This is a genomic window from Streptomyces sp. NPDC001816, from assembly GCF_042892235.1.
GTDB lineage: Bacteria > Actinomycetota > Actinomycetes > Streptomycetales > Streptomycetaceae > Streptomyces.
The window spans coordinates 338,294-790,023 of record NZ_JBIATY010000002.1; the positions used below are offsets into that span (position 1 = coordinate 338,294).

At 71.7% G+C, this 451,730-nt stretch carries 394 protein-coding genes, 32 pseudogenes and 4 riboswitches (2 of these 430 running past the window's edge); of the genes and pseudogenes, 206 read left to right on the plus strand and 220 right to left on the minus strand.

Annotated elements, in window-relative coordinates; genetic code table 11:
* A pseudogene (locus ACFYZZ_RS07250) lies at positions 1 to 390 on the minus strand (MFS transporter) (its annotated part extends 444 nt beyond the left edge of the window); the annotation flags it as partial.
* 115 nt (positions 391 to 505) lie between these two features.
* Here ACFYZZ_RS07250 and ACFYZZ_RS07255 point away from each other — a divergent pair.
* The 3 genes from ACFYZZ_RS07255 to ACFYZZ_RS07265 all read left to right on the plus strand — a co-directional run bounded on the left by ACFYZZ_RS07255 (position 506) and on the right by ACFYZZ_RS07265 (position 4,269).
* A complete protein-coding gene (locus tag ACFYZZ_RS07255; RefSeq protein ID WP_389172566.1) occupies positions 506 to 3,313 on the plus strand; it encodes a substrate-binding domain-containing protein in 2,808 nt (935 codons plus the stop codon).
* Positions 3,314 to 3,382: 69 nt separating this feature from the next.
* The gene (locus ACFYZZ_RS07260; protein WP_389172568.1) at positions 3,383 to 3,712 is read left to right on the plus strand and encodes an ArsR/SmtB family transcription factor; all 330 of its coding nucleotides are present in this window, start codon (positions 3,383 to 3,385) and stop codon (positions 3,710 to 3,712) included.
* 29 nt (positions 3,713 to 3,741) lie between these two features.
* Positions 3,742 to 4,269, plus strand: coding sequence for an SRPBCC family protein (locus ACFYZZ_RS07265; protein ID WP_389172570.1), 528 nt, complete (start codon positions 3,742 to 3,744; stop codon positions 4,267 to 4,269).
* A 135-nt stretch (positions 4,270 to 4,404) separates the two neighbouring features.
* Here ACFYZZ_RS07265 and ACFYZZ_RS07270 read toward each other — a convergent pair.
* The 6 genes and pseudogenes from ACFYZZ_RS07270 to ACFYZZ_RS07295 all read right to left on the minus strand — a co-directional run.
* Positions 4,405 to 4,629, minus strand: a pseudogene (locus ACFYZZ_RS07270) (FAD-dependent monooxygenase); the annotation flags it as partial.
* A gap of 80 nt (positions 4,630 to 4,709) precedes the next feature.
* Entirely contained in the window at positions 4,710 to 7,535 is a 2,826-nt protein-coding gene (locus ACFYZZ_RS07275) for an NHLP bacteriocin export ABC transporter permease/ATPase subunit (RefSeq protein WP_389172572.1), read from the minus strand.
* Position 7,536: 1 nt separating this feature from the next.
* Entirely contained in the window at positions 7,537 to 9,759 is a 2,223-nt protein-coding gene (locus ACFYZZ_RS07280) for an NHLP family bacteriocin export ABC transporter peptidase/permease/ATPase subunit (RefSeq protein ID WP_389172574.1), read from the minus strand.
* Positions 9,756 to 10,562 (minus strand): HlyD family efflux transporter periplasmic adaptor subunit, encoded by an 807-nt coding sequence (locus ACFYZZ_RS07285; protein ID WP_389172576.1) that lies wholly within the window; start codon positions 10,560 to 10,562, stop codon positions 9,756 to 9,758. Before ACFYZZ_RS07285 ends, ACFYZZ_RS07280 begins: the two co-directional genes overlap by 4 nt.
* Before the next feature lie 115 nt (positions 10,563 to 10,677).
* Positions 10,678 to 10,896: a type A2 lantipeptide gene (locus ACFYZZ_RS07290; protein WP_100829770.1), complete on the minus strand. Its 219-nt coding sequence runs from the start codon at positions 10,894 to 10,896 to the stop codon at positions 10,678 to 10,680.
* Positions 10,897 to 11,373: 477 nt separating this feature from the next.
* Positions 11,374 to 11,787, minus strand: coding sequence for a PaaI family thioesterase (locus ACFYZZ_RS07295; protein ID WP_386578071.1), 414 nt, complete (start codon positions 11,785 to 11,787; stop codon positions 11,374 to 11,376).
* Positions 11,788 to 11,985: 198 nt separating this feature from the next.
* On the opposite strand from ACFYZZ_RS07295, the gene ACFYZZ_RS07300 reads away from it, so the two are divergent.
* Positions 11,986 to 13,395 carry a S1 family peptidase gene (locus ACFYZZ_RS07300; protein ID WP_389172578.1) on the plus strand — a complete coding sequence of 470 codons (1,410 nt, stop codon included), beginning with the start codon at positions 11,986 to 11,988 and terminating at the stop codon, positions 13,393 to 13,395.
* Positions 13,396 to 13,904: 509 nt separating this feature from the next.
* On the opposite strand, the gene ACFYZZ_RS07305 is transcribed toward ACFYZZ_RS07300, so the two are convergent.
* Entirely contained in the window at positions 13,905 to 16,049 is a 2,145-nt protein-coding gene (locus tag ACFYZZ_RS07305) for a SpoIIE family protein phosphatase (protein ID WP_389173658.1), read from the minus strand.
* A 342-nt stretch (positions 16,050 to 16,391) separates the two neighbouring features.
* On the opposite strand from ACFYZZ_RS07305, the gene ACFYZZ_RS07310 reads away from it, so the two are divergent.
* Positions 16,392 to 17,000, plus strand: coding sequence for a LuxR C-terminal-related transcriptional regulator (locus tag ACFYZZ_RS07310; RefSeq protein ID WP_389172580.1), 609 nt, complete (start codon positions 16,392 to 16,394; stop codon positions 16,998 to 17,000).
* On the opposite strand, the gene ACFYZZ_RS07315 is transcribed toward ACFYZZ_RS07310, so the two are convergent.
* The 4 genes from ACFYZZ_RS07315 to lanKC all read right to left on the minus strand — a co-directional run bounded on the left by ACFYZZ_RS07315 (position 17,001) and on the right by lanKC (position 23,363).
* Positions 17,001 to 18,788, minus strand: coding sequence for an ATP-binding cassette domain-containing protein (locus tag ACFYZZ_RS07315; RefSeq protein ID WP_389172582.1), 1,788 nt, complete (start codon positions 18,786 to 18,788; stop codon positions 17,001 to 17,003). It abuts the gene before it with no gap.
* A complete protein-coding gene (locus tag ACFYZZ_RS07320) occupies positions 18,785 to 20,473 on the minus strand; it encodes an ABC transporter ATP-binding protein (protein WP_389172584.1) in 1,689 nt (562 codons plus the stop codon). Before ACFYZZ_RS07320 ends, ACFYZZ_RS07315 begins: the two co-directional genes overlap by 4 nt.
* 94 nt (positions 20,474 to 20,567) lie before the next feature.
* Positions 20,568 to 20,681 carry a SapB/AmfS family lanthipeptide gene (locus tag ACFYZZ_RS07325; RefSeq protein ID WP_094222020.1) on the minus strand — a complete coding sequence of 38 codons (114 nt, stop codon included), beginning with the start codon at positions 20,679 to 20,681 and terminating at the stop codon, positions 20,568 to 20,570.
* A 48-nt stretch (positions 20,682 to 20,729) separates the two neighbouring features.
* Positions 20,730 to 23,363: a class III lanthionine synthetase LanKC gene (gene lanKC, locus ACFYZZ_RS07330; RefSeq protein WP_389172586.1), complete on the minus strand. Its 2,634-nt coding sequence runs from the start codon at positions 23,361 to 23,363 to the stop codon at positions 20,730 to 20,732.
* A gap of 204 nt (positions 23,364 to 23,567) precedes the next feature.
* Between lanKC and ACFYZZ_RS07335 the strand changes: the two genes are divergently transcribed.
* The 3 genes from ACFYZZ_RS07335 to ACFYZZ_RS07345 all read left to right on the plus strand — a co-directional run bounded on the left by ACFYZZ_RS07335 (position 23,568) and on the right by ACFYZZ_RS07345 (position 27,858).
* On the plus strand, positions 23,568 to 26,015 hold the full coding sequence (locus ACFYZZ_RS07335; RefSeq protein ID WP_389172588.1) for a SpoIIE family protein phosphatase: 2,448 nt from the start codon (positions 23,568 to 23,570) through the stop codon (positions 26,013 to 26,015).
* Positions 26,016 to 26,095: 80 nt separating this feature from the next.
* Entirely contained in the window at positions 26,096 to 26,368 is a 273-nt protein-coding gene (locus ACFYZZ_RS07340; protein ID WP_389172590.1) for a hypothetical protein, read from the plus strand.
* On the plus strand, positions 26,365 to 27,858 hold the full coding sequence (locus ACFYZZ_RS07345; RefSeq protein ID WP_389172592.1) for a cytochrome bc complex cytochrome b subunit: 1,494 nt from the start codon (positions 26,365 to 26,367) through the stop codon (positions 27,856 to 27,858). The genes ACFYZZ_RS07340 and ACFYZZ_RS07345 overlap by 4 nt, the downstream gene beginning before the upstream one ends.
* Here the strand turns inward: ACFYZZ_RS07345 and ACFYZZ_RS07350 are convergent.
* From ACFYZZ_RS07350 to ACFYZZ_RS07375, 6 genes are all read right to left on the minus strand, one after another.
* On the minus strand, positions 27,794 to 28,177 hold the full coding sequence (locus ACFYZZ_RS07350) for a cytochrome c oxidase subunit 4 (RefSeq protein ID WP_389172593.1): 384 nt from the start codon (positions 28,175 to 28,177) through the stop codon (positions 27,794 to 27,796). The two genes, ACFYZZ_RS07345 and ACFYZZ_RS07350, sit on opposite strands and share 65 nt — an antisense overlap.
* Entirely contained in the window at positions 28,174 to 29,856 is a 1,683-nt protein-coding gene (ctaD, locus tag ACFYZZ_RS07355) for a cytochrome c oxidase subunit I (RefSeq protein WP_389172594.1), read from the minus strand. The genes ACFYZZ_RS07350 and ctaD (ACFYZZ_RS07355) overlap by 4 nt, the downstream gene beginning before the upstream one ends.
* 11 nt (positions 29,857 to 29,867) lie before the next feature.
* Positions 29,868 to 30,131 carry a hypothetical protein gene (locus ACFYZZ_RS07360; RefSeq protein ID WP_389172595.1) on the minus strand — a complete coding sequence of 88 codons (264 nt, stop codon included), beginning with the start codon at positions 30,129 to 30,131 and terminating at the stop codon, positions 29,868 to 29,870.
* Between the two features lie 4 nt (positions 30,132 to 30,135).
* Positions 30,136 to 30,507: a hypothetical protein gene (locus tag ACFYZZ_RS07365; protein ID WP_389172596.1), complete on the minus strand. Its 372-nt coding sequence runs from the start codon at positions 30,505 to 30,507 to the stop codon at positions 30,136 to 30,138.
* A gap of 88 nt (positions 30,508 to 30,595) precedes the next feature.
* Positions 30,596 to 31,180, minus strand: coding sequence for a hydrolase (locus ACFYZZ_RS07370; RefSeq protein ID WP_389172597.1), 585 nt, complete (start codon positions 31,178 to 31,180; stop codon positions 30,596 to 30,598).
* Positions 31,181 to 31,217: 37 nt separating this feature from the next.
* Positions 31,218 to 31,655, minus strand: coding sequence for a MarR family winged helix-turn-helix transcriptional regulator (locus ACFYZZ_RS07375; RefSeq protein ID WP_389172598.1), 438 nt, complete (start codon positions 31,653 to 31,655; stop codon positions 31,218 to 31,220).
* Positions 31,656 to 31,750: 95 nt separating this feature from the next.
* Between ACFYZZ_RS07375 and ACFYZZ_RS07380 the strand changes: the two genes are divergently transcribed.
* The gene (locus tag ACFYZZ_RS07380; RefSeq protein WP_389172599.1) at positions 31,751 to 32,251 is read left to right on the plus strand and encodes a metallophosphoesterase family protein; all 501 of its coding nucleotides are present in this window, start codon (positions 31,751 to 31,753) and stop codon (positions 32,249 to 32,251) included.
* Between the two features lie 23 nt (positions 32,252 to 32,274).
* Positions 32,275 to 32,868, plus strand: coding sequence for a GNAT family N-acetyltransferase (locus tag ACFYZZ_RS07385; protein WP_389172601.1), 594 nt, complete (start codon positions 32,275 to 32,277; stop codon positions 32,866 to 32,868).
* A gap of 26 nt (positions 32,869 to 32,894) precedes the next feature.
* Here ACFYZZ_RS07385 and ACFYZZ_RS07390 read toward each other — a convergent pair whose 3' ends face one another.
* From ACFYZZ_RS07390 to ACFYZZ_RS07420, 7 genes are all read right to left on the minus strand, one after another.
* Complete coding sequence (locus ACFYZZ_RS07390; protein ID WP_389172603.1) at positions 32,895 to 33,530, minus strand: SRPBCC family protein; 636 nt, start codon at positions 33,528 to 33,530, stop codon at positions 32,895 to 32,897.
* Positions 33,531 to 33,546: 16 nt separating this feature from the next.
* The gene (locus ACFYZZ_RS07395; RefSeq protein WP_389172605.1) at positions 33,547 to 34,671 is read right to left on the minus strand and encodes an XdhC family protein; all 1,125 of its coding nucleotides are present in this window, start codon (positions 34,669 to 34,671) and stop codon (positions 33,547 to 33,549) included.
* Positions 34,664 to 35,827 carry a VWA domain-containing protein gene (locus ACFYZZ_RS07400; RefSeq protein ID WP_389172606.1) on the minus strand — a complete coding sequence of 388 codons (1,164 nt, stop codon included), beginning with the start codon at positions 35,825 to 35,827 and terminating at the stop codon, positions 34,664 to 34,666. The genes ACFYZZ_RS07395 and ACFYZZ_RS07400 overlap by 8 nt, the downstream gene beginning before the upstream one ends.
* A 341-nt stretch (positions 35,828 to 36,168) precedes the next feature.
* Positions 36,169 to 37,044, minus strand: a complete 876-nt coding sequence (locus ACFYZZ_RS07405; protein WP_389172608.1) for an AAA family ATPase — start codon at positions 37,042 to 37,044, stop codon at positions 36,169 to 36,171.
* A 15-nt stretch (positions 37,045 to 37,059) separates the two neighbouring features.
* Positions 37,060 to 37,914 carry an FAD binding domain-containing protein gene (locus ACFYZZ_RS07410; RefSeq protein WP_389172610.1) on the minus strand — a complete coding sequence of 285 codons (855 nt, stop codon included), beginning with the start codon at positions 37,912 to 37,914 and terminating at the stop codon, positions 37,060 to 37,062.
* Positions 37,911 to 40,274 (minus strand): xanthine dehydrogenase family protein molybdopterin-binding subunit, encoded by a 2,364-nt coding sequence (locus tag ACFYZZ_RS07415; protein WP_389172611.1) that lies wholly within the window; start codon positions 40,272 to 40,274, stop codon positions 37,911 to 37,913. Before ACFYZZ_RS07415 ends, ACFYZZ_RS07410 begins: the two co-directional genes overlap by 4 nt.
* Positions 40,271 to 40,753: a (2Fe-2S)-binding protein gene (locus tag ACFYZZ_RS07420; protein ID WP_389172613.1), complete on the minus strand. Its 483-nt coding sequence runs from the start codon at positions 40,751 to 40,753 to the stop codon at positions 40,271 to 40,273. The genes ACFYZZ_RS07415 and ACFYZZ_RS07420 overlap by 4 nt, the downstream gene beginning before the upstream one ends.
* Before the next feature lie 251 nt (positions 40,754 to 41,004).
* On the opposite strand from ACFYZZ_RS07420, the gene ACFYZZ_RS07425 reads away from it, so the two are divergent.
* Together ACFYZZ_RS07425 and ACFYZZ_RS07430 are read left to right on the plus strand one after the other, a co-directional pair.
* Positions 41,005 to 43,053, plus strand: a complete 2,049-nt coding sequence (locus tag ACFYZZ_RS07425; RefSeq protein WP_389172614.1) for a GTP-binding protein — start codon at positions 41,005 to 41,007, stop codon at positions 43,051 to 43,053.
* 82 nt (positions 43,054 to 43,135) lie between these two features.
* Positions 43,136 to 45,001, plus strand: coding sequence for a cellulase family glycosylhydrolase (locus ACFYZZ_RS07430; RefSeq protein WP_389172616.1), 1,866 nt, complete (start codon positions 43,136 to 43,138; stop codon positions 44,999 to 45,001).
* 55 nt (positions 45,002 to 45,056) lie between these two features.
* Here the strand turns inward: ACFYZZ_RS07430 and ACFYZZ_RS07435 are convergent, their stop codons facing one another.
* A complete protein-coding gene (locus ACFYZZ_RS07435) occupies positions 45,057 to 46,310 on the minus strand; it encodes a YncE family protein (protein WP_389172618.1) in 1,254 nt (417 codons plus the stop codon).
* A 138-nt stretch (positions 46,311 to 46,448) separates the two neighbouring features.
* On the opposite strand from ACFYZZ_RS07435, the gene ACFYZZ_RS07440 reads away from it, so the two are divergent.
* Positions 46,449 to 47,165, plus strand: a complete 717-nt coding sequence (locus tag ACFYZZ_RS07440; protein WP_389172619.1) for a TetR/AcrR family transcriptional regulator — start codon at positions 46,449 to 46,451, stop codon at positions 47,163 to 47,165.
* A gap of 91 nt (positions 47,166 to 47,256) precedes the next feature.
* Positions 47,257 to 48,282, plus strand: coding sequence for an alcohol dehydrogenase (locus ACFYZZ_RS07445; protein ID WP_389172621.1), 1,026 nt, complete (start codon positions 47,257 to 47,259; stop codon positions 48,280 to 48,282).
* Between the two features lie 289 nt (positions 48,283 to 48,571).
* Here ACFYZZ_RS07445 and ACFYZZ_RS07450 read toward each other — a convergent pair whose 3' ends face one another.
* Entirely contained in the window at positions 48,572 to 49,801 is a 1,230-nt protein-coding gene (locus ACFYZZ_RS07450; protein WP_389173660.1) for a glycosyltransferase, read from the minus strand.
* A gap of 64 nt (positions 49,802 to 49,865) precedes the next feature.
* Here ACFYZZ_RS07450 and ACFYZZ_RS07455 point away from each other — a divergent pair.
* Positions 49,866 to 50,378, plus strand: a pseudogene (locus ACFYZZ_RS07455) (ricin-type beta-trefoil lectin domain protein); the annotation flags it as partial.
* Positions 50,379 to 50,384: 6 nt separating this feature from the next.
* Here the strand turns inward: ACFYZZ_RS07455 and ACFYZZ_RS07460 are convergent.
* Both ACFYZZ_RS07460 and ctaD (ACFYZZ_RS07465) read right to left on the minus strand, forming a co-directional pair.
* Entirely contained in the window at positions 50,385 to 50,720 is a 336-nt protein-coding gene (locus ACFYZZ_RS07460; RefSeq protein ID WP_389172623.1) for a hypothetical protein, read from the minus strand.
* On the minus strand, positions 50,717 to 52,459 hold the full coding sequence (ctaD, locus tag ACFYZZ_RS07465) for a cytochrome c oxidase subunit I (protein WP_389172625.1): 1,743 nt from the start codon (positions 52,457 to 52,459) through the stop codon (positions 50,717 to 50,719). The genes ACFYZZ_RS07460 and ctaD (ACFYZZ_RS07465) overlap by 4 nt, the downstream gene beginning before the upstream one ends.
* On the opposite strand from ctaD (ACFYZZ_RS07465), the gene ACFYZZ_RS07470 reads away from it, so the two are divergent.
* Together ACFYZZ_RS07470 and ACFYZZ_RS07475 are read left to right on the plus strand one after the other, a co-directional pair.
* Positions 52,458 to 53,021, plus strand: coding sequence for an RNA polymerase sigma factor (locus tag ACFYZZ_RS07470; protein ID WP_389172627.1), 564 nt, complete (start codon positions 52,458 to 52,460; stop codon positions 53,019 to 53,021). The two genes, ctaD (ACFYZZ_RS07465) and ACFYZZ_RS07470, sit on opposite strands and share 2 nt — an antisense overlap.
* The gene (locus tag ACFYZZ_RS07475) at positions 53,014 to 54,036 is read left to right on the plus strand and encodes a CU044_5270 family protein (protein ID WP_389172629.1); all 1,023 of its coding nucleotides are present in this window, start codon (positions 53,014 to 53,016) and stop codon (positions 54,034 to 54,036) included. The genes ACFYZZ_RS07470 and ACFYZZ_RS07475 overlap by 8 nt, the downstream gene beginning before the upstream one ends.
* Here the strand turns inward: ACFYZZ_RS07475 and ACFYZZ_RS07480 are convergent, their stop codons facing one another.
* Positions 54,037 to 54,894, minus strand: a complete 858-nt coding sequence (locus ACFYZZ_RS07480; protein ID WP_389172631.1) for a bifunctional 5,10-methylenetetrahydrofolate dehydrogenase/5,10-methenyltetrahydrofolate cyclohydrolase — start codon at positions 54,892 to 54,894, stop codon at positions 54,037 to 54,039.
* Between the two features lie 23 nt (positions 54,895 to 54,917).
* Positions 54,918 to 54,998: riboswitch (ZMP/ZTP riboswitch) on the minus strand.
* Between the two features lie 27 nt (positions 54,999 to 55,025).
* The gene (locus ACFYZZ_RS07485) at positions 55,026 to 55,865 is read right to left on the minus strand and encodes a hypothetical protein (RefSeq protein ID WP_389172633.1); all 840 of its coding nucleotides are present in this window, start codon (positions 55,863 to 55,865) and stop codon (positions 55,026 to 55,028) included.
* Positions 55,866 to 55,925: 60 nt separating this feature from the next.
* Between ACFYZZ_RS07485 and ACFYZZ_RS07490 the strand changes: the two genes are divergently transcribed.
* Positions 55,926 to 56,471, plus strand: coding sequence for a MarR family winged helix-turn-helix transcriptional regulator (locus ACFYZZ_RS07490; protein WP_389172635.1), 546 nt, complete (start codon positions 55,926 to 55,928; stop codon positions 56,469 to 56,471).
* 24 nt (positions 56,472 to 56,495) lie between these two features.
* On the opposite strand, the gene ACFYZZ_RS07495 is transcribed toward ACFYZZ_RS07490, so the two are convergent.
* Positions 56,496 to 56,861: a nuclear transport factor 2 family protein gene (locus ACFYZZ_RS07495; protein ID WP_389172637.1), complete on the minus strand. Its 366-nt coding sequence runs from the start codon at positions 56,859 to 56,861 to the stop codon at positions 56,496 to 56,498.
* Between the two features lie 170 nt (positions 56,862 to 57,031).
* Here ACFYZZ_RS07495 and ACFYZZ_RS07500 point away from each other — a divergent pair, with 170 nt between their 5' ends.
* From ACFYZZ_RS07500 to ACFYZZ_RS07525, 6 genes are all read left to right on the plus strand, one after another.
* Entirely contained in the window at positions 57,032 to 57,337 is a 306-nt protein-coding gene (locus ACFYZZ_RS07500) for a hypothetical protein (protein WP_389172639.1), read from the plus strand.
* A 172-nt stretch (positions 57,338 to 57,509) separates the two neighbouring features.
* A complete protein-coding gene (locus tag ACFYZZ_RS07505; RefSeq protein WP_389172641.1) occupies positions 57,510 to 58,595 on the plus strand; it encodes an S-(hydroxymethyl)mycothiol dehydrogenase in 1,086 nt (361 codons plus the stop codon).
* Positions 58,595 to 59,224: an MBL fold metallo-hydrolase gene (locus tag ACFYZZ_RS07510; RefSeq protein WP_389172643.1), complete on the plus strand. Its 630-nt coding sequence runs from the start codon at positions 58,595 to 58,597 to the stop codon at positions 59,222 to 59,224. Before ACFYZZ_RS07505 ends, ACFYZZ_RS07510 begins: the two co-directional genes overlap by 1 nt.
* A 28-nt stretch (positions 59,225 to 59,252) precedes the next feature.
* The gene (locus ACFYZZ_RS07515; RefSeq protein WP_389172645.1) at positions 59,253 to 59,621 is read left to right on the plus strand and encodes a DUF4180 domain-containing protein; all 369 of its coding nucleotides are present in this window, start codon (positions 59,253 to 59,255) and stop codon (positions 59,619 to 59,621) included.
* Positions 59,622 to 59,698: 77 nt separating this feature from the next.
* On the plus strand, positions 59,699 to 60,613 hold the full coding sequence (locus ACFYZZ_RS07520) for an SDR family oxidoreductase (protein ID WP_389172647.1): 915 nt from the start codon (positions 59,699 to 59,701) through the stop codon (positions 60,611 to 60,613).
* Positions 60,614 to 60,877: 264 nt separating this feature from the next.
* Positions 60,878 to 61,573: a L,D-transpeptidase family protein gene (locus ACFYZZ_RS07525; protein WP_389172649.1), complete on the plus strand. Its 696-nt coding sequence runs from the start codon at positions 60,878 to 60,880 to the stop codon at positions 61,571 to 61,573.
* A gap of 36 nt (positions 61,574 to 61,609) precedes the next feature.
* Here ACFYZZ_RS07525 and ACFYZZ_RS07530 read toward each other — a convergent pair.
* Positions 61,610 to 61,924, minus strand: a pseudogene (locus ACFYZZ_RS07530) (gfo/Idh/MocA family oxidoreductase); the annotation flags it as partial.
* 44 nt (positions 61,925 to 61,968) lie between these two features.
* Here ACFYZZ_RS07530 and ACFYZZ_RS07535 point away from each other — a divergent pair.
* Entirely contained in the window at positions 61,969 to 62,175 is a 207-nt protein-coding gene (locus tag ACFYZZ_RS07535) for a hypothetical protein (protein WP_389172650.1), read from the plus strand.
* A gap of 99 nt (positions 62,176 to 62,274) precedes the next feature.
* Positions 62,275 to 62,460, plus strand: a complete 186-nt coding sequence (locus tag ACFYZZ_RS07540) for a hypothetical protein (protein WP_101375428.1) — start codon at positions 62,275 to 62,277, stop codon at positions 62,458 to 62,460.
* 10 nt (positions 62,461 to 62,470) lie between these two features.
* Here the strand turns inward: ACFYZZ_RS07540 and ACFYZZ_RS07545 are convergent, their stop codons facing one another.
* Both ACFYZZ_RS07545 and ACFYZZ_RS07550 read right to left on the minus strand, forming a co-directional pair.
* Entirely contained in the window at positions 62,471 to 63,856 is a 1,386-nt protein-coding gene (locus tag ACFYZZ_RS07545) for a S1 family peptidase (RefSeq protein WP_389172652.1), read from the minus strand.
* 160 nt (positions 63,857 to 64,016) lie between these two features.
* Positions 64,017 to 64,847, minus strand: coding sequence for an SAM-dependent methyltransferase (locus ACFYZZ_RS07550; RefSeq protein ID WP_389172654.1), 831 nt, complete (start codon positions 64,845 to 64,847; stop codon positions 64,017 to 64,019).
* A 233-nt stretch (positions 64,848 to 65,080) separates the two neighbouring features.
* Here ACFYZZ_RS07550 and ACFYZZ_RS07555 point away from each other — a divergent pair, with 233 nt between their 5' ends.
* Both ACFYZZ_RS07555 and ACFYZZ_RS07560 read left to right on the plus strand, forming a co-directional pair.
* Positions 65,081 to 66,259: a MalY/PatB family protein gene (locus ACFYZZ_RS07555; protein WP_389172656.1), complete on the plus strand. Its 1,179-nt coding sequence runs from the start codon at positions 65,081 to 65,083 to the stop codon at positions 66,257 to 66,259.
* Between the two features lie 32 nt (positions 66,260 to 66,291).
* Entirely contained in the window at positions 66,292 to 66,678 is a 387-nt protein-coding gene (locus tag ACFYZZ_RS07560) for a PPOX class F420-dependent oxidoreductase (protein ID WP_389172658.1), read from the plus strand.
* A 61-nt stretch (positions 66,679 to 66,739) separates the two neighbouring features.
* On the opposite strand, the gene ACFYZZ_RS07565 is transcribed toward ACFYZZ_RS07560, so the two are convergent.
* From ACFYZZ_RS07565 to ACFYZZ_RS07580, 4 genes are all read right to left on the minus strand, one after another.
* A complete protein-coding gene (locus tag ACFYZZ_RS07565) occupies positions 66,740 to 69,505 on the minus strand; it encodes a hypothetical protein (protein WP_389172659.1) in 2,766 nt (921 codons plus the stop codon).
* 212 nt (positions 69,506 to 69,717) lie between these two features.
* Positions 69,718 to 70,134 (minus strand): DUF4440 domain-containing protein, encoded by a 417-nt coding sequence (locus ACFYZZ_RS07570; RefSeq protein ID WP_389172661.1) that lies wholly within the window; start codon positions 70,132 to 70,134, stop codon positions 69,718 to 69,720.
* A 44-nt stretch (positions 70,135 to 70,178) separates the two neighbouring features.
* Positions 70,179 to 70,598, minus strand: a complete 420-nt coding sequence (locus tag ACFYZZ_RS07575; protein WP_386581777.1) for a Zn-ribbon domain-containing OB-fold protein — start codon at positions 70,596 to 70,598, stop codon at positions 70,179 to 70,181.
* A 183-nt stretch (positions 70,599 to 70,781) separates the two neighbouring features.
* Positions 70,782 to 71,573: a TetR family transcriptional regulator gene (locus ACFYZZ_RS07580; RefSeq protein ID WP_389172663.1), complete on the minus strand. Its 792-nt coding sequence runs from the start codon at positions 71,571 to 71,573 to the stop codon at positions 70,782 to 70,784.
* A 590-nt stretch (positions 71,574 to 72,163) separates the two neighbouring features.
* Between ACFYZZ_RS07580 and ACFYZZ_RS07585 the strand changes: the two are divergent.
* Together ACFYZZ_RS07585 and ACFYZZ_RS07590 are read left to right on the plus strand one after the other, a co-directional pair.
* A pseudogene (locus ACFYZZ_RS07585) lies at positions 72,164 to 72,286 on the plus strand (hydroxyacid dehydrogenase); the annotation flags it as partial.
* Between the two features lie 51 nt (positions 72,287 to 72,337).
* The gene (locus tag ACFYZZ_RS07590) at positions 72,338 to 73,801 is read left to right on the plus strand and encodes an HAD-IA family hydrolase (protein WP_389172665.1); all 1,464 of its coding nucleotides are present in this window, start codon (positions 72,338 to 72,340) and stop codon (positions 73,799 to 73,801) included.
* A 12-nt stretch (positions 73,802 to 73,813) separates the two neighbouring features.
* Here ACFYZZ_RS07590 and ACFYZZ_RS07595 read toward each other — a convergent pair.
* Positions 73,814 to 73,963 (minus strand): annotated as a pseudogene (locus ACFYZZ_RS07595) (cytochrome P450); the annotation flags it as partial.
* Position 73,964: 1 nt separating this feature from the next.
* Here ACFYZZ_RS07595 and ACFYZZ_RS07600 point away from each other — a divergent pair.
* Positions 73,965 to 74,237 (plus strand): annotated as a pseudogene (locus tag ACFYZZ_RS07600) (gamma-glutamyl-gamma-aminobutyrate hydrolase family protein); the annotation flags it as partial.
* 16 nt (positions 74,238 to 74,253) lie between these two features.
* On the opposite strand, the pseudogene ACFYZZ_RS07605 reads toward ACFYZZ_RS07600, so the two are convergent.
* Positions 74,254 to 74,421 (minus strand): annotated as a pseudogene (locus ACFYZZ_RS07605) (MarR family transcriptional regulator); the annotation flags it as partial.
* A 212-nt stretch (positions 74,422 to 74,633) separates the two neighbouring features.
* Here ACFYZZ_RS07605 and ACFYZZ_RS07610 point away from each other — a divergent pair.
* Together ACFYZZ_RS07610 and ACFYZZ_RS07615 are read left to right on the plus strand one after the other, a co-directional pair.
* Complete coding sequence (locus ACFYZZ_RS07610; protein WP_389172667.1) at positions 74,634 to 75,476, plus strand: hypothetical protein; 843 nt, start codon at positions 74,634 to 74,636, stop codon at positions 75,474 to 75,476.
* Positions 75,477 to 75,760: 284 nt separating this feature from the next.
* Entirely contained in the window at positions 75,761 to 76,465 is a 705-nt protein-coding gene (locus ACFYZZ_RS07615) for a peptidoglycan-binding protein (protein ID WP_389172668.1), read from the plus strand.
* A 287-nt stretch (positions 76,466 to 76,752) separates the two neighbouring features.
* Here ACFYZZ_RS07615 and ACFYZZ_RS07620 read toward each other — a convergent pair whose 3' ends face one another.
* The 5 genes from ACFYZZ_RS07620 to ACFYZZ_RS07640 all read right to left on the minus strand — a co-directional run bounded on the left by ACFYZZ_RS07620 (position 76,753) and on the right by ACFYZZ_RS07640 (position 83,435).
* Entirely contained in the window at positions 76,753 to 77,130 is a 378-nt protein-coding gene (locus ACFYZZ_RS07620) for a hypothetical protein (protein WP_386577489.1), read from the minus strand.
* Between the two features lie 459 nt (positions 77,131 to 77,589).
* The gene (locus ACFYZZ_RS07625) at positions 77,590 to 78,537 is read right to left on the minus strand and encodes a MurR/RpiR family transcriptional regulator (protein ID WP_389172670.1); all 948 of its coding nucleotides are present in this window, start codon (positions 78,535 to 78,537) and stop codon (positions 77,590 to 77,592) included.
* A 52-nt stretch (positions 78,538 to 78,589) separates the two neighbouring features.
* Positions 78,590 to 80,296 (minus strand): ArnT family glycosyltransferase, encoded by a 1,707-nt coding sequence (locus ACFYZZ_RS07630; RefSeq protein ID WP_389173662.1) that lies wholly within the window; start codon positions 80,294 to 80,296, stop codon positions 78,590 to 78,592.
* Between the two features lie 91 nt (positions 80,297 to 80,387).
* The gene (locus ACFYZZ_RS07635; RefSeq protein WP_389172672.1) at positions 80,388 to 82,313 is read right to left on the minus strand and encodes a phosphatase PAP2 family protein; all 1,926 of its coding nucleotides are present in this window, start codon (positions 82,311 to 82,313) and stop codon (positions 80,388 to 80,390) included.
* 219 nt (positions 82,314 to 82,532) lie between these two features.
* Positions 82,533 to 83,435 (minus strand): N-acetylglucosamine kinase, encoded by a 903-nt coding sequence (locus tag ACFYZZ_RS07640; RefSeq protein WP_389172673.1) that lies wholly within the window; start codon positions 83,433 to 83,435, stop codon positions 82,533 to 82,535.
* 262 nt (positions 83,436 to 83,697) lie between these two features.
* On the opposite strand from ACFYZZ_RS07640, the gene ACFYZZ_RS07645 reads away from it, so the two are divergent.
* From ACFYZZ_RS07645 to ACFYZZ_RS07665, 5 genes are all read left to right on the plus strand, one after another.
* Positions 83,698 to 84,819 carry an ROK family protein gene (locus ACFYZZ_RS07645; protein ID WP_389172675.1) on the plus strand — a complete coding sequence of 374 codons (1,122 nt, stop codon included), beginning with the start codon at positions 83,698 to 83,700 and terminating at the stop codon, positions 84,817 to 84,819.
* A gap of 269 nt (positions 84,820 to 85,088) precedes the next feature.
* Positions 85,089 to 86,420 (plus strand): ABC transporter substrate-binding protein, encoded by a 1,332-nt coding sequence (locus ACFYZZ_RS07650; protein WP_389172677.1) that lies wholly within the window; start codon positions 85,089 to 85,091, stop codon positions 86,418 to 86,420.
* 53 nt (positions 86,421 to 86,473) lie between these two features.
* Positions 86,474 to 87,454 (plus strand): carbohydrate ABC transporter permease, encoded by a 981-nt coding sequence (locus tag ACFYZZ_RS07655; protein WP_389172679.1) that lies wholly within the window; start codon positions 86,474 to 86,476, stop codon positions 87,452 to 87,454.
* Positions 87,455 to 87,473: 19 nt separating this feature from the next.
* On the plus strand, positions 87,474 to 88,352 hold the full coding sequence (locus tag ACFYZZ_RS07660) for a carbohydrate ABC transporter permease (protein ID WP_389172681.1): 879 nt from the start codon (positions 87,474 to 87,476) through the stop codon (positions 88,350 to 88,352).
* A 7-nt stretch (positions 88,353 to 88,359) separates the two neighbouring features.
* On the plus strand, positions 88,360 to 90,189 hold the full coding sequence (locus tag ACFYZZ_RS07665; RefSeq protein WP_389172683.1) for a hypothetical protein: 1,830 nt from the start codon (positions 88,360 to 88,362) through the stop codon (positions 90,187 to 90,189).
* Positions 90,190 to 90,194: 5 nt separating this feature from the next.
* Here ACFYZZ_RS07665 and ACFYZZ_RS07670 read toward each other — a convergent pair whose 3' ends face one another.
* A complete protein-coding gene (locus tag ACFYZZ_RS07670) occupies positions 90,195 to 90,836 on the minus strand; it encodes a nucleoside/nucleotide kinase family protein (protein WP_389173664.1) in 642 nt (213 codons plus the stop codon).
* Positions 90,837 to 90,955: 119 nt separating this feature from the next.
* Here ACFYZZ_RS07670 and ACFYZZ_RS07675 point away from each other — a divergent pair, with 119 nt between their 5' ends.
* Both ACFYZZ_RS07675 and ACFYZZ_RS07680 read left to right on the plus strand, forming a co-directional pair.
* Positions 90,956 to 91,696 (plus strand): beta-phosphoglucomutase family hydrolase, encoded by a 741-nt coding sequence (locus tag ACFYZZ_RS07675; protein WP_389172685.1) that lies wholly within the window; start codon positions 90,956 to 90,958, stop codon positions 91,694 to 91,696.
* A complete protein-coding gene (locus tag ACFYZZ_RS07680; RefSeq protein ID WP_389172686.1) occupies positions 91,693 to 94,035 on the plus strand; it encodes a glycoside hydrolase family 65 protein in 2,343 nt (780 codons plus the stop codon). The genes ACFYZZ_RS07675 and ACFYZZ_RS07680 overlap by 4 nt, the downstream gene beginning before the upstream one ends.
* A gap of 3 nt (positions 94,036 to 94,038) precedes the next feature.
* On the opposite strand, the gene ACFYZZ_RS07685 is transcribed toward ACFYZZ_RS07680, so the two are convergent.
* The gene (locus tag ACFYZZ_RS07685; protein ID WP_389172688.1) at positions 94,039 to 94,932 is read right to left on the minus strand and encodes a M48 family metalloprotease; all 894 of its coding nucleotides are present in this window, start codon (positions 94,930 to 94,932) and stop codon (positions 94,039 to 94,041) included.
* On the minus strand, positions 94,929 to 95,312 hold the full coding sequence (locus ACFYZZ_RS07690; protein WP_389172690.1) for a BlaI/MecI/CopY family transcriptional regulator: 384 nt from the start codon (positions 95,310 to 95,312) through the stop codon (positions 94,929 to 94,931). The genes ACFYZZ_RS07685 and ACFYZZ_RS07690 overlap by 4 nt, the downstream gene beginning before the upstream one ends.
* A 168-nt stretch (positions 95,313 to 95,480) precedes the next feature.
* Here ACFYZZ_RS07690 and ACFYZZ_RS07695 point away from each other — a divergent pair, with 168 nt between their 5' ends.
* The 3 genes from ACFYZZ_RS07695 (at position 95,481) to prcB (ending at position 98,937) form a co-directional block, all read left to right on the plus strand.
* Positions 95,481 to 96,968, plus strand: coding sequence for a hypothetical protein (locus tag ACFYZZ_RS07695; RefSeq protein ID WP_389172692.1), 1,488 nt, complete (start codon positions 95,481 to 95,483; stop codon positions 96,966 to 96,968).
* Positions 96,969 to 97,002: 34 nt separating this feature from the next.
* Positions 97,003 to 98,007, plus strand: coding sequence for a lysylphosphatidylglycerol synthase domain-containing protein (locus ACFYZZ_RS07700; protein ID WP_389172694.1), 1,005 nt, complete (start codon positions 97,003 to 97,005; stop codon positions 98,005 to 98,007).
* Positions 98,008 to 98,082: 75 nt separating this feature from the next.
* A complete protein-coding gene (prcB, locus tag ACFYZZ_RS07705) occupies positions 98,083 to 98,937 on the plus strand; it encodes a proteasome subunit beta (protein ID WP_389172696.1) in 855 nt (284 codons plus the stop codon).
* Between the two features lie 37 nt (positions 98,938 to 98,974).
* On the opposite strand, the gene ACFYZZ_RS07710 is transcribed toward prcB, so the two are convergent.
* The 3 genes from ACFYZZ_RS07710 to ACFYZZ_RS07720 are packed head-to-tail and all read right to left on the minus strand — an operon-like array spanning position 98,975 to position 100,937.
* Complete coding sequence (locus tag ACFYZZ_RS07710; protein WP_389172698.1) at positions 98,975 to 99,679, minus strand: phosphatase PAP2 family protein; 705 nt, start codon at positions 99,677 to 99,679, stop codon at positions 98,975 to 98,977.
* The gene (locus tag ACFYZZ_RS07715) at positions 99,676 to 100,278 is read right to left on the minus strand and encodes a phosphatase PAP2 family protein (protein WP_389172700.1); all 603 of its coding nucleotides are present in this window, start codon (positions 100,276 to 100,278) and stop codon (positions 99,676 to 99,678) included. The genes ACFYZZ_RS07710 and ACFYZZ_RS07715 overlap by 4 nt, the downstream gene beginning before the upstream one ends.
* Complete coding sequence (locus ACFYZZ_RS07720; protein ID WP_389172702.1) at positions 100,275 to 100,937, minus strand: DedA family protein; 663 nt, start codon at positions 100,935 to 100,937, stop codon at positions 100,275 to 100,277. Before ACFYZZ_RS07720 ends, ACFYZZ_RS07715 begins: the two co-directional genes overlap by 4 nt.
* Before the next feature lie 214 nt (positions 100,938 to 101,151).
* On the opposite strand from ACFYZZ_RS07720, the gene efeU reads away from it, so the two are divergent.
* The 4 genes from efeU to ACFYZZ_RS07740 all read left to right on the plus strand — a co-directional run bounded on the left by efeU (position 101,152) and on the right by ACFYZZ_RS07740 (position 106,380).
* Complete coding sequence (gene efeU / locus ACFYZZ_RS07725; protein WP_389172704.1) at positions 101,152 to 103,182, plus strand: iron uptake transporter permease EfeU; 2,031 nt, start codon at positions 101,152 to 101,154, stop codon at positions 103,180 to 103,182.
* A gap of 38 nt (positions 103,183 to 103,220) precedes the next feature.
* Entirely contained in the window at positions 103,221 to 104,483 is a 1,263-nt protein-coding gene (gene efeB, locus ACFYZZ_RS07730) for an iron uptake transporter deferrochelatase/peroxidase subunit (RefSeq protein WP_389172705.1), read from the plus strand.
* Positions 104,484 to 104,713: 230 nt separating this feature from the next.
* Positions 104,714 to 105,826, plus strand: a complete 1,113-nt coding sequence (locus ACFYZZ_RS07735; RefSeq protein WP_389172707.1) for a HoxN/HupN/NixA family nickel/cobalt transporter — start codon at positions 104,714 to 104,716, stop codon at positions 105,824 to 105,826.
* A 53-nt stretch (positions 105,827 to 105,879) separates the two neighbouring features.
* A complete protein-coding gene (locus ACFYZZ_RS07740; protein WP_389172709.1) occupies positions 105,880 to 106,380 on the plus strand; it encodes a hypothetical protein in 501 nt (166 codons plus the stop codon).
* Here the strand turns inward: ACFYZZ_RS07740 and ACFYZZ_RS07745 are convergent.
* The 3 genes from ACFYZZ_RS07745 to sthA all read right to left on the minus strand — a co-directional run bounded on the left by ACFYZZ_RS07745 (position 106,377) and on the right by sthA (position 110,480).
* Entirely contained in the window at positions 106,377 to 107,336 is a 960-nt protein-coding gene (locus tag ACFYZZ_RS07745; RefSeq protein WP_389172711.1) for a hypothetical protein, read from the minus strand. The genes ACFYZZ_RS07740 and ACFYZZ_RS07745 overlap by 4 nt on opposite strands.
* Before the next feature lie 11 nt (positions 107,337 to 107,347).
* Positions 107,348 to 108,817 (minus strand): APC family permease, encoded by a 1,470-nt coding sequence (locus ACFYZZ_RS07750; RefSeq protein ID WP_386577513.1) that lies wholly within the window; start codon positions 108,815 to 108,817, stop codon positions 107,348 to 107,350.
* 256 nt (positions 108,818 to 109,073) lie between these two features.
* A complete protein-coding gene (gene sthA / locus ACFYZZ_RS07755) occupies positions 109,074 to 110,480 on the minus strand; it encodes a Si-specific NAD(P)(+) transhydrogenase (RefSeq protein ID WP_389172712.1) in 1,407 nt (468 codons plus the stop codon).
* Positions 110,481 to 110,732: 252 nt separating this feature from the next.
* Between sthA and ACFYZZ_RS07760 the strand changes: the two genes are divergently transcribed.
* Positions 110,733 to 112,553: an endonuclease/exonuclease/phosphatase family protein gene (locus ACFYZZ_RS07760; RefSeq protein WP_389172714.1), complete on the plus strand. Its 1,821-nt coding sequence runs from the start codon at positions 110,733 to 110,735 to the stop codon at positions 112,551 to 112,553.
* A gap of 111 nt (positions 112,554 to 112,664) precedes the next feature.
* Here ACFYZZ_RS07760 and ACFYZZ_RS07765 read toward each other — a convergent pair whose 3' ends face one another.
* The gene (locus ACFYZZ_RS07765) at positions 112,665 to 113,183 is read right to left on the minus strand and encodes a GNAT family N-acetyltransferase (RefSeq protein WP_389172716.1); all 519 of its coding nucleotides are present in this window, start codon (positions 113,181 to 113,183) and stop codon (positions 112,665 to 112,667) included.
* On the opposite strand from ACFYZZ_RS07765, the gene ACFYZZ_RS07770 reads away from it, so the two are divergent.
* Complete coding sequence (locus ACFYZZ_RS07770) at positions 113,182 to 113,790, plus strand: helix-turn-helix domain-containing protein (protein WP_389172718.1); 609 nt, start codon at positions 113,182 to 113,184, stop codon at positions 113,788 to 113,790. The genes ACFYZZ_RS07765 and ACFYZZ_RS07770 overlap by 2 nt on opposite strands.
* Positions 113,787 to 114,950, plus strand: a complete 1,164-nt coding sequence (locus ACFYZZ_RS07775; RefSeq protein WP_389172720.1) for an MFS transporter — start codon at positions 113,787 to 113,789, stop codon at positions 114,948 to 114,950. The genes ACFYZZ_RS07770 and ACFYZZ_RS07775 overlap by 4 nt, the downstream gene beginning before the upstream one ends.
* Positions 114,951 to 115,080: 130 nt before the next feature.
* Here the strand turns inward: ACFYZZ_RS07775 and ACFYZZ_RS07780 are convergent, their stop codons facing one another.
* A complete protein-coding gene (locus tag ACFYZZ_RS07780) occupies positions 115,081 to 115,287 on the minus strand; it encodes a hypothetical protein (protein ID WP_386577519.1) in 207 nt (68 codons plus the stop codon).
* Positions 115,288 to 115,553: 266 nt separating this feature from the next.
* Here ACFYZZ_RS07780 and ACFYZZ_RS07785 point away from each other — a divergent pair, with 266 nt between their 5' ends.
* Positions 115,554 to 117,392, plus strand: a complete 1,839-nt coding sequence (locus ACFYZZ_RS07785) for a glycoside hydrolase family 15 protein (RefSeq protein WP_389172722.1) — start codon at positions 115,554 to 115,556, stop codon at positions 117,390 to 117,392.
* Positions 117,393 to 117,404: 12 nt separating this feature from the next.
* Here ACFYZZ_RS07785 and ACFYZZ_RS07790 read toward each other — a convergent pair whose 3' ends face one another.
* The 4 genes from ACFYZZ_RS07790 to ACFYZZ_RS07805 all read right to left on the minus strand — a co-directional run bounded on the left by ACFYZZ_RS07790 (position 117,405) and on the right by ACFYZZ_RS07805 (position 124,395).
* A complete protein-coding gene (locus ACFYZZ_RS07790) occupies positions 117,405 to 120,137 on the minus strand; it encodes a SpoIIE family protein phosphatase (protein WP_389172723.1) in 2,733 nt (910 codons plus the stop codon).
* Positions 120,138 to 120,220: 83 nt separating this feature from the next.
* Positions 120,221 to 122,740, minus strand: a complete 2,520-nt coding sequence (locus tag ACFYZZ_RS07795; RefSeq protein WP_389172725.1) for a SpoIIE family protein phosphatase — start codon at positions 122,738 to 122,740, stop codon at positions 120,221 to 120,223.
* A gap of 151 nt (positions 122,741 to 122,891) precedes the next feature.
* Positions 122,892 to 123,179 carry a YkvA family protein gene (locus ACFYZZ_RS07800; protein ID WP_386577523.1) on the minus strand — a complete coding sequence of 96 codons (288 nt, stop codon included), beginning with the start codon at positions 123,177 to 123,179 and terminating at the stop codon, positions 122,892 to 122,894.
* Positions 123,180 to 123,201: 22 nt separating this feature from the next.
* On the minus strand, positions 123,202 to 124,395 hold the full coding sequence (locus ACFYZZ_RS07805; RefSeq protein ID WP_389172727.1) for a hypothetical protein: 1,194 nt from the start codon (positions 124,393 to 124,395) through the stop codon (positions 123,202 to 123,204).
* Positions 124,396 to 124,766: 371 nt separating this feature from the next.
* Between ACFYZZ_RS07805 and ACFYZZ_RS07810 the strand changes: the two genes are divergently transcribed.
* A complete protein-coding gene (locus ACFYZZ_RS07810; RefSeq protein ID WP_389173666.1) occupies positions 124,767 to 125,144 on the plus strand; it encodes a PadR family transcriptional regulator in 378 nt (125 codons plus the stop codon).
* Positions 125,141 to 126,157 carry a hypothetical protein gene (locus ACFYZZ_RS07815; protein WP_389172728.1) on the plus strand — a complete coding sequence of 339 codons (1,017 nt, stop codon included), beginning with the start codon at positions 125,141 to 125,143 and terminating at the stop codon, positions 126,155 to 126,157. The genes ACFYZZ_RS07810 and ACFYZZ_RS07815 overlap by 4 nt, the downstream gene beginning before the upstream one ends.
* Before the next feature lie 15 nt (positions 126,158 to 126,172).
* On the opposite strand, the gene ACFYZZ_RS07820 is transcribed toward ACFYZZ_RS07815, so the two are convergent.
* Both ACFYZZ_RS07820 and ACFYZZ_RS07825 read right to left on the minus strand, forming a co-directional pair.
* The gene (locus ACFYZZ_RS07820) at positions 126,173 to 127,138 is read right to left on the minus strand and encodes a DUF1152 domain-containing protein (RefSeq protein ID WP_389172730.1); all 966 of its coding nucleotides are present in this window, start codon (positions 127,136 to 127,138) and stop codon (positions 126,173 to 126,175) included.
* Positions 127,139 to 127,212: 74 nt separating this feature from the next.
* Entirely contained in the window at positions 127,213 to 128,577 is a 1,365-nt protein-coding gene (locus ACFYZZ_RS07825; RefSeq protein WP_389172732.1) for an FAD-dependent oxidoreductase, read from the minus strand.
* 194 nt (positions 128,578 to 128,771) lie between these two features.
* Here ACFYZZ_RS07825 and ACFYZZ_RS07830 point away from each other — a divergent pair, with 194 nt between their 5' ends.
* Positions 128,772 to 129,833, plus strand: coding sequence for an NAD-dependent epimerase/dehydratase family protein (locus ACFYZZ_RS07830; protein WP_389172734.1), 1,062 nt, complete (start codon positions 128,772 to 128,774; stop codon positions 129,831 to 129,833).
* 21 nt (positions 129,834 to 129,854) lie between these two features.
* Here the strand turns inward: ACFYZZ_RS07830 and ACFYZZ_RS07835 are convergent, their stop codons facing one another.
* Entirely contained in the window at positions 129,855 to 131,843 is a 1,989-nt protein-coding gene (locus tag ACFYZZ_RS07835; RefSeq protein ID WP_389172736.1) for an NlpC/P60 family protein, read from the minus strand.
* A gap of 10 nt (positions 131,844 to 131,853) precedes the next feature.
* A riboswitch (cyclic di-AMP (ydaO/yuaA leader) is annotated at positions 131,854 to 132,025 on the minus strand.
* Positions 132,026 to 132,356: 331 nt separating this feature from the next.
* Between ACFYZZ_RS07835 and ACFYZZ_RS07840 the strand changes: the two genes are divergently transcribed.
* Both ACFYZZ_RS07840 and ACFYZZ_RS07845 read left to right on the plus strand, forming a co-directional pair.
* Positions 132,357 to 134,327: a DUF1996 domain-containing protein gene (locus tag ACFYZZ_RS07840; RefSeq protein WP_389173668.1), complete on the plus strand. Its 1,971-nt coding sequence runs from the start codon at positions 132,357 to 132,359 to the stop codon at positions 134,325 to 134,327.
* A gap of 129 nt (positions 134,328 to 134,456) precedes the next feature.
* On the plus strand, positions 134,457 to 135,089 hold the full coding sequence (locus ACFYZZ_RS07845) for a GNAT family N-acetyltransferase (protein WP_389172738.1): 633 nt from the start codon (positions 134,457 to 134,459) through the stop codon (positions 135,087 to 135,089).
* 21 nt (positions 135,090 to 135,110) lie between these two features.
* Here ACFYZZ_RS07845 and ACFYZZ_RS07850 read toward each other — a convergent pair whose 3' ends face one another.
* A complete protein-coding gene (locus ACFYZZ_RS07850; protein WP_389172740.1) occupies positions 135,111 to 135,806 on the minus strand; it encodes a lipoprotein in 696 nt (231 codons plus the stop codon).
* 94 nt (positions 135,807 to 135,900) lie between these two features.
* Complete coding sequence (locus tag ACFYZZ_RS07855; protein ID WP_389172742.1) at positions 135,901 to 136,578, minus strand: class I SAM-dependent methyltransferase; 678 nt, start codon at positions 136,576 to 136,578, stop codon at positions 135,901 to 135,903.
* Between the two features lie 85 nt (positions 136,579 to 136,663).
* Between ACFYZZ_RS07855 and ACFYZZ_RS07860 the strand changes: the two genes are divergently transcribed.
* The 6 genes from ACFYZZ_RS07860 to ACFYZZ_RS07885 all read left to right on the plus strand — a co-directional run bounded on the left by ACFYZZ_RS07860 (position 136,664) and on the right by ACFYZZ_RS07885 (position 142,690).
* The gene (locus ACFYZZ_RS07860; protein ID WP_389172744.1) at positions 136,664 to 137,122 is read left to right on the plus strand and encodes a flavodoxin family protein; all 459 of its coding nucleotides are present in this window, start codon (positions 136,664 to 136,666) and stop codon (positions 137,120 to 137,122) included.
* A gap of 264 nt (positions 137,123 to 137,386) precedes the next feature.
* Positions 137,387 to 139,537 (plus strand): hypothetical protein, encoded by a 2,151-nt coding sequence (locus ACFYZZ_RS07865; protein WP_389172746.1) that lies wholly within the window; start codon positions 137,387 to 137,389, stop codon positions 139,535 to 139,537.
* A 32-nt stretch (positions 139,538 to 139,569) separates the two neighbouring features.
* Positions 139,570 to 139,824 (plus strand): hypothetical protein, encoded by a 255-nt coding sequence (locus tag ACFYZZ_RS07870; protein ID WP_389172748.1) that lies wholly within the window; start codon positions 139,570 to 139,572, stop codon positions 139,822 to 139,824.
* Positions 139,825 to 140,148: 324 nt separating this feature from the next.
* A complete protein-coding gene (locus ACFYZZ_RS07875) occupies positions 140,149 to 141,420 on the plus strand; it encodes a beta-ketoacyl-[acyl-carrier-protein] synthase family protein (RefSeq protein ID WP_389172750.1) in 1,272 nt (423 codons plus the stop codon).
* Between the two features lie 23 nt (positions 141,421 to 141,443).
* The gene (locus tag ACFYZZ_RS07880; RefSeq protein WP_389172751.1) at positions 141,444 to 142,388 is read left to right on the plus strand and encodes an acyl-CoA desaturase; all 945 of its coding nucleotides are present in this window, start codon (positions 141,444 to 141,446) and stop codon (positions 142,386 to 142,388) included.
* On the plus strand, positions 142,385 to 142,690 hold the full coding sequence (locus ACFYZZ_RS07885; RefSeq protein WP_389172753.1) for an acylphosphatase: 306 nt from the start codon (positions 142,385 to 142,387) through the stop codon (positions 142,688 to 142,690). The genes ACFYZZ_RS07880 and ACFYZZ_RS07885 overlap by 4 nt, the downstream gene beginning before the upstream one ends.
* A 153-nt stretch (positions 142,691 to 142,843) precedes the next feature.
* Here ACFYZZ_RS07885 and ACFYZZ_RS07890 read toward each other — a convergent pair whose 3' ends face one another.
* Positions 142,844 to 143,467: a GNAT family N-acetyltransferase gene (locus ACFYZZ_RS07890; protein ID WP_389172755.1), complete on the minus strand. Its 624-nt coding sequence runs from the start codon at positions 143,465 to 143,467 to the stop codon at positions 142,844 to 142,846.
* 420 nt (positions 143,468 to 143,887) lie between these two features.
* On the opposite strand from ACFYZZ_RS07890, the gene ACFYZZ_RS07895 reads away from it, so the two are divergent.
* Positions 143,888 to 144,361, plus strand: coding sequence for an SRPBCC domain-containing protein (locus tag ACFYZZ_RS07895; protein WP_389172757.1), 474 nt, complete (start codon positions 143,888 to 143,890; stop codon positions 144,359 to 144,361).
* Between the two features lie 190 nt (positions 144,362 to 144,551).
* Positions 144,552 to 145,052 (plus strand): hypothetical protein, encoded by a 501-nt coding sequence (locus tag ACFYZZ_RS07900; RefSeq protein WP_389172759.1) that lies wholly within the window; start codon positions 144,552 to 144,554, stop codon positions 145,050 to 145,052.
* Positions 145,053 to 145,127: 75 nt separating this feature from the next.
* Here ACFYZZ_RS07900 and ACFYZZ_RS07905 read toward each other — a convergent pair whose 3' ends face one another.
* The 8 genes and pseudogenes from ACFYZZ_RS07905 to ACFYZZ_RS07940 all read right to left on the minus strand — a co-directional run bounded on the left by ACFYZZ_RS07905 (position 145,128) and on the right by ACFYZZ_RS07940 (position 152,477).
* Entirely contained in the window at positions 145,128 to 146,192 is a 1,065-nt protein-coding gene (locus ACFYZZ_RS07905) for a glycerophosphodiester phosphodiesterase family protein (RefSeq protein ID WP_389172761.1), read from the minus strand.
* 115 nt (positions 146,193 to 146,307) lie between these two features.
* Complete coding sequence (locus tag ACFYZZ_RS07910) at positions 146,308 to 147,471, minus strand: PP2C family protein-serine/threonine phosphatase (protein ID WP_389172762.1); 1,164 nt, start codon at positions 147,469 to 147,471, stop codon at positions 146,308 to 146,310.
* A gap of 104 nt (positions 147,472 to 147,575) precedes the next feature.
* Positions 147,576 to 148,565 carry an aldo/keto reductase gene (locus ACFYZZ_RS07915; protein ID WP_389172764.1) on the minus strand — a complete coding sequence of 330 codons (990 nt, stop codon included), beginning with the start codon at positions 148,563 to 148,565 and terminating at the stop codon, positions 147,576 to 147,578.
* Between the two features lie 177 nt (positions 148,566 to 148,742).
* Positions 148,743 to 148,921, minus strand: a pseudogene (locus tag ACFYZZ_RS07920) (cytochrome P450); the annotation flags it as partial.
* 123 nt (positions 148,922 to 149,044) lie between these two features.
* Positions 149,045 to 150,253, minus strand: coding sequence for a cytochrome P450 (locus ACFYZZ_RS07925; RefSeq protein WP_389172766.1), 1,209 nt, complete (start codon positions 150,251 to 150,253; stop codon positions 149,045 to 149,047).
* A 15-nt stretch (positions 150,254 to 150,268) separates the two neighbouring features.
* Complete coding sequence (locus tag ACFYZZ_RS07930) at positions 150,269 to 150,616, minus strand: DUF742 domain-containing protein (RefSeq protein WP_386577547.1); 348 nt, start codon at positions 150,614 to 150,616, stop codon at positions 150,269 to 150,271.
* Complete coding sequence (locus tag ACFYZZ_RS07935; RefSeq protein ID WP_386577548.1) at positions 150,613 to 151,020, minus strand: roadblock/LC7 domain-containing protein; 408 nt, start codon at positions 151,018 to 151,020, stop codon at positions 150,613 to 150,615. Before ACFYZZ_RS07935 ends, ACFYZZ_RS07930 begins: the two co-directional genes overlap by 4 nt.
* Positions 151,017 to 152,477, minus strand: coding sequence for an ATP-binding protein (locus ACFYZZ_RS07940; protein ID WP_389172769.1), 1,461 nt, complete (start codon positions 152,475 to 152,477; stop codon positions 151,017 to 151,019). The genes ACFYZZ_RS07935 and ACFYZZ_RS07940 overlap by 4 nt, the downstream gene beginning before the upstream one ends.
* A gap of 490 nt (positions 152,478 to 152,967) precedes the next feature.
* Here ACFYZZ_RS07940 and ACFYZZ_RS07945 point away from each other — a divergent pair, with 490 nt between their 5' ends.
* Both ACFYZZ_RS07945 and ACFYZZ_RS07950 read left to right on the plus strand, forming a co-directional pair.
* Positions 152,968 to 153,864, plus strand: coding sequence for a hypothetical protein (locus ACFYZZ_RS07945; protein ID WP_389172770.1), 897 nt, complete (start codon positions 152,968 to 152,970; stop codon positions 153,862 to 153,864).
* A 113-nt stretch (positions 153,865 to 153,977) separates the two neighbouring features.
* Positions 153,978 to 157,352, plus strand: a complete 3,375-nt coding sequence (locus ACFYZZ_RS07950) for a pyruvate carboxylase (protein WP_389172772.1) — start codon at positions 153,978 to 153,980, stop codon at positions 157,350 to 157,352.
* 58 nt (positions 157,353 to 157,410) lie between these two features.
* Here the strand turns inward: ACFYZZ_RS07950 and ACFYZZ_RS07955 are convergent, their stop codons facing one another.
* From ACFYZZ_RS07955 to ACFYZZ_RS07970, 4 genes are all read right to left on the minus strand, one after another.
* Positions 157,411 to 158,391, minus strand: coding sequence for a hypothetical protein (locus ACFYZZ_RS07955; protein ID WP_389172774.1), 981 nt, complete (start codon positions 158,389 to 158,391; stop codon positions 157,411 to 157,413).
* A 160-nt stretch (positions 158,392 to 158,551) separates the two neighbouring features.
* Positions 158,552 to 159,004: a hypothetical protein gene (locus ACFYZZ_RS07960; RefSeq protein ID WP_386577553.1), complete on the minus strand. Its 453-nt coding sequence runs from the start codon at positions 159,002 to 159,004 to the stop codon at positions 158,552 to 158,554.
* Positions 159,005 to 159,211: 207 nt separating this feature from the next.
* Entirely contained in the window at positions 159,212 to 160,420 is a 1,209-nt protein-coding gene (locus tag ACFYZZ_RS07965) for a chitinase (RefSeq protein WP_389172776.1), read from the minus strand.
* A 131-nt stretch (positions 160,421 to 160,551) separates the two neighbouring features.
* Entirely contained in the window at positions 160,552 to 162,714 is a 2,163-nt protein-coding gene (locus ACFYZZ_RS07970; RefSeq protein ID WP_389173670.1) for a TIM-barrel domain-containing protein, read from the minus strand.
* A gap of 727 nt (positions 162,715 to 163,441) precedes the next feature.
* Between ACFYZZ_RS07970 and rpmG the strand changes: the two genes are divergently transcribed.
* Positions 163,442 to 163,606, plus strand: a complete 165-nt coding sequence (rpmG, locus tag ACFYZZ_RS07975) for a 50S ribosomal protein L33 (RefSeq protein ID WP_389172778.1) — start codon at positions 163,442 to 163,444, stop codon at positions 163,604 to 163,606.
* A 53-nt stretch (positions 163,607 to 163,659) separates the two neighbouring features.
* Here rpmG and ACFYZZ_RS07980 read toward each other — a convergent pair whose 3' ends face one another.
* From ACFYZZ_RS07980 to ACFYZZ_RS07995, 4 genes are all read right to left on the minus strand, one after another.
* Positions 163,660 to 164,088: a PaaI family thioesterase gene (locus ACFYZZ_RS07980; RefSeq protein ID WP_389172780.1), complete on the minus strand. Its 429-nt coding sequence runs from the start codon at positions 164,086 to 164,088 to the stop codon at positions 163,660 to 163,662.
* 76 nt (positions 164,089 to 164,164) lie between these two features.
* Positions 164,165 to 164,380 carry a tautomerase family protein gene (locus ACFYZZ_RS07985; RefSeq protein WP_097258166.1) on the minus strand — a complete coding sequence of 72 codons (216 nt, stop codon included), beginning with the start codon at positions 164,378 to 164,380 and terminating at the stop codon, positions 164,165 to 164,167.
* A 26-nt stretch (positions 164,381 to 164,406) separates the two neighbouring features.
* Positions 164,407 to 165,315, minus strand: a complete 909-nt coding sequence (locus tag ACFYZZ_RS07990) for an SDR family oxidoreductase (RefSeq protein ID WP_389172781.1) — start codon at positions 165,313 to 165,315, stop codon at positions 164,407 to 164,409.
* Positions 165,316 to 165,362: 47 nt separating this feature from the next.
* Complete coding sequence (locus ACFYZZ_RS07995; protein ID WP_389172783.1) at positions 165,363 to 166,112, minus strand: SDR family oxidoreductase; 750 nt, start codon at positions 166,110 to 166,112, stop codon at positions 165,363 to 165,365.
* A gap of 139 nt (positions 166,113 to 166,251) precedes the next feature.
* Between ACFYZZ_RS07995 and ACFYZZ_RS08000 the strand changes: the two genes are divergently transcribed.
* The 3 genes from ACFYZZ_RS08000 (at position 166,252) to ACFYZZ_RS08010 (ending at position 171,345) form a co-directional block, all read left to right on the plus strand.
* A complete protein-coding gene (locus tag ACFYZZ_RS08000; protein WP_389172784.1) occupies positions 166,252 to 167,121 on the plus strand; it encodes a helix-turn-helix transcriptional regulator in 870 nt (289 codons plus the stop codon).
* 311 nt (positions 167,122 to 167,432) lie between these two features.
* Positions 167,433 to 168,539, plus strand: coding sequence for a GNAT family N-acetyltransferase (locus ACFYZZ_RS08005; RefSeq protein ID WP_389172786.1), 1,107 nt, complete (start codon positions 167,433 to 167,435; stop codon positions 168,537 to 168,539).
* 163 nt (positions 168,540 to 168,702) lie between these two features.
* Positions 168,703 to 171,345 carry a glycosyl hydrolase gene (locus ACFYZZ_RS08010; RefSeq protein ID WP_389172788.1) on the plus strand — a complete coding sequence of 881 codons (2,643 nt, stop codon included), beginning with the start codon at positions 168,703 to 168,705 and terminating at the stop codon, positions 171,343 to 171,345.
* A gap of 45 nt (positions 171,346 to 171,390) precedes the next feature.
* Here the strand turns inward: ACFYZZ_RS08010 and ACFYZZ_RS08015 are convergent, their stop codons facing one another.
* Both ACFYZZ_RS08015 and ACFYZZ_RS08020 read right to left on the minus strand, forming a co-directional pair.
* Positions 171,391 to 171,798 (minus strand): acetyl-CoA synthetase, encoded by a 408-nt coding sequence (locus ACFYZZ_RS08015; RefSeq protein WP_389172790.1) that lies wholly within the window; start codon positions 171,796 to 171,798, stop codon positions 171,391 to 171,393.
* Between the two features lie 263 nt (positions 171,799 to 172,061).
* The gene (locus tag ACFYZZ_RS08020) at positions 172,062 to 172,925 is read right to left on the minus strand and encodes an enoyl-CoA hydratase/isomerase family protein (RefSeq protein ID WP_389172792.1); all 864 of its coding nucleotides are present in this window, start codon (positions 172,923 to 172,925) and stop codon (positions 172,062 to 172,064) included.
* Positions 172,926 to 173,016: 91 nt separating this feature from the next.
* Here ACFYZZ_RS08020 and ACFYZZ_RS08025 point away from each other — a divergent pair, with 91 nt between their 5' ends.
* From ACFYZZ_RS08025 to ACFYZZ_RS08060, 8 genes are all read left to right on the plus strand, one after another.
* Positions 173,017 to 173,382 (plus strand): MerR family transcriptional regulator, encoded by a 366-nt coding sequence (locus tag ACFYZZ_RS08025; RefSeq protein ID WP_389172794.1) that lies wholly within the window; start codon positions 173,017 to 173,019, stop codon positions 173,380 to 173,382.
* Between the two features lie 106 nt (positions 173,383 to 173,488).
* Positions 173,489 to 173,872, plus strand: coding sequence for an AQJ64_40280 family protein (locus ACFYZZ_RS08030; protein ID WP_389172796.1), 384 nt, complete (start codon positions 173,489 to 173,491; stop codon positions 173,870 to 173,872).
* Between the two features lie 113 nt (positions 173,873 to 173,985).
* Positions 173,986 to 174,687, plus strand: a complete 702-nt coding sequence (locus tag ACFYZZ_RS08035) for an SDR family oxidoreductase (RefSeq protein WP_389172798.1) — start codon at positions 173,986 to 173,988, stop codon at positions 174,685 to 174,687.
* A 146-nt stretch (positions 174,688 to 174,833) separates the two neighbouring features.
* Positions 174,834 to 176,009, plus strand: coding sequence for an FAD-dependent oxidoreductase (locus ACFYZZ_RS08040; RefSeq protein WP_389172800.1), 1,176 nt, complete (start codon positions 174,834 to 174,836; stop codon positions 176,007 to 176,009).
* A gap of 113 nt (positions 176,010 to 176,122) precedes the next feature.
* Entirely contained in the window at positions 176,123 to 177,934 is a 1,812-nt protein-coding gene (locus ACFYZZ_RS08045; protein ID WP_389172802.1) for an RICIN domain-containing protein, read from the plus strand.
* Positions 177,935 to 177,984: 50 nt separating this feature from the next.
* Positions 177,985 to 178,800 (plus strand): inositol monophosphatase family protein, encoded by an 816-nt coding sequence (locus ACFYZZ_RS08050; protein ID WP_389172804.1) that lies wholly within the window; start codon positions 177,985 to 177,987, stop codon positions 178,798 to 178,800.
* Positions 178,801 to 178,930: 130 nt separating this feature from the next.
* Positions 178,931 to 181,471: a discoidin domain-containing protein gene (locus tag ACFYZZ_RS08055; RefSeq protein WP_389172806.1), complete on the plus strand. Its 2,541-nt coding sequence runs from the start codon at positions 178,931 to 178,933 to the stop codon at positions 181,469 to 181,471.
* Between the two features lie 84 nt (positions 181,472 to 181,555).
* Positions 181,556 to 181,795: a chaplin gene (locus tag ACFYZZ_RS08060; RefSeq protein ID WP_389172808.1), complete on the plus strand. Its 240-nt coding sequence runs from the start codon at positions 181,556 to 181,558 to the stop codon at positions 181,793 to 181,795.
* 58 nt (positions 181,796 to 181,853) lie between these two features.
* Here the strand turns inward: ACFYZZ_RS08060 and ACFYZZ_RS08065 are convergent, their stop codons facing one another.
* The 3 genes from ACFYZZ_RS08065 to ACFYZZ_RS08075 all read right to left on the minus strand — a co-directional run bounded on the left by ACFYZZ_RS08065 (position 181,854) and on the right by ACFYZZ_RS08075 (position 184,920).
* Positions 181,854 to 183,044: an acyltransferase family protein gene (locus ACFYZZ_RS08065; protein WP_389172809.1), complete on the minus strand. Its 1,191-nt coding sequence runs from the start codon at positions 183,042 to 183,044 to the stop codon at positions 181,854 to 181,856.
* Between the two features lie 255 nt (positions 183,045 to 183,299).
* On the minus strand, positions 183,300 to 184,181 hold the full coding sequence (locus ACFYZZ_RS08070; RefSeq protein ID WP_389172811.1) for a hypothetical protein: 882 nt from the start codon (positions 184,179 to 184,181) through the stop codon (positions 183,300 to 183,302).
* A 55-nt stretch (positions 184,182 to 184,236) separates the two neighbouring features.
* Entirely contained in the window at positions 184,237 to 184,920 is a 684-nt protein-coding gene (locus tag ACFYZZ_RS08075; RefSeq protein ID WP_389173672.1) for a TetR/AcrR family transcriptional regulator C-terminal domain-containing protein, read from the minus strand.
* A gap of 116 nt (positions 184,921 to 185,036) precedes the next feature.
* On the opposite strand from ACFYZZ_RS08075, the gene ACFYZZ_RS08080 reads away from it, so the two are divergent.
* From ACFYZZ_RS08080 to katG, 3 genes are all read left to right on the plus strand, one after another.
* Positions 185,037 to 186,161 carry an abortive phage infection protein gene (locus ACFYZZ_RS08080; protein ID WP_389172813.1) on the plus strand — a complete coding sequence of 375 codons (1,125 nt, stop codon included), beginning with the start codon at positions 185,037 to 185,039 and terminating at the stop codon, positions 186,159 to 186,161.
* Between the two features lie 188 nt (positions 186,162 to 186,349).
* Positions 186,350 to 186,793, plus strand: a complete 444-nt coding sequence (locus ACFYZZ_RS08085; RefSeq protein ID WP_386577582.1) for a Fur family transcriptional regulator — start codon at positions 186,350 to 186,352, stop codon at positions 186,791 to 186,793.
* Positions 186,794 to 186,819: 26 nt separating this feature from the next.
* The gene (gene katG, locus ACFYZZ_RS08090) at positions 186,820 to 189,009 is read left to right on the plus strand and encodes a catalase/peroxidase HPI (RefSeq protein ID WP_389172815.1); all 2,190 of its coding nucleotides are present in this window, start codon (positions 186,820 to 186,822) and stop codon (positions 189,007 to 189,009) included.
* Positions 189,010 to 189,072: 63 nt separating this feature from the next.
* Here the strand turns inward: katG and ACFYZZ_RS08095 are convergent, their stop codons facing one another.
* Entirely contained in the window at positions 189,073 to 189,543 is a 471-nt protein-coding gene (locus ACFYZZ_RS08095) for a hypothetical protein (RefSeq protein ID WP_389172817.1), read from the minus strand.
* Between the two features lie 49 nt (positions 189,544 to 189,592).
* Positions 189,593 to 189,688, minus strand: a pseudogene (locus ACFYZZ_RS08100) (heme-binding protein); the annotation flags it as partial.
* On the opposite strand from ACFYZZ_RS08100, the gene ACFYZZ_RS08105 reads away from it, so the two are divergent.
* On the plus strand, positions 189,669 to 190,328 hold the full coding sequence (locus ACFYZZ_RS08105; protein WP_389172819.1) for a response regulator: 660 nt from the start codon (positions 189,669 to 189,671) through the stop codon (positions 190,326 to 190,328). The pseudogene ACFYZZ_RS08100 and the gene ACFYZZ_RS08105 overlap by 20 nt on opposite strands.
* 115 nt (positions 190,329 to 190,443) lie before the next feature.
* Positions 190,444 to 190,887: a universal stress protein gene (locus tag ACFYZZ_RS08110; RefSeq protein WP_389172820.1), complete on the plus strand. Its 444-nt coding sequence runs from the start codon at positions 190,444 to 190,446 to the stop codon at positions 190,885 to 190,887.
* Between the two features lie 13 nt (positions 190,888 to 190,900).
* On the opposite strand, the gene ACFYZZ_RS08115 is transcribed toward ACFYZZ_RS08110, so the two are convergent.
* A complete protein-coding gene (locus tag ACFYZZ_RS08115; RefSeq protein ID WP_389172822.1) occupies positions 190,901 to 191,569 on the minus strand; it encodes a CBS domain-containing protein in 669 nt (222 codons plus the stop codon).
* A 113-nt stretch (positions 191,570 to 191,682) separates the two neighbouring features.
* Between ACFYZZ_RS08115 and ACFYZZ_RS08120 the strand changes: the two genes are divergently transcribed.
* Both ACFYZZ_RS08120 and ACFYZZ_RS08125 read left to right on the plus strand, forming a co-directional pair.
* Entirely contained in the window at positions 191,683 to 192,528 is an 846-nt protein-coding gene (locus ACFYZZ_RS08120) for a universal stress protein (RefSeq protein ID WP_389172824.1), read from the plus strand.
* Between the two features lie 48 nt (positions 192,529 to 192,576).
* A complete protein-coding gene (locus ACFYZZ_RS08125) occupies positions 192,577 to 194,958 on the plus strand; it encodes a phosphoketolase (RefSeq protein WP_389172826.1) in 2,382 nt (793 codons plus the stop codon).
* A 70-nt stretch (positions 194,959 to 195,028) separates the two neighbouring features.
* On the opposite strand, the gene ACFYZZ_RS08130 is transcribed toward ACFYZZ_RS08125, so the two are convergent.
* The gene (locus tag ACFYZZ_RS08130) at positions 195,029 to 195,406 is read right to left on the minus strand and encodes an STAS domain-containing protein (protein WP_389172827.1); all 378 of its coding nucleotides are present in this window, start codon (positions 195,404 to 195,406) and stop codon (positions 195,029 to 195,031) included.
* Positions 195,407 to 195,728: 322 nt separating this feature from the next.
* Between ACFYZZ_RS08130 and ACFYZZ_RS08135 the strand changes: the two genes are divergently transcribed.
* A complete protein-coding gene (locus ACFYZZ_RS08135; RefSeq protein WP_389172829.1) occupies positions 195,729 to 196,331 on the plus strand; it encodes a hypothetical protein in 603 nt (200 codons plus the stop codon).
* A gap of 15 nt (positions 196,332 to 196,346) precedes the next feature.
* On the opposite strand, the gene ACFYZZ_RS08140 is transcribed toward ACFYZZ_RS08135, so the two are convergent.
* The 4 genes from ACFYZZ_RS08140 to ACFYZZ_RS08155 form a co-directional block, all read right to left on the minus strand.
* Positions 196,347 to 197,000, minus strand: a complete 654-nt coding sequence (locus tag ACFYZZ_RS08140; protein ID WP_389173674.1) for a CBS domain-containing protein — start codon at positions 196,998 to 197,000, stop codon at positions 196,347 to 196,349.
* Positions 197,001 to 197,041: 41 nt separating this feature from the next.
* Complete coding sequence (locus tag ACFYZZ_RS08145) at positions 197,042 to 197,500, minus strand: cyclic nucleotide-binding domain-containing protein (RefSeq protein ID WP_389172831.1); 459 nt, start codon at positions 197,498 to 197,500, stop codon at positions 197,042 to 197,044.
* Between the two features lie 284 nt (positions 197,501 to 197,784).
* Positions 197,785 to 198,720: a serine hydrolase gene (locus tag ACFYZZ_RS08150; RefSeq protein ID WP_389172833.1), complete on the minus strand. Its 936-nt coding sequence runs from the start codon at positions 198,718 to 198,720 to the stop codon at positions 197,785 to 197,787.
* Positions 198,717 to 199,715 carry a LysR family transcriptional regulator gene (locus ACFYZZ_RS08155; RefSeq protein ID WP_389172835.1) on the minus strand — a complete coding sequence of 333 codons (999 nt, stop codon included), beginning with the start codon at positions 199,713 to 199,715 and terminating at the stop codon, positions 198,717 to 198,719. Before ACFYZZ_RS08155 ends, ACFYZZ_RS08150 begins: the two co-directional genes overlap by 4 nt.
* A gap of 131 nt (positions 199,716 to 199,846) precedes the next feature.
* Here ACFYZZ_RS08155 and bla point away from each other — a divergent pair, with 131 nt between their 5' ends.
* Both bla and ACFYZZ_RS08165 read left to right on the plus strand, forming a co-directional pair.
* Complete coding sequence (gene bla, locus ACFYZZ_RS08160; protein ID WP_389172836.1) at positions 199,847 to 200,767, plus strand: class A beta-lactamase; 921 nt, start codon at positions 199,847 to 199,849, stop codon at positions 200,765 to 200,767.
* Positions 200,768 to 201,006: 239 nt separating this feature from the next.
* The gene (locus tag ACFYZZ_RS08165; RefSeq protein ID WP_389172838.1) at positions 201,007 to 201,237 is read left to right on the plus strand and encodes a hypothetical protein; all 231 of its coding nucleotides are present in this window, start codon (positions 201,007 to 201,009) and stop codon (positions 201,235 to 201,237) included.
* A gap of 3 nt (positions 201,238 to 201,240) precedes the next feature.
* Here the strand turns inward: ACFYZZ_RS08165 and ACFYZZ_RS08170 are convergent, their stop codons facing one another.
* Both ACFYZZ_RS08170 and ACFYZZ_RS08175 read right to left on the minus strand, forming a co-directional pair.
* On the minus strand, positions 201,241 to 201,966 hold the full coding sequence (locus ACFYZZ_RS08170) for a hypothetical protein (RefSeq protein ID WP_389172839.1): 726 nt from the start codon (positions 201,964 to 201,966) through the stop codon (positions 201,241 to 201,243).
* 10 nt (positions 201,967 to 201,976) lie between these two features.
* Positions 201,977 to 202,074 (minus strand): annotated as a pseudogene (locus tag ACFYZZ_RS08175).
* 244 nt (positions 202,075 to 202,318) lie between these two features.
* On the opposite strand from ACFYZZ_RS08175, the gene ACFYZZ_RS08180 reads away from it, so the two are divergent.
* Positions 202,319 to 202,912, plus strand: a complete 594-nt coding sequence (locus ACFYZZ_RS08180; RefSeq protein WP_389172841.1) for a hypothetical protein — start codon at positions 202,319 to 202,321, stop codon at positions 202,910 to 202,912.
* A gap of 136 nt (positions 202,913 to 203,048) precedes the next feature.
* Positions 203,049 to 203,237, plus strand: coding sequence for a hypothetical protein (locus ACFYZZ_RS08185; protein ID WP_389172843.1), 189 nt, complete (start codon positions 203,049 to 203,051; stop codon positions 203,235 to 203,237).
* A 25-nt stretch (positions 203,238 to 203,262) separates the two neighbouring features.
* Here the strand turns inward: ACFYZZ_RS08185 and ACFYZZ_RS08190 are convergent, their stop codons facing one another.
* On the minus strand, positions 203,263 to 204,732 hold the full coding sequence (locus ACFYZZ_RS08190; protein WP_389173676.1) for a N,N-dimethylformamidase beta subunit family domain-containing protein: 1,470 nt from the start codon (positions 204,730 to 204,732) through the stop codon (positions 203,263 to 203,265).
* Positions 204,733 to 205,003: 271 nt separating this feature from the next.
* Positions 205,004 to 206,005, minus strand: coding sequence for a phosphotransferase (locus ACFYZZ_RS08195; RefSeq protein ID WP_389172844.1), 1,002 nt, complete (start codon positions 206,003 to 206,005; stop codon positions 205,004 to 205,006).
* A 242-nt stretch (positions 206,006 to 206,247) separates the two neighbouring features.
* On the opposite strand from ACFYZZ_RS08195, the gene ACFYZZ_RS08200 reads away from it, so the two are divergent.
* Positions 206,248 to 207,507, plus strand: a complete 1,260-nt coding sequence (locus ACFYZZ_RS08200; protein WP_389172846.1) for a cation:proton antiporter — start codon at positions 206,248 to 206,250, stop codon at positions 207,505 to 207,507.
* A 56-nt stretch (positions 207,508 to 207,563) separates the two neighbouring features.
* Here the strand turns inward: ACFYZZ_RS08200 and ACFYZZ_RS08205 are convergent, their stop codons facing one another.
* From ACFYZZ_RS08205 to ACFYZZ_RS08215, 3 genes are all read right to left on the minus strand, one after another.
* Positions 207,564 to 209,381: a phospholipase C gene (locus ACFYZZ_RS08205; protein WP_389172848.1), complete on the minus strand. Its 1,818-nt coding sequence runs from the start codon at positions 209,379 to 209,381 to the stop codon at positions 207,564 to 207,566.
* A 176-nt stretch (positions 209,382 to 209,557) separates the two neighbouring features.
* Entirely contained in the window at positions 209,558 to 210,772 is a 1,215-nt protein-coding gene (gene efeB, locus ACFYZZ_RS08210) for an iron uptake transporter deferrochelatase/peroxidase subunit (protein WP_389172850.1), read from the minus strand.
* On the minus strand, positions 210,769 to 211,965 hold the full coding sequence (locus tag ACFYZZ_RS08215) for an imelysin family protein (RefSeq protein WP_389172852.1): 1,197 nt from the start codon (positions 211,963 to 211,965) through the stop codon (positions 210,769 to 210,771). Before ACFYZZ_RS08215 ends, efeB (ACFYZZ_RS08210) begins: the two co-directional genes overlap by 4 nt.
* 263 nt (positions 211,966 to 212,228) lie before the next feature.
* Between ACFYZZ_RS08215 and ACFYZZ_RS08220 the strand changes: the two genes are divergently transcribed.
* Positions 212,229 to 213,029: an alpha/beta hydrolase gene (locus tag ACFYZZ_RS08220; RefSeq protein ID WP_389172854.1), complete on the plus strand. Its 801-nt coding sequence runs from the start codon at positions 212,229 to 212,231 to the stop codon at positions 213,027 to 213,029.
* 23 nt (positions 213,030 to 213,052) lie between these two features.
* Here the strand turns inward: ACFYZZ_RS08220 and ACFYZZ_RS08225 are convergent, their stop codons facing one another.
* Positions 213,053 to 213,811, minus strand: coding sequence for a polysaccharide deacetylase family protein (locus ACFYZZ_RS08225; RefSeq protein ID WP_386577610.1), 759 nt, complete (start codon positions 213,809 to 213,811; stop codon positions 213,053 to 213,055).
* Between the two features lie 247 nt (positions 213,812 to 214,058).
* Between ACFYZZ_RS08225 and ACFYZZ_RS08230 the strand changes: the two genes are divergently transcribed.
* Together ACFYZZ_RS08230 and pip are read left to right on the plus strand one after the other, a co-directional pair.
* Positions 214,059 to 215,117 (plus strand): glucuronyl hydrolase, encoded by a 1,059-nt coding sequence (locus ACFYZZ_RS08230; RefSeq protein ID WP_389172856.1) that lies wholly within the window; start codon positions 214,059 to 214,061, stop codon positions 215,115 to 215,117.
* A gap of 37 nt (positions 215,118 to 215,154) precedes the next feature.
* Positions 215,155 to 216,114, plus strand: coding sequence for a prolyl aminopeptidase (pip, locus tag ACFYZZ_RS08235; protein WP_389172858.1), 960 nt, complete (start codon positions 215,155 to 215,157; stop codon positions 216,112 to 216,114).
* Between the two features lie 54 nt (positions 216,115 to 216,168).
* On the opposite strand, the gene ACFYZZ_RS08240 is transcribed toward pip, so the two are convergent.
* Positions 216,169 to 216,564, minus strand: coding sequence for an Imm7 family immunity protein (locus ACFYZZ_RS08240; RefSeq protein ID WP_389172860.1), 396 nt, complete (start codon positions 216,562 to 216,564; stop codon positions 216,169 to 216,171).
* Positions 216,565 to 216,583: 19 nt separating this feature from the next.
* A complete protein-coding gene (locus ACFYZZ_RS08245; RefSeq protein ID WP_389172861.1) occupies positions 216,584 to 216,973 on the minus strand; it encodes a RidA family protein in 390 nt (129 codons plus the stop codon).
* Between the two features lie 72 nt (positions 216,974 to 217,045).
* On the opposite strand from ACFYZZ_RS08245, the gene ACFYZZ_RS08250 reads away from it, so the two are divergent.
* Positions 217,046 to 217,939: a LysR family transcriptional regulator gene (locus ACFYZZ_RS08250; protein ID WP_389172863.1), complete on the plus strand. Its 894-nt coding sequence runs from the start codon at positions 217,046 to 217,048 to the stop codon at positions 217,937 to 217,939.
* Between the two features lie 26 nt (positions 217,940 to 217,965).
* Here ACFYZZ_RS08250 and ACFYZZ_RS08255 read toward each other — a convergent pair whose 3' ends face one another.
* Positions 217,966 to 218,736 (minus strand): isoprenyl transferase, encoded by a 771-nt coding sequence (locus ACFYZZ_RS08255; protein WP_389173678.1) that lies wholly within the window; start codon positions 218,734 to 218,736, stop codon positions 217,966 to 217,968.
* A 122-nt stretch (positions 218,737 to 218,858) separates the two neighbouring features.
* Between ACFYZZ_RS08255 and ACFYZZ_RS08260 the strand changes: the two genes are divergently transcribed.
* A complete protein-coding gene (locus ACFYZZ_RS08260; protein WP_389172865.1) occupies positions 218,859 to 219,827 on the plus strand; it encodes a TAXI family TRAP transporter solute-binding subunit in 969 nt (322 codons plus the stop codon).
* On the opposite strand, the gene ACFYZZ_RS08265 is transcribed toward ACFYZZ_RS08260, so the two are convergent.
* From ACFYZZ_RS08265 to ACFYZZ_RS08280, 4 genes are all read right to left on the minus strand, one after another.
* Complete coding sequence (locus ACFYZZ_RS08265; protein ID WP_389172867.1) at positions 219,818 to 221,200, minus strand: ATP-binding protein; 1,383 nt, start codon at positions 221,198 to 221,200, stop codon at positions 219,818 to 219,820. The genes ACFYZZ_RS08260 and ACFYZZ_RS08265 overlap by 10 nt on opposite strands.
* Positions 221,197 to 221,892, minus strand: a complete 696-nt coding sequence (locus ACFYZZ_RS08270) for a response regulator transcription factor (protein ID WP_389172868.1) — start codon at positions 221,890 to 221,892, stop codon at positions 221,197 to 221,199. The genes ACFYZZ_RS08265 and ACFYZZ_RS08270 overlap by 4 nt, the downstream gene beginning before the upstream one ends.
* A gap of 70 nt (positions 221,893 to 221,962) precedes the next feature.
* A complete protein-coding gene (locus ACFYZZ_RS08275; RefSeq protein ID WP_389172870.1) occupies positions 221,963 to 223,333 on the minus strand; it encodes an MFS transporter in 1,371 nt (456 codons plus the stop codon).
* 177 nt (positions 223,334 to 223,510) lie between these two features.
* Positions 223,511 to 224,110, minus strand: a complete 600-nt coding sequence (locus tag ACFYZZ_RS08280; RefSeq protein ID WP_389172872.1) for a TetR/AcrR family transcriptional regulator — start codon at positions 224,108 to 224,110, stop codon at positions 223,511 to 223,513.
* Positions 224,111 to 224,211: 101 nt separating this feature from the next.
* Here ACFYZZ_RS08280 and ACFYZZ_RS08285 point away from each other — a divergent pair, with 101 nt between their 5' ends.
* The gene (locus ACFYZZ_RS08285; RefSeq protein ID WP_389172874.1) at positions 224,212 to 225,060 is read left to right on the plus strand and encodes an alpha/beta fold hydrolase; all 849 of its coding nucleotides are present in this window, start codon (positions 224,212 to 224,214) and stop codon (positions 225,058 to 225,060) included.
* Positions 225,061 to 225,088: 28 nt separating this feature from the next.
* Here ACFYZZ_RS08285 and ACFYZZ_RS08290 read toward each other — a convergent pair whose 3' ends face one another.
* From ACFYZZ_RS08290 to ACFYZZ_RS08300, 3 genes are all read right to left on the minus strand, one after another.
* Entirely contained in the window at positions 225,089 to 225,838 is a 750-nt protein-coding gene (locus ACFYZZ_RS08290) for a GNAT family N-acetyltransferase (protein ID WP_389173680.1), read from the minus strand.
* Positions 225,839 to 226,185: 347 nt separating this feature from the next.
* Entirely contained in the window at positions 226,186 to 227,109 is a 924-nt protein-coding gene (locus tag ACFYZZ_RS08295) for a hypothetical protein (RefSeq protein WP_389172876.1), read from the minus strand.
* A 104-nt stretch (positions 227,110 to 227,213) separates the two neighbouring features.
* Entirely contained in the window at positions 227,214 to 227,639 is a 426-nt protein-coding gene (locus ACFYZZ_RS08300; RefSeq protein ID WP_389172878.1) for a hypothetical protein, read from the minus strand.
* Positions 227,640 to 227,890: 251 nt separating this feature from the next.
* Between ACFYZZ_RS08300 and rox the strand changes: the two genes are divergently transcribed.
* Positions 227,891 to 229,318: a rifampin monooxygenase gene (gene rox / locus ACFYZZ_RS08305; RefSeq protein ID WP_389172880.1), complete on the plus strand. Its 1,428-nt coding sequence runs from the start codon at positions 227,891 to 227,893 to the stop codon at positions 229,316 to 229,318.
* Positions 229,319 to 229,338: 20 nt separating this feature from the next.
* On the opposite strand, the gene ACFYZZ_RS08310 is transcribed toward rox, so the two are convergent.
* The 6 genes from ACFYZZ_RS08310 to ACFYZZ_RS08335 form a co-directional block, all read right to left on the minus strand.
* Positions 229,339 to 230,487: a permease gene (locus ACFYZZ_RS08310; RefSeq protein ID WP_389172882.1), complete on the minus strand. Its 1,149-nt coding sequence runs from the start codon at positions 230,485 to 230,487 to the stop codon at positions 229,339 to 229,341.
* Positions 230,488 to 230,545: 58 nt separating this feature from the next.
* Entirely contained in the window at positions 230,546 to 231,805 is a 1,260-nt protein-coding gene (locus ACFYZZ_RS08315) for an MFS transporter (protein WP_389172883.1), read from the minus strand.
* A complete protein-coding gene (locus tag ACFYZZ_RS08320; protein ID WP_389172885.1) occupies positions 231,802 to 232,884 on the minus strand; it encodes a PLP-dependent cysteine synthase family protein in 1,083 nt (360 codons plus the stop codon). Before ACFYZZ_RS08320 ends, ACFYZZ_RS08315 begins: the two co-directional genes overlap by 4 nt.
* Before the next feature lie 117 nt (positions 232,885 to 233,001).
* Positions 233,002 to 233,439: a hypothetical protein gene (locus ACFYZZ_RS08325; RefSeq protein ID WP_389172887.1), complete on the minus strand. Its 438-nt coding sequence runs from the start codon at positions 233,437 to 233,439 to the stop codon at positions 233,002 to 233,004.
* A gap of 27 nt (positions 233,440 to 233,466) precedes the next feature.
* On the minus strand, positions 233,467 to 233,916 hold the full coding sequence (locus ACFYZZ_RS08330) for a hypothetical protein (RefSeq protein WP_389172889.1): 450 nt from the start codon (positions 233,914 to 233,916) through the stop codon (positions 233,467 to 233,469).
* Complete coding sequence (locus tag ACFYZZ_RS08335) at positions 233,913 to 234,185, minus strand: hypothetical protein (protein WP_389173727.1); 273 nt, start codon at positions 234,183 to 234,185, stop codon at positions 233,913 to 233,915. The genes ACFYZZ_RS08330 and ACFYZZ_RS08335 overlap by 4 nt, the downstream gene beginning before the upstream one ends.
* Here ACFYZZ_RS08335 and ACFYZZ_RS08340 point away from each other — a divergent pair.
* A pseudogene (locus tag ACFYZZ_RS08340) lies at positions 234,159 to 234,672 on the plus strand (IS5 family transposase); the annotation flags it as partial. The gene ACFYZZ_RS08335 and the pseudogene ACFYZZ_RS08340 overlap by 27 nt on opposite strands.
* A gap of 9 nt (positions 234,673 to 234,681) precedes the next feature.
* On the opposite strand, the gene ACFYZZ_RS08345 reads toward ACFYZZ_RS08340, so the two are convergent.
* Complete coding sequence (locus ACFYZZ_RS08345) at positions 234,682 to 235,476, minus strand: YqjF family protein (protein WP_389172891.1); 795 nt, start codon at positions 235,474 to 235,476, stop codon at positions 234,682 to 234,684.
* 1,272 nt (positions 235,477 to 236,748) lie between these two features.
* Here ACFYZZ_RS08345 and ACFYZZ_RS08350 point away from each other — a divergent pair.
* Positions 236,749 to 237,786, plus strand: coding sequence for a terpene synthase (locus tag ACFYZZ_RS08350; protein WP_389172893.1), 1,038 nt, complete (start codon positions 236,749 to 236,751; stop codon positions 237,784 to 237,786).
* Between the two features lies 1 nt (position 237,787).
* On the opposite strand, the gene ACFYZZ_RS08355 is transcribed toward ACFYZZ_RS08350, so the two are convergent.
* From ACFYZZ_RS08355 to ACFYZZ_RS08405, 11 genes and pseudogenes are all read right to left on the minus strand, one after another.
* Complete coding sequence (locus ACFYZZ_RS08355) at positions 237,788 to 238,414, minus strand: transposase (RefSeq protein WP_389172895.1); 627 nt, start codon at positions 238,412 to 238,414, stop codon at positions 237,788 to 237,790.
* A pseudogene (locus tag ACFYZZ_RS08360) lies at positions 238,339 to 238,581 on the minus strand (winged helix-turn-helix domain-containing protein); the annotation flags it as partial. The gene ACFYZZ_RS08355 and the pseudogene ACFYZZ_RS08360, both read right to left, overlap by 76 nt.
* Before the next feature lie 18 nt (positions 238,582 to 238,599).
* On the minus strand, positions 238,600 to 238,884 hold the full coding sequence (locus ACFYZZ_RS08365; protein WP_389172897.1) for a helix-turn-helix domain-containing protein: 285 nt from the start codon (positions 238,882 to 238,884) through the stop codon (positions 238,600 to 238,602).
* Positions 238,885 to 239,119: 235 nt separating this feature from the next.
* The gene (locus tag ACFYZZ_RS08370) at positions 239,120 to 242,548 is read right to left on the minus strand and encodes an ATP-binding protein (protein ID WP_389172899.1); all 3,429 of its coding nucleotides are present in this window, start codon (positions 242,546 to 242,548) and stop codon (positions 239,120 to 239,122) included.
* Between the two features lie 204 nt (positions 242,549 to 242,752).
* Complete coding sequence (locus tag ACFYZZ_RS08375) at positions 242,753 to 243,886, minus strand: hypothetical protein (protein WP_389172900.1); 1,134 nt, start codon at positions 243,884 to 243,886, stop codon at positions 242,753 to 242,755.
* Entirely contained in the window at positions 243,883 to 245,586 is a 1,704-nt protein-coding gene (locus tag ACFYZZ_RS08380; protein WP_389172902.1) for a dynamin family protein, read from the minus strand. Before ACFYZZ_RS08380 ends, ACFYZZ_RS08375 begins: the two co-directional genes overlap by 4 nt.
* Before the next feature lie 4 nt (positions 245,587 to 245,590).
* Complete coding sequence (locus ACFYZZ_RS08385; RefSeq protein ID WP_389172904.1) at positions 245,591 to 247,606, minus strand: dynamin family protein; 2,016 nt, start codon at positions 247,604 to 247,606, stop codon at positions 245,591 to 245,593.
* An 80-nt stretch (positions 247,607 to 247,686) separates the two neighbouring features.
* Positions 247,687 to 249,264 (minus strand): glycine zipper domain-containing protein, encoded by a 1,578-nt coding sequence (locus ACFYZZ_RS08390; RefSeq protein ID WP_389172906.1) that lies wholly within the window; start codon positions 249,262 to 249,264, stop codon positions 247,687 to 247,689.
* Positions 249,264 to 249,800: a hypothetical protein gene (locus tag ACFYZZ_RS08395; protein ID WP_389172908.1), complete on the minus strand. Its 537-nt coding sequence runs from the start codon at positions 249,798 to 249,800 to the stop codon at positions 249,264 to 249,266. Before ACFYZZ_RS08395 ends, ACFYZZ_RS08390 begins: the two co-directional genes overlap by 1 nt.
* Positions 249,797 to 250,510, minus strand: a complete 714-nt coding sequence (locus tag ACFYZZ_RS08400) for a hypothetical protein (RefSeq protein ID WP_389172910.1) — start codon at positions 250,508 to 250,510, stop codon at positions 249,797 to 249,799. Before ACFYZZ_RS08400 ends, ACFYZZ_RS08395 begins: the two co-directional genes overlap by 4 nt.
* A 106-nt stretch (positions 250,511 to 250,616) precedes the next feature.
* Positions 250,617 to 251,474: an RNA polymerase sigma factor gene (locus ACFYZZ_RS08405; RefSeq protein WP_389172912.1), complete on the minus strand. Its 858-nt coding sequence runs from the start codon at positions 251,472 to 251,474 to the stop codon at positions 250,617 to 250,619.
* A gap of 297 nt (positions 251,475 to 251,771) precedes the next feature.
* Here ACFYZZ_RS08405 and ACFYZZ_RS08410 point away from each other — a divergent pair, with 297 nt between their 5' ends.
* Complete coding sequence (locus ACFYZZ_RS08410; protein ID WP_389172914.1) at positions 251,772 to 252,407, plus strand: hypothetical protein; 636 nt, start codon at positions 251,772 to 251,774, stop codon at positions 252,405 to 252,407.
* 194 nt (positions 252,408 to 252,601) lie between these two features.
* Positions 252,602 to 253,684: a hypothetical protein gene (locus ACFYZZ_RS08415; RefSeq protein WP_389172916.1), complete on the plus strand. Its 1,083-nt coding sequence runs from the start codon at positions 252,602 to 252,604 to the stop codon at positions 253,682 to 253,684.
* Positions 253,685 to 253,974: 290 nt separating this feature from the next.
* Here ACFYZZ_RS08415 and ACFYZZ_RS08420 read toward each other — a convergent pair whose 3' ends face one another.
* On the minus strand, positions 253,975 to 254,307 hold the full coding sequence (locus ACFYZZ_RS08420) for a hypothetical protein (protein ID WP_389172918.1): 333 nt from the start codon (positions 254,305 to 254,307) through the stop codon (positions 253,975 to 253,977).
* A 191-nt stretch (positions 254,308 to 254,498) separates the two neighbouring features.
* Here ACFYZZ_RS08420 and ACFYZZ_RS08425 point away from each other — a divergent pair, with 191 nt between their 5' ends.
* Together ACFYZZ_RS08425 and ACFYZZ_RS08430 are read left to right on the plus strand one after the other, a co-directional pair.
* On the plus strand, positions 254,499 to 255,083 hold the full coding sequence (locus ACFYZZ_RS08425) for a PadR family transcriptional regulator (RefSeq protein ID WP_389172920.1): 585 nt from the start codon (positions 254,499 to 254,501) through the stop codon (positions 255,081 to 255,083).
* A gap of 700 nt (positions 255,084 to 255,783) precedes the next feature.
* On the plus strand, positions 255,784 to 256,029 hold the full coding sequence (locus ACFYZZ_RS08430) for a hypothetical protein (RefSeq protein WP_389172922.1): 246 nt from the start codon (positions 255,784 to 255,786) through the stop codon (positions 256,027 to 256,029).
* Positions 256,030 to 256,054: 25 nt separating this feature from the next.
* Here ACFYZZ_RS08430 and ACFYZZ_RS08435 read toward each other — a convergent pair.
* Positions 256,055 to 256,510, minus strand: a pseudogene (locus ACFYZZ_RS08435) (sugar phosphate isomerase/epimerase family protein); the annotation flags it as partial.
* On the opposite strand from ACFYZZ_RS08435, the pseudogene ACFYZZ_RS08440 reads away from it, so the two are divergent.
* Positions 256,508 to 256,813: pseudogene (locus tag ACFYZZ_RS08440) on the plus strand (substrate-binding domain-containing protein); the annotation flags it as partial. The pseudogenes ACFYZZ_RS08435 and ACFYZZ_RS08440 overlap by 3 nt on opposite strands.
* Positions 256,814 to 256,852: 39 nt before the next feature.
* On the opposite strand, the gene ACFYZZ_RS08445 reads toward ACFYZZ_RS08440, so the two are convergent.
* The 3 genes from ACFYZZ_RS08445 to ACFYZZ_RS08455 are packed head-to-tail and all read right to left on the minus strand — an operon-like array spanning position 256,853 to position 262,898.
* Positions 256,853 to 257,449 carry a hypothetical protein gene (locus tag ACFYZZ_RS08445; RefSeq protein ID WP_389172924.1) on the minus strand — a complete coding sequence of 199 codons (597 nt, stop codon included), beginning with the start codon at positions 257,447 to 257,449 and terminating at the stop codon, positions 256,853 to 256,855.
* Complete coding sequence (locus ACFYZZ_RS08450; protein WP_389172926.1) at positions 257,446 to 257,805, minus strand: hypothetical protein; 360 nt, start codon at positions 257,803 to 257,805, stop codon at positions 257,446 to 257,448. The genes ACFYZZ_RS08445 and ACFYZZ_RS08450 overlap by 4 nt, the downstream gene beginning before the upstream one ends.
* Entirely contained in the window at positions 257,802 to 262,898 is a 5,097-nt protein-coding gene (locus tag ACFYZZ_RS08455) for a caspase family protein (protein WP_389172927.1), read from the minus strand. The genes ACFYZZ_RS08450 and ACFYZZ_RS08455 overlap by 4 nt, the downstream gene beginning before the upstream one ends.
* Before the next feature lie 183 nt (positions 262,899 to 263,081).
* Between ACFYZZ_RS08455 and ACFYZZ_RS08460 the strand changes: the two genes are divergently transcribed.
* The 3 genes from ACFYZZ_RS08460 to ACFYZZ_RS08470 are packed head-to-tail and all read left to right on the plus strand — an operon-like array spanning position 263,082 to position 265,623.
* Complete coding sequence (locus ACFYZZ_RS08460) at positions 263,082 to 264,449, plus strand: rhodanese-like domain-containing protein (protein ID WP_389173682.1); 1,368 nt, start codon at positions 263,082 to 263,084, stop codon at positions 264,447 to 264,449.
* Between the two features lie 26 nt (positions 264,450 to 264,475).
* A complete protein-coding gene (locus ACFYZZ_RS08465; protein WP_389172929.1) occupies positions 264,476 to 264,880 on the plus strand; it encodes a rhodanese-like domain-containing protein in 405 nt (134 codons plus the stop codon).
* The gene (locus ACFYZZ_RS08470; protein ID WP_389172931.1) at positions 264,877 to 265,623 is read left to right on the plus strand and encodes a sulfite exporter TauE/SafE family protein; all 747 of its coding nucleotides are present in this window, start codon (positions 264,877 to 264,879) and stop codon (positions 265,621 to 265,623) included. The genes ACFYZZ_RS08465 and ACFYZZ_RS08470 overlap by 4 nt, the downstream gene beginning before the upstream one ends.
* Positions 265,624 to 265,657: 34 nt before the next feature.
* Here the strand turns inward: ACFYZZ_RS08470 and ACFYZZ_RS08475 are convergent, their stop codons facing one another.
* On the minus strand, positions 265,658 to 265,945 hold the full coding sequence (locus ACFYZZ_RS08475) for a metal-sensitive transcriptional regulator (protein WP_389172933.1): 288 nt from the start codon (positions 265,943 to 265,945) through the stop codon (positions 265,658 to 265,660).
* A gap of 81 nt (positions 265,946 to 266,026) precedes the next feature.
* Between ACFYZZ_RS08475 and ACFYZZ_RS08480 the strand changes: the two genes are divergently transcribed.
* From ACFYZZ_RS08480 to ACFYZZ_RS08500, 5 genes are all read left to right on the plus strand, one after another.
* Positions 266,027 to 266,614 carry a rhodanese-like domain-containing protein gene (locus ACFYZZ_RS08480; RefSeq protein ID WP_389172934.1) on the plus strand — a complete coding sequence of 196 codons (588 nt, stop codon included), beginning with the start codon at positions 266,027 to 266,029 and terminating at the stop codon, positions 266,612 to 266,614.
* A gap of 390 nt (positions 266,615 to 267,004) precedes the next feature.
* Positions 267,005 to 269,188: an MMPL family transporter gene (locus tag ACFYZZ_RS08485; protein WP_389172936.1), complete on the plus strand. Its 2,184-nt coding sequence runs from the start codon at positions 267,005 to 267,007 to the stop codon at positions 269,186 to 269,188.
* A 116-nt stretch (positions 269,189 to 269,304) separates the two neighbouring features.
* Positions 269,305 to 269,447: riboswitch (cobalamin riboswitch) on the plus strand.
* A gap of 36 nt (positions 269,448 to 269,483) precedes the next feature.
* Positions 269,484 to 269,705, plus strand: coding sequence for a CbtB-domain containing protein (locus ACFYZZ_RS08490; protein ID WP_086692985.1), 222 nt, complete (start codon positions 269,484 to 269,486; stop codon positions 269,703 to 269,705).
* A 21-nt stretch (positions 269,706 to 269,726) separates the two neighbouring features.
* The gene (locus ACFYZZ_RS08495; RefSeq protein WP_389172938.1) at positions 269,727 to 270,479 is read left to right on the plus strand and encodes a CbtA family protein; all 753 of its coding nucleotides are present in this window, start codon (positions 269,727 to 269,729) and stop codon (positions 270,477 to 270,479) included.
* 92 nt (positions 270,480 to 270,571) lie between these two features.
* Positions 270,572 to 270,925, plus strand: a complete 354-nt coding sequence (locus ACFYZZ_RS08500) for a hypothetical protein (protein WP_389172940.1) — start codon at positions 270,572 to 270,574, stop codon at positions 270,923 to 270,925.
* Positions 270,926 to 270,931: 6 nt separating this feature from the next.
* Here ACFYZZ_RS08500 and ACFYZZ_RS08505 read toward each other — a convergent pair whose 3' ends face one another.
* The 5 genes from ACFYZZ_RS08505 to ACFYZZ_RS08525 form a co-directional block, all read right to left on the minus strand.
* Entirely contained in the window at positions 270,932 to 271,510 is a 579-nt protein-coding gene (locus ACFYZZ_RS08505; protein ID WP_389172942.1) for a histidine phosphatase family protein, read from the minus strand.
* Positions 271,511 to 271,635: 125 nt separating this feature from the next.
* Positions 271,636 to 272,325: a nuclear transport factor 2 family protein gene (locus ACFYZZ_RS08510; RefSeq protein ID WP_389172943.1), complete on the minus strand. Its 690-nt coding sequence runs from the start codon at positions 272,323 to 272,325 to the stop codon at positions 271,636 to 271,638.
* 75 nt (positions 272,326 to 272,400) lie between these two features.
* Positions 272,401 to 272,976, minus strand: coding sequence for an NADPH-dependent FMN reductase (locus ACFYZZ_RS08515; RefSeq protein ID WP_389172945.1), 576 nt, complete (start codon positions 272,974 to 272,976; stop codon positions 272,401 to 272,403).
* Between the two features lie 49 nt (positions 272,977 to 273,025).
* Positions 273,026 to 273,493 (minus strand): ester cyclase, encoded by a 468-nt coding sequence (locus ACFYZZ_RS08520; protein ID WP_389172947.1) that lies wholly within the window; start codon positions 273,491 to 273,493, stop codon positions 273,026 to 273,028.
* A 125-nt stretch (positions 273,494 to 273,618) separates the two neighbouring features.
* Entirely contained in the window at positions 273,619 to 274,464 is an 846-nt protein-coding gene (locus ACFYZZ_RS08525; protein WP_389172949.1) for a TetR family transcriptional regulator, read from the minus strand.
* Between the two features lie 7 nt (positions 274,465 to 274,471).
* On the opposite strand from ACFYZZ_RS08525, the gene ACFYZZ_RS08530 reads away from it, so the two are divergent.
* Positions 274,472 to 274,720 carry a hypothetical protein gene (locus ACFYZZ_RS08530; RefSeq protein ID WP_389172951.1) on the plus strand — a complete coding sequence of 83 codons (249 nt, stop codon included), beginning with the start codon at positions 274,472 to 274,474 and terminating at the stop codon, positions 274,718 to 274,720.
* A gap of 30 nt (positions 274,721 to 274,750) precedes the next feature.
* On the opposite strand, the gene ACFYZZ_RS08535 is transcribed toward ACFYZZ_RS08530, so the two are convergent.
* Positions 274,751 to 274,930 carry a hypothetical protein gene (locus ACFYZZ_RS08535; protein WP_389172953.1) on the minus strand — a complete coding sequence of 60 codons (180 nt, stop codon included), beginning with the start codon at positions 274,928 to 274,930 and terminating at the stop codon, positions 274,751 to 274,753.
* Between ACFYZZ_RS08535 and ACFYZZ_RS08540 the strand changes: the two are divergent.
* From ACFYZZ_RS08540 to ACFYZZ_RS08580, 9 genes and pseudogenes are all read left to right on the plus strand, one after another.
* Positions 274,866 to 275,699, plus strand: a pseudogene (locus tag ACFYZZ_RS08540) (TIM barrel protein); the annotation flags it as partial. The gene ACFYZZ_RS08535 and the pseudogene ACFYZZ_RS08540 sit on opposite strands and share 65 nt — an antisense overlap.
* A gap of 361 nt (positions 275,700 to 276,060) precedes the next feature.
* On the plus strand, positions 276,061 to 276,540 hold the full coding sequence (locus ACFYZZ_RS08545) for a VOC family protein (RefSeq protein WP_389172955.1): 480 nt from the start codon (positions 276,061 to 276,063) through the stop codon (positions 276,538 to 276,540).
* Between the two features lie 126 nt (positions 276,541 to 276,666).
* Positions 276,667 to 277,305, plus strand: a complete 639-nt coding sequence (locus tag ACFYZZ_RS08550) for a transcriptional regulator (protein WP_389172957.1) — start codon at positions 276,667 to 276,669, stop codon at positions 277,303 to 277,305.
* A gap of 10 nt (positions 277,306 to 277,315) precedes the next feature.
* Positions 277,316 to 278,254, plus strand: a complete 939-nt coding sequence (locus ACFYZZ_RS08555; protein WP_389172959.1) for an ornithine cyclodeaminase family protein — start codon at positions 277,316 to 277,318, stop codon at positions 278,252 to 278,254.
* Between the two features lie 65 nt (positions 278,255 to 278,319).
* A pseudogene (locus ACFYZZ_RS08560) lies at positions 278,320 to 278,976 on the plus strand (alanine racemase); the annotation flags it as partial.
* A gap of 53 nt (positions 278,977 to 279,029) precedes the next feature.
* Entirely contained in the window at positions 279,030 to 279,998 is a 969-nt protein-coding gene (locus ACFYZZ_RS08565; RefSeq protein ID WP_389172961.1) for a threo-3-hydroxy-L-aspartate ammonia-lyase, read from the plus strand.
* A 78-nt stretch (positions 279,999 to 280,076) separates the two neighbouring features.
* The gene (locus tag ACFYZZ_RS08570) at positions 280,077 to 280,811 is read left to right on the plus strand and encodes a hypothetical protein (protein ID WP_389172963.1); all 735 of its coding nucleotides are present in this window, start codon (positions 280,077 to 280,079) and stop codon (positions 280,809 to 280,811) included.
* Between the two features lie 63 nt (positions 280,812 to 280,874).
* Complete coding sequence (locus ACFYZZ_RS08575) at positions 280,875 to 281,165, plus strand: DUF6400 family protein (RefSeq protein ID WP_386577648.1); 291 nt, start codon at positions 280,875 to 280,877, stop codon at positions 281,163 to 281,165.
* A complete protein-coding gene (locus ACFYZZ_RS08580) occupies positions 281,152 to 281,379 on the plus strand; it encodes a hypothetical protein (protein ID WP_145884255.1) in 228 nt (75 codons plus the stop codon). The genes ACFYZZ_RS08575 and ACFYZZ_RS08580 overlap by 14 nt, the downstream gene beginning before the upstream one ends.
* A gap of 6 nt (positions 281,380 to 281,385) precedes the next feature.
* On the opposite strand, the gene ACFYZZ_RS08585 is transcribed toward ACFYZZ_RS08580, so the two are convergent.
* Entirely contained in the window at positions 281,386 to 282,213 is an 828-nt protein-coding gene (locus ACFYZZ_RS08585; RefSeq protein ID WP_389172966.1) for a maleylpyruvate isomerase family mycothiol-dependent enzyme, read from the minus strand.
* A 98-nt stretch (positions 282,214 to 282,311) separates the two neighbouring features.
* Entirely contained in the window at positions 282,312 to 282,875 is a 564-nt protein-coding gene (locus ACFYZZ_RS08590; RefSeq protein ID WP_389172968.1) for a hypothetical protein, read from the minus strand.
* 170 nt (positions 282,876 to 283,045) lie between these two features.
* Between ACFYZZ_RS08590 and ACFYZZ_RS08595 the strand changes: the two genes are divergently transcribed.
* The 7 genes from ACFYZZ_RS08595 (at position 283,046) to ACFYZZ_RS08625 (ending at position 293,985) form a co-directional block, all read left to right on the plus strand.
* Positions 283,046 to 285,874 (plus strand): BTAD domain-containing putative transcriptional regulator, encoded by a 2,829-nt coding sequence (locus ACFYZZ_RS08595; protein WP_389172970.1) that lies wholly within the window; start codon positions 283,046 to 283,048, stop codon positions 285,872 to 285,874.
* Between the two features lie 65 nt (positions 285,875 to 285,939).
* Positions 285,940 to 287,766, plus strand: a complete 1,827-nt coding sequence (locus ACFYZZ_RS08600) for a BTAD domain-containing putative transcriptional regulator (protein WP_389172972.1) — start codon at positions 285,940 to 285,942, stop codon at positions 287,764 to 287,766.
* Positions 287,767 to 287,875: 109 nt separating this feature from the next.
* Complete coding sequence (locus ACFYZZ_RS08605; protein WP_389172974.1) at positions 287,876 to 288,799, plus strand: helix-turn-helix domain-containing protein; 924 nt, start codon at positions 287,876 to 287,878, stop codon at positions 288,797 to 288,799.
* A gap of 218 nt (positions 288,800 to 289,017) precedes the next feature.
* Positions 289,018 to 289,989, plus strand: coding sequence for an alpha/beta hydrolase (locus ACFYZZ_RS08610; protein ID WP_389172976.1), 972 nt, complete (start codon positions 289,018 to 289,020; stop codon positions 289,987 to 289,989).
* Between the two features lie 21 nt (positions 289,990 to 290,010).
* Positions 290,011 to 290,730, plus strand: coding sequence for an alpha/beta fold hydrolase (locus ACFYZZ_RS08615; RefSeq protein ID WP_389172978.1), 720 nt, complete (start codon positions 290,011 to 290,013; stop codon positions 290,728 to 290,730).
* Between the two features lie 108 nt (positions 290,731 to 290,838).
* A complete protein-coding gene (locus ACFYZZ_RS08620) occupies positions 290,839 to 291,819 on the plus strand; it encodes a helix-turn-helix domain-containing protein (RefSeq protein ID WP_389172980.1) in 981 nt (326 codons plus the stop codon).
* 105 nt (positions 291,820 to 291,924) lie between these two features.
* A complete protein-coding gene (locus ACFYZZ_RS08625) occupies positions 291,925 to 293,985 on the plus strand; it encodes a protein kinase (protein ID WP_389172982.1) in 2,061 nt (686 codons plus the stop codon).
* Between the two features lie 33 nt (positions 293,986 to 294,018).
* Here ACFYZZ_RS08625 and ACFYZZ_RS08630 read toward each other — a convergent pair.
* Positions 294,019 to 294,156, minus strand: a pseudogene (locus tag ACFYZZ_RS08630) (sensor histidine kinase); the annotation flags it as partial.
* A gap of 226 nt (positions 294,157 to 294,382) precedes the next feature.
* Between ACFYZZ_RS08630 and ACFYZZ_RS08635 the strand changes: the two are divergent.
* Together ACFYZZ_RS08635 and ACFYZZ_RS08640 are read left to right on the plus strand one after the other, a co-directional pair.
* Entirely contained in the window at positions 294,383 to 295,273 is an 891-nt protein-coding gene (locus ACFYZZ_RS08635; RefSeq protein WP_389172984.1) for an NmrA/HSCARG family protein, read from the plus strand.
* Positions 295,270 to 295,695 carry a MarR family winged helix-turn-helix transcriptional regulator gene (locus tag ACFYZZ_RS08640; RefSeq protein ID WP_389172986.1) on the plus strand — a complete coding sequence of 142 codons (426 nt, stop codon included), beginning with the start codon at positions 295,270 to 295,272 and terminating at the stop codon, positions 295,693 to 295,695. Before ACFYZZ_RS08635 ends, ACFYZZ_RS08640 begins: the two co-directional genes overlap by 4 nt.
* 8 nt (positions 295,696 to 295,703) lie before the next feature.
* On the opposite strand, the gene ACFYZZ_RS08645 is transcribed toward ACFYZZ_RS08640, so the two are convergent.
* The gene (locus ACFYZZ_RS08645) at positions 295,704 to 296,495 is read right to left on the minus strand and encodes a ribonuclease BN (RefSeq protein WP_389172988.1); all 792 of its coding nucleotides are present in this window, start codon (positions 296,493 to 296,495) and stop codon (positions 295,704 to 295,706) included.
* Positions 296,496 to 296,601: 106 nt separating this feature from the next.
* Here ACFYZZ_RS08645 and ACFYZZ_RS08650 point away from each other — a divergent pair.
* A pseudogene (locus ACFYZZ_RS08650) lies at positions 296,602 to 297,063 on the plus strand (AzlC family ABC transporter permease); the annotation flags it as partial.
* Positions 297,056 to 297,385 carry a branched-chain amino acid transporter permease gene (locus ACFYZZ_RS08655; RefSeq protein WP_389172990.1) on the plus strand — a complete coding sequence of 110 codons (330 nt, stop codon included), beginning with the start codon at positions 297,056 to 297,058 and terminating at the stop codon, positions 297,383 to 297,385. The pseudogene ACFYZZ_RS08650 and the gene ACFYZZ_RS08655, both read left to right, overlap by 8 nt.
* A 106-nt stretch (positions 297,386 to 297,491) precedes the next feature.
* Here ACFYZZ_RS08655 and ACFYZZ_RS08660 read toward each other — a convergent pair whose 3' ends face one another.
* Positions 297,492 to 297,983 carry a peptidylprolyl isomerase gene (locus tag ACFYZZ_RS08660; protein WP_389172992.1) on the minus strand — a complete coding sequence of 164 codons (492 nt, stop codon included), beginning with the start codon at positions 297,981 to 297,983 and terminating at the stop codon, positions 297,492 to 297,494.
* A gap of 125 nt (positions 297,984 to 298,108) precedes the next feature.
* On the opposite strand from ACFYZZ_RS08660, the gene ACFYZZ_RS08665 reads away from it, so the two are divergent.
* On the plus strand, positions 298,109 to 298,957 hold the full coding sequence (locus ACFYZZ_RS08665) for a class I SAM-dependent methyltransferase (protein WP_389172994.1): 849 nt from the start codon (positions 298,109 to 298,111) through the stop codon (positions 298,955 to 298,957).
* A gap of 37 nt (positions 298,958 to 298,994) precedes the next feature.
* Here ACFYZZ_RS08665 and ACFYZZ_RS08670 read toward each other — a convergent pair whose 3' ends face one another.
* A complete protein-coding gene (locus ACFYZZ_RS08670; RefSeq protein WP_389173684.1) occupies positions 298,995 to 299,897 on the minus strand; it encodes an alpha/beta hydrolase in 903 nt (300 codons plus the stop codon).
* Between the two features lie 107 nt (positions 299,898 to 300,004).
* Between ACFYZZ_RS08670 and ACFYZZ_RS08675 the strand changes: the two genes are divergently transcribed.
* Complete coding sequence (locus ACFYZZ_RS08675; RefSeq protein WP_389172996.1) at positions 300,005 to 301,039, plus strand: PucR family transcriptional regulator; 1,035 nt, start codon at positions 300,005 to 300,007, stop codon at positions 301,037 to 301,039.
* On the opposite strand, the gene ACFYZZ_RS08680 is transcribed toward ACFYZZ_RS08675, so the two are convergent.
* The 3 genes from ACFYZZ_RS08680 to ACFYZZ_RS08690 form a co-directional block, all read right to left on the minus strand.
* On the minus strand, positions 301,040 to 301,960 hold the full coding sequence (locus tag ACFYZZ_RS08680) for a serine hydrolase (RefSeq protein WP_389172998.1): 921 nt from the start codon (positions 301,958 to 301,960) through the stop codon (positions 301,040 to 301,042).
* Between the two features lie 107 nt (positions 301,961 to 302,067).
* Positions 302,068 to 302,868, minus strand: coding sequence for an SAM-dependent methyltransferase (locus ACFYZZ_RS08685; protein WP_389173000.1), 801 nt, complete (start codon positions 302,866 to 302,868; stop codon positions 302,068 to 302,070).
* A gap of 63 nt (positions 302,869 to 302,931) precedes the next feature.
* On the minus strand, positions 302,932 to 305,022 hold the full coding sequence (locus ACFYZZ_RS08690) for a SpoIIE family protein phosphatase (RefSeq protein WP_389173001.1): 2,091 nt from the start codon (positions 305,020 to 305,022) through the stop codon (positions 302,932 to 302,934).
* Between the two features lie 290 nt (positions 305,023 to 305,312).
* Between ACFYZZ_RS08690 and ACFYZZ_RS08695 the strand changes: the two genes are divergently transcribed.
* From ACFYZZ_RS08695 to ACFYZZ_RS08705, 3 genes are all read left to right on the plus strand, one after another.
* Complete coding sequence (locus ACFYZZ_RS08695; RefSeq protein WP_389173003.1) at positions 305,313 to 306,296, plus strand: hypothetical protein; 984 nt, start codon at positions 305,313 to 305,315, stop codon at positions 306,294 to 306,296.
* A 294-nt stretch (positions 306,297 to 306,590) separates the two neighbouring features.
* Entirely contained in the window at positions 306,591 to 307,808 is a 1,218-nt protein-coding gene (locus tag ACFYZZ_RS08700; protein WP_389173005.1) for an MFS transporter, read from the plus strand.
* 85 nt (positions 307,809 to 307,893) lie between these two features.
* On the plus strand, positions 307,894 to 308,364 hold the full coding sequence (locus tag ACFYZZ_RS08705) for a DUF6174 domain-containing protein (protein ID WP_389173007.1): 471 nt from the start codon (positions 307,894 to 307,896) through the stop codon (positions 308,362 to 308,364).
* Between the two features lie 10 nt (positions 308,365 to 308,374).
* Here ACFYZZ_RS08705 and ACFYZZ_RS08710 read toward each other — a convergent pair.
* Positions 308,375 to 308,469 (minus strand): annotated as a pseudogene (locus ACFYZZ_RS08710).
* A 209-nt stretch (positions 308,470 to 308,678) separates the two neighbouring features.
* Between ACFYZZ_RS08710 and ACFYZZ_RS08715 the strand changes: the two are divergent.
* Entirely contained in the window at positions 308,679 to 309,650 is a 972-nt protein-coding gene (locus ACFYZZ_RS08715) for a Rieske 2Fe-2S domain-containing protein (protein ID WP_389173009.1), read from the plus strand.
* 23 nt (positions 309,651 to 309,673) lie between these two features.
* Here the strand turns inward: ACFYZZ_RS08715 and ACFYZZ_RS08720 are convergent, their stop codons facing one another.
* Complete coding sequence (locus ACFYZZ_RS08720; protein ID WP_389173011.1) at positions 309,674 to 311,581, minus strand: glycoside hydrolase family 5 protein; 1,908 nt, start codon at positions 311,579 to 311,581, stop codon at positions 309,674 to 309,676.
* Between the two features lie 418 nt (positions 311,582 to 311,999).
* Here ACFYZZ_RS08720 and ACFYZZ_RS08725 point away from each other — a divergent pair, with 418 nt between their 5' ends.
* Positions 312,000 to 312,176 (plus strand): hypothetical protein, encoded by a 177-nt coding sequence (locus tag ACFYZZ_RS08725; protein WP_386577677.1) that lies wholly within the window; start codon positions 312,000 to 312,002, stop codon positions 312,174 to 312,176.
* Between the two features lie 15 nt (positions 312,177 to 312,191).
* Here ACFYZZ_RS08725 and ACFYZZ_RS08730 read toward each other — a convergent pair.
* The 4 genes and pseudogenes from ACFYZZ_RS08730 to ACFYZZ_RS08745 all read right to left on the minus strand — a co-directional run.
* Positions 312,192 to 312,353, minus strand: a pseudogene (locus ACFYZZ_RS08730) (glycosyltransferase); the annotation flags it as partial.
* A 100-nt stretch (positions 312,354 to 312,453) separates the two neighbouring features.
* Entirely contained in the window at positions 312,454 to 313,242 is a 789-nt protein-coding gene (locus ACFYZZ_RS08735; protein WP_389173686.1) for a lectin, read from the minus strand.
* A 305-nt stretch (positions 313,243 to 313,547) separates the two neighbouring features.
* Entirely contained in the window at positions 313,548 to 314,960 is a 1,413-nt protein-coding gene (locus ACFYZZ_RS08740) for an FAD-binding oxidoreductase (RefSeq protein WP_389173013.1), read from the minus strand.
* Between the two features lie 69 nt (positions 314,961 to 315,029).
* Complete coding sequence (locus ACFYZZ_RS08745; RefSeq protein ID WP_389173015.1) at positions 315,030 to 318,254, minus strand: BTAD domain-containing putative transcriptional regulator; 3,225 nt, start codon at positions 318,252 to 318,254, stop codon at positions 315,030 to 315,032.
* 302 nt (positions 318,255 to 318,556) lie between these two features.
* Between ACFYZZ_RS08745 and ACFYZZ_RS08750 the strand changes: the two genes are divergently transcribed.
* The 3 genes from ACFYZZ_RS08750 to ACFYZZ_RS08760 all read left to right on the plus strand — a co-directional run bounded on the left by ACFYZZ_RS08750 (position 318,557) and on the right by ACFYZZ_RS08760 (position 320,081).
* Positions 318,557 to 319,042 carry a DoxX family protein gene (locus tag ACFYZZ_RS08750; protein WP_389173017.1) on the plus strand — a complete coding sequence of 162 codons (486 nt, stop codon included), beginning with the start codon at positions 318,557 to 318,559 and terminating at the stop codon, positions 319,040 to 319,042.
* 96 nt (positions 319,043 to 319,138) lie between these two features.
* On the plus strand, positions 319,139 to 319,633 hold the full coding sequence (locus tag ACFYZZ_RS08755; protein WP_389173018.1) for a nucleoside deaminase: 495 nt from the start codon (positions 319,139 to 319,141) through the stop codon (positions 319,631 to 319,633).
* 256 nt (positions 319,634 to 319,889) lie between these two features.
* A complete protein-coding gene (locus tag ACFYZZ_RS08760; RefSeq protein WP_389173729.1) occupies positions 319,890 to 320,081 on the plus strand; it encodes a hypothetical protein in 192 nt (63 codons plus the stop codon).
* A 138-nt stretch (positions 320,082 to 320,219) separates the two neighbouring features.
* Here the strand turns inward: ACFYZZ_RS08760 and ACFYZZ_RS08765 are convergent.
* A pseudogene (locus ACFYZZ_RS08765) lies at positions 320,220 to 320,360 on the minus strand (transposase); the annotation flags it as partial.
* Between the two features lie 462 nt (positions 320,361 to 320,822).
* Between ACFYZZ_RS08765 and ACFYZZ_RS08770 the strand changes: the two are divergent.
* Both ACFYZZ_RS08770 and ACFYZZ_RS08775 read left to right on the plus strand, forming a co-directional pair.
* Entirely contained in the window at positions 320,823 to 322,253 is a 1,431-nt protein-coding gene (locus ACFYZZ_RS08770) for a selenium-binding protein SBP56-related protein (RefSeq protein ID WP_389173020.1), read from the plus strand.
* Between the two features lies 1 nt (position 322,254).
* Positions 322,255 to 323,025, plus strand: a complete 771-nt coding sequence (locus ACFYZZ_RS08775) for a hypothetical protein (protein ID WP_389173021.1) — start codon at positions 322,255 to 322,257, stop codon at positions 323,023 to 323,025.
* Between the two features lie 14 nt (positions 323,026 to 323,039).
* On the opposite strand, the gene ACFYZZ_RS08780 is transcribed toward ACFYZZ_RS08775, so the two are convergent.
* Together ACFYZZ_RS08780 and ACFYZZ_RS08785 are read right to left on the minus strand one after the other, a co-directional pair.
* Positions 323,040 to 323,327 (minus strand): ATP-binding cassette domain-containing protein, encoded by a 288-nt coding sequence (locus ACFYZZ_RS08780; RefSeq protein WP_389173023.1) that lies wholly within the window; start codon positions 323,325 to 323,327, stop codon positions 323,040 to 323,042.
* Between the two features lie 36 nt (positions 323,328 to 323,363).
* Positions 323,364 to 323,879, minus strand: coding sequence for a YceI family protein (locus ACFYZZ_RS08785; protein ID WP_389173025.1), 516 nt, complete (start codon positions 323,877 to 323,879; stop codon positions 323,364 to 323,366).
* Between the two features lie 178 nt (positions 323,880 to 324,057).
* Between ACFYZZ_RS08785 and ACFYZZ_RS08790 the strand changes: the two genes are divergently transcribed.
* From ACFYZZ_RS08790 to ACFYZZ_RS08800, 3 genes are all read left to right on the plus strand, one after another.
* Entirely contained in the window at positions 324,058 to 325,272 is a 1,215-nt protein-coding gene (locus tag ACFYZZ_RS08790) for a sensor histidine kinase (protein ID WP_389173027.1), read from the plus strand.
* A 2-nt stretch (positions 325,273 to 325,274) separates the two neighbouring features.
* A complete protein-coding gene (locus ACFYZZ_RS08795) occupies positions 325,275 to 325,925 on the plus strand; it encodes a response regulator (protein WP_389173028.1) in 651 nt (216 codons plus the stop codon).
* A 124-nt stretch (positions 325,926 to 326,049) separates the two neighbouring features.
* Positions 326,050 to 326,433: a VOC family protein gene (locus ACFYZZ_RS08800; RefSeq protein WP_389173030.1), complete on the plus strand. Its 384-nt coding sequence runs from the start codon at positions 326,050 to 326,052 to the stop codon at positions 326,431 to 326,433.
* 6 nt (positions 326,434 to 326,439) lie between these two features.
* On the opposite strand, the gene ACFYZZ_RS08805 is transcribed toward ACFYZZ_RS08800, so the two are convergent.
* The 4 genes and pseudogenes from ACFYZZ_RS08805 to ACFYZZ_RS08820 all read right to left on the minus strand — a co-directional run bounded on the left by ACFYZZ_RS08805 (position 326,440) and on the right by ACFYZZ_RS08820 (position 328,835).
* The gene (locus ACFYZZ_RS08805; RefSeq protein WP_389173032.1) at positions 326,440 to 326,853 is read right to left on the minus strand and encodes a cytidine deaminase family protein; all 414 of its coding nucleotides are present in this window, start codon (positions 326,851 to 326,853) and stop codon (positions 326,440 to 326,442) included.
* Between the two features lie 136 nt (positions 326,854 to 326,989).
* Positions 326,990 to 327,652, minus strand: a complete 663-nt coding sequence (locus ACFYZZ_RS08810) for an FAD-dependent monooxygenase (RefSeq protein ID WP_389173034.1) — start codon at positions 327,650 to 327,652, stop codon at positions 326,990 to 326,992.
* Between the two features lie 184 nt (positions 327,653 to 327,836).
* Positions 327,837 to 328,430 (minus strand): annotated as a pseudogene (locus tag ACFYZZ_RS08815) (FAD-dependent monooxygenase); the annotation flags it as partial.
* A gap of 51 nt (positions 328,431 to 328,481) precedes the next feature.
* The gene (locus tag ACFYZZ_RS08820; protein ID WP_389173036.1) at positions 328,482 to 328,835 is read right to left on the minus strand and encodes a hypothetical protein; all 354 of its coding nucleotides are present in this window, start codon (positions 328,833 to 328,835) and stop codon (positions 328,482 to 328,484) included.
* 296 nt (positions 328,836 to 329,131) lie between these two features.
* Here ACFYZZ_RS08820 and ACFYZZ_RS08825 point away from each other — a divergent pair, with 296 nt between their 5' ends.
* Positions 329,132 to 329,857: an ankyrin repeat domain-containing protein gene (locus ACFYZZ_RS08825; protein ID WP_389173037.1), complete on the plus strand. Its 726-nt coding sequence runs from the start codon at positions 329,132 to 329,134 to the stop codon at positions 329,855 to 329,857.
* 37 nt (positions 329,858 to 329,894) lie between these two features.
* Here the strand turns inward: ACFYZZ_RS08825 and ACFYZZ_RS08830 are convergent, their stop codons facing one another.
* Positions 329,895 to 330,473, minus strand: coding sequence for a TetR/AcrR family transcriptional regulator (locus ACFYZZ_RS08830; protein ID WP_389173039.1), 579 nt, complete (start codon positions 330,471 to 330,473; stop codon positions 329,895 to 329,897).
* 240 nt (positions 330,474 to 330,713) lie between these two features.
* On the opposite strand from ACFYZZ_RS08830, the gene ACFYZZ_RS08835 reads away from it, so the two are divergent.
* The 4 genes from ACFYZZ_RS08835 to ACFYZZ_RS08850 are packed head-to-tail and all read left to right on the plus strand — an operon-like array spanning position 330,714 to position 335,563.
* Positions 330,714 to 331,310, plus strand: a complete 597-nt coding sequence (locus tag ACFYZZ_RS08835; protein WP_389173041.1) for a (2Fe-2S)-binding protein — start codon at positions 330,714 to 330,716, stop codon at positions 331,308 to 331,310.
* Positions 331,307 to 332,299: an FAD binding domain-containing protein gene (locus ACFYZZ_RS08840; protein WP_389173043.1), complete on the plus strand. Its 993-nt coding sequence runs from the start codon at positions 331,307 to 331,309 to the stop codon at positions 332,297 to 332,299. The genes ACFYZZ_RS08835 and ACFYZZ_RS08840 overlap by 4 nt, the downstream gene beginning before the upstream one ends.
* The gene (locus ACFYZZ_RS08845) at positions 332,296 to 334,428 is read left to right on the plus strand and encodes a xanthine dehydrogenase family protein molybdopterin-binding subunit (RefSeq protein WP_389173045.1); all 2,133 of its coding nucleotides are present in this window, start codon (positions 332,296 to 332,298) and stop codon (positions 334,426 to 334,428) included. The genes ACFYZZ_RS08840 and ACFYZZ_RS08845 overlap by 4 nt, the downstream gene beginning before the upstream one ends.
* Positions 334,421 to 335,563 carry an XdhC family protein gene (locus ACFYZZ_RS08850; RefSeq protein WP_389173047.1) on the plus strand — a complete coding sequence of 381 codons (1,143 nt, stop codon included), beginning with the start codon at positions 334,421 to 334,423 and terminating at the stop codon, positions 335,561 to 335,563. The genes ACFYZZ_RS08845 and ACFYZZ_RS08850 overlap by 8 nt, the downstream gene beginning before the upstream one ends.
* 32 nt (positions 335,564 to 335,595) lie before the next feature.
* Here the strand turns inward: ACFYZZ_RS08850 and ACFYZZ_RS08855 are convergent, their stop codons facing one another.
* The 4 genes from ACFYZZ_RS08855 to ACFYZZ_RS08870 all read right to left on the minus strand — a co-directional run bounded on the left by ACFYZZ_RS08855 (position 335,596) and on the right by ACFYZZ_RS08870 (position 341,486).
* Positions 335,596 to 336,474 (minus strand): MBL fold metallo-hydrolase, encoded by an 879-nt coding sequence (locus tag ACFYZZ_RS08855; protein ID WP_389173049.1) that lies wholly within the window; start codon positions 336,472 to 336,474, stop codon positions 335,596 to 335,598.
* Positions 336,475 to 336,486: 12 nt separating this feature from the next.
* A riboswitch (guanidine-III (ykkC-III) riboswitch) is annotated at positions 336,487 to 336,554 on the minus strand.
* A gap of 110 nt (positions 336,555 to 336,664) precedes the next feature.
* Positions 336,665 to 337,867, minus strand: a complete 1,203-nt coding sequence (locus tag ACFYZZ_RS08860; protein ID WP_389173051.1) for a PP2C family protein-serine/threonine phosphatase — start codon at positions 337,865 to 337,867, stop codon at positions 336,665 to 336,667.
* 860 nt (positions 337,868 to 338,727) lie between these two features.
* Positions 338,728 to 339,927, minus strand: a complete 1,200-nt coding sequence (locus ACFYZZ_RS08865) for an enoyl-[acyl-carrier-protein] reductase FabV (protein ID WP_389173053.1) — start codon at positions 339,925 to 339,927, stop codon at positions 338,728 to 338,730.
* Between the two features lie 533 nt (positions 339,928 to 340,460).
* Positions 340,461 to 341,486, minus strand: a complete 1,026-nt coding sequence (locus tag ACFYZZ_RS08870) for an aldo/keto reductase (RefSeq protein ID WP_389173055.1) — start codon at positions 341,484 to 341,486, stop codon at positions 340,461 to 340,463.
* 179 nt (positions 341,487 to 341,665) lie between these two features.
* On the opposite strand from ACFYZZ_RS08870, the gene ACFYZZ_RS08875 reads away from it, so the two are divergent.
* Positions 341,666 to 342,898, plus strand: a complete 1,233-nt coding sequence (locus tag ACFYZZ_RS08875) for an FAD-dependent oxidoreductase (protein ID WP_389173057.1) — start codon at positions 341,666 to 341,668, stop codon at positions 342,896 to 342,898.
* 30 nt (positions 342,899 to 342,928) lie between these two features.
* Here ACFYZZ_RS08875 and ACFYZZ_RS08880 read toward each other — a convergent pair whose 3' ends face one another.
* Entirely contained in the window at positions 342,929 to 344,611 is a 1,683-nt protein-coding gene (locus tag ACFYZZ_RS08880; RefSeq protein WP_389173059.1) for an IclR family transcriptional regulator C-terminal domain-containing protein, read from the minus strand.
* A 188-nt stretch (positions 344,612 to 344,799) separates the two neighbouring features.
* On the opposite strand from ACFYZZ_RS08880, the gene ACFYZZ_RS08885 reads away from it, so the two are divergent.
* Together ACFYZZ_RS08885 and ACFYZZ_RS08890 are read left to right on the plus strand one after the other, a co-directional pair.
* Positions 344,800 to 345,540 carry an aquaporin gene (locus ACFYZZ_RS08885; protein WP_389173061.1) on the plus strand — a complete coding sequence of 247 codons (741 nt, stop codon included), beginning with the start codon at positions 344,800 to 344,802 and terminating at the stop codon, positions 345,538 to 345,540.
* Positions 345,541 to 345,572: 32 nt separating this feature from the next.
* Positions 345,573 to 347,042: an aldehyde dehydrogenase family protein gene (locus ACFYZZ_RS08890; RefSeq protein ID WP_389173063.1), complete on the plus strand. Its 1,470-nt coding sequence runs from the start codon at positions 345,573 to 345,575 to the stop codon at positions 347,040 to 347,042.
* A gap of 73 nt (positions 347,043 to 347,115) precedes the next feature.
* Here ACFYZZ_RS08890 and ACFYZZ_RS08895 read toward each other — a convergent pair whose 3' ends face one another.
* Entirely contained in the window at positions 347,116 to 348,123 is a 1,008-nt protein-coding gene (locus ACFYZZ_RS08895; RefSeq protein WP_389173064.1) for an MBL fold metallo-hydrolase, read from the minus strand.
* Positions 348,124 to 348,291: 168 nt separating this feature from the next.
* Here ACFYZZ_RS08895 and ACFYZZ_RS08900 point away from each other — a divergent pair, with 168 nt between their 5' ends.
* Complete coding sequence (locus ACFYZZ_RS08900) at positions 348,292 to 348,669, plus strand: winged helix-turn-helix transcriptional regulator (RefSeq protein WP_389173066.1); 378 nt, start codon at positions 348,292 to 348,294, stop codon at positions 348,667 to 348,669.
* A 98-nt stretch (positions 348,670 to 348,767) separates the two neighbouring features.
* On the opposite strand, the gene ACFYZZ_RS08905 is transcribed toward ACFYZZ_RS08900, so the two are convergent.
* Positions 348,768 to 351,431 (minus strand): SpoIIE family protein phosphatase, encoded by a 2,664-nt coding sequence (locus tag ACFYZZ_RS08905; protein WP_389173068.1) that lies wholly within the window; start codon positions 351,429 to 351,431, stop codon positions 348,768 to 348,770.
* 482 nt (positions 351,432 to 351,913) lie between these two features.
* Positions 351,914 to 353,404, minus strand: a pseudogene (locus ACFYZZ_RS08910) (hypothetical protein).
* Between the two features lie 526 nt (positions 353,405 to 353,930).
* Here ACFYZZ_RS08910 and ACFYZZ_RS08915 point away from each other — a divergent pair.
* The 3 genes from ACFYZZ_RS08915 (at position 353,931) to ACFYZZ_RS08925 (ending at position 363,874) form a co-directional block, all read left to right on the plus strand.
* Positions 353,931 to 355,052, plus strand: coding sequence for a sensor histidine kinase (locus tag ACFYZZ_RS08915; RefSeq protein ID WP_389173688.1), 1,122 nt, complete (start codon positions 353,931 to 353,933; stop codon positions 355,050 to 355,052).
* Complete coding sequence (locus tag ACFYZZ_RS08920; RefSeq protein WP_389173070.1) at positions 355,049 to 355,711, plus strand: response regulator; 663 nt, start codon at positions 355,049 to 355,051, stop codon at positions 355,709 to 355,711. Before ACFYZZ_RS08915 ends, ACFYZZ_RS08920 begins: the two co-directional genes overlap by 4 nt.
* An 87-nt stretch (positions 355,712 to 355,798) precedes the next feature.
* Positions 355,799 to 363,874 carry a type I polyketide synthase gene (locus ACFYZZ_RS08925; RefSeq protein ID WP_389173072.1) on the plus strand — a complete coding sequence of 2,692 codons (8,076 nt, stop codon included), beginning with the start codon at positions 355,799 to 355,801 and terminating at the stop codon, positions 363,872 to 363,874.
* 29 nt (positions 363,875 to 363,903) lie between these two features.
* Here the strand turns inward: ACFYZZ_RS08925 and ACFYZZ_RS08930 are convergent, their stop codons facing one another.
* Positions 363,904 to 365,148 carry a DUF2993 domain-containing protein gene (locus ACFYZZ_RS08930; protein WP_389173073.1) on the minus strand — a complete coding sequence of 415 codons (1,245 nt, stop codon included), beginning with the start codon at positions 365,146 to 365,148 and terminating at the stop codon, positions 363,904 to 363,906.
* Positions 365,149 to 365,543: 395 nt separating this feature from the next.
* Here ACFYZZ_RS08930 and ACFYZZ_RS08935 point away from each other — a divergent pair, with 395 nt between their 5' ends.
* Positions 365,544 to 366,119: a lamin tail domain-containing protein gene (locus ACFYZZ_RS08935; protein WP_389173075.1), complete on the plus strand. Its 576-nt coding sequence runs from the start codon at positions 365,544 to 365,546 to the stop codon at positions 366,117 to 366,119.
* Positions 366,120 to 366,176: 57 nt separating this feature from the next.
* Here the strand turns inward: ACFYZZ_RS08935 and ACFYZZ_RS08940 are convergent, their stop codons facing one another.
* Entirely contained in the window at positions 366,177 to 368,483 is a 2,307-nt protein-coding gene (locus ACFYZZ_RS08940; RefSeq protein WP_389173690.1) for a PAS domain S-box protein, read from the minus strand.
* Positions 368,484 to 368,820: 337 nt separating this feature from the next.
* Positions 368,821 to 369,780: a GlxA family transcriptional regulator gene (locus tag ACFYZZ_RS08945; protein WP_389173077.1), complete on the minus strand. Its 960-nt coding sequence runs from the start codon at positions 369,778 to 369,780 to the stop codon at positions 368,821 to 368,823.
* Between the two features lie 115 nt (positions 369,781 to 369,895).
* Between ACFYZZ_RS08945 and ACFYZZ_RS08950 the strand changes: the two genes are divergently transcribed.
* The 3 genes from ACFYZZ_RS08950 (at position 369,896) to ACFYZZ_RS08960 (ending at position 372,370) form a co-directional block, all read left to right on the plus strand.
* Positions 369,896 to 370,195, plus strand: coding sequence for a putative quinol monooxygenase (locus tag ACFYZZ_RS08950; protein ID WP_389173078.1), 300 nt, complete (start codon positions 369,896 to 369,898; stop codon positions 370,193 to 370,195).
* 60 nt (positions 370,196 to 370,255) lie between these two features.
* Positions 370,256 to 370,813, plus strand: a complete 558-nt coding sequence (locus tag ACFYZZ_RS08955; RefSeq protein ID WP_389173080.1) for a PaaI family thioesterase — start codon at positions 370,256 to 370,258, stop codon at positions 370,811 to 370,813.
* Positions 370,814 to 371,158: 345 nt separating this feature from the next.
* The gene (locus ACFYZZ_RS08960) at positions 371,159 to 372,370 is read left to right on the plus strand and encodes a S8 family serine peptidase (RefSeq protein WP_389173082.1); all 1,212 of its coding nucleotides are present in this window, start codon (positions 371,159 to 371,161) and stop codon (positions 372,368 to 372,370) included.
* A gap of 114 nt (positions 372,371 to 372,484) precedes the next feature.
* Here the strand turns inward: ACFYZZ_RS08960 and ACFYZZ_RS08965 are convergent, their stop codons facing one another.
* Both ACFYZZ_RS08965 and ACFYZZ_RS08970 read right to left on the minus strand, forming a co-directional pair.
* Positions 372,485 to 374,503 (minus strand): discoidin domain-containing protein, encoded by a 2,019-nt coding sequence (locus ACFYZZ_RS08965; RefSeq protein WP_389173692.1) that lies wholly within the window; start codon positions 374,501 to 374,503, stop codon positions 372,485 to 372,487.
* Positions 374,504 to 374,778: 275 nt separating this feature from the next.
* Positions 374,779 to 376,053, minus strand: coding sequence for a PP2C family protein-serine/threonine phosphatase (locus tag ACFYZZ_RS08970; protein WP_389173084.1), 1,275 nt, complete (start codon positions 376,051 to 376,053; stop codon positions 374,779 to 374,781).
* Between the two features lie 163 nt (positions 376,054 to 376,216).
* Here ACFYZZ_RS08970 and ACFYZZ_RS08975 point away from each other — a divergent pair, with 163 nt between their 5' ends.
* The 6 genes from ACFYZZ_RS08975 to argF all read left to right on the plus strand — a co-directional run bounded on the left by ACFYZZ_RS08975 (position 376,217) and on the right by argF (position 382,567).
* On the plus strand, positions 376,217 to 378,403 hold the full coding sequence (locus tag ACFYZZ_RS08975; RefSeq protein WP_389173086.1) for an FUSC family protein: 2,187 nt from the start codon (positions 376,217 to 376,219) through the stop codon (positions 378,401 to 378,403).
* A 68-nt stretch (positions 378,404 to 378,471) separates the two neighbouring features.
* Entirely contained in the window at positions 378,472 to 379,437 is a 966-nt protein-coding gene (locus ACFYZZ_RS08980; protein WP_389173088.1) for an NAD(P)H-dependent flavin oxidoreductase, read from the plus strand.
* Positions 379,438 to 379,658: 221 nt separating this feature from the next.
* On the plus strand, positions 379,659 to 380,165 hold the full coding sequence (gene msrA / locus ACFYZZ_RS08985; RefSeq protein ID WP_389173090.1) for a peptide-methionine (S)-S-oxide reductase MsrA: 507 nt from the start codon (positions 379,659 to 379,661) through the stop codon (positions 380,163 to 380,165).
* A 346-nt stretch (positions 380,166 to 380,511) separates the two neighbouring features.
* The gene (locus ACFYZZ_RS08990; protein WP_389173092.1) at positions 380,512 to 380,760 is read left to right on the plus strand and encodes a hypothetical protein; all 249 of its coding nucleotides are present in this window, start codon (positions 380,512 to 380,514) and stop codon (positions 380,758 to 380,760) included.
* A gap of 115 nt (positions 380,761 to 380,875) precedes the next feature.
* The gene (locus ACFYZZ_RS08995; RefSeq protein ID WP_389173094.1) at positions 380,876 to 381,421 is read left to right on the plus strand and encodes an HD domain-containing protein; all 546 of its coding nucleotides are present in this window, start codon (positions 380,876 to 380,878) and stop codon (positions 381,419 to 381,421) included.
* 189 nt (positions 381,422 to 381,610) lie between these two features.
* Positions 381,611 to 382,567 carry an ornithine carbamoyltransferase gene (gene argF / locus ACFYZZ_RS09000; protein WP_389173096.1) on the plus strand — a complete coding sequence of 319 codons (957 nt, stop codon included), beginning with the start codon at positions 381,611 to 381,613 and terminating at the stop codon, positions 382,565 to 382,567.
* 313 nt (positions 382,568 to 382,880) lie between these two features.
* Here the strand turns inward: argF and ACFYZZ_RS09005 are convergent, their stop codons facing one another.
* The gene (locus ACFYZZ_RS09005; RefSeq protein ID WP_389173098.1) at positions 382,881 to 383,141 is read right to left on the minus strand and encodes a hypothetical protein; all 261 of its coding nucleotides are present in this window, start codon (positions 383,139 to 383,141) and stop codon (positions 382,881 to 382,883) included.
* Between the two features lie 88 nt (positions 383,142 to 383,229).
* Entirely contained in the window at positions 383,230 to 384,207 is a 978-nt protein-coding gene (locus tag ACFYZZ_RS09010) for an asparaginase (protein WP_389173100.1), read from the minus strand.
* Positions 384,208 to 384,647: 440 nt separating this feature from the next.
* On the opposite strand from ACFYZZ_RS09010, the gene denD reads away from it, so the two are divergent.
* On the plus strand, positions 384,648 to 385,658 hold the full coding sequence (denD, locus tag ACFYZZ_RS09015; protein ID WP_389173101.1) for a D-erythronate dehydrogenase: 1,011 nt from the start codon (positions 384,648 to 384,650) through the stop codon (positions 385,656 to 385,658).
* A 40-nt stretch (positions 385,659 to 385,698) separates the two neighbouring features.
* Here denD and ACFYZZ_RS09020 read toward each other — a convergent pair whose 3' ends face one another.
* Positions 385,699 to 385,881 carry a hypothetical protein gene (locus ACFYZZ_RS09020; RefSeq protein WP_389173103.1) on the minus strand — a complete coding sequence of 61 codons (183 nt, stop codon included), beginning with the start codon at positions 385,879 to 385,881 and terminating at the stop codon, positions 385,699 to 385,701.
* Positions 385,882 to 385,892: 11 nt separating this feature from the next.
* Between ACFYZZ_RS09020 and ACFYZZ_RS09025 the strand changes: the two are divergent.
* Positions 385,893 to 386,156: pseudogene (locus tag ACFYZZ_RS09025) on the plus strand (gfo/Idh/MocA family oxidoreductase); the annotation flags it as partial.
* A gap of 47 nt (positions 386,157 to 386,203) precedes the next feature.
* Here ACFYZZ_RS09025 and ACFYZZ_RS09030 read toward each other — a convergent pair.
* From ACFYZZ_RS09030 to ACFYZZ_RS09040, 3 genes and pseudogenes are all read right to left on the minus strand, one after another.
* The gene (locus ACFYZZ_RS09030) at positions 386,204 to 386,722 is read right to left on the minus strand and encodes a hypothetical protein (RefSeq protein ID WP_389173105.1); all 519 of its coding nucleotides are present in this window, start codon (positions 386,720 to 386,722) and stop codon (positions 386,204 to 386,206) included.
* A gap of 94 nt (positions 386,723 to 386,816) precedes the next feature.
* The gene (locus ACFYZZ_RS09035) at positions 386,817 to 386,948 is read right to left on the minus strand and encodes a hypothetical protein (RefSeq protein WP_389173731.1); all 132 of its coding nucleotides are present in this window, start codon (positions 386,946 to 386,948) and stop codon (positions 386,817 to 386,819) included.
* 28 nt (positions 386,949 to 386,976) lie between these two features.
* Positions 386,977 to 387,084 (minus strand): annotated as a pseudogene (locus tag ACFYZZ_RS09040) (MerR family DNA-binding transcriptional regulator); the annotation flags it as partial.
* Positions 387,085 to 387,267: 183 nt separating this feature from the next.
* On the opposite strand from ACFYZZ_RS09040, the gene ACFYZZ_RS09045 reads away from it, so the two are divergent.
* Positions 387,268 to 387,807, plus strand: coding sequence for a DUF6328 family protein (locus ACFYZZ_RS09045; protein ID WP_389173107.1), 540 nt, complete (start codon positions 387,268 to 387,270; stop codon positions 387,805 to 387,807).
* Here ACFYZZ_RS09045 and ACFYZZ_RS09050 read toward each other — a convergent pair.
* Entirely contained in the window at positions 387,727 to 388,752 is a 1,026-nt protein-coding gene (locus ACFYZZ_RS09050; RefSeq protein WP_389173108.1) for a cation diffusion facilitator family transporter, read from the minus strand. The two genes, ACFYZZ_RS09045 and ACFYZZ_RS09050, sit on opposite strands and share 81 nt — an antisense overlap.
* Positions 388,753 to 389,030: 278 nt before the next feature.
* Here ACFYZZ_RS09050 and ACFYZZ_RS09055 point away from each other — a divergent pair, with 278 nt between their 5' ends.
* A complete protein-coding gene (locus ACFYZZ_RS09055) occupies positions 389,031 to 391,310 on the plus strand; it encodes a PP2C family protein-serine/threonine phosphatase (protein WP_389173694.1) in 2,280 nt (759 codons plus the stop codon).
* A 78-nt stretch (positions 391,311 to 391,388) separates the two neighbouring features.
* Here ACFYZZ_RS09055 and ACFYZZ_RS09060 read toward each other — a convergent pair whose 3' ends face one another.
* Complete coding sequence (locus tag ACFYZZ_RS09060; protein WP_389173110.1) at positions 391,389 to 394,349, minus strand: HAMP domain-containing protein; 2,961 nt, start codon at positions 394,347 to 394,349, stop codon at positions 391,389 to 391,391.
* Positions 394,350 to 394,426: 77 nt separating this feature from the next.
* Complete coding sequence (locus ACFYZZ_RS09065) at positions 394,427 to 394,879, minus strand: ATP-binding protein (RefSeq protein WP_389173112.1); 453 nt, start codon at positions 394,877 to 394,879, stop codon at positions 394,427 to 394,429.
* A 140-nt stretch (positions 394,880 to 395,019) separates the two neighbouring features.
* Here ACFYZZ_RS09065 and ACFYZZ_RS09070 point away from each other — a divergent pair, with 140 nt between their 5' ends.
* Positions 395,020 to 395,934 carry a SigB/SigF/SigG family RNA polymerase sigma factor gene (locus tag ACFYZZ_RS09070; RefSeq protein ID WP_389173114.1) on the plus strand — a complete coding sequence of 305 codons (915 nt, stop codon included), beginning with the start codon at positions 395,020 to 395,022 and terminating at the stop codon, positions 395,932 to 395,934.
* On the opposite strand, the gene ACFYZZ_RS09075 is transcribed toward ACFYZZ_RS09070, so the two are convergent.
* The 3 genes and pseudogenes from ACFYZZ_RS09075 to ACFYZZ_RS09085 all read right to left on the minus strand — a co-directional run.
* Positions 395,867 to 396,352 (minus strand): ATP-binding protein, encoded by a 486-nt coding sequence (locus tag ACFYZZ_RS09075; protein ID WP_389173116.1) that lies wholly within the window; start codon positions 396,350 to 396,352, stop codon positions 395,867 to 395,869. The two genes, ACFYZZ_RS09070 and ACFYZZ_RS09075, sit on opposite strands and share 68 nt — an antisense overlap.
* A 30-nt stretch (positions 396,353 to 396,382) precedes the next feature.
* The gene (locus ACFYZZ_RS09080; RefSeq protein WP_389173117.1) at positions 396,383 to 396,751 is read right to left on the minus strand and encodes an STAS domain-containing protein; all 369 of its coding nucleotides are present in this window, start codon (positions 396,749 to 396,751) and stop codon (positions 396,383 to 396,385) included.
* A gap of 209 nt (positions 396,752 to 396,960) precedes the next feature.
* Positions 396,961 to 397,198 (minus strand): annotated as a pseudogene (locus tag ACFYZZ_RS09085) (LLM class F420-dependent oxidoreductase); the annotation flags it as partial.
* A gap of 208 nt (positions 397,199 to 397,406) precedes the next feature.
* On the opposite strand from ACFYZZ_RS09085, the gene ACFYZZ_RS09090 reads away from it, so the two are divergent.
* From ACFYZZ_RS09090 to ACFYZZ_RS09125, 8 genes and pseudogenes are all read left to right on the plus strand, one after another.
* Positions 397,407 to 397,814 carry a CBS domain-containing protein gene (locus tag ACFYZZ_RS09090; protein ID WP_389173119.1) on the plus strand — a complete coding sequence of 136 codons (408 nt, stop codon included), beginning with the start codon at positions 397,407 to 397,409 and terminating at the stop codon, positions 397,812 to 397,814.
* Positions 397,815 to 397,853: 39 nt separating this feature from the next.
* Positions 397,854 to 398,402: a type 1 glutamine amidotransferase domain-containing protein gene (locus tag ACFYZZ_RS09095; protein ID WP_389173121.1), complete on the plus strand. Its 549-nt coding sequence runs from the start codon at positions 397,854 to 397,856 to the stop codon at positions 398,400 to 398,402.
* Between the two features lie 34 nt (positions 398,403 to 398,436).
* Positions 398,437 to 398,572, plus strand: a pseudogene (locus ACFYZZ_RS09100) (catalase); the annotation flags it as partial.
* Between the two features lie 179 nt (positions 398,573 to 398,751).
* Positions 398,752 to 398,964, plus strand: a pseudogene (locus tag ACFYZZ_RS09105) (CBS domain-containing protein); the annotation flags it as partial.
* Positions 398,965 to 399,076: 112 nt separating this feature from the next.
* Positions 399,077 to 399,452: pseudogene (locus tag ACFYZZ_RS09110) on the plus strand (alpha/beta fold hydrolase); the annotation flags it as partial.
* A gap of 397 nt (positions 399,453 to 399,849) precedes the next feature.
* A complete protein-coding gene (locus tag ACFYZZ_RS09115; protein ID WP_389173122.1) occupies positions 399,850 to 400,599 on the plus strand; it encodes a UdgX family uracil-DNA binding protein in 750 nt (249 codons plus the stop codon).
* A complete protein-coding gene (locus ACFYZZ_RS09120; protein ID WP_389173124.1) occupies positions 400,596 to 400,964 on the plus strand; it encodes a low affinity iron permease family protein in 369 nt (122 codons plus the stop codon). Before ACFYZZ_RS09115 ends, ACFYZZ_RS09120 begins: the two co-directional genes overlap by 4 nt.
* 53 nt (positions 400,965 to 401,017) lie before the next feature.
* Positions 401,018 to 401,800, plus strand: coding sequence for an Fpg/Nei family DNA glycosylase (locus tag ACFYZZ_RS09125; RefSeq protein ID WP_389173126.1), 783 nt, complete (start codon positions 401,018 to 401,020; stop codon positions 401,798 to 401,800).
* A 32-nt stretch (positions 401,801 to 401,832) separates the two neighbouring features.
* Here the strand turns inward: ACFYZZ_RS09125 and ACFYZZ_RS09130 are convergent, their stop codons facing one another.
* The 4 genes from ACFYZZ_RS09130 to ACFYZZ_RS09145 form a co-directional block, all read right to left on the minus strand.
* On the minus strand, positions 401,833 to 402,921 hold the full coding sequence (locus ACFYZZ_RS09130; protein ID WP_389173128.1) for a glutamate--cysteine ligase: 1,089 nt from the start codon (positions 402,919 to 402,921) through the stop codon (positions 401,833 to 401,835).
* Positions 402,922 to 402,998: 77 nt separating this feature from the next.
* Positions 402,999 to 403,406 (minus strand): ANTAR domain-containing protein, encoded by a 408-nt coding sequence (locus ACFYZZ_RS09135; protein WP_389173130.1) that lies wholly within the window; start codon positions 403,404 to 403,406, stop codon positions 402,999 to 403,001.
* 194 nt (positions 403,407 to 403,600) lie between these two features.
* Positions 403,601 to 404,461: a hypothetical protein gene (locus tag ACFYZZ_RS09140; protein WP_389173132.1), complete on the minus strand. Its 861-nt coding sequence runs from the start codon at positions 404,459 to 404,461 to the stop codon at positions 403,601 to 403,603.
* On the minus strand, positions 404,458 to 404,817 hold the full coding sequence (locus ACFYZZ_RS09145; RefSeq protein WP_389173134.1) for a hypothetical protein: 360 nt from the start codon (positions 404,815 to 404,817) through the stop codon (positions 404,458 to 404,460). Before ACFYZZ_RS09145 ends, ACFYZZ_RS09140 begins: the two co-directional genes overlap by 4 nt.
* 99 nt (positions 404,818 to 404,916) lie before the next feature.
* On the opposite strand from ACFYZZ_RS09145, the gene ACFYZZ_RS09150 reads away from it, so the two are divergent.
* Positions 404,917 to 409,116, plus strand: coding sequence for a CHAT domain-containing protein (locus ACFYZZ_RS09150; RefSeq protein WP_389173136.1), 4,200 nt, complete (start codon positions 404,917 to 404,919; stop codon positions 409,114 to 409,116).
* Positions 409,117 to 409,195: 79 nt separating this feature from the next.
* Here ACFYZZ_RS09150 and ACFYZZ_RS09155 read toward each other — a convergent pair whose 3' ends face one another.
* From ACFYZZ_RS09155 to ACFYZZ_RS09165, 3 genes are all read right to left on the minus strand, one after another.
* Positions 409,196 to 409,411, minus strand: coding sequence for a hypothetical protein (locus tag ACFYZZ_RS09155; protein WP_389173137.1), 216 nt, complete (start codon positions 409,409 to 409,411; stop codon positions 409,196 to 409,198).
* Between the two features lie 112 nt (positions 409,412 to 409,523).
* Complete coding sequence (locus tag ACFYZZ_RS09160; RefSeq protein WP_389173139.1) at positions 409,524 to 410,072, minus strand: hypothetical protein; 549 nt, start codon at positions 410,070 to 410,072, stop codon at positions 409,524 to 409,526.
* Between the two features lie 60 nt (positions 410,073 to 410,132).
* Positions 410,133 to 411,059 (minus strand): DUF2867 domain-containing protein, encoded by a 927-nt coding sequence (locus ACFYZZ_RS09165; protein WP_389173141.1) that lies wholly within the window; start codon positions 411,057 to 411,059, stop codon positions 410,133 to 410,135.
* Positions 411,060 to 411,106: 47 nt separating this feature from the next.
* Between ACFYZZ_RS09165 and ACFYZZ_RS09170 the strand changes: the two genes are divergently transcribed.
* Positions 411,107 to 411,718 (plus strand): TetR/AcrR family transcriptional regulator, encoded by a 612-nt coding sequence (locus ACFYZZ_RS09170; RefSeq protein ID WP_389173143.1) that lies wholly within the window; start codon positions 411,107 to 411,109, stop codon positions 411,716 to 411,718.
* 108 nt (positions 411,719 to 411,826) lie between these two features.
* Here ACFYZZ_RS09170 and ACFYZZ_RS09175 read toward each other — a convergent pair whose 3' ends face one another.
* Positions 411,827 to 412,207 (minus strand): cupin domain-containing protein, encoded by a 381-nt coding sequence (locus tag ACFYZZ_RS09175; protein WP_389173145.1) that lies wholly within the window; start codon positions 412,205 to 412,207, stop codon positions 411,827 to 411,829.
* Positions 412,208 to 412,454: 247 nt separating this feature from the next.
* Positions 412,455 to 412,835 carry a VOC family protein gene (locus ACFYZZ_RS09180; protein WP_386577402.1) on the minus strand — a complete coding sequence of 127 codons (381 nt, stop codon included), beginning with the start codon at positions 412,833 to 412,835 and terminating at the stop codon, positions 412,455 to 412,457.
* Between the two features lie 241 nt (positions 412,836 to 413,076).
* Here ACFYZZ_RS09180 and ACFYZZ_RS09185 point away from each other — a divergent pair, with 241 nt between their 5' ends.
* From ACFYZZ_RS09185 to ACFYZZ_RS09195, 3 genes are all read left to right on the plus strand, one after another.
* Positions 413,077 to 413,877 carry a thioesterase family protein gene (locus tag ACFYZZ_RS09185; protein WP_389173146.1) on the plus strand — a complete coding sequence of 267 codons (801 nt, stop codon included), beginning with the start codon at positions 413,077 to 413,079 and terminating at the stop codon, positions 413,875 to 413,877.
* An 891-nt stretch (positions 413,878 to 414,768) separates the two neighbouring features.
* Complete coding sequence (locus ACFYZZ_RS09190; protein ID WP_389173148.1) at positions 414,769 to 415,608, plus strand: hypothetical protein; 840 nt, start codon at positions 414,769 to 414,771, stop codon at positions 415,606 to 415,608.
* Between the two features lie 163 nt (positions 415,609 to 415,771).
* Positions 415,772 to 416,674, plus strand: a complete 903-nt coding sequence (locus tag ACFYZZ_RS09195) for a hypothetical protein (protein ID WP_389173149.1) — start codon at positions 415,772 to 415,774, stop codon at positions 416,672 to 416,674.
* Here the strand turns inward: ACFYZZ_RS09195 and ACFYZZ_RS09200 are convergent.
* The 4 genes and pseudogenes from ACFYZZ_RS09200 to ACFYZZ_RS09215 all read right to left on the minus strand — a co-directional run bounded on the left by ACFYZZ_RS09200 (position 416,655) and on the right by ACFYZZ_RS09215 (position 419,882).
* Entirely contained in the window at positions 416,655 to 418,034 is a 1,380-nt protein-coding gene (locus ACFYZZ_RS09200; RefSeq protein WP_389173150.1) for a sensor histidine kinase, read from the minus strand. The genes ACFYZZ_RS09195 and ACFYZZ_RS09200 overlap by 20 nt on opposite strands.
* Positions 418,031 to 418,693, minus strand: coding sequence for a response regulator transcription factor (locus tag ACFYZZ_RS09205; protein WP_389173152.1), 663 nt, complete (start codon positions 418,691 to 418,693; stop codon positions 418,031 to 418,033). The genes ACFYZZ_RS09200 and ACFYZZ_RS09205 overlap by 4 nt, the downstream gene beginning before the upstream one ends.
* 172 nt (positions 418,694 to 418,865) lie before the next feature.
* Positions 418,866 to 418,976 (minus strand): annotated as a pseudogene (locus ACFYZZ_RS09210) (NADPH:quinone reductase); the annotation flags it as partial.
* A 213-nt stretch (positions 418,977 to 419,189) separates the two neighbouring features.
* Positions 419,190 to 419,882: a DUF4232 domain-containing protein gene (locus tag ACFYZZ_RS09215; RefSeq protein WP_389173153.1), complete on the minus strand. Its 693-nt coding sequence runs from the start codon at positions 419,880 to 419,882 to the stop codon at positions 419,190 to 419,192.
* 362 nt (positions 419,883 to 420,244) lie between these two features.
* On the opposite strand from ACFYZZ_RS09215, the gene ACFYZZ_RS09220 reads away from it, so the two are divergent.
* From ACFYZZ_RS09220 to ACFYZZ_RS09230, 3 genes are read left to right on the plus strand one after another with little or no spacing between them, the layout of a single operon-like run.
* Positions 420,245 to 420,484, plus strand: coding sequence for a hypothetical protein (locus tag ACFYZZ_RS09220; protein ID WP_389173155.1), 240 nt, complete (start codon positions 420,245 to 420,247; stop codon positions 420,482 to 420,484).
* On the plus strand, positions 420,424 to 420,708 hold the full coding sequence (locus ACFYZZ_RS09225) for a DUF6924 domain-containing protein (protein ID WP_389173156.1): 285 nt from the start codon (positions 420,424 to 420,426) through the stop codon (positions 420,706 to 420,708). The genes ACFYZZ_RS09220 and ACFYZZ_RS09225 overlap by 61 nt, the downstream gene beginning before the upstream one ends.
* A gap of 32 nt (positions 420,709 to 420,740) precedes the next feature.
* Positions 420,741 to 421,514 carry a class I SAM-dependent methyltransferase gene (locus ACFYZZ_RS09230; protein WP_389173158.1) on the plus strand — a complete coding sequence of 258 codons (774 nt, stop codon included), beginning with the start codon at positions 420,741 to 420,743 and terminating at the stop codon, positions 421,512 to 421,514.
* Positions 421,515 to 421,976: 462 nt separating this feature from the next.
* On the opposite strand, the gene ACFYZZ_RS09235 is transcribed toward ACFYZZ_RS09230, so the two are convergent.
* Positions 421,977 to 424,118 carry a trehalose-6-phosphate synthase gene (locus tag ACFYZZ_RS09235; protein ID WP_389173160.1) on the minus strand — a complete coding sequence of 714 codons (2,142 nt, stop codon included), beginning with the start codon at positions 424,116 to 424,118 and terminating at the stop codon, positions 421,977 to 421,979.
* Between the two features lie 122 nt (positions 424,119 to 424,240).
* On the opposite strand from ACFYZZ_RS09235, the gene ACFYZZ_RS09240 reads away from it, so the two are divergent.
* Positions 424,241 to 424,459, plus strand: coding sequence for a hypothetical protein (locus tag ACFYZZ_RS09240; RefSeq protein ID WP_389173162.1), 219 nt, complete (start codon positions 424,241 to 424,243; stop codon positions 424,457 to 424,459).
* Between the two features lie 163 nt (positions 424,460 to 424,622).
* Here the strand turns inward: ACFYZZ_RS09240 and ACFYZZ_RS09245 are convergent, their stop codons facing one another.
* Entirely contained in the window at positions 424,623 to 425,318 is a 696-nt protein-coding gene (locus tag ACFYZZ_RS09245) for an NAD(P)-binding domain-containing protein (protein WP_389173164.1), read from the minus strand.
* Positions 425,319 to 425,383: 65 nt separating this feature from the next.
* Here ACFYZZ_RS09245 and ACFYZZ_RS09250 point away from each other — a divergent pair, with 65 nt between their 5' ends.
* Positions 425,384 to 425,818, plus strand: coding sequence for a winged helix-turn-helix transcriptional regulator (locus ACFYZZ_RS09250; protein ID WP_389173165.1), 435 nt, complete (start codon positions 425,384 to 425,386; stop codon positions 425,816 to 425,818).
* Here ACFYZZ_RS09250 and ACFYZZ_RS09255 read toward each other — a convergent pair.
* On the minus strand, positions 425,815 to 426,417 hold the full coding sequence (locus ACFYZZ_RS09255; RefSeq protein WP_389173167.1) for a hypothetical protein: 603 nt from the start codon (positions 426,415 to 426,417) through the stop codon (positions 425,815 to 425,817). The genes ACFYZZ_RS09250 and ACFYZZ_RS09255 overlap by 4 nt on opposite strands.
* Positions 426,418 to 426,587: 170 nt before the next feature.
* On the opposite strand from ACFYZZ_RS09255, the gene ACFYZZ_RS09260 reads away from it, so the two are divergent.
* The 3 genes from ACFYZZ_RS09260 (at position 426,588) to ACFYZZ_RS09270 (ending at position 432,109) form a co-directional block, all read left to right on the plus strand.
* Positions 426,588 to 430,379 carry a CHAT domain-containing protein gene (locus ACFYZZ_RS09260; protein ID WP_389173168.1) on the plus strand — a complete coding sequence of 1,264 codons (3,792 nt, stop codon included), beginning with the start codon at positions 426,588 to 426,590 and terminating at the stop codon, positions 430,377 to 430,379.
* Between the two features lie 168 nt (positions 430,380 to 430,547).
* The gene (locus tag ACFYZZ_RS09265) at positions 430,548 to 430,964 is read left to right on the plus strand and encodes a YciI family protein (RefSeq protein WP_389173170.1); all 417 of its coding nucleotides are present in this window, start codon (positions 430,548 to 430,550) and stop codon (positions 430,962 to 430,964) included.
* Positions 430,964 to 432,109 (plus strand): RNA polymerase sigma factor, encoded by a 1,146-nt coding sequence (locus tag ACFYZZ_RS09270; RefSeq protein ID WP_389173172.1) that lies wholly within the window; start codon positions 430,964 to 430,966, stop codon positions 432,107 to 432,109. The genes ACFYZZ_RS09265 and ACFYZZ_RS09270 overlap by 1 nt, the downstream gene beginning before the upstream one ends.
* A 147-nt stretch (positions 432,110 to 432,256) precedes the next feature.
* On the opposite strand, the gene ACFYZZ_RS09275 is transcribed toward ACFYZZ_RS09270, so the two are convergent.
* Positions 432,257 to 432,805, minus strand: a complete 549-nt coding sequence (locus ACFYZZ_RS09275; protein WP_389173173.1) for a YciI family protein — start codon at positions 432,803 to 432,805, stop codon at positions 432,257 to 432,259.
* Between the two features lie 77 nt (positions 432,806 to 432,882).
* Here ACFYZZ_RS09275 and ACFYZZ_RS09280 point away from each other — a divergent pair.
* A pseudogene (locus tag ACFYZZ_RS09280) lies at positions 432,883 to 433,424 on the plus strand (aldo/keto reductase); the annotation flags it as partial.
* A 181-nt stretch (positions 433,425 to 433,605) separates the two neighbouring features.
* Here the strand turns inward: ACFYZZ_RS09280 and ACFYZZ_RS09285 are convergent.
* Complete coding sequence (locus tag ACFYZZ_RS09285; protein ID WP_389173175.1) at positions 433,606 to 433,767, minus strand: hypothetical protein; 162 nt, start codon at positions 433,765 to 433,767, stop codon at positions 433,606 to 433,608.
* On the opposite strand from ACFYZZ_RS09285, the gene ACFYZZ_RS09290 reads away from it, so the two are divergent.
* Entirely contained in the window at positions 433,750 to 434,025 is a 276-nt protein-coding gene (locus ACFYZZ_RS09290) for a hypothetical protein (protein WP_389173177.1), read from the plus strand. The genes ACFYZZ_RS09285 and ACFYZZ_RS09290 overlap by 18 nt on opposite strands.
* A 104-nt stretch (positions 434,026 to 434,129) precedes the next feature.
* Positions 434,130 to 434,798: an HAD family hydrolase gene (locus ACFYZZ_RS09295; protein WP_389173179.1), complete on the plus strand. Its 669-nt coding sequence runs from the start codon at positions 434,130 to 434,132 to the stop codon at positions 434,796 to 434,798.
* A 125-nt stretch (positions 434,799 to 434,923) separates the two neighbouring features.
* Here the strand turns inward: ACFYZZ_RS09295 and ACFYZZ_RS09300 are convergent, their stop codons facing one another.
* A complete protein-coding gene (locus ACFYZZ_RS09300) occupies positions 434,924 to 435,577 on the minus strand; it encodes a class I SAM-dependent methyltransferase (RefSeq protein ID WP_389173181.1) in 654 nt (217 codons plus the stop codon).
* 376 nt (positions 435,578 to 435,953) lie between these two features.
* Between ACFYZZ_RS09300 and uppS the strand changes: the two genes are divergently transcribed.
* On the plus strand, positions 435,954 to 437,570 hold the full coding sequence (gene uppS, locus ACFYZZ_RS09305; protein WP_389173183.1) for a polyprenyl diphosphate synthase: 1,617 nt from the start codon (positions 435,954 to 435,956) through the stop codon (positions 437,568 to 437,570).
* Between the two features lie 59 nt (positions 437,571 to 437,629).
* Here uppS and ACFYZZ_RS09310 read toward each other — a convergent pair whose 3' ends face one another.
* Positions 437,630 to 438,244 (minus strand): hypothetical protein, encoded by a 615-nt coding sequence (locus ACFYZZ_RS09310; RefSeq protein WP_389173184.1) that lies wholly within the window; start codon positions 438,242 to 438,244, stop codon positions 437,630 to 437,632.
* Positions 438,245 to 438,543: 299 nt separating this feature from the next.
* On the opposite strand from ACFYZZ_RS09310, the gene ACFYZZ_RS09315 reads away from it, so the two are divergent.
* Positions 438,544 to 439,830, plus strand: coding sequence for an MFS transporter (locus ACFYZZ_RS09315; protein ID WP_389173186.1), 1,287 nt, complete (start codon positions 438,544 to 438,546; stop codon positions 439,828 to 439,830).
* Positions 439,831 to 439,939: 109 nt separating this feature from the next.
* Entirely contained in the window at positions 439,940 to 440,254 is a 315-nt protein-coding gene (locus ACFYZZ_RS09320) for a thioredoxin family protein (RefSeq protein ID WP_389173188.1), read from the plus strand.
* Between the two features lie 118 nt (positions 440,255 to 440,372).
* Here the strand turns inward: ACFYZZ_RS09320 and ACFYZZ_RS09325 are convergent, their stop codons facing one another.
* The 3 genes from ACFYZZ_RS09325 to ACFYZZ_RS09335 form a co-directional block, all read right to left on the minus strand.
* Positions 440,373 to 441,056: a histidine phosphatase family protein gene (locus ACFYZZ_RS09325; RefSeq protein WP_389173190.1), complete on the minus strand. Its 684-nt coding sequence runs from the start codon at positions 441,054 to 441,056 to the stop codon at positions 440,373 to 440,375.
* Positions 441,057 to 441,436: 380 nt separating this feature from the next.
* Entirely contained in the window at positions 441,437 to 442,549 is a 1,113-nt protein-coding gene (locus ACFYZZ_RS09330; RefSeq protein WP_389173191.1) for a sensor histidine kinase, read from the minus strand.
* Entirely contained in the window at positions 442,546 to 443,214 is a 669-nt protein-coding gene (locus ACFYZZ_RS09335) for a response regulator (protein ID WP_389173192.1), read from the minus strand. Before ACFYZZ_RS09335 ends, ACFYZZ_RS09330 begins: the two co-directional genes overlap by 4 nt.
* Positions 443,215 to 443,429: 215 nt before the next feature.
* Between ACFYZZ_RS09335 and ACFYZZ_RS09340 the strand changes: the two genes are divergently transcribed.
* Positions 443,430 to 444,692 (plus strand): DUF418 domain-containing protein, encoded by a 1,263-nt coding sequence (locus ACFYZZ_RS09340; protein WP_389173193.1) that lies wholly within the window; start codon positions 443,430 to 443,432, stop codon positions 444,690 to 444,692.
* Positions 444,693 to 444,714: 22 nt separating this feature from the next.
* Here ACFYZZ_RS09340 and ACFYZZ_RS09345 read toward each other — a convergent pair whose 3' ends face one another.
* Positions 444,715 to 445,254: a LysR substrate-binding domain-containing protein gene (locus ACFYZZ_RS09345; protein ID WP_389173194.1), complete on the minus strand. Its 540-nt coding sequence runs from the start codon at positions 445,252 to 445,254 to the stop codon at positions 444,715 to 444,717.
* A 3-nt stretch (positions 445,255 to 445,257) separates the two neighbouring features.
* On the opposite strand from ACFYZZ_RS09345, the gene ACFYZZ_RS09350 reads away from it, so the two are divergent.
* Complete coding sequence (locus tag ACFYZZ_RS09350; RefSeq protein WP_389173195.1) at positions 445,258 to 446,238, plus strand: hypothetical protein; 981 nt, start codon at positions 445,258 to 445,260, stop codon at positions 446,236 to 446,238.
* Between the two features lie 15 nt (positions 446,239 to 446,253).
* Here the strand turns inward: ACFYZZ_RS09350 and ACFYZZ_RS09355 are convergent, their stop codons facing one another.
* From ACFYZZ_RS09355 to ACFYZZ_RS09365, 3 genes are all read right to left on the minus strand, one after another.
* Positions 446,254 to 447,045: a DUF4239 domain-containing protein gene (locus tag ACFYZZ_RS09355; RefSeq protein WP_389173196.1), complete on the minus strand. Its 792-nt coding sequence runs from the start codon at positions 447,043 to 447,045 to the stop codon at positions 446,254 to 446,256.
* 215 nt (positions 447,046 to 447,260) lie between these two features.
* Positions 447,261 to 448,628, minus strand: a complete 1,368-nt coding sequence (locus tag ACFYZZ_RS09360; RefSeq protein ID WP_389173696.1) for a cellulase family glycosylhydrolase — start codon at positions 448,626 to 448,628, stop codon at positions 447,261 to 447,263.
* Positions 448,629 to 448,766: 138 nt separating this feature from the next.
* The gene (locus tag ACFYZZ_RS09365; RefSeq protein ID WP_389173198.1) at positions 448,767 to 449,693 is read right to left on the minus strand and encodes a cupin domain-containing protein; all 927 of its coding nucleotides are present in this window, start codon (positions 449,691 to 449,693) and stop codon (positions 448,767 to 448,769) included.
* A 126-nt stretch (positions 449,694 to 449,819) separates the two neighbouring features.
* Here ACFYZZ_RS09365 and ACFYZZ_RS09370 point away from each other — a divergent pair, with 126 nt between their 5' ends.
* Complete coding sequence (locus tag ACFYZZ_RS09370; RefSeq protein WP_389173200.1) at positions 449,820 to 450,587, plus strand: MBL fold metallo-hydrolase; 768 nt, start codon at positions 449,820 to 449,822, stop codon at positions 450,585 to 450,587.
* A 95-nt stretch (positions 450,588 to 450,682) separates the two neighbouring features.
* Here the strand turns inward: ACFYZZ_RS09370 and ACFYZZ_RS09375 are convergent, their stop codons facing one another.
* On the minus strand, positions 450,683 to 451,730 hold the 3' portion of the coding sequence (locus tag ACFYZZ_RS09375) for a GlxA family transcriptional regulator (protein WP_389173698.1). The gene runs 2 nt beyond the window's last position; the window shows 1,048 of its 1,050 coding nt (coding positions 3–1,050); its start codon straddles the right edge of the window (only 1 of its three bases is visible, at position 451,730); it ends in the stop codon at positions 450,683 to 450,685.

Here is a 451,730-nt window from a genome sequence, read left to right on the forward strand (position 1 = left end):
CAGGACCGTGCCCGGCACGTCCAGCTTGGCGTTCGCCGCGTCACGGTGGTTGCCGAGCAGCACCCAGCCGCCGACGAAGGCGACGACCGCGATGGCCACGTTCACACAGAGGGTCCAGCGCCAGTCGAGCGCGTCGGTCAGCGCCCCGCCGAGCAGCAGGCCGACCGCGCCGCCGGCACCGGCGATGGCGCCGTACACGCTGAACGCGCGGGCCCGTTCCCGGGCGTCGGTGAAGGCGGTGTTGAGCAGGGACAGCGCGGCCGGAGCGAGCAACGCGCCGAAGGCGCCCTGCAGAGCGCGGGCGACGACCAGCATGGTGAAGCCGTTCGCGGCACCGCCGAGCGCGGAGGCCGCGGCGAAGCCGACGACGACGAGGACTAGAGGAGTTTCAGCGAAACGGCAACGTTTCGTTTTCCGGGGTGGTCCGACCAGGTCCCCTGGGGCTTTCGCGTCCGCTACGGTGGCGCCGTCGGCATGGGGGCTCTGAGTCGAGAATCGGTTACAGGTGGCAGACACTTCTTCTGGTCCCGTCGCGGTGATCCTGACCGCGTTGCAAGTGGAGTACGACGCGGTGAGCGCCCGGCTCGAAGGCCTCACCCGGAGCAGTGAGAAAGGCACGGTCTTCGAGCGGGGCCGGCTGCCCGGCACTCCGTGGACCGTCGTCCTGGCGCAGACCGGCCCGGGCAACGACAACGCTGCACTGGTCACCCAGCACGCCTACGACCTGTACCGGCCGAGGGTGCTTTTGTTCGTCGGCGTCGCCGGCGGGCTGAAGGACGACATCCGGATCGGCGACGTGGTGATCGGCGAGCGCATCTACGACTACCGCGAGAAGCAGAGTCCCCGCGGCGACCACTACCGCCCGCGCGGCTGGGAGGCGCCGTGGCGGCTCGTCCAGCACGTCCAGCGCATGACCTTCGGGCCCGATGTCGCCGGCCGGGTACGGGTCGCGCCGATCGCCTCCGGCAACGTCGTGCTCGACCGGGAGACCTCCGAGCTGGGCGAGGTGCTGCGCGGGAACTACGACGACGCCGTCGCCATCGAGATGGAGAGCGCCGGTGTCTGCCGAGCCGCCCATCTCATTGGCGGACTCGACACGTTGACGATCCGGGGGATCAGCGACAAGGCCGACGGGGGCAAGGGCCGGGCGGACGCGGGCGGTTCCCAGGAGATCGCGGCGTGGTGCGCGGCCGCGGTGGCGGTGCGGATCCTCGCATCGCTGGCTGCTGAGCAGGAGACTCCGACTCTCCCCGATGCCGGGAGCGTTGGCGGCGCCCCCGGGGCGGGTTCGGCGTCCCAGGAACTCCTGGGCGCGTCGGCCGCCGGGACCGACGAGTCCGGGCCGCCGGAGGAGGGCGAGCCGCCCGTCGTGCCCCCGCCTCGCCGCCGCCGGACGCTGCTGTCGCGCGCCCGCTTAGGCAGGAGGGCACAGCCCGCCGGGCGTACCCGCACCACCCTCATGGCCTGTGGCGCGGTGGCCTTGGTCGGAGTGCTCGTCGCCGTCCTGCTCAAGGCCACGGCCGATGCCGGCCCTCCGGACGGGGACTCGGCGCTGAAGTCCTGCAAGGTGTCTCAGGCCCGCGTCAAGCTTCACGTCGCCGCGTCCATCGACCTCTCGAAGTCCCTGAGCGACGCCGCCCGTGATTACGGGGCACGGCAAAGCCCCGACGGTACTTGTGTGAAGGTCGAGGTGTCGTCGGTCAACTCCGGTACCGCCATGCGCGCGCTGCGCGGAGGCTGGCCCGAGGGCGACGGGCCGCGCCCCGACGTATGGTCGCCCGCCGGCAGCGAGTGGGTCGACCTGGCCCGGACGACAAGTGGAGGGCGGAGGCTCCTGCCGGAGAGCGAGCCGCGGTCCATCGTGACCAGTCCGCTGACCATCGCGATGCCCAAGCCGATGGCGGAGACCATGGGCTGGCCGGAGACCACCATCGGCTGGAGCGACCTGGCCAAGTGGGCCGAGGACCCCACGCACTTCTGGGCGGAGCACGGAAACAAGCAGTGGGGCGCCCTCAAACTGGGGAAGACGAACCCCGATTACTCCACGTCCGGACTGAACGCCACCATCGCCGCCTTCTACGCCAAGACCGGCACCACCGGCGAGCTGTCCATCCGCGACGTCGACTCGTCCGCCAACCAGGCCTTCGTCCGGAACATCGAGAAGTCCGTGGTCCACTACGGCGACACCACCCTGACCTTCCTGGCCAATCTGCGTGCCGCCGACGACAAGGGCGGGCGCGAGGAGGTGCTCAAGTACATCTCGGCCGTGACGGTCGAGGAGAGCGCGGTCGTCGCCTACAACAAGGGGTATCCCTGTGGGGCCTACAGCTACGCGCGCGGCTGCGAGCAGCGGGGCAAGCCGAAGACGCCCCTCGTCTCCTTCTACCCGAAGGACAGCGACCCGGCCAGTGACCACCCCTACGTCCAGCTGGGGGGCATGAGCAAGGCGAAGCAGAAGGTGTCGGACGACTTCCTGACCTACCTGCACAGCACCGACGCGTACCGGAAGTACTTCGCGCCGTACGGTTACCGGACCTACAAGGGTGAAGTGCTCGCTCACACGGGGATCGACCAGGACCACGGCGCCCTCAGGACCCCGCAGACCGAGGGCTACGACGCGCCCGACGGCAAGGTGCTCGACCGGCTGCAGCAGGTGTGGACGAGTCTGCGCCGCAGGGCCAACGTGCTCGTGGTCATCGACACCTCCAAGTCGATGGACGACAAGGTGCCGGGCACCGGTGACTCCAAGATGCAGCTGCTGCGCCTCGCCGAGCCCGCCCTCTTCGGCTCCGGCGGCTTCGCGGACACCGACCGGGTCGGCTTGTGGAAGTTCTCCAACGCGGCCAGTCTCGACGGCAAGCACCACTACGTTCCGCTGGTGGACATCGGGCCGATGGGGGAGAAGCTGACGGACCACCACGGTCTGACCCGTAGCGACGCACTCAAGGCCGAGGTGAGCGGCCTTGTCCCCAACGGCGCGACCGGCCTGTACGGCACGGTCGATGCGGCGGTGGACTCCATGCGCAAGGACTACGACCCGGCGGCCATCAACGCGATCGTGCTGCTCACCGACGGCCGCAACGAGGGCGTGCCGCCCACGCCGACCCTCAAGGACGTGCTCGCCAGGATCGGCACCCCGGACAAACGGGTCCGCGTGTTCACCGTGGCCTACGGGTCGAAGGCCGACCAGCAGGACGCGAACGGCAGGACCGTGCTGGAGGAGATCGCCGCTGCCACCGGGGCGCACGCCTACGACGCCAAGGATCCGAAGGTTCTCAGCGAGGTGCTGACCAGCGTGATCTCCAACTTCTGAGGGCCCGCCCCCTGGCCAATGACCATACATTCCTTGACGGGAATATAACTGCAGAGGCATATTGGCCCTATGTCCGACGCCGCGCTCTGGACCGCTCTCGCCGACCCCCACCGACGGGCCATAGTCGCTCTGCTCCTGGAGCGGCCCCGGCCCGTCGGGGAGATCGTGGAGGCATGCGGACTGAGCCAGCCGAGCACCTCCAAGCATCTGAAGGTGCTGCGGGAGGCGGGGCTGGTGCGGGTCAGGCAGGACGCGCAGCGCCGCGTCTACGCCCTCGACCCGGCCCCGATCGCCGCCCTCGACGCCTGGCTCGCGCCGTACCGCAGTCTGTGGAACAGCAGCCTCGACGCGCTGGGCCGCCGTCTCGACGAGACGGGCGATACGCCGGACGACACCTGACACCCCCCATCGCGAAGGACCGAAGCACCATGTCCGTCGACCTCACCGGCACCTATCTGACCCTCGACGACGGCCGCCCCGCCGTCCGCTTCAGCCGCACCTACGACCACCCCGTCGACCGCGTCTGGCACTTCGTGACCGACCCGGACGAACTCGCCCAGTGGTTCCCCTCCCGCGCCGAGATGGACCTGCGCCCCGGCGGTGCCATCCGGTTCAGCGGCGACCCCAACATGCCCGAGTCCACCGGCAAGGTGCTCGCCGTCGACCCGCCCCGCCACCTCTCCTTCGAGTGGGGCGGCGACGAGCTCCACTTCGACCTGGAGGAGGCCGGCGCGGGACGCACCCGGTTCACCCTCACCAACGTCCTCGTCGCCGAGAACACCGCCGCCCGCAACGGTGCCGGCTGGGAGGTCTGCCTCGCCGCCCTCGACGCCAAGGCCCGCGGCGAGCGCTTCGAGGGGCCCCACGCAGGGGCGAGCGCGCCCTGGAAGGAGTTCTACGACGGCTACGTCGGAGCCGGTTTGCCCTCGGGCGCGCCGGTGTCGGGCCTGGACTGACCCTCAGGCCCGGACCGACCCTCGGGCGAACACCCGGGTGAGCGCCGCGGAGAGCGGCCCGGGGCCGGCCGGGGACACCCGCGCGCCGAGATACCCGTCCGGGCGTACGAGGAACGCCTCGCTCCCGCCGGCCGTGAGCTGTCCGCGCAGCGGGACGGCCGCGTCCAGGGCCGCGCGGGCCACGCCCGTCCGGTCCCAGACCTCCAGCGTCCTGGGCTGGATCCCGACCGCCTTGGCGTACGGCAACCGCTCCGGAAGCCTGTCGACCAGCCGGCAGGCGACACCCCGCCTGGTCAGTTCGAGGGCGGTGGTCAGGCCGACGGGGCCCGCCCCGGCGATCAGTACCTCGGTGTCCGTCATGAGCGTCTCCCGTGCTGCCCCGGGAACCATGGTCGCCCGCGGGGACCGGCGCGGCGACCCGGCCCCCGGCGCCGCAGGCGCTACGCCAGCTGCCTGCGCACCAGCTCGTGCAGCCGGCCCCCGGTGTCCGCGAGCAGCTGGGCGGGCGGGCCCTGCTGGATGACCTTGCCTTCCTCCATGACGACGACCCGGTCCGCGTCCAGCACCGTGGACAGCCGGTGGGCGATGACGATGCGCGTGGCGTTGAGCCCCCGGGTGCTCTCGATGACGATGCGCTGGGTGTCGTTGTCGAGGGCGCTGGTCGCCTCGTCGAAGAAGAGGATGCGCGGGCGCCGGATCAGCGCCTGGGCGATCATCAGACGCTGCCGCTGCCCGCCGGAGATCGCGCCGTTGCCCGCGACGATGGTGTGCAGGCCCATCGGCATCCGCTTGATGTCCTCCGCGAGACCCGCCATCTCGGCCGCCGCCATCGCCTCCTCGGGCGTGTACGGTTCGGTGCCGCAGATGACGTCCAGGATGGAGCCGGTGAACGGCTGCGCGTGCTGGAGCACGACCCCGCACTGCCGGCGCACCGCCGACTGGTCGAGGGCCGCCAGGTCCTGCCCGTCGTACAGGACGCTGCCCGAGACCGGCTTGTCGAAGCCGATGAGCAGCCGCAGCAGCGTGGACTTGCCGCAGCCGCTGGGGCCGACGACCGCCACGAACTCGCCCGGGCGGACGGCGAAGGACACGTCGTCCAGGACGAGCGGGCCGTCGTCGGCGTACCGGAAGGACAGCCGGCGGGCCTCCACCGCGCCGGACAGCGGACCCGGCCGGGTGCTCGCCGTGCGCACCTCGGGCGTGGCGTCCAGGACCGGCTTGATCTCCTCGAACAGCGGCAGCGCGGCCACCGCCGAGACGAAGGAACCCGTGAGCTGGGTGACCGAGGTCAGCACCATCGTCACCGACGTGTTGAAGGTGAGGAAGGCCGCCGCCGACATCGAGCCCCTGGCCGGACCGGCCAGCAGCATGAACATCAGCAGAGTGCACACCGGCAGATAGACCGCCCCCAGCACGGTGGTGAGATTCTTGATCCGGCCGACCTTCTGCTGCAGTTCCCGGCTGCGCGCGAACTCCCCGGCCCAGGCGGCATAGGCGTAGTTCTCCGCCGCGGCGACCCGCAGCTTGGGCAGGCCGCGCAGGGTCTGGAACGCCTGGTTGTTCAGCTTGTTGCCGAGCGTCACAAGACGGCGCTGCCAGCGCACCTGCCACAGCCCGAGCCCCAGGAACACGGCCGCGATGACGACGAGCATGCCGATCGCCGCGAGCGCCATGGGCACGCTGTACCAGAGCAGCAGACCGAGGTTCATCGCACCGACCGTCACCGACTGCGCGACCACCGGCCCGACGCCCGCAAGCAGCCGCCGGATCGCGCTGATGCCCATGGCGGCACTGGCGAGTTCACCGGTGGAGCGCTGGGTGAAGAACCGGGTCGGCAGCCTGAGCAGCCGGTCCCAGACGGCCGGTTGGAGCGCCGACTCGATACGGCCCTCCAGACGCAGGATGGTCAGGTTCTCCAGCAGCGTGAACGCGGCCGACACGACCCCGCTGATCATCACCGCCAGGCAGACCTGGACGATCAGGCCCGTCTGGGCCCTGGGCACGTACTCGCCGAGGACCTTGCCCGTGGCGATCGGCACCAGTGCGCCGATCGCCACCGTCACCAGCCCGGCGAGCATCAGGTTCAGCAGGTCGCCGCGGGTGCCGCGCAGGCTGAACCGCAGCAGCCCGAACGGGCTGAGCCCCCGCTCGGGCAGCGGCCGGTAGAACATCACCGCGCGCGGCTCGAACTCCTCCGCGTTCGCCTTCTCGATCGGCGTCTCGCGTCCGGTGCCCGGGTGCACGGCCACATAGCCGCCGCGCCGCCACAGCAGCGCGACCGGCGCCCCGGACAGCGCCCGGTGCCCCACCAGCGGGCCCACGTTCTCCCGCCACCAGCGTCCGTCCAGGCGGACGGCCCGGGTGCGCACCCGGGAGGCCAGGGCCACCCGCTCGACCGGGTCGAGGCGCTCGCTCTCGGTGCCGCTCTGCGCGGGCTCGGCCAGGGTGATCCCGGCCGCCTCGGCGACCAGCTTGCAGGCCGCGTAGCCGGCGTCGGCGTCTGCGGCCGTCGTACGGCGGGCCGAGCGCTTGCCGATGGAGGCGAGCAGGGTCTGGTCGGCCTGGGCGCGGACCGCCTCACCGGCCTTGATACCGGCGGCCGTACGCGTCTCGTGCGTGCGCTCCAGCTGCTCGATCCACCGGTCCAGCGCGGTCAGCAGCCGGTACTCCTGGTCGACCATGCTCTGCCACAGCGCCGGGTCCATCAGCAGGTCGGCGGCGGCCTCCGCGCCGTACAGGGAGCCGTACTGCACGCTGCCCGGCGGCACCTGCATCCAGAACACGTCGTCGTCGGACGGGGCGGCGGACCGCTCCTCGGCCATCGGGGCCTGGAAGAGGACGGACAGACCACGGCCGACGCCCAGCGCGACGGCGTACTCCAGAGGGCTCGACGCCGGCGGCACGTACTCCGGGTTGCCGTACTCGTCGTACGACCACGTCTGGGTGTGGGCCGGCTGGTACAGCTCGCGCAGGTTGACCCGGTGCACCACACAGTCCCGCGCCGGGCGCGCGACCAGGGTGTGCTGCGGTCCGGCGACCGGGCCGAGCAGCAGCGCACCCGCCTCCAGCCGGCCGAGGTGGTGCCAGTGGCCCTGCTGGGCGGCGTCCACCGCGAACAGGTCCAGCGCGCCGGCCGCGACCAGCCACAGCACCTGCGGGCCTTCCAGGTCCAGCCGGCTGAAGCCCGCGCAGTCGACGCGCGTGCCCATGGAACCCAGCGCTCCGAGCACGAGGTCGCCTTCGTAACCCTCCTGAACAGTCGTCATCTCACCGCTCCCTGACCAGTGCGGCGTACGCGCCGCCGCGCGCCACCAGCTCCTCGTGGCGCCCGCGCTCGACGACCGTGCCGTGCTGGAGCACCACGATCTCGTCGCTGTCCCGGACGGTGCTCAGCCGGTGGGCGATCACCACACAGGCGCAGCCGCGCCGGCGCAGGTTGTCCATCACGACCAGCTCGGTCTCCGCGTCCAGCGCGCTGGTCACCTCGTCCAGCACGAGGATGCTGGGCCGCCGCACCAACGCCCGGGCGATCTCCAGGCGCTGGCGCTGCCCGCCGGAGAAGTTCCGGCCGTCCTGCTCGACCTTGCTGTGGACGCCGCCGGGGCGGCGCATCACCACGTCGTACAGGGCCGCGTCCCGCAGCGCCTCCACCACGGCCTCGTCCGGGATCGACGGATCCCACAGGGCCACGTTGTCGCGGACCGAGCCCTCGAAGAGAAACACGTCCTGGTCCACGAAGGAGACCGAGGAGGCGAGCGCGCCGCGCGGGATGTCCTCCAGGCGGCGGCCGTCGATGCGGATCACGCCGTCCCAGGGCGCGTAGAGACCCGAGATCAGGCGGGACACCGTCGACTTGCCGCTGCCCGAGCCGCCCACCAACGCCACCTGCTGCCCGGGACCCACGGTCAGGTCGAACCCGGTCAGCAGCGGCTTGTCCAGCGGGCTGTAGCCGAAGGTCACGTTCTCCAGCTCGACGTGCCCGTGAAGCCGGCGCGTGGAGTCGGCGCCGCCGGGGCGGGCGTAGAGCGGGTCGGCCTGGAAGTTCTCCACGTCCTTCAGCCGGGCCACGTCGGCCGCGAAGTCCTGGATGCGGCCCGCCACGCCGTTGAGCCGGGTGAGCGGCGCCGTGAAGCGGGTGACCAGCGCCTGGAAGGCGACCAGCAGGCCGACCGAGATGTGCCCCTCGACCGCCCGCATTCCGCCGATCCACAGGATCAGCGCGCTGTTGAGCGTGGCGAGCGTCGGCGCGACCACACCCAGCCAGGCGCTCGGCACACCGAGCCGCTGCTGCTCCTCCAGCGTGGTGGCATGCTGCCCGGCCCACTTGCGGAAGTAGCCGTCCTCGCCGCCGGTCGCCTTCATCGTCTCGATCAGCTGGAGACCGGTGTACGACGTGTTGGTGAGCCGTGCGGTGTCCGCGCGCAGCTTCGCCGTACGGGTCGCGCGCAGCCGTACGACCAGCCGCATCGCCACCACGTTCAGCAGGGCCACACCGATGCCGAGGAACGTCAGCTGCGGGTCGTAGGTGTACAGCAGCACGGCGTACAGCACGACCACGACGGCGTCCACGCCCGCCGCCGCCAGGTCGCGGGCCAGGGTCTCGGCGACCTGGTCGTTGGACTGCAGCCGCTGCACCAGGTCGGCCGGGCTGCGCTGGGAGAAGAACGTGACCGGCAGCCGCAGCAGATGGCGCAGGAAGCGGGCGCTGGAGAGGGTGGAGGAGATGATCCGGCCGTGCAGCAGGTTGGCCTGCTGGAGCCAGGTCAGCACCAGCGTGAGCAGGACACAGGTGGCCATCGAGGCGAACAGCACGCCGAGCAGCGAGGTCTGGCCGCCGATGAGGAACATGTCGATGTAGGTACGGCTGAGCGCGGGCACCGCCGCGCCCACCGCCACCAGCAGCAGGCTGGCCAGCACGGCGGCGGGCAGGGTGCCCGCGGTGCCGCGCAGCCGGGCCGGCATCGCGCCGAGCACGCCGGACTTGCGACCGCCCTTGCTGAAGCCGTCGCCGGGCTCCATCACAAGCACGACACCGGTGAAGCTGCCGTCGAACTCCTCCATGGGCACGAACCGGCGGCCCTTCGCGGGGTCGTTGATGTACACCCCGCGCCGGCCGAAGCGGCGGCCCATGCCGTCGTAGACGACGTAGTGGTTGAACTCCCAGAATAGGACGGCCGGTGCCGTCACCTCGGCGAGGGCGGCCAGGTCCATCTGCATGCCCTTGGCGGTCAGGCCGTAACTGCGGGCCGCCTTCAGCAGGTTGCTGGCGCGCGAGCCGTCGCGGGAGACGCCGCAGGCGATGCGCAGCTCCTCCAGCGGGACGTGCCGGCCGTAGTGGCCGAGGACCATCGCGAGGGAGGCGGCGCCGCACTCGACGGCCTCCATCTGGAGCATGGTCGGCGTACGGACCGTGCCGCCACTGGACTTCGGGACCGGGCGCCGGGCCGGGGCCGCCCGTCTGCGGCCGCGGGTTTCCTGAGTGGTGCTCACGGCAGCAGCCAATCGACGGGACGCTGGTCGGCCAGCCGGATCGAGCCGGAGGCGAGGGTCATGGAGTCGAGCTGGTACGGCGGCCCGTCGGCGGAGGACCACCGCAAGCCGCTCTTCGTGCCGGACGACCTGTCGAGCGCGACCAGGACCGCCACCGGGCGGCCCTTCTTCGTGAACTGCTCGCCCAGCTGGCTGTCCCCGAGGAACGCGGCGATCGACTGGGCGGACTGGGCGGTCCGGTCCACCGACTTCACATGCCCGCGCAGCACGCCGTACCGCTGGGTCGGCACCGAGGACACGGTGAGGTCCACGGCGGCGTGCGCCGGGATGGCGGCGGCGTTCTCGGCGGGGACGTAGACGGTGGCGTACAGCGGGTCGGAGGCGTGGGCGACCTTCTCCACCGCCGCGATGTTCGCGCCGGTCCGGATGATCTGGCCGATGGTGGCGGCGAGCGCGGTGACGCGGCCCGCGGCGACCGTGCGGACCACGGAATCGCCCTGGCTCGTGCGCACTTCGAGGACGGGAGCGTTCGCGGGCAGCCGTTCGCCCTGTTCGGCGAGTACGGCCGTGACCTGGCCGGCCACGGGGCTCTGGAGCAGATAGCTGCCCTGCCCGTGGGTGAGGATGGCCTGCGCGCTCACCGTGGAGGCGACCGAGCCGGTCACCGCCCACACGGAGGCTGCCGCCATGACGACGACGGTGACGCCGAGCGCGAGCCAGCCCTGGGGACGGGCCAGCCGCACCGGAAGGTCCAGCTCCTCCGGCGACTGGAGCTTGGCGAGGGCCTGTTGGCGGAACTGCACGGAACTTCCCTCACCCGAGGAGAGACATCGTTACGACCTGATTCGGGCACCCACGGCACCCGAGAGTCCCGGAGCCGGGGGGCGGCTCCGGGACTTCGGCGACACCGAGGTGCGATCAGAGACCGGCGACCGTGGCGGTCAGCGGCGCGGTGTTGATGCCGGCGACGCCCGTGACGGTACCGAGAGCGGTGTTGACCAGGCCGTTGACGCCCGGGGCAACCTCGTTCGCGGTGGCGAGGGTGCTGTTGAGGGTGTTCACGGAAAGACCGCCGGAGACGTTGTCCAGCTCGGCGTCCGAGATCTCGACGGTCTCAACCTGGGGGGTGGAGTTCATGGTGGAACTTCCCTTCGTATGGATATTTCACAAGGGGGGAAGCGGCCCCCTCTGGGGACAGACGACGGCCGCGATCGCGGGTGCCGGAACCCCCGTGTCCGGGAGTCCGGGGGACCCCCGCGATGCGATGGATCAAAGCACGCACGCGGGCCGCGCTTCCAATCAACCAGGCCCCTCACCAGCGCACTTGCCCCACCCGGAGTCCCAAGAGTGCAGGTGCGCGCACGGCTTGTCGGCGACTCCTTCACATGCCGCACGGCATCGCCCCACCCCGGCCCTTGTGCGCCAGGCGGCGAATCCGGCACTCGGCGCCAAAGGCGTGCCGGGGGGCGCGCGGATGTGCAGAACCCGGGGCGTCAGTGACTTGGTTGAGTATTCAATGTGCAGATTCCCTGAAGCGGGGATTCCGGTAAGTGACCGGTACGGACCGCTGCCGATCAGTAGCTGAGCGTGTCGGCTCGCCGGTGTGCAGACGTGTCAGCCCATCAGCGCATAGACCGTGCTCGCGCGGGCGGCGAGCGCACCTGACGCGGCGTCGGCCAGCGTGATGTCCGCGAACGCCATCCGCCGGCCCAGCTTGGTCAGGACCGCTTCGATCAGGACATCCGAACCGGTCACCGCGCGCTGGAAGGACGTCGACTGCTGCACGGTCGTCATCGGCACGAAGCCGCCCCGTGCTGCCGAGACCGCGATCACCGTCGCCGTGTCGGCGGCCGCCATGAGCGCCTGCCCGGACAGCCCGCCGCCCTCCCGGGCCAGCCGCTCCGACCAGGGCAGACGCAGGACCGCGCGGTCCTCGCCCAGGGCCTGGACGGACAGTCCGAGGTCGAGCACCCAGGGTGCGAAGTTGGCGGAGAGGATCTTGTCGGCTTCGGCCGTGGTCATCGTCATATGGGGGATTCTTCCCGGCCACTCGGCGCGACACGCGGAGCGTGGCTGATTCGCCTCCAGGGGGCGGAAGTTGGCGAGCGGAATTGAACACACCGCATGACCCGCCCGTACCTACAGCCATCCAGGCGCCCCCGATCAACTGCCCGACAGCGGCATACCCCCGTCCCCAGGAGGTCGAGAATTTTGAGTCACAAGCGAATGCCCAAGCGCAAGGCCGCGATAGCGGTGGGCGGTGTCGCGGCGCTCGGAGCGGCGGCCCTCCTGCTGCCCAACGCGAACGCGTCACAGGATCAGAACAACGCGGCGGGCGCCGCCGGCACCGCGAAGACCCTGAAGGCCTCGGACGCCTCGGATCTCGCCGCACGGTTGCAGAAGGTGCTCGGTGACGCCGTCGCCGGGTCCTACTACGACAGCGGCAAGAAGCAGCTGGTCGTCAACGTGGTCAGCGGCGACAGCAACATCATCCAGCAGGCGGAGAAGGCCGGCGCGGTCGTCCGCCAGGTGGAGAACAGCGTCTCCGAACTCAAGGCCGCCGCAGGGACGCTGAAGACCAAGGCGACCATCCCGGGCACCGCCTGGGCCGTGGACCCGCGCACCAACAAGGTCGTGGTCACCGCCGACTCCAGCGTCACCGGCGCCAAGTGGAACCGGCTCCAGTCGACGGTGCAGGGCCTCGGCTCCGGCATGGCGACCCTGAAGAAGTCCGCCGGCACCTTCAAGACCTTCGTCTCCGGCGGCGACGCCATCTTCTCCCAGGTGCAGGGCGGCAACGTGCGCTGCTCCCTCGGCTTCAACGTCAAGGCCTCGGACGGCAGCCCCGCCTTCCTGACGGCCGGTCACTGCGGGGTCGCCGCGAAGGACTGGTCCGACTCCCAGAACGGCCAGCCCATCGCCACCGTGGACCAGGCCAAGTTCCCGGGCAACGACTTCTCCCTCGTGAAGTACAACGACGCCACCACCCAGGCGCCCAGCGAGGTCAACGCCGGCAACGGCCAGACCGTCCCGATCACCCAGGCCCAGGACGCCACCGTCGGCGAGACCGTGTTCCGGATGGGCTCCACCACCGGGCTGCACAACGGCCAGGTGACCGGCCTCGACGCCACCGTCAACTTCCAGAGCGAGACCGACCCGAACGGCGTCGACACCGTCACCGGCCTCATCCAGACCAACGTCTGTGCCGAGCCCGGGGACAGCGGTGGCTCCCTGTTCACCCAGGACGGCGGCGCGGTCGGCCTCACCTCCGGCGGCAGCGGCGACTGCACCAGCGGCGGCGAGACCTTCTTCCAGCCGGTCACCGCCGCCCTGCAGGCCACCGGCGCCACCCTCGGCGACGGCGGCAACGGCGCGGGTGACCAGGCCGGTGCGGGCGACCAGGCGGGCACCGCCGACCCCTCGGCCTCGGCCGGCGACCAGGCAGGTGCCGGTGACCAGGCCGGCGGCGACCAGGCAGGGGCCGGTGACCAGGCCGGCGGCGACCAGATCGGCGGCTCCGCCGACCCGTCCGCCTCGGCGGGCGACCAGAGCGGCGCCGGCGAGGGCACGGGCACGGGGGACCAGTCCGGCGCGGGCACGGGCGACGGGTCGTCGTCCCTGACCGACAGTCACTGACCCTCCTCCAGCGGGACACCAACGCTCCCGCACCGGGATTCGGCGGTCCGGCCTTTCGGCTGGACCGCCGGGTTGTTGCTCACCGGGGTCCGGTGGTCGGGCTTTTCGGCTGGGCCGCTGGGTTGTTGCTGACCGGGATGCGGCGGTCGGGTCTTTTGACGGGACCGGCCGAGCCGCCCCGCACTGGGATCCGGCGGGTTGTCCCCGCGAAGGGACCGGCCGAGCTGTCCCACACTGGGATTTGGTGGTCTGGCCCGCCGGGCTGTCCTCACTGCAGTCCGGCGGGGTGGTCTCTTGATAGCACCGGCCGAGCCGCCCCGCACCGGGATTCGGCGGGCCGTCCCCGCACCGGGACCGCCCGAGCCGCCCCCGCGGCGGAACCGCCGAGCCGCCCGCAGACTCTCCCTGGCCGGCCCACCGCGGTTCCGGTCGGCAGGGACTGTCCGGCTCTCCGGCGGGAGGCCGGACCACAGTGGTCGGGTCGGACCACGGTCGTCGAGCCCGGTGGTTCAGCGGTTCTCGTGGGCCCGCAGCAGCAGGACCGCCACGTCGTCCACCCGCTCCCGCGCCGCCGCGCTGTGCCGTACGAGTTCGTCGGCCAGGTTCTCCAGCGGCTGGTCACCGGCTTCGGCGAGGAGGGCGCCGAGGTCGACCAGGGAGTCCTCGATGTCCACGTCGGGGGTCTCCACGAGACCGTCCGTGTAGAGGGCGAGGACCGAGCCCGGGGCCAGGGACACCTCGGTCGTCGGGTATGTCGCCGACGCGTCGATCCCGAGCAGCGGGCCACCGGCGAGGTCCAGCACCCGCACCTGCCCGTCCGGGCGCCGGAGCAGCGGTGGCGGATGCCCGGCGCGTGCCATCACGGCCTGCCCCTGAGCCGGGTCCAGCCGTAGGTAGAGGCAACTGGCGAACAGGTCGGCGCCCAGGTCGATGAGCAGCCGGTTGGTGCTGCTCATCACGTCCTGCGGCGCCTGACCCACCGTGGTGTACGCCCGTACCCCGGTGCGGATCTGCCCCATCAGCGCGGCCGCCGTCACGTTGTGACCCTGGACGTCCCCGATCACCGCCGCGGCCAGCGGCCGGGTCGGCACCAGGTCGTAGAAGTCGCCGCCGATCTCCATGCCCTGAGTGGCCGGCAGATAGCGGGCGGCCGCCTCGATGCCGGGCAGCGCCGCCAGCGTGTGCGGCAGCAGCGACTCCTGCAGCCCCTGCGCCAGCCGGTGCTTGGCGTCGTACAGCTGGGCGCGCTCCAGCGCCTGCGCGATCAGGCCGCCGAGGCTGGTGAGGACCGCCCGCTCGTCGGCGGGGAAGGCATGCGGGTCGGCGTACGCCAGCACGCACGTGCCCACCGGCCGACCGGACGCGATCAGCGGCAGATACGCCCAGGACGCGAACCCGTCCGGGGGCCGCTTCGGATACAGCCGCGCCATCTGTTCCCACGAGTCGAAGAACGCCGGCACCCCGGTGTTCAGGGCCTGGGTGCCCGGGGTGCGCTCGCTCAGCGGCAGCCCGTGGAAGCGCTCCACCATGTACGGGTCCGCATACCCGCGGTGCCCCAGCACATGCAGCCGCCCCGCCTGCGAAGCGAGGATCACCAGCCCCTGGCAGCCGACCGACGGGGCGACCTCGTCCCACACCAACTGCACGACGTCCTGCACCCCCACCGCCTCGGTCAGCGCCGCGGCCAGGCTCAGCACCTGAGTGATGGTCACCAGCCTCGAAGGCCCCGCCCCCGTCCGCGGCGCGTCCCGCGCCATCTCCGCCACCGCCCGCGCCCGGCTGATCCGCACGCTCAGCCCGGTCGTGCTCGGATACATCCGGAACGACAGCCACTCGCCCGGCGGGCGCAGCGCCACGAACGAGGTCACCTGCTGGCTGATCAGCGCGGCCCGGTACCTGTCCTCGTACACCGGATCGTTCAGCCACGGCACGGACACCCACGGCAGGGTGCCGAGCAGCTCCCCGGAGGGTCGCCCGAGCAGGTCGGCGGCGGCCGCGTTGACGAAGACGATCCGGCCGTGCAGGTCCAGCGACACCAGCCCGTACGGCAGCCGGGACACCATCCGGGCCGCCTCCACCGACCCCAGCGTGTCCGACACGCCCGACAGCGGAGTCGCCAGCAGGTCGACCTCGGGGCCGATCCGCCGGTTCTCCGCCGCGGCCCGCTCCAGCCGCAGAGTCAGCCGCTCGCAGGCCGCCGTCAGAATGTCGCGCTCCCGGTCGGGCAGCTCCGGCGGATGCGCGCCGGGCCAGGTCACGAACACGGCGCCGTACACGGTCCCCGCCGTCGCCAGCGGCAGCGCGGCCAGCGCGAACGGGTACGGCAGCACCATCGAGATCCGCGGATAACAGCGCGCCATCTGCTCCTCGCCGCCCACCCACACCAGCCGCCGGTCGCGCACCGCGTCCGCCACCGGGACATGCGCGCTCAGCCCGACCCGCTCCCACGGCGCCGCGAACGCCCGGGGCATGCCCGCCATCACCGCCATCTCCAGGACCGGCTCATCGGGCCTGAGCAGGTACACCGCGCCGGAGTGCGCGTGCACGTCCTCGATCATCGAGGCCAGCGCAATGGACAGCAGCGGTCGGCCGACCTGAGTGCGGTCGGCCGCCGGTGGCTGTGCCGGCCCTGGCCCGTCGGACACGCCGACCACCTCCTCGCCGGGCCGCGCGTCGCGTCTCGGGGTCAAGGCTCCCTCGCCGGGGCGTGCGGCGCACGGCGAGCGCCCGTCGGCGCCATGTGCCGCAGCCGTGACCTGCGCAGGCGCCCGGTCGCCCCGAGGGCCTGCGCATACCCCGTCGGGACGGGACCATGCCTGCGCAGCCGAAGCGCGCGGCAGAGTACGGGCGCCGGGTGTGCGCCCCCGCGCACCTTGATGGCCGATTCTCTGCGCCCGCGAACGGCGAACGCGTCCAAGAATGGGGCACGCGCGGAACACCTGAAGACGAGAGCCCGGCGATACGGGGCGAAGCAAGGCCGACTGGAGGGGCGGGCAGTGATCCGGGTACTGCTGGTGCACGACGCGTGTCTGGTGCGATCGGTCCTGGCCGAGTGGTTACGGGAGGAGCCTGGCCTGTACGTGGAGGACACGCCCTGGCGTGGCGCGGCGGCGCGGGTACGGTCCGGGTGTCCGGACGTGTGTGCGGCGGACCTGGACTGCGCCGACAGCCATGGCGTGCCGCCGCTCGGCGACCTGTGCCCGCCCGGCACGGGCGGCCGGCCGCCGGCGCTGATGGTGCTTGCGAGTGCGAATCGTCCCGGACTGCTGAAGCGGGCGGCCGAGGCGGGTGCGCTCGGCTTCGTCGACAAGGCGGGCTCACCGGAGCGGCTGGTGCGCGCGATCCGCTGCGTCGCGGAGAGGGAACGTTTCGTCGATGCGTCGCTGGGCTTCGGCTTCCTCAAGGCGGCGCAGATGCCGCTCACCAGACGCGAGCTGAGCGTGTTGTCCCTGGCGGCGGGCGGGGCGTCCGTCGCGGAGATCGCCGGCAGCCTGCACCTGTCGCACGGCACGGTGCGCAACTACATGGCGGCGATCACCCGCAAGACCGGGGCGCGCAACCGCATCGACGCCATCCGGATATCCCGCGGGGAGGGCTGGGTGTGATCACCGGGCCGGTGCAGTGGGCCGTGCCGTCCAGCCGCCGACCAGGTCCCGGTACAGGGCCGAGGTCCGCAGCAGCTCGTCGTGGGTGCCGCAGGCGGTGCGCGAGCCGTCCAGCACCAGGACGCGGTCGGCGCGGCGGGCCGAGCTGATGCGGTGGGCGACGACCACGAGAGTGCCGCCCGGCCGCGCCGCGAACGCCCGCTCGGCCCGTGTCTCTGCCGCCGGGTCCAGATGACAGGTCGCCTCGTCCAGCAGGGCGAGCGGCGCGGGTGACAGATAGGCCCGGGTCAACGCGATCAGCTGCCGCTCGCCCGCCGACAGCGCGACCGGATCGACCCTGCTGCCGGGCCCGCCCAGCGCCCGCAGCAGCGGCGTCAGCCCGACCGCCTCGGCAGCGGCCAGCAGCTCCGCCTCCGGCACCGGATCCCGGCGGAACAGGCCCAGGTTCTCCGCGAGGGTCCCGCCATGGACGTACGCCTCTTGCGGTATCAGCACGCGGCAGGCGGCCGCCTCCGCTCCCGGAACGGCGTGCCCGTACACCCGGATCGCCCCCTCTTGCGCCTCCAGCAGCCCGGCGACGAGCCCCGTGAGCGTCGACTTGCCGACCCCGCTCGGCCCTACGACGGCGAGGTGCGACCCCGCCGGGACGGTGAGGTCGAGTCCGTCGAGGACGGGCTCGCTCGCGGGGCCGTAGGCGAAGGTGACGGAGGTGAGGGCCAGGGCCTGTTGCGAAAGTTTGGGGGAGCGTGCCGGGCGTCGCGGGGCAGGCGGGGTTTCCGCGACAGGCCCTGGGGCGGGGATCGCGGGCGGCGGGGGTCCCGTGGGCGAGGGGGACTTGCTCCGGTACTCGGGATGTCGTGCCCCGGGAACCTTCGGCGGGGCGAGGCGCCGTAGGACGACCGTGAGCCGGGACCCGCTGGTGCCCAGGCCGTGGACGAGGTTCTGGAGGGCGGGGAGCAGGGACTGGGTGACGTAGGCGAGGGCGCCCACCAGGGCACCTGGCGTCACGCCGTGGCCCAGCAGCCAGGGTGCGGTGGCGAGCAGCAGGACCACCGGCAGCTCGCCGCCCACCGCCAGGGCGGCCACCCGGGCCACGCTCCAGCGGGCCAGGGCGCGGGCGGCCCGCTGTTCCGCGTCGACCGACTCCGCGACGGTGGCCGCCACCTGCGCCTCGGCACCGGCGGCCGTGACGTCCCGCAGCCCCGGGCACACCGCGCCCAGCTCCGCGGCCAGCGCCTCGTCGGCGGCGAGGAAGGCCTCCTGACGCCGGGCCAGCGGCCGCAGCGTCGCCGCGAACAGGCACAGCCCGGCCAGCAGCGGGGGCACGACGACCGTCAGCAGCAGCGGGGCCAGCGAGAACAGGCCGATCAGCGCGCCGGCGACGGTGAACAGGAAGGAGCGGGAGACCAGCACCAGCCCGGCCAGCGTGTCCCGGGCGATCTCCACCTGCTGAGTGAGCCCGGACAGCGCCCCCGCGTCCGCCTCCCGCACCCCGCGCCCGACCACGCTCGCCACCAGGCGGTCCCTGACCGGCTCGACCAGCGCGGCCACCACGCCGTACACCCGCCCGGTCCCGTACGCCCCGGCGCCCACCGCGAGCCCGGCCGCGCCGAGCCACAGCAGACCGGCCCGTGCGTTCCCGGTGAGGAACCCGTCGTCCAGCGCCCGGGCCAGCGCATAGCCGGCCAGGAAGGTCTGGCCGGCCTCCAGGAGGGACCAGAGCCCGAGCCGGAGCAGCACCCGCCATCGCGCCCTTACCGCACCCAGGAGCCGTGCCCGCGCGTTCATGCCCCGAACACCGCCCGGTACTCCGCGTCCCGCCACAGCTCGGCATGGGGGGCCACCGCTCGTATCCGGCCCCCGTCCAGCCAGGCGACGGCGTCGGCGCGGGCCACCGTGGCCGTGCGGTGGGCGATCAGCAGGCGGGTCGGGCCCGCGCCCGGGGCCAGCAGGGACTGGGCGATCCGGTGCTCGGTGACCGTGTCGAGGCTGGAGAGGGCGTCGTCGAGGATCAGCAGGCGGCCGCCGTGGGCGAAGGCGCGGGCGAGGCCGAGGCGCTGGGACTCGCCGCCGGAGCGGGGCGCGTCGGCGCAGCGGGTGGCGTAGCCGTCGGGCAGGCGGCGGACGAAGCCGTCGGCGTGGGCCGTGCGCGCGGCCGACCGGATCCGGTCCGGGGAGGGCGTGGTGAGCCCGAACGCGATGGCGTCCTCGACGGTCGTGCCGAGCAGGGCGGGGCGTTCGAAGGCGTAGGAGACCGCGCCGCGCAGGTCGGCGTGGCCGAGGTCGCGCAGGGGGATCCCGTCGAGCAGGACCTCGCCGGCGTCCGGGTCGGCGAGTCGGCCGGCGAGTTCGGCCAGCAGGGACTTGCCCGTGCCGGAGCGGCCGACCACGGCGAGGGTCGTGCCGCCGGGGACGAGCAGGTCCACGCCGTCCAGGACGGTGCGGCCGCCCCGGCCCGCCGACACGCCGCGCAGCTCCAGCTGCCCGGAGCCGGACGGCAGCCCTCGGGTGCCGTATCCGGGCGCCGGCTCGGCCAGCACCTCGGCGAGCCGTGCGGTCGCCGCCCGGGCCCGGGAGAGCGCGGCCAGTTGTCCGACCAGCACGCCGACTCCCGTGGCGAGGACGGCGTACCGGGCGGCGGCCAGCACCTCGCCCACCGACAGGCGATGGCCGGCGAGCAGCAGCCCGGCCACCGCGACCACGCCCAGGTTCAGCAGCGGTGCCACGGTGACCGCCTGTGCGGCAGCCCGCCCCTGCACCCGCCACATGCGGTGCCCGGCGCGCGACAGTTCGGGCAGCGGTGCGAGGATCCGGGCCGTCTCGCGGTCCTCCGCGCCCGCGGCCCGGATGGTGCGGAAGCCGCCGACCGCCTCCGTGAGAGCGGCCGCCAGCCGCCCCTGCACCCGCTGGTAGTCGGCCACGCACGCCGAGGTGTCCCGGGCGAAGGCCCGCAGCAGCAGCGCCAGTACCGGCGCACCGGCCAGGAACACCGCCACAAGCCACGGGTCGATGAGCCCGAGCGCCACCACGCCCCCGGCCGGCCCGGCGAGCGCGGCGACCAGTGCGGCCACCGCGGCCGGCGCCGTCCCCGCCTGCGCGGCGTTGCCGACCAGCCGCGCCACCAGGTCCCCGGCGCCGAACCGGGCGCCGGCGCGCGGGCCCAGGGCCAGCACCTGCCCGGTGACCCGGCGGCGCAGCCACGCGGTGGACCGGGCGTCGACCGTGCCGGTGAGCACGCCCGCGCATCCGTCCAGCACGGCGATCAGCAGCATCAGGCCCGCGCAGCAGGCCACCCAGCGGGTTGCCGGAGCGTGGGCGAGCAGCAGGTCGAGGGTCCGGCCGAGGGCGGCGGGCAGCAGCAGTCCGGCGGCCGTGGCGGCCGTGCTCACGGCGCCCAGGGCCGCGCAGCGGGCGCCGCCGTGCCGGAGCACGGCACGCGGCAGACGAGCGGGAGGTTCGGGGGAGGGCGTCATCGGCTGCGGCCTCGCGTCGGGGCGGACGGGAAGGCTCCGGGCAGCCCCTCCCGGACGGGGAAGGGTGCTGCCCGGAGCCGTGGACTCACCGGCTTCAGAGACAGAGCAGGATGCTCGCCGCCGAGACGCAGGACAGCAGGCTCACGGTGCTCGCGCCGGTGTGGGACAGCTCGTCGGACTCCAGGGTCTGCAGGTCGAGAAGTGCCATGATCGTGTCCTTTCCCTTCATCGGGGACGGGGTTGTGTCACGACTCCGTCAGGTGGCGGAGCCGCGGGTGGGGGCCGCCGGTGGCGGCGGAAGGAAGGGCAGGTGCGCGGTGCGCCCGGCGTCATGGGCCGCCGCGAGCGCGAGCAGGCAGCCTGCCGTTCCGGTGGCCAGGTCCATGGAGAGCCGCATCATCTGGTGCCCGGGGAAGGCGAGTTGGCCCTGATAAGCCATCGCCAGCCAGCCGAGCCCGTCGATCTGCTGCGCGAGTCGCTCCCGCCCGGCACCCGGCGCGGTACTGCGGGCGAGGTGCAGCACCATGCCGGCGCGGCCCTGGAACAGACCGGGCTGTGCGTAGAAACGGGAGGTGGCGGCGGTCAGGATCCCCGTCCGGGCCCGCTCGAACTCCCTTGTGGTGTCCGCTGATTCGGCGAGGGCCTCGCCCGTCAGCGCCAGGTAGTCGTCGAGGACCAGCCCGATCCCCACGCTCCCGTCGCCGAGGTACGGCAGCGTCCGCCATCCCTCGTCCACCTCCAGGGCGCCGCTCGCCTCCTGGACGACGCAGCAGCCCAGGTCGCGCCGGAGTGCCTCGGCGGCCGCCGCCAGCAGCCGGGGTTCACCGGTCTCCTGGTACCGCCGCAGCAGGAACAACGCGGGCCCGCTCGCGCCGCGCAGCAGCCCGGCCCGCCGCCGGGGCGGGTCCGGGACCGGTTCGGCGAGGCGTCGCAGAAGGATCTCGGCGGCCTCGGCGGCACGATCGCGCAGCGCCGGCTCGCCGGTCGCGGCCGCCAGCTCGCCGAGGACCAGGCCGAGTCCGGCGAGGCCGCCGTGCAGGTCGGAGGAGAGGTTGCGCCAGTTCTCCCGCAGCACGCCGCCGATCAGCTCCAGCGCCCGCTGCCGGTGGCCGAGCCGGTCAAGGACCAGGGCCACGCCCGCGAGACCGTCGTACAGGCCGAGCGGGGTGCCGGGCGGCGGCGGGGCGGTGTGGTCCAGCAGCCAGCGCTCGCCCTCGTCGTACCGGCCGGCGCCGGAGACCTCCAGCGCGTACAGCACCCCGGCCGCGCCGTGCGCGAGTCCGAGGCCGCCGCCGTCGGAGAACTGGGCGATGTCGCCCGGGAAGAGCCGGTCGTCGCGCTCCGGGGTCGCTGCGGCGAGGATCGCCTTGACCATGGAGTCCCGGCTGTAGGGCCAGTCGCCCGGCACCACCGGCGGAGCGGACGTACGACGGGCTCGCCCGCCCGCGATGTCCCGGGTGATCTCCGCGACCGCCTCGTCCAGGAAGGCGCGCGGCACGTCCGGGAACTGCTCCGCGATGACGTCCGCCAGATGGGCCGCCTTGCCGCGGTCCACCACGAACAGCGTGGTCACCGGCAGGAACAGGGCCAGGCGCAGACAGGCCAGCGCGTACCGGTCGACATCGATGCCCCGGCGGTCCGGCGGGGCGAAGAAGCCCGGGTGGGCCACCGTCTGCCGGCCGTTCTCCGCGGCCGGGGCGGCCGCCTCGAAGTCGATGAGATACACCGTCTCCTCGTCCGGGGCGACCATGACGTTGAAGACGTGCAGGTCGTGGAAGACCAGCCCGCGCGCGTGCACCGCCGCCACCGCCCGCTCCACCGCCGCGTGGATGCGCAGCGCCCACGCCGTGTACGACGCCACCTTCGCCGGATCCGGGTCGGACGTGAGCAGCGGATGCCGTTCGGCGAAGAACGAGTTGAGCGGGCGGCCCTCGAGGAAGTCCATCACCAGGAACCGGTGGTCGCCGAGCGTGAACCAGTCCCGCACCTCCGGCACCACGCCCGTCCCGGCGACCCGCTCCAGCGCGGCCTTCTCCCGCGCCAGCCGTTCCACCGCGTCCGCCCCGTCGGCGGCGAGCCCCGCATGCGGACGCCCCTCCTTCAGCACCACCCGGCGCCCGTCCCGGGTGTCCGTGCCGACATACACCCCGCCGCCGTTGGAGAAGTGCAGCGCTTTCTCGATGCGGTACGGCAGCTCGCCCACCGTCGTGGTGTTGCGGGCCTCCAGGTGCGGGCGCAGGAACTCCGGCAGCGTCACCCACTCGGGCACCTGGAAGGAAGGGGCCCGCCGGTCCGGGACCAGGCGCCCCTCGCCGTCGGTCACGGCCAGGACCAGCGAACCGCGCTCGTCGACGACGAACCGGCGCGCGAAGGCGCCGTAGCGGACGTAGAGCGGGCCGTCGTGCCAGCGCAGGTCGGTCAGGACGTACGGCCCCTCGCAGCCCTCCAGCAGCGCGCCCAGCCCGCGCAGCACCTCGTGCAGCTGTTCCTCGCCTGCGGGGTAGACGGTGACGAACTTGCCGCTGATGTCGCGGCCCGCGTACTTGGCGTTGCGCAGGTGCAGCAGATGCGGGGACGGCACGAACTTGAACGGGATGCGACGCGGCACGCAGTAGTCCCACACGATCCCGGCGATCCGCTCCGCGTCGGCCGCCGTCGCCGATGAGTGGATCTTCCAGCCCTGGGCCGGCGACGGGAGCGGCTCGCCGTCCCCGCCGAGCGGGGTCAGCGTCAGCCAGTCGCCGGTGCGCACCGCGTGCCAGCCGTCCGGGACCGCGCGCCGCGCCGTCGGGAACAGCGGTGCGGACTCGCTCCCGGCCGCCGAGAGCCGGTCGGGCGTGTCGTAGAAGTGCCCGTCTGCCAGCGCGTACACCTCGTACCGCTTGTCCATGCGTCTTGCGCCCCCTCCTTCGGTTGACCCGGTAGACACTCGCAGCAGGCGGACGGACGCGGACAGTAACGACTGTCACGAGATCACCGTGCGGAACGCATGGGTAAAGATGTGTTCGGCGGCTTTCGAGCCGCGTCTCCACAGACGGCACGCGGAGCCTTCACAGGGGCTGCGCAGGCGGCTCATACGCGCTGTAATGGCCAAGTGGCCAGTGAGGGTGCTGCGGTGCGCAGAACGAGAGCCGAGCGTGCCGAAATCGCCCTTGAAACACTCATCGCCGTGCCCGCCTCTCCCGACCGGCTGCGCCGGGTCCTCGAACAGGCACTCGTGTTCGCCGGGGCGGCGTTCGTGGGCGTCTACGTGCCCGGCGCCGATCCCTCCGTGCTGTGTCTGGCCGAGTCGGCGGGTCTGCCCCGCACGCTGTACGGCCTGCGCGACGGCTATCCGGCCACGGGCGGCTCCCCGGTCGCCGAGGCCCACCGCACCGGGCGGCCCCGATGGCTCGGCCCGGACGAGCTGGCCGACTGCGCCGAGGCGCGCCGTACTCCGTCGGCCGAGTTCTCCGTCGGTGCGCTGCCGCTCGGTCCGGCCGGCAGCGGCTGTCTGCTCGCCGTCAGCGAGCACCCGGGCGGATTCGGCACCGACGACCGCGCCTGCCTGGAGCTGATCGCCCGCGCGGTCGCCGTGCCCGTGCCGGCCGGCCCGGGCGCCGACACCGGCGAGCTGCCCGGCGACGCGTTCAGCCTGGCGATGGACAGCGGCCGGGTCGAGGTCGGCGACGAGATCCTGCGCCTCTTCGGGATCGGCCGGGACACCTTCGACGGCAAGGTGGAGACACTGCTCGCCCTCACCGTGCCCGAGGACCTGCCCGCGCTGATGTCGGTGGTCGAGGCCGACCACATGTCCATCGGCGACCGCGAGCTGGAGTTCCGCGCCCTGCAGCCCTCCGGACCGCCCAGGTGGCTGCGGCTGAGCGGCCGGCTGCTGCCCGGCGGCGAGGGGCACCCGGCCCGGCTCGTCGGCACCGTCGCGGACGCCTCCACCGTGCGCTCCGGCGTCACCGACGTGGCTCGCGTGCAGCGGCTGGCCGCCGCCCTCGCCATGGCCGGCACCGTCAAGGACGTCGGCAAGGCCGTCGTCGACGCCCTGCGCAAACCCCTCAAGGCCGACCGCATCGCCCTCGCCGAGCTGGAGAACGACCGCCTCGTCGTCACCGTCCTCGACCCGCCCGAACCCGAGGCCTGGCCCGAGCTGTGGCGCTCCGAGTGGCGCACCGAATGGCCCGACGCACCGGTACGCGCCATGCCCACCCTCGCCGCCGCCCTGCGCGAGGGCCGCACCCGGATCTGGCCCGCGGGCTCCCCGCTGGAGCCCGCCCTCGCCGGCGTCGGCCCCGGCGGCCTCGCCGTGCTGCCGCTGCCCGCGGGCGGCCGCATGGCCGGCGCCTGCCTGGTCGGCTGGGACCAGCCGCACGAGTTCACCCCCGACGAGCGCGCGCTGCTCACCGCCTCCGCCGGCCTCGCCGGGCAGGCCCTGCTGCGCGCCCACGCCTTCGACGCCGAGCACGAACTCGTCGGCATGCTCCAGCGCACCCTGCTGCCGCGCCGCCTGCCCCGGCTGCCCGGCGCGGTCGCCGTCGCCCGGTACCTGCCCACCACCGCGGGTCTTGAGGTCGGCGGCGACTGGTACGACGTGATCCCGCTCGCCGACAACCACGTCGCCTTCGTCATCGGCGACGTCCAGGGCCACAACGCGGGCGCCGCCACCCTGATGGGCCAGATGCGCACCGCCCTGCGCGCCTACGCCGCCGAGGGCCACACCCCGGACGTGGTCGTCGCGCACGCCAACCGGCTGCTGCTGGACATGGAGACCGACCTCTTCGCCACCTGCTGCTACGTCGACGTCGACATGGAGCAGGGCACCGCCTGGTGCGTGCGCGCCGGTCATCTGCCGCCGGTGCTGCGCCACCCCGACGGCACGACCGAGATCGTCGAGGCCGAGGGCGGCCCGCCGCTCGGTGTGCTCACCCAGGCCGAGTTCCCGATCACCCCGCTCCGCCTCCAGCCCGGCACGGTCCTCGCGCTCACCACCGACGGTCTGGTGGAGTCCGCCGAGACCGACATCGACGCGGGCCTCGACCGGCTCACGAGCGAACTCGCCGCCGCCGACCCCGGCCACCTCGGCCTCGTCGCCGACGCCCTGCTCACCGGCGCCCACCGCGGCGACGACGTCGCCCTGCTGCTGATGCGCTACGACGGCATGGCCGTACGCCCGCTGCGCGAGACCTGGACCGTGTGGCGGGTCCCCGAAGCGGTCCGGCACGCCCGCCGCTTCACCCGGCGCACCCTGCGCACCTGGGGCGTCCCGTCCGACACCATGGACACGGCCCTCCTGGTCGTCTCCGAGCTGGTCACCAACGCCCTGGTCCACACCGACGGTCAGGTCCGTCTCGACCTCAGTCTGGTCAACCACCGGCTGCGGCTCGCCGTCGCCGACACCTCGCCGCGCAGCCCCGTCAAGAACACCAACGTCGGCTGGGAGGCCACCGGCGGCCGCGGCATCCTGCTCGTGGAGGCGGTGTCGGAGGCCTGGGGAACGGTGCCGGTCAGCGGCGGCAAACAGGTGTGGGCCGACATCGCCCCCGAGGCCTGACGGCCAGTCGGGTACCGGTCGGGGCCGCTCCCGGCAGGTCGGAGGAGCAAGCAGGCCCGCCGTGCCTAGGGTCTCCTGTCGTGGCACACACCTTCGAAGAACTGGTGGAGAAGCAGCGCGCGGCCGACGCGGCGCACCGCATGGTCGAGGAACTGCGCGACACCTACGGCCCGCCCGCCGAGCACGGGATGACGGGTGCCCAGTCGGACACCTACGAGACGGCTCTGCGTGCCTGGCGGGAGCTCGCGCGGGACGTGCAGACCGCGGTGAGCGACTACGCCCGGCAGACGGACCGGCCGCGTGCCGAGGTGGAGGCCGAGGTGGAGCGGGCGGCGGCTGCGGAGGACACATGAGCCGAGCCGGCCGCCGAGCCGAGCGGCTCGCGGACGCGGCGGACGCCCGGCTGCCCTTCCTGGAGGGCGGGCAGCTGCTGCGCAAGGCGTTCCCCGAGCACTGGTCCTTCCTGCTCGGCGAAATCGCCCTCTACAGCCTGCTCGTGCTGATCGTGACCGGTGTGTGGCTGACCTTCTTCTTCCAGCCGGAGATGCGCGAGGTCGTCTACCACGGCTCCTACGAGCCGCTGCAGGGCGTACTCATGTCGGCGGCCTTCGACTCCACCCTGCGCATCAGCTTCGACGTGCGCGGCGGACTGCTGATCCGGCAGGCCCACCACTGGGCCGCGCTCGTGTTCGTCGCCGCGATCGGCCTGCACATGCTGCGGATCTTCTTCACCGGAGCCTTCCGCCGGCCCCGCGAGCTGAACTGGGCGATCGGGCTCACCCTGTTCGTCCTGGCGCTCGCCGAGGGCTTCGCCGGCTACTCGCTCCCCGACGACCTGCTCTCCGGCACCGGCCTGCGCATCGCCCAGGGCATCATGCTCTCCCTGCCGGTGGTCGGGACGTACGTGGCCTTCTTCGTCTTCGGCGGCCAGTTCCCGGGCCACGACATCATCACCCGGCTCTACCCGGTGCACATCCTGCTGCTCCCGGGCGCGCTCATCGGCCTGGTGACGGTGCATCTGACCCTGGTGTTCTACCTGAAGCACACCCAGTGGCGCGGCCCCCGCCGCACCAACCGCAACGCCCTCGGCAAGCCGCTCTTCCCGCACTTCACCGCCCTCACCTCAGGGCTGGCCCTCACCATCTCCGGCGTGCTCGTGCTGCTGTCCGGCCTCGCCCAGATCAACCCGATCTGGAACTACGGCCCCTACCGCCCCGACGTGGTCTCCACCGGCTCCCAGCCCGACTGGTACGTCGGCTTCCTGGAGGGCGCCCTGCGGCTGGTGCCGCCGTGGGAGACCAACTTCGCGGGACACACCCTCATGTGGAACGTGCTGCTCCCGGCCGTCGTCCTGCCCGGGCTGCTCTTCACCGTGCTGTACGCCTACCCGTTCGTGGAGCAGCGCCTGACGGGGGAGTGGCAGTACGAGCAGCACCTGTGCGACCGGCCGCGCGAGCGCCCCGTCCGCACCGGCCTCGGAGTGGCGGGCACCGTCTTCTACGCCGTGCTGCTGCTGGCCGGCGGCAACGACATCATCGCCCAGACCTTCCGCATCTCCGTCAACGTCCTGACCTGGGGGCTGCGCGTGGCCCTCGTGGTCGCGCCGGTCCTCGCCTTCGTGGTGACCCGCTGGCTGTGCCGGGCACTGACGGAGGCCGAGTGCGCGCGCCTCGCCGAGGGCGTGTCCACCGGCGAGATCCGCCAGAGCGTGACCGGCGGCTACGAGAGCGGCCACGAGCCCGTCGAGCGGTTCCGGCCCGGCGCGCCGCGCAGGCCGCTCACCGGTGCACGTACTGGAACACCATCCCGAAAACCCCGCGCGCCAGAACACCCAGACCGATGAGGAACAGCCACAGCCCGAAGACCACGCCGGTCGCCGCCACCGCGAACCCGAGTGCGGTGACGATCGGCCACAGGCTCTCGTGCGGGAAGAACGCCACCGGCCCGGCCCCGTCCGCCACCTCCGCGTCCGGAAGGTCCTGCGCCCGCTTCCCCCGGCGCCGGTACTGGATCAGACAGAAGAAGGCCACCAGCGCCGCCATCCCGAACGCGACGACCAGCACGGTCGTGCCCGTGTCGTCCTGCGACCACACCCCGTACAGGGCGGCGGACCCGCCGAAGAACACGGCCACCCCGCCGAACAGCATCGCCTCGGTCTTCATCGCAGGCCCTCCTCCTCCGCCTGCCGCACGACCTCCGGATGATGCAGGTCGAACGCCGGCGACTCCGACCGCACCCGGGGCAGCGCGTGGAAGTTGTGGCGTGGCGGCGGGCAGGACGTCGCCCACTCCAGGCCCCGTCCCCACCCCCACGGGTCGTCCTCGGTGACCTTCTCGGCCTTGGTCGAGGTGCGCCAGACGTTGTAGAGGAACGGCAGCGTGGAGATGCCGAGCAGGAACGCCCCCGATGACGAGAGGGTGTTGAGCAGCGTGAAGCCGTCCGAGGGCAGGTAGTCCGCGTACCGGCGGGGCATCCCCGCCTCGCCGAGCCAGTGCTGCACGAAGAAGGTCAGCTGGAACGCCGGGAACAGCAGCCAGAAGTGCAGTTTCCCGAGCCGCTCGTCCAGCATCTTCCCGGTGAACTTCGGCCACCAGAAGTAGAAGCCGGCGAACATGGCGAACACCACCGTCCCGAACAGCACGTAGTGCAGGTGCGCGACGATGAAGTACGAGTCGGTCAGGTGGAAGTCCAGCGGCGGCGAGGCGATCAGCACCCCGCTCAGCCCGCCCGTCAGGAAGGACACGAGGAACCCCAGCGACCACAGCATCGGCGTCTCGAACGAGACCGACCCGTGGATCATCGTCCCGATCCAGGCGAAGAACTTGATGCCCGTGGGCACCGCGATCAGGAACGACATGATGGAGAAGAACGGCAGCAGCACCGCACCGGTCGCGAACATGTGGTGCGCCCACACCACCGCCGACAGCATGGTGATCGCGATCGTCGCCCCGATCATCGGCAGATAGCCGAACAGCGGCTTGCGGGAGAAGACCGGGATGATCTCCGAGATGATCCCGAAGAACGGCAGCGCCACGATGTACACCTCGGGATGCCCGAAGAACCAGAACAGGTGCTGCCACAGCAGCGCGCCCCCGTTCGCCGCGTCGAAGACGTGCGAGCCGAACTTCCGGTCCGACTCCAGCGCCAGCAGGTCCGCCGCCAGCACCGGGAACGCGGGCAGGATCAGGATCGAGGTGAACAGCACGTTCCAGGTGAACATCGGCATCCGGAACATGGTCATGCCCGGCGCGCGCAGGCACACGATCGTCGCGATGAAGTTGACCGCGCCCAGCGTCGTCGACACACCGGCCACCACCTGCCCCATCGCCCACAGGTCGCCGCCCGCACCGGGGGAGAAGTAGGCGGCGTTCAACGGCGCGTACGCGAACCAGCCGAACGCGGCCGCACCGCCCGGCACCAGGAACCCGGACACCACCATCAGCCCGCCGAACAGGTACATCCAGTAGGACAGCGCGTTCAGCCGCGGGAAGGCCACGTCCGGCGCGCCGATCTGAAGTGGCATCACGGCGTTCGTGAACCCGGCGAACATCGGCGTCGCGAACAGCAGCATCATGGTCGTGCCGTGGATGGTGAAGAACTCGTTGTAGCCCTGCTCGCTCAGGAACTGCAGCCCCGGCCGGGCCAGTTCGGCGCGCATCGCGAGGGCCAGCAGTCCGGCGAAGAGGAAGAAGCAGAACGCCGTGACCATGTAGAGCCGGCCGATCACCTTGTGATCGGTCGTGCAGGCCCAGCGCAGCAGGGTCCGGCCGGGCCGCGGGGCGGGGGCCGTGTACCGCGCGACGATCTTTCCTGTGTCGGAAATGTCGGGTAGTTCCGTCATCGCCGGTGACGCTACCGCATGGACACCACATGAACCGCCGACGGCACCGGAGCCACACCCTCGTGACGAACCAGTAGGACAAACGAAGGTCCGATCCGGACGATCGCCGTTGGGGTATGGCCAATGAAGGCTCGGGATTCGACCACGCGGTGCGCGCGATCGGCCCGTCCCGGTGGGGCGAGCTGGAGATCACCCACGCCCTTGGTGATCGAGAAGGGCGCGAGGAACACCTTGGGCTCCAGCACCCAGGTGTCCGCTATGCCCAGCTGCCGCACTCCGTCACACCCTCCCGGTCGTCTTCTTCAGCACGGCTCCCAGCACCCGCCGTGCCGCGCGCAGTAGCCGCTGCGGGAGGCCGGGGGGTGCCGTGGGCGTCACCTCCACCGCACCGGGCCTGCGGCCCACCTTCAACAGCAGCGGCAGCCCGAGCACGCGCTCCTGCCCGCCGTCCCGGGGCGGCACAAGCGCGGCCCGCCACCTGGCGTTCCTCAGGAGCGGCACCGGCACCCGCACCTCCAGCAGCGACCGCGCGCCGTTCGCCGGGGTCAGCGCCGCGGCCCGGTCGAAGGTGCGGTGCGACGTGCTGTCCGCGAGCCGCACCAGGACCTCGGTGGTGTCCGGGACGTACAACGGCAGCGCGACGGTCAGCACCTCGGGCACGGTGCGCGTGGCCGAATGTTAACCCGGGCCCTTGCGCGGACGACCGTCCGCCCGCACAAGGGATGCCCCAACTGGCCGGTCAGGCGTGGGTCTTGGCGAGCAGCTCCAGGATCTCGGCCGTCGTACCGCTCTCGCCGAGCCGCGGGAAGATCCGTTCGACGCTGCCCCGGTGTGCCTCGGCGTCGCTGTCGGCCATGGCGTCGGTGGCGAGGGTGACGTGGTAGCCGTGGGCGTAGGCGTCGCGGGCGGTGGACTCGACACCGATGCTGGTGGCGATGCCGGCCAGCACGATCTGGGTGACGCCACGCCGGCGCAGCTGGACGTCCAGGTCGGTGCCGTACAGGGCGCTCCAGTTGTGCTTGGTGACGTGGATGTCGCCGGGGTGGCCGGACAGTTCGTCGACGATGACGTCCCAGCCCTCCGGGAAGGCGAGACCGCGCGCCTGGCGCTCGGTCCGGCCGGGGACGGCGTCCGCCCAGTCGGGTGCGAAGGAGACCCGGACCAGGACCACGGGCAGGTCGCGGGCCCGGAAGGCGTCGGCGAGTTCGGTCGTACGGGCCACCACGTCCGCGGCGGCGTACGGCTGGGTGGGCATGCCCACGATGCCGCTCTGCAGGTCGATCACGACGAGCGCGGTACGGGGGTCGAGGGTGCTGACGGACATGGGTCGATCAGGCCTTTCGGGGGGTGAGTTGTTGGTCTCAGGGCTGCGAGAGCCGTTCCAGCAGCTCCAGCGCCTTCAGGACCGTCTGCCGTTCCTCCTCGGTGTAGCGGTCCTCGAAGGCGCGGGCCAGCCACTCCTCGCGCAGCTGCTTGTTGCCCTCGACCCGGGCCCGGCCGACCTCGGTCAGGGTGACCAGCTGGCGGCGGCCGTCGTCGGGGTCGGGGGCACGCCGGATCAGGTCGTGCTGCTCCAGGGCGGCCAGCGTGGTCGCCATCGACTGGGGCCGCACGCCCTCCGCGGCGGCCAGGGCACTCGCCGTGGCCGCGCCGTGCTTGCCGACCAGGGAGAGCGCCGACTCCTGCGACGGGGTCAGGTCGGAGTCCTGCGCGACCTCGCGGATACGGCGCCGCAGCCGGCTGAACACCACACGCAGGTCGCGCGCGGTGCGGGCGGCGGAGTCCGAGATGTGAGCCATGCCGTCAGCGTAGAACCGTCAGTGGGAACTGTCCAGCCCAGACTGTTCAGCCTCACCTGAAGATCTGTTTCTCTGTTCGCATCTATGCTGGTGGGGTGCGTCTCCTGTTGATGTCGGACACCCACCTCCCCCAGCGCGCCAAGCGGCTCCCGGACCAGCTGCTCGCCGAACTCCCGCATGCGGACGTCGTGTTCCACGCCGGGGACTGGGTCGACACCGCCACCCTCGACCTGCTGGAGAGCCGCAGCCGGCGGCTGATCGGCGTGTACGGCAACAACGACGGCCCCGAGCTGCGGGCCCGGCTCCCCGAGGTGGCGTACGCCGAACTGGGCGGCCTGCGTTTCGGCGTGGTGCATGAGACCGGCCCCGCGCAGGGGCGCGAGGCCCGCTGTGCCGCCCGCTTCCCCGACCTGGACGTGCTGGTCTTCGGCCACAGCCACATCCCGTGGGACACCGTCGCCCCCGGCGGGCTGCGGCTGCTCAACCCCGGCTCCCCGACCGACCGCCGCCGCCAGCCGCACTGCACCTACCTCACGGCGACCGTCGCCGACGGCGCACTCACCGACGTCACTCTGCGGCGGCTGCCCCGGCAGTAGCCGGCCTGTGGCACGATGCGTCGATGATCTCCGACTACGACATACCCGACGTCGTACCCACGGGAAGCATGGCCGAGCGCGACCAGCCCGTCCTCGAACTGCCGGGCGGCCTGAAGCTTCGGCCCTGGCGGACCGCCGACGCCGACGCCGACGCGCTGCTCACCGCCGGGTCGGACCCGGCGATCCAGCTGTGGAACCTGTTCTCCGTCCGCACCCGTGACGAGGCCCGGGCCCGGATCGAGCGCATGCACGAGCGGTGGCGCGCCGAGACCGGTGCCGTATGGGCGATCGCCCGGCCCGGCGGCCCGCCCCTGGGGCTCGCCGGTTTTCACAACGTCGATCTGGCGGGCGGCAGCGCCGAGATCATGTACTGGGTGCTGCCCGAGGCGCGCGGTGGCGGCATCGTCGTGGAGGCGGCCCGGCGACTGAGCCGGTGGGCGCTGGACGACCTGGGCCTGCACCGTCTGCGGCTGTGCCACGCGGTCGGCAACCCGGCGTCCTGCCGAGTCGCGGAGAAGGCCGGCTATGTCTTCGAGGGCACGATGCGCTCCTCCCTGCTGCACGCCGACGGCTGGCACGACGAGCATCTGCACGCACTGGTGGCCGAGGGCGCCTGATCCCCGCGCGGGAGACGGGCCCACGACTACCGGTGCCGGGCCCGCCTGCACCGCCGCGCCCCCGCGGCGACCATCACCAGCACGGCGAACACCACGGCCGCCTCCGCGGCTCGCTTGGCCACCGGTACCGCGGCCACTCGCAGGAGGTCGAGCGGCTCGGCCACTTCCTCCTCGGCGGGCGGTTCCTGTTGCTCGCCGGTGCCGGTGAGCCGTGGGGGGCGCTCGGTCAGCCGCTCGGCGAGGCAGGCCGCGAACTGGCCCACCAGGCGGTCGCCCACCTCCGACAGGAGACCGCGGCCGAACTGCGCCGGCCGCCCGGTCACCGTCAGATCGGTCCGCACCGACACCGCCGTACCGCCGTCGCGCCCGCTCAGCGTTCCGGTGACCGTCGCCCGCGCGGTGCCCTGCCCCCGGGTCTCCCGGCCGCTCGCCACCAGCACCATCCGGTGCGCCGCCGCGTCCTGCTCCTCGAAGACCGCGGTACCCCGGTAGGTCAGGGTGACCGGGCCGACCTTGACCTTCACCGAGCCGGTCACGGTCTTGCCGTCGTACTCCTCCACCACCGCGCCCGGCAGACAGGGCGCGACGCGTTCGATGTCGAGGAGCGCGCGCCAGGCGTCGTCGACCGCGACGGGGACGGTGAACTCGTGGTGCAGCTCCATGACTTCCTCCTCGTACTCAGGCTGTGGCGCGTGGGTGGATGGCCCCCGCGGTCGTGGTCAGGGGCGCGCCGCTGCCGCCCCAGCGCAGGGCGACGATCTCGGCGGCGACGGACACGGCGACCTCCTCCGGCGTACGGGCGCCGAGGTCGAGCCCGAGCGGCGAGCGCAGCCGGGACAGCTCGGCCTCCGTGAGACCGGCCTCGGTCAGCCGGGCGCGCCGTTCGTCGTGGGTACGGCGGCTGCCCATCGCCCCGATGTAGGCGGCCGGCCGGCGCAGCGCCTCCTCGAGCAACGGCACGTCGAACTTCGGGTCGTGGGTGAGGACGCAGATCACGGTGCGCTCGTCGGTGTCCGTGCTGCCGAGGTAGCGGTGCGGCCAATCGACGACGACCTCCACGCCCGGCGGGAAGCGCTTGGGCGTGGCGAAGACCGGGCGGGCGTCGCACGCGGTGACCCGGTAGCCGAGGAAGTCGCCGATGCGGGCCACCGAGGCCGCGTAGTCGATCGCGCCGAAGACCAGCATGCGCGGCGGTGGCGCGAACGACTGCAGGAACACGGTGACGGCGTCCTCGCGGCGCTCGCCGTGCGGCCCGTAGTGCCTGAGCACCGAGGCGCCGAGGGCGAGTTCGCCGCGTGCGTCGGCGGTGACCGCGACGTCGAGCCCAGTCGTGCCCAGCGTGCCGACGTTGCCGGGCGTGCCGGCCGCGGTGTCCGGCCAGACCGCCAGCGTGGCCCCGCGCGGGGCGGGCCCGTCGACCACCGTGGCCACGGTCACCGGCTCACCCGCGGCGACGGACCCGGCGACCGCCCCGAACGCCGGGTCGGTCTCGGGCGTCACCGGTCGTACCAGCAGCGTGATCTCGCCGCCGCAGGTGAGTCCGACCGCGAACGCGTCCTCGTCGCTGTACCCGAAGGTCTCCAGCCGGGCCTCGCCGCTCGCCACCACCTCCTGCGCGAGCTCGAACACCGCCCCTTCCACACAGCCCCCGGACACGCTTCCCACGACCTCGTCGTCCGACCCCACCGCCATGGCGGCGCCGGGGCCGCGCGGCGCGCTGCGGCTGACCGCGACGACCGTCGCCAGGCCGAACGGGATCCGGGCCGCGTACCAGCGCTCCAGCGCCGGCAGAATCTCACGCACGCTCCGCTCCTCTCACCCGGACAACCGGGACCCTCTCGGTCTCCGCCCCGCGCACCACCGCCGCCAGCGTTTCCAACGCTGCCAGGCTGTGCCCCTCGACGAAGTCGTCCACGCTGGGCAGGGCCGCCGCCATCCCGGCCGCGAGGGGCGCGTAACCCGGGCGTGCCTTGCGCGGGTTCGCCCAGACGACCCGGTGCGCCAGCCCGTGCAGACGGCGCATCTGAGCGCCCAGCAGCTCCGGATCATCACGCTCCCAGCCGTCCGAGAGCAGGACGACGACCGCGCCGCGCGCCATGCCGCGCTGTCCCCAGCGGCCCAGGAACTCGCGCAGCAGCTCGCCCAGCCGGGTGCCGCCGCGCCAGTCGGGGACGGCCGCCGCCAGCGCCGCCATCGCCAGGTCCGGGTCGCGGTGCGAGAGTTCCCGGGTCACCCGGGTCAGCCGGGTGCCGATCGTGAACACCTCCGTACGGCCCCCGCGCACCGCGGCGTGCGCGAACCTGAGCAGGGCGTCGGCGTACGGCGCCATCGACCCGCTCACGTCGACGAGCAGCACGATCCGGCGGGGCCGGTCCACGCGCGCGCGGCGCCGCAGCCGGGCCGGCTCACCGCCCCGCCGCAGCAGTTCCCGTACGGTGCGGCGCGGGTCGACGTCCCCGCGCCGGGCCGGGCGCCGCCGCGCGGAGCGCCGGGTCTGCCCGGACAGCGCGAACGCGGCCAGCAGCCGGTTGAGATGGGCGCGCTCGGCGGCGTCCAGCTCGCCCACGTCGCGGTGCCGCAGCACCTCGGTGGCACTGGCGAGCGCGGCCGTCGGCGGCCCGGAAGGCTCGCTCTCGCCCGGGGCACGGCTCCCGGCGGGCGCGTCCCGCACGACGAGCCGCAGCCGTGGCGGGGGAGCGTGCCGCACCACCTGCCGGGCGGGCTCGCCCGGTGGCCCGAAGTAGGCGGCGAACACCCGCTCGTACCGCTCCAGGTCGTCGTGGCCGCCGCACAGCGTCGCCCGCCCCGCCCAGTACACGTCGGCCCGCACCCCCGGCCGCAACACGTCCACGGCACGCAGGAAGGCGTACGCCCGCTCGGTGCTCGCGTCGACCCCCGCGGCCCGCACCGCCCGCACAAACCCGAGCAGCACGGCATCCGCCCCTGCGGCCCCACCCATCCCGGCCGGCGCACCCCTCGGTTCGCCGGAAGGCCGGTCCCCGGCACTGGAGGGTTCGTTCGTGTCGGGCGTCGGCGGGCCGGGGAGGGTCAGGTCTTCTGGTCCGCCCGGAGGTTGGTCCGTGGCATCGGGGGGTTTGTTCGTGTCGGGCGTCGCCGGGCCGAGGGGGGTCAGGTCCTCCGGTTCGTCCGGAGGTCGGTCCACGGGATCGGACGTTCCGCTCGTGCCGGGCCCTGCCGGGCCGATGGGGGGCACGTCTCCTGGCCAGGCTGGACCGCGCGGGGGCTGATCCCCGGTCCCCGAAGTCCCGTTCCCCCTGCGCCCCGATCCGGTCATGGCGTTCACGTCCCCCGTGTCGCCAGGACCGCCGTGAGATCGAGCGTCCGGGCCCGGTCCACGTCCTCCCGGTACTTCAGTGCCGAGCCCAGCGTCGCCACGGCCAGCTCCGCGTCCACCTCGCTCGCGCCCAGCGCGTCGAGGGCCTCGGCCCAGTCGATCGTCTCGGCCACCCCGGGCGGCTTGAGCAGGTCCGCGCCCCGCAGAGCCTGTACGAGTGCCGTGACCTGCTCGGCCAGGCGTGCCGACACCTGGGGCAAGCGGGTTCGGACGATGGCCAGTTCGCGGGCGAAGGAGGGATGGTCGAACCAGTGGTAGAGGCACCGCCGCTTCAGCGCGTCGTGCACCTCCCGGGTCCGGTTCGAGGTCAGCACAACCACCGGCGGCTTCTCGGCCCGCAGGGTGCCCAGCTCCGGGATCGTGACGGAGTACTCGGAGAGCAGCTCCAGCAGGAACGCCTCGAACTCGTCGTCGGCCCGGTCGATCTCGTCGACCAGCAGCACCGACGGCTGCGTCTGCAGGGCCAGCAGCAGCGGCCGGGCGACGAGGAAGCGCCGGTCGTACAGCTCGCTCTCCAGACGGTCCGCGTCCTGGACGCCGGCCGCCTCGGCGGCCCTCAGATGCAGCAGCTGGCGCGGGAAGTCCCAGTCGTACAGGGCCTGGGAGGCGTCGATGCCCTCGTGGCACTGCAGGCGGATCAGCGGCGCGTCGAGCGCCTCGGCCAGGGCGGAAGCGAGCGCGGTCTTGCCCACGCCCGCGTCGCCCTCGCAGAAGAGCGGCCGGTGCAGCCTCAGTGCCAGGAAGCAGGTGACGCCCAGCCCTTCGTCGACGAGGTACCCCGTCTCCTCCAGGCGGGCCCGCACCTGCTCCGGGTCGTCCATCCGGGTGATCGGCGCTCACCCCATTCCGCCGGCGGTCAGCACCGCCCGCCTGGTCAGCACCCGCGCGAGGTGCTCCCGGTACTCGGGCGAGGCCGACAGGTCCTGCGACGGCCGGGTGCCCTCGGCCGCCGCCTCGGCGGCCCGTGCCACGGCCTCGGGACCGTCGGCACCGGACAGCGCCTCCTCGGCCGCCGTGGCCCGCAGCGGGGTCGCGCCCATGTTGGTGAGTCCGATGCGTGCCTCGGCGATCCGTCCGTCGTCGCGCCGTACGAGCGCCGCGACGCCGACGATCGCCCAGGCCTGCGCGACCCGGTGGAACTTCTCGTAGTGGAAGCCCCAGCCGTCCGCCTTCGGCACCCGCACCTCCACCAGGAGTTCGTCGGGTGCCAGGGCCGACTGGAGGTAGTCGACGAAGAAGTCCCGGGCCGGGATCGTCCGACGCCCGTTCGGCCCGGCGACGACCATCTCGCCGTCCATCGCCAGCAGCACCGCGGGCAGGTCGCCGGCGGGGTCGGCGTGCGCGAGCGAGCCGCCCAGGGTGCCCCGGTGCCGTACCGCGGGGTCGGCGACGGTGGCCGTCGCCTCCGCGAGCAGACCGGCGTGCCGGCGCACCAGCGGGTCACGGATCACGTCGTGGTGCGTGGTCAGGGCGCCGATGACGAGGGTGTCGCCGTCCTCGCGGACCCCGCGCAGCTCCGGGATCCGGCCCACGTCCACGACCAGTTCCGGGAAGGCGAGCCGCAGTCGCAGCAGCGGCAGCAGGCTCTGCCCGCCGGCCAGCACCTTCGCCTCCTCGCCCGCGTCGGCGAGCGCGCGCACCGCCTCGTCGACGCTGGCCGGCCGGGCGTACTCGAACACCGGGGGAATCATGCCGACGCCTCCCTCACCGCTCGCCACACCCGCTCGGGGGTGCAGGGCATCCGTACGTCGTGCACGCCCAGCGGCCTGAGCGCGTCCACCACGGCGTTGACCACGGCGGGCGTCGACGCGATCGTCCCGGCCTCGCCGACTCCCTTGACGCCCATGGCGTTCGAGACCGCCGGCGTCTCCGTCCGGTCGGTCACGAACTCCGGCAGGTCCGCCGCCGACGGCACGAGGTAGTCGGCCATCGTGCCGGAGACCAGGTTGCCCTCGTCGTCGTACACGGCCTCCTCGTACAGCGCCTGTGCGATGCCCTGCGCGAGACCGCCGTGCACCTGGCCCTCGACGATCATCGGGTTGACGACCCGGCCGACGTCGTCGACGCAGACGTACGACCTGATCCGCGTCTGCCCGGTCTCCGTGTCGACCTCGACCGCGCACAGGTGGGTGCCGTGCGGGTAGGAGAAGTTCTCCGGGTCGACCAGGGTCTCGGCGTTGATGGACGGCTCGACGCCGTCGGGCAGATCGTGCGAGGTGAAGGTCTCGAAGGCGATCTCCTGGATGGTCTTCTGCGCCTCCGGGGAGCCCTTCACGGAGAACACGCCGTTCGTGAACTCCAGGTCCTGCTCGCTCGCCTCCAGCTGATGCGCGGCGATCTTCCGCGCCTTCTCGACCACCTTCGTCGCCGCCCGGTGCACGGCCTCGCCGCCGACGGCCAGCGACCGCGAGCCATAGGTGTCCATGCCCTGCGGGGCCGCCAGGGTGTCGCCGTGCACCACCTCGACGTCCTCGAACGGCACGCCCAGCACGTCGGCCGCGATCTGGCTCCAGCAGGTCTCGTGGCCCTGCCCGTGCGGACTGGTGCCGGTGACCACCTCGACCTTGCCGGTGGGCAGCATGCGGATGCTCGCCGCCTCCCATCCGCCGGCCCCGTACCGCAGGTCGCGCAGCACCCGGCTCGGCGCGAGTCCGCACATCTCGGTGTACGTCGACACGCCGATGCCGAGGCGTACGGGGTCGCCGCGTTCGTTGCGCCTGTGCTGTTCGGCGCGCAGGTCGTCGTACCCGAACAGGGCCAGCGCCTTCTCGGTCGCCGCCTCGTAGTTGCCGCTGTCGTAGGTCAGCCCGGCGATCGAGGTGTGCGGGAACTCCTCGTGCCGGATCCAGTTCCGGCGCCGCACCTCCACCGGGTCCAGGCCGAGTTCGGCGGCCAGCTCGTCCATGATCCGCTCGATGGCGAAGGTCGCCTCCGGGCGTCCGGCGCCGCGGTACGCGTCGGTGGGCGTGCGGGTCGTGAAGACGCCGGTGCAGTTGAACTCGTAGGCGTCCATCTTGTAGATCCCCGGGTACATGAAGGCGCCGAGGATCGGGATGCCCGGGGTGACGAGCATCAGGTAGGCGCCCATGTCGGCGAGCAGGTCGACCTTCAGGCCGAGGAGCTTTCCGTCCCGGGTGGCGGCGATCTCCACGTCCTGGATCATGCCGCGGCCGTGGTGGGTGGCGAGGTAGCCCTCGGAGCGGGACTCGGTCCACTTCACCGGACGGCCGAGCTTGCGCGCGACAGCCAGCGCGAGGGCCTCCTCGCCGTACACCTGGAGCTTGGAGCCGAAGCCGCCGCCCACGTCCGGGGCGACCACGCGCAGCTTCTGCTCGGGGATCCCGGTGACCACGGCGAGCATGATCCGCAGGATGTGCGGGATCTGGGTCGCCGAGTAGACGGTGTACTCGCCGGAGGCGGCGAGCGGGGTGACGACGACCGCGCGCGGCTCCATGGCGTTGGGGATGAGCCGCTGCTGGTGGTAGCGGCGCTTGAGCGTGACGTCGGCGCGCTGCCGGACCGACTCGAAGCTCTCGCCGGTGGCGAGCGGCCAGGTGTAGCAGTGGTTGGTGCCCTTGTCGGAGTGGACCAGCGGGGCGCCGTCCGCCAGCGCGGCCTCCAGGTCCAGGACCGGTGGCAGCGGCTCGTAGTCGACCTCGACGGCCTCCAGCGCGTCGGCGGCCGCGTACCGGTCGCGGGCCACCACGACCGCCACCGGGTCACCGGCGTAGCGGACCTCGTCGACGGCGATCGGCGGGTGGTCGGGGTGCACGATGTCCTCGGTCACCGGCCAGGCGCAGGGCAGGGAGCCCATTCCCTCGGCGAGGTCGGCGCCGCTGAACGCCGCTACGACACCGGGGCGTTCCAGGGCGGGAGAGACGTCGACGCGGGTGACCCGGGCGTGGGCCATCGGGCTTCGCAGGACAGCCAGGTGCAGCAGTCCGGCGACCTGGATGTTGTCGGTCCAGTTGGTCTGGCCCGTGACCAGGTGGGCGTCCTCCTTGCGCAGCCGGGGCCGGCCCACCTCGTGTTCTACGGCCTGATCGGTCATGCCGTGGCCTCCTCGGGGAGCTGCTGCCCGGAGACGGCGAGCACCGCGCGGACGATGTTCTGGTAGCCCGTGCACCGGCACAGGTTGCCCTCCAGGGCCTCCCGGACCTCGTCCGAGGTGGGGTGCGGGTTCTCGCGCAGCAGATCGCGCGCCGCCATGATCATCCCCGGGGTGCAGAAGCCGCACTGGAGAGCGTGCCGCTCGTGGAAGGCGTGCTGCAGCTCGGTCCACTCGCCGTCCTTGGCCAGCCCCTGGACGGTGGTGACCGTGCCGCCGTCCGCCTGCACGGCCAGCACCGAGCAGCTCTTGACGGTCGCCCCGTCCAGGTCGACCGTGCACGCGCCGCAGTTCGAGGTGTCGCAGCCGATCGGGGTGCCGGTCAGGCCGAGGCGGTCGCGCAGGTAGTGGGCCAGGAGCAGACGGGGTTCGACGTCGTCCTCGTACGCCGTGCCGTCCACGTTCACCTTGATGTGGGTCATGTGCCCTCCAGACCGTGCGGGCAGGAGTGAGAATCAGCCAGATCGACGTGATGTAGGTCACTCTATGGCCGCGCTCCGGAGGCGGCGAGTGCTGCGGCGGGGCTTTTGTTGAACATTAATCCATTGCTGTCAAGGAGCGGCCCTGCTGCACTTCCCCTGACCCGACGTCACCCAGAGAGGACCAGCAATGCGCACTGCGTGCATGTCCACCCAGGAAGGAATCCCACCCATGCCGAAGGACATCACGCTCAGTGCACTTGCTCAATCTCGGAATTCTCGCGCACGTAGACGCCGGTAAGACCAGCCTGACCGAACGGCTGCTGCACGCGGCCGGAGTCACCGACGAGGTCGGCAGCGTCGACGACGGCAGCACCCGGACGGACACCCTCGCGCTGGAGCGGCAGCGCGGGATCACCATCAAGTCGGCGGTCGTGTCGTTCCCGCTCGACTCGGTGACGGTCAACCTCATCGACACCCCCGGTCACCCGGACTTCATCGCCGAGGTGGAGCGGGTGCTCGGCGTGCTGGACGGCGCCGTCCTGGTCGTCTCGGCCGTCGAGGGCGTCCAGGCGCAGACCAGGGTGCTGATGCGGACCCTGCGTCGGCTGCGCATCCCCACGCTCGTCTTCGTCAACAAGATCGACCGGCGGGGCGCCCGCGAGGAGGCGGTCCTGCGCGACCTCACCCGCAGGCTGGCCGTACCGCTCGTACCCATGGGGACGGCCGCAGCGCTCGGTACCCGCGACGCTCGCTTCGTCCCCCGCCTCCTCCCGTCAGCCCTGGACACGCTCGCCGACCACGACGACGACCTGCTTCGCGCCTACGTGGCCAGCGATGTCTCCGACACCCGCCTCCACACCGCCCTCGCCACCCAGACCGGGCGGGCCCTGGTCCACCCGGTCTACTTCGGCTCAGCCATCACCGGCGCCGGCGTGCCCGAGCTGATCACCGGCATCGAACGCCTGCTGCCGACCGCCTCCGGCGACCCGGACGGCCCCCTGTCCGGCACGGTGTTCAAGGTCGAGCGGGGCCCGGCCGGGGAGAAGATCGCCTATGCGCGGATCCTCTCCGGCGCGCTGCGTGTGCGTGAGCGGGTTCTGTTCGGGGACGGTCGCGAGGCGGGCGGCGTCGGCCGCAAGAACGGCAAGGAGGGCAAGGAGGGCAGGGAGAGCAAGGGGGGCAAGGGCGCTCGGGCGGAGGGGCGGGTCACCGCACTCACCGTCTTCGAGAACGGCACCGACCTCCGGCAGGACCGGGTCGGCGCCGGGCGGATCGCCAAGGTGTGGGGACTCGCCGGCATCCGGATCGGTGACGCGATCGGTGTGCCGGGGCGGGTCTACGAGCACCACTTCGCGCCGCCCACCCTGGAGAGCGTCGTCGTCCCGGGGGCCGGCACGGACCGGCGCTCCCTGCATCTCGCGCTCACCCAGCTGGCCGAACAGGACCCGCTCATCGGCGTCCGCCACGACGAGCTGCGGGGGGAGACCTCGGTCTCCCTCTACGGTGAAGTGCAGAAGGAGGTCATCCAGGCGACCCTCGCCGACGAGTACGGCCTGGACGTCACCTTCCGGGAGACCACCACCCTGTGCATCGAACGGCCGGTCGGCGCCGGGCAGGCCGTGGAGTTCAACAAGAAGGACTCCAACCCCTTCCTGGCCACCGTCGGCCTGCGTGTCGACCCCGCCCCGCCCGGCTCCGGCGTGCGGTTCCGGCTGGAGGTGGAGCTGGGCTCCATGCCGTACGCCTTCTTCAAAGCCGTCGAGGACACCGTCCGCGAGACGCTCGGCCAGGGCCTGCACGGCTGGCAGATCCCCGACTGCACCGTCACCATGACCCACTCCGGCTACTCGCCCCGGCAGAGCCATGCCCATCAGGGTTTCGACAAGAGCATGTCGAGCACCGGCTACGACTTCCGGGGCCTGACCCCGCTCGTCCTGGCCGAGGCGCTGCGCCGGGCGGGCACCCAGGTCTACGAGCCGATGCACCGCTTCCGCATCGAGACCCCGGCGGACACGCTGGGCGCCTTGCTGCCGGTGCTGGCCCGGCTGGGCGCGGTGGCGGAGAGCACCGAGGCGCACGGACAGGAAGGTGTCCTGGAGGGTGCCGTGCCCGCCGCCCGGGTCCATGAACTGGAGCAGCGGCTGCCGGGGCTGACCCGCGGCGAGGGCGAGCTGGAGTCCGCCTTCGACCACTACGCACCGGTCACCCGCGGCCCGCTGCCCGAACGCCCGCGCACCGACCACAACCCGCTCAACCGGAAGGAGTACCTGCTGAACGTCACGCGCCGGGTGGGCGACTGAGACGAATGTGCTGACTGAGAGTCAACTTACTTCTGAGTCAGGAGTATTGACGCTGTCCCGGCATCCCCGGACTGTGGTGTACATGTCCACCATCAGGGCGCGTGTGCTTCTTGTCCTGGTCGTCCTCTGCGGACTCCTGACGGTGGCGGGTGCCCCGCCCGCCACCGCCGCCACCCCTGCCGCCCCCTCCGACTCGCTCTGGTTCGACGGCACCCCGCTCACCGTCCAGAACGGCCGCTTCACCGACGGCCAGGGCCGCGAGGTCGTGCTGCGCGGCTACAACGTCTCCGGCGAGACCAAGCTGGAGGAGAACGGCGGCCTGCCCTTCGCGTCGGTCGCCGACGCCCGCAGGTCGGCGACCGCGCTGCGTGCCCTCGGCGGCGGCAACGCGGTCCGCTTCCTGCTCTCCTGGGCGCACGCCGAACCCGGGCGCGGCCAGGTGGACACCGCCTACCTGGCCGCGGTCACCGCGCAGATGCGCGCCTTCCTGGACGCGGGCATCCGCGTCTACCCCGACTTCCACCAGGACCTCCACTCCCGCCACCTCTTCAACTCCGGCAGCTGGTACACGGGCGACGGGGCACCCGAGTGGGCGGTGGACGCTGGAAGTTACCCCAAGGAGTCCTGCGGGATCTGCCTCTTCTGGGGTCAGAACATCACCCAGAACGCGGCGGTGCAGAAGGCGCAGTACGACTTCTGGCACAACAGCCACGGTCTGCAGGACGCCTTCCTCGCCACGGCTCAGGCGACCATGGCCTACCTCCAGCAGCACCTCACCGACGGCGAGTTCGCCGGCGTCGTCGGCTTCGACCCGTACAACGAGCCGTACGCGGGCAGCTACGACTCCGGGCAGACCTCCCGCACCTGGGAACGCGACCTGCTCTGGCCGTTCTACGTGAAGTTCCGCGCCCGCATGGACACCGCCGGCTGGCAGGACAAGCCCGCCTTCGTCGAGCCCAACCTCTTCTGGAACGCGAACATCTCCACCCAGAAGCAGGAGGGCGGACTGCTGGACGCGGGCACGCTCGGCCCGCGCTATGTCTTCAACACCCACTTCTACGACCAGAAGGCCATCTCCGGCATCCTGATGTGGGGCAAGGCGGCCGACGGCCAGTACGCCTCCGACTTCGGTGCCGTCCGCGACCGGGCCTCGGCCGCCGGGACCGCGGCCGTGGTCAGCGAGTTCGGGCACCCGCTGTCCGGCACGGTGTCCGACAAGGCGCCCACCGTGCTCAAGGCGATGTACCAGGCGCTCGACTCCCGTGTCCCCGGGGCGAGTTGGTGGACCAGCCCGGCCGCCTCCGGCCCGGTGCTGTCCGGCTCGCAGTGGCAGTGGGACCTCTACAACGGCCGCCACCACGAGCTGATGAACGGCAACCCCGACAAGCTCCGCACCTCCGGCGACGCCTGGAACGACGAGGACCTCTCCGCCGTGAGGCTCGACGACTCCGGGAACGCGACCCTGCGTCAGGACGCCCGGCTGCTCGACCGCGTCTACCCCAGCGCCACCGCCGGCTCGACGCTCGCCTTCACCTACGAGGACCGCTCCCGGGACGGCTCGACCACCCTGACCTGGAACCCGGTACCGAGTTCGCTGCCGAACGTGGCACGGCTGGTGGGCTCGGGCCAGTACGGGCTGCTGGTGTGGCGCTCCGGCAGCGGCACCGCACCCACCGAACTGCACCTGCCGGCGACCTTCCCCAGCTCGGCGACGACCGTGGTCTCCGACCTGGGCACGGCCTACGCACCGCCCGCGTACACCGACCGGACCCCGGTCGGTGTGGCCCCGGAGCCGGGCGGCACCGGCAGCCGCCGACTGCTGCTGACCGACTCGGACTCCGGCGTCCTGCACTACGCCCTGGTGACCAACGGGGCCACGGCGCCCTCGGCGGACCTGCTCAGCGCCGCCGGGTCCGAGCTGGCCTCCTGGGCGAAGGCGCACTTCTGACAGCGGTACGGCCTCCGGGGTGCGTGGGGCACCCCGGAGGCCGTACGGCAGCGGCTCAACTTCCGCTCGGGCCCGTCCAGTCGGCCTGCACATGCCCCAGCCGGACGCGCTGCGGATGGTCGCCGACCGGGATCGACGTCACCTTCCGGCCGGTGGCGAAGTCGATCGCCGTGACCTGGTCGGCGCCGCTCTCGGAGACGATGCAGTCCTTGCCGTCGCCGCTGACCGTGGCCCAGTACGGCTTGGAGGCCGGGACCGGCGTGCCCTCCTGGAGGGTGGCGCGGTCCACCACCGTGGCGTAGTCGTCCATGGTGCCCGCGACGCACAGCTTGGTGCCCGCGGGGTTCATCGAGATGCCGTGGTGGCGCGAGTCGTTGACCCAGGTGGTGCGGTCCTCGCTGGTCGCCGGGTTCTTCGGCAGCGTCTTCACCCGGGTGATCTTGTCGGCGGCCACGTCGTACTCCAGGAACCCGTTGAAGAACGACACCTGGAAGTACAGCTTCGACTCGTCGGGGGAGAAGACGGCCGGCCGCACGGCGTCGGAGAAGTCCTTCAGCCCGATCGCGTCCAGCCGTTGGCGCATGTCGATGACCTTGACCTGCTTGTACGTGGTCGCGTCCACGACCGTGATGTGCCGGTCGCCCTTCGTCCAGTCCCAGCCCGGGTCGTCCAGAGCAGTGTTGACGTCCCCGATGGCCATGTTCCAGATGTACTTGCCGTCCTTGGTGAAGATGTTCTCGTGCGGCTTGTCGCCGGTCGCGAACGACCCCAGCTGCCTGCCCGTGCCGATGTCCAGCACGTGCACGGTGTTCGCGGTGGAGGCGGAGACGGCCACCCGGGCGCCGTCCGGCGAGACGGCCATGTGGTCCGCCCGGTAACCGGACACCGGGACACGCCAGTTGATCTTCCCGGTGGCCAGGTCGATGGACACGACGTCGGCGAAGCTCGGGCGGGAGACGACGACCGACTTGCCGTCGGGTGTGGAGTACATGTCGTCGGCGAACTGGTCGTGGCCCTCGCCGACGCTGTTGCGGATCGCCATGAAGTAGATCCACTTGATGGGGTCCGCGTTGATCTCCGCCATCCGCTGGTCCTTGTCCGGGATGACGTTGATCCGGCCGACCTTCGCGAAGTCGCCGGAGGACTTGATGACATCGGCGGTGCCGTCCCAGTTGTTGCCCACGAACAGCACCTCGCGCAGATCCGAGGCGTCGGACGAGGCGGCGGAGGCGGCGGTCGCCGGGCCGGCGACGGTCAGGACGAGGGCGGCGGCCACGGAGCAAAGGTGCCTGGATCTGGAGGCAGGCATGACTGCTCTCTTTCCTCGGGGAAATCTGAACACGGGCGGATTCACAGTGAACTTACTGAAAAGTAAGGAGGGGGCGCCCTTCTCGACAAGATGTGTGCACGACAAGATTGGCCACCAGTGGGTGACGGAGGGGGAAGCGTGACGGGGAGGCTCAAGGCGCCTACGGGCCGCTACGGCGGCAGGTCCGCCGAGGAACGGCAGGCCGAGCGGCGCCGCCGGTTCCTGGCGGCGGCACTGCAGACGTTCGGCGACAGCCCGGGCTTCCGCGCCACGACGGTCGCCGCGCTGAGCCAGGCCGCGGGCCTGTCCACCCGCCAGTTCTACGAGGAGTTCCGCACCCTGGAGGACGTCCTCGCCGCGCTGCACCTGGAGGTCAACGGCTGGGCGGAACAGGCGGTGCTGGACGCGCTCGCGGCGGCCGAGGGGCTGCCGCTGGCCGAGCGGGTCGCCGTGCTGTTCCACGCCTACGCCCGCGACGTCACCTCCGACCCACGCCGCATCCGGATCGCCTTCGTGGAGATCATCGGCGTCAGCGCCCGCCTGGAGGAGCAGCGGCTGGCCCGCCGGGCCCGCTGGGTCGACCTGATCCGCTCGGAGGCGGACGCGGCGGTGGCCCGCGGGGAGGCGGCACCGCGTGACTACCGCCTCGCGGCCACGGCCTTCATCGGCAGCGTCAACGGTCTGCTGCACGACTGGAGCGCCGGCTGGGTGGATGCGAGCCTGGACGAGGTCGTCGACGAACTGGTCCGCCAACTGCTGGGCATCCTGCGCCCGGAGGGCTGGCGCCCCGAGACCGCCTCACCGGCCGGTTCGGTCCCGGTCGAGGCGCGTTTCCCCAGGTCACCGGGGGTGTGATCGCTGGGCTCGCGGGGTTCGACGCGCGCGATCGGCCCGGAGCTGGTCTGCTGGACCGGGGGGTCTATGTACCCGTTCTCCGGAGTGACGCATGAGTACCTACCGAGTCGCGCAGGTGACCGCCCCGGGCGGCACGTTCGAGCTGGCCGAGCGGGAGGTGCCGCAGCCAGGGCCCGGCGAGGTGCGGATCGCCGTGGAAGCCTGCGGGATCTGCCACAGCGACGCCCTCTTCGTGAACGCCGGACTACCGGGCGTGACGTTCCCGGAGGTACCCGGGCACGAGATCGCCGGGCAGGTCGAGGAGCTGGGCCCGGGGACCCACGAGCGCGGCTGGCGGGTCGGCGACCGGGTGGCCGTCGGCTGGTTCGGCGGCAGCTGCGGCCACTGCGCGCCCTGCCGCGAGGGCGACTTCATCGTGTGCCCGAACCTGAAGGTCCCGGGATGGGCCTACGACGGTGGCTTCGGCGAGAAGGTGATCGCGCCCGTCGACGCCCTGGCCCGGATCCCCGAGGGGCTGTCCGCGAGCGACGCCGGGCCCATGGCCTGCGCGGGCGTGACCACGTACAACGGGCTGCGGCGCAGCTCCGCCCGGCCCGGGGACCTGGTGGCGGTGCTCGGCCTCGGTGGCCTCGGGCACCTCGGGGTGCAGTACGCGGTCGCGATGGGCTTCGAGACCGTGGCGATCGCCCGCGGCCCCGAGAAGGCCGACTTCGCCAAGCAGCTCGGCGCCCACCACTACGTCGACAGCACCTCCGGCACTCCGGTCGCCGAGTCGCTGCAGTCCCTCGGCGGCGCCAAGGTCGTCCTCGCCACCGCCGGGAACTCCGAGGCCATCACGTCCACCGTGGACGGCCTCGCCCACCGCGGCGAGCTGGTGGTCATCGGGGCGGACGTCGAACCGCTGGGCATCACCCCGGTCCAGCTGCTGATGAGCGCACGGGTCGTCCGCGGCCACCCGTCCGGCACCGCGCAGGACGTCGAGGACACCATGGCGTTCAGCGCCCTGCACGGCATCCGCCCGATGACCGAGCCCGTGCCGCTGGACCGCGCGGACGAGGCCTTCCAGAAGATGCTCACCGGCGCCGCCCGCTTCCGGATGGTGCTCACCAACGGCTGAGCATCAGCAACCCAGCGCGTTCACCGCGTCCAGCACCGGCGTCACTCCGTCCTCCGTGCGGATCTGCGCGCCGAGCGCTCGGGCCCGCTGGGTGCGCGATGCGTCGGGTGTGGTCGGAGGCGGGGTGGTGGGTGTGGCGTCGGTGGTCAGCGGCCCAGCGCGTTCACCGCGTCCAGCACCGGCGTCACCCCGTCCTCCGCGCGGATCCGCACGCCGAGCGCTCGGGCCCGCTGGGTGCGCGATGCGTCGGGTGTGGTCGGAGGCGGCGTGGTGGGTGTGGCGTCGGTGGTCAGCGGCCCAGCGCGTTCACCGCGTTCAGCACCGGCGTCACTCCGTCCTCCGTGCGGATCCGCGCGCCGAGCGCTCGGGCCCGCTCGGTGTACGACGCCTCGCGTGTCGCCCGGAGCAGCGCCGTGGACAGGGCGCCGACGGTCAGCCGGCGCAGCGGTACGGCGGCCGGGGCGACGCCCAGCGACACCAGCCGGGCGGACCAGAAACCCTCGTCGAACTGGATCGGGACCGGCACGGCCGGCACCCCGGCGCGCAGGCCCGCCGCGGTCGTGCCAGCCCCGGCGTGGTGGACCACGGCGGCCATGCGCGGGAACAGCGCCGAGTGCGGCACCTCGTCGATGGTCAGCATGTCGTCGCCGTCCGCCGCGAGGCCGCCCCAGCCGCGCTGGATCACCCCGCGCAGCCCGGCCCGCCGCAGTGCCGCCACGACCTGTGCGCTCAGCCGGCGGGCGTCCGGCACGGTGGCGCTGCCCAGCCCGACGAACACCGGCGGCGGACCGGCGTCGAGGAACTCCCGTAGCCTGTGCGGGAGTTCGGTCTCGGTGTCGTACGGCCACCAGTAGCCGCACACGCCCAGGCCCGGCCGCCAGTCCCGGGGCCGGGGCACGACCAGCGGGCTGAAGCCGTGGTGCACCGGCCAGAGCCGCCGCTCCCGGGCACGCCGGGCGGGGCCGGTGCCGACCGGGCGCAGCCCGAGGCGGGCGCGGACCGCGGGCACGGTCGCGGCGAAGACGTGCTCCACGGCGAGGTTCACACCGTGCCCGGCGAGCCGGTTGGCCGGAGCCCCGAACGTGCCGCCGCCGAGCACCGGAGGGGCGAACTCCTGGGTGGGGGCGAGGGGTTGCAGGTAGAGGCCCATGCTGGGCAGGCGCAGCCCCTCGGCGATGGCGTGCCCGAGCGGTGCCAGCGAGGCCGACAGCAGCAGCACATCGCTCTGCCGTGCCGCCGCCACCAGGTCGTCGGTCATCCGCCCGACCAGCCGCCGGGCCAGCTCGACCACCCGCACCAGCTTCCCGGCGCCGCTGGTGCTGCGGTGCAGCCCCCGGCCCCGCGGTGACTCCAGCTCCGCGCGCGGATCGACCGGCAGCGCGTGGAACCGCACCCCGGATCCCTCCACCAGCGGCTCGAAGCAGCCGTGGGTGACCAGGGTGACCTCGTGCCCGGCTCGGCCGAGCCGGTACCCGAGGCCGGTGTAGGGGGCCACGTCGCCCCGGGATCCCGCCGTCATGATGGCAAGCCGCATGGCGGCCAGTATGGCGGCGCCGCGCCGCGCAGCGGACCAACGACCCGGCCCGCCCGACGGATCCACCCCGGGCGCGGTCCCGGTCCAGGTCCACCTCACCAAGGGGTCCACCAACTCCCTGACCCTGACCGGCGGTCCCACCCTGGGCACCCTCACGGTGCGACCCGTCCCCGGCACCGCCGCCCTGCTCGCCGGCAAGCAGTCCGGCCGCTGCGCCGACATCTACGACAACACGATCACCAACGGCACCCAGGCCGAACTCTGGGACTGCAACGGCGGCGCCAACCAGGCCTGGACCTATACCTTGCGCAAGGAACTCGTGGTCTACGGCGACAAGTGCCTCGACGCCTACAACCTCGACACCACCAACGGCACCAAGGTGGTGATCTGGGACTGCAACGGCCAGACCAACCAGCAGTGGAACGTCAACGCCGACGGCACGATCACCAACGTCCACGCGGGCCTGTGCCTGGACGCGTACAACGCCGGCACCGGCAACGGCACGTCGCTGGTGCTGTGGGCCTGCAACGGCGGCGACAACCAGAAGTGGTCCCGGACCTGACAGCGCCTAGGCGGCGGCGAGCACCAGCAGGCTCGTCGCCGCCAGCAGGGCGCAGCCCAGCACGCACCACGCCACCAGCCGCTGCCGCAGCGCCCGGTACCTGGCCTCGTACGTGTGTCGCAGCTCCTCGGCGCGTTCGGCGGTGCGCCGCCACGAGGTGCGGGCCAGGGCCAGGTACTCCGCCTCGAAGAGCCGCTCCAGGTCGTCCCGTTGGGTGTCGGTGAGCCAGCCGAGCCGGGCGGCCGCACGGGCCGCCGCCGTACGGCCCTCCTCCCGTGCGGCGGCGAGCAGCAGATGGCCCTCGATCTCCTGGACCAGCGCCCGTACCTCTCCCGTGCTCATCGCGCGGTCAGCTCCCGCTCCTGCTGCCCCACCCGCGGATGGTGCAGGTCGAACGCCGGCGACTCGCTGCGGATCTGCGGGAGGGAGCGGAAGTTGTGCCGGGGCGGCGGGCAGGAGGTCGCCCACTCGAGTGAACGGCCGTAGCCCCACGGGTCGTCGGTCTCGACCTTCTCGCCGTACTTGGCCGTCTTCCAGACGTTGTAGAAGAACGGGAGCATCGACGAGCCGAGCAGGAACGAGAAGATCGTCGAGACCGTGTTGAGCGTGGTGAGCCCTTCGACCGCCAGATAGTCGGGGATCCGGCGCTGCATGCCGTTCACGCCCAACCAGTGCTGCACGAGGAACGTGCCGTGGAAGCCGATGAACAGCGTCCAGAAGGTGATCTTGCCGAGGCGCTCGTCCAGCATCCTGCCGGTCCACTTCGGCCACCAGAAGTGGAATCCGGCGAACATCGCGAACACGACCGTGCCGAAGATGACGTAGTGGAAGTGGGCTACCACGAAATAGGTGTCGGAGGTCGGGAAGTCCAGCGGCGGCGAGGCCAGCATCACCCCGGTCAGCCCGCCGAACACGAACGTCACCAGGAAGCCGGTGGCCCACAGCATCGGGGTCTCGAAGGAGAGGCTGCCGCGCCACATCGTTCCGATCCAGTTGAAGAACTTCACACCGGTGGGTACGGCGATCAGGAAGGTCATGAAGGAGAAGAACGGCAGCAGCACACCGCCGGTGACGTACATGTGGTGGGCCCACACCGTCACGGACAGACCGGCGATCGCGATGGTGGCCGCGATCAGACCCATGTAGCCGAACATCGGCTTACGCGAGAAGACCGGGATGACCTCGGAGATGATGCCGAAGAACGGTAGCGCGATGATGTACACCTCTGGATGGCCGAAGAACCAGAAGAGGTGTTGCCACAGCAGGGCTCCGCCGTTCGCGGCGTCGAAGACGTGGGCGCCGAACTTGCGGTCCGCCTCCAGGGCGAACAGCGCGGCCGCCAGGACCGGGAAGGCCAGCAGGACCAGGACACCGGTCAGCAGCACGTTCCACACGAAGATCGGCATGCGGAACATGGTCATGCCCGGCGCGCGCATGCAGATGATCGTGGTGATGAAGTTGACCGAGCCGAGGATGGTGCCGAAGCCGGAGAAGGCCAGACCCATGATCCACATGTCGGCGCCGACGCCCGGGCTGCGGACCGCGTCCGACAGCGGGGAGTAGGCGAACCAGCCGAAGTCGGCCGCACCCTGCGGGGTGAGGAAGCCGCCCACAGCGACGAGCGAGCCGAACAGGTAGAGCCAGTAGGCGAACATGTTCAGCCGCGGGAACGCCACGTCGGGCGCGCCGATCTGCAGCGGCATGATCCAGTTCGCGAAACCGGCGAACAGCGGCGTCGCGAACATCAGCAGCATCACGGTGCCGTGCATCGTGAACGCCTGGTTGAACTGCTCGTTCGACATGAACTGCAGGCCCGGACGGGCCAGCTCGGCGCGCATGAGCAGCGCCATCACACCACCGATCAGGAAGAACGCGAACGACGTCGTCAGATACAGCGTTCCGATGGTCTTGTGATCGGTGGTCGTCAGCCACCGCACGGCCCTGATGGCCCTGATGTTTTGGATCCTCTTCACGCCCCGCCTGTGTCCGCGCCCGGCCCGTCGGTCACACTCGGACGGCGCGACAAGCATCACGGACGAAGGGTGTGACGATCCGGGGGGTGCCGGACACGAACCGAACATGAGCAACGACGAGATCTTCGCCGCTGCCTATCGCGAGCACTACTGGGCGGTCAGCCGCTATGTCGCCAGACGACTGCAGGGGCGGGCCGACGAGGTGGAGGAAGTGGTGGCGGAGGTGTTCACGGTGGCCTGGCGCCGCCGGTCCGACCTGCCCGAGGCGCCGCTGCCCTGGCTGTACGGCGTGGCACGCAACTGCCTGGCCAACGCGGTACGCGGCTACGGACGGCGGCGCAGGCTGGTGGACCGGCTGGGCAACGACGAGGCGGCCCACGGCCGGCACATCATGGACAGCCCCGACACCGAGGCCCCGGGCGCCTGGGTGCACGACGCGCTGGCCCGGCTCTCCCCGGCGGACCAGGAGGTGCTGCGCCTCGCGGCATGGGAGGAACTCGACGCCGCGGAGATCGCGGTGGCCCTCGGCTGCGGCAGACGGGCGGCGATCATGCGGCTGCACCGGGCCCGGCGCCGGCTGAGAGCCGAGATCGACCGGATGCGGCCCGCCGCACCAGCCCTGCCCGCCCCCGCCGACGCGACCCTCTGCGAGGACCACCGACATGGCTGACGAACTCGAACTCCTCCGCCGCGCCAACCCGGCGCCGACCGACGGCCCCCACTTCGGCGACGGTCCGCTGGACCACCGCGCCGAGCGGCAGTTGGAGCGACTGCTGCACGAGGACCGTCCACGGCGCAGGCTCCGGCTGCTTCCGGCGCTCCCCGGCCGTACCCCGCGCGCCCGGCTGGTCTGGAGCCTCGCCGCCACCGCCGTCGTCCTCGTGGTCGCCGGCAACGCCGTGCTCGGCGGTCCGAGCACACCGCGGGCCGTCGCCGCGCCGCGCCCGCTGACCGTCCGGCTCCCCTCCACGCCCGTACCCCTGCGGGAGATGGTCGCCCTGGCCGACGCGGCCGCGGCGGGCGGCTCACCGCGCCTGCGCAAGGGCACGCACGTGCAGTCGTGGAGCCTCGGCATGAGCGACGGCAAGCACCCCGTCACCGTCCCCGAGGAGCGGGTGGTGCGCTGGCGGGCGGACGACAGCCACACCGAACTGGTCGTCGCGACCGACCCGCGCAGGCCCGGCCGCCCGGTCCTCACCGACGAGGGCGACGACCCGCACGAGGTGGCGGACGGCCATGTGATCAGCCGGACCACCTACCCGCCGATGTGGAACGACGCCCCGCCCGAGGGAACCCCGCCGCACACCGCGGCGCGTCTGCGGGCCTACCTCACCGAGATCGCCCGGCCCGAGATCAACCGCAGCACGGCCCCGCTGAGCACCGCCGAACTGTTCGACGCCGTCGGGGAACTGCTCGACCACTGGACCCCGGGTGCCCGCGAGTCGGCGGCCCTCGTCCGGCTGTTCGCCGAGGCCGAGGGGCTGCGGCCGGCCGGCGAGGTCACCGATCGCCTGGGCCGCCCCGGACACGCGTACGTGTACGACACCCGGGGCCTGCGCCACATGCTGATCCTGGAACCGCGCACCGGCGCCGTCCTCGGCATGGAGACCACCTTCACCCGGGCCGAGCCCGAGTACCGGGTCAAGGCCGGGGACGTCATGGAGTACCGCGCCTGGATGCGCTGATCACACGCCGAGCCGCCGGGCGGCGGCTGCCGCGGCGTCGACGGTCTGCTCCAGCAGCGTGGCGATCGTCATCGGGCCGACACCGCCCGGCACCGGCGTGATCAGCGAGGCCCGCTCCACGGCCGAGTCGAAGTCGACGTCGCCGACGTTCCCCGCGTTGTACCCCGCGTCGACGACCACCGCGCCCGGCTTGATGTCCTGGCCCCGGATGAGACGCGGCCGGCCCACGGCGGCGACCACGATGTCCGCCTCGCGGACCGCCGCCGACAAATCCCGGGTGCGCGAGTGGCAGTACGTCACGGTCGCGTCCCGGGCCAGGAGCAGCATGCCCACCGGCTTGCCCAGGATCGCGCTGCGGCCCACCACCACGGCCCGCTTCCCGGCCGGGTCGACGTCGTACTCGTCCAGCAGCCGGATGATGCCGCCGGGCGTGCAGGAGACGAAGCCCGGCAGGCCGAAGCTCATCGTGGCGAACGAGGCGAAGGTGACGCCGTCGACGTCCTTCTCCGGCGCGATCGCCTCGAACGCGGCCCGCTCGTCGATGTGGTCGCCCACCGGGTGCTGCAGCAGGATGCCGTGCACGGTCGGGTCGGCAGACAACTCCCGTAGGGCGCCGACGAGTTCGGCGGTGGTCGTGGCGGCGGGCAGCGCCACGTGCCGGGACTCGATGCCGGCCTTGCGGCAGCGGTTCTGCTTCATACGGACGTAGGTGACGGACGCCGGGTCCTCGCCGACCAGCACCGTGGCCAGACAGGGCGCGCTGCCCGTCCGCTCGGTGAGATCGGCGGCCTTCTTCGCGGTCTCCTCGACGATGCGGCGGGCGAGGGCGGTGCCGTCCATGAGCCGGGCCTGTGTCATCTGCACTCCTGAGCTGGGTTGACCTTCATCGCCCAGGCGCGCGGCATGCTCCAAGGGCCGCTCCCCGGTGGTACTCCACCTCAGCGCCAGTCACGGCCCGCCCACAGCCTAACCGAGCGCGCGGGCGGCACTCAGTCCGCGTCCGTGGACCCGGGTGCCGTGGGATCCGCCCCGGCGAGGAAGGCGTCCGCCTGGGCGGCCAGCCGGTCCGCGCCGATCGCCCCGGCCCAGCGGACGATCTCCGCCGCAAGCGCGACGGCGCCCGCCTCGTCGCCCGCGTCCCGGGCCAACACGGCCAGCAACAGCTGTTGGGACAGGGTGCCGGGCACCGTGCCGGCCCGGGCGCCCAGCGCGGTGGCCCGCCGCCAGCGCTCCCCGGCCCGCTCGCCGTCACCGGCGTCGTGGTCGTGGTCGCCGAGATGCCGCAGCGCCTCGCGGGCCAGCAGACCGTCCGCGCCGGCCTCCCCGGCGTGCAGCGCTGCCGTGTAGTGCCCGGCGGCGGCCGCCCGCTCGGCGAAGTGGTTCTCCGTGATCAGCCCCCGGTACATCGCCGCCCAGCCCCGCCGCACCTCGTCCGGGGCGCTGTCGTGCAGCTCCCGCGCCCGGTCGAGGAGGGCGGCCAGCGCCTCGGGGTCCTTGCCGTCCGGGCCGATGCGCAGGGTGCCGTCGACCAGGAGCAGCCGGCCGTAGGTGTGCCTGAGCCGGAGGAAGCCGGTGTCCCAGTCGCCGTCCGGGAACTCCTTCTCCGCCGCCTCGAGCCGCTCGGCCGCGGTGTCCGTCCCTGCGAACCAGTCGCGGTCCAGGGCGACTTCGGCCGCGGCCCGGGTGATCCGCGCACGAGCGGCGGGTTCGTCGGCGGTGACCCCGTCGAGCAGCCGCGCGGCCCGCTCCCAGCGGCCGGCGGTGCTCAACTCGCGTGTGGCGTCCAGAAGTTCATCGATATCAACGAATGCGTGCGCTGCAGTGGTCATGCCGGGCAACGTAGTCAGGCGAAAAATGATCCACAAGAAAATCACTGCGGGAGGCAGACAGTGCAGGACTCGGTGGACCGGCACGTGGCCGTCTGGGCGCGCGAGCTGGACTGGCTGGACCCCGTCAAGGAGGCGATCGTCGCGAGGCTGGCGATCCTCGGCCGGCACACCGCCCAGGCCCGCCGGGACGTGCTGGACTCCGACGGCCTCAAGTACTGGCAGTACAAGATGCTGTTGATGCTGCGCAGGTCCGGGCCGCCGTACGAGTCGAGTCCCTCGCAGCTCGCCGAACGGCTCGGCCTGACCCGGGGTGCGCTGTCGGCGCGGCTCGGGGCCGTCGAGGAGGCCGGGCTGATCACCCGTACCCACGAGACCGGTGACCGCCGGCGGGTGCGGGTACGGCTCACCGAGGCCGGGCACGCCGCGTTCGAGGCGCATGCGGCAGCGGAGGACGCGGGTGAGGGCACGCTGCTCGCAGCACTGACCGAAGAAGAGCGGCGGACGCTTGCAGACCTGCTGCGGAAACTGGTCCTGGCAGCCGAGAGCGGGGACGCGCCCGGCCGAACGTCGCCCGGGCCGAGAAGGTCCAGGTCAGCCGGGAGGTGACCTGGGCCCTCGCGACCTTCCTCCCTAGTCGTCCCATGCCTGGATCAGAATCTGTTCGGCGATCTTGCCATCACGCAGGGTGACCATGGACTCGGCGAGGACACGCGTGCCGTCCCCGTACTCGCAGGACTCGGAGAAGGCGGCGTGGTCACCCTGGATGACGCACTGGTCCAGCTTGTGCGTCATGTCGCGGCTGTAGATGTCGTCGAGCAGCTCGGCTATCTCGCGCCGACCGTGCAGGACCTTGGGATGGCTGGGCTGGGTGTTGCGGTCGATGATGCGGATCTCGGCGTCGTCCGCGTAGAGGGCGAGCAGAGAGTTCCCGGTGTTCCCTTCTATGCCCCGGCGCAGTGTCTCGGTGTCGAAGGCGGAGCCTGTCGCAGCGCCCATGGTGACCTCCTTAAGGCGCCATGGCCCGGCGGGAACAGGCCGCACGGGCCCCACCTCCGAGACTCCTCCGCCCCGGCGGCAACGGCAAGCGCAGCCGAGGCGGTCCGCCTGACGGGTGAGCGGCGACCGGGGGCCGTGTCCGGGCGGGGCCCGCCGCCGTTGCTGAGGACATGATCTCAACACGACGTATCGTCGCCGCCGTCGGTCTGGCCGTCGGCGTCACGGGCCTCGCCGCGCCGCTGGCGAACGCGGCCGACGCGAGCGCACCGCACTCCGGGCAGATCAACCCGATGACCCTCGTGGACTCGCTCGCCGTCAGCGACATCCCCGCACAGCACCAGGGACAGATGCCACGGGTCTCGGACCAGCTCCGCCCGCTCAACCAGGTCGGCGAACTGCAGCGGCTGAACGAGCTGCACCAGCTCACCGACCTCGTCGCGCCCGTGACCGGTCTGCTGCCCGCCGTCCAGGCCTGACCCCACCCACGCACCCGAGGGCCGTCCCGCCGGGGACGGCCCTCACCGCTGCCCGTCCGGACCACGCGGCGACGGCCGAAAGATCCACTGCCGCCGTCGTGGTCCATGCCGTGGACGGGCCCTCGCGCGTAGGGTCGGCTCCGAAGGCACAACGAGGAAAAGGGGCCAGGCCATGGCGCAGGAAGTACGCGGCGTGATCGCACCGGGGAAGGACGAGCCCGTACGGGTCGAGACGATCGTGGTCCCGGACCCGGGGCCCGGCGAAGCCGTCGTACGCGTCCAGGCCTGCGGTGTCTGTCACACCGATCTGCACTACAAACAGGGCGGAATCTCGGACGAATTCCCCTTCCTGCTCGGCCACGAGGCCGCCGGCGTGGTCGAGTCGGTCGGCGAGGGGGTCACCGACGTGGCGCCCGGCGACTTCGTCGTCCTCAACTGGCGTGCCGTGTGCGGCAATTGCCGGGCCTGTCTGCGCGGCCGCCCCTGGTACTGCTTCAACACCCACAACGCGAAGCAGAAGATGACCCTGACCGACGGCACCGAGCTGTCGCCGGCCCTCGGTATCGGCGCCTTCGCCGAGAAGACCCTGGTCGCGGCCGGACAGTGCACCAAGGTCGACCCGGCCGTCTCCCCGGCCGTGGCCGGGCTGCTCGGCTGCGGCGTGATGGCCGGCATCGGCGCCGCCATCAACACCGGAGGCGTCGGCCGCGGCGACTCGGTCGCCGTCATCGGCTGCGGCGGCGTCGGTGACGCGGCCATCGCCGGGTCGAACCTCGCCGGCGCGGCCCGGATCATCGCCGTGGACATCGACGACCGCAAGCTGGAGAAGGCCCGCGCGCTGGGCGCCACCCACACGGTCAACTCCAAGGAGACCGACCCGGTCGAGGCCATCCGCGAGCTGACCGGTGGATTCGGCGCGGACGTCGTCATCGAGGCGGTCGGCCGACCCGAGACCTACAAGCAGGCCTTCTACGCCCGTGACCTGGCCGGCACCGTCGTCCTCGTCGGCGTCCCCACCCCCGAGATGAAGCTCGAACTGCCGCTGCTGGACGTCTTCGGGCGCGGCGGCGCGCTCAAGTCCAGCTGGTACGGCGACTGCCTGCCCTCCCGGGACTTCCCGATGCTGATCGACCTCCACCTCCAGGGCCGCCTGCCGCTGGACGCGTTCGTCACCGAGACCATCCAACTCGACGAGGTGGAGAAGGCGTTCGACCGGATGCACCAGGGCGACGTGCTGCGCTCGGTGGTGGTGCTGTGATGACCGCCCGCATCGAACGCCTCGTCACCTCCGGCCGGTTCACCCTCGACGGCGGCACCTGGGACGTGGAGAACAACGTGTGGATCGTCGGCGACGACCACGAGGTGGTCGTCATCGACGCCGCCCACGACGCCGAGGCCATCGCCCGCGCCGTCGGCGACCGCCGGCTCACCGCCATCCTGTGCACCCACGCCCACAACGACCACATCGACGCGGCCCCCGCCCTCGCCGACCTCACCGGCGCCACCATCTGGCTCCACCCGGCCGACCTGCCGCTGTGGAAGCTCACCCACCCCGACCGCGACCCCGACCGCCATCTCGACGACGGCCAGGTCATCGAGGCCGCCGGCGCCGACCTCACCGTCCTGCACACCCCGGGCCACGCCCTCGGCGCCGTCTGCCTGTACGACCCCGGGCTCGGCGTCGTCTTCACCGGCGACACCCTCTTCAAGGGCGGCCCGGGTGCCACCGGACGCTCGTTCTCCCACTTCCCGACGATCATCGAGTCCATCCGCGACCGGCTCCTCACCCTCCCGCCGGAGACCAAGGTCCTCACCGGACACGGTGACTCCACCACGATCGGCGCCGAGGCACCCCACCTGGAGGAGTGGATCAAACGCGGGCACTGACCCGAGGCCCGGCCGTACGATCAGGGCCATGACCACCAACACGCTCGACACACTCCACGACGTGCGCGTTCTGCGCTGCGCCCCCGAAGGCCCCGCCCTCGACGGCGAGGGCGCTGCCCTCGACCTGATCGGTGACGCGATGGGGCAGGACGCTGAACTCGTCGTGGTGCCGGTCGAGCGGGTCGCGGACGAGTTCTTCCGGCTGCGGTCGGGTGTCGCCGGTGCGGTCGTGCAGAAGTTCGCGAACTACCGGCTGCGGCTCGCCGTCGTCGGCGACATCTCCCGGCACGTCGACGCGAGCGACGCGCTGCGGGACTTCGTGTACGAGTCGAACCAGGGCCGCCAGCTCTGGTTCGTCACCGGGTACGAGGACCTGGAAGAAAAGCTGCGCCGCTGAGAAAAGGCGACAGGAGATGTCCGGCTTTCCCGTGAGAGTGGACGACGATGAGAGTCGTACCGCACGGGAGGTCGGACATGTCAGGGCCGCTGGAAGGCAAGGTAGCGCTGGTCGCCGGGGCGACCCGGGGCGCGGGGCGGGGCATCGCCGTGGAACTCGGCGCGGCCGGCGCCACCGTCTACGTCACCGGACGCAGCACCCGCGCCCACCGCTCCGAGTACGACCGCCCCGAGACCATCGAGGACACCGCCGACCTCGTCTCGGCGGCGGGCGGACACGGCGTCGCCGTCCCCGTCGATCACCTGGACCACTCCGCGGTACGAGCCCTCGTGGACCGTATCGCGGACGAACAGGGCCGCCTGGACCTCCTCGTCAACGACATCTGGGGCGGCGAGAAACTCTTCGAGTGGGACACACCGGTGTGGGAGCACGACCTCGACAACGGGCTCCGGCTGCTCCGGCTCGCCGTCGAAACGCACGCCGTCACCAGCCACTTCGCGCTGCCGCTCCTGCTGCGCCACCCGGGCGGCCTGGTCGTGGAGGTCACCGACGGCACCGCCGAGTACAACCGTGACACCTACCGCGTGAACCTCTTCTACGACCTCGCCAAGACCTCCGTGCTGCGCATGGCCTTCGCGCTCGGCCACGAACTCGGCCCGCGCGGCGCCACCGCCCTCGCGCTGACCCCCGGCTGGCTGCGCTCGGAGATCATGCTCGACGCCTTCGGCGTACGCGAGGACAACTGGCGCGACGCCCTCGACCGCGAACCGCACTTCGCCATCTCCGAGACCCCCCGCTTCGTCGGCCGCGCCGTCGCCGCGCTGGCCGGCGACCCCGAAGCGGCCCGCTTCAACGGGCAGTCCCTCTCCAGCGGCGGCCTCGCCCGGGAGTACGGGTTCACCGACCTCGACGGCAGCCGCCCCGACGCCTGGCGGTACCTGGTCGAGGTGCAGGACCCGGGCAAGCCGGCGGACGTGACCGGATACCGCTGAAACCGAGCCCGCACGTCCGGTCTCAAGCGCTTGGCAGGACAGGGAGTTCTCGTCATGGGCGCCGCCAAACCGCCTGACCCGGCCCCGCGCGGCGACGAAGCGGCGACGAAGCGGCGACGAATTTCACCGTTCCGTCACAGCGTGGCCGGAACTACAACCGTCGGGTCGGGGGGCAGGTCTAGTAGGCCGAGAGCGCGGGAATCGCGAAGGGGAACCACCCGGGGGAGGCCCTGGGAACAAAGGGGAGAAGGGGTAGAGGCCGATATGGGGGACATACGCAGACGAGGTGTGGTCGCGCTGGGTGTCACCGCACTGGTGGCGCCGCTCACGCTCGCCCTCACCGCGGCACCGGCCCAGGCCGCGAGTTGCACCACGCAGGCGGGGCCGTACCAGAAGCAGGTGGAGAAGTTCCTCGGCCGCCCGGTCGACGGAAGGCAGTCCTCCGCCGACTGCAGGGCCATCCAGGCCTTCCAGAACAAGCACGGCATCACGCCCGCCATCGGCTACGCCGGGCCCGTCACCTGGGGCGTGATGGACCTGATGAACAAGCAGAAGGCCGTCGGGAACAACCCGAACAAGGACGGCAAGTGCCCGGTGAACAAGGGCCGTATCGCCTGCGTGAACCTCTCGCTCCAGCTGAGCTGGATCCAGGACGGCAACAAGCTCGTCTACGGGCCCGTGCCGGTGCGCACCGGACGTAACGGGTACGAGACCCGCACCGGCCTGAAGAAGATCTACTGGCGGGACATCGACCACGTCTCGACCATCTACAACGTGCCGATGCCCTACAGCCAGTTCTTCGACGGCGGCCAGGCCTTCCACTCCGTCAACCTCAGCATGTGGAACCCGCCGGGCTCCCACGGCTGCGTCAACATGACCACGACGGACGCCAAGAAGTACTGGTCGCTGCTGAGGACGGGCGACGACGTCTTCGTGTACGGCCGCAAGCCGGGCACCTGAGCCGGCCCAGGCGCCCGGCCACCGGCCGCAGTTGTCCGGCGCGACCCCGAAGTCGGGGATCTCCAGCCGGACCCCGCCCTGCCGCGCGGACTCGTGCGCGACGATGCCCGGCAGGGTGTAGCGGGCGGCCACCCACGCGTTCACCGACGGCAGGGTGCGGGTGTCGACCGCGGTGACGAAGTCGTCCACCAGGAAGTGGTGGCTGCCCTCGTGCCCGATGTGCAGCTGGTCGAACTCCCGCGGCAGCCGGGCCCGGTCGTGCACCGGCGCCGACCCGGAGGTGAAGGCGGCCCGCAGCTCCGGCGCGATGTGCGGGCGAGCCCATGGCCTCCCGGGTGATCGACTAGGCCGCCCGGGCCCTGGGCACCCTGGTCGCGCAGATCGCCAACTTCGCGATGCCGCAGAAGATCCTCCTCGCGGGGGAAGGCGTGGGCCTCATGGATGTGGCGGGAGGCACGGTGCGCGAGACCATTGCCGCCCACCGGCACCCGCAGGCCGCTCCGGTCGGCCTGGAGACCAAGATCTCCGACTTCCACGACTGGGCGCGTGGAGCAGCGGTGTTGGCGATCCAGGTCCTCGTGCTCGGCACGGACCGGGCGTGAACTCCCGCAGCCACTTGACATATTGACGTGACGAGTAACACGGTCCGAAATGTCCGTATCACGTGTACTTACTCACAGCGCCTTCACGTCCCCCGGCATATGCTTCACAGCATGTCCACCACTGTTGAAGCCGTCTCCGAGCGATCGGCCGACGAGGTCAACGAGGAGATCAGGGCCCTGTGGCGCCGGTCGGGCGGGACACTGACCACCGAGCAGCGCGCGGAGTACCAGCGCCTCGTGATGGAGTGGGCCGCGGCGGCCCCGCAGCCGCACCAGGCGGCCTGAACCTCTCTCGTCAGCCCCACGTCGCCGAGTAGTACCGCTGGTACGCCTTGCGGTCCTGCTCGGCACGGATGTAGCGGGTCGCGACCAGCGCGATCAGACTCCCCGCGATGATCAGCAGCCCGGGACCGACGTTCCGGGTGTCCGTGAGCTGTGCGAGCAGCGTCTCGTTCTGTGCGGTGCCCGTGACCGGCGCCGAGGAACCGGGCGAGGCCGCGCTCGGCGCGACCGCGCCCTGGCCGGCCGGGGCGGACTGTGCGGGGGAGGGCGCCGCGCCCTGGGCGCCGCCCGCGCTCTGCGCCGACACGAGGAGCTTGACGTTCAGCGCCGCCAGCGCCTTGGTGATCGGCTGGAAGAACGTCGTCCCGCCCGTCTTGCAGTCTCCGTTGCCGCCCGAGGTGACGCCCAGCGCGACGCCCTCGGAGAACAGCGGGCCGCCGCTGTCGCCCGGTTCGGCGCACACGTTGGTCTCGACGAGTCCGGTGACCGTGCCCTCGGGATAGTTCACGGTCGAGTTCAGCCCGGTCACCTGGCCGTCGTGCAGCCCGCTGGTGCTGCCGCTGCGGAACACCCGCTGCCCGACCGTCGGATCGGCCGCACCGGTGATCCGCACGCCCTTGCCGCCGCCGATCGCGACCACGTCGGCACCGTCGCCGGCCTTGCCGGAGTTGTACTGGACGAGCGAGAAGTCGTTGCCGGGGAAGTTGCTGCTGACGGTCTTGCCCAGCTGCTGGTTGCCCTGGTTGTCGGCGAACCAGATCGATCCGGCGGGCCCGCAGTGGCCGGCCGTGAGGATGAAGTCGCTCTGCCCGTTGCTCACGTTGAAGCCCGCCGAGCAGCGGCCGCCCGTCGACAGGATCGGCTGCGCCCCGTTCAACCGCGTGGTGAACGTGCCGTTCGTGCGCTCCATGTGCACGAAAGCGCCGATCCGCGCGGCGACCTGGGACATCCGGGACCAGTCGGCGGCCGACACCGTACGGTCGGCCTGCACCACGATCCGGTTGGTCCGGTAGTCCATCGACCAGGCGGTGCCCGCCACACGGGGCGCCGAACGCAGCGTGGCCGTGGCCGACTTCAGCTCGTTCATGCTGTGCGACACGACCTTCGCCTGGGCCCCCGCACGGCGCACCGTCTGCGCCGCCTGCGCGTCGGTCACCGCGACGACGGGCCGCCCGTCGGCGCCGATCCAGCTGCCCGCCGTCCGCGCTGTGCCGAGCTTCGCCACCAGCGCGGCGCCCCTGTCACCGGCCGTCCCGGCCGAACTGAGCGTTCTGGCGGACGCCGGCGGAGTCTCGCTCGCCATGGCCGCCTGGGCGACCATCGCACCTCCCAGGAGGAGTCCGCCGACCGCCGCCAGGCGTGTCACTCGCCGGACGACCCGTCGTCGTGCGTGCCTCATGCATGGCTCCCGAACCCGAACGCGCGATGCCCCTACCGGCACCGCGGGGCCCTCCGGTCGTCGAGCGCCCGACCTTGAGTACGTGGCCCGGCCCGGTGGCGTTCACCGGCGGCGGTGATCTTCTCGGCCCGAACCCGCCGCCGGCTCACGCTCGGCGCCGTCAGGCCTTGCGCGCCACCCCGCCGAACATGGCGACCTCCTCCGGCTCGGCGCCGTCGCCGTCCTCCGGGCGCCAGCGCGAGCAGGACACCACGCCCGGCTCCAGCAGTTCGAGACCGTCGAAGAAGCGGGTGACGTCCTCGGGCGTGCGCTGGGTCAGCTTCGGAGTGCCGTGCTCGTTCCAGAACTTGACCGCCTCGTCCACGTCCGGCATCGACGGGCTGGTGATGGTGTGCGACAGCACCAGATGGCTGCCCGACGGCAGCCGGTCCGTCAACTGCCGCACCAGACCGTACGGGTCCTCGTCGTCGCCGATGAAGATGACCACGCCGAGCAGCATCAGCGCGACCGGCTGGCTGAAGTCCAGTGTCTTCGAGGCGTGTTCGAGGATCGCGTCGACGTTGCGCAGATCCTCGTCCAGATAGTCGGTCCGACCCTCGGGCGTGCTGGTGAGCAGGGCGCGGGCGTGCGCGAGGACGAGCGGGTCGTTGTCGACGTACACGATCCGGGCGTCCGGCGCGATGCGCTGGGCGACCTCGTGCGTGTTGTCGGCGGTGGGCAGCCCGGTGCCGATGTCCAGGAACTGGCGGATGCCCAGCTCGCCGGCCAGGTGGCGTACCGCGCGGCCCAGGAACAGCCGGTCGGCGCGCGCGTACTCCCCGATGCCCGGGTGGAGCTGGCGGATCTGGTCGCCGGCCGCGCGGTCGACCTCGTAGTTGTCCTTGCCGCCGAGCCAGTAGTTCCAGATCCGGGCCGTGTGCGGCTGGCTGGTGTTGATACGGGCGCGCAGCGACACGGCCACGTCGTTGGTGGCTGCCGGGTTGTCGGTCACGTGGGTTCAGCTCCTGGATGCCTGAAGAGAGGTGCGCCATTCAAGACGCAATCTAGACGCCCGAGTTGATCTGTGCCGCACGTCCCGGGCTTTCCGTCTCCGGACCGGGCCGGGACCGGCTACCGGGTTCCGACGAAGAAGCGTCACGCTCGCGTGGAAGCGGCCCTTGGCCGCCCATGCCCGCCCGGCTTGCCCCGTTTCCGATCACGCCACGGCCGCCTATCTTGAGCCCCATGACCAGCATCCCGCACGACACACCCGGCGAACCCGACCCGCTGCGCATCCTCGGCCTGGAGCAGCTGCGACGTCGTACGAGCATGAAGTGGCGCGCCTACCCCGAGGACGTGCTGCCCCTGTGGGTGGCCGAGATGGACGTACCCCTCGCCGAGCCGGTCGTCCGCGCCGTCACCGACGCGCTCACCCTCGGGGACACCGGCTACCCCGCGGGCTCCGCCTACGCCGAAGCGCTGGCCGGGTTCGCCGCCAAGCGCTGGAACTGGCACGGGATCGCCGTGGAGCACACCGCGATCGTTCCGGACGTGATGCTCGGTGTGGTCGAGATGCTCAAACTGGTCACCGAACCTGGGGATCCGGTGATCGTGAACGCGCCCGTGTATCCGCCGTTCTACCAGTTCGTGAGCCACATGGACCGCCGCGTGGTCGAGGCCAGGCTCGGCGCCGATCTGCGGATCGACCTCGATCTGCTGGCGGCGACGTTCCGGGCGGCGACCGCGGGCGGCGGCCGCGCCGCGTTCCTGCTGTGCAGCCCGCACAACCCCACCGGCACCGTGCACACCGCCGCCGAACTGGCCGCCGTGGCCGACCTCGCCGAACGGTACGGCGTCCGTGTCGTCGCGGACGAGATCCACGCCCCGCTCGTCGCCCCCGGTGTCACCTACGCGCCGTACCTGAGCGTGCCCGGCGCCGAGCGCGGCCTGTCGCTGATGTCGGCGTCCAAGGGCTGGAACCTGGCCGGGCTCAAGGCCGCGCTGGCCGTCGCCGGACCCGGCGCCGCCGCCGATCTCGCCCGGCTGCCCGAGGAGGTCAGCCACGGCCCCAGCCACCTCGGCGTCATCGCCCACACCGCCGCCCTGAACGAAGGCACCGAATGGCTGGACGCCCTGCTGGCCGGCCTCGACAACAACCGGCGCCTGCTCACCGACCTGCTCGCCGAGCACCTGCCCGCGGTCCGCGCGTGTCCCGCCGAGGCCACCTACCTGGCCTGGCTCGACTGCCGTGCCCTCGGCCTCGGCGACGACCCCGCCGAGGTGTTCCTCGACCGCGGCCGGGTCGCCCTCAGCCCCGGCGTGCTCTTCGGCACCGGCGGCGCCGGGCACGTGCGTCTGAACCTGGCGACCTCTCCGGAGATCCTCACGGAGGGGGTACGGCGGATGGCGGCGGCCCTGGCCTGAACAATGGGCGCGCGGCCTCCTACACTGCCGGAATGGACGACACGCGGCTGGACCGGCTCGGTTCCGGCAAGTACCTGCTGGTCACCAGCTACCGCAAGGACGGCACCCCCGTCGCGACCCCGGTGTGGGTGATCCGGGACGGGGACGCCCTGGGCGCGTGGACGGCCGCTGACAGCTGGAAGGTCAAGCGCATCCGCCGGCGCGCCGACGTCCTCGTCGGCCCCTGCGACCTGCGCGGCAATCCCACCGGCGACCAGGTCCCGGCCACCGCCGAGATCGCCGACGCGGCCACCACCGCCCGCTACCGCGCCCTCATCGCCCGCAAGTACGGCATCGTCGGACGGCTCACCCTGCTGGGCAGCCGGCTGCGGCGCGGGCTGGAGGGCACGGTCGGGATCCGGGTGACGCTGAAGCCCTGAGGAGGCTGCTGCTTCCCCAGGGCTTCAGGCGGCTACGACGAGGGCTTCAGGCTTCAGGCGGCTACGACGCGTCGAGCACCGTGCCCTTCAACTCCAGCCCGTTGGGCTGCGGTTTGCCCGTCTGCTCGTCGATCTGCTGGAACCGCACCGACTCCGCGGACTCCCGCACCCGGTCCTTGACCGTGGGAATGGTGATGTCCGCACTGGTCCTGCCCGCCGGGATGTCCACCCACAGGTAGAGGCCGCCGGACAGCTTGGACAGCGGCCGCTCCGGGTCCGGCGAGGCACCGGTGGTGTCCCGCAGCCAGCGCGCGGACACGTCCTTGGTGGACAGCTCGGTCCCGTCGGGCGCCACCGCGAGGAAGAACGCGCTCATGCCCACGTCGACGGCCTCGGACAGCGAGACCCGCCACTTCAGGGCCTGCCCCTCGGTCACCTTGTCGGCGACGGGGGTGACGGTCATCTTGGGCGCCGGGTCGTCGTCGTGCACGGTGATCCCGCCATGGTACGAGCCGACGACCGCGCCGCGGACCGCCTTGACGCCGATGTCGTACGACACGTCCTGGCCGTAGCGCGTGTTGCCCTTCACCTCGACCGGCACGTCGATGTCGTGACCGCCGGGACGCACGGTGACCAGGCGGTTCGTGACCTTGCCGGTGTCCGGGTCGAAGACGTACACCCGGACCTGTCCGCTGCCCTGCCCCGACACCTCGACCGGGACCTGGTAGGTGCGGGTGCCGGAGTCGCCCTCGTCCACGGTCGTGCGACCGACGTCCACGCGCGGCAGACCGGCCGCCTTCACCGCCGGCAGACCGGGCCGCCAGCCCCACGCGTCCATCAGCCAGGCCCGGCCTGAGCCCGAACGCGGGGTCAGTTCAAGGGACTTGACGTTGTGCAGGTCGAGCCGGGCGCGGGCGGCCGCCGTCAGCGGCACCCGGATCTCCCGCGCCCAGTAGGACGCGGTGCTCGCGCTGCCCGGCAGCCCGTCGACCTTCACCTTGCCGAGGACCGCCTTGTGGCCGGAGTCGTCCGTGACGGACACGTCCAGGCGCGTGCCCCGGGAGTTCGGCGGCACGAACAGCCGCAGCGCGAGCGCCTTGTCACCGGCCATCGAGACCGGGTCCTTCGCCGCGACCCGTGCCGGGGTGCCCGCGTGGGTCCAGTGCAGCGCGATCGCGTGCCGGCCGGGCTCGCGGTCGGTCTCCCACCGGGCGAAGTGCGGCGAGATCCCCTCGTCACCATGGCCCAGGCAGGCCTTGGCCGGGGCGGAGTCCACCGCCGCGCACAGCTTGGCGCCCGTCACGGACACCCCGCCGTCCGGCAGGAATCCGGCGTCACGGCGGCCGCCCACCGCATGGCTGAGCACGCGCGCCGGGTCCGCGGACGGCGCCCGCCTGCCGGAACCGTCCAGCAGCGGCCGCACCTTGTCGTCACCGGCGAGGAACAGCCGCGCGGCGGCCGCGATGTAGGTCGAACCGGCCCGGTGCTGCTGGTCGGCGGTCAGCCGGGTCGCGGCACGCTTGGCGCACACCGGGTCGGGGTGCTGCGGATCGTCCGAGAAGTCGTCCTGGGCGGGCGCGGTGGCCTGCCCCGGCGTCCACTCGGAGTTGAAGAAGTTGTGGTTGGCGCCGATGACGTACACCGCGCTGTGCAGTGCGGCACCGCGGCTCACCCCACGCGTGCCGTCGACGTACATCTCGCCCTGGAGGTCGGAGACGTCACCGTCGCAGCCCGGCAGGATCGACACGGACGGCACGTCGGGCACCGGGTTCTGGCCGAAGACGGTGGGGCCGATGAGGACCAGACCGCGGATCGTCCAGCGCACCGGCCCGTGGTAGCCGTCCTGGGCGGCGGGCGGCGGGTACAGGCTGTCCATCGCGGCCCGGTCGACGCCCTCGCCGCCGCGCGAGTGCCCGACCAGCAGGACACGGGACAGGTCGGCGCGGGGCGCGTCCTGCACGATCTGCGGGGCGGTCTCGGGGTGCGCGGCCCAGTCGGCCCACTGGGCCAGGTGCAGCCGCACCAGGGACGAACGCGCCTGCGCGCCGCCGTCCTCGGCGTTCCAGTCCTGGCCGTTGATGCCGTTCGCGGAGATCGACACGGTCACATAGCCCTGGGAGGCCAGCAGCTTCTGGTCGCGCAGGTAACCGCGGTGGCTCGGCACCGCCTTCGTCCCGGCCGGGCAGGGCCAGTCGCCGGTGATGTCGTGACCCTTGTAGCACGTGAAGTGGCGGCCGTGCAGGAACAGCGCGAGCGGGCGCGGGCCACGGGCGCCGGTGGGGGCGACGACCACGGCGCGCATCTCCACCGGGGCGGAGAAGCCCGGCAGCCGGACCGACTTGAGGTGGTACTCACCGGACTTGGTGCGGTACGAACCGGGCTTGCCCGGGTCCACGGAGTTGGCCGGCAGCGGTGCCGGCGGCCGGACCGCGGATCCGGTCGGGACGGCACCCGGGCCGTCCAGCCGCCGTCCGCCGGACCAGACTTGCAGCCCGTGCAGCTCGCCGGCGTGCTGCCCGTCGAGCGGCAGCCGGAAGGTGCGTCCGTCCCTGGCCGGCTGCGGAATCCCCAACAGGCGTCCGCCCGAACGGAATTCGACGCGCGCGTCCCCCATGGGCACCGGCCGGTCCGAGCGCCACACCAGCTGCTGCGACGCCGACCGGCCGCCGGTGATCCCCCACCCTGGCGGCAGCTTCCCGTCGGCCGCCGCGGTCAACGCCGCCGACTGTGATGATGGTTGACCCTGTGCGACTGCCGCCCCTGGGGATGCGCCCGCCACCGCGAGCAACGCGGCGGCGGTGATCCATATGCGCCGGGCACGGACCACAGTTCCTCCTCTGACCCCGTCCTCGGGCGTCCCGGCGGTCCCGGGCGCCCCTCGTCCCGGGAGGACGGGAAGGAGACACTGTGGGTTGCCTGTGAAGGGCAAGTGTCGGATCACATCGTGCGGCCGCCGGTCCGGCGCACGGCAACGGTGGGGTCAGCGGTGGGGGCGAACGGCAACATCCTCCCGCCGCACGTGACTTGGGAGCGGCGCAGCTACTCGGCCGCGGGCGGCACCGGGGTGGCCTGGTGGTAGTACATCCGCCAGCCCGACCGCCCGTCCCGCCGGCGCCACAGCGAACTGCGGCGCGCGTGACGCCCGTCGAGCACGGTCTCGTACGTCAGATGCACCAGCCCCGGAGCCAGTAGAACCCCGTTCATCTCCGAGGGCTCGTAACGGGGACCCTCGTCCGCGCTGCCCGCCATGTCCGGCAGCGCGGCCAGGATGTCCTGCAGGGTCCACCGCCTGCCCGAGGCACCGACCTCGACGAACTCCGGGTCGAGCCACTGCCGGGTCAGGTCCCGCGACGAGCGCACCCGGGGGTCCAGGAGCGCCAGCTCACCCTCGATCGCCGCGCTCACCTGCTCCGATTCCGATTCGGAGGCCGGTTTCGATGCCGATGCCATGTTCATGGGGGCATCTTCGCGCAGGTCGCGGGAGCGCGGCCGAGGCGGCCTCAGGTCCAGGCGCGGTATGGCTCGTCGACCAGCTGGAAGACCGGCTCGCCCCGGACCGGGTCCTTGGCCGTGGACAGCCGTACCCGGTCCCCGCTGTGGATGCCGACGGGCGGGCCCATGACCCGGCCGCGTACGACGAACCCCTCGGCCATCTCGATCAGCGACACGTTGCGCGCCGCGGGAGTGTTGCGGTGCACCACGGTGGAGTGGCGCACCGTCCCGGCGCCCTCGCTGCGCTCCGTGCGCAGCTCGCTGCCCTGGCACACCGGACAGAGCAGCCGGTGGTACATCGCGGTGCCGCACCAGGTGCAGCGCTGGAAGACGATGGCGTCCCTGGAGTCCGCGGGAGCGGGGTCGAGGACACCCGCTCCCGCGGAGCCTGTCGCCGGATGCGAGGCGCTCGCTGAGTGGTGGTACACGCTGGTCAACTCCCTGCCCTCGGCCGGAATCCCGCGCGCCCGGAGTGAACCGCGCGCGTGTGTGCCCGGTTGCCGTGCCACCGTGCACGCCGACAGAGTATGGCACTCAGTGTCACTCGTAAAGGCACTCCGTACCCCAAATCTGCGGAGGCTTTGTGAGTGCGAGGTCCCGGCGTGTGCGGGTCAGGCGCGGCCGACGGCCGACTCGAATTCCTGCACCACCCGCCACAGCGGTGCGTCCCGGCGCGTGACGAGGACGACCACGTCGTCGGGGTGCTCGATGGGGAGGTGCGCTGCATCCGGGTGCGCGCCTTCGGGGTGCGTGACATCCGAGTGCGTGATGTCGGGGTGCTCGCCGGCCGGGGTGGGGCGTGGATGTGCCGAGGGGGCGAAGGCGGCCTGGACGTATCCCAGGGCATGGTCCACCGCCGTGCCCGCGTCGCCCTTGCCGTCCGAACGCAGCCAGGAGCGCAGGGCGTTGTTGTGCGCGGCGACGACGCCGGCGGCGATCACGTCGGCGTGCAGTGTCCCGTCGTGCTGCCCGGCGAACCGCCCGCGCAGATACTCGGCGAGCGCGCGCTCGTAGCGCCAGACCACGGACAGCTCGTAGGCGCGCAGTCCGGGCACCTTCTTGGTGAGCCGGTAGCGCTGCACGGAGAAGGTGGGGTTCTCCGCGTACATCCGCAGCACCAGCCGGGCCGCGTCACATGCCCGCCGGACCGGCTCGTCCGCGTCGTCGCTCGCGGCGAGGAATGCTGTCATGTCAGCCAGGCAGCGCTCGTGGTCGGGGAAGACCACGTCCTCCTTGGAGGGGAAGTAGCGGAAGAACGAGCGGCGGCCGACCCCGGCCAGCGCCACGATGTCGTCCACGGTGGTCTGTTCGTACCCGCGTTCCAGGAAGAGCTGGAAGGCCGCCGCGACCAGGGCGTCCCGCATCGGCGGCTTCGCGGTCGGCGCCGCGCTGCTGGAACTCATGAACGGGAACGTAGCACCCGGCCCGGTTTCGTGACACTCAGTGCAGCAGAAGGGGCGTGCTGGGGGAACTGAGTGCTCTGAGTCGGTCACGTTGCGGCGCGACGTGGAGACCCCGGCGACGCAGGGCCGGGTACAGCGGCTGCACGGGGCGGTGGTCTGGCCGGGCGACACCGCCGCCACCCGCGAGCCCCGTCCGGAGCCCGCCGAAGGCGCCGTGGTCGGAATGATCGTGCCGACCACGAGCTGCCTCTTCGCCGACATCGTGCGCGGTGCCCGCAAGGCCGTCGGCGCCCAGGGCGGACGGCTGGTCCTCGGCGTCTCCGGCTATGTCGACACCGAGGACTCCGTACAAGGCGGAAGACCTGGTCGCGGGCGGTGCCCAGGGGCTGGTGGTGGCGCCCAGCTGGTTCGGTGGCGGGCCCGAGGGCGGGCAGGAGGACTGGGTCATGGAGTGCGAGGTGTCCACCGTCCTGGTGGGGCGCGCCGCCCTGCCCGGCAACCCCGCGGCCGGCCTCGACCGGGTCCGCACCGACCGCGCCCACGGCGCCGCCCTGGCCGTCGGTCACTTCGCCGCCCTCGGCCATCGCCGGATGCCGAACGTGCTGTTGACCCCGCACATAGCCGGCTCTCTCGGCAACGAGCTGGGCCGCATGGCCGCCTGGGCCACCGACGAGGTGGTGCGTTACGCCCAGGGCCTTCCGTTCGCTTATTGAGTGGGGCCGGACGAGCTGTCCCGGTCCGCCTGATCGACCGTAAGGAGCGCCATGCCCGTCGCCGCACGCCGCGTCCTCGTCGTCGGCATCGACGGCGTACGTCTCGACGTACTGCACCGCCAGCCCACCCCGCACCTCGACGCCCTCGCCGCCGAGGGATTCCTCACGCCCGTCGAGGTCGCGGACGACACGCCCACCATGTCCGGACCCTGCTGGGCGACGGTCGTCACCGGAGTGAGCCCCGCCAAACACGGCGTGTGGAGCGACGACCTCGGCGGCCACCGCCTCGACGTCTTCCCCGACTTCGCCACCCGGCTCGACCACCACGACGGCCGGCGCACCTTCGTCGCCGCAGGCTGGCGGCCCCTGCTGCAGCCGCGCGACGGCGGGCCCCTGTTCCGGGCGGCCTCCCGGACGGTGTTCATCGCTCCGGAAGCCGACACCCCCGAGGCCTGGGAGGAGTGCGACGAGCGGATCACCGAGGCCGCCGCGCAGATCCTCGCCGAGGAGGACGTCGAGGCGTCGTTCGTCCATCTCGGCGCGCCCGACGAGACCGCGCACGTCCTCGGCTGCGGGGCGGCCTACGAGGCGTCCGTCCGCCGCGCCGACGCCCGCGTGGGCCGGCTGCTCGCGGCCGTCCGTGCCCGCCGCACGTACGCCGACGAGGAGTGGACGTACCTGGTGGTCACCGACCACGGGCACGTCGACGCGGGCGGCCACGGCGGCCGCTCCGCCGAGGAGCGCACGGCCTGGCTGGCGGCGGCCGGCCCCGGTATCGGCCAGGCTCCCCCGCGGGTGGGGCACGCCGATGTCGCCGCACAGGTCTTCGCCGCCCTGGGCCGGCACCCCGACCGGCACTGGACCCTGGACGGTCACCCCTTCGCGGCCGAGCCGCACGCCGTACTCCTCGACATGGACGGCACGCTCGTCGACACCGAGTCGCTGTGGCTGCGCACGGTCCGGGAGCGGGTGCCCGGGATCGGCATCGACGACCTCTTCGACGCCCTCGGCCGGTCCACCGCGGACACCGCCCAGCACCTGCACCGGCTCACCGGCGCCGACCCGCGGGACCTCGCGGAGCACCTCGACGCACGGTTCCTGGAGACGGTCCAGCAGGAGGCCACCCCGCTCCCGGGCGCCCTCGAACTCCTCGACACCATCGCGGAGTTGGACCTTCCCATGGCGCTGGTCTCGGCGTCCGCGCGGCCCGTCGTGGACGCCGCGCTCAAGGTGCTGGGCGCCGACAGGTTCCGTACGAGCCTCGCCGAGGGCGAGACGCCCCGCACCAAACCGGCAGCCGACCCCTACCTCGCCGCCGCCCGGGCCCTCGGCGTGGACCCCGCCGCCTGTCTCGCGGTCGAGGACTCGCCCACCGGGGTCACAGCGGCCGAGGCGGCCGGCTGCAGGGTGCTCGCCGTCCCGTCGTACACGCCGATCGGGAAGGCGCCCCGGCGCACGGTGCGCCGGAGCCTTGCGGGGATCGACCGTAAGGAGCTGTGGGCGGCGGGGCTGTGAAGCCGCCCGCCGTCAGGCCAGGGTGACCTCCACCGGGAGCTTCTTGATGCCGTTGACGAAGTTCGAGCGCACCCGCGGGACGTCTCCGGTCAGGCGGATGTCCGCGAGACGCGGGATCAGTTCCTCGAACATGATCCGGATCTCGGTGCGGGCGAGCAGGTTGGTACGGATCCGGCGCGGCATCCTGCTCGAAGAAGCCACCGGTGCGGAGAAGGCGGACGCCTCCTGCTGCCACCACCAGCGCGTGGACTGCCCGGGCCAGGGCCTGACCGTCACGGCCACCGCCGCCGACGGCACCGTCGAGAGGCTCGAACTCCCGGATGCGTAGGGCTGGTTCACCGCCGTGCAGTGGCACCCCGAGGACACGGCGCACGAAGACCCCGCCCAGCAGGGCCTGTTCGACGCCCTGGTGAGCGCCGCCCGGACCCGGCTCTGACCACCGGACAGTTCCCGGGGCGCCGCCCACTGCGCCGGGGCGCCGGCTCGGCCCCGCCGAGCAGCTCCCGGCGGCGCTCCTCGCCGTGCTCCTCGACCTGAAGGACGACCCGCCGCAGCCCCTCAGCGAGGCTGCGGCACTCGGCGTCGCTCAGATCCGCGGTGACGAACGCCTCCACCTCGTTGGCGCCCCACGCCGACGCGAGCCGTTCGGCTTCGGCGATGGATCGCTGGCCGGGCACGGGCGCTTCTCGGGTCGCTGAGCGGGACACCCACGGCCGGGTCCCGGCCACGGGAGATCGTTCGGCCTCAAATTGTACGGAGAACCGGGCCGGGGACGGGAGCGGCCACCTCTGGACGTAACCTTTCTGCACCCCAGCTGTCCGAGGAGATCCGCATGTCCGCCGCACGTCCCCGCGTCCTCTACGTCACCGACCTGGCGTACCCGGCCAGCGGGCGCCGCTACGGCGACGAGGACGTCTTCCTGACCTCGCGGCTGCGTGAGCGCTTCGACCTCGCCCTGTGCCATCCGCTGGACGCGGCCGCGCTGATGGACGCCTACGACGTGGTCGTCGTCCGCAACAGCGGGCCCGTCCTCGGCTATCAGAAGGAGTACGACGCCTTCCGCGCGCGTGCGCTGGACAGCGGGGCGCTGGTGTACAACCCGCTCAGCGGCAAGGCGGACATGGCCGGCAAGCAGTACCTGCTCGACCTGAGCGCCGCCGGTTTCCCGGTCATCCCCACCGTCGACCGCGCCGAGGACCTGCACAGGCTGCCGGTGGCCGAGCGCTACGTCGTCAAGCCCAAGATCGGCGCCGACTCCCTCGGCCTGCGGATCCTGCCCGCCGACGGCCTCGCCGGCCTCGCCGACGGCACCGTCCTCGTCCAGCCGTGCGTCGACTTCGCCTACGAGGTGTCCTTCTACTTCGTCGACGACGACTTCCAGTACGCCCTCCACGCACCCGACCCGGCGCGCCGCTGGGAACTGCGACCGTACGCCGCCACCGCCGCCGACCTGGAGTTCGCCCGCCACTTCATCGACTGGAACGGCCTTGGCCACGGCATCCAGCGCGTCGACGCCTGCCGCACGCCGGACGGCGAGCTGCTGCTGGTCGAGCTGGAGGACCTCAACCCCTACCTGTCCTTGGACGCGCTCCCGGAGGAGGCCCGGGACGCCTTCGTCACCGCGCTGACAGCGTCCCTGAGCCGGTTCGTCCAGGGAGCCCTCACCCCAGCCTGACGGTGATCCGCTGCGTCGCGCCCGCCGTCGCGGTCAGATCCCCGAAGGCCAGAGTCAGCGCGGAGCCGGTCGTCGCCGAGGCGACCGTGGCCGGCGCGGACGCCACCGCCGCGACCGGCCGCCGCCAGGTCAGGGCACTCGCTCAAACGCTCAATGCTTCTTGCCGAGTTGAGCGTTTCGAGCGTATGAGGGGAGAGGGGTGGGGCTGAACGGGTGCGGCGTGTGCGCCGTATCTCAGCACGGGGACCGCGGATCCCGTACGCACGGGACGGAAGGAGAACACGGTGCCGACACCGCCCGACCCTGAACAGCCGCACCCCGGACCGGTTCTCGAACCCGTCCGCGTCGTGCGACTGCGCCGCTTCGACGCCCTTGCGGAGCTGATGCGCGAGATGCTCCCGGAGCGGGAGACGTTCGAGACCTTCGAGTCCTTCGGCACGGCACCCCCACCCGGTGCCGGCACGCCCCGGACCTCCGCCACCGAGGACGACACCCAGGAACTGCCCCACTTCCCGGCCGCCTCGCAGCCCCGGCCGAACGGCACCGGGCGCTCGGCCCCGGGGCTCCGCCGTGCCGCCGTCGCCGTGGCGGTCGGAGCGGCCGCGGTGGTCGGCTTCGGCTGCGCCCTCCTGCTCCCCACGCGGCAGGAGGCAGACGCGAGCCCACAGCCGTCCCACACCACCACGACCACACCGACGACCACCGCTCCGGCCGCGCCCGCCACCACCCCGGCCGCCGACCCCGACGGCGCGGGCACCCTCCGGCAGGGCGACACCGGCCCCGAGGTCGCCGAGCTGCAGCAGCGCCTGCTGCGGGTGCCCGACGTCTACCGGGACGGCTCGACCGACGGCACCTACGACGCCGTCCTCACGGAGGCCGTGGCCCGCTTCCAGCTCTGGTACGGCATCAGTGGCGACGAGACCGGCGTCTACGGCAACGACACGCGCCGCGCACTGGAATCCCGGATGAGCCTCGACGGCAGTGGCTGAGCTGCCGGGCTCGAACACCGGGCAAGGCCTCGGAAAAACATCGTGGACGACCGGCCGGCAGGCCCCACCATGGGCTCACCCTGCGGCCTGCCGCCGGGCGCACCTCGCACCACGACCGAAGGCCATGCCGATGACCGGCTCCCGCATCCCGGGCCTGCTCCTGCCCGCCGTCTTCCTGCTGGCCCTGGCCGTAGGCGTCCTCTGGTACTGGCGACACCGCAACGACGACTGACGACACGGTGACGAGCGGCGACAGAGTGAGGACCGACGACGGCCGGCGACGTGCTTCAGCGGGGCATGCCGCGGGCTGCCAGCGCCTCGCTGACCGCGCGAACACTGCGCGCGATGTGCTGCAGCTGAAGCACCTCGGCCGCGTACAGCTTGATCGTGTGCTCGATGACCGACTCGGGCAGACCGAGGACGGGCAGCTCGGCCCGCGCGGTCTGCAGGGCCGTCCGGGCCACCCGGATCTCCTGCTGGACCTGGATCTGCGCGTGCCGGGCGAGCAGGACGGGGTGCCGGATCAGCGCCGGGTAGCTGGCGTAGCGCGCCGGGACCAGCTCGCGCAGCCACTTGGCCGCCGAGCGCTCCCAGTCGTAGCTGCCGGGCATCTTGACCTGGCAGGGCCAGTCGGGGCTGAGGCGCGTGGTGGTGGTCACTGACATGAGCATCGCTTCCGGTGTGCGGCGTCGTGAGGGTGGTCCGACGGTTTGGGGCGGCCCCGGCCTAGGGGATGACCGGGGCCGCCACGGGCGCATCGCCTGGGCGGTGCACCACCGAACACCCTGATCGCCGACGTGGGTAGGGGACGGCGGCAGAGGGTGTCCGTGCGGGGGCCCCGGGCGCGGAGGACCTGCGCGGCTGGAGTGCTTGCGTGCGCATGGGCGGTCCGTCGGCTTTCTCGGGGCGGTTGTGCGAGCGGTGAGTCCCGCGGGTATGGAACGAGCCCGGAGTCGACCGGGCGAGATCCGTGAGCAGTATTTATATATACCGACGGGTTTGCAAGACGTATGAAAACATTCATGCGGGATATGCGTTGAATGATCCCCTGACGGCGAAAGATCCCCGTGCGGGGTGCGGGCGACAGGAAGAACTGCGGGAAGGGTCTCCCGCGGGCGGAAGGTTCAGTCCTTCAGGAAGAACTGCTGCTGGTCGGCGACCTGTTCGTACTTCTCCAGGCGGGCCTGCGTGCGCTCCGGATCGGCGTCGGTCATGGCCTGCAGCAGGGCCGCGGCCATCACTCCGGGCGCCGCGTAGGAGTCGAAGACCAGGCGGGAGCCGGTCCCGGTGGCGAAGGTGACGTCGGCCTCGTCGGCCAGCGGACCGAGCGCCAGGTCGGTGATCAGGGCAACCTTCAGGCCCGCCTCGCGCGCGACCCGCAGCGCGGTGAGCGTCTCCTGCGCGTGCCGGGGCATGGCGAACGCCAGCACCCAGGTGCCGCCGGCCTCGCGCGACTGCAGCAGTGCGTCGTAGGCCACGCTGCCGCCGCGCGTCACCAGCCGTACGTCGGGGTGGATGCGGCGGGCGGCATAGCCGAAGTACTCGGCCAGCGACACGGAGATGCGCAGCCCCAGCACGGTCAGCGGGGTGGAGCGGGACAGCGCGCGGCCGACCTGGATCACCCGGTCCGGGTCGGCGAAGTCGCGCCGCATGTTCTCCAGGTTCTGGATCTCGGCGTCGACGGCCGCCTGCAACTCGTTGGCGCGGTCCACCTCGCCGGGCCCGCCCGCCAGCGTGCTCAGCGCGATCGACTGGAGCTTCTCCCGCAGCGCCGGGTAGCCGCTGAAGCCGACGGCGGCCGCGAAGCGGGTCACGGAGGGCTGGCTGACGCCCACCCGGTCCGCCAGTTCGGTGATCGACAGGAACGCCGCCTCGGTGATGTGCTCGATCAGGTACTGGGCGACGCGGCGCTGGCCCGGGGACAGCCGGGGGCCGTCGAAGAGTTCCCTGAGCTGGGAGGTCGGTGCGGCCCCGGCCTCCGGCGCGGTCTTGCCCGAGGTGATCGCTGATGCCTGGGCGCGTGCCTGCTGCGGCGAGGGCGCCGACCCTTCTTCTTTGTCTCCCACGACCACTCAACATAGCTCACCGACCGTCATGACCAGGGGCTGTAACGGGCAGGCAGGCTCACCGCCGGTACAAGGTGATCGAATGACCCACTTGATCGATGGGACGGCTTGACTCGATCAATTCGGCCAGTCGACCACGCGCCTTGGCCGCCGCGGAGTCCGACACGACGAGCAGTCCGTGTACCCGGCCGGACGGCACCGTGCGCGGATCGGTGGCACGGATGCCGTAGTACGACGGCACGCCGCTGCCCTTGTAGACCAGCCACACCCGCTCGCCCGGGTACCGCTGCCGAAGCCGGTCGGCGAGCCGGCCGAGGTCCTGGCCCCAGTCCACATTGGAGTCGTGCAGCAGCCGGTGGGTGTTGGCCGGCCCGCCGAACGCCTCGTTCGCGTACGGCAGGTAGTACGGGAACGTGCGCAGCGAACTCACCGCCACCCCCAGCACCAGCAGCCCCGTCAGCACACCCGACCAGCGCCATCGCAGCGCGCGCACGCACGCGCCCGCCACCGCGAGGAACACCGGCACGAACAGCGCGTACCGGGTCCCGAAGTCCCGCGAGCCCGTCATCGCCGCCGCCAGCAGCACCGCGGGCGGCAGCAGCAGATACGGCGCGGCGGGCCGCAGGCGGCGCACCGTCAGTAGGGCCACGGCACCGGCCGCGCCCAGCGCGAGCAGCCCGAGCGGTGTCTTCACCAGCAGGGCGGCGGGCAGGTAGTACCAGAGCGAGCCCGTGTACAGGTGCCCGAACAGGTAGCCCTGCCAGGGGTAGTCCTCCAGGCCGAACTGCACCCGCATCCCGGCCCGGTACGCCTCCGGCAGCGGCAACAGGTCCGTCACGCGCCCGCGCAGCCCGTGCACGGCCGGCACCGCCTCGGCGGGCGTGAACCGAAGCCGGGGATCGACCGCCAGATACGTGGCCCACACGACGGCGACCGCCACCAGCACCACGACCGCCGCCCCCGCGAGCCCCAGGAGCACCTTCCGGCGCCGCTCGGCACCACGCCGGGCGGCCCACACCGACACCACCGCGAGCAGCATCACCACGGGGATCGCGGGCAGCGCGCTCATCTTCGTAGCCACCGCCGCCCCGAGGGCCGCCCCGGAGAGCGGCAGGTACAACCGGAGCCGTTCCCGGGCCCGCCACACCAGCCAGGCGGACGTCAGCGCGAACCCGGCCGCCGGAAGGTCCAGCGTGGCCAGCGAGCCGTGCGCGATCACGTCCGGCGAGAAGGCGTACAGGGCGAGCGCCGCCAGCCCGCCCGCCGCGCCCGTCAGCTCCTGTGCGAACGCGAACACCACCAGACCGAACAGCAGGGTCAGCGCGATCACCGGCAGCCGTGCCCACAGCATCAGCCGCCACGGATCGTTGCCCGACTCGTACAGCAGATGCCGGCCCACCTCGCCCTGGGTGCCGGTGTACGACGGGTCGTAGTGCGGGTCGGCCACCGCCACCCCGGCCGCGATCAGCAGCTTGCCGAGCGGCGGGTGTTCGGGGTTGTAGCGCACCCGGTGCTCATGCACATAGTCGGTGGCCGTGGCCACGTACACGGGTTCGTCGATGGTGGGCGTCTGCCGGACGGCCGTGGTGACCATCGCGGCGGCCGTCTGGGCCAGCAACAGCGCCACCAGGAGCGGCACCAGCCACCGCCGCCGGCGGCGCAGCCCGGCGTGCAGACGGTCCCGGGCCGTACTCCGCCGGGGGCTGTCGTCCGCGGGGGCCTCGGCCACGAGGACCTGGGCCGTGTGCTGTGCGCGCGCCATCATCCGCCCCACGGTGGCACCGGCCGTGCGGTGGCGGGAGCGGGAGCGGGCCGGATCATGGCTCCACTGTCGCACCGCTCCCGCCACCGGGGTGTCACCGCTTCACGAGTCGTACCGACAGACCTTCTGCCGTGTACACGGGTACGGCCCGCAGAGCGTCGGAGTTCACCTCCACGCGGTCGAACTGCCCGCGCAGCCGGGGCACGTCGAGGACCGGCAGCGTGCTGCCCGCCGCCGGCGGCCGCGCGTTGTCCAGCCGCAGCGACAGCACGGCCGAACGGCCCAGTACCGCGAGGTGCTTCACGGTCAGCGGCGCCTTGCGGCCCGCGCGCAGGGTGACCTCCAGCGTTCCGGAGTCCTGGGCGTACCCGCCGCGGACCCGCAGCCGCTCGTCGATCCGCAGGGTGCCGCCCGAGACCCGCACGTCCCCGTGGCCGAGGGCGTCCTCGGAACCGGCCGTCAGCGCACCGGACTCCAGCACCGTCCCGCCCGTGTACCGGTTGCGGCCGCTCAGCGTCAGCGTGCCGGTGCCCCGCTTGGTCAGGCCGGCGCACCCGTCGATGTCGTTGCGCCAGCTGTCGGCCGCCGAGAAGCCGCCGGCGGCGGCGTCCAGGGTGACGGTGATGTCGGAGTCGAAGGCGCCGTAGCCGTCGGCGGCGGCGAACAGGTTCAGCCGCCCCCACTGCTCGACGCCGTCGAGCAGCACGTACCCGGCGGGCAGCCCGGTGGTGCGCAGCACCTCGCGGCGCTGGTCCGCGTCCAGGTACGGCAGCCGGGTCTCCAGCAGCACCTCGGCGCCCTTCGGCACGGTCAGCGGCGCGCTGTGGCCCTGCCGGGTCAGCACGTACGTCAGCCGGGGCCGGACCGAGCGGGCGTTGGCGTCCCGGTCGCCGTACGGGTCGGTGTCCGGGTGCGCGTAGGCGTACAGGGTGTCGGCGGTGGTGCCGGTCTGCGCGGTGAAGTAGGCGAGGGCCTGGGCGCGGGCGGCGGCCTTCAGCCCGGCGTTGGCCGGGTCGGCGAGGGTGGCCGCGGCCAGCGCGGTGGCCATGACGCGGCCGCCGATGACGTCGACGGTGTTGTGCATGCCCGCCACGATCCGGGTGTGGCTCAGCTCGAACGCGCGCGTCACCAGCTCCTGGAAACGCTCGGGCACCGCGTACGCGTAGGCGAGCGCGGCCAGGTGGAAGGCGTTGGTGTGGCCGCTCGGGAAGCCGCCGTCGTCGGTCGGGGACGTGCCGCGCTGGCGCAGCAACTGCGGGGCGACCACCACGTCGGACTCGTACACCGGGTAGCAGAGCGCGTCCTTCGCGCCGGTGTCGACGACCTCGCTGTCCTCGTTCATGCGCCACGGACGCGGGTACTGGTAGGCGTACTTGGCCGGGTTGCCGGAGGCGTACGGGCCGCGCACGGTGTCGACCAGTTCGGCGACCTTGCCGAGCGCGGAGTCGTGGGCGCCCGCGCCGAGCGCCGAGCCGGCCGGGGCGTTCGCGGGTACGGCGTCGCTGACGGTGGTCGCCGGGGTGCCGTCGGGCGCGCTGGTGATGGACGTGACCGCCTTGGCGCCCGCCTTGTACAGGTCGGCCAGCGGGCCGAGGCCGGCGATCATCGCGTAGCTCTGGTGCTGGCGGTCGTAGACGAACGCCTCCTTCGCCTGCGCGTCGGTGCGCTCGGAGGTGATCCGGGCGCAGTAGAGCATGTTGGCGTGCAGCACCTCGGGGCGCAGCGGGGTGCCGGAGTTCCAGGCCGAGCCGGTCTTCCACACCTGGGCGAAACCGCCGAGGATCCGGACCACCGCGTTGGTCTCGGAGGTGAGGTTGGCGAGGACGTTGGTCCGGTAGTCGTCCACGAACGCGGCGGGGGCCGTCGCGGCCTTGGCGTCGGCGGCGGACAGCCACGCGGCGAAGGTCGGGGCGGCGAGCACACCCGCCGACGCGCCCAGCGAGGTCTTGAGGAAGCCGCGTCGGCCCAGGGCGCTTCCACGGGCCGGCGAGGAGGAGTGGAGCCCGGCGGGTGACGGCATGCGTGTGCCTCTCTTGAGTTCTTCGGCCGGACGGCGGCCGGGGAGTGGCCCACGGGACCGTCCGGCGCGCGCGGCCGGGACGCCCGGCCGCGATGTGCCGGATTGTGCGATCCCGTGGGAAAGAAGTTGAACGAGTGAATATCTAGGGCGGGGTCGTGTCCCGTCGGGGAGTCCCCGGCGACGAGGGCATGTGCGGCAGGTGAACGCGGGGCGCGCCGCTCACAGGATCGAACGCGCCAGCGCCACCGCCCCGTTGACGGGCGGCACCCGCAGCGGATGCGGCCGTGCTCCGGGCAGGGCGTCGGCGAGCGCGGCGGTGAAGGCGTCGTACAGGAGCGGCTGGGCGAGGACGGTGCTGCCCGCGACCACCACGTCGTCCACGGCGAGGCCGCGGTCGGCGAGCCGGACGACGAGCGCGGCGAGGGAGCGGCCCCCGGCGGCTATCACCTCGTGGGCGCGCCGGGAACCCGCCTCGGCGGCCGAGAAGAGGACCGGGGCGTGCCGGCCCCACTCGGCGGAGACGTCCGTTGCGCTCTCCAACGCCGCGCCGAGCGCGGGCACTTCGGGCACGGCGAACGCGGCGAGCAGCGCGGCGGCCAGCGCGTCGGGTGCCTCGCCGCGGTCGTGGGCGGCCCAGCAGGCCCGCGCGGCCTCCCGGACCAGCCCGGCCGCGCCGCCCTCGTCGCCGAGGACCGCGCCCCAGCCGCCGACCTGCACCGGCGTGCCGTCGGCCGCGTGGCCGAGCGCGACCGAGCCGGTGCCCGCGACCAGACCGACCCCCTTGTCCAGCCCGGCGGCCGGGACGAGGAGTTCGGCGTCGCCGACGATCAGCGCGGGTGCGTCCAGGACGTCGCCCAGGGCGGCCCGGATCGCGGCGCACTGGCGCGGGGTCTCGCAGGCGTGCCCGCCGACGGCGAGCGCGGCCGGACGGAGACCGGCCGGCAGGGCGTCGTCGAGCAGCGCGGCCAGCCAGGCCGCGGCGGCGGCCGGGGCATGCGGCCGCCAGCCGCTGCTGGAACGGACACGGTCGGCGACCAGCTCGCTCCCGGCCAGAGCCCGGAGACGGGTCTTGGTGCCGCCCACGTCGATCCCGACCACGAGGGGATACGGAACGTCCTGCACGGATCCTCTTTCGTCGTCCGCAGGGAGCTGCGCTGCAGGAGCCGTGCTCCCTGGTGCTGTGCTGCGACGGCGGGCGAACCGCGCCTCGATGAACGGCTGCAGAGAAGGTGTCGGGAAGCCCCGGGACGGGCTTCGGCGGCGGCCACGGCAGGCGAGTACCGTGAGTTCGTTAGGAAATTAACTAACGAAGTAGAGTGCGTCAAGAGGCACGCCATCCCAGCGCTCCTCACCAGCAGACTGCGGCTCGAATCTGGGGGAGAGCATGATCCTGAGCGAGAGCGCCCGCGCGGTGTTCGCCGTCCTGGCCACGGCCGGCTCCGCCACCCGCCCCCGGCTGGCGGCCGACGCGGGCCTGTCGAAACCGACGGTCTCCGCAGCCGTGGCCGAGCTGGAGGCAGCGGGGCTCGCCGCCCACTCCGGTACGGCCTCCGGCGGCATCGGCCGCACCGCCGCCGTCTACCGTCTGGGCCCGGCCGCCGGGACCGTGCTCGCCGTGGACCTCGGCCCCGCCCACACCCGGGTACGCGGCTGCGCCCTCGACGGCAGCCTGCTCGCCGAGGCCACCACCTCCCGGGCCGATGCCGCCGACGCCGTGCGCGAGACCCTCGTCGCGCTGCCCGCCGACGCCCCGCTGCGCACCATCGTCGTCGCCGTCGGCGACGTCACGGCACAGGACCGCGAGGGCACCGGCATGCGGCCCGCGACCGCCAAGGCCGGGCCCGCCTACGACGCGATGGCCGTCGCACTGCCGCCCGGTGTCCCCGTCCACCTCGAGAACAACGTGAACTGCGCCGCGCTCGCCGAGCTGCACGAGGGCGCCGCCCGCGGCCGCCACACCTTCGGCTATCTGCGGATCGGCGTGGGCGTCGGCCTCGGCATCGTCGTCGGCGGCCGGGTGCTGCGCGGAGCCAACGGCGCCGCGGGCGAGCTGGCCCGGCTGCCCTACCCCTGGGACGACGACCGCGAACCGCGCCGCGAGGCCCTGGAGGAGTACGTCGGTGCGCACTCCCTGCTGCACCGGGCCGCCAGGGCCTGGCAGTCCGCCGACGGCCCCTGCCCCCGCACCACCGAGCAGCTCTTCGCCCTCGCCGCCGAGGGCCGGGCGACGGCCCGCGCCGTCGTCGCCCGCCATGCCGCCGACGTGGGCCGGCTCGCCGCCGCCGTGGCCGCCGTGCTGGACCCCGGGCTGATCGTGCTCGGCGGCAGCACCGGCGCGGACCCGCAGCTCCTGCCCGGTGTCCGGGCCGAACTGGAGCGGCTGAGCTGGCCCACCGAGGTGGTCAGCAGCACGGTCGGGGACCTCGGCACCGTCACCGGCGCGGCCGGGCTCGCGGTCGCACGAGGAGTCCAAACCGTGACCGAGGCCGTGCGGGCGAAGGATTGACGGCCTCCGACTCGGTCTGCCAATGTCCGGACAAGCGCTTTCTAAGCCGGGCGGGACCCCGGCTCAGGGGTGGGCGTCCCGACCGTACGCGACGTACGGCAGCCACGCGAGGGCGTGCTCGCTGGGCAACGGCCGTCAGGGCCGGGGACCCGCACCCGTCAGGTGCGCGGCCGGGCGAGGCCGCGTACCGGAAAGCGATTCCAACACCAAGGCGCCCGAGCCGAGTTGACCGGCTCCGGGATCCGTCACGCACCTTCAGGGAGGACCCGGTGGGTCACCAGATCTCGCGCAGAACCCTCTTCCGCACCGCGAGCGGGCTGGCCGTCGCCGGCGCGCTCGGCTCCACGCTCGCCGCCTGTGCCGGCGGCACCGGCGCGGGCAGCGACAGCGGCAAGCTGACCATGACCTGGTGGGGCAGCGACGACCGGCACGCCGCGTACAAGAAGGCCCTCGCCTCCTTCCAGAAGAAGAACTCGAAGATCGAGATCGAGACCCGCTACCAGGGCTACGACGGCTACTTCGACAAGTTCAACACCCAGGTCGCCGGCGGTAGCGCCCCCGACCTGCTGCAGATGGACACCGCGCTGGTCGCGCAGTACGCCCGCAAGGGCATCCTCGCCCCGCTCGACTCCTACGTCGGCAAGTCCCTGGACCTGACGGGCTTCTCCAAGACGCTCCTGGCCGCCGGCACCGTCGACGGCAAGCTGTACGGCGTCCCGTCCGGCATCGGCGTCAACCAGCTCACCGTCAACCGCTCCGGCCTGGAGCAGCTCGGCCTGAAGCTGCCCGACCGCGAGTGGACCTGGAACGACCTGAAGAAGATCGCGGCCGACGTCTACAAGAAGAGCGGCGGCAAGCAGTACGGCGTCGACGACGGCGGCGGCTCCACCCTGCAGTGCTTCGAGATCTTCGCCCGCGAGAAGGGCCAGCAGTTCTTCTCCGACGACGGCAAGAAGCTCGGCTTCACCGCCGACACCCTGCAGGAGTGGTGGGAGTTCTGGGCCGGGATGCGGAAGGACCACGCCTCCCCGCCGCCCGCCGTCACCTCGGCCGCGCACAACGACCTCACCAAGAACGCGGTCGTCATCGGCAAGGCCCTGTTCACCTTCGACTCCGGTGTCTACGGCGCCGGCGGCTCGATCACCGACGCCCAGCTGGACTTCCTGCCCACCCCGCAGGGCGACTGGTCCGGTGCCCGCGAGGGCAACTTCGTCAACGGCGGTGTGCTGCTGAGCGCCACCAAGGCCAGCAAGCAGATCGCCGACTCGGTGAAGATCATGGACTTCTTCGCCCAGGACGCCACCGCCATCAAGGACATGCAGCTGCTGCGCGGCATCCCGCCGACCCAGAAGGCCCGTTCGCTGATCTCCGGCGGGCTGACCGAGACCGACAAGCTGAACATGGCGAACGCCGACTACATCTCCCAGCGGGTCTCCAAGGCTGCGGGCGCGCTGCCCGCGCCTGTGCCCCCGCCCAAGGGCGCGGACCAGATCTGGGACCTGCTGTTCCAGTCCAACCTGGCGGTCGCCTTCGGCAAGAAGTCCATCAAGGCGCAGCTGAGCGAGTTCTTCGACCAGGCGCAGTCGATCCTCGCGGGCTGACCGCCCGCCCCAGCACAGTCAGGCACCGGGAGAGGGCCAGGGAGAAGATGAGCATGACCACCACCAAGACCGACGAGGTCGTGGGGGAGGCGCCGGCGGCCCCGGCGACCCCCGCCGACCGGCGCGAGCGGGAACGGATGCGCCGGCGCGCCGCCAGACGGCGCGGCGGTGGCTGGTGGCCCTACCTCTTCCTGGCCCCCTGGTTCGTCGGCCTGTTCGGCCTGACGATCTACCCGATGCTGGACTCGCTGTACCTGTCCTTCACGGACTTCGACCTGCTCTCGTCCGCCCAGTGGGTCGGCACCGAGAACTACTCGCACATGTTCACCGACGACCCGGTGTTCTGGGACTCGGTGCACGCCACCCTGCTGTACGTCCTCGTCTCCGTGCCGCTGAAGCTGGCGCTCGCGCTCGGCGTGGCCATCCTGCTCAACCGCCCGCTGAAGGGCCTCGGCGTCTACCGGGCCGCCTTCTACCTGCCCTCGCTGCTCGGCGGCGCGGTCGCCGTGGCCATCGTGTGGCGGCAGGTCTTCGGCGGGGACGGCCTGTTCAACGACTTCCTCGGCTGGTTCGGCATCAGGGGCCAGGACTGGATCTCCAGCCCCGACACCTCGATCTACACGCTCATCCTGCTGGCCGTGTGGCAGTTCGGCACCCCGATGGTCATCTTCCTTGCCGGCCTGAAGCAACTGCCGAAGGATGTCTACGAGGCCGCGGCGATCGACGGCGCCGGAACGTTCACCAGGTTCTTCCGGATCACGCTTCCGCTGCTCACCCCGATCGTCTTCTTCAACGTGGTCCTGCAGATCATCGACGGGTTCAAGACGTTCACCCCCGCCTATGTCGTGAGCAACGGCACCGGCGGACCGCTCAACTCGACCATGTTGTACTCCCTCTATCTGTACAAGAAGGGCTTCACCGACCTGCAGATGGGATACGCCTCGGCACTGGCCTGGGTGCTGTTCCTGGTCATCGCGGGCTTCACGGCGGTCAACTTCATCGCCAGCCGTTACTGGGTTCATTACGACGACTGAGCGAGGAGTTCTGTCCACCATGTCCGCCATCACGCCCGGCGTCTCGCCGCTCAGCAAGCTGCGCTCGCTCACCGGCCCCCGCCGCATCCTTCTGCACACGCTGCTCATCGGCGTTGCCCTGCTCATGCTCTACCCGCTGCTGTGGATGCTCAGCAGCTCCCTCAAGCCCGACACCGAGATCTTCACGCACCCCGGTCTGATCCCGGAGAAGGTGCACGCCGCCAACTACTCCGAGGGCTGGAGCGGTTCCGGCAACTCCTTCTCGCTCTACATCACCAACTCGCTGATCGTCACGATCGGTGCGGTGATCGGAAACGTGATCTCCTGCTCGCTGGCCGCCTATGCCTTCGCGCGCCTCGAGTTCCGCGGCAAGAAGATCTTGTTCGGCGTGATGCTCGGCACGCTCATGCTGCCCATGCAGGCCACGCTGATCCCGCAGTACACGATCTTCTACAACCTGACCTGGATCAACACCTTCCTGCCGCTGATCGTCCCCAAGTTCCTCGCCACGGACGCCTTCTTCATCTTCCTGATGGTGCAGTTCATCCGCTCCATCCCGCGCGAGCTGGACCAGGCCGCGATGATGGACGGCGCCAACCCCTTCCAGATCTACTGGAAGATCATCCTGCCACTGATGAAGCCGGCCCTGGTCACCACCACGATCTTCACCTTCATCTGGACCTACGACGACTTCCTCAGCCAGCTCGTCTACCTCCAGCAGAACGACCGCTTCACCGTCCCGCTCGGCCTCACCCTTTTCCTGGACAAGACCAGCGGCTCCTCGTACGGCGCCATGTTCGCCATGTCGACGCTCGCCCTCCTTCCGACGCTCATCTGCTTCCTCATCTTCCAGAAGAGACTGGTGGAAGGCTTGGCGACCTCCGGCATGAAGGGCTGATCCACCCGTGCATCTCCCTCACCAGCGCGGCCCGTTGCACGACCTCCCGGACACCCCCGAGGCGTACGACGCGGTCCTCGCCGACGTCACCGAGCAGGCCCTCGCCCGCCTCACCCCCGAGGGCAACCTGGAACACCCCGACGCCGGCGACGACATCGGCGACACCTCCCTCGGCATCACCTCCCTGTTGGCCCTCGCCTGGCAGCGCGGCCGGGACCCGCGGCTGCCGGAAGCGGTGCGCCGCAGCCTCGCCTTCCATCTGCGCGAGCGCGTCTACACCGACGACAACCCCGGCTACCCGAACCTGCGCACCACCGACTCGGGCCTGCCGTACGCCCGTTACGTACTGGAAGCGGGCGCGCACCCCATCGGTGACTGGCCGAGCACGGTGTGGGCGCTGCTCCAGGCGGTCAACGTCCTCGACGCGGCCGACGGCCTCCTGGACGACGAACAGCGCACCGCGCTCACGGAGTTGGCCCACGGCTACTGGCGCCGGCTGACCGAGGCGACCTTCTTCAACCCGCAGGAGGCGGGCAACCAGGCCATCGGCTGCGTGGTCGGCGGCCTGATGCTGGCCCGCCATCTCCCCGACGGGCCGGGGGACCAGGTCCGCGCCCGCGCGCTCGCCCTGTACGCCGACGAGATCCGTGCCCACCGGGTCCGCGACCGGGGTGCCCTGCTGCCGCCCGAGCACGGCGGGGCGTACGACAACAACTACGGCCCGATCTCCCTCTCCTTCCTCGCCCAGGCCCACCGGGTCAGCGGCGAGGAGGTGTTCGCCGAGGACGGAGAGGCGCTCGCCCGCTACATCGACGCCCGTCTGACGAGCGGCGGCTTCGACAACGGCGGCCCCCGCTACAGCGAACAGCACTCCGGGTTCGAATCCGTCCTGGGCCTGCGCTACTTCGGCGCACGCATCGGCGCGGACCTGGGCCGCTACCGGGGCGACACCCGCTGGGGACGGCACGCGGTCCAGCGCGACGGCCGCATCGACGGGCACTTCGCCTTCATGCTGGTCTGGCAGATCCAGGACACCACCCGCTGGCACCGCGTCCCGTCGACCGCGCCCGCCCGCCACCAACTGCGCTCCGGCACGGTCTCCGTCGCCTTCGACAGCCGCATGACCCCCTCGCTCGTCGAGGCGGCCGGCACCTACTACCTGCCCGCCGCCGTGCGCCGCCAGCACGGGTTCGGCCCGGTCACGGACGGCTTCCTGCTGTGCCGTCCCATGGGCGAGGTGCGCGTCCGTGATGTCCGCGCCGACGGGCTCGCGGCCAAGCTGGTCACCAAGCCGGTCGTCGGCCGCGACCATGTGCTGCGCCATGTGCGGTCGCTGTACGTCACCGACGGCACCAGCCTGTGGGTGACGGTCGCCGTCGAGCGGCTCGACGGGGCGCCGTACCTGCTGTCCGGGCTGCCGTACGCCGCCGACGACGGCGACCGGGTGCGCCGCGTCGCCGAGGGCGAGGTCGTCGCCGCGGGCGGGCTGCGCCTCACGCACCCCGCGCACCCGGGCCCCGACCACTTCGACGCCCGCGCCGAACTCACCCAGGAACAGGCGGCGTTCGCGCTCGCGGCCGACCCGCGCGGCTACGGCAACCCCGACGAGGGCTGGCGCCACCTGGTCGACTCCACCGCACTGGAGGCCGCCCCGGCACCGGGCGCTCCGCAGGGCCTGCACGTGTTCGCCGTACGCTACGGGCCCGGCGGCCCCTTCGCACCCGCCTTCGACAGCGACGAGCAGGGGCTGACGGTACGCACCGAGGCGTTCACCGCGGTGCTCGGGGATCCGGCGGGCGATGCCACCGGCGAACCCGTGCTCACGCTGAGCGTCTGAGGACCCTAGGGCAGCGCGCCGGGCGGCACGACCAGGTCCGCCCGGTCCCGCGTCGTCGCGATCAGGTCGGCGTTGCGCTGGTCCGTCCCCAGGACCCAGGCCACGGCCGCCTCGCGCTCCTTGCCGAACTCCTCGTGCCGGGCGACCAGCCGGCGGATCCGCTCCTGCTCGTCGATCTCGCAGTACCACACCTCGTCCAGGCACGACCGCACCCGCGCCCACGAACCCTCCGCCAGCAGCAGGTAGTTGCCCTCCGTCACCACCAGCCGCGCCGTCGGCGGCACGGGGATGGCGCCCGCGACCGGCTGCTCCAGGACCCGCTCGAACCCGGGCGCGTACACCACCTCGCCGGTCTCCTCGTGCAGCCGCCGCAGCAGAGCCGCGTACCCGGCCGCGTCGAAGGTGTCCGGCGCGCCCTTGCGGTCCCGGCGGCCGAGCCGGTCCAGCTCGACGTCGGCCAGATGGAAGCCGTCCATGGGGACGTGTGCCACCCAGGGCGGGCCGTCGGCGTTCAGGGCGCGCACCAGATGCTCGGCCAGCGTGGTCTTTCCCGAGCCCGGGCCGCCCGCGATCCCGAGGATCGCGCGCCGCCCGCCCCCGGCCAGGGCACGGGCGCGGGTGAGCAGGTCGTCGAAGGTCAGCGGCACACAGCAGAGTGTGTCACCGGAGGCGACGACGGTGAGAGTCGGGCCGGAAGGTTCGAAAGTCTGGCTCATGTGGCGCTCGCCACCCACTGGAGCGCACTCCATGGGGAATGGTGCTGGGTATGACTCAGCTCGGACTGCCCGACACCATCCTGGCCTGTCTGTTCGACCTCGACGGGGTCGTCACCAAGACGGCCGTCGTGCACGCGGCCGCCTGGAAGGAGACGTTCGACGCATTCCTGCGCGACTACGAGGGCCCGCAGGCGCGGCCGTTCGACGCGATCGCCGAATACGACGAGTACGTCGACGGCCGCCCGCGCGCCGACGGCGTCCGTTCCTTCCTCGACTCGCGCGGCATCCACCTGCCCGAGGGCGGCCCCGACGACCCGCCCGACGCCCGCACCGTGCACGGCCTCGGCAACCGCAAGAACGACCTGCTGCTGGAGCGGATCCGCACCGGCGGCGTGGAGGCCTACGAGGGCACCCTGCGCTATCTGGAGGCCGTGCGCGCGCAGGGGCTGCGCACCGCGATCGTCTCCTCCAGCGCCAACTGCCAGGACGTGCTGCGGGCCGTCGGCGCCGAGCACTTCTTCGACGTCCGCATCGACGGCGTGGTCGCCGCCGAGCGGAACCTGCCGGGCAAGCCGCACCCCGACACCTTCCTGGCCGCCGCCCACGACCTGGGCGTCGAGCCGGCCCAGGCGGCCGTCTTCGAGGACGCGCTGGCCGGCATGGAGGCGGGCCGCTCGGGCGCCTTCGGCTACGTCGTCGGCGTCGACCGGGTCGGACAGGCCGACGCCCTGTATGCACACGGCGCGAGCATCGTCGTCAAGGATCTCGCCGAGCTGGGAGGCAAGCAGTGATCACCCACCGGTCGTACACGGTCGAGCCGTGGGCCGTGCGCGAGACGGACCTGAACCTCGACGTCCTCGCCCAGAGCGAGTCGGTGTTCGCGCTGTCCAACGGCCATGTCGGCTGGCGCGGCAACCTGGACGAGGGCGAACCGCACGGCCTGCCCGGCAGCTACCTCAACGGGGTGCACGAGGTGCACCCGCTGCCGTACGCGGAGGCCGGCTACGGCTACCCGGAGTCCGGGCAGACGGTCATCGACGTCACCAACGGCAAGATCCTGCGTCTGCTGGTGGACGACGAGCCCTTCGACCTGCGCTACGGCCGGCTCGTCGCCCACGAGCGCGTCCTTGACCTGCGCCGCGGAGTGCTGGAGCGGGCCGTCGAGTGGACGTCCCCGGCCGGCTCCACGGTCCGGGTCCGCTCGACCCGGCTGGTGTCGCTGACCCAGCGGGCGGTGGCCGCGGTGGCGTACGAGGTGGAGGCCGTCGGCCGCCGCAGCCGGGTGGTGATCCAGTCGGAGCTGGTCGCCAACGAACAGCTGCCCGGCTCGAACGGCGACCCGCGCGCCGCGATGGCGCTGCAGTCGCCGCTGGAGCGGGAGGACGACCTCGCCGCCGGCAACCGGCTGCGGCTGGTGCACCGCACCCGGCGCAGCGGCCTGCGGGTGGCCGTGGCCGCCGACCACGTGGTCACCGGTCCCGAGCGCACCACGACCCGCGGCGAGAGCGGCGGCGACGTCGCCCGGCTCACCGTCACCTCCGTCCTGGAGCCGGGCCAGACGCTGCGGGTGGAGAAGCTGGTCGCCCACGGCTGGTCCGGCACCCGCTCGCTGCCCGCGATGGCCGACCAGGTCGACGCCGCCCTCGCGGCCGCCGCGCACGACGGCTGGCAGGGACTCCTGGACGAGCAGCGTGCCTACTTGGACGACTTCTGGTCCGGCGCGGACGTCGAGGTGGACGGCGACGAGGAGATCCAGCAGGCCGTACGGTTCGCCCTCTTCCACGTCCTGCAGGCCGGCGCCCGCGCCGAGCAGCGGGCGATACCTGCCAAGGGCCTGACCGGCTCCGGCTACGACGGGCACGCCTTCTGGGACACCGAGATGTTCGTGCTGCCCGTCCTCACCCACACCGCCCCGGAGGCCGTCGCCGAGGCGCTGCGCTGGCGGTACAACACCCTCGACGAGGCACGCGAGCGTGCGACCCAACTGGGGCTCGGCGGGGCCGCGTTCCCCTGGCGGACCATCCAGGGCGCGGAGGGCTCGGCGTACTGGCCGGCCGGCACCGCGGCCTTCCATGTGAACGCCGACATTGCCGACGCGGTCGTCCGCTACGTCGAGGCCACCGGCGACACCCGATTCGAGCGGGAGGCGGGAGTGGAGCTGCTGGTGGAGACCGCCCGCCTGTGGCGCTCGCTCGGCCACCACGACCACCACGGGGTCTTCCACATCGACGGCGTCACCGGCCCCGACGAGTACAGCGCGGTGGCCGACGACAACACGTACACCAACCTGATGGCCCGCCAGAACCTGCTGGCCGCCGCCGACGCCGTCGAACGGCACCCGCGCGAGGCGGAGCGCCTGGGCGTGGACGCGGAGGAGAGCGCGGCCTGGCGGGACGCCGCCGAGGCCGTGCACGTCCCGTACAACGACGAAATCGGCGTCCACGAGCAGCACGCCGGATTCACCCGCTACCAGCGCTGGGACTTCGCGCAGACCCGACCCGAGCAGTACCCGCTGCTGCTGAACTTCCCCTACTTCGATCTCTACCGCAAACAGGTCGTCAAGCAGGCCGACCTGGTGCTGGCCATGTACACGTGCGGCGACCGCTTCGACGACGAGCAGGTGGCCCGCAACTTCGCCTACTACGAGCCGCTGACCGTACGCGACTCGTCCCTGTCCGCCTGCTGCCAGGCCGTCATCGCCGCGCAGGCGGGCCATCTGCGGCTCGCCTACGACTACACGGCCGAGGCGGCCCTGATGGACCTGGAGGACCTGGAGCACAACACCCGGGACGGACTGCACATCGCCTCGCTGGCCGGGACCTGGATGGCGCTGGTCGCGGGCTTCGGCGGACTGCGCCGCGACGGCGGGGGGCTGCGGTTCGCGCCGCGCCTGCCCGAGCGCCTGAGCCGCCTGGCCTTCAGCCTCCAGTTCCGCGGCCGCCGCCTCAGGGTGGAGATCGGCGCAGACAAGGCGGCGTACACGCTGCTGGACGGGGAGCCCCTCACGCTGCACCACCACGGGGAGGCGCTGCGGGTGAGCGCGGACGAGCCCGCCGTCCGCTCCGTACCTCCGGTCAGCCCCCGCCCGGCTCCGGAGCAGCCCCTGCACCGGGCGCCGAACGTCGGCTGAGCGTCAGCTCGGCGTCCCGGACAGCAGACCGAGCAGGTCGCCCGTCGCGTCGGCGGCGAGCAGGGCGGCGAGGGTGCCCAGGGCGAGGACGGCCACCGCGGCGGGCCACAGCTGCGGGAGCGGGCTCGTCTGGAGCGCCGCGATCCGGCGGGAGACCGCGCGGTCGGTGAAGTTCAGGGTGCACGCCGGGCGGGCCCGTCCGGCGGTGAGTGCGGCTCGGGCCAGGGCGCGGGCGGTGGTCCGCCGGTCCCCGACGGCGGTCGCGGCCTGCTCGTCCGCCCAGCGCTCCACGAGGAAGACCACGGCCGAACGGACCGGTGCGAGCAGCGGGTTGGCCGCCACGGCCAGGGTCGCCGCGGTCACCAGGGGCCCGTGGCGGTGCGTCAGATGCGCGCGCTCGTGGGCGAGCAGCACCCGCCGCTCGTCCGGCGCCAGCGCGCCCAGCATCGCCGAGGTGACCAGGATCCGGCCCGGCCGGCCCGGGATCGCGAACGCCTGCGGCACATCGGAGGCGGCGACGATCAACTCCGTGTCCGCGGGCTGCCCCGTGCACAGCCGCCGCAGCGCCCGCCGGGTGCGCCGCTCGGCGCGCACCGCCCGGTGCACCCGCCACACGACGACGGCCAGCGCCACCGCCGCGGCGACGCCGATCACCTCCGGCACCGGATCCACCAGCCGACGCCCGTCCTCGCGGGCCTCCCGCACCACCGGCGGCGCGTCCCCGACCAGCGCGGCCGCCAGCAGCACCAGCGTCCAGGTCGTGGCCGCGGCGGTCAGTACGGCCGCCGACGTCAGCACGCGCGCGGCGAGTGCGGGCGCCACCCGGCCGCCGATCACCGGCGCGACGCCGGACAGCAGCAGCGACAGCAGCAGCGGGGTGTAGACGTCGAACCTCATGCGCCGCCTCCGGCGAGGAGTTCCCGCAGCGCCCGCTCCTCCTCAGGGCTCAGGCCGGTCACGAACTGCTGGAGCGCCGCGATCGGATCCGGGCCCCGGTCCAGGGCCTCGTGCATCGCCGCGGCGGTCAGCTCCGCCGCGTTCTTCGCGGGACGGTACGCGCCGCGCCGCCCGTGGGCGTCCCGCAGCACCAAGCCCTTGTCGTACAGGCGTTTGAGGATGGTGTGCACGGTGTTGTAGGCGAGCCCGCCGCCGATCTCGGTCTGGATCTCCGCCGGTGTCAGCGGCCTCTCGGTGGCCCAGAGTGCGGCCAGTACCTCGCTCTCCAGCTCCCCGGCGCTGCGCCGCTCCGCCCTGTTGCGGGACCCTGTGCCAGCCATGCCCCAACCTTACAGCGCGTAGTGCCGTCAGCCGGATGGTCCTGTTCACCCGACACCGGCCTGTGATCCGCGTTAGTTTGTCGGTGTTTTCCCCGATCCCGCCTTTGGGTCCTACGGGCTGTAGGGTGCAAGTCGACCCTACGAGTTGTAGGGGGAATAGGGGTGATCATGATCGGCAGCGTGCACGCCACAGCCGACGCGGCCCGGCGCGAGCGCTCGCGCCGCCCGTCCGCCGGCCCCGGACGGGCCCGCGCCTACTGGCCGCTCGCGGCCGTCGCGGCAACCTTCACGCTGGCCCAACTGCTCCTGGTCCGGCCCGGCATGGGCCTCGGCTGGGACGAGACGGTGTACGTCAGCCAGGTCAGCGGACACGCTCCGGCCGCCTTCTTCAGCGCACCCCGCGCGCGGGGTGTCTCCCTGCTGGTCGCACCGGTCGCCGCCTGGTCCTCCTCGACCGCGCTGCTGCGGGTCTACCTCGCGCTTCTGTCCGGCCTCGCCCTCTTCCTGGCCCTGCGCGCCTGGCGGGGCCTGTTCCCCGTCCGCGTGCTCGCCCTCGCCGGCGCCCTGTTCGCCTCCCTGTGGGTGACCCTGTTCTACGGTCCCCAGGCCATGCCCAACTACTGGGTGGCCGTCGCAGCCCTCGCCGCCGCGGCCTGCTTCCTGCGCGCCCGATCCGACCGGGCCGACCATGCCGCACTGTGGGGCCTGGGTGCGAGCGCGGCGCTGATGGCCTGGATGCGCCCCGTGGATGCCGTCTGGGTCACGTTGCCGCTCCTCGCGTTCGGCCTGGTGCGCCGCCACTGGCGGCCCCTCCTCGTCCTTCTCGCCGGGCTCGCCGCCGGGGCGCTCGAGTGGGTCATCGAGGCGTACGTCAGTTACGGCGGCCTCGCCCAGCGACTCGCCGACGGCTCCGAGATCCAGGGTGGACTCGGCCTGCACTTCGCCGTCGTCGATCAGCTCCGCAGCCTCGGCGGACGGGCGCTGTGCCGGCCGTGCACGGGAGCGCTGCCCCACCCGGTGGTCACCGTCTGGTGGTTCGTGCTGCCCGTACTCGCCGCGCTCGGTCTCACGGTCGCGGTCCGGGCCCGCCGCACGGCGCCGACCCTGTTGGCTTTCACCTGCGCGGCCACGGCCGCCGTCCCCTACCTGTTCCTGATCGGCTACGCGGCGCCCCGCTTCCTGCTCCCCGCCTACGCCCTGCTGTCGATCCCCGTCGCCGTCGCGCTCCTCCATCTGGTGACCGCGCCCGCCCGTGCCTGGCGGCCGGTGGTCGTCACCCTGCTGGCGCTCGGGCTCGCCGCCCACCTCGCGGTGCAACTCGCCGTCCTGACGGGCGCCGTGAACCGCACCACCGCCGCCCACCGCGACTGGTCCCGCACCGCCGCCGCCCTGCACGGGCTGGGCGTCCGTCAGCCCTGTCTGGTCACCGGGCACGAGGCCATCCCGGTGGCGTTCTACGCCGGCTGTTCCTCGGCGGCGACGACCGGGCACAACGCCAACAGCACGGAAGAGGCCATCACCCGCACCGCGCGCCACACCCCGGTCGCCGCCCTGGTGCCCGCGGGCTCCCGGCCACCGCGGTACGCCCGCTCGTGGCCCTCCGTGCCGCTCGACGGACTGCGCCTCTACTACGCCGTACCGGAGGCCGGTTCATGACCTGGCGCCGTGGCAGACACGGGGGAGGCGGCCGATGACCCAGCACGCCGTACAGGAGGCGCCCCAGGACGCGCTGCACCCAGGCGCCGGCCCGCTGCCGACCGCTCCCGCGGACCTCGCCGTCGGCCGCGGCCGGGCCTACTGGCACACGCTGGTCTGCCTCGCCGTCCTGCTGGGCGCGGCCTACGTGGCCCGGCGGCACTGGCCGACGGTGGAGACCGGGGCGCTGCGGCTGGCCGTCGCCGACGAGGGGTGGCTGCTGCTCGGCGCGGTGGCGGCCGCCGGCACCTGGGCGGCCTCGGCGCTCGCCCAGCAGGGCGCGGTCGCCCGGCGGCTGCCCGGACCGCGGCTGCTCGCCGCCCAGTTCGCCGCCTGCGCCGCCAACCACCTGCTGCCCGCCGGGCTCGGCGCCGGCGCGGTGAACCTGCGCTTCCTGATGCGCTGCGGACTGCCGGCGGGCCGCTCGGCCGGTGCGCTCGCCGTCAAGGCCACCGCCGGAGCCGTCGTCCGCCTCGCCCTGATCGCGGTGCTCGCTCCGCTCTGCCCGGGCCTGCTGCGCGTCCCGCACGTCTCCCCGGCCGCGGTCGCCGCCGTGCTCGGCGCCGCCGCCCTGCTCGTGGCCCTCCTGGCCGGTCCGCTGCGCCCGCGCTGCCGCCGCGCGCTGGCGTGCGTGCTGGCCGACATCCGTACCGTGCACGCCTGCCCGGCCCGTGCCGCCGCCCTGTGGGGCGGCTCGCTGGCCTTCGCCGCCCTGCACTCCCTGGTGCTCATCTCCGTCGCCCAGGCCGTCCAGCTGTCCCTGCCCCCGCTCCAGGTGGCCCTGCTGTACCTCGCCGCCAGCTGCGCGGCCGCCCTGCTGCCCACCCCGGGCGGGCTCGGCTCCCTGGACGCCGCCCTCGCCCTCGCGCTGACCGGGTCCGGCGCCCCCGCCGCGACCGCGGCCTCCGCCGTACTCGGCTACCGGCTGCTCACCGTATGGCTGCCGCTGCTCCCGGGCCTCCTCGTGCTGGCGGTGCTCGTCCGGCGCAAGGCCCTGTGACCGGGCGGGAGTTTCCCGGACGCCCGCGCCAGGTAGGAGACGAACGGGGCCTGGCGGCACAGGAGGGGGAACGGCATGACGGAGCGTCACATCGCGGGGCGGCCGGCGGAGGAGTTCTTCACGCCCGGCAGCTCGTCCTTCACCGAGTTCCTGGCCGCGCACCGGCCCGGCCTGCTGCCCACAGCGCCGCCGTTCCCGGACGGGGTCCGCGCCGCGCCCGGCAGCATCCCGCACGGCACCACGGTGCTCGCCCTCACCTTCCGCGACGGCGTGCTGATCGCCGGAGACCGCAGGGCCACCATGGGCAACCTCATCGCCCAGCGTGACCTGGAGAAGGTGCACCCGGCGGACGGCCACACCGCCGTCGCCTTCGCCGGAACCGTCGGCCTCGCGCTCGACATGGTCCGGCTCTACCAGGTCGAACTCACGCACTTCGAGAAGATCGAGGGCACCCCGATGTCCTTGGCGGCCAAGGCGACCCGCCTCGCGGCCATGATCCGGCAGAACCTCGCCCAGGCCATGCAGGGCCTCGCCGTCGTCCCGCTGCTCGCCGGTTACGACAGCACCGCGCCCGAGGGCGGCCGCGGCCGCATCTTCTCCTTCGACGCGGCCGGCGGACTGTACGAGAAACGGCACTTCCACGCCGAGGGCTCCGGCTCCCCGTACGCCCGGGGCGCCCTGAAGAAACTGTTCCGGCCGGACCTCACCCGCCGGGAGGCCGCCCTGGCAGCGCTCCAGGCGCTGTACGACGCCGCCGACGACGACTCGGCCACCGGTGGCCCCGACCTGAACCGCCGTATCTTCCCGGTGGTCTCGGCCATCACCGAGGACGGCTTCGAGCGGCTGCCCGAGGCCGAGACCGAGGAGCTGAGTCGCGAGACGGTCCGGCAGCGCAGCGGCCGCCCGGACGGCCCGCACGCCGCCGCCTGACCCTCGGCCCGCTCACTCGGGACACATCAGGACGCGTTCACCCCGGGCCAGGCTCGCCGGTGTCGGTGTCGGTGTCGGTGTCGGTGTCGGTGTCAGTGCTCAGGCGCAGGGGCAGCCACCAGGCCGCCGCGCACAGCCACAGCCCGAGCCAGCCGATGGCGAACAGCCAGCCGCCGAGCACGTCGGTGAACCAGTGCACGCCGAGGAAGGCCCGCGTCAGGCCCACCCCCACCCCCCAGCAGGCGACCCCGAGGCAGAGCGGTATGCGGCCGTGCGGGGCGCGCAGGCACAGCGCGAGGATCACCAGACCGGCCGTGAGGGCCCCCGTGGTGCTGTGCCCCGATGGGAACGACCAACCGGAGGCGTGCGTCTGCCAGTCGAAGGAGGGCGGGCGAGCCCGGCCGATCAGCTCCATGACGCCGTACCGCACGGCCTGGCCGGTGGCGAGGCAGGCGGCCATGAGCAGCGCACCGACCAGCCGCTGCCGCCGGCTGCGGCCCGTCAGCAGCCCGGCCACGACGACCACCGCGTACGGGAGCACTCCGGTGCCGGTGGCGGTCAGTCCGCGGGTGACGGCGACGGCCATCGGCGGCCGGTGCTCGACGGACCAGGTCAGCAGGGCGTGGTCGAAGAACAGCGGGGCGCCGTGCCGGCCGTGGACGGCCATTGCCAGCACGCCGAACGCCGCCCAGGCGCTGAGCGAGAGACTGCCCGCCAGTACGGCGAGGGTCTTGCTGTTCATGACACCAGCAGTGGACGCAGCCGGGTCGCCGCCAGCCGTCCGGACAGTCCCCGCGGCCAGTGCCGGAGCAGGGTCATCACCAGGAAGGCGACCGGGCCGCCGACGAGGGCTCCCACGAGGACGTCGTGCGGGTAGTGGACGCCCACCCACACCCGGGAGGCCGCCATGGCGACGGCGAACCCGGAGGCGAGGAGTCCCAGCCGGCGGGAGACGAAGAACAGGGCGACCGCCGCGGCCACCGCGATCGCGGTGTGATTGCTGGGGAACGACCAGTCACCCGGCGCCGGACACGCCTCCAGGGTGGGGAAGGGCAGACCCCGGCAGGGCCGGTCCTCCCGGACCAGCGCCTTCAGCCCGGCGTCCGCGCCGAAGGCCACCAGCACCGCCACCGGAACGGACAGCGCCGTCGTCCCCGCCGCGGCGTCGACCCGGCGGGCCCGCCACCAGCCCACGACCATGAGCAGCGCGAACACCGCCAGGCCGTACGTCGACCACAGCGTGACGACGCCGTCCAGCCGGCCGGGGGAGCGGTGGGCGAGCTCCACCACGTCCCGGTAGAGCGGCCCGTCGACCGACGAGGCCGTGAGCGCCAGGATCATCCGCGGGCCTCCTTGGCCGCCCTGCGGGAGCGCAGCACCTCGGCGGCGAGCGGGAGGAGCGACACGACGACGATCAGCGCGATCACCGGCAGCAGGTACTTGTCCACGTTCGGGATCGAGGAGCCCAGCGCGTATCCGGCCAGGGTGAGGCCGAGGCTCCACACCAGCCCGCCCGCCGCCTGCCAGAGGGTGAACGTCCGGGCCGGCACGCCCAGCGCGCCCGCCATCGGGTTCAGCACCGTCCGTACCACCGGCACGAAGCGGGCCAGCACGATCGCCTTCGCGTGTCCGTAGCGCTCCAGCAGCTCCTCGGCGCGTTGCGCGCCCTCGTGCATCCGGGCCGACCGGCTGCGGGCCAGCAGGGCGCCGCCCGCCTTGCGGCCGATCAGATACCCGCACTGCGAACCCGCGAGCGCGCCGACGGCCGCGGCGGCCAGCAGCGGCCCGAGCGAGAGGTGCACACCGCGGTCGGACGCGCCCGTGCACAGCAGCCCCGCCGTGAACAGCAGGGAGTCGCCGGGCAGGAAGAAGCCGATCAGCAGGCCCGTCTCGGCGAACAGCACCACCCCGACGCCGATCACCCCGAAGGCGGCCAGCAGGGAGTGCGCGTCGAGCACGTTGACCGCGAGCTGCGACGACAGGTCTGAGGGAGTGGCCATCGCCGCACGCCCTTTCCTCGGTTGCTTCTGACTCGACTGCTTCCGACTACGCATGTGTAGACCGTCTACCGAACTGTAGACGATTCGAGTGTGTGCATCGTTCCCGGACTTTGCCCGCCTATTGCTGCTTCATGACTGACTGACTACATCCCTGTAGTCATGATGGTCTGCGAAGGTAAGGCATGCCTTCACTAAGTCGGGAGGGTCGCAGGGCATGTGGGACGACGCGTTTCCGAGTTTCCTGATCGGACTGAGGGAGGGACTCGAAGCCGGACTCATCGTCTCCATCCTCATCGCCACACTCGTGCGGGCCGAGGCGCGCTCGCGGCTGCCGCAGGTGTGGACGGGTGTCCTGGCCGCGATCGCCGTCGCGATGAGCTTCGGCGCGGTCCTCACCTTCACCGCCGCGTCCCTGTCGGCGACCGCCCAGGAGGCGTTCGGCGGCACCCTCGGCGTGATCGCCGTCGCGTTCGTCACCGCCATGGTGTTCTGGATGCGCCGTTCGGCCCGCAGCCTCTCCGGTGAGCTGAGGGAGAAGGTCACCGGCGCGCTCGCGATGGGCTCCGGGATGCTGGTCCTCACCTCCTTCCTCGCGGTCGGCCGCGAGGGCCTGGAGACGGCCCTGTTCCTGTGGACCACCGCCCGGGCGGCCGGCGAGTCGGCCGGCCCGCTGACCGGCGCCGCCATCGGCCTGGTCCTCGCGGCGGGCCTGTGCTGGGGCCTGTACCGCCGGGTCCTGAAGATCAACCTGACCAGGTTCTTCACCGTCACCGGCGGCGTCCTCATCGTCATCGCGGCCGGAGTCCTCGGCTACGGCCTGCGCGACCTCCAGGAGGGCGGGGTGCTGCCCGGTGGCACCGCGTACGCGGTCGACCTGACCGGCAGCGTCGACGCCGGCTCCTGGTACAGCACCCTGGTCCAGGGCGTGTTCAACCTGACCCCGGCCATGACCTGGCTGCAGGTGGTGGCCTACGTCGCCTACCTCGCCGTGGTGATGACCCTGTTCGTCCGCGGGGGTCGCGCCACCACCCCGAAGCCGGCCGCCGAACGGCCCGCGCCCGAGCCGAAGGCGGCTCGCCCGCAGCGGCGCCGCCCCGTGTGGGTGATCCCGGCCGCCGTGGTCGCCGTACCCGCCGTGCTCGCCGGACTCGTCGTCGCCCTCTCCCGGCCCAAGCCCGCCGGCGACCAGACCGTCGCCGTCTCCGAGACCGAGTGCGGCAAGGGCTTCACCGCACCCAGGCCCGGCCGGCAGACCTTCCAGATGCACAACACCGGCGGCAGGACCTCCGAGGTGTACCTGATCGACCCGTCGACCAGCGCGGTCTACGGCGAGATCGAGGGCCTGGCCCCCGGCACCACCCGCGACCTGGTCGCCACGGTCGCCGGCGGCACCTACGCCTGGCGCTGTGTCCCGACCGGCGGCAAGGCCGTCACGTCCAAGGCGGTACGGGTGAGCGGCGGCGGAGCGGCCAAGCCGGTCGTCCCCGTCTCCGCACAGGACCTCGCCGCACCCCTGAAGGCGTACCGGACCTACGTCGAGCAGGGCCTGGCCAGGCTCGTCGCCCAGACCCGCACCCTCGACGACGACATCGAGGGCGGCCACCTCGACCGGGCCCGCAGCGACTGGCTCACCGCCCACCGCACCTACACCTCCCTGGGCGCCGCCTACGGCACCTTCGAGGACTTCGACCAGAAGATCGACGGGCGCCCCGACGGACTGCCGAACGGCGTCCAGGACAAGGACTTCACCGGCTTCCTGCGCCTGGAGCACGGTCTGTGGCACGGGGAGCCGGCCAAGAGCCTGCGTGCGCCCGCCCAGCAGCTCGCCGACGCGGCCGCGGGACTGCAAAAGGCCTTCCCGGCCCAGGAATTCGACCCCGGCGACCTGCCGTTGCGCGCCCACGAGATCCTGGAGAACACCCTCCAGTTCGAGCTGACCGGCGACACGGACCAGGGCAGCGGCACGGGCCTCGCCACCGCCGACGCCAACCTCGCCGGCACCCGCGAACTGCTCACCGTCCTCCAGCCGCTGCTGACCAGCCGCGCACCCCGGCTGCTCCCGACGGTCGACGCGGACGTCGCCCGGCTGCAGAAGCTCCTGGACGCGGCCCACGACGGCACTCACTGGACCCCCGTCGACCGGCTCGCCGCCACCGACCGGCAGCGCCTCGACGGAGCCACCGGGCAGCTGCTGGAAGACCTCGCCCCGGTCCCGGACCTCCTCGAGATCCGGAAGTCCGCCTGATGACCACCGAGCACCCGCACCCCGAAGGGAACCCTCCGATGTCCTCTGCCGACACCCCCGTCTGCCCGGCCCGCCGCTCCTTCGTGCGGACCGCGCTGGGCGCCGGAGCCGCCGGCGCGGTCCTGGCCGGCGGCGGCTTCGCGCTCGCCGAGAGCGGCGGCACGGCCCGGGCACAGGACACGGGCGCGGACAGCGGTGCGAAGGTCCCCTTCCACGGCGCCCACCAGGCCGGCATCGTCACCCCGGCGCCGGCCGCGGCCACCTTCGTCTCCTTCGACGTCATCGCCGACGACCGCACGGGCCTCGCCGACCTGCTGCGCACCATCACCGAACGGGCCCGCTTCCTCACCTCCGGCGGCACCCCCGCCGACCTCGGCGTCGGCGCGCCGCCCTCCGACAACGGCATCCTCGGCCCCGAGGTCCCCCCGGACGCCCTGACCGTCACGGTCGGCGTCGGCGCCTCCCTCTTCGACGACCGCTACGGCCTCGCCAAGGCCAGGCCCGCCCGGCTGACCCCGATGCGGACCTTCCCGAACGACAACCTGAATGCGGCCGAGTGCCACGGCGACCTGTCCCTCCAGCTGTGCGCGGGCAGCCAGGACACCGTGCTGCACGCCCTGCGCGACATCGCCCGGCACACCCGCGGCGCCATGCAGATCAAGTGGCGCATCGACGGCTTCCAGAACGCCCCGCGCCCCACCGGAGCCCAGCGCAACCTGCTCGGCTTCAAGGACGGCATCGCCAACCCGGACGTCACCTCGGCCCGCGAGACCGACCGGCTGATCTGGGTCGGCGACGGGCAGGGCGAGCCGGCCTGGGCCAAGGGCGGCAGCTACCAGGTGATCCGGATCATCCGGATGCTCGTGGAGTTCTGGGACCGGGTCTCGCTGACCGAGCAGGAGAAGATGTTCGGCCGCCGCAAGGACACCGGCGCCCCGCTCGACGGAGCCAGGGAGACCGACATCCCCGACTACACCAAGGACCCGCACGGCACCGCGATCCCGGTGGACGCCCACATCCGCCTCGCCAACCCGCGCACCGCGAAGAGCGACAGCTCCCGCATCCTGCGCCGCGGCTACAACTACGACCGGGGCGTGGACAAGGTCGGCAACCTCGACATGGGCCTGGCCTTCTGCTGCTACCAGCAGGACGTCAAGCGCCAGTTCGAGGCCGTACAGACCCGGCTGATCGACGAACCCCTGGTCGACTACATCTCCCCGACGGGCGGCGGCTACTTCTTCGCGCTGCCCGGCGTGCGCGACGGGCGGGACTGGCTCGGCCGGGGCCTGCTCGCCGCCTGACCCGTCCTCTCGGCCACGGCCTTTCCCTCCCCATGGGAAAGGCCTGCCGCGGGCTTTACTGCACATGAGTTGCAACTGCGGGAGGATGGCACAAGGCTGTGCAGCGCAGCCGTAGCCGCTCCACCGAAGGAACACCCTCCCCCATGACGGCCGCCGCCCCTGGTTCCGCTCCGTCCCTCCCCGCTCAGGCCGACGCCCCGCGTTCGGCCTGGCATCGCGTCCGTGGCTCCATGACGCGGCAGGAGTGGACCAGGGTCGGCGGTATGGCCGCCTTCGTACTCGCGCTGCACGTGATCGGCTGGGGCACGCTGGTGGGGATCGTCGCCCCGCACCACTTCAGCGTCGGCGCCGGATCTGCCGGAACACCGGCGACCTTCGGCATCGGCATCGGCGTGACCGCCTACACGCTGGGCATGCGGCACGCCTTCGACGCCGACCACATCGCGGCGATCGACAACACCACCCGCAAGCTGATGGGGGACGGGCAACGCCCGCTGTCGGTCGGCTTCTGGTTCTCGCTCGGCCACTCCAGCATCGTCTTCGGCCTGACCCTGCTGCTCTCCCTCGGCATGAAAGCCCTGGCCGGACCGGTCCGCGACGACAACTCCCGGCTGCACGAGGTCACCGGCCTGATCGGTACGACGGTCTCCGGCACCTTCCTCTACCTCATCGCCGGGATCAACCTCGTCATCCTGGCCGGCATCTGGAAGGTGTTCCGGCAGATGCGCTCCGGCCGGTTCGACGAGGCCGCCCTGGAGGCGCACCTCGACAACCGCGGCTTCATGAACCGCCTCCTCGGCCGGGTCACGGGCTCGATCACCAAGCCGTGGCAGATGTACCCGCTGGGCCTGCTGTTCGGCCTCGGCTTCGACACGGCGACGGAGATCGCCCTGCTGGTCCTCGCCGGTTCGGGCGCCGCCTCGGGCCTGCCCTGGTACGCGATCCTCTGTCTCCCCGTCCTGTTCGCGGCGGGCATGTCGCTGCTCGACACCATCGACGGCTCGTTCATGAACTTCGCCTACGGCTGGGCGTTCTCCAAGCCGGTCCGCAAGGTCTACTACAACCTCACCATCACCGGCTTGTCCGTCGCCGTCGCCCTCGTCATCGGCACCGTGGAGCTCCTCGGCCTGCTCGCCGACGAGCTGGACCTGCACGGCGCGTTCTGGGACTGGATCTCGGGCCTCGACCTCAACACGGTCGGCTTCGTCATCGTCGGCCTGTTCTTCGCCAGCTGGGCGATCGCCCTGCTGGTGTGGAAGGCGGGTCGAATCGAGGAGAAGTGGACGGCGGGGCCGGCGGGGTCGGCGGGGTCGGCGGGCCTGGCGGAGGGGTCTGCGGACTAGCGCTCCGTCAAGATCGCATCAAATCCCCACGTCACCCATGGTGCGCGGCTCCCGTGCGGCGTCACACTGCGCTGCCGGAGCCGGGCGCCACCGCGATCGGCTGGGTGGCGCTGATCAATCCGCGCGGCATCCTCGAGTGGATCGCACTGCGGCGGGGCAACGGCGGGAAGGTCTGGCCGAGCCGCGTGGCCGGTGGCGTGTTCGCGGTGGTGGGCCCGGTGGAGGCGATCAAGGGGATCCACCATCTGCTGGAGTTGAAGGGGCCGGAGCGTCCCACGGTGTTCCACCGGACGTCCGGCCTCTCCCCGGTCCTCGCAGCCGTCATGATCGTGGCCATGCTGCTCGTCGCGGCACATACCTGGCGCACCAGCGACTTCCTCCAGGAGGCCTGGACGGCAGGCGGCCTGTCCCGCGTCTGCGCAGCCCTGGCCACCCTCGCGGCCCTGTTGTTCGTCACCTTCACCGTCTTCGGCTACGTGACGGCCGGCATTCTCTGCTCCGCCGCGGCCGCAGTGGCCGCAGCCGGCCTCGTCCTGCTCCGCAGCCGCGTCTAGGTCCGCACCCCCAACTCCTTGCGCCACTTCGTCAGTTGCTGGGCCGGATCGCCCGTGAACGACCACGGCGTGCGGGTGGCGCGGCGGCCGAGCAGGCGGAGCAGGGACGCGGCGACGTCCGCCGTGCCGGCCAGACAGGCCGCGTGCGCCAGGTGGTTGAGGTCGCGCAGCTCGGTCGGGGCCGGATTGCTGTCCGGGCGGGCTCGCACCCAGCGCTCCCAGGTGCGCCGTACGTCGTTGACCGCGCCGTCGTGGTCCCAGTGCTGGCCGAGGCCGACCGAGCCCTGCCGGCCGCGGGCGGCGTCGAGGGCGTAGCGGTACTCCTCGACCCGGGCGTACTGGACCAGCACCGGCAGCGGGCAGCCGGGCGGTGCCACTCCGGCCGCGTCCCGGGCGAAGTCGTACATCAGGCCGTGCGTGCCGTGCCAGCGAGCCGAGTAGTAGTGCAGGACCTGGAGGTGGCCCTCCACGCTGAACGGGTCCCGCCGGTGCAACTCGTCCCACCAGCGGGCCAGTTCCTGGCGCCGTACCCCCGTCGGATACAGCCGGGCGACGGAGATCAGCGACACCCACGGCGTCGGGTCCTCGGGGCAGGCCTCGGCGGCGTGCAGGCAGGCCAGGACCGCGGTGTCGATGCGGTCCCGGTCGATCGGCACACCCCGCCCGGCGGAGATGGCCAGGTGGAACGCCCGGGCCGTCTCCGTCGCCGCGCGCAGCACCTGCGCGTCCGCGTTGCCGGGCTCGGCGGCCAGCCACGACTCCACCGTCGAACTGCCCGTGCAGGCCTGCGCCAGCAGCCGTACCCGGTGGCCGCGCAGCGTCCGGTCCTCGCCGGTGAGCCACAGCAGGTCCCTGAGGCCCTGCCAGCGGCCGATGACGATGTCCTGCCGGGCGGAGGTGAGCTGCCCGTCCCCGCAGTCGGGGTCGAAATCGGGTGTGAAACGGTCTCGCGCCATCGGGATCGCCCTCAGAAGTCGGTGGGGAGACCCTCGTGGGGCCGGGACGGCACACCGGCGCCGTCGGGAACGTACTCCGCCTCCACGGTCCGGGTCGCGTCCAGTTTCGCGGGCCGGTAGTAGTCGCTGCCCTGCCGCCAGTACCAGAGCATCGGGACGAGCCCGACGGCCAGTCCGCCGATGCCGATCGCGATCGCGGCGCCGTTCAGCTCGCCCAGCGACTCGACGAAGATCCAGAACATGAACACGGCGCCGAACAGCGGCCACAGCCCGCCGAGCAGGAAGTTGGCCGGTGACTTCAGCAGCATCTTGCGGTAGGCGACGACCACCGCGAGACCGGCGAGGCCGTAGTAGACGGCGATCTGCAGGCCGATCGCGGAGATCGCGTCGGCGAGGATCTCGCCCACCGAGCCGAGCGCGTTGGATGCGATGAACATCGCCAGCGCCACCGCGCCGACCACCACGATCGCCACCCACGGCGTGTTCCAGGTGCGGTGCACCCGGCCCAGCGCGGTCGGCATCGTACGGTCGCGGCCCATCGCGAACAGTGAGCGCGTGACCTGGATGAGCGTGGTCTCCAGCGTGGCGATGGTGGACAGCATCACGGACACGATGAGCAGCTTGCCGCCCCAGCCCGGCCAGATCTCCTCGCCCAGCACCGCGAGCACGTTGGCGTCGTTCTCCTCGATCTGCTTCGAGGTCAGGATGACGTTCACCGCGATGGTGAACACCTCGAACAGCAGGAAGACGATCCCGACCCCGATCAGGCCGGCGAGTCCGGTCGTGCGACGGCTGTTGCGGGTCTCCTCGCTGAGGTTGCTGGTGACGTCCCAGCCCCAGTAGTAGAACGCGGCGAGCAGCGCGCCGGACGCGAACCCGGACATGCCGTCGAAGTGGGAGAAGCCCAGCCAGGACCAGTCGAAGGCGCGGGCGTTGTCCGTGTGGAAGACGGCGAGCACCGCGAACAGGGCCAGAATCCCCAGCTCCACACCGGACATGAGCAACTGGGCGCGGACGGTGAGCCGGGCCCCACCGAGCACCACGCCCAGCATGACGAGGAACCACGCCGCGCCGACCACGGTGGACAGCGCCGTGTTGTCGGCGAGCTTCTCGTCGAAGAGAGCCAGCGTCATCGACCCGGCGGGCAGCGAACCGGCCACCATGAAGATGGTCGCCGAGATCACCAGCGCCCAGCCGCTGATGAAGCCCAGGAACGGGTGGAGGGTACGGCCCACCCAGGAGTAGCTGGCGCCCGCGTTGACGTCGATCCGGCTGAGGTAGCTGAACGCCAGGGCTATGCCCAGCATGGGTATCGCGCAGTACAGCAGGGCGGCCGGGCTGGCCAGTCCCACCGCGCCGACGAGGACGGCGGTGGTCGCGGCGAGCGAGTACGCGGGCGCGCTGCCGGCCACCGCCATCACCACGGTGTCGAACGTACCGAGGACATTGGCCTGCAGCCCTCTGCCCCTGTTGTTGCTCATGGTCGTGCCGCTTTCCGGTTGTGCACGGCGCACGGGCGCCCGGCCCTACGGCGTGCAGGTGGGGGGTGGACCCGCCTCGTACCCGAAAAGGGATGACCTCGGGTCAGGAGCCGGTCAGGAAGAACGGGGGTGGATGGACACACCGTGCTGCCGAGCGTCGGCGGACGGTCACCGTGTGTGGGTGTGACTATAGCGTCACTCATTGACGTTTCAAGATGACCAACCGGTAACGTCCGCTGGCCTGTTCTGATGCCGTTCAGTCGGCGAGATGGTCGATCTGGCGCAGCCGGTTCGTCGCGTCCAGGGCGGCCACTTTGTACGACTCCGCCAGCGTCGGGTAGTTGAAGACCGCGTTCACCAGATAGTCCACCGTGCCGCCGCAGCCCATCACCGACTGACCGATGTGAATCAGCTCTGTGGCGCCGGTGCCGAAGCAGTGCACGCCGAGCAGGGTGCGGTCCACCGGGGAGACCAGCAGCTTCAGCATGCCGTGCGCGTCCCCGATGATCTGGCCCCGGGCCAGCTCCCGATAGCGGGCGACGCCCACCTCGAACGGGACACAGTCCTCGGTGAGTTGGTCCTCGGTCCGGCCGACGAAGCTGATCTCCGGAATCGTGTAGATCCCGATCGGCTGGAGGCCGTGCATCTGCCCGACCGGCTCCCCGCACGCGTGGTACGCCGCCGCCCGGCCCTGCTCCATGGAGGTCGCCGCGAGCGCCGGGAAGCCGATGACGTCACCGACGGCGTAGATGTGCGGCACCTCGGTGCGGTAGTGCTCGTCCACCTCGATCCGGCCGCGCGCGTCCGCCCGCAGCCCCGCCCTGTCCAGGTCGAGCCCGGCGGTCAGGCCCTGCCGGCCGGCCGAGTACATCACCGTGTCGGCGGGGATCTTCTTGCCGCTCTCCAACACCGTCAGCGTGCCCCGGGCATGGCGCTCGACGGCGGCCACGGTCTCCCCGAACCGGAAGGTGACGGCGAGGTCCCGCAGGTGGTACTTGAGCGACTCCACGACCTCGACGTCGCACAGATCCAGCATTCCGGGCCGCTTCTCCACGACCGTCACCTTGCTGCCGAGCGCGGCGAACATCGAGGCGTACTCCATGCCGATCACACCGGCGCCCACGATCACCATCGAGCGCGGCACCCGCTCCAGCGAGAGCACGTTGTCCGAGTCCATGATCGTGCGCCCGTCGAACGCCACGCTGTCCGGGCGGGCCGGCCGGGTGCCGGTCGCGATGACGATGTGCTCGGCGCTCAGCAGCCGTTCATGACCGGTGGCCTCGTCGCGCAGGGCGACGGTGTGCGGGTCGGTGAACCGGCCGGTGCCCGAGTGGACGGCCACGTGGTTGCGGGAGAGCTGGCTGCGGACGACGTCCACCTCGCGGCCGACCACATGCCGGGTGCGCGCGGTCAGGTCGGCGACGGTGATGTCCTCCTTGAGCCGGTAGCTCTGCCCGTACAGGTCGCGCTGGGTGAGACCGGTCAGGTACAGCACGGCCTCGCGCAGGGTCTTGGACGGGATGGTGCCGGTGTGCAGGGAGACCCCGCCGAGCATGTCGGGGCGGTCGACGACAGCGACCCGGCGGCCGAGCTTGGCCGCGGCGATGGCGGCCTTCTGCCCGCCGGGTCCGGATCCGATGACGAGCATGTCGAAGTCGGGCATCTTCCGGAGTCTGACAGCCGCCGGGCACCGCGCGGAAGGCCCGCGGCACCGCTGGGCGTGCACGGGTGTCGCCGACCGGCGCGCGGCCGTCGTGCACCACCGGTCGTCCGCATCTGACGCGCGTAGAACACCTTCCGGTCGCCGTGTCGCAACCTGGCGCCACTACAACCTCCATGCCGCCACGGCGCGTTCCCCCAGACGCCCGGGAGCGGTGCTCGCGATCTGTCCGTTCCGCTCGCGAAAGGCACCCTCATGAAGTCTGGCCCGAGAACTCACCGTCCCTCGCGCATCAGCCTGTTGACGGCCACGGCGCTCACCGGCGCCCTGACGGGCACGCTGCTCGCCCTGCCCGCACCGGCCTCGGCCGCGACCGTCACCATCTCCGCCGTGCAGGGCAGCACGCGCAAGTCCCCGTACAGCGGTCAGCAGGTGACGGTCAGTGGGATCGTCACCGCGATCCGCACCACCGGTTCCTCGCGCGGCTACTGGATCCAGGACCCGGTCGGCGACGGCAACCCGGCCACCAGCGAGGCCATCTTCGCGTACGCCGGGTCCGCCTCGATCACCACCAAGGTCGGCAACAAGATCACCGTCCGGGGCACGGTCTCCGAGTACTACCCGGGCGGCTCCTCGGCCGGCGGTCAGTCGGTCACCGAGCTGACCTCCCCCCAGATCCAGTCGACCGCCTCGACCGGCAACCCGCTGCCCGCGCCCTTCGTGCTCGACGCCGCCTCGATCCCCGCCGCCTACACCAACAGCGGTAACCTCGAGAGCCAGACCCTGGCCCCGTCCACCTACGCCCTCGACCGGTTCGAGTCGCTGGAGGGCATGCGCGTCCAGGTCGACAACGCCCGTGTCGTCGGGGCCAGTAACACGTACAACGAGCTGTTCGTCACGGCCAAGCCGGCCGAGAACCCCAGCCCGCGCGGCGGCACCGTCTACGCTTCGTACACCTCGCAGAACACCGGGCGCGTGAAGGTCATGTCGCTGACCGGCACCTTCCCGGCCGCCGACGTCGGCGACGTCCTGGGCGGCAGCACCGCGGGCCCGCTCGACTACGACAACTTCGGCGGCTACACCCTCCAGGCCACCACCCTGGGCGCGCTCACCGACAACAACCTCGCCCGCGAGACGACCCGCGCCCAGAACGCCGGCGAGCTGGCCGTCGCCACGTACAACGTGGAGAACCTCGACCCGACCGACCCGCAGTCCAAGTTCGACCGGCTCGCGGCGGGCATCGTCACCAACCTCTCCTCGCCCGACATCGTGGCGCTGGAGGAGATCCAGGACAACAACGGCCCGACCGACAACGGCGTGGTGGCCGCCGACCAGACCTACACCAAGCTGATCAACGCCATCACCGCGGCCGGCGGTCCGACCTACGCCTACCGCCAGATCAACCCGGTCAACGACTCGGACGGCGGCGAGCCCGGCGGCAACATCCGCGTCGGCTTCCTCTACAACCCCGCGCGCGTCGGCTTCACCGACCGCCCCGGCGGCACCTCGACCAACGCGGTGTCCGTGGTCGACAACGGCGGCACCGCGGCGCTGTCCTACTCGCCCGGCCGGATCAACCCCGCCAACTCCGCCTGGAACAGCAGCCGCAAGCCGCTGGCCGGCGAGTTCACCTTCCAGGGCAAGACGGTCTTCGTGATCGCCAACCACTTCAACTCCAAGGGCGGCGACCAGCCCCTCTACGCCCGCGTCCAGCCGCCCACCCGCAGCTCGGAGACCCAGCGCGCCCAGCAGGCCACCCAGGTCAACGGCTTCGTGAAGCAGCTGCTGGCCGTCCAGCCCAGCGCCCGGGTCGTGGTCCTCGGCGACCTCAACGACTACGAGTTCTCCGGCACCCTGTCCACCCTGACCTCGGGCACCGGCCTCACCGACCTCCCCGTCACGCTGCCCGCCGCGGAGCGCTACACCTACGTTTACCAGGGCAACTCCCAGGTCCTGGACCACATCCTGACCAGCCCGGCGCTGTCCTCGTACGACTACGACATCGTCCACACCAACGCCGAGTTCACCGACCAGGCCAGCGACCACGACCCGCAGATCGTGCGGCTCGTCCCCTGACCTCACCCGAGCAGGGAGCCATGGGTCGTACCCGGGTGCCCTGATCCGTCGAGCTGCGCGCCTGCCCTCCGGGGTGGGCGTTCAGCCCCGTCCGTGGCGGCTGCCGGTGGCTCAGGCCAGGGGCAGCCGCATGAGGGTCAGGTCGAGCCAGCGGCCGAACTTCGTGCCGACCTCCGGGACCGTTCCGACGTGGTGGAACCCGAACCGCTCGTGCAGCCGGATCGACGCGGTGTTCCCGGCCTCGATGCCGGCGATGACGACATGGTGGCCGGCCTCGCGGGCAGCGGCGATGAGGGTGGCCAGCAGCGCGGAGCCGATGCCGAGCCCGTGCCGGTCCTCGCGGACGTAGACCGAGTCCTCCACCGTGTGCCGGTACCCGTCCAGGCTCCGCCACGGGCCGTAGGTCGCGAACCCGGCCACCTCGCCTTCCACCTCGGCCACGAACACCGAGCCGCGCTCCAGGTGGGCGGACAGCCAGGCCGCCCCCTCGGCGGGGGACTGCGGGGACTGCGTCCACAGGGCCGTCGAGTGCTCGACCGCGTGGTTGCGGATCGCGCGGATCGCCTCCGCGTCGCCGGAGTGTGCCGGCCGTACCGTCACGGCCCGGCGTCTCTCGTATATTGGATTCATGTCCAACATAGTAGATCCTCTGGTGGGCCAGATCGCGGCCCGCGTCCGCACCGAGCGGGAGCGCCGCCGCTGGACCCTGGCCCAGCTCGCGGATGCCTCCGGTGTCTCGCAGGCCATGATCAGCAGGATCGAGCGCGGCGAGAGCAGCCCCACCGCCGTCGTCCTCGGCAAGCTGTCCGCCGCCTTCCAGCTCAGCGTCGCCTCCTTGCTCGCCCTCGCTGAGGGAGCGCAGGAGGCCGAGGGAACGCAGGGCCACGCGGACGGCGCCGTGGGAGTGCGCCGCCGGGACGACGCGCCCGAGTGGCGCGACCCCGGCACCGGCTACCGGCGCCGCCAGATCACCGGTCCGCATTTCCCCGCGGAGATCGCCGAGATCCGCCTGCCCGCCGGTGCCCGGGTGCCGTATCCGGCCGCGGCCTTCGCCTTCGTACGCCAGGTCGTCTGGGTCCTCGACGGCCGGCTGACCTTCCACGACGGCGACACGGTCCACGAACTCGACGCGGGCGACACCATCGAACTCGGCGAGCCCGCCGAGCGCGTCTTCGCCAACACCACCGACGCCGAGTGCCGCTACGCCGTCGTCCTCACCCGCGGCGCACAGCCGTGACCCGCCCCCTTCCCCGAGGCGGCACGTTCCTCCTCGCCTCCATCGCCGGGACGGCGATCGCCAACAACTACGCCCTGCAGCCCGCGCTCACCGCGGTCGCCGCCGACCTGGGCGTCCCCCTCTCCGTGATCGGCCTCGTACCGACCGCCGCGCTCGCCGGCTGCATGACCGGCTTTGCCCTCCTGCTCCCGCTCACCGACCACCTGGCCCCCAACGGCCTGGTGGCCGCGCAGCTCACCGCCCTGGCCGCCGCCCTCACCCTCGCCGCGGACGCACCCGGCGCGGTCGCACTCCTGGCCGCCTACCTGCTCATCGGCGCGTCCGCCAGTGTCGCGGCCCAGGCCGGCAGCATCGCCGGCCGGCACGCCCCGCCCGGAAGCCGGGGAACCGGCGTCGCCACCGTGGCCGCCGGCATGTCGGCCGGCATCCTGCTCAGCCGCCTGGCGGGCGGAACCCTCGCGGACGTCCTGGGCTGGCGGCGGATGCTGCTCGTCTTCGCCGCCCTCGCCCTGCTCGGCGCGATCGCCGCCGCCACGCTCCTGCCCCGGCAGCGGCCGCACTCCCGCCGCAGCTACCGCGCCACCCTCGGCTCGCTCCCCCCGCTGCTGCGCCACCATCCGCAGCTGCGCCGCGCGGTGGCCACCGGAGGGCTGTGGTACTTCGCCTTCAACCTCGTCTGGGTCGCCCTCGCCCTGGCCCTGGCCCAGCCGCCCTACTCCCTCGGCCCGACCACCATCGGCCTGTACAGCCTGGCCGGACTCCTCGGCTTCGCGGCACTCCCGCTCACCGGACGCCTTGCCGACCGGTACGGCCCCCGTGCCGTGATCACCGCTTCCATGGCGGCCGCCGCGGCCGGGGTCGCCCTCCTGGTCACCGGCCTGAACACCCCGTTGGTCACGGCAGCCGGACTTGCGCTCTGCGACGCCGGCTGCTTCGCCGCCCAGGCCGCCAACCAGAGCCGCGTCATCGCCCTCGACCCCGGGCGCTCCGGCAGCCTCAGCAGCGTCTATCTCGTGCTGTACTTCACGATCGGCGCCGTCGGCACCGGCCTCGCCGCACCCCTGCTCAGCACCCTCGGCTGGCAGGGCACCGCCCTGACCGCCCTCGCCGCGCTGCTCCTCGCCGCCGGCTACGGACGCGGCGGCACCCGGCAGACCTGAGCGGCTGCGGGCACTACGTGGCGACGACACGTGCGGGCAGCACCGGGCGCCGGGCGGGCGCGCTGCCGTACGACCCGCGCGCCCCTGCCCGGCGCCTCCCCGTTGGTGTCCTCGGATTCCCCGGACCGCCCTAGGGCAGCAGCTTCTCGACGGCTGCCTGGCCCTCGGTCTCCAGCTTGCGGCGCGCCCAGTCAAGGTTCGCCGGAGTGACGTCCCTGCCCGCTGCCATCACCAGGTCCTCCGCGGTGACGTCCCTCGGCGGAGCGGAGTGGAGCAGGGCGTCCGGGGTGCAGTGGTCGTCGGACGCACGGGACTCTTCGGGTGTGGATGTCGACATGATGCCTCCTCCTCGGTCCGGATGACCGCATCCGTGCCGGTGCCGCCGAACGGGGCACACTCTCACCATTCCGCGCCTTTGCGCACCCTGCATCCGGAAGGCGCATCGGCGTCGGGTGACAGACGTCTGCCCACCCGGCGCCGAAGCACTCGCCCTCAGGGCCCGTCCGACAATTCCCGCCTGCCTCGCGGCGTCGGACGGGCCCTAAGCTGGAATGCAGCCCGAGCTGGAATGCAGCCCGCACACCGCACCGGGAGGCCTGAGCGATGGCCGAGATCCCCTTCCCGCAGGACCTGTCCGGGAGCCCGCGCTACCTGCCGATCGCCGAACACGGCCTCATCGGCGATCTGCGCAGCGTCGCCCTGGTCGGCACCAACGGCACGATCGACTGGTACTGCTCCCCGTCCTTCGACGCACCCAGTGTCTTCGCGGCCATCCTCGACGCCGAGCGCGGCGGCCGATTCGACCTGGCCGCCGCCGTACCGGCGCGCACCAAACAGTTCTACTTCCCGGACACCAACGTGCTGATCACCCGGTTCTTCACCGAGGACGGTGTCGGCGAGGTCCAGGACTTCATGCCGGTCAGCGGAGAGGAGTCGCATATCGAGGGTCGGCACCGGCTCATCCGGCGCGTGGTGTGCGTCCGCGGCACCGTGCCCTTCCGGGCCCTGATCGCCCCGCGCTTCGACTACGGCTCCGACCCGCACACCCTGCGCACCCTGAACGGCCTCGTCGTCTTCGAATCCGCCAAGCTGTCCCTCGCCCTCACCTCCACCGTCGTCGTGGAGTGCGACGGCCGGGACGCGCGGGCCGACTTCAAGCTGAGCGAGGGCGAGACGGCGGTGTTCGCCCTGGACCAGGTCGGCACCGAGGTGGCCCCCCGCGGCTGCGCCCACGCCGAGGCCGAGCACGAGTTCAACGCCACCGTCGCCTACTGGCGGCGCTGGCTGCACCAGTCCCGCTACCGCGGCCGCTGGCGCGAGATGGTGCACCGCTCCGCCCTCACCCTCAAGCTCCTCACCTACGCCCCCACCGGCGCCATCGTCGCCGCGCCCACCACCAGCCTGCCCGAGCAGCTCGGCGGCGAGCGCAACTGGGACTACCGCTACGTGTGGGTCCGCGACGCTGCCTTCGCCGTCTACGCGCTGCTCAGGCTCGGCTTCAGCGGCGAGGCCGCGGCCTTCATGAAGTTCCTGACCACGCACATCAGCCCCGGCTTCGGCGACGGCTCAGGACCGCTGCAGATCATGTACGGCATCGACGGCCGTGCCGACCTGCCCGAGCGCGAACTGCCCCACCTGGAGGGACACCTAGGCTCCGCCCCGGTCCGGGTCGGCAACGCCGCCGCCGACCAGCTCCAGCTGGACATCTACGGCGCCCTGATCGACTCGATCTACCTCTACGACAAGTGGGCCGAGCCCATCTCCAGCGGCCAGTGGGACGACGTGTGCCACCTCGTCAACTGGGTGTGCGACAACTGGGACCAGCCCGACGAGGGCGTGTGGGAGACCCGTGGCGGCCGCAAGAACTTCCTGTACTCGCGGCTGATGTGCTGGGTCGCCATCGAGCGGGCCATCCGCCTCGCCACCCACCGCGGGCTGCCCGCCGACCATCGCCGCTGGCGCCAGGCCCGGGACGCCATCTACCGGCGGATCATGGAGCGCGGCTGGTCGGAGCGCCGGGGCGCCTTCGTGCAGTACGAGGGCGCCGACGTGCTCGACGCGTCGTTGCTGATGATGCCGCTGGCCAAGTTCATCGCGCCGACCGACCCGAAGTGGCTGTCCACCCTGGACGCCCTCTCCGAGGACCTGGTCTCCGACTCCCTCGTCTACCGCTACGACCCGCAGGCCAGCCCCGACGGACTGCGCGGCGACGAGGGCACCTTCTCCATCTGCTCCTTCTGGTACGTCGAGGCACTGGTCCGGGCCGGCCGGCTCGACGACGCCCGGCTGGCCTTCGAGAAGATGCTCACCTACGCCAACCATCTCGGCCTGTACGCCGAGGAGATCGGCCGCACCGGCGAGCAACAGGGCAACTTCCCGCAGGCGTTCACCCACCTGTCCCTCATCAGCGCCGCGTTCAACCTGGACCGCGCCCTGGGCTGACCGCCCCGACGCTCAGGGCAACGGCTGCTCCGCCCAGATGATCTTGCCGTTGTGGGTGTAGCGGGTGCCCCAGCGTTCGGCGAGCTGGGCGACCAGGAACAGGCCCCGGCCGCCCTCGTCGGTGGTGGCCGCGTACCGCAGATGCGGCGAGGTCGTGCTGCGGTCGGAGACCTCGCAGATCAGCGTGCGCTCGCGCAGCAGGCGTACGCCGATCGGTCCGCGCCCGTAGCGGATGGCGTTGGTGACCAGCTCGCTCAGGATCAGCTCCGTCGTGAACGACAGCTCGTCCAGGTCCCATTCGGCCAGCTGCCGGGTGACCGAGGCGCGTACCTCGGAGACGGCCACCGGATCCGACGGCACCTGCCACTCGGCGACCCGGTCGGCGCCGAGGACGCGGGTGCGGGCCACGATCAGCGCGACGTCGTCGCTGGGCCGGTTCGGGAGGCTGTCGAGCACCGCCCGGCAGGTGTCCTCGGGCGAGGCGTCGGGCGCCCGGCCGAGGGCGTCGCGCAGCAGTTCCAGGCCCTCGTCGATGTCCCGGTCCCGGTCCTCCACCAGGCCGTCGGTGTACAGGACCAGTCGGCTGCCCTCCGCGAGTTCCAGGTCGGCCGTCTCGAACGGCAGCCCGCCGAGGCCCAGCGGGGGACCGGCGGGCACGTCCGGGAACTCCACACGGCCGTCGGGGTGCACCAGCGCGGGCGGCGGATGGCCGGCCCGGGCCACCGTGCAGACCTGGGACACCGGGTCGTACACCGCGTACAGGCAGGTCGCGCCGGTGACCGCGGCGCCGTCGGCCGGGGTCTCGTCCTGGTCGATCCGGCCCACCAACTCGTCGAGCAGGCCGAGGAGTTCGTCGGGCGGCAGATCGAGCGAGGAGAAGTTGTGCACCGCAGTGCGCAGCCGGCCCATCGTCGCCGCCGCGTGCAGGCCGTGGCCCACGACGTCCCCCACCACCATGGCCACCCGGGTGCCGGACAGCGGCAGTACGTCGAACCAGTCGCCGCCCACCCCCGCCTGCGCCGGCAGATAGCGGTAGGCGATCTCCAGGGCGCCCTGCTCGGGCAGGGAACGCGGCAGCAGGCTGCGCTGGAGGGTCACCGCCATGCTGTGCTCACGGGTGTAGCGGCGGGCGTTGTCGATGGACACGGCGGCCCGCGCGACCAGTTCCTCGGCGAGCGCCAGCTCCTCGGCGTCGAACGGCTGCGGCTTCTCCGAACGATAGAAGTTGGCCAGACCGAGGACCAGGGTGCCGGCCCGCAGCGGCACGGTGATCAGCGAGTGGATGCCGAAGGCCACGATCTGCTCGGTGCGCTCCAGGTCCTGGGCGAGCCAGCCGGGCGCCTCGCTCAGTACCGGCTCGACCACGGACTGCCCGGTCGTCAGGCTCCGGGCCTGCGGCGAAGTCGGCACGAACCGGATGCGCTCGCCCGCCGGGTACAGCGGGGCGTCCTTGCGGATGCCGCTGCAGGCCGCCCGGCGCAGCTCGGTCCCGGGCCTCGGCTCCTCCCCGTTCAGCACCGGATCGAACAGGTCCACGGTGACGAAGTCCGCGAACCGCGGCACGGCCAGCTCCGCCAGTTCCTGCGCCGTGCGGGCCACGTCCAGGCTGGTGCCGATGCCCACGCCGGCGTCGTACAGCATGTTCAGCCGCTCGCGCGCCACCTCCGCGCGGCCCGAGAGGGCGCGCAGCTCCGTGGAGTCGCGCAGCGTGGTGACGCTGCCGGCCGGGCCGCCGCGCAGGTCGGTGGGGCGCTGGTTGACGGCCAGCAGCCGGTCCTTCACCAGATGCACCTCGTCCGTGGCGACCCGCCCGGAGGAGAGCAGCCCGGCCGTGTCGTCGTCCAGACCCAGCTCCAGCACATGACGCTGCTCGGCGTCCTCGGGCAGGTCCAGCAGCCGCTGCGCCTCGTCGTTGGCGAGCACGAGCCGGCCGTCGCCGCCGACGATGAGCACACCCTCCCGAACGGCGTGCAGCACCGCGTCGTGGTGCTCGTACATCCGCGTCATCTCGTACGGGCCGAGGCCGTGCGTCTGCCGCAGCAGGCGCCGGCTGACGAGGGCCGTGCCCCCGGTGGCCAGCGCGAGTGCCGCCGCGGCCGCCGCGAGCAGCAGGGGCAGTTGCTGGTCGGCGGTCCCGCCCACGTGCTCGGTGGTGATGCCGGCCGAGACCAGGCCGACCACCTTGCCGCCGGAGTCCTTCACCGGCACGACGACCTGCACCAGCTCGCCGATCGTCCCGTGGATCTTCTCGACGACCGTGCCGCCGGCCAGCGCCGGCGCGATGGTCCCGACGAACTTCTTGCCGATGCGGTCCGGCTTGGGGTGGGTGTAGCGGATACCGTCGGTGTTCATCGCCACGATGAAGTCCACGCCCGAGTCCTTGCGGGCGGCCTCGGCCTTCGGCTGCAGGATCGCCGTCGGATCAGGGGCGCGTAGCGCGGCCGCCGTGCCGGGCGCGTGGGCGAACGTCTCGGCGACGGCCAGGGAGCGGTTGAGGGCCTCCCTGCTGCTGTCGTGCTGCACCTGGAGCACCTGCGCCACCACGGCCGACACGACCAGCAGCAGCACGATCACCACCTGGAGGACGAACACCTGCCCGGCGACGCTGCCTCCGGTCACCGACCGCAGCACTCCCGGACGGCCGCCGTTCGCGCCCGAAGTGTCCTTCCGCGGGCCCTCAGGTGCGCGCGGTTGCCCGGAAGGACGGGGCGGCCGGGTCGCGGACCGGCCGGGCAGACGCACCATGTGCCCATGTCTACACTGCCCGGCCCCGTCAGGCGAGGCCGTCGCCCGAGGTGACAGCCGCCCGTTCCGGCGGCGGGCTCCGGTCACCGGCGGTTCGGGGTACGGCGGGTGGCGAGCAGCAGCGCCACGTCGTCGGGGCGGGCGATGGCGTGCCGGGCGGTGGCGGTGATCCGGTCGGCGACCCCGGCCAGGGACCGGCCGCCGCGCCGTCCGGCGACCCCGCCGGCCTTCGCCAGCGCGAGGCGCAGCGCGGTGATGCCCTCGTCGATGTCGGCGCCGGGCCGCTCCACGAGGCCGTCGGTGTACAGGGCGAGGATCGCGTCCGGCTCCAACCGCAGGTCGGTCTCCGGGTACTGGGCGCACGGATCCACCCCGAGGACGACACCGCCCGGGATGTCCAGCACCTCGGTACGCCCGTCGGGGCGGCGCAGCAGCGGCGGCGGATGTCCCGCCCGGGCGGCCCGGGCCTGCCCGGTGGCCGGGTCGAGACGGACGTAGCAGCAGCTGGCGAACTGGCCCGGGTCGAGGTCGATGAGCAGGTGGTTCGTGCCGCTCAGCACCTCGTCGGGCGGCCGGTCGCCGAGCGCGAAGGCGCGTACGGCGCTGCGCAGCTGGCCCATGGTGGCCGCCGCCTGCACCCCGTGCCCCTGCACATCGCCGATGACCAGCGCCAGCCCGTCCCCGGCCTCGACGACGTCGTACCAGTCCCCGCCGACGTCCATGCCCTGCGTGCCCGGCAGATAACGGCCCGCCGTCTCCACCTGCGGGTGCGCCGACAGCCTGCGGGGCAGCAGGGCCTGCTGCAGGCCGCGGGCGAGCGCGGCCTCGGTGTCGTAGCGCTGTGCCTTCTCCATCGCGTGCGCGATCAGCCCGGCGAGCGCGGTGAGAACCGTCTGCTCCTCGGTGCTGAAGCTGCGCGGCCGGTCGAAGCCGAGGATGCAGGAGCCGACCGGCCGGCCGGAGGCGATGAGCGGCAGGAAGGCACGGGCGCCCTCCTCGGCGTCCAGGGGTATGCCGGGGTAGGTGGCCGCCAGCTGCTGCATGGACTCGAAGAAGATCGGGCGGCCGGTCGTGAGGGTCTCCACGCCGGGCAGGTGCGCGTCGAGGCCGACGCCGTCGAAGGGGGAGAGGAAGCCCTGCGGGAATCCGGTCTCCCAGGCCAGGTACAGGTGCCGGTCCTGGAGCAGGTAGATGGCCAGGCGGCGGCCGCCGAACGCGGGCAGCAGCTCCTGCATCACGACCGCCGACACCTGCCGGGCGGTCACGGCGTCCGTCAGCGCGATGGCGAGGGCGATGGGCCGGTACAGCGGCGTCAGCGAGTGATCGCCGGGCACCGTGTCCTCCGGCGTGTGCGGCTCGGCCTCGGCCGGGGCCTCGGGGGAGGGCTCAGCGGGCGCGTCGACACGGCTGGCCGGGACGAGCGTGCAGGTCAGGATGTCGGGGCCGGGATGCACCGAGAGGGCGAGCCAGTCGCCCTCACCGGCTGCGGCACACCCGGGAGCCGGACGCCGCACGTGCACGTGCACCGGCTCCTGGGACAGCAGCACACTGCGCAGATGGTCGTCGTACGGCGGCCCGGCCAGCCACGGCATCGCCTCCCACAGCGGACGGCCGAGCAGCCAGGCCCGTTCCCGGCCCGCCATGCGCGCCGCGGCCGGGTTGACGTACACGAGCAGCCCGAGCCGGTCCAGGCAGAACACCCCTTGCGGCAGCATGTCGGCCGCGCCGTCCGCGGAGACGCCCGGGCCGGGGTCGAAGACGGCTCCGTCGACCAGGGCCACCTCGCGGGCCTCGGCCGCCGGGGACAGGTCGAGGAGCCGCGGGGTCCCTTCCTCCGACCACAGGTGCAGGGGCGCGGCCGGCGGCTTCCCGGCGCCCGCATCGCGCAGCGCGGCCAGGATCCGGTGCGCCTCGGCCGGGGACACGGCGTCCGCGAGCGCCGGGCCGGTCCCCGCGAACCCGGCCGGATCCAGCCCGAGCAGCGCGTACAGCCGGTCGTCCAGGTGCACCGCCGAGGTCTCCGGATCCCAGGTGAACCGTCCCACGCGCGCCTGCGCGGGCCGGGTCGCGGGCGGTCGTACGCAATGGGGTTCCCCGTCCCAGGCGATGACCGCCTCGTCCCCGTCGGCGAGTGCGAGCAGCTCGGCTCCAAGACCCTCGGCGAGCCGCGCGAGCAGGTCGCGGTCCAGCAGCTCGTCCACGGTGTCCGTCGCCGCGGGGCGCAGCACGGTGAGTACCCCGAGGGGCTCGGACCCGCCCGGCACGGGCACGTGCACCGACCCGAACGGGAAGGGCAGACCCGCCGCGAACTGGGGATACCGGCGCACCGTCTCCGTGGCGTTGGGCAGCACCACCTGGACGCCGAGCCGGTAGGCGTCGGCCACCGGGAAGGGCCGGCGGACGTGCAGTCGCCACCAGGGCCGGAACAGCGGCCCGGGCAGCCCGACGAGCACCGCGAGGCGCAGCAGCCCCGGGGTGCTGGAGCGCAGGTACACGCCCGCCACACGCGCTCCGGCCGCACCGAGCGCGCCGGTCGAGGCGTCGACCAGCAGCGTGGTCAGCCGCGCCCGTGTACGGACCGCCGGCTCTCCGCTCCCAGCCATGGGCCCTACCTCGTCCCGTGCCGCCGGGTGGATGACACAAGAATGCGCCACGTCGGTGCCGTAACGCACCTGGGCGGGAGGAGACGGTACTGCAGGGTTGCGGCCGTGGGGAGGGGCCCGTACGGACCACCTGTCCTCATACAGCGGAAGTTCAGTACTCCGAGGGCCCGGGCGGCAGCGTGCGGGCGGTGCGCAGGCTGCGCAGCGCGAGGAGCAGGACGGCGATGTCGTCCAGGTAGACCGGATCCGGCAGCAGGTCGGCGGGCAGCACCAGATACAGGATCGCGCCCCAGAACACCCAGCGCGGTCCCGTCGGCAGCCCGGCCCGCTGCAGGGTCCGCCGGGCGCGCACCAGCCGCACCAGCAGCCAGACGGCCACGCCGAGCAGCAGCGCCGCGACGACGCCGACGATCACCAGCAGGGTCGTGGTGGAATCCATGCGGCCTCCTGTCCGTCCTGGCTCACGCCGGGTCGGTGGTGTCCGTGCCGTCGCCACCGGGGGAGGCGTCCGGGCGTGAACCCTTCGTGCTGAACTTCAGCCGTTCGAAGGTCCGTGTCAACTGCTGCAGTGCGGAGGCCGTCCGGGCGCCGGGCCGCTCCTGCTGGTGGGGCAATGCGTGCGGGGCGGGCGCGTCGCGGTAGGCGGCCAGGGCCTGGTGGGCCTGCTCGGCGGCCTCCCGGTACAGGTCCCGGGACTTCGTCATGGCCTCCAGCGCCTCGGCGTACATGGCGACCAGCCGCCGTTCGCGGTCCAGCTCCTCCTGGAGGGTCAGCAGGGTCCAGTTGTCCCGCAGGTCCGCCAGCGCCTCCGCCGCACCCTGCGGCATGGGCCGCGGCAGGGCGGCGAAGTGCCGCAGGGCCGCGACGAGTTCGGCCGGCTCGGAGCCGTCCAGGAAGACGGTGCGCACGCTGTGCTCCCGGCGGTCGTAGCCCTGCGGCGCGGGGTCCGGGGGCAGCAGCACGGCGCCGCCGCGCGGCACCTCGACGCCGAGGTCCTTCAGCGCCCAGTTGACGGCGCGCAGCTGCTGCGGCGCGGCCCGGTGCTCCAGCACGCGGTGCCGCATTCCGGGCGGCAGCAGCTGGGCCAGCGGCAGCCGGCCGCGTTCGTCCGGGGTCATCGCCTCGTGCACGACGAGGTTCACGCACCAGGCCTCGCGGGCCGCGTCCCGCAGCCGGCGCCGCATCTCCTTGTCGTCCTCGGGGAGCGCGTTCACCTGCCGGAAGCGCAGGCCCGCGACGGTGGGGTGGTGGTCCCAGGCGCCGTCGGCGCCCTCCGCCGGCCCGGCCTCGGGCCAGAACAGCGTCGCCGGCGAGGGCCACGCCTCGTCCCAGGGGCGCTCCGCCTCCGCGACGAGCGTCCACTGCCGCCCCTCCGGCCGGCCTTGCAGGGGTACGAGAGTGAGCCGGGCCCGCACGGTCACGGTGCCGCCGGCCCGCCAGCGCGCCTCGAAGATCCGTTCGGGGGAGTCCTTGGGGGAGTCCTCGGGGGATTCCGCGGCTACGGGTAGCTCGGCGAAGTCGTCGATGTCCCCGCTCTCCGTGTGCCGGCGCAGGGTGCGGCGGACGACGTCCTCGGCAGCGGGACCGGTGTGGCGACCTCGGGCCGCCCAGAGGGTCTGCGGGATGGTGGCGCGGTCGGTGGCGGAGTTCGACATGGGCCAATCTGCTGATGGGGGCGGGTGCGCCCTCCAGTATCACCGCCCGGGCACGGCACTCGCCGGGCGGGGTCCGGGGGCGGCGCGCCGCCGCGCCGTCGCGCCCCGCGCACGGGGTGTGCGCCCGGCACCCGGGGTACGCGCCGCACACATCACGTGAGCGCTGTTCACACGTCCCCGGACCGTCCCTCGGTACCGAAAACTGTCCGTCGAACGGGGTCCGCCCTCCCATCCGCTTAGGGGTAGGCCCCGTTCACCATGTGCGGCGAACCTGCCGGGTCTCGCGCCGGAGGTCCACCACGCCCCACCCCTGCAAGTAGCTCGATATATATCGGCTGCCGATATATTCTGCTCGCATGGCATCGAGGAACATGACCCGAGCGGCGTTCTTCGTCCTCACGGCGCTGGCCGACCAGCCGCGGCACGGCTACGGCATCCTGCGCGAGGTCGAGGAGCTGTCCGACGGAGAGGTGCAGCTCAGGGTCGGCACCCTCTACGGGGTGCTGGACCGGCTGACCGTCGACGGACTGATCGTGCTGGACCGGGATGAGGTGCAGCAGGGCCGCCTGCGGCGCTACTACCGGCTCACCGAGGACGGAGTGGCGGCCCTCGACGCGGAGGCGGAGCGCATGGCCGCCGGTGCCGGGGCCGCCAAGCGGCGCATCGCCGAAGGCCGCCAGGCCGCCGCACCGGCCGGCACCGCCCCCAAACCCCCCACGGCACCCGGACTCGCGGGAGGCTTCGCATGACCACGCTCCTGGAATCCCGCTACCGCACCGTCCTGCGCCTGCTCCCCGCCTACTACCGGCGCGAACGGGAGGAGGAGATGGTCGAGACGTACCTGTGGGACGTCGACCGCGACACACAGGACCAGAGCCGGCCCACCCTGGGCGAGGTGGCGAGCATCGTGGCCCTCGCCGTGCGCAGCCGGCTGGGAGCGCCCGGGGCGCCGCGCCGCTACGTCCTCCTCGGCTCGACCGTCCGGCTCTTCGCCCTGTTCGCCGTGCTGATCCAGGCGGCCGCGGGGGTCGCCGAGCTGGTCCTCGAACTGACCTGGGCCATCGGCCGGGGCGGCTCGGGGCGGCACCTGTTCCTGTCGCAGTTCACCGATCACGGACTGCTCACCGCGGTGGTCACCGCCGCCCAGTGGATCCTTCCGCTGCTGTGGACTGTCGCGTACTTCGCGCTCCTCCACGACCGTCGACGCCTCGCCCGGACGGCCGCGCTGGGGGCCGCGCTGCCCACCCTCTGGCCGCTGCTCGGCCCGCTGACGGGCGCGATGGTCCCCGCGGACCCGGCGTTCGCCGCCTCCTTCGGGCTCCTGGCCTGGCTGCCGGCCCTCGCGCTCTGTGCCTCCCACCACCGGGACGCACCCCCGGCGCGGCTCCCCGCCGGTACACCCGGGCTGGTCTTCATGACCGCCTGTGTGGTGATGGGCGCGTCCGTCGTGGTGCTGCCCGCTCTCCCCGACCTGGCGTGGGCCCCCGCGAGCTGCTTCGTCATCGGCGCGCTCGGCTGGCTCCTGTGGCAGAGCCGGAGCGGTGACCGTACGACGCCCGGCGGCGCGCTCGCCCTGGCCGCTCTCGGCCTGCTGATCCTGGCCGTCCGGGTAGCGGCTCTCTACCCCTGGCTCCATGTGCCCGTGCCCGCCGCCTACCTCGGCGGCGCCCTCGTGCAGACGGCCGCGCTCGCCCTGCTGACCGTGACGCTCGCGGCGGTCGGCCGCCGGGACCTGGTCGCGGCCGAGCCCGGCCTGTCGTGACCGGTGCGCCCCGGCTCAGTGCGGGAACGCCCGGGGCGCCCGCTGACGCGGCAGCTCCTCCCGGAACCCGGCGATCACCGAGCTGATCTGCCGCATCAGCATCGTGCCTTCCAGCCGGTCGAGGTAGAGGTTCGCACGGGCCAGCGCGGGCAGGTCCACACAGAAGTAGAGGGACATCAGCGGGTTGACGAACAGTTCGCTGTCCCGGGTACGCTCGGTGAACCGCACGTCGCCGAAGTCCCCGCGGACGGCGGCCGCGACCGAGCCGTGGACGATGCTCGGGTGGCTCTCGTGGCTCTGCTGGGCATGCGCCACCGCGTCGAGATAGAGCGCGCCCTCCTGGCTCTCCCTGGGGAGCGAGAACGCCCCCAGAAAGGCGCCCTCGCGGTCCAGGGCGGCCAGGTTCTCCAGGAACAGGGCGTGGTTGACGCCGTGGTAGGCGTCCACCCCGAAGCCCAGGCAGGCCACCAGGCGGTGCGGGACCTCGTCGAGACCGGCGACGGCGGCCAGGCTCGCCATGTCCTCCTCCGGTGTGCCGAGCCCGTGCTCGTCCCCGCGCATCAGGATGTCGGTACCGCCGTCCACCAGCACGACGGCGTCCACACCGCCCAGATGGTCGAGGAGCGCCCGGTAGGCGGCGCGCAGCGGCTCGACGCCCGTACGGGGAAAGGCGTACACGGTGTCGGGCATTCCCTGCGCCTCGAGCCACCGGGCGAGGGCGCGCTCGGGAAAGTAGTCGCCGCGCAGCGGGGTGTCCGGGCGGACGGCGGCCACGTCCTCCTCCACCCAGCTGTCCAGGCTCAGGCCGTACAGGTCGGAGAAGGACAGGTTGGCCAGATGGACCTCCGCTCCGGCCGACCGCAGTGCGAACGCCAGCGGCAGTCCGGCGTAGACGTCGAAACCGCCGCCCGCACCGGCAACGAGGATGCGGCGGGCCTCGCGCAGGCGGGTGAAGAGGAGGGGCTCACGTAGGGAGAACACCTCGGGACCCTAACAGGGGCTCTGGGAGGCCTCGTTGGACTCGTGACCGAGGCCTCCCAGGGCACTCCCGGGAATCAGGCTCCGCTCTCCCGGAGCATGTCCTCGCGCTCGACGATCTTCACGCGCTCACGGCCCTGCGGCTCGCCCAGCGCCCGCTCGGCGGCGTCCAGCTTGTACCAGCCCTCCCAGGTGGTGAAGCGGATCTCACGCTCGGCGAGGAACGCGTCCACAGACTCCGGCGCGGGGGAGTCCGGGGTGTGCAGACGGCCGTTGGCGAAGTCGTCCAGCAGGTTGGACACGGTCTCGTTGGCGTCACCCTTGGTGTGGCCGATCAGGCCGACCGGGCCGCGCCGGATCCAGCCGGTGACGTACGTCGACTGCAGGTGGTTGCCGCTCTCCTCGATGACGCGGCCGCCCTGGTCCGGGACCGTGCCGGACTCGATGTCCCACGGCAGCTTGGGCAGCTTGTCGGAGAGGTAGCCGACGGCGCGGTAGATCGCGGTGACGTCCCAGTCCTTGAACTCGCCGGTGCCCTTGACGTTGCCGGTGCCGTCGAGGGCGGTGCGCTCGGTGCGCAGGCCGGCCACCTTGCCGTCCTCGCCGAGGATCTCCGAGGGCGACTCGAAGAAGTGCAGGAACAGCTTGTGCGGCCGGTCGCCGACGTCCCGGATCGCCCAGTTCTCCAGGGTCTTGGCGACCATGTCGGCCTGCTTGTTGCCGCGCCGGGTCTCGATGGAGCCCGCGTCGTAGTCGATGTCCTCGGGGTCGACGATGACCTCGATGTTGGGGGAGTGGTCCAGCTCGCGCAGCTCCATCGGGCTGAACTTGGCCTGCGCCGGGCCACGACGGCCGAAGACGTGGATCTCCACGGCCTTGTTCGCCTTCAGACCGTCGTAGACGTTCGCGGGTATCTCGGTCGGCAGCAGCTCGTCCGCCGTCTTGGCGAGGATCCGGGCCACGTCGAGCGCCACGTTGCCGACGCCGAGCACGGCGACCTTCTCTGCCTCCAGCGGCCAGGTGCGCGGCACGTCCGGGTGGCCGTCGTACCAGGACACGAAGTCGGCGGCACCGTACGAGCCGTCCAGCTCGATGCCCGGGACCGGCAGATCCCGGTCGGCCGTGGCGCCGGTGGAGAAGATCACCGCGTCGTAGAAGGAACGCAGGTCGTCCAGGCTGATGTCGTTCGGGTAGTCGACGTTGCCGAACAGCCGGATCTGCGGTTTGTCGAGCACCTGGTGCAGGGCGGTGACGATGCCCTTGATGCGCGGGTGGTCGGGGGCCACGCCGTACCGGATCAGGCCGAACGGGGCGGGCATCCGCTCGAAGAGGTCGATGGAGACGCCGGGTTCGGCGGCCACCTCGGACTTGAGCAGGGCGTCGGCGGCGTAGATCCCGGCGGGGCCGGCTCCGACGATGGCTACCCGCAGGGGGCGCGGCATGATCAGTTCCCTTCGAGCGTGATCAGATACTCGAGTGGGAAGCCTAGACTAAGGCAGACCTAAGTTAGTACAGGGGTCCGGTCTATGACCTCATAAGTGGATCTTATGACTTCCCCAGGGGTCTCTTATGGGGGTCGCGTGCCCGGGTTCGCTGCCCGGGTTCGCTGCCCGGGGTCTCTTGCGGAGGAGGGCGCGTGGGCGGACACGGGGAGACGACCGTCGTGGTGACCGGCGGCAGCGGCTTCGTCGGCAGCCATCTCGTACGACGACTGCTGGAGCGTGGCTACCAGGTCCGCACCACTGTACGCAGCACCGCGAACGCGGCGAAGATGCGGCCGCTGTGGGAGATGCAGGAGGCGTTTCCGAACCAACTGGCGGTGTTCGAGGCGGACTTGCTGAAGGAGGGCTCGTTCGACGAGGCGTTCCGCGGCTGCCCGGTCGTCTTCCACGTGGCCTCGCCGTTCCTCATGCCGGAGCGGATCAGGGACGCCCGGCGGGACGTGGTGGACCCGGCGCTGCTCGGCACCCGCAACGTCCTGGCGAGCATCGAGCGGACCCCGGAGGTCCGGACCCTGGTGTTCACCTCCACCGTGGGCGCGGTGTTCGGTGACTACGCGGACGTCCTGCAGATGGACGGCCAAGTGCTCTCCGAGCGGTACTTCAACACCACCAGCACGGCGGAGAACAACCCCTACCACTACGCCAAGACCGTCGCCGAACGCGCGGCCTGGGACGCCGAGGCGGCACAGGACCGCTGGCGCATGGTGTCCGTCAACCCCGGCCTGATACTGGGCCCTTCCCTCACCCCCGCCTCCGAGTCCGGCAGCCTCTTCCTTCTCGACGAGCTGTTCAAGGGCTACTTCTGCTACGGCGCCCCTGACTTCAGCTTCACCACGGCCGACGTACGGGACGTGGCCGACGCACACATCGCGGCCGCCGAGAACCCCCGGGCCAAGGGCCGCTACATCGTGGCGGCCGAGACGATGACGTCATTCCACGAGATGGCACGCATCATCCGCACCCGCCACCCCTACGACCCGCGCCTGCCGCGCACCGCGCTCCCGCACTGGCCGGTACGCATCCTGGGCCCCTCCTTCGGCCTCACCCAGGACTACATACGCAAGCACCTCGGCATCCGCTTCCGCGTCGACAACCGCCGCGGCATCGACGAACTGGGGCTCACCTACCGGCCGGTGGCACAGACCCTGCTGGACCACTACGAGAGCTGGCGCGCGCGACGGCGGCGGCCGGGCTGAGGCGGGCGCCCGCCCACGGCCTCACGCCGGCCGGATCACCCGGTGGATCGCCGCCTCCCCGGCGCCGTAGATCGACTCCTCGCGGATGTACGACCCCGGGCCCGGCGCATGGATCATCATGCCGTCGCCGGTGTGCAGGCCCACATGCCGGTCGTCGTCGAAGAAGAGGACGAGGTCACCGGGTTCGAGAGCGGCCAGCGTGACCGGCGCGCCCCCGAGCGCCTGCTGGTGCGCGGCCCGCGGCAGCGTGACCCCGGCCGCCTTCCACGCCGCCTGGGTGAGGCTGGAGCAGTCGTACGAGTCCGGCCCCGTCGCACCCCACACACACGGCTTCCCGATCTGCGCCCGGGCGAAGGCGATGGCCTTCTCGGCGCGTAGGGCGCGGGGTGACTGGGGGGTGGGGGGTGCGGGCGCGGGCGCGGGCGCGTACGAGCCTGTGTTGGTCGTCGGGGTGGCGGTGATGGGTGAGGTGAAGGAGCCGGTGTCGGTGGGGAGGGGGGCGGCTGCGACAGGGGGTGGGGTGAAGGTCGCGGCGCCGGCGGTCACGGGTGCCGTGAAGGACCCGGTGTCGGTGATGGCGGGCGCGGCGAAAGCCCCGGTGTCGGTTGGGAGGGGTACGGCGAAGGATCCGGTGTCGACGGTGAGCGGCGCGGCGAAGGTGCCGGTGCCTGTGTCGGTCGGGAGGGGTGCGGCGAAAGCCGCGGTGTCGGTAGGAAGCGGCGCGGCGAAGGAGCCTGTGTCGGTTGGAAGAGGCGCGGCGAAAGCCCCGGTGTCGGTTGGGAGGGGTACGGCGAAGGACCCGGTGTCGACGGTGAGCGGCGAGGCGAAGGTGCCGGTGCCGGTACCGGTGCCGGTGGTCGGAAGGGGCGCGGCGAAGGACCCGGTGTCGGTCGGAAGCGGCGCAGCGAAGGACCCCGTGTCGGCCGGAAGAGGTGCGGCGAAAGCCCCGGCGTCGGCCGGAAGGGGCGCAGCGAAGGACCCGGTGTCGGCCGGGAGGTCCGCAGGCAGCGGCGCGGTGAAGGAGCCCGTGTCGGTCAGAGAGGCTGTCGCGGCCGGACGGCTGAAGGGCTCGGTGCCGGCGGGAAGCGCGGTCGCGCCGAGCACGGTGGCCGTCTCCTGCGCCGGGAACACACCGGGTGCCGCCCACTGCGGTGCCCGCCACTGGTCCTCGGTCGGCTGTGGCGCCTGACCCGCCGCGGTGCCCAGGGCGTCCGGCGTGGGAGTGGGCTGGGCGGCCGTGGTGCGCAGGGCGATGCCGCGGGACAACACGTCCCGGGCCGCGGCGAGTTTGCGCCGGTTCTCCGCCTTGGACACGGCCGGGGCAGGACGCTGCAACCCGGTGGCGGGGGCGGGCAGTGCCCGGGACTCCTGCTGCGGGGTCGACGGGGCGGCGGGGAGAGCGGGGAGAGGCAGGGCGGCCGGCTGCGCCGAGGTGCGGCCCGCCGGTTCCAGCATGGCCCGGCTCGGCAGCTCGACTGCGGCTCGGTCGGGGAGTTCCAGAGCGGTGCGGTCGGCCGCTACCTCCATAACCCGGCTGGTCAGTTCGGGAAGGGCGCGGCTCGTCAGTTCGGGGACGGGCCGCGCGGCCAGCTCTGCGGCAGCCCCACTCGGCAGCTCCGGCAGCGCACGGGCACCCGTCCGCCCCGAAGGTCCGGCGGGCAACTCCGGCAGACCCCGTCCGGGTGTGTCCCGGTCACCACCGGGGCGATCGCCGCCGGCTCGGTCCGAGGAGCGGGCCGGGGCGGCCTGCCGGTCGGGCATCCGGTCCGCCGGCAGGACCGCGGGTACGGACGGGCCGAGCTTGGCCCGCGCCCCGTCGAACCACTGCTTGGCCACCTCGTCGAGGGCCGGATCCGAGCGCCGGGCCGGCCGCTTGGCCAGCGGAACACCACGGTTCCGTGTCGCCCGCGCCATGGCCCGTGTCGCGTTGAAGTTCCCCGTCTCGTCCTCGGCCCGGTCGTAGAGGGAGCTGATCCGCTGCCGAACCTCGTCGCGGCTGTCCGTCGCCATGAAGGGACGCACTCCTTCCGTGCTCCGCCTACCGAGTCAGCTGTCGGGTTCGGGCGGTCGGTTCCGGAAGGCGTGCCCTACGGCCGCCGCCCGCAAGGGCGTTGGCCGATTCACCCCGAAGTCGGTCGGGTCCCCGGCTCCGGCCGCACTCCACGGTGCACCGGATTCGGCGGAGGCCACGCGGCCCGGCGTGGTTCGCCGGGGGAGCCGTGCGGCCTGGTCGTCAACCTAGCCAATTTGTGTGGCCCGTGTGAAGGTTGAAGTGCGCAATGTCCGATACAGATATGTGATGTTCGTCTTGCCATTCGAGATGAGTCACTCTCCGGGTGGCGCGGTCCCTATGAGATTCTGGTGAATCCTCGGGACGCCTGAACACTCGGGCGCTCGGATCCGTATGGGGCGGGGGATTTCCATGCCGAGCCGCTCGACAGACTCAGAGGTACTTCCGTGGGACGCAACACGCGCAGACGCCCGACCCGTGCACGACGCGCGACCTTCGCAGCGGTCGCCCTGATGCTGGGCGGAGGCGGGCTCGTCGCGGCCAATGTCTACGCCTCGGCCAGCGAGGGTGCATGGGGCGGGGGCGGCGGCACCGACGCGACCGGACAGGTCCGCTCCGCGGGCATGGCCACGATCGACTGCCCGGACGTCGGCAGCCGCCTGACGACGGTGCCGGACGGCGCCCGTGAGGCCGTCGACGGCGAACTCGCCCGGCTGGACCAGCAGATCGCGGCCGCGTACCAGCAACTCCAGGCGTCGGCCGAGTCCGTCCGCCAGGACCCCACGGCCGCGGACGAGCCCATCATGAACCCGCTGAAGGAGAAGCGGTCGGCCACGATCGAGCGGATCGCCGTCGCCATCGACCAGGTGGGTGACCGGCCGGAAGGACTGGAATCCCTGGCCGCCTGCACCCTGCGCCCCGCCCAGGACGGCGCGGGCGGCGACACCGGCAACGCCGGCCAGGGCGGCGCCGCCCCGAGCGAGGGAGCCCAACAGGGCACCGGCCAGGGTCAGAACGGCGCCGGCCAGGGCGGCAACGGACCCGTCGCCTCCGACTACGCGGACATCACCTCCGTACAGCCGAACGTGCCGAACCCGCCCCAGCAGGACGACGCCTCGCGCGGCACGTTCACCTCCGAGTGCGGTGTCAACGCAGGCGGGCTGTTCAACTCCGACAACGTGATCGTCGCGCCCGGTGTCTCCAACGGCGCCCACCACTTCCACGACTACATCGGCAACCAGTCCAACAACGCCTTCGCCAGCGACGAGGACCTGGCCGACGCCGAGACCAGCTGTGTGGACCAGGGCGACAAGTCCACGTACTACTGGCCGGTGCTGCGGCTGCAGAACGGCAAGCAGGAGCGGGACGCCGGCGCCCCGGGCGGCGGCACCGAGGGCAACGCGGGCCAGATCGTCACGGCCAAGCAGGTGACGCTGACCTTCGTGGGCAGCCCGCGCGGCAAGGTCACCGAGATGCCGCGCCTGCTGCGCATCATCACCGGCGACGCCAAGGCCTTCGTCAACGGCCCCGCCAACGCCAACGCCTCGTGGAGCTGCACCGGTTTCGAGGACCGGCAGCTGAAGGACAAGTACCCGCTGTGCCCGTCCGGCAGCGACGTGGTGCGCACCTTCCACTTCCAGAGCTGCTGGGACGGCCGCAACATCGACAGCGCCAACCACCGCACCCACGTGGCCTTCGCCGGCCCCGACGGCTCCTGCCCCGAGGGCTTCCGGGCGATCCCGCAGCTGGTTCAGCGCATCGTCTACGGCGTTGCCGCGCCGAGCCTGAACGACGGCGGGCGGACGGTGCCGTTCTTCGCGGTGGACTCCTTCCCCGAGCAGCTGCACAAGCCGGTCACCGACCACGGCGACTTCATCAACGTCTTCGACGAGGGCCTGATGCGCGAGATGGTCGACTGCATCAACTCCGGCCGGACCTGCGGAGCCCGCGGTGGTGACGACTCCGGTGCCACCACGGCCCCGAGCCCGAGCGACGACACCGGTGCGACGGACGCCCCGGGCACGGGAACCGGCGGTGCCACGGCCGACCCCGCCACGAGTGCCCCGGCCGACCCCGCCCCGGCCTCCTCCGACTCGACGCAGGAGCCCAGGACCTACACGACGACCTCGCCGGCGAACACCACCAAGCACGACAAGCCGGCCAGGCAGGACAGCCAGTCCTCCAAGCAGGACGGCCGGACCACGCAGGACAGCGAGGGCAAGCAGACCGCTCCCGCCAAGGCCGACAAGGCCGCCTCGACCGCGCCGTCCGACTCGGGCGCCGGCGAGGTCGGCCAGGCCACCCAGACCCCTGCCGGCGGTCAGGCCGCACAGGCGCAGCCCCCCGCCGACCAGACCGAACCCCAGGCCGTCCAGGGCGGCCTCGCCGAGACCGGCGCACACCTGTGGCCCGCGGCCATCGGCACGCTGCTGGCCCTGTCCGGCCTCGTCATGCTGCTCCGGGCCAAGCGCCTGCGGTACTGATCGCTACTGACCGCACGTCACGGAACGACGCAACGGCGGCCCCACCCTCCAGCGGTGGGGCCGCCGTTGCCTCGTCCGGAGCCCGTCGGCCCCTTGTGGGAGCGCTCCCATCCGCAGGAGGATGTCCACATGCCACCCACGGACACCCGCCCCGCGATCCGCCCCTACCGCCCCACCGACCGCGACGCGGTCGCCGACATCTGCGTCCGTACCGCGCACAACGGCGGCGACTCCCGCACGCTCTATCCGGACCTGCGCCTGATGCCGTCGATCTTCGCCGAGCCCTACTGCCACCTGGACCCGGACCTCGCCTTCGTCCTGGACGACGGCGAAGGCCGGGCAGTGGGGTACGTCGTCGGTACGGCGGACACCGAGCGGTTCGTCAAGGACTTCCGGCGGATCTGGATCCCCCGACTGGTGGACCGCTACCCGGAACCCACCGCGCAGCCCCGCACGCCCACCGAGGAGATGGTCGGCCTCCTGCACCGCCCGGAGCGCATGCTCGTACCCGAACTCGCCGCCTACCCCGCCCACCTGCACATCGACCTGCTGCCGCCCTGGCAGGGGCGCGGACACGGCCGCCGGTTGATGCACACGCTGCTGAACGCCCTGCACGCGCAGGGCGTTCCGGCCGTCCACCTCGGCATGGTCACGGTCAACACGGCCGCCCGCGGGTTCTACGACCGGCTCGGCTTCCACGAGATCCCGGTCGCGGACGCCGGCCCGCTCACGTATCTGGGCCGGACCACGACCCCGGACTGAGAACCCGCCCGGCGGTGCCCGTCAGAGGACGCGCAGGGTCTGCTTGGCGAGTTCGTACGCGGGCAGCATCGCGTTGTGCTCCTCGGTGTCCATCCCGCCGAGGTGCAGCACGACCGGGCCGTCGGGCGTGGAGACCGCCAGGGCGCTCTCCTTCTTCGTCTCCTCCAGCAGCTTGCTCGTGTAGAGGTATTCCACCTCCACACCGGACAGGCCGGTGGCCGTTTTGAAGGAGCGGTACTTCTCCTTGCTGGTGTTGTCCTCGGCGGCGACGAACTGCCGCAGGACGGTGCGCGCGTCGGCGTCGCCGGGCTCGCCGGTCCACACCCGCAGGAAGCCGATCTTGCCGGCGGGCTTGGCGTCGATCTCACAGGCGGTGGTGACCGGGCCCTGGCGGAGGAAGGCGTCCGCGAGTGCTCCGTTCACGTCGCCGTCCGAGCCCTTCGACGCCTTCGACAGCTCCTTCTCGGCGTCGATCCCCTTGGGTTTCCAGCTTTTGGCGATGTCGAAGCTGACGGGCAGTTCGCAGGCCGACCCGGCGGCGCCGACGGTGCCGCCGCGCGCCGCGACCGCGCTCTTCGCCCCCGCGCTCCCGGCGGCCGACGGGCTCCCCGACGCCTTCGCCTCCCCGTCCGGCGACTGCGAGCAACCTCCCAGTACCGCCGCAAGCACCACCGCCTGGACCACCCGGCCTCGCACGGACCCCACCCTGACCTGCACTGTCTTCTCCCCTCCTGTTGAGCGCGGCCACTGTAACCGAGGGCGCCGACACAGCCGTACGCAATAAAGGGGGCCAGTGAAAAGGGAGGGGCGCTCAGTCCCCGTCGCGCCGGCAGTGCAGGAACAGATGCGGCTCGGGTACGGCGTCGGGATGGGCCGGGGAGAACGTGGCGTGCTCCTCGGACAGGACCGTCAGGCCCGCCCCGGTCACCAGCTGCGTGAAGTCCCCGGCGGCGAAGCTCGTCACCCGCACCGGCTGCCCCATGAACACCGCCTCGACGGCCTCCACGTCGAGGGGCACGGTGGCCAGCACCGCGAGCCCGCCGGGCCGCAGGGCACGCGCCATGCGGCCCACGACGTCCGACTGCTCGGCACGGGACATCTGCAGCAGCGAGAAGTACCCGCACACCGCGTCGAACGAGCCCTCCGCGAGCGGCAGTTCACGGATGTCGGCCAGCCGGAACTCGGCCCCGGGCACCTGCCGGGCGGCGATCTCGACCATCACCGGGGAGACGTCGACGCCCAGCACGCTGTGGCCCGCCTCGGCGAGGGTCTGCGCGGTCGGCCGTCCCGTCCCGCAGCCCACGTCCAGCACCCGGCTGCCCGGCTCCAGCCGGTCCAGCAGCCGGCGGAGCGAGGCCCGGTGCGCCTCGGACGACGCGAACGCCTTCTCGTAGTCGAGACCCAGTGCGTCGAACACCACGGCTGCCGGTGCCCGCTGATCGTCCTCGCCCAAGACTGCTCCTCCCGTGTCCGACCAGGTGCCCGGCATCGTCGCACTCCCGTCCCGCAGCCCACAATGCCAAGCGCCGGGCGGCGTTTGCGGACCGCGGCACCCGCAGGGCAGGGTTCGGAACGTGCCTACCTTGCTGATCGTGCATCACACCCCTTCGCCCAACTGCCAGGCCATGTTCGAAGCCGTCGTCTCCGGCGCGACCACGCCGGAGATCGAGGGCGTCCGCGTCGTACGGCGGGCCGCCCTCGCCGCCACCGCCTCCGACGTCCTGGAAGCCGACGGCTACCTCCTCGGCACCCCGGCGAACCTCGGCTACATGTCCGGCGCGCTCAAGCACTTCTTCGACCAGGTCTACTACCCGTGCCTGGACGAGACCCGGGGCCGGCCCTTCGGCTACTACGTCCACGGCGGCAGCGACGTCACGGGCGCCGTCCGCGCCATCGAGGCCCTCACCACCGGCCTCGGCTGGCGCCGCGCCACCGAGGCGGTGACCGTCACCGGCGAACCCGGCAAGGCCGATGTGCAGGCCTGCTGGGAGCTGGGCGCCACGGTCGCGGCCGGGCTCATGGCCGAGGACTGAGGGTGAGCGTGAGCAGGTGACCGGTGCGCACCGCAACGCTGCCCGGGAGCGGAGCCCGTAGGCCATTCGGGTGTCGGGCGGACGTGGTCACGGCACCCGGTCCAGGCCCAGCCGCGCACGGTGATACCGGACCCGGCACACATCCTCTACCTGGACGGACGAAGGTGCGGGCGCGGTGCCGCTGGCCGACGATGAGGAGGGAGACCGCGTCCCCGGGGCGCGGTCGTGCACCGTCGAACGTCGTCGAGCCCGAGGGAGCGCCGCATGGGAGCGGACGGCCACATACGCGGACGGACCGCCCAGGACGAGCAGGACACCGAGGAGTTGCTTCGCCGGTGCGCACGGGACGTGATGGACGTCGCCGAAGGCATCCGCGAGGTGTCCACACGCACCAGCACCGCGCTGTTCGCGCCGGCCCTCACCGCCTCCGCGCGCCGCCGTCCCCGTACCGCTCTCGCCGCCCGGTGGGCACTGCTGCGGGCCCTGACGAACAAGGACGGCCTCGGCGGTTCCGCGATCACCGCGCCGAAGGGCATGGGCCAGGTGCTCGGCGTGGCCGGCGAGGTGCTCGGCCGGGAGAGCCTGGCAGCGCTGGTGGCCGTCACCTCCCTGCGCCTCAGGATCGCCGCCGTGCTGTTCGACCACCCCGAGTTCGAACGCGACCCGGGTATGCGCCGGCTGATGGCCGCGGTCACCGCCGACCGCGACCTGGAGGCCGTACGCTCCCTGCGTGCCCTGTTCAGGGACCACGGCGCCCAGCGTGCCCTGTCCGGGCTCGCGCCCCTGATGGCCGAACTCCTCGCCGTCCGCGCCCTGCTCGACGAGGACCCGAAGAACGACGAGCCCGGCCGCGGCACGTCCGCCGATCCGATGTACGGCATCAGCGCCGCCCATCTCGCGGGCCTGGACCGGGGCGAGGGAGCGGCCGAAGCCGTCGACCTCTGCGACCAGGAGCGGCAGACCGTGGCCACCGAAGGCTCCCTCCTCGGTTTCCTGCGCAACATCGAGGTGGTGTCCGCCAACGGGCGGATCCTGGTGCAGAACGTGCGCGGCCCCGACGGCGTCGTCCGGTACGTCGTCCAGGCCCCCGGCACGGCGCCCGGCCGCCCCCGCAACGACTCCCCGCAGGACTTCGCCGGCGCCTGGCGCAACCTCTTCCTGACCGACTCGCCCCACACCCGCTCGATCCTGCTCGCCCTCGCGGACCACGGCATCCCGCGCGGCGCCGACCTCGCCCTGATCGGGCACGGCGAGGGCGGGATCGCGCTGATGAACCTCGCGCAGGACGAGGAGTTCTGCCGCGCCTACCGGGTCACGCACGTGATCGCGGTCGGTGCCCCGGTCGACGACAAGAGGCCCGCCGACCCGCGTACCTGGGTCGCCCGCATCACCAACCAGCACGACATCGTGCCCGTCCTCGACGGCCGGGACGCCGGCTCCGCCTCCGACCCGCACCCCAACCGGTACGAGGTCGACTACACCGGACCCACCCACGAGTTCCCGCTGTGCCACATGCTCCGCGAGTACATCGAGCACCTGCGCACCGTCATCCCCGAGGCCCGCAAGAACGTCGACGAGGCGCTCGCCCCCTACCGCGGCCCCGTGGTGCGCACCCAGGCCTACCGGCTCAAGGACCGCGCCCACCCGCCCGAGGGCTACCCCTTCCTCACCGTCCCCACCACCCCACTCCCCACCACGACCGGCCCCGTCGACGTCCCGGTGCGCTACTACGACTCCTCCGCCGCCCACCTCTGCTTCGCCGTCGACGCCGCGGCCGCGCGCGGCCTGCTGCCCGACGCGACCTGGATGGTGCCGAGCCGACTGGGCCGACGGGCGCTCGCGCTGCTGTCCCTGTACGAGCACCGCTGTTCCACGATCGGCCCCTACGCCGAGATCGCCCTGTCGGTGCTGGTGGACGACCTGTGGCGGCCGCGCCCGTACGACATCGCCGCCGACCTGCTGCGTCGCGGCGACCTGCGCCGCACCGGCCGCTACGTCCTCTCCCTCGCCGTCAGCAGCGAGGAGGCGCGGGTCGTGTCCCAGCAGATCTGGGGCCAGCCCGCGGTCCGTATGTCCGCCGAGGCCGATCTGATGAGCCGCGACCTCGGTGTCACCGCTCCGGGACTCGGGCTGGCCGTCAAAGGGCGCCTCGGCCGGGGCCTGCGCTGCCCCGAGGCGGACTGGATCCTCTACGGCCGACGTGGCGAGAGCACCGTGCGCACCCTGGTCCGGGCCCACGGCCGGCTGCGGCTGCACACCGGAACCGGGGTGCGGCTGCGCCTGGACACCGCCGCGGCCGAACCCATGGCCGGACAGCTGCGCCGGCTCGGCGTCGATGCGGCCCGGCCGCTCTGCGTGCTGTCCTGCCCGCATTTCGTCTTCCACCGCAGCGCCGGCGCCGTCCTGCCGCGCTGACCCCCCACGCACCCCCGTCACTGGGAGCCACCATGGTCACCGAGTCCCTCCGCGCGCTGCCGTCGACCGACGAACTCCTCGACCGGGCAAGCAGGTTGCGCGCCGACGCCGACCTGATGGACGGCTACGCCCGGCGACTGCTCGCCACCGCGTCCGAGTTGTCCGCCTGCTGGGCGGCACCCCAGTGGAGCCGCCCCACCCTGGAACAGCAGGCGGCCGCCTGCGGCACGTCGGCCAAGCAACTGCGCACCGCCGCCGAGGCGTTGCTCGCCCACTCGCGGGCCTGACCGGTCCGCTCGGCCGGAGCGCGGCGGCCCGGCAGTCCGTCGCCCTCCGGCCGAGCAGTCGGCCGGACGGACCACCGCCCCGTCCGCCGCCCCCGTCCATGTGCACATCCGTCCCGTCGTCCCGCCGTCCGTCGGCCGACTCGCCCCGGCCGCCGGACGACCTGGAGACCGCCCTCGCCGACGCCTGGTCGTGCGCGGTGCGGACGCCGGGAGTGACCGTTCGTCAGTGACGTTCGCACATCCGGGTGGTAGCGGGCGCCGTCCTGGGCCGAACGAGTTGTCGTAGCCCGGAACGGCCGCTTTCGGCCCGGATAATCACGGCTCATGCAGCTCGTGAAAGCACGCGTCCCGGCGCGGCGCGCCCCCGTGGCCGTCACCGGACTGGGACTGGTCACACCGGCCGGGATCGGCCGCGACGCGGCGTGGGAGGGCCTGTGCGCCGGACAGTCCACCGCGACCGCCGACCCCGGCCTCGACGGGCTGCCCGTGGCCTTCTCCTGCCGGGTACCCGACCTCGACACGGCCGGACTGCTCGGGCACCGGCTCAGCCGCCGCCTGGACCGCTTCACCACCTTCGCGCTGCTCGCTGCCCGGGAGGCCGTCGCCGACGCCCGGCTCACACCCGGCGGCTGGGACGGGGCCCGCATCGGCGTCGTGATGGGGGTCGGCACCGGGTCCATGCAGGGCTGGCAGGCCGAGTTCGACCGGCTCGCCCACCGCACTCCGGAGCGCGTCTCGCCGCTCGCGCTGCCGCGCAGCGTGCCCAACATGGCCGCCGCCGAGATCGCCCTCGACCTCGGCGCGCAGGGCCCCAACATGGTCGTGAGCACCGCCTGCGCCTCCGGCACCAGCGCGCTCGGACTGGCCCGCGACTGGCTGCTGTCCGGCGCCTGCGACCTCGTCCTCGCCGGGGGCAGCGAGTCCGCCCGGCTGCGCATGACCGCGGCCTGCTTCGCCCAGATGCGCGCCCTGTCCCGCCGCGCCGACAGCCCGCACGAGGCCTCCCGGCCGTTCGACCGCGACCGGGACGGATTCGTCCTCGGCGAGGGCGCCGCCGTCCTCGTCCTGGAACGCGTGGAGGACGCCCGCGCCCGCAGCGCCCGGCCCGCGGCCCTGCTCTCCGGGTTCGGCGCCTCCTGCGACGCCCACCACTTCACCGCCCCGCACCCGGACGGCGACGGCGCCGCCCGCGCCATCCGCGGCGCCCTCGCCGACGCCGGCCTGGCCCCCGAGGACGTCGACCACGTCAACGCGCACGGCACCTCCACCCCGCAGGGCGACACGGCCGAGCACAACGCGCTGTACCAGGTCTTCCGCCGGCCCCCGCCCGTCACCGCCGTCAAGGGCACCATCGGGCACGCCATCGGCGGCGCCGGCGCCATCGAGGCGGCCTGCACCGTGCTCACCCTGCGCCACCAGCTGATCCCGCCCACCGCCAACCTGGACACCCTCGACCCGGCGATGGACCTCGACGTCGTCACCAAGGCGCCCCGCCCGCAGCGGATACGAGCCGCCGTCAGCAACTCCTTCGGCTTCGGCGGCCAGAACGCCGTGCTCGCCTTCACCGCCGTCGACCAGCAGCCACTCCGCACCTGACTCCGAACCGAAAGGTCCCCCTGTTGTCGGAGTTCTCTGAATCCACCCCGCTGGCCGGCAGAGCACGGTCCTGGCCCAGCGGCGAGCAGTTCATGATCGGCGTGTTCGTCGCCGTACCGTTCCTGGCGCTCCTCGCCGCCGTGCCCCTCGCCTGGCGGCACGGTCTGAGCCCCACGGACCTGGTGCTCGCCGTCGTCTTCTACCTCGTCAGCGGGCTCGGCATCACCGTCGGCTTCCACCGGCACTTCACCCACGGTTCCTTCAAGGCCAGACGGCCGCTCAGGATCGCCCTCGCCCTGGCCGGCAGCCTGGCCGTACAGGGCCCGCTGCTCACCTGGGTGGCCGACCACCGCAAGCACCACCGCTTCTCCGACCGCGACGGGGACCCGCACTCGCCCTGGCGGTACGGCCGCTCACCCCGCGCCCTGGCCAGGGGCATGCTCTACGCCCACCTCGGCTGGCTCTTCGAGACCGAGCACGCCTCGCCCCGCACCTACGCTCCCGACCTGGTCCGCGACCGCACGCTGATGCTGATCTCCAAGCGCTTCGGACTCGTGGTCCTGGCCTCCGTCGCCCTGCCCGCGGTGCTCGGCGCGGCGCTCACCCGGTCCTGGCAGGGGGCGCTCAGCGCGTTCTTCTGGGCCGGGCTGGTGCGGATCTGCCTCGTCCACCACGTCACCTGGTCCATCAACTCCATCTGCCACGCGGCGGGTTCCCGGCCCTTCCGCAGCCGGGACCGCTCGGGCAACGTGTGGTGGCTGGCCCCGCTGTCCTTCGGCGAGTCCTGGCACAACCTCCACCACGCCGACCCCACCAGCGCCCGGCACGGCGTGCTCACCGGCCAGCTCGACGCCAGCGCCCGGCTGATCCGCTGGTTCGAGCGCCTCGGCTGGGCCTACGACGTCCGCTGGCCGCAGCGGCGCCGCATCACCGCACGCCGGCGAGAGAACGGGAGCCCACAGGAATGACCGTACGGCAGCACGTGCACGTCAGCGGCCGTGTCCAGGGCGTGTTCTACCGCGACACATGCCGTCGGTTCGCCGAGGAACGGGGAGTGGCGGGTTGGGTGCGCAATCTCTACAACGGCGACGTGGAAGCCGTCTTTGAGGGGCGGTCCGAAGACGTCGCCGAGATGGCCCGCTGGGCGGCCCAGGGCCCACCGGCGGCCCAGGTGACCCACTGCACAGGCGTGGCCGAGGAGCCCGAGGGGCTGTCCGGCTTCCATGTACTGCCCGACGCACCGCCGGGCGACGACCCCCACGCCGTCTAGACCCCTGGTGGCCGGGCTCGACGGGACGGGCGAGGTGCTCGGAGCCGAGCCGACTCGGGGGTGGGCGGGGCGTCGGCCAGGGCGCTCCCCTTCGGCGCGTGTTTTGCAGCGCGTGCCCGAACGGGGGCATGCGTCGGCGCCGTAGGCGGACGGTCAGGCGCAGCGGGTGGCCGTCGAAGCGTCGTGGCGGACCCAGACGGACTCGACCACACGCCCGTCGGGCAGGGTGTGCCGGGGCGGGCCCTCGTCCGGGACGAAGCCCGCCCGGGCCAGCGCCCGGCGGCTCGCGGTGTTCCCGCTCTCCGCGCCCGCACGGACCCGGGCCATGCCGAAGTGCGTGTGCGCGAGCAGCGCCCCGGCCCGGAACAACTCCGCGCCCAGGCCCTGTCCGCGGCAGCGCGGCGCCAGCCAGCCGCCCACCTCGCCCGCGTGGTGCTCCAGTTGCAGTCCGCCGGCATAACTGAGGTCGGCCCTGCGCACACAGACCAGGAACACCGGGATGTCCGGGTCGGGGGAGAAGGGTTTCGCCAGCACGCGGGGGACGCGGCGGCCGTCGTCGCCGGAGGGCCGCCACTCCAGCAGGGCGCGCCGGGTGCCGGGGTCGGGCGCGATCCGGTCGGCATGGTTGCCGAGCCACCGCTGGGCCTCGGCGTCCGCGCTGGCGGCGAGCGCCGCGGCGACGTCGAGGTGCGTCCGGGGCGTGAACAGCAACAGCCGCTCGGTGGCCAGGACATGCCGGCCCGGCTCGCACCGCCCGGGCACGGGGAGCCCGGACACGGCCCGTCTCCGGCGGACGAGCGACCAGACCATGGAACCCCCCGATGGAACCGCTGCGCGGCGCACGGTCCGGCCCCTTACGGGGAGTCGGTCCCGCCGACGGATGCGAACGGCTCGCATCGGGGCGAATCTACCGAGGAATCGGGTGGGGGTGGCTACCTCCGGCCCACGGCTCAGGCTGAGGGCACCGGCTTCTTACGGCTGATGGCGTTCGGCCGGGTCGTCCGGACCCGGTTTCGGGCGGGTCCGGGTCCAGCAGGGGGCGGCGGACAGCTCAGGGACAAGGGTCGGTTGGGGCATGGGGTGGGGCTCCTTCGGACGAGTGGGGGAGGGGCCGGGGTCCGGCGCCAGCTCCCGGACCCCGGCCCCGTTCGTGTCGTACGGCGGGACGGGCCGAGCCCCGGCCGGTAGCGTGAGGCCATGTACGCCACGCGAGTCACCCGGCGTGTGCAGGCGCCGGCGGAGGACGTGTATCGGGCGCTGGTCGATCCGGACGCCCTCGCGGCCTGGCGGGTCCCCGAGAACATGACCGCTCGCGTCCACACCTTCGAGGCCCGCGAGGGCGGTGCCTTCCGGGTCTCCCTCACCTACGACGACCCGCTCGGCCCCGGCAAGTCCGGTGGGCGCACGGACACCTACCGCGGGCACTTCGCGAGACTCGTCCCCGGCGTCCAGGTCGTCGAGGTCTTCGCGTTCGAGACGGACGACGAGACCCTGGGCGGCACCATGACCATGACGACGACGCTCACCGAGACGGACGGCGCGACGGACGTCGAGATCCTGCAGGAGGGCATCCCGGACGACATTCTCCGAGAGGACAACGAACTCGGCACCCGGATGGCCCTCGACCACCTCGCCCGGCTGGTCGAGGAGCGGAATCCGCCGACGGCCTGAACGGATCTGGCCAAAAAGGACGGGGAAATCGGTCCGGAATTCGGCACAACCTTTGCCGACGTGTCAGGCACCCGGAAATGCGGGCAAGGAAGTTCTGGAGAAGCGGAACCGGGCGGAGGGAAATGCGGTCTTAAAGTCCGCCGACGGCCGGGATGGAGCCGGTCGCGAAGAAACCGGGGGAACGAGAAAAATGTCCGTGAGTCGCCGCAAGACCCTCCTGACCGCAGTCGCCCTCACCGCCGGGCTTTCCCTGGCCGCCGTCACGCCCGCCCTGGCCGGCTCCGGCGCGAGCCACGCCCCGCGCGCCGCCGCCGTGTCCTCCGCCCAGGGCGACCCGCGCAACGTCACCCAGCACGTGGCCGACTTCTATGGCGCCTACATCGACTCCGTCTGGGCCACCGAGGACCCGGCGGCCGGCCCCGACGCCAAGGCCCTGCGCGCCTTCTACCTGTCCTCCGCCGCCCAGAAGAAGGTCGCCGCGTACGAGAAGAAGAACCACGCCGACGGCATCCTCTTCGCGCAGAACGTGCCGGTGAAGTGGAAGGTCGCCTACACCGGCTCCGGCGCGGGCCACGCCACCAGCAGGGTCACCCTCACCTGGGGCGATGGTCCCCACGCCGAGGTCACCAGGATCGATGTCCGGTCCGACCTGACGACCCTGAAGATCACCGACCTCAAGCCGGCCCGCTGACCGGCTGCCGGGCGCAGTCCCGCCCCGCCCCCACTCGGGGCGGGGCTCGCGGCTTTCTGCGCCGGTCAGGGCCGGTCAGGACCGGTCGTGCGGGTAGTACGGCCGGGGCAGTCGCATCCCGCGGTCGGCCATGATCTGCCGTACGTGGTTGGGGTAGTTGGTGATGATCCCGTCGACGCCGAAGTCCATCAGTGCCTCCACCGTCGCCGGGTCGTCGCAGGTCCAGGGGACCACCTTCAGGCCGCGGGCGTGCGCCTCGGTGACCATCGAAGCGTCCGAGTAGAAGCGGAAGCCGGGGTCGCCGACCTTCCCGCTCTGCGGGAAGCCGTAGTTGGGGGAGAGGGTCGTGACCCCGGCGATGGTGGCGGCCGCCTTCACGAAGTCACCGCCGTAGTCGTCGGCGTCGATCCCGCCGAGCCACGGGGACGCACCCGGCCGGCCCACTTGCAGGAAGTCGTAGTTCGTCAGCGCCACCAGCGGCCAGCGCGGCGCCAGTCGGTGCATCAGCTTCAGCGCGCCCCAGTCGAACGACTGGATGGTGACCTGCCGCTCGATGCCGGAGCGGTGGATCTCCTCGTACACCCGGCGGACGAACACCTCGCGCGGTGCGGTCTGTTCGGGAGCGCCCGCCTCCACCTTGGTCTCGATGTTCAGCTTGACCTGCCTGGCGTGGTAGCTCCTGACCAGGTCCAGGACGTCCTTCAGCTCGACCATCCGGAAGCCCTTGACGACCTCCTGCTCCGGGAAGCCGGGCAGCTGCTGGTAGCCGCAGTCCAGGGTCTTGATCTGAGCAAGCGTCAGGTCCTTGATGTACTTGCCGACATACGGGTACATCGGGTCGCCGGGCGTGACCGGGCCCGTGTCGCGGCACTTGACGCCGTTGATCTGCCGGTCGTGGTTGACGACCACCTTCAGGTCCTTGGTGACGTGGGTGTCCAGCTCCAGCGTGGACACCCCGAGCCGCATCGCCTTGCCGAAGCCCTCCAGCGACTCCTCGGTGGTCATGCCGGTGCCGCCGCGGTGGGCCTGGAGGTCGAAGCGGGCCTCAGGCGGGTCGGCCTGGGCCGCCTGCGCGGCGGTGGCGGGGAACGCGAGCGCCGGCAGCAGGGCGAGGCCGGCGAGCAGGTGTCGTAAGGACATCGGAACTCCCTGTTCTCGGGGCGCCCGAGATTCTCGCAACGGCCGGCCGGGGTGGACTACCTCCGGAACTGAACATTGGCGCAAAGGCTGTTGAACGTGTGAGTCTCAGGGGCTTCTAGGAGTCATGGGTCAGCAGCCTTGCGCCTTCGCGTCCGTGGAGGTGGTGGTGGCGGCGCCGGTCGGCGGGCGTGCGGTGCAGGGCGATGAGGGCGGCGTCGTCGTCCAGCCGGCCGCCCACGTGGGCGAGCAGGTCGCGCCGCACATGGTGCATCAGCGCCTCCGGACTGTCGTCCGTCCAGCGCGCGACGCGCTCCGCCAGCGGATAGAACCGCCCGCGCGCGTCCCGGGCCTCCACCACACCGTCGGTGTACAGCAACAGCGTGTCACCGGGCTCGAAGGAGAACACGTCCAGCGTGTGATCGGTGGCCCCGTGCACGCCGAGAGGCGGCGACGGGTGCAGGCTCGGCACCGTGACCGCGTGCCCCGGGCTCAGCAGCAGCGGCGGGGGATGGCCGCAGCTGGTCATCAGGGTGACCGGATCCCGGTCCGGGATCTCCACCAGCAGGGCGGTGGCGAAGCGCTCACCCGCCTCCTCCTCCGTCTCCAGCTCGGTGGCGTAGCGGCTGATGCTCTGGTCGAGACCGGCGGCCAGGTCCGCCAGCGCGACGTGCCGGTGCGCGCTCTCCCGGAACGCGCCGAGCAGCAGGGCCGCCTCCCCGATGGCCGGCAGCCCTTTGCCCCGTACGTCACCGATCAGCACCCGCACCGCCCCGTCGCAGCGGGTCGCCGCGTACAGGTCGCCGCCGATCTGTGCCTCGTCCTCGGCGGCCAGGTACAGGGAGGCGATGCGCAGCGGGCCGATGTTCTCGGGCAGCGGCCACATCAGCACGTGCTGCGCGGCCTCGGCGACCGTGCGCACCTGCGCGAGCTGGGCCTGACGGCGCTCACGTACCGCGCTGTAGACCACGCACATCACCGAGAGCACCGCGAGGGTGACGAGCTGCACGATGTGGTTCGAGGTGGCGATCCCCCCGTGGAGGAACGCGATCAGCGTCTGGGCGGCCAGGGCCAGCGCCCCCACGAACGCCGTGGTCCGGGGCCCCGCGAAGGACGGCGTGAGCGCCGGGGCGATGACCAGGGCCGGGCCCAGATGGATGCTCTCGGGGGAGCGGATGTCCACCACGGTGATCACCACGATGAGCACGACCGGGAGCAGCAGCAGCGCATGCGTCGACTGCCACGACTGCTGCACACCCGCCCCCCTCTCCCGGAGCCTCATGCCTACCAGCGTGCTCCCGGACGAGCCGCACGGCACGTGGAAGAGCAGGAACGGGACGTCACGACGGACACACGCTCGGTCCGCAGCGCGAGCGGCCGGATCGGCTAGCGGTTCACCGAGCGCATCCCGGCCTCGTCGTAGCGCGCGCCCGCCACCTCGGGCAGTTCGGCGTCGATGCGGGCGAGGTCCTCCTTGGACAGCTCGATGTCGACCGCGGCCGCGTTCTGCTCCAGATAGGTACGGCGCTTGGTGCCCGGGATCGGGACCAGGTCCTCGCCCTGGGCCAGCACCCAGGCGATGGCCAGCTGCGCGGGCGTCACGTCCTTCTCCGCGGCGATCTCCTTCACCTTCTCGGCGAGCCGGAGGTTCGCCTCGAGGTTGGTGTCCGTGAAGCGGGGGTTGGTGCGCCGGTAGTCGTTCTCGTCCAGCTCGGTGGGGGAGGAGAAACGGCCGGCGAGGAAGCCGCGGCCGAGCGGGGAGTAGGGGACGAAGCCGATGCCGAGTTCACGGCAGGTCGGCAGCACCTCGGCCTCGGGGTCCCGCGTCCACAGCGAGTACTCGGTCTGCACGGCGGTGATCGGGTGGACGGCGTGGGCGCGCCGGATGGTCTCTGCGCCGGCCTCGCTCAGCCCGATGTGCCGCACCTTGCCCTCGGCGACCAGCTCGGCCAGGGCGCCGACCGTCTCCTCGATGGGCACGTCGGGGTCGACCCGGTGCTGGTAGTAAAGGTCGATGTAGTCCGTGCCGAGCCGCTCCAGCGAGCCGTGGATGGAGCTGCGGACGTGCTCGGCCGAGCCGTCCTGCCGGCCCACCGTTGTCATGTCCCCCGGTACGGCGTTGTCCATCCGGTAGTTGAACTTGGTGGCGATGACGTACTCGTCGCGGTGTCCCCGGATCGCCTCGCCGACCAGCGACTCGTTGGTGAGCGGGCCGTAGAGCTGCGCGGTGTCGAGGAAGTCGATGCCGAGCTCCAGGGCGCGCCGGATGGTCGCGATGCCCTCGTCCTGGTCCGTGGTGCCGTAGAAGGCCGACATGCCCATGCACCCGAGGCCGATGGCCGATACCTGGAGATCCCGCAGACTGCGCTGTCGCATGAGGTGTTCCAGCCTTTCCTGCATGTCCGATCGTCGTTCCGTACGGCACGGAGGCCCCCATCCATCTAGCGACGGATTCCGTCGCCCGGCATCCCGTGGGGCAGGCCGGGCGTCATGACCTTCGTGCGTCGGGATGTCCACGACGCTATGACTTGGAGCGCTCTCGAAGTCAACTCAGCCGTTGAGGTTGATGTCCTTCACCAGGCGCGGGTCGGCGAGCAGGGCCTTGGCCTCGGCGCGGTGGGTGACGGCCCTCACCGGGACGCCGCCCGGCAGTTCCACGGCGGCGAGCGGGCCGGCCGCGCGCAGCGCCGCGCTCTCGCCGTCCGGTCGGTGCCGAAGGGGTCGAGGGCGATCCGGGTGTGGTCGGTTCAGGTCGTCATCGTGGCGTGCCCCCAGGGCAGGGGGCGGGGGTACCGGGCCGGTCCGGGGACACCACCGATCCCGGCGGATCAGCGGGTCGGCCGGGCGCCGCGGGATCAGCGGGCGGGTACGGGTGTGAACCGGACGGGGAGCTGGGTCAGTCCGCCGAGCCAGGGCGAGGGACGGCGGGTGAGGGACTCGGCGGGCACCGCCAGGTCGATGTCAGGGAGCCGGTCCAGTACGACCTCGATGCCGGTCCGCGCGATCACCTCGGCGATCTCCTGCGCGGGGAACGGGCAGCGGTGCTCCCCGTGGCCGAACGAGAAGTGGGCGCTGTTTCCGCCGGTCAGCGCGGAGGCGTTGGTGCGGACCTGGGGATCGGAGTTGGCGCCCTGCAGCCCGAGCAGCAGCAGATCGCCGGCCCGGACCGGGCGGCCGCCGAGGTGGGTGTCGCGGGCGGCCCAGCGGCCGGCCACGTTCTGCGTGGGCGTGTCCTCCCACAGCACCTCGTTCATCGCCTCGGCGACGCTGCCCTGCCCGCCGAACAGGCAGGCGGCGAAACGGTCGTCGGTGAGCATCAGTCGCAGCGAGTTGCCGATCCAGTCGACGGTCGGCTGGTGCCCGGCCGCCATCATCACCATCAGGTCCTGCGCGATCTCCTCGTCGGTGAAGCCGCCGTCGTCGGCGAGCATCCGGGACACCACGTCGTCCGCCGGCTCCTTCCCGCGGTCGGTGAGCAACTGCCGCATGGAGGCGGCCAGATGGGCCTGGCCGGCCAGAGCCCGTTCGCGTCCGTCGATCATGTCGTTGAGGGCGGTGACCAGACCCGGACCGTCCTCGTCCGGGAAGCCGTACAGGCGGGCGAGGACCCGTACCGGCAGCAGCGTCGCGTAGTGCGTGACCAGGTCGGTCTCGCCCGTGGCGCAGACCGCGTCGATCAGCTCGTCCGCGAACCGCTCGGCGTGGCCCCGTAGTTCGGAGGGATCCACCGCCTCCAGCGCGTCGCTGATCATCGCGGCGCGCTGCCGGTGCCGTTCGCCGACGGTGTGGAGGACCGACGGCCGGCGGTGGCCGATCATCGGCAGCAGCGGCCAGTCGTCCGGGATGTTCGCCCACTGGTTCCACAGCTCGGAGTCCCGGCTGAACAGCACCGGGTCGCCGGTCACCTGGTGCAGTTCGCGGTACCCGAGCACCAGCCAGGCCGGCACGCCGCCGTCGAGCAGCACGGGGACCACGGCGCCGTGCTCGCGCCGCATCTCCCGGTACAGGCGGGCCGGTTCGGCCTGGAAGCGGGCGCCGGTCAGCGGGACGCCGTCGGGGATCACACGAACTCCTGTCGGTCAGAGGTTGCGGAGTGCAACGATCACCTGCTCCAGGATGTCGGGGTCGGCGACGGCCGGCGGGCGCGGATGACGGGCGCTGACGCGGCCCGCCGCCAGCAGGTCGCACAGCAGCACCTTGGTGATGCCGACGGGCAGGCGCAGCTCGGCGGCGATCTCGACCACCGACGCGGGGAACTCGGTCATCCGCAGGATCGCCGCGTGCTCCGACTGCATGCCGGCCATCGGCTCCGACTCCGCGACGACCAGCGTGACCAGGTCGAAGGGGTTGTCGGGGCCGGTCCGACTGCGTCCCTGGGTGAGGGTGTAGAGACGGTCGGGGGCGTCGTCCCTGCCGGGCCGGCTCATGACGTACGGGGTCGAGCGGTCAGGTGCTCGCCGAGCTGCTCGACCAGTTCGGTCATGTGGTGCCCGACGACCCCGGGGTCGGCCTCCTCCGTCGTCACGACGGCGAGGTGGGCGCCCGCACCCGCCTCGACGATGAAGAGCACGCCCCCGTAGAACTCGGTCATCGCCGAGCGCACACCTCCGCTGCCGTCGCCGAACTCGGCCGACGCCCCGCGCGACAGCGACTGGATCCCGGCGGCGATCGCGGCAAGCTGGTCGGCCTGGTTCAGGCTCAGCTCAGGCGACCGGCACAGCCTCAACCCGTCCCGGGACAGCACGAGCGCGTGCCGCGCCCCCGGTGTCCTCTCCAGCAGCCCCTCCAGGAGCCAGGTGAGCGTCTCGTCGGCGGTGCTCGGGCCGTTCATGAGGTGGCGTCGCCTTCCGGGTGCGCGTGCGGGTGGGAGGAGGGGGAGCTGTGCTCGGGCTCGTCGGCCGGCCCGGGAGCGCGGCGGACGGCCTGCCGGAAGGCGCTGAAGCGGGTGGCCCGGGTCCCGGCCTCGCCGGTGCCCGCCGCGGGGCGTGGCGCGGTGCTCGGGAGCTCCGGGCGGGACCGCTCGGCCTCGGCGAGGGTGCGGCCGCGGCGCCGCCTGGGCAGCCCGGCCGGACCCTCGCCCGGGGGAGGCGCGGGGGACTCGTGGACCGGGGAGGGTCCCGCGGTGACCGTCGGCTCGGCCGGCCGTCCGGCGTCCGGACGCGTGGCGGGGCCGATGAGTATCTCCTGCGGGATGAGCATCAGCACGCCGGTGCCGCCGCGCGCCGACAGCCGGAACGACACCTTCAGACCGTGCTTGTGGGCCAGCCGGCCGACCACGGCGAGCCCGAGCCGGGTCCCCGTCAGGCCGCCCAGCCCGGAGACGTCACCAGCGACGGCCCGCTCGGCCCGGCGCAGCTGCACGTCCCCCATCACCAGGCCGCTGTCCTCCACGGACACGAGCACGCCGGCCGCCACCTCCTCGACGTAGACGTGCACTTCCGCCGTCGGCGGCGAGAACTTCGTGGCGTTGTCGAGGAGTTCGGCGAGCGCGTGCATCACGCCCTCGGCCGCGTGTCCGGCGACGGCGGTCTCGCTGACCGAGTGGACCCGAACCCGCCGGTAACCGGCGATCCGGCCCAGCGCGCCGCGCAGCACGGACTCCATCCCTATGGGCCGCGCCCACCTGCGCCCCGAACGCGCCCCGGTCAGGACGGCGACGGAGTCGGCGAGCCGGCCGGCCTGGGCCGTGCGGTGGTCCAGGTGGAGGAGGTCGGCCAGGACGTCCTCGTCGGTGTGCCGGTCCTCCATCGCCCGCAGATCCGCGAGGGTCGCCGTGGCGAGGGCCTGCATCCGGGCTGCCGCGTTGGCGGTCGCGGAGACCGCCGCGGCCTGCTCGCGCCGAGCCTGCTGCAACTCCTCGGCCAGCCGCGTGTTCTCGCCGCGGACCTGGTTCAGCTCCTGTGCGCCTTCCTGGGTGAGCCGCGTCAAGTCGGCCGTGAACTCCGCCTGCTGCGCGGCCAGTTCGTCGATGAGCCGCTGCTGTTCCCGACGGTGCTCCTCGGTCGTGCGGGCCTGTTGCTGCAGAAGCCGGCCGATCTCCTGGGTCGCGCCGTCCAGCCTGCGCCGGGTGCCGCGCGCGGTGTGCCCGGTGTGTGCCGCCGTGGCCACGGCGGCACAGAGCACGACCGCCGCCGTACCCCCGCCCCAGGCCAGCGGCGCGCGCACCGAGTCCGGCGCCACCGACACGGCCGCGAGGACCACGAGCGCCGAGAGCGCACCGGACACGGCGACGGCGGCGGTGAGCGTACGGAGGGAAGGTCGTTCGCCGGGATGCGTGGGCACGGTCATCGGTCCGGTGTGATCCTCGCGGCAGAGGGGGCGAGCAGGGGTCGGCGGGTGACGGAGCGGCTATCGAGCGTGAACTGGCGGTCACTATACGAGAGTTGGTGATCGAATCTGGATGGTTCAGGTGTGTTTCCACGAAGTGGGCGGTCGAACCTGTGCGCTGACCGGGACGCCGGGTGTCTCGGGGCCGTACGGGCACCCGCCCCTCCCGTCCGACGACGGGTCAGAAGCCGGGCAGGTTGCCTCTCGTGCGCCTGTTTCTTGTCACTGCGACGCAGGCCGGAGGGACCTTGACCCCCGGCTCCGGGCTCGCTGAACTGTGAGCGGCCGGAACGGGGCGGCTCAGACGGAGAGGGCATAATCATACATCAGTGCGATGACGGCTGAACGGGTGGAAAGTGAGCAAACTTCCCGCATGGCCGAGGTGCGGGGAGCGGGTGGAGGGGCCGATGCGGATGACGGGGGATCGAGGGGCGATGGGCTGCCGCGCCTCATGAGCGCTGACGGGAGCACCGCCGGGCGCGCGGACCAGGTCCGTGCCCTGCTCGCGCGCCTCGCCCGGTTCACCTGGCGCACGCTGCGCGGGGAGTGGCACGCCGTCGTCGTCGACCCGGGGCGCCTGCTCGCCCGGCGCGGACCGTCCGGGCTTCTCCTGGCGTTCGTCGCCGCGTTCGCCGTCATCTTCTGCCACGACGTCGCGCAGCATCCCACCGGAGCGTTGTGGGTCGAGCGGCTCGGCGGAGTCAAGGCCGACCTGCCGCTGTGGCTGGCCCTGCTGCGCACCCCGGTGTCGCTGTACGTCCCGGCGCTCGATCTGCCGGTGTGGGGAGGCATCACTCAGCTGTTCCTCGCCTTCGCCCTCGCCGAACTGACCCTCGGCCGGGCCCGGACCCTGGCGCTCGCCTACGGCACCACCCTGGCGGGCACGCTCACCGCCCGCCTGATGATCGCGCTCGGCCCGGGCTGGTGGGGGTTCGGACTGCCGCCCGAGTGCGGCAAGGTGCTCGACACCGGACCATCGGCGGCCGTGGTCGGCCTGTTCACCTATCTTGCGGTCGTCCGGCGTGCACCCGTGCTGTTCACGCTGACCGGCGGCTCGATGGTGTGGGAGTCCGTCGCGGTGCCGAACCTCGCCGGACGCGAGCACCTGGTCGCGGTGGTTGCCTCGATCGTGCTGGGCCTCCTGCACGGCCGCCGTGAGCGGCTGCGGTCCTTCGTGCCCTCACGGCCGGCGACCCGGACCACCGAGCCCGCTGCGGCGGAAGCCGTGCCGGTACCGGTTCCCACGCGACCGGACCGCCCCCGGTCGGCGCATCCCGCCCCCGAGGCCGTGCTGACCGCCCTCGAACGCCAGGCCGGCGGTGTGCATGTCCGGACCACGTCAATGTGATGCTTTTCGCACTTCGACACGTGCGGGCAACCCCTAATGTTGCCGCGACGTACGGCAGGGCATGGCTGACACCATGGTGTTCGTCGCCGGCAGGCAGCTGAAGGGAATCCAGGATGTTCCGCAAGGTGCTGGTCGCCAACCGTGGAGAGATCGCGATCCGCGCGTTCCGGGCGGGCTATGAACTCGGCGCGCGCACGGTCGCCGTGTTCCCGCACGAGGACCGCAACTCGCTGCACCGGCTGAAGGCCGACGAGGCCTACGAGATCGGGGAACCGGGACATCCCGTGCGGGCCTATCTCTCCGTCGAGGAGATCGTGGGCGCCGCTCGCCGGGCGGGCGCCGACGCCGTCTACCCCGGTTACGGATTCCTGTCCGAGAACCCCGAACTCGCCCGCGCCTGCGAGGAGGCGGGCATCACCTTCGTCGGGCCGAGCGCGCACACGCTGGAGCTGACCGGCAACAAGGCCCGCGCGGTCGCCGCGGCCCGGGCGGCCGGCGTACCCGTGCTGGGCTCGTCCGAGCCCTCCACCGACGTCGACGAACTCGTCCGCGCCGCCGAGGAGATCGGCTTCCCCGTCTTCGTCAAGGCGGTCGCGGGCGGCGGCGGGCGCGGCATGCGCCGGGTCGAGGCCCCCGCCCAGCTGCGCGAGTCCATCGAGGCCGCGTCCCGCGAGGCCGCGTCCGCGTTCGGCGACCCGACCGTCTTCCTGGAGAAGGCCGTCGTGGACCCGCGCCACATCGAGGTGCAGATCCTCGCCGACGGCGAGGGCAACGTCATTCACCTCTACGAGCGCGACTGCTCGCTGCAGCGCCGCCACCAGAAGGTCATCGAACTGGCGCCCGCACCCAACCTCGACCCGGCCCTCAGGGACCGGATCTGCGACGACGCCGTGCGCTTCGCCCGCGAGATCGGCTACCGCAACGCGGGCACCGTCGAGTTCCTCCTGGACCGCGACGGCAACCACGTCTTCATCGAGATGAACCCGCGCATCCAGGTCGAGCACACGGTCACCGAGGAGGTCACCGACGTCGACCTGGTCCAGGCCCAACTGCGCATCGCCTCCGGCCAGACCCTCGCCGACCTCGGCCTGTCCCAGGACACCATCACCCTGCGCGGTGCCGCCCTGCAGTGCCGGATCACCACCGAGGACCCGGCCAACGGCTTCCGCCCGGACACCGGCCGGATCAGCGCCTACCGCTCGCCCGGCGGCTCCGGCATCCGCCTCGACGGCGGCACCACCCACGCGGGTACGGAGATCAGCGCGCACTTCGATTCGATGCTGGTCAAACTCACCTGCCGGGGCCGTGACTTGAGCGCCGCCATCGGGCGCGCCCGGCGTGCCGTCGCCGAGTTCCGCATCCGCGGCGTGGCCACCAACATCCCGTTCCTGCAGGCCGTCCTGGACGACCCCGACTTCCAGGCCGGGCGAGTCACCACCTCCTTCATCGAGGAGCGCCCGCACCTGCTGACCGCCCGCAGCTCCGCCGACCGCGGCACCAAGCTGCTCACCTACCTCGCCGACGTCACCGTCAACAAGCCGCACGGCAACCGCCCCGACCTGCTCGACCCGGTCACCAAGCTGCCGCCGCTGCCCGCCGGCGAGCCCCCGGCCGGCTCCCGGCAGCGGCTGGTCGACCTCGGCCCCGAGGGCTTCGCCCGGCACCTGCGCGAGTCGCCGACCATCGGCGTCACCGACACCACCTTCCGCGACGCCCACCAGTCGCTGCTCGCCACCCGGGTACGCACCAGGGACCTGCTCGCCGTCGCCCCGGTCGTCGCCCGCACCCTGCCCGAGCTGCTCTCCCTGGAGTGCTGGGGCGGTGCGACGTACGACGTGGCGCTGCGCTTCCTCGCCGAGGACCCGTGGGAGCGGCTCGCCGCCCTGCGCGAGGCCGTACCGAACATCTGCCTGCAGATGCTGCTGCGCGGCCGCAACACCGTCGGCTACACCCCGTACCCGACCGAGGTCACCGACGCCTTCGTGCAGGAGGCCGCCGCCACCGGCATCGACATCTTCCGGATCTTCGACGCCCTCAACGACGTCGGCCAGATGCGGCCCGCCATCGACGCCGTCCGCGAGACCGGCACCGCGATCGCCGAGGTCGCCCTCTGCTACACGGCCGACCTCAACGACCCCGCCGAGCGGCTGTACACCCTCGACTACTACCTGCGCCTCGCCGAGCAGATCGTCGAGGCCGGCGCCCATGTCATCGCAGTGAAGGACATGGCCGGACTGCTGCGCGCCCCGGCCGCCGCCAAGCTGGTGTCCGCGCTGCGCCGCGAGTTCGACCTGCCGGTGCATCTGCACACGCACGACACGGCGGGCGGCCAGCTCGCCACCTACCTCGCCGCGATCCAGGCGGGCGCCGACGCGGTGGACGGTGCGGTGGCCTCCATGGCCGGCACGACCTCGCAGCCGTCGCTGTCGGCGCTGGTCGCCGCCACCGACCACTCCGAGCGGCCCACCGGGCTCGACCTCCAGGCCGTCGGCGACCTGGAGCCGTACTGGGAGGGCGTGCGGAAGATCTACGCCCCGTTCGAGGCGGGCCTCGCCTCCCCGACCGGACGCGTCTACCACCACGAGATCCCCGGCGGCCAGCTCTCCAACCTGCGCACCCAGGCCGTCGCCCTCGGCCTCGGCGACCGCTTCGAGGACATCGAGGCCATGTACGCCGCCGCCGACCGCATCCTGGGCCGCCTGGTGAAGGTCACCCCGTCGTCCAAGGTGGTCGGCGACCTCGCCCTGCACCTGGTGGGCGCCGGAGTCTCCCCGGCGGACTTCGAGTCGACCCCCGACCGGTTCGACATCCCCGACTCGGTCATCGGCTTCCTGCGCGGCGAGCTGGGCACCCCGCCCGGCGGCTGGCCCGAGCCGTTCCGCACCAAGGCCCTCCAGGGCCGCGGCGAGCCCAAGCCGGCCCCCGAACTGTCCACCGAGGACCGCGACGGTCTTGCGAAGGAGCCCCGGGCGACCCTGAACCGTCTGCTGTTCCCCGGTCCGACCCGCGAGTTCGACACCCACCGCCAGAGCTTCGGCGACACCAGCGTCCTGGACAGCAAGGCCTTCTTCTACGGTCTGCGGCCGGCCACGGAGTACGCCGTCGACCTGGAGCCCGGCGTGCGGCTGCTGATCGAGCTGCAGGCGGTCGGCGAGGCCGACGAGCGCGGCATGCGCACCGTGATGTCCTCGCTCAACGGCCAGCTGCGGCCCATCCAGGTCCGTGACCGGGCGGCCGCCTCGGACGTGCCGGTGACCGAGAAGGCCGACCGCGCGAACCCGGGTCATGTGGCGGCGCCCTTCGCCGGTGTGGTGACGCTCGCGGTCGCCGAGGGCGACGAGGTCGCGGCCGGCGCGACGGTCGCCACCATCGAGGCGATGAAGATGGAGGCCACGATCACCGCGCCCAAGGCGGGCCGGGTCTCCCGGCTGGCCATCAACCGGATCCAGCAGGTGGAGGGCGGCGACCTGCTGGTCGAGATCGCCTGAGACACCACTCGCCGCGGCCGGGGGACACCGCACCCGGCCGCGGCGAGCGCTCAGCGGGCTAGAAGCGGTTGAAGAGCTGCCGCAGACGGGCCAGGAGCAGATTCGGGTCCCGCCTGGTCGAGTACGCGGCGCCGGGCACGTAGACGGTCCGGCCGCGCACGGCCACCGAGGTCGGGTTGGACAGCCCGTCCTGACGGGTGAGGACCACCGAGTGGGTGCCGTCGCGGCGCGCCAGGACCAGCTCGCTGGAGCCGTTCAGTGCGGCCAGCACGCTGCTCCCGTGCCCGGGGAAGGCGAAGTCGTCGATGCCGGTGAGCCCGGTGGCCCGGGTCTCGACCGGGCCCGCGGAGCCGTCCGGGGCGAAGGGGAAGCGCAGCAGCGTCCCGCGGTCGCTGTTGGACACCCACACCGCGCCGCGGTGCACCTTGATGCCGTTGGCGCCGTACCCGGACCCGGACGGCACCGTGCGCGGGTCGAGTCGCGTGCCCCGCGCCCACACCGTGGGAGTGCCGCCCGACTGGGGGACGCGCCAGACGGTGCCCAGGGCGGAGTCGGCGGCGTAGAGCACGCCGTCGCGCCAGTCGAGGGCCAGGCCGTTGGGCAGTCCGTCCGGCGGCAGTTGGGCGATCTGCCGGGGTGCGCCGCCGTCGGCCGGGATCCGCCAGATGCCGGTCTCCCGGGTGCCGGTCGCGTAGTTGACGTAGAGCGTGCCGTCGTACCCGCGGGCGATGCCGGCGACGACGGCGCTGTGCAGGACGGGCGTGTTCGGATGGGCCACGGCCGGCAGGGTCGCGAGGATCCGGGTGTCCCCGTCGAGCGTCACGTGGGCGACCTGCCGGGCGAGGGCGAAGGTGAGGTCGGCGGAGCCGTCGGGTTCGAGCGCGATGTTCTCGGGCGTCTGCCCGGCGGCCAGGCCGAAGTGGGCGACGACGCGTACATCGGTGAAGGTCGGCTCGTGGCCGCTGGCGGGCGCCGCCGCGATCAGGCCGAGCGCGAGCGCGGCCGCGGCCGCACCGGCCGGGCGGGGGAGTCGGGGCATGTGACCTCTCTTCGTACGGCGCGCGGGGCACCGGAGTGCGGGGTCACACAAAGATGGCCGGGTGCCGGTCACCGGGAAGGGGCGCCGGGCCGCGGGGTCGCCCGCGCGGCCCACGACATGGCGCCGCGAGCGGCCCGCGCGGGTGACGGGCCGTGGGCGGTCAGTCCCAGAGCGGATAGGTCATGACCTGCTTGAAGCCTTCCGGCCGGGCACCCTCGTAGATGAGGCTCATCCGGGTGTAGTGCTCGACGTCCGGGTGCTTCGTCCACGGCCGCGGGCGGTCCAGCCGGACGGTCACCCGGTACGAGTGGAAGGTGCCTGCCGCGCAGTACGGCTTGCAGTCGTTGACCGCGTTCAGGCCCACGGCGGTCGCCGCCTGCGAGCCCCACTGCGACCAGTGGAGCCCGAGCAGGCGGCTGTTGCCGTCGCCGCAGGCCAGGATGAAGTCGGCCGGGCGGACGTGGCGGTTCCAGAAGCAGTCGACCAGCACGGGCTTGGGAGGATCGGCCTTCGGCGCCGTGGCGGGCGGGCTCGCCGAGGCCGTGGTCATGGCCGCTGTCAGCAGGGCCCCTGCCGCTAGGGTGACCGCCGTTCCCACCACAGATCCGCGCATGGTCGCTCCCACCCGTCGTGCCGTGTCCGACCGCGTGCACATCGACGCTACGACCGTCCGCCCTGTTGCACCAGTCGCGCAGGTCGCGCCGCGTGTCACGCGTGCCGGACGGTCAGCCCGAGTCGTTCACCATGCTGAACGCTGAATGCATCCTTGGTCATCGGTGAGCCGTGAAGCAGATGTCTGAACCAGACACGTCAAGAGGTTTCAGCAGGCGCCCTCGTCCTGCCACGGACCCCACTCGGAGGCGCCGGGCACCTCGTTCTGGGTCCACCACTTGGCCTTCCAGTTGTGCTTGTTGTACGAGACCTCGTTCCCGGAGGTGTACACCGCCGTCGAACTCCAGGCGGTCTTGCAGGACGTCGGGGTCGGGGTGGGCGTGGGGGTGGGCGTGTTGGTCGGTGGGGTGACCCCGGCGAACTTCACCGAGTACTTCGCGAAGTCCCAGGAGTTCTGGGTCACGCTGGAGCAAGTGCCCGATGTACGGCCGCCGTTGTCGGCCGGCGTGCACTGGCGGTCGCGGTTGAGGGACCAGAAGGTGAACCGGTCCATGTTGTGGCTGGTGGCGTAGTCCAGCACGGTCTGGAAGTCGGCCTGGGTGAAGTACTCGCCGGTGTCGCTGCGGCCGTTCATGCCCGAGAAGCCCTCGTGGGCGTAGGCCGTCGCCTGGTCCCAGCCGAAGGTGGACTGCAGGATCGAGTTGAAGTTGGTCAGCGCGCCGGTCTGGCTCGCCGCACCGTTGAAGCCGCCGTCGAAGGGCATGATGGAGAAGTTGTTCGGGGTGAACCCCTGCGACTTGGCCTCCAGCAGCATCTGCTTGCCGAACCAGCCGGTGCCGTCCGCCGTCCCGGCCGTGGTCACGGACACGTACAGACCCGGGTTGTTCTGCTGCAGGATCTTCGCGGCGCCGATCTCGTTCCTGATCGCCGCGCTGTTCTCGTACTCCGGCTCCTCCAGGTCGAAGTCGATGGCGTGGAGCCCGTACTTGGTGATGACCTGCTGGTACGCGGCCGCCGTGGACGCGGCGTCCGAGCAGGCCTGCCCGAGCTTGGTGCCGCCGTACCCGCCGATGGAGACGGAGATGTCACCGCCCTTGGCCCGGATGGCGTTGACGACCGACTGGACCGCCGTGTCGGAGGAGACCGCGGCCGTGCCGCCCCAGGTCGGGGAGCAGCCGCCGCCGTCGGGCGCGAGGATGAAGGCGAGCTGGAAGGCCTTGAGGCCGGTGGCGTCCATGATGGTGGCCGCGTCCGGCGGGTCGTTGTCCAGCGGCATCAGGTAAGGGGCCGCGGCGTACCACCGGTTGCTCAGTGCGGTGGTCGCGCCCGAGGCGTTGCCCGCGACGAGCGCGGTCGTGCCCGCGGCGGCCAGTCCGACGGCGGCCGCCGCTCCCAGGCATGCCCGAAGACGTCTCACTTCGTGCCTCCAGAGGGGTGTGGGGTGGGGAGGTGCCCCAGCCTCCGGGGCTGATGCGGCCACGTCAATGGGTTGGTCTAGTCCAAAGGACTCTTTGGACTAGACCATAAGAGTTTTTTACTCGATGCTCCTCATATGAGGCGAAGGGTGAAGCCGCGGCCGAGCGGCAGGCTCGGGGTGCGGATGGTTGTCACCCCGCTGTCGCTGTCGAACGACCAGGCGGAGTCCGGCAGTTTCCGCCCGTCGAGGAAGACGTGGTCGGGCGCCATGACGCCGTGCACCGTGAACCGGTACGTCCGCGCGTGCGCCTTGCCCGCGTAGTCGCCCTTGCTCGCGCCGACCGTGACGGTCGTCCCCCCGGCGCCGGCGCGCACCGACACACGCTGGGTGGCGGCCGCTCCCTCGGCGAAGTGGCGGGTCACGCCGTCGCCCTCGTACAGCGTGTAGCGGCTGGTGCCGTGGGCGGACGGATACAGGTCCCAGTCCAGCTCGTGCCGGTCGCGGGTCTGCCAACTCGTCGTGCCCTTGGGCCACATGGGGACGATCGCGCCCTCGCGCACGAACAGCGGGAGCGTGTCGAGCGGGGCGTGGTAGCCGTTCAGGGTGGTGGGACCCTGGTAGGTGCGGCCGGTCCAGTAGTCGGTCCAGGTGCCCTTGGGCAGGTAGATGCCGTCACGCGTGTCGGAGTCCTGGTAGACCGGGGCGACGAGGAAGTCGCGGCCGGACAGGAACTCGTACTTGGCCTGCGCGCCCAGCGTGTTCGGGTCGTCCGGGTACTCCAGCCACAGCGGACGCACCGCGCCCACGCCCGTCTTCGCCGCCTCGGCGGACAGGGTGTACATGTACGGCAGCAGCCGCTCCTTCAGCTGCAGGTACTTGCGGTTGACCGAGGTGTACGGCTCCCCGTCCCGCCACGGCTGCTGGTCGGCGGGCTTGCCGGTGGTGATGTCGCTCGCCCACCCGTCCATCGTCATGATGGCCGGCAGGAACGCCTTCCACTGCAGGTCCCGGGCGTACATCTTGGCGTCGTGCCGGTAGATGCTGCCCACGTCGCCGGTGTTGTAGGCGATGCCGGACATGGTCGCCCCGGCATAGGTCGGGATCTGCCAGCGGATGTAGTCCCAGGACAGCTTCTGGTCGCCGCTCCACAGCACCCCGCACCGCTGGGCGCCCGCCCAGGACACCGGCAGCCACACGAAGCCGCGCGCGTCGCTGTTGTCCTCGATGCCCTTCTTCGCCGCTTCGCAGGCGTCCAGCGCGAACTTGTAGCCGTTGCCGACCCAGGCCACATCCAGCTTGGCCACCCGCTGGCCGGCCTTGACCTGGTCGGCGAGCTTGTCGATGCCGTCCTGGGTCCACAGACCGAGCTGGGCGTTGTGGTCCTGCAGCCCCTTGGCGGTCTGCTCCAGGTTCTCGTACCCGCAGCCGTAGCCGTCGTTGACCAGCATCCAGCCGAGCGGCATCTGGTTCTCGGTGTAGCCGTCGGCGATCTTCAGGGCGTCCAGGGTGTGCCGCTCGCCCCGGTTGGCGTTGTGCAGATAGCAGTCCGAGTCCCCGGGTTCGAGACCGTAGACCGGAGGCATGAAGGGCTTGCCCACCAACTCCGTGTACTTCCCGATGACCTGCTTCGCGTCGCCGAGGAAGTAGTAGGCGTCCAGGCGCCGTTCCTGCTGTCCGGTGGTGACCGGCGAGCCGAAGGTGTACACGCCCGGCGCGAAGGTGTTGCGGAGGACGCCGTAGCCCGCGCTGGAGAGGTAGAACGGCTGCGAGTTGTTGTAGCCGCCCTCGTTCCAGTCGAAGCTGTTGGCCACGTACATGGTCCGCCCGCGGTGCGAGAAGCTGCCGTTCTGCTCGCCGCCGCCGAAGAACTGCTCGTCCGTGCCCCGTGTGAGGCTCTGCCGCATCCCGCCGGTCGACCAGCGCAGCGGCTTGTCCTCCTGCCAGATCCGGGTGCGGTTGTCGGGTGTGTAGAGCCCGAACCGCAGCGGCTTCTTGTACACGCGCAGCACCGCTTCGGGAGAGCGGATGCCGTAGTAGTCGCCCGCGTCGAAGGACGAGGTGTGCCGCTGGAGCGCGGGCTGCCTGCGCACGATGGCCGCGCCGGCCGGATCGCTCAGCGAGCCCGACGGGTCCGCCTGGAGCCGGAGCCGGCCTCCCGTCAGGAAGTCGGCGCGGGCGGTGAGCGCGCCCGCGCCGATCGTGTAGCTCCCGTCGCCGCCCGAGAAGGACGTGAGATCGCCGGCGTCCGTGGTCGCGGGCAGATAGGCGGTGCCCGTGAAGGAGTTGTCGTGCACGTCGTACGGCACGACCAGGACGTGGTACGTCCCCGACGCGCGCGGGATCACCGTGGCCTCGGGGTCGGCGGTGCCGGCGCTGGACGCCACCTGCTTGCCGTGGTCGTCGTAGACGTACAGGTCGAAGTCGTCGGAGGGCTTCTCCCACTTGATCGACAGCGGCACCCCGCCCTCGGGGTTGTCGTCCCAGTAGCCGCCCGGCACCGAGACGGTCAGGTCGAAGCGGTCGCAGACCGAGCTGCCGGGGTCGTCGGCCGCACCGGGGCAGCTCTCGGGGCCGCCGCCGGTGCCCTTGGCGTAGACCGGGCTCTGCCAGTCGACGCTGCTGTGGGCGGAGTCGAGTACGGCGCCGGCCGCTGTCGCGGCGGCCGCGGCGGGTGCCGGGGCGGTGAGCACGGTACCGGCCAGGGCGGTCGCCAGCCCCAGCGGAACCCAGGCCGGCCACGGCACACGGTGTCGGATTCTTCGCACGGCGGAACAGCTCCCATCGCACCATCGCGGATTGACTGTCCTTGCACTTGCTGCACGGAAGCGCTCGAAACAAGCTTCAATCGAGCAACTTCACGCACGCAGCCTCGGGGCCCATGCAGGTGCATGTCAATACCGCCGTCGGGATCGACGGCGCCGCGGGGCTGGGGAATGCCGACTGTGCGGGTGTTGTTGGGTGGGGTGCGGCTGGCATGCGCGGATCAATCGGGTGTGGCCGGCCGCGGGAAAGGAGGCCCTCGTGGCACGCACCACCGTGCGCCCCGTCGTCACCCTGAAGTCGACGGCCGGGACCGGCGTCACCTACGTGACCCGCAAGAACCGGCAGAGCGACCCCGACCGGCTCGTCCTGCGCAAGTACGACCCGGTAGCCGGGCGGCACGTCCTCTTCCTCGAGGAGCGCTGAGCGCACAGAAAAGGGCCGGTCCCGGTGGGTCCGGCCCTTCTCCGTGTGAAGGCTCAGGCCTCGCGCTTGCTCAGCACGATCTGGGTCTGCGTGGTCTGCCCGACCAGCCGGTCCCGGTCGTCGTGCAGGTCCGTCTGCACCACCAGCAGAGTGCCGCCGAGGTGCAGGGGGCGAGCCGTGGCACGGACGTGGCCGGTGGTGACCGCGCGCAGGAAGTTGGTCTTGGACTCCACCGTCGAGGTGCCGGACGCCCCCTCGGGCAGGTTGAGGTAGGCGCACACGGCGCCGACGCTGTCCGCCAGCGCCATCAGCGCTCCGCCGTGCAGCGCACCGCCCGCCGTACAGACGTCCGGTGACCAGGCCAGGCTCCCGACGGTGCGCTCGGCCGTGGCCTCCCGCAACTCGATGCCCAGCCTGGCCGCGAACGGCATGACGGCCAGCAGATCACCGGGTTTCGGGACGGCCGGCTCGGAGGGGGACATGAAGTACCGCCTTTCGTGGGTGCCTTGGTGCCGCGGACGGTGATCCACTGTGGTGGGGCGGGGCGGGGTGCGCCAGTCAGTCCTCGGACGACTCCTGGATCATGGCCAGGGTCAGCACCCCGCCCCCGATGCCCCAGCCGCCGTCGGCGACCTCCTCGACCAGGACCATCGTGGTGGCGCGGGCGCGCTCGCCGTAGATCTCGGCGTACAGCTCGGTGGTACGGGTGACGATCAGCTCCTTCTGCTTCTCGTCCAGGCTTCCGGCGGGGACCTTGAAGTTCGCGAACGGCATGGTGAGTCTCCTTGGTTGACGGGGTGTCAGAGCGAGCTGCCGGCAGTGAGCAGGTCCTCGAGTCCGGCGCGGCGGAAGAAGTCGACGCGGATCCGGTCGGCGACCGCGGACACGACCTCGCTGCCGTCGCGGCTCGGGTCGACGTGGGTGCGCAGCGGCCGCCGGCCGGCGGGCAGGTCCACCAGACGTACGACCGCCTCGGCGACCTCGGCCACGTCCGCGTCCGGCGGGACGAGCGCCCCGAGCCGCTTGTCCAGGCCCGCCAGCAGGGAGCCGTAGCGCTCGTCGTAGGCGGCGGCGCGCCCGGTGTCGGCGGGCGTGCCCGCGTGCGCGAAGTGGTTGGTCCCGGAGGTGAAGGCGCCGGGGACCACGATCGCCGTGTCGATGCCGAACCGGACCAGCTCGGCGGCGTAACTGACCGCCAGCGCGTCCATCGCCGCCTTCGCGGCGAAGTACGGCGCAAGGAACGGCGGGCAGCCGCCCCGGGTGCTGGAGCTGCCGATCCACACCAGCAGGCCCTCGCCGCGCTCTCGCAGGTGGGGGAGCGCGGCCCGGTTCATGCGCTGCGCGCCGAGCACGTTGACGTCGTACGACTGGGCCAGTTGCTCGGGGGTGAAGGCCTCGGCGGGTCCGGTGACCATGTGGCCCGCGTTGTGCACGAGCACGTCCAGGCGGCCCTCGGCGGCCAGGACCCGGGCGACGGCGGCGTCGGCGGAGTCCTGGGAGGTGACGTCGAGGTCGACCACGTGCAGGGCCACGCCGTGCTCGGCCGCGTACCGGTCCAGTTCGGCCACGGCCGGCGCGTTGCGGGTGGCCGTCTGCCGGATGCCCGCGTAGACGGTGTGACCGGCGTCGGCGAGCGCGCGCACGGTCAGCGCGCCGAATCCGCTGGAGGCGCCGGTGACCAGGACGGTCAGGGGAGTGTCGGTGGTCATGATTCCTCGCAGAGAAAGGGAGAGGAGGGGAGGTGGGATCGGGGGTGTCAGACGATGCCGCCGTTGGCGCGTACGACCTGCCCGTTGACCCAGTGGCCGGCCGGGGAGGCCAGGAAGGCCACCACCTCGGCGATGTCGGCGGGCGTGCCGAGCCGCTCCAGCGGGGGCTGGGCGGCCAGCCTGGCGACCGTCTCCTCGTCCTTGCCGTCCAGGAACAGATCGGTCGCCGTGGGCCCGGGGGCGACGGCGTTCACGGTGACGTCCCGGCCGCGCAGCTCCCGGGCCAGCACCATGATCATCGCCTCGACCGCGCCCTTGCTGGCGCTGTAGGCGCCGTAGGCCGGGAAGGACAGGCCCACCACGGAGGTGGAGAAGGCGATGAACGAGCCGCCCCGGCGCAGGGTCCGGGCCGCCTGCCGGGCGACCACGAAGGTGCCGCGGATGTTGGTGCGGTGCAGGGCGTCCAGTTCCGTGAGGTCCAGCTCGGCGATCGGTGCGAGGTACATCCGGCCGGCCGCGTGCACCACGACGTCGACTCCGCCGAACTCGCGGGCCGCCGTCTCGAACAGCTCGGCGACCTGTCCTTCGTCGGCGACGTCGGCCCGGACGGCGACCGCACGGCCGCCGGCCGCGGTGACGTCCTTGACGGCGGCCTCGGCCAGGTCGCGGTTGCCCGCGTACCCGACCACCACGGCGTAGCCGTCGGCGGCGAGCCGGGTCACCGTCTCGCGGCCGATGCCGCGGGAGCCGCCGGTGACGACGGCGACACGGGGGGCTGCGGTTTCCTGCGTGGACATGGGGACTCCTGGGTGCCGGAGGGGTGGTTCCTGGGTGTGCCTCCAGCCTGGGCCGCGGTCCGTGCGGCAGCCATGGCTCGCCTCACCCTGGGGTCGGCAACCCCTGGTTCCGCGCCGTGGCAGGGGTGACGATGGGGGTGTGAACCACTCGGAGCTGGCCGCCTTCCTGAAGTCCCGCCGTGACCGGGTCCGTCCCGCCGACGTCGGCCTGCCCGCCGGGCCCCGCCGCCGGGTCCCGGGACTGCGGCGCGAGGAGGTCGCGCAGCTGGCCGGGCTCTCCGCCGACTACTACACCGAGCTGGAACGCGGCCGCGGCGCCCAGCCCTCCGCACAGGTGCTGGCCGCCCTCGCCCGCGCCCTGCGGCTGAGCGGCGACGAGCGCGACCACCTCTTCCACCTCGCCGAGCGCCCTGTGCCGACCGCCCACAGCACCGCGGTGCACGCCCAGCCCGCCCTGCTGGGCCTGCTGGACCGGCTCACCACCACCCCCGCGCAGATCATCAACGACCTGCACGAGACCCTCGCCCAGAACCCGCTCGCCCTGGCGCTCCTCGGCCCGCCCCCGGCCACCCGGGGCCCCGAGGCGAGCTTTGTCCACCGCTGGTTCACCGACCCCGCCGCCCGCGCCGTCTACCCCGTCGAGGACCACCCGCACCACTCCCGGGTCTTCGTCGCCGACCTGCAGGCGGTCGCCGCCCGCCGGGCCAAGGACCCCGAGGTCGCCCGTATGGTGGCCGCGCTGCGCCGGCGCAGCGAGGAGTTCGCCGCGCTCTGGGAGCAACGGGATGTGGCTCTGCGCCGCACCGACCACAAACGGATCGTCCATCCCGCGCTCGGCGTCATCGAACTCGACTGCCACAACCTGTTCAGCGAGGACGGCCGCCAGCGCCTGCTGTGGTTCAGCGCGCCGCCCGGCACCGAGGGCGCCGCGCAGCTGGAACTGCTGTCGGTGATCGGCACCCAGGACATGACGGCGGGCGCGGACCGGTCGGAGCGCCGGCCGGGCTGAGGCAAGGGGGCGCACGGTTCACGCCATGCGTCCTGACTCGTCACCGATGTCCGCAGACCCGTGGCGGACCATCCGTCGCCTGAGGCACCCTTGACAGTGTGCGTACGGTTTCGCGACGTTTGAGCACTGGCGCACGGCGGGGAGTCGGAGTCAGCACAAGAGATGGCAGGACGCGCCCGGCGCGTCATGGGGGGAGTGATCGCCCATGCGATCCATGAGCCACGGCCCACACGAAGTTCCACACGCCAGGCCGGCCTGTGCCGTACGCGAGAGATCACTCGCGGAGCCGGCGGAAGGGCGGTCGAGCTGACGTGGAGATCACGATCCACAGACCCGGTGACCTGACCTCCGCGCTGCGCGCCGCCTGGCACCGGGCGATGGACGAGTCACCCGAGTACGCCAACCCGTTCCTGGCACCGGAGTTCACCATCGGGGTGGGCCGTCAGCGGGGCGGGGCGCGGGTGGCGATCCTGCGGGAGGGCGGGGAACCCGTCGGCTTCTTCCCGTACGAAAGAGGGCCCTTGGGCACCGGCCGGGCCATCGGACTCGGGCTGTCCGACTGCCAGGCCCTGGTGCACCGGCCCGGGGTCACCTGGGACGCCGCGGAGCTGCTGCGCGCCTGCGGGCTCAGCATCTTCGAGTTCGACCATCTCGTCCAGGAACAGCGGCCGTTCGCCCCGCATGTCACCGGCACCTTCGCCTCACCGGTGATCGACGTGAAGCCCGGTGACGGCGGCTATGCCGAGTGGCTGCGCGGCGCCTACCCGGGGCTGGCCAAGACGACGCTGAAGAAGGAACGCCGGCTCGGGCGGGACATCGGCGAGGTGCGGTTCGAGTTCGACGAGCGGGACCCGATGGCCCTGCGCACGCTCATGGAGTGGAAGTCCGCCCAGTACCGCCGGACGGGACGCATGGACCGGTTCTCGCGGCCCTGGATCGTGGACCTGGTGGACCACCTCTTCCATGTCCGCGAGGAGCACTTCACCGGGGTGCTGTCCGTGCTGTACGCCGGGGACCGCCCGGTCGCCGCCCACTTCGGCCCGCGCTCCAGCACCGTCCTGGCGGCCTGGTTCACCGCGTACGACCCCGAACTGCACTACTACTCGCCCGGGTTGATGATGCACCTGAGGTGCGCCGAGGCGGCCGCCCGCAACGGGGTGACCCTGGTCGACCTGGGGCGCGGCGACAAGGAGTACAAGGACTGGCTCAAGACCCGTGAACTGCGGGTCGGCGAGGGCTTCGCCGCCCGCGCCCACCCCGTGGCCATGGCGCAGCGGCTGTGGCGCAGACCGGTACGCGGCCTGCGTAACACGGTCCTCGCCCATCCCCGGCTGCGCGAGCCCGCCGACCGCCTCCTGAAGACCGCGGGCCGCCTGCGCACCCAGGGCCTGTCCGACGCGTCAGGTCGCAGGGAGTGACGCGGAGGGACGTCACCCGGCGCCGGCCGCGCTGAAAATTTGCGGGCCGGACCATTATCTACTGGCAGGTTCGTGTCAAAAGTGCGTCAAGTTGCGGACGATTCCCCGTCCGCGTGGTCGGGTCTCCTGCGACGGCAGTCGATGCCCCTCTGGGAGGTCCCCGTTGTCCTTGCCGACCCGCAGAAGACGGTGGTTCACCGTCTGTGCGCTCACCGCGTCCGCCGCGCTCGTCGCGATACCTCCGTCCGCCGCCTCCGGCCGCGGCGGCGTCAGCCCCTTCGGAGTCCGCACGCTCGGCCAACTCGCCAAGGAGCGGGTGCAGTCGGTGGGTGCCATGTCGCCGCACCTCAAGGCCGATGACGACGACGGCAACGAGGCGGACGAGATCGCCGAGGGAGCCGACCAGTACGCGGAGGCCCGCACCTCACCCGGTGTCGTCGCACCGGGCGCGTACGGCGCCGCCTGGCGCGGCCTCAGGAATCTGCCGAGCACGGACGGCAGGTGGCGCCACATCACCGGCCTGCCGTACAACTCCGACGACCCGCGCTACCGTGACATCGACTCCAACTCCAGTGGCGGCTCGGGCAATGTGACCGGCCGGATGGCCGCGATCGCGGCCGACGACGGCGGCTACGTCTACGCGGGCAGCGCAGGCGGCGGGGTCTGGCGCTCGCGCAGCGGAGGCGGCCACTGGCAGCCCATCAGCGACCGGCTGCCCGCGCAGTCCACCGGCGCCCTCGCCCTCGACGGCGGAGGCCGGCTGTGGCTGGGCACCGGCGAGGCCACCACCAATGCCGACGCCTACCTCGGCAGCGGCGTCTACGTCCTGTCCCACCCGCACCACGGCACGTTCTCCCCGCGCCGCCGCGTCGGCGGCGACGAACTGGAGAGCACCACCATCCACGAATTGCGCTTCGGCGCCGGCAAGGTGTGGGCGGCCACCAGCAAGGGTGTCTGGAGCCACTCCACGAAGAAGCTGAGCGGCCCCTGGAAGCTGGAGTTCGCGCCCAACCCGGACTATCTGCCGGGCGGTTCCAAGGCCGGCGACCCGAGCGCTCCGTACAAGAACATCGCCAACGACATCGCCATCGACCCCAAGGACCCGTCCAAGGTGGTCCTGGCCGTCGGCTGGCGCAGCGGCGACGACTACAACGGCTTCTACACCGAGACCGGCGGCACCTGGACGCGGATCACCAGCGGCCTCGGCGACCTGCCCGGCGACGCGGACAACGTCGGCAACGTCACCTTCGCCCGCTCCGCCGACGGCTCCCGCTACTACGCCATCGAGCAGTCACCGGAGCAGCTCGCCACCAACCCGGACAGCGGCCTGGAGGGCATCTTCGTCTCCAAGTCCGGCTCCCCGACCGGCCCCTGGACGAAGATCGCCGACTACAAGGGACTGGCCGCCGACAACTCGGCGCTGACCTCCCCGGGTTACATGCCGGGCGTACAGGCCTGGTACAACCAGTTCCTCACCGTCGACCCGAGCGACCCGCAGCACGTGTACGCCGGTCTCGAGGAGGTCTACGAGTCCAAGGACGGCGGCGCCAACTGGTCCACCGTCGGCCCGTACTGGAACTTCACCTTCTCCTGCTGGAGCATCGACCCCGCCAAGCAGACCGGTGACTGCCACCAGACCACCCACTCCGACCAGCACGGCGTGGCGATCGGCCGCTACCACGGCAAGAGCTTCGTGTACGTCGGCAACGACGGCGGTGTCTACAAGCGCCCGGCCGACGGCTCCCAGGACGCCTCCGGCCACGCCACCGACTGGACCTCGCTCAACGACGGCACCATCGACACCCTCCAGTACTACTCCGTCGGCATCGGCAAGGACCTCGACCATGGCGGCCTGTCCGTCACCGGCGGCCTGCAGGACAACGGCCAGTCCGTCCTGCGCGGCAACGACAAGGTGATGGGCTCCAACTTCGGCGGCGACGGCGGCGACACCCTGACCGATCCCGCCAACGGCTGCAACATCGCCGAGGAGTACGTCTACCTCGCCGTCCAGGTCACCCAGAACTGTGCGGTCAACGACGGCAGCTGGACCACCGACGCGAGCAAGGCCACCTCGTACGGCGTCGCCCCGCCCGACAACGCCACCAGTGAGGCCCGCTTCATCGCCCCGCTCGCGACGGACCTGAAGAACGGCTCCACCTGGATCGCCGGCGGCCGCCACATCTGGGTGCAGACCCACGGCTACGCCATCCGCAGCGGCTCCGAGTGGACGAGCGTGCACGACTTCGGCGCCGGACGCGTCGCGACCGCCGTCGCCGCCTCCGGCGGGAAGATCTACGCCGCCTGGTGCGGACCGTGCAACAACCAGGGCTTCGCCCGTGGCATCGCCGTCGGCAACGCGGACGGCACCGGCTGGCACGACATCGCCCTGCCGGTGGACGGGACCGTACCCAACCGCTACCTCAGCGGCTTCGCCGTCGACCCGAAGAACGCCGACCACGTCTTCCTCGCGGTCAACGGCTTCTCCCGGCACTGGACCGAGGGACCGGGCGCGGGCGTCGGCCATGTCTTCGAGTCCACGGACGGCGGCACCACCTGGAAGGACGTCTCGGCGAACCTCCCGGACGTGCCGACCGACTCCGCCCTGGTGACGGCGGACGGCGGCCTCGCTGTGGCCACCGACCTCGGCGTCGTCTACCGCGCACCGGGCCGTACGACGTGGCAGCGCGTCGGCGACCTCCCGGCCGTCGCCGTCCTCCAGCTGAAGACGAGCCCCGACGGCGGCACCCTGTACGCGGCCACCCACGGCCGGGGCATCCACACCATCAGGCTCCGCGACCTCGACTGAGCGGCGCGGACGCGTGCGGAACGGGTGACCCCGCTGTCCCTGGTGTCACCCGTTCTGCGTATACGGCACCACGTTCACGTCCAGCGTGAAGACAACGCGCGGGGCACCCGCGATGTCCGGCGCCTTCGCCGAGACGGTGACCCGGGCGGCACCGCCCCGGGTGCCCGCGCACCGCAGGGTGGCGTGCGCGGTGCCGTCCGGGTCCACCTGCCAGCCCGAGACCAGGACGAGGGCGGGCGCGGAACTCACCACGCCGGTCCACCGCTTGTCGTCCACGCGGGGCCGCAGCACCAACCGCGCCACGGCCCCGGGCCGCACGCAGAGTTCCCGCCGTACCGGGTCACCGGGGGAGACGGCGACGTCGACGCTTCCCGCGGCACAGCGCCCGGCCGGTGCCGAAGGGCTGTGGGTCCCGCCGGTGGTGGGCGCAGGGGCGGCAGGGCTGCTGGGCATACCGCTGGAACTCCCGGACGAGGAAGCCGACCGTGACGCCCCGCTCCCGGCGCCCCGCCCCGCCGACGCCCCGCACCCCACCAGCAGGACCACCACGGCCGCCGCACACCCGCCCATCCACCACCGCATTCCGGACCTCCCACAGGCGCCGCCCGCCACCGGGAACGGCGAACGGAGTGACACATAGCCCAGCATGACGCTCAGGCCGGTCCGGCGTCGCACCCCGGACGGTGATCGAAACGCGCCCGGTGGCCGCGCAAGGCTCAGGCGATGCGGTCCAGTGACGCCTCCAGGTCGAGTTCGCCCTCGCGGGTCTGGGCGCCGGCTGCCACGGCGGCCCGCATCCGCTCGACCACGGCGTCCGGTGCCGGGTAGACCCCGCCCAGGGCCCTGCTCTCCTCGCCGAGCCCCGCCAGCAGGCTCCCACTGGTGGCTGCGGCCCCGACCGCCGCCTTCGCCGCGGTGATCTGCTCCGGGCGCAGCGCCGCGATGCGCCGGGCGAGGGTCTCGACGAAGCCGTCGAGCTCCTCCGGCGGGAGGGCGCGGTTGATCCAGCCGTAGCGCTCGGCCGTCTCGGCGTCGAAGAGGTCACCGCCGAGGATCACCTCCAGAGCCCTGGCGCGGCCCACCAGCGGGGGCAGCAGCTGGGTACCGCCGCCTCCGGGGATGATGCCCATCCGGGTCTCGGGCTGAGCGAGCCAGGTCCGTCCCCTGGCGGCGAAACGCATGTCGAGTGCCGTCGCCAGCTCGTTGCCGCCGCCCCGAAGACGCCCGGCGAGCTTGGCGATCGTCACCTGCGGCAGCGCGCGCAGACGCAGCATCAGCTTCTGCATCGGGTTGACCAGAGACTCGTCGCCTCCGGTCCCGGCGTCCGGGTTGGCCAGCTCCGCGAAGGTCTCCGGCTTGAGCATGAAGCCCAGGTCGACATGGGCGACGAAGAAGTCCGGGTCGGCGCTCTGCACCACGATCACACGCACCCGCTCGTCGTCACGGACGGCTCCGACGAAGTCGTGCAGTTCGTTGATGAGCGTCGTGTCGAGCATGTTGACCGGCGGGTTGTCGAGCGTGACGTGAGCCACGCCCGCGTCGATCGCCACCCGCATTCCCGTGTAACCGTCGTACGGCATCTCGTGCTTCTCTCGATGGAATCTCTGGCCTCAGGCCCGTACGTCGGTCACGCTAAAAGCTGACGTTGACGTCAGAGGCAAGGGGAATGTGATGCGCATCGGCGAACTCGCCGCCAGAACGGGTGTGAGCGTGCGAGCGCTGCGCTACTACGAGGAACAGCACCTGCTCGCCTCCGAGCGCAGCCCCAGCGGGCAGCGGCACTACGCGGACGGTGCGGTCGACCGTGTCCTGCTGATCCAGCAGCTGTACGCGGCAGGACTGCCGAGCAGGTCGATCGTGGAGCTGCTGCCGTGCGTCGTGACCGGCGAGGTGACGCCGGAACTGCTCGAACGGCTGTCGGCGGAGCGGGACCGTATCAACACCCGGATCGGCACCTTGGTCGATACCCGGGACAGGCTGGACACCCTCATCACCACGGCCACCACCACCTTCCGAACGGGTCGTCCCTGCCCCTGACGCGCGCGCTCGTTCCGGTTCGGGCAACCTTCGCGAGCGCCAGGCGGTCTTGCCGGATGCCGGGGTCGGGGCAGTGCCCTTGCCGAATGCCTGAGTCGGAGTGGCGATGACGAATCCGAGCACCGTGGTGAGCTGGGTCGACGCACGCGAGACACTGCCCCGGAGCGGTACACCGGTGGCAGCGGCGATCACGGGCCGATATCCGGCCGACGGTGCCGCCGGGTCCGACACGGCGTCGGGTGAGGAATTCTGGCTGGTGCGGCCGATGGTCTTCACGGCCGTGCACCGGAGTGCGGACGGGGCCGAGCACAGGGACTGTTTCGTGGACTCCGACGGAGTCGTCCGTCTGCCCTACGGCCTGCCCAGTGAGGAAACGGTGACTCACTGGGCCGCACTGCCCACCCTGCCGGGCGGGAATACGCACATGCTTCTCGGGGAAGGCGTGCGGCCGGCTCTCGAGCATGCGTGGGGCGCACGTCCCACCGCCTGACGCACCGCCCCCTTCGCGGCCCCCGTCATGCAGCGGTTCTCTCGCCTTGAGTCAGGAAACCGATCGGTTTACGATGCTGGAAACCGATCGGTTTCACCTGTCTGGAGACTGCCGTGACCGCACTCAAGAACTCCGTCGTCCTCGTCACCGGTGGCAGCCGGGGCATCGGAAAGGCCCTCGTCGAAGAGCTGTACGAGCGGGGAGCCGGGAAGGTGTACGCCACCGCCCGCGACCCGCGCACCATCACCCACCCCGACGCCGTCGCACTGCCCCTGGAGGTCACCGACCCCGCCTCGGTGGCGGCCCTGGCCGAGCAGGCGCCGGACGTGACCGTGCTGATCAACAACGCCGGTATCTCGACCGGCGCCCGGGTGCTCACCTCGCCGCTGGAGGACGTCCGCCGCGAGTTCGAGATCAACTACTACGGCCCGCTGCTGCTCACCCGCGCCTTCGTGCCGGTCATCGAGCGCAACGGCGGCGGCCACATCCTGAACGTCCACTCCGCGCTGTCCTGGCTCGCCGACGGCAGCAGCTACAGCTCCACCAAGGCCGCCCTGTGGTCGCAGACCAACAGCCTGCGCCTGGACCTCCAGTCCCGCGGCATCCAGGTGACGGGCCTTCACATGGCGTTCGTGGACACCGACATGACGGCCGGAATCGACGCCCCGAAGGCGAATGCCCACGACATCGCGGTGGCCGCCCTCGACGGCATCGAGTCCGGAGCGCACGAGGTGCTCGGCGACGACACCACCCGCTGGGTCAAGTCGGTCCTCTCGCAGGACCTCGCGTCGATGTACCAGCAGTTCGCCAAGTAAGCCCGGAGTCCGGGCCGCCCAGGTGTGGCCCAGGTCAGGCCCCCGGGCGCGTCCGGATGTGACACCTCGTTCTTGCCCGCCCCGCCGTCCATGGCGTACCTGTGCCACCGGCCGACGTACCGGAACGGGACGGTGGGGTGGATCCGATGGCACGCACACTGGTGATCGGCGGCGGCATCGCGGGCACGGCGGCCGCGCTGGGCCTGCAGAAGGCCGGACACGACGTCGCCCTCTTCGAGGCACACCCCGACACCGCCGAGGACATCGGCGCCTTCCTGACCCTGGCGACGAACGGCATGCGTGCCCTGGCCCAGCTCGACGCCACGGACGCCGTCACGGCCGTCGGTTTTCCGCTGACTTCGCTGCGTCTGCTCGACGCCACGGGCACCGAGGTGACACACGCCCCCCTCGCCGGGGCGGACGACCCCGCCCTGCGCTACCGCTGCCTGCGCCGCGGCGAGCTGAACGCGGCCCTGCAGGCGGAGGCGGCCCGGCGCGGCATGGCCGTCGTCCACGGCGCCCGCCTGGTGTCCGTGGACGACGGCCCCGACGGCGTCACCGCGCACTTCGCGGACGGCAGCACCGCCACCGGAGACCTGCTGATCGGCGCGGACGGCCTCAACTCGGCCGTGCGCGGCCATGTCGCGGCCCTCGCGGCTCAGCCCCGGTACGCGGGCCAGCGCGTCTTCTACGGCTACACGGACGGCACTCCCGCGGCCGAGGACACCGGCGCCATCACCATGGTGCGCGGCAGCAGATCCGCCTTCGGGTACGCGGTCTCGCCGGCGAGGGAGACGTACTGGTTCGCCCGCGTCACCGGCGACCCGCTGCCCGCCGGCCCTCCCGCCCACCGCGCGGCCGGCGACCGGCGCGAGGAACTGCTCGCCCTGCTGCGCGAGGACGCCGGCCCGGCCGGCGACATCGTCGAGGCGAGCGCCGACCGCATGATGGTCGTCAACGCCGCCGAGATGCCGCTCGGCACCCCCTGGCACACGGGCCGGGTCCTCCTCATCGGCGACGCGGCCCACGCGGCCTCCCCGGCCACCGGGCAGGGCGCCTCGATGGCGCTCGAGGACGCCGTCGTCCTCGCCAAGGCCCTGCGCGACACCCCCGACCCACGCACCGCGTTCGCCGTCTACGAGCAGCACCGCCGCCCGCGCGTCGAGCACAACATCACCGTCAGCGGCGGCATCTCCCGCGGCACCCACACCCCCGCACGCGCCGGCTCCGCGGCTCCCGGCGCCACACGTGTCGATGACGCGCTGATCCGCCAACTGGCCTGGGAGACACCGCTCCCGGCCGGCGTCGACGGGCAGCGCTGAGCAGGACTCCGCCGCGAAAGTGCAAGAGGCGGAGCATGGGAGTCCATTGCCGGAGCAACCACCGGGCCCGGATCGTTCCGGTGCAACCGGCCCTTCGGCAACAAGGAGCACCCGTGCGACTGTTGAGCAGAGCAGGCGGCGCCCTGGCCGCGGCCGCCGCCCTGACCCTGGGCGGCGGCACACCGGCCCCGGCGTCCGCCGCGCCCCCGTCCCTCGACGCGAGTTACACCGTGAGCGTCGGGACACCGGTGCCGTTCACCCACCCCACGGACACCCCCGCCACCCCGTACACCGACAAGGACGGCACGTTCCACTACCAGCAGTCCGCCGCCCTCTACGGCGCCAACGACCCGCGCACCTGGGACTTCTACACCGGCAAGGACTTCGACACCGCCACCTTCGACAAGAAGCTGAGCAGGGCCGTCGATCCGGCCAACTCCGCCGACCGCAACGACGACACCACCTGGCGCTGCAACAACAGCCCGACCGGCCGTGAGGCGACATACGCCCCGAGCGGCTCCGGCTACGCCCAGAAGAACTACTGCGACCTGTCCGGGGTGTGGGTCGACCCCGATACCGGTGACTGGTACGGCCTGGTGCACAACGAGTTCACCCCGCAGCCCTTCGGGGACGGACTGCACTACGACGCCATCGACTACGCCGTCTCCACCGACCGGGGCCGCACCTGGACCATCAAGGACCACGTCCTGACCTCCCCGTACAGCACACAGCGCGGGGACTCGACGGCCTTCCCGAACCAGACGTACTCCTACGGCGACGGCGACCAGCGCCTCTACGCGGACACCGCCTCCGGGTACTTCTACGTCTACTACGGCTCCCGGATCGTGGACAAGAAGGGCGGCTGGAAGGCCTTCTACGAACACGTGGCCCGCGCCCCGATCTCCGCGAAGATGGCGCCCGGCTCCTGGCGCAAGTGGTACGACGGCTCCTGGTCCCAGCCCGGCACCGGCGGCCGGGAGAGCAACATCGTGCCCGTCGACGCCGACCACCCCACCGGCTACACCCCCGTCCCCGGCGAGTACGACCCGGCCAACACCGGCACCGCCGCCGAGCAGATCGCGGCCGGCAAGATGCCCCCGACCTCGCCGCTGTTCGTCATGAACATCGCCTACGACGCCCACCTCGGCCTGTACATCGGCGAACCGCAGGCCGTCGACCAGAGCGGCGACTCACCGCAGTACTTCTACGCCACCGACGACCTGGCCTCCCAGAAGTGGCGCCTCATCGGCGACACCGGCGGCTACACCAACGCGTCCTGGTACCGCTGGTTCCTCGACCCTGCGGGCCGGACCAGCTCCGCCGTCGTCGGCAGGACCTTCCGCTCGTACTGCTCCTTCGGCTGCTCCCACGACTCCTCCGGCGAGTACGTCGACGTCACCATCGACGCCGACCGGGCCGCCGCGCCACCGGTGGACACCACCCGCCGCTACCGCATCTCCGGCGGCACGGGCCGGGTCCTCGCCCAGAGTTCCGGCGGCGCCGGCACGACGTCCGTCGCGTCCCCCACCGGATCCGCCCGCGAGTCGTGGACCTTCACCCCCACCGGCGACGGCGCCTTCACCCTCGCCAACGCCGCCAGTGGCCGTCTGCTGGGCGTCGACTCCGCCGCCACCGCCGGCCGCGCCTGGGGCGCCCGGCCGACCGTCACCGCGGCACCGGCCGGCGGGCCGACCGTCGGCCAGCAGTGGTTCCTGATCCGCTGCGCCTGTGATGACGGCGGCTACCGTCTCGTCAACCGCTACAGCGGCCTCGTCCTCGCCCTGTCCGGGACCTCCGGCCGACGCGTCGAGACCACTCCGGCACGCAACTGGACGGACACGAGCGGCAGTTCCGTCGGCGGCGGCCGCACCGCGGCCGAACAGACCCTGTCCCTCACCCCGACCGGACCGGCCCGCACACGGTGATCGACTCCGGGGCCCGCCGATCCGGCGGGCCCCGGACCTATCCTGCCCGCATGCTGATCGACAACGGGGAGACCGACGCCCACCTGGCCCTGGCGGCCGCACAGGCGGGCGCGGACGTGGTACGGGACATGTACGGGAAATCCCTCGCCCGCTTCGAGAAGTCCGCCGGCGACTTCGCGACGGCGGCCGACCTCGCGGCGGAGAAGGCCATTCTGGAGGTGCTGCGCGACGCGCGGCCCGACGACGCCGTCACGGGGGAGGAGAGCGGCAGCACCGGTGCCGAGGCGGCGCGGCGCCGCTGGCTCGTCGACCCGCTGTGCGGCACCCTCAACTACGCCGTGCGGAACATGCTGGTGGGCGTGAACGTGGCCCTGCGGGCGGGCGACGAGATCACGGCGGCCGCGACGGCCGACCCGTTCAACGGCGAGGTGTTCTGGACCGACGGGCAGCGGGCCCGGGTCCGGAGCGACGGCACGGACGAGGAGTTGGCGCCCTCGCCCGACTCGCAGCTCGTGGACGTCAATCTCGACCCGCCGTTCCCCAACGCCCCCGGCTTCCAGGCGGTCCGCCTCCTGGCCGACCCGGGGTTCGTGCGGCGGTTCCGGCCCCGGGTGGTCTCCACGACCCTCGCGGTCGCCTGGGTGGCCGCCGGCCGCCGGGCTGCGTACGTCACCGACGGCGACCTGCGCGACAGCGTGCACTTCTCCGCCGGCATCGCCCTGTGCCGGGCCGCCGGCTGCACGGTCACCGGCATCCACGGCCAGCCCCTGCACACCGGCGCGGGCGGGCTGATCGTGGCCGCCGACCCGGAGACGCACGCCGCACTGCTGGAGATGGTCGGGAACCAGCGGCGGCAGCAGGCGTAGCGCCCCGGCACGCCTTCGGAGGTTTTGACTTTCGAAGGCTTGCCGCCCAGTTGGCTCACCACTTAAATCAAAACATGAACTAAGCCATGGGGTCAGCTTCTTGACCTCCGCAGCCGCATGGAGCCGCCACATGAAACTGCGATCCCTGGGCATCGCGCTCGCCGCCACCGCAGCGCTGATCGTCCTGCCCACCACCCATCCACCGGCCGCCGCGGCCGACACCCCGCTGTCACAGGGGAAGACGGCCACCGCCTCCTCCACCGAGAACGCCGGCACCGCCGCGGCCAAGGCCGTCGACGGCGACACCGGCACCCGCTGGTCCTCGGCCGCCGCCGACGACCAGTGGTTCCAGGTCGACCTGGGCGCCACCGCCTCCGTCACCCAGGTGGTCCTGAACTGGGAGACCGCCTACGGCAAGGACTACAAGGTCCAGATATCCACGGACGGGACCAACTGGAGCGACCTGAAGTCCGTCACCGGCTCCGACGGAGGCGCCGACACCCTCGACGTGTCCGGGCAGGGCCGCTATGTCCGCATGCTGGGCGTGCACCGCGCGACCCCATGGGGCTACTCCCTCTGGGAGTTCCAGGTGTTCGGCTCGACGAGCGGCACCCAGCCCGCCTGCGGCACCGCGAACGCCGCACAGGGCAGGCCGGCCACCGCCTCCTCCACCGAGAACGCCGGCACCCCCGCCTCCGCCGCCGTCGACGGCGACACCAAAACCCGCTGGTCCAGCCAGGCCTCGGACCCGCAGTGGCTCCAGGTGGACCTCGGCGCGGTCAAGAACCTGTGCCAGGTCGACCTGAACTGGGAGGCCGCGTACGGCAAGGACTTCCAGCTCCAGGCCTCCGCCGACGGCCAGAACTGGACCACCCTCAAGACAGTCACCGGCGCGAGCGGCGGCACCGCCTCCTACGACGTCAGCGGCTCGGGCCGCTACCTCCGGATCTACGGCACCACACGCGGCACCGGCTACGGCTACTCGCTGTGGGAGGTCGCCGTACACACCGGCTCCACCGGCACCCCACCGGTCCAGGGCGGCGGCGACCTCGGCCCGAACGTGATCGTCGTCGACCCCTCGACCCCCGATCTCCAGAAGAAGTTCGACGACGTCTTCGCCCAGCAGGAGTCAAGCCAGTTCGGCACCGGGCGCTACCAGTTCCTGCTCAAGCCCGGCACCTACAACGGCATCAACGCCCAGCTCGGCTTCTACACCTCCATCTCCGGTCTCGGCCTGAACCCCGACGACACCCGGATCAACGGCGACGTCACCGTGGACGCGGGCTGGTTCAACGGCAACGCGACCCAGAACTTCTGGCGTTCGGCGGAGAACCTCGCCATCAAGCCGGCGGGCGGCACGGACCGCTGGGCGGTCGCCCAGGCGGCCCCCTTCCGCCGCATCCATGTCCAGGGCGGACTCAACCTCGCCCCGAACGGCTACGGCTGGGCCTCCGGCGGCTACATCGCCGACTCGAAGATCGACGGCACGGTCGGGCCGTACTCCCAGCAGCAGTGGTACACCCGCGACAGCTCGGTCGGCGCCTGGACCAACGGCGTGTGGAACATGACCTTCTCCGGCGTCCAGGGCGCACCGGCGACCAACTTCGACAGCGGCCCGTACACCACCCTGGACACGACACCCGTCTCGCGCGAGAAGCCCTTCCTCCACCTGGACGGCTCCACCTACAAGGTGTTCGTCCCGGCCAAGCGCACCAACGTCCGCGGAGTGTCCTGGCCGGCCAATGCGGGCACCTCGATCCCGCTCGACCAGTTCTACGTCGTGAAGCCGGGCGCCACCGCCGCCACCATCAACCAGGCCCTCGACCAGGGCCTCAACCTCCTCTTCACACCGGGCGTCTACCACCTCGACCAGACCATCGACATCACCCGCGCCGACACCGTCGTCCTCGGCCTCGGCCTGGCCACCCTCGTCCCGGACAACGGCATCGACGCGATGCACGTGGCCGACGTCGACGGAGTCAAGCTGGCCGGATTCCTGATCGACGCGGGCCCCGTCAACTCCGACACCCTCCTGCGGATCGGCACCCCCGGTTCCACCGCCGACCACTCCGCCAACCCCACCACCATGCAGGACGTGTTCGTCCGCATCGGCGGCGCCGGACCCGGCCTCGCCACCAACTCGGTGGTGGTCGACAGCGACGACGTCATCATCGACCACACCTGGATCTGGCGCGCCGACCACGGCAGCGGCGTCGGCTGGGACACCAACCGCGCCGACTACGGCCTGCGCGTCAACGGCGACGACGTCCTCGCCACCGGCCTGTTCGTCGAACACTTCAGCAAGTACGACGTGTACTGGAACGGAGAACGCGGCCGGACGATCTTCTTCCAGAACGAGAAGGCGTACGACGCCCCGAACGCCGCCGCCATCACCCGCGACGGCATCGTCGGCTACGCGGCCTACAAGGTCGCGGACTCCGTCACCACGCACGAGGCATGGGGGCTGGGCAGCTACTGCAACTACACGGCCGATCCCTCGATCGTCCAGGCCCACGGCTTCCAGGTCCCGACCACGGCAGGCATCAAGATGCACGACCTGCTGGTGATCTCCCTCGGCGGCAAGGGCCAGTACGCCCACGTCGTCAACACCACGGGAGCCCCCACCTCGGGCACGGACACCGTCCCCTCCAAGGTCACCCAGTTCCCGTAGTCCCGAACGGCGTACCACGGCAGGCGGCCGCCGTCCGCTGCCGCTGAGATGGAAGGGTCCCTACCTCGACCAGTGAGGCAACTCATGCGTATGCGCAGCTTTGCTACCACAGCAGTTCTCGCGGGTGCCCTTGCCCTGGCCGGCACGACGGCCGCCTACGCGGCCGACCCGGACCCGGTCGGCGTCGCCACCGACAGCCCTGGCGTCGTCTCCGGCAACGTCATCCAGATCCCGCTGGACCTCGACGCCAACGTGTGCGGCAACACCATCGACATCATCGCGCTGCTGAATCCGGCCTTCGCCAACTACTGCACCAACGGCTGACACCATCCCGTGCGCCGGTCCCTCCCCCAGGGGCCGGCGCACGGCTGTCCGGACCGGTTCAGTCACGCGCCGCCGGAGCCTCACGCCTGGCGGGCGCAGCGTCCCGCTGTGGAGCGGACCCGGTACCGGTCCGTCGGCGGCGCAGCAGCAGGCGTCTCGCCGGGCGTTCCACCGCCTCGTACAGGAGCCAGGACAGTCCGAGGGCGAGGGCGAAGGCGGCGGTGGTGACCGCCAGGCCCGCCAGGACCCCGAAGTGCGGCTTCGTACCCAGCAGATTGGTGCCCGCCCGCAGGACCAGCAGGTGGATCATGTAGAAGGCGAACGACAGTTCCCCCAGCCGCACCATCCGCCGGTGCCGCCACAGCGAGGGCAGCCCGTGCACATCCGCGACCGCCGCGGCCGGGATGAGGAGAGTGAACCCGGCGATGGTGCAGACGGTGGCGGAGTAGCCGGGCGTGACCTGCGGGACCAGGAAGTAGCCGATGATCGCGAGGGCCAGCGAGGCCTCGAGGCCGGGGCCGCGCCAGCGGCCGAGCAGCACCAGCCGGGCCGTGACGGCGCCCAGGACGAACTCCGGCAGCCGGGCGGCGGGCAGGGAGTAGATCGACTCGTCCATCCAGTGGTGCGCGTCCGCCCAGGCCAGGACCAGTACCGCCACGACCGACAGTCCGCCGAGCGCCGTGGCGCCCCGTGCGCCCAGCCGGCGCAGCAGCAGGATCAGCAGCGGGAAAGCCGCGTAGAAGAACGCCTCGCAGGCCAGCGACCAGCTGACCGGGTTCAGCGTCTGCCACCAGGGACGCCACCAGGAGTGCAGCAGGAAGACGTTGGCCAGCGCCTGCCTGGGCGTCGGCTTCGCCTGATGGGTCAGCGTGTACGTCATGACGAACGCGACGGCCAGGGTGACCAGGTGCACCGGGTAGATCCGCGCGATGCGCCGCCGCCAGAAGGCGAGCGCACGGTCACGCGGCCGCGCGGACCAGGTGAGCACGAAACCCGACAGCACGAAGAAGAACGACACGCCCGTCGCGCCGGCCCCGAACGCCCAGGTCACGATGCGACCGGCGCCGCCTCCGAAGTAGCCGAAGTTGTTCACGTGCAGCCCGAACACCAGCAGCGCCGCGACCCAGCGCAGCCCGGTGAGGGACGGCAGGGAGGACATGGCGGCGGGCGGGGAGGATCTCGCCGAGGCCGGGGACGCGTCGGTTCGTACGGGCGGCGTCCGAGGCGCTCGGGTCGTCGCCGTGCTCATCCAATCACCTGCCGCAGGAGGTTCGCGTGGGGCATGAAGGGGAACGTTGCCCGTTCGCCCCCTCTCCATCACATCGCGTGGCAAACATCACACTGCTGCCGAACGACGGAACCCGCGGTATGCCACGGACAGCCGGACCTGGTGCACCCTTACGAGTGAACGCCCCGGTCCCTCGCGTCGATCGCTGCGGGCGGTGCGGGTTCACGGTGAACTCGTCGCCTTGCGGGGCGAGTTCCAGCCGGTGCCGTACGACTGCTACTCCTCGGCGTCCTCGGCCAGTCGTTCGACCCGCGCGGCCGCTGCCCGGGCGCGGCGCCCGGCCTCGCGGACGTCCCGGTCGGCCCTCCGCGCCCGCTCACGGGCGCTCTGTTCGTCGGCGCGGGCCCGCCCCTGCTCCTCCTGGACGCGCCGCTCCTCCTCCCGCAGCTCCCGCAGCCGCTCCTCCGCCGCGGCCGACCGTCGGGCGGCGTCCTCCGCCTCCGCTTCAGCGGCCGCCGCCTCCGCCCGCAGGGCACCCAGCTCACGCTCGGCGTCCCGGGCCTCCGCGCGGGCCTCGGCGAGCTGCCGGCGGCGCTCCTCGCCACCGCCGCGTCGCATCGCCTTCGGGCTCGGCTCCGGCTTCGGCGTGGGCGCGGGGCGGCGCCCGACGGCGGCCACGTCGGCCTCCGGGAACCCGGTCGCGGCGCCGAGCGGCTTCACCAGGCGGCCCGCCGCCCACTCCCGGGCGGCCTCCGGGTCGGCGAGGACGGCGTGCAGGGTCTCCTCGACCTCGCGCTGAACGCCCTCGCCGACCGGATGCCCCGCCTCGGCGGCCAGCCGCCGCGCCTGACGTCCGAGCGCACCGATCACCTCACGCTGTCTGCGAGCGAGCAGGCGCAGCTGCGGACCGTCCAGTTCGCGATGCGCCCGCCGCAGCTCCTCACCGAGCACGAGCAGCGGCTGGACCTCGTCGGGCAGTCCGCGGACCAGGAGATTGCCGGCCCACGCGGCCAGACTCGGGCGCCGCAACGCGGCGATCTCCCTGGCGAGGGCCTGCTCGCCGGACGTACGGGCCTGCGCGGCATAGCGGTCGCGGGCCGCGACGAACTCCTCCGGCCGCAGCCCGTACAGCTCATCGGCGACGGCGTCGAGATCCACCGGCGTCCCTCTCACCCCCCCCGTGACGGACTCCGAGTCTCCCACCTGGTGGGCCTTATGCGCTGTATGCGCCGTTCTTGCGGTCGGTGAGATGGGTCTCGAAGCCGTCGAGGATGCTTCGGAGGCCGAACGCGAAGGTGTCCTCGGGTGCCGCCAAGTAGTCGGTGGCGGCCTGCGTGCCGAGGCGCTCGCGCAGCCGCGGGAAGCGCATCGCGATCTCGCCGGCCCGGGTCATGGCGGCCGCCAGCTGCTCCTCGGCGTCCCCGCCGCCCCTGTTCAGGCGGCGGGTGAGGGAGACTTGCGCGGCCGAGCCCAAGGCGCTGCCGAGGACGAAGACGAACACCGTGGCGGCCGCCCGGTCGGCCTCGGCGGCGCTGAAGCCGGCCTTCTCGTAGACGGCGAGGGTGTGGTCGTCGTAGCGGGACTTGTGGGGGCCGTACAGGAGATGGCTGCCGAACGCCTGGCCGAGCCACGGGTGTCGCAGGAGCATCGCGTGCATGCCGGCCGCCGTGGCGACGGCGGCCGTCCGCCAGTCGGTGGCGTCGAGTCCGGGCAGCTCGACCTCGTCCCAGATCGCGTCCCCGGCAAGCCTGACCAGGTCCTCCTTGGTCTTGATGTGCCAGTAGATCGCGGTCGCGGCCGAGCCGAGCCGCTGCCCCAGGCTGCGCATGTTGAGTCCGTCCAGTCCGCCCTCGTCCAGCAACTCGATGGCGGCACGGACGATCTGGTCTGCGGTCAGGGTGCCAACTGGCGACGCCCGGCGCGACTTTCGCCGACCGGTCCGCTCCCTTCGGCCCCTCGTCGTAGACCATCGGGGGACGGCGCCGGCGGGTGCGCGCCCGGCAGGGCGGCCGTATGGAGAAGAAGCAAGGAATCAGCCGCGCACAGTTCCTCGCCGGGATGGCGTCCGCCGGGCTCGCCGCGACGGCGCTCACCGCAGGCTCGGCCCACGCGGGGGAGCGGCGGCAGGGACTGCGCCACCGGGGCGTCGTCTACACCGTCGGCAAGGGCGAGACACCGGCCACCGGCTTCCGTACGGCCCGGATGCGCAAGGACATCCGCGCCATCCGCGACCAGTTGCACGCGGACTCCGTGGACGTCACCGGCGACGGCGTGGAGCGGCTCACGGCCACCGCTGCGGAGGCCGCAGAGCGGGGCATGCACGTCTGGCTGCAGCCGACCCTCGGTGACGTCCCCGAACGGGACGTCCTGGACCACCTCGCCGAGACCGGCCGGTTCGCGGAGCGGCTTCGCCGGCAGGGCGCGAGCGTCGACCTCAGTGTGGGCTGCGAGTTCTGGCTGTTCGTGCCCGGCATCGTCCCGGGCGACAACGTCTTCGAACGCATCCAGAACCTGCTGGACGGCAAGGTCGACCCCGTCAGGATGCAACGCCTGCTGGACCGCTTCACGGCCAAGGCGGCCGCGGTCGGCCGCTCCGTCTTCCACGGCCGGCTCAGCTACGCGGCCGCCCAGGAGGACACGGTCGACTGGCGGCTCTTCGACATCATCGGCATCGACTACTACTCGTACTTCCCGCGCCGCGCCGACTACGTACGGGAGCTGCGCGGCTACCTGCGCTGGGGCAAACCGCTGGCGATCACCGAGTTCGGCACCTACCCCTACGTCGGCGCGCCCGAGACCCGGGGCATGGGCTGGAACATCATCGACCAGGACAAGCACCCCGAGGAGATCAAGGGCGACCTGGTCCGCAGCGAGCGCACGCAGGCCGACTACCTCATGCGGCTGCTCGACGTCTTCTCCTCGCTGAACCTGTACGCGGCGATGGCCTTCGAGTTCGTGGCCCTGGACGCCCCGCACCGCCCCGGCGATCCCCGGCACGACCTCGACCTGGCGAGCTGCGCCATCACCAAGACCCTCGAGGACCGCCCGTTCGACCCCGCCTCCCCCCGGCACTGGGAACCCAAGGAGGCCTTCCACGCCCTGGCCCGCCGGTACGCGAGCGAGGTGTCCCGCGGCTGACGCACAGGCCCCGGAACCCCGCGCCGACCCGTTCGGGTGACCCCTCGGCTCGGCGCGCGGCCGCCGCGGACTCGAGGCCGGATGATGCGTCCGTTCCGGCCGGTCGGACTCCGGACGACGACACGTGGCCAGAATTGCATCATTCGTTTTCTTGAATCTTTCGTGTTTATGAGGGTAGGTTCGGGGTCATGACCGCATCCCAGACTCCGACCACCGCCGAGGAGCTACGCGGTGCCGGCCTGCGGGTGACGGCCGCGCGTGTCGCCCTGCTCGAGACCGTGCGCCACGGCGATCACCTCGATGTCGAGGCGATCACGTCCGGCGTACGCGACCGGGTGGGCCACATCTCCGTCCAGGCCGTGTACGAGGCGCTCCACGCGCTCACCGCGGCAGGGCTCGTACGCCGTATCGAACCGCCCGGCAGCCCGGCCCGGTTCGAGGGACGCGTCGGGGACAACCACCACCACCTCGTGTGCCGGTCGTGCGGCGTCGTCGTAGACGTCGACTGCGCGGTCGGTCACGCCCCCTGTCTTACGGCGGCCGACGACCGCGGCTTTTCGATCGACGAGGCCGAGGTCATCTACTGGGGCCTGTGCCCCGACTGTTCCAGCGCCGCTACCGCAGCACCGTGAACCCCTCAGTTCGGAAGGATTCCTCCATGTCCGAGAACACCCCTGCCGAGGCGAAGTGCCCGGTCGCGCACGACCGTGCCGCGCACCCGACCCAGGGCGGCGGGAACCGCCAGTGGTGGCCGGAGCGGCTCAACCTGAAGATCCTTGCCAAGAACCCCGCCGTGGCCAACCCGCTCGGTGAGGAGTTCGACTACGCCGAGGCCTTCAAGGCCCTCGACCTTCCCGCCGTGAAGCGGGACATCGCCGAGGTGCTCACCGACTCCCAGGACTGGTGGCCCGCCGACTTCGGCAACTACGGCCCGCTGATGATCCGTATGGCCTGGCACAGCGCGGGCACCTACCGCATCAGTGACGGCCGTGGTGGCGCCGGCGCCGGCCAGCAGCGTTTCGCCCCCCTCAACAGCTGGCCGGACAACGGCAACCTCGACAAGGCCCGCCGTCTGCTGTGGCCGGTGAAGAAGAAGTACGGCAAGAGCCTGTCCTGGGCCGACCTCATGATCCTCGCCGGCAACGTGGCGCTGGAGTCGATGGGCTTCAAGACCTTCGGCTTCGGCGGTGGCCGTGCGGACGTGTGGGAGTCGGAGGAGGACGTCTACTGGGGTCCCGAGCAGGTCTGGCTCGACGACCAGCGCTACTCCGGCGACCGCGAGCTGGAGAACCCGCTCGGCGCGGTCCAGATGGGCCTGATCTACGTCAACCCGGAGGGCCCGAACGGCAACCCGGACCCGATCGCCGCGGCCCGCGACATCCGTGAGACCTTCCGCCGCATGGCGATGAACGACGAGGAGACCGTCGCTCTCATCGCCGGTGGTCACACCTTCGGCAAGACCCACGGCGCCGGCCCGGCCGAGAACGTCGGCCCCGAGCCCGAGGCCGCCCCGATCGAGCAGCAGGGCCTGGGCTGGGCGAGCACCTACGGCAGCGGCAAGGGCGGCGACGCGATCACGTCCGGCCTGGAGGTCACCTGGACCGCCACGCCGACCCAGTGGAGCAACGGCTTCTTCAAGAACCTCTTCGAGTACGAGTACGAGCTCACGCAGAGCCCGGCCGGTGCCCACCAGTGGGTGGCGAAGAACGCCGAGGCGATCGTCCCCGACGCGCACGACGCGTCGAAGAAGCACCTCCCGACGATGCTCACCACCGACCTCTCGCTGAAGTTCGACCCGATCTACGAGCAGATCTCGCGTCGCTTCTACGAGAACCCGCAGGAGTTCGCAGACGCCTTCGCCCGCGCCTGGTACAAGCTGACCCACCGTGACATGGGCCCGAAGTCCCTGTACCTCGGCCCGGAGGTCCCGGAGGAGACCCTGCTGTGGCAGGACCCGCTGCCGCAGGCCGAGGGCGAGGTCATCGACGCCGCCGACGTCGCGGCCCTGAAGGCCAAGCTGCTCGACTCGGGCCTGTCCGTGTCGCAGCTGGTGTCGACCGCGTGGGCGTCGGCCTCGACGTTCCGGAACAGCGACAAGCGCGGCGGTGCCAACGGCGCCCGCATCCGCCTGCAGCCGCAGGCCGGCTGGGAGGTCAACCAGCCCGACCAGCTGGCCCAGGTGCTGCGCGTCCTGGAGGGCATCCAGGCGGAGTTCAACTCCGGCGCCAAGAAGGTCTCCCTGGCCGACCTTATCGTCCTCGGTGGCGTCGCCGCCGTGGAGAAGGCCGCCAAGGACGCCGGTCACGACGTCGAGGTGCCCTTCACGCCGGGCCGGGTGGACGCCACTGCCGAGCACACCGACGCGGAGTCCTTCGCCGCGCTGGAGCCCGTCGCCGACGGCTTCCGCAACTACGTGGGCAAGGGCAACCGCCTGCCGGCCGAGTACCTGCTGCTCGACAAGGCGAACCTGCTGGGCCTGAGCGCGCCCGAGATGACCGTCCTCGTCGGCGGCCTGCGCGTCCTCGGCGCCAACCACCAGCAGACCTCGTACGGCGTCTTCACCGACACCCCGGGCAAGCTGACCAACGACTTCTTCGTCAACCTGCTCGACCTGGGCACGACGTGGAAGTCCACCTCGGAGGACCAGACCACCTTCGAGGGCCGCGATGACGCGACCGGCGAGGTCAAGTGGACCGGCACCCGTGCCGACCTGGTCTTCGGCTCGAACTCCGAGCTGCGCGCGCTCGCCGAGGTCTACGCCGCGGACGACGCGAAGGAGAAGTTCGCCAAGGACTTCGCCGCCGCGTTCGGCAAGGTCATGAACCTCGACCGGTTCGACCTCGTCTGATCAACACCCCTGAAGGCGTCCGGACCGGCCCCGCACGGGCCGGCCCGGACGCCTTCGGCGTCCCTACGCCCAGGACACCTGGATCAGCCGGCCTGCCGCGCGCATGTTCACGATGTCGAATCCGGCCCGGGAACGCACGATGTGCTGGACTTCCTCCGTCCCGGAGTTGCGCAGGAACCCCGCCCAGCCCTCCGTGACCGCCTCCCGGAGCACCCACTCCAGGACCTCCATCAGCACCCCGAACTCGTCCTCGTGGATGCAGACGCGGGCGGTCAGGGCCCATGGGACCCCGCCGTCAGCGTTCCGCCTGTTCTCGGCCCTGACCAGCAGGGAGGTGTCCGCCCCGTCGAAGGAGTGGCTCGCCTCCCCACCGGCCAGCACCTGCCAGGGATCGCCCCAGAGCGCCCAGTCCGCCGACTCGAAGGCCGGCGGCGGGTCGGCCCGTCCGGCCAGCCAGGCGAGTTCCCGCAGGAACGCTTCGGGCAGGTCCGGCCGGAGATCCACGGCCAGGAACAGGTCGTAGTAGTCGCTCACCGGACGGACCCTAGCCGCACCGTACGGCGGCGGGTGTCCCGGGCCTGTGTCAGCGGCCCAGCGCCGCCACGCCCGCCTGGGCGTAGCGCTCGTCCAGGTCGCCCGACGGTGCGCCCGCGACGCCGATGCCCGCGACCGGGACACCCGAGCCCGCCTCCAAGGCCCCCGTCCGCATCCTCGTCTGCGACGACCACGCCGTCGTACGCGCCGGCCTGCTGGCCCTCCTGCACAGCGCCCCGGACATCGAGGTCGTCGGCGAGGCCGGCAGCGGCGAGGAGGCGCTGGCGCTGGCCCGCAGGACGACGCCGGACGTGGTGCTCATGGACCTGCAGCTGGGCGAGGGCATGGACGGCGTCGAGGCCACCCGCCGACTGCGCGCCCTCACCCCCGCCCCGCACGTCCTGGTCCTGACGACGTACGACACCGACGCGGACGTCACCCGCGCCATCGAGGCCGGAGCCACCGGCTACCTGCTCAAGGCGGAGCGCGCCAAGGACCTCTTCACCGCGATCCACGCCTCCGCCCAGGGCCGCCCCGCCCTCTCACCGCCGGTCGCCGACCGCGTCATGTCCCGCCTGCGCAACCCCCGCCCCGCCCTCACCCCGCGCGAACGCGACATCCTCGCCCACCTCGCCCAGGGCCTGCCCAACCACGCCATCGCCCGAGCCCTGTACATCAGCGAGGCCACGGTCAAGACCCACCTGCGCCGCATCTACGACAAGCTCGGCGTGGACACCCGGGCGGGCGCCGTGACCGTGGCCAAGGAACAGCGGCTGCTGCCCTGAGGCCGTCATGCCGCCGGCTGCGCTGCTGTGGCGGCGCGACGCGACCTCGCGCAGCGTGGGGCATGGAGGATCCGACGGCGAGGCCGGTGCTCTGGCCGCGAGAGAGGTAGGACACATGGACACGGACGAAACCCGGCCCCGGATCGTGGCCGGAGTCGACGGGTCGCCGTCCTCGTACGCGGCCCTGCGCTGGGCCGTGCGCTACGCCGGGCTGATCGGCGCCACGGTGGACGCGGTGGCCGTCTGGGAGCTGCCGGGCCTGTACAGCTGGTCGGGGCCCCCGGTGGACATGGACGTCGACGAGGAGGAGGCCCGGGACCGGATGACACGGGAACTGACCGAGGCACTCGGCGCCGAGGCAGCCGCCTCGGTACGGCCGCTGGTCGTGCAGGGCAATCCCACGGACGTCCTGCTCCGGGCCGCGGAGGGCGCCGAGTGCCTGGTCGTCGGGAGCCGGGGGCGGGGCGGTTTCGCCCGCGCCCTGCTCGGTTCCGTCAGCTCGCACGTGACGCACCACGCCACCTGCCCGGTGGTGATCGTGCGCCCCGGGACGGCCTGAGGCCGGGGCGCCGTCAGGGCGAACTCGTGCGGTGCTCCGGGTCGGGAGCCAGGTCGAACGCCACGTCCACCACCCCTTCCACGGCCCGCACCAGGCGCGCGGCCACGGGAACCAGGCTCGGGTCCCGCACGCGGCCGACGAGCGTCACGACGCCGTCCTCCACCTCCACGTGCAGGGCCGAGTCCGGCGGCGGGAACAGCTCGGCCACGACCTCGTTCCGCACCTGCTCGGCGATCTCCTCGTCCCCCCGCAGGAAGACCTTGAGGAGGTCGGCGCGGCTGACGACACCCTCGAGCAGCCCGACTTCGTCGACCACGGGCAGCCGCTTGACCCCGGCCCGCGCCATCAGGTGCGCGGCCTCGGCGAGCGTGGCGCCCGGCCGGACGGTGACCGCGGGGGAGGACATCAGGTCGTCCGCGGTGAGCGCGTCGGCCTTGGCCACGTCGGAGGGGCGGCGCAGCCGGACGTACCCCTCCTGCGGAGTGTCCCGGAACTCCTCCTTGGGCAGCAGGTCGGCCTCGGAGACCACACCGACGACCCGGCCCTCGCCCTCCAGCACCGGCAGGGCGCTGACCCGCCAGTCCCGCATCAGCTGCACGATCTCCTTGAACGGAGCCCGCCGGCCGACGGCGGCGACGGTGTGGGTCATGACATCGCTGACGATGTACGGGGTGCCGTGCATGGTGACTCCCCTCGTAGGGCGTTCGGGAACCGGGTGGGGCCGAGTGGCCCTTGCACCGGGTGCCCCGCACGACCAGGCTGGAATCCGATTCCCCTCTCCGGGAGGTAGTGGCCATGCGCATCGTCGTCGGCGTGGACGGGTCCGAATCGAGCCTCAGGGCCGTGGACTGGGCGGCCGACAACGCGGCTCTGCGCCGTACACCGCTGCGGCTGGTGTACGCGTCCCTCTGGGAGCGCTACGAGGGGTTCTCTCTCGCCCAGGGCGTCGACCGGCCGTCCGAACAGGTGATCGCCGAGGAGATCGTGGAGACCGCCGAGCGGCGCGCCCACCGCAGACAACCGGACGTGCAGGTCACCACCGACGTGCTGCCCGAGGAACCGGAACAGGCGCTGGTGCGGGAGAGCCACTCCGCGCTCGCGGTGGTCCTGGGGCACCGCGGCCGCAGCGGCATGACCGAGGCGATCCTCGGCTCGGTCGGCGTCGCGGTGGCCGAACACGCGCACTGCCCGGTCGTCGTGCTGCGCCGCGGCGACGACGACCAGGACCGCCCCGGGACCCCCGGCCGGATCGTCCTGGGAGTCGACGAGAAACCCGCGGGTTCGGCGGCCCTGCGGTTCGCCGCGGAGGAGGCCGGCCTGCGCGGGGTGCCCCTGGAGGCCGTACACGTGTCGCGCCATGGGGTCACCGGCACCCTGCTGGGCAGTGGCGAGCGGGAGGCGGACGCCGCCCTGGCACTGGACGAGGCGCTGCGGGACGTCCCGATCGGCCTCGAGGTGCTGCGGCGCACCGTCTCCGGCCGTCCCCGCGACGCCCTGCTGGCCGCCTCCCGCGATGCCGCCCTGCTGGTCGTGGGCGCCCGGCGCCGCCCGGGGCACTTCGGCCCGCAGCTCGGCCGGGTCGCCCACGGGGTGCTGCACCACGCGGCCTGCCCGGTGGCCGTGGTACCCGAACTTTCCTGACATTCCCGGCAGTCTTGCCGGCAACCGACGATGATCTCCGGAGTCCTCATGCCCCAGGCCGCCCACCCGGACGCCCCCGCACTGACCGACGAGGAACTGCGCACCCTGGACGCGCACTGGCGCGCCGCCAACTACCTCGCGGCGGGCCAGATCTATCTCATGGCCAACCCGCTGCTGACCGAGCCGCTGAAGCCGGTGCACATCAAGCCCCGGCTGCTGGGCCACTGGGGCACGTCCCCCGGCCTGAACCTCGTGTACACCCACCTCAACCGGGTCATCAGGGCGCGCGGCCTCGACGCGCTGTGCGTGTGGGGTCCCGGGCACGGAGGGCCGTCGGTCCTCGCCAACTCCTGGCTGGAGGGCAGCTACAGCGACACGTACCCGGACGTGTCACGGGACGCGCCGGGCATGGAACGGCTGTTCAGGCAGTTCTCCTTCCCGGGCGGGGTGCCCAGCCACGTGGCCCCCGAGACCCCCGGCTCGATCCACGAGGGCGGCGAACTCGGCTACTCGCTCGCCCACGCCTACGGCGCCGCCTTCGACAACCCGGACCTGCTGGTGGCGTGCGTGATCGGCGACGGCGAGGCGGAGACCGGACCGCTGGCCGCCTCCTGGCACTCCAACAAGCTCCTCGACCCGGTGCACGACGGGGCCGTACTGCCGATCCTGCACCTCAACGGCTACAAGATCGCCAACCCGACGGTGCTGTCCCGCCTGCCGGAGCCCGAACTCGACGCCCTGCTACAGGGATACGGCCACGAACCCCTGCACGTGACGGGGGACGATCCGCAGCAGGTGCACCGGGCCATGGCCGCGGCGATGGACGACGCCCTGGACCGCATCGCCCGGATCCAGCGCACCGCCCGCGAGGCGGGCGGCGCCGAGCGGGCCCACTGGCCGGTGATCGTGCTGCGCACCCCCAAGGGCTGGACCGGGCCCGCCGAGGTGGACGGCGTACCCGTCGAGGGCACCTGGCGCGCCCACCAGGTCCCGCTGGCGGGAGTCCGGGAAAACCCCGAGCATCTGCGGCAGTTGGAGGAGTGGCTGCGCTCGTACCGGCCCGAGGAACTGTTCGGCCCCGACGGCCGGCCCGTCGCGGACGTCCTCGCCTGTGTCCCCGAGGGGACGAAGCGGCTCGGCGCGAGCCCGCACGCCAACGGCGGCCTCCTCGTCCGTGAGCTGCCCCTGCCGGCCCTCGACGACATCGCCGTACCCGTCGACAAGCCCGGCACGACCCTGCACGAACCCACCCGGGTCCTGGGCAACCTGATCGAACAGGTCATGCGGGACACCGGCGCGCGGCGGGACTTCCGGCTCGTCGGACCGGACGAGACCGCCTCCAACCGGCTCCAGGCCGTCTTCGAGGCCAGCGGCAAGGCCTGGCAGGCCGAGACGCTCCCGGTCGACGAACACCTGGACCGGCACGGCCGGGTGATGGAGATCCTCTCCGAACACCTCTGCCAGGGCTGGCTGGAGGGCTATCTGCTCACCGGCCGGCACGGACTGTTCTCCTGCTACGAGGCGTTCGTGCACATCGTCGACTCCATGGTCAACCAGCACATCAAGTGGCTGAAGACCTCGCGCCGGCTGCCCTGGCGGGCCCCCGTCGCCTCCCTCAACTACCTGCTGACCTCGCACGTGTGGCGGCAGGACCACAACGGCTTCTCGCACCAGGATCCCGGCTTCGTCGACCACGTCCTCAACAAGAGCCCCGAGGTGGTGCGCGTCTATCTGCCGCCGGACGCCAACACCCTGCTGTCCGTGACCGACCACGTCCTGCGCAGCCGGGACTACGTCAACGTGATCGTGGCCGGCAAGCAGCCCTGCTACGACTGGCTGTCCCTGGACCAGGCCCGCGTCCACTGCGCCTGCGGCGCCGGGATCTGGGAGTGGGCCGGCACCGAGAACGGCGAGGAACCGGACGTCGTCCTGGCCTGCGCGGGTGACGTGCCCACTCAAGAGGTGCTGGCCGCCGCGCAGTTGCTGCGCCGGCACCTGCCCCAGCTCGCGGTGCGGGTGGTCAACGTGGTCGACATGACCCGGCTTATGCCGCGCGAGGAGCATCCGCACGGGATGAGCGACTTCGAGTTCGACGGGCTGTTCACCGCCGACAAGCCGGTGATCTTCGCCTACCACGGCTACCCGTGGCTGATCCACCGCCTCGCCTACCGCCGCACGGGCCACAAGAACCTGCATGTGCGCGGCTACAAGGAGTCCGGGACCACGACCACCCCGTTCGACATGGTCGTGCGTAACGACCTCGACCGCTACCGGCTCGTCATGGACGTCATCGACCGCGTGCCCGGCCTCGCGATGCGCGCCGCCGGCGTCCGCCAGACCATGGCCGACGCCCGCACCCGCCACCACGACTGGATCCGCGAACACGGCACCGACCTGCCGGAGGTCGCCGACTGGAGCTGGCACAGCTGAACCGGCCCCGTCGTCCGGCGGCACGATCCAGGAGCCGCCGGCGCGCCCCCGTCACACGGCACCTCCCGGGCTAGCGGCAGGTGCCGTCGGGGTCCGGTACCGAGGCCGGCGGGGGACTCGGGAGCACCTCGAAGACGCCCGACAGGCCCGTGGCCCGCAGCAACCCCAGGAAGCCCGGGGTGTCGGCGACCAGCCGCAGCCGGCCCCGCCGGGCCAGCGTCCGGTTCCGGGCCCGGCACAGGACCCCGAGCCCGGCGCAGTCGATGAACGCGACCGGCCGCAGATCGAGAACCAGGTCCGGGCGGGGGTCCTCGGTCAGCGCGTCGAGCCGCTGGGACAGCGCGGGCAGGGTCAGCAGGTCGATCTCGCCGTGCAGCGGTACGACGACCACCCCGTAGGGCGGGTGGTCCGCAGCCATCTGTGCCGGTCCCGACTGGTTCTCGGACATGACACCAGACAATCGGTCTCCCGGGATGCGGGGAAGGGCCGATCGGCCCCTGCCCGGGGACCGTCCGGGACACCGCGCCGACCAGATCTGCGTCGTCGTAAGACTCTTTTTCTCTGCGGGCGGCACCGATCCGTTTCGAGGTGCACGATGGTGGAGTGACGCTTGTCGGCCGGGTGCACCACACCGTGCCGTGTCGCTCACCGCCCGCGGTGGGCGCTGCCCGGTCAGCCCCGTCACCCGGACCTCGGCCCGGAACCGGACGCCGAGCGGGAGCGCACGCCCTGCCCGGTGGCCGCCGGTATGCGAGAGGAGGCGGCGACCGATGACGCGGACACCTCCCACGAATGTGACCCGGGTGCGCTGGTGGCGATGGCGTCGCAACCCGCTGCGCCGGCACAGCGACGTCGTCGAGGCCTGGATCGTGCTCGTCACCTGGATCCTCGTGCTCTTCGGCGGCGCCGTCGCGGGCGCGGCGGCCGCCATGTCGGTGGACTCGGCGTTCTCCGCGCGACGGGCCCAGGTCCACGCGGTGTCCGCGGTCCTGACCGACGACGCGGCCAGGACCCCGCCGAACGGCAGCGGCTACGACGACGGCCGGGTGTGGGCCAGTGTGCGCTGGACGGCCCCGGACGGCTCGGTGCACACCGACCGGGCGAAGGTCTACCCGGGCGCCCCGGCCGGCAGCCGGCTCACGGTGTGGACGGACGGCACGAACCGGATGGTGTCGCCGCCCCTCTCCACCGCGGAGGCGGCCCTGCAGTCCACCCTGACCGGCGTGCTCGCCGCCTCCTCGGCCGGCGTGGCCGTCTGGACCGGGGGCTGGCTGGTCCGCACCTGGCGCATGCACCGGCGCATGTCCGAGTGGGACGAGGAATGGAAGCGGATCGGCCCCGAGTGGCGGAACTACAGCAGCGGCGGAACCTGAGCAGCGGCGGTGATGTCAGTCCTTGTCGGCCACGGTCAGCCGGCAGTCCACGCCCACCACACCCTCCACGCCCCGTACCAGGCGTTCCGCGAGCGGAATCCGGGTGGCGTCGCGCACCCGTCCCGTCAGGGTCACGACCCCTTCGGCGACGGTGATGTGCACGGGCTCGACCGGAGCGGGGAAGAGGACGTCGACCACGTCCCGCCGGACCTCGTCGGCGAGGTCGTTGTCCGGGCGCAGGAACACCGTCAGCAGGTCTCCGCGGCCGACCACGCCTTCCAGAACACCCTCGGCGTTCACCACGGGCAGCAGCCCGACGTGCCGCAGGGCCATGATCCGCGCCGCCTCGGCGAGCGTGGCGTCGGCGCGGACGGTCACGGCCGGGGCGCTCATCAGCTCCTCGGCCCGGACCCCGCCGGCCTTGGCCAGGTCGGACAGCCGGCGCAGCTGCGTCAACCGGTCCGGATCGTTCTCCCGGAACTCCTCCTTGGGCAGCAGATCGGCCTCGGACACCACACCGACGACCCTGCCGTCACCCTCCAGTACGGGCAGGGCACCGACGTGCCACTGTGCCATCCGCTGGACGATGTCCTTGAACAGGGCCGCCCGGCCCACCGTGACGACGGCTCGCGTCATCACGTCGCCGACGTGGCGCGGGCTGCCGGCCATGGTCTCCGCCGGCCGGGCCGACGATGCCGGTGGAGGAGCGGTCATTGCAGGCCACCGCTGCCGTAGGGGGCGTAGAGGTCGAGCAGCCGGACCCGGGAGGCGTGCAGCCGCTGGGCCACGACCAGCCCGACCCAGACCGCGACCGCCCGCCCGAACTCGGGATCGGCGGCGCACAGCTCCAAGACCGCCTCCGCATCGAACTCCCAGGCCCGCACCGGAGTCAGCGCCTCGCCCCCCAGCTGCCACAGGTGGGGCGGGAAGTGCCAGGACCAGCCGACCAGTTCGCCGTGTTCGAGCGACTCGATGACCGCGGGACGACGGCCGGGTACACGCAGGTCGAGGGCGACGGTCCCGGTCCGCACGATCCAGAAGCGGTCGGCGCGCCGGCCCTCCTCGAACAGCCGCGTCCCGGCCGCGAAAGAGACCTCACGGGCGAGCTGCATCAGCTGTACACGATGCTCGGCGGGCAGAGCCGCGCTCATGGTGGTGACGGAGGCCATCGCTCCGGCTCCCTTCGCTCGAGACCCGTAGCCCTCGCGACCGTGGGACTCCTGCTCCCAGCCTGTGCTCGTCCGGGCTCGCCCACAACAGGTCGCTCGGTCCCGCCGGGGGTGCTCGGTCCCGGCTGCACCACCTGCGGGCTACCGAACGCACCCGCGCGCCCACGTACGGTCGCGAGACCGGGAACTCCAGGTGGCCGTCTCATTTTCGGCGGGACTGATCCGGTGCCCGTCTCTTCGGCGGGGACTGATCCGGCGCCCGTCGGCCGTCGGGCCCCGCCGCCTCAGCCGCGCAACGCCTCGAACGCCTGTCGGGCGCCGATCCCTATCGCGAGGTCGATGTCCGGGGCCTGGCCGGCCCGCCGGTCCGCGCGGGTGAGCGCGGCCATGGCGATCCGGTCGCCGGACTCGGCCTGCACCACCCCGATCTCGTGCCGCAGATGGAGGAAGGTGCCGGTCTTGCCGCTCCACCGCAGCGTGTCCGCGCGCAGTTCGCTCGCCAGTCGCTGGGTGAAGACCTGGAAGCCCATCAGGCGGCGCAGCTCGGCCGTCGCCCGGGGCCGGGAGATCTCGTCCGCCCACACGCGCTGCAACAGGTCCACCAGCGCCGAGGCCGAGCCGACGTTGGCGTGGGCCGGATCCAGGGTCTCGATGGTGTGCCGTCCGGCACGCTCGTCGCGGACGGCCAGTTCCAGCGCGAGCGAGAAGTCGTTGCCGGCGGCTCCGGCCGCGCATTCGTACATGTGGTTCATGTGATGCCGGACCCGGATACCGCCGCACCCCCACGCACGCAGGCGGGCGTCGACGTCCGCCACCGGCACCAGGTCGAACAGCGCGTCGGCGGCGGCGTTGTCGCTCACCGAGAGCATCAGGAGGAGAAGGTCGCCGACGGCCACGGTGGCCGGGTGCCGGAACGCCGCGAGCCCGGTGGGGCCGACGCTGTTGGTGGCCGGGTCCACCGTGACCGGGTGCGCCGGGTCGAGTTCCCCGGCCGCGATCCGGTCCAGCACGACCAGGGCGAGCGGTACCTTCACGACCGACGCGAGGGGCATCGTCTCGTCGACGTCGAAGCCGAGTTGCTCGCCCGAGTCCAGGTTGCGGGCGAGGAACGAGCCACGGACCCCGAGCGCCGCCCAGTCCGCCGCGATTGCCTCGGCGACATCGAGCAGGGCGCCGTCCCCGGCGACGTAGGCCGGGCGGTACACCTGTTCCGCGCTCATCCGCGTGCCGCCAGCCGCGCCGAGGCGTCCGCGGCCGCCGACCCGGGCGGTGTCGTCTCCGGTGCTCCGGTCGTGGCACCGGCCGCCGCGGCGAGCAGCACGGCCAGCCAGCCGGGTACGTCCACCGGCCCGCGTCGGCCTCGGGCCCCCTGCACGTCGTACCCCCGGTGCAGTGCGGCGTCGGCCAGCGGCGCCCAACTCGCCCCGTGCTGCCGGGCGAAAGGCTCGGCACACAGCAGCACCGCCCCGCCGGCCAGGGTCTCGGCGAGGGCCGTGGCCGCCGGTCCGGCCGGCCTGAGCAGGCCCTCCGGCAGCCCGGCGCGGGCGGCGGCGCGGATCAATCGGTCCTGTGCGTACGGCACTTCGTCCTCGGTCAGGGTCAGGAGGGGCAGCGCGGCGGGCAGTTCACCGGTCGTGGCACGGCTCCGGCGTGGCCGCAGGTCCTCCAGATGGATCGCGCGTCGCCTGCCGCTTGCTCCGGTGGTCGCCGGCTCCGGCGCGTCGGGTGGTGCCGCCGACGCCAGCCCGAGCGGTACCCGGACCCCGGCGTGCTCCGGGGGAACGCGCACCAGAGCGTACGTGAGCGAGCCGTCGGCGAGTCCGGAGACCCGTTCCGCCGGGGGCAGTTCGCGCATGCCGAGCGTGATCCCGCGCTCGGTGCCCGCGCGGATGACGCGTGCCAGCGCCACCGGGGCGCAGCCCGTGGGCACTCCTACGGCACGCATCTGGGCCTGGCGGGCCGACCGGGCGACCTGCCCGAGCCGCTGGGCCCGGTCCAGCACGTCCTGCGCGTACGGAAGCAGCAGCAGACCCAGCTCCGTCGTCGTGACCTGCCGCCGTGAACGGTCGAACAACAGGCCCCCGAAGTGGGCCTCCAGCGTCTTGATGCGACGGCTGAGGAGCGGCTGGGCGATCCCGAGCCGGTCGGCCGCGCGCGAGAAGCTCGACTCGTCGACGGTCGCGACGTACGCCTCGAGGTGCGCGAGGAGATCCATCCAGCAGTCATATCAATAAGTTATGAGGTGTTCAAAGTTCCCTCTTGGACATGAGTGGAGTCCGGCTGTTTCGCTGGTCCCCGTCGAAGATCCACCAAGCCGACGACGGACGACCAGGGAGAACTCCGCACATGACCAGTGCCCATCCGATGCCGCGCCGCCGCCTCTTCAAGGCCGGTCTCGCCCTCACCACCGCCGCCGTGGTGGCCCCCGCCGCAGGGGCGCCGACCGCCTCAGCCGCCCCGGGCGCCGGAACGGCCGATCCGCACACCGAGTTGAGCGATCTGGAGCAGCGGTACGGCGCGCGGCTCGGCGTGTACGCCCACAACGTGCGCACCGGTCGGGTCGTCGCGTACCGCGCGGGGGAGCGGTTCGCGATGTGCTCGACGTTCAAGGCGTTCGCGGCGGCGGCGGTACTGCGCGACCACGGTGGCTGCGCACCGCTGGACAAGGTGATCCACTACCCGCCGAACGACATCCTGGCGAACTCGCCGAAGACAGAGGAGCACCTCGCCACCGGCATGCGGGTGGGCGACGTGTGCGCGGCCGCGATCCAGTACAGCGACAACGCGGCCGGCAACCTCCTGCTGCGCCAGATCGGCGGCCCGGCCGGCCTCACCCGCTTCTTCCGGTCGCTCGGCGACCGGGTGAGCCGGCTCGACCGCTGGGAGACCGACCTCAACACCGCGATCCCCGGCGACCTGCGCGACACGACGACGCCGGAGGCCGTCGGGCGGAGCTTCGAGCGGCTGGCCCTGGGCCGGGCCCTGGACGACGCCGGCCGCGAGCAGCTCGTCACCTGGCTGAAGGGCAACACCACCAGCGCCAAACGGTTCGGCGCCGGGCTGCCCCGGGGCTGGGTCCTCGGCGACAAGACCGGCACCGGGGACTACGCCACCGCGAACGACATCGGCGTCGCCTGGACGACCCGGGGGACACCGATCGTGCTGGCCGTGCTGTCCACGAAGGCCACCAAGGAGGCACCGGTGGACGACGCCCTCGTCGCCGACACGGCCCGCGTCCTGGCGCGCACCCTCGCCCCCGGCGAGTAGGCCGGGCAGTCCCTCCGGCCGGTTCAGGTCCCTGAATTTTGATCAAGTACAAGACTATTGACGCGCTCATGGCACCTCCCTGCGGTCGGTGAAAGCGCCCGGCCCCGCGCAGGCACGCGCGCGAGCCGGCTCCCGTGTTCAGCCGAGCGCGGACAGCACCGAGCTGTATGCGGCCTTCTTGTTCCCGAGCCGTCGAAGAGCAGCGGGTTCTCGCCGCTGTGCCAGGAGTCGCTGTCCTGATGCCCCAGACCGAGATGCTGGTACAGCGGGACACGTTCATGCAGGCCGCCGAGGGCGGCGAAGCTCGCCAGCGTGGTCCGGAAGCTCGCGGGCGGTCCGGAGCTGCCGAAGGGGCTCTGCTCGATGAAGCCGTCCTCAGCAGGTTCTGGAAGACCGAGCTGCGGTGCTGCCCGCTGCCGCCGTCGGCGACGGCGCCTGCCGTGCCGGACACGAAAGGGCAGGAGACGTGATGCTCAGCCGACCGGGTCGCCCGCCCCCACGGCGTGGGCCTCCAGCTCCGGGTCGGACAGCAACTCGGCGATGAGCTGGGGGGATCCGCCGACGTATGTGCTGACCAGGTCCACGTCACCGCCCACGCACCAGGCACGGTCCTCGGGCCACCACAGGTCGGGCAGCTCGGCGAACTCGTCCAGGGCCAGCGGTGAGACGGCGTCGGCCAGGGTTCCGGCGAGCAGCACCTCGTCCCGGCCGGGCGTCGCGAACGTGGGGATCCCGTCGAACTCCCACCGCCCGTACCCGGACCACAGACCGAACCAGCAGCGCTCCGGGGTCCCGGTGTGCCGGCCCAGCACAGGGATCAGGGCCCTGGCGACATCGGGCGGGGTGGGCCCCTCGCCCGGATGCTCGTCCCACACGCCGGGCAGGCCGAGGTCGGAGCGGTTCAGGTAGTCCTCGTCCACCCCGATGACCTCGTGCCAGCGCGTGGTCGGGGTCACCCGGGTGCCATGCGCGGCGGCCACCGTCGACCAGCGCACCGGCCGCTCGTCCAGGGAGGCCGGATGCAGGACCCTCGCGTAGGCCGCGAAGCCGGGCGCGGCGACTCCCGCGACCGTTCCCATGGCGTACCCAGGGGTGGACTCGGTGAGCCACGAGGCCGGGGAGAGGTCGGCGGTACGGACGTGAAGCCGTCCGTACCACTCCGGAGCGGGGTCCCGCTGGACCGGGCAGTAGTCGTTCACCCGCACATTCTGGCGGAGAGGGCAGGATTCGAACCTGCGTGGGCCCCGTGGGGCCCGACCTTGAGGTGTGCTCGTAGGTCCCCGATCAGCCACTCCGGGCACCTCTCCCTGTTCCCGGCCTCCGGTTTCCCGTGCCGTTCACATGAATGAGAGTGGCAGGAGCCGCTGACGGGGGACTGATGCACCGCTGACGGGTGCTCCGCCGCGCCGCCCTCGATCGAGGTGGGCCCGACCGCCTTCATGAACCACGCCCTACCCCTGCGGGAGCAGCGGGCCGACGTCGGCTGAGACGGCTGGTCTTCTGAGTATGAGAACTCATGACACCGACCCAGGCATCGGTCAGGATCGGCGCATGACGAAGATCAGGACGACGGGGGTCCGGGCCGGGACGGTCCCGCTGGCGCTGCTGGCCGTGCTGGCGGCCGGATGCGGCACACAGCGGGCCGGGGGCGACGCCGACGCGGGCGGGTCCTCGCGCAGCGCGGTGGCGACGCCGAGCACACCCAAGGACTTTCCGTGCCCCGGCGAGAGCCCCACCGCCTCGCCGCGGCCGTCCACGGCCACCCCGAGCCCCACCGCACCACCGACCGACCACTACGCCGAGAACCACGGCTTCATGATCCCGTTCGAGCTGCACGGCAAGCGCCGCTGCCAGGGCCTCGCGGCCGTCGCGCGCGTCCGGGAGGCGCTCGAACCACAGCGCAGGCGCGGGCAGTTCAGTCCCGAGAGCGTCCGCAAGGCCCTCATCGGCCTTGGGTACTCCGGCGGGCAGGTGCAGGCGTACCCGGGCGGGGGCGGCGTCGGCTTCCTCGTCCAGGTCGACGACTACCCGGTGTGCGTGGAAGGCAGTCTGGCCGGGACCCTGGACAGCGCCACGACCAAGGCGGACGCCTTCGGCGGCTACCCCGACCACGACGGGTGCGACCAGCCCTCGGGTGGCCACTGACCGCACGGTCCCGGCCAGGTCGGACGTAGTTACCGGCCGGTTTCCCAGTACCGCAAGTAATATGATGACCTTTGCTCTGGGTGTACCAGTCAGTCAACTCGGCGCGTCCCAGGACACGCCCTGCCCGGAGATCTCCATGTCATCTGTCAATGACGCGCACAACGATCCGTTGGAAAGCGCTCGCTTCACCTACGAGCAGCACATGCAGACGTGCCGCCAGTGCCACGCCGACGCCGCGCCCTGTGCCGTGGCCAAGCACCTGCTGCGGCTCTACAACCTCGCCCGCAGGGACCGGCTCCGCGCCCCGGGGCACCCGGCACGGTAGCGCCGCCGGGGCCCGCCGGCCGCCGTCAAACCGTGCCGCCGTACACCTCGTCCACGTTCGGACGCGGTGGCCGGCCGGTGCGGGTCGCCGGGCCCTGCGCGAAGGTGCGCAGCAGGTTCTCCGTGGTGCGCGTGACGAACCCGCGCGTGCGGCCGTCCATGCCGTGGTCGCGGCCGAGTTCCCCGGTGCCGGCGAGCAGCCCCTCCACCCAGCGCATGGTGCCGGTCGCGAACACCCCGGCACCGCTCGGAGCCGTGTAGTACGCCGAGTCGCTGTGACTGGGGCGGCCGGCGCAGACGACGGGGGAGTGCGCGGTGATCTCCAGGGGGCCGGGAGCGGGGGCGACGGGCGTGACACGGTCGTACTCGACGCCCACCAGATGGGCGAAGGCGTCGCCGGTGCGCACGCCGGTGCCGTCGTACAGCCAGTGATCGGCGGCGTGCACGACATAGGGGGCGTCGACCGGATAACCCTCGTACAGGACGCCGGTGAGCGAGGACTCCGGGTCGGCGGCGGGCGGGCTGCGGTAGTCGGTGGTCACCAGCGCCGGGTCGGACGCATAGCGGGGGTCGGCGCGGTAGGACGTCTTGTAGCAGACCACCGTACGGTCGCCCGCCCCCTCCCCGTCCTCGAGGCGGACCCGGCGGAAGCACGTGTTCGCGCCGAGGAAGGCCACGTTCGTCCCGGCGTCCCGGGCGCGGGTGACGTGCGCCCGCTGTTCGGGCGTCCAGTACTCGTCGTGCCCCAGACAGACGACGGTGTGCGCTCCGTGGAGCACCGACGGGTCCCGGTGCACGTCGACGCCGGTGGTGTAGGCGAGCGGGATGCGCAGGCGTTCGGCCAGCACCACCAGGGCCCACTCGTAGACCAGGAACTTCTCGGCGCCGTTGCCCTCGTAGGGGCGGTCGAAGCTGACCGCGAGTGACCGGGTGGCGTACGCGCCCGAGGCGCCCGAGTAGAGGCTGTAGCCGCCCCAGCGGTTGTAGGCCTGCCAGGTGGCCGGGGCGTGCAGCAGGACGGTGCGGCCCGCGCCCTCGGCGGAGCGGACGATCAGCGGGATGTGACGCTGGTGACCGGTGTCGGCCTCCAGCCGCAGCAGATAGGCGCCTTCCGGCCACCCGGTGGTGTCCATGCTCAGCGTGGCGGGCCAGTCGGCGCGCACGGTACGGGTGGCGGGCAGCAGGTGCGGGGGCGGCTGGGCGCGGCCGGGTATGCGCGGTGAGGCCCAGACGAGGCGGGCCTGCCTGCCGCCGTACCAGCCGACGCGGAACGCCGAGACCTGGAACGAGGCGGCGGTGGTCGACACGTGCAGGCCGCATTCCTGGCCGGGGGCGACGCTCACCTGGTCCGTGTAACCGGTCACGGCGTCCGGCGGGCCCGCCGAGCGGATCCGCCAGTCGGCGGTGCCCGGCGCGTCCTGTTCGGCCTCCGGAAGCAGCCCGCTGTTCCGGCGGGGGTGCGCGGGCGGGTGCGCGGGTGCGCAGGCGGCGGCCATGCCCAGGCTCGCGCCCGCGCACAGGGCCAGGAAGCGTCGGCGGTCCACGGTGGGTGTGCCGTGCGCTGGAATCACCACGCCTCCCGGATCCGGCCCGGTTCGTCCCTCGCCCAGGCTCCCGATCCGGCTCCGCCTCCCGCAACCGCACGACGACTTCGGGGCGGCGGCACCGGCGGCGGACGGTCCCGGCGGGACACCGTGACGACGGCACCCGGGGCGGGGCGCCGGGCGTTGTGCCGTACGAGTGGTGTCCGACGATCCGGCCGGCCGTCTACAGCGGAGGATCCTCGGTGAGTTCCAGCAGCGTGCGGGCGCTCTGCGCGGCCAGGGGAGCGGTTCCGGGCGCGGTCGGGAACAGGCGGCCCCAGGCGCGGGCACGCCCCAGGGCGCTCAGCCGCCACGCGAGGCGCACCGCGCGCCGGAGTTCCGCTGACGTGCGTCCGGCTCCCGTCCACGGCTCCAGGTAGGCGTCGCGCAGGCGCGCCAGCACGTCGGACCCGTACCGGTCGCAGGCCCGCCGGGCGGTGACCTGCAGGCTGCAGAACGGGTGGGAGACGGCGGCGTCGCCCCAGTCGAAGAAGGTGTACCGGCCCGGTTCCGGGTTGAACAGCTGGCCGTCGTGCAGATCCGAGTGGTCGAGGGAGTCGGCGATGCCCGAGGCCGCGAATTCGGCGCACCAGTCGACCAGGCGGGGCCGCAGCGCGTCGAGCCGTGCGCGTTCGTCCGGCCGCAGTGCCGTGTTCTCGGCGAGCAACTCGTCGAAGATTCCGGGCAGTTCCGCGGTCCGGGCGCTCGGGACCCCCAGCCGTTCGATCTCGCGCGCGTGCGGGATCAGGGCCTGCTGCATGCTCGCGTACTGGCGGAGAAGGTCCTCCCAGGCGCGGGGCTCCACGGTCTCCCGCTCCAGCACGTCCCGGAAGAGGTCACCCCCGTCCGGCAGCAGGGACCAGCCACGGCCGGCGTCGACCGCGAGCGGCTCCAGCACGTGCTCAGGCACCCAGCGGGCCAGCGCGGCGGTCAGCGCGCCCTCGAAGCCGCTGGCCGGCGGATTCGCCTTGAACCACACGGCCGCGCGCCCGGCCACGGGCACCCGCACCAGGACGGACCACGGCCGCAGCCGCACCCTCAGCGGGCCGGTCACCCGCAGCCCGTGTGCCGCAAGCCCGGCCTCCACCCAGTCGAGGGCCGCGGTCCGCCAGGACTCCTGCTCCCAGGGAGTCACCGCGTCCGCGTACCGGCCCCGGTCCACGGTCGGCGACGCAAGATCGTACATCGGGCCATCCCAGCATCCGGACCGGAGATCGACCAGCGCTTTTTGGGAGGCTCATGGTGCGGCCGTGGCCTCGACTTCCGGTAACCCGACCGCACAACACGCCTGATTCATCGGCCACTTGTATGCTCACGAACATATGTCTGGGGGGACATGACAGAGAAGCTCTGACACCAGAGCCGCATACACAAGGGTCTGTTCCAGCGCACGGGTCTGTTCCGGCACTCCGCGAGAGAGGCGCCCTCGTGAGTCATCTCGTAGCCACCGTTCTCGGGGACGTGGCCCTCGTCGTCCTGGTGTCCTGGGTGTTCGGGGGCCTGGCCCGGCGTCTGGGGCAGCCGGCGGTGATCGGCCAGATCCTCGCCGGGATCGCCCTGGGACCGACCCTGCTGGGCCGGCTCCCCGGGGACCCGTCCGCGCGGCTGTTCCCCGCCGAGGCGCGGCCGTTCCTGTCGGTGCTGGCCCAGATCGCCGTGGTCCTGTTCCTGTTCGTCGCGGGCTACGAGATCGAGTTCCGCACCTTCCGGGCGGGACGCACCGCGGTGAGCGTCGCGGTGGCGGCCCTGCTGACCCCGATGGCGCTCGCGGTGGGGGCCGTGGAACTGTGCGGCGGACTGTTCTCCGCCGTGGACCCCCGGCACGCGGGCCAGCACTCGTTCGCGATGTTCATGGCGGTGGCGCTCTCGATCACCGCCCTGCCGGTGCTGGCGGCCATCGTGCGCGAGCGCGGGGCCGCAGGCACTCCTGCGGGAACGGTGGCGATCGCGGCGGCCGGCTTCATGGACGTGGCGGCCTGGCTGGTGCTGGCGGCGGTGCTCAGCGACTCCGGGAACGACTCCGGGCCGGCCACCCGCTGGTCCTGGCCGGTCGCCCTGGCGCTGCTGGCGGCCTTCGCCGCGTTCGTCCTCGGCGTGGTCCGCCCCGCGCTGCGCTGGTGGCTGAACCGGCCGGCCACGCTGCTGAGCAATCCGGTCCCGGTGGCGTTGGTCCTCGCTCTGGGCAGTGCGTGGGTCACCGAGTCACTCGGCCTGCACGCCGTCTTCGGCGGGTTCCTCGCCGGGCTGGCCATGCCGCGCCGCGACGGTGTGCCGGGCGCCGATGTACTGAGACCGATGGAGCAGACCTCCGGGATGCTGCTGCCGCTGTTCTTCGTGTCCACCGGGCTGTCGGTCGACATCGGCACGGTGGGCGCGGACGGTTTCGGCCTGTTGGGGGTGCTCCTGGTGGTGGCGATCGCCGGCAAGGCCGTACCGGCCTACGGGGCGGCCCGGGTGCACGGCCTGGACACCCGGCAGTCGGCCCTGGTCGCCGTCATGGTGAACACCCGCGGGCTCACCGAGCTGATCGTGCTGGACGTCGGCAGGTCGGCGGGGCTGATCGGCCAGGACCTGTACGCCGTCCTCGTCCTCATGGCGCTGGCCACCACCCTCATGACCGGTCCGCTGCTGCAGTGGATGGGCAGAGCGAGCAGCCTGCGCGACCCCCGGCCATCGGTCAGAGCCTGAACCGGGTGCGCCCCCGGACGTCGGCCGGGGGCGCACTCGTTGGGGAGCGGTGTCGGTCAGGCCTGCTGCCTGCGGCGCAGCGTGAGGTATGTGCCGGTGACGCCGGCGGCCAGCAGGGCGCCCACACCGAGGCCGACCGGGAGGGCCGGTATCCCCGAAGTGCCGGTGGTGGCAGCCGTGTTCTGCATCGCCGGGCCGGGCGTGATGCTCGTGGCCACCGGGGCGACGTACTTGACGGGTCCGACGGACTTCACCGAGCCGTCCGAGTTCAGCAGCACCTGCTTGTTGTTCGGGTGCCCGAAGTCGAACATGCCCGCCAGGGAGCCGGCCGTCGCGTCGAAGGAGTGGTCGCCGATGCGGCCCGTGTGCCAGTTGTCCTCGATGAACCGGGTGATGGACGCCTGGTTCGTCAGCGTGTGGTCGACCTTGTTGACCTTGCTGTACGGCGAGATCACGAGCAGCGGTTGGCGGGTGCCAGGACCACAGCGGTCGGCGTAACCGCCGGACGCCTTGGGGCCGTTCTGGCAGGCCGGGCTGTCGGTGGCCTTGCCGTTGGAGCCGAGCGAGGTGTCCTTCGAGCCGTTGCGCGGGGCGGCGTACGCGTGGTCGTACCAGCCGTCCGAGTCGTCGTAGGCGACGACGACCGCGGTCGACTTCCACTGCGGCGAGCGCTGGATCGCGTTGATCTGCTTGACGAGGAAGTGCTGCTCGTCGAGCGGGTCGGAGTAGCCGGCGTGGCCGTCCTGGTACTCACCGGCCTTCACGAAGCTGACGGCCGGGAGCTTGCCCGCCTTGACGGCGGCGGTGAAGTCGGTCAGGTCGTAGTTGTGGTTGGCCTGCCCGTCGTGGCCGATCTCCGAGACGCTCTTCGGCGGCAGGTGGTGCGGGTTGGCCGTCGACCTGTAGTACGCGAACGGGTTGTGGTGCGGGCTGTAGTCGGTGACGGCCGCGCCGCCGACGTTGGTGTGCGTGGTGTCGCACTTGGCGTACGACCCGGACGTTCCCTTCCACGCGGTCGAGGGCCGGAAGCCGCCCTGGAACCAGCCCCAGGACACCTTCTTCGTGTTCAGCCGGTCACCGATGTTGGCGCCCTGCATGGCCGCCAGCGCGTTGGTGCTGGTGTGGTCCTTGCCGGAGCAGTCGTCGAAGGCCGGGTCGGGGTCGTTGATCACCGTGCCCACGCCCTTCGCGTCGGGCGACTTGACGGCGTACGGGTCGGGCGTCGCCGTCCGCTTGCCGGTGGCCGGGTCGACGGAGACCACGCCGTGCGTCTGACCGGAGATCAGGTTGAGCGCACCGGGCGTGGAGGGGCCGTAGACCGAGCTGAAGGCGCGGTCGGACAGGGAGTAGTGCTGGGCGTAGTTCCACAGCGCGGTGACGGTGTTGCCGTCGTAGTAGTCCATGACGAGGCCGGGCTCGCCGAACAGGCCCCCGCTGCACTTGTCGACCTCGGTGTTCTGCACGTACTGGTCGGCCTTGCCGCCGTTCGCCGCGTACTGCTCGGCCCCGTAGGAGTGGTTCTGGTCGCAGGTCATCGCCTGGGCGGGGGAGAGCCGCTTCGGCGTGTACTGGTTGGGGTTCGTCCTGAGCAGCCCGGCGTGGGCCAGGGTGTCGATTTTCTTGGGGGTGTTCCTCGACGCCTTGAACTTCGTGCCGTCCGTGTTGGCGGCCTTCGGGTACGTGGCGAAGTAGTGGTCGAAGGAGATGTTCTCGTCGAAGATCACGACGACGTGCTTGATGGGCGTCGCGGTCGAGGACGGCCCGGAAGGCACCGCCGCCCAGCCGGGCGCGTTGCTGCCGAGCATCGTGAGCGCGGCCGCTCCGGCGAGCGCCGTGATGCTCCGTGTCGCCGCTCGTCTTCCTCTGCTGGCCATGGTGGTTCACCCTCCGGGCGGGAACGTCTGTGCGTCGTACGAGCACGGATGCTGCGCGAGCGGCGGGGCGCGGCGGCGGAGGGACGGTGGCGCGGGAGTGAACACCGGGTCAGGGATGCCGGGGCAAACCTTGACGGTGAATTGACCCGCCTGCCCGCCGAGTTGTCCGGACGGGCTCAGCCCAGCAGGGCGCGCCCGTACCAGTCCGTCGCGTCCCGCACGCCGGGCAGCGCGAAGAAGTAGCCGCCGCCGAACGGGGAGATGTAGTCGGAGAGCGGCTCTCCCGCCAGCCGGTGCTGCACGGTCTCGAACTGCCGTACCGGATCCTGCTGGTAGCAGGTGAACAGCAGGCCCATGTCGAGGTTGCCGTTGCCGTCCATGCCCCGGTCGTAGTTGTAGGCGCGGCGCAGGATGCGCTGGTGGGCGGTGGCGGCCGTGCGGGGGTTGGCGAGGCGTATGTGGGCGTCCAGCGGGATGACGTCGCCCTTGGGATCGTCGGCGTACTTCGGCGTGTCGTGCTCGTGGTCACCGTCCAGCGGTGCGCCGGAGGAGCGGGCCCGGCCGAACATCCGCTCCTGCTCGCTCAGCGAGACCCGGTCCCAGAACTCCACCAGCATCCGGATCAGCCGGACGACCTGATAGCTGCCGCCGACCGTCCAGTCCGGCTCGCCCGTGCCCCTGCCCACCCACACCAGGCGGTCCATCTCACCGGCGTTGTTCGCGTCCGGGTTGGCGGTGCCGTCCTTGAACCCGAGCAGATTGCGCGGGGTGCCGGAGGGCCGGGGCGGACCGGAGAAGCCGTCCAGGCGCCAGCGGACCTGCATGCCGCCCCGGGTGTGCCGGGCGATGTCGCGCAGGGCGTGCAGGGTGGTGTCCGGGTCGTCGGCGTGCAGTTGGAGACTGAGGTCGCCGTGACACCACTCGGACCGCAGGTCGTCGTCCGGGAAGGCGGGCATGGCGGTCAGCCGCCGGGGCCGCAGCGCGGCCAGCCCGAACCGGTCGTCGAAGAGCGAGGCGCCGACCCCGACGGTCACGCCCAGCGCGCCCGAGGGCAGCCGGTCGCCCAGGATGCCCGAGTCCGCGGGCGGCCCGGTGATGCCCACCGGGGACGGCGTCCCGCCCGAGGCCAGGAAGCGGGCCCGGTCGGTGAGCGTGCGCAGCAGGTCGGTCAGGTCCGCGCGGTGCTCGGCGGTCACGTCGAGCGACACGAACACGCTGGTCCGCCGCGAGGGCGCGAGCACGGATGCCTGGTGGGCACCGTGGAAGGGGACGACGGGGACGACAGCCGCTGTGGGCGCGGCGGCACCGGTGGCGAGCCCGGCTCCCGCGAGGGCGGCACCGCGCAGGAAGCCGCGCCTGCCCACTGGGCCGGGTCGGTCCGTTCCGCTCACGCCGTCCTCCGGGGATCGCACAGGGTCGCCACCGACGCGAGCCGCTCGACCAGGTCGCCGAAGACCGAGTCGACGCGCTCCCGCCCGGCGCGGGGCAGGGCGGCCGGCGCGGTCCAGCGGCCGCCGTGCCGGAACCCGTCGAGCAGATGCTGCGCGTGGTCCAGGTCCCGGTCGAGGCCGGGCAGGTCGGCGTACCGGGTGGTGAGCAGGGGACGCAGCCGGGACAGCACCTCGCGGGTGCCGTCGAGGTTGGCACGGGCGGTGGCGAGGTTGCTGCCGCTGCCGTAGTCGGTCCGGCCGGTCAGCTCGAACTGCACAGTGTTCTCCAGGATCTCGTGCGCGCGCAGACCGAGCTGGGCCGGATCCATGCGGGTCTGCGACCAGCTGTCCCGCAGCCGGGTCACCGCCTTGACCAGCGCCGTCGCCGGGGCGCGCAGGCGGCCCGCTGACTGCCCGTGCCACAGGCCGTACTCGACGCGGTGGAACCCGGTGAAGCCCCGGTCACCCACCCCGCCGGGCAGCCCCGCGTCCGTGCCGTCGATCTGCCCGTCCGCGTCCCCGAAGGCGTCGTACGCCGCCCCCAGCCGCTCGTACTCCAGATGGGCCGGCAGCCAGGCCGACCGGGCGCCGGCGAGGTCGCCGCGGTCGATGTCCCGGCCGAGCTTCGTCGTCAGCCGGACCAGCTCGTCCAGACCGCCGCCGACCCACTTCTGGTAGGCGAGCGCGGGCGGGATCAGGTCGTGCTCGGTGACGGGGGCCGCCCCCGGGCCGCGCCGCCCCGACGTGACGCGGACGCTGGGCCCGGTGACGGCGTCGGCGTCGTCGTGCACGCACTTGAAGGCGTACGTGCCCTTGCCCAGCCGGACGGTCAACTGCCGTGTCGTACCGGGGCCGATGCCCTCCACCTCGCCGTACACCACCTGGCTGCCCGGGTCCTCGAGGTAGACCTCGGCGGCGCCGTCGGAGGCGTTGTGCAGGTCGAAGGTCTGCACCCCGGACGCCGGCCGGGTCCAGCCGCGGCCGCAGCGGCTCGGCGAGACCTCGACCGTGACGGACCGCGCGGCCCGAGCGGGGCGCCCGCCCATGAGGGAGAGCGCCAGCAGGGTCCCTCCCACGGCGAGGGCGAAGGCGAGGAGCAGCACTCCAGCCGTTCGGAGAGCGACCGGCCGCGAGCCGAGGCGGGGCAACGGCATGGCGAGCCTTTCCGGAACGACGTACGCAGACGTCCACACGGCTGAGCGCAACGATGGTGCGAACTCCGGCGGGACGGCCTCATGTTAGGCAGCCCTTCGCACCCGAACGGCCGTCCCAACGATTCATTGACCAGGAATTCCCCCCGGGTTCATCGGCGGTCGTCAGCAGGAGAGGCAGCTACTGGGGTTACCGCCAGACGTTCACGGTGCCCGTGCTGTAGGCTCATACATCTAATCGAGATACATCGAAGAGAGGTGTGAGCGTGTCCCGTGCCCAGGTCTCCTCTCAGCCGCTGGTCTACGGCGAGCATCCGGACCAGGTCGCCGATCTGTTTCTGCCCGCCGCGGGATCGGGACCGGCTGCTCCGCTGGTGCTGTTCTTCCACGGCGGCTTCTGGCGCGCCGAGCACGATCGGCAGCATGTCGCGGGATTCGTCCGGGCCTTGGCGGCGCAGAGCGGCTGTGCGGTCGCCGGCGTCGAGTACCGCCGCGTCGGTGGCGGCGGGGGCTGGCCGGTCACGTTGACCGACACGGCGGAGGCCGTCGACCGGCTGCCCCACCTCGCCGCGCAAGCCGCCCCCGGCCGTGTCGACCCGGCGCGCGTGGTCTACGCCGGGCACTCGGCCGGCGGGCACCTCGCCCTGTGGGCCGCGCTCCGGCATCGCATACCGTACGGCGCACCCGGCCGGACGGAAACCCCGCCCGCCGTGCTCGGTGTGCTCGCCCTCGCCCCCACCGCGGACCTGGCGTGGGCCGACGAACGGGGCAGCGGCCGGGGTGCCGTCGCCGCCTTTCTCGGTGGTGGGAGGGGGCAGGTCCCGGACCGGTATGCCGCCGCAGACCCGGCAGCCCTCGGCGTCCCCGCCGGCCGTACGGTCGTGGTCCACGGCGACCTGGATGAGGCGCTGCCCGTCGCCATGGCCCGACGGTACGCCGCACGGGCGGGCGCCACACTCCACGAGCTGCCCGGGGCCGGTCACTTCGACGTGATCGACCCCGACTCGGCTGCCTGGCCCGTGGTGACCGAGGCGCTGCGGACCGTCGTAGCCGGGGTCGAGGCCTGAAGAAGCGGGAAGCCGCGCCCTGTTCAGCGAACGGGGAAACCGAAGGAGTACCCCTGCTGCTTCAGCCAGGGCAGCAGGGTGCGCAGCGCGGCCACGGTCTGGGAGCGGTCGCCGCCGGCGTCGTGGAAGAGCACGGTCGGGCCGTTGTGCAACTCGCCCTTGACGGTGGTGATGATGGCGTCGGTGCCGGGCCGCTCGAAGTCCTTGGAGTCGACGTTCCAGCCCAGCGGCCGCATCCCGTGCGAGGCCGCGAGGTGCCGGCTGTACGGCGTGAACGCGCCGCCCGGGGCACGGTAGTACATCGGCCGTACGCCCCCTGACGCCTTCGTGATCTGGCGCTCGGCGTCCAGGATCTGCTGCGACTGGTAGGCCTCGGACTTCTTGTCCATGGTGGTGTCGTGCGACACCGTGTGGTCGCACAGCCGGTGCCCGGCCGCCACCACCTTCTTGACCATGTCGGGGTGGGCCTCCGCCTGGGTGCCGACCATGCAGAACGTCGCCTTCACGCCGTTGTCCTTGAGCACCTGCAGCACCTGGGGGGTCCACTGCGGGTCAGGGCCGTCGTCGATGGTGATGTTGACCGCGTGGTCGCCGCCGTCGGAGGCGTGGACGATCGTGGCGGACACGGGCACCGCCTTCTTGGCGGCGGGGTGCGCCGCCTGATGTCCACCGGTCTGGCCGGCCTGCGCGGTCCACACCGACGTGGCGGCGGCCACCGCCGTCACTCCGACCGCCGCCGCGACCACCCGGCCGTACCATCCCCGCCCGCCATGCCGTGCCATGTCCGCCCCGCTCTTCGCCGTGTTGGTGGGTCCCCCCGTGCACCTGTCAGGACGGGATAAGTTGACTGCGGGATCCGTCTGTTACAGATCACGGACAATTCCGGGGTACTTCTGGGACAGGTGTCCGAGCGACCCCACCGGAACCCCTCGCTCCCCTGGGCCGGATTTCACCTCTCGTCCCCTATGCCCTGTTGATGCGCCGCCGCGTCACCGCTTCCATCTGTGCCGAGTTGGAGGATGCGAGCCGATGGAGATCTCCCGACGTAGCGTGCTGACCACGGCGGCCGCCGCCGCCCTGTTCGCGGTGCCGACGACAGCGGCCCAGGCGGCCGAGCAGACCCCCACCTCGGTCGTCCGTACGCTCCGGGCCGCCGCCGACCACGCGATCGGGAAACTCCGCACCGTCGCCCCGGGCGTGACGGCCTTTCCGGTCGGCACGAAGGCCGAGAAGTGGGTGTACTCGCAGAACGGCGACTGGGTCGGCGGCTTCTGGCCCGGCACGCTCTGGATGGCCTGGCTCCACAGCGGCGACGACACCTTCCGCACCCTGGCGCTCGACTCCGCCAAGAAGCTCGCACCCCGCCAGACCGACACCACCACCCACGACCTCGGCTTCCTCATGGACACGATGATGAACCTCGACCTGCTGGCCTTCGCGAGCGAGCAGACGGGCGACGAAAAGTACCTCGCCATCGCCGCGGAACACGCGAACACCGCCCAGCGGGTGTTCCCGCGCCCGGACGGCTCGACCCCCCACGTGTACGACTTCGACCCCGCCACCGGCACGCCGATCGGTCCCAACACCGTGCAGGGCTACAGCCCCACGTCCTGCTGGGCGCGCGGACAGGCCTGGGGCATCCACGGCTTCACCACGATCCACCGCCGCACCGGCGACCAGCAGTTCCTGACGACCGCACGCCGACTCGCCGACTACGCGCTGGGCGCCCTCACTGCCGACCACGTCCCCGTGTGGGACTACCGGGCGCCCCAGCAGCCGTACGACGTCAAGGACGCCTCCGCCGGCGCGATCATGGCCTGCGGTCTGCTGGACCTGTCCGCGGCGACGGGCAGACCCGAGTGCCGGGAAGCCGCCCTGCGGCTGCTGACCACGTCGGCGAAGACCTGCCTGACCAGGAACTCCACGCGCGCCGGGGCCGTCGTCGCCCGCTGCGCCCGCAACCGTCCGGCCGAGGACGGGATCGAGATCTCCCTCCCGTACGCCGACTACTACCTCCTCGAAGGCATCCTGCGCGTCCTGCAGCCGCAGGACGTCGACCGGGCGATCGACCTGTCCGGCGCAAAATGAGGACGACGCGGGGCCGAGGCGACGCTACGGTGCCCTGATGCCCCTCTATCCGGAGATCGAGCCGTACGCACACGGCATGCTCGACGTCGGTGACCACAACCTCGTGTACTGGGAGACCTGCGGCAACCCCGAGGGCAAGCCGGCAGTCGTGCTGCACGGCGGTCCGGGATCCGGGTGCGGACCCTACCCCCGGCGCCTGTTCGACCCGGCCGCCTACCGGATCGTCCTGCTCGACCAGCGCGGCAGCGGCCGTTCGACACCGCACGCGAGCAGCTATGGCACCGACATGAGCGTCAACACGACCGCGCACGTCATGGCCGACCTGGAGCTGCTGCGGCAGCACCTCGGCATCGAACGCTGGCTGGTGTGGGGCGTGTCATGGGGCTCGGTGCTCGCCCTGCGCTACGCGCAGACCCATCCGGAATCCGTCTCCGAGCTGGTGCTGACCGGAGTCGCGACAGGCTCCAACGCCGAGGTGGAGCTGCTCACCAGGGGACTCGGCAGGATCTTCCCGGAGGCCTTCGACCGGTTCCTGGCCGAGCTGCCGCCCGCCGAGCGCGACGGCAACCTCGCCGCGGCCTACAACCGGCTCCTGGAGTCCCCAGACCCCGCGGTACGGGAGCGGGCGGCACGGGCCTGGACCGACTGGGAGACGGCGACCATCCCCGCACCGCCGCGCTCCGTCGCCCGCTTCGAGGACCCCGTGTACCGCATGGGCTTCGCCCGCACCGTCACCCACTACTGGGGCAACGACCACTTCCTGGGCGAGGAGAATGACGAGGGCGTGGTCCTGCGCCACGCCCACCTCCTCGCCGGTATCCCCGGCACCCTCGTGCAGGGATCGCTCGACTTCGGCAACCTCCTCGGCATCGTCTGGCGCCTCCACCAGGCCTGGCCCGGCAGCGAGTTGGTCACGGTGGACGACGCCGGCCACACTACCGGGGCACCCGGTGTGGCGGAGGCACTGGTGGCGGCGACGGACACGTACCGGAAGTGAGCTGTCGACGCCTGACGGGCCGACGTATCGGCACCACCGGGAGCCGCACGAGGCCTAGCCGGTGAACGGGTCTTCCAGCGTGGGGACGCACGGGGAAAGAAGCTGCTCCGTGTGCTCGCTGAGGGTGCCCCGGACGAGCCTGAGGACGCGGGTCTCGTTCTCGTGCCGCGGGTCCTCGTCGTCGCGCACGTGGAGGAGCCCGTAGGAGCCGGGAGCGATCGTCGCCACATGGGCGAAGAGCTCGAAGACATCCGGCGCGGAGCGGTGGTTGGAATGCCCGCCCAGGTGGATGAACGGCTCGCCGTTCATCCACCGGAGGTCGAGGAGGTAGGGGCTGTCCATCGCGGCGATGCGCTCGCGCAGCTCGTCGACGATCTGCCGCAGCCGCGAGTCGTCGTCCTCCTCGCCCGCGCTTTCCCGCACCGTGATCCAGCCGTGGTACTCGAACACGCCTCGATCCTACGGCCCTTCAGGTGCGCGGCCGCCGCGCGTACACCTCGATCTCGATCTTCATCCGAGGGTCGGCGAGGCCGCAGACGAGCATCGTCGCGGCCGGGCGGACCTCGCCGAAGCAGCGGCGCAGGACCGGCCAGCAGGGCTCGAAGTCCTCGCGGTCGGGCAGCAGGTAGCGCACCCGTACGACGTCCGCGAAGCCGCAGCCCGCCTGGGACAGCGCGGCACCGATGTTGTGGAGGCACTGCTGGGCCTGTTCCACCACGTCGTCGGAGATGGTCATGGTGGCGTAGTCGAACCCGGTCGTCCCGGACACATGGACCCAGTCGCCGTCCACCACGGCACGGGCATACCCGATCTGCTCCTCGAAGGCCGAGCCGCTGAGGATCGCACGTCGCTCTGTCATGCGCCGAACGCTAGGTGACCTGCATCGATACGTCTAATACTGTGAGGAGCATGATTTGATATCTCTGGGCGTATGACGCGACCCGAACTTCCCCTCGCGCAGCTGCACGCCTTCGTCGTGCTCGCCGAGGAACTCCACTTCGGCCACGCCGCCGCCCGGCTCGGCATCGCCCAGCCACCGCTGAGCCAGCAGATCCGCCGCCTGGAGGACAAGGTCGGACATGCGCTGTTCAGCCGCGAGCCGGGACACGTCGCGCTCACTGCGCCCGGCCGCGAACTGCTCCCGGCCGCCCGGCGGGCCCTCACCGACCTCGCGGACGGCCTGGCCGCGGCCCGCGCCGTCGGCAGCGGCCGGGCCGGCCGGCTGCGCATCGGATTCGCCGCCTCCCTCGCCCTGACCGTCCTGCCCGGACTGCTGCGCACCTTCCGGCAGCGGTTCCCCGATGTGCACCTGGACATCCACGAGATGACCACGGCGCCGCAGATCGCGGCCCTGCACGACAGGACCATCGACATCGGCCTGCTGCGCGAACCACCCGCCGACGAGCCGGAGATCGGCTTCCGGACGGTCCTCAGCGAGCCCTTCGTGGCCGTGCTCCCGGCCACCCACCCCTTGGCCGCCCAACGGACCGTACGAATCGCGCAGTTGGCCGACTCGCCGTTCGTGCTCCTGCCCCGGTCGGTCGGCCCCGGACTGTACGACCGGATCACCGGCCTGTGCGCGGACGCGGGCTTCACACCCCGGACGGCCCAGCACGCGGTGGAATGGCAGACCGTGTGCGCCCTCGTGGAGACCGGTCTGGGTGTCTCCCTGGCACCGGCCGGCATCCGGCGCATCCGCCTCAAGGGCGTCGCGTTCCGCGGGATCGTCCCCGCCGCCGCACGCACCCGGGTCGCCGTGGCCTGGCGCACGGCCGACCCGAACCCCCTGGTCGCCCACCTTCTCGCAACCGTCGGCGGGGAATGACCCGGGCGCGCACCACGCCGCGTCCGTCAGCGGCCGTAACGCCGCTCCCGGGCCGCGTACGACCGCAGGGCCCGCAACAGGTCGATCTCGCGGAACGCCGGCCACAGGACGTCCACGAAGTGCACCTCGGCGTAGGCGGACTGCCACAACAGGAAGCCGGAGAGGCGCTGTTCGCCGGAGGTACGGATGATGAAGTCGGTGTCGTGCCCGGCCGGCGAGTACAGGTTGTCGGTGATGTGCTCCAGATCGAAGTCGGCGGCCAGCTCCGTGGGGTCGCCTCCCGCGCTGATGTGCTTGTCGAAGGCCGCCTTGACGGCGTCGACGATCTCCCGGCGGCCGCCGTAGCCGACGGCGACGTCGACCTTCAGCCCGCCGCGGCCCTGGGTGAGGGCGGCGGCCTCCTTGAGGACGCGGGCGGTGTTCCCGGGCAGCAGGTCGAGCGCGCCGATGATCTCGATCTCCCAGGGCTCCCCGGGGGCGCAGATGCGCTGGACGGTCTCCTCGATTATGTCGAGCAGGGGACCGAGTTCGTCGGCCGGCCGGTGGAGGTTGTCGTCCGACAGCATCCACAGCGTGACGTGCTTGATGCCGGCGTCGGTGCACCAGTGGAGGAAGTCCGTGACCTTGGCACCGCCGACGCGGTATCCCTCCCGGACGTCCTGATGTCCCGCACCCCTGGCCCAGCGCCGGTTCCCGTCCAGCATGATCGCCACGTGCCGCGGCCGGGGCAGGCCCTCCAGCTTGCGGTTCAGGCGCCGTACATAGACCGCTTCCAACGCCGAACGCAAGGCCTTCATCGCCACGCCGATGTCCCTTCTCCCTACCCGTGTTCGAGGGCGCAAGGATAGTGCCACGTTCCGCGCACCAGCCACGCGGGAGTGGAGCCGTCCGGTTTGCGCGGAGCCGCTACGCTGCGGGCGTGACCGGTCGACCGATGAGCCGCCGCGGCCTGTTGGAGGCCGCGCTCCTCGGCGCCCCGGCCCTCCCCCTGGCCGGCTGCGCCGGCGACGGCGGACCCGACTGGCGGCTCAGGCTCGCGACGGGAGCGCCCGGCGGGCCCTACAACGCCTTCGGCAAGGCACTGGCCGCCCAGGCCGCACGGGCCGTCCCCCGGCTGCACATCACCCCGCTCAGCACCTCGGCCAGCGTGGACAACCTCCGCAGACTCGGCGCCGGATCGGCGGACCTGGGCCTGGCGATGGCAGACGCCGCCGAGGACGCCGTCCAGGGGCGGGAGCCGTTCTCCAGCCGGGCCGCCGTGACGGCTCTCGCCCGCGTCTACGTCAACTACACGCACCTGGTCGTACCGGCCGACGGACCCGTGCGGTCCGTGGGGGATCTCGCGGGCCGGTCGGTCGCCACCGGCGCGGCGGGCTCCGGCGGACAGGTGCTGGCGAACCGGCTGCTGCGGGTGACGGGTCTGACCGGAAAGCGGTCGGTACGGCAACGACAGCTCGGCCTCGCCGCCTCGGTCCAGGCGCTGCGCACGGGCACCGTCGACGCGCTGATCTGGGCCGGGGGAGTGCCGACCCCCGCCCTGTCGGCGCTCGCCCGCGCATTCCCGTTGCGCTTCCTGCCGCTGGAGGAACAGGCCGCCGTCCTGCGCGACACGTACGGCCCCGTCTACACGGCGGTCACCCTCCCGGCCGGCGTGTACGGGCTCACCGAGCCGGTCGGCACCGTCGGCGTGGGCAACTATCTGCTCGCCCGCTCCCAGGTGCCGCAGCAGGCGGTGCGCGAGGTGCTCCAGGTGGTGTTCGACCGGTGGCGTGTGCTGCTGCGGGAGGTCACGGCGGGCGCCCGGCTCGAACCCAGGTTCGCCGTCGCCACGGGGGACGTGCCCCTGCACCCCGGCGCGGTGGCCTACTACCGCTCGGTCTACGGCTGATCCGGCACCGGACCCGGCAGGCGCAGCTCCACCACCAGGCCGTGGGGACGGTTGCCGGCCGTGGTGAGCCGGCCCCCGCTGAGGCGGGCGATCTCGTCGGCGATGGCCAGGCCCAGGCCGCTGCCGGGCACGTTCTGATGCTCGGGCGCCCGGGCGAAACGTCGGGTGAGCAGCGGGAGCTGATCGTCCGGCACCCCCGGCCCGTCGTCGGCGACGCGCACCACGACCTCACCGTCCGCGAGCGCGGCCGTCACCGCGACCCGCCCGCCGGAGGGGACGAACTTGACCGCGTTGTCGAGGACCGCGTCGAGGATCCGGCCGACGGCGTCCGGCACGGCCGGCGCCCGCAACCCCTCCCGCACGGCAGCGGCGCTCAGCGTCACCCCGGTCGCCTCGAACACCGGCTGCCACGCGGCCACCCGCTCACGCACCCCGCGGGACACGTCCTGCTCGGTCCGCTCCGCCGTACCCGACTCCACCCGCGCAAGCGCGAGCAGGCCATCCAGAAGCTCCTCCAGGCGCTCCGCCTCGTCCAGGGCGCGCGCGTGCTCCCTGCGGCCGGGGCCGGGCGCGAGATGCGGCTCGACGTTCTCCAGCTGCAGCACCAGGGTGGCCAGCGGGTTGCGCAGTTGGTGCGAGGCGTCGGCGACGAAGGCGCGCTGGCGGCCGAGTGAGTCGGCGACCGCCTCGGCCATGCCGTTGAAGTGCAGGCGCAGGCTGCGCAGTTCGGGCGGTCCCGTGGCGGAGACGGCCCGGGTCTCCAGGCTGCCGGACGCCAGTGCGGCGACAGCCCGGTCGAGGTCACGGACCGGGCGCATCAGCCAGCGCGTGATGCCGGCCGCGACCAGGGCCGCGGCCGCGAAGGCGGTGAGCGCCCCGCAGGCGATGAGCGCCCAGCGCACGGTCACGTCCCACCGGGCCGCGGTGGTCGGGACGGCCAGCAGGACCGCACCGCTGACCCGTTCGTCCCGGCCGACCGGCTCGGCGAGCACCACCCGGTCCGGCCCCCACGGCCGTACGGTCGGCAGCCGCTCGGTGGACCGCCCGGTCAGCGCCCGGCCGAGGACATCGTCCGCGGCGGACGGTGAGACGCCGGCCCCCGCCTGCGCGAGGGTCCGCCCCGCGGAGTCCACCACGGTCACCGAGGCGCCGTACAACTCGGCGTACCGGCGGATCTCGGTGGACAGTTCGGCACGGTCGGCGGCGGTGCGCACCCGGTCCGCGAGGTCGGCGAACCGCACGGCGTCGGCGCGCCGCTGGAGCAGCAGATGTTCTGTCCGCCCGCCGGCGTAGGAGCCGGCCAGTGGAACCGACAGCAGCAGCGTCGCGGCCCCGATGAGCACCATCAGCACGGCCAGCAGCCTGCGCCTCATGGCCGGCGCCCGTCCCGGCCGTCGGTTCCGAGCTGATACCCGAAGCCCCGCACCGTACGCACCAGTTCGGTGCGGCCCGTCTTCGCGCGGATGCCCGCCACGTGCACGTCCAGGGACCGGGACGCGGCGAGGAAGGCGTCGCCCCAGATCCGGTCCAGGATCTCCTCGCGGGAGTGCACCTCGTCCGGCCGCGCCGCGAGGAAGGCGAGGACGTCGAACTCGCGCCGGGTGAGCCGTACTTCCGCGCCGTCGACCGTGACCGTACGGCCCGCGATGTCGATCTCCACATCGCCGGTGCGCACGGGACCTGAGCCGCCGTCCGTGCCACGGGCCGCCGCTGCCCCGGTGCGCCGGCGCACGGTGTCGATCCGGGCCATCAGCTCGTTCATCCGGAACGGCTTGACCACGTAGTCGTCGGCGCCGGCCCGCAGCCCCTGCACGATGTCGCGCTCCTCGCAGCGGGCCGTCACCACGATCAGCGGCGCGTCGCACACCGTGCGCAGCCGCCGCAGCAGCTCAAGCCCGTCCAGGTCGGGCAGGCCGAGGTCGAGCAGCACGAACTCGGCCGCGTGGACGTACCGCAGGGCGTCCAGGGCCCGGCCGGCCCTGCGCACCGTGTGCCCGCGCTGGGCGAGGGCCGTGGTCAGAGCCTGGGCCATACGGTCGTCGTCCTCGACGAGCAGCGCGTGCATGTGAAGTCCTCGTGCCGTGGTGACCTGGGCGGCAGCTTACGGAAGCGGCACCGCCCGGGTCACCACCACGTCAGCCGGCGGCCTTCGCAGGAGACCGGTCGCGTCCGGTGTCCGCCTCGGCCTCGGCGCGGCTGAGCGCCGCGTTACGGGTGTCCGGCATCAGCACGTAGGTGACCAGTGACACGAGCGCGCACCCCGACACGTACCAGAAGAACACCTTCTCGTGACCGCTGTCCTTGAACCACAGGGCCACGTACTCCGCCGTCCCGCCGAACAGCGCGTTGGCGACGGCGTACGGCAGCGCCACCCCGAGGGCCCGCACCCGGGTGGGGAACAGCTCCGCCTTCACGGCCGCGTTGATCGAGGTGTACCCGGTGACGATGACCAGAGCCAGCAGGGACAGCCCCAGCGCCGGCCAGTACGAGGACGCCGAGCCGAGGGCGGTCATGATGGGGTACGTGCCCACCGTGCAGCCGACCGCGAAGGTGATCAGCAGTGGCCGGCGGCCGATCCGGTCGGAGAGCATCCCGGCGAAGGGCTGGAGCAGCGCGAAGACGGTGAGCGCGGTGAAACTCACCAGGGTGGCCGTGGACTTGGCCAGGCCGGCGCTGCCGATCAGGTACTTGGTGAGGTACGTGGTGTACGTGTAGTACGCCACCGTGCCGCCCAGGGTGAGCGCCATGACCAGCCCGGCCTCGCGGCGGTGCTGCCACAGCGCCCTGAGCGTCCCGCGCGCGGTGTCCGTACGGTCGTCCGCCCCGGACTCCTCGGTGAACGCCTCGGTCTCGGTCAGCCGCCGCCGCAGCCAGAACACCACCCCGGCGAACAGCGCACCGAGCACGAACGGGATCCGCCAGCCCCAGCTCTCCAGCTGGTCCGTCGTCAGGGTGTGCTGCATCGTGATGAGGATGGCGAGGCCGAGGAGCTGGCCGCACGTCATCGACACGTACTGGAACGAGGAGCCGAGCCCGCGTCGGTCGCGGGCGGACGCCTCGGTCAGATAGGTGGCGCTGGCGGCGTACTCGCCTCCGATGCTCAGGCCCTGCAGCAGCCTGGCCAGCAGCAGTACCACGGCGCCGAAGTAGCCGGCCTGGCCGTAGGTGGGCGCGACGGCGATGAGCAGGGCGGCCACCGACATCATGGTGACGGTGAGGGTGAGCGCGCTCTTGCGCCCGTGCCGGTCCGCCGCCCGCCCGAGGATCCACCCGCCGACCGGACGCATCAGGAAGCCGACGGCGAAGATGCCGGCCGTGTTCAGCAGCTTGGTGGTCGGGTTGTCGCCGGGGAAGAACGCGTCGGCGAAGTAGATCGCGAAGCTGGCGTAGACGAACCAGTCGTACCACTCGACGAGGTTGCCCAGGGACCCGCCGACGAGGGCGAGACGGCGGTTGCCGGGGGAGGCCGACGGCGGCTTTCCGGGCAGGGCGGCAGACGATGACATGGCGGCTCCAGGTGGGGAAATCCGTGGGATCGGGGAGCGGGAGAGTGCCCCCGGAACCTGAGTGCGCCCGAGCATGCGGGCCGCCGCCGCACCCGGACAAGGTCCTCCGCGCAGATCTAACATGCCGCTAAGAAAGCGGCTGTGAGACCCGTCCGGGAAGGCGGCTGAGGGCCCCCGTCACTCGCCCGCCAGCGCCGCCCGTACGATCGCCGCTGCCGCCTTGGCCGCCGCGAGGACCGGCGTCGTGCTGCGCGCGGCCCGGCCGAGCATGAAGGCGCCCTCCAGCAATGCGATGACCGAGCTTGCCGTCTCCCGGGCGGCGGGCTCGGGAATGCCCCCTTCTGTGTAGTACGCGGCGAGATGGTCGACCCAGCTGTCGAAGACCTCCGAAGTGGCCTGGCGCAGCGCCTCGTTGGTGCCGGCGACCTCCATCGCGACCGTGGCGATGGGGCAGGGGTCGGCGAAGTCGAGTTCGGCGAGGGTGCCGGCCGCGGCCGTGAAGGCGTCGGCGGTGGCCGCGACGCGGTCCTCGTACGGCGTCATCAGCGCGGTGATGAGCCCCAGGTAGACGGCTCCCGAGGTGCGGATCACCTCCTCGCCCAACTGGGCCTTCCCGCCCGGGAAGAAGTGGTAGATCGACCCGAAGGGCGCACCGGCGGCCGCCGCGATCTGCTTCATGCCGGTGCCCGTGTAGCCCGTGCGCCGGAACAGCTCCGTGCCGGCGCTCACGATGCGCTGCCTGGTCTCGTGGGTGCTGGGAGCCTTGCTGTCGCTCACGGCGGGAGCCTCCGGGAAGCCGCTGGTGCTGTGTGCCCATCCGTGCCCTATTCTGTCACTAGAACGCTCTATCTGGTGCCAACGGGGTCGGAGGCGGGGCCATGCCGCAGATCGAGCTGAGCGCGGGGACGATCGACTACGAGGACTCGGGAGGCGAGGGCCCGGTGGTGGTCCTGGTCCACGGCCTCGGCTTCGACGAGTCGGTGTGGTCCGAGGTCGTGACGGATCTGCGGCCGGACTTCCGCGTCCTGGCCCCCGTCCTGCCCGTCGGCAGCCACCGGCGCCCGATGCACCCGGACGCGGACCTCTCCGCGCACGGCATCGCCCGGCTGCTCGCCGAGTTCATGGACCGCCTGGACCTGCGGGACGTCACCCTCGTCCAGAACGACACCGGGACGGCCCAACTTCTCGTCGGTGTACGCGACGAACGCATCGCCCGCCTGGTCCTCACCTCCTGCGAGGCCCTGGACAACTACCCGCCCGGCATACAGGGCAGACTGCTGCACCGGGCGAGCAAGGTCCCCGGCGGACTCTTCCTCCTCATCCAGTCCTTCCGCTTCCCCTTCCTCGCCCGCATGGAGACGTCCCTCGGCGGGATGGCGAAGAAGCCGCTGCCGAAGGAACTGATCGCCCGCTGGTACGGCCCCCTGCTGACGAGCCGTGACATCCGCCGCGACTTCGCCAAGTTCTGCCGCGACGTGGACCCGGAGTGCTACGTCAAGGCGGCCGGAAACCTGCCCTCCTTCACGCGTCCGGCCCTGGTCGCCTGGGGCGCCGAGGACCGCATGATGCCTCCCGCCACCGGCCGTCGCCTCGCCGAACTGCTGCCCGACGCGCGCTATGTGGAGATCCCCGACGCCCGCACCCTGGTTCAGCTGGACAACCCGGCCGCCCTCACCGCGGAGATCCGCCGCTTCGTCAAGGAGCACCCGCTGCCCGGCGAGGGCTGAGCACGGCTCGGCCCCCGCCGGGTGCGGGTCACCCTTCGAGCGTCAGGTAGAGGCGGGTGCCCCGGGGCTGGAAGCCGACCCGCTCATACACGCGGCGCGACCCGTCGCCCGAGTACTCGAGCCAGACGGACGACGCCCCGCCGCCGAACGCGGTCTCGGCCAGGGCCGCAGTGACCGCGGCCGCGATGCCCCGACCGCGGTACGCGGACCGGGTGCCCACACCCGCCAGCTCGGCCGTGCCATGGGCGGGTGCCGAGCAGACGGCCGCACCGGCGCAGCCGCCGTCGGCGGCACGGACGAACCGCACGGCCCCGCCGCTCTCCTGGGTGCGCCGCAGCCGGGCCGCGCCCTCCGGAGAAGCGGGGAACTCGCCGCCGAACGCCTCGGAGAGGGCGGCGTCGATCGCCGTGTAGTCCTCGTCGGTGTCCGGTGCCGCCACCTCGATGCTCCCGGTCGGCACCGCCAGCGTGGCGGGCGTGCAGACCATGTACTCATGGACCGCCTCCGTCGCGAAGCCTGCCCGGCGCAGGGCCGGTTCGACAGCGGGTGCGGCGTCCGGGGCGAACTCCAGGCGGGGCCTCAGGCCACGCTCGCGGAATGCCCCGATCAGGGCGCTGACGTCCCGGTCGGTCGGCTCGGCGCCGGGGACCGGGGTTGCGTAGTTGACGTACGGGCTGGTCGTCGTGGGATCGATTCCCACGACGAAGCCTCCGACTTCGACCGTCGCCGGACGGCGCAGCAGGTTGGCGACGGCGAAATTCTGGACATCGGTGTGCACGATGAAGATGACCTCACGTTGGATGGCAGCCACGAGGGCTGCGGGACCGGCCTGTCAGCCGGGAACACGGGATGTACGTGGGGCCGCCGTGAGGAGACGCGAGGGCACCGATGGCCGCTGCCGCGGAAGCGGGCGGGTTCAGTGCCGACGGCGGCCGCTGTGGGACGCCGCGATCAATGGCTTCAGTCCTTCGTCGTGCATGAGTGAATGGAGATCAACTCCCCGAAGACTGCCACACTCCGAACGAGCGCGGCAAGCAGATGAAGCGCTGGATGCCCGCCCCGACCGGCCAGGGCCGGCCCGCCGGCACCCCCGAACGAGGTGCCGGCGGGCGACGCGGCGTGAGGTCAGCCCACGCGCAGCGTCAGGGCGGCCGTGTGGAGCTTGCCCCCGGTCTGGAACTGCAGGAAGAGCCGCCAGTTGCCCGCGGTGGGGAGTTCGGCGTGGAAGGAAAGGTCGGGGCCGCCGTGGTCGCCGTCGACCTTGGTCGTGGGGTGGAGGTGGGCGAACGCGGCGTCGCCCTCGTGGAAGGCGGTCATGTGGGCGTAGGTGTCCAGGTAGGGCTGGAGGTCGGTGACGGGCTTGCCGTCCTTGGTGATCCGTACGGTCAGCGGATGCGCCATGCCGGCCATGGGCTCGCCTTCCACGGTGACCGTGTATCCGTCGACCGTCGTGCTGTCGGCCGCGGCGGGCAGCCGGGTCCTGGCGGACGTGCCCGGGACCGTCACCGTCCGGCTGAGCACGAAGTCCTTGCCCTTGCCGCTCCCGCTCTCCGGCGTGAAGGAGGCGAACATGCGCCATGAGCCGGAGTCGAGAGAGGAGAGGCCGGCCGTCCAGGTGCCGTCCGAGGCCATCGTCGGGTGGATGTGCTGGAACCCGGTCAGGTCGGAGCGGATGGCATAGAAGTGCATCCGCTTGGTCTGGTCGAGGGCGAAGCCGGTCACCGGCTTGCCGTCCGGTCCGGTGACCGTGAAGCGGTACGGCGTCTGCTTCCCGGCGGTCATGGCGGTGTCGGAGCTGGTGAGGCGGTAGCCGTCCTTGGCGGCGGCCAGGCCGTTGCCGTCGGCCTCGTGGTCCATGCCGGGCATGTCGCTCATAGAGGAGCCGGCTCCGGCCGCGGAGGTCGCGGTCGGCTTGGCGCTGTGGTGCATGCCGGGCATGGCGGAGTCGTCGGAGGACCCGCAGGCGGCCAGCGTCAGGGCGAGGGCGGCGGCGGTGCCGACGGCCGCGAGGGCACGGCGACGGACGGTGGAACGGGTGGAAGCGAACATCGCTGGGGTGTCTTTCCGGGTGGCGCACCACGCCGGGTGGCGCGCGGGGTGATCAGGACGCTGCGGCCGGGCAGCCCGGAGGGGCCTGCTCCGGCGCGGTCCTGTCACGTCCGCGCGATGCACACCTGGAGGAGGAGACGACGCCCGCCCGGTGGCCCGCGCCGCCCGGTCCCGCCGGGACGCCATGCGCGGTGCACGGCCCAGGTCCCCAGTGCGGCGAGTGCGAAGAGGGCGGTGAACGGCGCGACGGGCAGCGGGATGCGCTGCTGGGCGGGAGTGGCGACGCACAGCGTCCCGTGCGGGGCCATGTCGTCCGCGGCCCGGAGTGTGGCGGGCTGGGTCCCTGTGGGCTCCGCCGATGTCGTCGCGGAGTCGTGGCCGTCGTGCATGACGACGGCCGGATCCGTCCGGCCGTGACAGCCGTCGACGGCCGTGGCCGGGGAGCCGTGCATGAGGAACAGACCGAGCAGGATCGCGCACAACGTCAGCAGCCGGGTGATGCCCGGCCTGCGGATGTGTTCGCCGCCCATGAAGACCTGTCCTCCCTCCAGCAGCCGCTGATCACCGGAGCGTGGTCAGCGCCACCAGCATACCCGGTGGGGGTACCTGAGAAAAAAGGGGCCGGGCAGAAGAGGCCGGACGACATAGAGAAAGGCAAGGAGGTCGACCACTCCTTGCCACTCTCAACGTATAGCGCACCGGGGGGCTTGCGGCAAGGCCCCCGTCGTGCCGCAGAATCACCGGCCGAAGCCACAACCTGCACATACACATGGGGGCAGTGATGATCGACGTGATCGTCGTCGGCGGAGGACCGACCGGCTTGATGCTGGCCGGCGAGTTGCGGCTGCACGGCGTGCACGTGGTCGTGCTGGAGAGACTGACCGAGCCGACCGAGCAGTCCCGCGGGCAGGGCCTGCACGCGCGCAGCGTCGAGCTGATGGACCAGCGCGGCCTGCTGGACCGGTTCCTGGCGGTCAGTGAGAAATTCCAGGTCGGAGGCCTCTTCGGCGGCATCGCCAAGCCGTGGCCGGACCGGTTGGACACGGCTCACCCGTACGGCGTCGCCACCCCGCAGCCGGTCACCGAGCGGCTGCTCGAGGAGCGTGCCCTCGAACTCGGTACCGAGATCCGGCGTGGCTGCGACGTGGTCGGGCTGAGCCAGGACGCGGACGGGGTGAGCGTCGAGCTGGCGGACGGTACGCAGCTGCGCTCGCGCTACCTCGTCGGGTGCGACGGCGGCCGCAGCACGGTGCGTAAGCGGCTCGGCGTCGCATTCCCCGGCGAACCCGCCAAGGTCGAGACGCTGCTGGGCGAAATGGAGGTGACCGAGGATCCGGCGGTGATCGCCGCCGTGGTGGAGGAGGTCCGCAGGACTCAGCTGCGGTTCGGCGTCAGCCCCAGCGGGGACCGGGTGTACCGCGTCGTCGTGCCGGCCGACGGCGTGGCCGAGGACCGTGCGACCGTGCCGACCCTGGAGGAGTTCAAGCGGCAGCTGCGTGCCTTCGCGGGCACCGACTTCGGCGTGCACTCGCCGCGCTGGCTGTCCCGGTTCGGCGATGCCACCCGGCAGGCCGAGCGCTACCGGGTCGGCCGGGTGCTGCTGGCCGGCGACGCGGCGCACATCCACCCGCCGACCGGTGGGCAGGGCCTCAACCTCGGCATCCAGGACGCGTTCAACCTCGGCTGGAAACTGGCCGCCGCGGTCGACGGCTGGGCGCCGGAGGGGCTGCTGGACAGCTACCACGCCGAACGGCACCCGGTGGGCGCCGCCGTGCTGGACAACACCCGTGCGCAGATCACCCTTCTGGGGACCGATCCGGGTGCGACCGCGCTGCGGCAGCTGTTCGCGAAGCTGATGGACTTCGAGGAGGTGAACCGGTACGTGACCGGGCTCATCACCGCGGTCGAGGTCCGCTACGACTTCGGCGAGGGGCATGAACTGCTCGGCCAGCGGATGCGGGACGTGGGGCTGAAGCGGGGACGCCTCTACGAGCTGATGCACGACGGCCGCGGACTGCTGCTCGACCAGACCGGCCGGCTCTCGGTGGCGGGCTGGGCGGACCGGGTCGACCACGTCGTCGACGTCAGCGAGGAGCTGGACGTGCCCGCGGTGCTGCTGCGGCCGGACGGCCACGTGGCGTGGGCCGGTGAGGACCAGCAGGAGCTGCTCGGCGTGTTGCCCAAGTGGTTCGGTGCCGCTGCCGGCTGAACGCGCGGCCCCCGCACCGGTCACGCGACTTGCGCGTGCTCCGGTGAGCCGCCCATCATCCGGAGCATCGCGGGGCCGCCGGTGCGCAGGAAACGGACGACGAGGACGGCGGCGAGCAGCAGGAACGCGATGTTCAGCCAGGTCGTGTAGTCCCAGCTGACGCCCTCCTCGGGGAGCTTCGCCTCGGCCTGGTCGGGGATCAGGCCGAGCCCGCCGAAGAGGAACTCCACGGCGTATCCGGCGACCGCCATCGCCACGTAGAACGTGGCGAGGAGGAAGACGGCCGTCCGTGTCCCGTAGTACTTCCGGTAGATGTTCAGGATGGGCAGGATCACCAGGTCCGCGAAGATGAAGGCGATCACGCCGCCGAAGCTGATGCCGCCCTTCCACAACACCACGGCCAGCGGCACGTTCCCGATCGAGCAGACGAACGCCGCGATCGCCACCAGCGGGCCGATGAGCGGCCCGATGGCCTTCGCCACGGCCGGATCGTCCGCGCGGAAGAACGTACGCCAGAACTCGTCCGGCACCCACGCGGCGATCGCCCCGGCGATGAGCAGGCCGGCCACCAGATCCCGCAGGATCGCCGCCCACTCCATGACGAAGATGTGCGACACGGAGGTGAACCCCTCGCGGGAGAACAGCCGCCGGGCGAAGCCGCCCTCGCCCTGCACGGACATGTCCATCGCCGCATGTCCCTCCATGGACCCCGCCAGCCCGCGGTCGGCCTGCTCACGTGCCTCCCGCAGCAGACGCTCGCGCAGCAGGAGACGGAAGAGGACGGCGAGCACGACGATCATCACCGGGCCGCCGACGAACTCCGCGGCGGTGAACTGCCAGCCCATCAGCAGCGCCAGGATGACGCCGAGTTCCACCACCAGGTTGGTCGAGGCGATCTCGAACGCCATCGCCGCGGTGAAGTTCGCGCCCTTGCTGAACAGCGAGCGGGCGAGTGCGACCGCCGCGTACGAACAGGAGGACGAGGCCACGCCGAGTCCCGCCGCCCGGGCGAGCGTACGCGGCCGGTCGTCCCCGAGCAGCCGTACGATCGTCGCCCGGCGCACCACCGCCTGAACGACGGCCGACAGGGCGAAGCCCAGGATCAGCGCCCAGGTGATCGCCCAGGTCATCGAGCCGGCAATGGCCAGCGCGTGGCCGATCGCATGCATGTGCGCACCCTTCGTGGCGGCGGCCTGTCTCGGGTCGAGTCTGCATCGGGGTGGGGTGTCACGCATGCTGTGCGGGGAGGGGCTGGGGCAGTCGTCGCGCCAGGTGTCCGGCGCGGGCGAGGCCGCTGACGGCGGCGGCGCAGGCAAGCCCGGTGCCGGTCAGGGCCGTCCAGGTGAGCCAGAACGCGTCGTGCCGCGCGGCGAAGTCCAGCAGAGCGCCGGTGATGAGGTTGCCGAGGGTGATGCCCAGACCGGAGACGGTGCTGTAGAGGCCGTAGTGCGTGGCGACCAGACGGCCTCCGGCCAGGGCGACGACCGTGTCCATCTCGAACGGATAGGTCACCGCCGCTCCCGCCGAGAGCAGCACCACGGCCACCAACAACGCGGCCGGCACCCCGACCGACGAGCCGTGCGGGGTGAGCGCCAGCGGAAGGAAGGCCAGCCCCATGGCGACCAGGCCCCGCACCAGCGCCGCGGCGGGCTCCCACCGCTCTTTCGCCCAGCCGGTCAGGCGCAGCTGTCCCGCGACGGCCACGGCGGCCGAGACCACGAAGAGCCCGCTGGTCAGCGTCGTGCCGTGCGAGCCGAGAGCGTGGGCCGCGGTGAGCGGAAGGGCCAGGTAGATCTGGAAGGTCAGCACGTTCGAGCCGATCATCGCCGTGGCGAAGAGCAGGAAGGGCCGGTTGGCGACGACCGTGCGCCACTGCGTCAGCACATGGTCCCGCCCGGCGCCGTCCGCCTCGACGTGCCGGGCGGGCAGGGCCCTCCACTGGAGCAGCGTGAGTGCGCAGAACACGGCCGCGGCCACCGCGCACACCAGGCTGAAGTCGGCCGCCAGCAGCGCGAGTCCGACCACTGGGCCGAGCAGCATGCCCGCCTGGTAGTAGACGTTGAACGTCGCGAAGGCGTCGACGCGGCGGTCGCCCGCCTCGACGGCGAGGCAGGCACGCACGGCCGGATTGAACAGGGCGCCGGCGAAGCCCGTGGCCGCGGAGGCGGCGACCAGGGCGGGCAGGCTGTCGACCCAGCCGAGCAGGCCGAAGCCCAGGGTGCGCAGGAGACACCCGGTCATGATCGGCGCCTTGTAGCCGAAGCGGTCGGCGAGGGTGCCGCCGATCAGGAACATGCCCTGCTGGGAGAAGTTGCGCACGCCGAGCACCAGCCCGACCGCCCAGGCGGCCAGGCCCAGTTGGCCGGAGAGATGCGCGGCCAGGTAGGGCATGAGCATGTAGAAGGCGAGGTTGATGCCGAACTGGTTGGCCATCAGCAGCCGTACGGCGGGCGGAAAGGAGCGGGTCTGCCGCCACAGCTGCCTCATCGAGCGACCCCGGCCGGCCGCGGGGTGTCGCCGGTGGCGAGCGGGTCGACGACCTGGGTGCAGCGGGTCCAGCGGGTGACGGCCCGTACGCCGGCGTGGGCGATCTCGTCGGGATCGTCGGCGGGCGGGGGGCCGAGCAGGTCGTGCGTACGGCAGTAGGTGTCGTCGTAGACCGTGCCGACGTAGCGCTGCGGGCCGTCGGGGAAGACGGCGACGATCCGGTCGCCGGCCGGCCGGGTGCGGGCCAGCCAGCGCGCGACCAGGGCGACGGCGCCGACGCTCCAGCCGCCGGTCGCGTAGTGGTCGCGGGCCAGGCGGCGGGCGGCCCAGACCGCTTCCGGGGCGGCGACCCAGTGGACCTCGTCGAAGAGGCCGTAGGCGACGTTGCGGGGGTGGATGCTGCTGCCCAGGCCGCGCATCAGGCGTGGTGCGGCGGGCTGCCCGAAGATCGTCGAGCCGGTCGCGTCGACCCCGACGACGTGCAGCCCGGGGGAGTGGCGGCGCAGTACGGAGGCGATGCCGGCCGAGTGCCCGCCGGTGCCGACGGAGACCACGAGGACGTCGACACGGCCGAGCTGGGCGGCCAGTTCACGGGCGAGCGGGGCGTAGGCGGTGACGTTGTCGGGGTTGTTGTACTGGTCCGGGCACCACGAGCCGGGATGTGCGGCCAGCAGTTCGGCGACGCGGTGCCGTCGGGCCTGCTGCCAGCCGCCGGTGGGGTGCGGGGCCCGGACCACCTCGACCTCGGCGCCGTGTGCGGTGAGGAGGCCGGTCATCAGGGGCTCCATGCCGGGGTCGGTGACGACCGTGACGGGGTGCCCGAAGGTGGCGCCGGCCAGTGCCAGGCCGAGGCCGAGGGTGCCGGAGGTGGACTCCACGATCCGGGCGCCGGGCCGCAGCTCGCCACGTCCGCGGGCCGCTTGCACCATGTACAGGGCGGCGCGGTCCTTGATGCCTCCGGGGTTGTGTCCTTCGAGCTTGGCCCAGAAACCGCCTCCGGCGGCGGTGAAGGGTGCGCCGATCCACAGGACCGGGGTGTCCCCGACGAGTGCGGGGAGACTGCTGGTGGGGTCGTTCATGGCGTGCTTCTCCTGCGGCCGGGCCGCGGGCGGCCACCGGCCGTGGGTAGGGGGGAGGACGGTGATCGGCTGCCACGCCCGGCGCCTGCGGGGGAGTCGGGCGTGGCCGAGGGGCGATCAGGTCCGCCACACGCCCAGGCGAGCCGGTGAGGGCCCCAGGGAGGAGCCGGCCGTTCCGGCGGCCGGAGGGTGCGCCGACGGCATCACGCACGCCGGACGGGAGGCGGCCACGGTGACCGGCAGCGCCTCGTGCACCGTCTGCAGGGAGCGGGCCGCGCCGCGCGGTGCCTGGACCGTCGGTTCGTCTGCGCCGCAGCAGTGCGAGTCGTCGTCGTGGTCCGGGGCCGACGGCCGGCAGGCGGGGTCCGGCGAGAGGGCACCGGCCTGAGCGAGGTCGATGCGGACGGTCGGGACGGTGTCATACCGCGCCGAGGCCGGCGACGCGGGTCCGTGGGCACAGGCCAGCAGGTGCATCAGGGCGGCCAGGAGCACCGCGACAGCCGCCACGGCGCGCATCGCCGAGCGGCTGCTGGGGTGACCCGGGCAAACCCTCACGACGCAAAGAGTAATCGCACCATCACCCTAAGTTGTCTCCATGAGGGGTGTTTCGGCTCTCTGGTGAGGTACTTCCACGGCGTCCCCGTCGGACGGCGACGGCGGTCGGCTCTGCGCCCGTCGGCCCCTGCGTCTACCCCGGGGTGTGCGCTGCGGCCACCACAGGACGTACGCGGCGGAGCCGACCGCGAAGGCGAGGCGGATGAAGCCCTGTGCCGAGTCGGAGGGGACCAGCAGGGCGTTGCCGTACAGGGAGATGAGGGCGACCCAGCTGACCCAGGGGACCAGACGGCGCTGGCCGATCGAGTCCCAGATCAGGGTGCCGAGGAGGACCGAGGCGGTGTAGTACGTGTACACGCTCGGGTCCAGGACGATCCGGGCGTCGGCGGCGAGCAGCACGACCGCCGGCCAGCGGTGCCGGCGGACGGCCAGCGCGCCCAGGGCGATCCCAGGGCCATCTGGGCGGGGCGGTCTCACCAGGGGGTGGCGGCATCGTGCACGCCGAACCAGCGCAGGGACGACGCCGGCTGGTTGGGAATGGTGAAGCGGGCCGCGGCCAGGGTCTCCATGTGGGTGAGACAGAAGGGCAGCCAGGCCGCGGCCACCAGGCCGGCCGCCGAGGCGGCGGAGCGCAGCCGTGCGGGGCGCGGCAGCGCCAGGAGGAGGGGCAGGAAGCCGACCGCCCAGGGTTTGGAGTCGACCGCCAGTGCCAGCAGGACACCCGTTTTGTCCTCGACACCGCCCACCTGAGCGCTAAAAAAGGGGCGAACACACAGGTCCGAGCCCCGTGGACCGGGGCAAGCCGGGTTCCAAGATGCACATCCTGTCGGACGCGAACGGACTGCCCCCCTTCTCGTCGGCATCTCGGCCGCCAACACCCACGACAGCGAAGGGTTGAAGCCCATGGTCGAGGGTTACCAAACGAGACACGACCCTCACAACGGCCGGTACTTCAAGCCCCAGCGTCTGCATGCGGACAAGGCCTACGATCGGTCCGACCTGCGCAAATGGCTTCGGTGGAAACGCATCGGAGTACGGATCGCCCGCAAGGGCATCGAGTCCAGCGAACGATTAGGGCGACGCCGCTGGGTCATCGAGCGGACCATGTCCTGGCTGTCCGGCTACCGCCGCCTCAGCCCCCGCTACGAGCGCAACCCCCGCAATTACCTGGCATTTCTCGGCCTGGCCGCCGCCCTGTGCTGCTACAAGCGACTCGTCCGCCTCACCACATAGGACATGGTCTCAGGCGGCGGGGTGGTGGGCTCGGGAGGTGGGTATGCCGGCCGGCGCGCGGGGCGGGCGTGTGAACCGGACCGGGACTCCTGGGGAGTAGAGCACGCTTGTGGGCGCTCCTGTGGGGGCGGGCAAGCCTCCGTTGGTGACGAGGGTTTGGTCGCAGTGGAGTAGTTCGGCGCGGTGGAGTGGCCAGCGAGGGTGAGCGTTGGGGAGGTACAAGGGGCGGCCGAGGAAGGTGCTGTGCATGCCCCAGCGGGCGGTGAGGAAGTGCTCGAGTTCGGTCGGTGCCTCGACCCGTTCGCTGACCCGTATCGCAAGGCTGCTGTGCGCGTTGCGAGGGCCGGGCCAGCGTCGGCTGCTGGTGTAGGTGATCGTCGTGCCCTGCTGGTGGATCTTCATCCGCGACCAGACGTAGGGAAGGCGGACGACGGTTCGTCCGATGGCGACGGGGATCAGGCGAGAAGCGTCCAGCGAGCGGAAGACGACACCGCGTCGCCCGTGGGTGTCTACGGAGTAGAGGCGCACGTTGGTCTCGGGGAAGGAGCCGAGGTAGGGGATGCCGGGGAGGCGGAACCATCCGACGCGGTGCATCCGGAAGGCGACGAGTCCGACGTAGGTGATGCCGTGCAGTGTGTCCGGCCGGGTGCCGACCGGAAGGAGCGGGGCGACGTCTGCCGGGTCGGCAGGCCAGTGGAGGAAGGCGAGGTCGAGCCAGGACTGGGTGAGGAGAGGGCGGTCCGCGGTATGAGGCGGGTCGACGGTTATCGGTTCGGGTTCCACACTGAGCGATGGCTGCGGCATCGGGCCAGTATCCCGAATCGGGCTCGCGGGAGAGCTGGTGGGCCTCGCGTTCCTTGTCGAACGCCTCACGCCACTTGTCCCTGTCGGCCGTGAGGTTGTTCATGACGTACGTCGGGACGATGACGCCGAGGATCATCAGGATCACGACCAGGCCGACGACGCCGTACTGGGTGAACTGGCCGATCATCTTGGCGACGTCGGGGGCATGCGAAAGTCCCGGCCGTGGGACCGGGGCTTCGAGTGGGGGCGCTCAGCCTGCGTGTGTCTCGCCCAACTGTATGTGGACGGGGCTGCCCAGTTGCTTGATCCAGGTTCCTCGTAGGGAGCAGAGCCGCCTCAGTCTCGACCTGGGCGGCTTTGATCTCCAGGGGGTTCCTGGCGCCCGTGGTCCTCCATGGCCTTCTGAGCGGCCTTACTGGCGCCTTCGAAGAAGCTCTCGAACGAGAGTGAATCGTCCATGGACGGACGGTAACCGCCCCTGTAGTACAGGGCGATGGAATTTAGAAAGACCCGGCCCCGGGGCGAACCACGCCCAGGAACTCCCCGAGGCCGGGAGCTTGTTCAGGAGCCGTGCGTGTGGCCGTGGCCCTCGTCGTGGGAGTGGGTGTGGCCGTGCTGCCCTTGTACTTCAGGGCCCCGGCCTCTACGTACAGCACGCCGCCGCCACTGGGGGTGTCAAGCGGAGGCGTGGTGGCGCACCAACGCCGACTGCAGTAGGTCGGGCCGGCATCCTCGATCGCAGTGAGGGACTCCTGGCACGGTGCGCACCGCTCGACGCACGCGCCGATCAGCGCGGACACGGTCCGCATGTCCGGCGTGGTGTCCCGTTCCCACCGGCTGGGGTCGGCAGGCTGGAGGTCCTTGCTCGATGGGCCACTGTCGTGCCGATGGAGGGTTCCGGCGTTGGCGGCGGCGTACGCGGAGCCCCGACTCCGGCTGTTGTTCCTCGGCCGGCTCTTGCGGCCGTGGCTCCTGGGCATACCGCTCTCGCATTTCCCGCGCCCGGCCCCATGACCCGATGCGCGCGATGAAGGGCAGCATGCGGAAGGCTCAACGGCCGTGCGGCCGCATGGAATCCGCGTGGTACTCAGGTTGAACTGGTGGAGTCCGATGGTCTGGTCGCGTCATGGTCCATGATCAGGCCAGTCGTCGTCAGCGAGATCCCTCTGCTCAGCATGAGCCAAATAGCGAATCATATGATCGGAGAGTCACAGTATTAGGCCGTAGGGTGAACCCTGGCATCTCGGGGCTTGGGAAGGGAAGCAACCGATCATGGGATCCCTTGCACATCCGCAGTTCCACATGCCGTTCGAGTCCCGCCTCAACCCCCATGTTGACCAGGCCCGCGCACATGCCAAGGAGTGGGCCCGGCAGATGGGCATGTTCGACGACGAGTACTTGGAATGGCCTCAAAGGTGGAGCGAGGAGAAGTTCGATCGGGCCGACTTCCCGTTGTTCATCGCCTTGACCCATCCCGACGCCGATGCCAGCGAGTTGGAGCTGGTCACCGATTGGCATGTTGCTCTGTGGTTCGTTGACGACCTGTTCCTGCCGCTCTACCGGCGTGACCATGACCAGGAGTCGGCTGCAGCTCAGGTGGAACGGCTGATGCTGTTCTTGCCGTTGGACGGATTGCCGCGGCCGCTGAGCCCGGTCAATCCCGTGGAGCGGGCCTTCGCAGATCTGTGGACCGGCACGTCCGCCACCATGAGCCTGGTCTGGCGCGATCGGTTCATCAGCAGTGTGCGGCGCTTCCTCGACGGGGTGCTGTGGGAGCTCGATCACGTCGACCATGCCTTGACCGACCTGATCGAATATTTGGGAGCCCGCCGTGACTTCGGCGGCTTGCAGTTCACCGCCGTGCTCATGGAGCACGCGATGGGCGAGCTCCATGAGAATGCAGTTCGATGCAGGGAGTTCCGCACCGCCGTTGACGCGTTCGTTGACGCCGTCAGCCTCCACAACGACATCGTGTCCTACGACCGGGAGGTCGATGAGGGCACAGTCGGCAACAACGGCGTGGAGGTTGCTCGCAAAGCCCTTGGGCTCAATCGGCGCGACGCTGCTGCCGTCGTCAACGATCTGCTGACCGCCAGGGTCGACACTCTGGCCGAGGCCCCGGCGGCCGTACCGCCCGAGGCAGAACAGTTCGTCGAGTCGCTGCAAGAGGCGCTGGCAGGCTCGTACTTGTGGCACGAGCTGACCGGCCGCTTCGGCCAGGCAACGGCAAGAACTCTTGGGAGGCCCTGCGGTCTGGGCACATCCGCGGTATATGCCTTTTCAGGGCCATTCCGGGGCTATTCGGGTTGAACTACGCGGAGTCCGGCGGTCTGATCGCCTCGTCGTCAATGGTCAGACCGGTGGGTGGCAGACAGCCGTCGACCAGGTGGGGCCGGCACTGGATCTTCTTCAGCTTCCGCTTGATCACGCGGGTGAGATGCGTGAGATCGGCGGCGGCGAAGTCGGCCAGGTGCCGCTGGAGGAGCGACCGGATCCCCTCGGCCGGGTTCAGCTCCGGTGCGTAGGAGGGCAACTGGAAGATCTGTGACCAGTCCTGGTGTTGCTCGGCGAAATCGGCCAGCTCCTTCGCCAGATGCACGTTCAGGTTGTCCCAGCACCACACCACCGGCGTACCGAGCTGCAGGTGGGTCATGACGATCAGGTCGCGGTACTGGCGCCAGGAGAACGCCTTCGGCTCGCCCCCGCGCCCGTGCCAGATGTGCAGGTCGAAGAAGAACCGGGAGCGGTGTCCTGCGCGGTAGCAGACCACGCCGGCGATGTTGACCCGTCCCCGGTTGCGTCCGCACACCCGCGCCACCGGCCGGGCTTCGCGCGGTGCCCAGGTGTGCCCCTTCGGCGGCCTCAGCCCCTGGCCTGCCTCGTCCTCGAAGCAGATGTGGGCGCCCAGGTCCGCCGCGGTCCTTTTACCTGCAGCCACACCTCGGCCTTCCACACCTCGATCGCCTCGTCGTCGCGTTCGATCGCCCGCCGCAGGGGCACCTGCGCGGACCAGCCGTGCCGTCGCAACAGCTTCCACACGCCCTGGATCGTGAACCCGACATGGAACATCCGCCCGATCAGCAGCTTGACCCGCTTCAGCGTCCACCCCTGGAACTCGTCGTCTCAGCCGTGCGCGAGCGGGTCCCGCTTCAACTCACACTCCAGCCGCTCCCACTGCCTGGGGCTCAGCCGTTCCACCGAGGCCGGCCCCTTCGAGCGCAGGGCGTCCGCACCGCCCTCCTCCCACTCCCGCCGCCAACGTCGCACCGACCGTGACGTCACCCGAAGCTCCCGCGCGACGGCCTCGGTCTTCTCACCACGAGCGAACCGCTCGGCCGTTTCAAGACGCACCCGCTCCCGCTTTTCCTGCTCCTTGGGGGTCAGCCCGCCCCCATGCGCGTACCGCATGACGACGTCGTACCGCAGCGATCAAAAACCGTCACGGGCCACCGGACTCCACGAGTTCAACCTGAGTAATTGCCGGCCTTCTTCATCCGGCCGCCGTGGGCTCTGTCAACGACCTCGTACGCGGCCTGGACCGCTATTTCCTGGCCTGCTGGGCCTTCTCCAGCCTGCCGCCCGCTCGCGTAGAAGGCCTGCACAAGCGGGACCGGCGGTCCTTGCCGCGTAAGGAGCGGTCCGTTCACGGGGTTTCACCGCGCAGCGCCGCGAGGGTTTCGGCGACAGCGGCGTCCGTGGCCGGGGTCGGCCGCCGGGAACGGGAGATTGCGGCGGTGGCGTTGACGATCATGCAGTAGAGGAGGGATCGCCGACTCTGGCCTTCGGAGAGTATCTGGCAGGCGTCGGGAAGGTGTTCCTCGGCCAGGGCAGCCAGCTGGCGCAGCCGGGTGTCGAGAGGGACCGGGCGGTCGGCGCAGGCGCTCACGGGAGCGGCGAGGGCCGGGACGGCCGGGGCGACCAGTGGAAGCACCCGGCAGCGGCTCGGGCAGGTGGCGCACCCTGGCAGCTCACGGGGCGGGCGGGAGCCCATGGTCCGGTTCAGGTCGGCACGGATCTCGGAGAGCAGCTCACGTGCCGGTCCGTCCAGGTGCTCCGCCTTCAGCCAGCCCTCCGCCAGTCGCGCCAGGATCCGCGCGGCACGGTCACGCTCGAGCAACTCCGCGCCGCCGTCCGGTCCGCCGAGGCCCTCCAGCCGGCGCCTGGCGGCCTGCGCATAGGTGCAGTACGCCAGGCTTCCCCCGGGCACGGACGAGCGCCAGGCCGTCCAGGCATCCCACAACTGCTCCGCCGTGCCCAGCAGCAGACGGTCGAAGAAGGGGGAAAGCGCATGGTCCGCGGCGGCTCGTGCGCTGTCCCGGTCGGCCAGGTGCAGCACCGTGCAGGGCGCAGGACAGCGGCGGCAGCCGCCGTGACGGTGCAGATACGCCCGGTCGGCCTCGGCCGGTGCGCCCAGCGCCCCTTGCACCCGCACGGCCACGGGCTCGGGCGGCCGCATCCTGGCCAGCACGGCAGAGCCGATCCGCTCGTCGTGGACGACGGCCTCACCGGGCGGCAGAGTGGCCAGATGGCGGCTCTGCTGCTCGGTGAGGTTGACCGTCGCGGCGACGACCGCGCGGTCGTCGGCGGCGACCAGCCGGTGCAGGATCTTGACGTTCGAGTTCTTGACGATCTCCGGCGCGAGCTTGGTGGGCACCTGGTCGGCGACGATGAAGCCCTCACCGTACGCCCGCATCTCGGCCATCATGTCGGTGAACATCGCCACCGCCTTGGCCTGCGCATCGGGGGTCTCGGCGCCGGACGGCGGCCGGGCGGCGCGCAGCAGCCGGTGGGCCTCCTCGATCAGTGTCAGGTGGCGCAGCTCCTCGCCTTCCGGCGCGGACGCCCCCGCGCGTGACTCGGCGTACTCGTACAGGCGGCACAGCAGCAGGGCCATGACGAAGGACTTCTCCTCGTCGTCGCCGAGGTTCCGCAGCTCGATCAGTGCCGGCCGGGCGAAGAGCTCGTCCACGGGCACCGAGCGGCGGGTGTCCAGGGCCATGCCCTTGGTGCCCACCACCAGGCTGCCCAACCGGGAGCGCAGTGCGGCGCCGAGGTTCTGATGGACCTCGCGTCCGTAGGCGCGCCGCTCCAGGACTTCCTCGATCTTGTCCTGGAGTTCCCTGATGGTCGGGGTGAGCGCGGCGACGTCCGGTGCGGACGGGCGCGCGCCGAGCAGCTCGTTGGCAGAGGTGTGCAGATCCCAGCCGCGCTCGGTGTAGACCTCGAGCATCGCGTCCTCGAGGACGTAGGACATGCCGGCGAACATGGGGAAGGACGCGTTGAACACGGCCTTGAGCAGGTCGATGTGGCGTGAGAGGGGCACGGAGGCGACCGGTGCGAACGGGTTGAGCCGCAGCGGCAGCGGGGCGTCCGGGCCGATGCCGTAGACACGGAGTCTGCCCTTGAGGGCCGGATGCTGGGCGAGCCGGCGGTACTCGGCCTTGGCAGGCTCGATGACCAGGAACGGCACTCCCAGCTCGGTGTACGCCTCGACCAGCAGGTTCTTGGCGGTGGTGGTCTTGCCGTAACCAGTCATGCCGGTGATGAAGACATGCCGGTTCAGCGCCCGGTCGGACACGGTGACCTGCTGGTGCTCACCGCCCTGGGCGTCGGTGACACGGCCGACGGTCACGGCCTTCGGCTCCGGTGGCGGGGCGGAGAGGGAGAACTCGGCGACCTCGTGCATCGGCAGTCCGGCCATCGGCCCGCGAGGAAGGCCCACCAGGACGGCGAGTTCGGCGGAGGTGAGGCAGGTCGCCAGGGCGTCGAATGCGGGACCCAGGGGATGACCGGCGCCGCCGGACGCGGGCGCCAGGGGAAGGACGCGGCCGTGCAGGGCCGCGTTGCGGAGGGTGGCCGGCGGGAGCCGCAGCACCCGCAGCGGGTCGAGGGCGGTGGCCTCGCCGCTGCAGGTGCCGCGCAGCGCCCCCGCCAGTGACTCCAGGGTGCCCTCGCTTTCGGCCGCCAGATAGACGGCGGTGCGCCACCAGCCCTGGGCACGGGCGGTCTCCAGCCGGTCGATGTGCTGCTGGAGCAGTTTTTCGCAGGCCTCGGCGGTGGCGTCGAGCAGCTCCGCGTTGTGGCTGCGGAGGGTCGAGACGCCCTTGGACTGGGAGGTGTTGCGCGGGCCGCCGGTGAGCGAAGCGAGCTGGAGGACCGAGGGGGCAGCGGTTGCCAGCGGGCGCACGGCCGGGAAGATGCCGGCCATGGAGCAGAAGACCGCGATGGCGGTGAGGCAGGCCGGCAGGCCCGGTTCGGGTCCGGCGGTCTCGGTGGTGGAGGTGGTACTGGTCTCTCCCTGCTGGCTGCCGACGGTGTGCCGGACCAGCGCGTGGATTTCGCTGCGCAGGCGACGACACTGGTCGAGGGTGCGGTCGAGCTCCCCGGCGGACAGGGGTTCGGCTGCGACCACCACGGCGTAGCGGCGGTCGCCGACGGCTGCGGCAAGGCGGTCGAGTGACTGGAACGCGGCGGGACTGCGGCCCTGGACGGGGGCGGGAATACCGGTGATCAGGGCGAGGGCCGGAGCGCTGCGGACGAACGCGGCCAGCTCGGCGTGGGAACCCTCCTCGAATGAGTCGGGCGGGCCGAGTTCGAGTCCCGGGACGTGGGCGCGCAGCACCCCGGCCTGGCCCTGCAGGAAGTCCTCGGTGGAGCCCCTGGAAATGCCTGCGAGGCGGCGCCCGCCCCAGTGGATGCGGTGCCTGCTGCCGTCACCGTGGACCGCGACACTGAGCAGATGGCCACCGCTGTGGCAGGCGGTGAGGACGTGGGGGACAGCGGCAGCCCAGCCTGACTCGGACGACGGGCGGCCCAGGGCGCGGATCTCGTGCAGCAGCGGTCGGGGCCCGTCTCCCGATGGCGGTCTGACGGTCCATCGGGTGGGATCGAAGTCGGTGAGGTAGCGGCGTTCCAGCAGGCCGAGCAGCAGGTGCGGCATGGCCTCGGCGAAGCCGGCCGACCCCACCAGCGCGTCGGCGGTTGCGGTCGGGCTCCCGTGTCCGCCGGGCCCGGAGAACTGAACGGGAAGCTGAGGCAGCGGTCCGGGGACGGCAGGGGGCTTGGACGTCATCGTGGCTCCGGCGTGCGTGGGGTCGTCAATGGCTGCCGCGGGTGCGGGACCGGCGTGTCGGCGGGCGGATGAAGGAGCCGGTCCGCCATGGCCGGTCACCAACGCGGCGGATCAGTGGCCTTCCGCGACGGCGGGCTTCGCCCGTGGCTCGCTGGACCGCCGGGCCGAGGCGCTGCGCGGATGCGGCCGCGCGGCAGGGAATGGTCACGGGGACTCCGGTGAGCCGGACCAGCGCTCCCAGGGCGGGATGTCCTCGCGACCCGGTGCGGCTGGGCCGTCGCTGGGGGCGGGGGCGGGGGAAGCATCGTCCGACGCCGGTGCGATGCCGGGTGCCGCCGTCGGCAATCGGCCGTGGAACTCCGGCCAGTAGGCCGCTCCCACGGCCAGATCGGCCGCTGGGGCGGAGCTTCGCCACACCGGCGCAAGCCTCGCCAGGGCGTCGCGCAGGAAGGGCCACACCCCGCCCACGCCCCCGACCAGGACCAGTTCGGCATCCGGCGCGGAAGCTTCCGCCAGGGCCTGCACCTGGCTGACGGTGCCTGCCACCTCCGGCCGTCCGGCCAGTTCGTCGCGGTGCAGGGCGAGCGGGGTGAACATCCGATCGGCCAGTGGGCCGTACCAGGGCACCACCGCCTCGGCGTCGAGCAGGCCCGCGCACTCCAGGGCCGCGTCCAGCAGGGCGAGCAGGTCGCGGGCCGGGCTGCCCTCGTCGCACCGGGCCAGCACCTCCTGGGCGACCAGGTCCGTCCACGCGCCCGCGCCCTCCGCGTGGACGGCGTCCACCGCACGGCGGTCGAGCAGGGGTTGTCCGTCGGCGTACGCCACCTGGTAGGGCGCGAGCACGGTCCACCGTTCCCCGCACACCACGGCCAGCACCGTGGCCCGGTCGGGTGGCACCGCACCGCCCTCTGCCAGCCAGCGGCAGACCAGGGCATCGGCGGCGCCGATCCTCGACGGTCTGCCCAGGCCGGATTCCTGGCAGCGGTGTTCGGCGTCTGCCGGAGTTCTCGGACCCGTGCACACGACGGTGGAGCAGCCGAGAGCGGGTGTGGCGCCGACCAAACCCAGGTAGCGGGCGGTGCGCCGGTGTACGCCACGCAGGAAGCGCTGGGACCAGGGGTCGCTGCGCCAGGCGAGGAGCCGCTCGGCCGTGGCGGGCCCGTCGCCCAACAGCTGTTCGGCTGCCGCGCTGCCCCAGGCGTCGTCGGCGCATGCGTTGGGGATCAAAGTCCGCCGGCCGTCGCCGAGCAGGGACAGCCGGGCGGCCCCGGGCCTGCCCTCACGCAGTGCCACGACGGTGCGCGCGTACTGCAGGTCGATGCCGAGAACGCCGGTCACGGATTTCCTCCGCAGCTGTCCAGGCAGTCGGTGAGGTGCCGGTGCAGCGCTTCCAGGACGGTGAGCGGGCCGGAGTCGGAGTCGCTCGGGGGTGGGGTGAGGGGACGGCAGGCGCCCCCCAGCAGCTGGAGGATCCGGCTGCGCCGTTCCTTGGCGTGCTGTGCGGCCACGGCCGCTGCGGCCATGATGTTCGCCCGGGTGCGTTCCCGGTCGGGTACGGCGGACTCGGCGGCCTCCTTGGCCCGCTCGACCGAGTCGGCCGCCGCGTTGACGACCTGGTCGATGGTCCGCAGGGCTTTGACCGACAGTGAGGGCATCATCGAGCCGATCCGCCCGCTGACGGTGCGCCCGAGGCTGTTGGTGCGCAGTTCGGGCAGGCGTCCGGCGAGCCGGCCCGGCACCTCGACGGTGACCGCGGGAGGCCGCAGCAGCTCCGCCAGCTGTCGGGTCTCCGTCTCGGTGAGGGCCGCATGCCCGGTGGTGGTGGCGCTCCGGTCCAGCGTCCGGGCCAGGGCGTCGGCCAGTTCGGCGGATGCCTCCTGCAGATGTCCGGTGAGCAGGCGGCCGTAGCTGCCGTCACGCTGAACCGGGCCGGTCGTCAGCTGGTTCGCGACCTGCTCACCGCAGGCGCGGGCTCGTATCTCCCATTGCCGTGCGCAGTCGTCCACAGCCCGCTCCATCTGGGAGCGGAAGAGCTCGCCGGCGGTGGCGAGGTCGGCCCGCAGCAGGTCGTTGCCGGCGCGTTCCTGTTCCAGGACGGACCGCTGCTCGCGGATCCGGAATGCGGCCTCGTCGACCAGGGGGCGCAGCAGCGCCGCCGCACGGGCTCGCCGGGCGGTTGCCACCGCCGGGTCGGCGTGGCCGATCCCGTCGAGCAGAGCACGGGCCTCGGGTCCGCCGAAGTGGCCGGGGTCGGCGGCGGCCGCGCGGGCACTGACGAAGACGAGTCCTGTAGGCAGCGCGCCGTCGAGTGCGTGGTGGAGCCGGGCCCGGTGGTGGTCGGCCCTGGTGGCCAGGAAGCGCTGCCACTGCTCGGGGGTGTCCTCGGTGAGGAAGACATTGACCAGCAGCACCACCGAGTCGGGTCCGTGCCGTTCGCGGTGGGCCCGGAGGAATTCCTCCTCGCTGGTGGAGATCGGCTGCCGGGAGTTGACGACCCAGACCAGCAGGTCGGCATGGGCGGCGGCCTCGGCAGCCCGGGTGGTCATGGCATCGGTGTCGTTGATGCCGGGTGAGTCGACCCAGCGCACGCGGTCCGGGACCGGGCAGTCGGCCAGCTCGATCACCACGCGACAACTCTCCAGCACCTCGCGGCGGTAGTCGCCGTCGGCGGCGACCAGGGAGACGGCCTCTGCGATGGCGTCGGTGGTGCACGGCATCTCTGCGCGCCGGCCGGCGCGGACGACGGTGACGCGGTCGGCGGATCCCCTTCTGATCACGCAGGCGACTCCCGTCTCCGGGAAGTCGTCGACCGGCAGGAGCGGACGGCCGATGAGCAGGTTGAGGAGGCTGGACTTGCCGGCACTGAAGTGGCCGCCGAAGACCACCGTGGTGCCGGGCGCGGCCAGCACGGTCCGTACCCGCTCCAGTTCGGTGGTGAACCGCCGGTGACAGGCGTCGCCGTGGTGTTGTGCGAGTTCTCGGGCAAGGGCCGGCGGCAGTGCCACCGCCGGCCGTGCGGTACTGCGGGTCCAGGTCACCGGTTCACACCTGCTGTGCGGTGGTGAGGGCCTTCTGCAGTTGAACCAGATGTCCGGCGACCGTGGTCTTGGCTTCGCCGAGCCGGGTCAGAGCCTGGTCGCGTTCGTGCTGGTCGCGCTGGTTCTCCTCGACCATGGACCGGATGTTGTTCTCCTCCTCCTCGATCACGGCGGTGATCTCCTGGGTGACGAGGTTCTCCAACTCCTCGAAGCCTGCTCGCACGCGCTCGGTGAGCTGCGGGCCGAGTTGTACCGGCAGATCGCGCAGCCCCGCGTCGGCGTCCTCGACCGCCCTGCGCTTGAGGCGCTTCTCCAGGTTGAAGCTGCCACCACCCATGCTGCCCAGGAGTGAGGCGGCCAGCACCGCCGGAATGACGATCGGCGCGGCGGGGCTGACGCCGAGCATGCCGAGGACGACCGCTGCGCCCAGGGCGGCGCCCGCGCCGCCGGCCGCGCCACGCCAGCCTGCCGCGCCCCCGGCCACGGCACCGCCCAGCCCGCCCAGCGCGAAACCGGCCACCGCGGCCAGCACGCGCTCGGTGGTGCCGACCAGAGGTTTGCCGCCCGGGGCGACCTCCCACCCGGTCAGTTCCAGGTGCAGGGCGTCGAACTCCCTGCCGATCGCTACGATCTCCACCTCGATGTCGTCCGCCAGGTGCTTGAGCAGCGGCACGAGCAGGTCCTGCGCCTCGGCGTCGGCCCAGCCCGAGAGGCTGTCGGTGATGTACTGCTGGACCGCCTCGGAAATGGTGGCCGCCGCCTTCTTCTGCTGAATCACCCCGAGCATCTTGCCGAGGTTGACCTCCACCCCCTCCACATGGTCGGCCAGGCCGTCACGCATGGTGGCGGTCCGCGCCGTGAGGCTCGTGGTCAGGGCGGCTTCGGCCTCGGCACGGTATCGGGCGAAGAGCGCGGGCAGCTTGGCCGGGCGGCTGCGGATCGCCGAGAGGGTGGGCAGCATGCCCGCGTACGCCTCACGCAGCCGGGTCTGGTCGGTGCGGGCGGCCTTCACCCGCTGGTCGATGTGCTGGTCGACCGCCTGGGCCAGATGGGTGGCCTGGGTGGTGTACCGCTTGAGGTGCACATGGTGGCGGTCGCGCAGGAGGAAGTCGCCCAGCCGCCGCTCGAGTTCGGCCAGGCCGGATGCCTCGACCAGTTCCGGATCGTCGCCGTAGACGCCGCGGCGGGCGCGTTCGGCGTCGACGAAGTAGATGTCACGAGAGGCGAGGTCCTGGCCCGCCCAGGCGGGACCGCCGAGCTGGTCGCGGACGTACCTGTTCCAGACGAACCCCATGAGCCGGTCGTCGGCGGGGCGGGCGTGGAAGAGGTTGACCACCGTGAAGATCCGGGTACCCTCCCGCACCAGGTCGGAGGCGTTCATCAGCTCGTTCTGGCCCATCAGCACATCACTGCGGTAGACCAGTACGGCGGCGTCGCAGCGTTGGGTGGCCTCCTGGGTGACCTTGGTACGCGTGGGGTGTTCGTCCAGTCCCGGCGAGTCGTAGACGACGACGCCGGCTTTGCAGAGCCTGGCGGGGAAACCCATTTCGAACTCGCGGATGTGCCGGAAGCGGCGTTCGCTCTCCTGCTCGTCGATGTCGAGGGTGGACTCCCGCAGATAACGGTCCAGGGGCCAGGACTCGGACTTGCCCTCGAAGCTCCACGCCTTGATGTACGGCTCCTCGGCGTACCGGACCCCGGTGAGGGTGGCGGTGGCGGGCAGATCGTCCACGATCATGGGCCCCTGGTGCCCCGCCAGGTCGACGGGCTGGGTGGTGCCGCCGAGCAGGGCGTTCAGCAAGGTGGACTTGCCGTTCTTGAAACGCCCCATCACCATCAGGTTGAAGGTGTCCGACCTCAATTGAAGGGCCGTCGCCTCCAATCGCGAGGCGGTCTCCTTCATCTCCAGCGCCCGTGCCAGCGTGCCCAGCCCGTCGATGGCCACGCCGGCCTCCCCGGTGGCCCGCTCGGCGCCCTGCTGCATCATTTCCGCCAGCGTGCTGCTCGTGTGTTGTGCCACGGTCTCCCCTCCCTGTTCTCCGGGCGTTGAGCGGCTCGCCCGGGATGTGGCGCGTCCTCCGCCCTGCAGGGCGGAAGTTCTCAGATCCGTACGGCGGCGAGGCGGCGCCGCAGGGCGTCCAGCTCGGTGGTGGCCTCCGCGGTGACGCCCGGACCGGCAGCGTGCCCGGCCTCCGGCATGTCCTCACCGCTGTCCTGCGGCGGGCACAAGGCGTCCAGCTCGCGGCCGGCCCGGTCCAGGGTCTGCTCCACGGTCCTGCGCAGCGCCCCGACCTCCCGGCGCACCGCGCCGGGCACGAGCTGTGTCAGGCCGGCGATGCGTTTGCGCACGGCGTCCTGCCCGTAGGCGGTGGCCCGGACGAGTTGCTGTTCGGCCTGCATGTGGCGCAGCATGCCTCCGGCGGCGGCTCCCACCCCGGCGCCCAGCACGGTGCCGAGTCCGCTGGTGAGCACCGCTCCGGCGGCGGCACCGAGCACCCCACCCACCACCACCTCGGCGGCCATGCCGGGACTGCGCCCAGGTGCGACGGGGCCGGCGGAGGAGTTGGCGGAAGCCATCAGCGCACCGTCGAAGGACACCGTGGGCACCGTCCCCACGCACTCCGGCGTCGCCCCGCACCCCCTGAGCGCCTCGTCCAGCCGGTGGAAGAGCTCGCTCACCGCGAAGTCGATGCGGGCAGCCCTGGCCCTGAGCCCGGGGCCGGTGGTCGCGGCCCAGCGGTGGATGCCCCGGTCCACACAGCTGCCGACGAGGCTGCGTACCCGGGCGGGTTCGGACAGCTCCTCGCGGTGGCGCTCCAGGAAGCGCTTCACATCGCGCTGGAGGTCCTGCTCCAGTATCCGCAGCGCGGCGGCCACCTCTCGCTCGGCGGCGGACGACTCGGCGTCCAGGGTCCGCAGCAGTTCCCGGCGGCCGTCGGTCAGGGCGGTGCGGGCGGCGTCGCTCTGGTCGGTGCGGCGGCGGGCCGGGTCGGCGGGCCGCGCCGGGGTCTGCTCGGCGATGAGGTCCGAGGCGAGGTCCAGCAGGTGGGCGATCCGGTAAGCCTGCAGTCGGGCGGGGGCCGCCACCTTGACGGCCATCCGTGCCTCCAGCGCGGCGGCGTCGCGTGCCAGACGTTCGCGCAGGTGCTCGGGCGCCTCGGCAGCGGCCCACAGCAGAGATTGGTGGTCGATCAGGTCGCCCCCGGCCCATTGCTCGTCCGGCCCCGCGTACAACAGGCGCCAGATACGGCGGGCCACCAGGTCCAGGTCGCCGTCGCCGGTCAGCGCCTCGGCCCCGGTGAGCACCACGACCACCGTGTCCGGCGGGCGTGCCGCGAGTGCGGCGGCGGCTTCGGCCGCCTCGGGGCCGAGCAGTTCCGCGCAGCCCAGGGCGAGGACGACGCGGTTGGCGCGCAGCGCGGGCGCCGGATCGGTGTGCAGGTCCTCCAGGGAAGCGCTGAGGGGTTCCTGGCCCTCCAGGCAGCTGCGCAGCCACTCGGCGAGCGCCGAGGCGTCCGCCTTGGGGGAGGCGCACAGCAGTACGGTCCGGTCGTCCGGTTGGGGCAGCGCGGCGGCGGCCTCGGTGACGGCCGTCCAGCCGTGACGTTCGGCAGCCTGGGCGACGGAGGCGAGCAGCGTGTCCAGCTCGGCGGCTGCGGGGCTTGCGGAGTCGGCCATCACTGCTCCAGCCATGCGTAGAAGTCGGGCGTCAGGGCCAGGGACCAGTCCCGGCACTCGCGAGGCAGCACCAGGGCAAGGGTGGCGGCGAGATCGCCGCGGACCGTGGGGTCGCCGGGGCTGCCCGCGAGGAATGAGGGAAGCGCCCGGTCCATCAGAGCGTCGAAGAGCCGTTGGTCCTCGCGGACCGCTGAAAGGGGCCGGCCGCTCGCGGACACGGTCACCGGACCGCCCGGCGGGGCGTCGCTGAACGGGGCGGCGGACACCAGCGCGTACATGAGCAGCCGGGGCCGCGTGATGCCGACCGCCCACCAGCGGTCGGGGGCGTCGATCAACAACGGCTGCCTCGGGGCCCGTACGGCAGGGGCGGCGAAGACCGCGTAGGCCGGGGTCCCCCAGCGCAGGGTGGGCAGCGGTGTGGAGACATAGTGCTCCAGCGGTACCTCGGCCGCGCGCAGCGCATGCTCGACGACCCCCTTACGGGCCTGCGCATAGGGCGTACGGGTGTGTTCGGACGGAGCGTCAGCGGTGTTCACAGCGGTGTCCCCTCCCCGGGGGCGGCGGCATGGACCTGGTCGGTGACCACGCAGTTGCCTCCTGCCCCCAGCCAACTGTCGGCCATGGTCGCGGCGTCGACGAAGCGCGCGGACTCGCCCGTGCCGCTGTCGTTGACGAAGAATCCCTCGATCTCGCCGGTCGCCGGGTCACGAGCCACCCCGATGGGTACGACCGCGTGGTTGGCCTGGCCGCCGTCCCAGTAGGTCGCGTCGTCCCAGAGCACACCGGCGTTGGCGGCGATGATCACTCCGTGGCCCTGCTCCAGGTTGGCGGCCAGGTCCTCCAGGGAGTCGGCACTCTCCACGTGGGCGGGCACGCCGTAGTCGGACAGAATGCGGGCCTGGTCGGGCAGTGTGGTGCCGCCGCGTGCCGTGGCGTCGCCCCCGGTCTCGCACAGGCCGTGGGAGACGGCGTGGGCGACGACATCGCCCTCGGTGACGTCGACACCGAACTGCCTCAGCACTCCCTCGCAGGAGCACAGCCCGCAGGTGCCCTGGAAACCGTAGGGGTTGTCGCCCTGACGGTGGGTGAAGTCGGCGTAGGTGTCGACATCTCCGATGATCAGGGTCTCCCGGCCGTCGGGCAGGGTACCGAGTGCGTACGGGACGTCGATGCCCGCGTCGGCAGGTTGGGTGACGACGTCCGCCGGTAGCTCGTGGAGCGGCTCTAATGGTGACGCGTGGTCCACTCGTCCCCTCCTCCGTGGCTGCTGGCCGATCGAATGTGGTGTGTCACCGGTTGCAGACCCCGGTGGGCGCGGCGGCATTACCGACTTCGCGGTGCGAGGCGGTGCCTCATGGCATGGCCAGGTGTCCGACGACCTTGGTGCAGGCGGAGCGCAGCAGCGTGGGCCAGTTGCGGCGGCGGTGGTCGGAGCGCCGCTCGAGGACGGCACGCCCGAAGACATCGGCCTCGGCCTCCGTGAGCGGGTCGTGCGGGACGCGTGCGGCCTGTTCCATGGCGTGCCTCAGCGCGTCCTCGCCGCCGAGGAGTTCGGGGTGGTGCAGGAAGAGCGCGACTCTGAGCTTCACGACGGCCCGGCAGTGGGCGACGGCGCAGCGCGAGCCGGGCAGGTCCAACGTGGTGCCGATCTCGTCCCAGGTACGGCCGGGTAACGCGAGCCGGGCCCGGACCACGGCGTACTCGGTGGGGTTGAGGTCACCCCGTGTGCGGGCCTGTTCGGCCAGTGCGGGCAGCCAGTCGGTGCTCGGCGGGTCCGCATGCGGCGGGTCGGCGTCCGTGACCGTCTCGCCGTGCCGGTCGAGCGGCACTTCGCGTTCGTCCCGTCTGAGTCGATGCGCGGCCAGTCGCGCCGCTTCGCGGGTGGCGATGGCCATGACCCAGGTCAGAAAGGCCGACTCACCCCGAAAGGTGACATAACCGCGCCACGCCCGGATGGCCACAGCCTGGCCGAGGTCCTCGGCGTCGGCGGCATTGCGCATCGCGAACCTGGCATAAGCGACAACATGCGGTCGCGCGGCGATCCATTTCTCTGCAAACTCGTCATGTTCGGCGGAACACTTGCGCGTACCCGGGCCGGCGCAACCCTCCCGGCCCACCCCTTCCGGGAACAGCTGTGCGTGCATGTGCGTCGGCAACCCCCCTGGCGCGACACATATCCGGCCCATCCGGGCCGATTGGGTTGCCAGCATAGGGAGAGTGGGTACGCCTTTGCGGTCTGTGTGCCTCTTTGCTCGTGAATCATCAACTCCTGACCGATTCTGTCGAATTGCGACCACGTCGCGGGTCGGCGGACCCGCTAGCAGGGAAAACGCAATTCGACGAAGAGCTGCGTCGGCGCGAACTGCTGCTCATGCAGGGACGCGGGGAGGTGACCCGGTACGGGCGTCCGGCACGGCGACGGAACCGCGCTGACCATCTACCAGTCCCGGTGAACGGTGACCTCGCGCTCAGCGCACGCGGTCCTTCCGGCAGTGCGTCAGGTGGGAATGCGTATCGTCTCCACCCAGCTCGGGGGCTGTGGTGCGGCGGAGCCGATCAGGGCCGCGATGATGCGGCAGGGCGGGTTCTCGTCGGGCCAGGGGGTGAGTCCGTCCTGGGGGCAGTTGGTGACCTGGTGGAATGCGTTCGACGTCCCCGCCGAGAAGGTTTGCGCGGGCTCCCTCGGCACGGCCGACATCGACGCAACGCAGTACGCCGACCTGCTCCACCTGGAAACCAACTGCCCCCACGACGAGCTCACCTACGCCAAGGCCCAGCTGCTGCTCGCCGACTGGCTGAAGCCCAAGAGCGCCCCTCAAGAGCGTGATCCGGCGAGGCGCGCCCAGACTGTCCCCGCTCGTCGCCCTGCGTCCGTCCTGGTCGCGTACGGCAACAGGCGGTTTGGGCTGGGTCCAGAGGCGACGGACGCGCAGAGCGAGCAGTGCCGGGTCCGGGTCGACTCTGAGACGGCGCGCTCGTGGCCGAACTTTGGCCAGGCCAGGCCAGCGGTCAATGTGGCGACCGAAGGGATCGCGAAGTGTGATCACGCGGTCCTCTACGGCGGCGAGCGCCCAGTCCGTCGACTGCCAGTGCACGGCCATGCCGACCTCGGTGTCGTCGCGACGTACGGCGCCCAGCCGTAGGCCGGTGGTCAGAAAGAGATGCGTACGCGCAGTGGTGGTCGCGGGTAGCTGATCAATCACGCCCAGGGCTCGCACCTCGGTCGCGACGACGCAGGTTTCCTCCTCCAGTTTTCGCAGAGCGGTCTTGTCGGGCGCTTGACCGCCGGTGATCGCTCCCCGGGCGGCGGGCGGGATGGCGGCCGATAATGGATCCCGTGGACTCGCCACAGAAGTCCAAGGCGAAGAGCATGACGAAGGCCAAGGCCTCGGACCTGGCGTTCTGGCCGTTCAGCGCGCGGGCGGCCCTGTTCCTGGCCCCCCTGCTACTGGTCGTGCTGGCCGTGGCCTGGGGCGCCGCGCGGACCGCGCTGGGCCTGGACACCGCGTCGGCCGGCTGGGTGCTGCTGGGCATCGTCGGCCTGAGCCTGCTCCCCGTGCTGCTGGTGGTCCTGAGCGGGGTCGCGTCGACCGGCGGGTCGGTGGAGCTCGGCGCCGTCAAGATTGCCCTGACGGCCGCCGCCGGGTCCCAGCGGGGCCTGGCGGTCCCCCGGAACGTGGTCCCGCAGCTCGGCATCTCCCTGGCCGACGCCGGTGGTGTCGAAGCCATCGCCTCCCTGCGGAACCTGCGCGGAACCGAGGTGGTGATCGTCGACCTCGAGGACGGCCACGCCTGGTGGGAGACGCGGCTGCTGCTGCTGTGCGCCGGCGCCACCCGGCTCGGCCGACCCTCGGTCGTCGTCTTCACGGCCCAGCAGCAGGGCAGGGCCGACCAGTTCATCGGCTGGGCTCGCCCGGCCGACCTCCTCGAACGCCTTCAGGAGAGCGACCCGCACCTGCGCAAGGCGTACCTCGAGGCGTCCGGGCAGGCGGTGGCGGTCCGGCTCGCCGAGCCGACACCGCAGACACCTCAGACACCGCAGACACCGCCACCGCCGACGACCTCGGCGCTCATGAAGGAACTCGGACTGCAGGGCATGCGGCCCATGACCCACCCTGCGCCGCGAAACGAGCTCAACCCGCTCCTGGAGGAGCAGCTGCTTGCGAGGAGCATGGCCCGCCTCGAGGCGCTGCCCGCCGAGATCGACGTCTCCCGGCTGCACCAGCTCTTCACACCGGTCCTGCACACCAAGGCGCTGGAACGCACCGACGACGACGCGGTCTGGCTGCGCGCGGCCCTCCTCGACGAGGGCGACTACGTGGCCTTCACCGACTCGGGCCGCTACACGGGCATCATGTCGGGCGCCGCCGTCGCCCGGGCGGCCCTGCTGGCGCTCCTCCCGTCCGACGCGGGGGCGTGAGGGGCGCCCGGGTCTGGTAGCGCAAGAGATCAAGGTGTCACAGGACAGCTGGTTCACATCGATGTGTGGTCGGGTAGCCCGGTCACGGCAGCGTGCCCCCTGCCCGACCACAGGACGGCAGAGGTGGAGTCGGGCCGTGACCGAGCACGCTGCCCAGCAGTCCCTACCGACCCGAGATCAGCTCTGCGCTCTGCGGGACCTCGCTCATGGGCGGAGCCCTGGGTGACGACACCCCGGAGACGTCCCCCCTTTCCTCAGTGACGCTGACATATGTCAGCGGACGCCCTAGGTTACTGAATAGAAGCGGAGCGTATTCGGCTGCTGGAGATGTGTTCGAAGGCCGCGACGGACAAGGTGTCGGTACCGGATGCCGGCCTCGGCCGTGCTTGGGCGGTGCTGACGGCGATACCGAAGCCGGCCGCGATCTGGGCGGGGGTGTCCTGCCGGCGCAGGTACACCAGACCGACCCGGTGGGGAACGTGGCGGCGGCCTGTTGTTCTGAGTGTGGTGGGCGGGATGGCGAGTTCGTGGGTCACGGCGAGCGCGGCTTCAGCGTGTATCCGGTCGGGCTGCACCAGCGGCTCGCCGAAGGTGCAACCCTGGTCATCGACCAGGTCGGCCATCCGCTCGAGGCGATCGGCGATCTCGCAGCCGAACTGGAGGGCTGGGCACCGCCGGCCGTGGCGACGACGCCGACCGCACCCTCTGCACAGCGATGAACGAGCGGGCCGCGGTTCCCGCCTGGTCGCGGCCTGGCACCGGATGAGAATATGCAACCAGTTGAATATTCCCATCCGGTGCTAAATTGGCCTCCATGGCTCTGCGCAACGCGGTGATGGCCGCGCTCTTGGAGGGTGAGGCGTCCGGGTACGACCTCGCGAAGGGGTTCCAGTCCTCGGTCGCCAACTTCTGGATGGCCACGCCGCAGCAGATCTACCGCGAGTTGGAGCGCATGGAGAGCGAGGGCCTCGTCGCCGCTCGCTTCGTCCTGCAGGAGCGCAGGCCCAACAAGCGGATCTTCTCGCTCACCGAGGCCGGGTACGCGGCCGTGCACGCCTACACGACCGAACCTCCGGCCAAGCCGACCGCGATCAGGGACGAACTGCTGGTCAAGGTCCAGTGCGTCGACGTCGGTGATCTCCAGGCCGTCCGTGCGGCGATCTCCCAGCGCATGGAACTGGCCGCCGCCAAGGTCGTCCGCTTCGAGCGGATGCGGGAGCGCCTGCTGGCCGGCCGCACCGAGGACGAGTACTTCACCACTGCCGAACGGATCGGCCCTTACCTCACCCTGCTGCGTGGCCTGTCACTGGAGCAGGACAACCTCCGGTGGGGCGAGGTCGCTCTGAAGCGGCTCGACCAGCGCGCCGCGGCACTGGCGGCACGGGCCGAGGGTTCCTGAGCCGTTGCCGGCTCGCCGCGTCAGCGGGTGCGCTTGGTGACGAAGTCGGCGATGGCGTCCTGCATCTGTCGAGAGCGAAGGTCTCGAAGCCGCGCCGGGCGAGTGGGGCGCCCAGGATGAGGGACATCTGGCGTCCGTTGGCGCCGACGCCGTGGTGCAGGACGACCGTGGCTCCGGCCTTGGGGTTCGGGTAGCGGTCGAGATGGATGCGGTGTCCGCGCCAGGTCCAGAACTCCTCCTCGGGCGCCGTGTCGTCATCCAGCCCCCTGGTGAAGGTGAGCAGCACGGCGGCGGCCTGGTGCGCGCTGTCCGGGATGCTTTCGGCCAGGGCCGACGTCAGGAGTCCGGCGAGACCGTCGGTGTAGGCGGTGACCGGCTCGGGTGCCTGCGCGGTGGCGGCGGACAGCAGTTCCTGGGCGTGCGCGGGGCTGTCGTGCCACAGCCGGATGGCGACCTCCAGCTTCACCGTGAGCACCGCGAGAGCCTTCTCATCGCTCGTGCCCGGCGCCGCTGCCGCGGCCTGCGCTGCTGCGCGGCCCTGCTCCAGCAGGGACTGGACGACCTTGACGATCGCTTCGTTCTTGGTCCCGACGTACTTGTAGACGGTCGGGTGCGACAGCTGCGCCTGGCTTGATCAACCTTCCGCGCCGGGTCCGCGTCTTCCCGCGCGACCGCTATCACAAGCCCAGGAGAACAGACCGTGGCCGACAAGGACGTTGAGCAGACCGACGAGCGGGGTTACGCCCCGGCGCCCTGGTGGGCGGACCTCGGGACGTGGGGGGCTGTCGCACTGATCGCCTTCGGGGGGCTCGTGGCAGCATGGGTCTTTTTCCGGCTGCCCGGCACCCCGGAGGAGCCGGCGTCCGCCTACTACGGGGCCGCCAAGGTCATCGCCATCGGCCTGGTGGCTGTGGGGGGCACCTTGCTGGGCCGCCGTCGCACCTGACCCGCAGCCATCGAGACAGGTGAGCCGAAAGGACACCGGCCGTGGCGACGCCGTCGAAGTCCAGCTCACGCAGCGTGCCGAAGAAGGCATCCCAGTCGACCTCGCCCTGACCGATGTCCAGGTGCAGGTGGATACGGGCCGCGGTGCCGGGCGGGTTGAGGATGTACCGCAGCCCGCTGGACCCCTTGTGGTTGAAGGAGTCGGCGATGTGCACGTGCTGGAGCCTGTCACCGGCGCAGCGCATCATCGCCGCGATGTCCGCCGTCGGGTCGGCGCCCGAGAGGTGGAAGGAGTGCGGGGCGCAGTAGAGGTAGTTCACCCAGGGCTTGTTGATCGCCCGGACCAGGTCGACCGCCGGGGTGTTCTCCTCGCAGAAGTCGTCCGGGTGTGCCTCCAGGTTGAGAGCGATGCCCTCCGGCTCGAACAGTGGCAACAGCTCCTCCAATGAGCGCCAGAAGGCGGCCTCGCTCTCGGCGGCCTGCCCACGGCCGTCCTGGCGGGCAACGACCGGTGCGCGATGGGCCTGTTGATGGCCCTGGCCCGGGCCGGTGTGGAGGTCCCGCGCGACCTGTCGGTCATCGGCTACGACGACAGCCATCTCTCCCATCTGATGCCGATCGGCCTGACGCCGGTCCGCCAGGACGCCATGCTCATGGCGGAGCATGCGGTGCGTTTCGCCGTGGAGCGGCTGGAGAACCCGGAGCGGGAGCCACGCGAGGCGGTGCTGGACCCCAAGCTGGTGGTGCGAGGGACGAGCGGGCCGGTGCGGGCGGTACAGGGCTGAGCCGACGAAGCCGGGCCCGCGCACGCTGCATGCGTCGTTCTAGCAGGCCTTGGCCGGTTGCACGCTCTGGACGGTCGCTCGTGGCAGCGAGATCTTGCCGGCCGTCTCCGTACGGATCGCCACCTGCTGTGGGTCGACCAGGATCAACTCACCGCACACCACACCGGTGTTCGTCCTCACTCGGACCCGATGCGTGGCCGAATCGCTCGTCGTCGTCCCCCAGGCGACGACGAGCGCCCCGACCACCAGGATCACTCCCAGGACACAACACAGGGAGGCCCAGGCCAGTGCCCGGGTAACCCGTGCCACCTCCTGCTCGGTCCAACGGCGCAGGGCCTGCCCGCCCAGCAGGATCTCGCGTTCCGGAGTCCCGTGCGCCGCCCGTACCGCCAGGAGCGATCCCGTGGTCAACAGCACGAAGGCCGCCACCAGCAGTCCGGTCGCGGTGCCGCGAGCCCAGGCGGGCAGGCCGGTGAGGTCGTCGCGGCCCTTCAGCAGCACGAGGACCGCCAGCAGTGCTGTCAGCCCCGTCAGCCCGGTGCGCCACCCTTCGGCCTGTCTGCGCAGTTCCGGAAGCCTGGTGAACTCGAGTTCACGGGCGAGTTCGGCCCAGCGGCGGTCGGAACGGGTGCTCATCGCCGGATCCGCCAACTCGCGCCACAGCCGACGTACGACGTGTCCGGTGGGCACTGCGGATGGGCGTGACCGCATTCGCACAGGTGTACTTCCGTGAGCAGGGGGCCCGGTTCACCCTCGGCTCTCGGTGTCTGTCCACTCCCGAACAGCAGGGTCAGCACCCCCTTCGACCCGGTTCCCGGCCGCGCCCACGGGAACAGCGTCCTGGTGGGGCCGTGGCAGCGTGGACACGTCCCGGCGACGATCACTCCCCGCCCTTCCGGGGCGGGTTGTTGGGTGAACAGGGCGCCATCGACCTCGCCGAGATCCTCGTCGGCGTACGGCTTGCCGTGATCGTGCCGGACGGCCCGTGTCATCGCCCCTCCTCTTGCTCGCCGACGCTCTCGATCCGGAATCCGAACATGCCCGCGTACACCTCCAGACGCTCACGCACCCACTCGGGTGTGGCGTCGACCGCCCGGGCGCACTGCTCGACCCGCTCCGGGCTCACCGGGCCGGTCAGCGCGGGCAGTCTGCCGTCGAGGCCCTCGGAGAGGATCGTCAGATCCTGCCAGGCGGGCACGACCTCAGGTACGTCGGCGATCGACGGAGGAGTCTCCTCCAGCGCGAGATACGGGATGATCCGCCGCTGCCAGGTGTGCCGCACCGACTCGCCGAGACGCCCGGCGATGCTGACCAGGTCGAGGGGCAGCAGCGGGGATCCCGGCTCGGAGACGCGGAAGGCCGGGTCGACGGCCACGGCGTCGTGCGGGGTGGGTACGTCGTCCGGCAGCGCGGCCACGGCATCGTCGGACAGCTCAGGCACCAGGGCGCCGATGGCTCGCAGGGGCGCCAGCTTCCGGTACGCCTCCCGTGAGCCGAGGCTGACGCCACGGGCGTACTCCACCAGACGCTGTGCCGTGAGGGGGACCCAGTGCGGGGTCTCGAACCACTCGCCGCCGTCCTCGTCCATACCCTGGTCGACCAGCGCCGCGCACTCGTCCCACGACGGGCGGAACGTGCTCAGCACCTCGGGCGGGCGCGGTGCGACCAGGTCGGCGTCCAGCTCCAGTCTCCGGGCTTCCTCATGCGCGGTGTGCCACAGGAACGACAGCTCCTGCCGGAGCCGTTGGCTCGCGGTGAACAGCACGGCCGAGGTGGCCGGTACGGGATAGTCGGCGCCGTCCCAGCTCGGATCCTCCCCGGAGAAGGCATAGCGGCTCGGCGTGGGCAGATCGTCCCAGGCCTGGAGCAGGGGCGCCGCGTCCGGGAGCGCCACGCCGGCCTCCCGCAGCTCGTCGGCGAACCAGGACATCTCTTCCCACGACATCGCGTGCGGTCGCACGAACGCGAGGTCCCGGAGTGACACGCCGTCCTCCAGACGTACGTCTGTGGCGTGCAGCCACCGCGCCAGCGAACCGGTCTCGGGCGAGGGGACCACGTCCCGTCCGGGCGAGCGCCGCGTGTAGCGCCGGCGGTGGACCAGTCCGAGGGCCTCCGCCTCGCGGGCGAGCAGGCGCTCCGCCTCCCAGACGGAGATCTCGTGCTCCGCGGCCAGTTCGACAGTGGCGGCCCACGGGAGCACGGCGCGGCCGTCGGGGCCGTGGGCGACGTAGCGGCGCAGCAGGGCGGACACGTCGACCGGCACGGCAGCCCACCGGGCGACCAGGGCGGGGTCGGGCACGGGGCGGCCCAGCCACGCGAACTCGGCCAGCCGCCGCTGGGCCTCGCCTGCGTCGAGGTCCGCCGCGGCGGCCACCACCGGCACGTCCCAGGGGTGCGTGGCGGGCCGCCAGCGGCTCTCGTCCTCCTGGAGGTAGAGCAGCTTCAGCTCGGTGTCGGTGCAGACATGCTCGCGATGGCGGTCCGGGACAGGGGGCAGTTGTCCGCTCACGAACGGCGCGTACCGGGCGCAGGCCTCGGCCAGCTCGCCGAGTGCCGTCTGGAACCTGGCGGATGCGCGGGCAAGCCCCGAGAGATCCTCGGGCGCGTGCTCACAGTAGATCCGCGTGGCGAAGTTCCGCCTCGACGCCCGGCGCCCCCGGATGGACTCCGGGAGGTCCTCCATCGGGTCGCGCTTGCTGCCCAGGAGCCCGGTCATGACGCACCAGTCGGTGAAGGTCGGCTCCCAGTCCAGGTCGCCGCCGCCCCGGACGGCCGGACCCGCCAGCCGGGGATGGACGATGCGCAGGCCCCGCGTCGCGCGGATCACCTCTGCCACGGTCGTCGTCTGCTCGTGGGCGGCCAGGACCGCACGCCGCCAGTCACCCCGGACATCCGCCGCGATGTCGGACCAACCCGGGCAGGGCACGGGATGACCCGACAGGGACAGCGGCGCCGCCTGCTGCCCGGCCGCGCGGTCGGGGCCGAGGACGGCCAGCCGCCAGGGCCGGACAGCCGCCACGTGCTGGTCGTCCGGCCTGTTCGACCACTCGCCGACGGAGCCGTCCAGCTTGAACCAGCCGACCTCGTCGAGGTTCACCTGCTGACCGTGTTCGGTCCATGCACGAACCCCCAGTCCCTGCCACGCCCGCCACAGGGTGCGGGCGATCGCAGGCTCGCGCGCTTCCATGTTCCGTAGCCATGCGAGGCTCAACCAGGTCCGGATCCCGGGTGCTTGGGCGCCCAGCCGGATCTGCTGCTTCGCCCACGTCCGGTCGTAGCTCTCCAACTTCTTGCGGTTCACGCTGAGTTCGCCCGCGTGTGCGCCCGACAGATTGAGCACGTAGCCGAAGGGCCGTTCGTCGGTGGCGATCCCGTCGCACACGATCGCCCCGTCGCCCCGCACCCACCACAGGGTGCCCGGCACCGCCTCGACGGCCGACTCCGCGGACACTGCGCGCGGACCCTCACCGGACTTGAGGAGCCCGGGCAGCCAGACCTCCTCGGTGCCGTCCTCGCCGCGCACGTCCAGTCGGAACTCGGTGACCCTGATCAGTGTCCTCAGCACCGACACGGCAAAGTCCCCGGCCAGCGCCCTCGCACGGCGCAGGTGCAGCCGGACGCGTGTGCCCCCCTCGGGCAGCGCCGTGCCGTCGCGCCCGTCGTCCTCCCGCACCCGGAAGAGGCTGCCACTGACCGGGATCTCGACGCGCAGTGCCTTCTCGGCCGGGCGGCCGTCCGTGCCGACGGGCCTGGTCACGATCGTCATCCGGTCGGCGAGCATGAAGTAGCTGAAGACACCGATGCCGAAACGGCTGTTGGGGTACAGCCGCAGCGATCTGTCGTGGCGCAGCCAGGCGGCCTGTTCCCGGCGGAAGGCGTGCGACTGGTCGAAGCGGCGACCGGCCCGGGTGAAGGTGTTCTTCAGCTGGTCGACGGTCATGCCGACGCCGTTGTCCAGGCACTCGACGTAACGCCCTTGGTCGTCCTCGCCCACCTCGATGCGGATCCGGCCGGCCCACCGCGCGGGTTCCTTGCCGAGGCCGTGCAGGTAGCGGACGCGCATCTCCCGGTAGCGGCAGGCGTCCATGGCGTTCTGGTACAGCTCCCGCAGGGCGAGTTCGGGCTCGCCGTCGTACAGCTTCTCGCCCATCAGCAGCCGGCGGATCTCCGTCTGCGCCAGCGAGAATCGCGCGAGCGGGACGTCGTAGGCGTCCGTCCCGCGCTCGGTGTCCGGTCGAAGCCGGTGGTCGGTCACCCGCGCGGGCACTCCCCTGAGCAGTGCGGCCTCGTCCTCCGGCAGGCGGCGGGCCGACTCGCGCAGCACATGCCCGAGGTCGTCGGCGTCCTCGATGACCGAGGCCAGCGCCGCGTGGATCGCCGGGTGCGGGCAGACCGCGTCGAGATGCAGATGCGAGGGCGTGGTCCCGTCCTGGTCGGGGTCCCACAAGGCGTCCCGGAGCACGGTGATCACCTCGCGCGGCACCACCGGATCGGACACGGCGAGATGCTCGGCGAGGACTTCCGGCAGGCACCGGGCGTCGAAGGCGAGCAGCCCGGCGAGCCGTAGTACGGCCGCGAGGGGCCGTACGCGCAGGCGCCACGGAGTCCTGCGTACGACGTGACGGTCCGGCAGGGACAGCCGCTGGTCCTCGGGCGGAGCGCCGAGGACGAGGCCCGCGGCGACCGTGCGCAGGGCCGCGGACAGCGCCCCCGCCCGTCCACCGAGCCTCTCGCCCGCCGCCGGCGGAGCCACGTCCAGGAGCCGCGTCACGAAGTCGTCGGCCAGGGCCGCGGGCACGGCCTCCTCGTCGGTCGCGAACCGCTCCGCGATCCAACGGTGCACCAGCCACAGGGTGACGGCGTGACGGTCGTCCGTGGCTGTGTCCTCCCACAGGTACCAGTTCCCGAGCTTCTCGGTGATCTGGGGATAGTGCTCGGTGATCTGCTCGTAGTGCCGCCGCAGGTCGTCGGCCTCGCTGTCGCGCCGGACGAACTGGGGATGGAACTCGGAGGCCTGGCTCAGCCGCTCGGCCCAGGCCGCCTCGTGCAGCAGCACTCCGGCGATCAGTGCGGTGACTTCCAGGGCGGACAACTCGACGCCCTTGGGCAGGAGCAGGGGGAGTCGTTCGGTGAGCAGCCGTACCGGGTAGTCGTCGTCGGCCCACGGATCGGGCAGGCGTTCCTGCGCACGGTGGACCTGGCGGGCCGCCTGCGTGGCCAGGGACGCCAGGCAGTCCTGCATGCGGGCGACGGCTTCCGTGTCGCACTCCGGCACGCGTTCCCAGAGCGCCGGTGTGCGCACTGCGTCCTGCCACGCCTCCAGCAGCCGTCTGCCCCTGGCGACCTCCAGGGACCTGGTCTGCGCCGCCAGGTCGACTCCGTAGTGGATCAGCACGGCCTGCGGCTCGGCCCGCGCACGTAACGCCCGCGCCTGGGTCTCCCGCCTGGCCGTCTCGTACACCTGCTCCACGGTCGTGGCCTCGGTCAACGGGTCGAAGGCGCGGGCGAGCGCCAGTGTGAAGAAGCTGCCCGTCTCCGCGAAGCCACTGCGCTCACCGGGGCCGCAGCTCGTCATCATGGCGAAACCGCTGCGCGGCGGACCCTTGACGATGTTGCTGCCGAAGGCGGTGTCCGGTGCGCCCTCCGGCCTGCGGCATGCGTCGATCAGCCACAGCACGGTGCCGGCACGGCAGTGCCCCAGATACCGGCTGATGTCGGCCTCCAGGAGGGACTCCCGTACGTGGGGCCGGTCCCATCCGGTCGGATCGTCGCCGCCGTCGGCCGGGGCGCGGGCATCGGCGGGGACCAGGTAGTCGGTGGTGCCGATCCGCACGCCGTGCCCCGTGAAGTAGAGCAGCAGCGTGCTCCCGGCCGGTGTGCTGGCCGAGAGGTCGGAGATGCGCTCGGTGATCTCGTTGCGGGTGGGGTTGCGCAGTGTCTGCACCGCGTAGCCGCTTGCGCGCAAGGCGGCACTCATGACACGCAGGTCCGCGTCGACCGTCGTCCCCAGCGAGGGCAGACGGTGTTCCGCCCCTGGATTGTCGCCCACGCCGATCAGCAGGGCCGTACGTCCGTCGCTCGCCACTCGCCCCCCGTTCCCCTCGTACGCCTCCATGGTTTCACCCGGCCCTGCCGGGAGGGGGCGGATCGGTCGAGTCGACGCCCCGAAGATACCCCCGGGGGTAATCGTGTACTGTCGAAGACATACCCCCGGGGGTAATTCTTCGAGGGATGTTCGCGAGGGATGTTCGATGGAAGGGAGTACCTCGTGTTCTTCGTCGACACGATCGAGGTGCCGGGGCTCGGCAACCGCAGCTATCTGGCGGGCGGCGAGCGGAGGGCGGTGGCGGTCGACCCGCCGCGTGACATCGACCAGGTGATCGCGGCGGCGGCCCGGCGCGGGGTGCGGATCTCGCACGTCGTCGAGACGCACGTCCACAACGACTACGTCACCGGCGGCCTGGAGCTGGCCCGGGTCACGGGCGCCGCCTATCTGGTTCCCGCCCAGGCCGCCGTCTCCTTCGAGCGCGTGCCGGTCGAGGACGGCGACCGTACGGTGATCGATGCCGCCGCCGGGCTGACCCTGCGTGCCGTGGCAACGCCCGGGCACACTCCGCACCACACTTCCTATGTGCTCGAGGAGGGTGGAACGGCGGTCTCGGTGTTCACCGGCGGTTCCCTGCTGATCGGCACCGTCGGCCGCCCCGACCTCGTGGAGCCGCGGCTCACCGAGCGCCTCGCCCGTGCGCAGTACGCCTCCGCGCACCGCCTGGCCACCGAGCTGCCCGACGACACCGACGTGCTGCCCACGCATGGCTTCGGCAGCTTCTGCGCGTCGGCGCAGACGGAGGGGGAGCACAGCACGATCGGCAAGGAGAAGGCCTCCAACGCGGCCCTCACCCGGGACGTGGACACCTTCGTCGCCGACCTGCTGACCGGTCTGAGTGACATCCCCGCGTACTACGCACACATGGGTCCGGCCAACGCCGCGGGGCCCGCGCCGGTCGACCTGACCCCGTCCGCCGTGGCCGACGCGGACGAGATCGCCGCCCGGCTGGCCGCGGGGGAGTGGGTGGTGGACCTGCGCAACCGGGTCGCGTTCGCCGCCGGGCACGTGTCGGGCTCGTTCAATTTCGAGGCCGAGGGACAGCTCGCCACCTATCTCGCCTGGCTGATCCCGTGGGGCAAGCCGGTCACGCTGCTCGCCGAGTCCGCCGAGCAGATCGCCGCGGCGCAGCGAGAGCTGGTCCGCGTGGGCATCGACCGGCCGGCCGCCGCGGCCACCGGGGAACCGGGCGACTGGGTCCGTGAGAACGAGACCCTCGCCTCCTTCCCGCGGGCCACCTTCGCGGACCTCGCCCGCCAGTACCCGGCGGACGGCGTCGTCGTCCTCGACGTCCGGCGTACCGCGGAGCGGGCGGGCGGCTTCATCGAGGGCTCGGTCCACATACCGGTCCACACCCTGCACCGCCGCGTCGACGAGATCCCCGACGGCACGGTGTGGGTGCACTGCGCGGGCGGTATGCGCGCCGCCATCGCAGCCTCCCTGCTGGACGCGGCCGGCCGCGACGTCGTCGCCGTGGACGACGGCTTCGACGCGGCCGGGAACGCCGGGCTCACGGTCCGTACCGCCTGAGCGCAAGACAGGAGCGACAAGCCAAGATGAGCATCTTCCGACGAGACCGGCGCGATCGACACCGGCGCGATCCGAGCCGGGTGACCGTCCAGGAGGCTGCCGCCCGCACCGGTCACGGCAGTGCCGTCGAGGGCGGCGCCGACGCCGTACTGCTGGACGTCCGCGAACCAGATGAATGGCAGGCGGGGCACGCGCCACGGGCCGTGCACCTGCCGCTGTCCGCGCTGGCCGCCGGGGCCGGGCTGCCCACGGGCGCGCAGGCGGGCCCCTTCGTCGTGATCTGCCGCTCGGGGAACCGCTCCCAGCAGGCGGCCGGTCTGCTCGCGGCGCGCGGTGCCGAGGCCGTGGACGTGATCGGCGGCATGCGGGACTGGGAAGCGGCAGGACTGCCCATGGTGGACTCGCGGGGCGGGAACGGGACCGTCGCGTGAGCGCTGTCGTACTCGCCCTGGCCGCCGGTGCCGTCATCGGCGTGGCGCTCGGCGCGCTCGGGGGCGGTGGCAGCGTCCTGGCCGTCCCCGCCCTGATCTACCTGCTCGGTTTCACCCCGGTCGCGGCGACCACCGCCAGCCTCGTCATCGTCACGCTCACCTCGGCCACGGCGCTGTCCGCGCACGCCCGGGACGGTCATGTGCGATGGCGGACCGGGCTGCTGTTCGCGGCGGCCGGGATCGTTCCCGCGATGCTGGGCGGTGCGCTCGCCGGACGGCTGCCCGCCGGCGCTCTGACGGCCGCCTTCGCCGTGGTGGCGGGAACGGCCGCGGTGCGGATGCTACGACCCCGAGCAGCGGCGGAGACAGCGGTACCGGTGCGACAGGACCGGGCGGCGGCCGCGGGTGCCGGGCTCGGTGCGGTCACCGGCGTCCTCGGCGTCGGCGGCGGCTTCCTCGCCGTGCCCGCGCTGGTGAGCGTGCTCGGCATGCGGATGCGTGACGCGGTGGGCACCAGCCTGCTGGTCATCACCGCCAACTCCCTGGCCGCGCTGGCGATGCGCGCCGGTACGGCCGACGGTCTGGACTGGGCCGTCATCGGGCCCTTCGCCGGGGCCGCGGTCCTCGGCGCGTGGGACGGGAAGCGGCTCGGAGCAAAGGTGTCGGGGCACGCGCTGCAGCGGACCTTCGCCCTGGTACTGCTGGCCGTGGCCGCGTACATGATGATCGACGCGGTGGTGTGATGCACTCGCGACCACAACCCCGCGCCGGCCCCCCTCATGCCAGCGACAGGAAGAGCCTCTCCAGACGGGCCCGCATCTGCTCCGGGTCCTCGCCGTTCTTCCGGCCGGACTCCATGTCGGTGATGCACTGCTGCAGGCCGGTGGCGATGATCGCGAAACCCGCGCGGTCGAGCGCCCGCGACGCGGCGGCGAGCTGCGTGATCACGTCCTCGCAGTCGCGCCCCTCCTCGATCATCCGGATCACGCCGGAGATCTGGCCCTGCGCCCGGCGCAGCCGGTTCAGGACGGACTTCAGCTCCGCACTCGCGAGGTCCAGTTCCACGATCACTCCTCCAGAAATACCCCTAGGGGTACTGTACGTCCCGCTGCGGGACGGCGTCGAACACCAAGGATCACATCTGCCATGAGCACCCCACTCGCCCCCGTCACCCTCCGCATCGACCAGGCCCGCACCCGGCTGCAGGAGCTGACCGTCATCGACGTACGCACCCCCGGTGAGTACGCCTCGGGCCACCTGCCCGGCGCGCTCAACATCCCCCTGGACCAGATCCGGCGCGCCCTGCCCGAGATCCGGCATGCCGCCGACCGCGGCGACGTCCTGGTCGTGTGCGCCTCCGGAGCCCGCTCCGAGAACGCCTGCAAGCTGCTCGTGGAGCAGGGGATCCCCACCGCCACCCTGGCCGGTGGCACCAGCGGCTGGGCCGCTGCGGGCTACGACCTGGAGCAGCCCGCCGCCTGCGACACCCGGGCCGGCTGGAGCATGGAGCGGCAGGTCCGGTTCACGGCGGGCGCGCTGGTCCTCGTGGGCATCGGCCTCGGGCTGCTCGTGCACCCGGCCTTCCTGATCCTGTCGGCGGGCGTCGCGGGCGGTCTCGTCTTCTCCGCGCTCACCGACACCTGCGGCATGGCCGCCCTGCTCGGCAAGCTGCCGCACAACCGTCCCCGCGCGGCCGACCTCGACGCCACGCTCACCGCTCTGCGCAGCCGCTGAGTCACATGCTCCGGGGCGCCCACGCACACTGCGCGGACGCCCCGGAGATTCGCAGAGCCGCCGCTCCACGGTGAAACGCCTCACGAGCGCAGCGCGCCTCATCCGTGCCGTGGATGCGCGAGAAACGTGCGCGAGCAGCAAGGTGTTCCAACTCCCGCCCATCAAGCGGGAGTTCACGCCCCAAGCCCCGAATGAACAGCCATGACTGAAAAGAGAAGGGTCTTTCTCGGTCAGGCGTCACACGATGGAATGATCTCGGGGTGCGGTCACTACGATCGCATCTCAAGACAACCATTCGACCGGCCCGAAAGTGACGGCCGGTCAGGGTCGCCGATGCCAGGGTCCGCTCCCCGGGCTGCGGTGATCTTCCTGTCCAGGAGGACCTTCCGCATGTTCCGACGCATTGGGAATGCCGTCGTCCGTCATCCCGTCTGGACGATCGTGGCATGGCTCATCGCGGCGGTGGCGATCGTCGCCACCGCGCCGAGCCTGCCCTCGAACAGCGACGAGAGCAGTTTTCTGCCAAAGAGTTACGAGTCGATCAAAGCGGCGGAGTTACAGGAGAAGGCGTTCCCCAGCGCCTTCACCCCGTCCGCGATCGCGCTGTACCAACGCACCGACGGTGGCAAGCTCACCGCCGCCGACAAACAGGACATCGCCCGGATCACTTCACAACTGGGCAACAAGCACATCGACCAGGTGCAGAAGGTCGTCCCCGGCCAGCCGTCCAAGGACGGCAGGTATGACCTGACCCTGGTGCAGATGGACAGCAAGAACGCCGGCCAGCCCAAACAGATCGACGCGGCCAAGGTGTTGCGCGACGACGTCAAGGAACTGGCCAAGGGCACGAACCTCGACGTCAAGCTCGGTGGCTCCGCCGCGCAGGCCCTGGACCAGCAGGACTCGTCCAAGCGCGGCCAGGCACTGATCGGTATCGGCACCTTCGCGATCATCCTGGTCACCCTGCTGATCATTTTCCGTGCGCCGATCCTGGCGATCCTCCCCCTGGTCCTGATCGGCCTGGTGTCGGCCGTCGCCAACGGCCTGATCGCCTACGCCACCAAGCTGTTCGACCTGCAGGCCAACAGCTCGATCTCGTCGATCCTGATCGTCGTGCTCTTCGGCGTGGGCACGGACTACTTCCTCTTCCTGATGTTCCGCTACCGCGAGCGCCTGCGCGCCGGCGACGAGCCGAAACAGGCCATGATCAACGCGGTCGACCGGGTCGGCGAGGCCATCGCCTCGGCCGCCGGAGCGGTCATCATCGCCTTCCTCGCGCTGGTGCTGTCAACGCTCGGCTTCCTCAAGCAGATGGGCCCGGCACTCGCCATCGCGGTCGCCGCCACGCTGGTCGCGGGCCTGACCCTGATCCCGGCCGTGGTCTCGCTCATCGGACCGAAGGTCTTCTGGCCCTCCAAGTCCTGGCAACGGGAGCCGGAGAACGCCCGGTTCGCCGCCCTCGGCCGCGGCGTGCAGCGCCGCCCGGCGCTGACCGCCGCGGTGTCCGGCCTCGTCCTGGTCGCACTGTCGCTCGGCACCCTCGGCTTCAACGCCACGTTCGACCTGGCGGCGGGCTCCATGCCCAAGACCAAGGAATCCATGGTCGTCCAGGACGAGATGCAGAAGGCGTACTCGGCGGGCGCCGCCGCACCCACCGACGTCTTCCTGTCCAGCACCGACGGCAAGCAGCTGGACAAGTCCGGCCTGGACGCGTACGCGCAGAAGCTCGGGGCCGTGGACGGCGTCGCGAACGCCCGCCTGACCCAGCTGAACAAGGCCGGCACCACCGCCGACTTCACCGTCACGCTCAAGTACGAGGCGTCGACGGACAAGGCGATCGATGCCGTGGGCGAGGTGCGCGACGTCGCGCACTCCGACGCCCCCAAGGGCACCGAAGCCGTCGTCGGCGGCATGTCCTCGATCTACAAGGACATCGCCACGGCCGTCAACCACGACTACCGGACGGTCTTCCCCGTCGCCGCCCTCCTCATCATGATCATCCTGGGGCTGCTGCTGCGCAGTGTGGTCGCCCCCTGGTACCTGATGGCCTCGGTGGGCCTCGGCTTCGGTGCCACCCTCGGTGCCACGGTCTGGATCTTCCAGGAGGGGCAGGGGCACTCGGGTCTGATGTTCATGCTCCCGGTGATCATGTACCTGTTCGTGGTCGCCATCGGCACCGACTACAACATCCTCATGATCGCCCGGCTCCGCGAGGAGGCCCGCGAGGGCCGCGAGCCCCGCGAGGCGGCCGGCATGGCGCTCCGGCACGCCGGGCCGACCGTGGCGGCGGCCGGCTTCATCCTGGCGGCTACCTTCGCCACCATGATGCTGGCGGGCAACTCGCTGCTGACAGAGATGGGTTTCGCGGTCTCCTTCGGCATCGCGGTCGCCGCCTTCGTGATGGCGATGTTCTTCACGCCGAGCCTCACCGCGCTGATCGGCCATGCGGCGTGGTGGCCGGGCCACGGGGACCAGGCGCGGGAAGCGGCCGGTGCCGGATCGCCTGACACCGGTTCGGTTCCCGGCCAGAACCGGGACACGGTCGCACCCGATCCGTCGGGCCGCCGCGGCTAGCGGCACGAGGACGGAGCAGGTCTGCCGGGCCGCAGGGCCCGGCAGACCCGACCCGCCGTCAGCGCAGCGGCCGACGCGAGAGGAAGATCACGAAGGACGAGGCGGTCTTGGCCGTGCACGCGCCACGCGGTACGGTCTGTCCGATATCGACGACGGCGAGACGGAAGCCGGTGGGAATCCGGAACGGTCGCGCCACTGTATGCGGAACACCCCTGGGTGTCCCGTGAGTCAGACCCGTGGCCGTCGTCATGTGCACCACCGAGATGGGACGCGAACTCCCAGAGGAGGTCCTGCCATGGCGCAGACCGTCGCCCAGCCGACAGCCACCACCCCCGCCGTTCCCGCCACGCTGCCGCTCAAGGCGATCGCTCCGTGGGCGGTCTTCTTCGGCATCCTCATGCTCGTCCTGCTGTACTTCGTCGGCGCCGAGCAGGGCGCCACCTCCGTGTTCAACGGCACGGACGTCCACGAGTGGGTGCACGACGCACGCCACCTGCTCGGCTTCCCCTGCCACTGACGCGAGGGACGCCGCTCGACCATGAACTCCGCAACCGTGAGAAACCTTCTCGTCCGGGGCATGCTCGCCGGCCTGGCCGCCGGCGTGCTCGCCCTGGTCGCCGCCTACTTCCTGGGTGAGCCGAACGTCGACAGCGCGATCAGCTTCGAGGACGCCCACACTCACGAGCACGGGATGGAGGTCGTCTCCCGCTCCCTGCAGTCCACCCTGGGCCTCGCCACCGGTGTCCTCGTCTACGGGGTCGCCTTCGGCGGCATCGCCGCGCTCGCCTTCTGCGTCGCGCTCGGCCGTGTCGGCCGCTTCAGCCCGCGGGCGACCGCACTGCTGCTGTCCGGCTGCGCGCTGCTCGCCGTGTACGTCGTCCCGTTCCTGAAGTACCCGGCCAACCCGCCGTCGGTCGGTGAGCCCGACACCATCGGCAGGCGGACGACCCTGTACTTCCTGATGATGCTGCTCAGCGTGCTCCTGGCGGTCGCCGCCACCATCCTGGGCAAGCGCCTCGCACCCACCCTGGGCACCTGGTACGCGTCCGTCGTCGCGGTCGCCGCCTTCGCCGTCGCGATCGGCCTGGCGTACGCCTTCCTGCCGGTCGTCAACGAGGTGCCGAAGGACTTCCCGGCCACCCTGCTGTGGCGGTTCCGCCTCTCCGCACTGGCCATCCAGGCCGTTCTGTGGGGCGGATTCGGCCTGCTCTTCGGCGAGTTGGCCGAGCGGCAGCTGAACCCGAAGCCCGCGACCACCGCGTCCGGGCGAAGAGTTCCCGCCACGCACTGATCCCTTCAGGACACGACAGGGCCCTTCGGAACCGTCCGGGGGCCCTCTCGCGTTTCCGGGACACCGGCGGAGGCGACGAGCGGAGGAGCCGAGTGGCCAGACGACGTCCCGAACCGCGCCACATCACGCTCGGCGGACGTGAGGCGGTCGCCCTGACCATGGAGGAGTACGCCCAACTCATCGCCAGCCGACGCCAGATCGGCGGCCAGAGCGCGCGGGTACGGGTACTCGCCCAGCAGGTCAAACGGACCGAGAGACTGCTCGACGAGCTGGAGGCCCTGGTCGGTGGCCCAACGACCGTATGCAGCACCCGGGATGAGGGCCCGGGCCGGCGGGCGGTGCCCGACTGCCAGGGCGACCACGCCACGACCGGTGCCACGGACACCGACTGCCTGCGGTGCGCGATAGCGGCACTGCTGCGTCGCCATCGGGACGCGACTTTCTGACCGCCGTCACTCGCCAGGCTGGGCGAGGCCGTGTCCGAGCCGCACGTTCCAGCGCCCGGACCGGCAGGTGACCTCCGTCGCCGTGAGCGGCGGGACGTCGAGGCGCCAGAACGCCGCCTCGGGTGCGCCCAACGCGTGCACCACCACGGCCCGTACGACCTCGGGCTCCACCACGGCGATCGTCCTGCCGTCCGCCGGCCCACTCGTCTCCAGCCAGCGCGCGACCCGCGCACACAGCTCCCGCACCGACTCGCCGCCATGCGGTGCAGCACCGGGATCGGCCAGCCAGCGGGCTACTGCTTCCGGCTCGACGGCACCGACGTCGTCCAGCGTCCGCCCCCGCCACCGGCCCACGTCCAGACCGGAGAGTTCCGGTTCCACCGAGGCGTCGAGGCCGAGCGCGGCGGCCGACTCCCGGCAGCGCACGCTGGAAGAGGCGAGGACGCGGCCTGCTGCGGGCAGGGACCCGGCCGCCGACCTGGCCCGCGCCGCCGCGCTGTCCTCGATCGAGTCGCCGCCGTCGAAACGGGCCCGCCGCAGCGAGGGCGTGGTCGCGGGTGAGATGAGAGTGACACGGCTGGTCACGAGGTTGTTCCTCCTGCTTCCGCCGCGGGGCGGGGTGTCCTGGACTGCGTGCCTACGACGGTACGGGCATGCGTGGCGGCCGTGCAGACCCGCCCCGGCCGGTACGGCCGGGGCGGGCTCGGTGACTAGATCTCCGCGCGCACGGTCCGCGCCGCGGCGACCAGGTTCTCCAGAGAGGCCCGTACCTCCGGCCAGCCGCGGGTCTTGAGCCCGCAGTCCGGGTTGACCCAAAGGCGTTCGGCCGGGATGGCCTTGAGCCCGAGGCGCAGGAGGTCGGCCGCCTCGGCGGCGCCGGGCACGCGCGGGGAGTGGATGTCGTAGACACCCGGTCCGGCCTCGCGCGGGTAGCCGTAGGCGGCGAGTTCACGGGCGACCTGCATGTGGGAACGGGCGGCTTCCAGGCTGATGACGTCGGCGTCGAGGGCGTCGATGGCCTGGACGACGTCGCCGAACTCGGCGTAGCACATGATCGTGTAGAGCTCGATGATGACGCCGCCGCTGGTGCGGGCGATGTCCATGCCGCTGACCACCGGTGGCCGGCCGTCGGAGGGACCCCACTGGAAGCCGAGGTGGCCGATGTCGTCGAGTCCCGACGCGGGGCCGACGGGCCGAAAGACCCAGCCCGGGTTTTCGGCGAGCAACTCCGTGGCGCGGCGCACGAAGTCCGTGCGCCCGTGGTTGACGCGGTCCGGTTCGTGCCACACCACGTCTTCGGCGTAGTTCTCGGCGATGACCGTGGCCCTGCGGTCCGGGTCGGGTTCGTTGAACACCTCGAGCAGATTGACTCGCATCAGCTCGGCGGGGGATCCGGTCATGGTGAGTCCCGTCGTGTGGATCGGTCGGCGCCGCGTCGCTGTGCGCAGGTCTGCAGCTCCACGCGGCCGAGTGGGTCAGGTCGCGCCGACCGGAGCCGTTCGCATCGGGGCGAGGGCCGTGGTCCAGGCGATGACCTGGTCGAGCATCACATCCAGTGAAGGCAGGTGGTGGTCGCCGGGCCTGAAGACGCTGAAGTTCTCGAAGTCGGTGTGCAGCGAGAGTGTGACCTGTTGGCGTACGTCGGCCATCTGGAGTTCCGCGGCGACCAGGCGCAGCTGCTCGGCGGAGCGTACGCCGCCCGTGGCGCCGTAGGAGACCAGGCCGAGGACCTTGTTGTTCCACTCGGCGTAGAGGTGGTCCAGGGCGTTCTTCAGGACGCCGGGGATGCCGTGGTTGTACTCGGGGGTGACGATGACGAATCCGTCGTACGCGGCGATCGTCGCGGCCCAGCGCCGGGTGTGTTCGTGCTGGTACTGGCCGAGGGACGGTGGCATCGGTTCGTCGAGGTGGGGGAGGGGGTGCTCGCGCAGGTCGAGCAGCTCGAAGCTCGCGTCGGTCCGGCGCGAGGCGTGTTCCAGGACCCAGCGGGCCACCTGGTCGCCGACGCGGTTGGGCCGGGTGCTGCCGAGGATGATGCCGATGGTGGGCATGGTGGGCCTGCCTCTTCGTGGTTGCTTGTGCTGCCCGGAGCCGGTTCGGTCAGCCCGTGACGGCGGCCGACGCGGTGACGGCGGCGGCGAAGTCGGGCCGCACGCCGAGCTGGGCGAGCATGACGCTGAGGCCGACGTAGCAGTTGAACTCCTTGATCCTGCCGTTCTCGACGTACCAGAAGTCGGCCGTGGGGATGTCGAGCGTGGCGCCGGTGGGGCGGATGGTGCCGGCGGGTGTCTCGAAGGGGCCGGTGAAGGTACCCCGGATCGTCAGCTCGACGGCGACGACGTCACCCGTGACGTGGAACCGGTGCAGTTCGCGGTGCACGTCGGGGGCGAGCGCCCCCATGAAGGCGACGACGTCGCCGAGGTGCTCACCGCGGTAGCTCTCGCCGGCGACGATGTTGTTGAAGACGCCGTCCTCGGCGAACAGGTCCTTGAAGCCCTGCACATCCAGGACGCTGCCCTCGGCTGCTCGGTACGCCGCTCGAACCACGGCTTCCGCGTCGGTGCTCATGGGGCCCTCCCGTACGAGAGAATCCATTCAAACCTTTGATTGAAAGTGTGAGCGTGACTCGGCTGCCTTGTCAAGCAAGCGATTGAATTCACTTTCAAGTCGGCGCATTCGCCCACGTCAGGTGCCTATCGGGCCCCTCGGAAGGCACCGGCCACCACGGGGATGAGCATTCGCTCGATCCGGTCGGCAGGCTCTGTTGCCAGCTCGGCCCCGACGGGTGCCAGCGCGAGCCAGTTGAGCATTCCGGCCGCGCAGCGGACCCGGAAGTCGAGCTCGTGCCTGTCGATGTCGGGAAGGTTCACCGCCAGCACCCGCACCGCCTGCCGTCGGGCCAGCTCGAACTTCCCGGCCAGCCGCTCCCACCCCTCGGGCGGCTCGATCCCCACCCGCGCCACGATCCGTATCACCGCCAGATCCCGCCCACCGGCCGCGAGCGCGCTCATCATCGGCCGCGCGAACGCCTCGGCCAGCTCGCTCAGCGTCGCGGCGCCGCCCAGGGCATCGAGTTCCCGGATCTGAGCGTCCAGGTACCGCTCCAGCGCGTGCTCGATCGTCACCTCGCACAGAGCCTTCAGTGATCCGAAGTGGTAACTCACTGCGGCGACGTTGGCTCCGGCGTTCTGGGTGATCTCGCGGAGGGTCACGCCCTCCTGCCCGCGTTGTGCGAGTAGCTCAAGGGCGGCCGCCAGCAGATCGTCGCGCGTTCGCCGTCCGGCCTCACGGCGAAGGTCCGTCTTCTCTGGGCTCACAAGAGAACTCAAACGACTGTTTGACTTCAATGTCAAGCAGTCGACAGCGACGGCAGTGCCGGGGGCATCAGCCGGACCCGTCCACGAGGGGTGGCCATCGACCTGGTTCTCGTACTCGCGCCGGGCCTTGCGCTGAGCCGGAACCGTCGGGACGCCCTGGGCACCGTCGAGCGGCTGGCAGTGGGCAAGGAGCTGGCAGTGCACCGCGGGGACGGCGGTCACGCACAGGGTGTGGCCCCTGGCCGCGCCGTACGGTCGCTCCCTGGTCGAGCGCGGCGCGCTCGGCGGGTTCCAGCTCGGCAATGCGGAGGTAGTCGGCGACCTTGCCCCGCATGTCGCCCGCATGTCCGGCCACGAGTCCACCCGAACACGCGGCCAGGCCATCGGCACGAAGAAGGGTCAGCACCCCTCACCCGCCGCCGTCGTGCGGATGCTCCGCGAGTACGACGAGAACGCCACCACGACGGCGAGCGCGTGATCCCCCGATACTTTGCGGCTGGTGTCTGAGCTAGGACTCCAGGGCCAAGTCGACCGCCGCCGTCTGCCTCAGCGGCACCCTGACCGAGAAGCTCACCGCGGCGGCGCGCGCCGGCTTCGACGGCGTCGAGAGCTTCGAGAACGACCTGCTCGCGAGCCCCCTGTCGCCCGAGGAGATCGCCGCCCGCACGGCGGACCTGGGCCTGATCATCGATCTCTACCAGCCGATGCGGGACATCGAGGCCGTGCCCGCCGACGAGTTCGCCCGCAACCTCCGCCGCGCCCGGCACAAGTTCGAGCTGATGACCCGGCTCGGCGTCGACACCGTCCTCGTCTGCTCCAACGTCTCCCCGCAGACGGTGGACGACGACGCGCTCGCCGCGCGACCGCTGAGTCAACTGGCGGATCTGGCACAGGAGTTCGACATTCGCGTCGCTTACGAGGCGCTCGCCTGGGGGCGACACGTGAACACGTACGACCACGCCTGGCGCATCGCCGAGACCGCCGGCCACCCGGCGCTGGGCACCTGCCTGGACAGCTTCCACATCCTCTCCCGGGGCTCGGGCCCCAAGGGCATCGAGGGTATCCCCGGCGAGAAGATCTTCTTCCTCCAGCTGGCCGACGCCCCGCTGCTCGCCATGGACGTCCTGCAGTGGAGCCGCCACTACCGCTGCTTCCCCGGCCAGGGCGGCTTCGACGTCGCCGGCCTGGTACTGCATGTGCTCGCCACCGGCTACCGGGGGCCGCTGTCCCTGGATGTCTTCAACGACGTGTTCCGCCAGGCGGACGCGGGCCGCACCGCCGTGGACGGTCTGCGGTCCCTGCTCGCCCTGGAGGAGAGCGCCGGCGTGTCCGCCCTGCCGGCATCGGCCGCACCCTCCGGCGTGGCCTTCGCCGAACTCGCCGCCGGCGACCCCCAGCCCGTCGGCGACCTGCTGGCCGCGCTCGGCTTCACCCGCACCGCCCGGCACCGCGGCAAGCCCGTCGACCTGTGGGAGCAGGGCGAGGCCCGGGTCCTGGTCAACGCCGGAGCCGCCACCCGTCGCGCCGGCACGAGGCTGGCCGCCATCGGTCTGGAATCACCGGATCCGCAGGCCTCCGCCCGCCGCGCCGAGGCCCTGCTCGCCCCCGCCCTCCCCGGGCGCCGCGCCGAGCAGGACGTCCCCCTGGAGTCCGTCGCCGCACCCGACGGCACCGAAGTGCTCTTCTGCGCCACCCGCCGACCCGGACTCTCCAGCTGGACGGACGACTTCGAGCACCGGGCGGCGAGCCGGACCTCCGCGCGTCACCGGCATCGACCATCTCGCGCTCACCCAGCCCTGGCACCACTTCGACGAGGCGGTGCTCTTCCACCGCGCCGTGCTCGGCCTGAGCCCGCACGACACCGTCGAACTCGCCGACCCCTACGGCCTCTTCCGCAGCCGCGCCCTGTCCGCCCCGCACGCCGGACCACGGCTGGTCCTCAACCTCGCCCCGAGCCCTGCCGACGAGGCCGGCACCCGGGCTCGGCACGTGGCCTTCGCCGTCGACGACATCGTCGCGGCGGTGCGCCGCTTCCGTGCCGCGGGCGCCGGCCTGCTGGAGGTACCCGCCAACTACTACGACGACCTTCGGGCGCGGTACGAGTTTCGCGAGGGCGAGTGGGAGACGTACCGCGAACTCGGGATCCTCTACGACCGGGACGAGAACGGCGGCGAGTTCCGGCACTGCTACACGCAGACGGTCGGTCACGTCTTCTTCGAGTTCGTGCAACGGTCCGGCGGCTACCGCGGATACGGCGCCGCCAACGCCCCCATACGTCTGGCCGCCCAGCGGAGGTAGTGCGCAGGGCGCCGGACGTATGGGGGCCTCGACGGTCGGCTGCTGGACGGTGACGGTGCAATCGCTTAGCCTTGCTGTCCAGAGTTGGAAAGTAAGTCGAAGCTCGTTGCACGGGAGGCTCACGTCATGGGTACCGCTGCGGCCGAGGCGGACGAGCACCTCATCCGCGAGACGGAGAGGATCGCCGTCGCCCTGGGCCGGATGTTCCCGGGGCTGTGCGAGGTGGTTCTGCACGACCTGCGCGATCCGGAGCACGCGATCCGGGCGATCGAGAACAACCTCTCCGGTCGGCAAGTCGGCGACTCCGCAACCGAGTTGGGGCTGGCCCGCATCGCCGACCCGCAGTACCCGAGCGTCATCCAGAACTACCCGAACCAGTTCCCGGACGGCCGCCCGGCCAAGAGCACGTCGATCGGCATCAAGAACAGCGCCGGCGAGTACATCGCGGCCCTGTGCCTGAACCTCGATGTCTCCGTGCTGTCACCGGTCACGCTCGCCCTGTCCAACCTCGTCGCCACCGACACCGAGCACCGCGAACAGCCGCTGGAGACCCTGCGCGACCGCAACGCCCGGGAACTGCGCCGGGCGGTGGAGGCGCTCGCCGCGGAGCGTGGGGGAACCCCCAGGTCGCTGGGCCGGGAGGGCAAGAAGGCGCTCGTACGGCAGCTGCACTCGGACGGCTACTTCGACTCGCGTGATGCCGCCCAGACGATCGCGGACCTGCTCGGTGTGTCCCGCGCGACCGTCTACAACTACACCAAGTGAAGGGCCACTCATGAGCCGCCGTCTGCTGCACATCACCGAGGAGGAGACCGCCGCGGTCGTCGACGAGGACCTCGCTCTGCAGGCGGCGCGCGAGGCGTTCGCCGCGACTGTCGACGGCACGGTCTTCCCCGGTCTGGCCGTGCACGGATCCGACCCGAGAAACCGGTTCACGCTCAAGCCGTCGGCCTCCGCCACGCACGCCGGGGTGAAGATCGGCAGCTACTGGCCGGGCAACCCGGAGCAGGGACTGCCGCGCCATCACTCCTCCCTGCTGCTCTTCGACCAGACGATCGGCCGGATCGCCGCCGTCCTGGAGGTCGGCAAGGCCAACGCCTACCGGACCGCGGCAGCCGACGCCCTCGCCGTCGATCTGCTGGCCCGCCCCGACGCCACCACGCTGGCCGTGTTCGGCACCGGACACCAGGCCGCCTACGAGGTGTGGGCCGTCAGCCGGGTCCGGCCCGTGGAGGAGGTCCTGGTCGTGGGCCGCGACAAGGACCGCGCCGCACGGATGGCAGCCGACCTCGCGTCGGAAGGCCGTACGGCGACAGTCACCGGCGCCGAGGAGGCCTGCGCCCGGGCCGATGTCATCGTCACCGCCACCAACGCCACTGCCGACGCGCCGCCCCTGTTCCAGGCCGAGTGGGTCCGGCCCGGCACCCATATCTCCTGCATGGGCGCCGACGCTCCCGGCAAGCGGGAGCTGGACCCCGGACTGTTCTCCGTGGCGCACGTCTTCTGCGATCTGCCCGAGCAGGCCCGTCGCATGGGCGAGAGCCAGCATGCCCCGGAGGAGACCGTGCTCACCCCGCTCGGCCAGGTCCTCACCGGCCGGGTCGCGGGACGCACCGACGACGCCGACATCACGGTCTTCGACAGCTCCGGCATCGGCCTGCAGGACCTCTGTCTGGGCCTGGCCCTGCTGAAGAAGCTGGACATGACCCTGTGACCACCGCACCACCGGCGCACGTTCGGAACCTGGCCGATCCCGACACCCCGTTCGCCGTCGTCGACCTGCGCGACAGCACCGAACAGGCGACGACCGTCGCCCACGCCGCGCGCGAAGCGGGCATCGCTCTGCCCGCCCAGATCGAGATCGGCTGCGACGGCCACCGCGGCGGCCTCAGGCCCGACGCGCCCGGGCTCGTCGGCATCGGCCGCGTCCTGCACGAGGCGGGCTGCCTCGACGGCGACCTGACGCACGCGGGGGAGTCCTACTTCGCCCGCACCGCGGAGGATCAGCGCCTGGCGGCGAAGAACAAACGCGACGCCGCCGTCGCCGCGGCCGACGCACTGCGGGCCGCCGGGCCGCCCGTGCCCGTCGTCGGCGTCGGCTCCACCCCCACCGCCCACGCAGCGGACGACCTCACCGGCGTCACCGAGCTGCGCGCCGGCAACCACGTCTTCTTCGACCTGGTCATGGCCGGCCTGGGCGTCTGCGACCTCGACGATCCAGGCCCTGTCGTCAAACTCCCGTCTGCCCTGCGACGCCGCGCACGCTCCCGCACTGCGTCAAGGGCGTGGGAGGTGCCGCCACACCCGCCTGCGCGTCCTGCCCCACCACGCGCCACAGCGGCCCAGCACCACGGCTACCACGTCGTCGACGGCAGCCGGCCCGACGGCCCCACGCCCACGATCCAGGGGGTCTGGAACCGCGTCAGCGGCTGGTAGCCCGCCCGCCGAGGTTCCCGATCACCTCCCGCCTCCTACCGCAAGGACACGCCATGGCCACCGTTTCGCCCGTAACGTTCGACGACGTCCGTGAGGCCGCCGCGCGCCTCAAGGGCATTGCCCACCGCACCCCCGTCCTCACCTCACGCACGCTCGACGCCCTCGTCGGCGCCGAGGTGTTCATCAAGTGCGAGAACTTCCAGCGGATCGGCGCCTTCAAGATCCGCGGGGCCTACAACGCGGCGGCCCAGCTCTCTCCCGAGCAGCTGGCCAAGGGCATCGCCGCCTACTCCTCCGGCAACCACGCCCAGGCCACCGCCCTGGCCGCCCGCGAACTGGGCACCAGCGCCGTCATCCTGATGCCCGAGGACGCCCCCCGCTCCAAGATGGAGGCCACCGTCGGTTACGGGGCGGAGATCGTCACGTACGACCGCTACACCCAGGACCGCACCGCCCTCGGCGAGGCCCTGGCCGAGGACCGCGGCCTGGCCCTGATCCCGCCCTACGACCACCCCCACGTCATCGCAGGCCAGGGCACCGCCGCCCTCGAACTCCTCGAGGACGCCGGAGAACTCGACGCGCTCGTCGTGCCCGTCGGTGGGGGCGGCCTCATCGCCGGCAGCGCCACCACCGCCAAGGCCCTGCACCCGGGCATCCGGATGATCGGTGTCGAGCCCGAGGCGGGCGACGACACCAAGCGCTCCTTGGAGAGCGGCGAGCGCGTCGCTATTCCCGTGCCCCGCACCATCGCCGACGGCCAGGCGCTCTCCACCCCCGGCGAGATCACTTTCGCCATCAACCAGCGCCTGGTCGACGCCGTCACGCTGGTCAGCGACGAGGAGATCGTCCAGGCCATGAGGTTCGCCTTCGAGCGCCTGAAGATCGTCCTGGAACCCAGCGGCGCCTCGGGCCTGGCGGCCCTGCTGGCCGGACGCGTCGAGAACCTTCCGCGGCGGATCGGTGTCATCGCCTCGGGCGGCAACATCGACACCGAGCGGTTCACCGCCCTCATCAGCGGCTGAACCGCAGGTCAGCGCCCGTACGCCCGGTGCCCGACACCCCCTACGGCGCGCGGACCGCCGGCCGGGACAATCTTCGCCATGACCGATGACATGGGCGACGCCGAGAACCGCTTGGCCAGGGTCGAGCGGCTGCTGGAGACCGGCGAGCGTGATCTGGTCCCCGCGTGGCGGCGGGCGACGCGCGGGGAGCCGCGCTGGGCGGTGACCGCCGTGATCCTGGTGGCGGTCGCCCTGCAGCTGATGCTGCCGCACCGGCTCGCGCTCCAGCCGTACTGGGCGCTGCCCGTGCTGGAGCTGGTGCTGCTGGCCGGCCTGATCGCCGCGAACCCCCGGCGGGTCGAGCCGCGGACACGATGGCTGAGGTGGCTCGGCCTGGGCCTGATCTCCGTCATCAGCCTGGCCAACGGCCTGGCGGCCCTCCGGCTCGTCGCGGACCTGGTGAGCGGCCGCGCGGGCAAGGACGCGGTGCCGCTGCTGCTGACCGGCGGCGGCATCTGGCTGACGAACGTCATCGTGTTCGCCCTGTGGTACTGGGAGTGGGACCGCGGCGGCCCGATGGCGCGGGCCCTCGGCCGGCAGCAGCACGCCGACTTCCTCTTCGTGCAGATGCAGAGCCCGGAGGTCGCGTCGCCGAACTGGGAGCCGGCGTTCCTGGACTACCTGTACCTGTCCTTCACCAACTCCACCGCCTTCAGCCCGACCGACGTGATGCCGCTCTCCCGGTGGGCGAAGATGCTGATGATGCTGCAGTCCTCGGTCTCCCTGGTGACCGTGGTCCTGGTGGTCGCGCGGGCCGTGAACATCCTGAAGTGACCTGCTGTGACTTCCCCCACCTGCTCTTGCCGTGGCGGGAAAGGGTTACCTACGTTCGGTCGTATGTCCTCCTTTGGCCCCATCCTTCCTGGCGAGCCGGACGAGCCTGCCGCGGTGAGCGAGTCCGAGCCGGTCGAGTTCGTCGTCGACCTGACCGCGCACGAGATGCTCCGGCGCACGCACGCCCTGGCCGCTCTGGGGCCCGACTGGGACCCCGTCGCGGCGCTGCGCGGTGAGGAGGAGGCGTACGACCTGCTGTACTCCGGCCTCGACGCGGAGCAGCAGCGGATCTACGACGAGCTGGTCGCGGCCGGGGTGCTCCCCAGGCGCGGGGGCGGCGATGCTGCCGCTTGATCCGCAGGCCGACATCGGGCGCCGTGCCTGGGTGGACTGCCCGAACTGCGACGACCGCCGGCAGTGCGCCACCTGCGCGCAGGGCGGTGAGTGCCGCTCCCACTGGCGCTACCTGCTCTCCAACACCGGCAGCCTGCTCCATCTGCAGTGCCCGTCCTGCACCCACGTCTGGAACCACGAGACCCACTTCGGAGCAACCCGGTCCCAGGGGTGAGCCCGCTCAGGGCGCGGTGAACAGGGTCGGGAAGCGGGGAGCCAGCCAGGGCTTGGGTCCCCAGGCGAGGATCTGTCCCCGGGCGATGGCACGCCACGGGTTGAGCCGGCCCAGCGCGACGAGCAGGAAGGCGGTGGGCTCGATGAGGATGGTGCAGTCCGAGCGGTCCTGCGGCGCCCCCGGGGTCACCTGCACCGCACCGTCGGCCAAGGCCACGCCGAACGCCTCGCCCCCGCGGAGCCGGACCGTGTAGCGAGCCGTGAGACCGGTGGTGGCCGCGGTGTTCGTGACGCGCGGCATGACCGAGAGCATGAACGGTATGCAGAGGCTCACGCGCGGGCCGTCGACCATGTGCGGGCGGTCCAGGGCGCGCGCGAGATCGTATCCATGACCCAGCATGTGCGTGAGCAGGTAGGACGCGAGAACGCCGCGGTCCATGGGGCCCAGCGGCGTGGTCGGTGCGGGGTCTTGGGCGCTCGTCCGCGTCATGGCGTCCAGGAAGGCCTCGGCCTGCTCCGCGATCATCGTCGCCAGCGGCTCCGCCCGGCGCTCTTCGAAGACGGCGAGCGACTCCTCGTTCGCCGCGGCCAGGCTCTGCGGGGTGCCGTCGCCGTAGGGGCGTTCGCGCCCGGCGGCGAGGTCGGCCATCAGCTCGTTGGCCAGGGCCAGATGCGCGGCCGCCTCGCCGACGGTCCACTCCGAACCCGGTACGGGAACCGTCGTGTCGGGCACACCCCGCAACAGCGCGGCGATGTCCTCGGCAGTCCCGCGTATCGCCTGCCCGAGTCCCTCGGGCAACAGCCCCTCGATGTCCTGTCGTTCCGTCGGCCGCACGCCGCCCGCCCCTCCCGCCTGCCGTCCCCCGTGCGCACGGGGTGCCGGGTACCCAACCAGACGCGGGAACACAGGGCAAGCGTGCGTGCGGCCCGTGATCAGCGGCTGCCCGTCCAGTTGTGGGCCACGTCGATCACCAGACGGTCGGACAGCTGGAGCACCCGGAACGGCAGCCGGGCCCGGACCCCGAGACCGATCTGAGTCTCTCCCTCGAAGCTGCCGGCGAACCGGGTGTCCCGGAAGGTGCGGTACCCGCTGACGTTCACGCCGGGAAGGGTGCGGCCCACCCGTCCCGGGTACGTCACCGCGCCGGTCTCCGGGTCGTAACTCGGCGCGCCGATGTGGACGTCGAGGATCGCCCCGCCGCCGACCGGGATGTACCGGCCGCTGGCGGTCTGGTGGAGCCGGTGGACGTACCTGACGGAGTAGCCGAGGGAACGGCCCCCGCCCGGCACGTCGAAGACCATGCGGTCGAAGCAGGTGTGCCGACCGGTCCTGATGTCGTCGAGCGGCACGGCACCGGCGGTGGGGCCGCCCTTGGCGCCGCTGCCCCAGCCGGTCGGACAGGCCGTCGCCTGTGTGGTGGCCGCCGCGCTCGACGCCGTCCCCAACCCTGCGCCCGCCAGAAGGAGCGCTGCTATCACTGCCCCAATTCTTCGCATGATGTCCCCCTTGGTCGAGTCATGCTGTTATGAGGTGAGACACGCAACTATGGCGAAAGGTTGCACGCAGAGATGCCGGAAGTTTCAGGGGTCTCGCGGCGCAGTAACTCTCGGTTACCGATCCGGTGACGTACATTCGAGTCCGGGGAGGCAGACCGGAGGGGGGCGTCATGCCGGACGGGTCGGCCGTGCGGTTCGCGGTGCTGGGGCCGGTGCGGGTCTGGCGCGGAGAGCGCGAGCTGGAACTCGGGGGCCCTCAGGAACAGGCAGTGCTGGCCCTCCTGTTGCTTCGTGCAGGCCAGCCCGTGCCCGTACCCGAAATCGTCGACGCGCTGTGGGGACCGCACCCGCCGCGCACCGCCGTCAACGTCGTCCGCCGCCATGTCGGTTCCCTGCGCCGCCTGTTGGAGCCCGGGCTGCCCGCGCGGGCGTCGGGCCGCCGGCTGGTGCGCGGCGCCGGCGGCTACCGGCTGGTCACCGACGGCGACGCCCTGGACCTCGTACGCTTCCGCGAGTTGCGGGACGAAGCCCGGCGGGCCACCGCCGACGGCTCGCCCGTACGGGCCGTGGAACTGCTCGCCGAAGCACTGTCTCTGTGGAACGGACCGGTTGCCGCCGGGATCTCCCCGGACGTGCGCGACCGCATCGCGGTCGGCGGGCCGGAGCGCGAGCGCCTCGCCGCCGTGCGCGAGGCGGCCGACGCGGCACTGCACGCCGGAGTACCGGACAGGGTGCTGCCGGAACTCCGGCAGGCCGCCGCCGCGCACCCGCTGGACGAGCCCCTGCTGGCCCGGCTGGTCCTGGCCCTCGCGGCCACCGGTCGTCGCGCCGACGCGCTGGACACGCACCGGACCGCCTGCGACCGCCTCGCCGACGAGCTGGGCATCGACCCCGGCCCCGAACTGCGGGACGCACTGCACGAGGCGACCGGCCAGGGCGCTGACACACCGCACCCGCAATCCCCGGGCACGCACCCCGCCGTACCCGCCCAACTGCCCCACGACCTGCCCACGTTCACCGGACGGCGCACCGAACTCGCGGAGGTGCTCGGCTCGCTCGCGGGCGACGCGGAGCACGCCGATACGGTCCTGATCTCCGCGCTCGGCGGCATGGCGGGGGTGGGCAAGACCACGCTCGCCGTCCACTGGGCCCACCGGGTCGCCGACCGGTACCCGGACGGCCAGCTCTACGTCGACCTGCGCGGCTTCGCTCCGTCCGGGGCGATCACCGAGCCGGGGGAGGCCCTGCGCGGCTTCCTCGACGCGCTCGGGGTGCCGCCCGAGCGCATCCCGCAGGGCCCGGACGCACAGGCCGCTCTCTACCGCAGCGTGCTGTCCGGACGGCGGGTGCTCGTCCTGCTCGACAACGCGCGCGACGCGGAGCAGGTGCGGCCGCTGCTGCCCGGCGCGCCCGGCTGCCTCACCATCGTCACCAGCCGGGACGAACTCACCGGCCTGGTGGCCGCCCACGGAGCCCGCTCCCTGACCCTGCGGCCGTTCGACACCGGCCAGGCGCGGGCGTTCCTCGCCGGCCGGCTGGGCGCGGAACGGATCGCCGCCGAACCCGGGGCGGTCGACGCGATCATCACCCGATGTGCCGGACTGCCCCTCGCCCTCGCCTGCGTGGCCGCCCGCGCCGCCCTCCGCCCGCACTTCCCGCTGGCCGCCGTGGCCGCCGAACTCCGCGAGGCCCAGGGCAGTCTCGACGCCTTCACCCGGCCCGACACCTCGGCGGACGTCGCCACGGTGTTCTCCTGGTCCGTACGTGCCGTGTCGGCCGAGGCCGCCCGGCTCTTTAGGCTCCTGGCCCTGCACCCCGGCCCGGACGTGTCCCCGGCCGCCGCGGCCGCGCTCGCCGGACTGCCGCTCCGTCAGGTGCGTCCCCTGCTCGCCGAACTCTCCCGCGTCCACCTCGTCAACGAACCTGCGCCCGGCCGCTACGCCTTCCACGACCTGCTCCGCGCGCACGCCGCCGAACTCCTCCAGGCCCACCACGACGAGGCCGAGCGGCAGGAGGCGACCGACGGGCTGTTCGCGCACTATCTGTACTGCGCCCATGCCGCCGGTGCGCTCCTCGATCCCAGCGGGGATCTCCCGCCCCTGCCGGAGGGCCCGCACGCCGAACCGTTCGCCGACGACAGCCAGGCCCTGGCCTGGCTCGGTGCCGAGTACGGAGTGCTGCCTGCCGTCATCCAGGCGGCGGCGGCCTCCCGACGCGACCGGCTCGCGTGTCTGCTGGCCTGGTCCCTGGAGCCGTACTTCGAACGGCGCGGCCACTGGCACGACGGACTGGCCGCCCAGCGCACCGCGCTCGGCGCCGCGCTGCGGCTCGCCGATCCCGCCCTGGAGGCCCGCGCCCTGCGCGGCGTCGGCCGGGCGGCGGGCAGACTGGGGCTGCACGAGGAGGCCCGCGCCCACCTCGACCGAGCCCTGGAGCTGTTCACCGGCCTCGGTGACCTCGTCGGCCGGGCGGGAACCCACCGCAGCCTGGGCTGGACGAGCGAGCAGCAGGGCGACCTGGCCGAGGCCCTGCGGCACAACCGGCTCGCCCTCGACCTGTTCCGTGCCGCGGGCCACCGGCCGGGGCAGGCCAGTGTCCTCAACTCCGTCGGCTGGTACCACGTCCTGCTCGGCGAGCACCGGCAGGCGCTCGCCCACTGCTTCGAAGCCCTGACCCTGCTCCAGGACCTGGGCGACCGCTACGGCCAGGCCGCGACCTGGGACAGCGTCGCCTACGCCTACCACCACCTCGGCCGCCACCCGCACGCCCTGCTCGGCTACCGCAACGCGCTGACCCTGTACCGCGCACTCGGGGTGCCGTACCCGGAGGCGGACACGCTCACCCGCATCGGCGAGACCCACCTGGCCACCGGCGACCGCGACGGCGCCCGGGCCGCCTGGGAAGAGGCCCTCACCCTCCTCACCGCACTCGGCCACCCCGACGCCGACCGGGTCCGGGCCAGACTCGACGGGCGGGACGAACAGCTCGGCGCGGTGTGAGCGGCGTGCCCACGCGCGATGCGGTCGGTGGTCGGTGGCCGTGCGGGACGGGGCGCGGTGAAGCGATGCGGTTCGAAGTGCTCGGATCCCTGCGGGTGGTACGGGGGGAGACCGAGCTGGACCTCGGCTTTCCGCAGCAACGGGCCCTGCTCGGGCTGCTGCTGGTGCACACGGGCCGGTCCATGCGGATGAGCGAGATCGTCGACGTGCTCTGGTCCGGGCAGCCCCCTGCAAGTGCCCGGAACGTGGTGCGCCGCTACGTCGGTGCCCTGCGCAGGCTGCTGGAACCGGGACTGCCGCTGCGCGCGCCCGGACAGCGCCTGCTCGGCCGCACCGGTGGCTATCTGCTGGCGGCGGACACCGCCGAGGTCGACCTGCTGTGCTTCCGCGACCTCGCCCGGCAGGGCATGCGGGCCGCCGCCACCGGACGGCCGGAGGAAGCGGTACGGCACTTCGCCGACGCCCTCGCCCTGTGGCGCGGTCCGGTGGCGACGGGGATACCCGCGGCCACACGCGCGCACCCGCACTTCGCGGCCGTGGAGCGGGACATCGTGCGCACCGCGCAGATGGCAGCGGACGCAGCCCTGCTGTGCGGCAGGCCGGAGCAGGTGCTCCCCGCCCTGCGCAGAGCCGCCGAACTCGAACCGCTCGACGAGCCGTTGCACGCCCGACTGGTCATGTCGCTGGCGGCCTGCGGACTGCAGGCCGAGGCGTTGACCGCGTACGAGCACGTCCGGCGCGACCTGGCCGCTCAACTGGGCGTCGCACCCGGTCCCGAGCTGGGCGCCGCCCACGCCCGCGTCCTGCGCCAGGAGGTGCGACCCGCCGGGCACATCACCGCGCGGAACACGCCGTCGGCGCGCGCGAAGTCTCCGGAACCCTTCGTACGGCCCGCCCAGTTGCCGCCCGACCTCGCCGTCTTCACGGGCCGCGGCACCGAACTCGACAGGCTGAGCGCCCTCGCCGACACCACTGCGGCCACCGGCCACCTGCCCGCGACCGTCCTGATCAGCGGAATGGCGGGCATCGGCAAGACCACCCTCGCGGTCCACTGGGCGCACCGCGCCGCCGACCGTTTCCCGGACGGCCAACTCCACGTGGACCTGGGCGGCTTCGACCCGCGCCGGGCCGCCCTGGAACCCGCCGAGGCGCTACGGCAGCTCCTCGCCGCCCTCGGAGTGCCCGCACAGCGGATGCCGGAGGGCGTCGACGCGCTCGCAGGCCTCTACCAAGGCCTGCTGGCGGGCCGCCGCCTTCTCCTCCTCCTCGACGGCGCCGCCGACGCCGAGCAGCTCCGCCCTCTGCTGCCCGTCTCGCCCGACTGCCTGACCGTGGTCACGAGCCGCAACGGACTGCCCGGCCTGATCGCCGCCGGCGCCCGCCCACTGCGCCTGAACGTGCCGTCCGCGGCGGACGCCCGCGCCGTCCTGGCCCGGCGGATCGGCTCCGAGCGGGTGGCTGCCGAACCCGAGGCGGCCGAGGAGATCGTCGTACGGTGCGGGCGGCTGCCGCTGGCCCTCGCCGTCGTCGCCGCGCGCGCCGCCAGCCGCAGAGACTTTCCGCTGGCCGCCCTCGCCGCCGAACTCCGCGCCTCGCACGGCAGCCTCGACGCCTTCTCCTCCGCCAAGGGGGCAGCCGACGCCCGCGCCGCGTTCGGCTGTTCCTACCGCACCCTGTCGGCGCAGGCTGCCCGGCTGTTCCGGCTGCTTCCGCGGCACACCGGCCCCCTCGTCACGGCCGGTGCCGCCGGGGCACTGGCCGACCTGCCGGTGCGCGAGGCCCGGACTCTCCTGGGCGAGCTGGCCGAGGCGCACCTCGTCACCGAACCAGGGCCCGGCCACTACGCCCTGCACGAGCTGCTGCGTGCCTTCGCCACCGAACTCACCGAGTAGCCCCCTCACTTCCTTGTCACTCTTTTTGCACATCCCCCCACCTACGCTCCCGGCGAAGCGGCCTTCTCCATCGCCGCTTCACATGACAACAGAGCGGAGGCGACGAAAGATGACGGCGACGACCGGCATCGAGACGAGCGGCGGACACCCGGGGTCACCGCAACCGGGACCGGTGTGGCGACGGGCCATGGGACTCGACATCCTCATCACGGACCCGGCCCCCGCCGTGCTGCCCCGCGAACGCTCGCCGCACGCCCAACCGGACCTCACCGCAGGGCCCCGCAGGTGGATCGCCCGGGACAGCGGCGAGTTCCTCTTCGTGGGCGTGCGGGGCGGCGGGGCGCTGTTACTGCAGGAACCCTCCGTGGACGGCGAACTCGGCCCGGGCGACATCTGCTTCTACGACCTGCGCCACCCGCCCGCGCTGGACCTTCCCGAGCGATGCCGTACGAAGACGTTCCTGCTCTCACGTGAACTGCTGGGGCTCGCGGACCGCGACCTGCACCGGATCACCAGGGTGCCGGTGCGCCGCGACTCCCGGATGGGCTCACTCCTCTCGCCGTTCCTGTCCGACCTCGCCGACACCGCCGTCACGTCCCGGGCCACGGTCGGCGAGATGCTCGCCTGGAACGCCGTGAACCTGCTCACCACCCTCGCCACGGAGCATCTGCGGGAACACGGGAGGGCGGCGGCCGACGACCAGTCGGCCCTGATGTGCCGGATCCACCGGTTCATCGACCTGAATCTGAGTGACGTGGAGCTGTCCCCCGAGCGGATCGCCCGCGCCCACCACATCTCCGTGCGCTACCTGCACAAGCTCTTCGCCGGCGAAGGGACCACCGTCGGCCGGCGGATCCTGCTGCGTCGGCTGGAGGAGTGCCGGCGCGAACTCGCGGACCGTTCCCGCGGGATCCGGACCATCGCCGCGGTGGCGGGCCACTGGGGCTTCGCCAGCGCCACGCACTTCAGCCGCGTCTTCCGGGCCACGTACGGGATGACCCCGAGCGAGTGGCGGGACTCCGCGGGCCGGTAGCCGGCTGCTTCCCGTCGGCGCACCGAACCATTCCCCCAGCGTACGCACCCTCAGCGGCGCCGCGCGCATCCGTGCACTGTCGGCACACCAGCCGTTCGCTCACAGGCAATTGACCTCCGCCCGGCGGATCTACGGTGGCGCTCAGCGGTGCCGGAGTACTCAGCGGATTCACCATCCCACCATGCGATCCGGCGCCCCCGATCATCCGAGGAGAATCGATGTCCGACGCCGTAGCACCGGTCCAGCCGGTCCTGGAACCCGCCGCCGCCGAGTTCGCCCGCGCGACCGCCAACCCGCCGTACCTGTTCGACCTGGCCCCGGCGGAGGGCCGCAAGGCGGTCGACGAGGTGCAGTCCGGCGAGATCGAGAAGCCTGCGGTCGACGAGGAGTGGATCACCGTCTCGGGCGGCCCCACGGGCAGCGTCCGGGCACGCATCGTCAAGCCCGCCGGCGCCACCGGCACCCTCCCGGTGATCGTCTACATCCACGGCGCCGGCTGGGTCTTCGGCAACGCCCACACCCACGACCGCCTGGTGCGCGAACTCGCCGTCGGCGCGAACGCCGCGGTCGTCTTCCCCGAGTACGACCTGTCGCCCGAGGCCCGCTACCCGGTCGCCATCGAACAGAACTTCGCCGTCGCCCGGTGGGTCGTCGAGCAGGGCGCCGCCAAGGGCCTGGACGGCTCCCGGCTGGCCGTGGCCGGTGACTCCGTCGGCGGCAACATGACCGCCGCCCTCACCCTGATGGCCAAGGAGCGCGGCGGCCTCCCGCTGGTCCAGCAGGTGCTGTTCTACCCGGTCACGGACGCTAACTTCGACACCGGCTCCTACCACCAGTTCGCCACCGGCTACTTCCTGCGCCGCGACGGCATGCAGTGGTTCTGGGACCAGTACACGACCGACGAGGCCGAGCGGGCGCAGATCACCGCCTCCCCGCTGCGCGCCACCACCGAGCAGCTGACGGGCCTGCCCCCGGCGCTGGTCATCACCGGCGAGGCCGACGTGCTGCGCGACGAGGGCGAGGCCTACGCCGGCAAGCTCCGCGAGGCCGGTGTGCCCGTCACCGCGGTGCGCTTCCAGGGCATCATCCACGACTTCGTCATGCTCAACGCCCTGCGCGGCACCCACGCCGCCGAGGCCGCCATCACCCTGGCCGTCCGCACCCTGCACGCGGCCCTGCACACCGCCTGAAGCCGAGGAGACTGAACCGACATGACCGCCTCCACTCCCACGGTCGTCCTCGTCCACGGCGCGTTCGCCGACGCGACCAGCTGGTCCGGAGTCATCGAGGAACTCCAGCGCGAGGGAATCCCCGTCGTCGCGCCGCCCAACCCGCTGCGCGGCCTCGCCTCCGACGCCGCCTACATCGCCTCCGTGGCCGCCCAGATCGACGGCCCCGTCGTGCTGGTCGGCCACTCGTACGGCGGTGCGCTCATCACCGTGGCCGGCACCGTCGAGAACGTCGTCGGGCTGGTCTACGTGGCCGCCTACGTCCTCGAGGAGGGCGAGAGCCTCGGTGAGCTGCAGGGCCGCTTCCCGCTCTCGCCGCTGGTGGGCAACCTGAAGCAGTGGACGTACCCCGGCCCGGACGGCGAGGACGCCGTCGAGGTCACCATCGCGGCTGACGCCTTCCCGTCGGTCTTCGCCGCCGACGTGGCCCCCGAGGTCACCAAGGTCCTCGCGGTGGCCCAGCGCCCGCTCGCCGCCGCGGCCTTCGAGGAGACCGCCTCCGCCGCCGCGTGGCAGACCAAGCCGGCCTGGGCGCTGATCGCCGGCGCGGACGAGGCGATCAACCCGGAGGTCGAGCGCTACGGCGCGAAGCGGGCCGGAGCGATCGTCATGGAGCTGGAGGGCGCGTCGCACGCGGTCGCCGTGTCCCAGCCCAAGGAGGTCGCCGCACTGATCCGCGACGCGGTCCGCGCGACGAGCTGACCGCACGCCACGAAGCTCGCCCTTCCGCACGGGCGGAAGGGCGAGCCCGTACGCGACTTTCCTTCCGAGCCCGTACCTGATTTTCCATCCGACTCTTCGTGGAGCCTGGTGTCCGACGTTCTCTCCACGGCGCCCCTCGCCGCCTCCGCCCGGGCCGAGCGCTGGCACGAGGCGGTGTCCCGTACCTTCATCCCGCTCGACGTCACCTTTCTGGAGCGGGAACCGTCCCCGGGAAGCATCGTCGGCCGGCGCGTCGGCGTCCTCCAGGTCGCCCATGTCGAGGCGGGCCCGCAACTGGTGACGCGCAGCAGACGTCTCATCGCCCGTGACGGCCAGGAGTTCCTGACCCTCAGCCTCCAGCTGCGGGGTTCCTCACTCAAGGAGCAGGACGGCCGGGAGACCGTGATACGGCCCGGCGAGTTCTCCCTCTCGGACTCCTCCCGCCGGTTCAGAAAGAGACTCGACGAGAAATTCCGCTTCACGTCCTTCCATTTCCCCCGCCAGGCCCTTCGTGTGCCGGACGAGGATCTGCGGGCGGTGACGGCGACGGCGTTCCGTCCCGACGAGGCGAGCGCCGCACTGGTGTCGACGTACTTCACCCGCGTGGCGCGTGCGGCGGACAGCTTCGACGACACCGCGGGCCGGCAGGTCGCCGCCACGGCGCTCGACCTGCTGGCGCTGCTGATCGACGAGCGGCGCGGACGCCTCGCGCCACCGTCCTCGGAGACCGCCGCGGCCACCCTGGTGCGCGTGAAGGACCACATCGTGCGCAACCTGTCCGACCCGGAACTCTCCCCGTCAGGGATCGCCGCGGCACACTTCATGTCGGTCCGCTCCCTGCACCAGCTGTTCCGCTCCGAGGGCGTGACGGTGGGCTGCTGGATACGGCTGCAGCGCCTGGAACGCTGCCGACGGGACCTGCTGAGGCCCGAGGCGCAGTCGGGCGGCGTGGCAACGGTCGCCCGCCGCTGGGGTTTCCTGAGCCCCAGCCACTTCAGCCGCTGCTTCCGCGCCGCGTACGGGATGACGCCCAGGGAATGGCAGCTTGACGGTGCGTCGGACGGGGTGAGTATCGCCGTGACCGTGTGACCCGTCCGCTCCCCGACAACGCGTGCCGACGCCAACCATCTGCGTGATATACACATTCTCCACATCTTCTGCACGATCCGTCGGCATGCTCCTGGGGGGAGTTCCGTGAGCACTAATGGCGCGGGCGGGCGGGTGCGTCCTGCCCACCCCGGGGACCCCGCCCGCATCGGCCCGTACCGGATCATCGGCCGTCTCGGCTCCGGCGGCATGGGCACGGTCCACGCCGGCCTCACCGACGACGGACTCCGGGTCGCGGTCAAGGTGATCCATCCCGCGCAGGCCCAGGACCCGGAGTTCCGGGCGCGGTTCCGCCGTGAGGTCCAGCTCTCCGCCCGGGTGCAGGGCCCCTGCCTCGTGCCGCTGCTCGCCGCCGATCCCGAGGCCGCCGCACCCTGGCTGGCGACCGCCTATGCGCCCGGCCCCACCCTCAGCGAGCACCTGGCCGGGTACGGCCCCCTCACCGGCGGCACGCTGTACGCGTTCGCGACCGGTACGGCCCGGGCGCTGGCGGCCATTCACCAGGCCGGTGTGGTCCACCGGGACGTGAAGCCGCAGAACGTCATCCTCACGCCCGCCGGGCCCCGCGTGCTGGACTTCGGCATCGCCCACGCCGCCGACGGCACCAGCGTGACCCGGACCGGCGTCCTGACCGGCACCCCCGGCTGGATCAGCCCCGAGTACTACCGCGGGGGCGCGGCCGGACCCGAGGGCGACCTGTTCGCCTGGGGCGTGCTGGTGGCGTACGCCGCGACCGGCCGTCTCCCGTTCGGTGCCGGCGCGCCGGACGCGGTCGCGTTCCGCGTCATGTCGGGGGAACCCGATCTGGACGGAGTTCCGCGGGAGTTGCGGGAGATCGTGGAGACGGCCCTCGCGAAGGAACCCGGCGAGCGGACAAGCGCCGTGACGGCGGCGGACACGTGTGCAGCGCTGCTCGCCGCGCAGGCCACCCAGGTCGTCGGCGGCGAGGTGGACCTGGGACCTACCCGCGCCGGTGAACCGGTCATGGCCCAGTGGGACCTGCCCACCCTGGACGATCCCCGCTGGCACGCCCCGGCGACACCGTCCTCCCGCAAGCGGACCATCACGACTGTTCTCGTCGCCGCAGCCGTGGCCGGTGGCCTCGCAGGCGCCGTCATCGCCCTCCCCGGCGGGGGCGGCGACCATGCCGCAAAGACCAAGGAGCCCAACGCCACCGCGTCCCCGGCCGCGCACGAGGACAGCACCGCACAGCACACCCGAACCGCCGCGCCCGAGGGGACGAGGGAACCGGCGCAGCCGGCGGGCGATCCTCGCAGGGCAGCCGTCCCGACCGACCCGCTCGCGGGGGTGACCGACCCCGCCTTCACCCGCGCCGGGGACGAGACCCAGCCCGGTGACGACGAGTGGCGAGTCAGTACCGGAGCGAGCACCGCGACCGAGCAGGGCGTGGCGACCACGGTCCGGGACGACATGAGGACCATGCTCGCCACCAAGGACATGGCCTTCATGGAGCCCACGGTCACGTTCAGCAAGAGCGCACAGACGCTGATGGTGACCGGCGGCCCGATCTCGCAGCTTCCCGAGGACCAGCAGGAAGTGTTCCGCAGGAGCGGGGAGATGGCGGCCTGCACCGCCCTCGCCCGCCGGCTCGCGGACAACCCCACCGCCTGGCCCTACGGCCGCTACGCGGTCTTCTGGAAGGACTACGACACCGATCCCGAGCCGAACGTCCTCGGCTTCGGCGAGGCCACCGACGGGTGCTACAACCTGACCGCCGGGCAGTGGCAGGGCGACGAGTCCGGTATGGCGACCGCGCAGATACCGAGCAGCGACCGGGCGGAGATCCGCGTCGCCGACGCCACCGACAAGGCCGTCACGGCGGCCTGGAAGGTCCGGGTCGCCGAGGGCAACGGGGTGGATCCGGTGGCCGCGGAGAACGACATCAGCCTGGGCTTCGATCCGGTCGAGAAGGCCGCGTACGTGTGGATGCACGACCCCGACGGCACACTGATCGGCCGGGCCCAGCGGGACAACTTCCAGGACGTCGTCACCACCACCGCCTGCCGGAAGCTGGTCTCCGAGTACAGCAGCAACAAGGCGTGGCGGTACACCCGTTGGTCCGTCGCCGTGTGGGAGGGCAACAGCCGCTTCCCCGAGTTCACGGGCTCGGGGGACTGCATGAAGTGAGGGCCCGGGCCGGTCGCCCGCCGCCCTCGGCGATCACCACACACACGGCAGCCGCACCTCGACCACGGTCGGACGCCCGACCGGGCTGGACACCTGCACGCTGCCGTCCAGCGCGGCGACCCTGCGGCGGATGCCCAGCAGCCCGGTGCCCTCGCTCTCGTCCGCCCCGCCCGCCGACGTCCACCCCGTCCAGGGGGACGCACCCGGCACCGTCCTCATCGGCGGCGGCTCCGTCATCGTCTCCCACTCGGCGAGATGCCGGCCGACCCGCTGCGTGATCCACTTCACCACTTTTTAACTGCGCGACGCAGTGAAGATGTGGGCTATTCTCTTCGTGACGCAGTTAATGCGCAGCGCAGGAATAGCGTGCGCTGCCCGTACACGTTCAGGAGTCCACATGCTCACCATCGCCGTCACCGGTGCGACCGGCGCCCAGGGCGGAGCCACCGCCCACGCCCTGCTGGCCGCCGGACACCGGGTCCGCGCTCTCACCCGCACCCCCGCCGCACCCGCGGCCGAGGCCCTGCGCCGGCTCGGTGCGGACGTCCGGTACGCCGACTTCGACGACCGCCCCTCCCTGGACGCCGCCCTCGCCGGCGCCGACTCCCTCTTCGCGGTGACCACCCCGTTCGGCACGGACACCGCCACCGAGGTCCGCCAGGGCAGGACCCTGCTGGACGCGGCGGCGGCCGCCCGGGTCGGCCACATCGTGTTCACGTCGGCGGCGCACGCCCACCGCGGCACGGGCATCCCGCACTACGACAGCAAGGACGAGATCGAGCGCCACCTCAGGACGACGGGCGTCCCCTGGACGGTCATCGCCCCCGCGGCCTTCATGGACAACTTCGCCTCCGGCTGGACCCTGGAAGGCCTGCGCGAGAACACGTTCGCCTGGCCCATGCCGGCCGACCGCCCCCTGACGCTCATCCCGGCCGACGACATCGGCGCGTTCGCGGCCCTGGTCCTGCAGCGCCGGTCCGCCTTCACCGGCCGCCGTGTCGACATCGCGTCCGACGAACTCACCGCCGCCCAGATCGCCGCGGCCCTGTCCGCCGCCACCGGCCGCCGCGTCACGCACCACGAGGTGCCTCTGTCCCACGTCCGCACCCACTCCGACGACCTCGCGGCGATGTTCTCGTACTTCACCACCACCGGCCTCGACGTCGACGTCACCGGCCTGCGCCGCGCCCACCCCGAGGTCGGCTGGCACACCTTCGCCGACTGGGCCGCCGCCCAGGACTGGCCCGCCCTGCTCACCCCGGACCCGAAGGAACCCGCCCTGTCATGAAGCCCATCGGCTACTGGCTCAACCGCACCGACCAGGCCCTCACCCGGCAGATGGACGCCATGCTCGCGGAGTACGGCCTCTCCCGCCTGACCTGGCAGGTCCTCAACGTCGTCCGCGCCGCACCCGGAGCCGCCGACACCGAGGTCCACGCTGCCCTGGGCGCCAACGCCGACACCATCGCCCTGTCCACCGCCCTCCGGACCGTCGTCACCGACGGCTGGGCCACCCGCCCCGCCACGGGCCTGCTCACCCTCACCGCGCAGGGCGACGCCCGCCTGGCCGCCGTCACCGAACGGGTCGCCTTCTTCCGGGAGGCGGTCATCGCGGGCATCTCGCTGGAGGAGTACGGCACCGCTGTACGCGTCCTGGAACGTATGACGCGCAACCTCGAAGGCACACCGGTCGCGGCCTCGACCGGCTGACGGGACGCTCACTCCTCGTGGGTCGGCATCCAGTGGTGCTCGACGAACCAGCGGCCGAACAGTGCACCCCCGTACACCACGAACCCGACGCCGATCAGCCACGACTCCACCACCAGCACGGTTCCGACCGCGCCGTAGCTCAGTGCGTTGGTGATGATGAGCGGGGCGAAGACGAGGAACGAGAAGGCCCTGAGGCCGACCAGGCCGAGGACCGTGGCGATCGCGCCCGGCAGCAGGGTGCGCCAGTGGACCTGGCCCCCCAGCAGGAAGCGCTGGCCCCACCAGAAGAACAGCACCCCGCTGATCACGGACAGTGAGATCCGCTGCATACCGTGTATCGCCGTCCGCGTCTGCACCTCCTGGTAGAGGTAGGCCATCAGCACCGCCAGCCAGGTCGCCTGCCGCCAGACCCGGTGCCAGGGCCCCGACGCGAGGTCCCAGATCCGCTCGTACCCGTTCTGCACGCTGCCCGCGAAGGAGATGCCGAACACCGCGAGCAGGATCAGGCTCAGCACACTGGTGGTGCCGATGACCTTGCGCGGGGGACTGATGACGTCGGTGAGCGCCTCGGCGGACGGCCCCGACAGTCCCATGCCGTCGGTGAGCCACGAGGCGAAGCCGCCCCGCACCAGCGGATCGGCAGCGGCGACCACGATCAGCAGCGGAGCCAGCGTCACCAGGGCCAGCGTGGCGAACCCCATGGCCCGGTGCATCAGCTCCAGTTCACGGCCGTGTTCGAGCAGGGCGCGCAGACGCAGCCACTCCCAAGCGCGGTGGAGGCCGCGCCGCCACTGCCTCACGGGTTCCTCCCGTGCCCTCGATGAGTCTCTGGAGGAGTCTCTGGAGACATGATCGGACGAAAGCCGCGCAATCGCCCGGCCGGACATGCCGGGGGCGCCTGCGCCGGTGAACCTACGCCACGTCTTCTACGCCTTGTCCTTCCCGCTGGACCGGGTGCAGGGGCGGCTCGGGAAGGCGTACAGCACGTTCGCCCTGTGCGACGAGGCGTACGCCCTGACCGCCGGGCAGCAGGCCCGCTCCTGGCCGAGCCGGCGCATCCTCTGGCTGCAGCTCTTCATGCACCTGTACTGGGCCGGGGGCGCCACCGCCGGAGCCCTGCTCGGCTCCCTCATTCCGGACAGCGTCACCGGGCTGGACTTCGCGCTGACCGCCCTGTACACCGTGCTGGCGCTCGACGCCGTCCGTGACCTGCGGGGCGATCTGCCCACCCCGCTGCTCGCCCTCCTCAGCGCCCTGGCCGCCCGGCTGCAGTTCCCCGGTCAGCTGCTGCCGGTCGCCTTCGCCCTGTTCACCGCCCGGCTCCTGCCCCGACACCTCACCACCCGCAGGAGGCCGAGCCATGCCTGACACGACCTACCTCGTCGCCGCGGTCCTGATATCCGCCGCGGTGACCTGGGCCCTGCGCGCCCTCCCGTTCGCCGCCCTCGCCCCGCTGCGGGCGAGCGGCACGGTCCAGTACCTGAGCACGCGCATGCTCGCCGGGATCATGGTGATCCTGGTCGTCTACTGTCTGCGCGACCTGCCGCTGACCCACGCCCGAGTGGCGGCCCCCCTGGCGGCTCTGACGGTCACCATCGGCCTCGATCTGTGGCGCCGCAACGCCCTGTTGAGCATCCTCGGCGGCGCCGCCGTCCATGTGGCGCTGGCCGGCACGGTCTTCGCGCACTGACGGCCCGCGGACAGGGCGACGCCCGGTGAGACGGCCGGTCAGGAGAGAACCGACCGGCGTCATCACCGGGGCGTGCGCGTCACCCGCCGGTGCGGGGGAGCGTCGGTCAGACCGTGCCGCTCGCGGTGATCGTGACCTTCGCGCTGGGCGCGCCGCTCCGGCTGCCCAGGCCCTCGATCTGGTCGACGAGCTTCTGCCCCTCGACCACCTCACCGAAGACGACGTGCTTGCCGTCGAGCCAGTCGGTGACGATCGTGGTGATGAAGAACTGCGAGCCGTTGGTGTTCCGGCCGGCGTTCGCCATGCTCAGCAGGTACGGGCGGTCGTGCTTCAGAGTGAAGTTCTCGTCGGCGAACTTCTCGCCGTAGATGCTCTTGCCCCCGGTGCCGTTGCCCTTGGTGAAGTCGCCGCCCTGCAGCATGAACTGCGGGATGATCCGGTGGAACGAGGAACCGGCGTAGCCGAAGCCGTGCTCGCCGGTGGCCAGCTCGCGGAAGTTCTTGGCGGTCTTGGGAACCACGTCGTCGAAGAGCTTGAAAACGATCCGGCCGGCCGGCTCGTCGTTGATGCTGATGTCGAAGTACACGTTGTCACTCATGGCGATCAACCTACCGTCGTGGAGTCCTGCGACGTGCAGAAGGGTCTCCTTCAGCATCTGGTGTCGCTCCGCACCCCACCGACAAAGACCGTGCCTCGCGCCCCACACACGGGGAAAATCCTCCCGTGACCGAAGACTGGGTGTGGGACGAAACACTGTTCGCGGGCGCAGCCCCCTACTACGACCGCGGCAGACTGCCGTACGCCCCCACTCTCGTGCCGGTGCTGGCCGATGCGCTCGGGCTCGACGGCACCGGGCGGCTCCTCGACGTGGGATGCGGCCCAGGCACCCTGTCCGTGCCCCTCGCGTCCCGGTTCGCCGAAGTCGTGGGCGTGGACCCCGACCCCGGCATGCTCGACGAAGCCGCCCGCCGGGCCGCCGCCGCGGGCGGGGCCGCCAAGTCCCGCTGGGTACGGATCCGGGCCGAGGACCTGCCTGCGGACCTCGGCACCTTCACCGTGGCGGTCTTCGGCCAGTCCTTCCACTGGACGGACCGCGACCTGGTGGCGGCCACCGTGCGGAGCATGCTCCGGCCCGGCGGGGCGCTGGTTCACGTCTCGGACCTGAAGGGCGAGCAACTCGGCATCGAGGGCCTGCCCTACCCCGGTGTGCCGTACGGCGCGATCGACGAACTGGTCAAGCAGTACCTGGGACCGGTCCGCCGCGCCGGGCGCGGAGTGCTGCCCGACGGAACCCCCGGCGGCGAAGCGGCGATCATCGCCCGCGCCGGATTCCTGGGGCCCGAGCGCCATGTCGTCCCCGGCGGACAGGTACTGGAACGCAGCGAGGACGACGTCGTCGCCGGGACCTTCTCGATGTCGTACTCCGCACCCGGCCTGTTCGGCGCGCGCCGTGCCGCCTTCGAAGCCGACCTGCGCCACCTGCTGCGCACGTCCTCCCCCAGGAGCCGCTTCTGCGAACGGGGGCCCAGCACCGAGGTGTTCGTGTGGCGAAACCCGTCCGTATCGGGGTGACCCTGAGCGGAGGCCGCGCCGGCCAGCTTGGTTCATCTCACTCGGTCAGGGCACGCCGCAGGCTTGCGGCGAGTTCGGCGATCTGCCGCTGCGAGATCTCGGCCGACAGGATCGCCTGGGACCCGTGGAACGTGCCGGGCCACTGGTGCAGCTCGACCGACACGCCCGCCCGCAGGAGGCGCTGTGCGTAGGTGATGTCCACGTCGCGGTACGGACAGAACTCCGCGGTGGCGATGTGGGCGGGGGGAAGCCCGGTCAGGTCGGTGGCCCGTGCCGGGGCGGCGTACGGTGTGGCGGGCGCGGCGCCCAGCCAGTGTCGCCACGCTGCGGCCATGTGGGCGTGGCCGCCCCCGAGCGTCGCGGCGACGGGATCCGTCGACCATGTCTCCTGCCGGTCGTCGAGCCCCGGCTGGTTGAGCAGTTGGAAGCGGATCGGCGGTCCCTGCTGGTCACGCGCCCGCAGCGCCACCGCGGCCGCCATGGCCCCGCCCGCACTGTGCCCTCCGACCGCGATCCGGGCCGGGTCGATGCCGAGTTCGGCCGCGTGCTCGGCCGTCCAGGTCAGCACGGCGTAGGCGTCGTCCAGGGCGGCCGGGAACCGGTGCTCGGGAGCCAGGCGGTAGCCCACCGAGATCACCGTCGTGCCGGAGGCGGCAGCGAGCCGGGTGGTCCACGGGTGATCGGTGTCCAGGTCGCCCATGACCCATGAGCCGCCGTGCAGCCAGACGATGGCGCCCTGCGCCTGCGCCCCCTGCGGGCGATAGATCCGCACCGGCACGTCCGGGTCGGCGGGTACGGTGCGGTCCTCGATGTCCAGGCCTGTGGTGTCCGGGACCGGTGCCGCGGCGGCGCGCGCCGCGTAGTTCTTGCGGTCGGCGATCGGGTCGCTCAGGTCGACCTGGGGGACCAACGGGATGAATGCTTCGAGTTCGGGATCCATGTCGGTCATCCTCACAGCCACCACCCCGGGGTTCATCCGCCAGGCGTCGGTCATCTCGCCCCGAACTCACGCCGGTTGGCGCACCCGTCGGCACCTATCCTGGCGTCATGGAGGCACTGGCCGAACGGCTGTCGCACCTGGACACGCACGTCCAGGGCGCGATCCGCGTCGTCACGTTCTACGACACGCTGATGCGCCGCCGCGTCGACCTCCCGGCGCTCGCCCGGGCGTCGGCGGCCCTGGCCGAGTGCGTGGCCGGGATCCGGCTCCACGGCACAGCGCGCGCGATCCGCATGGCGCCCGACGGCAGGGAGGCGCCCGCTCCGTCGGCACCCGCGTCCAGCACGGCGCCGGTCGTCCTCGACGAGGAGGAGATCGGCAGTGTGTGGCTGGAGCGCCCCGGCCCGCCCGGCCCGCTCGACGAAGTGCTGCTCGACCGGCTCGCCATCGCGGCCGCGGCCGTGGCCGAGCGGTACGGCCCGGCCCGCACCACCATGGCCGACCCCGCCCTCGTCGAACTGGTCGTCAGCCCCGACTGTGACGAGGCCGCCAGGGCCCGGGCGCTACGGCTCCTGGGGTTCGCCGCCGACCTGCCGCTTCGCGTCGTCGCCCTGCGGTCTCGGGTTCCGCTCGACCGGATCGGCGGCCTGGTCTGCCCGGCCCGCCCGGTGAAGGCGGCGACGCTCGCCGACGTGGGTGTCATCCTGGCCACCACAGTGGACGCCGACCGCTTTCCGGCGGACGTACGCGCCGGCATCGGCGCCGCGGACAGCCCCGACCGGTCCTGGCGGGAAGCCCGCACCGCCCTCCGCTTCACCACCGCACGCCGACCGGTCGTCCACCACGACGACCTGGGGGCGTTGGCACTGCTCGCCCGGATACCCGAGGACGCCGCGCGGGACAACGCCGACGTGGCCGCGATCGCCCGTATCGCCGGCAACCCGGAAGACCTGGAGACCCTGGACGCCTACTGCGCCACCGGCTCCCTGCGCCGGGCCGCCGACTGTCTCCATCTGCATCACAGCAGCGTCGCCCGCCGGCTCGAACAGATCGGAAGGACCCTGGGTATCGAACTCACCGAGCCCACCGGCCTGTTGCGGGCCAGGCTCGCCCTCACCGCATGGCGGCTGCTCGACGACTGATCACCCGGTGTGCCTCCGCCGGCGAAGGTGCTCGACGGCAAGCCGGGCGGCCGTGCCGATCACGGAATCCGCCTGTGGCGTCTCCGTACCGGGCCCGGTGGGCCTGGTGAACACCGCCACCGCGAAACGGGAACCGTCCGGGAACCGTACGACTCCGGCGTCGTTGCTCACACATCCGGGAACCGTGCCCGACTTGGCGGCCACCCGCACCTCGGCACCGAACCCTGCGGCGATCTTGCGGGTCAGCCGCTGCTGACCGATGACGGTCCGTACCGCGGCGCAGGCGTCGGCGGGCCCGGCCTCGTCCCGCCAGATCATCCTCAGCAAGGCGGCCGTCTGCCCGGCCGTCGCGCTCGTGATCCGCCCCGGCCGCAGGGACGGAGTGGACAGCGCGCGCTCCCATATGCGGTCGGCATCCCGTGGCGAGCCCGCCTCGCCCATCGCGCGGTTCATCTCCGCCCACCCGGCGAAGCCCGTATCGCGGCCGATCGCGTCGAACTCCTCCTGGATCGTGCCCGCCAACCGGATCCGGTCCAGGCCCAACGCGGCCAACCGTGCGTGAATCCGCGACACCGACACCCGACGGATCACCACGTCGGTCGCGGTGTTGTCGCTGATCGTCACCATCATCCGGGCCACATCGCGCAGCGAGACCTCGGCCTCGTCCTCGAAGATGCAGAACCCCTGACCGCCCGGCGTGGCCCGCGACGGCGACAGCCGGACCCGCTCGGCCAGGTCCAACTCGCCCTCGGCGCCCTGGCAGAACAACTCCAACGCCACCGCGATCTTGAACGTGGACGCGGCGACCACCAACTCGTCGTCGCCCAACACCACCCGCCCGGGACCGTCGACGTCCAGGACAGCCACACTGCCCTGACACCCGGCCTCCGCGAACACCTGCTCAAGTCGGTCCTCGATCATCCGCCCACGATCACTCACCCACCCCCGGGCCGGGGGACGATTCGCCAGCGGTGAACGGTGAACGGTGAACGGCCGGGATGGCCCATGCGCCCCGAACCGCCTTGAGATCACGTGGGCTTGCAAGCAACCCCTCCGTAGAAGCCGATCTCGGCCGACCTCGGCGGAGGCGGGGTGTCCGGGCGCCAGAACGGGACCTGGGCCAGGCCGGGCTCGACCAGTTCGAAGCCGTCGAAGAACCCCTCCACCTCGGCGCGGGACCTCAGGTTCAGCGTGGCGGTGGCCTTGTTGTAGACGGCCTGGGCGGCGCTGCGGTCGGCGAAGTCGCCGGTGGCGTGCGAGAGCACCAGGAAGCTGCCGGCCGGAAGCGCGTCGCGCAGGGCGGCGACGGTCTGCGCGGGCTTCTCCGCGTCGGTGAGGAAGTGGAGGACGGCCACGAGGAGGAGCGCGACCGGCCGGCCGAAGTCGATGGCCCGGCGGACCTCGGGGTGGTTCACGATGGCCTGGGGGTCGCGCACGTCGGCGAGTACGACACTGGTCGCGCCGGAGCTGCTGGGCAGCGCGTTGGCGTGCGCGGCCACGATCGGATCGTTGTCGACACAGGCCACGCGGACGTCCGGCGCCAGCTCGTGGGCGATCTCGTGCACGTTCGGCGAAGTGGGCAGCCCGGTGCCGATGTCGAGAATCTGGCGTACCCCGCTGCTGACGACGTACCGGACGGCGCGCCGCAGGAAGGCGCGGTTGGCCTGCAGGCCTATGCGCACCTCGGGTGCGGCGGCGGCGAGTTCGTCGCCGGCCCGCCGGTCCACCTCGTAGTTGTCCTTGCCGCCGAGCAGGTAGTCGTAGATCCGCGCAGGGTGCGGCCTGCTGGTGTCGATCTCCCCGACGCTGAAGCCGCCGTCCTGTCCCACACCCCGCTCCTCTCGACGACCGCCTCGGCCCCACCCGCGAACGGTTCACGACAGCTTCGCACATCAACTCCCATGCCCGGACGCGTGGTTGTGCTGTGCACGCAGGAGCAGGACGGTGACGTCGTCCGTGTACTGCCCGGACGGCCACGCGTGCTGGATGAGGCTGTCGGCGAGGTGCTCGAGGTCGGGGTCGGCCGTGCCCGCCAGGTGCTGGAGCAGGCCGGACGTGGTGTCCGCGGCGTCGCGTCCGGGAATCTCCACCAGCCCGTCGGTGTACAGCGCCAGGGTGGCTCCGTCGAGCAGGGGGGTGGCGGTGACCGGGTAGGGCACGTCCGTGCCGATGCCCAGGGGCGGGCCGGGCTCGATGTCCAGAATCCGTCCGCCGTGCTGAGCATCGTGCAGGAGTGGGGGTACGTGACCCGCGCTGGCGAGGGTCAGCCGTCCCTGGGCCAGGTCCACGTGGGCGTAGAGGCAGGTGACGAGCAGCTCGGATTCCAGGTGCGCCAGCAGCCGGTCGATGCGGGACAGCACCTCGTCCGGTGCCGCCCCGGCGGTCGCGTGGGCGTGGATGGCGATGCGGACCTGTCCCATGAGGGTGGCCGCGGCGATGCTGTGGCCCTCCACGTCGCCGATGACCGCCGCGACCGTGGTGTCGTCGAGGGGGAGCAGGTCGTAGAAGTCTCCGCTGACATCGAGCCCGTGCCCGGCCGGCAGATAGCGGGCGGCGAGTTCGAGGCCGGGCAGGGTGGGCAGGGTGCGGGGCAGCAGAGTCTGCTGGAGTTCGTGGACGAGACGGTGCTGGGCGTCATAGAGGCGGGCGCGGTCGAGCGCCTGGGCGATGAGACGGGCCAGCGGCGTGAGGACCGCGCGCTCGTCGGCCGTGAAGGTGTGCGGACGGTCGTAGGACAGGATGCAGCAGCCCACCGGCCGGCCCGTGATGACCAGGGGCAGGAAGGCCCAGGCCTGTTTGCCGCTGATCTCGGGCGCCAGGGGGTGGCTGCGTGCCATGTCGGCGGGGCTGGCGAAGAAGGCGGGCACGCCGCTGGTGAGGACCTGGCCGGCGGGGGTGAGGTCGGTGTCGAGGGGGAGGGCGTCGAGGCGCTCGACGATGTCGTCGGGGTAGCCGTGGTGGGCGGTGATCTTCAGGCGGCCCGCTTCCGCCGCGGACAGGACCATGCCCTGGGCTTCGAAGGCGGGGAGGATCTGGTCGGCGATCAGGGTGGCGACGTCTCGTACGGTCACCGGTTCCGTGAGGGCCGCCGCCAGGTGGACCAACTGGTAGAGACGTCCGGTCGGCGCCGCCGCGGGCCGCTGTGCGTCGGGCGTCGGCGAGTCCGCCGGCCGCGCGGGCGCCGCCGTGCCCGCCGGCTGCTGGGCGTACGGAGTGATACGGACGCTGATACCGCTGGTGTCCGGGTGGAGACGGAAGGTCAGCCACTGGTCGGGCGGCCGGAGCGCGTCGAAGGAGAGTGGCGTACGGCTGACGACGGCGGTGCGGTACTGGTCCTCGTACGCGGGGTCGTCCAGCCAGCGCAGTGCCTGCCAGGGCCGAGCGCCCAGCAGCTGGTCCGCGGGGCGCCCGAGGAGCCGGGCGGCGGTGCTGCTGACGAAGGTGACACGGCCCTCCAGGTCCAGGGCGAGGGCGCCCTCGGGCAGGCGATCGAGGTAGTCGGCCGCGGCCATTGCGGTCTGGGTCGGGTGGCGTACGGCTTCGAGGGGCCAGATTCTCGGCTGCTCGGGAAGGCCGGGTGGCCGAGGGGCGTCGTCCAGCAGGCGGGCCAGCCGGTGTGCGCTGGCGATGAGGTGGCCGCGCTCGCGCCGGGAGGCCTCCTGAGGGTGGTCGCCGGGCCACATGAGAACGATGCCTCCCCAGCACCGGTGCACGCCGGTCAGGGAGACGGCCGCGAGCGCGAAACGGTAGGGCAGGACGGCCGCGGTGATCGGATAGCGGCGGGCCATCTCCTCCTGGCTGCCGATCCACACCAGCCGGTCGTCACGGATCGCGTCGGCGACCGGGACAGGGGCGGTGAGCGGCAGGCGCTGCCAGGTCCGGCTGAACTCGACGGGCAGCCCGCACAGCGCCACCAGGCGCAGCATCGGCTCCGACTCCTCGATCAGATAGAGGCCGCCGATCACGGCGCCGGTACGGCGCATGACGTCCGTCAGACCCGTCCCGAGCGCATCGTCCAGTGACCCGCCACCCTTCGGTAGATCACCGGGCCGCATCGTGCTCTCCGCTCACTTCCGGGCGGCGCCACCGATCCACGCGTCGACGTGTCTGTGCATCGGCCGCGCGACGTAAATTTTGCCTTATCGGGACCATATGCCCGATCTGGATCACTGCCAAGGCGGACGGCCCGACCAAGATCAGACTGCCTGGTGTCGTCCGGCGACCGAAGGCGAGGCCCCGACCGTCCTCGCCGTTCACATACCAGGGGGGCCATGTGTCCACGTCCTCTGCGGGTCCGTCCCGTCGTCACCTGCTGACCGGGAGCGCCGGGTTGGCGCTCGCCGCGTCAGCCGGGTCCCTGATCTCGCCCACCCGCGCTGCCGCGGCCGAACCGGCGACCGCCGCGCTCTACCAGCTCAAGCCGCCGCACCTGCTGGAGGCCGAGACGCTGGTGGAGTACCTGCGGCTGCGTGCGAACCAGTGGGACCACAACCGGTACAACGTCGAACAGACCAACGGTGAGAACCTCGGCAGAACCCAGGTGACCTGGGGCCGTCCGGGGCACCCGGAAGAGTTCGAGAACCTCTCCCAGTGCGCCTCGTTCATGACGAGCCTGCTGCAGCGCTCCTACGGCGCCGACACGGCGTACGGCTGGGCCACCACGGCCTACTTCAACCAGTACTTCCCGCCGAAGGACACCTTGCCCCGCACCACCTCGTTCCCCAACGCCGAGGATCTGCAGGCAGGCTTCCTGAATGCCTCCGACGTGCCGCACATCGACCCGGTGACCAAGCCGGTGAACCTGCGTCCCGGCGACATCGTGGCCTGGGACTACGACCCCAACGCCAAGAGCAGCCCCTACACCGGGCACACCGTGATGATCCGTGCCTGCCTCGGCACCTTCGCCTCCTCCGTCGACAGCGAGCTGGGGATCACCGGGGTCGTCCCGCACCTCTTCCAGATCGTCGACTGCACCAACAGCCCCCACGGCGGACCCGACCTCACCAGCCAGTCCAGCATCGACCGCTACCGTTCGTACCCGGACAGCCGCGCCGAGATCGCCGATGACAACACCACCTACTCCGAGCACAGCGGCGTGGGCTACGGGCACATGATCTTCTACGCGGACCCCGACACGTCCCTCTTCGTCGGATACCGCTGGAGCGTCAACTCCGCCACGCCGCAGGCCGCGGTCGCGCAGCCGGTCACGGGCAGGAAGCAGATCGCGGCGGGCCGCGTCAACGCTTTCCTGGTGTAGCCGGGCGGAGCGGGCTGCCGGCCGGCCAGGCGCAGGGTGTGGGCGGAGCCGAGCGCCGGCCGGCCGGCGGACGGGGTCTCTTCCGGGTGGCCGGCTACCGACGATGCGTCAGGTACTGCGACACCGTTGGGAGATGGCGAGCGGGATCCAGGAGTTCCCGGCGTTCGCAAAGACCATGGAACTGCTGTGCGGAAAGTTCGGAGGCTGACCCCCGGCCGGGTGTGGTGGGACCGGACGGCGCAGCACGGCGTTGCGAGGCGCACCGCGCCCGATGGCCGATGCCTATGGTGGGACGTGAGCAGCAGCGACGCAGAGCCTTGTCGGCGGGGTGGCGGACGCCCTGGGTACAAGTCCGCGGCGGGCGTCTTCGCCATCGGAATGATGGGCACCACCCTGCCCACACCGCTGTACGGGCTGTACCGGGAGCAGATCGGGTTCTCCGAACTGATCGTGACGGTGGTGTTCGCCGTATACGCGGTGGGCGTCATCACCGCCCTGCTGATCGCCGGCGGCTTCTCCGACGTGCTGGGACGGCGGCCGGTGCTGCTGGCCGCGCTCGGCCTGGCCGCCCTCAGTGCGGTCTGTTTCCTGTTCGAGGTCGGACTGCCGCTGCTGTACACGGGCCGGGTGCTGTCGGGCTTCTCGGCCGGTCTGCTCAGCGGCACGGGCACCGCGGCCGTACTCGAACTGGCCCCGCCCGCCAAACGCGGCCGTGCCGGGCTGGCGGCGACCGCGGCCAACATGGGTGGTCTGGGACTCGGTCCGCTGGTCTCCGGCCTCCTCGCCGAGTACGCCCCGTGGCCGCTCAAGCTTCCGTTCGCCACCCATCTGGCGCTCCTGGCCGTCGCCATGGTGGTCGTCTGCCTGCTGCCCGAGACCGTGCGCCGTACCGTTCCGTGGCCGTCGCTGCGACCGCAGGGCATGAGGGTTCCGCCGGAGGTGCGCGGGGTGTTCGCTCCCTGCGCCCTCGCCGCCTTCGCGGGCTTCGCCATGCTCGGCCTGTTCACCGCCGTCGCCCCGGCCTTCCTCACGCAGACACTGGGGGAGCACAACCTGGCGGTCGCCGGTGGCGTCGTCTTCTGCGTGTTCTGCGCCTCGACCGGTGGCCAGCTGCTCATGGGACGGGTCGGTCCGCGCCGCGCCCTGCCCGGGGGCTGTACGGTACTCGTCGCCGGACTCCTCCTCATCGCGTCCTCGCTGCTCCTGGAGTCCTTCCCGTTGCTGCTGGCCGGAGCGGTGACCGGTGGCGTGGGGCAGGGGATGGCGTTCCGCGCCGGGCTGACCGAGGTGAGCACCGCCGCGCCTGCGGCGCACCAAGGCGCCACCATCTCGGCGTTCTTCGTCGTCGCATACGTGGGGATCTCGTTGCCGGTCGTGGGGGTGGGCGCCATGACGCTGGCGCTGGGGCTGCGCGGCGCCGGCCTGGTGTTCACGGCGTGCGCGGTCCTGCTCGTGACGGCGGTCGGCATCCGCGTGCGACGGAACCTGTCCCCGGCCACCGCCCGGTCCTGAACCGAGGTTCGGGCCGGTCGGGCGAACGTTCCGTGGTCCTCCGGCGTCGAAGGAGAAACTGCCCGCACAGGTGAGAGGCCCGAACATGACATCCGTCCGTCTGGTTCCCCGGTCCGCGCTGCCCCGCCTCGCACTGATGGCGGGGCTCGTCTGGGCAACCGCCGCGTGCCAGGGGGAGGCCGACGTCAACAGAGCGGCGCAGGCGGAGAGCAACGCCTGGAAGGAGCCGTCGGCGTACACGTACACCCTGAAGTCGAGCGGGGGAGAACGGCTCCTGATCGGCACCTTCCGGGTGACCGTGCGGGAGGGGAAGGCGGTGCGTGCGGTGGGGCTGGACGAGCTGGGCCGCAGGGTGGTGAAGCAGTCCCCCGGGGCGGTGCCCACCATCGGCGCACTGGTGAAGGAACTGGAACAGGCCCGTCGCGACGGCGCGCACACCGCGGATGCGGAGTTCTCGACCACAGGCTATCCACTGCGCATCACCCTGGACCGGTCGGCGAACGCCGTCGACGACGAGGCCGAGTACGCGATCAGCGACTACGTGGTCGGGCGCTAGCGCAACTGTGCGGAGAGGGCAGGATTTGAACCTGCGTGGGCCCCGCGGGGCCCGACCTTGAGGCGTGCTCGTAGGTCCCCGATAAGCCACTCCGGGCACCTCTCCCCGTGTCCGGCCTCCGGTTTCCCGTGCCGTTCACGTGAATGAGAGTGGCAGGAGCCGCTGACCCGGGCCTGACACACCGCTGACACGACCGCCGTGTCTCGCCCTCGGCAGGATGACCGGCTATGGAGACATGACCGTAGCTACCTCATACGAGTGACCTCGCCGGATATGTGATCTTCGACGTCTCGTCCCGTGTTTGGCTGCCGGCCATGACGACGACGGACGAACTGCCCTACCCCAGCGGCTGGTTCTACTTGGCACGCGCACCCGAACTGGCCCCCGGCAGTGTCCTGACCCGCCGTTTCCTGGACGAGGACATCGTCCTCTACCGCACCCGCGACGGCCGGCTCCGCGCGGTGCGTCCCCACTGTCCGCACCTCGGCGCGCATCTCGGGGCGGGCGGCACCGTGCGGGGCGAGAACCTGGTGTGCCCCGTCCACCGCCTCCCCTTCGCCCCCGACGGCACCTGTGTCGGCACACCCGACGGACCGCCACCGCGGGCCTGCCTGGAGCAGCACACCCTCAGCGAGCGCAACGGCCTCGTCCTCGCCTGGTACGACCCGGAGGGCGCCGCACCCACCTGGGAAGTCCCCGACACCGCCCACGCCGGAGTCGTACCGACGGCCGCCTGGAGCACGGAGGTGCGCACCCACCCGCAGGAGATCATCGAGAACACGCTCGACTACCGGTATCTGCCCGTCCCGCACCAAGTGGACGTGCGGGAAGTCGACTTGGCCAACGCCCAGGGCCCTCTCCTGCACACGCGGCCGCGCCTCGGACCGGACCGGCCTCCCGCCCTCAGGCACAGGATCCGGGCCGACCGCACGTTCCTGATGGCAGGGCTGGGATACCTCCGGGTCGAACTGCCCATGCCCTCGCTCGGTCTCGTCAGCTACCTGTGGGCCATGCACACACCCACCGGACCCCGCCGTACCCGCATGCTGGTCGCGACGGCCTGCGCGGACCTCCGCGGACCGGAAGCCACCGGAGCGTCGCTCCCACGGCACGGCCTGCACCGAGCCTTCGCCCGGGCGATGTTGAAGACCGCAGTCGGCAAGGTCCGCCAGGACCTGAGGAACTGGAACACCAAACGGTACGAGCCGCGCCCTCGCCTCGCGGTGAACGACGAGGGCATCGGCCTGTTCCGCCACTGGGCCCGCCAGTTCTATCCGTCATCCTGAGGGGCCTCTTCGCGCGGCTTTCCTCAGGGCAGGGTCCGGCACAGCAGCGCATCGGGTCCCGGACGGCTGCCGAAGCGGGTGGTGAAGGCGATCCCGGCGGCGTACTCGTTCGCCGTGCACTGGCCCTTGTAGTCGCCGTAGGCGAAGTCGCCGCCCGCCTCGTCGGCGGGGCGGTTGTCGGACCGGTCGAACCACACGGTGCGTCCGGTTCCCGACAGCGTGGTGCGACCCGGCACGCACAGCGCTGCCGACACACGCTCCCCGCGCAGGCTGTAGCCGATCAGGAAACCGCCCTGCGGGCACTGGAGTTTGGTGTACCCGGACGCCCAGTCCCCGCCCGCGGGGACGTACCGCTCGTCGACGACGACGGTCTGACCCGCGGCGGAGGCCCGCAGGTCGGCTGTCCCGGTGTCGGTGCACAGGCCGCGGCCGGTGGTGTGACTCAGGCCGATCAGCCGCAGCCCGTCCGGACAGGCGGCCTTGTAGGCTCCCGAATCCCAGTCTCCCGTGGCCCGAACGCGCAGGGACTCCACCGCGTCGGCGTGGTCGGTGCTCAGCATCCGCCACACCGGAACGGCCGCGACGGGACCGGCCGTGCTCGGCGCGGACATGAGGTGCTGCCATGCCGTACTACGCCAGTCGCCGGGGTCGAGGATGCCGTCGCGGTGTCCGCCGGTGTCGTAGCGCAGCAGTGCCCAGTCGTCGTGCCCGGCGAAGCCCACCAGCGGCCAGTACGCGAAGTCGGCGTCGTGGTCGGCGAAGTAGTCGGTGACGTTGCCGAACCAGGTTCGCGCTGCCGTGTTCGTCTCGTTGCTGCCGGTGCCGAACTCGCTGACCCACACGGGTGCGGTGTAGTGCCGGCCGGTCTCCTCGACGAAGAACGCCTCGTCATCGAGAGCCGCGGCGAGCTGGTCGCGGGTCAGGTCCTGGTAGCGGGGGTCGTGCGTCTCGCCGATGCCGGTGGCGCCGCTGTGGTGGGGGCCGGTGTAGCCGTAGAAGTGGGCGGAGTAGACCAGCTTGTGGGAGTCGACGAGGGTGTGCGAGAGGGTGCGGGCGGGGGTGAGCATCGGCCGGCCGTGCGGGAGCCCGTCGACGGGCACGCCGGTCCAGTTGATGCCCTCGATGACGATGAGGAGACGGGGGTTGGCCTCGGTGAGGATCCGGTCGGCCGCGAGCTGGGCGGCCGCGTACCAGTCGTGGTTGTCGCCCAGGCCCCAGTTGGGGTCGTCCAGGACGTCGCGTCGCACCTCGTTGTACAGGTCGGCGCCGACCACGCGGGGCACAGCGGCGTAGCGGCGGGCCATGAAGACCCAGTCGTCGGCCCACTGCTGCGTGGACTGCCCGCTGTTCCACCGCTCGTTGCCGTCGATCCCGCAACACCAACGGGACGTGTTGGTGTGGTTGTTGAGGATGACGGCGAACCCGCTGTCGCTGAGCGCGCCGACGACGGCGTCGTAGATCTGCAGGGGCGTCCTGCCCCGCAGCTGGGGGTTGGCGCTCACGGCGTTGTCGGGCACCGGGGTCGTGCTGTGGACCATCTCGTTGGAGAACGGCAGCCGGATGGTGTTGATGCCCAGCTGGTGGAAGTCGGCGAGCAGGCCGTCCAGCGGGACGCGGTCCAGGCCGAGCGGAATGCCGTGGGAGTCCTGGCCGGCGTGGTGGTTGGCGGGGTCGGCGATGCTGCCGCTGCCCGTCCACGAGCCTTGTGCGCCGTCCCAGTTGGCAGCCTTGAGGCGGAAGCGGTTGCCCTGGGCGTCGACTATGTAGCGGCCCTGGGTCGACAAGGGCGCGGCCCAGGTGGCCGAGGCCGTCACAGCGGCGGGTGAGCGCGGTGGCGGTGTGGTGGCGGACGCCGTTGCCGTCTGCGCGGCCACGAGCAGGAGGCCCGCGGCTGTTGCTGCCAGGCGCAGGACAGCTGGTGCTATCGACATGTGGACAGCCCTCGGTAGTTGGGGGGGGCCGCCTGGGGCGGGTGGTGTGACTCCGAGGATGCAGAGTGCCCGATGGGGCTGAGAAGGTCCACACCTGATACGCCGTCACGGGGCTTGGTCGTGATCGGTACCGACGGCCGCGTCTGCAACGCGTGAGGGCACGGGAGCTGGAACAACTGGCAGTCGGTCGGCTCCATCGGCTGAGGGGGCCTGCTCCGCTACCTACGACTCGCGGACCCCGGAGACCCGAGCAGATCGCTGGCGAAATTCCGGTTGATCCTTTCCGCCATCCACCGAGAGATGCCCCGTTCGGGCGCGGCGTGGCATATGAACCGGGGTAGGAGCTGCTCTCGCCTTGCCGCGCCTCCCGGAGGATTATGGAAGGTGAGTGAACAAAAGCGAGCAAAGGGGGCCCGCCATGAAGACCGGAGCCTCGGATTACGACGCCTGGCTGTACTCGCACACCCCCTCCCAGGCCGAGGGTGAGCGCGACGAGCCGGCCGAGCGCGCAGCCATGGAGCAGCACCCGGACGTCCCCAGGACCGAGCCGTCCCAGGCGGAGGGAGAGCGGCCGCAGGACGCCGACTCTGCATGATCACCGATTTTCGTCCACCTGAGCCGCGCCCGCCCGGGTGGCCGTCGTCGTGGTGCCCGCGCCGCCATGGTGCACCACGGCGGCCACCCGGCTGACCATCGCCTGCTGGTTGATCTCGCCCCCGACGAAGCAGTCGTCATGGTCGTCGATCAGTGCCAGGTCGGCCCGGCCGCGGGCCCGCGGCCGCGCCACCGTCCAGGGACGCCGCCAGTTCGGGATGGATCACGACGGCGGCGCCGCTTGCGTCTCCTCCCTGCCTTGCGCGAGAACCAGGCCCTCAGTTCAGGACGGTCTGGGTGACGACGATGTGGCCGTCGTCAGGGTTGAGGCTGCCGCCGAGTCGGCTGAAGGCGCCGTCGGTCAGGTCGAGGCACTTGGGTTCCTGCGGGGTCTGGGCGAAGGTGCCCCGGTCGTTGATGCGGACCACCAGGGACCTGCCGTTGGCGGTGTTGGTCACCTGGACGCGTGTGCCGAACGGCAGTTGAGGCTGACGACTGAGTGAAGTCGCCGCCGTGTCGGCGTTGTTGTCGAAGAGCTCGCCGCTGGCGGTGAGGGCGCCGGGCGGCTGGGGGCCGTAGTGCGTCGCCCAGCACTGGTTGGTGGTCTGCGTGGCCGGCGCGTTCCATTTCTGGTCGGCGCCGCCGCTGCAGCTCCAGATCTGGGCGCGGGCGCCGTTGGCCGCGGAGTTGTCGGTGACGTCCAGGCACTTGTCGGCCTGCGGGTTGACGATGTCGTGGGCGGCGGTGACGGTCCACTTCTGGTTCGCGCTGCCGGTACAGGACCACAACTGGACCTTGGCGCCGTCGGCGGTGGAGTTCCCGGTGACGTCGAGGCACTTGCCCAGGGCGCGGACGGTGCCGTCGCTGCCGACCGTCCACTGCTGGGCGGCGGTGCCGTTGCAGTCGTAGAGCTGAACGGCCGTGCCATTGGCGGAACTTGCCCCGGCGACGTCGAGGCACTTTCCGGCGAGACCGGTGATGGTGCCGGTGGCGGCCTGGGCCGGAGCCGCGGTGAGGAGACCTGTCGAAACGGCGAGGACGGCGACGGCGAGCGTGGAACGTAACAGGGCTGAAGGCGTGGGGGGTTGTGCGGGCAAGGGGGAGTTCACAACCTTTCACGGTCGGCGGACGGGCGGGATCGGACCCACCCGGCAGACCTGGAACGTAAAAGGTCTGAACCAATCGCGTCAAGGTGTGAACTAGCCGTGGAGTAAGGGGAGTTGTGTCTTTTCGGTCACTCGCGATCGAGTCGTTCGAGGGCCGACCGTCGGGAGCGGAAGCGCCCGATCAGCGCGCGGCGGACGGCCCTCGGCACCCTCTCGTCGTCCCACTGGCCGGGCCTCGGCCCAGAGGGTCGGTCAGGGAGGGTCGGTCAGGCCGCGTTGGAGGGCCGGATGTTCTGGTTGAGGCGGAACAGGTTCGTGGGATCGTAGGTGTCCTTCACCCGCACCAGCCGCTCGTGGACCGCGTCGGGGTACGCGGCGCGCACCTTGTCCTCGGCCGCGTCGCCGGTGAAGTTGACGTACATGGTCCCGCGGCCGTGGCGGGCGATCTCCTCACGGGCGCCGCGCGCCCAGGCGATCTGCGCGTCGAAGTCGGTCGGGTCCGGGGACCGCGCGATCACGTTGCACAGGACGCTCGCATCACGCTGGCTGAAGGCCGTGGCCTCGGCGGGCACTCGGGCGAAGGCACCGCCCAGGTGGTGCAGATGGAGTTCGCTCGCGGGCGAGGGTGTCGTCAGGTGGTGGCGCAGGACGGCGTCAAGGGCGGCGTCGGACGGCTCGATGAACGCCGACGTGAAGTAGTTGTGCGCGCCCGCCGTCCACAGCGGGTCGAGCAGTGTCTGCATGCCGGTGTACGGCATGGGGCCCATGAGGTCGGCGATCGGTGTCCCCAGCGTCCGCAGCGGGGCGACGGCCGCCTCGCCGGCCGTGGGGTCGCCCGCGTACATGCCGGCCAGCACCACGATGCGGGTGCCGTGGACCTCCGGGGGCAGGAAGGGCAGCGGGGGCGCCGTGGTGAAGTTGATCAGGGTCGTCAGCTCGTCGGGCATGGTCCCGGTCAGCTCACGCCAGCCCGTGACCACCTGACGGGCCTGCTCCAGCGGATAGATGATCAGGCCGGCGAGGACCTGCGGCCCGACGGGGTGCAGCTGATACTCGAGGGAGGTCACGACACCGAAGTTGCCGCCGCCGCCCCGCAGGGCCCAGAACAGCTCGGGGTTCTCGTCCTGGGCCGCGCGCACCACACGGCCGTCCGCCGTGACGACCTCGGCCGCCGTCACGTTGTCGGAGGCCAGACCGTGGCGGCGCAGCAGCCAGCCCACCCCACCGCCGAGCGTGAAGCCCGCGATGCCGGTCGAGGAGATCAGGCCACCAGTCACGGCCAGACCGAAGGCCTGGGTCTCGTGGTCGAGGTCGCCCCAGGTCAAACCGGTCTGGGCGACCACCCGGCGGCGCACCGGGTCCACGATGGCGCCCTTCATGGGCGACAGATCGATGACGATGCCGTCGTCGCAGGTCGAGAACCCGGCGATGCTGTGGGAGCCACCGCGTACGGCGACGAGCAGGTCCTGACTGCGGGCGAACTCGACGGCGCGCATCACGTCCGCGGTCCCGGCGCACCGCACGATCAGCGCCGGATGCTTGTCATGGGCCGCGTTCCAGACCGCGCGGGCCTGGTCGTAGTCGGCGTCGTCGGGGCGGACGACAGTGCCGCGCAGGCCTGCCTCCAGTTCGGCGACGGTGGCGTCCCCCAGGATGCCCTTTGCCGTGTCGATCGACATGGTCGGCTCCTCGGTGTGAGTTGGTCGGGCTGACACTCAGGACCGTAGGCAGCACCTCTTAGCATCCACTCAGCAGCCGCTTTGACGGGAGGGCGACCAGGGCAGCGTGCGCCGCAGGACGGCCGGGCCGCGCGTGTCGCCGAGACCGGCGAAGAGATCACCCGCCCGGGCGGCCGCCGCCTCGGCCGCCTCGCGGTTGCCCGTCTCCCACAGCAGGCGGGCCAGTATCAGGGCGAGCCACCCGACGGCGCAGGTCGACCCGGCGACGTCTTCCAGGCGCTGGGCGCGGGTCAGCAGGGTGAGGGCCCGCGCCGAGTCACCCGCGGCCCTGGCCACGAGCCCCAGGTGGAGCAGGGTGTTGGTGGTGCCCGGGATGTCGTCGGTCTCTTCGAAGCCCGCTCGGACGTTGCAGAGGGTGGCCTGCGCGCGGTCGGTGTCCCCGGCGGCCAGGTGGAGCAGGCCCAGGCAACCGAGAGTGATGCCCTCCGCCCGGCGGTCGCCGAGCCGGCGCCGGATCGCCAGCGCCGCCTCGAGGTGCTTCAGTGCCGCGTCGTGGCCGCCGTGGCTCCGGTGGATGTTGCCGAGGGTGTTGAGGGCGAGGGACTCACCGTGCGGGTCGTCAAGCGCGCGGAAGCAGTCGACACCGTGCTCGGCCGCCGCGACGGCGGCACCGGTGTCGCCGTCGACGCGGCAAGCCCACGCGAGAGTCGCCAGGGCGTAGCCGAGTGCCCGGGCGGGGCCGACCGTACGGCCGACGAGCACCGTCTCCTCGTAGAACAGCGACACCTGCCGCGCCGCGTCGTCCTCGACCACGTAACCCGGTGTCATCACCGGGAAGAACGGCCCGCTCCCGCCCTGGACGTCCTCCAGCAGCCGGAGACACTCCGCGCAGGCCTGGCGCGCCACAGAGCCCTCGCCCCGGCAGACGGCCCAGACGCCCTCCAGGTGCGCGGCGGCGGCGAGGAGCGAGGGATCGCCCGCATCGTGGGCGAGGGTGCGGGCCAGGTCGAGGGCGGTGCGGGCGCGGTCCCACGTACCCCGCATCCACAGCAGGATCGCCTGCTGGCAGTGGGCGTACGCCAGCGCCGCCGGGTCCGTCCGCAGCTGGTGGATGCCTACGATCTGCTCGCCGATGTCCTCCAGCGGGGAGCGGTCGCCGAGGCGGATGGCCAGCACGGCGCGCCCCATCAGCGCTCTCGCCCGAGGGAGGGTGGGCTCCGGCGCGGCGGCCAGGGCGTCCTCCAGCCAGCGCCGGCCCTCGGCGAGGCGTCCTCGTTCTGGCCAGAACGAGCGCAGGGCCACGGCCAGCCGGAGCGCACTGTCCGGCTCGTGGCGCAGGAAAGAGCGCAGGGCGGCCCGGAGATTGCCGTAATCGGCCTCCAGCTCGAGCGAGGTGGCCCCGGAGATGCCGGTGGGCGGCTCTCGGTCCTGCGCCTCGGCCAGCTCCAGGTAGAACCGGCGATGCCTGGCCTCGGTGGCGGGCACTTCCCCGGCGGCCCGCAGCCGCTCGGCGGCGTACTGCCGGATCGTCTCCAGCAGCCGGTAGCGGACCTCGTCCTGCCGGGGCTCCGCCCACACCAGGGACTTGTCGGCCAGCCGGCCGAGGAGATCCAGCACCGAGGTGCCCTGCACACCGTCCGCGCACACCTCCTCGGCCGCGGCGAGGGAGAACCCGCCCGCGAAGACCGCCAGCCGCCGGAACAGCCGTCGTTCCTCCTCGTCGAGCAGCCGGTGGCTCCACTCCAGGGTGGCCAGCAACGTCTCCTGGCGGGTCGCGCCGCGCCGGCTGCCCCGGCCGAGGAGGGCCAGGGCGTCGTCGAGCCGTTCGGCGATCTGACGCGGGGCCAGTACGGGCACCCGAGCCGCCGCGAGCTCCAGGGCCAGGGGCATGCCGTCGAGCCGGAAACAGATCTGCGCGACGGCCTCCGCGTTGCCGGGGGTCAACCGGAACCCGGGGTCCGCGTCCCCGGCCCGCTCCACGAACAGCCGTACCGAGGCGAACCGGCCCAGCTCCTCCACGGACGGAAGTGTGCGGGGATCCGGCAGCCCCAGGGAGGGCACCCGGAAGGTCCGTTCCCCGTAGCTGCGGAGCGGCTCACGGCTGGTCGCGAGTACCAGGACGCCGGGGCAGCGGGTCAGGATCTCCGAGGCCAGGGCGGCACACGCGTCGATCAGGTGCTCGCAGTTGTCCAGCACCAGCAGCATCTCGCGGCTGCCGAGCTGTGCGAGCAGCGTTTCCCGGCCGCCGCCGGACGGTGGCAGCTGCAGTTCCAGGGCGGCGGCGACCACCTCGGGCACGAGGTGCGGTTCCGCAAGCCCGGAGAGGTCCACGAACCATGCCCCGTCCCGGAAGTCGTCGCCCCGGCGAGCCGCCACGGCGAGCGCGAGCCGGGTCTTGCCGCAGCCACCAGCACCGGTGAGGGTCAGCAGCCTGCCCCGCCCGAGCAGCTTCTCCACCTCGGCCATCTCACGCTCCCGCCCGATGAGGGCGGTCGCAGGCGCCGGCAGCCGGTGCCGTGGCGCCGCCGGCCGCTGCTCCCGCGCCTCGACGGAGCCGGCCAGCAGTTCACGATAGAGACGGCGCGTCTGCGGGTCGGGGTCGGCGCCGGTCTCATGACGCAGGACGTCCCGCAACTGCTCGAAGTCGGCCAGCGCCTCCCGCCGTTGCCCGGCGTCGGCCAGGACCCGCATCAGCGCCCGGTGGCCCGGCTCGTGCAGCGGGTCCTGCGCGACCAGGGCCCGCAGTACGTCGAGGGCCTCGGCCGTGCGGTGGTCGCGCTCCAGCGCCTCACCCAGCCCCAGCCGGAGCGCCGTACACCGCCCCTCCAGCGCCTCGGCCGCCTCGCTCGCCCAGGGCTCGTACCGGTCCTCGGGCAGCAACCCGGCATCGGCCAGGGCGAGCGCGGCACGGTAGTCCGCGGCACCGCCACCGTCCGAAGCCCGCCGAGCCGCCTGCTCGAACGCGTCGAGGTCGATCCGCACACCGCCGTCGGGTGCGAGCACCACCATGTCGTCACGGAGGACGAGCACGTCTCCCGGCGCGCCCGTGGAGGCCAGTGCATGCCGTACGGCGTGGAGCACCTGGTGGAGGTTGTTCGCCGCGGACGCCCGGTCGAGGTCCGGCCACAGAAGGTCGTAGAGCCGTTCCCGGTGCATCTGGCGGCCCGGTGACAGGCAGAGCAGTTTCAACAGGCTCCGGGCCTTGCGCAGCCGCCACGCCCCGGCGGCGACCGGGCGGTCCCCGACCGCAACGGCGAAACCACCGAGGAGCCGGATGTGCACCTCATCGGCCATGGCTGCCCTCACGAGCAGGCTACCGCCCGACCGCATCCAGGACCCGCGGGCCGTTCCCTACCCCCGCCCAGATGCATGATCGCGCTCGCGGCGGAAGGATCGGCAGAGAAGAGTCGGCCCATGTGGTCCACACTCCGCGACGCAGCGCGGGGCTCACCACCGACCGATGCCTCGGCACCCGTCCGAGCTGGGGGTATCGCCCGTTCCGGCGTTGTTACCGGAGCATTGACATGGACAAGAAACACACATTGCGACGTCTTTCGAGCCCTACAGGCACAGGAGCACACGCCGCCGGCGCACCCATGGCCTCCGCCGCCGACTGGGGCCTCCTGCTCGTCCGACTGACCATCGGACTGCTGATGGCCGCGCACGGCGCGCAGAAACTGTTCGGGATCTTCGGCGGGGACGGCCTGACGGCAACCGGTCGGTTGTTCGCGAGCATCGGTTACCGACCGGGAAAGCTCTTCGCCGTGATCGGCGGCCTGTCCGAGTTCCTCGGTGGTCTCGGCCTGGCCCTCGGACTGTTCACTCCACTCGCGGCCGCCGCCCTCATCGGCATGATGATCAATGCCATGGTCACCGTCACCGGCGCCCATGGCCTGTGGGACGCGGACGGCGGCGTGGAGTACAGCGTCTGCATCACCGTGGTCGCCATCGCCATAGCAGCCATCGGCCCGGGCCGCCTCGCCCTGGACCGCTTCTTCCGCTGGGGCACGGGCGGCTGGGGTGAGGCGGCGTTCGCCCTCGGTCTGGGCGGGGTTGCCGCTGCGATAACGCTGAGTCTTTAGCTGACCTCCAAGGGCAACTGAAGGCTCTGGTGAGGCTTGAGGTCCTACATATAACCCTCCACCCCTCCCTTGGGCTCAACCGCTGAGGAGCGCGCCATGCAGCCGACACCGGACATGCCGACCGGTCGGGACCGAACTCACCTGCTGGCCGCCATCGAAATCGCGGCCGGCGCGCGGAAGCACGGAAACCATCCGTTCGGCGCGCTGCTGACCGACTCCGCGGGAAACGTCCTGCTCACGGCCGAGAACACGGTGCTGACGGAACGCGATGTCACGGGTCACGCGGAGATCAACCTGGTGCGGTCGGCCTCGCGCACGCTGGAGCCGAATCAGCTCATCGAGTCCACGATGTACACCAGCACCGAACCGTGTGCGATGTGCGCCGGCGCCGTCTACTGGAGCGGCATCCGCCGAGTGGTGTACGCGCTCGCAGCCACGGAGCTGAACGTCCTCGCGGGAGCGGATCCCAACGAACCACTGCTCGACCTGCCGTGCCGCCAAGTCTTCCAGTCGGGTGGGAACACCGTGGAGGTGTCCGGGCCGTACCTGTACGAGGAGGCGGCAGCGGTGCACGCCGGGTATTGGGGGTAGGGGAGGGGTTCACCGTCATCTACGTGCGGCGCGTGGCTCGTTGAACCACAGCTGCAGCAGCCGGGCGGCCGGGTAGCGTCAGGTTGTTGCACACCTCATCGGGATCGACCCCGTGGGCCAGGAGCCGAGCCTAGGTCTCCGCGTCTTCGTGCTCGACCGCTCAATGAGCCGGCGTCCAGGTATTCGCCACAGCGGTATTCATTCGCTTGCCCACCAGCCCAACCAGCCGGTTTCCATGCGGGAGAGGGAGCTTCACGTGTCGTTCGTGCTCGTGTGGGTGGTGGCTCGCCGCGTGGTGCTGGCCGAATGGGCCGAGCAGTTGCGCAAGGAGTTGGCCGAGGCGGGTGGCCGAAGTCGTCAAAGGAGTTCGTTCTCCAAGGCCTACCTCGGAGGGGATGATCTTCGCCCCGCCAATGAAGCCGAACAACGTCAATCGGCGCTTGGTTGACGAACGGCACGAACCGCTCGTCGAACTCACGTGTGGTGCCGGCGGCGGTAGGGGACGCGGACCGTGCGCTTGGCGCCTTGGTGGGCCATGTCGGCCCAGCAGGGGATGCCGGCTGCAGCCAGCGCGTCGATGACGAAGAAAGGCCGGGTAGTTACGGGGATGACGTTCGTAGCGAAGGCTGAGTCTGCAGTAGCCGGTCAGCCAGGAGATGGTGTGTTCGATGACCCATCGGCGTCGCCCCAATCGTTCGCTGGACTCGATGCCTTTGCGGGCCACCCGTACTCCGATGCGCTCGTGTCCCTGCGTGAACGCAAGTCCCGTCCAATGGGGCAGGGTTGGCTCGTCCTCGGGCGGGAGCCTCGAAGCGGATGAGCCCGCTGCGTTGTCGGTGACGTGCACTCAAGGGCTGGCTCGGCGGCCTCGAGCCGTGGGCCGAGGCCACGGATGCCCGCTCCAGCCTCTCGGCTACCGGATCTCCGCGCGAGCGGAGGCGTTAGAGACGTAACGCATCTCCTGCGTGCTATTCGGCCCACCGAGAGCTGGCTTCCTCAAACCTCGGCTCCACGGCGAAGCACTCGAGCGGTCCGTGCTGCCGCGTTGGCAGGGCTCCAGGGGTGTGAAACGCTTGATTTATGACATATCCATCCCTTGTCTGCACGTCGATCTCGAACGAGTGAGCCCGGCTGCTCTGTCGGGAGCCCACCCGGGTCCAGGCTCCCGTTCGGGGAGTGAGGAACAGCCATGACGACGACCGAGCACGCTCACCACAGCGACGATCACAGTGACCCCACCTTGTACCGCTCTCCGGTGGATGCCGTCGCCGCGCCCCCGGAGAAGCTCGCCTATGTAGTCGGTTTCGACCCGACCGCACAGCGCACCGACGCATTGTTCACTGTGGGTACCGACCCCGAATCCTCCGTATACGGTCGCGTGATCTCCCAGGCCGAGCTGCCCGAGCCGGGCAACGAACTACACCACTTCGGCTGGAACGCCTGCTCGAGCGCGCTGGCCCATGCCGGTCACCAGCACGCTGAACGGCGCTACCTCATCGTCCCGGGACTGCGCTCGTCCCGGCTGCACGTCTTCGACACCAGCCCCGATCCCGAACGCCCCCATCTGGTGAAGGTGGTCCAGCCCGAGGAGTTGGCTGCCAAGGCCGGGTACTCCCGCCCGCACACACTCCACTGCGGCCCCGACGGCATGTTCCTGTCCTGCCTGGGCGGCGCGAACGGTGCGGACGGGCCTGGCGGCGTCGCGCTGCTGGACCACGAAAACTTCGAAGTGCTGCGTGCCTGGGAGAGCGACCACGGACCGCAGCGGCTCGCCTACGATCTCTGGTGGCATCTGCGCCAGAACATCGCCGTGACCAGCGAGTGGGGCACCCCCTCGATGTTCGAGGATGGCCTTGTCCCCGAACTGCTGCTGGGTCGCCAGTACGGCCACTCGCTGCACTTCTGGGAGCTGGACTCCGGCCGGCACCTGCAGCGCGTCGATCTGGGGGATGAGAACCAGATGGTGCTGGAGCTGCGTCCCGCGCACGATCCCGAGGCGACGTGGGGGTTCGCACACGCCGTAGTCAACGTGGAGGACCTGTCGGCGTCGGTGTGGCTGTGGAACCGGGAGGGCGAGGACTTCGTGGTCCACAAGGTGATCACCATCCCTGCCGAGCCCGCCCCGACGCAGGACCTGCCCCCGGCGCTGCAGCCGTTCGGCGCCGTGCCCCCATTGATCACCGACATCGACCTCTCGGTGGACGACCAGTGGCTGTACGCATCCGCATGGGGAACCGGCGATCTGCACCAGTACGACGTGAGCGACCCGTTCCATCCGAGGCAGACCGCGTCGGTGCGTCTCGGCGGCATCGTCAGCCAACAGCCGCATCCCGCCGAGCCGGACATTCCGCTGACGGGTGGAGCGCAGATGGTCGAGCTCAGCCGCGACGGGCGGCGCGTGTACTTGACGAACTCCTTGTACGGCGCCTGGGACGAGCAGTTCTATCCCGCGGGCATCGACCCGTGGATGGTCAAACTCGACGCCGACACCGCGCACGGCGGGCTCCTGGTCGACAGCGGCTTCTTCCCGCACGGCACGGAGTTTTCCGGGTTGCGCGTGCACCAGACGCGCCTGCAAGGTGGCGACGCCTCCTCGGATTCGTACTGCTACAGCCGATGACATGCTGCTCTCCGTGCTCTGCGCGGCAGGCGCGCAGACCGACGAAGGGACCGGGTGGCAGCTGCCCTCCACCGAAACGCTGGTGGCCGTGGTCCTGGTGGCTGTGGCCACCACGGCCGGCGCCTGGTTGGCACGGCGCGGATCCGGCCGGCCGGAGCTCCTGCTTGCCGCGGCGTCAGGGATTCTGCTGATCATCGCGGTCTTCGACCTTCTGCCCGACGCGTGGGATGAAGCGAAAGAGGTCGGCGTGCCGCAGTGGGCAGTGCCGCTCGCGGCGCTCGCCTCGTACGGGGTGACGGGTGCTGTGGTCCGTATCGGCTGCCCGTGCGAGCGGGGTCGTGCGGGCGGCATCGGCTCAGTATCGGGGCTCGCTCTGCACCGCTTTCTGGAGGGGGCGACCCTGGCACTGACCCCGTCAGTCGCCGTGATGGCTGCGCTTCTGGTTCACGCGGCCGGTGAGGGGCTGGCGCTGGCCGCCCTGCTGGGAGTCCACCCGAAGCGGCGCGTGGCTCCATGGATCGGGTTGGCCTGCTTGAGTCCGGTCGCGGGAGCCTTCGTGACGAGCGCCTTGCCCATCCCGGACGGCCTCATGCCACTGCTGCTCGCCGTCATCGGCGGCGTACTCGCACAGGCGGCCTGGGTGGCGCTCGTACTCGCCCATCAGCAGCGGCCCGCGGACCGGCGAGTTCTCGCAGTCCCGGCCGCGGCGGCGATGACTCTCGCCGCCGTCCTCACTGCGCTTGTCCTCGTTGTCGGGGCAGACAACCACTGAAGCATCACCGACAGTCAGTGTGGGTTCACCGGCCGACGGCGGCCGGGCCGCAGTCCGATCGGGTTCCAGTTGACCGGGCCGGACGGTGCCTTCTCACCCGGGGCCAGGCCGAGCACGTCGACCTGTCCCAAGTCCCGGCCCCGAAAACCCTCCAGGATCTCCAGAGTGGTGGTCTTGCCCGTCCCGTTGCGGCCGAGCAGCGCGAAGATCTCCCCGTGCTTGACGGCGGCGCTCACCCCACGGACCGCCCACACCGTGCCGTACCGCTTGTGCAGGTCCTTCACCACTACCGCGTCAGCCATGGCCGCCTCCGATCGCTCGGTGCGCGGCCGTGGGTGTCAGCTGCGGACGCAGCGGATCTCCAACGTCAGGTCGAGGTGGCGTCCGGCCATGCCACGGGCCGCTGTCACACCGAACTCGGTGCGGTCGACCCGTGCGGTGGCACGGACGGTGAAGGCATCCGCGAGCACCTCGGCGTGCACGAGCGAAAGGCTGGTCGGCCGGGAGACTCCGCACACGGTCAGGGTGCCGGAGACAGTCGTGGTGTCCACCCGGTCGGAGGTGAACGTGATCAGCGGATACCGGTCGGTGTCCAGGAACTTCGCCGACCGTACGGCGTCGTCCCGTTGGGCGTTGCCCGTGCGGAAGCTCGGCGCGTCGACCTTCGCGTGCAGACGTGACTCGGAGAGCGGTTCGGCCACCTCGACGGTGCCGCCGCGGATCGCGAAGGTGCCGCGCACCGGCAGGAGGCCGAAGATGTGTCTTGTCCTGAACGAGAGGGACGAACGGTCTGTGTCGATCGTGTAGCGACCGAGCCAGGGCGTCGTCGCGACGGTGGTGTCTGTCGTATCCATGCCTCCATTCCACGGCGGTGGGCATACGGCGCGGCAGGGCCGGCGGTTGGTTCCTCACCCGACGAAGGCTTGCTCACGGAGTGCGGCATACGACTTTCGTAGGGTCCGCCCGAGGCGGAGGTATGCAGTGCTGCCGGCCGGGGCGGGTCCGCGAGGCGGATGGCCTACGGTGAGCCTCATGACCGACGACCGGGGGGCGTGTGACGGACCATGGCACCGCCGGCACCGGCTCGCCCTGGACGTGATGATCGCGGCTGCCTTCGTGCTGCTCGACACCGGCCTGACCCTGGCCGATGCCACCTGGTGGCCCGCCCATCCGGGGGCACTCGCCTGGGTCATGCTGGGTGTGCAGGCGCTCGCCTGCGCCTCGCTCGCCGTTCGCCGCACCGCCCCGCTGACCGTCGTCGGCGTGCTCGGCGCGTTCACGCTCGCGGTGACGCTGCTGATCTCACCGGCGGGCGTGCTGACACCGGCTCACGAGGGCCAGTTGTGGGCTCCCCTCTCCACCATGCCGGCCGCCTACGGCCCGCTCTTCTACCAACGGAACCGCCGGACTGCGTACTTGGCGCTCGCCGCGTTCACTCTCGTCGTCATGCAGCCCTGGGAGCTGTCCGTCCCGAACATGACGATCGGGCTGCTGCGGATCGCGGTCGGGCCGCTGCTGGCGCTCTACTTCGACACCCGCCGCAGGCTGATGCAAGCACTGGTCGAGCGCGCCGAACGGGCCGAACGGGAGCGTCATCTGCTGGCCGAGCGGGCCCGCGCCGACGAACGCGCCCGGCTCGCCGGTGAGATGCATGACGTGGTCACCCACCGAGTGAGTCTGATGGTGCTGCAGGCCGGTGCCCTGAAGGTGACGGCACCGGACGAGCCCACCCGGCGAGCGGCGGAGGACCTGCGTGCCGCGGGCTGCCAGGCGCTGGAGGAACTGCGGGACCTGGTCGGCATTCTGCGTACCGCGCCGGAGGGCGACCAGACCCCCTCGGTGGCGGGCTTCGCCGACCTGGTTGCCGAGTCCGTGGCGGTGGGGATACCGACCGAGCTGCTCGAGCAGGGCGACCCGGCGCTGGCCTCACCGGTCGTCGGCCGCACCGCCTACCGCGTGCTGCGCGAGGCGCTGACCAACGTACGCAAGCACGCTCCCGGAGCCCGCGTGAGCGTGCGCGTCGAGTACGGCAGCGCACAGCTGCGGCTGACGATCCGCAACACGTCACCGTCCGGCGGTCCCCGCGGCGCCCTCGCCGACACCGGCTCCGGTCTCGGGATCGCCCAACTACGGCAGCGCATCGAGCTTGTGCACGGCACCTTGCGTGCCGAACCCTGTTCCGACGGCGGGTTCAGCGTCGAGGCGACGCTGCCCGCGTTCGTCCCGACCGCGAAATCGGAGTTGTGAGCATGGCCCGGGTAGTGGTGGTGGACGACGAGCCGATGGTGTGCGGTTTCCTGCGCACCATCCTCGGCTCGGCCCCGGACATCGAGGTCGTCGACGAGGCGCACGACGGCGCGGCCGGTATCGAGGCGGTCCGGCGCAGCCGCCCGGACGTCATCCTGATGGACCTGCGCATGCCGGGCATGGACGGGCTGACCGCGATCGAACGCATCAACGAGCTGGCCGACCCGCCGAACATCGTGGTGCTGACCACCTTCGACGCCGACCAGTACGTGCTGCGGGCGCTGCGGGCCGGGGCGACCGGCTTCCTGGTCAAGTCCACCCCGCCGGAGGAGCTGATAGGCCTCGTGCGGACCGCCGCCCAGGGGCACACCGTCCTGTCACCCTCCGCCGCCCGCCGGCTCATCGCCGCCTCGACGGACAAGATCTCGGCCCGCGACCGCGCCCGTGAACTGGTCGGCTCGCTGACCGAGCGTGAGGTCCAGGTGCTGGCCGGCGTCGGCGAGGGCCTGTCGAACGCGCAGATCGCGGCGCGGCTGTACCTCTCCGAGGCCACGATCAAGGGCTATGTCTCGCGGATGCTGGACAAACTGGGCTGCGTCAACCGCACCCAGGCCGGCCTTCTCGCCCACGACGCGGGGATTGCCGACGCCTGATGCCGCGGGCGGCTGGTACTGGGTCGGCTCCTGATCGCCGGCCCCTCGAGAGCGGCTGGCAGGAGCGACACGGCCGAGCAAAATGCGATCGTGTAGCGCGTGTTGTCCACCTACACTGCCGGGCATGGCATGCCGTATCAGTGAGCTGGTCATCGACTGCGCCGACCCCGTCCGGCTCGCCGCCTTCTGGAGCGAGGTCCTCGGCTACGTCGAACTCGGCCGGGAGGACGACGGAAGCATCGAGATCGGGCCGCCCGGCATCGGCTTCGGCGGCCCGCAGCCCACCCTCGTCCTCAGCCCCAGCAGCGACCCGCGGACCGGGAAGCTCCCCCTGCACATCGACGTCAACGCCACCGACCGCGACCAGGACGCCGAGCTGGAGCGACTGCTCGCTCTCGGCGCCAGGCCCGCCGACGTCGGCCAGACCGGCACCGAGAGCTGGCACGTCCTGGCCGACCCGGAGGGCAACGAATTCTGCCTCCTGCGCACCCGGCTCCAGCCCCTCTGAAGCGGTCTACTCCGCGTCGAGCTGGTGGTCGGCCCAGACGTAGCTTTCGGGCAGCAAGTCGGTGATGAGGACGCTGCGGATGCGGTCGCCTTGGCCGACGATGACCCTGAGGGCCGGGAAGTAGTCGAGAAGGACCTGACGGCACCGGCCGCACGGGGGAACAACCCCGCGGTCGCGGTCGCCCACGGCGACGATCGTCTCCAGGTCGTAGGCGCCCTGGGCGGCTGCCGTGCCGATGAGGACCAGTTCCGCGCAGGGGCCTCCAGTGAAGTGGTAGGCGTTCACCGCGGTGACGATCCGGCCGTCCTTGGCGCGGGCCGCGGCTGCCATGGTGTGGTTGTCGCCCCGGCAGCGCGTGCGGGCGACGTCGCCTGCGGCCTGGATGAGTTCGTGGTCGACGGGGTGGGTCAGCGTGGTCATTCTTCTCTGCCTTCGTCAGGGTGCCAGGTGACGTTGACCCGGGTGACGCTGATACGCAAGCGAATATTGGCGGTGTGCTTGTTCCGCGGTGGTGTGAGGCTACTGAAGCCCTGAGTGGACAGGCGAGGCTCGGTCGTCAGGAGGGTGCCGAGCAGGTGATCGAGGCGAGCGCGTGTCGGAGAGTGCCGTCGGTCGACGGGTGGTCCTGCCAGCGGGCGCCGATGTGACCGTCGGGTCGGATGAGGAGCGCTCCCTGCGGGTTGATGCCGCAGAGGTCGGCGTGCTCCTTCGGAAGAGGTTCGATGCGCAGTGGCCACCGTGCGTCGGTGTGCTGGGTCCAGTGGGTGGGGCCCGGGGTGAGCAGGGTGAACCATTCCCCGAAGGCGTCCAGCGTGGAGCGGTCGGGTGTGAGCCAGAAGTGGGGCATGCGGTGGCCCGGCTCTGCGGTGGGGACGTAGCCCGTGTCCCCGTCGGACAGTTCGGGTGGGGTGCTGTTGCCCGTGAGGACGGCTGGGGAGCGGTAGGTGACGCCGAGCACGAGGCCCAGTTGGGCGAAGTACCACTCCGCCCAGGGGAGTTCGGTCTCGGACGATTTCGATGCGCCGTTGGCGAGCTGGGCGCGGCGCCTGGTCAGTACGTGGACCATGAGCTTGGTGTTGGCCACCGCCTGGCGGAGGGTCCGGTGGGCGACGGGGTGGCGTTCCCTCTCGTAGGTTTCCAGCAGGCCTGGTTCGGCCCAGCCGCGGAGCACGCCCGCCAGTTTCCAGCACAGGTGCACGTCGGCGAGGCCGGTGTTCATGCCCAGGCCACCGATGATGGGGAGCGCGTGCGACGACGTCGGGCCAGTCGGAATCCGTGGTGTGTTCGGGTGTGGCGCCGAACCAGGCCCAGCCTCCTTCGGGGTAGAGCGGGGCGAAGGAGCCGTGCGGGGTGAAGTAGACCCCGGCGGGTTGGTGCGCGCACCAGCGGCTGAGATCGGCGTCGAACACGACGGTGGTGAAGCCGCCCAGTGCTCCGGGGCCCTCGGTCTCGATCCCGAGCAGTGGCCGGACGGTGGAGCTCGCGCCGTCGGCGGCGAGTACGTAACGGGCACGGATGCGCGTCTGCTCACCGCGATGGTGGTCGGCGAGCAGGGCCACGACGCTGTCGGCTTCTTCGGCCAGGTCGACGAGTTCGACCCCGAACCGCACCTCCGTGTCTGCCGCGGCGAGCAGGGTGGGTTCCAGGCGGTCCTGCGAGGTGACCACGCCGATCACGGGGCTCTCGGGAACCGGCGCGTTGACCCCGGCCATCGCCGCCGTGGCGAAGTCCCGGTCGTGCAGGGTGTCGCGGAAGCGGACGCGGCCGTACTCCGGTGCGAATGCCATGGCCGCGATCCTGTCGGCGAGCCCCAGCTGACGATAGATCTCCATCGAGCCCACGTTGACCAGCCGGGACCGCGGAAACGGTGACAGCTCGGCGTGTTTCTCGACCAGCAGCACCCGCACGCCCCAGCGTTCCAGGAGCGCTCGGGCGGTGAGCCCGACCGGACCGCCGCCGACGATCAGTACCTCCACCTCGGCGTTCGCCACAGCCATGTCGAACTCCTCCTGCTCACCTCGGAACTGTCGGAACCCTGGTCGGGTGGGTCAGGGCCTGAGGAAGACGACCGAGCGGAGCTTCAGGCGGTCCGTGGCCGGGTTGCCGTGGGGGCGGAGGGTCCAGGGGTCGCCGGTGCAGTCGGGCTCGGTGAAGACGATCGCGAACTCGTCGGTGTCGTTGTGCGGCGCGAAGGCGGGCTCGGAGGCGCCCGGGTCCGCGACTTCGGGCAGGGTGACGCACTCACCGCTGGGCGGGTCGTGCAGGGTGGCAGCCTGGGGCCGGCCGTTCAGGCCGATGAACTTGTAGCCGAAGTCGCCGGTGGCGGCCTGGGCGGGCGTGGCCAGGACGGCGGTGAGCGCGATGGCACCGCAAACGGCGGCGACGGTGTTCCAAAGACGCACGGAGTTCTCGTTTCGTGAGGACGACCAAGGTCATCTGCAGCCCTGCTCTCCGCGAGCGCCTCGTATGCGGACCGTCGGAGCAGAAGCGTTCCGCTGTCACCCGTTCGGACGCGCTCTTGTTCCGCCTCGCTCCCGTTCCGCCACGCTCTCGTACGGCCGCGCTCTCGTACGGCCGCGCTCTCGTACGGCCGCGCCCCCGGTCGGCGCCTCGGTCGGCGCCTCGGTCGGCGCCTCGGTCGGCGTCCCGGTTGTCAGTGGCTCGTGCTACCCAGGGTGGTGAACCGGGAGGTGGCCCCATGCTGCTCGACATGACCGCACAGCCGGCTCTTGCCGCCGTCGAGGCGATCCACGCGGGCGACGTGCCCGCCCTGCAGGACCTGCTCGCCGCGCATCCGGGCCTGGTCACGGCCCGGCTGGGCGACACGAAGACCGCCCGCACGCTCTTGCACGTCGCCACGGACTGGCCCGGCCACCACCCGCGTGGCCCGCACACCGACACTGCCCTGGTAGAGGCGGGAGCCGACGTGAACGCACGTTTCATCGGCCCGCACCGCGAGACACCCCTGCACTGGGCGGCCGGCAACGACGACGTGCCCGTGCTGGACACCCTGCTCGATCTGGGCGCAGACATCGAAGCCGACGGCGGGGTGATCGGCGGCGGCACCCCGATCGCCGACGCGGTCGCCTTCGGCCAGTGGAACGCCGCCCGGCGCCTGCTGGACCGCGGTGCCCGCACCAGCCTGTGGCAGGCCGCCGCCCTCGGTGAAGCCGACCGCGTCACCGCCTGTTTCCCGCCCCAGGCCGAGCCGCCGAGCCGCGAGGAGATCACCAACGCGCTGTGGTGCGCCTGCCACGGTGGACAACAGCCGGTCGCCGCCTACCTGTTGGAGCGCGGCGGTGACGTCGACTGGATCGGTCACGACGGGCTGACCGCACTCGATGCCGCCGACAGATCCGGCCACCCCACCCTGGTCGCCTGGCTACGGGAGCAGGGAGCGATGTCGGCCGAGGGCCTCGCCTGACACCGCCTCGGCCGGACCGTCGCGTGCTGTGCGTCGCTCACCGGCCGGGCGCCCCCGTCCGCAGGCCGTCCAGGACGAGGTCGAGGAGCCAGGCGGCGCGTGCCTGCCAGTCTTCGTGCGGGTCGAGCTGCCACAGGCCCCCGATGGCGAGGAAGAAGTCCTCCGGGGTGACTCCGGGGCGGATCGTGCCCGCCTTCTCGTTGGCCCGGAGCAGGAGTTCCGCCGCGGAGGTCACCGGCGTGTGGGCCGGCTTCGCCGGGCTTCCCGGTGCGCTGGTGGCCTGGCGTATCGCGTCGGCCAGGCCGGCCTTGGTCATGGCGAACTCGGCGAGCCGGTCCATCCAGGCACGCAGGGCCTGCTCGGGCGCCCGCGTGTCGAGCAACTGAGCCGCGCTGTCGGCGACCTGCCGCATCTCGTGGCGGTAGATCTCCAGGACGAGTGCCTCACGGTTGGGGAAGTTGCGGTAGAACGTGCCCTGCCCGACGCCGGCTTTCCTGGCGATCACGCTGAGCGGGGCGTCCGCGCTGCGCGTCAGCTCGACGAGTGCCACTTCCAGGATGCGCTCGCGGTTGCGCTGTGCGTCGGACCGCAGCGGGGCGTCCTTCTTCTGTGGCACTCGTCCTCCTCAAGGGTTCTGGCCGAACCCCGCCCTTGCTAAGCGGACAGCTGTCCGTATAGGTTCCTCAGGTACCGGATAGCTGTCCGGTTGTGTCCACGGTAGCCGTGGACACCGCCCTGCGGCAGACGGCATGCCACCTTCTTCGGCCCAAGCATCCCGCACCTTCGATTCCCGCTCCGGCAGCGGCCTGCTCGACGCACTCTCCACAACCGTCCTGGAAAGCGAAAGAAGTTGTTCATGGCTTTATCGACGTCCAGTGTCATCACCCTGAAGATCAACGGCGAGAAGTACACACTGCCCGTCGACCACCGCACCACGCTGCTCGACGCACTGCGCGAGCGCCTCGATCTGACCGGCACCAAGAAGGGCTGCGACCAGGGCCAGTGTGGTGCCTGCACCGTCCTGCTGGACGGGCGCCGGACCGTCGCCTGCCTGCAACTGGCCGTGGCCGCCGAGGGCCGCGAGATCACCACCATCGAAGGCGTCGCCGACGGCGAGCAGTTGCACCCTGTGCAGCAGGCTTTCCTCGACCTCGACGGCTACCAGTGCGGCTACTGCACCCCCGGACAGATCTGTTCGGCGATCGGGATGATCCAGGAGCACGCGGCGGGCTGGCCGAGCGCGGTCACCGACGACGTACGGCCCGAAGCGGGACCACCACCCCTGAGCGCCGACGAGATCCGCGAGCGGATGAGCGGCAATCTGTGCCGCTGCGGCGCGTACGTCTCGATCGTCGAGGCGGTGGCCCGGGCGGCCGAGGCCGGAACGGACACCGGAACAGCCACGGTGGCGCGCACCAGTTCCGAAGCCGAGGCCAAGGAGGCTGTGGCATGAGGGAGTTCAGCTACCAGCGGGCCTCCGACGTCGCCGGCGCCGTCGCACTGCTCGGTACCGATCCGGCCACGCGCTTCCTCGGCGGCGGCACCAACCTGGTCGACCTCATGAAGGCCGGCGTCGAACGCCCCGCCCACCTCGTCGACATCCGCGAACTCCCGCTCGACGAGATCGAGTCGACGTCGCAGGGCGGCCTGCGCATCGGGGCCACCGTCACCAACGGCGACCTGGCCGCCCACCCCGAAGTCCGGCGCCGCTACCCGGCGCTGGCACAGGCGGTGCTGGCCGGCGCGTCCGGGCAGCTGCGCAACATGGCCACGGTCGGCGGCAACCTGCTCCAGCGCACCCGCTGCGGCTACTTCACCGATGTCACCAAGCCCTGCAACAAGCGTGCCCCCGGCAGCGGTTGCCCCGCCGTCGAGGGCGAACACCACAACCACGCGATCCTCGGCGCATCCGACCACTGTGTGGCCGTACACCCCTCGGACATGGCTGTCGCACTCACCGCCTTCGACGCCGTCGTCTCGTACGAAACCGCAGACGGGCCGGGCGAGTTGCCGCTCCGCGAGTTCTACCTGCCCGTCGGTGACACCCCGCACCGCGAGACCGCCCTGCCACCAGGCGCGCTGATCACCGGCGTCACCCTGCCGCCCGCGCCCACGGCCGCCAACTCCCGTTACCGCAAGGTGCGCGAGCGCGCCTCGTACGCGTTCGCCATCGGCTCGGTCGCCGCCGCCCTCGACATCCGTGACGGCGTCGTCCGGGACGCACGTCTGGCGCTCGGCGCGGTCGCCTCCCACCCGTGGCGAGCCGTCGCGGCCGAACGTGTCCTGACCGGCGCGCCGGCCGACGCCGAGACCTACGCCGCGGCGGCAGCAGCCGAGCTGACGGCCGCGCGGCCGCTGCCGCACAACGACTACAAGGTGACTCTGATGCACAACCTCGTGGTGGCCGTGCTGACCGAACTCGCCGAGGAGGCCGCCCGATGACCACCGTCACCACCGGGACACCCACGCCGACACCCTCCGTCGGCACCGCGCACACCCGCGTGGAGGGCAGGGACAAGGTCACCGGAGCGGCCCGCTACGCGGGCGAGGTCCCCTTCGCCGACCTCGCGCACGGCTGGCTGGTCCTGTCCACGGTCGCCCGCGGCCGCATCCGCGAGATCGACACCGCTCCCGTCCTCGAACTCCCGGGCGTCCTTGCCGTCCTGGACCACCGCAACGCCCCGCGTGTGGAGACCGACTACGTCGGCCTGATGGGATCGAAGCCCGACTTGACCTGCGCCGTCTTCCAGCACGACCGGGTGCCGCACCTGGGCTGGCCGGTGGCGCTGGTCGTCGCCGAGACGTCCGAGCAGGCCAGAGAGGCCGCCGAGGCGCTCGGGGTGCACTACGAACAGGAGCCCCACGACATCGACTTCACGGGTGAACACCCGGACGCCTACCCGCTGGACGGCCATATGCCCGCGGTGGCGGAGAAGGGAGACCTCGACGCCGAACTCGCCGCGTCGGCCGTCGTCCTCGACGCCGAGTACACCACCCCCGAAGAGCACCACAACCCGATGGAACCGCACGCGGCGACCGTCCGCTGGGACGGCGGCCGACTCGAAGTGGTCGACTCCAACCAGGGCGCCACCTGGGTCGTCGGCGAACTCGCGAGCCTCTTCTCGCTCGACCCGGCCTCGGTGCACGTACGCTCCGAACACGTCGGCGGCGGCTTCGGCAGCAAGGGCGTCCGCGCCCACCAAGTGGCCGCCGTGATGGCCGCGACCGTGCTGCAACGCCCGGTACGCGTGGTCCTGACCCGCCGACAGATGTTCTCGCTCGCCGGCTTCCGCAGCCCCACCGTCCAGCGCGTCAGGCTCGGCGCCGACGCCGACGGACGGCTGCGCGCACTGGAGCACCGCTCGGTCAGCCTCACCTCCACCGTGCACGAGTTCGTCGAACCGAGCGCCGGGGTGGCCCGGGTGATGTACGACGCCGACGCCCACCACACCGCCAACCGCGTCGTACGGCTCGACGTACCGACCCCGACGTGGATGCGCGCCCCGGGTGAGGCACCGGGGTCGTTCGCGCTGGAGGCGGCGCTCGACGAACTCGCCGAGCAGTGCGGGATCGACCCGATCGAGCTGCGCCTGCGCAACGAACCCGACAAGGGGCCGGTCTCCGGCCTGCCCTTCGCGGGCCGCAATCTGCCCGCCTGCTTCCGCGAGGGCGCCCGACGGTTCGGCTGGGCGGACCGGGACCCGCGTCCGGGCCTGCGCCGGGACGGTCGCTGGCTGCTCGGCACCGGCACGGCCGCGGCCTCCTTCCATGCGGGTGCCATGCCGTCCACGGCTGCCGTGACCGCGCACCCGGACGGCACCTTCACCGTCCGGATCGCCGCGGCCGACATCGGCACCGGGGCCCGTACCGCACTCACCCTGGTCGCCGCCGACGCGCTGCACGTGCCCCCGGAGCGGGTCCGCGTACGTATCGGTGACAGCGACTTCGGACCGGCGATGATCGCCGGCGGATCCATGGGCACCCGCTCGTGGGCGTGGGCGGTCACGGCCGCGGCCGACGAGCTGCGCGACAGGCTGGCCCTGGGCACCGGCATCCCGCCGGAGGGCATCACGGTGCGGTCGGACACCACCGCGGCCATCGGCGCCCTCGCCCCCGCCGAACGTCACTCCTTCGGGGCGCAGTTCGCCGAGGTGGCGGTGGACGTCACCACCGGTGAGGTGCGCGTGCGGCGCATGCTCGGCATCTTCGCGGCAGGCCGGATCGTCAACCCGCTCACGGCACGCGGCCAGTTCACCGGCGGCATGATCTGGGGCATCTCCATGGCCCTGCACGAGGAGGCGATCCGGGACCGCGCCTCGGGCGGCCACGTCGGAGCCGACCTCGCGGGCTACCACGTGGCCACGCACGCCGACGTACCGGACATCGAGGCCGACTGGATCGACGACTCGGACCCGAGGGATCCGGTCGGGATCAAGGGCATCGGAGAGATCGGCGTCGTGGGCGCCGCGGCGGCCATCGCCAACGCGGTCTGGCACGCGACCGGCGTACGCCACCGCAGCCTGCCCATCCGACCGGACCGCGTCATCCAGGCCGGGGTGCCAAGTGCTTGACATCGCCGAGCAGTTGCTCCACTGGATCGAGGAGGACCGGGACTTCGCCGTCGCCACCGTGCTGGCGGTGGGCGGCAGCGCACCGCGCGGTCCCGGCGCCGCCCTCGCCGTCGACAGCGAGGGCACCGTCATCGGCTCGGTCTCCGGCGGGTGTGTGGAGGGCGCGGTCTACGACCTGTGCCGGCAGGCGCTCGGGACGGGCGAGAGCGTCACGGAACGGTTCGGGTACAGCGACGAGGACGCCTTCACCGTGGGACTGACCTGCGGCGGGACGATCGACGTGCTGATCACGCCGGTGAGCGGGCACGCACCCGCCCGGACGGTCCTTGCGTCGGCTCTGTCTGCCGCTGTCCGGGGCGAACCGGCGGCCCTCGCCCGGGTCGCCCGTGGTCCGGCCGAACTCCTGGGCCGGGCCCTGCTGGTACGGCCCGACGGCACGTACGAGGGCGCTCTCGGCGGCCACGCCCAGCTGGACCTGACGGCGGCGGCCGAGGCCCGGGCCCTACTGGAGGCCGGGCGCACCGGCACGGTGGGCGTCGCCGCGGACGGCTCGCACTGTCCCGGCGGCCTCACCCTGCTGGTCGAGTCGAACATGCCGCCCCCGCGGATGATCGTCTTCGGCGCGGTGGACTTCGCCTCGGCGCTGGCGCGGGCCGGCAAGTTCCTCGGCTACCACGTGACCGTCTGCGACGCCCGCCCCGTCTTCGCCACGCGGGCCCGTTTCCCCGACGCCGACGAGGTCGTCGTCGACTGGCCGCACCGCTATCTGCGGCGCACCGCGACCGACGCCCGTACGGTCCTGTGCGTCCTCACCCACGACGCGAAGTTCGACGTACCCCTGTTGAAGGCGGCCCTCGCGATGCCGGTGGCGTTCGTCGGTGCGATGGGCTCGCGCCGCACTCACGAGGAACGCGATCGGCGGCTACGGGAAGAGGGCGTGAGCGAGCGGGAGCTGGCTCGGCTGCGCTCCCCGATCGGCCTCGACCTCGGCGCCCGTACACCGGAGGAGACCGCCCTGTCGATCGTGGCGGAGATCGTCGCCGCCGGACGCGGCGGGACGGGCGTTCCTCTGACCGGCACGAAGACGCCGATCCACCACGACCAGAGGGGACGTGACGAGGCTACGGCCGCCTGACCGCTTGAGGGTCACTGCCGTCCATACCGGGCTCAGGCCCGGGGGCACAGGACGAAGTCCGCGTGGGCGCGCCAGGTGAGGTCGGCGCCGAGTTCGGTGAGCGCGTCACGGATCCTGCGGAGGTGAGCGGGGGTCAGCTGGAGCGGGGGCTCGTCGGGCTGGTAGGTGGTGCGGACCGGGTAGTCCACGCCGGGCTCGGTGGTCATCTCGATGTGACAGCCGAGCACATGGGTCACGGGCCGGCGGTCGGCGAACTCGATCAGACGGTCGATGCTGCGGGCGAAGGCGGGGACGTCCTCGATGTAGAGCCGCCCGGGATACACGCTGTCGCCGGTGAGCAGCAGGCCGGTGGCCGGGTCGTAGTACGTGACGGCCGCCTCGTGATGGCCCGGGGTGGCCAGGCACTCCAGCACCCGGCCGCCCAGGTCGACGCGAGCCACGGCGTCCGGGTCCGCGTCGAACCCGAAGTACCGCCAGGCGCCGGCGCGGTCGGCCCCCACCACCGTCGTGTCGGGGCGATCGGTGAACTGGTCGTCGCCGGCGACGTGGTCGCCGTGCCCGTGGGTGTGCAGCACCAGCAGCTGGTAACCGTCGCGGGGGTGCCGGGCGAGCCAGTCCGCGAGGAGCCCGTCGACCACCCGGCGCAGGGGGAAGAACTCGGCGGACCCGGTGGCGCCGGTGTCGATCAGCACCGCCCGTTCGTTGCCGCACAGCAGGAACAGGAACGGCGCCTCGTAGTGCACCGCCATGTTCTGCCGCAGGATGAACGTGTGCTCGTCATAGGCGTGGACCTGGACGTCCGGGTCGGTGTTGTGCTTGGCCGACGGAGAACCGTGGATCCACCGCACGTCCAGCGGACGGGCCTGGGGAGGGGCGCTGCTGAAGTCGATCAGGTGCGTGCCGGTGTCCACGATGCCTCCGCGCGTGCGTCGTCTTGGCGGGCCGGGTACGGCGCACATCTCGTCCGGGGCAGGCACGTCAGAGCCTCCGACGGGACGCTACCACGGCGTCCGACGGGGCCCGTGGCCGTCGCCGCACGTCCTGCCGTGCACTCGCAGGGGCCTTGGTCGGCGGCCGCCGTAAGGACCTTGGACGGCGGCATCACGGCGCCCCGCTACTTCCGCCCGCCCCGTCCGACGGAGGAGCCGGCTCGGCCGGCTGGTCGGCGAGCAGGCAGGCGGTGAGCGCCGCGATGTCGTCCTGGAGGCCGTTGTGGCTGTAGGCCATCAGGTCGCCGTGGAGCTGTTCCAGCAGTTCCCGCGGCGGAAGGGGTCCCCAGGAGCGCAGCCGCTCGAGGAGGGGGTAGAAGACACCGTGGGGGTCGCGGGTCTCCGTGATGCCGTCCGTGTACAGCAGGAGCTGGTCGCCGGGCCGGAAGTCGTAGACGTCGACGCTGTACGGCTCTCCGACCAGCACGCCGAGGTTCAACGGCGGAGCCGACCGCCCCCGGTCCAGTTCGCTCACCTCGTCGGAGCGGATGAGGAGCGGGGGCGGATGACCGCAGTTGACGATCCGGACGAGATGACCTTCGGTCGGGATCTCGGCGAAGACGGCGGTGACGAACCGCTCGCCCACCTCGCCTCCGCCGAGCAGCATCGCCCTGCGGCCCATGCTGACCTCCACGCGGTCGGCCAGGGAGGGCAGATCGGGTTCGTCGTGCGCCGCCTCGCGGAACGCGCCCAGCAGGGTGGCGGCGGTCTCGACCGCGAGCAGACCCTTGCCGCGGACGTCGCCGATGAGCAGCCGGACCCCGTACGAGGTGGGGACGGCCTCGTAGAGGTCGCCGCCGATGCGCGCCTCCGCGGCGGCGGAGAGGTAGAGGCTCTCCAGGAGAAGGTTGCCGATCCGGTGCGGCACCGGCCGCAGCAGGACGCGCTGCGCGATCTCGGCCACGAAGCGCACGTCGGCGAGCGTGCGTTCACGGCGGGTCCGATGGGCGGCCAGGACCGTGCCGATTGCGCCCACCAGGATGGTGCAGACGTAGGAGGCCACGTAGTGGCGCTCCCACAGGTAGCCGACGGACCGGCCCGCACAGCAAGGGGTACCGGCCAGGACTCCTTCGAAGAGGACTGCGAAGACCGTGACGGCGGCGACCCCGAGCGGCCCCTGGGTGAAGGCGGCCAGCAGCGGCACGGTGATCAGCGCGAAGCTCACCGGCCAGTCCACCGGCGTGAAGGGTTCGACCAGCAGAAGGGCCGCGACGAACAGCGCCGGAAGCCAGCGCATCCACGCCGGAGGCGCGGGCAGCTGGGTCCGTACGGCCATGCCGGCCTCCGGCTCCCGACGGGTACGCTCGAGCCTCACCCGGTGCTCCCGCGCGCGCCCGCCGTGGGAGCCGCCGACTCGGCCCGGGAAGCGTGCCGTGCCGGTGGACGACTTGCCTGATGGTTCGGCTTACGCGGCCTTCGCACACCGGACTCCTGATCGCACGACCCCTGCAAGAGGTCCAGCCTCCTGTGCGGGGTCCCGGCACACCGGTGATTGCTCCACTTGGCGGCATGTTCGCGAGGCCAGGGTCATGGGTGGAGGACGCGCAGCCATGCCCGCATCGCGACGGTGATCGGGATCGTCTGGGTCTATTGGGCGCTCGGCGGTACGGCCGGTGTCGCGCGTCCCGCGGACCAGGGGGCCGGCGGACGGCTGCTCACGGGGGTGTGGGGGATGTGGGCGCTCGTCGCCTCAGCTGCCACGTGGACGCTCAGCTGCCGGCGGCCTGCCCGTCTGCCCCGCCGGGTCCCCTTGGCACTCGGCTGGCTGGGGACCGGCTCGCTGTTCGCGTGGAGCGGCTGGAGGCTGCCGATCACGCTGTACGTCGCGATCGCGCACCCCGCCGATGTGTCGCTGCCGGAGCACCTCGCGTTCGCGGTCGTTCTGCACGCCGCCGCCGTCGCTGCAGGCGCGGCCATGCTGCCGGTACTCGTCCGCTCCCGCAGGCTTCCACCGCACGCGACGCCGCCAAGGCCTCGGCGTGACGAACGGACTTCCGCCCGCGCCGGGGCCAAGTGCCCTCCGGCGCGGGCGGATTGCGGCGACGGCAGCAGGAACGCCGCACCATCCGAGCCGACTTCGACGCCAGGGGCTTGGACCCATTCGACCCATCGCCCACCAGGCCGCACTTCATCTCGCGGCCGTCCACACGTGGGCTCGGACGACCACGTGCCGGCTCAGCTCATGGCCGGCCAGGGAACCGTGGTCTGGGCCGGGGCGGCGTAGTCGGTTCCTGGGACGTGCCACCCGTAGAGCCGGCCGACCTGCGCCTGGAACCAGTCGGTGTCCGCGAGTTCGGCCAGCGTGTCGGTGGCCGCGGCGGCCCAGCGTTCGTGGACGGCGTCCTGAACCTTGTCGTCCATCTCCCAGCCGTCGAGGCGGATCCGCTGCTCCTCGTCGAGCTGGAGCGGCACCGCGCCGGTGAGCTGTTGCCAGAGCGTGGCGGCCTGCTGAGCGGTGCTCTGGAAGTCGTTGCCGAGGACGGCGCGGAGAAGGCTGGTGTAGAGGGCGATGGACGGGATGGCGGTCGAGGCCTGGGTGACAGCCGCGCCGGCGACCACGGTGTGGGCCTGTCCGCCGAGCGGCGCCAAGTTCTGCTGAAGGCGGCGCGCGGTGTCCTCCAGATGCTGCTTGGCCGCGCCGATGGTGCCGGCCCGGTAGATCGGTGCGGTCAGGTCGGAGCCCACGTAGGAGAGCGCTGCCGTGTGGAAGCCGTCGTGGATGAGGCCACGGTCCGCGAGGGCGTCGATCCACAGCTTCCAGTCGGCGCCGCCCATGACGTGCACGGTCGAGTCGCGCTCCGCGTCGTCGGCCGGCTCGAGTTCCAGGGTGCCGACGAGTGGGGTGTCGCCGTCGAACTGCAGGGTCTTGGCCCGGTAGGCGGATCCCAGGGGCTTGATCACCGAGTGGTGGACCTCGCCGGTGGCCGGGTCGGTGCGGCGGGGCGCGGCGACGCTGTAGATGAGGTAGTCGACCTTGCCGTACCGGGCAGCGAGGTGGTCCAGTGCCTGCTCCTTGGCCGCGACGGAGAAGGCGTCTGCGTTGAGGAAGGCGAAATCGCTGTCCGGTCCGGCGAGTGCTGCGGTACGGGCCGTCCGGTACCAGCCCGCGGAGGCGGTACGGCGCTCGGTCTCGGGGGCCTCGAAGGCGATGCCGATCCCGCGCATACCGTAGGTGCGCAACGCGGCGACGGTGGCGGCGAGTCCGTAGCCGGCGCTGGATCCGATGATCAGGGCAACCGGCCCCGCCGCGCCGGCCGGGCCGGTGGGTGCGGGGGTGCGCTGCCACAACTCGTCGACGACAGCGGCGCAGCCCTCGGGATGGGAGTTGACGTAAAGGAAGCCACGGTTGCCGGGCTTGATCTCGCGGAGAGTCATCGATTTCCTTCGTGCTGAGGAGCCACCGCCCGGTGAAGAGCGTGCGCCAGGCCGGTCAGGCCTCCATCCTGTCCGGTCAACCCGTATGGGGATGTGGCGACATGTGCCAGGGTCCGGTCAAGAATCTTGTCGATGTCGTTCTCATCCACGCGGCACGGTGTGCCGACCAACGAATGAACGGCTTGGTGCCTCTCCGGCAGACGCTCACGTCGGAGTTCGCGTGGCCCGGCGTGCCGGCATGTTGCTCGCCACGGCGGTGCCGGTGAGGGGACGTTCCAGGCAGGTGCCGGGGGCGGTGCCAGTGGCGTCGACGGCGGACCCGGCCTCAACGTCTGCCACGACCCAGCACCGGCCCCGGCTGCAACTGGCCCACCCCGCAACCCCGGCCGCGCCCGCCACCACCGGCCCCGCACCCCCGCTCGACAGCGGCCGGGCGCGGGGCCCGTTCCGTGCGGCGCGAGCAGACCCTTCCGGTCGCAGACCCGAGCCCTCTCGTTCGGATCCCGCTGGGCTTGTGATCCGAACGAAAGACGCTAGGCTTCCCGCCCCACGGAGGTGAACGACATGTCCGGGTAGCGGTCGCCCGCCACCTGGCCCGCGATCGACTCCAGCAGCGACAGTTCGTCGGCGGTCAGTGTGATCCGGGTGGCTGCGGTGTTCTCCAGAAGGCGGCTGCGCTTGCGGGTCCCGGGGATCGGTACGACGGTCAGGCCGTGCACCTGGGCCCGCTGGTGCACCCAGGCGAGGGCGATCTGCGCCGTGGTGGCGCCGCGGTCGGCCGCGAGCTTGCGCAGGGGCTCCAGGAGGGCGGCGTTCGCCTTGGCGTTGTCGCCGGTGAAGCGCGGCTGATACTGGCGGAAGTCGCTGCTGGAGAGTTCCGTGCCCGCGTCGACGAAGGCACCGGTCAGGAAGCCCCGGCCCAGCGGCGAGTACGGCACGAACGCGACCCCCAGCTCCGCGGCCGCGGCCACCGCGCTGCGCTCGACGTCCCGGCTGAAGACCGACCACTCCGACTGCAGCGCGGTGATCGGGTGCACTGCGTGCGCCTCGCGCAGCTCGGCGCCGGTGACCTCGCTCAGGCCGAGGTGCCTGACCTTGCCCTCCCGGACGAGTTCGGCCATGGCGCCGACGGACTCGGCGAGCGGGACGGCGGGGTCGCGCCGGTGCATGTAGTACAGGTCGATGACCTCGACGTTCAGGCGGCGCAGGCTCGCCTCGACCGCGCTCTTCACGTAGGCGGGCTCATTGCGGATACCGCGGTAGCGCGGGTCGTCGGCGCGGCGCTCGATGCCGAACTTGGTGGCCAGAGTGATCTCGTCGCGGTGCGCGGCCACGAACGGCGCGAGGAACTCCTCGTTGGCGCCGGAGCCGTACATGTCGGCGGTGTCGATGAGGGTGACACCCGCCTCGAGAGTGGCCTCCAGGGTGTCGCGGGCCGCCGCGACGTCCGTCTCGCCGTACGCGTCGCTGATGCCCATGGCGCCGAAGCCCTGCACGCCCACGAGGGGGCCGCCGTTGCCCAGCTGGACCTTGCGGATCTGTTCGATGGCGTTGCTCATGCCCGTCACGCTAGATCGTTCGAGTGCGCTCGAAGCAACTGCTTTCCGGACACCGATCGGCGGTTTCCGCGCAGCCTTTCGCAGGTCGGCCGCCGCGGCGAGGAGTATAGTATTCATCGCCTGATGAATTATGTGACTGATGAATTACTGCTCTCGTGATCGTGAAGGGCAGGACTGCGATGGAACAAACCACGTGCTGTGTAGTGGGAGGCGGTCCCGCGGGCATGGTGCTCGCCCTGCTGCTGGCCCGGGCCGGCGTCGCGGTGACGGTCCTGGAGAAGCACGGCGACTTCCTGCGCGACTTCCGCGGCGACACCGTCCACCCCTCCACCCTTGCCCTCCTGGACGACCTGGGGCTGGCCGAGCGCTTCGCCCAGCTGCCGCAACGCCGGGTGAACACCGTCCAGCTGCCGGTCGGAGCCGGCCGTTCGACGGTCACCGTCGCCGACCTCACGGTGCTGCGCGGACCGTACAACTACGTGGCGATGGTGCCCCAGTGGGACCTGCTGGACCTGCTCGCGGACGAGGCCCGGCGCGAGCCGTCCTTCCGGCTGAGGATGAACACCGAGGCGACGTCCTTCCTGATCGAGTCCGGACGGGTCACCGGGGTGCGCTACCGCACCGCCGACGGCCGTACCGGCGAGTTGCGGGCTGTGCTGACCGTCGCCTGTGACGGCCGGGGATCACTGGCGCGCTCCCTGCCGGAACTGGGGCTGCGCAGCTTCACCTGCCCGATGGACGCCTGGTGGTTCCGCCTGCCACGGAAGGAGGGCGACCCGCGCGGTCTCGTCGGCAGCGCCGGGGACCGCTTCCTGACCGCGATGATCGACCGCGGTGACTACTGGCAGTGCGCCGGACTCATTCCGAAGGGCACCGACGCACAGCGCCGTGCGGCGGGCCTGGACCGCTTCCTGGCCCAGTTCACCGCGGCCGTCCCGTGGATCGCCGACCGCTCGCACGCCCTGCGCTCGTGGGACGAGGTCAAGCTCCTGGACGTACGCCTGGACCGGCTGCGCCGCTGGCACCGTCCCGGGCTGCTGTGCATCGGCGACGCGGCGCACGCGATGTCCCCGGTCTTCGGCATCGGGATCAACCTCGCGGTCCAGGACGCCGTGGCTGCCGCACGCTATCTGATCGAGCCACTGCGCAAGGGGACCGTGGGCCTGCGCGACGTACGCGGTGTGCAGCGCCGGCGCCTTCCGACCACGGTCGCCACCCAGGCGCTCCAGCGCACGGCCCACGCCCTCTTCATCGGCCCCGTCCTGCAGGGCCGTCCGCCTCTCGGCAGCCCGGAGCGGGCCCAGCGCCTCGCACGCCGGGTCGCCGGATCGCGATGGATGCGACGCCTGCCCGCGTACTTCATCGGATACGGCGCACTCCGGGAACGTCCACCCGCGGTCGCCATTCGCTAGCCGCCGGGTAGGCGAGGGCTACGGGCCGTGTCAGTCGCTGCGTACCGGCCCGAACGCGAAGACCGCGGCCACATCGGCCTCCACCGCCCGGGCGGTGGAGATCAGCTGCGGCAGCAGACGCTCGCGTGACTGCTCGGGTGTCTCCGGTCCCGCGTGCAGGGCGACATTGAGCGCGGCCACGGCCCTGCCGCGCGCGTCGTGCAGGGGCACCGCCAGGGAACGAAGTCCCAGCTCCAGCTCCTGTTCGACCATGGCGTATCCGTCCTGCCGTGCCTGGCTGAGGACTTGGGTGAGATCCGTGGGCGACGTGCGGGTGAAGGAGGTCCGCGGTCGGGGAGGCAGCGCGGCGAGCAGCCGCTCCTGGTCCGGCCGGGACAGGTCGGCCAGCAGCACGCGACCCATGGAGGTGGCGTAGGCAGGCAGCCGTGCTCCTGGGTGGATGCTGACGCTCGTGACCTGCTGGGTGGCGGAGCGGGCCAGGTAACGCACCTCTGTTCCGTCGAGTACGGCGACGGAGGCGGACTCATGGACGCGGGTGGCGAGTTCGGCCAGATGCGGCTGCACGATGTCGGCCAGGCCGAGACCTGAGAGCCGGGCGTAGCCGAGGCCGAGAGTGCGCGGGGCGGGAAGGTAGTGCCGTCCGCGTTGCTCGGCGTAGCCCAGGTGCTGCAGGGTGAGCAGGTTGCGGCGCGTGCTCTGGTAGGACAGGCCCGCGGCCTGCGCGGCCTCGTTGAGGGTGAGGCCGCCGCGAGCCCCACCGAGCGCGGTGAGCACGGCGAGTCCGCGAGCCAGCGCCTGCAGGAACAGGGGCCCCAGTTCCGTCTTGGCGTCGGCGTAAGGGGACGGGGTCAGGCCGTCGGCTGCAGGACGGTCGGCACCGAGCGCGTCACCCATCTCCTGCGCCGCCCGGGTGAGATGGGCCAGGGCGTGTGCGCGCAGCGCCTCCGCGCTGAAGCGGCTCGTGTGCGCGAGGACGCTCAGTGCGTACCGGGGCCCGCCGTCCTGGCCGGGAACGGGAACGGACAGGGCGACCAGGCCCGGGGCGGCGATCTGGTCGTCCAGGGCCCAGCCCTGCTCGGCCGAGTCGGAGATCCAGGTGGCGAAGTCCGCCTCCGCAGCCTCCTGTTCGAGACGCGTGAAGCGTGGCGGCAGGGCCGGGTATCCGGTGTCGAGCGGGTCGGTGGCGCGGTGTGCCCGCCAGGCCGCGTGCTGCTCGGGGTCCCAGTCGCCGGCGAGTACGGCACCGGCCGCGCAGCGGTCCGCGGGCAGCAGGTCGCCGACCCGGAACCCCAGGGGAATCACCCGGTCCTGTGGGATCGCGCGAGCGACGATGCGCATGTCGCAGCCGTCCGCCGCGATCAGCGACACGGATTCGTCCAGGGTGCGGGCCAGGCCGTCCAGATGAGGCTGGATCCGGTCGGGCAGGCCTGCCGCGCGCAGGTACGCGTTGCCGAACTCCATCAGCCGGGGGGCGGCCAGGAGATCGCGGTCCACCAGGCGCAGATGGCCCAGGTGGGTCAGCGTCGCGGCCAACCGGTCCACGGCGGAGCGTGCCAGGCCCGTCGACCTGGCGAGGTCGGCCGGGCGCACCGGCCCGTCGGCCTCCGCCACGGCCTTCAGCACGGCCAGGCCCCGCGCCAGCGGGCCCTCCGACTCCGCGCCGGACCCCGCCTCCGTGGCACCACCGGTCGTCGCCCTCGCGCGTCCTGCCATCGCCGGCCCAGCTCCTGTGCTCCTCGCCCTGATCCCTGACGAGAGAACGCTACCGAGCGTTGACAGCGCCGCACACACACCGCAGACTCTGGTTTCACGCAGAACGAACGAAAATTCACTCAGCGAAAAAATCAGGTTGCCTGGCCCTGCGGGACATCACCGGTCCGGCCCCAACCCTGAGGACAGCCATGAGTTCTTCCGTCCTGAGCCGCGCGGACCTCGCCCGTCACGCCGGCTATGAGTACCTGTCGACGACTGTGCTCCTGTTCGGCGTGGTCAGCCTGGTGCGCCTGCTCGCGCTGCCGGACTCGCCCCTGGCGATCAGAGACGCCCACCTCATGCTCGGCACGGCCGGCGCCGTGGTGGCGCTGCTGCTCGCCGCGCTCATGTACGCCCCGACCGGACGTGCCTCCGGCGGCCACTTCAACCCCGGAGTGACCGTCTTCCTGTGGGCCGACGGCCTGTTTCCCGGCCGTGCGGTCCTGCCCTACATCGCGGCACAGCTGGCAGGTTCGGTCAGCGGCCCCGCCCTGGCCCGCCTCGTGTGGGGCGACCCCGTCCTGCGCATCCACTACGCCCTGGTCGCGCCCGCCCCCGGGACCGGCACGACAGCGCTGTTCCTGATCGAGACCGCCGCGCTGATCGCCGTACTCGCCGCCGTCGCCGTGGTGATGAGCCGCCCCCGGCTGCACGCCCTCATCCCAGCCGTCATCGCCGTCGGCGTCGGCCTCGTCATCGCCTCGCTCGGCACGGTCACCGGCGCCAACATCAATCCGGCCCGTGCCTTCGGTCCGGCGCTGCTCTCCGGCGAGTACACGCACCTGGGGACCTATCTGCTCTCACCCCTCGTCGCCGGCCTCCTCACCGGCTTGGCCCACCGCACCCTGCGCACCGGCCGACCGGCCCCCGCCCAGCCGGCCACCACCTGACCACCCCGCCCCCCTGCATCCTGGAGCAGTTCATGCCCACCACCCGCGGCCTGATCATCGACGGCACCGAGGTGCCCGCTTCCTCCGCCCGTACGACTCCCGACATCAACCCCTGGACGGGGGACGTCCACGCGGAGGTCGCCGCCGGCACCGTCCATGACGTGCGCCGCGCGGTGGACGCCGCCGACGCGGCCTTCGAGCGGTGGGCCGGCACCAAGCCGGCCACACGCCGGCAGATCTTCCTCAAGGCGGCCGAACTCATGGTCAGTCGCACCGACGAGATCGTGCGGACCATGGCGGCGGAAGTCGGCGCCACCGCACCCTGGGCCGCTTTCAACGCCCGCCTCGGTGCCGACATCCTGCTGGAGGCGGCGGCCGCCGTCAGCCGGCCGGCCGGACAGGTGCTCGCCACCAACGCCGACGGAGTGATCTCCACCCAAGTGCGCGTTCCCAAGGGCGTCATCGCCGCCGTCTCACCGTGGAACGCCCCGGTCATCCTGGGTGTACGCGCGGTCGCGCTGCCGCTCGCCGTCGGCAACACGGTCGTGATGAAGCCCAGCGAGGACGCCCCCATCGCGTGCGGCCTGCTCATCGCCGACATACTGCACGAGGCAGGGCTGCCCGCAGGGGTGCTCAACGTCATCACCAACGACCGCGCGGACGCCGCCGACGTGGTCTCCGCGCTCGTCGCCGACGAACGCGTACGCATGGTCAACTTCACCGGCTCCACCGAGGTGGGCCGTGCCATCGGGGTCCAGGCCGCCCAGCACCTCAAGCCCGCGGTCCTCGAACTCGGCGGCAAGAACGCCCTGGTGGTCCTGGAGGACGCCGATCTCGACTACGCCGTCGACGCGGCCGTCTTCGGCTCCTTCATGAACTCCGGCCAGATCTGCATGTGCCTCGACCGCCTCATCGTGCACCGCTCCCTCGCGGAGGTGTTCACCGCCAAGCTCGCCGCCCGGGTGACCGAGCTGAACTGCGGCGACCCGGCCGACCCCGCCGTCGCCGTCGGCCCCGTCGTCAACTCCCGGGCCGCACAGCGCGTCACGGCACTCGTCGACGACGCGGTCGCCAAGGGCGCGACCCTCGCGGCGGGCACCGGCACGCCCGAAGGACCGGACACCCTGATCCGCCCGGTGGTGCTCACCGGGGTCACCAAGGACATGAAGATCTACTACGACGAGACCTTCGGCCCCGTCACCGTCGTCCACGTCGTCGACAGCCCGGACGAAGCCGTGGCGCTGGCCAACGACACTCCCTACGGCCTGACCGCCGGCGTCATCACCGAGGATCTGGCCGCAGGGCTCGACGTGGCCGCCCGCCTGCGCACCGGGATCGTCCACGTCAACGACCAGTCCATCGCCGACGAGCCCCAGGCCCCCTTCGGAGGCGTGAAGGACTCCGGCTACGGCCGCTTCGGCGGCCAGGCCGGCATCGAGGCGTTCACCGACACCCGCTGGGTCACCGCCCAGGTCCGCGGCCACGCGCACTTCCCGATCTGAGCAACCGGCAGAGGCCGGGGCGCTGCGGTGCGCCCCGGCCTCCGCGTACGGACCGACGGTCAGATCAGGCGAGCTACGGGAAGTTGACAGTGGCGTCGGTGGAGATGGACACCACGACGGAACCCGCGGTGTCTGCGGTGAAGGTGTCGACCGCGGCGATACGAGAGCCCCAGCGCTCGACGAGTTCGGCCTGCGTGGCCTTGGCGACTCGGTCGATCCAGACCTTCTGGGCCGCCCAGGCGTTCGCCGCCTCGACCTCGGAGGCCGCCTCGCTGAAGGAGATCGCCCCCATGTGCTTCTTCGTGGTGTTCCAGAAGTCGACGAAAAAGGCCCGCGACTGCTCGACGTCGGCCCGCGTGCCGGTGCGGTAGACGTGACCGCCGACGTAGGTGTCGAAGTCGAGTCCGAGGACGGCGTCGTGGGCCAGGAGGATTCCGGGCAGGTAGTCAGCGTTGCCCCAGCCGCGATAGGGGGCCCAGCCCGGCATGACGACGTCGGTCATGACGGCGAGCCGCTGGCGCGGGAAGTAGGTGAGGATGTTCCCGGACTCATGGTTCGAGCCGGGATAGATCACGTGGATCTCCTCGCCGCCGATGTGCAGGGTGTTGTGCTTCCCGTGGAGGACCCGCTGGGGCAACGGCCGCGCAGGGTCGTTGTGCAGCGCGAGAATCGTGGCGCAGTCGGCGTGGGCGATACGCACCGCATCCGGGAAATCGGTCACAGCCCCCACGTGATCCAGATGGGAGTGGCTGTAGATGAAATGCGTCACCGGCTTGTCGGTCACGGAGACGATGGCCTCCTTGAGCTTTCCACGGGAAGCGGGCGGTGCGTCGACGATCACGACGCCATCGCGGGTCACGACGAAGACGGACTGCACGAGGCCCGTGATGACGACGTAGCCGTTCTTTCCGGCACGCTGCAGCCGATAGCCCTTTCCGTTGTCGGGCAGCGGCTTCGCGTCCGCGGGCAGCGGCAGAAAGCCCGAGGTCTCTGCCGCGTGACCGGAACTCGGCCGGAAAGCGAGAGCGCCGACGACGGCGGCGGCACTGCCACCCCGGATTATGGAACGGCGGTTGATCATGCCAGTCCTCTTTCTCGGTGAGAGGGGTCAAATGGCCGGCCGAGATCAACGCTAGGAGGTACTTGAAGTTTCATCAAGTTGCTCGGATGGCTGACATTTATGTCACCAGGTCACTCTCGGGTGACTTGGTCGGAATTGAATTACCGTCACGGAATGAAGGTTTATCGAATGAGTACGCCCCCTTGGCCTGAAGCCGAGATCTACGGCGCCGGTACTCCGACGCGAGAAGCGGTCGAGCGCATGGCCAGCAGGTGGACCGTGCTCATCACCCACGTGCTCGAAGGCGGCCCCACCCGGTTCAACGACCTGAAGAACCGGCTCGGGGTGAGTGGGCAGGTGCTGGCCAGAACCCTCCGCGATCTCGAGCGCGACGGGCTCGTCGCTCGCCGGGTCTATCCCGAGGTCCCGGTCCGTGTGGAGTACGAACTCACGGCCCTGGGCGGGACCATGTGCCCGGTTGTACGGGAGATACGGCGGTGGGCCGAGCTGACTGCTCCGGCGATCGGCGACGCGCGGGCGGCCTACGACCAGAGCCAGAGCAGTTGACCGAGGCCGCCAGGGTCAGGCCGTTTCTCACTGCGCGGTCCCGGGGGCAGCACCTGTCCTTGGCATGACTTGGCGGGCCGACCTGGCGGGGAAGCCGCCTACACGGGCAGCTGCTGTTCGGTCCAGATGACCTTGCCGTCAGGCGTGTAGCGCGTGCCCCAGCGGTCGGCGAACTGGGCCACGAGGAAGAGGCCGCGGCCGCCCTCGTCCATGGTGGTGGCCCGGCGCAGGTGCGGGGCGACGCTGCTCCCGTCGGACACTTCGCAGATGAGGGTGCGGTCGCGGATCAGGCGCACGCTGATCGGACCGGTCGCGTGCCGGATGGCGTTGGTGACCAGCTCGCTGAGGATCAGTTCCAGGGTGAACGCCTCCTCGTCCAGACCCCATGTGCGCATCAGCCTGTCGGCGCAGGCCCGCACGCCGGCGACGGCCGAGGGATCGGAGGGCACGTCCCAGACCGCGGTACGGTCGCTGTCGAGCAGCCGGGTACTAGCGACCAGCAGGGCCACGTCGTCGCGGGGTGCCGTCGGCAGCAGCGCGTCCATCACCACCTGGCATATCTCTTCCGGCGTCCGTCCGGCGTGTGCAAGGGTGCGGCGCAGCTGCTCGATCCCCTCGTCGATGTCACGATGCCGCTCCTCGATCAGGCCGTTGGTGTACAGCACGAGGGCGCTGCTCGCGGGCAGGCTTATCTCCGCCTTCTCGTAGGGCAGCCCGCCCAGCCCCAGCGGGGGACCGGCCGGCACCCCGGCCAGGTCCGCCCGGCCGTCCGGGTGCACGATCAGGGGGTCCAGGTGGCCGGCTCTGGCCATGGTGCACAGGCCGGACACCGGGTCGTAGATCGCGTACAGGCACGTGGCACCCGTGAGCGTCGGCGCTTCGCCGTTCTCTTCGTCCCGGTCCTGGTCGATGCGGGTGACGAGTTCGTCGAGGTACCAGAGCAACTCGTCGGGCGGCAGGTCGAGGGTGGAGAAGTTGTGGACGGCGGTGCGCAGTTGCCCCATGGTGGCGGCGGCGTGCAGACCGTGCCCCACGACGTCGCCCACCACGAACGCGACGCGGGCCCCAGGCAGGGGGATGACGTCGAACCAGTCGCCGCCGACACCCCCGAGCCCCGCCTCCGCCGGGAGATAACGGTGGGCCACCTCGACAGCGCTCTGCTCGGGAAGCGCGTGCGGCAGAAGACTGCGCTGCAGCGCGACGGCCATGGCGTGCTCCCGAGTGAAGCGGCGGGCGTTGTCGATGCTCACCGCGGCGCGGGCGACCAGCTCCTCGGCCACCGAGAGGTCTTCCGGACCGAAGGGCGCGGGCTCCTTCGACCGCCAGAAGGTCGCCACCCCGAGGATCACCCCGCGGGCCCGCAGCGGAGCCGCGATCATGGAGTGAATGCCATAGGCCACCAGCCTGCGAGCGCGGTCGGGGGCTTGTACCTGCCAGCCGGAGAACGCCGCCATGTCGGCCTCCAGCACCATCCGCCCGGAACCGAACCCGGAGGCCTGCGGCGTGGAGGCGTCGAAGTGGATGAGCCGGCCGGGCGGATAAAGCGGTGTGCCCTCCCGGATGCCATGCAGGGCGACACGCCGCAACTCCGCCATGTTCGCCAGGTTCGGTTCCTCACCCCGCAGGACGGCGTCGGCCAGGTCGACGGTGACGTAGTCGGCGAACCTGGGCACGGCCAGTTCGGCCAGCTCCTCGGCCGTACGGGTCACGTTGAGCGTCGTGCCGATGCGGATGCCGGCGTCGTACAGCAGCTTGAGCCGTTCCTGTACGTCCTCCACGCGGCCCATCAGCGCACTGAGTTCCGTCGTGTCCCGCAGGGTCGCGACCGCGCCGCCTGGCCCGGGCTGCGGCGCCATGGGGCGCAGGCTGATCGCCAGCAGCCGGTCGCCGACCCTGATCACCTGGTCGGTGGTCGCGGTGCCGGACAGCAGCAGCCGCTCCGCGCTCGGCTCGAGTCCCAGACTCTCGACAGGGCGGCCCTCCACGTCCGGCGCGAGCCCGAGCAGCCGTCGTGCCTCGTCGTTGGCCAGGAGCAGACCGCCTTGCGGATCGACGATCAGAACACCTTCGCGCACCGCGTGCAGAACGGCGTCGTGGTGCTCGTACATCCGTGTCATCTGCACCGGGCCGAGACCGTGTGTCTGACGGCGCAGCCGCCTGCTGATCAGCGCGGTTCCGCCGGTGGCCGCCAGGAGCACCACGCCGGTCGCGACCAGGACGAGCGGTACCTGCCGGTCCGCAGCCCCGCTCACCTGCTTGATCGTGATGCCCGCGGAGACCAGACCGATGACCTTCCCGTCGGACGAGGTGACCGGGACGACGGTCCGCACCGAGCGGCCCAGCGTCCCCGTGGTGGTCTCGGTGACGATGCCACCGTGCTGCGCCGCCGCGATGCTGCCGATGTAGTGCTCGCCGATCCGCGCCGGATTCGGATGGGTGTAGCGAATGCCCTCCGGACTTATCACCACGATGAAGTCCACCTTGGCGCGCTTGCGGACCTCCTCGGTCTGCGGCTGGAGCGCGGCGGTGGGGTTCGGGCCTTCCAGGGCCTGACGTACCGACGGGGACGAGGCGACGGCCGAGGCCACGGCGAGTGTGCGGTTGCGGGCCTCGCGCTCGGCGTCCGCCCGGGACTGCAGCAGCAGGGCGACGACAGCCGCCGCCACCAGGACCACGATGATGAAGACCTGCAGGATGAAGACCTGGCCGGAGACGGTGCGCAGCCCCTGCCAGGACCGCAGACGCCCGGGCCGCCGGTCCATAGACCCATCTAACCTCGGCTCCAACGCGCCATCATCCTTGAACGACCGCCATGCTCCGCCCTTCACGTCACGTGCCCGCGTGCGTGCACGCAGCGAGCGGCGCCCGAGCGGGTTCCGCGCGCCGCCGCGCTCCGTCATGCGTGCGTGACGGGGAGAAACGCCGACCTCGACGTCCTGGGCCGCAAGGGCCGCGCCTGGGCGTACGTCCTTCTGTCGCCGGCGTGGTGGCGGCTCCCCGGGCGTGATGCTGGTTGAGCACAGGACATCCCGGCAAGATTGATCTTGCTGGGGTTCGCCTTCTGCGTGGGGACCTCAAGCTGGCGGTGGATGGGGGAGGCTCCCTGACCACAGGCGACGTCTGGAGGGTAAGCCGCTCTGAACTACCGTCCGCGGCGGGGGCGGCGCCGCGGACTGCACTCCGGCTGGCGAGGGGAACGGCCGTGCCGTCGGAGGGGCGTCGTCTCCGCCCGAGGCACAGCTGGTCAGCGGCTGTTGCCCGGGTGGTAGACGCTGAGGTCGCCGTAGGCCGACAGAACGCCGGCCAGGTCATCGGGTTTGTGCCGCAGGGTGGTGTCCAGGAAGGCAAGAGTGGCTGCGGCGACGACGTGCGGGCTCTCGGTGCGGCCCAGGGAGCCGACTATCGAGGGCACAGGCGGCAGGTACAGGGGGCCGTCCATGAAGGTGAGGTGTGCGGCGCCGGGGATGGTGAGCCGGTAGCTCGTCGCGGTGTTGAGCTTGAGGACCTTGGTGAGGCGGGACATGTAGCGCGGGTCGGTTCCGGGGGTGATGGCTTGGGTGAGCGCGAGCGTCGGCTGCTGGAGGGAGGGGGAGGTGGGGCCGTGGGGGTAGCCGTCCAGATCGATGACGGCGTCGAACCGGTGGTCCTGCCGGGCTGCCTGCAGGGCGGCAGCACCCCCCATGGAGTGGCCGGTCACCGCGACATGGCCGGTGTCCAGGCGTCCGGTCAGCGGGCCGGCAATCTCGCCTCTGTCCAGACGACCCAGCTGAGTGAGGACGAAGCTGAGGTCGGCGGCACGCACAGCCGTCCAGCCAACCGCCAGCTTGTCATCCTTGTCCCGGTCGCCAGTGGAGGCGATCTTGGCGTGAATCGTTCGGCCGTCGGTGAGGACGACGGCTGCGGAGTCGTACGGGTGGTCGAGGGCGGCGACCACATAGCCGTGACTGGCCAGTTCCTCCGCCCAGGCGGTGTTCTGGGTGCGCACCCCGCCCGACCCGGGAGAGAACAGCACGACCGGGAACCGTCCGCCCCGGTCGGCCACCGGGGCGTTGAAGACCGAATGGGTGTGGGCGCGCGGGACGCCGTCGACCAGGAAGCCGGGCAACCCGACCGCACGGGCGAGGGCGTCGGAAACGGTGTGCGCCTCGTGCTCCGTGCGTCCGAGGTACTGGGCCCGCTGCGTGCCTGCGGGGCTCTTCTGCGCGGGATACCAGAGCTGGACCACGACCGTGCGCCGGTCGTGCGGATCGGCGGTGAATCTCTCGGGGCGGCGTGGGTCGGTCCACTGCACCACGCGGGTGCCGACCGCGAAACGGCCTGACGGATCGGGGAACACGGGTACAGGAAAGGCCCAGGCGGCCACCGGACCCGTGGCAATCAGGCCGACGCAGGCCACCGACCCCGGCAACGCCAGCCATCATCGGGCCCGCCACGCCGGCCGGCCGGTACGGCGTCGCAGCAGGGGAGAGAGGGCGAACGGCAACGCGACGGCAACGCCTGCCAGTACCGGCAGCATCTGCCAGCGGATCCCCACCACACTCAGCACGATCGCGGACAGCACGAGAACCGCCCCCGCCGCGATCGTGACGCGTGGGCGGGCAGCGGGGGGAAGCCAGCGCGCCACCACCAGCGCGACGGCACCCAGCAAGGCAAGGAATTCCAGGGAGGACATGTACAGCCCCGTGATGATCTCGGTCACCCGGCCATCCTCAGGGCGGGGCACGCGATGCCACATCGATCCCGGGTCGCCATCGCATGCAATCGGAGTCGCAATCCGAGGTGTGTCCCCTGTGCGACCGGAGTCGCATCCAGGCGTCTCGCCTGTGCCACCGGAGTCGCAATCGAGCACGCCTGGTGAACGGCCGCTTTGCGACCGTGGAAGGTAGCGGGACTCCTCCTGAGGTCGTACCTCGGCGCGGTGCCATCAGACGGTGGACTCATGTGCTTCGCGGGCCCGCGGCCTACCGTGACAGGGCCGCGGTAGACGCCGGGGAGCCCGGGGTGTGCGCTCCTTGTACTCGGCCCGGCTCCGGCTGCATGCGGTGGTGGCCCCGACTGGGGCCACTATGGCGCTGAACCGACAGGGACGTGTGATGACCGAGGCGGCCGCAGAGCCCGGCGATGCCCACCCGGTGCGCTACCGGAACCGCGTGCGGCGGACGAGGACGGCCGTACGGATGACGAGGTACGCCGACCTGGCCTCCGCACGAGCGGCACGACTGGTGAGAGCCGCCCGGCGCTGGGGCCTCCGGCTGCCGCCCATGGTGTGGGACTCGCTGCTGCCGGCCCTGCTCCTGCTCAACATCATGACCACGCGCGTGTCGCAAGAGCTCCCGGTGGCCGTGGCCCTCACCACGGCCCTTGCACTGCCCCTGGTGTGGCGGCGCCGGGCACCGCTCACGGTGTTCGGCGCCGTGGCAGCCGCGGCCTTCGTCCAGTGGCTGATGGACGTCCAACTGCCGGCGGACATCGCCTTGCTGGTAGCTCTCTACACGGCGGCCGCGAACTCGGGCCGGCGCGGCACGCTTGCCGCTGGTGCCATCGTGGAGGGCGGGGCCCTGCTGGCCTGCCTGCGCTGGGCGACAGAAGGCGCATTCCTGACCCCCTTCGTAGCGGTGACCGCGATGGTCGTCGCCGCCGCCGTCCTGGGTGTGAATGTGCGGACCACGCGTGCCTACCTCGCGGCCCTGGAGGAACGGGCTGCACGACTGGAGCAACAACAAGACCAGCAGGCGCGGCTGGCCGTCGCCGAGGAAAGGACACGTATCGCCCGGGAGATGCACGACATCGTCACCCACAACCTGTCCGTCATGGTCGCGCTCACCGACGCCGCTGTTTACGCGCAGCACCGGTCGCCCGACAAGGCCACCACCGCGATGCTCCAGATCTCCGAGACGGGCCGGCAGGCTCTGACCGACATGCGGCGCTCGTTGGGCATCCTGCGGACCGACGAACCGGACGCGCAGCGCCACCCGTTGCCCGGCATCGCACAACTGGAGACCCTCGCCGACCAGATGTGCGCCGCCGGGCTGCCGACGCGCCTCGAGGTCCAGGGCGGCCACACCCACATACCCGCCACCGCACAACTGACCGTCTACCGCCTGGTACAGGAAGCCTTGACCAACACCCTCAAGCACACACCCACCGGCACACATGCGAAGGTCCGGATACGGTGCTCAACCGAGACCGTCACAGTGGACGTCACCGACAGCGGCCCCTGCCGGCCACTTCCCGGCGCCACACCATCCGGCCACGGCATCCCAGGCATGCGCGAGCGCTCGGCCGCCTACGGGGGGAAGTTGCAGGCCGGACCGCTTCCGGGCGGCGGCTGGGGAGTCCATACTCGCCTCGTCCTCGCCAGCAGCGGAGCGGCGGCCGCATGACGATCCGCATCCTGATCGCCGACGACGAAGCGCTGCTCCGTATGGCCTTCAGCACGGTCCTGGAGGCCCAGCCCGACATGGCACCGGTCGGCGAAGCCGCGGACGGCATCCAGGCCATACGCCTCGCCCGGGAGTTGCGCCCCGATGTCGTCCTCATGGACGTCCGGATGCCCGGGACGGACGGGATCGAGGCGACCCGGCAGGTCATCCGGATCTCCCCGCAGAGCAGAGTGTTGATCCTCACCACCTTCGACCTGGATGAATACGCCTTCGCCGGACTCAACGCCGGAGCCTCGGGCTTCCTGCTGAAAAACACCAGGCCCGAGGAATTGCTCACCGCGATACGCAGCGTGGCCGCGGGCGACGCGGTGGTCTCCCCGCGGATCACCCGCCGCCTGCTGGAGAACCTCCGCCCGCACATCCCCGACGGCAGCAGCGCCGACCGCGACGAGCGGCTGAGCCGGCTCAGCGGCCGTGAACGCGAGGTGCTCATCCACGTGGGCTGCGGCCTGTCCAATACCGAGATCGCGGCCACCCTCTACCTCGCGGAGGCGACCGTGAAGTCCCATCTGGGCCGAATCCTGCAAAAGCTCGAACTCCGAGACCGGATACAGGCCGTGATCTTCGCCTACGAAAGCCGCCTCATCCACCCGGCATGACGCCGCCGCCCGGAGCCAACGGCGATGTCCTCAGGTGACCCTATAGTCGATGGGCGTCGGGGGACGGGGCGCACAAGAGGGGTGGGAATGACGGGGGTTCGCGGGGAACTGGTCCGTCCGTTGGTCGAGGCCGTCCAGGCGCATGCGGCACGCGCGGGGGAGAGGACCGCCTTCCGGGACGCGCGTCGGGGCGTGACCTGGGAGCAGTTGCATCGGCGGACCGCGAGGATCGCGGGGCATCTGGCACGGCTGGGCGTGCGCCTCGGGGACCGGGTGGTGTTCTGCCTGTCCAACCGCGTGGAAATGGCCGAGAGTTGCCTGGCGGCCGTGCGCGCGGGGGCCGTTGGGGTGCCACTGGATCCTGGGGCGGCCGACGCCGAGTTGGCCCATGTCCTCGGCGACAGCGACGCGGTGGCGATCGTGGCCGAGGCGTCCCTGCTGGAGCGACTGGAGCGGGTGGCGACAGGACAGCAGGCGCCGCGGGTGGTGGTCGTCGTGGGTGCGCAGGCGCTGCCGCCCGGAGCGCCCGCGGGTGCGGTCTCGTACGAGGAACTCGCCGGGACCGATCCGGACTGTCCGCCGTACGACCGCCTCGGCCTGGACGAACCGGCCTGGATCCTCTACACCTCGGGCACCACCGGCGAGCGCAAAGGTGTGGTGACGAGCCAGAGGGCCGCGCTGTGGTCGACGGCCGCCGCCTATGCCCCGCTGTTCGGCGTGTCCGAGGAGGACCGGCTGCTGTGGCCGTTGCCGATGCACCACGCCTACGCGTACTCGCTGTGCATCCTCGGGGTGGTCGCCACGGGTGCGAGCGCCTACCTCCTGGACCGCGGCGTGGACGTGCTGGAGGCACTCGAACAGCAGCCGTTGCAGGGGCCGTTCACGATGCTGGCCGGGGTACCGGCCACCTACCACCTGCTGGTGAGCGCACTGCGCGACGCTCCGCGGGCACCCGGCGGGCTCCGGCTCTGCGTCACCGCCGGAGCGCCCTGTCCGGCGGAACTGCGCTCCTCCGTCGAGGAGTTGCTGGGCGCGCCGCTGCTGGACGGCTACGGCGCCACCGAGACCTCCGGCAAGATCGCCGTCGACCGGCTGGAGGTGCCGGGTCCGCAGCGCGTGCCGCAGCCGGTGCCCGGAGTCGAGGTCCGGGTGGCCGACCCGCTGTCCGGTGCCGGCACCGCTGACAGTGACGAGGGCGAGATCTGGGTGCGCGGCCCCGGCGTCATGATCGGCTACCACGGACGCCCCGACAGCACGGCGCAGGTCCTCCGGGACGGCTGGTACCGCACCGGTGACCTCGGCCGCCGGGAGCCGGACGGCGGGCTGCGGGTCACCGGGCGGGTGGGCGACCTGATCATCCGCGGCGGGCAGAACGTCAATCCGGTCGAGGTGGAGCAGGTGCTCCTGGCGTGTCCCGGTGTCGCCGACGCGGCGGTCGTGGGCCGGCCGCACGACGTGCTGGGGGAGGTTCCGGTGGCGTTCGTCGTCCCCGGGCCGGACGGAGTCGACCTCGCGCCGCTGCGGGCCGCGTGCCGGGAGCGGCTGTCCGCATTCAAGGTGCCGGACGAGATCCGGCTGAGCGGTTCGCTGCCCCGCACGTCCTCCGGCAAGATCCAACGGGCGATACTCGCCGGGCAGTTGGCCGAGGTGCTCGTCACCGAGCGGGAGGACGCCTCCGCCGCCCTGCGGGCCCGGCTGCTCGCACTGCCGGCCCAGGAGCGGCGCCGTGCCGTGCTGAACCTCGTCATGGCCGAACTCCGCGTCGACGGGGAGTCCGACCCGGAGCCCGACCAGGCTTTCACCGATCTGGGAGTCAGCTCCCTGCACGGCGTACTGCTGCGCGACCGGCTGGGAGCGGCGACCGGCCTGCAGCTCCCCGCGACCCTCGTGTTCGAGCGCCCGACGCCGGACGCGGTGGCCGAGTTCCTGCACGACACGCTGCTCGGCGCCCCGACCCCGACCTCGACCCCGGCGGCGCGCGAGGCCGGGCCCGGCACACCCGGCGACACACCGCAGCCCGACGAACAGGTGGCCATCGTCGCCATGGCCTGCCGCTACCCGGGAGCCGTGGACGACATCTCCTCACCGGAGGAGCTGTGGCGGCTGATCGCCGACGGCACGGACGCCACCTCCGCGTTCCCCGCCGACCGGGGCTGGGACCTGGCCGGACTGTTCGACTCCGACCCGGACCGGCCGGGCACCTCGGTCACCCGCCGCGGCGGCTTCCTGCGCCGGGCCGCCGACTTCGACGCGGCCTTCTTCGGCATGTCGCCCCGGGAGGCGCTGGCCACCGACCCGCAGCAGAGGCTGCTGCTGGAGACCGCCTGGGAGGTCGTGGAACGGGCGGGCATCGCCCCCGGCGCCCTGCGCGGCAGCGACACCGGCGTCTTCGTCGGCGTGATGCACGGCGACTACGCGGGCCGGCTGCTGCACCTCGGAGGACACGAGTACGAGGCACACCTCGCGCTCGGCTCGGCGGGCAGCGTGGCCTCCGGGCGCATCGCCTACACCCTGGGCCTGGAGGGGCCCGCGGTGACGGTGGACACGGCCTGCTCCTCGTCACTGGTGGCGATGGACTGGGCGGCACGGGCGCTGCGCTCGGGCCAGTGCTCACTGGCCGTGGCCGGCGGAGCCACCGTCATGGCCAGCCCGGTGCCGTTCACCGCGTTCAGCAGACTGCGCGGCCTGTCGCCCGACGGACGGTGCAAGCCGTTCTCGGCCGCGGCCGACGGTACGGCCTGGGGCGAGGGCGTCGGACTGGTCCTGCTGGAGCGGCTCGCCGACGCCCGCCGCAACGGCCATCCGGTGCTGGCCGTCCTGCGCGGCTCCGCCGTCAACGGCGACGGCGCGTCCAACGGCCTGACCGCGCCCAGCGGGCCCGCCCAGGAGCGGGTGATCGCCGACGCCCTCGCCGCCGCCGGACTCACCCCGGCCGACGTCGACGCCGTGGAGGCGCACGGCACCGGCACCCCCCTCGGCGACCCCATCGAAGCCCGGGCGCTCCTCGCGGCGTACGGGCACGACCGCCCGGCGGAGCGGCCGCTGTGGCTGGGATCGCTGAAGTCCAACATCGGGCACACCCAGGCCGCGGCCGGTGTCGCCGGGGTCATCAAGACCGTGCTCGCGATGCGCCACGGCGTGCTGCCGCGCACGCTGCACGCCGATGAGCCGTCACCGGGGGTCGACTGGTCCTCCGGCGCCGTACGGCTGCTGCAGCGGGAGCAGCCGTGGCGTCCCGCTCCCGGGAAACCCCGGCGTGCCGCGGTGTCCGCCTTCGGCATCGGCGGAACCAACGCCCACGTGATCCTGGAGGAAGCGGTCGACGAGCAGGAGGCCCCGCACCGCGAGGGTGCCCGGACCGCCCCGCAACCGCCGCTCCTCCTGTCGGGCGCGACCACCGAAGCGCTGCGCGCCCAGGCCCGGCGTACGGCCGCCTTCCTCCGCCAACGGCCCGAACTGCCGCTCGGGGACGTGGCGTTCTCCTCGGCGGTCGCCCGCGCCGCGCTCCGCCACCGGGCGGCGCTGCCCGTCCAGGACCGCGCCGCCCTGCTGACCGAACTGGACCGGCTCTCGGCCGCGGGGTCGGCAGCCGTGCCGTCCCCGGTCCGGACGGGCGGACGGCTGGCGCTGCTCTTCACCGGGCAGGGCGCCGGATGGGCGGACCTCGGCAGGGAGTTGCACACCGCGTACCCCGCCTTTGCCGGCGCCTTCGACGCCTTGTGCGGCCGGTTCGACGCCGTCGGCGTCGGGGAGCGGCTCCTGCGCGAGGCCCTGTGGGACGGCCCGGGCACAGCGCTCGCCGACGTGCGGCAGCACAGGACGGATGTCGCCCAGGCCGGCCTGTTCACGTTCGAGGTCGCGCTGTTCCGGCTGCTCGAATCATGGGGCGTGCGACCGGACTTCCTGGCCGGCCACTCCGTCGGCGAGCTGGCCGTGGCGCATGCCGCCGGGATCCTCTCGGAAAGCGACGCCGTCGACCTGGTCGCCGCCCGGGGCCGGTTGATGCAGCAACTCCCGGCAGGCGGCGCCATGCTGTCCCTGGATGCCACCGAGGAAGAGGCGTTGGCCGCCCTGGCCGAACTGCCGGCAGCGGCCGGGCCGGTGGCGGTCGCGGCCGTGAACGGCCCCCGGTCGGTCGTCGTCTCCGGGGCGGAGAAAGCGGTGACGGCGGTGGCCGAGCGCTTCGAGGCCCGTGGGCGTCGCACCGTAAGACTGCGCACCAGCCATGCCTTCCACTCGCCGCTGATCGAACCGGCGCTCGCGGAGTTCGCCCGAGCCGCCTCCCGTGCCACCTACCGTGAGCCCCGCATCCCGATCGTTTCGACACTGACCGGGCGTCAGGCCACGGGAAACGACCTGCGCTCGGCGGCCTACTGGGTCCGACACGCCCGCGAAACGGTGCGGTTCGCGGACGCCGTACGTCATCTGGTGCGTGAAGCGAGGGTGACCGCATTCGCCGAGGTGGGCCCAGGCACACAGCTCACCTCGGCCGCGATGACAACGGTCGAGGCGCCCGGGGAGCTGGTGTTCACCCCGACGGCGCGAGCCGGCCACCCGGAGCCCGACACCGTCCTGGCGGCACTCGCCCGACTCCACGAGCACGGCACGGCGATCGACTGGGCCACCGTGCACCGGACAGCACACCCAGGCGGGCGAGGCCGACGGGTGGACCTGCCCACCTACCCCTTCCAGCGGGAGCGCTACTGGCTGACCGAGCCCGTCGACCCCACCCCGACCGCCGCGCGCACGGCCGCCGGCGGCCACCCGGTGCTGACCTCCACGACCAGCCTCCCGGAAACGGGCCGCGTGCTGTGCACCGGCCATCTGTCGGACGCCGACCAGCCCTGGCTGCGCGACCACGTCATCAACGGCCGCCTGCTGGTGCCCGCGTCCGCCCTCGCCGACCTGGCACTCCACTCCGGCGGCGCCTGCGGGCTGGACGTCCTGGAAGAGCTGACCCTGCTGCTGCCGCTCCAACTGCCCGGCTCCGGCGGGCGCGTCGAGGTCCAGGTGGCGCTCGGCGAGCCGGACCCGGCCGGCCGCAGGACCGTCGACATCCACGCGCGCCCCGAGGACTCCGGCCCGGTAGGCACGTGGACCCACCACGCCACCGGCCGGCTGGCACCGTCGACCACCGACCCCGCCCCGAACCCCGGACCGCAGGGATCCTGGCCACCGCCGGACGCCGTACCGGTCGACGTGACAGGGGCCTACGACCGGCTGGCGCGCGAAGGCTACGCCTACGGCCCGGCCTTCCGCTGTGTACGGGCCGTCTGGCGACAGGGAGACGACCTCCTCGCCGATGTGCGGCTCCCCCACACAGCCGTAGCAGAGGCGCAGCGGTATGGCATCCAGCCCGCGTTGCTCGACGCCGCCATCCACGTCCCACTGCTCGTCCCCGGGGACCAGGGAGAGCCCGAACCGCCCCGGCTGCCGTTCGCCTGGCGGGGCGTCAGCCGATACGCGGCCGGCGTCACCGCGCTACGGGTACGCCTGCGCCGTACCGGGGAGGACACGATCGCCGTGGACCTCACCGACCCGGCAGGCAGGCCGGTGCTGCGGGTGGAGGCGCTGACCACCCGGGCGGTCCCGAGCACCGCCGACCGCGTGCAGGCAGGACCGCTGTACCGGCCGAGTTGGACCGCCGTTGCCGCCGCCCACGCCACCGTTTCCGCGCTCTCGGTGGCATCCCCGGACGACCTGGACCTGAGGGCAGCGCTGTCCGGCGCCCGGCACTCCGGCTCCCTCGAAGGCGATGCCCCAGCTGTCGTCGTCTCCCTGGCCGCTCCGACCCCGTCCACGACCCCGGCCGCCGACGCGCGTGCCCTCGTCACGCGGGCCCTGGAGCTGCTGCACAACCGGCTGCCCGCCCTGGCTCCGGGATCGCGCATGGTCCTGGTGACCCGCGGTGCCACTGGTCCAGCCCCGGACCTGCCCGCCGCAGCCGTCTGGGGACTGGCGCGCAGTGCGCAGTCGGAGTACCCGGGCCGCCTGACCCTCGTCGACGTCGACGACCACCCCGAGTCGCTGCGCCGGCTGATGGCGGCCCTGGAGACGGGCGAACCCCAACTCGCCATACACGCCGGGAAGGTACTGGTGCCACGGCTGACACAGGCGGCTGCCACACCGTCCCCGTCGGCTCCGTTCAGCGAGGACGGCACCGTACTGATCACCGGGGGCACCGGAGCTCTCGGCGCGCTGCTGGCCCGCCACCTGACGGGGCATCACAAGGTTCGCCGACTGGTGCTCACCAGCCGCAGTGGCCCGACGGCGCCCGGCGCCCGGCAACTGCAGGCGGAGATCGAGCAGGCCGGAGGCCGGGTGGAGGTGGTCGCCTGCGACGCGGCCGACCGATCCGCACTGGCGGAGGTGGTCGACCGGTACGCCGCTGACCTGACCGCCGTGGTGCATACGGCGGGTGTCCTCGACGACGGTGTGCTGGAGGCGCAGACGCCCGGGCGGATGGCGGCCGTCATGCGGCCGAAGGCGGACGCGGCCTGGCACCTGCACGAGCTGACGAAGGACCTGCCGCTGTCGCAGTTCGTGCTCTTCTCCTCGGCGGCGGGCCTGCTCGGCAATCCCGGTCAGGCGGGCTACGCGGCCGCGAACGCGTTCCTCGACGCCCTCGCGGTGCACCGGGCCGCCCTGGGAATGCCCGCGCTCTCCCTGGTGTGGGGCCCGTGGTCGGGAGCCGAGGGGATGGCGGCCCGCACCGGCCGGACCAGTGACGGCGTGCTGCGCGCCGTCACACCCGCCGAAGGCATGGCCCTGTTCGACGCCGCCCTGGCGGCGGACGAACCCGTCCTGGCACCGCTGCCGTTGGACCCGAAGGCCGGTATGCGGCGGAGGCCGGTTCCGCCGCCGTTGCAGGGTCTGCTGAGCCCGTCCGGCTCGGCAACAGGCCCGGGCGCGGACCGTAGCGGCGGAGGACCGGCGGCCGGAGTCACCCAGCCGACCCACGACTCGCCGGGAGCGTGGCGAGAGCGCTTGGCGCAGCTGCCCGCCGGCGACCGCCACTCCGTCCTGCTCACACTGGTCCGGGAAGCGGTCGCCGAGGTGCTGGGCCATCCCGGCGCGGCCGCCGTGACGGCCGACCGCGCCTTCATGGAGCTGGGTCTCGACTCCCTGACCGCCGTTCTGCTGCGCAACCGGCTGAGTCTGCTCACCGGCCTGGAACTGCCCGCCACCCTCACCTTCGACCTGCCCACCACCGCACGACTGACAGGCCACCTGCTCGCCGAACTGCACGAGGAGCTGCCCCGTCAGGAGGCGGTCACCGGTGCGCCGCCGTCACGCCCCGCACAGACCCTGGCCTCCCTCTACCGCCGCGTGTGCGGGACCGGCGACGTTGTCTCGGCGATGCACCTCCTCGTGACTGCCTCACTGGCCGTCCCCGGCTTCGGCCCCGAGGACTGTGCCGCGCACGCCCTGCAGCCACTCAAGCTGGCCACGGGCGCGGACGACCGGCCACCTCTGGTGTGCTTCCCCGGCTTCTCCCCGGCCCTGGGCCGGCCCTGGTACGACGCGCTCGCGCGGCACTTCGAAGGCGACCGGGACGTCCTGGAGATGCGGCACCCCGGGGTCACCTCCGGCGACGCGCTGCCCCGCGACTGGCAGACGCTGGTGGACCTGCACGCAGCCGGCCTGCGGGAGCAACTGGGCGACCGCCGGCCCGTCCTGCTGGGCTGGTCGATGGGCGGCTGTCCGGCACACGCGGTCGCCGCGCGGCTGGCGGAGACCGGCACCCCGCCCGCCGGCCTGGTCCTCGTCGACACCTACCACGTGACCCCCGAGCGGGAGGCCGAGCCGTGGCTGCTCGCCCTGCCCGCCCGCGCGGCCCTGGCCATGGGGGAGGGGTTCGACACTGCGGTGGAGGACATGGCGCTGGCCGCACTCGGGGCCTACACCCGGATGCTCCGCGGCTGGTGCCCCGAACCGGTCGATGTACCCACACTCCTGGTATGTGCCACCGATCAGTTGCCGGAGATGCGCACCCACGGCAGCCGTGAGACAGGAAGCCACGACTGGCGGGCCTCCTGGCCCCAGCTGTCCGAGACCGTGGACGTCCCCGGCGACCACTGGACCGTCGCCGAGGAACACGCACCCACCACGGCACAGGCGATCCGCTCCTGGGTCAACAGGGTGGGAAAGGCCATGGATTGAGGCATCGTCAGTGATTCCGGCACGGATGCTCAGTGCCCCAGGAGCAGCCCCGACCCCGTGACGTCGGCGTGGATGCCGTCCTTGTGCACCGTCACGCCCCGCAGGCGCAGGGCGCCCGAAGGCGGTTTCGGGAGCTGGAAGGAGAAGGAGAAGCGGTCGGCGATCTGCGGGCGGGTGAGCTTCGTCAGTGCGGTGAGGAGGGAGAGGTCGAGGCCCAGCCGCTTGAGGAGCCCCGGGTGGGCGAGCGCCACGTCCACGAGGTTCATCCGGGTCAGGTCGTGCAGGAAGCGCGGTGCGCCGGTGAGTTGATGGAGCCTGTCCTCGTCGTGCAGCGCGGCGCGCACCGCGCTGTCGGGGACGCCCAGGCGCCGCACGATCTCCGGGACGGCCAGAAAGGCCCTGATCTTCTCCGCCTCCCGGGTGAGCCGGCGTGCCGAGGCGCGGGTCAGGTGGAGGCCCTCGGCGGGGCCGGTGCCGGGCCGGTACGTCGCGAGGTCACCGATGTCGAGGCGCATGCCGCCCACGGAGGTGGCGATGCCGCGCTCCCCTTCGCGCCGGATGCGGACGTCGGCTCGTACCCGCAGATCGTTCCCCGCGACGCGCAGATCACCGTGCGCCCGGACACGGCCCGGCCCGCGGGCCGTGAAGGACACCTGGGAGGCACCGAGTTCGCGGTTCATGTCGGCGAAGGACAGCAGGACCCGACCGTGCACCTGCCGCACGAGTGCGCCGCGCACGGCGGTGGGTCCGTCGCCGTCGATACGTATGTCGCGTGCGGTGGCGGTGACCTGGGTGAGGGTGACCCGACGGGCCGGGACGCCGGGGACGGTGATCCGGACCGAGTCGAGGCGCTGTGCGGCCAGCTGGGTGAGGAAGGGGAAACCGCCGATCCGTACCTCGGGGGCGGCGGCGAGATGCAGTTGGTCCTTGAGCCGCTCCGAGGCCTTGTGCTCGGCATACAGCAGCGCCCAGCGGTCGGCGAGGGTGACGAGGCAGGCGAGGGTGAGCGCCCAGGCGAGGACTCTGACCACGGTGGGCAGGCCGGTGGCGCGGTTGCGGCGGCGGCTGCCGCGCCGGTGGTTGGGCGGTGCCCAGGGCTCCTCGGCGTCGTCGTCCTGCGAGGTCGGCGTGGTGTCGTCGGTGAGGAAGTCCTCCAGCGGATTGTCCGCCAGCGCGGCGAGTTCGTCGTACGGGTTGCGGCTGGATGGAACCCGCTCGGCGGAATGCCCGTCGGACTGGGCAGGTTGATGCGTCGGTATGTGGGGGGTACGCATCGGGAGATTTGATCATATAGTCCCACCGGACTTGCAAGTCCTACCTGAAGTAAGGCTCGAAATCAGCCACTTCACGGCCGACGGCCGGCGGTGTGCGCGTGGCAGACACCTGAGGGCTGTTGCTCACTTTCGGGTGACAGGCCGGTGTGCGCTCATGTGAGGAATGGCTTGAGAAGGCCATAAAAAGGGCATTCACCGCATAGATGGACTATACATATGAGTGTCACCAATATGTGTACGATCTGTAACACGCCTCGTGTGTGCCCTGCTTCTCTTGCCCGGGGCAGGAGGGTGTGGATGCGCGGCCGCACGGCCGCTCTTCACATGCCGCACCCCCGGTCCACGGCCCGATGCCGTGGAGCCCGGACGTGCCCACACCCTGCAAGGGGGACCCTGTGTCCGCTTCCGTTTCTGTGACCCCGCGTCGTCTGACTGCAGCTGCCGCCGTGGCGGCCGCCCTGGTCGGAGCGGTGGCGCTGCCCGCCTCCGCCGCCGACCGACCGAGCGCGTACCCGGACCGCGCTCAGGTGGTCATCGGTGACGTGCAGTCCAGCGTTCATGGCCGCTACGAGCGATCCAACCCGGCCCTCAACCGGGAGTGGGTCGACGTCACCAACCCCAGCAGTCGCAACGTGAACCTGAGCGGCTGGACCCTGTCCGACCGGGACGGCAACACCTACACCTTCCGCAACTACTGGCTGGGGAGCGGAGCAACCGTCCGCGTCCACACCGGTGTCGGCCGCGACAGCTCGACCGACGTCTACCAGGACCGCCACTACTCCGTGTGGAGCAAGGCCGACACCGCCACCTTGCGCAACGACCACGGCCGCATCGTCGACGTCTCGTCCTGGGGTGACGGCGGGCGTGACGACCATCGCGACTACCCGGGCCACGACCGTCACTACCGCGGTGACGGCGACCGTCACTACCGCGGCGACGACCGCAACCACCGCGGCGACCACCGCTTCTGACCGTCCCCGGGTGCCGACGCCCCTGCCTCGGCACCCGACAACCCCACGGTCTTGGGTCTACGGCCTTGTCGGCCGTGGGGCGACCGGCTGCCCCATCCGGAGGCTGAACCACGTCGTCTTGCCCTCGTCGGTCGGCCGGACTCCCCAGTCGTCGGCGAGGGCCCGTACGAGCTGCAGCCCCCGGCCGGACTCCTCCTCCTCGGCCGCGACCCGGGGCTGGGGCAACTGCGGGCTGGGGTCGCTGACCTCGACCGTCAGCTCGGTGTCCGTGTGGCGCACGCGCAGGCCGATCGGGCCCTGCGCGTGCTGCACCGCGTTGGTGAGGATCTCCGACAGCAGCAGACACGCGTCGTCCGCCCGCTCGACGAAGCCCCACGTGCAGAGGGTCGCGGCGAGGAATCCGCGACCGTCACGCACCGCGCGCGGCTCCGCGGACAGTTCGGCCCCCGCCGTGGCCAGCGGGGCGGCCGGCACCTGCGTGAGCAGCAATGTGACGTCGTCGTGCCCGTTCGCGTCGGGCAGCAGCGTCGTCAGTACGTGGTCGGCGGCGGCCTCCAGGTCGAGGCCGGAGCTGGCCAGCTTGTCCAGGGTGCCGATCAGCTCGGTGAGCTGGTCCTCGATGTCGGTCCCCGGGGTCTCGATGAGACCGTCGGTGTAGAGCACGAGGGTGGCGCCGCGTGCGATGGTCGTGGTCCGCTGCTCGTAGATCACACCGCCGACGCCGAGGGGCGCGTTCACCGGCGTGGGCAGGGTGCTGGCACCCTCGCCGGGGACGGCGACCAGGACCGGCAGATGCCCCGCGGAACAGATGACCACTTCGCCGGAGTCGGCGGCGACGACGAGATAGCAGCAGGTGACCAGCTGGTCGGGGACGTTCAGGTCGGCCACGACCGTGTCCAGTGCCTGCATCAGCTGACGGGGCCGCATACCCGTCTTGGCCAGCGCGTGCGCGGCGGACCGCAGCTGACCCATCACGGCGGCCGCCTCCAGGCCGCGACCCATCACGTCACCGATCAGCACCCCGACGCGGCCGGCACCCAGCGGGATCAGGTCGAACCAGTCACCGCCCACACCGGCTCCCTGGGTGGCAGGGAGGTAGCGGCTCGCGGTGACCAGGTCGGGTATCGCGGGCGGCGTACCCATCAGGCTGCGCTGCAGCGTCAGCGCGATGTGCCGCTGCTGCTCGTACAGTTCGGTCAGTTCCGCCTCGGCCCGTTTGCGGTCACTGATGTCGCGGACGATCGCACAGGCGCCGACGACCGTGCCGTCCGGGGACCGGGTCGGCCACAGGGTGACGTCGACGTCGAGCATCCCACCGGACCGGGTCACCCGCAGCGTCTCGAAGTGCTCGACCTTCTCGCCCCGCCGCAACCGGTCCATGAGCAGCACGATCTCCTCCTCCCGGTCGGGCGGGGCGAGGATCGACACGTGCTGTCCGACCGCCTCGGCGGCCGAGAACCCGTACAGCCGCTGGGCGGCGGCGTTCCAGTAGGTGATCCGGCCGTCGAGGGTCTTGGCGAGGATCGCGTCCTGGGAGGACTCGACCAGCGCGGCGAGTTCGTTGATGCGTTCTTCGGCGGCTTTGCGTTCGCTGACGTCGCGTACGGCGGCGGAGACGAGGAGTCCGTCGGCGGTTTCGAGGGGGCTGAGGCTGATCTCGACGGGGAATTCGGTGCCGTCCTTGCGGAGGCCGTAGAGGTCGAGTCCGGCGCCCATGGGGCGTACTTGCTGGTTGTGGGCGTAGCCGTTGCGGTGTTGGGTGTGGTGGGTGCGGAAGCGGCCGGGGACGAGGAGTTCGACGGGGTGGCCGAGGAGTTCCTCGCGTCGGTAGCCGAAGAGGGCTTCGGTCTGGGCGTTGACGAGCCTGATGGTGCCGGTGTCGTCGACGATGACCATCGCGTCCGGTGCCGCCTCCAGCAGTCCCCGGAAACGTTCCTCTGCGGCTTTGCGTTCGCTGACGTCGCGTACGGCGGCGGAGACGAGGAGTCCGTCGGCGGTTTCGAGGGGGCTGAGGCTGATCTCGACGGGGAATTCGCTGCCGTCCTTGCGGAGGCCGTAGAGGTCGAGTCCGGCGCCCATGGGGCGTACTTGCTGGTTGTGGGCGTAGCCGTTGCGGTGTTGGGTGTGGTGGGTGCGGAAGCGGCCGGGGACGAGGAGTTCGACGGGGTGGCCGAGGAGTTCCTCGCGTCGGTAGCCGAAGAGGGCCTCGGTCTGGGCGTTGACGAGCCTGATGATGCCGGTGTCGTCCACGATCACCATCGCGTCCGGTGCCGCCTCCAGCAGACCCCGGAACCGGTCCTCCTCATCCCGGGGCCCGCCCACGGGTGTGCCGCCGCCGCATCCGCATGTCGCCCGCTCCGCCATGTGGGTGGAACCGGGCGGCACCGCCTCGGTCAAGTCGCTCATGTCCATCCCCGATCCGCGGCTCACGATGAGTCGGCCATCCCAGCGCAATCCGGAGACATCCGCACGGACATGTCACCAAGTGGCCCACAACGGTTGAACATGGCGCACCAATTTTCCTCGGTGACTGATTGGGGTCCACGAGACTCCGTCTCGGTGGACTGCTGCGGAAGGCGGTGAGCTGGTGAGGGCACCTGGGCAGGCTTGGCCGGCGACCTCACCCGGCACGTCGGGAGTCTGCAGCGCTGGTTCGCCCACACGGCCTTCTGATCCGGAGTCAAGAGAGGTCCGGGGCTGCTCAGCGCGTGCGCAGCCCCGTCGTGGTGGCGCCGGTGCGATCGCGCAGCAGCGTGCGCAGGGTGGCTGCGTGCTCGTAGCCGACCTTGCGGGCGATGGTCTCCAGGGACAGATCGGTGGTCCGCAGCAGATGCGTCGCCTGCTCGACGCGCAGGTCCTGGACGAACCGCACCGGCGTGGTGTTCAGGACCCGGCGGACGGTGCGCTGGAGCGTGCGCTCACTGACACCCAGCGCGCGCGCCGCCTCGGCCAGGCTGTTCGGAGTGTCGAGGTGCCGGCGTGCCCACCGCTCGAACGCGGCGACCAGTGGATCGCTCTGCGCGAGGGCACTCGGGATCGTGTACGCGGACTGTGAGGGGCGCTCGTCGACGACCAGGTAGCGGGCGACCAGGTCGGCCAGGGCAGGACTGGCCATCCGGACGACGGCGAGGGCGAGGTCGACGTGCCCGAAGGCGGCCCCCGCCGTGGTCACCCCCTGCGATGTGGTGACCATGCTCGTCTCGTCGAGCGCGACGGCCGGATAGCGACGGCGGAAGACGGGCGCCAGCCACCACGTGGTCGTCGCCCGGTGGCCGTCCAGGATGCCAGACTCGGCCAGCAGGAAGGTGCCCGTACAGGCCGAGGCGACGGGTGCGCCCCGGCCGCGCCGGCCGGCGATCAGATCCCGTACGTCGGACAGATCGGGCCCCGCTACCCGCTCCAGGAGGGCGTCGGGCCGGCGCTCGGCGAGTGCGGGAACGAGCAGTAGATCCGCGGTATCCGCGCCGGCCGCGGGCTCGGTCGTGACGATGTGCCCGGCGCCGGTGCGCACCTGCGGACTGAAGCCGATCGTCGTCACGTTCCAGGCCGGTGGCGGCTGGGGGAGTTCGCCGCGCATCGCGTTGGCGGCCTCCAGGACGTCCAGCGCCGCACAGAGCCCCGAGTCGAACACGCCGTCGTAGACCAGCACCGAGACGTCCATGTCGGAAACGCTATCAGAGGAGTCGTTTCCGACACTGGGGCCGGAGGGCTCGCCGACCTAGCGTGAAGGGTGTGCCCCGGTGAGGGGACACACGACCGAGCCGAAGGAGCCCACCATGAACAAGATCGGTCTGCTGGCCCGTATCGAGGCCAAGCCGGAGCACGCCGACGAGATCGCCCGGATGCTGACCGAGGCCGTGAAGCTCGCCGAGGAGGAGCAGCGGACCCTCACCTGGTTCGCCTTCCGGGAGGACGCCACCACCTTCGGTGTCTTCGACACCTTCGAGAACGACGAGGACCGCGCCGAGCACCTGCGCGGACGGATCGCCGCCGCGCTCATGGGTGCCGCGGAGACGATGCTCGTCTCGGCCCCCGACATCCGGCCTGTCGACCTGCTCGCGGTCAAGCTGCCCTGACGGCCCCGCACGCCACACACCGCGCTCCCGACACCCGTAAGCACAGGAGATCCACCGATCATGACATCCATGACCCCCGCGCCGGCGACGGACACCGAGGCCCAGCGCGGCGCGGGGCCCACCGTCCGCTCCCGCACCCATACGTGGGCACCGCCCACCAGCTATGCCGACGGTGCCGGCCACTCTGGTCTGGAGGTGCTCGAGATGTGTGTCGAGGGCCGTCTTCCCCAGGCGCCGATCGGCGGGACGCTCGGATTCCGTCTCGTGGCGGTGGAGCAGGGCCGGGCGGTCTTCGAGGGTGAGCCCGGCGAGCACCTGCTCAACCCCATGGGCACGGTGCACGGCGGATTCCTCGCCACGCTCCTCGACTCGGCGCTCGGCAGCGCGGTGATGTCGACGCTCCCCGTGGGACGCGCGTACGCGACGATCCAGCTCGGAGTGCACATGGTGCGCCCCGTCTTCGCGGACACCCCGACCCTGCGCTGCGAGGGCACCGTGGTCCACGCGGGCCGCACGACCGCGACCGCCGAGGCCAGGATCATCGGCACCGCCGACGGCAAGCTCTACGCGCACGCCACCACCACCTGCGCGGTCTTCGCGCTGCCCGAGGGGGCCTGACCGGACCGGCCGAGGGCGGGCCCGCGCGTTTTTCACAGGGCGGGGCGATGGCGGATGTCCATCGCTCCGGCCTCCTCCTGCCGGCCTGCGTGAACGGTCGGTGAAGAGATCGGCACGGATAATTCTTGACCGATCCTTGGCGATTCAACCAGCGCAAAGGGCTGCACGTTTGCATTCGGGTTGCTTCGAACCTGCGTAAGCCCTGTGAAGATCGGCCGTCGGAGGGCCTCGGGGCTGCGACCAGGGGATTGATCTGACCGCGTCAAGTGGGCACTCTCGCTGAGCGCGAGCAGAACTTTGCCGCCTGAACGTCAATCCCCCCACACGCAAACGAGGAGACCCCTCTTGACGGCGCATCACAAACGCATAGGCAAGGCCAAGACCGTCACCGCGATCGCGGCCGTTGCAACCGTCGTAGGCGCGGCTGTGTACGTGTCCCCTGCCGCCCAGGCCGGACAGCCCGCGGAAGGCAAGGTCTACGGCCTGCACGCTGAAGGAGCCGTGTCCGGCAGCTTCGTCGTCCTTCTGGACCAGAAGGCTTCCGCTGCCGAGAAGAAGGACCTGGCCACGGAGTACGGCGGCAAGATCAGCCGTACCTTCGGTTCGGCGGTGAACGGTTTCTCCGCCGACAGCCTCACCGAGACGGAGGCCAAGCGCCTCGCCGCCGACCCCGCGGTCGCCACGGTGGTGCAGAACAAGAAGTTCCACATCGACGCCACCCAGGACACCCCGCCGTCCTGGGGCCTGGACCGCATCGACCAGACGGACACGGCCGGTGACAACAAGTACACCTACCCGGACAAGGCCGGGGAGGGTGTGACCGCGTACGTCATCGACACCGGCGTACGCATCAGCCACAAGGACTTCGGCGGCCGCGCGAGTTCCGGGTTCGACGCCGTCGACAACGACAACAACGCCGACGACGGCAACGGGCACGGCACCCACGTGGCCGGAACCATCGCCGGAACCGCCCACGGTGTCGCCAAGAAGGCCAAGATCGTCGCGGTCAGGGTGCTCGACAACAACGGCTCAGGAACCACCGAGCAGGTCGTCGCCGGCATCGACTGGGTGACCAAGAACCACCAGGGGCCCTCGGTGGCCAACATGAGCCTCGGCGGTGGCGCCGACCCCGCTCTCGACGAGGCGGTCAAGAAGGCCATCGCCTCGGGCGTCACGTTCGCCGTCGCCGCCGGCAACGAGTCGGCGGACGCGGGGCAGGGTTCACCGGCCCGGGTCCCCGAGGCCATCACGGTCGCCTCCAGCACGAAGGACGACGCCCAGTCGGACTTCTCCAACTTCGGCAAGATCGTGGACCTGTACGCGCCGGGCTCGGACATCACCTCCGACTGGAACGACAGCGACGAGGGGACCAAGACGATCTCCGGCACCTCCATGGCGACCCCGCACGTCACCGGAGCCGCCGCCGTCTACCTGGCCGGACACCCGGACGCCAAGCCCGACCAGGTCGCCTCCGCACTGGTCGGCGCGGCGACCAGTGACAAGATCACCAACCCGAGCAGCGGAACGCCCAACAAGCTGCTGAAGGTGACCGAGTAGGAACTGCTGTGCTGCGTCCTCGTGGACGACACGAGGACGTAGCCGCCCGACGGCGCCGCCGGCTCGTACAGCGGCGGCACCGTCGCGCGGTGGTCGGACTCGCCGGAGCCGTCGTCAGTCGCTGTGCACGCCGACCTCGTACAGCGAGTACCCCCACTTGGTCCCGCGTTCCGTGCCCACGACGCGGATGTACCGGGCCGGCGTTCCGGTGAAGCGTGCGGTGTCGAGGCCGCCGTCACCGGTGGTGGTCGACCAGGCGGTCTTCCAGTTCACGCCGTCCGTCGAGAGTTCGATACGGTACGACTTCCCGTACGCGCGCTCCCAGTCGAGCGTGACCCGTCCGACCCGGTGGGTCGAGCCCAGATCGATCCGCAGCCACTGGTCGTCGCTCCAGTCGCTGGCCCAGCGGGTGTCCCGGGTGCCGTCCACGGCGCGGCTCGACGCATAGCTGACGAACGGGTTCCACTCGGTCGAACTGGCCGTGGTCGAGGCCCCGTTGGCGAGATTGGCGCCCGCCTGGTGCCGCTCGGTCGCGCCCCAGGTGCCGAGGTAGGACTCGGCGCCCCGGAAGAGGTCGTTCACCACGCCCTGGCCGCCGACGAGCCTGATGTCCTCGATCCAGTCCGGGACGAGGCCGTAGTGCGCGGCACCGTCGGTGTTCAGGTCCCAGGTGCGTTCACCGGTGGTCTGCCGGTCGATGAGGGAGCCGCCGTCGACGCTGCGGAAGGGGTACGTGACCTTGTTGGGCGCATCGGCGCCCCGCGGTCCCGGCCAGCCGCCGACACCGTTCATGTCGGTGCCGTAGCCGTACCCGACACCGTACTTGTCCCGCAGCGCCTTGGTGCGGTTCGCCTCGGCCACGAATCCCTCGGAGCCGTGCATGTACTGGGCGATGAAGCCGCCGAGGCCGTAGACCCGTTCGGTCCAGTTCAGGTCCATCCAGCTGTGCGAGGAGATCACACCGGGGTAGGACTCGGACTCGAAGATGTCGAGCGCGCGGCCGACGGCCTTGACGCTCATGTGGTCGATCTCCAGCATCATCTTGCGCTTCATCATGCCGCGTACGGCGTACTCACCGAGGTCGGTGAGCCCACGGACGTTGCACTGCGCGTCCGAGGCGTACGACGGAACCGTCACGCCCGCCGGGAGTTTCGCCTCGGCCCCGGGCGCCGCGGCCGAGCCGATGGGGTTGTCGTGCTGCGGCCCCGCGCACTTCTCCGTCTTCCAGAAGGTGCCGGTCGACAGGAACTGCCCGACGTTGATGGCCGTTCCGAGCCCGCCCGAGTCGAAGCGGACTCCGCACAGCGCGTTGTCGAACTTGTGGCACAGGAACATGCTGCGCACACCCAGCGAGTACAGCTCGTCCAGGCCGGCGTCGATGTCCTTCTTGTCGCACTGCGCGACGTCCAGGATCTGCTTGCAGCCGAAGGGCTCGGAGGTCTCCACACCCAGGATGACCGCCAACTTGCCCTGCTTGATGACGTCACGGGCCTGCGCGCTGTCGGTGACGATCCGGAACCAGCCCTTGCCCGGACCTCCGTACATCTTGTCGACGTACGCCTGCAGGTCGTACGTCATCTTCGCCTGCAGCCGGAGCGACGTCATCTCGTCGCAGCTGCGGTCCTTGAAGAAGTACACCGAGCAGATCACGCCGTTGGTGACGAGGTCGTTGACCAGCACCCGCTGGCCGCCGCGCCAGGCCCGTTCCACCCACGCGTAGTAGTTCTGCTGGTGGGTCAGCGAGTCATGGGCGGGCCAGTCCTTGAACGTGGGCCAGCCGACCGGGTCGTGTCGGCCGTCACCGCCCTTGGTGATGAAGTCGAAGACGGCCAGCGAGCCGTCGGGGTAGTGCTCGGGGCAGTCCTTCAGCGCGTCGGCGATACCGGCCTCCGAGAACGTCTTGCCGCAGATCAGGCGCCCGCCGAAGGCCTCGTTGGCGAACAGGTGGTCGTGGGCGTCGACGAACCCGCGCACCTCGCCCTTGGAGTTGGTGCCGGTGAACGGCTCGCCGGTGACGTTGATCTGGGAGTCCGGCGAGGGCCGTGCCGTCGGGACCCACCACTCGTTCCCGGCTGCCGAACTCGGGGTGGGGCCGAGGAGAACGGCCAGTACGAGGAGGAGCAGTGACCCCATGGTGACGTTCTTGCGTCTGTAGTACCGGCGTCTGGATATGGCCACGGCCCACGTCCCTCGGTAGGCGGGATGCGCGGTCGACGGACGAGGACGTCCGGGGTTCGAAGACCCTTGCGCACACCGGTTTGTCATGCTCTTTGCAAAGTGCGCCCAAGGATCGCCAGTGCCGCCCGTGGAGTCAATACTCAATTACTGATGAGTATTGTTCAGCTTTCAATGGTCGGCCCATGCGGAATCGACCGAGTTGGAATTGCGGACTGACGACGGGGCGGGGCTCACAACGCGACGACGACCAGGGCGATGTCGTCCCGAGCACCATGGCTGACGCCGAGACGCGCGAGCAGGGTGTCGGCCAGGCGCTCGGGGCCGAGCCCCAGGCACTGGGCCAGGGCGTCGGCCAGGCGCTGCAGCCCGGTGTCGATGTCCTCGTCTCGGCGTTCGATGAGGCCGTCGGTGTAGAGGACGAGAACGTCGCCGCGGTGATATGCGGTACCGGCCTGGGGGCGCGGGACATGCGCCGGACGGGCCCCCAGGGGCGGATCTGTCGCACGGTCCAGCAGTTCGCAGGCGCCGTGGCGGTGCATCAGCACGGGAGGCGGATGGCCCGCGCTGGAGTAGACGATCAACTGTGAACGCGTGTCGACCAGGGCTGTCACGGCGGTGGCCGCCAGGGCACCGTCCACGGAGCGGGCGTACAGGCCCAGGATCTCCAGCGCCTGAGCGGGGCCCGCGACGGCCCGGCTGGCCGCGGACAGCGCGCTGCGCAGCATCCCCATGACGGTGGCGGCCTCCAGACCATGGCCGACCACGTCGCCGACGGCGACGGTGAAACGCCCGTCGGTCAGATCGGCGGTGTCGTACCAGTCGCCGCACACGTTCAGTGAGCCGATGGCGGGCAGATAGCGCACCGCCACATTCGAGTGCCGGGCCAGGTCCGGCGAGTGCAGCATGGCTTCCTGCAGCGTGATCGCCACCTGCCGCTCGCGCGCGTGCGCACGCCGCAGCTCATCGTTCAGACGTTCCAGTTCCTTGGCCCGGGCGTACAGCTCGGCCTCCATGCCCTCCGCCGGTCGGCCTTGAGGGGCGGTGCTGTCCCGCTGCCGCTGTCGGCGCTCACGGACGAAGGAGCTCACGTCCTCGACCCTGTGAATGATCCATGCGACTCGTCCGTCCGGCCCGACAACCGGGGTGTTGACCGTGGACCACCAGCGCTCCTCGAAGGCGTCCGGCTGCCCGGCGATGGGGATGTCGTACCGCTGAACCGCCATGGTGTCCGGTTTCCTCGTGGCCAGCACCCGCTCCAGCGAGGTGGAGAGGTTGAGGACTCCGTTGGCCTTGGCGTCGGCGGGGTTGTCGGGAAAGGCGTCGAAGAAGCGCTCCCCGAGTAGTTCCTGACTGGTGCGGCCGGTCGCCCGGCAGTAAGCCTCATTGACGCCGACGATCACGAGGGCGGGGCTGAGCACCAGATACGGACTGGGGGCGGCGGCGAACAGCGCGGCGTAGTCGACCTGATCCACGGTCGGCTGCCCGGTGCCGGCAGTGACGCCCATTTATTCAATGTACGAGGTCACCGCCGCGGCCGCCGCTCGCCACGTGGCCGTGGCTCTGCGGAGTCGGCAGTGTGGGTCGGCAGCGGGCACGGAGGTCGGCCGCCCAGGACAGGCTCTGGGTGCCGGGCGTCGCGTGGTGCGTGATCCTGTAGGGGTGTGTGGTGTGTCAGCCGGTTGGATCCCGGCAGCCTACGCCGCCCCGGGCCGCCGCGCGCTGCGCGTGACCGTGGTCGCCGCGGCCGGTTTCTACCTCTTCCGGTACGGCCTCGACAGCCCCGTCGCAGCCACCTACGCCCTCTTCGGCACCGTGGCGCTGGGCGGACTCTCCAAGATCCCCGGGACCGGGCGCCAGCGGGCCGCGGTGGTGCTGCACGCGCTGCCGGTGTGCTGGCTGCTGGTGGTGATCGGCACCTATCTGTCGGTGCGGACCTGGAGCGCCGTCACCGGCATGTTCGTGGTCGGCTTCGCGCTGGCCTTCTCCGCCGTGGGCGGACCGCGACCGGCAGGAGCGGCGCCTGGCCTGCAACTCCTCTACATCCTGCCGTCCTTCCCGCCGTACGATCCGGCCTCCCTCGGCGAGCGGCTGATCGGCACGACGACCGGGCTGACCCTGCTCATCGCCGCCGAGGCGCTGATCCTCCCGGTGCCCGCTCCGCCGACCTACCAGGAGCGGGCGGCACAGGCAGCGCACACCGCCGCACGCTGCACGGCCCTCCTCGCCGCTCCTCCTTATGCCCTGACCGGTGCGGACATCCGCGCCATCCACGAGGCCGGCCATGCACTGCGGTCCGTGACCGTGCCGGAGGCGGAGCGCCCGGCGGGACCAGGGATGCGCGACCGCGCCCTCACTCACACCGGTCTGGCCACCCGCACCCTGCTCAACCGACTGACGCAACTGCCCGTGACGCCGGGCGACCCTCCGGGCCCAGCCGTGATCGCCGTACTCAACGCGGTCGCGCGACTGGCCACAGCAACCGAAAGCTGCCTGAGGGCGGGCACGTCGCCCGAGGCGCCGTACCAGGAACTGGTCACTGCCCGCGCACGTCTGGCGGCCTCGTCCGCGACGGCTCCCGCCTCCACCGACGGGGCCGGTCCCGGAGTGGACTTCCCGCCCGCCGAACTGCGCCGGCACGCCGCCGTACTGGAGATCGCCGACGCCGCGCTGACCATGGCCACGGCGGCCGATCTCGCCGTACGAGGCAGGCAGGCCTCGGTGGAGGCGGCGGCGGGGCGCTTCTGGTACGCCTCGGTCTGGGCCCCGTCACTGTGGTGGCACCGGATCCGGGGCCACGCCGAGCGCCGGTCGGTGTTCTTCCAGAACGCGGTGCGCATCGCCATGGCTCTGACGGCGGCCCGGCTGGTGGCCGGGGTGGACACGCTGCCCCACGGGTTCTGGGCCATGCTGGCCACGCTCACCCTCACCCGGACCACCATGGACGAGACCTGGAGCACCATCCGCCTGGCTCTCGCCGGCACGCTGGCCGGCGCCCTGGTGACCGCCGGGACACTGGTCCTGGTGGGTGCCGACACCACGGTGTACGCGGTCCTCCTGCCGCTGGGGATGCTGGTCGCCTTCACGGTCGGGCCGGTCAAGGGTGTCGGTTGGGCGCAGGGGATGTTCACCGTGCTCGTGGCCCTCGTCTTCGCCCAGCTGGCGCCGCCGACGTGGCAGCTGGCGGAGGTCCGGATGCTGGACGTCCTCGTCGGCAGCGCCATCGGCGCGGTCTTCGGCCTGCTGGCCTGGCCCCGCGGTGCCCACGACGAACTGTGCCGCGCGGTGGCGGGGCTCCTGCGCCGCGCAGCCGAGATCGTGGTGGCGACCAGCGCCTCGGTGGCCGGAGGCGGGGCGACGGCCGCGCCGCCCGCGGCGACCGGCCACCGGTCACTCCAGCACGCGGTCATCCTCGCGGAGTCCGCCTACGCGCAGTTCCAGAGCGAGCCGACACCCTTCGGCGGGCGGCGGCGCGGGGTGGCGTTGCCCGAAGTGGACTGGCAGGCCACGCTGATGGCCGGTCACCACACCCTGTGGGGCTCGGAGCGGCTCCTGGAGCCGCCGCTCACCGGCCTGGGGCCGGCGGCAGCCGAGTCCGCCGACGGGCTGGGCGACCGGGTGGCCGGACGCATGCTGCTCGTCTCGGCAGCGCTGGACCCCGGCGGTGACACCCCGACCGCACCACTGCCACCGCTCGACCCGGCGCTGGCGGGATTCGCCACGGAGCCGCCCGGCGCGCCGCGGCTGTACTACTCCACCGTGTCCTGGCTGGGCTCGCTGATGACGGATCTGTCGCGGATCGCACGAGGTGGGCCGGGACCGGAGCACAGCGACGACGTGACCACGATCGGCAGCTGATTGCAGGGCTGGGTCGAGGGAGTCGAATTCGCTGCAACCCGCACGACAGGTAGGTGAGGATTGCCGTCATGGGATTGGCGACGGCGTTCACGGATCTGTTCGGTGTGGAGCATCCGATTGCCCTGGCTCCGATGGGTGGGTCGGCCGGTGGTGCCCTGACCGGGGCGGTCTCCCGTGGCGGTGGGCTTGGTCTGCTGGGCAGCGGGAACGGCGACCAGGAGTGGCTGAGCCGCGAGCTGCCCGTCCTGGTGGGCGAGAGCGCGGGGAAACCTTGGGGCATCGGCTTTCAGGCCTGGGCGATCGACGACGGTGTGGTCGCGCGGGCGCTGGAGCACGAGCCGGCGGCGTTGATGTTGTCCTTCGGTGACCCCAGTCCGTTCGTGGAGCGCATCCGCAGCGCGGGCACACCACTGATCCTCCAGGTCACCGACCTCGAAGAGGCCCGACGGGCGGTGGATCTGGGCGCCGATGTGATCGTGGCGCAGGGCACCGAAGCCGGTGGGCACGGAGCCCGGCACGGGCGGTCCACACTGCCGTTCGTGCCCGTCGTGGTGGACCTGGCGGCACCGGTGCCCGTGCTGGCGGCCGGCGGAATCGCGGACGGCCGCGGCGTGGCGGCCGCCCTGGCACTGGGGGCTGCCGGAGCACTGCTCGGCACCCGCTTCCAAGCCACGACCGAGGCCCTGGTCGCCCCCGCGACGGCCAAGGCGATCGTCGAGGGACGCGGAGAGGACACAGAGCGCAACAGGGTGCTGGACATCGCCCGCGGCTCGCGGTGGCCGGCCCGGTACACCGCGCGCACCCTTGGTCATCCGTTCCTCGACGGATGGCGGGGCCGGGAGGACACACTCGCCGCTGACCCGCATGCCCAGCAGGCGTACCAGGACGCCGTGGCAGCAGGGGAGATCCCCGCGCTGCCGCAGTGGGCCGGCGAGGGCGTCGACCTCATCAACGATCTGCCGTCCGCAGCCGATCTGGTCGCCACCCTGGCCGCCGAGGCCGAGGCCGCGCTGGCCCGAGCCGGCAGACGCTGACCGCGATCGCGAGGATGACCGCAGGGCAGTAACGATCACGGCTGGACAGCAGCGATCGCGGTCGGACAGCAGACCCGTCACGGTCATGGCCCCTCCCGGCCGCTGTCGCACGGCGGCCACTCGATCAAGGTTTCAATGTCCGAGCAAGTAAGCTGGATGAACGTGAGAACCGGCACGTCAAAGACCGTGCCGGAGCGCGGCTCGACACGAGGGAGCGACCGATGACAGTGGGAACCGAGCGAGCCGTACTGGCGGGCGGTTGTTTCTGGGGCATGCAGGACCTGATCCGCAAGCAGCCGGGCGTGAAGTCCACCCGCGTCGGGTACAGCGGGGGTGACACGCCGAACGCCACGTACCGTAACCACGGCGACCACGCCGAGGCCATCGAGATCCTCTTCGATCCCACGGCCACGAGCTACCGCGACATCCTGGAGTTCTTCTTCCAGATCCACGATCCGACCACGCGGGACCGCCAGGGCAACGACCTCGGGCGTAGCTACCGGTCCGCCATCTACTACACCGACGAGGAACAGCACCGCGTCGCCGTGGACACGATCGCAGACGTCGAGGCGAGCGGGCTGTGGCCGGGGAAGGTGGTCACGGAGGTCGAGCCCGTGGGCGACTTCTGGGAGGCCGAGCCCGAGCACCAGGACTACCTGGAGCGCTATCCGAACGGCTACACCTGCCACTTCCCGCGCCCGAACTGGAAGCTGCCGCGCCGATCCTAGTCCCGGACGAGCTGAGTCGCCGACCGCGCCGAGCCGTCGGGTGGGGCGCGCGGGCCGTGCAGGGGAATTGGGGTTCGGCAGGCAGAAGGCGCAGGAGCCACCGAGGTTCATCCGCCTGGCCTGCCGTCCGCCCCGAGCAGACCTTCTTCGAGGATCCGGGCGCGCGACGCCTGCTGTGCTACGTGGAACCGGCCGTGGAGGTCGGCGGAGAGCGGCGGCACATCGTGCGTGACGGGGTGGGGCAGGCCGTCGGCACCCTGGTGCGCGTACCGCCGAAGCGCCGTCCGTTCAAGCACTCCTGGCGCATCGAGCAGCCCGGCCAACCGGAGGTCTTGGGCCGCAGCGAGTGGGCCGGCGCGGGGATGCCAAGGAGATCACCGGACGTCTGGTCGAGAAGCTCATCGGGGGAGTCCTGGACGCGATCGCGGACCTGGGGGCCGACGGCGGTGATCAGCGTTCCAGGGCACGGGCGCTGGAGTGGCGGGCCGAGGACAACATTGTCATGGTCTCGGAGGGGAGCGAGCAGGTGACCGTGCGGGCGGGCTGGGTCGACCGCCGTTTCGCCTTCGCGTTCGCGCTCGTCGGCGACGACTGAGACACGACACGTCAGGACGGCGTCGTCGGCACGCACGCGGGTTCATCGGGCGCCGCGCAAGCGGAGTACAACCTGCCGTCACCTGCCGTACGTCCCACTGCGGCAGTGTCGCCCCGTGACGTACGACCCGATACCGACCGTGGACGCGCTCATGGCTCTGCTGGCCGATTGCGCGGACGTCTGGGACACCCCGGACCGTTCCGGCGACCCGGTGGACATCCTCGACCACGGCCTCCAGGTCGCCGCCGTGCTGGCCGAGCGCCACCCGGACGACGAGGAACTTCAGGTGGCCGGACTGGTCCACGACATCGGCCACTACCTCGCGCCCGGCGACGAAGCGGGGCACGGCGCACACGCCGCGACGGCGGTGCGGGGCCTGCTGGGACCCCGGGTCGCCCGCCTGGTCGCCCTGCACGTCCCGGCCAAGCGCTACCTCGCCGCCGCCGACCCACACCTCGCGCTCTCCCCGGAGAGCGCACGGACCCTAGGCTGCCAGGGCGGTCCCATGACTCCGCCGGAAGCGAGCGCCTTCGAGACCGACCCCGACTTCTCCGGGGCGATCGCGCTGCGCCGCGCCGACGACGCCGGCAAGGTGGTGGGCCTGCGAGTGGCGGCTCTGGAGTCCTGGCGCCCCGTCGTGCAGCGCGTCGCCGCCGGTTGAGCAACCGGCCCGCCGGTGCCTGCCTGATGGCGACCAGGGTTGGGCGACAGTTCACCCGTCGGAAGGTGCCGGTGTGCGCCGATGGCAGCCGCCGATCACACTGGCGACAAAGAGCCCCGACCGCGTGAACGGAGCGGGAGAGCCACGATGACCCAGCCGATCCCCACCTGTGAGGCCAACCGTCCGGCTGTGAATGGCAAAGTCCCCGATGATCTGCTGCGGGTGAGCGACCTCGACCCACAGACCCTGGTGGGGCTGCTGGACCTGGCGGAGGGCATGAAGCGGGAGCCGCTGGGGTGGGAGCGCGATCTGCGAGGGGGCGCCATCGGGTGCATCTTCGAGAAGCCGTCCACACGGACCCGGGTGTCCCTGGCCACGGCTGCCCAGCGCCTCGGCATGGCGGCCATCGTGCTGAACCGTGAGGACCTGCAGTTCGGCCACGGCGAGACGGCCGGCGACACCGCCCGCGTCCTGTCGTCCTACCTCGACGCGATCACGGTGCGCACCTTCGACCACGCCACGGTGGAGCAGATGGCCGACGCCTCGACGGTGCCGGTCATCAATGCCCTGTCCAACACCCACCACCCGTGCCAGTCCCTCGCCGACCTCCTCGCGCTGCGCGAGCACTTCGGCACCCTGGCCGGCATGACCGCCGCCTTCATCGGGGACGGCACGAGTAATACGTGCAACTCGTTCCTCGCGGCGTGCGCGGCCTCCGGCATGCACCTCGTCGTCGCTACTCCGCCCGGCTACGAGACCGAGGAGGACATCCTCGGCGAGGCCCGTGAGCTGATGGCGCAGACCGGCGGTTCCGTCACGCTCACCGCCGAGCCGATCGAGGCTGTCGGCGCCGCGCAGGCCGTCTACGCCGAGGTGTGGGTGCCCATGGACAGACACCACGAACGCGCCGAAAGGACCGAACAGCTGGCCGCCTACCGGGTCGACGACGCCCTGCTCTCCCATGCGCCGCGCGATGCCGTGGCCATGCACTGCCTGCCGGCCGTCCGCGGGCAGGAGATCGCCTCAGAGGTGCTCGACGGCCCCCGATCCCTGGTCTGGCGCCAGGCGGCGAACCGGCTTCCCACGGCCCAGGCGATGCTGCACACCCTCATCAACACCGCCCGCCGACGCAGACGTACCACCTGACGGAACAGGTTCACTGGTCTCCGCACAGGCGAAGGGCTTCTCGCTGAGCCGATCAGTAAGCCCCGGGGTCGAGTTCCTGCCGGACGGCCTGCCCCGCTGCACGGTGCTCGGCGGCCCCGCCCGGATCAGTCCCGTCGAGGACGATCGCGATGCCTTCGTGGGCCAGCGCTTCCTTGAGAGACCACGCCTGGTTGTGCAGGTGCCCGTCGTCGCGGGCCAGCGCCAGTGCATGGCGCAGGTGTTCAGCCGCCTCGTCCGGTTCCTCGTGGGCGATGGCGACGCCGAGCGTGATCCGGGCCGTCAGAGCGGGCGGTCACGCCGGGTCGGTGTGTGGAACGCCGAGCACCTCCCGGGCCCGCTGCGCCGCCTCCTCGCGGTGCCCCAGCTGCGGCATCGCCCAGGCCTCCGACACGGCAGCGTGGGCCACGCCCGCCGGACTTCCGGCCTGCTCGTACAACTTTCCTGCCGGCCGGAAGAGTTCGAGCGACTCCTCGACGTGCCCCGCATCCCAGCTCAGATGGCCGCGGCGCATGGCCAGTTCGGCGTCCACCTGCGCGTCCTGCGCCTCGGACAACCGGAGCAGAGCGGTTCGATGAGGAGTGATGACGGGCGATGACGGGCGATGACGGGCGACGAGAGGCTTCTCCCTCAGCGCCTACGCCTCAGAACACGGCCCGTACCTCTCCCACCTCCAGCCCTCCGCCCAGCAACGGCATACGGCCGACGCGGTCGATCACGGGCGAGGTCAGGCCGGTCAGACGAAGCGCGCGGGCCAGGACCGGCCCCAGGGCCCGGGCGCCACCGTCCTCTATCTTGAGGGCCAGGGCGCGGCCGTCGGGCAGGGCGACGGCCTGCACGGCCTCGGCGCCCACCTTCGACAGGGCGCCCGGTATCCCCCGCATGAGCCAGGTGTCGTGGCGGCGGGTTCCGGCGACGTACTCGGGGTGGGCGCGCATGGCGTCGGCGACCCGCCGCTCGGGTGTGCCGGGCGCGGCCAGGACGAAGGAGCGGAAGGCCCGGGCAAGCCCGGTCAGACTGATCGCCATCAGCGGCGCCCCGCAGCCGTCCGTGCCGACGGCGGCCACCGGCTCGCCGGCCGCCTCCTCCACCACGGTGCGGATGAGCTGCTGGAGCGGGTGGTCGGAGTCGAGGTACGAGTCCAGCGGCCAGTTCCGCAGTGCGGCGGCCGCCAGCATCGCCGTGTGCTTGCCGGAGCAGTTCATGGCCACCCGGTCGCGGCGTGCGCCCGCTGCCAGGTAGGCCTCCTGCTCCTCCTGGTCCAGGGGGAGGGACGGCGGGCACTGCAGGTGTTCAGGGCTCAGTCCGTGTTCGTCGAGCATCGTGCGCACCAGGTCGCGGTGGAAGGCCTCACCGGAGTGGCTCGCGGCCGCCAGCGCCAGCCGCTCGCCCGCGAGGTCCAGGCCGGCCCGTAGCACACCGGCCGCCTGCATCGGCTTGTTGGAGGAGCGCGGGAAGACGGGGGACGTCACTCCACCGAGTGCCAGTTCCACCGAGCCGTCCGCGGCGAGCAGCACCAGGCTGCCCCGGTGCCGCCCCTCGACGAATCCGGAACGGACGACCTCGGCGAGGACCGGGGTGGCGACGATGGCGGCGGCAGTGGCCATGGCGGGCTGGGGCATCGGCGGTGACCTTCCGTACGCGGAGGGAGCCGACCTGCCCGACCGGCCCCCGGGATCGCCGGAGCCGCCGGTCATGAGCAGGTGGTCCACCTGGGTTTGCGCGTCACAGTACCGCCGGGCGAACGCGGCGCCGCAGCCGTCCGCCGGCCACTCAAGCCGCAGCCGTCCGCCGTGCCCGGGGGCTGCTGCCGACGCCACATGGGGCCTGCCAGGGGCCTGCCGACAACTTCCTTTCATGTCACATGAGTTCGTCTCTACCATGGTGTTGGGCAAGCGACGGGGAGCAGCGTGTCGGCCATTGCCTGCGGTCCTGGTCGGGGGAGTGCTCGTTACGGTGAGTGCTCTGCTGACCGGCGCGCGCTCCGGCTCCCTGTACGGCCACGCGGGGTGACGCTGCATTGGACAGTGCCACGCCCCGCACGCACGCGAGGAGAAGACAAGTGAGGGTCGTCATCACGGGCGCCTTCGGCTTCCTGGGACGCCGGCTGGTCGCCACACTGCTGCAGACACGCACGTTTCGTGGCGCACCGATAACCCGACTGGTGCTTGCCGATCGCGTCGTGCAGCCCGACTTCCCGGCGGCGACGGACCCGCTCGTGGACGTCGTACACGGCGACCTGATCGACCGCCTCGACGACCTGTTTGCCGAGCCGGTCGATGTGCTGTTTCATCTCGCCGCCGCGGTGTCGGCCGAGTGCGAGGCCGACTTCGGCCTCGGCATGCGCGCCAATGTGGACACCACCCGCGCCCTCCTCGACGCTGCCCGTGCCCAGGCGGCCGCCGACGGGCCGACGCCCCGCGTGGTGTTCGCCAGCAGCCTCGCCGTCTACGGTTCGAGTCCTGAGCTGCCCCTGCCTCCGGTGGTCAGCGAGGCGTCCATGCCCATGCCGCAGTCGAGTTACGGAACCCAGAAACTCATCTGCGAGCATCTGATCGCGGACTACACGCGCCGTGGCTTCCTCGACGGACGCGTCGCCCGCCTGATGACCGTCGCGGTGCGGCCGGGCCGCCCGAACGCGGCCGCCTCCGGCTTCCTCTCCGGCATCGTCCGCGAACCGCTCGCCGGACTCCCGGCGACCTGCCCGGTACGGCCCGACCTGCGCGTGGCCCTCGCCTCACCGCGACGGACCATCCAGGGAATCCTCCGCATCGCGGAGGCCGAGCGCGGCGTCGGGCCGGGTCGGCTCGAAGGCCAAGCGCCTGTCAACCTTCCCGCGCTCACGGTCACGGTCGCCGAGATGCTCGCCACGCTGCGGAAGGTGGCCGGCGATACCGTCGCCGACCTGGTGACCCTGGCTCCTGACCCAGCCATCGAGGCCATCGTTGCCTCGTGGCCCGCCGTCTTCGACAACAGACGCGCTGCCGCACTCGGTCTGGAGCCCGACCTGAGCTTCCTGTCGGTCGTGCAGGACTACGTCGCCGATCACCCCGACGCAGTCCAGGGCGGCTGAGTTCGGGCTGACACCAACAGCCGGACCCGGACGACCCGCTTCAGTCGAGGAGCATCAGGGCGTTGCGGGCGTCGCATCGGCCGGGTGCGTCCTGGTCGGCCGTGCGTGCGGTGAGGACGGAGGAGCCGATGGTCGGGTGCAGTCCGAGGCGGCGCAGGGTCTGGTGCACTGAGTCGGTCTCCAGGTCGGCGGTGACCAGCGCGTCGAGGGTGGCGGGGAACACCGCTTGTTCGAAAGCACGTCCTCACCGAGAAGCCGTCCGCGAGCAACGCCGAGGAGGCGACCGAGGCCCGCGAGGCCGCTGCCAAGTCCGGCACCGTGTTCATGGAGGGCTTCCACTACCTGTTCCACCCGGTCAGCCGGCGCCTGCACGAGCTGCTGGACAGCGGGGAACTGGGCGATCTCCGGCACGTCGAGGCCATGGTCGCCACCTCGGGAGTCGACGAGTGGCTTTATGCCGACCTGGAGTTCCCGGGCGGCGCCACCGGCACCGCCCGCTGAGCGCACCGAGAAAGTCGGCCGCAGGTCGTCGTTCTGCTGCCTGATCACTTACCGACTGCTGGGAAGGCCACATCGTGTTGGCGTTCACACTTGTCGTGCTGGAGGTGCAGTCGGCGGAGGTCTTGCAGTGCAGCGACGGGAAAGGGGTGTCGCATCCACTCCGCCAGGTAACCCTCCTCACCGTGAAGCCGCAGTACTGACTGAGCAGCCTCCAAGACGGCGTGAGCGAGGACGGTTCGGGGGTGCGTGGAACCCCAGACGAGCGTGCCGTCCTGGTCGGGCAGATCGAAGGCCGACGACATGTCAGGAAAGCGGTAGATCGCCATGTCAACGTCCACACCGCTGCCGCGCAGTACCCACCTCACTTCGGCCGGCTCAAGATCGAAGGAGAAGCGCTGGACAGCAGTGGGACCGTAGAGACCGGCCACACCGTGAAGCACGTCGGCAAGGGCGTCCGTGCAGTAGCTGACGACGTCCTTCCGGTTCGCGAAGTCGTCTTTGATGCGGCAGGTTGCCCAACCACTGCCTCTCAGTTCCCAACTGAACTGGAGACCGCTCGTCATCCCGCCCCTCCTGGTGATCGCCTCCGGAGACGGTACAGCGCACAGACAGATGGAGAGTTCCCACCCCACACGCCGCCGGTGATGACCTCGCCGGTCAGGAGCTCAGCGTGGCGGCGAACTGCGCCGACTGCTGCGCCTGGGCAGGCCACTGCGCGCGGGCGGGCGACCCGTATCGGGCGGTGTCGAAGCCGGTGAACATGTTCTCCGGCCTGCTGAACTTTCCCATGTCGAGTGTCGTCCAGCCTGCTCGTAGTGCGGTGGCCGTTGCCGCCGATGTACGCGGGAGCAAGCAATCCGATCTCGTCGTAGTGACGCAGGGTCCGGGACGTCACCCCGGATTGCCCTGCTGACACCACCGCCACCTGCCCAGGCGGCCATCGGGAGGAACTGGCCGAGGGCGCTCTCGCTCCGCGCGTATCCACCTGAGGACGGAAGAGTTACGCAAGGGGCTGGCGGCCCGGAACGCGCACGCCGTGCTGTCACGACGCATCCTGTATCTGCGGTTCTTCCGGGACGTACAACGCGGTGATTACGGAGGGAACGTAGTGGAGCAACATACGGATTCCGTTGGACGGGGTCGCGACGAGACCGAGGAGGAGAGGGCGGACCGGCGGTGGAGCGAGTTGCTCCAGGAGCTGCGCGTGGCTCAGACCGGCGTCCAGATTCTCTTCGGCTTCCTGCTCACCGTGGTCTTCCAGTCCCGTTTCGCCACGCTGTCGGACACCGAACGGACCATCTATCTGGTGACGGTGGTCTTCGGAGCGGCCGCGACCGGCGCTCTCATCGGGCCGGTCGCGGTGCATCGCAGCCTGGCCGGTCGGCATCTCAAGCCGCAGACCGTGGACTGGGCCGCACGGCTGGCCATGACGGGTCTGCTCCTGCTGTTGTGCACGATGGCGAGTGCCCTGTTTCTGATCCTGCGGGTGGCCGGGCTGGGCGAGGTGGCGGGCTGGATCGTCACCGCGATGCTCCTGTGGTTCGTACTGTGCTGGTTCGTCGTCCCGCTATGGGCCCGGGCTCGCGCCACCGCGTCCAAGGACGCGGGAGAGCCGGCGGACCGTGACATGGGCAGTGACGGCCGATGAGGGTGGGTCCTTGTCGGGGCCGGGCGCCTCGGTGATGTCCAGGAACACATGCTCGGCCTGCGGCCACTCGCCGCTGATCCGCTTCTTGATCCGGACACAGACCAGCTCGACCTCCTCGCTGTCGAGCCCCGGTGCGAGATCGACGCGAGCGGCGACCAGCACGGAGTCCAGTCCCAGTCGCATCGTCAGCAGTGCCGCGACCCTGTCGATCTCGTTCTGGGACGCGAGGAATTCACCGATCCGGTCGCGCAGCTCCGTGTCGACCGCCTCGCCGATCAGCTGGTCCCGTGTCTCCCGGGCCAACCGATAGGCCACGCACACCAGCAGGAGGCCGATCCCCATGGACGCGCCCGCCTCCCACGCCACCTGGCCGGTCGCCAGGTGGAGCGAGATACCGCCCGCCGCGAGGAGCACACCGGCCACGGCCGTCGAGTCCTCCGCGATCACCGTGCGCAGTGCCGGGTCGGCCGCGCCCTCCCGGTGCCGACGCGCCTGGTGGAGGGCGCGGACCAGGGATCCGCCTTCGGCCAGCAGCGCCACCCCGAGCACCGCGAGCCCCGCCAGGTAGCCCTTCAACGATTCCTGCTGGTCCACTCGCAGGGCCTGGACGCCCTGGTACACGGAGAAACACCCGCCCATGACGAAGATCCCCACCGCGGCCAGCAGCGCCCAGAAGTAACGCTCCTTGCCGTAGCCGAACGGATGACGGTCGTCGGCGGGGCGCCTGCTGCGGCGTACCGCGACGAGCAGGAACACCTCGTTCAGGCTGTCCGCGACCGAGTGCGCCGCCTCCGAGAGCAGCGCGGGGGATCCGGCGAAGAGCCCGGCGACCGTTTTGGCCGCGGCGATCACGAGGTTGGCTGCGAGAGCGAACAGGACGGTGACCCGAGTGCGTACGTCCCGGGCCGTGGAGCCCCGATCGCGCTGCCCGTCCGTGCGCGTCACCAGCGCTGCCCTCCAGCCTGCCGTGCGGTCTTCGCGTTCCGCGTCGCCCCAGGGACGCGACGGTGACCGTGCGGAGGGCTCACCCTCCGCTCCGGCGAGGATGCGGCGCCGGCAACAGGGCACCGGCGTCGCCCTCTCACCGGCGACTGCCCCGGTGGGCCCCGTTCATGCGGGGCAGCGGAAGGCCTCGGTAGCGGGATGGGCGGGTAAAATCCGGAGACGTACGAGTGCATGTTCCGGGACGCCCGCGTGACGGCGGAACGGAGGTTGCCTTGACCATGTCTGCGGGGCCCGCCGGAGCGTCCGCCGACTGGGCCGATTCCGGATTCACCGGCCTGGCCGCGGAGATCGAGCGGCTCCGGGCCGACTCCGCGCGCCGCCATCTGACCGATCTGGCCACGGGCGTTCTCGCCGCGCAGCTCGGGGTCTCCGTCGCAGACGCGGCCGCGCACCTCGACGCTCTGGCCGGGGCGACCGGACTCTCGCCCGCGGATCTCGCCGCCGACGTCGTGAACTCGGTCGCGGCGCCGGGCGACCAGCCCGTCGTCCCGAGTCCGGTCCCGCCGCTCCAGGCTCGGCAGCAGCGCCGCACCGCCGCGGCCGCCGAGGCGACGGACAGTGTCGGGGACGCGGCCCGGACGCTGCTCGAGGGCGCCCTCGGCCCGCTCGGGGCGGACAGCCTGTGGCTGTGGCGTTCGGCCGCCTCCGGCAGCCTGAGCCTCGCCGGGCACGCCGGGGTCGGGGCCTCGGAGGCCGCGGCCTGGCGCTGGATCTCGCCGGCCTGTCCCGAGCCGTTTCGCACCGCCCTTGATGGCAGCGTTCCCCTGTGGCTGGAGGGCGGTCCGGCCGAAGGCTGCCCGATGCCCGGAGTACGGGCGGACGCGGCCAGGGCCCTGCTGCCCCTGAGGCGGCAGGGGGAGTTGATCGGCCTGGCGCTGGTCGGCTGGCCGGGACCCACACTGTTCGACGCCTCGCTACGGCGCGCTGTCACCGACCTGATGGGCATGGCGGTAGCCGTCCTGGACCGCCCGGACAGCCCCATGCCGGCCGTGCCCGTGATGGTCGACCTCCTCGACGCTCTCACCCAGCCTGCGGCACTGCTGCAGACGAGCGACGCGACCGGGGCCGTGATGGTCGAACACGTCAACGGAGAGGCCGTCGCCACCCTCGGGGGAGCGCTCTCGGCAGGTGACAGGCACCTGTCGCGTGTCTTCCCGCTGACCCACCAGGCCCTCGGGCGGCTGATCCGGCAGGCCCGGCAAAGCCGCCGCCCGCAGCGGGCCGCCCGGCTTCCGGCCATCGCCCGCACGGAGCCGCACGGGGCGCCCGCACCGCTGCTGGATGTCCGGGTCCTGCCGGCCGGGGACGCTCGGTACGTACTCCTGTGGAACACCGTGACCGACTCCGGCCTCGCGACCGGTCGCGCCGTTTCCCGGCTGCAGCGCGTCGCCACCTTCCAGGACAGCCTGACCGGCGGCGAGACCGTGTGGTCCGAGCAGGCCTACGACATGTTCGGGATGGGACGGGACGAGGCCCCGGTGCCCCTGCTGGCGCTGCGGGGACGGATCCACCGAGGGGACGACGGCGCCCTCACGGAACTGCTGCGCTCACTCATGGACGGCAGGACAGGCGCGCAGTCCGTGCTGCGGATCGTGCGCCCGGACGGATCCGTGCGGCATGTGCGGGTGGCGGCGGAGCCGCTGCTCGACGGGGAGACGGTCACCGGTTTCGTCGGGGTGTACCAGGACGAGTCGGTGATCCATCGCACGGAACTCGCGCTCAACGCGACGTTCGACAGCCTGACCGTGGTCCGCGACCAGGCGGAGCTACGGCACCGACTCGCTCTCCAGCTCCAGCAGGCCATCGTTCCGGAGACCCCCGCCCCCCAGGAGCTGCCCGGGGGCCTGGTGGTCGCCGCTCGATACCGTCCGGCGGCGGAGGAGTACCAGGTCGGCGGCGACTGGTACGACGTGCTGCCGCTGCCGGACGGCAAGCTGCTGGTGGCCGTCGGTGACATCGCCGGGCACGGAATCGACTCCGTCACCGGCATGGTCGCGCTGCGCAACGCCCAGCGGGCGCTCGCCTTCACCGGCGGGCCGCCCGGGCAGCTGATGGGGTGGCTCAACGAGGTCACGCTGCGCACCGGCGACGGGACGAGCGCGACAGCGGTGTGCGCCCTGTACGACCCGGACGCGCGGGACCTCGTCTGGTCGAGCGCCGGGCACCTTCCGCTCCTGCTGCTCCGGGGCGGTCGCGCCCGGCTGTTGGACACCCCTGAGGACATCCTGCTCGGCGCGGTCCCGTCGTTCCCCTATGCGGAGCGGCGCATCGCGCTGCGGCCGGGAGACACCCTGCTGCTGTACACGGACGGGCTGATCGAGCGGCGGCACGACGGGCTGGGCGTGGGACTCGCCCACCTCGTCGCCGCGGTGGACGAACTCGCGACCGACGAACTCGCGACCGGCGGGCAGCTGGGGCCGCTGGTCGACGGACTGCTCGGCCTGGCCATGGGGGACACCGACGACGACACGTGCATCGTCGCCGTCGGGGTGCGGTGACCCGCGAGCCGGAGCGGGGACGCGCCCCGTCCCGCCGGTGAGCCTCGAGGGTGAGGGACCGGCCGGGCCGGGGAGCCGTCACTTCGCCAGCCGGTGATGGATCATGGCGAGCAGCTCCGTCTGGTCGATGGGCTTGGCCAGGTAGCCGTCGGCGCCGGCTGCCAGGGCGCTGGCACGATCGCCGGGCATCGCCTTCGCGGTGACCACGATGATCGGAAGGTTCGCGCGGCCCGGGAGCCTGCGGATCTGCTCGATCGCCTCGTACCCGTCCATCCCGGCCATCATGACGTCCATCAGCACGAGCTCGATGTCGTCGCGTTCGGTGAGCAGTTCTATGGCCCGGCGTCCGCCGTCGGCGGTCACGACCCGTAGCCCATGGGTCTTCAGAACCTCCGTGAGAGCGAAGACGTTGCGCTGGTCGTCGTCCACGACCAGCACGGCCGCAGCGGACTCCGCCGCGCAGATGCCAGGAGCGGAGGGCTCCGGGAGCGTGTGCCCCCGAGGACGGGCGTCCTCGCCCGTGGCAGGCGCGGCCGGTGTGGGTGGCTCCGTGTGCACGGGGAGGTACAACGTGAAGCGGCTGCCGCGCCCCAGTGTGCTCTCGACCCCGATGGCGCCGCCGATGAGCGTGGCGACCTCCCGGCTGATGGAGAGACCGAGTCCGGTGCCGCCGTAGCGGCGCGCAGTGGTGCCGTCGCCCTGCTGAAAGGCCTCGAAGATGTGCCGGAGGCGTTCGGTGGCGATGCCGATTCCGGTGTCGGTGACGCGGAAGGCGAGTACCGGTGCGGCACCGTGCAGATCGGTGGGCGTCTCGGCGGCGTCGGCGGGTTCGACGCTCAGCGTGACGCTCCCTTCGTCGGTGAACTTCAGCGCGTTGGAGAGCAGGTTGCCCAGCACCTGACGCAGCCGCGCCTCGTCGGTGGTGAGGGACTCGGGCGCCTCCCGCGCCACGGAGACGGTGAAGTCGAGCCCACGTTCGCTCGCCACGGGACCGTACGCCGCCGTCAGGTGCTCCAGAAGATGCGACAGGAGGAAGGACTCGTGCCGGACGTCCATCTTGCCCGCTTCCACCTTGGACAGATCCAGAATGTCGTTGATCAGCTGGAGCAGGTCGGAACCGGCCGAGTGAATGACCTCCGCGTAGTTGACCTGCTTCTTCGTCAGGTTGCCCTCGGGGTTCTGGGCGAGGAGACGGGCCAGGGTGAGCAGACTGTTCAGCGGTGTCCGCAGCTCGTGACTCATGTTGGCCAGGAACTCGGACTTGTACCGTGAGGTACGGGACAACTGCTGGGCGCGTTCCTCCAGTTCCTGCCGGGCCTGCTCGATGACCCGGTTCTTCGACTCGATGTCCTTGTTGCGCTCGGCGAGCAGGGCGGCCTGCTCCTGCAGTTCCGCGTTGGACCGCTGGAGTTCCTGCTGCCGGGCCTGCAACTCCTCCGTCTTGGAACGGAGTTCGTCGGCGAGGTTCCTCGACTGGGCGAGCAGCGCGTCGGTGCGCAGATTGGCCACCAGTGAGCTGAGCACGGCTCCGGCGCTCACGACGAACCGGCCGAGGAAGTCGCGGTGCAGGGCGGTGAAGCTGTGGAGGGCGGCGAGTTCGACGGCGCCGAGCACCAGGTCCTCGACCACGATGGGCAGCACGATGAGTGCCGTGGGCTCCGCCGATCCGACGGCGGAGGAGATGGTGGCGTATCCCGGGGGCACCGAGTCGACGAGGAGGGCACGTCGGTCGCGGGCGGCCTGGCCCACGAGGCCCTGGCCGACGCGGAACCGGCGTGGCGTGCCGGACTCGGGCGGTTCGGCGAGCCCGTACCCGGCCGCCATGACCAGCTCGGGGCCGTGCTCGCCCTCTTCGACGACGAAGAAGGCACCGCACTGGGCCGAGACCAGCGGCGGCACTTCCGTCATGATCAGCTGGGCTATCTCGGGCACGCTGCGGGTGCCCTGGAGCAGTCCGGTGATCCGGGCCAGATTCGTCTGCAGCCAGTCCTGCTCCTGGTTGGCCCGGGTCGTCGCGCGCAGCGACTCCACCATGGCGTTGATGTTGTCGCGCAGTTCGCCCACCTCGCCGGGTGCGTCGACGGTGATGGAGCGGGTGAGATCCCCCTCGGCCACGGCACTCGTGACCTCCGCGATGGCCCGGACCTGCCGGGTCAGGTTGCCGGCGAGTTCGTTGACGTTGTCGGTGAGGTCCTTCCAGGTCCCGGACACCCCGTGGACCGTGGCCTGCCCGCCGAGCTTCCCCTCCGTTCCCACTTCGCGTGCCACGCGCGTCACCTCGGCGGCGAACGAGGACAGCCGGTCCACCATGGTGTTGATCGTGGTCTTGAGTTCGAGGATCTCGCCGCGTGCGGCGACGTCGATGCGGCTGGTCAGGTCGCCCTGTGCGACGGAGGTGGTGACCTGGGCGATGTTACGAACCTGGTTGGTCAGGTTGTCGGCCATGAAGTTGACGTTGTCGGTGAGGTCCTTCCAGGTCCCGGACACCCCGCGGACCGTGGCCTGACCGCCCAGCTTGCCGTCCGTACCGACCTCACGCGCCACACGGGTGACCTCCTCCGCGAACGACGACAGCCGGTCGACCATGGTGTTGATCGTCTCCTTGAGCTCCAGGATCTCGCCGCGTGCGTCCACCCGGATCTTCTGCGTGAGATCCCCGCGGGCGACGGCGGTCGCCACATGAGCGATGGAACGCACCTGCAGAGTGAGGTTGTCCGCCATCGCGTTGACGCCAGTGGTCAGCTCATGCCAGGCCCCGCTCGTCCGCGGTTCGTGCACGCGGCTGCCGAGCACCCCTTCGTCGCCCACCTGTCCGGCGACCCGAGTGACCTCGGACGTGAGCAGGGAGAGCCGGTCGACCATGTCGTTGTAGACCACGGCGATGTCCCCGAGGGTTCCGGCGGCGTCCTCGGGGAGCTGGACGGAGAGATCTCCGTCCCGTACCGCGGTGAGTCCGGCGAGCAGTCGACGCAGGCCGTCCTCATCCGAGCCGGCGGCGGCCGGGGCCGCGCCGAGGCGCGCTGCTCTGCGCTTTGCCATGAGAGCACCTCGTACGAGCGGGCGACGCGTGGGCCGACAGGCCTGACTGCGGAGTGGCCACGCACCGCGTTTCCACTCTAGGACCGGTCCGGAGCAGCGGCTTCCGGGACGATGTCCACCTCGAACCAGACGGTCTTGCCACCGTGAGAGCCGGGTACGCACCCCCAGCGCGCCGCGAGCCGCTCGACGAGATACAGCCCGTGCCCCGAGGTGCGAGACGCACTGTGCCGGCCCTGCAGATGAGGAGCCGCCGGGCTGGTGTCGCTGATCTGCACCCACAGTGCCCGATCGGTTGCCGTGAGGTGCAACTCGGACGGAGCGCCCCCGTGCGTGCAGGCGTTCGTGACCACCTCCGACACCAGCAGCACGGCGTCGTCGGCGGCTTTCCGGCCGGGCCCGCCGGCGGATCCGAACCATGTGAGCAGCGCCCGCTGTGTGAGGGCGCGGCAATGGGCGACCACTCCGGGTTCCGCCGGGAGTTCGTAGCGCAACGAGCGGTCGCCGGTCGGCTGCTCCGTGGTCCTGGCCACGCGCTGCGCCTTTCCAGAGCACACCGCATCAAAACATCCCATAGCATTCCATAGGGGGAGAATGGCTACAGGATGCTCGACCGACGGACCCCACCGCGTTCACCGCGGCGCAGGCCCACCGCCACCGTCGAAGGAGCCTCATGTCCACCGTCCAGGCCTCCGGGACCTCCGCCCATGACGCGGGCGCCGCGATGCGCCGCGCGGCCCTTGCCGGACTGCCCGACATCACGCGGCCGACCGAGGTCTCGACGGATGACGCGCGGTCCCTCTCCGCGGCCCTCTTCCCCCGCCTGCGTGAACTCGAGGAGGGCACGCCCGAGTACTCCTACGTGCGCAACACCCTGGTCGAACTGAATCTCAGTCTCGTCAGGTTCGCCGCCCGCCGGTTCAGAGACCATCCGGACGCGGCGGAGGACATCATGCAGGTCGGCACGATCGGTCTGATCAAGGCGATCAACCGTTTCGACGCCGACCGCGACGTCGAGTTCTCGGCGTTCGCCCTGCCGACGATCGTCGGCGAGATGAAGCGGTTCTTCCGTGACACGACCTGGGCCGTGCGGGTTCCCCGACGGCTCCAGGAACTGCGGATCGAGATGGCGAAGTCCGCCGACCGCCTGGAGCAGCACCTCGGGCACCGGCCCAGTCGCGGCGAACTCGCCGCCCAGATGCATGTCACCGAGGAGTGCGTGGCCGAGGGCGAGCGCGCCGCCAACGGCTATGCCGCCCGCTCCCTCGACGCGCCGGTCGAGGACGACGACGCCGACGCGCTGCGTCTCGTGACGCGGCATCTGGCCACATCGGAGCCGTCGTACGAACTCGTCGAGGACTTCGAGTCGCTGAAGCCGCTGATCGCGCGACTGGGCGAACGGGATCGTCTCGTGCTGTCGCTGCGCTTCGGCGAGGAACTCACTCAGGCGGAGATCGGTGAGCGTCTCGGACTGTCGCAGATGCACATCTCGCGTCTGCTCAAGCGGATTCTCGGCGAACTCAGAGCGGGCTTGGTCGACGACGAGCCGACCGCGCCCGAAGGGACTTCTGCTCGGGCGGGCGGGTGACCTCCACCCATACGACCTTTCCGCGGGCGTGATCCGGCTTGGCCTCGGATCCCCACGTGCGGGCCAGCCGATCGAAGATCATCAGGCCGTGTCCACCGGGAAGCGCGGGCGAACGCGGAGCCTTGGCGTGCGGATGCTCGGGGCTCGCGTCGGACACTTCGATGCGCAGCCGTTCGCCGGCGTGCCGGAGGACCAGTTCCTCCGGGCCCCCGGCGTGCAGACACGCGTTGGTGACCACCTCCGACACCAACAGCAGCACATCCTCGACCTGTTCGCGTGCCTCCGGAGTGGCGACAGGAAGCCAGCCCCAGTCGGTCAACGCCGCCGCGGTGAAGTCGCGGCAGCGGGTCACCGCCCCGCTTGTGCCGCGCAGGGCGAGTCGTCTGACCTGCTCATGGTCGGCGCCTGTCGTCGTCATGGTCCCTCCGTCGGCTCCGACCGCCGCGCGTCACGTGCCTGCCTCGCCGTCCATGAGTGCCGTCTCGACGTCCTGGAACACCCGGAAGACGTTGTGAGCGCCGGTGATCTCGAACATGCGGTCCACTGGCGGGCGCAGTCCGGCGAGATCCAGGCGTCCTCCGTGGCTCAGCATGCGCAGCCGGGCCTTGAGCAGGACGTTCAGCCCGGTCGAGTCGCAGAACTGCAGCCCGGAGCAGTCGGCGATGATCCGCCGTGCTCCGCTTCCCTCTTCCAGGGCCGCCTTCAGGGGCCCTGCCGAGTCGTGGTCCACCTCTCCGGTCATGACCAGTACAACCGTGTCCGTCCGGGCCTCGGGCCGTATCTCCACGACGAGCCGAGGCTGCCGGCCTGTGCCCATCGCGTGATGGTTCGTTGCCCGCTCTTCAGCGTCCACGGCAACGCACGCCTCCTCCCTGCACCCGGGAATGGGCAGGATTCCCTGCAGCAGGATGCCATCACCAACACCATCAAGGGGTGTATGCCCAAATTGTTACGTAATATCCGCCTCGTCGTGCGCCCGTCAGCCGCGCAGCAGCGGCAGGACCTTGGTGCGGTAGTACGCCGCCCCCGTTCTTCGGTGACAAGTTCGGACGCGCGCTCGAAGTGGCGTGGGGTCGGCAGGATCTGCGCGAGTTCTCCGGGCAACTGCTCGTTGGCCCACAGACAGTGTGCGGTGCGGACGGCCTCACGCCGGTCGGTGCCCCAGCACACCTTGACCCCACTGGGACTGGCTTGGCGCCGACGCCTCCGCGCCGAACCGCTCGACCATGCCGGCATCGGGCGCCATGGTGATCGGCCCGTCACCTGCTGGTCGTTCCAGTCCTCCCGGGTCGAGTGTGCCCCGTCATGGCGACTCCGCTGGTGAGTACCCGGTGGAGGTCGGGTCGTGCCGGGTGTCTCAGGAGTTCGCGGTGAGGCGCACGGTGCGGGGTACCCGGCAGCAGAGCGCGCGGTGACCGCGCCCTACCGGAGAGCGGAAGGGGGCCGAAATGGTCAGGAAAGTGCGCGACATCATGACCGATGCTCTGACGGCCGTGGACGCGCGGGCGTCGGTGACATCGGTGGCTCAAGTGATGCGCGATCAGGGCATCGGTCTCGTCCTGGTGACGGACGACGGCGACCTGATGGGGCTCGTCAGCGATCGGGATCTGGTGGTCGGCGCTGTCGCGGACGGAGCCGACCCTCGGCAGCTGCCCGTGGCCCAGGCGGTGTGCCGGGACCTGGTCACAGTCCATGCGGACGAAGACATCGATCACGCCGCGAGGACGATGCGTGAGCGGTCGGCTCGGCACGTCGCGGTGATCGACGAGGGCGGACCCGTGGGTCTCGTCTGCCTCGACGACCCGGCCATCGAGGCGACCTCGGCACCCATCGTGGCACCGACGCCGGATCTCGACAGCGGCGCCGGACCCGCCGAATGACAGGAGACGACGACAACGGGAAAGGAGCGTCGACCGATCATGCGTATCGCGTTTCTGACAGCGCCCAAGGGCGTCGAACAGGTGGAGCTCACCGAGCCCTGGCAGGCGGCATTGGAAGCCGGGCACGAGCCGGTGCTGGTGTCCACCGAGCCGGGCGAGGTCCAGGCCTTCCACCACCTGGACAAGGCGGACAGGTTCACGGTGGACGAGGTCGTCGGTGAGGTGTCCGCGGATTCCTTCGGCGGCCTGGTCCTGCCGGGCGGGGTCGCCAATCCGGACTTCCTGCGGATGAACGGCAAGGCCGTGGCGTTCGTGAAGGAGTTCTTCGAGCTGGGGCGCCCGGTCGCCGCGATCTGTCACGCGCCCTGGACCCTCGTCGAGGCGGACGTGGTGCGGGGGCGTGAGCTGACCTCATGGCCGAGCCTGCGGACGGACATCCGCAACGCGGGCGGCACCTGGGTCGACGAGCAGGTGAAAATCTGCGACCACGGGCCCAACAAGCTGGTCACCAGCCGCAAGCCGGGCGATCTGAAGGCCTTCTGCGCAGCGTTTCTGGACGTGTTCGCCGAAGAGATGACGGCACGATGACCACGACCCCCGACCTCAAGGACGAACAGCTCGAGCAGTCGTCCACGCGCGAGGCGAGGACGCGTACGGCTACTTGAGAACCGTACGCATTCTGTGCCGAGTTCACCCGCGCCGCCTTTCTCCAGGACCCCGACGTGCGCACGCCGGTCTGCGTACGGTTCGCGACAGTGACTTCGATCGGCGTGACCTGCGGGACACGATCGATGGGGCTACTACCCGGAGTTGATCCGGCTGGGCGAGCCCGACTTCAGCGAACGGCCGGTGAACCGCCCGGTGGGCCCGGGACACCGCGAGCACGGTTCACACGCGCGATCGTGGCCGCCGTCGCGGCACACCGCCACTGGGGCCGGTGGCGAGCGCGTGCAGCAAGGACCTGGTCACCGTCACTCCCGACGACGACGTCGATCAGGTCATCGGACTGATGCGTGAGCGGGCGGTGCGCCGGGTGCCGGTGATCGAGGGCGACCACCCCGTCGGGGTCGTCTCCTTGGGAGACCTGGCCATCGAACGCGATCCCCGCTCCGTGCTCGGGGACATCAGCTCGGCACGGCCCAACGAGTGATAGGAGGCACTGACCCGAGCGGGATCTCCCTTGCGGGTGGCCCGGGGATGCGCACACATACGCGTTGCTCCCTTTGTGTTGAGTCGCCGTCGCCGCCCTGTGCGCGTTCCCGGCGGCACGTGCAGGCGGCATGAAGCCCACCCTCGTGCTGGTGGCACGGTGCCTTCGCCGACGGTTCCAGCTGGAACGGAGTGGTGCGCGGCCTGCAGCAGGCCGGGTATCCGGTCGTCGCTCCCGCCAACCCGCTGCGCGGGCCGGCCAGTGACGCCGAGTAGCCGCCTCGGCCCTGGGAGAAGGCCACCAGGGCCGCCTGGAAGACCATCCCCTCCCGGACTCTGATCACCACCGAGGACCGCAACATCCCACCGGCCGCACAGCGCGTCATGGCCCAGCCCGCCCACGCGCACACCGCCGAGGCCAATGCGTCCCACGCCGTCTCGGTCTCCCGGCCGGGCGCGGTCGTCCGCCTGATTGAACAGGCAGCCCGGCCACCGCCACCACGGCGACGACCGGCATCGAACCCTCCGGTCCGACCCTTGCGACGACCGGCTCCGGGCGGCCGGTCATGCAGGCGATCACCCTCGGCGGCATGGCCGCCGGGTCGGTGGCCGCCGGTTCTGCCGTCGTGCGCCTCGACCGCCGGTGGCGATTGATATCGAAGAACGGTCGCTGAGACTCGCCCCGCGGCCGCAGACATCCACCACCGTGCCGCGAGTACCCCGCCTCGTGGGGGGTACTCGGGCGGGGGGCCCGTAGCCACCCGGTGACGAGCGCGGGCCTCAGGCGGAAGGAGCGACGGCCATGGGCGCGGTGAGGCAATCGGTCGGGGGCGACGGCGAGTCCGGTGCGTGGCGCGGCCGGGCCGTTCCAGGGCGATGACTCGCCATGGCCGGGACGGGAACCGAGGTCCGGAGCAGCCAAGCGCATGACGCGACGCCCTTCCTTCCGGGTCGGCGCGCGGGGCTGCCCGGGCTGCGGAAGGCGGCCGCGCTGTGCCAGGGCTGCCCGCTGTACCGAGAGGCGACCCAGACCGTGTTCGGCGAAGGCGACACGGACGCACGCGTCCTGCTCCTCGGCGAGCAGCCCGGGGACCAGGAGGACCGGCAGGGCAGACCGTTCGTCGGCCCCGCGGGCGGGGTGCTGAAGCGAGCCCTCGCGGACGCGGGCATCGATCCGGAGCAGGTCTACGTGACCAACGCGGTCAAGCACTTCAAGTTCACGGTGCCCGAAGGCCGTAAACGCCGCATCCACAAGGCGCCCACCCTGCGCGAGATGACGGCCTGCCGGCCCTGGCTGGTGGCTGAGCTGCGGGTCGTGTCACCGAAGGTGGTCGTCGCGCTCGGCGGGACGGCGGGCAAGGCCCTCCTCGGCCCGGGATTCCGGGTGACCGAGCAGCGTGGCGCCCTGCTGCCCTGGCCCGGCCTCGACGAGAACGGCGACGCAGGCGGTGCCGGCGGGGCCGACGAGGGGATCAGCGGGCTCGTGGCGACGATCCACCCGTCCGCCGTCCTGCGCGCCGACGACCGAGCGGCGGTCTACGACGGCCTGGTCGCCGATCTGCGACTGGTCGCGGACGTCCTCGCGGGTGACCTGGCGGACGGCGGCGGGCGCGCCCGGAGAGGCCAGGACCGATGACCTTCCCGCATCCCGCCGACCGGGGCGGCGACCGGCGCCGGTGGTTCGAACGGTTCGCGGAGGGAGCGTCGCTGTTCACCAGTTCCCCTCTGTTCTTCCTGCTGTGCCTGGCGCTGGTCGCATGGATGGTGATCGTCCATGCCCTCGGGATGGGCATGGAGTGGCAGGTGCTCGCCGGGGACGCCATGACGGCCGTGACGCTGCTCCTGCTCGCCCTGCTGAAGAACTCGGAGCTACGGGCCGAGCGCGCCATCCAGCGCAAACTGGACGCCATCGCCGCGGCCCTGCTCGAAGCGCAGGAGGGCTCGCCGGGCAAGGCGCATGAGGACCTCAGGGCCGCCATCCGTATGGAAGAGGAGATCTGACGAGAGCGTGTGGCGAGGTTCGAGCGCGTCCTTACGTGCTCCGGGAGGCAGGCATGCCGGAGTTGCCCGACGTCGAGGGCTTTCGCGACGTACTGAACACCTGTGGCCGTGGCCGGCGCGTCCGACGCGTCGACGTGCGCGACACGGGCGTCCTGCGTGGGGTCACCGCGAAACGGCTGCGACGGGAGGTGGAGGGGAGACGGCTCGGCCGGCCGTGGCGGCATGGGAAGCTGCTGGTCGTCCCGGTCGGTGACGGTCCGGCCCTCGTCTGGCACTTCGGCATGACCGGCGAGCTGGTTCGTGCTCGCACGGAAGACCCGCTGGACACCCATGACCGGGTCGTCCTGACCCTGGACGACGAACGGCAGCTGCGCTACCGCGACCAGCGCAAACTCCAGGGCATACGGTTCTCCCCGAGCCCGCGGGCGCTGGAGCGGCTCCTGGCCCGGCTGGGCCCCGACGCCCTTGAGATGACACGCCCGGACTTCCTGAAATTGCTCGCCGGGCGGCGAGGAGCCGTCAAGGGCGTGCTGATGGACCAGTCACTCATCGCCGGCCTCGGGAACCTGCTCAGCGACGAGATCCTCTGGCGGGCGCACGTGACTCCCGTACGCCCTGCGCGGGATCTCGGAGACGCCGAAGCACGTCGCGTGTTCACGGCGATGCGACGGGTGCTCGCCACCTCCACCCGCGCCGGACGTGTGCCGCCCCGCCGCACCTGGCTCACCGGCCATCGCGACGATGCCGAACCGGCGTGCCCGCGCTGTGGTGGACGGCTGCGCTCACGCCGCGTCTCCGGCCGCCGCACCGTCTGGTGCGAGCGCTGCCAGCACTGACCCGGGCACTGCGCCGGTCGGGGCCGAGTCGCTCACGCCAGGGTGCGCTGAACGCATTCGGTGACGACGTCCCGCAGGCTGCCCGTGCGTTCCAAGAGCGCCCGCTGTTCGCTCGCGCCGTTTCCCCGGCTCAGCAACTCGGCGACGGCCCGTTCGACGCGGGCCGCGTCGCCGCTCTCGATCAGAGCATCCCCGGTGTGTTCCAGGAACGAGCGCACCACGTCCGCGGCGGGCCGGGGCCGCATGGTCGCGGGATCCAGTAGATCCTGCCCCAGGCCCGACCGGGCGGCCTGCCAGGCGGCCAGCCGCATCAGGCTTACGCTGTGGTCGAGCGGTGGCCTGCCCGCCCGCCAGTCACGTGCGGCGGTCTCCACCAGGGCGCGGACCAGTGTGGCGACGAGCACGGCGGTGTCCGCGCATAGGCACACATCCGCCACCCGGACCTCCACCGTCGGAAAGTGCGCGCACAGACGGGCGTCGAAGTACGCCATCGCCTCGTCCAGGATGACGCCGCTGGCCACCATGTCGGCCACCAGCCGGTGGTAGCGCTCGGCGGACCCGAACAGCTCGGCCGGCCCGGCCGACGGCCAGTGACCCCAGACCCGGGTGCGGTAGCTGGCGTAGCCGGTGTCGCGGCCTTGCCAGAACGGAGAGTTGGCGCTGACCGCGCAGAGCACGGGCAGCCAGGGTCGGATCCGGTCGAGGACGGCGACGCCCTCCTCGTCGGACTCCACTGCCACATGCACATGACAGCCGCAGGACAGTTGGCCCCGGGTACCGATCCCGTACCGGTCGGCCATCCACTGGTAGCGCTCGTCCACAGTGATCGACGGGCTGACCGGCAGCGGGGAAGTGGCGAGCGCGGCGACCGCGCACCCGATCTCGCCGGCGTGCCGTGCCGCCTCCTTGCGGCAGCGCACGATCTCGGCGCCGAGGTCCGCCATCTCCGATCGCGGGCGCGTGGCGAACTCCAGCATCTGCCCGAACAGCTCCTTCTCGAAGACCTCCCGTCCGGGATCGTCCTGGGCGGCACGGGCAAGAATGTCGGCCGACACTGCCCTCGGCTCCCCGCTGTAGGCATCGACCAGGAGGAGTTCCTCCTCCACTCCCACGGTACGCACCTGACACCGCCCTCCTGCTCTGCCGTGCGGGGCCGTCCGGCGGCCGGGGCCGTCGCCGAAACCCGGGTGTGCGCTGCTTACGCCACCTCAAGCTTGCCGCGCCAATGGACCGCAGTCGAACCGCCGACCGCCGGGGTGTGCTCGGTTACGTCGGATCCTGCGTCTACCAGCGCAGTGTCCAGTGCCCGACGCAGGTCGTCGGGCAGTCGACCGGTCTCCGCCCAGTCGACGAGGAGCCCGGCGATCGCACGCAGTCCGATGTCGGTGCGCCGGGAGCCCGCCGTGAGGACTTCGATGCCCTGATCAGGACGGAGGCCGCCGACGGCCTTGACCACGCCGATCGCCTGGTCGATCACAGCGTGTGACACGACGGCGTCTTGCAGATGGTGGATCTCCCCTCGCAAACCACTGATCTTGATGTGGAGGTCTTCGCAGGTCGGGAGCGTGCCACTGCGGTGCGCTCCGGGTGGCCAGGATGTGAGCAACCCATCGTCATCACGTCCCAGAACTGGCTCTCCGCCCCGGGCCGGCGCCGACGTGCCGGAGTACGGGGAGGACAAACTCCCGAGTACCCACAGAACGCATGTGCGTGCATCATGGGCCCGATGCCGAGGACCGTCGTCGGCCCCTGTTCGCACTGGGCTTCCCCCGGGTGGCCGGGGTCGTCGTCGCCCGCCCGTCACGCTCCCTTGCGCACCACCCGAGTCACCTCGCGCCCGATCTCCGGTGTGACGCGCCCGTCCGGGACGGGGATGCCGAGCGAGGTGGCGAGGCTCGCTCCATGGAGATCGACCGCCGACTCCATCAGCTGAGCCAGGTTCGTGACGGCCGACCGGCCTCGGACAACGGCCGTGAGGAGCGCTCCCAGCCCTGCCGGCCCGAGGGGCCACCAGACCGCTCCGGCGAGGATGTACAGAACGCCCCAACCAGCCACCGCAGCCGACCTGTTGACCGCATCCCTGCTCTCGTCCAATACCGCCCGGACCTCCTCGGGCAGCACCAACCACAGCCGCGGCCAGCCGTGTTCGAGGTCGAGACCGTACTCGATCCCGACGCGGGTGCTCAGCGCCGCGATGCTGTCACCCATGCGCGTCGGCCTCGTCGGAGGCGCCAGCGCGATGCGATTGCGCCGGTACGCCAACTGGGCCAAGGTCTCGTCCGACTGCCCCTGGCGGTACGCCTGTTCATAGCCCTCCTGGGCGCGAGCCCAGCGGCGACGGCGCCGATCGGCCAGTGCCTCGCCGGTACGTCCGGGCCACTGTCCGAGCCACAGCCAGTGAACGGCCCTCCCCGCGCCCTGTGCCAGCAGCCCCGCCCAAGCCGACAGCAGTACGGCGCCCAGAGCGGCGGCGGCGAGTTGACCACCCGAGGCCCTGCCCTGCTGAAGCGCCGCCACGAAGTGATCGCTGCCAGGCCACGACCCGAAGTGCATCCGCCAGCCCACCACAACAGAGGCGACGAAGAGAGCCCCGGGCACGACGAGGAGGGAGACCCACTTGCCGGCCAGCTGCTTGGCGAGCTCGTTGAGGAAGGAGTTCACCGAGCGCGCCGCTCCGACGTCGCCCGCGCCAACGGCTCCCCGAACAGGTGGCATTCGGGCGTCGCCACACCCGGCGCCCGTACCCAGTCCCGGTCGCACCGCCCTGCGGGACAGACGAACAGCCCGTCGACCGGCACCCCCGGAGTCACCCCGGGCACCCCGACCACCGACCTGGCACCGACGGCCGGAATCCCGAACTCCCGGCCCAGTTCGTCGAGTTGAGCCACCACACCGCTATCCGTCCGCATCCGGTGCACCAGCTCCGCGACCTCGTCCGCGCGGCCCTGCGCCGCGGCGAGCCGACGCAGGAGAGGGAGAGCCTCACACCAAGCCGCGACATCCCCCCGACGTTCCATGCTGCCCCTTGTCCCTGATGGAGAAGACGCGTCAGCGTCGCTGCATGATGGTACGGGCGCCACACGCCGAACAGCCACCGCGGGGGAGCGATGGAGCAGATGAGAAACTCACCATTCACCAGTCTGCAGGCACGGCTCGGACGTTTCGCGTCCACCGCCGATCCGCAGGAGGTGCTCGGACCCGAGGCCGACACGGCGGCCAGGCTCCTTGCCGAGTCCCTGCACACGGCCTGGAGCGACGAGGCCGCCCACACCCTGGGCTGGTTCCACTGGTCCCGCTGCCTGGCCCAACAGACGTACGACGGGGCGGACTTCCACCACGCCCTGGAGCTCTTCCGGCCCCTGTGGGCGCGGATGCCGGACGCGGTGCCGGACGCGATCGGCGCCGTACTCGCGCGGGAGGCCGCCACACCTCGACGACTCGAAGAAGCCCTGCAACTCGGCAACGAGGCAGCCGACCGCGCTGCCACCTACCGAACCATCAACCTGGTGGACGTCCTTCTGCAGCGCCACGCGAGAGGCGGTGATCCCGGCTCGCTGGAAGAGGCCGTCGGCTGGGCTTCGCGCACGATCGACTCCCTCGCGTCGGTCCCCGACGAACAGGCGGTACCGCTGCTCGGTCTGTTGGGGGCAAACCTGCTGAACGCCTACCGCGACGGTGCGGCCGGCCCCACGGGCCCCGATCCGCGGCTGCTCTCCCTGGCCGTGGCGGCATGGGACCGTGTCCAGGAGAAGGCCACGGACCAGGAGACACGGGTACACGTCCGGCTCCGACTGGCCGCGGCTCTCATCGAGGGCCACCTGCGCACCCCGTCCGCCGAGTGGCTCCAACAGGCCGGCGCCTACATCGAGCGCGTGCCCGGCGAATACGCTCCGGCCGACCCCCGCTCGCGTCGCGTCCTCGATACCCTCACCACCGTCGTACCGCTGCACGTCGCCCAGGGCGAGCCCGTCCTGCTCCGCGTACGAGCCCTCGTGCTGCGCCGTCTCGTCGCGCACCCCGAGGTGAGCGACGTTCAGCGTCGCGCGTACCAGGCGGACCTCGGTATGTGTCTGCGGATGACGCACGCTGCCACGGGCGAGGCCGCCGCGCTGGACGAGGCGGTGGAGGTCCTGGAGGCTGCGCTCTCCGGGGCGGACGGTTCGGGGCCGGACGCCGTGAGCCGGATGGTCAGTCTCGCCAACGCCCTCAAGTCGCGTGCGCACGAAGGGCGGAGAGAGGACATCGACGCCAGGGCCGGCGAAGGCGCGCGGCAGGACATCGCGGCGGCCGAACTGTGGGCGGGCCGTGCCCGTCAGGTGGCCCCGGAAGAAGCCGGAACGCTGTCCTGTCTCGGCAATGTGCTGCGGGTGAAGGCGCTCCTGCTGCGCGACGTGGAGGCCCTGCGAGAGTCGGCGCGGCTGAACCACGCAGCCGCACGAGCGTTGGATCCGGCCGATCCGGCCTACGCGGCGCAGCTGATGAACGCCGGACTGTCCCACCAGGAGTCGGCCACAGTCACCGGCGACCTCTCCGACGCCGACAACGCGGTGACCGTGCTGCGGACGGCGGCCGAGCACTTGAATGCTCGACACCCTCAACAGATTCCTGTACGCGTCGAGTTGGGCCACTCGCTGACTCTGCGAGGCGAACTGGGCAAGGACCGGCAGGCCGTGGCGGAGGGCAGACGTCTCCTCGAATCGGTCGTGGCCGAACTCCCCGCCGACCATGCCGAGGTGCGCCGCGCGAAGTCCCACCTCATCGACTCCTACCGCGTCGAGTTCCAGCTCACCCGGGAAGAAGCAGCGCTGGACGAGTCTCTCAGGCTGGCCCGAAGCTACCTGGAAGACCCCACGCTGGACGAAGACGAGCGCGGCCTGTTCCTCGGCAGATGTGCGGGTGCCCTCACCGCCGCCTACGAAAGCACGCAGGACAGAAGGCTCCTCGACGAGCTGGTTCCCGTCTGCCGCGCCGCCGTAGGGTTCGCCCGGGAAGGTTCCTTCGACCGGGCCCAGTCCCTGCTGGAGTTGGGTGTCTGCCTGGTCTCCCTCTACGAGGTGTCCCGGGACAGCTCGGCGCTGCTGGAGGCCATCGACGTACTTGGAGAGGCGGCATCGGGTCCCGAGGCCTGGCGTACGACACCGGAGGCCATGGCGAGGCTGGCGGAAGCGAGACTGCACCACACCCGTCAGTTCGCCCCCTTCATGGACATGGCCCGCAGGGCCCGAGAGAGCAGCCCCCGCATCTTCACGGACCTCTTCGCCCAGCCCTTCGCCGCGCACGAGCGTGAACTCGACGCGATCGTCGACCTCTGCCGGAAGTCCCTGGCACTGCGCGCCCCGGGCAGTCCGGAGCGCTCCGTTTCGCTGTCCTACCTGGCCGTGGTGCTACTGGGCCGCGCGCGGGACCGTACGTCGGCGCAGGACGCCCGCGAAGCCGCTGAACTGCTGCGTGAGGCGATCCGGACAGGCCCTGCCGACCACCCGGACCGGCCGCTCTGGGGCACCAACCTGGCGAGCGCTCTGCTCGACGTCCACCGGTACGACACGGATGCGTCGCTGCTGGACGAGGCCGAAGCCGCGACGCGCGACGCCATGGCCGTCACGGGCCCGGACGATGTACGGCACGTGCGAGCGCTGCTGGTGCTGTCCCACGTCCTGGCCCGACGCGACGACGACACGGAGCAGTCGGCCGCGGACGTGCTCGAACTGAGGCGCCAGGTCTACCGAACCCCCCACTTCTCTCTCCCAGATCGTATCGAGGCCGCCAAGACGGCTGGTGGCCTGGCTGCCGGTGTCGGCGACTGGGAAGCCGCGGCCGCACACTACGAAGCCGCGGTGGACCTCTTGCCGCTCCTGGTCGGGCACCGGCTCGCACGCTCCGACCGCGAGCTGCTGCTCGCCGACGAGTTCCTGCTCGCCTCCCAGGCCGCGGCCTGCGCCCTGCAGCTGGGCGATCCCGAGAGGGCATTGGACCTGCTCGAACGTGGGCGGGGCATCCTGCTCGGACAGCTCACCGAGACTCGTCGCGACCTGACGGACCTGCGTCGCCAAGCACCGGAACTGGCCGATGAGTTCACCCGGCTCAGCGAGGCCATGACCTCCCTCGGCGCGAACACCGACCGTGCCTCGACCCACGCGCCCGGTCCCAGCAGGGACGAGCACCGGCTGACGGTCCGCTCCTGGGAGCGCGTACGCGACAACATCCGTGGCCTGCCCGGCTTCGAGACCTTTCTGCGGCCGGGAGTACCTGACCTCGGCGCACTGACCGGGGCCGGCCCCGTGGTGGTCGTCAACCTCGCGACCCTGCGCAGCGACGCGATCGTCCTCGCCGAGGGCACGGCGAGATGTGTGCCGTTGCCCCGGGCCGACCTGAGGTCCGTGTCGGACCGGTTCATGGCCTTCAGCTCGGCGGTCCGCGCGCTGCACGACCCGCACGAGCCTGCGGAGCACCGCTGGGAGGCAGGCACCGTCGTCCTCGACACACTCGCCTGGCTGTGGGAGGCGGTCGCCGAACCAGTCGTCCGCCACTTGGGTCTCGAACGCGGCGTCGGCCACCTGCCGCAGCTGTGGTGGTGCCCGACCGGCATCCTGAGCTTCCTGCCCCTGCACGCGGCCGGGCGGTACACCGGCGATGCCCCAGAGGGAATCGCCGACTACGTCATGTCGTCGTACACGACAACCCTCAACGCACTGCGCCCGAAGACCGCCGCTCACGACAGCTCCAGCCGCTCCCGCGCCGGCCGTGATCCGCGCCTGCTGGTGGTCGCCACGCCAGAAGTGCCCGGAGCAGCACCACTGCGGCACGCCGCCGCGGACGCACAGGCACTGGCGGAGCTGTTTCCCCGGACCACCGTCCTGACCGGCGATGCCGCAACGAAGCACGCTGTGCTCCGCGAGCTCACGCAGCACTCCTGGGCCCACTTCGCCTGCCACACGCAGGCCGACATTCTCGGCAGGACCGCCAACAAGCTCGTGCTGCAGGACGGTTCACTGTCGCTGCCGGACATCACGGCGCTCTCCCTCGACGCCGAGCTGGTCTTCCTCGCCTCGTGCGGATCCGCTGCCGGCTCCTACCACCTTGCCGACGAAGCCCAGCATGTCGCCTCGTCGTTCCAGCTGGCGGGCTTCACCCATGTGATCGCCACCCTGTGGGAGGTCGCCGACGGCGACGCCACCGAGTTCACCATGACCGTGTACGGCCTCCTGGCGGAGGGAGTCCCGCCGGCCGAGGCGATACACCGAGTGACCCGCGACCTGCGGGAGCGCTATCCACGCAGCCCATGGCTGTGGGCCCCCTATGTGCACATGGGGCCCTGACCGGGCAAGAAGCTCGTGTCATGTCCAGACGGGCCCTTGACCGGGCGAGACGACAGTCAGCTGAACCGCCCGGCCGGTGTCAGCCGATTTCGCGTTCCAGGACGCGGCGGGCCGCCTCGGCTTCCGCGGCCGGCGGGGAGAGTTCGTCGAGGGTGTCGAGCTCGTCGTCCGACTCCAGTTCCCGTTCCCAGGCCGCCGCGAGCCGCTCCTGCTCCGCTCGCGGTTTGGCGCCGACGGACTCCCGGTGCTCCGGGTCCAGGGCCGCCAGGAATCGTTCGACCGAGTCCGTCGGCATAACCGTGCTCCTTGTCGCCGGGAAGGGGGTGCACACCCCGCCCAGCATGGCCAACCGGGCTCATCCCGGCCGCCCGACACGGCCTGGGACCACCCTGATGGCCCCGCCGTACTCAATTGCACTGCACAGTGCCGCGCCCCGGCACGCGCTGATCGACGTTCCAGCCGAACGGCAGGCTCTCATCGCAGAAGACGCAGACGAAGTCGTCCTCACGCACGATGTTGACCTGCTGGCATGACACGCAGCGACGGAACACGACCCCGTGGGTGAATCCGCCAGGGTGAGGAAGGCCGGCTCGGCCAAGGGCAGCCGCAACGGCCGGCCACGAGCCGACGTCCGGGCAGTATCCGGTCGACAGGTTGCTGACCTCGTCGACCACCCACCGCCCGGACTCCTCGCGGAAACTCATCTCACCAGCGCTCAGCACCGTCCCTCCGCCCGCGCAGACCACATGCTCGCTGCGGCGTGGGGCCAGTCGGAGTACGCCCTCGGGATCGACCACGAAGGTGAACGGTTCAGCCAACTCCGTCGCGCTACGGGCCGAGACCCACAGGGCGAAGTCTGCTGCCGCGCGGATGCTCGCACCCTCTCCGCCCGGCCGGACAAGACCCTTCAGATGACTGGGCCCGACATAGCGATATCCCCGTCCCGGCACTCCCATGTCGGCCAATCTAGACCGACACCGTGGCCGGGAATGGGAATTAAGCATGTCGATACGGGCTCAACTCCCTTGCGGCACAGGAGAAGCGTGTTCCCGCAGCGCGCGTTCGGCGGCGCTCGGAGCCGTCAGGGCGAGTAGGCGGTGGATGCGGCGGAGCATCATGCGGGCCATGAAGGGGTGGACGCGTTTGACCGCCGCCCAGTACAGCCTGCCACGCCAGTTGTGGATCCGCACGACCGTACTGAGCGTGACCTGACGGTCGTCGACGTGGATCGAGGCGCGGAAGTCGAGGTGTCCGGCGTCCTCGCCCAGGAGCACTTCGCCGCCCTCGCGGCCCACCACCGGAAAGGAGGCGCCGCGCAGGACAGCCCGCCAGGGCTCGGGATCCCGCGGCATGCCCGGACGCATCGTCATGCGCCAGGCGTCGGTGTAGTCGGTCTGCTCGAAGGCGGCACGGACCAGGCGGGCGTCGGTCGGGAGCGGGCCGCCGGTTGCCCTTTCCCACGTCAACCGGTGGAGCAGCCGGACCCACGGCGACCACCGGACGGGGTTGGGCACCGGCCCGGTGACGGACCGCTCGATGTTGTCGAAGAGTTCTTCGATCACCGTGTCGTGCATCCAGCGCACCGCCAGGGCCCAGCCCAGCACCATCGGGCCACGGCGTTGCAGCTCCAGGGTGTGCCGCACGCGGCAGCGGTCCTGCCCCAGCGGCTCGATGACGAACTCATGGTGGCCGCTCATGGGCGGGTTGAAGTCGAAGCGGGCGCGGCGGCCGGGCTCGTACGCGCAGACGCGGTAGCGGACGAAGCCGTGGCCGCCGTCCGCACCGACGCCCAGGGGGCGGTCGAAGCGCATCGGGGGCCAGGCCGGCGCCGGCCAGACCGGGTCGTGGGGCGAGGAAAGCCGATCGAGGAGGAGCCCGACCGACTGGGCGGGTGCCTCGATGGTGCGCTCATGGACATTGCGGATCGTGCGGAACCTGCGCATAACGCGCCTCCATACGCTGCCGTATGTTGTCGACCATACGGTAGCGTATGGACATGGTGCAGCGACATGCGGGGGGACCCCGCGCGGCCGGGCGGAAGAGACTGACCGCGCAGGACTGGGCGGACGCGGCCCTTTCGGCGATGGGCGAAGGCGGTCTTGCGGCGGTCGCCGTCGAGCCGCTCGCCGCGCGCCTCGGCACCACCAAGGGCAGTTTCTACTGGCACTTCGCCAACCGTGAGGCGCTGATCGAGGCCGCGCTCGACCGCTGGGAGCAGAAGTCCACCGAGAGTGTCATCGCCGGGCTGGAGTCCGAGCCGGATCCGGCCGTGCGGCTGCGCAGACTCTTCGTGCAGGCGTCCGAACTCGCCGCCGAAGACCCGCTGGAGGTCTCGCTGCCCGCCTCGGCAGGGCACCCGCGAGTCGCCGCCGTACTGCGCCGGGTGACGGAGCGTCGGGTCGGCTACCTGGCGCAGCTCTTCAACGAGTTGGGCTTCCCTCCGGACGATGCGCGCCGCCGCGCACTGCTGGCGTACACCGGCTACCTCGGCCACACCCAGCTGGTGCACGCGGTGCCGGAGACGCTTCCGGCCGGTGAGGAGGGCGAGCGCTACCTGGCGTCGGTGCTCGACACGCTGCTGGTGGCCACGCCGGAGTCCTGAAGCGTGTCGTAGGGGTCAGGCGCCGGTGACGACCCGCATGAAGACGACCGGTTCGGTGCCGTCGTTGCGGTAGGCGTACTGCTGGTCGCTGGCGATGACGGCACTCTGTCAGGGTGCCACCACGTGAGGTCCGGTCTCCAGCGTCAAGGTCAGGCGGCCGGCGAGGACATGGTGGATCTCCTGCGCGCCGGGCCGGTCGGGTTCGGCGTCGTAGTGGCCCCCGGGGGCCAGGGTCCAGCGCCAGAGTTCGGCCCGCGGGTCCTGTGTCGCCGCGAGGAGCAGCGCGTGGCTGCCGTCGGCGTCCTGCCATACGAGCGTTCCCTCGACCTGCTCGTCCTCCGTGTCACGCTCCAGCAGGGCCAGGGTGGCGAAGTCGGTGTCCAGGGCGCGTGCGACGCGGTCGACGGTGGCCAGGCTCGGGTTGGCCTGACCCAGCTTTAGGCCCAGCCCATTCCTGGCATCGACGCACCCGCGCCGGCGGTCCATCATCAGCCCAACGCACCACGCCGGTGCCGGGCCCGGCTGACGGTGGAGGGCGTCGTGTGGGAGGAGCGCGCCACCGTCACCCGCATCCCGGCGCCGCCACGGAGGCGGTCGGTGCGCGGCGGATCCGGCTGCGTGTCGAGGTCGCCGACCGTACCCATGGCCGGCCCGGGGGGGTACGAGCTGGTGTGCGGTGCCCGCGCCGCTCAGACGCGATTCCCGGGGTGCTGCTGTTGGGGCTCGGCTGGAGCCGTCAGAGCGGGTTGAGGCGTCCCTTGAGCAGGCAGAACTCATTGCCCTCGGGGTCGGCGAGAACGTGCCACTGCTCCTCGCCGGTCTGACCGATGTCGGCCGGGCGTGCCCCGAGCTTCAGGAGGCGTTCGAGCTCGGCGTCCTGGTCGCGGTCGGTGGGGTTGACGTCGATGTGCAGCCGGGACTTCCCGGGCTCCGGCTCGTCCCTGCGGCTGAGGATGATCGTCGGCTGTGGGCCGCCGAACCCTTCGCGCGCCCCGATCTCGATGCAGTCGTTCCCTTCGCGATCGAGCACCACGAAGTCCAGGACCTCGCACCAGAACCGCGCCAGCACCTCGGGGTCGCGGCAACCGAGAACGAGCTCACTGATACGACATGCCATTGACGAAACCTACTCTCAGCGTGGGAACTGCGGGGCGGTCGCGCGCGGAGCCATCGGACTCCCCGCAGCGGGAACACGCTCGAGACCGTACCGGGCGAAGTGAGCAGGTGCGAAGGGTTTTTGGGGTCCTCGCCTCGCCCCCCATGAGCAGCTCGGCAACGCTGTGGCCGCCTCTCCGTCCATATGAGCAAGCGCTTAGTAGTATGGCGAGGGGTAGAACGTACGACATGAAGGGACCGCTATGCCGATGTCGCAAGCCGAGGCCTTCTACGAGCGGGAGGCTTACGACCGGTTCCTCCCCACCGGGTACACACGGGGGCCCTGGGACGCCGACTCCCAGCACGCCGGTCCGCCGGCCGCGCTGCTCGGCCTGGCCGTCGAACAACGACCGGATGGCCGGCCGGACATGCGGGTCGCCCGGCTCACGTACGAGATCATGCGGCCTGTCCCGATACGGCCGCTCACCGTGACCACGCGCGTGCTGCGCGCCGGGCGCAGTGTCGAGCTCGTGGAGGTCGGTCTGACACCCGACGGCGGCCAGGAAGTGATGCGGGCGACGGCCTTGCTGATGAAGACGGCGCCGGACTCGGTACCGGAGGTGTCGCCGGCACCGCAGGTGCCCGGGCCTGAGGCCGTACCCTCGAAGGCGTTCTTCCCGGTCCCGTGGGAGCAGGGCTATCACACCGCCATGGAAGTGCGCTTCGCCGCCGGTTCGTTCCTGGAGTCCGGACCGGCCACGGCGTGGATGCGCATGGGGGTCCCCCTGGTCGCGGGCGAGGAGATCACCCCGCTCAGCCGGGTGCTGACGGCAGCCGACTCGGGCAACGGCGTCAGCTCCGCGCTGGACTTCCGCCGTTACGTCTTCATCAACGCCGACCTCACCGTCAGCCTGCACCGCCACCCCGAGGGCGAGTGGGTCTGCCTGGACGCCCGGACCATGGTGGACGGCGCGGGCATCGGCCTCGCCGAGTCCGCGCTGCACGACGAGAAGGGACCGCTCGGCCGCAGCACCCAGACCCTGTACGTGGCCGCGCGCGCCTGAGGCACCCAGCTGCGGAACCGGGCCATTCGGCGGTGCCGGCCAAGTCGTCGTGTTGACCGGTCACTTCTGTGCCTGGCGTGTGGTGGGTGTGGCTCGGGTTGTGGTGAGAACCTTCAGGACCACGGCGGGGTGGAACAGCAGGGCGGGGGAAGCGACCATGTTCACCACCCGGACGAACTTCGCCCATACGGCCGCGTCTTTGACCGCGGTGTGGAAGAGGCGGGTGTTGTACCAGTGGGCGAAGCGGGGCGGTAGGTGGGCTCCTGGACGGTGCGCCGGCCGATCTGCTGGGCCAGCCGGGGGTTGTCCAGGCCTTCGGCGAAGGCGAGGTAGCCCTTGTCGTCGGTGGGCGGCTGGTCCTGGAAGGCGAACAGGCCTTCACGGTCCGCTTCGGCGGTACGGAGCCCCCCATCGCGGCCAGCCAGTCGGTCAGTGCGCTGGAGCGTCCGGAGGCGTCGACGACGAGGTCGGCGCTGATGTCGGTGGGGTCGCCGCCGAGGGGGTGGCAGGTCACTCCGTCGACCCGACCGGAGGGGTCACGGGTCAGGCCGGTGCACGGGGTGGACGGCATGAGCCTGACCTGGGGGAGTGCCAGTACCTTGCGCCGCCGCCGGCGGCCGAGTTCGTCGCGGGTGAAGGTCTGGATCCGGACGCCGGTGCGTTTGCGGGGTGCGAGTCCGACGGGCAACGGGAAGTCGATGCCTTCCCCGTAGTCGACGACCGGTGCGCCCGCGTCCTGGAGTTCTCCGCGCAGTCCGGGGAAGAGCCGTTCCAGGATTTCGCATTGGGGGAGCGCGTTCGGGCCCGCGATCCGGTTTCGGCGTCCGGCGAACCTGGGTGCCGCACGGCACTCAGGATGCGTTCAGGCATCCGGTGGCACGGTCGCTGTCCATGACCTACGAAACATCTGGGACTTCCGCCCTCCCCACGGCCGACGGGCCCGCCGCTCCTCCACGGCACCGGCTGCGCTGGAACAAAGTGCCCGAGGTCACCGTCTACTTCTGGTTCATCAAGGTGCTGTGCACGACGGTCGGCGAGACGGCGGCCGACCTGCTGAACGAGAAGGCGGGCCTCGGCCTGACGGGAGTGTCGGTGCTGATGAGCGCCCTGCTGGCCGTGGTGCTGGTGGTGCAGTTCCGCACGAGCGCGTACCGGGCGGGCGTGTACTGGCTCGCCGTAGCCCTGATCAGCGTCGTAGGCACCCTGATCAGTGACAACCTCACCGACAACATGGGTGTGCCGCTGGAGCTGAGTACCACGGTGTTCAGCCTGGTTCTGGCGGTCGTTTTCGTCGTCTGGTACCGCCGGGAGCGGACGCTGTCCATCCACAGCATCGACAGCACTGGCCGCGAGTCCTTCTACTGGCTCGCCGTCCTGTTCACCTTTGCCCTGGGTACCGCGGCCGGGGACCTGGTCTCCGAACGCATGAACCTCGGTTACTGGCTGTCCGTCGTCCTGTTCGCACTGGGCATCGCCGCGGTCGCCGTCGCGCATTTCACGCTCGGTCTCAACGCGGTAGGGAGCTTCTGGATCGCGTACATCCTCACCCGGCCGCTCGGCGCGTCGATCGGCGACTATCTCTCCCAGCCGACCGGAGACGGTGGTCTGGGCCTGGGCACCGTGATCACCAGCGCGTTGTTCCTGGCGGTCATCCTCGGTCTGGTCGTGTACCTGAGCGTGACCCGAAAGGACGTCACCGGGCCGGAGCAGGCCCCCCGATACGCGGCCTGACCTGCGACCTGTCCGCGTTTGGGACGCGTTCAGGATGCGTTCAGGATCTCTGTGCCACGGTCGTTGATCACGGCCGCCGTCGGCGGCCGACTGATCTCACAGGGCGCTCGTCCCGATTCCGGGGGCGAGCGCCCTGTTGTTAGACCGAACAGGAGAAGCTCAGTTGGACAAGAGCGAGGTCCTCACCGACCTCGACGTGGCGAGCACGTCGAGTACGACCAAGTCGGTGATGAAGAAACTGCCTGAGGTCACGCTGGCCTTCTGGATCATGAAGACCGCAGCGACGACCCTGGGTGAGACGGCGGGCGACCTCTTCGCACAGACCCTGAAGCTGGGTTACTTCCTCACCACGATCGCGCTGTTCGTGATCTTCGTGGTGACTCTGGTGATCCAGCTGCGTTCCAGCCGCTACAACCCGTTCTTCTACTGGACAGTGATCCTGTCGACCAGCATGGCCGGCACCACGATGTCCGACTTCATGAACCGCGATGCCAGCGCCAAGTTCCTCTCGAACGGCGCGACCAAGCTGGGCTGGGGCCCGCAGGGCCTCGGACTGGGCTACCCCACCGGAGCGGCGATCCTGATCTCGATCCTCCTGGCGATCTTCCTCGCCTGGAAGCTGAGCGGGATGACCTTCCAGATCCGCGACATCGTCACCTTCAAGGGCGAGGCCCTGTTCTGGTCGGCGATCCTCGTGTCGAACACCCTCGGCACCTCGATGGGCGACTTCCTGTCCGACAGCTCCGGCCTCGGCTACGCAGGTGGCGCGCTACTCGTGACCGGGCTGCTCGCCGTACTCGTGGCGCTGATGAAGGTGCCGGCCGTGTCGAACGTCCTGCTGTTCTGGATCGCCTTCGTCCTCACCCGCCCGCTGGGCGCCACCGCGGGCGACTTCCTCACCAAGCCGGTCGCCAAGGGCGGTCTGAACCTCGGTACGGCAGGCTCGTCCGCCGTCCTGCTCACCGTGCTGTTCGGCCTGATGGCGTACGCCCAGGTGCAGGAGCGCCGGACCGCCGGCGCGCCGGCGGGCGAGGGCCGGGAGCCGGTCACCCCGCAGGGAGACTGACCGTGAATCTGGCCCCGGGCGCGTGTCCGGGGTCGTAGGAGACATCGCCACCGACGGCGCGGGCCAGGCGTCGCGCGAGCGGTAGCCCGAGGCCCGCGCCGTCGTGCCCGTCGCCGGGGTCGGCGCGTCGGCCCGGCTGGAACAAATCGTCCACGAACGTCTCAGGCACACCGGGGCCGTCGTCCACGACATCGATCCGCACGGAACCGGGCAGGCGCCGCGCGGACACGATCACACTGGAGCGGGCGTAGCGGACGGCGTTGGCGAGCAGCGGGCTGAGGATCCGTTCGAGAAGAGCGGGTGCGACGCCCGCCCCCACCACTTGCACGCCTGTTTCCACCGTGGCTTTCAGCCGATCCGGTGGGTCGACGTGCTGGAGCAGGCGGTTCAGGACGGGCCCGACGTCCGTCGTCGCGGCAGCCGTCGCCGGGTTCAGCGCGTTCTCGCGGGCGTCGTTGAGCAGCGTGTCGCAGATCGTACGCATGGACTGCGCGGCCTCGGCGATCACCTCGTGGGTGGCCCGGGTCTGGGCGTCCGTGCGCGGGCGGGTCCGCCACCAGTCGAGTTCCATGATGATGCGGGTGAGCGGCGTGCGCAGTTCGTGGGACAACTCTCCCGTCAGCTGCTGTTCGTGGCACAGTACGGTGCGTATGCGATCAAGAAGCGCGTCCAACGAGCCACCCAGCCGCGCGAGTTCGGCCGGGTGATCGTCCGTGCCGAAGCGGTCGTCGGATCCCACGGCGCTCCACTGCGTGGCCTGGTCGGTCATCGTCCGCACCGGGCGCAGCGCCCGGCCGACGGACAGGCGCGTGAGTACGTACGTGCATCCGAGCATCACGGCGTCCAGGACGAGCGACCCCAGCAGCACGGTCTCGGCCGAGCTGCGATACGGAGCCAGGTCCAGCGCGGTGACGACAGTGGCTACGGCGTTGCGACCGTGGATGGGCTGGGAGCACATCCGGACGGGCCTGCGACCGTCGACCGTCTTGCACACATGCTTCGGCTCTGCGGCCAGCCGGCCGGCGGCCCGGGTCAGCGGGCTCCCGGCGGTGGCGGACGGCGGCCTCTCCAGCAGACGGGTGCCGGCGTAGATCCACACGTTCGCGTCGAGGAGGTGGTCGTTGACGGTTTCCAGGACGTGCACCCGTGGACCGCTGGTGTCGACCGTCGTGGTCACCGCTGCCGCTCTGGTGCGCAGTTCGTCGTCCGCCTGGTGTCGCAGGTGCTCGTCCATCACGGCGTTGAACGCCACGGTCAGGACCGTCATCAGCAGGGCGGCCGTGGCCAGCGCGACGAGGGAGAGCTGACCTCGCAGGGTGCGGGGAACCAGGCGGCGAAAGCAGCGAAGGACACGGATCATGACAGGCGGTGTCCGACCCCGCGCGCCGTGTCGATCGTCAGTCGGCTGCTAGCCTCGCGCAGTTTGCGGCGCAACCGGCTCAGGTACTGGTCCAAGGTGTTGTCGCTGACCTGCGCGCCTTCGGGCCAGCCGGCCCGCACCAGGTCACGACGGCGCACGAGGCTCCCGTCCGCGGCGACGAGCGTGGCCAGCAGCCGGAACTCCGTGGGGGAGAGGTCGATGCGCATACCGTGCACGATCGCACTGTGATCCACCGCGTCCAGGACCAGATCACCGGTTGTGGCGGAGGACCGCGGGGCGGCCCGTCTGACCCCGGCACGCAGCCTGGCGGCGAGTTCGGCGAGATGGAAGGGCTTGGGCAGGTAGTCGTCGCCCCCGGCGGAGAAGCCGGACAGGCGGTCGGTGAGCTGGTGCCGGGCGGTCAGGAAGATCACGGGAGCAAGGAACCCGTTGGCGCGCATCGCCTGGCACACGTCCCGGCCGTCCGAGTCGGGCAGGCCGACATCCAGGACGGCCGCCGCGATGTCGGCGGTCGCCAGCCGCAGGGCGGTGGCGCCGTCGGCGGCGAGTACCGGCTCGAACTCCTCTTCCTGCAGGCCTCGCCGCAGCACGTCCCGCAGGGCGTGATCGTCCTCAACAACCAGGATCTTGGGTCGCATGATCCTCCGTCGGTCCTCCGGTCGAGCTCGTACTTGCGATGAAGGAAGGACTCGGGCAGCCACCGGTCCTCAGCAACGACTACAGGAGAGTAGACGGTCTACGTAACTGTAGACGATCCTTGGTCGAGGAAGGTTCCCGAGCGACGGGTGCCGCGCGAAGGCCGTCCGTGGTCACACGGTCGGCCGACCTGTCGCTGCCTCGGCGCACGGTGCCGATGACGGTGGCGCCGCCCCAGCGGGCGAGCTGCGCGGCGAGCGATCCGACGCCACCGAGCACTCCGTACCGACTCCGCGCTCAAAAGCAGTGGCGCGGCCTGGTCGCCCGCTATGACAAGACCGCCACCATCTACCTGGACGAACTCCAGCTCGCAGCCATGCGAAGGAAGGATTCCGCCCGGCCGTCGGCCATGGGGGGTGCGGTACGGTCCTTGAGCCGTGGCCGGTTCAACCACCATGATCGCTCGGCTTTCCGAGCCCCCTCGCGCGCCCTGCCCGATCAGGCGTGGAACGCCTCGAACTTCACGTCGGGGCCGCAGACGTTGAACGTGGCTGCCGAGCCGCTGCCGTTGACGACCTTGACCGTGCGGCCGACATCCTTGGGCAGAGCGATCTCCACCTTCGAAGCCTGGACCCCGCACACCTCGCGGGCCGACTGGCTGCCCTCGAAGTTCAGGTCGGCGTAGAGCACGTCGGCGGTCGCCGTGGCACCCGGCGCCAGGTCGACGGCGTCGGTTCCGGCCGCGGAGTTGTCGGCCTCGATCGGGTCGCTCTTGCCCTGGTCGTCCTTGGCGACCAGGCTCGTGGCACCGACGATCGTGCACGCCTTGCCCGACGTGTTGGTGATCTTCACGGTGGCGGCAGCGGGCTCGGACTCGGTCGCGTGCTTGGTGGCCGCCACGAACGTCACGCTGGTCGTCTTCGTGGTGCAGGCAACCATCGTGCCGCCCTTGCCGCCCGATGTGCCCTTGCCTCCGGAGGTGCCGGAGCCGGCCGTGCTGCCAGACGTGCCCTTGCCGCCGGTGCTGGTGCTCGTGGTGTCGCCCTGGGACTTGCCCGGCGTGCTCGTGGCCGTGGCGGTGCCGGCGTTGGACGGGCTGTCGGCGGCCTTGCTGTCGTCTCCCTGACAGGCGGTGAGGGCCAGCCCGGCGACGAGCATGGTGGCGGCGGCGACTGCGGTACGAACTCGCATGGAAGTCCTTCCTGAATGAGCGTTCAGTAAATGCATGCGAGGAGACGCCTTTGATGCCGCACTCCGTTCCGTGCCGGTGCATGACAAGGGTCACAGGCCTGGATGCGGGGAGTGCGGCAACCGACTGCCAGATCCTTCCGTCGGGCAGACCCGCGTGACATGACGAAGTGCCCGGTGCCGCGGAGAGGCCGACGACGTACGCCACACCCCAACCCGGGATGCCGTAGACGTCCCGCAGGACTTGGTCGCTGTAGCCGACATGGACGCCGGATGCCTGTTGGCACTGTCCGCCAAATCACGTGCTCCAGCTCGGGATCGGTGGGCTAGTGTCCTGGTCCCCGCCGGTCCTTCGAAGGAGAGTCATGTCCTTTCCCGGGCTTCCCGAGCCCGCGCCTGGTGAAGCGCTGTTGGTCTGCACGTACTACAAGGACGGCAAGGCCCTGTGGGGCGGATTGCTCAACGAGATCGGGGGCCGACGAGAAGGCGACGTACTCGTCCTCGGGAGCAGTGGGGTGCGGCTCCGCCTGGCCGAAAACCACGGATGGGACCACCTGTACGGCGGCAACGTACCGGCGCTCTGCCGGGCCAGGTCCCGGCGCTGATCCCGCCCGAGGAGCACACAACGCTGGTCGCGCTCGCTGACGCCAGGACCTTCGCCGAGCCCGGCCGACCGCTGACCGCCGTCGATCTGTACGACACCCCGGGGCAGACCGCCGTGCTGCCATGCAGCATGGTCGGATCGATGGCATGCAACCTGGAGATCGGCAACATGGACTTCCACGAGTTCGTCGCCGAGGAGAGCACGGAGCTGTGGCGGGAGGGATGATCGGCGGATCATGTGACCGCTAGGCTGCGACGATGGAACGGATGACCGGCGTGCCCGAGAGCTTCGCCCAGTCTGCGGATTCGGCCCAGGTGAACGACTACGACAGCTTCGCCGAGGCGTACTCGGCGGAGAACGAGAAAAGCCTCGTGAACGCGTACTACGAGCGGCCCGCGATGCTGGCCCTCGCCGGAGACGTGGTCGGCCGTCGGATCCTGGACGCCGGTTGCGGCTCGGGCCCCTTGTCCGCTGCGCTACGCGACCGCGGCGCGGTCGTCACCGGCATCGACGCCAGCGCGGGGATGCTGGCGTTGGCCAGGCGGCGCCTCGGTGACGACGCGGACCTGCACGTGGTCGACCTGAGTGACCCGTTGCCGTTCGACGACGGTGCGTTCGACGACGTGGTCGCGTCGCTGGTGCTGCACTACCTGGAGGACTGGGGGCCGACACTGGCCGAGTTGCGGCGAGTGCTCAGGCCCGGCGGCCGGCTGATCGCGTCGGTGGACCACCCTTTCGTGGCCTACACGATCAAGGATCCTCGGCCCGACTACTTTGCGACCACCAGCTATACCTTCGACTGGACGTTCAACGGGCAGTCCGTCCCGATGAGGTTCTGGCGTAAGCCGTTGCACGCGATGACCGATGCCTTCACCACCGCCGGTTTCCGCATTACCGGCATCAGCGAGCCGCAGCCCGACCCGGCCGCCCGCGACCTGTTCCCCGACGACTTCCACGACCTTTCGACCAAAACCACCTTCCTATTCTTTGTCGTCGAAGTACCGTCGTCGGCTGCGGGCTCGGTCGACTAGGTTCGTCCAGCGGATCATTGTCGGAGCCGGCCCGTCCGGTTCACGCCGTCCGGCTAGGGCGCGGGCGAAGCCTCGGTGAGAGACGTCCAGTGCCGGACTGTGTCCTGGTGGGAAGCGGTCGCCGTGCCTGCGGCCACTGTCTGCGCGTCCGGGACGGAGCACGGCGCCCCCGCGCGGGTCAGAAGGATGAGCGACCACTCGGGGCCCGGGCCGGTCCCGGCTCCGTCGAAGGCGGTCCAGTCCCACGGTCCGTCGAATCGCCATGCCGTCCTGCGGCGTCGGCGACCTCGTCACCCGGCCGGAGAAACGCGTACGGCCGCATCAACAGCTCGAAGGAGAAGGGGATCCCGTCCCCTGGGCGAATGGTGTAACCCGAGCCGTCAAGATGGCTCTCGTCCGGAAACTCCCGATAGGACAGGCCGCGACGCAGCACGGTCACGGTCAGCCGGGCACGTGCAGTACTCAGCTGTCGCCGGGAATTGCTTTCAGGATGGTGTGTGTCCAGTCGGCAGGGGTCGGGGTGGTCAGGCAGGCGGCGAGGCGGGCGGTATGGAGGCGACGCTGGGCGGGGCTCATCGTGAGGGCCTGGTGGAGGGTGTCGACCAGGTTCTGCGGTGTGCCCGGGTCGGTGAGAAGGGCGGCCCTGCCCAGGTGTTCGGCGGCGCCGGCGCGTCGGGACAGCACGAGGACGCCGTTGCGTCCGGCCGCGGCCTGGCATGCGACGTATTCCTGCGCAGTGAGGTTCATGCCGTCGGCCAGGGACGTCACCCAGAAGACGTCCGCCGCAAGGTAGTTGTCCACGATGTGCGGGAAGGGGAGTGACCGGGGCACGTATTCAACGGGTTGCCAGGCGGGGGAGCCCCAAAGGGAGTTGAGGCCGTTGATCGCCTCCTCCAGTTCGACCCGGGTCCTTTCGTAGGCCTGGATGCCCGGCTCGGGGGGCGGGCAGATCAGCCGGAAGCGTACGTTGCCGTGAAGCGCGGGCACCTGATCCAGCAGAGCCGCCAAGGCGCGAATCTTGAGCACGGGCGCCTTCGCGTAGTCCAGTCGCTCGACGGAGAGCACCAGTTGCCCACCGCTTCGCGGAGGACACCGCGCTGAGCGTGTGCGGGCGTGGGCTTCCACAGCCTGGCGGTCGATGCCGAGCGGATGCACCCCCGTACGTGGCGGGCACGGGGCGTCCTCCAGCAGCCGTTCGAAGTTGTCGGCGCAGGTGGCGGTGTGGAAGCCGGCCCAGTCCAGATGCGCGAGCGAGGCGCGCAGTTGATCGGCCGTGGGCAGTCGACCGAAGGTGTCCGGGGCGGGGAACGGGGTGTGGTGGAAGATGCCGATCTTCACGTCGGGGCGGCGCGGCTTGAGCAGGCCGGGGACGAGCCACAGGTTGTAGTCGTGCAACCAGATCGTTGCCCCGTGCGCGGCGTGGGCGTCGATGTGCTCGGCGAAGGCGGCGTTTACTTCCTCGAAGTCGGCCCAGTGACGTGCATCGTGACGGATCAGCTGGGGTTCGGAAACCAGGGCCGGCCACAGCGTCTCCTTGCACGCGCCGTGGAAGTAGCCCGCCCAGGTGTCGGACCTCACGGGAAGCAGCGCCAGCGGGAGCGGGGTGGGCGGTGCCGGACACGCGCAGTGTGTGTAGCGGGTGTTCGGGCTGGGGGCCGGGGCGGTGTCCTGGTCGGTGACGAGGGCGGCCGCCCACACGGCGTCCTGGTCCCGGCGGCGGGGATCCAGGGCCGAAGTGAGCGTGGGAAGGATGCCGTTGGGGCTGGCCGGGGGCTGCCATCTGCCGTCGCTCCATTGCATGGGCGGGCGGTGGTAGCCGACCACCACCCGCGAGGGCGGGTCGATCCAGCCGAGCTGCTCCATGGCCGACAGGATGGCCGCCGCACCGTTCAGTGCCGGGCGATGCACGCGTGCGTCGAGCGGCACGCTGGTGGCCAGGCCGGGTTCGGCGTTCCCCATGATCACGCCGTGCGCGCCGAGACCGAACAGCGAGAGGTCATTCAGCGAGTCGCCCGCAACGAGCAGGGCAGAGAAGGGCCAGCCGAGCGTCCGGGCGAGTTCCCGCACGGCCGCTCCTTTGCTCGCGTTTGTGGGCAGGACATCGAAGTAGCGCCCTGCGGAGTACGTCCACGAGCAGCCCAGCTCTGCCACCGCCGCCTTGAGGCCTGCGGTCAGGTGCTCAGGGGCCAGGTAGAAGGAGCATCGTCCCTCTTGGACGACTCCGTCCTGGTGGACCAGCCCGTCATATCTCTCCAACGCAGACAGCACCCGGTCCGCGCCGGGCCATCCGGCACGCAGCCGAGCCTCCAGAGTGTCGACATGGCTCAGGTCGGCTGCGTCGATGACGCTGGCCCCGACATCGGCGACGATCCATCGCGGCGCCGGCACGAGCGGATCGCTCTGCAGGACCGAGCGGACAGAGTGCAAGGACCGGCCGGTGGCGAAGACCAGGGTGATGCACGGGTGGAGGCTCAGGAGGTGACGCAGTCTTCGGCGCGCGCGGTCATCACCACCCAAGAGGGTGCCATCGAGGTCGGCGACCAGCACACGTCCGGCGCTGGGTGACGTGTGCGGGTTGTATGGGGTGTGCGGGATGTTGCCCATCACTCCTCCAGGGTGGTGACGCAGAGTATGTGATCAACAACACATAGTGTTACCTTCTGTCGGAAACCGCCCACCGGTAACGCCCTCCCGAGGGCCAGATGAGATGACGTCCCGGAGGTGCCATGGACGAATCCGATCCCGCAGTCGCCGAGCTGGTGTCCTCCGCACGCAACGTGCCCACGGAACTCGTCACCCAACTGCTCCACAGCGAGGATCCGCATGCGGCCCGGCTCGGACGAGCCATCCAGGAAATCCAGAGGAGCAGCTCCGGCCCCTCGCCGACGAAGCCCTCCGACGGGGGCTGCGTCATCGACCCGATCACCCACGACCCGGCCTGGTGAAGACCGCCCGATCGGGTGGAGGACCCGGTTCCAAGCGACCAGGGACCAGGGACCAGGGACCAGGGACCAGAGAACCAGGGACCAAAGGCCGGAGGCCGGAGCGCCACGTGCCCACCGCGCTACCGCGGCGGCAGGACGCGCCACGCGACCTGCCGGACACGCTTCAGTCGTCGACGGCGCCAGGGGCCAGTGCCGGGGCGGGGAAGGCGTGGCGGACTTCGCTGCCGGACCACCACACGCCGATGGCGAAGACCGCTGCAGCCTCCAGGAGCGCCGCCCGCTCCAGACCGCCGCACGGCAGCGGGGTGCAGCCCATCGACGTGATCAACTCCCTGGTCACAGCCTCGGCGGGCGGGGCGTCCGTGCAGAAGGGCACTGCCAGCGGAGCACCCTCGAAAGTCGGTTGTGGCAGGGTCCAGATGCTCTCGTGGCAGATGCCGAACACCTTGGCGACATGAGCGTCGGGCGCGGCCGCGGCGATGCGCAGGGCGGCCGAGTCCGAACCTCCGGCAGTGGACAGGACCGGGCCGCCCTCGCTGGACGGCTGCATCGGCACCGTGCAGTCGAGGACGGTCCGCCCGGCGAGGTCCGCTGCCAGTTCCCTGGCCAGCTGCGGTGCGGCGTCGGCGGGGACGGCGAGCAGTATCGCCTCGCCGTACCGTGCCGTCTCTGCGGGGCCGCCGTACGCGGCGGCCCCGATGCGGGCGGCGATGGCGGCGGCGGAAGCGGCGTTGCGTCCGCCCACCATGACCTGGTGTCCGGCCTGTGCCCAAGCCCCGCCCAGAGCTGCTGCCATGCCGCCCGTGCCGAGAATGCCGATGCGCATCGCCCTGTTCCCGTTCGTGTCTTGGAATGTCATGCCCCGGACGCTAGGCGAGCCGATGCACACCGTCCGGTAGGCATCGGGCGGGGCAGGATGTGCGCATGGGACAGGTGGATGGGGACGGGGACGACCTGGGCGGGGAACCGTTCGCGGCGGACTGCCGCGCGCGCATCGCCGTCGAGGTACTGGCCAACCGCTGGGACAGCGTGGTCATCTACGTCCTCGGCGAGTCGGGCCCGATGCGGCCGCGCGCGCTGCTGGCCCGGATCGGCGGGATCAGCCCCAAGGTGCTCAACGACGCGCTGCGGCGGCTGGAGTACAACGGCCTGGCGCGGCGCCGTCGTTACGCCGAAGCCCCGCCCCGCGTCGACTACGCCCTGACCGAGGCCGGCACCGCCCTGCTCACCCCGATCCGCGCCCTGGGCGCATGGGCAGCGGCCTACGGAGACGACGTGCTGGCGGCACAGGACTGCTTCCACCGACGCCAACGCGTCCCGGACGGGCCAACGGATGACGACCCGTCGGACAGGCCCTAGTAGGCGCCGCCACGGAAGCGGATGCTGCCGTAGTGGCGCGGGCGGTCGCCACGTTCGTGGGCCGCGTCGGAGCGGTCGGCCGGGGCCGTGCGCTGGGCGAGGGCCCGGAGAGTTGCCAGGCCGGCCAGCACCTGCTCACGATGGCGAGCGGACTTCATCCAGACGGGCAGCCGGGCGAACATCGCCATGGTGGGGGAGGCGTGACGCTCGCGCAGCCGGGCACCCACATAGGCGGCGAGAGCGTCGACGTGCTCCACGTCGTAGGCCCACAGGATCCGTCCCACACAGTGGGTCTGAAGCCAGAGCGGCCGCCGGAAGAAGGGGTCCTCGGTGCCGCCGACCACAGCGCCGACCAGGCCGCCACCCTGCTGCTCGGCAGTCCATTCCGCCACCGCGCCGCAGCCGGCGCAACTCAGACGGCGGGGCTGGAAGAGCAGTTCACTGAAGTACTTCGGCGATGCGAGACCGGGCCGGGGCACGACGAGCGCGCGACCACCGCACCTCGGGCAGACCACGAGCATCCGGCCGGTGAACCGGACCAGCCACGTGCCGTGGTCGTGGTGGCGGACCTGTTCGGGGTGCGCGGGCTGGGAGCTCATGAGGGACACTCTGCCAGGCCCGACCCACCTTCCCGTACGGCGCGTGACCGATTCCCGACATCAGCCAGGCCACCGGGGCACTAACCTGATCCTCTATCAGCGACGACCCCTGCCCGGCCGCGGACCGTCGCGGGGGAGTGGGGTGGGATCATCGGTCACCAGGGGGATGCATGGCCGGCGAGAAGCAGCGGGACCACGGCGAGGGAGACGTCGCGGGGCTCCGGGCCTGGGCCGCCGTCGCCGTTCGCCAGGCTCACGAGGTCTGGCCCCACGCGCGGAAGAATCCGCAGCTGGCCGAGTTGCGGCTCGTGACCGAGCATCTGGACACCGTCGAGCGGCTGTTACCGGCGCAGGACCCGGCCCGGGCAGCCGTTGTGCCCTGGCTGGGGTTGCTCATGAAGGCGCGGCTCAAGGGCCGGCGGCACGCCGATCCGCGGGAGCGGGCGGCCGCTCTGAGTCATCTCCGGTGGACCGACCGTTCCAGGCCGCTGGACGACCGGCTCGCCATGATGGCCCGGGGCAACCTGGCCGAGCTGCTCATCCCGCCAGGCATTCCTCCGGAGGTGCGCGACGGCTCGGGATCGCCCGCCGTGGCCGAATCCCTGCGGGAGCAGCTGACCGAGGCCGTGTACGTTCTCGCCCGCGTCGTCGCCGGGGACCTGACGGCGCGGGAGAGTGTGATGGCCGCCATGGACAGCGCCGCGACGATGCTGTCCTTGATCCCCGGCTCGCCCGCGGGGAGTTCGCCGTCTGCGCCCGAGGAGGGCGACGATGGTGAGGAGGCGGTGGGGCAGGCCGGTGGGGTCCTCCACGGGGAGCCCGTGGAGGAGGCGCTGGCCGACGCTCTCCAGGGGGTGGTGCACTGGGCGCGCCGGGACGCGGTGCGTTTCGCGCGCCTGCTGGATTGGCTGTGCATCACCGTGAACGATCCCTGGGTCTCCACGGCGGACGCAGGCCGGGAACTGGCGGAGCTGGGCCTGGACCAGCCGGAGTTCGCGCCGCTGCGGGAGCTGCTCGCCGCGCTCAGATCGGGCGGGCAGGAACCCCGGTCGCTCGTCGAGCGCGTCCGCGGCTTCGCGCAGGCGACCAGGGAGGTGTTGCTCGCTTTGCCTGCGGACGCACCCGAGCGGATCCGCGTCGCCAAGTTCCACGCGGCCCTGCTGGTGGCGGGGAACCGCCGGATGCCCGAAACACTGGACTTCGGCGAGGTGGACGCAGCCGCGATGCGGCCGGACCCGGACCCTGCGGCGCGTTCGGCCTGGCGGCGAGAGCTGAGCCTGGAACTGATCCTGTCCACCTCGATCGACAGCCTGTGGGTATTGAACGGCGAGATCGCGCGTGTGGAGCGGAGCGCGGCATGGCTGCGGGCGGAGATCGACGCCCTTCCGGCGGACGGGGCGAACGCCGCGGCCGCCCGGCGGTACCTGTCCGTCCTCCTCGCCCATCGCGTCGACTCCGCCGCGAGGCTCGGAGGCAGCCTCCAGGACAGCGCCGCCGTCCTGTCGATGGCCAAGGGGCTGTCTGCCGCGGATGAAGGCGACCATGTGCAGGCGCTGTTCAGCCTTTACGCCGGGTTCCAACTGGCCCGCCGCAGCCGGGACCAGGCTGCTCTGGCCCGCGCAGCGGAGGACCTGATCCAGACGCTGAGCGACCGATACGCCTCTCCTGCGCCCGACGGGGGCACACGCTTCCTCATCACCGGCATGCTGGGCCTGGCTCACGGCGAACGTGCCACCCACACCGGAGACCAGGCCGACCTCCGCGCCGCGGCCCGGCACCTGCGGGAGGCAGTGGAGATCGATCCGGCCACGGTCCCGCCGCTGTTCGCACCGATTTTCCCCGCTACGCGGGCCCAGCTGATGGCCGGGCTGGCCATGATCGACCCCCGCCGGGAGGTCATCGACCGCGCCGTCGCGGAGGTGCACCGGGTGATCGAGGAATCGCGGACGTCGCCCTGGGACGAAGCCCAGCTGCGGTTCGCCCTCGGCCGGGCCATGCTCCGCGCGACCACCCACCGCAGTGATCTCAGCCTGCTCGACCCGTGCATCGCCGAGCTGAGCCGGGTTCGCGCCCTGGCCACCGAAGGCCAAGGCATGCCGTTGAACGTCGAGGTTCTTACGGAGCTGTCCAGGGCCTACTGGATGAGCGCGGTGGCCGGTGGCGGGCGCGCGAGTGAGGACCGGAAGGCGAGCCTGGACATCCGCCGCGAGGCACTTGAGCTGATGGCGGCCGATGTCCTCCTTCAACTCGGCGCCGAGCACGCCCTGTCGGTGGCCCGGGCCGCGACCGGCCATGTGCTGTGGCTGGCCCTGCGGTGCGCCGAGGACCGCCGCCCCGCCGAGGCCGTGGAGGCACTGGAGCTGGGTCGGGCCCTCGTGCTCCAGACGGCCGCGGCCGCACACGGCGTGCCCCGGCTACTGGCGGACCGGGGTCACTCCGACCTGGCCGAGCGGTGGCGGGCACAGGCACCGTGGCACCCACTCCAGCCGGGGCCGCGCGATGGGGTTCGGGTTGAGGGGGACGAGGGGCGTGCGGCTGAGGGGGACGCGGGCGAGGGGCGTCCAGCTGAGGAGGATGCCGGCGAGGGACGTCCGGCTGAAGGGGATCCGCTCCGGCCGAGCAGAGCGGCCGCGGAGGCGGCTCCGGCCCCCGGCGCTGAGCTGCCGAGCAGCCTGCGGCGCAAGGCGCTCGCCGCGCTGGGGGCGGGAAACGGCACCGGCGCCCGGGAGTTACTCGGTACTCCGGACGCCGCCACACTGACCGCCGCGCTGGCCGCCTCGGGAGCCGACGCGCTGGTCTACCTGGTCCCCGGCGAGGGCTTCCGCCCCCACATCCCCGGCCACGCGCTGATCCTGCGCCCCGGCGGCGCCGAGCCCGCCGTGCTGGACCTTCCGCTGCTGCTCTCCCCCGGCAGCCACCAGCTGGAGCGTTACCTCGCCTCCGCAGCCGAGCGTTCCCGCAGGGCGGCCGACCCGGACACGTCGCGTGCGTCGCGGGAGGCCGCCGAGACGGAATGGCAGGCGGCGCTGAGCGAGCTGTGCGACTGGGCCTGGCCCGCTGCCGTGGGGCCGGTCCTCGACTCCCTGGAACCCCTGGGCCGGCCGCCGCGGATCGTGCTGATTCCCTGCGGCCCCCTCGGCGTCGTCCCCTGGCATGCGGCGCGCATGCACATCCCGCTGGGGGGTCACCGGTATGCCTGTCAGGACGCGGTGTTCAGCTACGCCCCGTCCGGGGCGCAGTTACTGCGGGCCGTCGCCCGCCACCGGCTGCCCGCCACCGGGCGCCGGGTGCTGGTCACCGACCCGCGGCTCAGCCTGGTATGGGCCGAGGTCGAGACGGAGGCGCTGCGTTCGGCCTGCTACCCGGACGCCCGGCGCTACGGCGAGTTCGTGGCGGCCGAGGGCGTGCCGGATGCGCCGGGGAGCTGCGAGGACCTGTTGGCCGTACTGCCGGGCGGCGGCGGTGAGCCGGCTGCGGTCGTGCACGTGTCCTGCCACGGCGTGGCCGGTCCGAGTCCTACGCGATCGGCGCTGTCGCTGGCCGACGGCGAGCTGACCGTCGCCCGGATCCTGGACCACGCCGCGGCCGCGCCCGGCCCGGACGGCCCGCTGGTCGTGCTCAGCGCCTGCGAGACCGACCTGAGCACGGGCGACCACGACGAGGCACTGACCCTCTCCACCGCCCTGGTCGCCCAGGGTGCGGCCGATGTGGTCGGCTCCCGCTGGGCCGTCAACGACAGCGCGACCGCCCTGATGATGGCCGCCTTCCACCACTTCCTCACCGGCCAGGACCTCGCTCCCGCCGACGCGCTGCGCGCCGCCCAGCTGTGGATGCTCGACCCGGACCGCCGGCCCCTGCCCGGCCTGGGCGACCCGCTGCACCGCGAGGCCGCCCGCGCCGACCTGCAGGAGATCCACCTGTGGGCCGCCTTCACCCACCAGGGCAACCCCGCGGCCCGCTGAGCCCCGCCCGCGCTGCTGTTTCTCGTGAACCTTCACGGACCTCAAGATCCGCGCTCATCCACGAGATCTCAAAAAAATCCGGACGGCGATGTCGAGAACCCGTGACCTGCTCCGTCCCCGTGGTGAACGCGACCACAATGGGTCGCACGAGCACTGAGGAGAAACACGATGGCCAAGTACTTGCTGCTCAAGCACTACCGAGGCGCCCCGGCTGCGGTCAACGACGTGCCCATGGACCAGTGGACGCCGCAGGAGATCTCGGCGCACGTGCAGTACATGCGGGACTTCGCGGACCGGCTCGAGAAGACCGGCGAGTTCGTCGACGGTCAGGCGCTCGCCGCGGAGGGCACCTGGGTCCGGTACGACGGTGAGGGGCGCCCGCCGGTCACCGACGGCCCGTTCGCCGAGACCAAGGACCTCATCGCCGGCTGGATGGTGATCGACGTCGACAGCTACGAGCGCGCCGTCGAGCTGGCCGGGGAACTGTCGGCCGCCCCCGGGGCCGGTGGGAAGCCGATCCACGAGTGGCTCGAGGTGCGCCCGTTCCTGGCCGCGTCGCCCACCACCACGGAGTGCCCTCATTGATGAACGAGGCCCTGCTGAGGAGCCTCACGCCGAGCGTGCTCGCCATCCTCGTCCGCCGCGGAGCCGACTTCGCGGCGGCCGAGGACGCCGTGCAGGAAGCACTGGTCGAGGCGCTCCGCGTCTGGCCGGCCGACCCGCCGCGGGACCCGAAGGGCTGGCTGGTCACCGTTGCCTGGCGCAAGTTCCTCGACGCGACCCGGTCGGACGCCGCCCGCCGCCGGCGTGAGGACCTCGTCGACGAGGAGCCGGCGCCCGGGCCCGCGCACGCGGTGGACGACACGCTCCAGCTCTACTTCCTGTGCGCACACCCTTCGCTGACTCCGGCGTCCGCGGTCGCGCTCACGCTGCGTGCCGTCGGCGGGCTCACCACCCGGCAGATCGCCCAGGCCTATCTGGTGCCCGAGGCGACCATGGCGCAGCGCATCAGCCGGGCCAAACGCACCGTCTCCGGCGTCCGCTTCGACCAGCCCGGCGACGTCGCCACCGTGCTGCGCGTCCTCTACCTGGTCTTCAACGAGGGCTACTCCGGCGACATCGACCTCGCCGCCGAGGCCATCCGGCTCACCCGGCAGCTCGCAGCCGCGATCGACCACCCCGAGGTGGCGGGGCTGCTCGCCCTCATGCTGCTTCACCACGCCCGGCGCGCCGCCCGGACCGCGCCGGACGGCAGCCTGGTACCGCTCGCCGAACAGGACCGCACCCGCTGGGACACCGCCACGATTGCCGAGGGCATCGAGATCCTGCAGGCGGCCCTGGCCCGCGACCGGCTGGGCGAGTACCAGGCCCAGGCCGCCATCGCCGCCCTCCACGCCGACGCGCCCACCGCCGAGGAGACCGACTGGGTGCAGATCGTCGAGTGGTACGACGAACTCACCCGCCTGACCGACAGCCCGGTCGTCCGGCTCAACCGGGCGGTCGCCGTCGGCGAGGCCGACGGACCGCGAGCCGGCCTGGCAGCGCTCGCGGCGCTGGACGCCTCACTGCCCCGCTACGCCGCGGTGGCGGCGTACCTCCACGAGCGCGACGGCGACCTGGCGACGGCGGCACGCCTGTACGCCGAGGCGGCCCAGAAGGCCCCCAATCTCGCCGAACGCGACCACCTGACGCGCCAGGCCGCCCGGCTCAACTCCCGCCGAGGACGCTGACAGGCCGGGCCCGGAACTCCCGCACGACTCGGCGCGGCCTGCCCCCAGCCAGAGCCGTGACCCCACAGCGGGCGGGCTGGTCGAGACCAGCTGCACGACGTGCTGCCGACGGGGAAGCCTGGCAGCAACGACTGGCGCGCTGCTTCATCACCTTCGCCCGCCGAACTCCCAGTCGTGGACCTCTATGTCCGCGTACCGGTCCGCGGTCAGGACGGCACGCGCCGTTTCCGGGTCCGGGGACCGGACCAGCGCCGCCGTACCCAGCCAAGCGGTGGCGTCGTCGGACAGCAGCGGCCCGAACGCGATCAGCTCGTCCCGGTCGGCCGGCACGACGAGGTCAGCGGCCTGCCCCGTACCGAGACCGAGCACCAGATACCGATGGCCACCGGTCCGGCCGCCGGGGAAATCCCACATGTTGCGCCTCAGCAGGTTGCGCCACCGACGCAGCAGCACGTCCCGGTACACGCCGGCCTGGTAGTTGGGCTCGTCGAAGGCGAACGCGCGGGCAGCGGCGGGATCGGGCAGGTCGACGATGTGCACGCTACCGGTGGGCGTGTCGCCGTCGTCGGCGAAGGTCGGGCCGCGAGCGATCATCTCCGCCGCGTACCGGTCCATGTAGGACCAGTGCTCCTCCAGCAACTCGTCGCGCAACGCCACGGAACCGGCCCGATCACGGTGGTAGCAGAAGAACTCCATGACCACAGACCCTTCCCCAACCCAGGGCGGCATCTCAACTGGCTTTGGCGACGGCCATCGCGTCACCGCAATGACGCGTGGGGTGCCCTGTCAGGGCACGGAACGGCGTCTACCTCGCCCCGGGCGAGACCCCGGACGAGGCCGAGGCGGTCCGCGCCATGCACCAGGCCCTCGACCTGGGCGTCACCCACCTCGACACCGCGGAGGCGTTGCCGGGCGGGCAGGTCCAGCGCGGCCGGCCCATCGAGGAGACCATCGGGGCCCGCGCCGACCTGGTCGCGGAGGGCAAGATCCGCCATATCGGCCTGTTCGAGGCGGCCCCGGAGACGATCCGCCGTGCTCACGCCGTCCATCCGATCGCGGCGCTGCAGTCCGAGTACTCCCTGTGGACCAGGGACGTGGAGGCGGAGATCCTGCCGCTTCTGCGTGAACTCGGCATCGGCCTGGTGCCCTGGTCCCCGCTGGGCCACGGCTTCCTCACCGGTACGGTCCGCTCGACAGACCATTTCGACGCGAACGACTGGCGTGCGAACAACCCGCGCTTCACGGGGAGAACCTGGCCCGCAACCTGCGCATCGTCGACGAGGTCGTGGCGGTCGCCGCCGAGGCCGAGGTCACGGACGTGGCGGAGCGGAAGTGGCCCACCTGCTCCTGACCCGGCGCTACGCGGGTGACTGGCGGTGGGACGGATGGCTGAAACGCTCGTGTGCCAGCTGGTCCAGGAGCACCATCGCGTCGTGGTCGGGGGCCCGGAGCGGTGTAGAAGGCCACCAGGAACTGCCCGTTGGTGCCATTCAGCGTCATCCCCTGGAAGCCAGGGCGAAGTCGCCGACATCGGGATGGTGGAAGAGCCGACGTCCCTGGGTGCTGCCCACGACGTCGTAGCGGTCCCAGAGTTCGGCGAACTCCAGGGTGGTCGGGGCGACCTCGACAGGTCGCGCGTGGTGTACGCACGCACACACCGGCGCAGGCTGCGCGGTCACCAGTACCTGGCCGCCGACTTCGCCAAGGGCCGTCCGTTCAATCCCATGGAGCGGCTGATGTTTTCCGCGGCAGCGCGCGACGAGTCGATGGCGCGACACATGCATCTGGTCGGTTCCCGCCTGATCGGTCCGCTGCGCTTCTTGAGCCCCGTGGCAGTGGCCAAGGCTTCGGCCATCAACATCAAGCATCGCGGGGCGGCTGCGCCAACCTCGCACCTGTCCCGCACGGAGTCATGACCGGCTCCCCTCCTGCACGCCATGGCACATCCGGCGAAGATCCCGTCGAGCTGCGCCGCCGTGTGGTGAGGATGGGCCTGTTCGGCGCCTGGCATGATCAATGGGTGATCAGTGAATCTGCGCGGTCCGGCCGCACGAAGTACGTCCTGTTCGATGTCGACGGCACGTTGATCGACGCGGTGAGCAACCAGCGCCGGGTCTGGGGCACTTGGGCGGAGCGGTACGGGCTGGATGCGGACGAGGCCTACCAGGTGGCTCTGCGAACACGGCCGTTGGAGACGTTCGCCCAGGTCGCTGCGGACCAGGATGCGCACGAGTGCCTGGCCACACTGCACGAGCTGGAGGACGAGGACGTCCGGTCCGGCGTCTATACGGCATTCGACGGTGCGGCGGAGCTGCTGCACGGCCTGCCACCGGCGTCCTGGGCACTGGTGACCTCGAACTACGAACACCGCGTGCGCGGCCGTTTCGAGCGGACGGGCTTGCCGCTGCCGGACGTGATCGTGGACGCGGCCGCCGTCGCGGAGGGGAAGCCCTCTCCCGTCCCGTATCTGCAGGCCGCTGCACAGCTCTGCGCCGAGCCGGGAGACTGCCTGGTCATCGAGGACGCCCCGTCCGGAGTGCGGTCCGGGTTGCGCGCCGGGATGACGGTGTGGGGTGTGAACGCCGCTGCCGCGGTGGAGGGCGTGCACCGCCACTTCGTCAGTCTGCGCGAGGCGGTCCCGCACATCCTGGCCTTCGCGTCCAGCGCTCACGGGAATGCCGCAGCCTGAGTCCGTCCGTCGATGCCGAGCAGGCGACAGACCTTCGCCGATCACGACACAGGTGTGCCGAGTGCACGATGCGCCGGGCGGGCAGGTCCAGCGCGGCTGGCTGTAACTGGCGCCCGGGTTTCCGTTCATGCCGACGTGGGCTTGCGGGCGAGGATCTGGATCCCGGTCGACTCGTGACCGTTCATGGTGGGCACCGTGATGGTCCGGGTGGCGATGGGCTGGAACCCGGCAAGCAGGGTGGAGAACCACTCGCGGGGATGATGGCGGCAGACCGCACCGTCGCCGGTCTCGAACACGCCATAGCCGGCGTAGTGACCAGCAGAGCGGTTGTAGCGGTTGCGGTTGCGTTCGTCGTCCTGCAGCAGAAGGTCGCTGACGTAGAGGATCCCACCGGGCTTGAGGACGCGGTTCAACTCGCCGATCAACCGGTGTTGGGCCACATCGCCGGGGACACAGGTCAGCACGGCGAAGAGCAGAACGACGTCGAAGCCTGCGTCCGGGTAGGGCGAGGCCGGTGGCGCGTCCAGGGCGGCAAAACGCAGGGTGGGGTGCAGACGGCGTGCCCGATTGATCATTCCAGGTGAGGCGTCGACGCCCGTGAGGTTGCCGAAGCCGCTCTGTTCGAGCTCCTTCATGATGCGTCCGTATCCGCATCCGTAGTCGAGGATTGCGGCGTTCCTGCCGATCCCGTCGAGCCAGGGCAGGTGCAGAGGGTGAGTGAACGTCTTCGTGGCCGCTGCGGCATCCCAGTAGGGAACCTGGCTGTCGAGGTCGGACATGGCACGTGCCTTCCTGGGGGCTGGGGTGAAGCAGATAATTCACCGTGGAGAAAAGCTATTGGCCGGTGACCACCGGGCAACGGTATGGGACACGAGGCGGAACCACGTGCGACTCCCCGCGCTTGAAGTCGTTGGTCACGACCCCAGGCTTCTCCATGAGGGTGTTTCAGATGTCCAGCCGTCTGCAGCGACCCATGACCCACGGCCGGACCGTACCTTTCACTGGCCCGGCACCGAGGTCGCAACCAGTCGGCGGGTGCGTCGTTGGTGAGGGCGTGGGTTCCCGGTGGTCAAGACTGGGGACGGCTGCTTGCCTTCCGCGTGGCCTGGGTCGTGGGCCCGGTTGGCGTGGTGTGGTCGAAGGGTTGGTCCGGGAGTGGCGGGAAGCTACGAGGCGTTCGCCGACTCGCCTGAACTGCGGGAGTCGTACGAACGGTGTGAGCAGGAGATGCAACGGCGCTCCTACTGGTGGTGGGCAGCGACTACCTGGGCGCCCGCCGCGTTCCAGCCGCCCTTCTGGGCCGTGAGCGCCGTCCTCGCGGAGGCCGATCGCATCGCCGACGAGGGGCCGCCAGCCGATCGTGAGCGCTCGTTCGCCCGCTGGCGGGCCGAAACCCTGGCGGAGGTCCGGTCCGGCCGCAGCGAGCACCCGCTGCGGAGGGCATTCGTGGACACGATGAGGCGGTGGGATCTCGACGTTGCGGTGCTGGAAGAGTGTCTCGAAACCCTTCACGCCGATGCCGCGGGCCCGCTGGCATTCGCCGAATTCGAGGACCTGCGCCGCTACCTGCGGGGAGCCTCCGGAACCACCTTCGAGCTGATCGCCCCACTGATCGAGGCTCGTGACTCGGAGGCAATGCGGTTGCTGTCCGTGCTGGCCGAAGCGCTCGCGCTGGTGGATATCTTCGAGGACCTCCCGGAGGATCTTGCTCAGGGCCGGTGCTATCTGCCGCGTGCGGATCTGCGGCGGCTCGGCCTGGAAATCGCCCACCTTGGAAGCGGCGAAGGCAGTGAGGCGTTGGACGAACTGGTGCGGCTCCAGGTCGGCCGCGGCCGCGAGCTGCTGGCACAGGCGGCACTGGTGACGCAGATGGTGGGGGCCGAGTTCCGGCTGGGGGTGCAGGCGCTCCTCGTCGGTGGTCGGCTGCGGTTCGACGAGATCGAGATCCTCCGGTCCCGGGTCTTGGCCGAGGGTCTCGACCCGATGCTTCCGGCCGGTGCCACCCGGATCCGGCCGCTGCCGCTGAACGCCGGGCCGGCGCCCGGCCACGTCGCGGTGATCATGGACGGCAACCGGCGCTGGGCCGAGCAGCGCGGCCTTCCCGCCTTGGAAGGCCACCGGTCCGGCGAGTTGGCCCTGGGACACCTGATCTACTCCGCGCTGCGGCTGGGTATCCGGCACCTGAGCGTGTACGCGTTCTCCACCGAGAACTGGAACCGCTCGCTGGAGGAGCTGGCCCCCCTGTTCGACACCATGGCCGACTTCCTCACCGAGAGCGTGGAGAGGCTGCAGCGGCTGGGTGTGCAGGTGCGCTGGTGCGGGCAGCGCGACCGGTTCGATCCGTCGATCGCCTCCGCACTGGCGCTGCTGGAGAGCATGACGTCGAACAACTCCGCGCTGATGCTGACCATCTGCGCCGACTACGGCGGCCGGGAGGAGCTGGCCGCCGCCGCCCGGGCACTGGCCGCCGAGGCGGTCGCCGGCACCGTCCGGCCCGAGGACATCGGTCCCGCCGACCTCGCCCGCCACCTGTACGTCCCGGAGCTGCCCGACGTCGACCTGCTGATCCGCACCTCCGGCGAGCAGCGCATCAGCAACTTCCTGCCCTGGCAGCTCGCCTACGCCGAGCTCGTCTTCGACCCCGTCCTCTGGCCGGACTTCGGCCTGTCCCAGCTGCACAACGCCGTCGCCGTCTACGCGGGTCGGCAGCGCCGCTTCGGCGCCGACCTGCCCGGCCGGGCCCGCCCCGCGAAGCCGGCCCGGACCGGCTGACAGACCACTCGGGCCAGCCCTCGCTCACCCCTTCGGCGGGGTGTACACGCCCTCCACGGTTACGTGGGCCAGAACCGAGTCGGCGGTGAACGGCGGCGCCTCGCCGAACGTGGCGGTGTAGGCGTCCATGACCTGGGGGTGGGCCGTAGCGGCACGTCCGCCAAGCGGATCTTCATCGGCTGCCCCAGGGGCACGCTGTTGTTCGTCAACCGGCCCTCGGCCAGCGCGGGCCGGTACGCCGCGCTGTGTCCGACCTCCATGCCGTTCACCAGGGCCTTCCCGGACACCAGCCCGTCCTGCATCCCACCGCGCAGCTCGGTTACCCGGAAGTGCCCGTTGGACGTGCGCACCGCGAACCCGCCGTCCAGCGCCCCGTCTCCGTGAGCCCCCGCCAGGTTGGTCATCGACGGATCGCCCTCACCCGAGCGCACCGGGAACCGCAGCGCCGAACCCCGGGCGTCGGTCACCAGCTGCGCCGGTGCCACCGCCTCCACCACCGCCTGGAACTTGTCCAGCAACGCCTGAGCCTGCGGGGTCCAGCGGATCTCGATCCAGCCGTCGGAGATCGTGCCCAGCGACCCGGCCGCAGCCGCGTGGGAGGACCCTCCGGCGAACTGGCCCAGCAGCGGACCAGCCAAGGCCGCGCCCAGAATCCCTCGTCTGGTTGTGCTCATCGACGTGCAACCATCCTTCCTCGGGCCGCAGGACACGGCCCCCGATGGATCATCCGGGCGCGCGGTCACCCCGGGCCGGAAACGCGCGGGCGCAATCACACGATCAGGGGGCCGATTCCGCAGGCTGTGCGATCGGCCGGACCGCAGTGTCCGCCGACGTTTCGCGGCCTGACTCGAGTGTGTTCCTCCGCACGCTGGCACGGCAGTACGCTCGACCGTTCCAAAGGGTGTCGTTACCGCCGTTCCGCCACTCTCGCCCGGCCTCTTGGCCGCAGTCACGAGACCTCTAAGTTGACGCTGTGACAGAAGTAGCGAAGGAACTGCAGGATGTCGAGCCGGAGTTCGACGGTCCGAGTCTGTGGCGTCAGCGGGATTTCTTGCTCCTGTGGAGCGGCCAGACGGTCAGCGAGATGGGATCGGCGGTCACCCAGGTCGCTTTGCCGCTGCTCGCGGTCGTCGCGCTCAAGGCGAGCACGTTCCAGGTCGGGCTGCTGACCGCCGCCACCACGGCAGCGTTCGCGCTGATCGCGCTGCCCGCGGGCGCGCTCGTGGACCGCGGCTCCAAACGATCCATCATGATCGTCTGCAACATCCTCCGCCTGCTGCTCATCGGCTCGGTACCGCTGGCGGCCGCCCTCGGCACCGTGACGATGGCGCAGCTCTACGTCGTCGCAGTCGCAGCCGGCGGGTGCACGGTGTTCTTCGACGTCTCGTACCAGAGCTATGTGCCGTCGCTGATCCGAGCCGGTCAACAGATGGACGCCAACGGCAAGTTGGGGTCCACTCAGGCGTTCGCGCAGCTCGGCGGACCCAGCCTGGGCGGGGGACTGGTCGCGGCGTTCGGCGCCGCTGGGGCGATGACGGCCGACGCGATCTCCTACGCCGTCTCGGTCTTGTCGATATCCGCAATCAGGACGCGCGAGGAGCCGCCGCCGGCGCGGCGCGAAGGCGAGACGTTGCGGAGCCAGATCGCCGAGGGACTGAGATTCGTCGTCGGGCACAAGATATTGCGGAGGGTCGTGGCGTGCACGGGCACCGCGAACCTGTTCTCCGGCATGACTTCGGCGCTGGCGATGGTCTTCCTCATCCGGGTGCTGCACGTGCGTCCCGCGCTGACCGGGCTGATCATGGCGGTCTCGGCCATCGGCGGGATCGCCGGGGGAGTGTTCGCCGGCCGGCTCGCCAAGAAGATCGGCTCGGCGCGGATCATCTGGATGTCGATGCTGGTGTTCAGCGCGCCTCAGGTCATCGCGGCGGCTGCCTGGCGAGGCTGGGGGGTGCTGCTGTTCCCGCTCGGCTGGGGCGTCACGGAGTTCTCCGCGATGGTGTACAACGTCGCGCAGCTCAGCTACCGGCAATCGGTGACACCGCCGGAGCTGATGGGCCGGATGAACGCGGCCGTGCGCTGGGTCGTGTGGGGCACACTGCCGCTCGGCGGCATCCTCGGCGGGCTGCTTGGCACGCTGATCGGGGTCCGGCCCGCACTCTGGCTGGCCTTCGTCGGCGCGTGGGCGGCCGGCTGGTTCGTGTTCTTCTCACCGCTCCGCCACATGCGCGATGTTCCGGCCCCCAGCGTTGCGCGTTGATGGTGAGCGCCGCGGCCGACCGGGTGCGCGGCTGCTCGGGCAGGAGTCCGGTCCGCTCGTAGAAGCGTCTACTGTCGGCCCAGAAGGCCGTGAGCTGGGAGGAGATTCCATGCGGATCACTGTGCTGACCGTGCCGGACTGCCCCCACACGCCGGTGGTCGCCGAACGGCTCACCCAGGCGCTCGACGGCCGCGACGCCGAGGTGGAACGGATCGAGGTCGACGATCCGGAGCAGGCTACGCGTCTGGGGATGACCGGATCACCGACCGTGCTGATCGACGGGGTGGACCCCTTCGCCGTGCCGGGCGCTCCCGCGTCTCTGTCCTGCCGTCTCTACCGCGGGCCGGACGGCCGCATCGACGGGGCTCCGAGCCTCGCTGACCTGCGTCGCGCTCTCGGCGACGCGGATGCCGTAGACCAATGAGACTGCGACCGCACGCCGATCGACGCGGCCCGCCGCGCGGGCCGGGGAGGTCTCGCCCCGACGGCCGGCGACCGTGACCCCGAACCGAACTTCCCGGCCCTGTCGCGGCGACGCCTCCTCAGCGACCTGCTGCGAAGATCGTTTCCCGGACCGGGCTTGATCGCTTCCAGCCGCCCGGATGGGCCTCCGCGGACGTACAACCGTCGCCGGATCGCGAGAGGAGCATCCGCTGGCCCTCCCGGGGGCTGATGTCGGCGAGCCGGATGTCCCAGCAGCCACCTTGCCGGGTGAGGGAGACCGCGGACAGGGGTGGTACAGCGAGATGCCAGAAGGCCCTTGCCGGTGCGGCCAGAGCATGAATGAGCGCGGCTCGGATTACGGCTGCTTCGGTGATGGCTACGGTGTGGCCGCTGTCGGGCGCCGCGGTGCTCAGCCAGTCCGCAGTCCGGCGGCAGAGGCGGCGTACGGACTCACCGCCGTGTGGCGCGGCATCCGGGTCCGTGAGCCAGGAGGTGAACCCGTCGGGTTCGGTTGCGGCGATGTCGTCGACGGTGCGACCGCACCACCTACCGAGGTCGAGATCGCGCAACGCGGGCTCGGACACTGCAACCAGTCCGAGGGCGTCAGTGATCTGCGAGCAACGGATCGAGGGCGCCCGGACGGCCAGACCATGGGGCGGGAGAGCTGGTACCGCTGCGGCTGCGATACGCAGGCTGCGCTCACTCAGGGGAACGTCGCCGAGGAGCGGATCCCGGGTGGCGTCACCACCGGGCGTGCACAGAAACGTCAGGCGGATCGTCATATGACCGACCTCCTTGAGTGAACAGGACAGCGGAGCGGCCCCGAGCCACCTCCATCACCCAGCCCCGTGGGGCACCCACCGGTGACTCGGGACCGACAGGGGCCTCCGACATGCCCAGGGGCGTCAGAGCGTGTGCCGGATCGACACCGTCCAGCCACCCTGCCGAAGGCGAGCACGAGGCGGAGCAACCGGCCCGGCAGCGGATGAAACCGCCGGCGCCATGTCGTGTGCCTCATGTGCTCCAGAGTCGGCGAAAAGCCTCCCGCTGCACCATCCGCCAGGTGTCCGGAAGCCCCCTGCCGACCGGCCGGCGCGGCCCCGCCACCCGGCCGCACTCGGCATCGGTCACCCGTGGCACGTCGCTCGATGTGGCGGAGCGTTCACCCGTTCCGCTCGACGGGCAGTTCTAGGCACAGCTCATAGCCCCCTTGGGCCGTGGGTCCGGAGGTGACGGTGCCGCCGAGGAGCTCGGCTCGTTGGGCCAGGCCGACCAGGCCGTGGTGGGCGCTCGGCAGGGCGTACGCGCGTCGGGTGGGGGCGGTGTTGGTGACGGTGGTGCGGAGGGCGCCGTCCTTGTGGCGGATGCGGACGGTTGCCGTCGCGCCGGGGGCGTGTTTGCGGACGTTGGTCAAGGCTTCCTGGACGGTGCGGTAGACGGCGCGCTGCACCGTGGGCGGAAGCTCCTCGGGCAGGTCGGTTTCCAGCTTCGCCTCGATGCCACTGGCGTCGACCAGGCGCTGCAGGTCGGCGAGGGAAGGCTGGGGGGTGAGTTCCGTGGGACGGCTGCCGGAGGCCCTCAGGACGCTGACCATGTGCCGCAGCTCGTCCAGGGTCTGCACGCTGAGACGGCGGATCGTGGCAGCGGCCTCTCTCGTTTCGGCGTCCTGGCTGCCCACCTGGAGCGCTCCGGCCTGTACGGCAATGAGGCTGACCTGGTGGGAGACCACGTCGTGCATCTCCCTGGCGAGCTGGGCGCGCTCCTTCGCCAGAACGCTCTGGGCGGTCAGCAGCCGTTCCTGCTCACGGGCCTCGGAGATGTCGGCGAGCCGCAGGGAGAGTTCGCGTCGGGCCTGGACGAGTTGGCCCAGGAAGACGGGAGCCGCTGCGGTGGCCAGCGTGTAGCTGAGGTGGAACAGGGTGTTCGTCTGGCCCAGCTCCGCGGCGTCCAGGGACGACCACGGCCAGGGCAGAAAGTCGATGACCGCGTACGCCAGCGCACAGCCGGCCAGCAGGAGACGGTGGCGGCTGAGCGAGGACAGCGTGTACAGCGCGGCCATGGGGGCGACCACCGCGTCGGTGACCAGGGCGGTGGGGAGCGTGAGGACGAAGGTCGTCAAGGGCAGGCGGCGACGCAGAGCGAGGGCGAGAGCGCCGACCAGCGCGCAGGCGGTCGCCGATGGATCCCCGACGCCGATGACGTTGACCCATGCGTCCGCCAGCGCGAACCCGACGAGGGCGATGTCGAGCAGCAGCTCCGGCCGTCGGGGGCTCACCGAGCGCCCTCGTCCCGCTCCGCGGTGAGCAGGCCCGCGCGCTCGGCGATCAGCACCGCCTGGACGCGGCTGCTGACCTCCAGTTTCCCGAGCACGTTGGTGACGTGGCCTTTCACCGTGCCGGTGCTCAGATGCAGCCTTTCGCCGATGTCGGTGTTGGCGAGTCCCTCGGCCATGAGAACGAGCACGGCACGCTCGCGCTCGGTCAGCCGGCCGGCGAGGCGGACGGCGGTGGGCTCGCGCCCGCCGTGGTCGAGGTAGCCGTCCACGACCCGGCGGGTGACCTGGGACGACAGGACGGTCCCACCCTCCGCCAGTGTGCGCACAAGGCGCGGAAGCTCCTCCGGGTCGGTGTCCTTGAGCAGGAATCCGGCGGCGCCCGAGCGCAGCGCCGTCGCCACGTACTCGTCGGCGTCGAACGTGGTGAGCATGGCGACCACCGGAGCCTGCGGCATGCGGCCCAGCTCGGCCAGAATGGTGAGCCCGTCCACGTCCGGCATCCGGATGTCGAGCAGAACGACGTCGGGCTGCAGCTCCCGCACCGTGCGTACGGCCTCGCCACCGGGTACCGCCGCGACGACCTCGACGTCGTTCGTGGTGTTGAGAATGTGCGTGAAACCCGTACGGATCAAGGCTTCGTCGTCGACCACCAGTACCCGGATCACGTGCGCTCCGCTCGTCGCATGCCCCGTTCGATGCGTACCCCCGCGGGAGTCCCGTCCAGCGACCGGCACGGAATACCCGCCGGTTGGCGGCATGATCCCGGCCGGTCGGCCGGGGGCGCCCAGGCCGACCCGCCGGGGTGGTTCCGGCCGGGCAACGGGGTGCCTTCGGAAGGTCGCCGGGGTGGCTCGGGCGGCTCATCGGGAACCCCTCAGGCATGGCGCCGAAAGCACTCTCGGCCGAGCCGGCGGACGTGTCACCGCCGCTGGGGCTCGACCGATTCCACGTCCTCGCCGACCGGTCCTCGACGGGGCGGCTGATCGGTATCGACCTGGCTCGCGGACTCGCGGTCTTCGGCATGTACTCCGCCCACATCGGGCCCGATGTGACGGTCGGCGGCCCGGTGGGATTCCTGCTGGAGACGGCGCGTGGCCGCTCCTCCGCCCTCTTCGCGCTGCTCGCCGGTTTCTCGCTCGTCATCATCACCGGCCGCCCGCGCCCCCGAACCGGGCGTGCGGGCCGCCAAGCAGTGGCCAGGATCGTGATCCGCGCCGTCGTCCTGCTGGCGCTCGGCTACGCGCTGACCGCCCTGGACACCGACGTCGACGTGATCCTCAGCTTCTACGGGCTGCTCTTCCTGGCCGTCCTCCCGCTGCACCGGCTGCGGGCAGGGACGCTCGCCCTCGTCGCTGCCGCGAGTGCGCTGATCCTGCCCCCGGTCCTGTACGTGATCAGAACGTCCATCGAGGACGGGAACTGGGCGGACACCGTCACCGCCCATGACCCCTTGGCCCAGATCACCGGCACGGACGGCGTCATCGAACTCTTGTTCACTGGTGCGTATCCGGTGCTCACCTGGATCCCGTTCCTGATCGCGGGCATGGCAGCAGCCCGGCTGGACCTCGGCCGCCCAGGCATCAGATCCCGGCTCGCACTCGTCGGCGGGGCACTGGCCCTGCTGGGTTACGGCGGCTCCTGGCTCGCCCTGCGCCTGGTCCCCGGTGCTCTGTCCGCCGTCGCCGCCGCCACGGACGGCGGCTCGGCAGCGTCGGCCTGGTGGTCCGACACCGTCGGCGAGCCCGCGGGTCACCCCCCGCTCGCCTGGCTGCTGGTGGCCGCACCGCACAGCCAGACGACCTTCTCCATCGTCGGCAACACCGGAGTCGCCCTCGCCGCGGTCGCCGCGTGCCTGACCGTCGCCGAACGGATGCCGCGCCTCACACGCCTGGCCACACCCGTTGCCGCGGTCGGCATGACCGCGCTGACCATGTACGTCCTGCACATCGTCGCGCTGTGGTTCTTCAGCGACGTGTGGTACGTGCCGGCGGTCGATGGGGACATCCTGTCCGCCCTGCCCGCGCTGCTCGGCTTCATCGCAGCCGCCATGCTCCTGGCGACTGTGTGGACCCGACTGTTCCGGCGCGGTCCCCTGGAACAGCTTCTCCGTTTCGCCACGCAGTTGGCACAAACCGTCAAGTAGAGCGAAGGGGGCCTGCGCTGCTTCATGCCTCCCGGGAGTGGAGCGCGGCGGCTTGGCGGAGGGCATCACGGCATGCCCGGATGGCGGGATGTTGGGCTCGGCCGCGGCGTACGACGGTGAAGACGCGGCGTGTGCGCCGGCCTCGGGGCAGGTGCCGGAGCGGGACGGTCGGGGGCCGACCGCTCCAGACCAGATCGGGGAGGAAGGCGGCGGCGTGGTGTTGCTCGACCAGGCGGACGTGGAGCAGGAGGTCGGTGGTCTCGAACCGTACGTCGGGTTCGAAGCCGGCGTTGCGGCACAGGGACATGGCCCAGTGCCGCGCGGCCGTGCCTTCGGGTTCCATCACCCACGGGTGGTCCGCGAGTGAGCGCAGCGTGGCCATCGGGCCGTCGGTCTCCGCGCTGTCCCCCGGCTTCGGCAGGGCGAGGTGCAGGGCGTCGTCGAGCAGGTCTTCCTGCTGGAGTTCGGCCGACCGTGGGTTGGGGTCGGGCGGTGGGTACGGCTGACCGACCTGGGCGACGGCTGCCAGGGTGCCGCGGTGCAGGGCCTTTTCCGGTTCCATGTGGTGACGAATCCCGCCCCCCACACCGTCACCGTCAACGCAGACCGGCTGTGGCAGTCCCTGATGGACCTCGCCGAGATCGGCGCGTACGACGACGAACGCACCGGCCTGCGCGGCGTCAACCGCCTGGCCCTCACCGATGCGGACGCGGCCGGCCGCCGCCAGGTCATCGGGTGGATGGAACAGGCCGGACTGGCCGTATGCGTCGACCGGATGGGCAACATCTACGGCCGCCCCCCGGGCACCGATCCCACCGCGGCCCCGTTCCTGACGGGCTGGCACATCGACAGCGTCGCCACCGCCGGCGCCTTCGACGGCTGCCTCGGCGGCCTGGGCGGCATCGAGGTCGTCCGCACGCTGAACGAACGCGGCATCGCCACCCGCCGTCCGATCGAGGTCGGCGTCTTCACCGAGGAGGAAGGCGTCCGGTTCGGCACCGACATGCTCGGCAGTGCCGTCGCCGCCGGCCGCCTCACCCTGGAGTACGCCCACGCCCTGACCGACCGAGACGGCCGCACCCTCGGCGCGGCCAGGGCCGCAGCCCCGGAGAGCGTCAGGGGCATCGCGTTCAACCAGAACGCGACCCCGCCGACCGACCTGGTGGCCTTCGCGAACACCCGAGCCGTGCGAGCGCTCGCGCCCACCTCATCCGGTGGGGTCGGCACCGCACGGGGTGTGGCGGGGATGTACGCCGCGGCAATCACCGAGGTGGACGGCCGGGCGCCGCTGCTGAAGCCGGAGACCATCACCGAGTTCGCCCGGGTCCACTATCGCGGAACCGATCTGGTCACCGGGAACGAGGACGTCTTCGGCCTCGGCTTCGAGGAGTTGAGTGGCCGCTATCGCGTCCTGGGCGCGGACGCGTTCGGCCACAGTGGGGCAACAGGCTCACTCGCCCTTGCCCTCGCCGACCCGGACAGCGGTGTGGCCTACGCGTACACGCGCCGCCGCTTCGGCATGCCGTCAGGATTCGGTGTGTATTGACTCGCAGCGTTGGACTCACTCGGTCCAGAACGGCGCGAGCGCCCCCTGTCGGAACGGCGCCGGGCTCACGCTGAGGTCGCCGGCGAAGGGGCGGTCGGGGACGAAGACCAGGAGCAGACTGAACCCGATGAGAGCGGCGACGGAGGCGACGAAAAGGATCTGGATCCGCAGCTTACGCATGCCGTACAAGAAGGTGAGCGGGATCAGGACGACGGCGCCGCCGAACGCCAGGACCTGCAGCAGTGGGGGCAGTTGCTGTTCGGCCATCGTCAGCCGGGCCCGGCGCTGGGAGGCGACGTCGTTGACGTGCTCCACGGCCTGCTCGTAGAAGACCTCTTCGCGGGTGGCCTTCGGTTCGTACGTCTGCAGCACGTCGTACACGGACTGGAGCTTGCCGGCAGTGGCCCCGTAACTCGGCTGCCCCGCACGCATCCGAGGCCACTGCTGCTCCACGACCGCGTGAACGTAGCCGCCGAGCGCGGCGTCGAGGCGGGTGCGGACCGTGGGCGGGAAAGCAGCGGCATCGCGGGCGATGAGCGAGACATCGGTGGCCTCGGTGGCGACGATGGTCTCCGTACTCTCCAGCTGCGTCCAGAGGGTGACGATGACGAAGGCCAGGATGATCCCGTAGATCGCGCCGAACATCCCCAGCGTCACTCCGACCATGTCGTTGTGCTCGCCCTTGGCCAGCGACGGGTATCTGCGGCGGAGCAGCACGCTGCCGGCGACGGCCAGGACGACGGTCCCGCCGACGGTGATCACGGCCAGGGTGAAGGTGCTGAAATGATTGAGCAGCCAGAGCAACATGTGCGCGGAGTCTAGGGACATGAGGCTCCCCGTCATCGCGCCAGGCGCTCTGGCCTACGGGCGCGAACACGGCCCGAGAACGGCACCTCTGCGCTCTGCGAAGCCCACGGTCCGTTTCGGGGTGCGCGTCCGACGCCCCGAGGAGTCCACACGATCGAGCGTAGGAGAGATCGTCCTGTTAACGCACCGGGTGGCCGGGCACGGGCTAATTCCTGTCAGTCGCGTTCGACGGTGATCGTCACTTCGCTGCCAGGGGCGGCCAGGATCCATGCCTTGCCGGCGGTCTTGCGTAGCGTGACCGCATTGCCGTCGGTGGTGATGCGCCAAGGGCCCGGAGACAGGGATATCTCTGTCAGCCGGGAGCCGTGGCGTGCCGCGGTGTAGGTCAGCCGGTACACGGCATCGGCGGGGCTGTACGACGCGGAGCGGATCGTGCCTGCCACGGCCTCCGCGTACGGTTCGGCGGTCAGCTCCTTGTTGGTGCGGAAGGCGCCGGAGTTGTCGACGGCGCAGTACCCGCCGCCGTAGCACCAGACATAGCCCGCCCAGCCGGAGCTGTAGCGGCGCAGCGAGTCCATCGCGTCGTGGTAGAAGCGCTTCATGTTCGGCAGGGAGCTGTTGAGCGGACCCCATTCCCCGACCACGATCGGGACCTTGTACTGCTTGGGGTACTCAGTGACGGCCTGCTCGTACGCCTCGATCCAGCCGGCGCCGGGATCGTAGTCGGCGCCCGCCTCCATGGCGGCGTTGTAGAAGTGCGGCGCATACACCACCTTGGGATCGTCGATGCGTCCGAGGCCGGTCGGTACGCCCTCGCCCACGATCGGGGTGGGTTCGACGAAGACCCAGGAGTCCGGGTCGACCGAACGCACCGAGTCGGCCAAGCGGTTGTACATGGGGGTGAGCTGATCGTGCTCGATCCGGTGGGCGGCCGTCGGCAGGTCTTCCCCCTGGCGCAGCTCGCCCATGGGTTCGTTGATGAGGTCGTAGCCGAGGAGAGCCGGGTGGTGAGCGAAGCGTTCCGCGAGGACCCGCCACGCCCGGGCCTGGGCGCGTCGGAGGTCGCGGTCCTGGTAGAGGTGGGTGAAGGCGCGCTGGACGGCGGGCTCGAAGTACTCGGCGAACCAGTCGTCCGGGTGGGCGGTGAAGGGAAGTCCATCGGTCCTGGTCGCCCACTCGGGGATGCCGCGATGGCCGAAAGCGGGTCCGAAGACGTCCTGGTGGGCGTCGATCACGACCTTCATGTCATGTCGTTCGGCCCAGTCCAGGATGCGTTCGATCTTCCGCAGGTACGTCTCGCTGCAGTGGCCGCGCCGCGGTTCCAGGTCGTCCCAGAAGACCAGCAGCCGGGCGAAGTTGAAGCCCTTGGCCCGCATGTCGCTGAAGTGGTTCTCGGTGATGGCCGACAGGGCCCTTTCGCCCCGGTTCGTCTTGTCCTCGATGTTCCAGCCGCGCAGGCTGAGGACACGTCCGTGCCGGTCGGTGAGTTCGGGAATGCCGTCCGCGGCTTGCCCGGCGTGGGCGCTCGTGGGGGCGAGCAGTGCGGCGACAACCGCGCCAGCCGTCAGGGTCGTTCGCAGCACCACGGGAGACCTCCGGGCCGTCGGGTTCGAGGTGCCGCGCATCCCATCAGTAGCCGTGGCATGTTTCAAGTGGTCGTACGAACCGTTTCTCGCCTCCATGTCCCCCTGCAGGAGGGCGACTTGGTACGCGGACGCCCGTCACAGGTGATGGTCGGTGCGGTGGCGGCTCGGCGGGGTTCCCCATTGACGCGTGAAGGCCCGGGAGAACGCCGATACCGAGGCGTAGCCGACGCTCCTGGCCACGGCCGGCAGCGCGTCGGCGGTGTCACGGAGGCGCCGGCCGGCCAGTTCCAGGCGCCAGCGGGTGAGGTAGGCCAGCGGTGGCTCACCGACGAGGTCCGTGAAGCGTCGGGAGAGCGTGGCGCGGGAGACACCGACCCGGTGTGCCAGTTCCTCGACGGTCCAGGGCCGGGCCGGGTCCTCGTGCAGGAGTGAGATCGCGGCAGCGACCTGCGGGTCTCGCAGGCCCAGGACCCAGGAGGTGCCGTGATCGCCCTGATCTGCTGTCCACCGGCGCAGGATGTGGACGAACAGCACGTCGGTGAGTCGGTCGATGACCGTCTGGGAACCGGGCCTGGGTTCGGCGAGTTCGGCTGTGAGCATCCGGAGGGTGTCGGCGAGCTCGCTCCGCTCGGGCGCTTCGCCGTCGGCAGCGGGCAGCACCAGCACCGGTGGGAGGGTGAGCAGCGGGCGGGAGACGCGTCCGTCGAAGCGGAAGCCGCCGCAGATGATCCGGGTACGGGGCCCCGGGCCGGGGATGTGGATCTCCGACTCCCGGTGTCCGGGGCGAGCGGCCACGAGGTCGTCATAGGGGGTCGCCGGGCCGCTCGGGGCGCCGGACATCACGTGGCCGGTGCCGACGGGCAGCAGGACCAGGTCGCCGGTGGCGAGCCGGATCGGCTCGGCTCCTGGGCGGCGCAGCCAGCAGGAGCCGTTGATGACGGTGTGGAAGACCGCGATCGGCAGCTTCGGGAACTCGATGCCCCAGGGCGCTGCCACGTCGACCCGGGCGAGCACGGTGCCGCCGACCTTGGCTGCGGTGAGGACATCCGCGAGCGCGTCCATGCCGGCAGCGTAGCCGAACACGTGAGACGAACGGCAATGAATATGCGCATCAGAGGCATGGATCGGCTCAATCGGTGCTCGTAGCGTCGAGATGTCCGAACCTGTTCACTCTGAACGGAGTACTCCGTGCCCGGCACGAAGGTCATCCCCCTCCCGATCCTCGGGAAGCGGAACGTCAACGCCTATCTGCTCCTCGGCCGCCGGCCGGTCGTCGTCGACTCCGGTGTTCCCGGCAGCGGCCGCAAGGTCTACGAACGCGTCGCCGAGCAGGGGGTGGACCCGAACGACATTTCCATGATCGTCGTCACCCACGGCCACATCGACCACTTCGGCGGAGCCGCCGAACTGAGCCGTCTGACCGGGGCGCCGATCGCCGCGCACGTGGACGATCTTTGGCAGTACACCAGCGGCCGGGTGCGCGAGCCCTACCTGCCGACCGGGAGGTTCGGCAGGCTTGTGGCCCCCCTTCCGCCGTTCCATGTCCGAGCCGAGCCGTTCACACCACAGGTCCTCGTCCGCGGGGAGACGCCGCTGGCGGACTACGGCATCGACGCACGCATCGTCCCCACCCCGGGCCACACCGCCGGGTCGGTGTCAGTCCTCACCGAGGCGGGCGACCTGGTCGCGGGAGACCTGATCGCGACACCGCTGCTGGGACTGCTGCCCCGCCGGCCCTGGAACCCGCCGTTCCATGACGACCCGCTCGCCAACCTGGCCAGTCTCCGGCGCATGCTCGACCTGGGACCCGAGCGGCTGTACGCAGGCCACGGCGGCATGCTGTACCCCGACCGGGTACGGCGGTGGGTGGTGAAGGAACAGCGACGGCTGGAGCGGCTGGAGGCGAAAGGACGGTTGCGAGTACGCGTGGATGACGACGTTTCCAGCGCCGCCTGAGAGCCCGTCACCCACCCCCGCGACCAAGGTCGCCCTTGAAGATCTGGACCGGCATGGTGCTTGCGGGTCGGCTGGAGGGTCGAAACCCGTGAGCTTCAGGGCTGTCGCCCCTGCGCTCGAGACCGAAGCACGGGTGCCGGGTCGGGGTCGTTGGCATTGAAGGTGCGGCGATAGGTGGCGGGTGAGACCCCGAAGGCGGTTCTCATGTGCGCACGCAGGGAGTTGGCGGTGCCGAAACCGGCCCGGTGCGCGATCAGGTCGATCGGCAGGTCGGTGGTTTCCAGCAGTTGCTTGGCGAGTTCCAGGCGTTGTGCGGTGAGCCATTGCACCGGCGTCATACCGACCTCGTCGCGGAACCGGCGGGTGAAGGTGCGCAGGCTCATCCGGGCGTGCTCGGCGAGCTGGGTGAGGGTCAGCGGTTCGTCGAGGTGTTCGAGGGCCCAGGCGCGGGTGGCGGTGGTGCTGGCGGTGGTGGGCTCGGGGACGGGGCGATCGATGTACTGGGCTTGTCCGCCGTCTCGCCAGGGAGGTACGACGCACATGCGGGCGGCCCTGTTGGCGGCGGCGGCACCGTGGTCGCGGCGGATCATGTGCAGGCACAGGTCGACGCCGGCGGCGACTCCGGCGGAGGTGAGTACGTCGCCGTCGTCGACGAAGAGGACGTCCTCGTCGACCTTGACGTTGGGGTAGGCGCGGCGGAACTCGGGGGCCAGGTTCCAGTGGGTGGTGGCCGGCCGGCCGTCGAGGAGTCCGGCTGCGGCGAGCACGTAGGACCCGGTGCAGATGGACACGAGTCGGGTGCCGGGGCGGATGCCGGCGATGGCGGCGGTCACCTCGGGGGGCAGGGGACCACCCTGGCCCAGTTCGGGCATGGCGTGGGTGGGCGGGAGGATCACGGTGTCAGCGGCGGCCAGCGCCTCGGGTCCGGCGGCGGGCTGCACGGTGAAGCCGGCGTCACTGAGCACGGGGGCGCCGTCGGCGGTGCAGACGGTGACGTCGTAGAGCGGGCGACCCTCGGCGTCCTGCACGCTGCCGAAGACACGGGAGGGGATGCCGAGCTCGAAGGGCGGGACGCCGGGCAGGGCAAGGACGGCGATCCGGTGCCGCCGGGGCGTCTGCTCCGACCGGTTCCGCTCGTCCTCC

Coding starts and splice junctions, on each gene's coding strand:
- ACFYZZ_RS07260 (WP_389172568.1), top strand. CDS start 3,383: ATGTCCGACGCCGCGCTCTGGACCGCTCTCGCCGACCCCCACCGACGG.
- ACFYZZ_RS07265 (WP_389172570.1), top strand. CDS start 3,742: ATGTCCGTCGACCTCACCGGCACCTATCTGACCCTCGACGACGGCCGC.
- ACFYZZ_RS07275 (WP_389172572.1), bottom strand. CDS start 7,535: ATGACGACTGTTCAGGAGGGTTACGAAGGCGACCTCGTGCTCGGAGCG.
- ACFYZZ_RS07290 (WP_100829770.1), bottom strand. CDS start 10,896: ATGAACTCCACCCCCCAGGTTGAGACCGTCGAGATCTCGGACGCCGAG.
- ACFYZZ_RS07295 (WP_386578071.1), bottom strand. CDS start 11,787: ATGACGATGACCACGGCCGAAGCCGACAAGATCCTCTCCGCCAACTTC.
- ACFYZZ_RS07300 (WP_389172578.1), top strand. CDS start 11,986: ATGCCCAAGCGCAAGGCCGCGATAGCGGTGGGCGGTGTCGCGGCGCTC.
- ACFYZZ_RS07315 (WP_389172582.1), bottom strand. CDS start 18,788: ATGAACGCGCGGGCACGGCTCCTGGGTGCGGTAAGGGCGCGATGGCGG.
- ACFYZZ_RS07320 (WP_389172584.1), bottom strand. CDS start 20,473: ATGACGCCCTCCCCCGAACCTCCCGCTCGTCTGCCGCGTGCCGTGCTC.
- ACFYZZ_RS07325 (WP_094222020.1), bottom strand. CDS start 20,681: ATGGCACTTCTCGACCTGCAGACCCTGGAGTCCGACGAGCTGTCCCAC.
- lanKC (WP_389172586.1), bottom strand. CDS start 23,363: ATGGACAAGCGGTACGAGGTGTACGCGCTGGCAGACGGGCACTTCTAC.
- ACFYZZ_RS07345 (WP_389172592.1), top strand. CDS start 26,365: ATGAGCCGAGCCGGCCGCCGAGCCGAGCGGCTCGCGGACGCGGCGGAC.
- ACFYZZ_RS07350 (WP_389172593.1), bottom strand. CDS start 28,177: ATGAAGACCGAGGCGATGCTGTTCGGCGGGGTGGCCGTGTTCTTCGGC.
- ctaD (WP_389172594.1), bottom strand. CDS start 29,856: ATGACGGAACTACCCGACATTTCCGACACAGGAAAGATCGTCGCGCGG.
- ACFYZZ_RS07370 (WP_389172597.1), bottom strand. CDS start 31,180: ATGTCCGTCAGCACCCTCGACCCCCGTACCGCGCTCGTCGTGATCGAC.
- ACFYZZ_RS07375 (WP_389172598.1), bottom strand. CDS start 31,655: ATGGCTCACATCTCGGACTCCGCCGCCCGCACCGCGCGCGACCTGCGT.
- ACFYZZ_RS07385 (WP_389172601.1), top strand. CDS start 32,275: ATGATCTCCGACTACGACATACCCGACGTCGTACCCACGGGAAGCATG.
- ACFYZZ_RS07390 (WP_389172603.1), bottom strand. CDS start 33,530: ATGGAGCTGCACCACGAGTTCACCGTCCCCGTCGCGGTCGACGACGCC.
- ACFYZZ_RS07400 (WP_389172606.1), bottom strand. CDS start 35,827: ATGGGTGGGGCCGCAGGGGCGGATGCCGTGCTGCTCGGGTTTGTGCGG.
- ACFYZZ_RS07405 (WP_389172608.1), bottom strand. CDS start 37,044: ATGGACGACCCGGAGCAGGTGCGGGCCCGCCTGGAGGAGACGGGGTAC.
- ACFYZZ_RS07410 (WP_389172610.1), bottom strand. CDS start 37,914: ATGATTCCCCCGGTGTTCGAGTACGCCCGGCCGGCCAGCGTCGACGAG.
- ACFYZZ_RS07415 (WP_389172611.1), bottom strand. CDS start 40,274: ATGACCGATCAGGCCGTAGAACACGAGGTGGGCCGGCCCCGGCTGCGC.
- ACFYZZ_RS07420 (WP_389172613.1), bottom strand. CDS start 40,753: ATGACCCACATCAAGGTGAACGTGGACGGCACGGCGTACGAGGACGAC.
- ACFYZZ_RS07430 (WP_389172616.1), top strand. CDS start 43,136: ATGTCCACCATCAGGGCGCGTGTGCTTCTTGTCCTGGTCGTCCTCTGC.
- ACFYZZ_RS07435 (WP_389172618.1), bottom strand. CDS start 46,310: ATGCCTGCCTCCAGATCCAGGCACCTTTGCTCCGTGGCCGCCGCCCTC.
- ACFYZZ_RS07445 (WP_389172621.1), top strand. CDS start 47,257: ATGAGTACCTACCGAGTCGCGCAGGTGACCGCCCCGGGCGGCACGTTC.
- ACFYZZ_RS07450 (WP_389173660.1), bottom strand. CDS start 49,801: ATGACGGCGGGATCCCGGGGCGACGTGGCCCCCTACACCGGCCTCGGG.
- ACFYZZ_RS07460 (WP_389172623.1), bottom strand. CDS start 50,720: ATGAGCACGGGAGAGGTACGGGCGCTGGTCCAGGAGATCGAGGGCCAT.
- ACFYZZ_RS07470 (WP_389172627.1), top strand. CDS start 52,458: ATGAGCAACGACGAGATCTTCGCCGCTGCCTATCGCGAGCACTACTGG.
- ctaD (WP_389172625.1), bottom strand. CDS start 52,459: ATGTTCGGTTCGTGTCCGGCACCCCCCGGATCGTCACACCCTTCGTCC.
- ACFYZZ_RS07475 (WP_389172629.1), top strand. CDS start 53,014: ATGGCTGACGAACTCGAACTCCTCCGCCGCGCCAACCCGGCGCCGACC.
- ACFYZZ_RS07480 (WP_389172631.1), bottom strand. CDS start 54,894: ATGACACAGGCCCGGCTCATGGACGGCACCGCCCTCGCCCGCCGCATC.
- ACFYZZ_RS07485 (WP_389172633.1), bottom strand. CDS start 55,865: ATGACCACTGCAGCGCACGCATTCGTTGATATCGATGAACTTCTGGAC.
- ACFYZZ_RS07495 (WP_389172637.1), bottom strand. CDS start 56,861: ATGGGCGCTGCGACAGGCTCCGCCTTCGACACCGAGACACTGCGCCGG.
- ACFYZZ_RS07500 (WP_389172639.1), top strand. CDS start 57,032: ATGATCTCAACACGACGTATCGTCGCCGCCGTCGGTCTGGCCGTCGGC.
- ACFYZZ_RS07505 (WP_389172641.1), top strand. CDS start 57,510: ATGGCGCAGGAAGTACGCGGCGTGATCGCACCGGGGAAGGACGAGCCC.
- ACFYZZ_RS07510 (WP_389172643.1), top strand. CDS start 58,595: ATGACCGCCCGCATCGAACGCCTCGTCACCTCCGGCCGGTTCACCCTC.
- ACFYZZ_RS07515 (WP_389172645.1), top strand. CDS start 59,253: ATGACCACCAACACGCTCGACACACTCCACGACGTGCGCGTTCTGCGC.
- ACFYZZ_RS07520 (WP_389172647.1), top strand. CDS start 59,699: ATGTCAGGGCCGCTGGAAGGCAAGGTAGCGCTGGTCGCCGGGGCGACC.
- ACFYZZ_RS07525 (WP_389172649.1), top strand. CDS start 60,878: ATGGGGGACATACGCAGACGAGGTGTGGTCGCGCTGGGTGTCACCGCA.
- ACFYZZ_RS07535 (WP_389172650.1), top strand. CDS start 61,969: ATGCCGCAGAAGATCCTCCTCGCGGGGGAAGGCGTGGGCCTCATGGAT.
- ACFYZZ_RS07540 (WP_101375428.1), top strand. CDS start 62,275: ATGCTTCACAGCATGTCCACCACTGTTGAAGCCGTCTCCGAGCGATCG.
- ACFYZZ_RS07545 (WP_389172652.1), bottom strand. CDS start 63,856: ATGAGGCACGCACGACGACGGGTCGTCCGGCGAGTGACACGCCTGGCG.
- ACFYZZ_RS07555 (WP_389172656.1), top strand. CDS start 65,081: ATGACCAGCATCCCGCACGACACACCCGGCGAACCCGACCCGCTGCGC.
- ACFYZZ_RS07560 (WP_389172658.1), top strand. CDS start 66,292: ATGGACGACACGCGGCTGGACCGGCTCGGTTCCGGCAAGTACCTGCTG.
- ACFYZZ_RS07570 (WP_389172661.1), bottom strand. CDS start 70,134: ATGAACATGGCATCGGCATCGAAACCGGCCTCCGAATCGGAATCGGAG.
- ACFYZZ_RS07580 (WP_389172663.1), bottom strand. CDS start 71,573: ATGAGTTCCAGCAGCGCGGCGCCGACCGCGAAGCCGCCGATGCGGGAC.
- ACFYZZ_RS07590 (WP_389172665.1), top strand. CDS start 72,338: ATGCCCGTCGCCGCACGCCGCGTCCTCGTCGTCGGCATCGACGGCGTA.
- ACFYZZ_RS07610 (WP_389172667.1), top strand. CDS start 74,634: ATGTCCGCCGCACGTCCCCGCGTCCTCTACGTCACCGACCTGGCGTAC.
- ACFYZZ_RS07620 (WP_386577489.1), bottom strand. CDS start 77,130: ATGTCAGTGACCACCACCACGCGCCTCAGCCCCGACTGGCCCTGCCAG.
- ACFYZZ_RS07630 (WP_389173662.1), bottom strand. CDS start 80,296: ATGATGGCGCGCGCACAGCACACGGCCCAGGTCCTCGTGGCCGAGGCC.
- ACFYZZ_RS07635 (WP_389172672.1), bottom strand. CDS start 82,313: ATGCCGTCACCCGCCGGGCTCCACTCCTCCTCGCCGGCCCGTGGAAGC.
- ACFYZZ_RS07645 (WP_389172675.1), top strand. CDS start 83,698: ATGATCCTGAGCGAGAGCGCCCGCGCGGTGTTCGCCGTCCTGGCCACG.
- ACFYZZ_RS07655 (WP_389172679.1), top strand. CDS start 86,474: ATGACCACCACCAAGACCGACGAGGTCGTGGGGGAGGCGCCGGCGGCC.
- ACFYZZ_RS07660 (WP_389172681.1), top strand. CDS start 87,474: ATGTCCGCCATCACGCCCGGCGTCTCGCCGCTCAGCAAGCTGCGCTCG.
- ACFYZZ_RS07675 (WP_389172685.1), top strand. CDS start 90,956: ATGACTCAGCTCGGACTGCCCGACACCATCCTGGCCTGTCTGTTCGAC.
- ACFYZZ_RS07685 (WP_389172688.1), bottom strand. CDS start 94,932: ATGAGGTTCGACGTCTACACCCCGCTGCTGCTGTCGCTGCTGCTGTCC.
- ACFYZZ_RS07690 (WP_389172690.1), bottom strand. CDS start 95,312: ATGGCTGGCACAGGGTCCCGCAACAGGGCGGAGCGGCGCAGCGCCGGG.
- ACFYZZ_RS07695 (WP_389172692.1), top strand. CDS start 95,481: ATGATCGGCAGCGTGCACGCCACAGCCGACGCGGCCCGGCGCGAGCGC.
- ACFYZZ_RS07700 (WP_389172694.1), top strand. CDS start 97,003: ATGACCCAGCACGCCGTACAGGAGGCGCCCCAGGACGCGCTGCACCCA.
- prcB (WP_389172696.1), top strand. CDS start 98,083: ATGACGGAGCGTCACATCGCGGGGCGGCCGGCGGAGGAGTTCTTCACG.
- ACFYZZ_RS07710 (WP_389172698.1), bottom strand. CDS start 99,679: ATGAACAGCAAGACCCTCGCCGTACTGGCGGGCAGTCTCTCGCTCAGC.
- ACFYZZ_RS07715 (WP_389172700.1), bottom strand. CDS start 100,278: ATGATCCTGGCGCTCACGGCCTCGTCGGTCGACGGGCCGCTCTACCGG.
- ACFYZZ_RS07720 (WP_389172702.1), bottom strand. CDS start 100,937: ATGGCCACTCCCTCAGACCTGTCGTCGCAGCTCGCGGTCAACGTGCTC.
- efeU (WP_389172704.1), top strand. CDS start 101,152: ATGTGGGACGACGCGTTTCCGAGTTTCCTGATCGGACTGAGGGAGGGA.
- efeB (WP_389172705.1), top strand. CDS start 103,221: ATGTCCTCTGCCGACACCCCCGTCTGCCCGGCCCGCCGCTCCTTCGTG.
- ACFYZZ_RS07735 (WP_389172707.1), top strand. CDS start 104,714: ATGACGCGGCAGGAGTGGACCAGGGTCGGCGGTATGGCCGCCTTCGTA.
- ACFYZZ_RS07745 (WP_389172711.1), bottom strand. CDS start 107,336: ATGGCGCGAGACCGTTTCACACCCGATTTCGACCCCGACTGCGGGGAC.
- ACFYZZ_RS07750 (WP_386577513.1), bottom strand. CDS start 108,817: ATGAGCAACAACAGGGGCAGAGGGCTGCAGGCCAATGTCCTCGGTACG.
- sthA (WP_389172712.1), bottom strand. CDS start 110,480: ATGCCCGACTTCGACATGCTCGTCATCGGATCCGGACCCGGCGGGCAG.
- ACFYZZ_RS07760 (WP_389172714.1), top strand. CDS start 110,733: ATGAAGTCTGGCCCGAGAACTCACCGTCCCTCGCGCATCAGCCTGTTG.
- ACFYZZ_RS07770 (WP_389172718.1), top strand. CDS start 113,182: ATGTCCAACATAGTAGATCCTCTGGTGGGCCAGATCGCGGCCCGCGTC.
- ACFYZZ_RS07765 (WP_389172716.1), bottom strand. CDS start 113,183: ATGAATCCAATATACGAGAGACGCCGGGCCGTGACGGTACGGCCGGCA.
- ACFYZZ_RS07780 (WP_386577519.1), bottom strand. CDS start 115,287: ATGTCGACATCCACACCCGAAGAGTCCCGTGCGTCCGACGACCACTGC.
- ACFYZZ_RS07785 (WP_389172722.1), top strand. CDS start 115,554: ATGGCCGAGATCCCCTTCCCGCAGGACCTGTCCGGGAGCCCGCGCTAC.
- ACFYZZ_RS07790 (WP_389172723.1), bottom strand. CDS start 120,137: ATGGTGCGTCTGCCCGGCCGGTCCGCGACCCGGCCGCCCCGTCCTTCC.
- ACFYZZ_RS07795 (WP_389172725.1), bottom strand. CDS start 122,740: ATGGCTGGGAGCGGAGAGCCGGCGGTCCGTACACGGGCGCGGCTGACC.
- ACFYZZ_RS07800 (WP_386577523.1), bottom strand. CDS start 123,179: ATGGATTCCACCACGACCCTGCTGGTGATCGTCGGCGTCGTCGCGGCG.
- ACFYZZ_RS07805 (WP_389172727.1), bottom strand. CDS start 124,395: ATGTCGAACTCCGCCACCGACCGCGCCACCATCCCGCAGACCCTCTGG.
- ACFYZZ_RS07810 (WP_389173666.1), top strand. CDS start 124,767: ATGACCCGAGCGGCGTTCTTCGTCCTCACGGCGCTGGCCGACCAGCCG.
- ACFYZZ_RS07815 (WP_389172728.1), top strand. CDS start 125,141: ATGACCACGCTCCTGGAATCCCGCTACCGCACCGTCCTGCGCCTGCTC.
- ACFYZZ_RS07825 (WP_389172732.1), bottom strand. CDS start 128,577: ATGCCGCGCCCCCTGCGGGTAGCCATCGTCGGAGCCGGCCCCGCCGGG.
- ACFYZZ_RS07835 (WP_389172736.1), bottom strand. CDS start 131,843: ATGGCGACGGACAGCCGCGACGAGGTTCGGCAGCGGATCAGCTCCCTC.
- ACFYZZ_RS07840 (WP_389173668.1), top strand. CDS start 132,357: ATGCTGGGCGGAGGCGGGCTCGTCGCGGCCAATGTCTACGCCTCGGCC.
- ACFYZZ_RS07845 (WP_389172738.1), top strand. CDS start 134,457: ATGCCACCCACGGACACCCGCCCCGCGATCCGCCCCTACCGCCCCACC.
- ACFYZZ_RS07855 (WP_389172742.1), bottom strand. CDS start 136,578: ATGCCGGGCACCTGGTCGGACACGGGAGGAGCAGTCTTGGGCGAGGAC.
- ACFYZZ_RS07865 (WP_389172746.1), top strand. CDS start 137,387: ATGGGAGCGGACGGCCACATACGCGGACGGACCGCCCAGGACGAGCAG.
- ACFYZZ_RS07870 (WP_389172748.1), top strand. CDS start 139,570: ATGGTCACCGAGTCCCTCCGCGCGCTGCCGTCGACCGACGAACTCCTC.
- ACFYZZ_RS07875 (WP_389172750.1), top strand. CDS start 140,149: ATGCAGCTCGTGAAAGCACGCGTCCCGGCGCGGCGCGCCCCCGTGGCC.
- ACFYZZ_RS07885 (WP_389172753.1), top strand. CDS start 142,385: ATGACCGTACGGCAGCACGTGCACGTCAGCGGCCGTGTCCAGGGCGTG.
- ACFYZZ_RS07895 (WP_389172757.1), top strand. CDS start 143,888: ATGTACGCCACGCGAGTCACCCGGCGTGTGCAGGCGCCGGCGGAGGAC.
- ACFYZZ_RS07900 (WP_389172759.1), top strand. CDS start 144,552: ATGTCCGTGAGTCGCCGCAAGACCCTCCTGACCGCAGTCGCCCTCACC.
- ACFYZZ_RS07905 (WP_389172761.1), bottom strand. CDS start 146,192: ATGTCCTTACGACACCTGCTCGCCGGCCTCGCCCTGCTGCCGGCGCTC.
- ACFYZZ_RS07910 (WP_389172762.1), bottom strand. CDS start 147,471: ATGAGGCTCCGGGAGAGGGGGGCGGGTGTGCAGCAGTCGTGGCAGTCG.
- ACFYZZ_RS07915 (WP_389172764.1), bottom strand. CDS start 148,565: ATGCGACAGCGCAGTCTGCGGGATCTCCAGGTATCGGCCATCGGCCTC.
- ACFYZZ_RS07930 (WP_386577547.1), bottom strand. CDS start 150,616: ATGAGCCGGCCCGGCAGGGACGACGCCCCCGACCGTCTCTACACCCTC.
- ACFYZZ_RS07935 (WP_386577548.1), bottom strand. CDS start 151,020: ATGAACGGCCCGAGCACCGCCGACGAGACGCTCACCTGGCTCCTGGAG.
- ACFYZZ_RS07940 (WP_389172769.1), bottom strand. CDS start 152,477: ATGACCGTGCCCACGCATCCCGGCGAACGACCTTCCCTCCGTACGCTC.
- ACFYZZ_RS07945 (WP_389172770.1), top strand. CDS start 152,968: ATGAGCGCTGACGGGAGCACCGCCGGGCGCGCGGACCAGGTCCGTGCC.
- ACFYZZ_RS07950 (WP_389172772.1), top strand. CDS start 153,978: ATGTTCCGCAAGGTGCTGGTCGCCAACCGTGGAGAGATCGCGATCCGC.
- ACFYZZ_RS07955 (WP_389172774.1), bottom strand. CDS start 158,391: ATGCCCCGACTCCCCCGCCCGGCCGGTGCGGCCGCGGCCGCGCTCGCG.
- ACFYZZ_RS07960 (WP_386577553.1), bottom strand. CDS start 159,004: ATGCGCGGATCTGTGGTGGGAACGGCGGTCACCCTAGCGGCAGGGGCC.
- ACFYZZ_RS07980 (WP_389172780.1), bottom strand. CDS start 164,088: ATGTCCCCCTCCGAGCCGGCCGTCCCGAAACCCGGTGATCTGCTGGCC.
- ACFYZZ_RS07985 (WP_097258166.1), bottom strand. CDS start 164,380: ATGCCGTTCGCGAACTTCAAGGTCCCCGCCGGAAGCCTGGACGAGAAG.
- ACFYZZ_RS07990 (WP_389172781.1), bottom strand. CDS start 165,315: ATGACCACCGACACTCCCCTGACCGTCCTGGTCACCGGCGCCTCCAGC.
- ACFYZZ_RS07995 (WP_389172783.1), bottom strand. CDS start 166,112: ATGTCCACGCAGGAAACCGCAGCCCCCCGTGTCGCCGTCGTCACCGGC.
- ACFYZZ_RS08015 (WP_389172790.1), bottom strand. CDS start 171,798: ATGCCCAGCAGCCCTGCCGCCCCTGCGCCCACCACCGGCGGGACCCAC.
- ACFYZZ_RS08020 (WP_389172792.1), bottom strand. CDS start 172,925: ATGCCGTACGACGGTTACACGGGAATGCGGGTGGCGATCGACGCGGGC.
- ACFYZZ_RS08025 (WP_389172794.1), top strand. CDS start 173,017: ATGCGCATCGGCGAACTCGCCGCCAGAACGGGTGTGAGCGTGCGAGCG.
- ACFYZZ_RS08030 (WP_389172796.1), top strand. CDS start 173,489: ATGACGAATCCGAGCACCGTGGTGAGCTGGGTCGACGCACGCGAGACA.
- ACFYZZ_RS08040 (WP_389172800.1), top strand. CDS start 174,834: ATGGCACGCACACTGGTGATCGGCGGCGGCATCGCGGGCACGGCGGCC.
- ACFYZZ_RS08050 (WP_389172804.1), top strand. CDS start 177,985: ATGCTGATCGACAACGGGGAGACCGACGCCCACCTGGCCCTGGCGGCC.
- ACFYZZ_RS08055 (WP_389172806.1), top strand. CDS start 178,931: ATGAAACTGCGATCCCTGGGCATCGCGCTCGCCGCCACCGCAGCGCTG.
- ACFYZZ_RS08060 (WP_389172808.1), top strand. CDS start 181,556: ATGCGTATGCGCAGCTTTGCTACCACAGCAGTTCTCGCGGGTGCCCTT.
- ACFYZZ_RS08065 (WP_389172809.1), bottom strand. CDS start 183,044: ATGAGCACGGCGACGACCCGAGCGCCTCGGACGCCGCCCGTACGAACC.
- ACFYZZ_RS08080 (WP_389172813.1), top strand. CDS start 185,037: ATGGAGAAGAAGCAAGGAATCAGCCGCGCACAGTTCCTCGCCGGGATG.
- ACFYZZ_RS08085 (WP_386577582.1), top strand. CDS start 186,350: ATGACCGCATCCCAGACTCCGACCACCGCCGAGGAGCTACGCGGTGCC.
- katG (WP_389172815.1), top strand. CDS start 186,820: ATGTCCGAGAACACCCCTGCCGAGGCGAAGTGCCCGGTCGCGCACGAC.
- ACFYZZ_RS08105 (WP_389172819.1), top strand. CDS start 189,669: ATGCCCGCGACCGGGACACCCGAGCCCGCCTCCAAGGCCCCCGTCCGC.
- ACFYZZ_RS08110 (WP_389172820.1), top strand. CDS start 190,444: ATGGACACGGACGAAACCCGGCCCCGGATCGTGGCCGGAGTCGACGGG.
- ACFYZZ_RS08115 (WP_389172822.1), bottom strand. CDS start 191,569: ATGCACGGCACCCCGTACATCGTCAGCGATGTCATGACCCACACCGTC.
- ACFYZZ_RS08120 (WP_389172824.1), top strand. CDS start 191,683: ATGCGCATCGTCGTCGGCGTGGACGGGTCCGAATCGAGCCTCAGGGCC.
- ACFYZZ_RS08125 (WP_389172826.1), top strand. CDS start 192,577: ATGCCCCAGGCCGCCCACCCGGACGCCCCCGCACTGACCGACGAGGAA.
- ACFYZZ_RS08130 (WP_389172827.1), bottom strand. CDS start 195,406: ATGTCCGAGAACCAGTCGGGACCGGCACAGATGGCTGCGGACCACCCG.
- ACFYZZ_RS08135 (WP_389172829.1), top strand. CDS start 195,729: ATGACGCGGACACCTCCCACGAATGTGACCCGGGTGCGCTGGTGGCGA.
- ACFYZZ_RS08140 (WP_389173674.1), bottom strand. CDS start 197,000: ATGGCCGGCAGCCCGCGCCACGTCGGCGACGTGATGACGCGAGCCGTC.
- ACFYZZ_RS08145 (WP_389172831.1), bottom strand. CDS start 197,500: ATGGCCTCCGTCACCACCATGAGCGCGGCTCTGCCCGCCGAGCATCGT.
- ACFYZZ_RS08150 (WP_389172833.1), bottom strand. CDS start 198,720: ATGAGCGCGGAACAGGTGTACCGCCCGGCCTACGTCGCCGGGGACGGC.
- ACFYZZ_RS08155 (WP_389172835.1), bottom strand. CDS start 199,715: ATGGATCTCCTCGCGCACCTCGAGGCGTACGTCGCGACCGTCGACGAG.
- bla (WP_389172836.1), top strand. CDS start 199,847: ATGACCAGTGCCCATCCGATGCCGCGCCGCCGCCTCTTCAAGGCCGGT.
- ACFYZZ_RS08165 (WP_389172838.1), top strand. CDS start 201,007: ATGCCCCAGACCGAGATGCTGGTACAGCGGGACACGTTCATGCAGGCC.
- ACFYZZ_RS08180 (WP_389172841.1), top strand. CDS start 202,319: ATGACGAAGATCAGGACGACGGGGGTCCGGGCCGGGACGGTCCCGCTG.
- ACFYZZ_RS08185 (WP_389172843.1), top strand. CDS start 203,049: ATGTCATCTGTCAATGACGCGCACAACGATCCGTTGGAAAGCGCTCGC.
- ACFYZZ_RS08190 (WP_389173676.1), bottom strand. CDS start 204,732: ATGGCCGCCGCCTGCGCACCCGCGCACCCGCCCGCGCACCCCCGCCGG.
- ACFYZZ_RS08195 (WP_389172844.1), bottom strand. CDS start 206,005: ATGTACGATCTTGCGTCGCCGACCGTGGACCGGGGCCGGTACGCGGAC.
- ACFYZZ_RS08205 (WP_389172848.1), bottom strand. CDS start 209,381: ATGGCCAGCAGAGGAAGACGAGCGGCGACACGGAGCATCACGGCGCTC.
- ACFYZZ_RS08215 (WP_389172852.1), bottom strand. CDS start 211,965: ATGCCGTTGCCCCGCCTCGGCTCGCGGCCGGTCGCTCTCCGAACGGCT.
- ACFYZZ_RS08225 (WP_386577610.1), bottom strand. CDS start 213,811: ATGGCACGGCATGGCGGGCGGGGATGGTACGGCCGGGTGGTCGCGGCG.
- ACFYZZ_RS08230 (WP_389172856.1), top strand. CDS start 214,059: ATGGAGATCTCCCGACGTAGCGTGCTGACCACGGCGGCCGCCGCCGCC.
- pip (WP_389172858.1), top strand. CDS start 215,155: ATGCCCCTCTATCCGGAGATCGAGCCGTACGCACACGGCATGCTCGAC.
- ACFYZZ_RS08245 (WP_389172861.1), bottom strand. CDS start 216,973: ATGACAGAGCGACGTGCGATCCTCAGCGGCTCGGCCTTCGAGGAGCAG.
- ACFYZZ_RS08250 (WP_389172863.1), top strand. CDS start 217,046: ATGACGCGACCCGAACTTCCCCTCGCGCAGCTGCACGCCTTCGTCGTG.
- ACFYZZ_RS08255 (WP_389173678.1), bottom strand. CDS start 218,736: ATGAAGGCCTTGCGTTCGGCGTTGGAAGCGGTCTATGTACGGCGCCTG.
- ACFYZZ_RS08265 (WP_389172867.1), bottom strand. CDS start 221,200: ATGAGGCGCAGGCTGCTGGCCGTGCTGATGGTGCTCATCGGGGCCGCG.
- ACFYZZ_RS08270 (WP_389172868.1), bottom strand. CDS start 221,892: ATGCACGCGCTGCTCGTCGAGGACGACGACCGTATGGCCCAGGCTCTG.
- ACFYZZ_RS08275 (WP_389172870.1), bottom strand. CDS start 223,333: ATGTCATCGTCTGCCGCCCTGCCCGGAAAGCCGCCGTCGGCCTCCCCC.
- ACFYZZ_RS08285 (WP_389172874.1), top strand. CDS start 224,212: ATGCCGCAGATCGAGCTGAGCGCGGGGACGATCGACTACGAGGACTCG.
- ACFYZZ_RS08295 (WP_389172876.1), bottom strand. CDS start 227,109: ATGTTCGCTTCCACCCGTTCCACCGTCCGTCGCCGTGCCCTCGCGGCC.
- ACFYZZ_RS08300 (WP_389172878.1), bottom strand. CDS start 227,639: ATGGGCGGCGAACACATCCGCAGGCCGGGCATCACCCGGCTGCTGACG.
- rox (WP_389172880.1), top strand. CDS start 227,891: ATGATCGACGTGATCGTCGTCGGCGGAGGACCGACCGGCTTGATGCTG.
- ACFYZZ_RS08310 (WP_389172882.1), bottom strand. CDS start 230,487: ATGCATGCGATCGGCCACGCGCTGGCCATTGCCGGCTCGATGACCTGG.
- ACFYZZ_RS08315 (WP_389172883.1), bottom strand. CDS start 231,805: ATGAGGCAGCTGTGGCGGCAGACCCGCTCCTTTCCGCCCGCCGTACGG.
- ACFYZZ_RS08320 (WP_389172885.1), bottom strand. CDS start 232,884: ATGAACGACCCCACCAGCAGTCTCCCCGCACTCGTCGGGGACACCCCG.
- ACFYZZ_RS08345 (WP_389172891.1), bottom strand. CDS start 235,476: ATGCCGCAGCCATCGCTCAGTGTGGAACCCGAACCGATAACCGTCGAC.
- ACFYZZ_RS08350 (WP_389172893.1), top strand. CDS start 236,749: ATGGGATCCCTTGCACATCCGCAGTTCCACATGCCGTTCGAGTCCCGC.
- ACFYZZ_RS08365 (WP_389172897.1), bottom strand. CDS start 238,884: ATGCGGTACGCGCATGGGGGCGGGCTGACCCCCAAGGAGCAGGAAAAG.
- ACFYZZ_RS08370 (WP_389172899.1), bottom strand. CDS start 242,548: ATGACGTCCAAGCCCCCTGCCGTCCCCGGACCGCTGCCTCAGCTTCCC.
- ACFYZZ_RS08390 (WP_389172906.1), bottom strand. CDS start 249,264: ATGGCCGACTCCGCAAGCCCCGCAGCCGCCGAGCTGGACACGCTGCTC.
- ACFYZZ_RS08405 (WP_389172912.1), bottom strand. CDS start 251,474: ATGCTGGCAACCCAATCGGCCCGGATGGGCCGGATATGTGTCGCGCCA.
- ACFYZZ_RS08410 (WP_389172914.1), top strand. CDS start 251,772: ATGCGTATCGTCTCCACCCAGCTCGGGGGCTGTGGTGCGGCGGAGCCG.
- ACFYZZ_RS08420 (WP_389172918.1), bottom strand. CDS start 254,307: ATGGCCGACCTGGTCGATGACCAGGGTTGCACCTTCGGCGAGCCGCTG.
- ACFYZZ_RS08425 (WP_389172920.1), top strand. CDS start 254,499: ATGGCTCTGCGCAACGCGGTGATGGCCGCGCTCTTGGAGGGTGAGGCG.
- ACFYZZ_RS08445 (WP_389172924.1), bottom strand. CDS start 257,449: ATGAGCACCCGTTCCGACCGCCGCTGGGCCGAACTCGCCCGTGAACTC.
- ACFYZZ_RS08450 (WP_389172926.1), bottom strand. CDS start 257,805: ATGACACGGGCCGTCCGGCACGATCACGGCAAGCCGTACGCCGACGAG.
- ACFYZZ_RS08465 (WP_389172929.1), top strand. CDS start 264,476: ATGAGCATCTTCCGACGAGACCGGCGCGATCGACACCGGCGCGATCCG.
- ACFYZZ_RS08480 (WP_389172934.1), top strand. CDS start 266,027: ATGAGCACCCCACTCGCCCCCGTCACCCTCCGCATCGACCAGGCCCGC.
- ACFYZZ_RS08485 (WP_389172936.1), top strand. CDS start 267,005: ATGTTCCGACGCATTGGGAATGCCGTCGTCCGTCATCCCGTCTGGACG.
- ACFYZZ_RS08490 (WP_086692985.1), top strand. CDS start 269,484: ATGGCGCAGACCGTCGCCCAGCCGACAGCCACCACCCCCGCCGTTCCC.
- ACFYZZ_RS08495 (WP_389172938.1), top strand. CDS start 269,727: ATGAACTCCGCAACCGTGAGAAACCTTCTCGTCCGGGGCATGCTCGCC.
- ACFYZZ_RS08510 (WP_389172943.1), bottom strand. CDS start 272,325: ATGACCGGATCCCCCGCCGAGCTGATGCGAGTCAATCTGCTCGAGGTG.
- ACFYZZ_RS08515 (WP_389172945.1), bottom strand. CDS start 272,976: ATGCCCACCATCGGCATCATCCTCGGCAGCACCCGGCCCAACCGCGTC.
- ACFYZZ_RS08520 (WP_389172947.1), bottom strand. CDS start 273,493: ATGAGCACCGACGCGGAAGCCGTGGTTCGAGCGGCGTACCGAGCAGCC.
- ACFYZZ_RS08535 (WP_389172953.1), bottom strand. CDS start 274,930: ATGATCAGGCCCAGGTCCGCCGTGCGGGCGGCGATCTCCTCGGGCGAC.
- ACFYZZ_RS08550 (WP_389172957.1), top strand. CDS start 276,667: ATGGGTACCGCTGCGGCCGAGGCGGACGAGCACCTCATCCGCGAGACG.
- ACFYZZ_RS08555 (WP_389172959.1), top strand. CDS start 277,316: ATGAGCCGCCGTCTGCTGCACATCACCGAGGAGGAGACCGCCGCGGTC.
- ACFYZZ_RS08565 (WP_389172961.1), top strand. CDS start 279,030: ATGGCCACCGTTTCGCCCGTAACGTTCGACGACGTCCGTGAGGCCGCC.
- ACFYZZ_RS08570 (WP_389172963.1), top strand. CDS start 280,077: ATGACCGATGACATGGGCGACGCCGAGAACCGCTTGGCCAGGGTCGAG.
- ACFYZZ_RS08575 (WP_386577648.1), top strand. CDS start 280,875: ATGTCCTCCTTTGGCCCCATCCTTCCTGGCGAGCCGGACGAGCCTGCC.
- ACFYZZ_RS08580 (WP_145884255.1), top strand. CDS start 281,152: ATGCTGCCGCTTGATCCGCAGGCCGACATCGGGCGCCGTGCCTGGGTG.
- ACFYZZ_RS08590 (WP_389172968.1), bottom strand. CDS start 282,875: ATGCGAAGAATTGGGGCAGTGATAGCAGCGCTCCTTCTGGCGGGCGCA.
- ACFYZZ_RS08595 (WP_389172970.1), top strand. CDS start 283,046: ATGCCGGACGGGTCGGCCGTGCGGTTCGCGGTGCTGGGGCCGGTGCGG.
- ACFYZZ_RS08600 (WP_389172972.1), top strand. CDS start 285,940: ATGCGGTTCGAAGTGCTCGGATCCCTGCGGGTGGTACGGGGGGAGACC.
- ACFYZZ_RS08605 (WP_389172974.1), top strand. CDS start 287,876: ATGACGGCGACGACCGGCATCGAGACGAGCGGCGGACACCCGGGGTCA.
- ACFYZZ_RS08610 (WP_389172976.1), top strand. CDS start 289,018: ATGTCCGACGCCGTAGCACCGGTCCAGCCGGTCCTGGAACCCGCCGCC.
- ACFYZZ_RS08615 (WP_389172978.1), top strand. CDS start 290,011: ATGACCGCCTCCACTCCCACGGTCGTCCTCGTCCACGGCGCGTTCGCC.
- ACFYZZ_RS08635 (WP_389172984.1), top strand. CDS start 294,383: ATGCTCACCATCGCCGTCACCGGTGCGACCGGCGCCCAGGGCGGAGCC.
- ACFYZZ_RS08640 (WP_389172986.1), top strand. CDS start 295,270: ATGAAGCCCATCGGCTACTGGCTCAACCGCACCGACCAGGCCCTCACC.
- ACFYZZ_RS08655 (WP_389172990.1), top strand. CDS start 297,056: ATGCCTGACACGACCTACCTCGTCGCCGCGGTCCTGATATCCGCCGCG.
- ACFYZZ_RS08660 (WP_389172992.1), bottom strand. CDS start 297,983: ATGAGTGACAACGTGTACTTCGACATCAGCATCAACGACGAGCCGGCC.
- ACFYZZ_RS08670 (WP_389173684.1), bottom strand. CDS start 299,897: ATGGATCCCGAACTCGAAGCATTCATCCCGTTGGTCCCCCAGGTCGAC.
- ACFYZZ_RS08675 (WP_389172996.1), top strand. CDS start 300,005: ATGGAGGCACTGGCCGAACGGCTGTCGCACCTGGACACGCACGTCCAG.
- ACFYZZ_RS08680 (WP_389172998.1), bottom strand. CDS start 301,960: ATGATCGAGGACCGACTTGAGCAGGTGTTCGCGGAGGCCGGGTGTCAG.
- ACFYZZ_RS08690 (WP_389173001.1), bottom strand. CDS start 305,022: ATGCGCCGTACCGGCGCCGTGATCGGCGGCCTCTATCTGATCGAGGAG.
- ACFYZZ_RS08705 (WP_389173007.1), top strand. CDS start 307,894: ATGACATCCGTCCGTCTGGTTCCCCGGTCCGCGCTGCCCCGCCTCGCA.
- ACFYZZ_RS08715 (WP_389173009.1), top strand. CDS start 308,679: ATGACGACGACGGACGAACTGCCCTACCCCAGCGGCTGGTTCTACTTG.
- ACFYZZ_RS08720 (WP_389173011.1), bottom strand. CDS start 311,581: ATGTCGATAGCACCAGCTGTCCTGCGCCTGGCAGCAACAGCCGCGGGC.
- ACFYZZ_RS08725 (WP_386577677.1), top strand. CDS start 312,000: ATGAAGACCGGAGCCTCGGATTACGACGCCTGGCTGTACTCGCACACC.
- ACFYZZ_RS08740 (WP_389173013.1), bottom strand. CDS start 314,960: ATGTCGATCGACACGGCAAAGGGCATCCTGGGGGACGCCACCGTCGCC.
- ACFYZZ_RS08745 (WP_389173015.1), bottom strand. CDS start 318,254: ATGGCCGATGAGGTGCACATCCGGCTCCTCGGTGGTTTCGCCGTTGCG.
- ACFYZZ_RS08750 (WP_389173017.1), top strand. CDS start 318,557: ATGGCCTCCGCCGCCGACTGGGGCCTCCTGCTCGTCCGACTGACCATC.
- ACFYZZ_RS08755 (WP_389173018.1), top strand. CDS start 319,139: ATGCAGCCGACACCGGACATGCCGACCGGTCGGGACCGAACTCACCTG.
- ACFYZZ_RS08770 (WP_389173020.1), top strand. CDS start 320,823: ATGACGACGACCGAGCACGCTCACCACAGCGACGATCACAGTGACCCC.
- ACFYZZ_RS08775 (WP_389173021.1), top strand. CDS start 322,255: ATGCTGCTCTCCGTGCTCTGCGCGGCAGGCGCGCAGACCGACGAAGGG.
- ACFYZZ_RS08780 (WP_389173023.1), bottom strand. CDS start 323,327: ATGGCTGACGCGGTAGTGGTGAAGGACCTGCACAAGCGGTACGGCACG.
- ACFYZZ_RS08785 (WP_389173025.1), bottom strand. CDS start 323,879: ATGGATACGACAGACACCACCGTCGCGACGACGCCCTGGCTCGGTCGC.
- ACFYZZ_RS08790 (WP_389173027.1), top strand. CDS start 324,058: ATGACCGACGACCGGGGGGCGTGTGACGGACCATGGCACCGCCGGCAC.
- ACFYZZ_RS08795 (WP_389173028.1), top strand. CDS start 325,275: ATGGCCCGGGTAGTGGTGGTGGACGACGAGCCGATGGTGTGCGGTTTC.
- ACFYZZ_RS08800 (WP_389173030.1), top strand. CDS start 326,050: ATGGCATGCCGTATCAGTGAGCTGGTCATCGACTGCGCCGACCCCGTC.
- ACFYZZ_RS08805 (WP_389173032.1), bottom strand. CDS start 326,853: ATGACCACGCTGACCCACCCCGTCGACCACGAACTCATCCAGGCCGCA.
- ACFYZZ_RS08810 (WP_389173034.1), bottom strand. CDS start 327,652: ATGAACACCGGCCTCGCCGACGTGCACCTGTGCTGGAAACTGGCGGGC.
- ACFYZZ_RS08825 (WP_389173037.1), top strand. CDS start 329,132: ATGCTGCTCGACATGACCGCACAGCCGGCTCTTGCCGCCGTCGAGGCG.
- ACFYZZ_RS08835 (WP_389173041.1), top strand. CDS start 330,714: ATGGCTTTATCGACGTCCAGTGTCATCACCCTGAAGATCAACGGCGAG.
- ACFYZZ_RS08840 (WP_389173043.1), top strand. CDS start 331,307: ATGAGGGAGTTCAGCTACCAGCGGGCCTCCGACGTCGCCGGCGCCGTC.
- ACFYZZ_RS08845 (WP_389173045.1), top strand. CDS start 332,296: ATGACCACCGTCACCACCGGGACACCCACGCCGACACCCTCCGTCGGC.
- ACFYZZ_RS08865 (WP_389173053.1), bottom strand. CDS start 339,927: ATGACTCTCCGCGAGATCAAGCCCGGCAACCGTGGCTTCCTTTACGTC.
- ACFYZZ_RS08870 (WP_389173055.1), bottom strand. CDS start 341,486: ATGAGCAACGCCATCGAACAGATCCGCAAGGTCCAGCTGGGCAACGGC.
- ACFYZZ_RS08875 (WP_389173057.1), top strand. CDS start 341,666: ATGGAACAAACCACGTGCTGTGTAGTGGGAGGCGGTCCCGCGGGCATG.
- ACFYZZ_RS08880 (WP_389173059.1), bottom strand. CDS start 344,611: ATGGCAGGACGCGCGAGGGCGACGACCGGTGGTGCCACGGAGGCGGGG.
- ACFYZZ_RS08885 (WP_389173061.1), top strand. CDS start 344,800: ATGAGTTCTTCCGTCCTGAGCCGCGCGGACCTCGCCCGTCACGCCGGC.
- ACFYZZ_RS08890 (WP_389173063.1), top strand. CDS start 345,573: ATGCCCACCACCCGCGGCCTGATCATCGACGGCACCGAGGTGCCCGCT.
- ACFYZZ_RS08895 (WP_389173064.1), bottom strand. CDS start 348,123: ATGATCAACCGCCGTTCCATAATCCGGGGTGGCAGTGCCGCCGCCGTC.
- ACFYZZ_RS08900 (WP_389173066.1), top strand. CDS start 348,292: ATGAGTACGCCCCCTTGGCCTGAAGCCGAGATCTACGGCGCCGGTACT.
- ACFYZZ_RS08905 (WP_389173068.1), bottom strand. CDS start 351,431: ATGGACCGGCGGCCCGGGCGTCTGCGGTCCTGGCAGGGGCTGCGCACC.
- ACFYZZ_RS08915 (WP_389173688.1), top strand. CDS start 353,931: ATGGTGTGGGACTCGCTGCTGCCGGCCCTGCTCCTGCTCAACATCATG.
- ACFYZZ_RS08920 (WP_389173070.1), top strand. CDS start 355,049: ATGACGATCCGCATCCTGATCGCCGACGACGAAGCGCTGCTCCGTATG.
- ACFYZZ_RS08925 (WP_389173072.1), top strand. CDS start 355,799: ATGACGGGGGTTCGCGGGGAACTGGTCCGTCCGTTGGTCGAGGCCGTC.
- ACFYZZ_RS08930 (WP_389173073.1), bottom strand. CDS start 365,148: ATGCGTACCCCCCACATACCGACGCATCAACCTGCCCAGTCCGACGGG.
- ACFYZZ_RS08940 (WP_389173690.1), bottom strand. CDS start 368,483: ATGGCGGAGCGGGCGACATGCGGATGCGGCGGCGGCACACCCGTGGGC.
- ACFYZZ_RS08945 (WP_389173077.1), bottom strand. CDS start 369,780: ATGGACGTCTCGGTGCTGGTCTACGACGGCGTGTTCGACTCGGGGCTC.
- ACFYZZ_RS08950 (WP_389173078.1), top strand. CDS start 369,896: ATGAACAAGATCGGTCTGCTGGCCCGTATCGAGGCCAAGCCGGAGCAC.
- ACFYZZ_RS08955 (WP_389173080.1), top strand. CDS start 370,256: ATGACATCCATGACCCCCGCGCCGGCGACGGACACCGAGGCCCAGCGC.
- ACFYZZ_RS08965 (WP_389173692.1), bottom strand. CDS start 374,503: ATGGGGTCACTGCTCCTCCTCGTACTGGCCGTTCTCCTCGGCCCCACC.
- ACFYZZ_RS08970 (WP_389173084.1), bottom strand. CDS start 376,053: ATGGGCGTCACTGCCGGCACCGGGCAGCCGACCGTGGATCAGGTCGAC.
- ACFYZZ_RS08980 (WP_389173088.1), top strand. CDS start 378,472: ATGGGATTGGCGACGGCGTTCACGGATCTGTTCGGTGTGGAGCATCCG.
- msrA (WP_389173090.1), top strand. CDS start 379,659: ATGACAGTGGGAACCGAGCGAGCCGTACTGGCGGGCGGTTGTTTCTGG.
- ACFYZZ_RS09010 (WP_389173100.1), bottom strand. CDS start 384,207: ATGCCCCAGCCCGCCATGGCCACTGCCGCCGCCATCGTCGCCACCCCG.
- ACFYZZ_RS09030 (WP_389173105.1), bottom strand. CDS start 386,722: ATGACGAGCGGTCTCCAGTTCAGTTGGGAACTGAGAGGCAGTGGTTGG.
- ACFYZZ_RS09035 (WP_389173731.1), bottom strand. CDS start 386,948: ATGGGAAAGTTCAGCAGGCCGGAGAACATGTTCACCGGCTTCGACACC.
- ACFYZZ_RS09055 (WP_389173694.1), top strand. CDS start 389,031: ATGTCTGCGGGGCCCGCCGGAGCGTCCGCCGACTGGGCCGATTCCGGA.
- ACFYZZ_RS09060 (WP_389173110.1), bottom strand. CDS start 394,349: ATGGCAAAGCGCAGAGCAGCGCGCCTCGGCGCGGCCCCGGCCGCCGCC.
- ACFYZZ_RS09070 (WP_389173114.1), top strand. CDS start 395,020: ATGTCCACCGTCCAGGCCTCCGGGACCTCCGCCCATGACGCGGGCGCC.
- ACFYZZ_RS09075 (WP_389173116.1), bottom strand. CDS start 396,352: ATGACGACGACAGGCGCCGACCATGAGCAGGTCAGACGACTCGCCCTG.
- ACFYZZ_RS09080 (WP_389173117.1), bottom strand. CDS start 396,751: ATGGGCACAGGCCGGCAGCCTCGGCTCGTCGTGGAGATACGGCCCGAG.
- ACFYZZ_RS09090 (WP_389173119.1), top strand. CDS start 397,407: ATGACCGATGCTCTGACGGCCGTGGACGCGCGGGCGTCGGTGACATCG.
- ACFYZZ_RS09095 (WP_389173121.1), top strand. CDS start 397,854: ATGCGTATCGCGTTTCTGACAGCGCCCAAGGGCGTCGAACAGGTGGAG.
- ACFYZZ_RS09115 (WP_389173122.1), top strand. CDS start 399,850: ATGGCCGGGACGGGAACCGAGGTCCGGAGCAGCCAAGCGCATGACGCG.
- ACFYZZ_RS09120 (WP_389173124.1), top strand. CDS start 400,596: ATGACCTTCCCGCATCCCGCCGACCGGGGCGGCGACCGGCGCCGGTGG.
- ACFYZZ_RS09125 (WP_389173126.1), top strand. CDS start 401,018: ATGCCGGAGTTGCCCGACGTCGAGGGCTTTCGCGACGTACTGAACACC.
- ACFYZZ_RS09145 (WP_389173134.1), bottom strand. CDS start 404,817: ATGGAACGTCGGGGGGATGTCGCGGCTTGGTGTGAGGCTCTCCCTCTC.
- ACFYZZ_RS09150 (WP_389173136.1), top strand. CDS start 404,917: ATGAGAAACTCACCATTCACCAGTCTGCAGGCACGGCTCGGACGTTTC.
- ACFYZZ_RS09155 (WP_389173137.1), bottom strand. CDS start 409,411: ATGCCGACGGACTCGGTCGAACGATTCCTGGCGGCCCTGGACCCGGAG.
- ACFYZZ_RS09160 (WP_389173139.1), bottom strand. CDS start 410,072: ATGGGAGTGCCGGGACGGGGATATCGCTATGTCGGGCCCAGTCATCTG.
- ACFYZZ_RS09165 (WP_389173141.1), bottom strand. CDS start 411,059: ATGCGCAGGTTCCGCACGATCCGCAATGTCCATGAGCGCACCATCGAG.
- ACFYZZ_RS09170 (WP_389173143.1), top strand. CDS start 411,107: ATGGACATGGTGCAGCGACATGCGGGGGGACCCCGCGCGGCCGGGCGG.
- ACFYZZ_RS09175 (WP_389173145.1), bottom strand. CDS start 412,207: ATGATGGACCGCCGGCGCGGGTGCGTCGATGCCAGGAATGGGCTGGGC.
- ACFYZZ_RS09180 (WP_386577402.1), bottom strand. CDS start 412,835: ATGGCATGTCGTATCAGTGAGCTCGTTCTCGGTTGCCGCGACCCCGAG.
- ACFYZZ_RS09185 (WP_389173146.1), top strand. CDS start 413,077: ATGCCGATGTCGCAAGCCGAGGCCTTCTACGAGCGGGAGGCTTACGAC.
- ACFYZZ_RS09190 (WP_389173148.1), top strand. CDS start 414,769: ATGACCTACGAAACATCTGGGACTTCCGCCCTCCCCACGGCCGACGGG.
- ACFYZZ_RS09200 (WP_389173150.1), bottom strand. CDS start 418,034: ATGATCCGTGTCCTTCGCTGCTTTCGCCGCCTGGTTCCCCGCACCCTG.
- ACFYZZ_RS09205 (WP_389173152.1), bottom strand. CDS start 418,693: ATGCGACCCAAGATCCTGGTTGTTGAGGACGATCACGCCCTGCGGGAC.
- ACFYZZ_RS09215 (WP_389173153.1), bottom strand. CDS start 419,882: ATGCGAGTTCGTACCGCAGTCGCCGCCGCCACCATGCTCGTCGCCGGG.
- ACFYZZ_RS09220 (WP_389173155.1), top strand. CDS start 420,245: ATGTCCTTTCCCGGGCTTCCCGAGCCCGCGCCTGGTGAAGCGCTGTTG.
- ACFYZZ_RS09225 (WP_389173156.1), top strand. CDS start 420,424: ATGGGACCACCTGTACGGCGGCAACGTACCGGCGCTCTGCCGGGCCAG.
- ACFYZZ_RS09230 (WP_389173158.1), top strand. CDS start 420,741: ATGGAACGGATGACCGGCGTGCCCGAGAGCTTCGCCCAGTCTGCGGAT.
- ACFYZZ_RS09235 (WP_389173160.1), bottom strand. CDS start 424,118: ATGGGCAACATCCCGCACACCCCATACAACCCGCACACGTCACCCAGC.
- ACFYZZ_RS09240 (WP_389173162.1), top strand. CDS start 424,241: ATGGACGAATCCGATCCCGCAGTCGCCGAGCTGGTGTCCTCCGCACGC.
- ACFYZZ_RS09245 (WP_389173164.1), bottom strand. CDS start 425,318: ATGACATTCCAAGACACGAACGGGAACAGGGCGATGCGCATCGGCATT.
- ACFYZZ_RS09250 (WP_389173165.1), top strand. CDS start 425,384: ATGGGACAGGTGGATGGGGACGGGGACGACCTGGGCGGGGAACCGTTC.
- ACFYZZ_RS09255 (WP_389173167.1), bottom strand. CDS start 426,417: ATGAGCTCCCAGCCCGCGCACCCCGAACAGGTCCGCCACCACGACCAC.
- ACFYZZ_RS09260 (WP_389173168.1), top strand. CDS start 426,588: ATGGCCGGCGAGAAGCAGCGGGACCACGGCGAGGGAGACGTCGCGGGG.
- ACFYZZ_RS09265 (WP_389173170.1), top strand. CDS start 430,548: ATGGCCAAGTACTTGCTGCTCAAGCACTACCGAGGCGCCCCGGCTGCG.
- ACFYZZ_RS09270 (WP_389173172.1), top strand. CDS start 430,964: ATGAACGAGGCCCTGCTGAGGAGCCTCACGCCGAGCGTGCTCGCCATC.
- ACFYZZ_RS09275 (WP_389173173.1), bottom strand. CDS start 432,805: ATGGAGTTCTTCTGCTACCACCGTGATCGGGCCGGTTCCGTGGCGTTG.
- ACFYZZ_RS09300 (WP_389173181.1), bottom strand. CDS start 435,577: ATGTCCGACCTCGACAGCCAGGTTCCCTACTGGGATGCCGCAGCGGCC.
- ACFYZZ_RS09310 (WP_389173184.1), bottom strand. CDS start 438,244: ATGAGCACAACCAGACGAGGGATTCTGGGCGCGGCCTTGGCTGGTCCG.
- ACFYZZ_RS09320 (WP_389173188.1), top strand. CDS start 439,940: ATGCGGATCACTGTGCTGACCGTGCCGGACTGCCCCCACACGCCGGTG.
- ACFYZZ_RS09325 (WP_389173190.1), bottom strand. CDS start 441,056: ATGACGATCCGCCTGACGTTTCTGTGCACGCCCGGTGGTGACGCCACC.
- ACFYZZ_RS09340 (WP_389173193.1), top strand. CDS start 443,430: ATGGCGCCGAAAGCACTCTCGGCCGAGCCGGCGGACGTGTCACCGCCG.
- ACFYZZ_RS09345 (WP_389173194.1), bottom strand. CDS start 445,254: ATGGAACCGGAAAAGGCCCTGCACCGCGGCACCCTGGCAGCCGTCGCC.
- ACFYZZ_RS09355 (WP_389173196.1), bottom strand. CDS start 447,045: ATGTTGCTCTGGCTGCTCAATCATTTCAGCACCTTCACCCTGGCCGTG.
- ACFYZZ_RS09365 (WP_389173198.1), bottom strand. CDS start 449,693: ATGGACGCGCTCGCGGATGTCCTCACCGCAGCCAAGGTCGGCGGCACC.